The 461,373-nt window shown below is 49.1% G+C and carries 403 protein-coding genes, 7 tRNA genes, 6 rRNA genes, 1 other RNA gene, 18 pseudogenes, 4 riboswitches and 2 other annotated features (2 of these 441 only partly in view); of the genes and pseudogenes, 90 read left to right on the top strand and 345 right to left on the bottom strand.

The features are described from left to right. The 8 genes and pseudogenes from QBE55_07025 to QBE55_06990 all read right to left on the bottom strand — a co-directional run. Positions 1 to 1,230, bottom strand: the 5' portion of a protein-coding gene (locus QBE55_07025; GenBank protein ID WZL77341.1) for a family 20 glycosylhydrolase. The gene continues 279 nt to the left of window position 1, outside the view; 1,230 of the gene's 1,509 nt are visible here — the first part of the coding sequence; it begins with the start codon at positions 1,228 to 1,230; its stop codon lies off the left edge, out of view. A gap of 72 nt (positions 1,231 to 1,302) precedes the next feature. Further along, complete coding sequence (locus tag QBE55_07020; GenBank protein ID WZL77340.1) at positions 1,303 to 2,379, bottom strand: Gfo/Idh/MocA family oxidoreductase; 1,077 nt, start codon at positions 2,377 to 2,379, stop codon at positions 1,303 to 1,305. Between the two features lie 15 nt (positions 2,380 to 2,394). After that, the gene (locus QBE55_07015; GenBank protein ID WZL77339.1) at positions 2,395 to 3,162 is read right to left on the bottom strand and encodes a hypothetical protein; all 768 of its coding nucleotides are present in this window, start codon (positions 3,160 to 3,162) and stop codon (positions 2,395 to 2,397) included. 13 nt (positions 3,163 to 3,175) lie between these two features. After that, entirely contained in the window at positions 3,176 to 3,940 is a 765-nt protein-coding gene (locus QBE55_07010) for a sugar isomerase domain-containing protein (protein ID WZL77338.1), read from the bottom strand. A 55-nt stretch (positions 3,941 to 3,995) separates the two neighbouring features. Beyond that, a complete protein-coding gene (locus QBE55_07005; protein WZL77337.1) occupies positions 3,996 to 5,162 on the bottom strand; it encodes a substrate-binding domain-containing protein in 1,167 nt (388 codons plus the stop codon). Positions 5,163 to 5,534: 372 nt separating this feature from the next. Then, positions 5,535 to 6,038, bottom strand: coding sequence for a hypothetical protein (locus QBE55_07000; protein ID WZL77336.1), 504 nt, complete (start codon positions 6,036 to 6,038; stop codon positions 5,535 to 5,537). A gap of 575 nt (positions 6,039 to 6,613) precedes the next feature. Then, a pseudogene (locus QBE55_06995) lies at positions 6,614 to 6,760 on the bottom strand (transposon-encoded TnpW family protein). 95 nt (positions 6,761 to 6,855) lie between these two features. Then, positions 6,856 to 7,044 carry a hypothetical protein gene (locus QBE55_06990; GenBank protein ID WZL77335.1) on the bottom strand — a complete coding sequence of 63 codons (189 nt, stop codon included), beginning with the start codon at positions 7,042 to 7,044 and terminating at the stop codon, positions 6,856 to 6,858. Between the two features lie 287 nt (positions 7,045 to 7,331). Here QBE55_06990 and QBE55_06985 point away from each other — a divergent pair, with 287 nt between their 5' ends. Continuing rightward, positions 7,332 to 7,607, top strand: a complete 276-nt coding sequence (locus QBE55_06985) for a type II toxin-antitoxin system RelB/DinJ family antitoxin (GenBank protein ID WZL77334.1) — start codon at positions 7,332 to 7,334, stop codon at positions 7,605 to 7,607. Then, a pseudogene (locus tag QBE55_06980) lies at positions 7,604 to 7,690 on the top strand (type II toxin-antitoxin system mRNA interferase toxin, RelE/StbE family). Before QBE55_06985 ends, QBE55_06980 begins: the two are co-directional and overlap by 4 nt. A gap of 4 nt (positions 7,691 to 7,694) precedes the next feature. Here the strand turns inward: QBE55_06980 and QBE55_06975 are convergent. The 7 genes from QBE55_06975 to QBE55_06945 form a co-directional block, all read right to left on the bottom strand. After that, the gene (locus tag QBE55_06975; protein ID WZL79960.1) at positions 7,695 to 7,982 is read right to left on the bottom strand and encodes a hypothetical protein; all 288 of its coding nucleotides are present in this window, start codon (positions 7,980 to 7,982) and stop codon (positions 7,695 to 7,697) included. Beyond that, entirely contained in the window at positions 7,963 to 8,382 is a 420-nt protein-coding gene (locus tag QBE55_06970) for a hypothetical protein (protein WZL77333.1), read from the bottom strand. The genes QBE55_06975 and QBE55_06970 overlap by 20 nt, the downstream gene beginning before the upstream one ends. A gap of 16 nt (positions 8,383 to 8,398) precedes the next feature. Then, on the bottom strand, positions 8,399 to 9,772 hold the full coding sequence (locus QBE55_06965) for a HAMP domain-containing sensor histidine kinase (GenBank protein WZL77332.1): 1,374 nt from the start codon (positions 9,770 to 9,772) through the stop codon (positions 8,399 to 8,401). After that, positions 9,763 to 10,422 (bottom strand): response regulator transcription factor, encoded by a 660-nt coding sequence (locus tag QBE55_06960; GenBank protein WZL77331.1) that lies wholly within the window; start codon positions 10,420 to 10,422, stop codon positions 9,763 to 9,765. The genes QBE55_06965 and QBE55_06960 overlap by 10 nt, the downstream gene beginning before the upstream one ends. Before the next feature lie 88 nt (positions 10,423 to 10,510). After that, positions 10,511 to 11,251 carry a lantibiotic immunity ABC transporter MutG family permease subunit gene (locus QBE55_06955; GenBank protein ID WZL77330.1) on the bottom strand — a complete coding sequence of 247 codons (741 nt, stop codon included), beginning with the start codon at positions 11,249 to 11,251 and terminating at the stop codon, positions 10,511 to 10,513. A gap of 1 nt (position 11,252) precedes the next feature. Then, complete coding sequence (locus tag QBE55_06950; GenBank protein ID WZL77329.1) at positions 11,253 to 11,990, bottom strand: lantibiotic immunity ABC transporter MutE/EpiE family permease subunit; 738 nt, start codon at positions 11,988 to 11,990, stop codon at positions 11,253 to 11,255. Position 11,991: 1 nt separating this feature from the next. Then, complete coding sequence (locus tag QBE55_06945) at positions 11,992 to 12,699, bottom strand: lantibiotic protection ABC transporter ATP-binding protein (protein ID WZL77328.1); 708 nt, start codon at positions 12,697 to 12,699, stop codon at positions 11,992 to 11,994. Positions 12,700 to 12,804: 105 nt separating this feature from the next. Between QBE55_06945 and QBE55_06940 the strand changes: the two are divergent. Next, positions 12,805 to 13,706: pseudogene (locus tag QBE55_06940) on the top strand (recombinase family protein). A 65-nt stretch (positions 13,707 to 13,771) separates the two neighbouring features. Here the strand turns inward: QBE55_06940 and QBE55_06935 are convergent. The 4 genes and pseudogenes from QBE55_06935 to QBE55_06920 all read right to left on the bottom strand — a co-directional run bounded on the left by QBE55_06935 (position 13,772) and on the right by QBE55_06920 (position 18,352). Further along, on the bottom strand, positions 13,772 to 15,430 hold the full coding sequence (locus QBE55_06935) for a recombinase family protein (protein WZL77327.1): 1,659 nt from the start codon (positions 15,428 to 15,430) through the stop codon (positions 13,772 to 13,774). After that, positions 15,414 to 17,078 (bottom strand): annotated as a pseudogene (locus tag QBE55_06930) (recombinase family protein). The gene QBE55_06935 and the pseudogene QBE55_06930 overlap by 17 nt, the downstream one beginning before the upstream one ends. 125 nt (positions 17,079 to 17,203) lie before the next feature. Then, positions 17,204 to 17,755 (bottom strand): hypothetical protein, encoded by a 552-nt coding sequence (locus QBE55_06925; GenBank protein WZL77326.1) that lies wholly within the window; start codon positions 17,753 to 17,755, stop codon positions 17,204 to 17,206. Between the two features lie 171 nt (positions 17,756 to 17,926). Continuing rightward, a complete protein-coding gene (locus QBE55_06920; protein ID WZL77325.1) occupies positions 17,927 to 18,352 on the bottom strand; it encodes a sigma-70 family RNA polymerase sigma factor in 426 nt (141 codons plus the stop codon). Between the two features lie 555 nt (positions 18,353 to 18,907). On the opposite strand from QBE55_06920, the gene QBE55_06915 reads away from it, so the two are divergent. After that, complete coding sequence (locus QBE55_06915; GenBank protein ID WZL77324.1) at positions 18,908 to 19,249, top strand: helix-turn-helix domain-containing protein; 342 nt, start codon at positions 18,908 to 18,910, stop codon at positions 19,247 to 19,249. A gap of 84 nt (positions 19,250 to 19,333) precedes the next feature. On the opposite strand, the gene QBE55_06910 is transcribed toward QBE55_06915, so the two are convergent. The 6 genes from QBE55_06910 to QBE55_06885 all read right to left on the bottom strand — a co-directional run bounded on the left by QBE55_06910 (position 19,334) and on the right by QBE55_06885 (position 24,095). Further along, positions 19,334 to 19,525, bottom strand: a complete 192-nt coding sequence (locus QBE55_06910) for a cysteine-rich KTR domain-containing protein (protein ID WZL79885.1) — start codon at positions 19,523 to 19,525, stop codon at positions 19,334 to 19,336. A gap of 79 nt (positions 19,526 to 19,604) precedes the next feature. After that, positions 19,605 to 19,693: riboswitch (cyclic di-GMP riboswitch) on the bottom strand. Positions 19,694 to 19,712: 19 nt separating this feature from the next. Next, positions 19,713 to 20,522 (bottom strand): acyl-CoA dehydratase activase, encoded by an 810-nt coding sequence (locus QBE55_06905; GenBank protein ID WZL77323.1) that lies wholly within the window; start codon positions 20,520 to 20,522, stop codon positions 19,713 to 19,715. Between the two features lie 4 nt (positions 20,523 to 20,526). Then, a complete protein-coding gene (locus QBE55_06900; protein WZL77322.1) occupies positions 20,527 to 21,759 on the bottom strand; it encodes a 2-hydroxyacyl-CoA dehydratase family protein in 1,233 nt (410 codons plus the stop codon). Beyond that, complete coding sequence (locus QBE55_06895; protein ID WZL77321.1) at positions 21,759 to 22,472, bottom strand: 4Fe-4S binding protein; 714 nt, start codon at positions 22,470 to 22,472, stop codon at positions 21,759 to 21,761. Before QBE55_06895 ends, QBE55_06900 begins: the two co-directional genes overlap by 1 nt. Then, on the bottom strand, positions 22,469 to 22,867 hold the full coding sequence (locus tag QBE55_06890) for a hypothetical protein (protein WZL77320.1): 399 nt from the start codon (positions 22,865 to 22,867) through the stop codon (positions 22,469 to 22,471). The genes QBE55_06895 and QBE55_06890 overlap by 4 nt, the downstream gene beginning before the upstream one ends. Positions 22,868 to 22,916: 49 nt before the next feature. Further along, a complete protein-coding gene (locus tag QBE55_06885) occupies positions 22,917 to 24,095 on the bottom strand; it encodes a 2-hydroxyacyl-CoA dehydratase family protein (protein WZL77319.1) in 1,179 nt (392 codons plus the stop codon). 102 nt (positions 24,096 to 24,197) lie between these two features. Between QBE55_06885 and QBE55_06880 the strand changes: the two genes are divergently transcribed. Further along, positions 24,198 to 24,881 carry a Crp/Fnr family transcriptional regulator gene (locus QBE55_06880; GenBank protein ID WZL77318.1) on the top strand — a complete coding sequence of 228 codons (684 nt, stop codon included), beginning with the start codon at positions 24,198 to 24,200 and terminating at the stop codon, positions 24,879 to 24,881. Positions 24,882 to 24,921: 40 nt separating this feature from the next. On the opposite strand, the gene QBE55_06875 is transcribed toward QBE55_06880, so the two are convergent. Next, positions 24,922 to 25,662: a Crp/Fnr family transcriptional regulator gene (locus QBE55_06875; protein ID WZL77317.1), complete on the bottom strand. Its 741-nt coding sequence runs from the start codon at positions 25,660 to 25,662 to the stop codon at positions 24,922 to 24,924. Between the two features lie 98 nt (positions 25,663 to 25,760). Here QBE55_06875 and QBE55_06870 point away from each other — a divergent pair, with 98 nt between their 5' ends. From QBE55_06870 to QBE55_06850, 5 genes are read left to right on the top strand one after another with little or no spacing between them, the layout of a single operon-like run. Then, a complete protein-coding gene (locus QBE55_06870) occupies positions 25,761 to 26,465 on the top strand; it encodes a 4Fe-4S binding protein (GenBank protein WZL77316.1) in 705 nt (234 codons plus the stop codon). Between the two features lie 15 nt (positions 26,466 to 26,480). Continuing rightward, on the top strand, positions 26,481 to 26,795 hold the full coding sequence (locus QBE55_06865; GenBank protein WZL77315.1) for a cupin domain-containing protein: 315 nt from the start codon (positions 26,481 to 26,483) through the stop codon (positions 26,793 to 26,795). 21 nt (positions 26,796 to 26,816) lie between these two features. Beyond that, entirely contained in the window at positions 26,817 to 26,981 is a 165-nt protein-coding gene (locus QBE55_06860) for a rubredoxin (protein WZL77314.1), read from the top strand. Positions 26,982 to 27,001: 20 nt separating this feature from the next. Further along, the gene (gene hcp / locus QBE55_06855; GenBank protein ID WZL77313.1) at positions 27,002 to 28,633 is read left to right on the top strand and encodes a hydroxylamine reductase; all 1,632 of its coding nucleotides are present in this window, start codon (positions 27,002 to 27,004) and stop codon (positions 28,631 to 28,633) included. A gap of 22 nt (positions 28,634 to 28,655) precedes the next feature. Further along, on the top strand, positions 28,656 to 28,844 hold the full coding sequence (locus QBE55_06850) for a ferredoxin (GenBank protein ID WZL77312.1): 189 nt from the start codon (positions 28,656 to 28,658) through the stop codon (positions 28,842 to 28,844). Here the strand turns inward: QBE55_06850 and QBE55_06845 are convergent, their stop codons facing one another. From QBE55_06845 to QBE55_06835, 3 genes are all read right to left on the bottom strand, one after another. Next, complete coding sequence (locus tag QBE55_06845) at positions 28,845 to 29,084, bottom strand: hypothetical protein (GenBank protein WZL77311.1); 240 nt, start codon at positions 29,082 to 29,084, stop codon at positions 28,845 to 28,847. Further along, the gene (locus QBE55_06840; GenBank protein WZL77310.1) at positions 29,071 to 30,477 is read right to left on the bottom strand and encodes a relaxase/mobilization nuclease domain-containing protein; all 1,407 of its coding nucleotides are present in this window, start codon (positions 30,475 to 30,477) and stop codon (positions 29,071 to 29,073) included. The genes QBE55_06845 and QBE55_06840 overlap by 14 nt, the downstream gene beginning before the upstream one ends. Positions 30,478 to 30,955: 478 nt before the next feature. Beyond that, complete coding sequence (locus QBE55_06835) at positions 30,956 to 32,425, bottom strand: IS1182 family transposase (protein WZL77309.1); 1,470 nt, start codon at positions 32,423 to 32,425, stop codon at positions 30,956 to 30,958. A gap of 406 nt (positions 32,426 to 32,831) precedes the next feature. On the opposite strand from QBE55_06835, the gene QBE55_06830 reads away from it, so the two are divergent. Further along, positions 32,832 to 33,686, top strand: coding sequence for a hypothetical protein (locus tag QBE55_06830; GenBank protein ID WZL77308.1), 855 nt, complete (start codon positions 32,832 to 32,834; stop codon positions 33,684 to 33,686). Continuing rightward, complete coding sequence (locus QBE55_06825; GenBank protein ID WZL77307.1) at positions 33,683 to 34,468, top strand: hypothetical protein; 786 nt, start codon at positions 33,683 to 33,685, stop codon at positions 34,466 to 34,468. The genes QBE55_06830 and QBE55_06825 overlap by 4 nt, the downstream gene beginning before the upstream one ends. A gap of 176 nt (positions 34,469 to 34,644) precedes the next feature. Here the strand turns inward: QBE55_06825 and QBE55_06820 are convergent, their stop codons facing one another. After that, positions 34,645 to 34,935 carry a CD1845 family protein gene (locus QBE55_06820; protein WZL77306.1) on the bottom strand — a complete coding sequence of 97 codons (291 nt, stop codon included), beginning with the start codon at positions 34,933 to 34,935 and terminating at the stop codon, positions 34,645 to 34,647. A gap of 219 nt (positions 34,936 to 35,154) precedes the next feature. Further along, the gene (locus QBE55_06815) at positions 35,155 to 35,724 is read right to left on the bottom strand and encodes a restriction endonuclease FokI C-terminal domain-containing protein (protein WZL77305.1); all 570 of its coding nucleotides are present in this window, start codon (positions 35,722 to 35,724) and stop codon (positions 35,155 to 35,157) included. Between the two features lie 165 nt (positions 35,725 to 35,889). On the opposite strand from QBE55_06815, the gene QBE55_06810 reads away from it, so the two are divergent. The 3 genes from QBE55_06810 to QBE55_06800 all read left to right on the top strand — a co-directional run bounded on the left by QBE55_06810 (position 35,890) and on the right by QBE55_06800 (position 38,196). After that, positions 35,890 to 36,249, top strand: coding sequence for an IS66 family insertion sequence element accessory protein TnpB (locus QBE55_06810; GenBank protein WZL77304.1), 360 nt, complete (start codon positions 35,890 to 35,892; stop codon positions 36,247 to 36,249). Continuing rightward, positions 36,249 to 36,599: an IS66 family insertion sequence element accessory protein TnpB gene (gene tnpB, locus QBE55_06805; GenBank protein WZL77303.1), complete on the top strand. Its 351-nt coding sequence runs from the start codon at positions 36,249 to 36,251 to the stop codon at positions 36,597 to 36,599. The genes QBE55_06810 and tnpB (QBE55_06805) overlap by 1 nt, the downstream gene beginning before the upstream one ends. Positions 36,600 to 36,663: 64 nt before the next feature. Beyond that, entirely contained in the window at positions 36,664 to 38,196 is a 1,533-nt protein-coding gene (locus QBE55_06800; protein ID WZL77302.1) for an IS66 family transposase, read from the top strand. Here the strand turns inward: QBE55_06800 and QBE55_06795 are convergent. Both QBE55_06795 and QBE55_06790 read right to left on the bottom strand, forming a co-directional pair. Next, complete coding sequence (locus tag QBE55_06795; GenBank protein WZL77301.1) at positions 38,165 to 39,193, bottom strand: restriction endonuclease FokI catalytic domain-containing protein; 1,029 nt, start codon at positions 39,191 to 39,193, stop codon at positions 38,165 to 38,167. The genes QBE55_06800 and QBE55_06795 overlap by 32 nt on opposite strands. Positions 39,194 to 39,199: 6 nt before the next feature. Next, positions 39,200 to 40,090, bottom strand: coding sequence for a class I SAM-dependent methyltransferase (locus tag QBE55_06790; GenBank protein ID WZL77300.1), 891 nt, complete (start codon positions 40,088 to 40,090; stop codon positions 39,200 to 39,202). Between the two features lie 574 nt (positions 40,091 to 40,664). On the opposite strand from QBE55_06790, the gene QBE55_06785 reads away from it, so the two are divergent. Then, positions 40,665 to 41,678, top strand: coding sequence for a transposase (locus QBE55_06785; protein ID WZL77299.1), 1,014 nt, complete (start codon positions 40,665 to 40,667; stop codon positions 41,676 to 41,678). A gap of 10 nt (positions 41,679 to 41,688) precedes the next feature. Here the strand turns inward: QBE55_06785 and QBE55_06780 are convergent, their stop codons facing one another. The 4 genes from QBE55_06780 to QBE55_06765 form a co-directional block, all read right to left on the bottom strand. Beyond that, a complete protein-coding gene (locus QBE55_06780) occupies positions 41,689 to 42,219 on the bottom strand; it encodes a DNA adenine methylase (protein ID WZL77298.1) in 531 nt (176 codons plus the stop codon). Next, positions 42,220 to 42,435, bottom strand: coding sequence for a DNA-binding protein (locus QBE55_06775; protein ID WZL77297.1), 216 nt, complete (start codon positions 42,433 to 42,435; stop codon positions 42,220 to 42,222). 350 nt (positions 42,436 to 42,785) lie between these two features. After that, the gene (gene mobC / locus QBE55_06770; GenBank protein ID WZL77296.1) at positions 42,786 to 43,124 is read right to left on the bottom strand and encodes a plasmid mobilization relaxosome protein MobC; all 339 of its coding nucleotides are present in this window, start codon (positions 43,122 to 43,124) and stop codon (positions 42,786 to 42,788) included. A 1-nt stretch (position 43,125) separates the two neighbouring features. Further along, positions 43,126 to 43,890, bottom strand: a complete 765-nt coding sequence (locus QBE55_06765; protein WZL77295.1) for a DUF3849 domain-containing protein — start codon at positions 43,888 to 43,890, stop codon at positions 43,126 to 43,128. A 67-nt stretch (positions 43,891 to 43,957) separates the two neighbouring features. Here QBE55_06765 and QBE55_06760 point away from each other — a divergent pair, with 67 nt between their 5' ends. Next, the gene (locus tag QBE55_06760) at positions 43,958 to 44,212 is read left to right on the top strand and encodes a hypothetical protein (protein ID WZL77294.1); all 255 of its coding nucleotides are present in this window, start codon (positions 43,958 to 43,960) and stop codon (positions 44,210 to 44,212) included. Positions 44,213 to 44,233: 21 nt separating this feature from the next. Here QBE55_06760 and QBE55_06755 read toward each other — a convergent pair whose 3' ends face one another. Together QBE55_06755 and QBE55_06750 are read right to left on the bottom strand one after the other, a co-directional pair. Further along, entirely contained in the window at positions 44,234 to 46,870 is a 2,637-nt protein-coding gene (locus tag QBE55_06755; protein WZL79884.1) for an SNF2-related protein, read from the bottom strand. Between the two features lie 3,617 nt (positions 46,871 to 50,487). Then, on the bottom strand, positions 50,488 to 50,841 hold the full coding sequence (locus QBE55_06750) for a TnpV protein (protein ID WZL79821.1): 354 nt from the start codon (positions 50,839 to 50,841) through the stop codon (positions 50,488 to 50,490). On the opposite strand from QBE55_06750, the gene QBE55_06745 reads away from it, so the two are divergent. Continuing rightward, positions 50,840 to 51,643 (top strand): hypothetical protein, encoded by an 804-nt coding sequence (locus QBE55_06745; protein WZL79820.1) that lies wholly within the window; start codon positions 50,840 to 50,842, stop codon positions 51,641 to 51,643. The two genes, QBE55_06750 and QBE55_06745, sit on opposite strands and share 2 nt — an antisense overlap. 72 nt (positions 51,644 to 51,715) lie before the next feature. Here the strand turns inward: QBE55_06745 and QBE55_06740 are convergent, their stop codons facing one another. The 4 genes from QBE55_06740 to QBE55_06725 form a co-directional block, all read right to left on the bottom strand. Next, positions 51,716 to 52,891: an alpha/beta fold hydrolase gene (locus tag QBE55_06740; protein WZL79819.1), complete on the bottom strand. Its 1,176-nt coding sequence runs from the start codon at positions 52,889 to 52,891 to the stop codon at positions 51,716 to 51,718. Positions 52,892 to 52,956: 65 nt separating this feature from the next. Beyond that, on the bottom strand, positions 52,957 to 53,652 hold the full coding sequence (locus QBE55_06735; GenBank protein ID WZL79818.1) for a helix-turn-helix domain-containing protein: 696 nt from the start codon (positions 53,650 to 53,652) through the stop codon (positions 52,957 to 52,959). Positions 53,653 to 53,767: 115 nt separating this feature from the next. Next, on the bottom strand, positions 53,768 to 53,986 hold the full coding sequence (locus QBE55_06730) for a transposon-transfer assisting family protein (protein WZL79817.1): 219 nt from the start codon (positions 53,984 to 53,986) through the stop codon (positions 53,768 to 53,770). Position 53,987: 1 nt separating this feature from the next. Continuing rightward, the gene (locus tag QBE55_06725; GenBank protein WZL79816.1) at positions 53,988 to 56,414 is read right to left on the bottom strand and encodes a YodL domain-containing protein; all 2,427 of its coding nucleotides are present in this window, start codon (positions 56,412 to 56,414) and stop codon (positions 53,988 to 53,990) included. 346 nt (positions 56,415 to 56,760) lie between these two features. Here QBE55_06725 and QBE55_06720 point away from each other — a divergent pair, with 346 nt between their 5' ends. Further along, complete coding sequence (locus QBE55_06720) at positions 56,761 to 57,936, top strand: IS110 family transposase (GenBank protein ID WZL79815.1); 1,176 nt, start codon at positions 56,761 to 56,763, stop codon at positions 57,934 to 57,936. Positions 57,937 to 58,021: 85 nt separating this feature from the next. On the opposite strand, the gene QBE55_06715 is transcribed toward QBE55_06720, so the two are convergent. The 15 genes from QBE55_06715 to QBE55_06645 all read right to left on the bottom strand — a co-directional run bounded on the left by QBE55_06715 (position 58,022) and on the right by QBE55_06645 (position 71,709). Next, positions 58,022 to 58,330 carry an immunoglobulin gene (locus QBE55_06715; protein WZL79814.1) on the bottom strand — a complete coding sequence of 103 codons (309 nt, stop codon included), beginning with the start codon at positions 58,328 to 58,330 and terminating at the stop codon, positions 58,022 to 58,024. After that, positions 58,327 to 60,387, bottom strand: a complete 2,061-nt coding sequence (locus QBE55_06710) for a DNA topoisomerase 3 (GenBank protein ID WZL79813.1) — start codon at positions 60,385 to 60,387, stop codon at positions 58,327 to 58,329. Before QBE55_06710 ends, QBE55_06715 begins: the two co-directional genes overlap by 4 nt. 103 nt (positions 60,388 to 60,490) lie before the next feature. After that, positions 60,491 to 61,348 carry an AraC family transcriptional regulator gene (locus tag QBE55_06705; protein WZL79812.1) on the bottom strand — a complete coding sequence of 286 codons (858 nt, stop codon included), beginning with the start codon at positions 61,346 to 61,348 and terminating at the stop codon, positions 60,491 to 60,493. Between the two features lie 304 nt (positions 61,349 to 61,652). Then, entirely contained in the window at positions 61,653 to 62,408 is a 756-nt protein-coding gene (locus tag QBE55_06700) for a DUF4366 domain-containing protein (protein WZL79811.1), read from the bottom strand. Next, complete coding sequence (locus QBE55_06695) at positions 62,395 to 62,640, bottom strand: DUF4315 family protein (protein ID WZL79810.1); 246 nt, start codon at positions 62,638 to 62,640, stop codon at positions 62,395 to 62,397. The genes QBE55_06700 and QBE55_06695 overlap by 14 nt, the downstream gene beginning before the upstream one ends. Positions 62,641 to 62,664: 24 nt before the next feature. Further along, entirely contained in the window at positions 62,665 to 64,392 is a 1,728-nt protein-coding gene (locus tag QBE55_06690) for an NlpC/P60 family protein (protein WZL79809.1), read from the bottom strand. 34 nt (positions 64,393 to 64,426) lie between these two features. Then, positions 64,427 to 66,805 (bottom strand): ATP-binding protein, encoded by a 2,379-nt coding sequence (locus QBE55_06685; GenBank protein WZL79883.1) that lies wholly within the window; start codon positions 66,803 to 66,805, stop codon positions 64,427 to 64,429. Then, the gene (locus QBE55_06680) at positions 66,735 to 67,190 is read right to left on the bottom strand and encodes a PrgI family protein (protein ID WZL79808.1); all 456 of its coding nucleotides are present in this window, start codon (positions 67,188 to 67,190) and stop codon (positions 66,735 to 66,737) included. The genes QBE55_06685 and QBE55_06680 overlap by 71 nt, the downstream gene beginning before the upstream one ends. Next, complete coding sequence (locus QBE55_06675; protein ID WZL79807.1) at positions 67,191 to 67,598, bottom strand: hypothetical protein; 408 nt, start codon at positions 67,596 to 67,598, stop codon at positions 67,191 to 67,193. A 16-nt stretch (positions 67,599 to 67,614) separates the two neighbouring features. After that, positions 67,615 to 68,484, bottom strand: a complete 870-nt coding sequence (locus QBE55_06670) for a CD0415/CD1112 family protein (protein WZL79806.1) — start codon at positions 68,482 to 68,484, stop codon at positions 67,615 to 67,617. Positions 68,485 to 68,557: 73 nt separating this feature from the next. Next, the gene (locus QBE55_06665; GenBank protein ID WZL79805.1) at positions 68,558 to 68,773 is read right to left on the bottom strand and encodes a Maff2 family protein; all 216 of its coding nucleotides are present in this window, start codon (positions 68,771 to 68,773) and stop codon (positions 68,558 to 68,560) included. Between the two features lie 41 nt (positions 68,774 to 68,814). Next, positions 68,815 to 70,605 (bottom strand): type IV secretory system conjugative DNA transfer family protein, encoded by a 1,791-nt coding sequence (locus QBE55_06660; GenBank protein WZL79804.1) that lies wholly within the window; start codon positions 70,603 to 70,605, stop codon positions 68,815 to 68,817. Beyond that, entirely contained in the window at positions 70,602 to 71,093 is a 492-nt protein-coding gene (locus tag QBE55_06655) for a PcfB family protein (protein WZL79803.1), read from the bottom strand. Before QBE55_06655 ends, QBE55_06660 begins: the two co-directional genes overlap by 4 nt. A 36-nt stretch (positions 71,094 to 71,129) precedes the next feature. Further along, complete coding sequence (locus QBE55_06650; protein WZL79802.1) at positions 71,130 to 71,342, bottom strand: hypothetical protein; 213 nt, start codon at positions 71,340 to 71,342, stop codon at positions 71,130 to 71,132. Between the two features lies 1 nt (position 71,343). Beyond that, complete coding sequence (locus tag QBE55_06645) at positions 71,344 to 71,709, bottom strand: hypothetical protein (GenBank protein ID WZL79801.1); 366 nt, start codon at positions 71,707 to 71,709, stop codon at positions 71,344 to 71,346. A 170-nt stretch (positions 71,710 to 71,879) separates the two neighbouring features. On the opposite strand from QBE55_06645, the gene QBE55_06640 reads away from it, so the two are divergent. The 5 genes from QBE55_06640 to QBE55_06620 all read left to right on the top strand — a co-directional run bounded on the left by QBE55_06640 (position 71,880) and on the right by QBE55_06620 (position 74,879). Further along, entirely contained in the window at positions 71,880 to 72,203 is a 324-nt protein-coding gene (locus QBE55_06640) for a metalloregulator ArsR/SmtB family transcription factor (GenBank protein WZL79800.1), read from the top strand. 90 nt (positions 72,204 to 72,293) lie between these two features. Further along, positions 72,294 to 73,307, top strand: coding sequence for a permease (locus QBE55_06635; GenBank protein ID WZL79799.1), 1,014 nt, complete (start codon positions 72,294 to 72,296; stop codon positions 73,305 to 73,307). 13 nt (positions 73,308 to 73,320) lie between these two features. Next, entirely contained in the window at positions 73,321 to 74,082 is a 762-nt protein-coding gene (locus QBE55_06630) for a DUF2703 domain-containing protein (protein WZL79798.1), read from the top strand. A 35-nt stretch (positions 74,083 to 74,117) separates the two neighbouring features. Next, positions 74,118 to 74,462 (top strand): thioredoxin family protein, encoded by a 345-nt coding sequence (locus QBE55_06625; GenBank protein WZL79797.1) that lies wholly within the window; start codon positions 74,118 to 74,120, stop codon positions 74,460 to 74,462. A gap of 21 nt (positions 74,463 to 74,483) precedes the next feature. Beyond that, positions 74,484 to 74,879, top strand: coding sequence for an arsenate reductase ArsC (locus tag QBE55_06620; protein WZL79796.1), 396 nt, complete (start codon positions 74,484 to 74,486; stop codon positions 74,877 to 74,879). Between the two features lie 93 nt (positions 74,880 to 74,972). On the opposite strand, the gene QBE55_06615 is transcribed toward QBE55_06620, so the two are convergent. Next, complete coding sequence (locus QBE55_06615; protein ID WZL79795.1) at positions 74,973 to 75,854, bottom strand: DUF6017 domain-containing protein; 882 nt, start codon at positions 75,852 to 75,854, stop codon at positions 74,973 to 74,975. Between the two features lie 270 nt (positions 75,855 to 76,124). On the opposite strand from QBE55_06615, the gene QBE55_06610 reads away from it, so the two are divergent. Further along, positions 76,125 to 76,334 (top strand): hypothetical protein, encoded by a 210-nt coding sequence (locus tag QBE55_06610; protein ID WZL79794.1) that lies wholly within the window; start codon positions 76,125 to 76,127, stop codon positions 76,332 to 76,334. 24 nt (positions 76,335 to 76,358) lie between these two features. On the opposite strand, the gene QBE55_06605 is transcribed toward QBE55_06610, so the two are convergent. The 5 genes from QBE55_06605 to QBE55_06585 form a co-directional block, all read right to left on the bottom strand. Continuing rightward, a complete protein-coding gene (locus tag QBE55_06605; protein WZL79793.1) occupies positions 76,359 to 78,221 on the bottom strand; it encodes a DUF5057 domain-containing protein in 1,863 nt (620 codons plus the stop codon). Between the two features lie 67 nt (positions 78,222 to 78,288). Continuing rightward, positions 78,289 to 78,879 carry a hypothetical protein gene (locus tag QBE55_06600; GenBank protein WZL79792.1) on the bottom strand — a complete coding sequence of 197 codons (591 nt, stop codon included), beginning with the start codon at positions 78,877 to 78,879 and terminating at the stop codon, positions 78,289 to 78,291. A gap of 47 nt (positions 78,880 to 78,926) precedes the next feature. Continuing rightward, positions 78,927 to 79,514, bottom strand: a complete 588-nt coding sequence (locus QBE55_06595; protein WZL79791.1) for a hypothetical protein — start codon at positions 79,512 to 79,514, stop codon at positions 78,927 to 78,929. Between the two features lie 68 nt (positions 79,515 to 79,582). Next, positions 79,583 to 80,512 carry a ParB/RepB/Spo0J family partition protein gene (locus QBE55_06590; GenBank protein WZL79790.1) on the bottom strand — a complete coding sequence of 310 codons (930 nt, stop codon included), beginning with the start codon at positions 80,510 to 80,512 and terminating at the stop codon, positions 79,583 to 79,585. Continuing rightward, the gene (locus QBE55_06585) at positions 80,469 to 81,287 is read right to left on the bottom strand and encodes a ParA family protein (protein WZL79789.1); all 819 of its coding nucleotides are present in this window, start codon (positions 81,285 to 81,287) and stop codon (positions 80,469 to 80,471) included. The genes QBE55_06590 and QBE55_06585 overlap by 44 nt, the downstream gene beginning before the upstream one ends. A gap of 195 nt (positions 81,288 to 81,482) precedes the next feature. Here QBE55_06585 and QBE55_06580 point away from each other — a divergent pair. The 8 genes and pseudogenes from QBE55_06580 (at position 81,483) to QBE55_06545 (ending at position 89,041) form a co-directional block, all read left to right on the top strand. Further along, positions 81,483 to 83,018, top strand: a pseudogene (locus QBE55_06580) (DUF4368 domain-containing protein). A 169-nt stretch (positions 83,019 to 83,187) separates the two neighbouring features. Beyond that, a complete protein-coding gene (locus tag QBE55_06575; protein ID WZL79788.1) occupies positions 83,188 to 84,054 on the top strand; it encodes an AraC family transcriptional regulator in 867 nt (288 codons plus the stop codon). Positions 84,055 to 84,058: 4 nt separating this feature from the next. After that, positions 84,059 to 84,514: a GyrI-like domain-containing protein gene (locus QBE55_06570; protein ID WZL79787.1), complete on the top strand. Its 456-nt coding sequence runs from the start codon at positions 84,059 to 84,061 to the stop codon at positions 84,512 to 84,514. 1 nt (position 84,515) lies between these two features. Then, positions 84,516 to 85,466 (top strand): ABC transporter ATP-binding protein, encoded by a 951-nt coding sequence (locus QBE55_06565; GenBank protein WZL79786.1) that lies wholly within the window; start codon positions 84,516 to 84,518, stop codon positions 85,464 to 85,466. After that, positions 85,466 to 86,221 (top strand): ABC transporter permease, encoded by a 756-nt coding sequence (locus QBE55_06560; GenBank protein ID WZL79785.1) that lies wholly within the window; start codon positions 85,466 to 85,468, stop codon positions 86,219 to 86,221. The genes QBE55_06565 and QBE55_06560 overlap by 1 nt, the downstream gene beginning before the upstream one ends. 463 nt (positions 86,222 to 86,684) lie before the next feature. Further along, a complete protein-coding gene (locus tag QBE55_06555; GenBank protein ID WZL79784.1) occupies positions 86,685 to 87,089 on the top strand; it encodes a sigma-70 family RNA polymerase sigma factor in 405 nt (134 codons plus the stop codon). 113 nt (positions 87,090 to 87,202) lie between these two features. Then, positions 87,203 to 87,634: a sigma factor-like helix-turn-helix DNA-binding protein gene (locus QBE55_06550; GenBank protein WZL79783.1), complete on the top strand. Its 432-nt coding sequence runs from the start codon at positions 87,203 to 87,205 to the stop codon at positions 87,632 to 87,634. Positions 87,635 to 87,760: 126 nt separating this feature from the next. Next, entirely contained in the window at positions 87,761 to 89,041 is a 1,281-nt protein-coding gene (locus QBE55_06545; GenBank protein ID WZL79782.1) for a MobA/MobL family protein, read from the top strand. 35 nt (positions 89,042 to 89,076) lie between these two features. Here QBE55_06545 and QBE55_06540 read toward each other — a convergent pair whose 3' ends face one another. Both QBE55_06540 and QBE55_06535 read right to left on the bottom strand, forming a co-directional pair. After that, positions 89,077 to 89,367: a type II toxin-antitoxin system YafQ family toxin gene (locus QBE55_06540; protein ID WZL79781.1), complete on the bottom strand. Its 291-nt coding sequence runs from the start codon at positions 89,365 to 89,367 to the stop codon at positions 89,077 to 89,079. Beyond that, positions 89,364 to 89,642 (bottom strand): type II toxin-antitoxin system RelB/DinJ family antitoxin, encoded by a 279-nt coding sequence (locus QBE55_06535; protein WZL79780.1) that lies wholly within the window; start codon positions 89,640 to 89,642, stop codon positions 89,364 to 89,366. The genes QBE55_06540 and QBE55_06535 overlap by 4 nt, the downstream gene beginning before the upstream one ends. Before the next feature lie 109 nt (positions 89,643 to 89,751). On the opposite strand from QBE55_06535, the gene QBE55_06530 reads away from it, so the two are divergent. The 3 genes from QBE55_06530 (at position 89,752) to QBE55_06520 (ending at position 91,278) form a co-directional block, all read left to right on the top strand. Beyond that, positions 89,752 to 89,886, top strand: a complete 135-nt coding sequence (locus QBE55_06530) for a hypothetical protein (GenBank protein WZL79779.1) — start codon at positions 89,752 to 89,754, stop codon at positions 89,884 to 89,886. Beyond that, a complete protein-coding gene (locus tag QBE55_06525; protein ID WZL79778.1) occupies positions 89,864 to 90,262 on the top strand; it encodes a cysteine-rich VLP domain-containing protein in 399 nt (132 codons plus the stop codon). Before QBE55_06530 ends, QBE55_06525 begins: the two co-directional genes overlap by 23 nt. A gap of 104 nt (positions 90,263 to 90,366) precedes the next feature. Continuing rightward, entirely contained in the window at positions 90,367 to 91,278 is a 912-nt protein-coding gene (locus QBE55_06520; GenBank protein ID WZL79777.1) for a transposase, read from the top strand. A gap of 58 nt (positions 91,279 to 91,336) precedes the next feature. Here the strand turns inward: QBE55_06520 and QBE55_06515 are convergent, their stop codons facing one another. After that, positions 91,337 to 92,710, bottom strand: coding sequence for a transposase (locus tag QBE55_06515; protein ID WZL79776.1), 1,374 nt, complete (start codon positions 92,708 to 92,710; stop codon positions 91,337 to 91,339). Positions 92,711 to 92,891: 181 nt separating this feature from the next. On the opposite strand from QBE55_06515, the gene QBE55_06510 reads away from it, so the two are divergent. The 4 genes from QBE55_06510 (at position 92,892) to QBE55_06495 (ending at position 96,611) form a co-directional block, all read left to right on the top strand. Continuing rightward, entirely contained in the window at positions 92,892 to 93,431 is a 540-nt protein-coding gene (locus QBE55_06510) for a transposase (GenBank protein WZL79775.1), read from the top strand. Positions 93,432 to 93,710: 279 nt separating this feature from the next. Further along, positions 93,711 to 93,881: a transposon-encoded TnpW family protein gene (locus QBE55_06505; protein ID WZL79882.1), complete on the top strand. Its 171-nt coding sequence runs from the start codon at positions 93,711 to 93,713 to the stop codon at positions 93,879 to 93,881. Positions 93,882 to 94,420: 539 nt separating this feature from the next. Continuing rightward, positions 94,421 to 95,863 carry a transposase gene (locus QBE55_06500; GenBank protein ID WZL79774.1) on the top strand — a complete coding sequence of 481 codons (1,443 nt, stop codon included), beginning with the start codon at positions 94,421 to 94,423 and terminating at the stop codon, positions 95,861 to 95,863. 46 nt (positions 95,864 to 95,909) lie between these two features. Further along, positions 95,910 to 96,611: a hypothetical protein gene (locus QBE55_06495; GenBank protein ID WZL79773.1), complete on the top strand. Its 702-nt coding sequence runs from the start codon at positions 95,910 to 95,912 to the stop codon at positions 96,609 to 96,611. On the opposite strand, the gene QBE55_06490 is transcribed toward QBE55_06495, so the two are convergent. The 3 genes from QBE55_06490 to QBE55_06480 form a co-directional block, all read right to left on the bottom strand. Then, on the bottom strand, positions 96,580 to 98,112 hold the full coding sequence (locus QBE55_06490) for an IS66 family transposase (GenBank protein ID WZL79772.1): 1,533 nt from the start codon (positions 98,110 to 98,112) through the stop codon (positions 96,580 to 96,582). The two genes, QBE55_06495 and QBE55_06490, sit on opposite strands and share 32 nt — an antisense overlap. A gap of 64 nt (positions 98,113 to 98,176) precedes the next feature. Continuing rightward, positions 98,177 to 98,527 (bottom strand): IS66 family insertion sequence element accessory protein TnpB, encoded by a 351-nt coding sequence (tnpB, locus tag QBE55_06485; GenBank protein WZL79771.1) that lies wholly within the window; start codon positions 98,525 to 98,527, stop codon positions 98,177 to 98,179. Beyond that, complete coding sequence (locus tag QBE55_06480; GenBank protein ID WZL79770.1) at positions 98,527 to 98,889, bottom strand: IS66 family insertion sequence element accessory protein TnpB; 363 nt, start codon at positions 98,887 to 98,889, stop codon at positions 98,527 to 98,529. The genes tnpB (QBE55_06485) and QBE55_06480 overlap by 1 nt, the downstream gene beginning before the upstream one ends. Positions 98,890 to 99,155: 266 nt before the next feature. On the opposite strand from QBE55_06480, the pseudogene QBE55_06475 reads away from it, so the two are divergent. The 3 genes and pseudogenes from QBE55_06475 (at position 99,156) to QBE55_06465 (ending at position 100,385) form a co-directional block, all read left to right on the top strand. Beyond that, positions 99,156 to 99,518 (top strand): annotated as a pseudogene (locus QBE55_06475) (type IV secretory system conjugative DNA transfer family protein). Then, a complete protein-coding gene (locus QBE55_06470; GenBank protein WZL79769.1) occupies positions 99,493 to 99,906 on the top strand; it encodes a DNA topoisomerase in 414 nt (137 codons plus the stop codon). Before QBE55_06475 ends, QBE55_06470 begins: the two are co-directional and overlap by 26 nt. After that, a pseudogene (locus QBE55_06465) lies at positions 99,873 to 100,385 on the top strand (amidohydrolase family protein). The gene QBE55_06470 and the pseudogene QBE55_06465 overlap by 34 nt, the downstream one beginning before the upstream one ends. Positions 100,386 to 100,417: 32 nt before the next feature. On the opposite strand, the gene QBE55_06460 reads toward QBE55_06465, so the two are convergent. From QBE55_06460 to QBE55_06430, 7 genes are all read right to left on the bottom strand, one after another. Beyond that, positions 100,418 to 101,626, bottom strand: a complete 1,209-nt coding sequence (locus QBE55_06460; protein ID WZL79768.1) for a sialidase family protein — start codon at positions 101,624 to 101,626, stop codon at positions 100,418 to 100,420. Positions 101,627 to 101,642: 16 nt separating this feature from the next. Next, positions 101,643 to 102,515, bottom strand: coding sequence for an N-acetylneuraminate lyase (locus QBE55_06455; GenBank protein ID WZL79767.1), 873 nt, complete (start codon positions 102,513 to 102,515; stop codon positions 101,643 to 101,645). A 23-nt stretch (positions 102,516 to 102,538) separates the two neighbouring features. Continuing rightward, positions 102,539 to 102,862 (bottom strand): hypothetical protein, encoded by a 324-nt coding sequence (locus QBE55_06450; GenBank protein ID WZL79766.1) that lies wholly within the window; start codon positions 102,860 to 102,862, stop codon positions 102,539 to 102,541. A 160-nt stretch (positions 102,863 to 103,022) separates the two neighbouring features. Continuing rightward, the gene (locus QBE55_06445; protein ID WZL79765.1) at positions 103,023 to 103,907 is read right to left on the bottom strand and encodes a sialate O-acetylesterase; all 885 of its coding nucleotides are present in this window, start codon (positions 103,905 to 103,907) and stop codon (positions 103,023 to 103,025) included. A gap of 122 nt (positions 103,908 to 104,029) precedes the next feature. Beyond that, positions 104,030 to 104,527 carry a superoxide dismutase family protein gene (locus tag QBE55_06440; GenBank protein ID WZL79764.1) on the bottom strand — a complete coding sequence of 166 codons (498 nt, stop codon included), beginning with the start codon at positions 104,525 to 104,527 and terminating at the stop codon, positions 104,030 to 104,032. Between the two features lie 123 nt (positions 104,528 to 104,650). Beyond that, a complete protein-coding gene (locus QBE55_06435) occupies positions 104,651 to 106,267 on the bottom strand; it encodes a hypothetical protein (protein ID WZL79763.1) in 1,617 nt (538 codons plus the stop codon). A gap of 56 nt (positions 106,268 to 106,323) precedes the next feature. Then, positions 106,324 to 107,046, bottom strand: coding sequence for an ABC transporter ATP-binding protein (locus tag QBE55_06430; GenBank protein ID WZL79762.1), 723 nt, complete (start codon positions 107,044 to 107,046; stop codon positions 106,324 to 106,326). A gap of 415 nt (positions 107,047 to 107,461) precedes the next feature. On the opposite strand from QBE55_06430, the gene QBE55_06425 reads away from it, so the two are divergent. After that, positions 107,462 to 110,395 (top strand): insulinase family protein, encoded by a 2,934-nt coding sequence (locus QBE55_06425; protein ID WZL79761.1) that lies wholly within the window; start codon positions 107,462 to 107,464, stop codon positions 110,393 to 110,395. Positions 110,396 to 110,467: 72 nt separating this feature from the next. Here the strand turns inward: QBE55_06425 and QBE55_06420 are convergent, their stop codons facing one another. The 3 genes from QBE55_06420 to QBE55_06410 are packed head-to-tail and all read right to left on the bottom strand — an operon-like array spanning position 110,468 to position 112,841. After that, a complete protein-coding gene (locus QBE55_06420) occupies positions 110,468 to 111,340 on the bottom strand; it encodes a methyltransferase domain-containing protein (protein ID WZL79760.1) in 873 nt (290 codons plus the stop codon). An 11-nt stretch (positions 111,341 to 111,351) separates the two neighbouring features. Further along, positions 111,352 to 112,605, bottom strand: coding sequence for an MFS transporter (locus QBE55_06415; protein WZL79759.1), 1,254 nt, complete (start codon positions 112,603 to 112,605; stop codon positions 111,352 to 111,354). Beyond that, on the bottom strand, positions 112,602 to 112,841 hold the full coding sequence (locus QBE55_06410) for a hypothetical protein (protein ID WZL79758.1): 240 nt from the start codon (positions 112,839 to 112,841) through the stop codon (positions 112,602 to 112,604). Before QBE55_06410 ends, QBE55_06415 begins: the two co-directional genes overlap by 4 nt. Before the next feature lie 278 nt (positions 112,842 to 113,119). On the opposite strand from QBE55_06410, the gene QBE55_06405 reads away from it, so the two are divergent. Then, entirely contained in the window at positions 113,120 to 113,542 is a 423-nt protein-coding gene (locus QBE55_06405; protein ID WZL79757.1) for a DUF3842 family protein, read from the top strand. Here QBE55_06405 and QBE55_06400 read toward each other — a convergent pair. The 7 genes from QBE55_06400 to QBE55_06370 form a co-directional block, all read right to left on the bottom strand. Beyond that, complete coding sequence (locus QBE55_06400; protein WZL79756.1) at positions 113,517 to 114,122, bottom strand: uridine kinase; 606 nt, start codon at positions 114,120 to 114,122, stop codon at positions 113,517 to 113,519. The genes QBE55_06405 and QBE55_06400 overlap by 26 nt on opposite strands. After that, positions 114,115 to 114,645, bottom strand: coding sequence for an ECF transporter S component (locus tag QBE55_06395; GenBank protein ID WZL79755.1), 531 nt, complete (start codon positions 114,643 to 114,645; stop codon positions 114,115 to 114,117). Before QBE55_06395 ends, QBE55_06400 begins: the two co-directional genes overlap by 8 nt. Before the next feature lie 337 nt (positions 114,646 to 114,982). Continuing rightward, positions 114,983 to 115,648 (bottom strand): DUF6320 domain-containing protein, encoded by a 666-nt coding sequence (locus QBE55_06390; GenBank protein ID WZL79754.1) that lies wholly within the window; start codon positions 115,646 to 115,648, stop codon positions 114,983 to 114,985. After that, positions 115,620 to 116,915: a hypothetical protein gene (locus tag QBE55_06385; GenBank protein WZL79753.1), complete on the bottom strand. Its 1,296-nt coding sequence runs from the start codon at positions 116,913 to 116,915 to the stop codon at positions 115,620 to 115,622. The genes QBE55_06390 and QBE55_06385 overlap by 29 nt, the downstream gene beginning before the upstream one ends. A gap of 131 nt (positions 116,916 to 117,046) precedes the next feature. Next, the gene (locus QBE55_06380) at positions 117,047 to 117,952 is read right to left on the bottom strand and encodes a carbohydrate ABC transporter permease (GenBank protein WZL79752.1); all 906 of its coding nucleotides are present in this window, start codon (positions 117,950 to 117,952) and stop codon (positions 117,047 to 117,049) included. Between the two features lie 12 nt (positions 117,953 to 117,964). Continuing rightward, positions 117,965 to 118,879 (bottom strand): ABC transporter permease subunit, encoded by a 915-nt coding sequence (locus tag QBE55_06375; protein ID WZL79751.1) that lies wholly within the window; start codon positions 118,877 to 118,879, stop codon positions 117,965 to 117,967. Positions 118,880 to 118,984: 105 nt separating this feature from the next. Continuing rightward, the gene (locus QBE55_06370) at positions 118,985 to 120,649 is read right to left on the bottom strand and encodes an extracellular solute-binding protein (protein ID WZL79750.1); all 1,665 of its coding nucleotides are present in this window, start codon (positions 120,647 to 120,649) and stop codon (positions 118,985 to 118,987) included. A gap of 416 nt (positions 120,650 to 121,065) precedes the next feature. Here QBE55_06370 and QBE55_06365 point away from each other — a divergent pair, with 416 nt between their 5' ends. Then, on the top strand, positions 121,066 to 121,392 hold the full coding sequence (locus QBE55_06365; protein WZL79749.1) for a helix-turn-helix transcriptional regulator: 327 nt from the start codon (positions 121,066 to 121,068) through the stop codon (positions 121,390 to 121,392). A 21-nt stretch (positions 121,393 to 121,413) separates the two neighbouring features. On the opposite strand, the gene QBE55_06360 is transcribed toward QBE55_06365, so the two are convergent. The 9 genes from QBE55_06360 to QBE55_06320 form a co-directional block, all read right to left on the bottom strand. Continuing rightward, on the bottom strand, positions 121,414 to 122,553 hold the full coding sequence (locus QBE55_06360; GenBank protein WZL79748.1) for a glycerate kinase: 1,140 nt from the start codon (positions 122,551 to 122,553) through the stop codon (positions 121,414 to 121,416). A gap of 119 nt (positions 122,554 to 122,672) precedes the next feature. Next, positions 122,673 to 123,740: a lactonase family protein gene (locus tag QBE55_06355; GenBank protein ID WZL79747.1), complete on the bottom strand. Its 1,068-nt coding sequence runs from the start codon at positions 123,738 to 123,740 to the stop codon at positions 122,673 to 122,675. Between the two features lie 324 nt (positions 123,741 to 124,064). Next, complete coding sequence (locus tag QBE55_06350) at positions 124,065 to 128,765, bottom strand: chitobiase/beta-hexosaminidase C-terminal domain-containing protein (protein WZL79746.1); 4,701 nt, start codon at positions 128,763 to 128,765, stop codon at positions 124,065 to 124,067. A 265-nt stretch (positions 128,766 to 129,030) separates the two neighbouring features. After that, complete coding sequence (locus QBE55_06345; protein ID WZL79745.1) at positions 129,031 to 133,761, bottom strand: FN3 associated domain-containing protein; 4,731 nt, start codon at positions 133,759 to 133,761, stop codon at positions 129,031 to 129,033. Between the two features lie 165 nt (positions 133,762 to 133,926). Beyond that, positions 133,927 to 135,129: an enolase C-terminal domain-like protein gene (locus QBE55_06340; protein ID WZL79744.1), complete on the bottom strand. Its 1,203-nt coding sequence runs from the start codon at positions 135,127 to 135,129 to the stop codon at positions 133,927 to 133,929. Positions 135,130 to 135,183: 54 nt separating this feature from the next. Next, a complete protein-coding gene (locus QBE55_06335; protein ID WZL79743.1) occupies positions 135,184 to 135,966 on the bottom strand; it encodes a glucose 1-dehydrogenase in 783 nt (260 codons plus the stop codon). Positions 135,967 to 136,051: 85 nt separating this feature from the next. Then, a complete protein-coding gene (locus tag QBE55_06330) occupies positions 136,052 to 136,936 on the bottom strand; it encodes a carbohydrate ABC transporter permease (GenBank protein ID WZL79742.1) in 885 nt (294 codons plus the stop codon). 14 nt (positions 136,937 to 136,950) lie between these two features. Further along, positions 136,951 to 137,889, bottom strand: coding sequence for a sugar ABC transporter permease (locus QBE55_06325; GenBank protein ID WZL79741.1), 939 nt, complete (start codon positions 137,887 to 137,889; stop codon positions 136,951 to 136,953). 83 nt (positions 137,890 to 137,972) lie between these two features. Next, positions 137,973 to 139,445 carry an extracellular solute-binding protein gene (locus tag QBE55_06320; protein ID WZL79740.1) on the bottom strand — a complete coding sequence of 491 codons (1,473 nt, stop codon included), beginning with the start codon at positions 139,443 to 139,445 and terminating at the stop codon, positions 137,973 to 137,975. A gap of 230 nt (positions 139,446 to 139,675) precedes the next feature. On the opposite strand from QBE55_06320, the gene QBE55_06315 reads away from it, so the two are divergent. Next, complete coding sequence (locus QBE55_06315; GenBank protein ID WZL79739.1) at positions 139,676 to 140,713, top strand: cache domain-containing protein; 1,038 nt, start codon at positions 139,676 to 139,678, stop codon at positions 140,711 to 140,713. A gap of 15 nt (positions 140,714 to 140,728) precedes the next feature. On the opposite strand, the gene QBE55_06310 is transcribed toward QBE55_06315, so the two are convergent. The 4 genes and pseudogenes from QBE55_06310 to tnpA all read right to left on the bottom strand — a co-directional run bounded on the left by QBE55_06310 (position 140,729) and on the right by tnpA (position 144,582). After that, positions 140,729 to 142,474: a sensor histidine kinase gene (locus QBE55_06310; GenBank protein ID WZL79738.1), complete on the bottom strand. Its 1,746-nt coding sequence runs from the start codon at positions 142,472 to 142,474 to the stop codon at positions 140,729 to 140,731. A gap of 9 nt (positions 142,475 to 142,483) precedes the next feature. Next, positions 142,484 to 143,785 carry a response regulator gene (locus tag QBE55_06305; protein ID WZL79737.1) on the bottom strand — a complete coding sequence of 434 codons (1,302 nt, stop codon included), beginning with the start codon at positions 143,783 to 143,785 and terminating at the stop codon, positions 142,484 to 142,486. A 4-nt stretch (positions 143,786 to 143,789) separates the two neighbouring features. Continuing rightward, positions 143,790 to 143,966, bottom strand: coding sequence for a hypothetical protein (locus tag QBE55_06300; GenBank protein WZL79736.1), 177 nt, complete (start codon positions 143,964 to 143,966; stop codon positions 143,790 to 143,792). A 192-nt stretch (positions 143,967 to 144,158) separates the two neighbouring features. Next, positions 144,159 to 144,582: pseudogene (tnpA, locus tag QBE55_06295) on the bottom strand (IS200/IS605 family transposase). A gap of 495 nt (positions 144,583 to 145,077) precedes the next feature. On the opposite strand from tnpA, the pseudogene QBE55_06290 reads away from it, so the two are divergent. Together QBE55_06290 and QBE55_06285 are read left to right on the top strand one after the other, a co-directional pair. After that, positions 145,078 to 145,191 (top strand): annotated as a pseudogene (locus tag QBE55_06290) (transposase). A gap of 490 nt (positions 145,192 to 145,681) precedes the next feature. Further along, on the top strand, positions 145,682 to 146,935 hold the full coding sequence (locus QBE55_06285; protein WZL79735.1) for an IS256 family transposase: 1,254 nt from the start codon (positions 145,682 to 145,684) through the stop codon (positions 146,933 to 146,935). Between the two features lie 102 nt (positions 146,936 to 147,037). On the opposite strand, the gene QBE55_06280 is transcribed toward QBE55_06285, so the two are convergent. The 9 genes from QBE55_06280 to QBE55_06240 form a co-directional block, all read right to left on the bottom strand. Further along, positions 147,038 to 147,922 (bottom strand): DUF3883 domain-containing protein, encoded by an 885-nt coding sequence (locus QBE55_06280; protein WZL79734.1) that lies wholly within the window; start codon positions 147,920 to 147,922, stop codon positions 147,038 to 147,040. After that, positions 147,919 to 149,730: a DEAD/DEAH box helicase gene (locus QBE55_06275; protein ID WZL79733.1), complete on the bottom strand. Its 1,812-nt coding sequence runs from the start codon at positions 149,728 to 149,730 to the stop codon at positions 147,919 to 147,921. The genes QBE55_06280 and QBE55_06275 overlap by 4 nt, the downstream gene beginning before the upstream one ends. Next, a complete protein-coding gene (locus tag QBE55_06270) occupies positions 149,712 to 150,989 on the bottom strand; it encodes a hypothetical protein (protein ID WZL79732.1) in 1,278 nt (425 codons plus the stop codon). Before QBE55_06270 ends, QBE55_06275 begins: the two co-directional genes overlap by 19 nt. A 13-nt stretch (positions 150,990 to 151,002) precedes the next feature. Beyond that, entirely contained in the window at positions 151,003 to 151,467 is a 465-nt protein-coding gene (locus QBE55_06265) for a BglII/BstYI family type II restriction endonuclease (GenBank protein WZL79731.1), read from the bottom strand. Beyond that, a complete protein-coding gene (locus QBE55_06260) occupies positions 151,403 to 152,392 on the bottom strand; it encodes a site-specific DNA-methyltransferase (protein WZL79730.1) in 990 nt (329 codons plus the stop codon). The genes QBE55_06265 and QBE55_06260 overlap by 65 nt, the downstream gene beginning before the upstream one ends. Before the next feature lie 52 nt (positions 152,393 to 152,444). Continuing rightward, on the bottom strand, positions 152,445 to 152,660 hold the full coding sequence (locus QBE55_06255) for a helix-turn-helix transcriptional regulator (GenBank protein ID WZL79729.1): 216 nt from the start codon (positions 152,658 to 152,660) through the stop codon (positions 152,445 to 152,447). Between the two features lie 704 nt (positions 152,661 to 153,364). Next, positions 153,365 to 154,666, bottom strand: a complete 1,302-nt coding sequence (locus tag QBE55_06250; GenBank protein WZL79728.1) for an extracellular solute-binding protein — start codon at positions 154,664 to 154,666, stop codon at positions 153,365 to 153,367. 71 nt (positions 154,667 to 154,737) lie between these two features. Further along, positions 154,738 to 156,231, bottom strand: a complete 1,494-nt coding sequence (locus tag QBE55_06245; protein ID WZL79727.1) for a response regulator — start codon at positions 156,229 to 156,231, stop codon at positions 154,738 to 154,740. After that, positions 156,212 to 157,951: a histidine kinase gene (locus QBE55_06240; protein WZL79726.1), complete on the bottom strand. Its 1,740-nt coding sequence runs from the start codon at positions 157,949 to 157,951 to the stop codon at positions 156,212 to 156,214. Before QBE55_06240 ends, QBE55_06245 begins: the two co-directional genes overlap by 20 nt. A 205-nt stretch (positions 157,952 to 158,156) precedes the next feature. On the opposite strand from QBE55_06240, the gene QBE55_06235 reads away from it, so the two are divergent. Further along, positions 158,157 to 159,275, top strand: a complete 1,119-nt coding sequence (locus QBE55_06235; protein WZL79725.1) for a sialidase family protein — start codon at positions 158,157 to 158,159, stop codon at positions 159,273 to 159,275. A 118-nt stretch (positions 159,276 to 159,393) separates the two neighbouring features. Here QBE55_06235 and QBE55_06230 read toward each other — a convergent pair whose 3' ends face one another. The 6 genes from QBE55_06230 to QBE55_06205 all read right to left on the bottom strand — a co-directional run bounded on the left by QBE55_06230 (position 159,394) and on the right by QBE55_06205 (position 165,569). Then, entirely contained in the window at positions 159,394 to 160,365 is a 972-nt protein-coding gene (locus QBE55_06230; GenBank protein ID WZL79724.1) for an aldo/keto reductase, read from the bottom strand. 44 nt (positions 160,366 to 160,409) lie between these two features. Continuing rightward, complete coding sequence (locus tag QBE55_06225) at positions 160,410 to 161,285, bottom strand: carbohydrate ABC transporter permease (GenBank protein WZL79723.1); 876 nt, start codon at positions 161,283 to 161,285, stop codon at positions 160,410 to 160,412. Then, positions 161,286 to 162,200 (bottom strand): sugar ABC transporter permease, encoded by a 915-nt coding sequence (locus tag QBE55_06220; GenBank protein ID WZL79722.1) that lies wholly within the window; start codon positions 162,198 to 162,200, stop codon positions 161,286 to 161,288. Positions 162,201 to 162,262: 62 nt separating this feature from the next. After that, complete coding sequence (locus tag QBE55_06215; protein ID WZL79721.1) at positions 162,263 to 163,651, bottom strand: extracellular solute-binding protein; 1,389 nt, start codon at positions 163,649 to 163,651, stop codon at positions 162,263 to 162,265. Between the two features lie 47 nt (positions 163,652 to 163,698). Further along, a complete protein-coding gene (locus QBE55_06210; GenBank protein ID WZL79720.1) occupies positions 163,699 to 164,754 on the bottom strand; it encodes a beta-propeller fold lactonase family protein in 1,056 nt (351 codons plus the stop codon). A gap of 11 nt (positions 164,755 to 164,765) precedes the next feature. Then, complete coding sequence (locus tag QBE55_06205) at positions 164,766 to 165,569, bottom strand: SDR family NAD(P)-dependent oxidoreductase (GenBank protein ID WZL79719.1); 804 nt, start codon at positions 165,567 to 165,569, stop codon at positions 164,766 to 164,768. A 1,103-nt stretch (positions 165,570 to 166,672) separates the two neighbouring features. Here QBE55_06205 and QBE55_06200 point away from each other — a divergent pair. After that, positions 166,673 to 167,995 (top strand): transposase, encoded by a 1,323-nt coding sequence (locus QBE55_06200; GenBank protein WZL79718.1) that lies wholly within the window; start codon positions 166,673 to 166,675, stop codon positions 167,993 to 167,995. A gap of 186 nt (positions 167,996 to 168,181) precedes the next feature. Here the strand turns inward: QBE55_06200 and QBE55_06195 are convergent, their stop codons facing one another. The 6 genes from QBE55_06195 to QBE55_06170 form a co-directional block, all read right to left on the bottom strand. Continuing rightward, positions 168,182 to 169,798 (bottom strand): helix-turn-helix domain-containing protein, encoded by a 1,617-nt coding sequence (locus QBE55_06195; protein WZL79717.1) that lies wholly within the window; start codon positions 169,796 to 169,798, stop codon positions 168,182 to 168,184. Beyond that, entirely contained in the window at positions 169,773 to 171,515 is a 1,743-nt protein-coding gene (locus QBE55_06190) for a histidine kinase (protein ID WZL79716.1), read from the bottom strand. The genes QBE55_06195 and QBE55_06190 overlap by 26 nt, the downstream gene beginning before the upstream one ends. Before the next feature lie 183 nt (positions 171,516 to 171,698). Continuing rightward, entirely contained in the window at positions 171,699 to 173,987 is a 2,289-nt protein-coding gene (locus QBE55_06185) for a family 78 glycoside hydrolase catalytic domain (GenBank protein ID WZL79715.1), read from the bottom strand. A gap of 26 nt (positions 173,988 to 174,013) precedes the next feature. Then, the gene (locus QBE55_06180; protein ID WZL79714.1) at positions 174,014 to 174,925 is read right to left on the bottom strand and encodes a carbohydrate ABC transporter permease; all 912 of its coding nucleotides are present in this window, start codon (positions 174,923 to 174,925) and stop codon (positions 174,014 to 174,016) included. Positions 174,926 to 174,965: 40 nt separating this feature from the next. Further along, positions 174,966 to 175,907, bottom strand: coding sequence for an ABC transporter permease subunit (locus QBE55_06175; protein WZL79881.1), 942 nt, complete (start codon positions 175,905 to 175,907; stop codon positions 174,966 to 174,968). A gap of 109 nt (positions 175,908 to 176,016) precedes the next feature. Next, positions 176,017 to 177,717: an extracellular solute-binding protein gene (locus QBE55_06170; GenBank protein ID WZL79713.1), complete on the bottom strand. Its 1,701-nt coding sequence runs from the start codon at positions 177,715 to 177,717 to the stop codon at positions 176,017 to 176,019. A 568-nt stretch (positions 177,718 to 178,285) separates the two neighbouring features. Between QBE55_06170 and QBE55_06165 the strand changes: the two genes are divergently transcribed. After that, positions 178,286 to 178,510, top strand: coding sequence for a helix-turn-helix transcriptional regulator (locus QBE55_06165; GenBank protein ID WZL79712.1), 225 nt, complete (start codon positions 178,286 to 178,288; stop codon positions 178,508 to 178,510). Between the two features lie 76 nt (positions 178,511 to 178,586). Here the strand turns inward: QBE55_06165 and QBE55_06160 are convergent, their stop codons facing one another. From QBE55_06160 to QBE55_06115, 10 genes and pseudogenes are all read right to left on the bottom strand, one after another. After that, the gene (locus QBE55_06160) at positions 178,587 to 179,279 is read right to left on the bottom strand and encodes a vitamin B12 dependent-methionine synthase activation domain-containing protein (GenBank protein ID WZL79711.1); all 693 of its coding nucleotides are present in this window, start codon (positions 179,277 to 179,279) and stop codon (positions 178,587 to 178,589) included. Between the two features lie 107 nt (positions 179,280 to 179,386). Continuing rightward, positions 179,387 to 180,025, bottom strand: a complete 639-nt coding sequence (locus QBE55_06155; protein ID WZL79710.1) for a corrinoid protein — start codon at positions 180,023 to 180,025, stop codon at positions 179,387 to 179,389. Continuing rightward, positions 180,025 to 181,359, bottom strand: a complete 1,335-nt coding sequence (locus tag QBE55_06150) for a PocR ligand-binding domain-containing protein (GenBank protein ID WZL79709.1) — start codon at positions 181,357 to 181,359, stop codon at positions 180,025 to 180,027. The genes QBE55_06155 and QBE55_06150 overlap by 1 nt, the downstream gene beginning before the upstream one ends. Before the next feature lie 157 nt (positions 181,360 to 181,516). After that, positions 181,517 to 182,413, bottom strand: coding sequence for an ASKHA domain-containing protein (locus QBE55_06145; protein ID WZL79708.1), 897 nt, complete (start codon positions 182,411 to 182,413; stop codon positions 181,517 to 181,519). A gap of 13 nt (positions 182,414 to 182,426) precedes the next feature. After that, a complete protein-coding gene (locus QBE55_06140) occupies positions 182,427 to 183,290 on the bottom strand; it encodes a 2Fe-2S iron-sulfur cluster-binding protein (protein WZL79707.1) in 864 nt (287 codons plus the stop codon). A gap of 152 nt (positions 183,291 to 183,442) precedes the next feature. Further along, entirely contained in the window at positions 183,443 to 185,530 is a 2,088-nt protein-coding gene (locus QBE55_06135) for a hydantoinase/oxoprolinase family protein (GenBank protein ID WZL79706.1), read from the bottom strand. 268 nt (positions 185,531 to 185,798) lie between these two features. Further along, complete coding sequence (locus QBE55_06130; GenBank protein WZL79705.1) at positions 185,799 to 186,629, bottom strand: phosphoenolpyruvate hydrolase family protein; 831 nt, start codon at positions 186,627 to 186,629, stop codon at positions 185,799 to 185,801. 78 nt (positions 186,630 to 186,707) lie between these two features. Continuing rightward, on the bottom strand, positions 186,708 to 187,916 hold the full coding sequence (locus QBE55_06125; protein WZL79704.1) for a Tm-1-like ATP-binding domain-containing protein: 1,209 nt from the start codon (positions 187,914 to 187,916) through the stop codon (positions 186,708 to 186,710). Positions 187,917 to 188,188: 272 nt separating this feature from the next. Next, complete coding sequence (locus QBE55_06120; protein ID WZL79703.1) at positions 188,189 to 190,099, bottom strand: FAD-dependent oxidoreductase; 1,911 nt, start codon at positions 190,097 to 190,099, stop codon at positions 188,189 to 188,191. A gap of 259 nt (positions 190,100 to 190,358) precedes the next feature. After that, positions 190,359 to 191,687 (bottom strand): annotated as a pseudogene (locus tag QBE55_06115) (MATE family efflux transporter). Positions 191,688 to 192,074: 387 nt separating this feature from the next. Here QBE55_06115 and QBE55_06110 point away from each other — a divergent pair. Both QBE55_06110 and QBE55_06105 read left to right on the top strand, forming a co-directional pair. Next, on the top strand, positions 192,075 to 192,347 hold the full coding sequence (locus tag QBE55_06110; protein ID WZL79702.1) for a type II toxin-antitoxin system RelB/DinJ family antitoxin: 273 nt from the start codon (positions 192,075 to 192,077) through the stop codon (positions 192,345 to 192,347). After that, a complete protein-coding gene (locus QBE55_06105) occupies positions 192,328 to 192,588 on the top strand; it encodes a Txe/YoeB family addiction module toxin (GenBank protein WZL79701.1) in 261 nt (86 codons plus the stop codon). The genes QBE55_06110 and QBE55_06105 overlap by 20 nt, the downstream gene beginning before the upstream one ends. Before the next feature lie 144 nt (positions 192,589 to 192,732). Here the strand turns inward: QBE55_06105 and QBE55_06100 are convergent, their stop codons facing one another. The 7 genes and pseudogenes from QBE55_06100 to QBE55_06070 form a co-directional block, all read right to left on the bottom strand. Next, positions 192,733 to 193,614 carry a carbohydrate ABC transporter permease gene (locus QBE55_06100; GenBank protein WZL79700.1) on the bottom strand — a complete coding sequence of 294 codons (882 nt, stop codon included), beginning with the start codon at positions 193,612 to 193,614 and terminating at the stop codon, positions 192,733 to 192,735. Between the two features lie 14 nt (positions 193,615 to 193,628). Next, positions 193,629 to 193,982 carry an ABC transporter permease subunit gene (locus QBE55_06095; GenBank protein WZL79699.1) on the bottom strand — a complete coding sequence of 118 codons (354 nt, stop codon included), beginning with the start codon at positions 193,980 to 193,982 and terminating at the stop codon, positions 193,629 to 193,631. A 624-nt stretch (positions 193,983 to 194,606) separates the two neighbouring features. After that, positions 194,607 to 196,880: a helix-turn-helix domain-containing protein gene (locus tag QBE55_06090; protein ID WZL79698.1), complete on the bottom strand. Its 2,274-nt coding sequence runs from the start codon at positions 196,878 to 196,880 to the stop codon at positions 194,607 to 194,609. A gap of 60 nt (positions 196,881 to 196,940) precedes the next feature. Beyond that, entirely contained in the window at positions 196,941 to 197,813 is an 873-nt protein-coding gene (locus tag QBE55_06085; protein ID WZL79697.1) for a carbohydrate ABC transporter permease, read from the bottom strand. A 46-nt stretch (positions 197,814 to 197,859) separates the two neighbouring features. Then, positions 197,860 to 198,114 (bottom strand): hypothetical protein, encoded by a 255-nt coding sequence (locus QBE55_06080; GenBank protein ID WZL79962.1) that lies wholly within the window; start codon positions 198,112 to 198,114, stop codon positions 197,860 to 197,862. A gap of 261 nt (positions 198,115 to 198,375) precedes the next feature. Beyond that, a pseudogene (locus QBE55_06075) lies at positions 198,376 to 198,465 on the bottom strand (hypothetical protein). 421 nt (positions 198,466 to 198,886) lie between these two features. Beyond that, positions 198,887 to 200,527 (bottom strand): extracellular solute-binding protein, encoded by a 1,641-nt coding sequence (locus QBE55_06070; GenBank protein ID WZL79696.1) that lies wholly within the window; start codon positions 200,525 to 200,527, stop codon positions 198,887 to 198,889. A gap of 459 nt (positions 200,528 to 200,986) precedes the next feature. On the opposite strand from QBE55_06070, the gene QBE55_06065 reads away from it, so the two are divergent. After that, entirely contained in the window at positions 200,987 to 202,423 is a 1,437-nt protein-coding gene (locus QBE55_06065; protein WZL79695.1) for an ADP-ribosylglycohydrolase family protein, read from the top strand. Between the two features lie 79 nt (positions 202,424 to 202,502). Here QBE55_06065 and lpdA read toward each other — a convergent pair whose 3' ends face one another. The 3 genes from lpdA to QBE55_06050 all read right to left on the bottom strand — a co-directional run bounded on the left by lpdA (position 202,503) and on the right by QBE55_06050 (position 206,221). Next, positions 202,503 to 203,948, bottom strand: a complete 1,446-nt coding sequence (lpdA, locus tag QBE55_06060; GenBank protein ID WZL79694.1) for a dihydrolipoyl dehydrogenase — start codon at positions 203,946 to 203,948, stop codon at positions 202,503 to 202,505. A gap of 98 nt (positions 203,949 to 204,046) precedes the next feature. Further along, complete coding sequence (locus QBE55_06055) at positions 204,047 to 205,258, bottom strand: phosphotransferase (GenBank protein WZL79693.1); 1,212 nt, start codon at positions 205,256 to 205,258, stop codon at positions 204,047 to 204,049. A 117-nt stretch (positions 205,259 to 205,375) separates the two neighbouring features. Beyond that, complete coding sequence (locus QBE55_06050; protein ID WZL79692.1) at positions 205,376 to 206,221, bottom strand: MurR/RpiR family transcriptional regulator; 846 nt, start codon at positions 206,219 to 206,221, stop codon at positions 205,376 to 205,378. A gap of 370 nt (positions 206,222 to 206,591) precedes the next feature. Between QBE55_06050 and QBE55_06045 the strand changes: the two genes are divergently transcribed. From QBE55_06045 to QBE55_06030, 4 genes are all read left to right on the top strand, one after another. Next, a complete protein-coding gene (locus QBE55_06045) occupies positions 206,592 to 207,965 on the top strand; it encodes an FAD-dependent oxidoreductase (GenBank protein WZL79691.1) in 1,374 nt (457 codons plus the stop codon). 81 nt (positions 207,966 to 208,046) lie between these two features. Continuing rightward, positions 208,047 to 209,330, top strand: a complete 1,284-nt coding sequence (locus QBE55_06040; protein ID WZL79690.1) for a citrate transporter — start codon at positions 208,047 to 208,049, stop codon at positions 209,328 to 209,330. 159 nt (positions 209,331 to 209,489) lie between these two features. Next, entirely contained in the window at positions 209,490 to 211,628 is a 2,139-nt protein-coding gene (locus QBE55_06035) for a hydantoinase/oxoprolinase family protein (GenBank protein WZL79689.1), read from the top strand. 38 nt (positions 211,629 to 211,666) lie between these two features. Further along, the gene (locus QBE55_06030) at positions 211,667 to 212,404 is read left to right on the top strand and encodes a hypothetical protein (GenBank protein WZL79688.1); all 738 of its coding nucleotides are present in this window, start codon (positions 211,667 to 211,669) and stop codon (positions 212,402 to 212,404) included. A gap of 126 nt (positions 212,405 to 212,530) precedes the next feature. On the opposite strand, the gene QBE55_06025 is transcribed toward QBE55_06030, so the two are convergent. Genes QBE55_06025 through QBE55_06015 form a run of 3 tightly spaced genes read right to left on the bottom strand, consistent with a single transcriptional unit; the run spans position 212,531 to position 214,111 of the window. Further along, positions 212,531 to 213,076 carry a hypothetical protein gene (locus tag QBE55_06025; GenBank protein WZL79687.1) on the bottom strand — a complete coding sequence of 182 codons (546 nt, stop codon included), beginning with the start codon at positions 213,074 to 213,076 and terminating at the stop codon, positions 212,531 to 212,533. Then, on the bottom strand, positions 213,073 to 213,774 hold the full coding sequence (locus QBE55_06020) for a permease prefix domain 1-containing protein (protein ID WZL79686.1): 702 nt from the start codon (positions 213,772 to 213,774) through the stop codon (positions 213,073 to 213,075). The genes QBE55_06025 and QBE55_06020 overlap by 4 nt, the downstream gene beginning before the upstream one ends. Next, positions 213,767 to 214,111, bottom strand: coding sequence for a helix-turn-helix transcriptional regulator (locus tag QBE55_06015; protein ID WZL79685.1), 345 nt, complete (start codon positions 214,109 to 214,111; stop codon positions 213,767 to 213,769). Before QBE55_06015 ends, QBE55_06020 begins: the two co-directional genes overlap by 8 nt. A gap of 380 nt (positions 214,112 to 214,491) precedes the next feature. Here QBE55_06015 and QBE55_06010 point away from each other — a divergent pair, with 380 nt between their 5' ends. Together QBE55_06010 and QBE55_06005 are read left to right on the top strand one after the other, a co-directional pair. After that, positions 214,492 to 214,794 (top strand): hypothetical protein, encoded by a 303-nt coding sequence (locus QBE55_06010; GenBank protein WZL79684.1) that lies wholly within the window; start codon positions 214,492 to 214,494, stop codon positions 214,792 to 214,794. A 65-nt stretch (positions 214,795 to 214,859) separates the two neighbouring features. Then, entirely contained in the window at positions 214,860 to 215,519 is a 660-nt protein-coding gene (locus QBE55_06005) for a class I SAM-dependent methyltransferase (protein ID WZL79683.1), read from the top strand. A 121-nt stretch (positions 215,520 to 215,640) separates the two neighbouring features. Here QBE55_06005 and QBE55_06000 read toward each other — a convergent pair whose 3' ends face one another. From QBE55_06000 to QBE55_05975, 6 genes are all read right to left on the bottom strand, one after another. Next, positions 215,641 to 215,898 (bottom strand): TIGR03905 family TSCPD domain-containing protein, encoded by a 258-nt coding sequence (locus QBE55_06000; protein WZL79682.1) that lies wholly within the window; start codon positions 215,896 to 215,898, stop codon positions 215,641 to 215,643. Positions 215,899 to 216,090: 192 nt separating this feature from the next. After that, the gene (gene asnS / locus QBE55_05995; protein WZL79880.1) at positions 216,091 to 217,470 is read right to left on the bottom strand and encodes an asparagine--tRNA ligase; all 1,380 of its coding nucleotides are present in this window, start codon (positions 217,468 to 217,470) and stop codon (positions 216,091 to 216,093) included. Positions 217,471 to 217,538: 68 nt separating this feature from the next. Next, complete coding sequence (locus QBE55_05990; protein ID WZL79681.1) at positions 217,539 to 219,542, bottom strand: DNA topoisomerase III; 2,004 nt, start codon at positions 219,540 to 219,542, stop codon at positions 217,539 to 217,541. Beyond that, the gene (locus QBE55_05985; GenBank protein ID WZL79680.1) at positions 219,542 to 220,042 is read right to left on the bottom strand and encodes an acyl-CoA thioesterase; all 501 of its coding nucleotides are present in this window, start codon (positions 220,040 to 220,042) and stop codon (positions 219,542 to 219,544) included. Before QBE55_05985 ends, QBE55_05990 begins: the two co-directional genes overlap by 1 nt. Positions 220,043 to 220,214: 172 nt before the next feature. Then, entirely contained in the window at positions 220,215 to 220,349 is a 135-nt protein-coding gene (locus QBE55_05980; GenBank protein ID WZL79679.1) for a hypothetical protein, read from the bottom strand. Between the two features lie 78 nt (positions 220,350 to 220,427). Beyond that, positions 220,428 to 221,399: an alpha/beta fold hydrolase gene (locus QBE55_05975; protein ID WZL79678.1), complete on the bottom strand. Its 972-nt coding sequence runs from the start codon at positions 221,397 to 221,399 to the stop codon at positions 220,428 to 220,430. Between the two features lie 327 nt (positions 221,400 to 221,726). On the opposite strand from QBE55_05975, the gene fba reads away from it, so the two are divergent. After that, positions 221,727 to 222,656, top strand: coding sequence for a class II fructose-1,6-bisphosphate aldolase (gene fba / locus QBE55_05970; GenBank protein WZL79677.1), 930 nt, complete (start codon positions 221,727 to 221,729; stop codon positions 222,654 to 222,656). A gap of 5 nt (positions 222,657 to 222,661) precedes the next feature. Beyond that, the gene (locus QBE55_05965) at positions 222,662 to 224,371 is read left to right on the top strand and encodes an ABC-ATPase domain-containing protein (GenBank protein WZL79676.1); all 1,710 of its coding nucleotides are present in this window, start codon (positions 222,662 to 222,664) and stop codon (positions 224,369 to 224,371) included. An 84-nt stretch (positions 224,372 to 224,455) separates the two neighbouring features. Here the strand turns inward: QBE55_05965 and QBE55_05960 are convergent, their stop codons facing one another. The 8 genes and pseudogenes from QBE55_05960 to QBE55_05925 all read right to left on the bottom strand — a co-directional run bounded on the left by QBE55_05960 (position 224,456) and on the right by QBE55_05925 (position 236,141). After that, complete coding sequence (locus QBE55_05960) at positions 224,456 to 225,136, bottom strand: PHP-associated domain-containing protein (protein ID WZL79675.1); 681 nt, start codon at positions 225,134 to 225,136, stop codon at positions 224,456 to 224,458. Positions 225,137 to 225,253: 117 nt separating this feature from the next. Continuing rightward, on the bottom strand, positions 225,254 to 226,804 hold the full coding sequence (locus QBE55_05955; protein WZL79674.1) for an FGGY-family carbohydrate kinase: 1,551 nt from the start codon (positions 226,802 to 226,804) through the stop codon (positions 225,254 to 225,256). Between the two features lie 207 nt (positions 226,805 to 227,011). Continuing rightward, positions 227,012 to 227,890 carry an ECF transporter S component gene (locus tag QBE55_05950; protein ID WZL79673.1) on the bottom strand — a complete coding sequence of 293 codons (879 nt, stop codon included), beginning with the start codon at positions 227,888 to 227,890 and terminating at the stop codon, positions 227,012 to 227,014. Further along, positions 227,874 to 229,723: pseudogene (locus tag QBE55_05945) on the bottom strand (ATP-binding cassette domain-containing protein). Before QBE55_05945 ends, QBE55_05950 begins: the two are co-directional and overlap by 17 nt. After that, positions 229,720 to 230,685, bottom strand: coding sequence for an energy-coupling factor transporter transmembrane component T (locus QBE55_05940; protein WZL79672.1), 966 nt, complete (start codon positions 230,683 to 230,685; stop codon positions 229,720 to 229,722). Before QBE55_05940 ends, QBE55_05945 begins: the two are co-directional and overlap by 4 nt. Next, positions 230,682 to 232,028: a DUF4430 domain-containing protein gene (locus QBE55_05935; protein WZL79671.1), complete on the bottom strand. Its 1,347-nt coding sequence runs from the start codon at positions 232,026 to 232,028 to the stop codon at positions 230,682 to 230,684. Before QBE55_05935 ends, QBE55_05940 begins: the two co-directional genes overlap by 4 nt. 20 nt (positions 232,029 to 232,048) lie before the next feature. After that, complete coding sequence (locus tag QBE55_05930; protein WZL79670.1) at positions 232,049 to 233,845, bottom strand: terpene cyclase/mutase family protein; 1,797 nt, start codon at positions 233,843 to 233,845, stop codon at positions 232,049 to 232,051. A 223-nt stretch (positions 233,846 to 234,068) separates the two neighbouring features. After that, positions 234,069 to 234,259, bottom strand: a riboswitch (cobalamin riboswitch). Between the two features lie 463 nt (positions 234,260 to 234,722). Further along, positions 234,723 to 236,141 carry an ISLre2 family transposase gene (locus QBE55_05925; GenBank protein WZL79669.1) on the bottom strand — a complete coding sequence of 473 codons (1,419 nt, stop codon included), beginning with the start codon at positions 236,139 to 236,141 and terminating at the stop codon, positions 234,723 to 234,725. A gap of 199 nt (positions 236,142 to 236,340) precedes the next feature. Between QBE55_05925 and QBE55_05920 the strand changes: the two genes are divergently transcribed. From QBE55_05920 to QBE55_05910, 3 genes are read left to right on the top strand one after another with little or no spacing between them, the layout of a single operon-like run. Next, positions 236,341 to 236,715 (top strand): GntR family transcriptional regulator, encoded by a 375-nt coding sequence (locus QBE55_05920; GenBank protein WZL79668.1) that lies wholly within the window; start codon positions 236,341 to 236,343, stop codon positions 236,713 to 236,715. A 3-nt stretch (positions 236,716 to 236,718) separates the two neighbouring features. Continuing rightward, the gene (locus QBE55_05915; GenBank protein ID WZL79667.1) at positions 236,719 to 237,588 is read left to right on the top strand and encodes an ABC transporter ATP-binding protein; all 870 of its coding nucleotides are present in this window, start codon (positions 236,719 to 236,721) and stop codon (positions 237,586 to 237,588) included. Beyond that, positions 237,581 to 238,252 (top strand): ABC-2 transporter permease, encoded by a 672-nt coding sequence (locus QBE55_05910; GenBank protein ID WZL79666.1) that lies wholly within the window; start codon positions 237,581 to 237,583, stop codon positions 238,250 to 238,252. Before QBE55_05915 ends, QBE55_05910 begins: the two co-directional genes overlap by 8 nt. A gap of 346 nt (positions 238,253 to 238,598) precedes the next feature. Here QBE55_05910 and QBE55_05905 read toward each other — a convergent pair whose 3' ends face one another. From QBE55_05905 to QBE55_05475, 87 genes and pseudogenes are all read right to left on the bottom strand, one after another. Next, positions 238,599 to 240,755, bottom strand: coding sequence for an ATP-dependent RecD-like DNA helicase (locus QBE55_05905; protein ID WZL79665.1), 2,157 nt, complete (start codon positions 240,753 to 240,755; stop codon positions 238,599 to 238,601). A gap of 252 nt (positions 240,756 to 241,007) precedes the next feature. Beyond that, positions 241,008 to 241,847, bottom strand: a complete 840-nt coding sequence (locus tag QBE55_05900; GenBank protein WZL79664.1) for a hypothetical protein — start codon at positions 241,845 to 241,847, stop codon at positions 241,008 to 241,010. 392 nt (positions 241,848 to 242,239) lie between these two features. Then, positions 242,240 to 243,781, bottom strand: a complete 1,542-nt coding sequence (locus tag QBE55_05895) for a DUF4340 domain-containing protein (protein ID WZL79663.1) — start codon at positions 243,779 to 243,781, stop codon at positions 242,240 to 242,242. Beyond that, positions 243,778 to 245,211 carry a GldG family protein gene (locus QBE55_05890; protein ID WZL79662.1) on the bottom strand — a complete coding sequence of 478 codons (1,434 nt, stop codon included), beginning with the start codon at positions 245,209 to 245,211 and terminating at the stop codon, positions 243,778 to 243,780. Before QBE55_05890 ends, QBE55_05895 begins: the two co-directional genes overlap by 4 nt. A 12-nt stretch (positions 245,212 to 245,223) precedes the next feature. Further along, a complete protein-coding gene (locus QBE55_05885; protein WZL79661.1) occupies positions 245,224 to 246,087 on the bottom strand; it encodes an ABC transporter permease in 864 nt (287 codons plus the stop codon). Beyond that, positions 246,088 to 247,050, bottom strand: coding sequence for an ABC transporter ATP-binding protein (locus QBE55_05880; GenBank protein ID WZL79660.1), 963 nt, complete (start codon positions 247,048 to 247,050; stop codon positions 246,088 to 246,090). 107 nt (positions 247,051 to 247,157) lie between these two features. Then, positions 247,158 to 248,573, bottom strand: coding sequence for a cysteine--tRNA ligase (gene cysS, locus QBE55_05875; GenBank protein ID WZL79659.1), 1,416 nt, complete (start codon positions 248,571 to 248,573; stop codon positions 247,158 to 247,160). After that, complete coding sequence (gene cysE, locus QBE55_05870; GenBank protein WZL79658.1) at positions 248,570 to 249,232, bottom strand: serine O-acetyltransferase; 663 nt, start codon at positions 249,230 to 249,232, stop codon at positions 248,570 to 248,572. The genes cysS and cysE overlap by 4 nt, the downstream gene beginning before the upstream one ends. 165 nt (positions 249,233 to 249,397) lie before the next feature. After that, positions 249,398 to 250,294, bottom strand: a complete 897-nt coding sequence (locus tag QBE55_05865) for a DUF1002 domain-containing protein (protein WZL79657.1) — start codon at positions 250,292 to 250,294, stop codon at positions 249,398 to 249,400. Positions 250,295 to 250,395: 101 nt separating this feature from the next. Further along, positions 250,396 to 250,869 carry a 2-C-methyl-D-erythritol 2,4-cyclodiphosphate synthase gene (gene ispF / locus QBE55_05860; protein ID WZL79656.1) on the bottom strand — a complete coding sequence of 158 codons (474 nt, stop codon included), beginning with the start codon at positions 250,867 to 250,869 and terminating at the stop codon, positions 250,396 to 250,398. Further along, entirely contained in the window at positions 250,866 to 251,573 is a 708-nt protein-coding gene (gene ispD / locus QBE55_05855) for a 2-C-methyl-D-erythritol 4-phosphate cytidylyltransferase (protein WZL79655.1), read from the bottom strand. The genes ispF and ispD overlap by 4 nt, the downstream gene beginning before the upstream one ends. A gap of 23 nt (positions 251,574 to 251,596) precedes the next feature. Further along, positions 251,597 to 252,706, bottom strand: coding sequence for a PIN/TRAM domain-containing protein (locus tag QBE55_05850; GenBank protein ID WZL79654.1), 1,110 nt, complete (start codon positions 252,704 to 252,706; stop codon positions 251,597 to 251,599). Between the two features lie 84 nt (positions 252,707 to 252,790). Continuing rightward, on the bottom strand, positions 252,791 to 253,282 hold the full coding sequence (locus QBE55_05845) for a CarD family transcriptional regulator (protein WZL79653.1): 492 nt from the start codon (positions 253,280 to 253,282) through the stop codon (positions 252,791 to 252,793). A 540-nt stretch (positions 253,283 to 253,822) separates the two neighbouring features. Beyond that, positions 253,823 to 255,187, bottom strand: a complete 1,365-nt coding sequence (radA, locus tag QBE55_05840; GenBank protein WZL79652.1) for a DNA repair protein RadA — start codon at positions 255,185 to 255,187, stop codon at positions 253,823 to 253,825. A 222-nt stretch (positions 255,188 to 255,409) separates the two neighbouring features. Next, on the bottom strand, positions 255,410 to 257,878 hold the full coding sequence (locus tag QBE55_05835) for an ATP-dependent Clp protease ATP-binding subunit (GenBank protein WZL79651.1): 2,469 nt from the start codon (positions 257,876 to 257,878) through the stop codon (positions 255,410 to 255,412). A gap of 11 nt (positions 257,879 to 257,889) precedes the next feature. Further along, positions 257,890 to 258,939 carry a protein arginine kinase gene (locus QBE55_05830; protein WZL79650.1) on the bottom strand — a complete coding sequence of 350 codons (1,050 nt, stop codon included), beginning with the start codon at positions 258,937 to 258,939 and terminating at the stop codon, positions 257,890 to 257,892. After that, the gene (locus tag QBE55_05825; GenBank protein WZL79649.1) at positions 258,936 to 259,598 is read right to left on the bottom strand and encodes a UvrB/UvrC motif-containing protein; all 663 of its coding nucleotides are present in this window, start codon (positions 259,596 to 259,598) and stop codon (positions 258,936 to 258,938) included. Before QBE55_05825 ends, QBE55_05830 begins: the two co-directional genes overlap by 4 nt. 47 nt (positions 259,599 to 259,645) lie before the next feature. Next, positions 259,646 to 260,119, bottom strand: coding sequence for a CtsR family transcriptional regulator (locus tag QBE55_05820; GenBank protein WZL79648.1), 474 nt, complete (start codon positions 260,117 to 260,119; stop codon positions 259,646 to 259,648). A gap of 154 nt (positions 260,120 to 260,273) precedes the next feature. Continuing rightward, a complete protein-coding gene (locus QBE55_05815; protein WZL79647.1) occupies positions 260,274 to 262,256 on the bottom strand; it encodes a S9 family peptidase in 1,983 nt (660 codons plus the stop codon). Between the two features lie 618 nt (positions 262,257 to 262,874). Beyond that, positions 262,875 to 263,438, bottom strand: a complete 564-nt coding sequence (locus QBE55_05810) for a hypothetical protein (protein ID WZL79646.1) — start codon at positions 263,436 to 263,438, stop codon at positions 262,875 to 262,877. A gap of 40 nt (positions 263,439 to 263,478) precedes the next feature. Then, complete coding sequence (locus QBE55_05805) at positions 263,479 to 264,573, bottom strand: SGNH/GDSL hydrolase family protein (protein ID WZL79645.1); 1,095 nt, start codon at positions 264,571 to 264,573, stop codon at positions 263,479 to 263,481. Positions 264,574 to 264,624: 51 nt separating this feature from the next. Beyond that, entirely contained in the window at positions 264,625 to 266,214 is a 1,590-nt protein-coding gene (locus tag QBE55_05800) for an MBOAT family O-acyltransferase (protein WZL79644.1), read from the bottom strand. A gap of 21 nt (positions 266,215 to 266,235) precedes the next feature. Then, positions 266,236 to 266,466, bottom strand: a complete 231-nt coding sequence (locus QBE55_05795) for an acyl carrier protein (protein WZL79643.1) — start codon at positions 266,464 to 266,466, stop codon at positions 266,236 to 266,238. A 128-nt stretch (positions 266,467 to 266,594) separates the two neighbouring features. Next, a complete protein-coding gene (locus QBE55_05790; GenBank protein ID WZL79642.1) occupies positions 266,595 to 268,112 on the bottom strand; it encodes an amino acid adenylation domain-containing protein in 1,518 nt (505 codons plus the stop codon). A 47-nt stretch (positions 268,113 to 268,159) separates the two neighbouring features. Continuing rightward, a complete protein-coding gene (locus tag QBE55_05785) occupies positions 268,160 to 268,903 on the bottom strand; it encodes an amino acid racemase (protein WZL79641.1) in 744 nt (247 codons plus the stop codon). Positions 268,904 to 268,949: 46 nt separating this feature from the next. Then, complete coding sequence (locus tag QBE55_05780) at positions 268,950 to 270,584, bottom strand: Rib/alpha-like domain-containing protein (protein ID WZL79640.1); 1,635 nt, start codon at positions 270,582 to 270,584, stop codon at positions 268,950 to 268,952. Positions 270,585 to 270,814: 230 nt separating this feature from the next. Then, a complete protein-coding gene (locus QBE55_05775) occupies positions 270,815 to 271,462 on the bottom strand; it encodes a RecX family transcriptional regulator (protein WZL79639.1) in 648 nt (215 codons plus the stop codon). An 84-nt stretch (positions 271,463 to 271,546) separates the two neighbouring features. Continuing rightward, complete coding sequence (ftsH, locus tag QBE55_05770) at positions 271,547 to 273,412, bottom strand: ATP-dependent zinc metalloprotease FtsH (protein WZL79638.1); 1,866 nt, start codon at positions 273,410 to 273,412, stop codon at positions 271,547 to 271,549. A 120-nt stretch (positions 273,413 to 273,532) separates the two neighbouring features. Further along, positions 273,533 to 274,072 (bottom strand): hypoxanthine phosphoribosyltransferase, encoded by a 540-nt coding sequence (gene hpt / locus QBE55_05765; protein WZL79637.1) that lies wholly within the window; start codon positions 274,070 to 274,072, stop codon positions 273,533 to 273,535. Continuing rightward, entirely contained in the window at positions 274,045 to 275,520 is a 1,476-nt protein-coding gene (tilS, locus tag QBE55_05760) for a tRNA lysidine(34) synthetase TilS (GenBank protein ID WZL79636.1), read from the bottom strand. Before tilS ends, hpt begins: the two co-directional genes overlap by 28 nt. A 212-nt stretch (positions 275,521 to 275,732) precedes the next feature. After that, complete coding sequence (spoIIE, locus tag QBE55_05755) at positions 275,733 to 278,129, bottom strand: stage II sporulation protein E (GenBank protein ID WZL79635.1); 2,397 nt, start codon at positions 278,127 to 278,129, stop codon at positions 275,733 to 275,735. 310 nt (positions 278,130 to 278,439) lie between these two features. Continuing rightward, positions 278,440 to 278,516 (bottom strand) — tRNA-Met (locus QBE55_05750). Between the two features lie 3 nt (positions 278,517 to 278,519). Further along, positions 278,520 to 278,596: transfer RNA gene (locus tag QBE55_05745), tRNA-Met, on the bottom strand. A gap of 131 nt (positions 278,597 to 278,727) precedes the next feature. Beyond that, a complete protein-coding gene (locus tag QBE55_05740) occupies positions 278,728 to 279,144 on the bottom strand; it encodes a S1 domain-containing RNA-binding protein (protein ID WZL79634.1) in 417 nt (138 codons plus the stop codon). Positions 279,145 to 279,162: 18 nt separating this feature from the next. After that, positions 279,163 to 279,453 (bottom strand): septum formation initiator family protein, encoded by a 291-nt coding sequence (locus QBE55_05735; GenBank protein ID WZL79633.1) that lies wholly within the window; start codon positions 279,451 to 279,453, stop codon positions 279,163 to 279,165. A gap of 99 nt (positions 279,454 to 279,552) precedes the next feature. Next, on the bottom strand, positions 279,553 to 280,050 hold the full coding sequence (locus QBE55_05730; protein ID WZL79632.1) for a spore cortex biosynthesis protein YabQ: 498 nt from the start codon (positions 280,048 to 280,050) through the stop codon (positions 279,553 to 279,555). A gap of 14 nt (positions 280,051 to 280,064) precedes the next feature. Continuing rightward, complete coding sequence (gene yabP, locus QBE55_05725) at positions 280,065 to 280,367, bottom strand: sporulation protein YabP (protein ID WZL79631.1); 303 nt, start codon at positions 280,365 to 280,367, stop codon at positions 280,065 to 280,067. A gap of 167 nt (positions 280,368 to 280,534) precedes the next feature. Then, positions 280,535 to 281,557, bottom strand: a complete 1,023-nt coding sequence (locus QBE55_05720; protein WZL79630.1) for a SpoIID/LytB domain-containing protein — start codon at positions 281,555 to 281,557, stop codon at positions 280,535 to 280,537. Between the two features lie 125 nt (positions 281,558 to 281,682). Next, positions 281,683 to 281,922: an RNA-binding S4 domain-containing protein gene (locus QBE55_05715; protein ID WZL79629.1), complete on the bottom strand. Its 240-nt coding sequence runs from the start codon at positions 281,920 to 281,922 to the stop codon at positions 281,683 to 281,685. Positions 281,923 to 281,984: 62 nt separating this feature from the next. Further along, a complete protein-coding gene (locus QBE55_05710) occupies positions 281,985 to 282,257 on the bottom strand; it encodes an HU family DNA-binding protein (protein ID WZL79628.1) in 273 nt (90 codons plus the stop codon). A 155-nt stretch (positions 282,258 to 282,412) separates the two neighbouring features. Beyond that, the gene (gene mazG, locus QBE55_05705) at positions 282,413 to 283,210 is read right to left on the bottom strand and encodes a nucleoside triphosphate pyrophosphohydrolase (protein ID WZL79627.1); all 798 of its coding nucleotides are present in this window, start codon (positions 283,208 to 283,210) and stop codon (positions 282,413 to 282,415) included. Positions 283,211 to 283,286: 76 nt separating this feature from the next. Next, complete coding sequence (locus tag QBE55_05700) at positions 283,287 to 284,897, bottom strand: polysaccharide biosynthesis protein (GenBank protein WZL79626.1); 1,611 nt, start codon at positions 284,895 to 284,897, stop codon at positions 283,287 to 283,289. A 177-nt stretch (positions 284,898 to 285,074) separates the two neighbouring features. Next, a complete protein-coding gene (gene spoVT / locus QBE55_05695; GenBank protein ID WZL79625.1) occupies positions 285,075 to 285,632 on the bottom strand; it encodes a stage V sporulation protein T in 558 nt (185 codons plus the stop codon). Between the two features lie 110 nt (positions 285,633 to 285,742). Beyond that, positions 285,743 to 286,984: a peptidylprolyl isomerase gene (locus QBE55_05690; protein WZL79624.1), complete on the bottom strand. Its 1,242-nt coding sequence runs from the start codon at positions 286,982 to 286,984 to the stop codon at positions 285,743 to 285,745. A gap of 83 nt (positions 286,985 to 287,067) precedes the next feature. Beyond that, a complete protein-coding gene (gene mfd, locus QBE55_05685; protein ID WZL79623.1) occupies positions 287,068 to 290,592 on the bottom strand; it encodes a transcription-repair coupling factor in 3,525 nt (1,174 codons plus the stop codon). Between the two features lie 60 nt (positions 290,593 to 290,652). After that, positions 290,653 to 291,042: a hypothetical protein gene (locus tag QBE55_05680; protein WZL79622.1), complete on the bottom strand. Its 390-nt coding sequence runs from the start codon at positions 291,040 to 291,042 to the stop codon at positions 290,653 to 290,655. 11 nt (positions 291,043 to 291,053) lie between these two features. Beyond that, positions 291,054 to 291,614 carry an aminoacyl-tRNA hydrolase gene (gene pth / locus QBE55_05675; GenBank protein ID WZL79621.1) on the bottom strand — a complete coding sequence of 187 codons (561 nt, stop codon included), beginning with the start codon at positions 291,612 to 291,614 and terminating at the stop codon, positions 291,054 to 291,056. Positions 291,615 to 291,634: 20 nt separating this feature from the next. Continuing rightward, a complete protein-coding gene (locus tag QBE55_05670) occupies positions 291,635 to 292,591 on the bottom strand; it encodes a ribose-phosphate pyrophosphokinase (protein ID WZL79620.1) in 957 nt (318 codons plus the stop codon). Next, complete coding sequence (locus tag QBE55_05665; protein WZL79619.1) at positions 292,591 to 293,895, bottom strand: NTP transferase domain-containing protein; 1,305 nt, start codon at positions 293,893 to 293,895, stop codon at positions 292,591 to 292,593. Before QBE55_05665 ends, QBE55_05670 begins: the two co-directional genes overlap by 1 nt. A gap of 137 nt (positions 293,896 to 294,032) precedes the next feature. Then, entirely contained in the window at positions 294,033 to 294,293 is a 261-nt protein-coding gene (gene spoVG / locus QBE55_05660; protein WZL79618.1) for a septation regulator SpoVG, read from the bottom strand. A 128-nt stretch (positions 294,294 to 294,421) separates the two neighbouring features. After that, on the bottom strand, positions 294,422 to 295,249 hold the full coding sequence (gene purR, locus QBE55_05655; GenBank protein ID WZL79617.1) for a pur operon repressor: 828 nt from the start codon (positions 295,247 to 295,249) through the stop codon (positions 294,422 to 294,424). A gap of 122 nt (positions 295,250 to 295,371) precedes the next feature. Beyond that, positions 295,372 to 295,788 (bottom strand): 3-hydroxyacyl-ACP dehydratase FabZ, encoded by a 417-nt coding sequence (fabZ, locus tag QBE55_05650; protein WZL79879.1) that lies wholly within the window; start codon positions 295,786 to 295,788, stop codon positions 295,372 to 295,374. A gap of 135 nt (positions 295,789 to 295,923) precedes the next feature. Further along, positions 295,924 to 296,901, bottom strand: a complete 978-nt coding sequence (gene mreB / locus QBE55_05645; protein ID WZL79878.1) for a rod shape-determining protein MreB — start codon at positions 296,899 to 296,901, stop codon at positions 295,924 to 295,926. Between the two features lie 326 nt (positions 296,902 to 297,227). Continuing rightward, a complete protein-coding gene (spoIIID, locus tag QBE55_05640) occupies positions 297,228 to 297,485 on the bottom strand; it encodes a sporulation transcriptional regulator SpoIIID (protein WZL79616.1) in 258 nt (85 codons plus the stop codon). Between the two features lie 165 nt (positions 297,486 to 297,650). After that, positions 297,651 to 298,493 carry a M23 family metallopeptidase gene (locus QBE55_05635; protein ID WZL79615.1) on the bottom strand — a complete coding sequence of 281 codons (843 nt, stop codon included), beginning with the start codon at positions 298,491 to 298,493 and terminating at the stop codon, positions 297,651 to 297,653. Between the two features lie 169 nt (positions 298,494 to 298,662). Beyond that, the gene (gene spoIID, locus QBE55_05630; GenBank protein ID WZL79614.1) at positions 298,663 to 299,706 is read right to left on the bottom strand and encodes a stage II sporulation protein D; all 1,044 of its coding nucleotides are present in this window, start codon (positions 299,704 to 299,706) and stop codon (positions 298,663 to 298,665) included. Positions 299,707 to 299,859: 153 nt separating this feature from the next. Continuing rightward, a complete protein-coding gene (murA, locus tag QBE55_05625) occupies positions 299,860 to 301,110 on the bottom strand; it encodes a UDP-N-acetylglucosamine 1-carboxyvinyltransferase (GenBank protein WZL79613.1) in 1,251 nt (416 codons plus the stop codon). Positions 301,111 to 301,160: 50 nt separating this feature from the next. After that, positions 301,161 to 301,964 carry a YwmB family TATA-box binding protein gene (locus tag QBE55_05620; protein WZL79612.1) on the bottom strand — a complete coding sequence of 268 codons (804 nt, stop codon included), beginning with the start codon at positions 301,962 to 301,964 and terminating at the stop codon, positions 301,161 to 301,163. Positions 301,965 to 302,098: 134 nt separating this feature from the next. Next, positions 302,099 to 302,728 carry a uracil phosphoribosyltransferase gene (upp, locus tag QBE55_05615; GenBank protein WZL79611.1) on the bottom strand — a complete coding sequence of 210 codons (630 nt, stop codon included), beginning with the start codon at positions 302,726 to 302,728 and terminating at the stop codon, positions 302,099 to 302,101. Between the two features lie 110 nt (positions 302,729 to 302,838). Then, positions 302,839 to 303,543, bottom strand: a complete 705-nt coding sequence (rpiA, locus tag QBE55_05610) for a ribose-5-phosphate isomerase RpiA (GenBank protein WZL79610.1) — start codon at positions 303,541 to 303,543, stop codon at positions 302,839 to 302,841. Positions 303,544 to 303,626: 83 nt separating this feature from the next. After that, positions 303,627 to 304,100, bottom strand: a complete 474-nt coding sequence (locus QBE55_05605; protein ID WZL79609.1) for a low molecular weight protein arginine phosphatase — start codon at positions 304,098 to 304,100, stop codon at positions 303,627 to 303,629. Positions 304,101 to 304,116: 16 nt separating this feature from the next. Then, the gene (locus tag QBE55_05600) at positions 304,117 to 305,169 is read right to left on the bottom strand and encodes an L-threonylcarbamoyladenylate synthase (protein ID WZL79608.1); all 1,053 of its coding nucleotides are present in this window, start codon (positions 305,167 to 305,169) and stop codon (positions 304,117 to 304,119) included. A 98-nt stretch (positions 305,170 to 305,267) separates the two neighbouring features. Then, positions 305,268 to 306,350 (bottom strand): peptide chain release factor 1, encoded by a 1,083-nt coding sequence (gene prfA / locus QBE55_05595; GenBank protein WZL79607.1) that lies wholly within the window; start codon positions 306,348 to 306,350, stop codon positions 305,268 to 305,270. Further along, the gene (gene prmC, locus QBE55_05590; protein WZL79606.1) at positions 306,343 to 307,227 is read right to left on the bottom strand and encodes a peptide chain release factor N(5)-glutamine methyltransferase; all 885 of its coding nucleotides are present in this window, start codon (positions 307,225 to 307,227) and stop codon (positions 306,343 to 306,345) included. Before prmC ends, prfA begins: the two co-directional genes overlap by 8 nt. Next, positions 307,160 to 308,167: a DUF1385 domain-containing protein gene (locus QBE55_05585; protein WZL79605.1), complete on the bottom strand. Its 1,008-nt coding sequence runs from the start codon at positions 308,165 to 308,167 to the stop codon at positions 307,160 to 307,162. Before QBE55_05585 ends, prmC begins: the two co-directional genes overlap by 68 nt. A 64-nt stretch (positions 308,168 to 308,231) precedes the next feature. Beyond that, on the bottom strand, positions 308,232 to 308,444 hold the full coding sequence (gene rpmE / locus QBE55_05580; protein ID WZL79604.1) for a 50S ribosomal protein L31: 213 nt from the start codon (positions 308,442 to 308,444) through the stop codon (positions 308,232 to 308,234). Positions 308,445 to 308,575: 131 nt separating this feature from the next. Next, the gene (rho, locus tag QBE55_05575; protein WZL79603.1) at positions 308,576 to 310,555 is read right to left on the bottom strand and encodes a transcription termination factor Rho; all 1,980 of its coding nucleotides are present in this window, start codon (positions 310,553 to 310,555) and stop codon (positions 308,576 to 308,578) included. Between the two features lie 445 nt (positions 310,556 to 311,000). Further along, positions 311,001 to 311,417, bottom strand: coding sequence for a DUF1934 domain-containing protein (locus QBE55_05570; GenBank protein ID WZL79602.1), 417 nt, complete (start codon positions 311,415 to 311,417; stop codon positions 311,001 to 311,003). A 27-nt stretch (positions 311,418 to 311,444) separates the two neighbouring features. Then, positions 311,445 to 312,248, bottom strand: a complete 804-nt coding sequence (gene murI / locus QBE55_05565; protein WZL79601.1) for a glutamate racemase — start codon at positions 312,246 to 312,248, stop codon at positions 311,445 to 311,447. Between the two features lie 125 nt (positions 312,249 to 312,373). Next, positions 312,374 to 312,553 carry a small, acid-soluble spore protein, alpha/beta type gene (locus tag QBE55_05560; GenBank protein WZL79600.1) on the bottom strand — a complete coding sequence of 60 codons (180 nt, stop codon included), beginning with the start codon at positions 312,551 to 312,553 and terminating at the stop codon, positions 312,374 to 312,376. Positions 312,554 to 312,680: 127 nt separating this feature from the next. Further along, complete coding sequence (gene ypeB, locus QBE55_05555; GenBank protein ID WZL79599.1) at positions 312,681 to 314,045, bottom strand: germination protein YpeB; 1,365 nt, start codon at positions 314,043 to 314,045, stop codon at positions 312,681 to 312,683. Between the two features lie 19 nt (positions 314,046 to 314,064). Continuing rightward, positions 314,065 to 314,436: pseudogene (locus QBE55_05550) on the bottom strand (cell wall hydrolase). 281 nt (positions 314,437 to 314,717) lie between these two features. Continuing rightward, on the bottom strand, positions 314,718 to 315,437 hold the full coding sequence (gene spoIIR / locus QBE55_05545) for a stage II sporulation protein R (GenBank protein WZL79598.1): 720 nt from the start codon (positions 315,435 to 315,437) through the stop codon (positions 314,718 to 314,720). Between the two features lie 67 nt (positions 315,438 to 315,504). Then, entirely contained in the window at positions 315,505 to 316,395 is an 891-nt protein-coding gene (gene ispE, locus QBE55_05540) for a 4-(cytidine 5'-diphospho)-2-C-methyl-D-erythritol kinase (protein ID WZL79597.1), read from the bottom strand. A 162-nt stretch (positions 316,396 to 316,557) separates the two neighbouring features. Beyond that, positions 316,558 to 318,132, bottom strand: coding sequence for a DUF3794 domain-containing protein (locus QBE55_05535; protein WZL79596.1), 1,575 nt, complete (start codon positions 318,130 to 318,132; stop codon positions 316,558 to 316,560). Positions 318,133 to 318,272: 140 nt separating this feature from the next. Beyond that, the gene (locus QBE55_05530; protein WZL79595.1) at positions 318,273 to 318,575 is read right to left on the bottom strand and encodes a Veg family protein; all 303 of its coding nucleotides are present in this window, start codon (positions 318,573 to 318,575) and stop codon (positions 318,273 to 318,275) included. Between the two features lie 23 nt (positions 318,576 to 318,598). Then, positions 318,599 to 318,919 (bottom strand): hypothetical protein, encoded by a 321-nt coding sequence (locus QBE55_05525; protein WZL79594.1) that lies wholly within the window; start codon positions 318,917 to 318,919, stop codon positions 318,599 to 318,601. A gap of 89 nt (positions 318,920 to 319,008) precedes the next feature. Next, positions 319,009 to 319,788 carry a sporulation transcription factor Spo0A gene (gene spo0A, locus QBE55_05520; protein WZL79593.1) on the bottom strand — a complete coding sequence of 260 codons (780 nt, stop codon included), beginning with the start codon at positions 319,786 to 319,788 and terminating at the stop codon, positions 319,009 to 319,011. A gap of 353 nt (positions 319,789 to 320,141) precedes the next feature. Further along, positions 320,142 to 321,782, bottom strand: a complete 1,641-nt coding sequence (locus tag QBE55_05515; GenBank protein ID WZL79592.1) for a cell envelope integrity protein TolA — start codon at positions 321,780 to 321,782, stop codon at positions 320,142 to 320,144. Between the two features lie 151 nt (positions 321,783 to 321,933). Then, the gene (rsmA, locus tag QBE55_05510; protein WZL79591.1) at positions 321,934 to 322,794 is read right to left on the bottom strand and encodes a 16S rRNA (adenine(1518)-N(6)/adenine(1519)-N(6))-dimethyltransferase RsmA; all 861 of its coding nucleotides are present in this window, start codon (positions 322,792 to 322,794) and stop codon (positions 321,934 to 321,936) included. Positions 322,795 to 322,854: 60 nt separating this feature from the next. Beyond that, positions 322,855 to 323,958: a ubiquitin-like domain-containing protein gene (locus tag QBE55_05505; protein WZL79590.1), complete on the bottom strand. Its 1,104-nt coding sequence runs from the start codon at positions 323,956 to 323,958 to the stop codon at positions 322,855 to 322,857. A 201-nt stretch (positions 323,959 to 324,159) separates the two neighbouring features. Continuing rightward, complete coding sequence (locus tag QBE55_05500; protein ID WZL79589.1) at positions 324,160 to 324,774, bottom strand: TatD family nuclease-associated radical SAM protein; 615 nt, start codon at positions 324,772 to 324,774, stop codon at positions 324,160 to 324,162. A 113-nt stretch (positions 324,775 to 324,887) separates the two neighbouring features. Then, complete coding sequence (locus QBE55_05495) at positions 324,888 to 325,667, bottom strand: TatD family hydrolase (protein WZL79588.1); 780 nt, start codon at positions 325,665 to 325,667, stop codon at positions 324,888 to 324,890. Positions 325,668 to 325,703: 36 nt separating this feature from the next. Next, complete coding sequence (gene metG / locus QBE55_05490; GenBank protein ID WZL79587.1) at positions 325,704 to 327,740, bottom strand: methionine--tRNA ligase; 2,037 nt, start codon at positions 327,738 to 327,740, stop codon at positions 325,704 to 325,706. 139 nt (positions 327,741 to 327,879) lie between these two features. Beyond that, positions 327,880 to 328,111, bottom strand: a binding site (T-box leader). A 95-nt stretch (positions 328,112 to 328,206) separates the two neighbouring features. Then, on the bottom strand, positions 328,207 to 328,962 hold the full coding sequence (locus QBE55_05485) for a 2-phosphosulfolactate phosphatase (GenBank protein WZL79586.1): 756 nt from the start codon (positions 328,960 to 328,962) through the stop codon (positions 328,207 to 328,209). Between the two features lie 79 nt (positions 328,963 to 329,041). Further along, positions 329,042 to 329,575 carry a spore maturation protein gene (locus QBE55_05480; GenBank protein ID WZL79877.1) on the bottom strand — a complete coding sequence of 178 codons (534 nt, stop codon included), beginning with the start codon at positions 329,573 to 329,575 and terminating at the stop codon, positions 329,042 to 329,044. 42 nt (positions 329,576 to 329,617) lie between these two features. Beyond that, the gene (locus QBE55_05475) at positions 329,618 to 330,193 is read right to left on the bottom strand and encodes a nucleoside recognition domain-containing protein (protein ID WZL79585.1); all 576 of its coding nucleotides are present in this window, start codon (positions 330,191 to 330,193) and stop codon (positions 329,618 to 329,620) included. A 202-nt stretch (positions 330,194 to 330,395) separates the two neighbouring features. Here QBE55_05475 and QBE55_05470 point away from each other — a divergent pair, with 202 nt between their 5' ends. Further along, on the top strand, positions 330,396 to 330,662 hold the full coding sequence (locus QBE55_05470; GenBank protein ID WZL79584.1) for an AbrB/MazE/SpoVT family DNA-binding domain-containing protein: 267 nt from the start codon (positions 330,396 to 330,398) through the stop codon (positions 330,660 to 330,662). A 154-nt stretch (positions 330,663 to 330,816) separates the two neighbouring features. Here QBE55_05470 and rsmI read toward each other — a convergent pair whose 3' ends face one another. The 7 genes and pseudogenes from rsmI to QBE55_05435 all read right to left on the bottom strand — a co-directional run bounded on the left by rsmI (position 330,817) and on the right by QBE55_05435 (position 338,913). Further along, positions 330,817 to 331,686, bottom strand: coding sequence for a 16S rRNA (cytidine(1402)-2'-O)-methyltransferase (gene rsmI / locus QBE55_05465; GenBank protein WZL79876.1), 870 nt, complete (start codon positions 331,684 to 331,686; stop codon positions 330,817 to 330,819). 312 nt (positions 331,687 to 331,998) lie between these two features. Then, a pseudogene (locus tag QBE55_05460) lies at positions 331,999 to 332,328 on the bottom strand (methyltransferase). 405 nt (positions 332,329 to 332,733) lie between these two features. Then, positions 332,734 to 332,820: riboswitch (cyclic di-GMP riboswitch) on the bottom strand. 136 nt (positions 332,821 to 332,956) lie between these two features. Continuing rightward, the gene (locus QBE55_05455) at positions 332,957 to 333,979 is read right to left on the bottom strand and encodes a hypothetical protein (GenBank protein ID WZL79583.1); all 1,023 of its coding nucleotides are present in this window, start codon (positions 333,977 to 333,979) and stop codon (positions 332,957 to 332,959) included. Positions 333,980 to 334,065: 86 nt separating this feature from the next. Beyond that, complete coding sequence (locus QBE55_05450) at positions 334,066 to 334,953, bottom strand: UTP--glucose-1-phosphate uridylyltransferase (protein ID WZL79582.1); 888 nt, start codon at positions 334,951 to 334,953, stop codon at positions 334,066 to 334,068. Positions 334,954 to 335,032: 79 nt separating this feature from the next. Further along, positions 335,033 to 336,130 (bottom strand): Wzz/FepE/Etk N-terminal domain-containing protein, encoded by a 1,098-nt coding sequence (locus QBE55_05445; protein WZL79581.1) that lies wholly within the window; start codon positions 336,128 to 336,130, stop codon positions 335,033 to 335,035. 63 nt (positions 336,131 to 336,193) lie between these two features. Next, complete coding sequence (locus QBE55_05440; GenBank protein ID WZL79875.1) at positions 336,194 to 338,065, bottom strand: nucleoside-diphosphate sugar epimerase/dehydratase; 1,872 nt, start codon at positions 338,063 to 338,065, stop codon at positions 336,194 to 336,196. Between the two features lie 266 nt (positions 338,066 to 338,331). After that, entirely contained in the window at positions 338,332 to 338,913 is a 582-nt protein-coding gene (locus tag QBE55_05435; protein ID WZL79580.1) for a hypothetical protein, read from the bottom strand. A 301-nt stretch (positions 338,914 to 339,214) separates the two neighbouring features. Here QBE55_05435 and QBE55_05430 point away from each other — a divergent pair, with 301 nt between their 5' ends. Further along, complete coding sequence (locus tag QBE55_05430) at positions 339,215 to 340,237, top strand: LCP family protein (GenBank protein ID WZL79579.1); 1,023 nt, start codon at positions 339,215 to 339,217, stop codon at positions 340,235 to 340,237. A 127-nt stretch (positions 340,238 to 340,364) separates the two neighbouring features. On the opposite strand, the gene QBE55_05425 is transcribed toward QBE55_05430, so the two are convergent. The 26 genes from QBE55_05425 to QBE55_05300 all read right to left on the bottom strand — a co-directional run bounded on the left by QBE55_05425 (position 340,365) and on the right by QBE55_05300 (position 370,221). After that, complete coding sequence (locus QBE55_05425) at positions 340,365 to 341,435, bottom strand: mannose-1-phosphate guanylyltransferase (protein WZL79578.1); 1,071 nt, start codon at positions 341,433 to 341,435, stop codon at positions 340,365 to 340,367. 20 nt (positions 341,436 to 341,455) lie between these two features. Beyond that, entirely contained in the window at positions 341,456 to 342,415 is a 960-nt protein-coding gene (locus tag QBE55_05420; GenBank protein WZL79577.1) for a GDP-mannose 4,6-dehydratase, read from the bottom strand. Beyond that, entirely contained in the window at positions 342,412 to 343,419 is a 1,008-nt protein-coding gene (gene gmd / locus QBE55_05415) for a GDP-mannose 4,6-dehydratase (GenBank protein WZL79576.1), read from the bottom strand. Before gmd ends, QBE55_05420 begins: the two co-directional genes overlap by 4 nt. Positions 343,420 to 343,467: 48 nt before the next feature. Beyond that, positions 343,468 to 344,520, bottom strand: a complete 1,053-nt coding sequence (locus tag QBE55_05410) for a DUF3048 domain-containing protein (GenBank protein WZL79575.1) — start codon at positions 344,518 to 344,520, stop codon at positions 343,468 to 343,470. A gap of 104 nt (positions 344,521 to 344,624) precedes the next feature. Further along, positions 344,625 to 345,113 carry a hypothetical protein gene (locus QBE55_05405; GenBank protein ID WZL79574.1) on the bottom strand — a complete coding sequence of 163 codons (489 nt, stop codon included), beginning with the start codon at positions 345,111 to 345,113 and terminating at the stop codon, positions 344,625 to 344,627. 35 nt (positions 345,114 to 345,148) lie between these two features. Beyond that, the gene (locus tag QBE55_05400; protein WZL79573.1) at positions 345,149 to 346,204 is read right to left on the bottom strand and encodes a glycosyltransferase family 2 protein; all 1,056 of its coding nucleotides are present in this window, start codon (positions 346,202 to 346,204) and stop codon (positions 345,149 to 345,151) included. A 53-nt stretch (positions 346,205 to 346,257) separates the two neighbouring features. Then, positions 346,258 to 347,238, bottom strand: a complete 981-nt coding sequence (locus QBE55_05395) for a YbhN family protein (protein WZL79572.1) — start codon at positions 347,236 to 347,238, stop codon at positions 346,258 to 346,260. Continuing rightward, positions 347,228 to 348,283 (bottom strand): glycosyltransferase, encoded by a 1,056-nt coding sequence (locus QBE55_05390; GenBank protein ID WZL79571.1) that lies wholly within the window; start codon positions 348,281 to 348,283, stop codon positions 347,228 to 347,230. The genes QBE55_05395 and QBE55_05390 overlap by 11 nt, the downstream gene beginning before the upstream one ends. After that, positions 348,284 to 349,279 (bottom strand): dTDP-glucose 4,6-dehydratase, encoded by a 996-nt coding sequence (rfbB, locus tag QBE55_05385; GenBank protein WZL79874.1) that lies wholly within the window; start codon positions 349,277 to 349,279, stop codon positions 348,284 to 348,286. Between the two features lie 47 nt (positions 349,280 to 349,326). Further along, the gene (gene rfbC, locus QBE55_05380) at positions 349,327 to 349,908 is read right to left on the bottom strand and encodes a dTDP-4-dehydrorhamnose 3,5-epimerase (GenBank protein WZL79570.1); all 582 of its coding nucleotides are present in this window, start codon (positions 349,906 to 349,908) and stop codon (positions 349,327 to 349,329) included. Positions 349,909 to 349,940: 32 nt separating this feature from the next. Further along, positions 349,941 to 350,699 (bottom strand): sugar phosphate nucleotidyltransferase, encoded by a 759-nt coding sequence (locus QBE55_05375; GenBank protein WZL79569.1) that lies wholly within the window; start codon positions 350,697 to 350,699, stop codon positions 349,941 to 349,943. A 100-nt stretch (positions 350,700 to 350,799) separates the two neighbouring features. Further along, on the bottom strand, positions 350,800 to 351,660 hold the full coding sequence (gene rfbD / locus QBE55_05370; GenBank protein WZL79568.1) for a dTDP-4-dehydrorhamnose reductase: 861 nt from the start codon (positions 351,658 to 351,660) through the stop codon (positions 350,800 to 350,802). A 30-nt stretch (positions 351,661 to 351,690) separates the two neighbouring features. Then, entirely contained in the window at positions 351,691 to 354,321 is a 2,631-nt protein-coding gene (locus QBE55_05365) for a glycosyltransferase family 39 protein (GenBank protein WZL79567.1), read from the bottom strand. 47 nt (positions 354,322 to 354,368) lie between these two features. Continuing rightward, positions 354,369 to 355,577 (bottom strand): glycosyltransferase family 4 protein, encoded by a 1,209-nt coding sequence (locus tag QBE55_05360; GenBank protein ID WZL79566.1) that lies wholly within the window; start codon positions 355,575 to 355,577, stop codon positions 354,369 to 354,371. Then, positions 355,564 to 356,646: a glycosyltransferase family 4 protein gene (locus QBE55_05355; GenBank protein ID WZL79565.1), complete on the bottom strand. Its 1,083-nt coding sequence runs from the start codon at positions 356,644 to 356,646 to the stop codon at positions 355,564 to 355,566. Before QBE55_05355 ends, QBE55_05360 begins: the two co-directional genes overlap by 14 nt. A 16-nt stretch (positions 356,647 to 356,662) precedes the next feature. Further along, entirely contained in the window at positions 356,663 to 357,850 is a 1,188-nt protein-coding gene (locus tag QBE55_05350; GenBank protein ID WZL79564.1) for a glycosyltransferase family 4 protein, read from the bottom strand. Between the two features lie 18 nt (positions 357,851 to 357,868). Beyond that, positions 357,869 to 359,293 carry a methyltransferase domain-containing protein gene (locus QBE55_05345; GenBank protein ID WZL79563.1) on the bottom strand — a complete coding sequence of 475 codons (1,425 nt, stop codon included), beginning with the start codon at positions 359,291 to 359,293 and terminating at the stop codon, positions 357,869 to 357,871. A gap of 77 nt (positions 359,294 to 359,370) precedes the next feature. Beyond that, on the bottom strand, positions 359,371 to 360,633 hold the full coding sequence (locus QBE55_05340; GenBank protein ID WZL79562.1) for an ABC transporter ATP-binding protein: 1,263 nt from the start codon (positions 360,631 to 360,633) through the stop codon (positions 359,371 to 359,373). Positions 360,634 to 360,635: 2 nt separating this feature from the next. Continuing rightward, a complete protein-coding gene (locus tag QBE55_05335) occupies positions 360,636 to 361,409 on the bottom strand; it encodes an ABC transporter permease (protein WZL79561.1) in 774 nt (257 codons plus the stop codon). 275 nt (positions 361,410 to 361,684) lie between these two features. Continuing rightward, on the bottom strand, positions 361,685 to 363,094 hold the full coding sequence (locus QBE55_05330; GenBank protein ID WZL79560.1) for a sugar transferase: 1,410 nt from the start codon (positions 363,092 to 363,094) through the stop codon (positions 361,685 to 361,687). 4 nt (positions 363,095 to 363,098) lie between these two features. Beyond that, complete coding sequence (locus tag QBE55_05325) at positions 363,099 to 364,214, bottom strand: glycosyltransferase (protein WZL79559.1); 1,116 nt, start codon at positions 364,212 to 364,214, stop codon at positions 363,099 to 363,101. A gap of 94 nt (positions 364,215 to 364,308) precedes the next feature. Then, positions 364,309 to 365,451, bottom strand: a complete 1,143-nt coding sequence (locus QBE55_05320; protein ID WZL79558.1) for a glycosyltransferase family 1 protein — start codon at positions 365,449 to 365,451, stop codon at positions 364,309 to 364,311. Then, a complete protein-coding gene (locus QBE55_05315; GenBank protein WZL79557.1) occupies positions 365,448 to 366,611 on the bottom strand; it encodes a glycosyltransferase family 1 protein in 1,164 nt (387 codons plus the stop codon). The genes QBE55_05320 and QBE55_05315 overlap by 4 nt, the downstream gene beginning before the upstream one ends. Before the next feature lie 190 nt (positions 366,612 to 366,801). After that, positions 366,802 to 369,360: a SpoIID/LytB domain-containing protein gene (locus QBE55_05310; GenBank protein WZL79556.1), complete on the bottom strand. Its 2,559-nt coding sequence runs from the start codon at positions 369,358 to 369,360 to the stop codon at positions 366,802 to 366,804. A 184-nt stretch (positions 369,361 to 369,544) separates the two neighbouring features. Continuing rightward, positions 369,545 to 369,712: a 4Fe-4S binding protein gene (locus tag QBE55_05305; GenBank protein WZL79555.1), complete on the bottom strand. Its 168-nt coding sequence runs from the start codon at positions 369,710 to 369,712 to the stop codon at positions 369,545 to 369,547. 116 nt (positions 369,713 to 369,828) lie between these two features. Beyond that, positions 369,829 to 370,221 (bottom strand): hypothetical protein, encoded by a 393-nt coding sequence (locus tag QBE55_05300; protein WZL79554.1) that lies wholly within the window; start codon positions 370,219 to 370,221, stop codon positions 369,829 to 369,831. A gap of 17 nt (positions 370,222 to 370,238) precedes the next feature. Here QBE55_05300 and QBE55_05295 point away from each other — a divergent pair, with 17 nt between their 5' ends. Next, a complete protein-coding gene (locus tag QBE55_05295) occupies positions 370,239 to 371,192 on the top strand; it encodes a LacI family DNA-binding transcriptional regulator (GenBank protein WZL79553.1) in 954 nt (317 codons plus the stop codon). On the opposite strand, the gene QBE55_05290 is transcribed toward QBE55_05295, so the two are convergent. The 17 genes and pseudogenes from QBE55_05290 to QBE55_05210 form a co-directional block, all read right to left on the bottom strand. After that, a complete protein-coding gene (locus QBE55_05290; GenBank protein WZL79552.1) occupies positions 371,187 to 372,077 on the bottom strand; it encodes a stage 0 sporulation family protein in 891 nt (296 codons plus the stop codon). The two genes, QBE55_05295 and QBE55_05290, sit on opposite strands and share 6 nt — an antisense overlap. Continuing rightward, entirely contained in the window at positions 372,049 to 373,059 is a 1,011-nt protein-coding gene (gene holB / locus QBE55_05285) for a DNA polymerase III subunit delta' (GenBank protein ID WZL79551.1), read from the bottom strand. The genes QBE55_05290 and holB overlap by 29 nt, the downstream gene beginning before the upstream one ends. After that, on the bottom strand, positions 373,059 to 373,388 hold the full coding sequence (locus tag QBE55_05280; GenBank protein WZL79550.1) for a cyclic-di-AMP receptor: 330 nt from the start codon (positions 373,386 to 373,388) through the stop codon (positions 373,059 to 373,061). Before QBE55_05280 ends, holB begins: the two co-directional genes overlap by 1 nt. Positions 373,389 to 373,508: 120 nt before the next feature. Continuing rightward, positions 373,509 to 374,126 (bottom strand): V-type ATP synthase subunit D, encoded by a 618-nt coding sequence (locus QBE55_05275; GenBank protein WZL79549.1) that lies wholly within the window; start codon positions 374,124 to 374,126, stop codon positions 373,509 to 373,511. A 5-nt stretch (positions 374,127 to 374,131) separates the two neighbouring features. After that, positions 374,132 to 375,508, bottom strand: a complete 1,377-nt coding sequence (locus tag QBE55_05270; GenBank protein WZL79548.1) for a V-type ATP synthase subunit B — start codon at positions 375,506 to 375,508, stop codon at positions 374,132 to 374,134. Between the two features lie 39 nt (positions 375,509 to 375,547). Beyond that, on the bottom strand, positions 375,548 to 377,320 hold the full coding sequence (locus QBE55_05265) for a V-type ATP synthase subunit A (GenBank protein ID WZL79547.1): 1,773 nt from the start codon (positions 377,318 to 377,320) through the stop codon (positions 375,548 to 375,550). After that, the gene (locus tag QBE55_05260; GenBank protein ID WZL79546.1) at positions 377,307 to 377,951 is read right to left on the bottom strand and encodes a V-type ATP synthase subunit E; all 645 of its coding nucleotides are present in this window, start codon (positions 377,949 to 377,951) and stop codon (positions 377,307 to 377,309) included. The genes QBE55_05265 and QBE55_05260 overlap by 14 nt, the downstream gene beginning before the upstream one ends. A gap of 10 nt (positions 377,952 to 377,961) precedes the next feature. Beyond that, positions 377,962 to 378,270, bottom strand: coding sequence for a V-type ATP synthase subunit F (locus QBE55_05255; protein WZL79873.1), 309 nt, complete (start codon positions 378,268 to 378,270; stop codon positions 377,962 to 377,964). A gap of 21 nt (positions 378,271 to 378,291) precedes the next feature. Continuing rightward, positions 378,292 to 378,717, bottom strand: a complete 426-nt coding sequence (locus QBE55_05250; protein ID WZL79545.1) for an ATP synthase subunit C — start codon at positions 378,715 to 378,717, stop codon at positions 378,292 to 378,294. A gap of 17 nt (positions 378,718 to 378,734) precedes the next feature. Further along, positions 378,735 to 380,726, bottom strand: a complete 1,992-nt coding sequence (locus tag QBE55_05245; protein ID WZL79872.1) for a V-type ATPase 116kDa subunit family protein — start codon at positions 380,724 to 380,726, stop codon at positions 378,735 to 378,737. Positions 380,727 to 380,747: 21 nt separating this feature from the next. Further along, positions 380,748 to 381,788 (bottom strand): V-type ATPase subunit, encoded by a 1,041-nt coding sequence (locus QBE55_05240; GenBank protein ID WZL79544.1) that lies wholly within the window; start codon positions 381,786 to 381,788, stop codon positions 380,748 to 380,750. Continuing rightward, entirely contained in the window at positions 381,785 to 382,135 is a 351-nt protein-coding gene (locus QBE55_05235) for a hypothetical protein (GenBank protein WZL79543.1), read from the bottom strand. The genes QBE55_05240 and QBE55_05235 overlap by 4 nt, the downstream gene beginning before the upstream one ends. 227 nt (positions 382,136 to 382,362) lie before the next feature. Beyond that, positions 382,363 to 383,034, bottom strand: coding sequence for a thymidylate kinase (locus QBE55_05230; protein WZL79542.1), 672 nt, complete (start codon positions 383,032 to 383,034; stop codon positions 382,363 to 382,365). Positions 383,035 to 383,222: 188 nt separating this feature from the next. Continuing rightward, positions 383,223 to 384,680: an aminotransferase class I/II-fold pyridoxal phosphate-dependent enzyme gene (locus QBE55_05225; protein ID WZL79541.1), complete on the bottom strand. Its 1,458-nt coding sequence runs from the start codon at positions 384,678 to 384,680 to the stop codon at positions 383,223 to 383,225. A 29-nt stretch (positions 384,681 to 384,709) separates the two neighbouring features. After that, positions 384,710 to 387,766: a glycosyltransferase family 39 protein gene (locus QBE55_05220; GenBank protein WZL79540.1), complete on the bottom strand. Its 3,057-nt coding sequence runs from the start codon at positions 387,764 to 387,766 to the stop codon at positions 384,710 to 384,712. Between the two features lie 114 nt (positions 387,767 to 387,880). Next, positions 387,881 to 388,264 carry a GtrA family protein gene (locus QBE55_05215; GenBank protein WZL79539.1) on the bottom strand — a complete coding sequence of 128 codons (384 nt, stop codon included), beginning with the start codon at positions 388,262 to 388,264 and terminating at the stop codon, positions 387,881 to 387,883. 196 nt (positions 388,265 to 388,460) lie between these two features. Then, positions 388,461 to 389,402: pseudogene (locus QBE55_05210) on the bottom strand (glycosyltransferase family 2 protein). A gap of 299 nt (positions 389,403 to 389,701) precedes the next feature. Here QBE55_05210 and QBE55_05205 point away from each other — a divergent pair. Together QBE55_05205 and QBE55_05200 are read left to right on the top strand one after the other, a co-directional pair. Then, on the top strand, positions 389,702 to 390,652 hold the full coding sequence (locus QBE55_05205) for a C39 family peptidase (protein ID WZL79538.1): 951 nt from the start codon (positions 389,702 to 389,704) through the stop codon (positions 390,650 to 390,652). Positions 390,653 to 390,790: 138 nt separating this feature from the next. Continuing rightward, complete coding sequence (locus tag QBE55_05200; GenBank protein WZL79537.1) at positions 390,791 to 391,366, top strand: hypothetical protein; 576 nt, start codon at positions 390,791 to 390,793, stop codon at positions 391,364 to 391,366. A 429-nt stretch (positions 391,367 to 391,795) separates the two neighbouring features. On the opposite strand, the gene rrf (QBE55_05195) is transcribed toward QBE55_05200, so the two are convergent. The 6 genes from rrf (QBE55_05195) to QBE55_05170 form a co-directional block, all read right to left on the bottom strand. Further along, a 5S ribosomal RNA gene (gene rrf, locus QBE55_05195) occupies positions 391,796 to 391,912 on the bottom strand. Positions 391,913 to 391,950: 38 nt separating this feature from the next. Next, a 23S ribosomal RNA gene (locus QBE55_05190) occupies positions 391,951 to 394,878 on the bottom strand. Between the two features lie 196 nt (positions 394,879 to 395,074). Next, positions 395,075 to 395,151: transfer RNA gene (locus tag QBE55_05185), tRNA-Ile, on the bottom strand. Between the two features lie 51 nt (positions 395,152 to 395,202). Then, positions 395,203 to 395,278 (bottom strand) — tRNA-Ala (locus tag QBE55_05180). A gap of 138 nt (positions 395,279 to 395,416) precedes the next feature. Beyond that, a 16S ribosomal RNA gene (locus tag QBE55_05175) occupies positions 395,417 to 396,950 on the bottom strand. The 16S, 23S and 5S rRNA genes sit together here with 2 tRNA genes alongside, the layout of an rRNA operon. A gap of 395 nt (positions 396,951 to 397,345) precedes the next feature. After that, the gene (locus tag QBE55_05170) at positions 397,346 to 397,765 is read right to left on the bottom strand and encodes a helix-turn-helix transcriptional regulator (GenBank protein ID WZL79536.1); all 420 of its coding nucleotides are present in this window, start codon (positions 397,763 to 397,765) and stop codon (positions 397,346 to 397,348) included. Between the two features lie 141 nt (positions 397,766 to 397,906). Here QBE55_05170 and QBE55_05165 point away from each other — a divergent pair, with 141 nt between their 5' ends. The 8 genes and pseudogenes from QBE55_05165 to QBE55_05130 all read left to right on the top strand — a co-directional run bounded on the left by QBE55_05165 (position 397,907) and on the right by QBE55_05130 (position 402,512). Continuing rightward, positions 397,907 to 398,356, top strand: a complete 450-nt coding sequence (locus QBE55_05165) for a hypothetical protein (protein WZL79535.1) — start codon at positions 397,907 to 397,909, stop codon at positions 398,354 to 398,356. A 112-nt stretch (positions 398,357 to 398,468) separates the two neighbouring features. Next, the gene (locus QBE55_05160; protein WZL79534.1) at positions 398,469 to 398,627 is read left to right on the top strand and encodes a Spo0E family sporulation regulatory protein-aspartic acid phosphatase; all 159 of its coding nucleotides are present in this window, start codon (positions 398,469 to 398,471) and stop codon (positions 398,625 to 398,627) included. Between the two features lie 184 nt (positions 398,628 to 398,811). Further along, on the top strand, positions 398,812 to 400,623 hold the full coding sequence (locus QBE55_05155) for an IS1634 family transposase (GenBank protein ID WZL79533.1): 1,812 nt from the start codon (positions 398,812 to 398,814) through the stop codon (positions 400,621 to 400,623). Between the two features lie 152 nt (positions 400,624 to 400,775). Next, complete coding sequence (locus QBE55_05150) at positions 400,776 to 401,225, top strand: hypothetical protein (GenBank protein WZL79532.1); 450 nt, start codon at positions 400,776 to 400,778, stop codon at positions 401,223 to 401,225. Between the two features lie 112 nt (positions 401,226 to 401,337). Continuing rightward, positions 401,338 to 401,496 carry a Spo0E family sporulation regulatory protein-aspartic acid phosphatase gene (locus QBE55_05145; protein ID WZL79531.1) on the top strand — a complete coding sequence of 53 codons (159 nt, stop codon included), beginning with the start codon at positions 401,338 to 401,340 and terminating at the stop codon, positions 401,494 to 401,496. 104 nt (positions 401,497 to 401,600) lie between these two features. Next, positions 401,601 to 401,768, top strand: a complete 168-nt coding sequence (locus QBE55_05140) for a hypothetical protein (GenBank protein ID WZL79530.1) — start codon at positions 401,601 to 401,603, stop codon at positions 401,766 to 401,768. 188 nt (positions 401,769 to 401,956) lie between these two features. Continuing rightward, a complete protein-coding gene (locus QBE55_05135; GenBank protein ID WZL79529.1) occupies positions 401,957 to 402,235 on the top strand; it encodes a type II toxin-antitoxin system RelB/DinJ family antitoxin in 279 nt (92 codons plus the stop codon). After that, positions 402,232 to 402,512 (top strand): annotated as a pseudogene (locus tag QBE55_05130) (type II toxin-antitoxin system YafQ family toxin). Before QBE55_05135 ends, QBE55_05130 begins: the two are co-directional and overlap by 4 nt. Positions 402,513 to 402,603: 91 nt before the next feature. Here QBE55_05130 and QBE55_05125 read toward each other — a convergent pair. The 16 genes from QBE55_05125 to ffs form a co-directional block, all read right to left on the bottom strand. After that, a tRNA-Asn gene (locus tag QBE55_05125) sits at positions 402,604 to 402,678 on the bottom strand. Positions 402,679 to 402,688: 10 nt separating this feature from the next. Then, positions 402,689 to 402,805, bottom strand: a 5S ribosomal RNA gene (gene rrf, locus QBE55_05120). A gap of 38 nt (positions 402,806 to 402,843) precedes the next feature. Next, a 23S ribosomal RNA gene (locus tag QBE55_05115) occupies positions 402,844 to 405,771 on the bottom strand. Positions 405,772 to 405,967: 196 nt separating this feature from the next. Continuing rightward, positions 405,968 to 406,044, bottom strand: a tRNA-Ile gene (locus QBE55_05110). Positions 406,045 to 406,095: 51 nt separating this feature from the next. After that, positions 406,096 to 406,171 (bottom strand) — tRNA-Ala (locus QBE55_05105). 138 nt (positions 406,172 to 406,309) lie between these two features. Continuing rightward, positions 406,310 to 407,843 (bottom strand): 16S ribosomal RNA (locus QBE55_05100). A 519-nt stretch (positions 407,844 to 408,362) separates the two neighbouring features. After that, positions 408,363 to 408,887: a ferritin family protein gene (locus tag QBE55_05095; protein WZL79528.1), complete on the bottom strand. Its 525-nt coding sequence runs from the start codon at positions 408,885 to 408,887 to the stop codon at positions 408,363 to 408,365. A gap of 173 nt (positions 408,888 to 409,060) precedes the next feature. Beyond that, positions 409,061 to 409,222: a rubredoxin gene (locus QBE55_05090; GenBank protein WZL79527.1), complete on the bottom strand. Its 162-nt coding sequence runs from the start codon at positions 409,220 to 409,222 to the stop codon at positions 409,061 to 409,063. Between the two features lie 89 nt (positions 409,223 to 409,311). Then, entirely contained in the window at positions 409,312 to 409,815 is a 504-nt protein-coding gene (locus QBE55_05085) for a hypothetical protein (GenBank protein WZL79526.1), read from the bottom strand. Positions 409,816 to 409,921: 106 nt separating this feature from the next. After that, on the bottom strand, positions 409,922 to 410,911 hold the full coding sequence (gene trpS, locus QBE55_05080; protein ID WZL79525.1) for a tryptophan--tRNA ligase: 990 nt from the start codon (positions 410,909 to 410,911) through the stop codon (positions 409,922 to 409,924). 182 nt (positions 410,912 to 411,093) lie between these two features. Beyond that, positions 411,094 to 411,372 carry a pro-sigmaK processing inhibitor BofA family protein gene (locus QBE55_05075; GenBank protein ID WZL79524.1) on the bottom strand — a complete coding sequence of 93 codons (279 nt, stop codon included), beginning with the start codon at positions 411,370 to 411,372 and terminating at the stop codon, positions 411,094 to 411,096. A gap of 80 nt (positions 411,373 to 411,452) precedes the next feature. Next, positions 411,453 to 411,737, bottom strand: coding sequence for a YaaL family protein (locus tag QBE55_05070; GenBank protein ID WZL79523.1), 285 nt, complete (start codon positions 411,735 to 411,737; stop codon positions 411,453 to 411,455). A 241-nt stretch (positions 411,738 to 411,978) separates the two neighbouring features. Further along, positions 411,979 to 412,578: a recombination mediator RecR gene (recR, locus tag QBE55_05065; GenBank protein ID WZL79522.1), complete on the bottom strand. Its 600-nt coding sequence runs from the start codon at positions 412,576 to 412,578 to the stop codon at positions 411,979 to 411,981. A gap of 26 nt (positions 412,579 to 412,604) precedes the next feature. After that, positions 412,605 to 412,952: a YbaB/EbfC family nucleoid-associated protein gene (locus QBE55_05060; protein ID WZL79521.1), complete on the bottom strand. Its 348-nt coding sequence runs from the start codon at positions 412,950 to 412,952 to the stop codon at positions 412,605 to 412,607. Positions 412,953 to 413,060: 108 nt separating this feature from the next. Then, the gene (gene dnaX, locus QBE55_05055) at positions 413,061 to 414,839 is read right to left on the bottom strand and encodes a DNA polymerase III subunit gamma/tau (GenBank protein ID WZL79520.1); all 1,779 of its coding nucleotides are present in this window, start codon (positions 414,837 to 414,839) and stop codon (positions 413,061 to 413,063) included. A 146-nt stretch (positions 414,840 to 414,985) separates the two neighbouring features. Beyond that, positions 414,986 to 415,253: signal recognition particle sRNA large type (ffs, locus tag QBE55_05050), an RNA gene on the bottom strand. 346 nt (positions 415,254 to 415,599) lie between these two features. Here ffs and QBE55_05045 point away from each other — a divergent pair. Beyond that, a complete protein-coding gene (locus QBE55_05045; protein WZL79519.1) occupies positions 415,600 to 416,847 on the top strand; it encodes an NAD(P)/FAD-dependent oxidoreductase in 1,248 nt (415 codons plus the stop codon). 99 nt (positions 416,848 to 416,946) lie between these two features. On the opposite strand, the gene QBE55_05040 is transcribed toward QBE55_05045, so the two are convergent. The 7 genes from QBE55_05040 to ileS form a co-directional block, all read right to left on the bottom strand. Next, a complete protein-coding gene (locus QBE55_05040; GenBank protein WZL79518.1) occupies positions 416,947 to 418,161 on the bottom strand; it encodes a 6-phosphofructokinase in 1,215 nt (404 codons plus the stop codon). 126 nt (positions 418,162 to 418,287) lie between these two features. Then, positions 418,288 to 419,142, bottom strand: coding sequence for an alpha/beta hydrolase (locus QBE55_05035; GenBank protein ID WZL79517.1), 855 nt, complete (start codon positions 419,140 to 419,142; stop codon positions 418,288 to 418,290). 141 nt (positions 419,143 to 419,283) lie between these two features. Continuing rightward, positions 419,284 to 419,910 carry an SOS response-associated peptidase gene (locus tag QBE55_05030; protein WZL79516.1) on the bottom strand — a complete coding sequence of 209 codons (627 nt, stop codon included), beginning with the start codon at positions 419,908 to 419,910 and terminating at the stop codon, positions 419,284 to 419,286. 90 nt (positions 419,911 to 420,000) lie between these two features. Next, the gene (locus QBE55_05025) at positions 420,001 to 420,456 is read right to left on the bottom strand and encodes a YaiI/YqxD family protein (protein ID WZL79515.1); all 456 of its coding nucleotides are present in this window, start codon (positions 420,454 to 420,456) and stop codon (positions 420,001 to 420,003) included. Positions 420,457 to 420,539: 83 nt separating this feature from the next. Next, entirely contained in the window at positions 420,540 to 420,830 is a 291-nt protein-coding gene (locus QBE55_05020; protein ID WZL79514.1) for a hypothetical protein, read from the bottom strand. Positions 420,831 to 420,964: 134 nt separating this feature from the next. Next, positions 420,965 to 422,602 (bottom strand): peptide chain release factor 3, encoded by a 1,638-nt coding sequence (locus QBE55_05015; GenBank protein WZL79513.1) that lies wholly within the window; start codon positions 422,600 to 422,602, stop codon positions 420,965 to 420,967. 216 nt (positions 422,603 to 422,818) lie between these two features. Further along, positions 422,819 to 425,923, bottom strand: coding sequence for an isoleucine--tRNA ligase (gene ileS, locus QBE55_05010; protein WZL79512.1), 3,105 nt, complete (start codon positions 425,921 to 425,923; stop codon positions 422,819 to 422,821). An 87-nt stretch (positions 425,924 to 426,010) separates the two neighbouring features. Then, positions 426,011 to 426,284 (bottom strand) — a binding site (T-box leader). A gap of 274 nt (positions 426,285 to 426,558) precedes the next feature. On the opposite strand from ileS, the gene QBE55_05005 reads away from it, so the two are divergent. Beyond that, the gene (locus QBE55_05005) at positions 426,559 to 427,221 is read left to right on the top strand and encodes a rhomboid family intramembrane serine protease (GenBank protein ID WZL79511.1); all 663 of its coding nucleotides are present in this window, start codon (positions 426,559 to 426,561) and stop codon (positions 427,219 to 427,221) included. A gap of 80 nt (positions 427,222 to 427,301) precedes the next feature. Here QBE55_05005 and zupT read toward each other — a convergent pair whose 3' ends face one another. Next, a complete protein-coding gene (gene zupT / locus QBE55_05000; protein WZL79510.1) occupies positions 427,302 to 428,165 on the bottom strand; it encodes a zinc transporter ZupT in 864 nt (287 codons plus the stop codon). A gap of 160 nt (positions 428,166 to 428,325) precedes the next feature. Next, positions 428,326 to 429,393 (bottom strand): tRNA 2-thiouridine(34) synthase MnmA, encoded by a 1,068-nt coding sequence (mnmA, locus tag QBE55_04995; GenBank protein WZL79871.1) that lies wholly within the window; start codon positions 429,391 to 429,393, stop codon positions 428,326 to 428,328. A 271-nt stretch (positions 429,394 to 429,664) separates the two neighbouring features. On the opposite strand from mnmA, the gene QBE55_04990 reads away from it, so the two are divergent. Next, the gene (locus QBE55_04990; GenBank protein WZL79509.1) at positions 429,665 to 429,832 is read left to right on the top strand and encodes a DUF3787 domain-containing protein; all 168 of its coding nucleotides are present in this window, start codon (positions 429,665 to 429,667) and stop codon (positions 429,830 to 429,832) included. A gap of 164 nt (positions 429,833 to 429,996) precedes the next feature. Here QBE55_04990 and nifJ read toward each other — a convergent pair whose 3' ends face one another. The 10 genes from nifJ to QBE55_04940 all read right to left on the bottom strand — a co-directional run bounded on the left by nifJ (position 429,997) and on the right by QBE55_04940 (position 444,180). Further along, entirely contained in the window at positions 429,997 to 433,545 is a 3,549-nt protein-coding gene (nifJ, locus tag QBE55_04985) for a pyruvate:ferredoxin (flavodoxin) oxidoreductase (protein ID WZL79508.1), read from the bottom strand. Between the two features lie 229 nt (positions 433,546 to 433,774). Further along, positions 433,775 to 434,656 (bottom strand): sugar phosphate isomerase/epimerase, encoded by an 882-nt coding sequence (locus tag QBE55_04980; GenBank protein ID WZL79507.1) that lies wholly within the window; start codon positions 434,654 to 434,656, stop codon positions 433,775 to 433,777. Positions 434,657 to 434,782: 126 nt separating this feature from the next. Then, on the bottom strand, positions 434,783 to 436,540 hold the full coding sequence (locus tag QBE55_04975; protein WZL79506.1) for a DEAD/DEAH box helicase: 1,758 nt from the start codon (positions 436,538 to 436,540) through the stop codon (positions 434,783 to 434,785). Next, the gene (locus QBE55_04970; GenBank protein ID WZL79505.1) at positions 436,540 to 436,953 is read right to left on the bottom strand and encodes a hypothetical protein; all 414 of its coding nucleotides are present in this window, start codon (positions 436,951 to 436,953) and stop codon (positions 436,540 to 436,542) included. Before QBE55_04970 ends, QBE55_04975 begins: the two co-directional genes overlap by 1 nt. A gap of 138 nt (positions 436,954 to 437,091) precedes the next feature. Continuing rightward, the gene (locus QBE55_04965; protein ID WZL79504.1) at positions 437,092 to 437,316 is read right to left on the bottom strand and encodes a DUF2164 domain-containing protein; all 225 of its coding nucleotides are present in this window, start codon (positions 437,314 to 437,316) and stop codon (positions 437,092 to 437,094) included. Beyond that, positions 437,297 to 438,247: an RNA methyltransferase gene (locus QBE55_04960; protein ID WZL79503.1), complete on the bottom strand. Its 951-nt coding sequence runs from the start codon at positions 438,245 to 438,247 to the stop codon at positions 437,297 to 437,299. The genes QBE55_04965 and QBE55_04960 overlap by 20 nt, the downstream gene beginning before the upstream one ends. A gap of 39 nt (positions 438,248 to 438,286) precedes the next feature. Further along, positions 438,287 to 439,231, bottom strand: coding sequence for an AEC family transporter (locus QBE55_04955; protein WZL79502.1), 945 nt, complete (start codon positions 439,229 to 439,231; stop codon positions 438,287 to 438,289). Positions 439,232 to 439,469: 238 nt separating this feature from the next. Continuing rightward, a complete protein-coding gene (menA, locus tag QBE55_04950; protein ID WZL79501.1) occupies positions 439,470 to 440,414 on the bottom strand; it encodes a 1,4-dihydroxy-2-naphthoate polyprenyltransferase in 945 nt (314 codons plus the stop codon). Positions 440,415 to 440,508: 94 nt separating this feature from the next. Beyond that, complete coding sequence (locus QBE55_04945) at positions 440,509 to 442,878, bottom strand: ATP-dependent DNA helicase (protein WZL79500.1); 2,370 nt, start codon at positions 442,876 to 442,878, stop codon at positions 440,509 to 440,511. Between the two features lie 72 nt (positions 442,879 to 442,950). Next, positions 442,951 to 444,180: an aminopeptidase gene (locus tag QBE55_04940; protein ID WZL79499.1), complete on the bottom strand. Its 1,230-nt coding sequence runs from the start codon at positions 444,178 to 444,180 to the stop codon at positions 442,951 to 442,953. 175 nt (positions 444,181 to 444,355) lie between these two features. On the opposite strand from QBE55_04940, the gene QBE55_04935 reads away from it, so the two are divergent. Both QBE55_04935 and QBE55_04930 read left to right on the top strand, forming a co-directional pair. Next, positions 444,356 to 444,703, top strand: a complete 348-nt coding sequence (locus tag QBE55_04935; protein ID WZL79498.1) for an MGMT family protein — start codon at positions 444,356 to 444,358, stop codon at positions 444,701 to 444,703. Between the two features lie 150 nt (positions 444,704 to 444,853). Next, positions 444,854 to 445,699: a sugar phosphate isomerase/epimerase gene (locus tag QBE55_04930; GenBank protein WZL79497.1), complete on the top strand. Its 846-nt coding sequence runs from the start codon at positions 444,854 to 444,856 to the stop codon at positions 445,697 to 445,699. A gap of 265 nt (positions 445,700 to 445,964) precedes the next feature. Here QBE55_04930 and QBE55_04925 read toward each other — a convergent pair whose 3' ends face one another. From QBE55_04925 to QBE55_04915, 3 genes are all read right to left on the bottom strand, one after another. Beyond that, positions 445,965 to 447,626, bottom strand: coding sequence for a DUF4091 domain-containing protein (locus QBE55_04925; protein ID WZL79496.1), 1,662 nt, complete (start codon positions 447,624 to 447,626; stop codon positions 445,965 to 445,967). A gap of 110 nt (positions 447,627 to 447,736) precedes the next feature. Beyond that, on the bottom strand, positions 447,737 to 448,369 hold the full coding sequence (locus QBE55_04920) for a carbohydrate-binding family 9-like protein (GenBank protein ID WZL79495.1): 633 nt from the start codon (positions 448,367 to 448,369) through the stop codon (positions 447,737 to 447,739). A 171-nt stretch (positions 448,370 to 448,540) separates the two neighbouring features. Then, positions 448,541 to 449,155 carry a glycerol-3-phosphate acyltransferase gene (locus QBE55_04915; GenBank protein ID WZL79494.1) on the bottom strand — a complete coding sequence of 205 codons (615 nt, stop codon included), beginning with the start codon at positions 449,153 to 449,155 and terminating at the stop codon, positions 448,541 to 448,543. A gap of 249 nt (positions 449,156 to 449,404) precedes the next feature. Between QBE55_04915 and QBE55_04910 the strand changes: the two genes are divergently transcribed. Together QBE55_04910 and QBE55_04905 are read left to right on the top strand one after the other, a co-directional pair. After that, entirely contained in the window at positions 449,405 to 449,947 is a 543-nt protein-coding gene (locus QBE55_04910) for a UPF0236 family protein (GenBank protein WZL79493.1), read from the top strand. Next, positions 449,829 to 450,191: pseudogene (locus QBE55_04905) on the top strand (beta-galactosidase). The gene QBE55_04910 and the pseudogene QBE55_04905 overlap by 119 nt, the downstream one beginning before the upstream one ends. A gap of 105 nt (positions 450,192 to 450,296) precedes the next feature. On the opposite strand, the gene QBE55_04900 reads toward QBE55_04905, so the two are convergent. The 3 genes from QBE55_04900 to QBE55_04890 form a co-directional block, all read right to left on the bottom strand. Continuing rightward, complete coding sequence (locus QBE55_04900; protein WZL79492.1) at positions 450,297 to 451,634, bottom strand: glycoside hydrolase family 31 protein; 1,338 nt, start codon at positions 451,632 to 451,634, stop codon at positions 450,297 to 450,299. Positions 451,635 to 452,359: 725 nt separating this feature from the next. Continuing rightward, entirely contained in the window at positions 452,360 to 452,665 is a 306-nt protein-coding gene (locus QBE55_04895; GenBank protein WZL79491.1) for a type II toxin-antitoxin system RelE/ParE family toxin, read from the bottom strand. Next, on the bottom strand, positions 452,655 to 452,921 hold the full coding sequence (locus QBE55_04890; protein WZL79490.1) for a type II toxin-antitoxin system Phd/YefM family antitoxin: 267 nt from the start codon (positions 452,919 to 452,921) through the stop codon (positions 452,655 to 452,657). Before QBE55_04890 ends, QBE55_04895 begins: the two co-directional genes overlap by 11 nt. A gap of 201 nt (positions 452,922 to 453,122) precedes the next feature. Between QBE55_04890 and QBE55_04885 the strand changes: the two are divergent. From QBE55_04885 to QBE55_04875, 3 genes and pseudogenes are all read left to right on the top strand, one after another. After that, positions 453,123 to 454,449 (top strand): annotated as a pseudogene (locus QBE55_04885) (ISLre2 family transposase). Between the two features lie 418 nt (positions 454,450 to 454,867). Then, a riboswitch (TPP riboswitch) is annotated at positions 454,868 to 454,961 on the top strand. A gap of 169 nt (positions 454,962 to 455,130) precedes the next feature. After that, positions 455,131 to 455,781: an energy-coupled thiamine transporter ThiT gene (gene thiT / locus QBE55_04880; GenBank protein ID WZL79489.1), complete on the top strand. Its 651-nt coding sequence runs from the start codon at positions 455,131 to 455,133 to the stop codon at positions 455,779 to 455,781. Between the two features lie 397 nt (positions 455,782 to 456,178). After that, positions 456,179 to 457,453, top strand: a complete 1,275-nt coding sequence (locus QBE55_04875) for an MATE family efflux transporter (protein WZL79488.1) — start codon at positions 456,179 to 456,181, stop codon at positions 457,451 to 457,453. A gap of 17 nt (positions 457,454 to 457,470) precedes the next feature. Here QBE55_04875 and gatB read toward each other — a convergent pair whose 3' ends face one another. From gatB to gatC, 3 genes are read right to left on the bottom strand one after another with little or no spacing between them, the layout of a single operon-like run. Continuing rightward, positions 457,471 to 458,916 carry an Asp-tRNA(Asn)/Glu-tRNA(Gln) amidotransferase subunit GatB gene (gatB, locus tag QBE55_04870; protein ID WZL79870.1) on the bottom strand — a complete coding sequence of 482 codons (1,446 nt, stop codon included), beginning with the start codon at positions 458,914 to 458,916 and terminating at the stop codon, positions 457,471 to 457,473. A 41-nt stretch (positions 458,917 to 458,957) separates the two neighbouring features. Next, positions 458,958 to 460,472: an Asp-tRNA(Asn)/Glu-tRNA(Gln) amidotransferase subunit GatA gene (gatA, locus tag QBE55_04865; protein ID WZL79487.1), complete on the bottom strand. Its 1,515-nt coding sequence runs from the start codon at positions 460,470 to 460,472 to the stop codon at positions 458,958 to 458,960. Next, positions 460,469 to 460,765, bottom strand: a complete 297-nt coding sequence (gene gatC, locus QBE55_04860) for an Asp-tRNA(Asn)/Glu-tRNA(Gln) amidotransferase subunit GatC (protein WZL79486.1) — start codon at positions 460,763 to 460,765, stop codon at positions 460,469 to 460,471. Before gatC ends, gatA begins: the two co-directional genes overlap by 4 nt. 223 nt (positions 460,766 to 460,988) lie before the next feature. On the opposite strand from gatC, the gene QBE55_04855 reads away from it, so the two are divergent. Continuing rightward, positions 460,989 to 461,373: the beginning of a transglutaminase domain-containing protein gene (locus tag QBE55_04855; protein ID WZL79485.1), read on the top strand. It continues 1,055 nt past the right edge of the window; the window shows 385 of its 1,440 coding nt (coding positions 1-385); the start codon lies at positions 460,989 to 460,991; its stop codon lies beyond the right edge, outside the window.

The following is a 461,373-nucleotide window of genomic DNA, read 5'->3' as shown; positions in this document are numbered from 1 at the left end:
GCATAAGAGAGTATCGAATCCTTTTTGCATAAAATACTTGCTGGTTGGCACCTTGCCTTCGGTGACGTTGTATTGCCAGTCGGCTATCAGGATTCTCTTATCCATCTGATCCAGAGCCTCATGGGTACGCTGATCCGGCCGGCTGGTAGCGATATTGGGATACTTCCATTTTGTCTGATCCAGCAGGGCGTCTCCCCAGATAATTGGGCGACGGCCAATCTGACCCAACTCCTCCGTAACTTCATTCAAGTATTCCGCAAACATCGCAGTTCCATCTTTTTGGCGACACCGGTCACAGGTAGCGTAAGAATAAGCTTCATCAAATCCCAAATGAAAATACCTGCCTTCTCCGCATAGTTCGATCAGCTCCCGGCGTGCCGCCTTAAGCAACTCGCGCGTTTCCGGATTGCTCAGGCACCAGGTCCAACCATCCGGTTCAAACAGCAATGCCTTTCGCGGATTCTGATCCAGCACAACATGCCTGCCATATAGGGCACGGGAACCGGAGGCATGACCCAGACAATTGAGCATAGGGATTACCTCCATTCCCATATCATGCGCGATATCGATCAGAGGCTGAACTTCGCCCTTGGTATAAGAATGATCCGGCCATGCAAATTCCGCCATGACATCAGATTGCAATGTCCCCCAGAACTCCAGGACAATATGGGAAAACTTCATTAAGCCGGCCATTCGGATCGATTTCTCTAAAAATGTCAGTGTTGTTTCCGGAAATACGCAAAGGTGCAAACCACGAAACTTCAGCGCCGGCTTATCCGCAATCTCCACCCGGGGAATCGCAAATTTCTCCGGGCCGGGCTCTAAACTCCGGGGGTAAATAAGCTGCACCAGAGTATACCAGGCATGCAGGAATCCCCGCACACTTGAAACGCGGATCTCGATCCCCCGGTCGTTTACTCTTAGTTCATATCCCTCCTCCGCCAGATCAACAGACTTTTTGATGACAACACAAGAAGCTGCCAAATCGGAAAATGGTATCAATTCAATCTTCCCGATACCCAATGTAAACTTACCCCAAAGATCCTTTATGGTACCTGTGAGCCCTCTCCCGAGCTCCCCCTTGAGCCCTTCCTTGAGCTCTCCTTCTGCCAGGGAAGGATCTATGCTGCACAGAACCTCTGCCCCAAATTCATATTCCCCATCTTTCCACCTCACCTGCTCGGGTATGGGGCAGAGATAGCGCGGAACGGATTTCCCTGAGATCCCCATGAAATATTCCTCCTTCATAAATGTGATTCTGTCGCAACAAGTCGTATTGCTGCAAAAATATTTATATGGATTTTACAGATATACCGGCTCTCCTCTGTAAATCGACTCATAGCATGCATTCATTGCTTCTATGGTCTTCTTATGCCATTCCAAACTGATCTTGGGTTCTCTGTGATGAATATTGCAATCATAAAACTCGTCCATCATCCCAATCCACTCGTCAAAATAGGTATACTGCACGGTATATCTGCTGTTCGGTCCGCCGTTATAATAGACATTCGGACCGAATGCATCTGCCTGTATACAACCCTCCGTCCCAACTATGGTGAAATTGACTTCCATGCGCTTCGGGTAGACTTCCCAGCCGATACCCGGGATGGTCAGGCGCTCCTCCATTCTGGACCAGGATGGATCCAGAATAAATTTCAGACCGTTTTTCATCTCTCCCGTCACAAACAGAAGATCTTCCTCACATAAATCCGTCCTGATATTTTTTCCCGCTTCCGCATACACATATTTAAACTCGGAATGGGATATCCATCGGATCAGGTCGAAGATATGAGGATGGTCCGACAGTGCGCCGCCCCGGAAGCGATGATCCTCTTCTTTCAGAGGAATCCGCTTCCCATAGGATTTTTCAGGAATCCCCTGCCATGGAAACGCCCATACGGGAGACAATGTGATATTTGTTGCGTTAAAGGAAACCAACTTTCCTATCCTGTTTTCTTCCGTCAGTTCCATCACTCTCTTTACCGTGGGATTGTAATGCAGCTCCAATTCCACCTGACATATGATGTCCCTTTCCTTTGCCAACCTTATCATTTCGTCGTATTCCTTCCTGTCAAAGGTCGGAATCTTCATGGAAAGTATGTTCTTTCTGTATTCACAGCAGGTTTGAAACTCTGAAAAATGCCTGCTGTTTTCAGATGCCAGAATGACAGCGTCTATTTCAGGATGGCTTTCCAGCATTTCCTTTAAGGTAGGATACAGAGCTACCGGGTATCCTAAAGATTTAAAATGCTCTGCCGTTTTTTGATCTTCACAGGACACTGCAACCCAGTTCAGCTTTGGATTTTCCATCAAAGTCTTGTAGTATTTTCTGACGTGGGCATGGGTCAGCGAGGATATTGCCACATTAATCTGTCTCATATCGGTTTCCCTCCTCTAAATTGCAATAGGTGAAACGAAGGTATTGGATTCGTAAACTGCCTTCCTGAGTTCCATATAATGCGTATATTGATTCTCTAAAGCTTCAATTTGTGAGTTATCAGCAAGCACAGCTGTAATAAAACGGATACGGTCGGCATCATCATTATCCATCCCATAGAGTTCATAGTCAATATCCTTGTATACTTCCGTTTTACCCTTGCCATAGACATATATGGGATAATGCTCCACCTGGGTATCCACCGCCATGTCGGAGACGATACCCGTATTGCAGATGACCTCATGCATTTCAACCGGTTCGGTTATGTTTGACAGAATACCCAGCTCCATGCTGGCCTTGACACCGTTTTTCGTTGCCAGGATCAGATTACAATATTGATTTTCCTTATCCAGGGAACTGAATACCTTATTGATTTTGTCATTCAGGACAAATTCCAGAATATCCATTTCTCTTATGAGCAAATCATTCAGAGAACCGTCGGAGCAGATATGTTTGCTCCTCATGCCTGACGGATATCTTACAATGCCGTTTATCAATATATTCCTGAGCTCGATATAGCGTCTTTTGCTTCGCCAGTAAAACAAGGGCACATCGATAGTATCCCCCGATCCCTCCATGCTCTCCTGTGATCCGGTCTGAAAAAAGCGAAACTGCCCTTTCTCACAGCTTACCATAATATTGCCATGTTCAAAATCAATCCTGTTTATTTCAGCAACCCTGTACTTTTCCGACAGCTCCAGGAGCTTTTCTTTTATCTTTCTCATCCCGATCCCCTTCTTACAGCATTTTTACTCTGGAACGATATTTCGCTATATTTTTGGAATTGAATTCATCGCCGCCCGGCACATTGGCACTTTTCCAAAGCGGTGCTTCCACACCGGCTTCGACACATAATCTTACCGTCTCGATTTCCAATCTGTGTAAAATATAAAAGTCGGTAATATTCGAAATTGGCGCAATGGGCGTATCGCATCCGGGCACCGTCACCACAGCGTCCCCTACCGGATTATAGTCGTCGATGCATACCTCTGCAAAATCGAAGAGGTTTTTCTTCGAAGAATGTCTAATGGGGGAATCCAGCGGGATCCCTTCCTGCCATTGACGGCTTGAAACCGCAATGATCTTCGCCCCGGTTTCCTGCGCTTCCAGAGCGGCATCGATCGTTGCTGCATTGATGCCGATGTTGTGGACAATGATCAATACGTCGTCCTTTTGTAGGCCATAGTATTTTACAATTGCCCTTCCATAGTTTTCACATCGTTCCAGTTCCAGGTATTTCAGCGCCTGATTGAAGACGGAAAGTCCTGTCTCCATAATAGGGTTGATATTACAAAGTCCGCCCGCCCGGAAGAATATTTCCCCCACGGGAAGTGTGGTATGCCCGCCGCCGCCATAGATACTGATCAGCTTATCCTCTTTGATTGCATTTGCCATAAGTTGTGCCGCTCTGCAGATATTGCCATACTGCTCCGACTCCACTTTCTCCAAAGTTTCCTGGATAGCAGGCAAATAGCCGAAGCTCCTGTCCTTTTGATGGATCATTGTTTCACTCACCTTTCTATTTGATTTTAAAAAATTTATAGCCGGTTTATCCGGTTTATTCCGATACTTTATATAGAAGGTCGTGCATGGGAACATGCGGATGTTTCCGTACAGCCCTTTTCGACGAACTTTCCCGAATGATCAACGAGGGCTCCAGATAGTAGTTCGTGCCCTTCTTTTCATTCCTGGTTTCCACCTGGTCAATAAGCAGACGCACAGCGGTTTCCGCCATATCTTCCACGCCGTAACTCACCGTGGTAAGAGCCGGTTTCACGAGAGATGATATGGACAGATTATCAAATCCGGCTACTGCAACCATCTGTGGACAAAGGATCCCTGAATCCTGGCATGCCTGTAAAACTCTTACCCCGATCATGTCATGAAAACAGAATACGGCTGCCGGTTTCGGCAATGCGGCCAGGAAATCCGTAATATCCTCCGTCATTTTTTCATCTTTGCCGATATCTACCCCCAAAATGTGATTGGGGGGCAAGGCATGGCCCTTTCTCACAAGCCCCTCCCGAAAGCCGGATAAACGGGGATCCTGCTCTGTTCTAAGATCGGATAACCCGATATAGGCAAAAGATTGATACCCCTCATCAATAAAATGTTCCGCAACACGACGGGCGGCAGGGGTATTGTTGACAAGGACGGCTTCCGCATTGGTTCCCTCCGGTTTCCGTCCTAAAAAAACATGAGGCAGGACATAGTTTTGATACAGGGATGCAGTCCCCTGGTCCACGCCGGGACAAGAGAGCACCCCCATTGCTCCAATGTCGCGGAAGATCTCTAAAATAGACCTTTCCTGTGCGATCTGATAGGAACTGCTGGCTGTGACCAGTTTATATCCCGCATCCATCACACTTTTCTCCGCCGCTTTCGCCAGGGACGAGAAAAACGGATTCCCTATATTTGTGATATGAAAACCCAGAAGCTTGGTGTTATTATTTTGCAGTCTGCCTAACGGAGTATCTTTGGCAATCCTTCCATGAGTCAGGTAATATTTCTTTCCATGCAGTTCTATGAGCCGTTCGTCTTTCAGACCAACGAGAACGCGTTGTGCCGTTACAAGGGATATCCCGCGCGTATCCGCTAACTCTCTGGTAGTCACAAAATGGCTCCCCGGCACACCGAAATCGCCGTTTATAATCTTCTTTTTTAGTATTCGCTGCTCTTGTATATAGATTGGAATATGCTCCGTACTCTTATCCGGCAAATTCATGATATCTGCTCCTTAAATAGTAGAATCGCTTTGAACTGTTATTATCATATAATATGAAATGCATAATGTCAATATCAATTTTACATTTTATTATATAACATTTACTATAATGTTATATAATATAATATAGAGTACAATGAAGGATTGTGCTGCAAATACTCATCCCGCCGAAGCATTCGAATCACCCGGGTATCGGATGCATGGAATATTCCGGTTTGTCCTGCTCCGGCCTCAGATCGAGCCAGTAAAAAGACGCAATAGCAACAGCTCCATAAGGTTATTCATGTCAAATCAAAGAGACTCACCTGCCGATTGGGTGGAAGCACAGGAGGATAAAAAATACCTATGATAATGAATGGATTAGGGGCCATGTTATGATATTGCTTGGTAGTTCCCAAAAAAGTACAGGTCCCTTTTTCGAAACTCGGTGTAATACTTCTCCTTTACCTTGGCAATTGTGGTATTTTCGTTGCCTTTTGCATTTGACAGACATCTGAAATACAACATTCCGATTTCCCAATCTTCTATCATCAATTTGGACTTCCTGCCGGAGTCATCCTCAAACTGATAAGAGAATTCGTATGGAACCTTCTGTACAGTTTTAAATTCATCCTCGATCTCTTCCATCGTCCGAAACAGATATATTTGTTGGGACTGATACTGCAAACCGGCGAGTCTTTTGGAGTTCCAGTTCCGATCGCCCGGTTCAACAATGAAGTCAAGTATTTTGGCAGGTTTGAACACCGCAAGGGATGTTTTGCCTGATTTTGCTTTATTAATCAGCTTCTGCAGGTTTTTATATATGCACTTGTTTTTGAAAACAATCCTGCGCCGTTCTTCCCAGTTCGGTTTGACTGGCCTGGGTTTGATAAACATTGTAGTGATATCCGGTCGGTAGGATTCGGGGCGGAAATCTGAGGTATTGCGTGCTGCATTAACTTGCACCCATGTATATTTCGGGTATTTCTGGTTGTCTTTCAGCAAATGAAACGGCACAGAATAAATGCAGATCCAAGAACGTCCTCAAGGACACCCGCCGTACAGACAAGCTCCGAATACTTCTCAGAAATTGTCGGATATGTTTTTACCAAAATATAGATCCGTTTCTTTTCATACATCATAGGTCCTCACTCCTTATTGGGTGAATACCGGCGATATAGTCCCTGATCACATGGCGATGGCACATCACGGCCTCCTTCTCATAACACATCAGGGCAATACGGACGCTGGAACGATACTGCGAATAAACCCATTCGAGTTGTGACGTATAGCTTGGGAGCGTTTTAGCGTATTCCCGGAACAGGTTTTGGTAATCAGTCGTCATTTCAAGCGAGCTTCTCTTGTCGGATTCAATGCCAAGATCAGTAATATGGACATACTTTATACCTACGGTTTCCGTAACATGTCTCAGACAAATTATTAAGGACTTTTTTATTGAAAATCGAATATAACATCCGGCTGATCTCATTGCGAAGCATCCGCTTAATTTTATCGCTCATGGTTTCCCGGCTGGTGGCGCTGAAATGGATTGTCACTCTGTAGGTGGTCTTTCCAATTTTCTTTACAAGTGTGGGGCTTTCGTCCCCATGCACAGGCAGAGATCCGCGCTGTTCACGGTGCTGACGTTGACAGTTTTTTCTTCGCTCATATAACCCCTTTCGTCTCAAAGCCCTCAATCCATAAGATTAATGGCTTACATTGTGTCATGCTCTTTCCTTTTTGCTCGTTTAGAGTGGTAACGAGGGCAATCAATCACAACGGCCCGGAAACTCTGCTTGCAGCCGTGAGCACATTTCCGGCAAACCGGATTGTATGTCATCCGGTTTCGAGGGTTTAAGAAGAACCGCCATTCCAGCTTGCGCTTTTTGCTCATTCTCGGCATAAAAGTTCCTCCTTTCGCCGTTGCGACTGATAGACGAATTTTCTGTAGGTTTTCGGTGTTGTTTCCGAGAAAAATCGACTCTGTAGGCTCTGCCTGTACGTGGGAGAATATCCGGGTAAGGGTGGAGTAGATGAACGGAAAGCGTCGTGATTCGGTATCATTTCGGGATATATCGGAAAGACCAAGTACTTCCATCTCAACTTTCAAATTCTTAAGTTTTTAGGCTGATATTGCAATGCAATCAGCATATAATATAAGTGCAATGGATTACAAAGGAGCTGATTGCTATGGCCAATACAACGAATTTCAGCGTCCGCATGGACAGCAATATTAAAAAACAGTGCGAGGCGCTTTACGGCGAACTCGGTATGAACCTCACGACGGCTATCAACGTATTTTTGCGGCAGTCGCTTCGGTCTGGCGGTTTTCCGTTCGACGTGACGCTTAATACGCCGAACGCCGTTACCCTCGCCGCCATGCAAGAAGCGGAACGTCTTGCAAAAGACCCCAACGCGAAACGCTACAGCGATGTGGAGGAAGCGTTGAGGGAACTGAAAAAATGAAACTGGACATTGTTTGGACGTCTCAATTCAAAAAGAACTACAAGTTAGCAGTGAAACGCGGGCTAAAAATGGATTTGCTGGACAATATCATCCGTCAGCTTTCCAAATGTCAGCCTTTACCCGAAAAAAACCGTGACCACCTTCCTGCCCCCAATCTCGGGACTTCTCTGACCGGGCAAGCTCATCAGCGGTCTTGCGGATTTTCTCCACAGCTTGAATATCCGTGCGCATGGCTTTCATCTGCTGATACAGGGTGCTATTTTGGGCGGTGAGGCGTTCCGCTTCGGCCTGCCAATACTTCGGAGTGATCTTTTCGCCGGACGCTTTTAATTCGTTCAAATACTGCACGGTAGTATCATACAAGGCAAGTTCCACGCTGTGCGCATCCTGAAATTTTTCTCGAGCTTTCGGTTTCAGGTCGGAAAGGCGCTGTCGGAAAACTTTGTTCGCGGAATATTGCTTCCACATGGAAAGTCGCCAATCCGTCGATCTGGCGGGCGGTGGCGGCAATCTCGCCGCGCAGATCGTAATATTTTGTCTGCATGGCGGTCACTTTTGCGTGAAGCTCCTGCATGGAAAAAATGCCGTTTTCCTGCAAAAAACTGAACAGGGCGGCGTTCTCCTTGAGAGCCTTTACCTTGCCATATCTGGTTGTCGGTTTGACTGCGGCCTTCGCCTGTTGAAGCTGTTCCCAAATGCTTTGCTTTTGCTCCGGCTGAGTTGCTTGTTGTTTCGTCCAGTTGTAAAGGCGGGCGTGTAAGCAGAATAGGATCATTCTTCACTTTGTTTACTTAATTCTGTACAGGAATTTCAATTGTCACCTTTCCTCCACCGATCTCCACAGAATTGTCTAAACTCAAAATTCCATGATGCAATTCAACAATGCGCTCTGTGACGTACAATCCGATTCCATAATGCTCCGATGAGTTACGGCTTTTGTCCCCTTGGTAAAACTGAATTTTTGCGTTTTTCAGATCTTCCGGCGAGAATCCCTTCCCGCTACCCACGATGCAAAAACGCAGATGGTGTTCCAAGCAGTCAATGTAGATGTCAAGGGAGCCGTATTTCGGGCTGTATTCCACCGCGTTAGAGACAATATTCATAATAGCTCGATTCAATAAATCCGGATCAATCTGAACAATCTGCGGCAGTTTGGCGACATGAAAAGAAACAGTCAGTTCTTTTGTGGTAGCCAAGCCGTTCATCTGATCGGTCAACTCCCGAATGAAATTCTCTGTCGGGACATTTTGTATGCTGGCTGAATTGCCGGATTCCGCGTGGGTTAATTCGATCAGTGTCCGTAAATATGCTTCCATCCGGTCGGTGTTCTTTAAAATATAGTCTGTATATTTGGTCTGCTTAACAGTCAAGCCGGACCGGTTCAACAGTTCCGCGTTCCCATGAATGATCGTGAGCGGGGTCTTAATATCATGTGCGAGGGCGGAAGTTTGCTCGCGGCGTGCCTGTTCCAGTTTCCATTGCTGGGTCAAGGAGCACTTCAGCGCTTCCTTCATGTCGGTAATGGCGTTTAAAACGTGATTGAATTCTTTTATGCCGGATGGACGCACAGTAAAATCCAGATCCTGTTCCGCAATTTTTTGGGCGGCATCCATCATGGGCCACAATTGCTTTTTCAGACGCTGTGCAAAGCGGTAGGTCACTGCAAAGCATCCGATCAGACAGCCGATTAAAAAAAGAACAATGCTGAATATACTAATGCTTGGAAAGTATCGGTTCATCCATTCTATCGCATACCGTTCCCGGATCGTATAATGCACGACACAGGAACCGTCGCTCCGCTTAACGGTTACATAACAATCGGCAGCGGAATATGGCGTGTAGCTGCCCTTTGCATACGAAACAGCCTTTTGTTGTTCCGATGCGCCCATATTGCTTTGAACTACGGTTCCGTCTGTTGAAAGCAGGACGTAAGTGGTATGAGACGGAATCACACTTCCGTCAAACGGTTGAACGGATGCGATGCGGTTTTCCGCCTGTTTGACGGCAAGCTCCGTTGCATTTGCCGAGATATAGAATCCTGTCTGATAACCGGCGAAAAGCAATCCGTAAACCACAATCGTTACCGACGCTAACGTGAATACTACCAGAAGGAGATACTGTAAAAAAATGATTTTAAGGGATACTGCTTTCTTTTTTACGCCCATTTGTATCCAATCCCCCAGACGGTCAAAATGGGGGACGCCTCATATACCAAAAATTTTGACCGGATATTCTTAACATGCTCTGAGATCGTCGAAGAATCGCTTTCGCCGGAGTAGCCGTAGACGGAGTCATAGATTTGTTCTTTCGAGAACACCTGCCCCCGATTTTTTGCCAGAAATTCACAGATCTCATATTCGGATTTCGTTAAAGGTATCGATTTTTCCTTAATACTGACCTCTTTTGCGGAAAGGTCGAACCGAATCCCGGATGTATTAAGGACCGCATGCTTCTCCCGTTGTTCCCGTCTGAGATGCGCATTGACCCGCGCCTGTAATTCTTCAATGCCGAACGGCTTGGTAATGTAATCATCCGCTCCGTTGCCGAGGCCCTCAACAATATCCGTTTCCTGCGTCTTGGCCGTTAAAAACAAAATCGGACAGTCCACAGTGTTTCGGATTTGTTTGCAAAACGCCATGCCGTCCATTCCCGGCATCATAATATCTAAAAGAATTAAGTCATAATCAATTAGCTTGTCCACATTGATCGAGTCTGCGCGGTCAGCGGTGTCAACCTTGTGGCCGCTTTCCATTAAAGCATTCCGAATCAATGCCAGAATATCCGGCTCATCATCAATCGCCAGAATATGTGCCATTTGACTCCCCCCCTTCCGATAAGAAGTATACCCGGCCGGGATAAAATAAGCAAACATACGGTTCATCGTCAGGTTGAAATTTCAGGCGTTATTCATAGTTTTTACGGCCTTCCCACCGTTTGAACCAGATCAGACTTAAAATCAACGCCAAAATCGTAATAGGTACGGCAATCAGAATCCAAGTCCGGATTTCCATATAAAAGCTCATGTTGTTTGGGTGTGCCCACATGGAAGTCAAATCACTTCCCAGCCGTGCTCCCCATGTGCAGGGAAGGTAATACCAAATTCCATCCCCAAGCCCTGTTAAGGCAAGCAGGGCAAGCAGAATTTCTAAAATTCCCATCCCGATCGACGTTCCGCCTCCAAATTGGAAGCTGACAAACAGATGAAGGAGATAAAGGAATACGCTTGAGCAGATCAGCAGTAAAGCAGCCCATACATAGAATTGGGACGGAGCTTTTTGAAAAAATCCTCCGAACAGGCCGATGGCCAGCGCAACGGAACACGCACCGAAAAGCAGAAGTGTAAATAACTTGCTTAGATAAGCGGTACTTCGCGATACCGTGCCGCTCATCATGACTTGAAAATGTCCGGCCTCTGCCTCCAAGTCAGCAGCTTTACTGCATAAAAGCCCAACCACAATGGGAAACACGCCACCGATCAGTTCAAGGTAGGCGCTGAGAACCGTTTCGGACTTTAGCGTAGTTATGGAACAATAGAGAATGGCCAAAAGGGCAAAGCCAAGCGGCAAAAACAGATGAATCCACGGCAGAAACGTATGGCGGGATTTATAAAAATCGGCGCGCACGCCACGCACAAAAGCCCCCATTTTATCGAACCTCCTGTTTTTGAAACCAATTTGCCGTCACAATTGACAGCACGACAAACAGCGTAATAGAAAGAATGATACCGACCGGAATGACGCTTGTATTCAGTAAAGTGTTTCCTTGTTCGGCCAGAAGGCCGTTCGGCATCACATGAATCACCGGGCACATCAGGCGCGACCCCCAACTGTAAGGGCACAGCCACCAGAAGTCTTCAGTCGCCGCCAGCACATTCAGGGCAATCCCTCCGAGGACATTCACAAGGATTGTAACCATCGTTCCGAACTTTTTAGCGAGAAACAGACAAAACGGAATCTGCCATAGGGAGGTAACGATTAAGACCAGGGATGCGGCAAGCATCTGCCCATAAGAATAAGAAACCGCATATTTTGCGTAAATCGTAGCTTTGCCCAAAGCCAGCACAGCAAAATGGAAAATGCTGGCCGATACAAGATAAATTCCGATCAGTGCAATTTTGGCAAGCCACGTTTTCTTTAAGGAAACCGGCAGGGAAAATACGGCCCGGTAACGAAGCCTTTTATCCTCATACTGGTTCATTAGTGCGGGCACAAGTGAAAGGAACCCCGGCAGGATCATCACATACCACCAGTTGTAGCCGTTGGTTATGAACCAAATGCTGGTAAGCACCGCGTGAAACAAAACAAGCGCAGGGGCCAGAATAATCAGGGCCTTGGCGAAAGTCCGTCGGCATTTGAGGCTCTCCGCCTGAATATAGTTCCACATGTCAGCCGTCTCCCTTCCGGTTTTTCTCGACGACTTCCATAAAGAGCGATTCCAAATCCTCGCCGGGATTGATTTTTGCCTGGTATCCGAGAGCGCCGCCCGCTATGATGCCGATGTGGTCGGCAATCAGCTCTACCTCCGACAGAATGTGGCTGGACAAAATCACCGTAATACCCTGCTCCGGGAAAGCACGGATCAGCTTTCGCAAATCCTGAATGCCGATTGGGTCAAGGCCGTTCGTCGGCTCATCCAGAATTAGAAGTTTGGGATGATTGAGCAGAGCAATCGCAATGCCGAGTCTTTGTTTCATTCCCATGGAAAACTGACCGGAACGCTTCTTCCCGGTATTTGTCAAATCCACTGTCTGCAAGACCTCGTCAATTCGGGAATCAGGCAAACCCAAAAGGAGAGTGCGTACTTTCAGATTTTCCCGAGCCGTTAAATTTTCATACAACGGCGGCGATTCGATGAGGGCACCGATATTATTCAAATCGTTCCGGCTCCACGGATGCCCTTCAAACAGGATCTCCCCTGACGTTTTATGGATCATCCCGGTAATCACCTTCAGAGTGGTGGACTTACCGGCTCCGTTTGGTCCGAGTAAGCCGTAAACTGAATTTTCCTGCACGGAGAGGAAAATGTTCTTTACTGCCTGGTGCCGTCCAAATTTTTTACAGAGATTTTGGGTTTCCAAAATATAATCAGCCATGTACATCTTCCTTTTCTTTAAGTTCATGACATAGGTTACACCCCAATTTTAAGGATTCCATAAAGATTTGAAAACGTCTTAAAAAAACGTCACCGATCACATTTCATTATTGTGGAATGCGGAAATCTCCTGCGGCGCAGGGGCTACCGCATCAAGATTCTCGACACCATCAACTTCAAAAAGTCCATGAGATACAATCCCTTCGCGTACATCCATTCGGAAAAGGACATCTTGAAGCTGGTCACGGCGCTCATCGCCAACACCAAGGGGAACGGCAAATCCGGAGATGACTTCTGGGAAAAAGCAGAAACTCTCTTTTACACGGCGCTCATCGGCTACATCCACTATAAGGCCCCGGTCGAGGAGCAGAATTTCGCCACGCTGATCGAGTTTATCAACGCTTCGGAGGTCCGGGAAGATGATGAGGAATTCAAAAATCCCGTGGATCTCATGTTTGAGGCATTGGAAAAGGAAAATCCGAACCACTTCGCCGTCCGGCAATATAAGAAATATAAGTTGGCGGCGGGTGTTATATGCTCTAAGAGGCTTATTTATCATGATTTTTGTCATGGTTAATGAAGCGGCTTAGAGCATTTTATATACAGGAGGGCGCGAACATGAGTAACGGAAAAATCACCCCGCTATATGAACGATTATCCCGTGATGACGAGTTACAGGGCGAAAGCAACAGCATATCCCACCAAAAGCAGATGCTGGAGGAATATGCCCGGCGAAACGGTTTTCCGCGCCCGACCCATTTTACCGACGACGGTATTTCCGGAACCCGGTTCGACCGTCCCGGATTTACGGCCATGATGGAGGAAGTTGAGGCAGGACATGTAGAGGCTGTCATTGTGAAGGATATGAGCCGCTTGGGGCGCGATTATCTCAAAGTCGGCCAAATCATGGAGATTCTGCGGCAGAAAAACGTCCGGCTTATTGCCGTCAACGATGGCGTGGACAGCGCCAGAGACGATGATGATTTCACCCCCTTCCGCAACATCATGAAGAGCATACATCATTCGGGAACGTCGTGCTAAAAAATACTCAAAACCTGTAAGTCGGCCTGTTTTCATTGCATATCAAGTTCCCGGTTGACCTGTCCGACAAAACGATAGAACACCTTTACATCCTGCCTGCGCTTTCCGTCAACAACGGTGCGTTCGCCAATTTCAATGTGGTCTATCAGCTCGTCGATGGTCTCCCGGTCGAGTTCCTGTAAGTTCAGATATTTGCGAATCGTCGCCGCCCAATGCTGAATGTCGGCGGCATCCTGATCGGATTTTTTAACTGCGGACAGGAACGTGTCGAGGCGTTCCGCTTTGATAAGGCGCTCCTGTTCGTTTTTTGCTATCAGCACCGAGAAGGTGCTTTCGCTGACCGCCCCGCTCACCTTGTCCTCATAGAGCTTTGCGGTCATGCTCTCCAATTCCTGCAAGCGGCGGCGCAGTTTGCCGATGTCCTGACGGGTATTCGCCATGCGCTGTTCGTCATACTGTGCCATCCAGCTTTTGAGTTTCTCCAACACACCGGCCTCATCCAGAGTGACGGCCTCGGCGTCCGCTTTGATTTCAGCCATAACGATCTGCGCCAGCGTTATTTCATAGATACGGTGCCAGGAACAAATACTCCGGCCCGACTGGATATATCTCTCACAGCAGTAGGAAACATAGCGTTTTACGCTGCCGTTTTTACGGCGGTGTGTTTCTGTACTTGCGCCAAGGGGACCTTTGCAGTCTGCGCAGACCAGCTTGCCGGAGAAAAGGCTGCGGGTCGGCTTTCGGTTATTCTCAACGCGGCGCTTCGCAGCCTGATTGATCTTTTGCACGGCCTCCCATTCTTCCGGGGTGACGATTGCCTCGTGGGTTGCCTCGCACCGTATCCACTCGGATTCCGGCTTGTAAATCATCGTACCGTCCTTATAGGAACGGGAGCCGGTATAGTTCATCAGCAGATTTCCAAGGTAGACCTCGCTGTTTAGAAGGTTTTTTACGGCTGTGCAGGTCCAAATTTGAGAATACCGGCATTCGCCGGTTCCGTACAGGCTGTGCCAATACCCACGCGGGGAAAGGATGCCGTCCTGATTGAAAGCGGCGGCAATCTTGCCATAGGCCGCGCCGTCCCGCCGCATGGAAAAGGCCCTGCGCACCACAGCGGCGGCGTATTCGTCGATCACCAGCTTGTGCTTATCATCCTCGCTTTTGCGGTAGCCGTAAGGGGCGTAAGCGGAAAGAAACTGCCCGCTTTTCATTTTGGCGTACCGCACGGACTTGATTTTGTTGCTTAAATCCTTCAAATGGTAGTCGTTCATGAGGCTGCGGAAGTGGAGCATGTCGGTGTTGTCGCCCTCGGTGTCCAGACAGTCCAGCACGGAAACGAAGCGGCACCCAAGGGATGGGAATACAACATCCGTGTACCGGCCCACCTCTACAAAGTCGCGTCCCAGCCGGGACAGGTCTTTGACGAGGATCAGATTGATAACGCCTTTCCGGGCGTCCTCCAGCATCTCCAGAAAACCGGGACGCTGAAAATTGCCGCCGCTGTAACCGTCGTCGGCGTAAGTTTTCACCTCCGTCCATCCGTTCAGCATCACAAATTTGGAGAGGATTTCCCGCTGATTTTCAATACTGGCGGATTCGTCGGCGGGGATGTAGCTTTTCGCTTTCGCGGAGTTGGAAGCGTCATCCACGCTCAGGCGGCAGTAGATGCCGACCTTATACAGCTTTTTCATAACGCTCCCTCTTTTCCTGCGTCAGCGCCTCGTCCACATTCCCGACGTAACGGTAATGCACCTTGATGTCGCAGATGCGAAGGTCGCCCTGCTTTTGGGTTTCGCCCACTTCAATGCGGTCCACCAGTTCAAACAGGATGGTTTCATCCAGCTCCGTGATTTCTGTATAGCGACGGATGATATCTGTCCAGCGGTCCGCGTCCTGCCTGTTCCCACGCTGGGCCCGGACCTTTTGTTCCAGTTCCGGGAGGACAGCAGATTTTTCTGCGCGCTCGGATTCATATTTCTGCATCAGGGTCTGAAACACGGTCTGCGGGATAACGCCTTTGCATTTGTCCTCATAGAGATTCTACATCAGTTTTTCCAGCTCCGACACGCGGACGGTTGCCGTTTTCAGCTCCTGTTCATAAGAGGACAGGCGGCTGCGGGTTTCCTTGTCCTTCAGACGGGTGATCTGCGCCACAAGCCGGTCCCGGTCGTACTCCGCGTACTGAGCTTTTTCCCGGATATCCGCCAACACGAGCTTACTCAAGACATCCTCATAAATCATGTGGACAGTGCAGGCGGTTTTCCCGCTGCGGCTGTAGTTGCCGCAGATGAAGGAGTGAAATACCTGCGTATGGCCGTCGCTGTACTTGCGCGTCTCATTGTGGGACCGCATTTTGAAGCCGCAGTCGGCGCAGTAGACAAGGCCGGTGAAAATGCTTTTTCTGCCTGCGGCGGTGGGAGATTTCCGCACTTTCTTTTGGTCGATGCTAACAACCGTGTCCCACACGTCGCGGGGAACGATTGCTTCGTGAGTGTTTTCCACCCGTATCCATTCATCCTCCGGCTTTACAATGAGCTTGCGGGATTTATACGAGAGCGTCCCGTGTTTGCCCTGCACCATATTGCCGATGTAGACCTCGTTTCGGAGGATAACCTGAACGGTGGTATTGGCCCACTGGTGGTTGACCTTACGCGGGTCGCTTCGCCCCTTGCGCTGATAGTACAGCACTCCGGGCGGCTGAATTCCTTCCTCGTTGAGTGCCACGGCAATGGACCAAAACCCCATGCCCTGACAGCGCATGGCGAAGATCCGGCGCACAACCGGCGCGGTTTCTTCGTCGATCACAAGATGGTGCTTATCCGCAGGATCGCGCTTGTACCCATAGGCGGGGTAAGTACCCATGAATTTCCCATCCTCCGCACACGCTTTCTTCACGGCCTTGACCTTTTTGCTGGTATCCCGGCTGTAGAACTCGTTAAATAAGTTCAAAAAGCACATGACATCGGTGCTGCCGTTGGTGCTTTCCGTGTCGATGCCGTTGTTCAGCGCGATGAAGCGGCACCCGATGGAAGGAAACAGGTAATCCGTGTACTGCCCGAATTCAATGTAGTTTCTGCCGAAACGCGACAGGTCTTTGACCAAAATCACGTTGATGCGCTTTGCCTTGGCATCCTCAATCAACCGCTGGACACCGGGGCGTTGAAAATTCGTTCCAGAATAACCGTCATCGGTATATACGTCGATTTCATTCCAGCCGCGCTCACGGACATACCGTTGGAGCAGCAGCTTTTGATTTTCAATGCTGGCGGATTCGCCGTCGCGCTCATCGTCGTTGGACAGTCGGCAGTAGATGCCCACGTTGTATGTTTTTTCGATCATCTATGTTTTACCTCCCGATCATCTCAGCATCATACCCCGTGCGGTTTTATGGCTCTCGAACATCATCAGGATAACGCGGGAGCTTTCGCCGCGCAAGGATGCGGCTGGCCGAGAGGGTTTTATCGTTAAGAAGCAGAAGGGACGCGGGGCGGTGTAAGCTCTGTCATGGCGCGCCGGACGGCGAGCTGTTCCAGCGTATGCCCCAGGTCCTTTTCACCGGAAAACACGCTGGTCACGCGATACAGCGTATTCCCGATCTTGACTTCCTTGTAAGAGGTATTTGCTTTTCCGCATGGTGTGGCTTGCTCCATAAAGAGACACCTCCATTTCAAACCATATCCAATATAAAAGATGACAGCCGCGCCGATACAGGTTTGAGCAGCCATACGGCTGGCACGTTTCGGCGCGGCTGTCCCTTTGTTTCGATTTGCTTTTATGTTTACAGACATTCCGGACGAACAGGCGGCGTACCTGTTACCATAGGAATTGCACCTCCCCCCATGATGATGGCGGGCCGTTCTCATTGCCTGCGACGGTTTTATCACGCTCGGACTGTGACTGAACGGAAGTTTCATTACATACAGATAATTGCCGCAGAGCTGCCTTGCGTCTGAAAGACGCTGCTCTGCCTGCGGCGCTGGTGTTTTTCGCTCCCTTTCCGTTACGCTGATATCCAATCACCCTCTCCCGCGTAAGGAAAGATCGTGGCGCACCCGCCGCCCGGCTCCCTGTATGCCGCTGTTTGCGGTATGTATCCGGCTTGTCCCTTATTCGATTTTCAAGGTTCAGCGAAGAATAAAAACATATCCCTCATAAACCTTTTCATCTTCAGGGCAAAAGTTGCTCCCTTAAATGAAATTTTTGAGGACTGCCTCCATATTTTTCAGCGCCTTATTGATAGAACGTGAGATTTGACTTTTATTTACCCCTTCTGCCTTAGCAATGGCACTTTTGCTCATTCCCAAGAAGTAATGAGCATAGATGCGCTTGGCCTGCTTATCCGGCAAGGCGGCGATGGCAGCGTGAAGCTGCTCAGCCGTCACTTTGCGCTCATAGATTTCGCAGGGGGACAGGGACACGAACAGGATGTCACGCTCGATGCCGTCGCCGCGATCCAGAGAGTAATACGCCTTATGACGGTATCTCCGCAGATAGTAGGCGGCTTCGGCGTGTTCATAGGAATCCATGAGTGCCGCAACCTCGTCCGGTACCTCAATGATGCAGTCGGTGGTATAAAAATCGGGATAATAGTCCCGCAGATTGATCTTGACCATTTTCTTTTCCTCCGTTTCGATTTTTAGGCTTGGGCAAATCGAAACAGAGGATGGAGGGGAGCGGCAGAGGGGCTTTATATCACACCGCGTCGATATAACGTACCAGAAATATTTATCCAGAGAAAAGAAGATAAAAAACGTACCAAAGCAGAATATCCTCCGCATGGTACGTCGAAATTGATACAAATTACATACTATTATGTCATAGCTTGCATATGCAAGGTTAGAATTTATCCTTATGGAGCAATAACTTTTTTTAAGCGATTACCTTGGAAGATTGCCCATAGAATATTCAGGCCATCTGCTAAACTGCCACCTTTCTATAAAAGTGGTATTTTGGTAGTAAAAACAACATCTGCCAAAGCTCCTTTCAGTTTGCTTTGGCAGGTGACTCATTTGATTTTGGATGCATTAATATAACCCGCCAAAGCAGTCTTTTTTTTCTTGCCTTGTCCGGCTGTTATTTTTGTGAAATATGTTGCATGCAAATATGACGCACAACCACATTATGTAATCATCTTTTTTCTACTAAACTTAGATAAGAGGTGATACATAATGCACTATGACATGAAGCGAATGGGTACTATCATTCAAGGAGCCCGTATATCGCGCGGAATGACACAAACAGCGCTTGCTGACAAAATAGAAGTTTCTTTAAGAACCATCATTGCCATTGAAACTGGAAAACGAAATCCAACATTTGAGGTCCTTTATAAAATCATTCAAGAATTAAGTATTCCAGCTGATCTTATTTTTCGTCCCGAGGATGTAACTGGTACGCCAGAGCAGGAACAATTTATTCGGGAGTTCCGGGATGCTAACGAGCAAGAACAGCAAATTGCTATTGCATCAGCAAGAGGTATTTGGAAAGAACTCCGCCATGAAAACAAGGGATAGTATTTGAACTAACTTAACCACAAGTACAATCAACTTTATAGATCATGTACAAGGAGAGCCGATAACTGTGATTAATCTCACATGTTATCGGCTCTGCGTCTCAGCGGCTGGCTCTTTGATAACTGATATTTTCAGATGTCGTACATTTATTAGTGTCTCATGTTTGCACTTGGGACAAAATAGCGGAAAGTTTTTAAGGATTGTATCCTCACGGATTTTTAGACGTGTCTTGTTATTGCAAACAGGGCATAATACCCATTTGATTTCCGTCGTAATATCACTCCTGTCATAGTTTTATCATTCATAATCAAAACATATCTTGACTCTATCCGGAGTGGCAGAGTCAAGATATGTTTTTTGCAACCAGACTATCATAGTACGTTTATTTACCTTAGACTCTTGGCTTTATGCCCCTGCCTTTCGGTCAGTTTGCCTTTTCTGATATTTAATTTTATATGCTAAATTAAGAAATTTGGACCTGCATTTTTTCAGTATTATGCATGCCAATTAAAGCAGCTCCGATTGCGCCGTTGAACTGCGGATAATTTGCCTTGTAAATATCGCACATCAGTTCATCTTCCAACGCAGATCGAAGAGCATCATTGTTAGCGCCGCCTCCGGTCATCATCACATCGCCATCCGACTTATATTTACGCGCCATTTTGGCGATACGGTTTGCCATGGCTATATGCATACCTGCAAGGATATCACTTCGGCTTTTCTTTTGAGCAAGAAGAGAGATCACTTCCGTCTGGGCAAAAACGGCGCAGGTGCTGTTGATTTGACAGGGATCTGTACTCTCTTTCGCAAGCGAAGCAATCTGATCAATGGTAGTTTCCAGAAGATCAGCCACGACCTCCAAGAACTTTCCTGTTCCAGCGGCGCATTTATCATTCATTGTAAAATTCACGATATGTCCATCGGGGCCAAGGCTGATGATCTTGCTGTCTTGGCCTCCGATATCAATGATCAAGCGCGGATGCACGTTTTCAGGGGCTGTCAATTGTACACCGCAGGCATGAGCGGTGATTTCTGAAATTGTGGCATCTGCGAGGCCGATACTGCGCCTGCTGTATCCGGTTGCGGTGATTACGGCGATATCATTGCGTGTGATACTTTGGCTCGCATAGATCTTTTCCAGCAATTTGGCCGCAGTTTCCTCACAGTCGATGCCTGTTGGAAGAAGTTCAGCGCCTAAAACACAGTTATCCTTTATCAATGCCGCCTTCAGGTATGTCGAACCGGCATCCAGTCCCACATAATAGTTTCCCATGTATTTATCTCCTTTGTTCTATCAATTCAACAAACGCTTCCAGACGGATTTTTACCTGTTCTGCATCCTCGGCGGAGAAATCTGTTTCCACACGCAGAACCGGAATATCAAGCTTATCTGCCAGCTGTTCCACCATGGACAATTCGAAGTCGTAAGGCGTGCAGCCGCGCAGGATATGATAAATAACGCCCTCCACTTTCGTCTGACGCAGTTTTTCTGTGAGACTGCTGAGGCGATCGTCCGTCTGCTCGAATACCGGACACGTACATGCGCAGACATATCGCGCCGTAAGCGCACGTAAGATGCCGTCTGTACTGTACTCATCAGGAACAACGGGGTCATATAAAAGCCTCCCCGCCATACACGTCTCGTCTCCGACAATCTGTGCCCCCAGACCTTCCATCAAAAACGGCAGTTTATAGTTTGGAAATGTAATGGGAGAGCCTGCGATAAAGATACGCGGCTTTTTCCTTTTCAAAGGCTGCATGGCAGCTGCTTTTTGGGAAAGTCCGGCATTTAGTATTTTCGCGTGCTGCGCCCAGCTTTCCGGCGTATCATAGCAATAGCTGTTCAGCACAGCCATAACCTGTGAACCCGTGACAGGCGGATTGTCGGATGAGAGCAAGCCGTATAGTTTATATGCTTCCTGCTGTGCCGCATTAATGCTTTTGCAGGATTCAATCAGTTTCCGGTTGGAGAACCTGCGGCCCGTTTCTTTGGAAATACTTTTCATGAGAGCATGCATGTTTTGCAGGTTCTGCGCAAAGCGTTCCTCCGACTTATCCATTTCAATCGGCAAGGGAATAACCGGAAGGTACTGCGACAAAAGCGCAGCGCTTTTTCGCTTGCCATCGCAGGTCATCGGCAGCACTGCCAGCCTGCACTGCTGATAGATCGGCATGACGCGCATTGCGTGAAAACCGGCAGTTGCCTTCAGGACTGGGCAGGCATCACGCGGGACGATCTCATCCCCGATCATCGCCGCAACGCTGTGCCCAGCGCATAAGCGCAGCGGCCTGTAGCCGAATGCGTATATCATTTCATCCGGCACCATCACGCAGTAGCTACCTATGTACTCGTTGTCATCCTTTTCAAAATCGACGAATGTTCTTTTAAGAACATTCGTAAAATATTCAAGCCCCTTGGGAACATCTCCTATGGATGTCAACTGTTTCAGTGAACCAGCCGAAACACGCGAAATATTTCGCTTATAACGTTCTAATGTACGCTCTTCCATTATTTCACCTGCTTACTATTACGTTTGGAGGACAATACCTTTTTCCCAAACAGGGTAAAGGAAAGCACATCCTGCTCCGGGCATGCCTCAATGCATTTCATACAGTAGATACAATCCGAGTGAGTGATATCGGATTTGTTGCGTTCTTCATAAATGGAGCGGATATCCATTGGACAACATTCAAGACAAGCGCGGCAGTGTGTACACGCGGTGCCGTCCTTTTTAATTTTTCCGAAGCTGATTTTATTGACAAAGCCCCGGAGTGTCCCTAGCGGGCAGTATTTACAGAACGCCCTTTCTTTCAGAAAACAAATTCCCGTTACAATACCGACAATAATGATTTTATAGATACTCATATCTGCGCTGCTGAAGGAAAGGTCGGGCCGTATATACATAACTGGGCGCAGCCCAAAAAACAAAACGCTGGCCAGAAAATATACAAGTATGATCCATTTCAGCGGACGCAAATAGGATTTCACCTTTAATGACACGTGGAACGTCGGAATATGCAGTTTTTTCCGAAGCATTGAAAGTAGTTCCTGATAAAATCCCAGCGGACAAACATAGCCGCACCAGAGACGCCCAAAAACTAGAGCACTGAAGATGCTGAGCAATAAAATAATAATCCGGTATCTGCTTCCAAGGAAAGCGAGCACGGCAGCGGCAATCAGAAGACATGTGATACGAAAAGCTGTAATTTTACGCTGCTTCAATGTGTTTCCTCCTCACTCCGCAGTACCGGAAGCGGTTTAACGCGGTTTTTCTTTTTTCTGTAATAGACTGTCATGCCTCCCGATGTCAACACGGCAATACCCAAAATAGAGGCAACATTTTCGATACGCTTGAGCGTCTTAGCCTGCATAGCGGTTTCGTTTTGATTACCGCCGTTTGGAATTGTCGTGCTTTCGTCGCTTTGAGTAGTGCTGCTAACGGGAGTTAATGTCCGGCCTGCTGGATTCTGCGCAAGATTTGCTTTGACAGCGAAAAAAACGATTGTAACAAGAATGGCGGCAATCACGATGGTTATTATTCCGCGGTGTGCTTTTGCCGCTTTTGTTTTTTCCATAACTTTTCGATGCAGTTCTTGTAAAAGAAAGCTGAATGACATAAGTTCCTCCTTAATCGCTTTGAGTTTATAAACTGGTGAGTATTCATTTTCATATTGCTGCGGACAGTCTTCCGGTCTGCATCAGCAGTTCAGAAAAAGCTTCCAGGCGAATTCTGATCTGTTCGATATCGGCATTCGTATAATCCGTTTCAATGCAGACGAACGGAATCCCCGCCCTGATGGCGGCCTTTTCAATCCGATTCGCTTCATAAGCATACATGAGTTGCCCCTTGAGCAGATGGTAGATGACGCCGCTGGCGTTTTGCAGGAAAGAAGTATCAGAACACAGTGCGCGAGCAATATCGTTTTGTGCCGATCTGTAATGAAGTTCATTCAGATCCCTGAACATGGAATTTAGCGAGGAAGGATCATGCTCCATAAGCTCTGTGTAATCCTCCGGATCAGGGACTCCACAGTGATTCTCATAATTTCGGATGCCGACATTATGTAATACAGTCGGGATTTTGACATTCGGGAAAAAGATCGGTGACCCGATCAGCAGCAGATGGGACCGGTTTTCGGGCATCGGCTTCAGGTTTTCCTCGGCGAATCCATTCACGCGGTCGGTCCATTCCTGAATGTCAGGAGCAAGATAATAGGTCTGCTTGATAAAATCCTTTGCGATTTGCGGAATATCCATAGTCTTAAGGCGCCGGATGGCATCATGTGCGCTGGTGATTTGCTTCGCGGCAGTTCGGATGCTCTTGGCGGTGATCGGTCGGTGTGTGAGCTTTTGCAGCTCCATAACTAAATCCATCTGTGACGACCGAAACCGTGATGTGGCTTTTGAATCCAGAAACGGCTCCTCCTCCATCACGATTACCGGATGCCCCAGATCCTTGAAATAAGGCAGAACTTTACGCGTATCTGCGTTGCTCACCGGAACAACCATCGCGGTAATATCCCTCATGCAGGCAAGCTGTTCGGAAAAGAGAATGCTGCTTGCAGATTTCAACACAGGGTCCGAAATCTGCGGAAACACATGTTCTGCGTATTGATCCGTAAAGTAATTACCGCCAAGCAAAAATAACGGTTTCGCGCCGGTAGCCCGGATATATAATTCGGGAATACCAGTCCCCAATACCGCTATGGACGGCATTTCTGTCTTTTGTTCACCAAACCAGAATCCCTTCCAGATATCGAAAAAATAATCAAGAGGGATATCTGGTGCTTTTTCGCGCACGGCATCCATCGATTTCAGGATCTGATCCTCATATTTTTTATCCAAAACATTTAGGGCCCCTTTCATCTTTGATACTTTTGTATTATAATCAAAAACAAAAGTGAAAGGAGTAACCATGGTTACTCCTTTCAAGAAAGGTGTGCTATTTTGGATAATTTATTTTCGATACTTGAAACGGTTGATCTATTTAACTGCTTCTCTTCTGATGAGTTAGATAAATTGTTTCAAAATAATCTTTACCATATCAGAACTTATACCAAAGATTCCGTGGTACATCTTCAGAACGAAAAATGTGAAAACCTCGACATCATTTTGAGTGGGACTGTTTCGGTACAAAAAATTGATTCGAATGGGGATATGCTCACGATTTGCAGTTTTTCGGCCGGTGAGGTTATGGGAGAAAATCTCCTGTTTTCACACAGAAACTTTTATCCCATGACAATCACCGCAAAGTGTGATGCGAAAATTCTCCAGATCAAGAAAGAATTGACTTTGAAGCTGTGCCAAGATAACAGTAAATTTCTGAAGGGCTTTCTCCAGTCTGTATCCGATAAAACGCTTATTTTAACAGGCAAGATTAAAATATTAACGTTAAAGACAATCAGACAATGTATCATTGAGTTTTTGCTTTATGAATGCCACATACAAAAATCAACTACTATTAAATTGAATATGACCAAAAAAGAACTGGCTGAAAAAATAGGGGTCCAAAGGCCATCTCTGTCAAGAGAGCTGAATAAAATGAGAAAAGACGGCCTTATCACCTATGATCCAAAACAGATCACAATCATGGATGTCGATTTGCTGAACAAACTGCATATAGACTCCTGAAAATATTATTATCTTGAAACAAACAGTACCATAATCATGTTCATTCATTGCGAAGAAAAATACAGTTCATTTTATCATTAAGGTCAGAGGTATCATTGAGACTGACGACTGCACCGGTCGTTTGTAACAGCTCGAACTGATTTTTGTGAAACCTTAGAACGCCGTCGTCCCTGAGCTTTGAAAGCTCGGCTGACATGGCGCTGCGCTCGACGGAAAGGTAGTCCGCGAGTTCCTGCCGGTTAAAAGGAATACTGAAACGGGTGTTTTCTGCTTTCTTCGCTTCGGCCGAGAGATAGGCAAGGAGCTTTTCGCGAGTGGTACGCTTTGACGTAAATTCAATTTTCTGCGTCAGCGCTATATTTTTCATGGCTATAATGCTTAGCATATTCTGAATGAGCTTGCCGTGAAAAGCACACGCCCTGGCGCATGGAACGGCAAGCCTGTGACAGTCGATAAATAGCAGTTCGCTTTCGGTCGTTGTGATTACTCTGACCGGAAGCATTTTTATTTCCGCGCAGGCAAAGGATTCCCCGAACAGATTTCCAATGTCAATTTTTCCGAGGATGCTTCTGTTTCCGTAATAGTCATCCTGAACGACCTGAACCTGTCCCGATAGAACAATGCCGAATTTTTCGATGCTTTCGCCGCTGGAAAATACGGTTTGCCCTTTTTCAAAACGAACCGATTTCGCGGCCAGGCACAACAAAAGCGGCTGCAAATCTGCCTCTTCAATGCCTCTGAATAATTGTACTGTTTTCAATACATCCAAATAATTTCTCATAAAATCCTCTTTCGTTGGAATTCCAACAGACTTATTGATTTAAGAATAGTAAACTCAAACCATAAAGTCAACAACAACTTGAAAGTGGGGGACGGAACATGATTCGAAAAATTATCAGAATTGATGAAGAGAAATGCAACGGCTGCGGACTGTGCGCAAAAGCCTGTCACGAAGGGGCAATCGGAATGATAAACGGAAAGGCCAAGCTTCTCCGCGACGATTACTGCGACGGCCTCGGCGACTGCCTGCCGGCCTGCCCGACAGCAGCTATCAGTTTCGAAGAACGCGAAGCGAAAGAATACGATGAAGCCGCCGTGAAGAAAAGCAAGCTGAGCCAGCAAGCAGAAACGTTGGCCTGCGGATGCCCTGGCACACAATCTAAATCCATCCATCGGGAAAATAAGTGTGAGGCCGTCCATTCCAATATCAGCGAAAACAAAAGCCAGTTGTCACAGTGGCCCGTCCAAATCAAACTTGCGCCGATCAATGCTCCGTATTTCGCGGACGCCAATCTACTGGTCGCCGCCGACTGTACGGCCTATGCTTACGGCGATTTTCACAACAGGTTTATCAGGAACAAAGTGACCCTGATTGGCTGCCCCAAGCTTGACGAAGGAGATTACAGCGACAAACTCACGGAGATCATTAAAAACAACAACATTAAAAGCGTTACAATCGTCAGAATGGAAGTCCCCTGCTGCGGCGGGATCGAAAACGCGGTAAAAAGGGCGCTTCAAAACAGCGGCAAGTTCATTCCTTGGCAAGTAGTGACGATTTCAACCGATGGGAAAATTCTTGATTGACAGGAGGTAATCATAATGATAGAAAAAGAGTATAAACTGTCCAAAACCAATGAAAAAGTGATAGAAAAAGTCATATTTGACGAAAACCTTCATTACCTTCACATGGTGTTTAACAAAGGCGAGGGATTGCCGGAACACTTTACCAATTCAAACGTGTATATGACCGTCATTCGCGGACGGCTCTCCATCGACCTTGATGAACAGGAAATCCATGAGTACGAAGCCGGGACTCTGCTGAAAATCCCGTTTCAAACTAAAATGAATGTCAGAAATGTGCATGACGAAACGCTGGAACTAATTGTCGTAAAAGCGCCCGCTCCGAAAAGCTGAGAAAACGAAGGAGGAACTCGGATGAAAAAGTACAGGTGTATTCCCTGCGGGTATATCTATGATCCTGCGCTTGGTGATCCCGACAGCGGCATCGCGCACGGCACGGCATTTGAAGATTTACCCGATGATTGGCAGTGCCCGATTTGTTTTGTCGGCAAAGACGAATTCGAACCTGTTGAAGACTGAATTTTAAAGGAGGAAGCAAAATGAGCATGTTTTGTTATCAGTGTCAGGAAACCGCCGGAGGAAAGGGCTGCGCAGTGCGCGGCGTCTGCGGAAAAACCGAAGAAGTAGCGAAGCTTCAGGATCTTCTGATTTATGCCCTCAAAGGCATCTCGCAGATCGTAGTCAAAGGGAAGCTCGATATCAAAAGCCTCGGCGAGACAAATTATGAAGTTCTCAGCAGCCTGTTCATGACCATTACCAATGCGAACTTCGACGACGGCTCTATTGAAAAGCAGATCATGAAAATGATCGCCATCAGAGATAAGCTAAGGGACACCGTTGCTTCCGCAGGTTTACACGACGCGGCCACTTTCACGGTAAGCTCCAGAGCGTCTATGCTGGAAAAAGCCACTACCGTCGGCGTGCTGTCAACCGCAAACGAGGACGTACGGTCTCTTCACGAGATGATCACATACGGCCTTAAGGGCATGGCGGCCTACGCCGAACATGCGAAGAACATTGGAAAAGAAGATTTGGCAATCAACGCCTTTATCTACGAAGCACTTGCGGCAACGTTGAACGATTCCCTCACCGCTGACGATCTGGTCGCACTGACGCTGAAAACCGGCGAATACGGCGTAAAGGCCATGGCCCTTCTGGACGAAGCCAACACATCAAGGTTCGGCAATCCTGAAATTACTGAGGTCGATATCGGTGTCCGTAAAAATCCCGCAATTCTGATTTCCGGCCATGACCTGACCGATCTGGAACAGCTTTTGGAGCAGACCAAAGGCACCGGCGTGGATGTGTATACCCACAGCGAGATGCTGCCCGCCCATTATTACCCGGCTTTCAAAAAATACGAAAATTTTGCGGGCAACTACGGCAACGCCTGGTGGAAACAGCTTGATGAATTTGTATCCTTCCATGGTCCCATCCTGTTTACCACTAACTGCATCGTCCCGCCCAGAAGCGAAGAGGTCCGGGGCAGAATCTTTACCACGGGTTCCACCGGCTATCCCGGCTGCAAGCACATTGAAGCGGACGAAAATGGCAAAAAAGACTTTTCCAAAATCATCGAGCTTGCCAAGACTCTTCCCACACCCGATGAAATTGAGACCGGCAGCATCGTCGGCGGCTTTGCCCATAACCAGGTGTTTGCTCTGGCTGACAAAATTGTTGACGCCGTTAAATCCGGTGCGATCAAAAAGTTCTTTGTGATGGCTGGCTGCGACGGACGCATGAAGTCCAGAGAATACTACACCGAGTTTGCTGAGAAGCTCCCGAAGGACACTGTGATTCTCACTGCTGGCTGCGCGAAGTATCGCTATAATAAGCTGAAGCTGGGCGACATCAACGGAATTCCAAGAGTTCTAGACGCTGGGCAGTGCAACGACTCCTATTCGCTTGTTGTCATCGCGCTCAAGCTCAAGGAAGTTTTCGGGCTGGACGACATCAACGACCTGCCCATCGTTTATAATATTGCGTGGTACGAGCAAAAGGCCGTCATCGTCCTGCTGGCGCTGCTGTCCCTGGGCGTAAAGAACATCCACCTAGGCCCCACGCTGCCGGGTTTCCTGTCGCCCAGCGTGGCAAAGGTCTTGATTGAAAAATTCGGAATCGCAGGCGTGGGAACAGTTGACGATGACATCAAGCTGTTTATGAATGCCTGATTTAAAAAAGGAGATTTGGCATATGAACGCAACAATCGACAGAAAGGGCTGTATTTCCTGCGGATTATGCACATCAACCTGTCCGGAAGTATTTCGGATGGCTGATGACGGGCGCGCGGAGGTTTGCGCGGACCCTGTTCCTGAATCTGCGGAAGACACGGCAACGGAAGCACGGGATAACTGTCCCGTCTCTGTTATCACGGTAGAATAATCATAAATCAGCGCCCATTTGAAAGGCTTTCAGATGGGCGCTGATTAAGAAAGAAACAAAAGTAGCAAGCAATGCATCGTGGTACCCACGATGCCCATTTCCCAATTTTTCGCTTACGCGAAAACCGTGAAATTGCTTGTTGGTGGCAGTGCCCCCAATCCCCTCTGATCGCACAATAAATTGTGCGGCTACGCGTCCTGCGGACGCTTCCGGGAGCATGGACAACTCAACGCTGCCCATGCTCTTTTTCTTTCTCCGCTTCGCGCCTGTCGGGGCCAAGCAGATGATCGACGTTTGCTTTCACGGTCAACAGCTCTTTCATCTCATCGCGGGCCTTGCGATAATCAACGTAAGCCGCCTTTTTCTCTGTCAGAAGCGCCGCATATTCGGCCTGTAAACTCTTGACGGTAGGGAGTTTTTTTACACCCAGCTCATCAAATGACTTCTTCGCCGCCTTGTGCAACAGGATATCGCTCTCATGCTCCGAAAGAAACTTTTTTGAATACCCCGCCTTGCGATAGGCAACATAGGTGTCGCGGGTCTTGGCGTAATTGATGATCTGTGTTTTCAGAACGGCGATCTCGGCCATCCGTTTTTCAGCCGCTTTGATTTGTGTGGAAAGCTCATTGTACCGGGCGGTTGCCAAAGCCGTTTTAGCGGCCAGCGCATCGTATTCCAACAGGTTGTGCTCGGTCAGATAATTTACTGTCTGAGCCATCTGCTTGAGGTTGAATATCTTGGCCCAGCGTTCGTAACCAACGCCTTTTCCGGCGCGAAGTTTGGCCTGAATATCCACCAGCAAATTGATCTTTTTATTTGGCGCGGGCAGGACGATTTTTTTGCGCGGCTGATGTACCTTTTCGCCGGAAAGAACGGCCCGAAGCTCCGCTTCACTGTAGCCGCTGCCCAGCGTATCCAGCCGGATAAACCGCTTTTGATTCTTTCCGCGCAGGGCGGGAATTTTCCCCGATTTGATTACATATCCGGCGTCCCGCAAGAGCTTCAGGAGCGCGTCAAAATCGGTTGGATTTTGAGCTAAAGCCGCGTCTATTGCCACACGCAAAAGCTCCCGGTTTGAGGGCTTTGCCTGATTGCCCAGCCACTTGTTGTAACTCTTGCCGCGACGCTTTGGATTTTCCACGATAGACAACCCGTTCTCGATGCACAGCGTATCGTTGAGCCGCCGTACGGCTCTGGTACTTCCCCAAAAGTTTCGGAATTTCCGGGTACAGTCGAGGGACGTGGAATTCCAAATGATATGATTATGAATGTGGTGTTTGTCGATGTGGGTGCAGACGATGAAAGCATGGTTCCCGTTTGTAAAGCGTTTGGCAAGCTCACTGCCGATCCGGTTTGCTTCCTCCGGCGTGACCTCGCCGGGGACAAAGGACTGTCGGAGATGGTAAGCAATCACATCGTCCGCACCGCGCGTTCTGCCGGTGAGCGCGGCATACTGCCGTTTGGAAAAAAGGAACTCGGCGTCGGCTGTGCGGCTGTCGCATTCGTGGCCGGTGATGAGCCTGCCGTAATCCGTTTTCTCCGGATTCTCTGCATAGTCGATGATGTCGCTAATTGCTGTTCCGACGTTCCGGCCCTTGCCGGTATGCAGCGGCATCAGCCGCGTTGTTGCCATAAACACTCCTCCCTATAAAATAAAAAGGAAGCTATAAAGAGCTTCCTGAAAAACATGCAGGAAATGACCAGCTAATCTCGAATATTTCTTTTTAAGGCACAGGCATGTGGACACCTTACAAATTGTTATTTAATCTGCTATAATATATGTAATAATTTGCCGAATAGAAATAAGCTATCATAAAGTTTACGGTTCAGTGTAAACAATAGCAATAATGGGCAACTTATGAGAACGGATATAAGAATAATCAATTCTATAGAATGGCGGACATGTCTCTACAAACTGAGCACGTTGAGTGCGTGGTATTGATGTCTAGGGTAAACTGATGGGTGTGCGAAAAGCCCGGTAATGCAAGGGCACTGAAAAATCCCTGGTTTTTAAAACCGAGGATTTTTTGGTGTATAAATATTCGAATAAACATCAGAGAAATTAATACAAAAAACGAGTATCACCGAGGAAACCAAAAAAACAGCCATAATCAGGCCGGATTTGGATCCATTAACTTGACTATCCGCTTTACATTAACCACAAAAGCCGTAAAATATGTTTGCAATCGCATAGAGGCAAGACCCACGGAATCGGCTCTGCCGAGGCCGTGGGTCACTTTCATCTCCCCGTTCTTTTCTTCAATTCTATGCCGGACTTTCATTCGCTCCCGGAAAGCGTCGCTGTTTTCAAACGAAAGTCTTTGTCGGTTCTTCTCGCTTGGCTGCGTAATGTTGTAGCATTTTCCCTTTGATTTCCCCATACGGCACTGCCCACACATCGGGCATTTCTGGCACTTTTTTTTACTGAAAAAATAGTTCAGATATGTGTTCCCGTTTTCTGCTGTCCTTTTCTCAACCCGCATCGCAAGCTCACCTGCCGGACATTGAAGTAGTCCGGCGTCCTTGTTGAATGAGAATCCTTCATCAAGCGACGTTGCAGCTGCCGCTGCAACAGCGGAGTTCGTTCTCGCGTAAAGTGTCACGCCCTTTTCTTCGCAAACATCAAGGTTGTCCTTGCTGACGTAGGCCATATCGCCAATGGCTTCTTTTACAGCTACACCGTTGTTTATGGCTTTTTCAAGTAAAACCGGCAATTGGGTACAGTCCGGTTCTCCGCCGTGCGTGACTTTAACCCCTGTTATAATACGTTCTTCGGTCATTGCAAGATGGTTTTTGTACCCGAAAAATGTGCTGGTCGCCGTTTTATGTCCGAAACGGGCATCCTCATCGGCTTTTGAGCGAATCTCACGTATGCGATCCGTGTCCAACAGTTCCTTTATACGCTCATATAATTCAATTAAACCGGTCTTTTCACTTTGCAGTATATCTTCGCCAATATTTTCCAGCAACTGATAAGTATACTGAATCTCGTCCGCCAATTCGGCGGTTTCACTTGGCTTCTCAGGGAACTTTTCCGAAAGCTCTATCATCTCACGGTATATTTCACGCCGCAGCTGTTTACTCAAATCACGCAATACCTGTGTGACGGTTTTGGGGCGGGCATTTGCCGTAGTATGCGTCGAATCCACAATAATCGCTGTGGATTTTATCAGCCCTTTTTCGATTGCTTGGCGTATCATTTCGCGCAACATTTCATCCAGTATATCTTCCGTTATGCGGGTCTTCCGGAATTTTGTGAGTAAGCTGGGGTCTATCATTTCGGCTTCCGGGTCTAAATTAAGAAAATACTTATACGCCATATCGGTCTGCGCACTGCTGATTAACTTCTCGTCTGACAAGTCATACACTTTCTTCAGAAACATCAGCTTGAACATCATTTCGGGTTCTTTAGCCGGACGCCCAAAATTTTCACAATACTGCTTTCGCAACATTGGGTTCACAAAGCTGAAATCTATGCTTTCTTTGATTTTTCTCAGTATATGTTCTTCTGATACAACAATATCATACAGCCCCTGATAAGGGGATAATGACATTTTTATCTGACTATTATCTCGCAGCACTTTACTTCCCCCATTGCCTCGTTTCTATGAATAATTATACCATATATGCAAGAAAAAGTCCAATTCTCAATCGAGAATCGGACTTTTTCAGTGCCCTTGTAATGCTGGTGCTTTCGGGGTTTGAGGGCAAAAAACCGGTGAGCCGAAACCGCCAAAATATCGCTTTGAGGTAATCAGTCCAGAGGGCCAATTTCGGACGCGAGTGGACGATATTGATGTCGGTGTTCGGCGTGTGGTCAAGATAGATGTTTTTGTGTTTTTTTGGCTCCGCGAGTGTACAGGATTGATGGTTTTTGAATTTGGCGGGGTTGTGTGGTCGGATTGGATGTAGGCTATAGGATAGATGTCAGAGAAAAACGCGAAATTTGCAAGCGCTGTTATAGACTTGATATAGGAGGAACCCATAATGGAAAATAAAAACGCACTTGTTCAAGCAATGATGGATGTTGAATATTATCCTCCGTCAGAGCTTGTAAAAATGAATATCGATATGACTGAAACGCAGAAGTTCCCTATTGAGAAAGCAGCTGCATTGGGTGTAGCTTTCCAACCCTTAACACAGCTTGTAAGCTATGCAGTGAGCGGTGCTGGACAAAGTGGTCTGTACTTTGTTAATACTGCGGGAAAGACTATGTTTCAAAGTGGCGGTCAGTTTATTGGTAATCTTAAAGCAGCCAATGGTGGCGTTGGTGGCGGTCTTGCTAGAATGACGCAGATACCACTTGATCCAACTATGCTTTGTATGGCAGTAGCTATTATGGCGGTTGAAAAGAAACTAGACGCTATCCATGAAGCGCAAAAAGAGATACTTGCCTTCTTAGAATTGAAAGAGGAAGCAAAGCTCAAGGGTAACCTTAATGTGTTAGCTGATGTTCTGAACAACTATAAATTCAATTGGGACAACGATAAATACAAAGACCACAAACATATTTTAGTTCAGGATATTAAGCGCGAGGCTGAGCAGAGCATTATACTTTATCGTGAGCAGCTTACAAAGGCGCTCAGTAAAAAAACTCTGTTCCATAGCGATCAGGAAGTCAAAGCTACATTAAACAAGACAATGGCCCGCTTAAACGATTATCAATTGGCGCTGTACATATTTTCCTTCTCGTCATTCCTGGAGGTTATGCTTCTTGAAAATTTCGATTCTCACTACTTAAACAGTATGAAGAGCAAGATAAGGATGCTGTTGTACTGCCGGAGGACGCGCAGATTCTGTCCGGTGTTAACAGCGAAAGCGGCTATTATGCATCCTTCATGAATTACCTCGGTAAGATCACCCTGCCGTTTGATACGGATGGTGTTCGTAGCGAAATTGAAGATAAGGCACTGTTCAGAAGAGCTTTGCTGTGCTATGGCGGCAAATACAGCTATATGTTGCCTCCGGGAAAGGCACGTCAGAGCTTTTTGGATAACACAGATCGTGATTATGGCTTCAAGAGACTTCTGAGAGATGACAACACCGGGAAGCGTGATTATCTGAAAATGCTGATGGACGATATTGTCGTTGACAGGCCGGTAACCGAGCAGCTGCAAGAAATCATCGATCGGAAGACATTTGATGAAGATGACAGGTGGAAGCAGTACTTTGTAAAGCTCCCGGAGATTCTTGACTGTGTGTATACGAATGACGCTAGTAAAAAAGATCCTCAGAATGAATGGGTGTTCATGAGCTCACAGAAATTCATTCGGAGGAATAACAGCGATGATATCCTGCTTCTTACGAGGACACAGACGAACTCCATCAATCGGGAATTGTACTCATACGTCCTGTTCCTCATGGCAAGAAAGGAAGGACTCAAAGTTAAATATCACGCTGAATACACAGACGGCGCTGAGAAGTATGCCTATTACGATAATAAGCAGGGCGAACGGATTCTTGTCGTGTATAAGAAAAAGGAGGACGTCGGCTATGTTTTTATCGCAAAGAAAACAGACGATGTGGAGATGTTCTACCATGACGCATTGGAAGGCATGCTGGACTATGTAGAGAAAACGATTAAAAATGACGATACAGATGGTCAAGTTCAGGCAGATATATAAGGACGACAAGTTCCTGAGATATGAATATTATCCATGGGTCAAAACAGATAAGAAGCCGGGAATTACAGTCGTTGATCTTGAAGTTCCCATTATGTTTAATACGTAGACTCCTTACAATTGATAAAATGGCGCGGAGCTTTCCAAAAACTCTGCGCCATTTAATTTCTAGACTCTTTTTAGCCGTAAACCCGGTCCTGAATCGCATACCGCAAATCCTGTATTTTGCCGAGCAGCCACGCCGCCGCCATGGGGATTCCGCATGGACTGACGAGAAATGCTATCACCAGTAGGATGATCCCGTTTGTAACCTGATGAGTGATCAGCGCCAGCACACCGAAGATGCCAAGGACCGTTCCTGCAAGGCCGAACACAATGGCCGAACAGCGGAGCACCAGCGCACAGATCCAGACGAAAACGGTCAGCACCACGATGACCGGAGCGACGAGTATTTTCAGTATCAGCCTCATAGTATCGGCCCCCTTCTTGAATTTCTGATACCACCATAACGCGCCGCATATTTTTTTGCAAGGATACGACCATAAATCGATATATCTTCTTTAAAAATGCCTTTACCATTTTGACTTATATCCAATGCTTGATTTTATTAGATAAAATAAACCACAAAGCCAGATGACTTTGTGGTTTATACTTTTTAAAAGCAGCCAAACACGTAGGCAAAACTTAGCCTATACCGCAATTGAAAACCTTTTATTTGTTACATACCAATCATAAATATCAGCAATATTCACTTGTTGCGTTGCCACCATAGCCCCAAGTTCCAAAAGGGTATCAACTGTTATTGATGTTCTATTGACTGCCGTATCGTTTGCAATTTCGCTTAATGCAGTCTCGTCATTAGTAAAATCCATGCTTACAAAAGCAAATGCATGTCTTGGAATTCTATCTGCAAGAAGTTGTTCTCCATGCAAAGAAATGTATTCTTTCATCTTTCTGATATCACTTGCTGGGAAGTTGTACTTTTCGTAAGCTTTTGCGTCGATGATAAGTCCGTATGATTTCGCATACAAATGGCTTCTGTACTTTGAAATTACATCTGCGACACGTCCTTTTCCTTCACCAAGATGCTCAGATTCATATCCCAATAATTTAAACATATCATTTACTGTCATTTCAAATAGGGTCGAAGAATTTCTGCCGTCATAGCCATAGCGAATAAGGTCTCCGACGATTCGCGACGGTATAGTGCCATTATATTTTGTCACCTTTTCTTCTATCTTCTTCTCAATTTTATTCACACGGTTGGCTTCACTAGCTGCAATTACAATTGGTTTATCCAGTTTAATCTGTAACCGTCAACCCGGCCGTCACATTGCAGGAAAGGCGTCAGAAAGGGTACAATTTACTTCAAAAGAGTTCAAAACGCTCTAAGAAGTGTTTTGAAGCAAATTGGAGTGAATTGAGTGGATACACAAAAAATTGTGACGAGGTTCCGGCTGTCGGGCTGGGGTGAAGAGGTAAAAGAACGGATAGCCAGCGGGCAGACCGTAAACGCATTCTGCGAAGAAAAGGGAATCAGCAAAGCCACCTATTACTACAGACAGAAGAAAGTACGGGAAGCTGCCTGTAGGGGGCTGTTGGAGAAACAAGGCGGCGAGGGTGGGCTTGTGCCGAACGGATGGACGCAGCTTGAGGAGCCTAAACTTGCCGCTGCTGCCGAAAGTATACTGACCATCGAAATCGGCGGCTGTCATATCAAGGTAACTGCTTCGACGGATTTGGAACTGCTGGCGAAGGTCTGCCGCGTACTGAGGTCGCTGTGATGCGCTTCGACGAAAAGCCCGTGTATCTGTGCTGCGGATGCACGGACATGAGGAAATCCATCAATGGGCTGATGACGCTTGTGCAGCAGAGCTTTTCTCTGGACCCTTTCGCCGATGCGCTGTTCGTTTTCTGCAACCGAAACCGTGACCGCATAAAAATACTTGAATGGGACGGCGACGGCTTCTGGCTGTATTTCAAGCGGCTGGAACGCGGACATTTCCGTTGGCCGTCGTCGGATGGAGAAGCGACAATGGCGCTGAACAGCGAAGAATTATCCTGTCTGATTGACAGTGCAAGGCTTGCAAAGAAGCTCAGCCGAAGCGAGGTTTCCGAACGTAAAATTTCGTAAAATATCGGGTGCGAAAAAGCCGATTTTTCTTGATTCCATGCGGTTTTTACGGTATAATTAGAGCATGGAAAAGCGAGAGAAAACAGTTGAAATTCCGCTGCATGTTTATGAGAATTTTCTCAAGCAGGCGGAGCAGATTGCCGAGCTGAAACAGCAGGTAGAGTGGCTGACGGAACAATTTCGACTTGCCAGACACAAACGATTTGGCGCGTCCAGTGAGCAGACGGACAACGGACAGTTGTGCTTATTCAACGAAGCGGAGGAAACCGCCGATTTGACCGCACCGGAGCCGGAGATCACTAAAGTCAAAGCGCATTATCGCCGGAAGACCCGTCTGACCACCGACAAGCTGCCGGAAGATTTGCCCGTCGAGGTCATCCTGCATGAGCTGCCGGAAGAAAAACGTGTCTGTCCTGACTGCGGCTGTCCTCTGCACAAGATGGGCGAAGAGGTGCGCGAGGAACTGAAAATCATCCCGGCAAAAGCCGTGCTTGTCCGCCATGTACGGCATATTTACGCCTGCCGGCACTGCGAGGAATCTTCCGACCGTGTGCCGATCGTCAAGGCGAGCATGCCGGAACCCGTCATCAAAGGCGGTTTCGCATCGCCCGAATCGGTCGCCCACATCGCTGTGCAGAAATTTGTGATGGGCAGCCCGCTTTACCGGCAGGAGCGGGAATGGGCACAAAACGGCATTCTGCTTTCCCGTCAGACGATGTCGAATTGGCTCGTAAAAGCCAGTGAAGGTTGGCTGGAGCCGATATACAAAGAGATGAAACGGCAGCTATGCGAGCATCAGGTCCTTCACGCAGACGAAACCACCCTCCAAGTGCTGCATGAGGACGGCAAGCCCGCCCGGAGCAAGAGTTATATGTGGCTTTACCGGACAAGCGGCGAGGCGGAACACCAAATTGTGCTGTATGACTACCAAAGGGACCGAAAGTATACCCACCCGGAAACCTTTTTGAAAGATTTTTCGGGTTTTCTCCATACGGACGGTTATGACGGCTATCACAAACTCCCTGACCGGATTACCGTTGTGGGCTGTTGGGCGCATCTGCGCCGAAAGTTCGACGAGGCGCTGCAAACGCTGCCGAAAGAAAAACGTGAATCGTCCGATGCCCAAAAAGGGATCGCCTACTGTAACAGGCTGTTTCATTTTGAGAAACAGTTTGCTTTGCTGTCCCCGGAAGAACGCCGGGAAAAGCGTGAACAACTCTCCAAACCGATGATGGAGGCTTTTTTCACATGGGCCGATTCGCTTCGCGCGCTGCCAAAGTCCCTGCTGGGCAAGGCGGTCTATTATGCGCAGAGCCAGCGCAAATATCTCAGAGCTTATTTATTGGACGGCAGGCTTGAAATCAGCAACAACCGCGCTGAAAATTCGATCCGTCCCTTTGTGATGGGACGCAAAAACTGGCTGTTTTCCAATACCCCTAACGGCGCGAGAGCTAGCGCGGTTTATTACAGCCTGATCGTTTCCGCCAGAGAAAACGGGCTTGTGCCGTTTGAATATCTCACGAAGATTTTCACTCAAGCCCCGAACGGCGTCGATCCTAAAACCCTTATGCCATGGAAGGTGTCACCCTTGGCTTGACGGTTACTTTAATCTTGTCACAAAGCTTATAATATGATTGCTCCTTGAAAATTGTAATTCCAGCTTGCTGAAGATTAATGATATCAAAATCTACCTGCTGTTCATCTATCTCAATCTTCTGTGCATTGATATTATCTACAAGTTTAGATTTTTCCATATAAGGTACATGTTCTAACTGTTCAAGGATTGCTGCACGCCTACGCTGTATTAAATGTGTAAAGGGATGATGATCGGAGCATAACATTTCAATAGGGATATATTTTGTTGACGATTTTGCTGAATATTGAAGCACTTTGTCAATATCAGGCGTTGTTGTGAAAGAGGGAAGTTTTCTACCGCAGCATTCTATTTTCGGACCATCTACAACCCAGTTGACCTGTTTAAGCCAACTTAAAACTGTTCTAGCCCATTTGTCCGAATCACCTTCCATATCATTGAAACTCTTATTACTTACAACAACGAACTCCGCATCATAATGTGTAAAACCGATATCGCCAACAAAGCCAAGCTCAGCACCGACATCATATTTAGTCATTGACCCTTTTCCACTTTTTCGATTATCATTAAGCAGTGTCAAAACCCGTACAACTGGTGGGTTAGTAAGTAACCCTTTTTGAAAGATCCCAATCTCTTCCTGCGATAATGCACGCTTACCGTTGATTGTTATGTTCGCTTTAGGAGCAGCAATTAACTCTTTTCCAAGTTCAGTCAGCTTGTATCCTTCCAATCGGCGATCTAATTCCACCATACCAGTTGCGCATACTGCCTTACAGCGGCATCTTGCATCCCAAGTCCATTTATTCAGTCTCTTTCCGTCTGCTTCCCTTTGTAACTTAATTGCACGCATGAGCGCATTGTGGTTCATCCCTTCCTCGCTAACAAGCTCGACTGTATCTCTGACGGTTGAGAGATTAGACGTGTTTTGCACCCAACCATAGTTAGTTAATAATTTGCCTTCACCTTCGTAGGATCGACTCGCTTCTGATGTTTCAGACATAAACTACTACTCCTTTCTAAATATCAATATATACTGGTGTATTTGATTCATAACAAATGAATATGGATATCCAAATGGGTATAGCGACATTGCTTGATCATGCCATATTCGCATTCCACGATATACACAATGATCTATTCTACAAAGTTCATAAATTATATCTGCATGAAGCAGATTCGGATGATCTGGTTGTGGTTGAAAATCCTTACAAAAAACCACCATATAGCCCTTATTTTTCAAACGTGAGAATGCCTTAGTGAGAATGTCTCTTAAATCAGGAAGGAAATCTTCATATGCTTCGTTTCCAAGGTCGGTTTCCTTGTCGGTATATGGTATAGCCGAACTGTCATTATACAGTTTTTTACGTGTTCCAGTTCGCTCACGTGCCATCATGTCTGAATATGGTGGATCTGCAATAATAAGATCAAAAGTTTCATCCGTAACTTCTGGATGGTTAAGCATGTTTCGCGCATCATCATGAATAATAGTCATTTCTCGCATATGTTCTGTTTCACATACTTTTTTATAGGCGTTAATATATTTTTGCTCTAATTCAATGCCAATAGAGGTGCGGTTACCAGATGCGAGTGCTGCACCAAGAGGTGTTCCACCAACGCCAACAAACGGATCAAGTATTTTCCCATCATTTTTTGTAAAAAACTCAATGATGTCCTTGATAAGGCCCGGTGGTTTGGGCGAAGGATGTATTTTTCGTATTTTCAATCCAATATTCTCTTTTGCAGTTGGACTATACCCTGTAATCCAAACTGAGTTAGTGAAATATACCCATTCCTTACCAGTCAGTTCATTTAGTTTATTGCGTTTATCATAGACGCCGCGTTCACCCATATCAATGCCATTTACCCCTATTTTTTTTTCAGGTCCTTTTTTCGGCATATATAATAATCTCCTTTAAACTTTCCTTATTATTCCCATTGGAGTTTGATTTGTATCGCCGGAATGGCTTTGAGAACAACGTTACATCAGCGAATTGTTCTAAGGCTTTTCCAAATTCTTTATAATCGATAATTCCATCTGTATTATAGCTAACATAAATATGTCTGAATTTTGCACGTTTTATAATATCAAGCAAGGCGGAAAAAGCCTTATCTTTCATACAAAAAGGAGATAATTTATCCTGATAAGGGCGTCTACCGGTAATTCCATAAATCTGTGGAGCGTCATAGTCTGTTACTGTCTCAAGAATATGATAATAAGGTGGATACTGGCGGCTATTATAAGGCGGATCTAGGTAAAGAATGTCCCCTTCAACATCGTCTATGATTTCAAAGATATCTTTCTTATGGCATTCATTCTGTTTTCCGTTATCTATAAAATCTATCGGTATAAGTTCTATTGGTTTAAATTTTCTGGGGTCATCTTTTTTTAAAAAAATCCCCTAATGCATAGTGTTGCTTTTCTGTTGTTCGTATGATATGCTTTCGTCATACGGAAATGCAGGAGGGATAGAATGGAACGGGCGAAATCACGCAGGAAAACGCCATGGGAAGGGACTGAAAACATGACTGCGACACAGAAATTTTTGCAGGGACGCTACATTGCCAGCTACGAAAGCCGCCATCAGAAGGTTGCCGATAGTTGCGAAGCCGAGATGATTAATTCCCACATCCCCGCTAAATGCCCATACTGCGGGGCGGAAGGCTTTAAGAAGAGCGGCCATACGCGCAGCGGGGTGCAACGCTATATGTGCATCTGCGGCAAAACCTTCCTGCCCACTACGGGCACGATTTTCGATGAACACCGGATCCCAATCAGCGAATGGACTGACTACTGCTTAAATTTATTCCACCACGTAAGCATCACCGCTGACTCCTGGAACAACAAAAACGCATTCAGAACGTCCAGATACTGGCTTCAGAAGCTCTTCTTGACGCTCGAAGGGGTGCAGGACGGGGTCGTCCTGTCGGGCGACATCTGGCTCGACGAAACCTTCTATTCCGTCCGGGCGGAAGACATGGTGCGGAAGGACAACGGCGACAAGCTGAGAGGGCTGTCTGTGAACCAGCTCTGCATTGGCGTTGCCACAGACAAGAAAAACAGTGTGGTTCTGCTGGAGGGCACGGGCAAACCTTCGCAAAAGAGGACATTTGAGGCATTCGGGGAACATATCAGACAAGGGTCGCTCTTAATCCATGACGGCGACACCTCGCACAGCCGCCTGATTAAGAAGCTTTCGCTGAAAAGCGTAGTGCATCCTTCTAAATCCTTAAAAGGGATGCCTGACAATGTGAACCCTATGAATCCGGTCAACCGCGTTCACGCCATACTTAAAAACTTCCTGAATTCTCACAGCGGCTTCAAACGCGAGGACATACAAGGATATCTGAACTTGTTTGCGTTTGTCACAAACCCGCCAGCCGAATTGTTGGAAAAAGTAGAGCGTGTGATAAATTTGGGATTTCAAAATCCCAGATTGCTAAGGTATAGAGAATTCTATGCTACTAATACTGATGTTGAAACGTAATCAAGCAACACTATGCATTAGGGGATTTTTTTAAAAAAGCCCCATATGTGCCGGATATGTTCGATACGCAGGCTACAGCATTGCCGAGATCAGAACACAGTAGATAAAACATATCTTCATCGATTTTACTTTTGTCCTTCCATTCTTCAATGCACTTACGCATGGCATCTATACGCATAGCATTTTCTGGTGAAAAGTAATTTCGTTGGTATACGCCTTCTTTAGTCCCTTCAAGTGTGTATTCTTTATAAAAGAACCCTTTTTCCCCTTTGATATTATTAAGTCTTTCAATGGCATCATGATAGGAAATTTCGCATTGTGGTTCATTATTTAACTTAATTTTTGCTATCTGTCTTGCATACGAAAAGGACATGTAGTCATTCGTTATTACTTGCGCGCCATACAATTTGAACATTTCTGCTACAACAACTGTTCCAGCGAACAAATCTGCAACTGTAGCGTCCTTCATATCGCCATACGTTTTTTCAACCGTTTCCCGGATGAAATTTATAGCCTTGGCTTTTGAACCCAAATATCGCATTTACCTTTTATCTCCATCTTTTGTTTTGTTTTTTAATTCAATATATTTTCCACTCTTTATTCTAGCGTCTTTAGGTTTTTCCGCATCTTGAGGTATTAAATAAGTATGTCCAAAACGTACAACTCCTTTGACTCTTTCTTGTTTGCAAAGGAGTTGTACTCTTTGCACAGATACACCCCATTTTTTGGCTGCTTGAGCGGCAGAGATGTAATCCATCGAACCATCCTCCTGAGTTGTTCCGAAAAAAGGGAAGCCCTTTAATAAAATAGGATTTCATGTCCAATAAACTGTTACCTATAAGGAACAGGTCCAAAGTTTTACCAATGCATTCAACAAGTTTCACACAATATAATATATATATATTATATTGTGTGAAACCAACAAAATCAAGCTAATAAATTTAAAACAAGATAATAATTTTCCGGTTGCAGATAGGTCTGTGTAACTACTGTGAAGTTTTTTATCTACCAATAATGGCTGATTACCAATTTAATACTGAATATGGTCATAAAACAGAAGGGCGGCTTACATGGTGTAAACCGCCCCACTTTTCGGGGCATACGCCCCTATTTTATTTTTGCAAGCACGGCGAGAATATCAGTGGTCGCCTGCCACAGCCTTTCCTGATTCTGGACGATATCCTCCAAATCCGCGTCGTAAACGCGCCCTGTTTCATGCACTCGTTTAGTGAGCTGGTTCAGATTGTTGCTGGACCGGCGCAGGAGGGAAACCATCTCCTTCAGCTCCGGCAGTTCCAGCTTGATGACATACCCGTCGATAGCGATTTTACGAAGATATGCCGCCATGTTTCGGGTGCCGAGCTGCGCCATCTTCTGTTCGATCATTTCACGCTCCTGCGGAGTGACACGAAATTTGAGCTGAATTTTCCGGTTGCGATTCGCCATGTTACAGCTCCATTTCTTTGCCCTTGGATGAGGCAGGCGACTTTGCCTCGGCCTGTGTTTTTTGCAGCTTTTTTCGGACAGATGGCTTGCGCTTGCGAAGAGGCTGGTCGCGGTTTTCATCTTTTTGAATGAGCGCGAAAATTCCTTTCCGATCCTTGAGTGCGGAGAACGACAGAGACTTGAACGGCAGCATGGCAAACAGCCGGTCCTGATCTTTGGTGGAAGCGCGAATCAGAAAATCCAGCGAGAGCTGCGCCATGAAATGCGTCCCGCTGGGACTGTTCGGCTCACGTTCGGATTGCAGACGCTGGAGCAGCTGCGCGGCCTCCGCCTGAATGTCCTCTTTGGTCAGAGGCTGGGTCAACAAATATTCGCGCCGCGCCTCGTCGATGAAAATATCCGTGAGGCCGGGGTTGCACGAATCCACTTCAAACTCTGAGCGCCGGTCATCCCCGAAATAGTCCTTATCTTCAAAGACGGGAATGGTTTTCGCCCAATCCTTGTTGTCACGGGAAATGCGCCCGTCGAAATCTTTTCTCTGCGCCGTATTCGCCAACACATAAAACATTCGCTCGTAACCGAACTGATCGGCAACCTGTTTTACGCCATCCTTACCGAGACGGTTATCTCGGTAATTGTCCCGGATAGCCGTTTCAATTGCGTTCTTACAGGCTACGTTCGCTTTGTGGGACGCGCGGTATTGTTCCAGCTCATTATTTTCCCGCGCATAGGCGGCGGGATATTTGTATACGGGTATCGTATTCATATGAAACCTCCTGATTCTTTTGGCCTGATTTATGATATAATTTGCGATATGAGATGGGGGTGTGCGAATGGCATACAGCGAACAGATGTGGCAAGACGCGAAAAAGAAATGCCGGTTGAACAATGAGGATATTGAGCTTGCCAAACGCCTCGGCCTGAACCCGCGCAGCCTTGTGAAAAACATCCCGAATAAAAGCGAACCGTGGAAAGCGCCGGTCAGCGTTTGGCTGCATGAGATAGATGAAAAACGCCGGAAAAAATCCGAGCAAAAGCAGAAACGCAGGGAAAAGGCCGCTCAGAATGACGGCTCCAACACAAAATAATTTTGTGCGGGAGCTGTTTCTTTATCGGGCCAACTCATGTTTCAGTTTTTTACCCGTCCCACAGACGCAGGGCGTTTTCAGGCTCTCCAGCACGGAGGGCCTTTCGCTTTTCTCCAGAACTTCCGACACCTGCCGCTGGGTGGGCGCGCGGCTGTCAATGTCCAGCAGCGCGTTCAGTTCCGCGAGGCGGGTGCTCTTTTGCGCAAGCTCCGCCTCCTGCGGGAACGGCCTGCCAATTTCGGCCTTTGCCGCATCCATCTGTGAATGTAGATTTTCAAGCTGGGAGTGGACATTTTGCAACCGCTTCGGCATGTCGGAAAGGGCGTTATCGATACGGATCAGATTGCCGCGCGCGTCCGTGCCGAGCGTGACGCGGTGGGTCATCTGCCCTTTGAGGGTAAGGATAAAATCCTGTCCGAACCCCTCCACGGACAGCGACATGGTAAAGCCCCGATAGCTGCCGATTTCCATCGGTTCCAATCCCTTGACTTCTTTGCAGGCTTCGAGAATAGCGGCACCGGCGTTGTCTTTGTCGGTGAGGGAATCGCCCCGCACCACCATCCCGGCAAAGCCGTCTTTGGGATGCGGATGTGCTTCCAGCGTCGCCATATCCGTTTCCAAACCTTTGACGAAGCCTTTATTCCGTTCGATTTCCTCCGGAAAATATTTGAGCAGATTGTCTTCCAGCCGGAATTGTTGGCTCTGATGGTTGGCTTTCATCAGTTTCAGCTTGGCCACATCCATATCGAGGTCCATCTTCTCCTTGATCCGCTCGTCCCCGGCGCACAGGGCCTTGATTTCGGCATAGGAAAGCGCCGTCTCGTCGATGTCCTCACAGGAACGGACGGGGCTTTTGCTGGTCATGATCTGCGAGATGAATTTTTGCTTATTTTCCACAGTTTGCCAGAGGTACGAATCGAATGTCCCTTCGGTGACGTAACGGAAAATATGCCCTTCGGGGTTGGTATTGTACTGCCGGATGATTCGGCCCGATCTTTGCTCCAAATCTCCCGGCCTCCACGGGCAGTCCAGATCGTGGGAGGCGATCAGGAGGTCCTGCACGTTCATCCCGGCCCCCATCTTGGCGGTGCTGCCCATCAGGACGCGCACCTGACCGGCGCGCACCTTGGCGAACAGTTCCTTTTTCTTCACTTCGGTATCGGCATCATGGATGAACGCGATCTCACCGGCGGGGACGCCCCGCGCGATGAGCTTATCCCGGATGTCCGAGTAAACGCTGAACGGTTCCGGTGCGTCAGCCTCCGGCGTAGCATCCTGCAAAGCGTGAAGCTCCGTGCTGCCCGCGAGCCTTCCACCGGCTCGGACCGCCCGGTTTTCTTTGGCGGCGGCGCGGCCCTTGGGTGTGGAAATGTCGCAGAAAATAAGCTGGGTCAGCTTTTTATCCAGCCCGTCGTGCCAGAAGCGGAACACATTGTTGACGCACATATTGACCTTGCTGTTGGGATTGTCGGGAAGCATCGGATTGATGACGCGCTGATCGAGGCCGAGCTTGCGCCCGTCCGACGTGATTTTGAGCATGTTGTCTATGTGAGGATCGATGTTGCCGGAATGGACGGCGGCGGCGCGCTCCGAGAGTTTTTTCACCATCTCCTTCTGAAGCTCCGAGGGCTGCGCGACTTCGTTGTGGTACACGGCTTTCGGCGTAGGAAGATTGAGTTGGTCGGCGGTCTTAATGTCTGCTGCCTCTTTGAACAGCAGCATCAGCTCCGGCAAATTGTAGAACCGGGCAAAGCGCGTCCGCGCCCGGTAGCCGGTTCCCTCCGGGGCCAGTTCAATGGCCGTCACGGTTTCCCCAAAGGTGGATGCCCAGCAATCAAAATGGACGAGGTTCCGCTTTTTCAGGGTTTCGTACTGGAGGTAACGCATCATCGTGTAAAGCTCGGTCATGGAATTACTGACCGGCGTCCCGGTGGCGAACACGACGCCCCGGCTGTGCGTGATCTCGTCGAGATACCTGCATTTCAGAAACATATCGCTGGATTTCTGCGCGTCGGTGGTGGAGAGGCCCGCCACGTTGCGCATTTTCGTGTAGAGAAACAGATTTTTGTAGTTGTGTGCTTCGTCTACGAACAGACGGTCCACGCCGAGCTGCTCAAAGGTCACGACATCATCCTTGCGGGAGTTGTCGTTGAGCCGCTTCAACCGTGCCTCAAGTCCCTTTTTGGTACGCTCCAACTGTTTGATGGTAAACTGCTCCGCGCCGCTGTCTTTGAGTTCTTCCAGCCCGTTTTCAATTTCCCATATCTGCTCCTGAATGAGCCTCTTTTGGCGTTCCAGCGAGACGGGGATTTTTTCAAACTGGCTGTGTCCCATGATGATCGCGTCATAGTCGCCGGTGGCAATCCGGGCGCAGAACTTTTTGCGGTTGCGCTTCTCAAAATCCTTTCGTGTGGTGACAAGGATATTCGCGGAAGGATACAGCCGCAGAAACTCGGAAGCCCACTGCTCCGTCAGATGGTTCGGCACGGCGAACAGAGATTTTTGACACAGCCCCAGCCGCTTGCCCTCCATTGCGGCGGCAATCATTTCGTAGGTCTTGCCCGCGCCCACAACATGCGCCAGCAGGGTGTTCCCGCCGTAAAGCTGGTGCGCCACAGCATTGAGCTGATGCTCCCGCAGTTTGATTTCGGGGTTCATGCCGGGGAATACAAGATGCCGCCCGTCGTATTCACGCGGGCGGCTGGAATTGAACAGCTCGTTGTATTTTTTCGTCAGGGCCTGACGCCGCTCCGGGTCTTTCCAAATCCAGTCATGGAAAGCGTCCTTGACGGCCTGCTGTTTCTGCTGGGCGAGAGTGGTTTCCTTGGAATTGAGGACGCGGCGCTCCTTGCCGTCCGGGTCGGTCACGGTATCGTAAATCCGCGTATCCCGGAGATTTAAGCTATCCTCCAGAATCCGGTAGGCGTTGGCACGGTCGGTGCCGTAGGTGACATAAGCCGCCACGTTGTTGTACCCGACGCTGCTTTTATTGGAAACAGACCATTCCGCCGTAAACGAGGAATAGTTTACCCGGATGCCGTCGCGCACACCGGACGGCGGGTTGAGCAGTTCCTCCATGAACTGCTGGATGTACCCCTTGTCAATCCACGTCGCGCCGAGGCGCACTTTGATTTCCGAAGCGTCGAGGTCCTTCGGCTGCGCGGCTTCCAGCGCTTCGATATTGGGGGCGATTTTCTCCGCGAGATCGGGCCGCATTTCCGCGAGAGCTTTCGCCAGCCGCAGCTTGCGGCGCACGTTGCCGGAAAGGTATTCGTCGGCGGTGACGAACGGAATTTTCTCCAGATTGTAAAAGGCTTTCGGAACGCTTGCCGGGTCCTGTTCGCCCAAATCGCGGAAAATGACGCCCCGCAATTCGTCGGCCAGTGCCTCCGGCGTTTTGCCGGTGAGGGATGCCATGTAGTCCATGTCCACCCGTGCCTTTTCCGCGATAGAGAGCGAGAGAGCTTCCGACGCGGTGTCCACGGAAGTGACGATTTTTCTCTGCCGGATGGTGCGCTTTGAAAACATGTCGGCCTTACGCTCCAACTTGCCGTCCTCGTCGATCACTTCCAGAGAACAGAGCAGATAATACGAGGAATCCTCCGCGAACGCGAGGCTGTTGCCGCGTGAGTTGATGAGGCCGTATTTCGCGGAAAAGGCATCGTAGAGCCGGTTCAGCTCCGCTTGTGCCTGAAAAATCGCCGCATCTGCCGTGTATTCATCCAACTGGAGGTTGATGAGCTTCTGCACACAGTCCCGCAGATCCACCATGCCCATGACGCGGGCCTTGGCCGTCTCGTTCAGCTCAGGCCGCACCATACGGGAGTTTTCCCGGTAGTACACCTTGCCGTCCACGACGGTATAGGAATAGTTTTTTACGTCGGGGTCTGCCGGGATGGAATCGTCGATTTCCTCGTTCTCACCGAGATCCGGCAGTTCCGCTTCGGCCATCTGTCCCTGAATATGGAAAACCGCCTCGTGGAGCTGTTCGGAAAGATCAGTATCGGGAAACGGCTCACAGGTTGTTTCCTTTTTATCGCCGTGCATCTTATCATCCCATTTGATGGTCCCCAGCACCATTTCGGGATGATCGGCAAAATAGCTGTTCACGGGGATGCCGTCCCCGGTCTGGCCGAGATGCACCCAGTCCGGCTCGATGACAATGGGCCGGTCGCGCTTTTGAAGAAAGAGAATGTCAGTGGTGACTTCCGTTCCGGCATTGGCCTTGAAAGCGTTGCTGGGCAGACGAATCGCGCCCAGCAAGTCCGCGCGCTGCGCGATGTACTGCCGCACCTCCGGCGACTGTTTATCCATCGTATAGCGGCTGGTGACAAACGCGATCACGCCGCCCGGACGCACCTGATCGAGCGTTTTGGCAAAGAAGTACTCATGGATCGGAAAACCGAGCTTGTCGTAGGCCCGGTCGGAAACCTTATAGCTGCCGAACGGCACGTTGCCCACGGCAAGGTCGAAAAAGTCTTTCTGGTCGGTGGTTTCAAAGCCCGCCACGGTGATGTTGGCGTTTGGATAGAGCTGCTTGGCAATCCGGCCCGTGATGCTGTCCAGCTCTACGCCGTAGAGCCGGGACGCCGCCATGCTCTCCGGCAGCAGGCCGAAGAAATTGCCGACGCCGCAGGCCGGTTCCAGAATGTTGCCGGTCTGAAAGCCGAGATTTTTTACGGCCTCATAAATCGCCTTGATAACCGTGGGGCTGGTGTAGTGGGCGTTTAGCGTGGAGGCCCGTGCCATTTCGTATTCCTCGGCGGTCAGCGCGCTGACCAGCTCCGTGTATTCCTTTGACCATGCGGCATTATTCGGGTCGAACGCCTGCGGGATGCCGCCCCAGCCGACATAGCGGGAGAGCGTTTCCTGTTCCTCCGGCGTCGTCGTGCGGCCCTCGGCCTCAATCTGTTTTAGGGTGCGGATCGCGGCGATATTGTGCCCGTACTTGGTTTTCGCGCCGCCCTCGCCCAAATGATCGTCGGTGATGCGGAAGTTTTCGGCGGCGGGCTGCTCCGGCGTAAACAGGGCGGCGTTGCGTTCATCCTGCCGGATGCCGTTTTCAAAGGCGTCGCGGCTGACCACCTCATGGCTCCACGAATAGGGGCCGGTGTCGATGCGCACATCCTTTTCCCCGACGTACCCCACGGTGCCGGACAGCTCCTGCCCGCCGTAATCCAGCACCGCGTGATCGCCAACTTCATAGGACGGCTTACCGTCCAGATTGGCAGGCTCCCGCAGGACCGGTTCATGGGAAAAGCCGTCCTGTTCCCGCTGATACAGGGTGCGGAGAATTGGGGCGATTTCTTCCCAACGGGCGCTCCGCTTGCTGTTAAACTTGTCGTGGATATCGACCTCGAACCCCGTGGTGGTGGCAAAGAAATCCGCTGTATCGCCGGTGGTCAGCTCCATCGTATCGGAAGTACCGGCGTAGGTTTCGGAAAGGCGCTGGGCCACGCGGGTGTTGCCCTCGTTTTCGCGGAAGTACCCCGCGATATGCTCCTTGCCCCGCTGTTCCAGCAGGCCGGAAGTCAGGGCTTCCCGCAGATCGGCGTCCGTGCGCTCCAAGTCCGCAGCCAGAAACTCCGTGATGGGACCGTTCCTGGAATCCTGCCGCAGCAAACTTTCAAAGTTCTCCCGGCTTTCGGCGCGGAAGATGGGATAGGCAAGCGCCGGGTCGCGGAGCTGGATGTCGTAGTCCCTGATTTCAGTGATTTCAAAGGGTTTATCGTCCAGAAATACCGTATCGCCCACCTTGTAGGGCGGGGCGGCGTTCTCGGGAATTGCCCGCTGGACATCATCCCTCTGCTCGCCGGAAAGCGTCAAGACCACATTATGGAAAGTGATACCGTTCTCAATGGTGTCACCGCTGCGGGTGATTGGCTGGCCGCTTAGATCGGGCGGCACAGGCTGTTCTTCTTGTGTGTAAAAACGTTCATCCCGGATGAGCTGGGCGATTCGCCGCTGCACCTTCGGCCAAGGCAGATCAGTCGATGTGTGGTCCACGGTTACGGGAAAGGCCGGGAGATTGTCGCCGTATTCGGCGCGCAGAAAAGCCGCCGTGTCCTTGTCGCGGGCGTGTTCCCGCATATATTCGGCAACGGCGTGTTTGCTCTCAATATCGCCGTTCCATTCCCGAAGGGCGGCGTCAATGTCGGCCTGAACCGTAGCGCGTTTTTCGGGTCTCTGCGGCGCGGTCATGGAAAAAGCGGAGGGCTTTTCGCTCTCCGCTTCGTTGATTCGCTGTATTTGTTCCTGCTCCGACGGGAAGAAACTTAGCTGTAAATAAGCTCCGTCAGAATCGTTTCCTCGGCCTGCGCTTTCAGGTCGTTCATAAGTCCCACCCAGCGCATCGGGTCGGATGCTTTCAGGCTCTCCGTCACGCCCGCCGATTTCATCAGTTCCGGCATTATGTGCTCCAGCCGCGCCGTCGCCGTCCGCTCGATTTCCAGCAGGTGCGGGTACAGTTTCTCCGACAGAAGCAGGCTGTTGTACAGGACCGGACGGTGCTCCTTCAGGTAATTCTTCCGCATCCTCCCGTATTTGCCGATGCTCTCCGTCTGCTCCGTGATCGTCAGGTCCGGAATCAGGTAATCCCCGTTCTTCGTGTAAGTCAGGCTGTTCTCCATGTGTGGCGCTCCTTTCCGCGAGATGTTCGCGTTCCTGATTTTTAACAGTGACTTCAATTTGCCGCAGCACCCGTTCGCTTGCTTCGCTGACCGCCGTGCCGAGGGCGGCGACGGTATCGGGCGTGTTGAAATCGAAGATGCTCAGAAAATCCTCATGCTCAAAGTATTCGTCGGGGTTGAGGTCGCAGCGGGACAAAACCGCGTAAGTGATGCTGACGGCTGCGGCGCTTCGGAACTGCGCTCCGATGTTGAACTCATCATATTCCTCCAAAAAGCTGCCGTCAATGGTGTGAAGAATATCGTACTGATGGCCCTGCCAATATTCGTTTGCCATCTGTCCGGCGATCTGTTCCAACTGGTCGGCAAGGCCCTTTTCGCCGGAAACCTCATACTCCTGTTCCAGAGCCGCCGCAACCGCGTCCTCATGCTCCGGGCGGTACTGCCAAAGGTACGGGCGGCAGGAATCGTCCCGGCTTCCCGTGTCGGAAATATCAAAGACGTACCGGATTCTCGGCTTGTCGCCGGAGGCGTCGATGAGCGCAATCCCTTTGCTGCCGCGCCGGACATACCGACGCATTTTTTCGTTCCAAAGCTCATATCCGGCGCAAGCCGTTGCGTCGGGGCGCTGGGCATAGATCATGAGCTGCTCATGGTAGGGATATTTGTAGAGCCGCGCGGCGGTTTTCAGAAAATCCGTCCAGCTTTCATGACTGGCGGTAATCTGCGTCGCCGCGTGGTCGGCCATCTGTGCCAGAGCCGTTACCGTGCTTGGCATATTAAAAGTCCTCCTTTCGGTCTTTGAAGCAAAAAAAGAACAGCCCGAAGGCTGCTCTCAGGTATCGCTCTATAAGCTTTTTTAATTTCTCGCTACAGTTTATGATTCATTATCCTTCTTTTTTATCTGATCGATCCAGCTCATCATCGTATCAAAGCACAGTTTTGAGTTGCCGCAGTTGCAGTGATTTTCGGCGCTTTCCTGTTCTGTAAAAAGCCGAAAAGTAAGGGAACGAACATTGATCAGCGCATCGAGTTCCTGTTTGTAGAGTTCGGTCGCAATAAAATGATCCTTCCGGGCGCCTATGACAAGAACATCTTGTCTAATCCGACTGCCAACATCCACCATCTGATAGTTGTTGAGTTTTTTCAGATACTCAAACGGCGTCTTTGCCTCATACGCATACATTCCGTGCCGGAATGCCCAGTCGAAAGTCTGCTCCTTTTTCATCATTCCTTTTAGCTTTCTGTTTACGGTAAAGCCAAGGTTGTGCCGGATCACCCATCTCATAACGCCCCAAAGGGGTTTTGGAACGGCGTACAATCCCACTGACAGAAAATTAGGAAAAATCGACCAGCCGATCACGCGCCGGATACGATTGTCGAATGCCGCCGCGCGGGGAGCAAGCATTCCGCCAAGCGAAGCCCCGATAATCGTAACATCATTGAGCGCCAGTGCGTCCAGAATCGCCTTTACCGGCTTTTCCCACTGATAGGTAAAGTGCTTTCCCTGTTCTCTCAAAACGCCGCCCTGACCGGGACCTTCAAAAAGATAGACCTCATATCCGTTTTCGGCAAAATACAGCATAGGAAAGAAAAATTCTTCAAAATAACTGTCGTTCCCGCCATGAAACAAAATCGTGTCTTTCCTCTCGCCAACGGCTCTGGTGTGCATAACGGGAAGTGCTATTCCCTCATATGGCACGGAAAGCCGTTCCACTTTGCCGCTTTTGAAATAATCATCATAGTACTCATAAAAAAGTTTGGTCGCCAGACGGTAATACTTCAGCTTGTCTCTATCATTGTCGTACATGAAAAATTCAGACATGCGGTAGTAAGCGATGGCGTTTTTCGTGCGCCCTTCTTCCATTGCCTTGTCACCGAGTAGGATCAATTCCTTTTTCCAACTGGCGCTGTCGGTTATCTTTTCCGCGATAGACTCAATATCCGAAAGCTCCCCGTCGTTCCAGTTGATTACGCGGTTCAACTGAAAATTGTAATTTGGGTCGCGATTTAACTGGTATGTTCCTTTCTTGAATACAATTTTTTCTTCCATGTAAAAAGCCTCCTGTCCTGTTTTTATCATAGTACAAACAGAAACGGAAGGCTTTCAAATAGATGCTATTTTGTAAAGTCGGTGCAAGTGATTCCGAATATCCTTTTGCAGGTGGCGGCGTAATGCGAAGAGCTGCTGAATCCAGCATGAATCGATGCCGTCGTAATATTTTCGCCGTTTATCAGGTAAGTAAGCACCTTTTCCATTTTTGCCATAACCAGATAGCTTGCAAGCGAAATTTTCACCTGTTCGCGGAAAAGGTGAGATAGTCTGCTCTGCGAGAGACAGGCAACCGAACAAAGCTCCTTTACGATATCATCGTCAATGCTTTCTCGGGAATCAATTTCTCGAAGTACACCGGCAATCCGCGCGTCGTACGCAGATGCCATGTGCGCGGCGGGCGCACATGCTTCAAGTACGCGGGCATCGGCCTCTTGAATATTCCGTGTACTTCCAAGAATATCACCTACTATTACGGCGTATGGATTCCCGCGCAGATACCGGCCCCGCAGTATCTGCGAAAGCTCGCTGGTTTCCTCAATCAGCATCACAAATATGTTTCCATGCTCATTCCGAATGGTATGTTCCGTGCCGGAGTCGATGCAAACCCCCGTGCATTGGAAGCGGTCGTTGTTCACAATACAGTCGAATGTGCCGCCTTGGGAAAAGATCAGGTGTTTTGCAAAGTGGCTGTGCCGCTCCGGTGAACGATAGCTTGCAAAAAAACTGACATGATCTTTTAGATAGCAAACATCGGACATACGGCACCTTCTTTTGCTTTGATTTCATAAATTATAAATACTTTTCAGCTCAAATCTTTGCTATAAGTATATCACACATTCTGTAGAATCTCATTGGCCGCACGAGCAAAGCTATTTATTCAGTCTCCACGTCAAAGTCCGGGAACAGGTCAAGCGAGACATATTCCTCATCACTCATGCCCCGGAGCTTTCCCAGCGCGGAATCCGTCAGGGCCAGAAGCTCCGTTTCCTCCGTGCCGAGATAGCCGCGCATTTGCGTCAACTCCGCAATCAGGCTCTCCCGCGTTCCGGTATTGTAAATGCACATCAGATTAATTTCATCGTTTGTAAACATATCACCGCTCCATTTCCGCGCCTCTGTCGGACGCTGTTTTTTTGTGTTCCCGGCTGACCGGTTGGTTCCTGAGCTGTTCCACGACGGATTTTTTCTTTTCGTCGTTTTCCCGCCGCGACGCCTCGGCAAGCTCCAGAAGGGAGATCTGCTGACCGGTTTTGGCCTGCTGTTCCAGCTCCGCGACGGTGGAATTTTTTCCGTTGTCGATAATGCCGTCGATCATATCGTAATCGTCCTCCATCGACATCTCCGCGCTTTTCAGGTAATTTTCCGGTTTCAGAAAATCTGGAATCTCCTGAAAACCGAAGCTGTCCACGTAATGACAGGATACAACGCCGTTTTGCTTTAGCGCAACGATGTCGCTGACGGACAGGCTCGGCCGGTGATAATCGGCAAGATGATCGTTGTTGAACCTGTCCCACAAAACAGCCAGTTTTTCCTCTGTATTACCCATATCGGTGAGAGGGGCGGTATAGGCAAGATCATAATTTCCGTGATCCACGGAAATGCCTTTGGATTCCAGCCAACTGAGCGGTTCAAACCGGATGTCCCGCAGCTCGTCGCCGTCCCTGACCTGATAGATGGCGAAAGCGTCCTGAGAGGTTTTCAGAAAAGCGGATTCCCGCTGTTCCTGATACTTCATCCGGTCCTCTATGGCTTTGGAGAACTCCCGGCTTTCCTCCCATTCCTCGCGGCTCACGGCGAGCAGGCCGCTGTGCGCCTGAATCTCATCAGGGTCGAACGCCATACTCGCGCCGCCGTCCTCAATCATGTAAACGGTGAGGTCTTGCTCAAAAAGCTCCAGTGCCCGGCCTTTGGAGAGGGGCAGCAGATCGCCGTCCAGATACCCGCAGGCTTCCAGATCGGCCACGGTCAATTCCGAATCCGGCATGGGGTATTCGTCGAGCGCCAGCTCCGGTGCGTCCGGCAGCATATCCGCCACTTTCGGTTCCGGTTCAGCTTGTTCATGATCGCCTAAATTATTTTTACGGATATATCCCTGTACATCCTGTTCACGCACGGCGGCAATCTCGTTTAGAATGTCAAGCGGCACCTTTTCCGAGGTTGCGGGGGCCAGGTGTTCAAGGGCAAGCGCCTGTTCATAAGCGGTCGGAATGGAGCTGACGCCCTCATCGGCAAACCCGTTTGCCGTTTCCCGCAGGCTCTCCTTATTGTAAAGAGTATAGCCGTATCCGTCCTCATTTTCCTTCAAATAAAGATAGGAGGCATTGTCCAGAAGATACATCGCCTCGGTTTCCCTCGGCGGGTAGATTTTTTCAATTTCGTCCAGCCGCCGCAGAAGTTCATCCGGGGACGCCGCGCCCTCGACCTTGGCGGCATTGAAAATGGCCGTACGGGTGTCTTTTCCGTAACCGCTTTTCAAATCTTCCACGGTAGCCGGGACTTCTTCTTCAATGGAGTTAAGAGGGAACGGCGGCTCCATGACGGAAGCCGTGTACCAGTATGCGTCCGCGGCGAACTGTTCCAGAACGGTATCATACTCTTTCAGAACCTCGAGGAAGTTTTGGTCGATATTGGAGATCAGGCCGGAAGCGGTTTTATTGATGGTTTCCAGAGAGGCCCGCAACTCCGGTAGTTCCTTGCCTTTGCTCCAGGATGCGATATAGCCGAAGCTGTTTTCGCCGGTCTGGATGCCGTAATACTGACAGACGGCGTAGGAAACGCTCTCGGCCTCCACTTCTTCGGTGTGCCTGTCCTTCGGTTTGGGCGGTTCGGCGGTTTCGTCGCCTTTGGCGGCGGCAAGCCGGACCTGTTCATAGTTGTGCAACGTAGCATGGGTGATTTCGTGGACGGCAGCGGAGATGGTCTGCACTTCGCTCATGCCCAACCGAATGGCGATGCGCTGGCCTTTTTCGCTGAAATAGCCGTCCGTATTCGGTTCCATCGTTTCAAAAGCAAGCGGAACGGGAGAAGAACGCCGCAGCGCCTCTATGAAAATCTCATATTGCTTCACGTTCCCCATGAGATCATTTGCAAGCGTCGGCAGTGTCTTTCCTTCGGTCTGCGATACGTCAAAGACCGATACCACCTTGTACATGGGGATTTTGATTTCCTTTTCCTCCATGATGACCTTGCCGTCCGCATCCAGCATGGGAATTTTGGTGTCCGGGTCGAGCTTTTCTTCCTCGATTTTCTTTTTGAACGGCGTGGGCGCGATGATTTTGATGCCTTTTTCGCCCCGCATGACGTTTCGGCTGAACTGATCGCGCCATTTATTAAAGCCCGCAACCAAAGTGGCGTTCGGTTTTTGCATATAAATCAGCATGGTATTGTTGACGGAATATCGGTGAAAACGGGACATGGTGCGGAGATACTGCGCGTATCGGTCGCTCTGGAACAGGCTTTGGATACCCTGTTCGATGCTGTCGGTGATTTCTTTCAGCCGTTCCTTATTTTTTTCGGCCATAGTGTGCTCCTTTCGCAGATCATAGAATTGAAAAAAGCGCACCCCCGCACAGGCCGGGATAAACCTATACGGGAGCGCGCCCGTTATTCATTTTCGAAGCGTATGCTCCTTGTATTATAGAGTAGTAGTTATTAAGGGCCCTCTCCAAGGACTTGTGCTACACTGTAAAGGATGCTGTGGATTGGTTGTATGCTCCTACCACCAGATGGTTCCCGACAGGTTCCAACCACAGCCCTTTGCATTTTTGTTAATTAAAATACCGCCAGACGGTTTATGTGGAACAAGGTTACAAGAGCAAAGCGCCCTGTGGAAGCAGCATCACAATCTTACCGTCGGAGGTCTTGCTATGATTTCTGTTGGAATCGACGTTGCCAAGGATAAGCACGACTGCTTTATTATCAATTCAGAAGGGGAAGTCCTCGCGGATGTGTTCACCATCCCGAACAGCCTAGAGGGGTTCCAGAGTCTGCTGCAGAAAATCCGAAGCTGCTCCTCGACTCAAGACAAAATAAAAGTAGGGCTTGAGGCTACCGGACATTACAGCTACAACATCCTTGGGTTTCTTCTTGACAATGGTCTTCCCACCTATGTCCTGAACCCCCTGCACACTAACCTTTACCGGAAAAGCCTCAGTCTCAGAAAGACGAAGACAGACCGTGTCGATGCACGAACGATTGCGGCTATGCTTATGTCTGATTTAGGCCTCAAGCCCTACACAAATACAGCATACCACAATGAGGAATTGAAGTCACTGACGAGGTACCGTTTTGACAAGGTGAAGGAGCGTGGCCAGCTTAAGCAATCAATTTCCCGTCTGGTCTGCATTCTCTTTCCTGAACTGGAAAAGTTGGTACCGACGCTTCACATAGTTTCCGTTTATACCTTGCTGGAGAAATTTCCAGGAGCCAAACAGATTGCGGAAGCTCATCTGACGCGGCTGAAAACACTTTTACATGACGCTTCCAGAGGCCGCTATGGGCGGGACATGGCCGTAAAAATCCGTGATGCTGCCAGAAATTCCGTCGGTTCTGTGATGCCGGCGAAATCGCTGGAGCTGCAGCATACCATCCGGCTTATCAGGGAACTGGATACCGAGATTGGGGAAATTGAGTCCGCCATCCAACACATTATGGATAAGATTCATTCACCTATTACCACCGTTCCCGGCATTGGTACTCAGATGGGTGCTATGATTCTGGCTGAGGTAGGAGACTTCTCCCAGTTCGACTCTCCGGATAAAATTCTGGCCTACGCCGGGCTTTCGCCCTCTACCTACCAGTCCGGGCAACTCAAAAATTGCTATGCCCACATGGAAAAACGGGGTTCCAGATACCTACGTTATGCCATATTTAATGCCACAAAGTATGTTTGCCTTTGGGTTCCGACGTTTTCTTCCTACTTTGCTAAGAAACGAGCAGAGGGCAAGCACTACAATGTCGCAATCTCCCATGCTGCCAAAAAGCTGGTACGGCTCATTTACGCCTTAGAAAAGTCCGGAGAATCTTATCACCTGGCAGCATAGCTTTCACTCAATAGCTGGTGTGAAACTTTGATAGGACCTCGCTTTGCTATACATTTTTGAACCATCTTCTTTTCGATCACCATCCTCAGTTTCGGACTTGACTTTTAATAGTTAATCTGTCGGGAGGGCGCATTTTCGCTGTTTTGGCCCGTAAACTGTCGGCTTCGCGCCGCCGGTCGCTGTATGGTTCCCGGACAGAAACACAGCGTTTGGGAACAAGGTAGCTGACGGCCCCGCGATGCTCCGGGCGCTCCGGTTTCACTTTGTCGGGGTATTTCTCAGAGAGCCGTTTGAGCTTTTGGATAAGTTTTTTGTTGTGTGTGTAAACGCTGGCCGTCGCTTCTTCCTCGTTATAGCAGATGATCGTTTCCCGCTCATATTTCGTAAGTTTCATGATCCGCCACGCTTTTTCGTCCCCGAATCAAATTCCAGCTTGAAATTGACGCGCTCCCCGGTGTCCTCCAAAATCACCGTGGCGTCATAGGCTTTGCCGGTTTTTTCAGAATAACAGCCGGTGAGCCTCACGCGCCCGTCTTTCAGGAGCGCAGCGGCGACGGATTTTGTCAGCGCCTTTTTCTTGGCGGCGAAAAACCGGTTGTCCTTCCAAAGCCCGAAACGACAGCTACTATTTTCGCAGAAAAAGCCTTTCTTGCTTTCAGCCACGCTGCCGCCGCAGCGGGGGCATTTTCCGATTATCTCGCGTCCGGAGGGAAACAGCACCTCCGCGCCCTTGACTGGCGCATAGGTTTTCACCAGTTCCCGGAGCATGGATGAAATCCCGTTAATAAAAGCGTCCGGTTCCAGTTCTCCGCGCTCCACCTGTTTGAGCCGGTTTTCCCATTCGGCGGTCAGCAGCGGGGATTGAAGCTGCTCCGGCAGGACAGTGACGAGGGAAACACCTACCTGAGACGGAATAAGATTGACGGTTTTCTTGGCCTTTTTCCGTTTCACAAAGCCGGTGGTGACGAGCTTTTCCAGAATGGCCGCGCGGGTAGCGGGGGTGCCGAGGCCCTTACGCTCCGCATCGTCAGGCATCTCTTTCGCGCCCGCCGTCTCCATCGCGGAAAGCAGTGTGTCCTCCGTGTAATGCTTGGGCGGCGAGGTTTTGCCCTCTTTTACGGAGGCGGAGGCAACCGGGATACTTTGCCCTTCTGCCAGTTCCGGCAATGGCTTGTCGGCCTGTTCATGCAAATAAGCTTTCCAGCCGGGAACGAGAACCGTTTTGCCCTTGGCGGTAAAGTCATATCCGGCGCAGTCCAGTGTGACGGCGGTTTCAGCGTATTGGTGCGGACTGCTGACCGCGCAGAGAAGCTGCTGGGAGACAAGCCGCAGAATTTCACGCTCCCCAGCGGGCAGCGCGGAACTGTCCGCTTTTCCCGCACCGGAGGTGGGAACGACGGCGTGATGGTCGCTGACCTTCGCGCTGTCGCAGATTTGACCGGCATTGATCTTTTCGGGAATATCCGCGCCGTAGATCGCGGCGGCGACGGAAGTAAGCGCCGAGACGGTCCCTTCCATGTCGTTCGTCAGAAACCGGCTGTCGGTGCGGGGATAAGTACAGAGCTTCTTTTCATACAGGGATTGCAGATAGTCCAGCGTTTGCTGGGCCGTGTAGCCGAGCAGACGGTTAGCGTCCCTCTGGAGAGTGGTCAGATCGTAGAGCGCAGGAGCCTTTTCGGACTTTTCTTTTCGTTCCACGGCTTTGACAGTAGCTGTTTTTCCTTTGCAGGCGGCGGCAATGGCTTCGGCCTCCGGTTTCTGTTTGAACTTGTCGCCGGTGGCGGTGAAGTCGCCGCAGTCGAGGCTGACCGTATAGAACTGCTCCGGCTGGAATGCGGAAATTTCAGCTTCCCGCTGCACGATGAGCGCCAGCGTCGGGGACATGACGCGCCCGACGTTAAGAGTGCGGTGATAAAGGACGGAAAACAAGCGTGTCGCGTTGATACCCACCAGCCAGTCTGCCTTGGACCGGCAGAGCGCGGACTGATGCAGCCCGTCGTAATCCCGGCCCGGTTTCAGGTTGGCAAAACCCTGACGGATGGCCTCGTCCTCCATCGACGAAATCCAAAGCCGTTTCATCGGCTTGGAGCAGCCCGCCATGTCGTACACGGTGCGGAAGATCAGTTCGCCCTCGCGTCCGGCGTCGCAGGCGTTGATGATTTCATCCACACCGTCGCGGTGCATCAGGTCGCGGAGAATAGCAAACTGCTTTTGTTTATCCCCGCTTACGGTGAACCGCCAGTTCTCCGGCAGAATGGGTAAATCCTCACGCCGCCATTTGGCGTATTTTTTATCATAGGCGTCGGCGCTTGCCAGCTCCGCGAGGTGGCCGAGGCACCATGAAACGAGGTAGCCGTTACCCTCCAGAAACCCGTTGCCGCGCTGCTTAGCGCCGATCACGGCGGCGATACTTTGGGCAACCGAGGGCTTTTCACTGATTACAAGCTTCAAATTTTTTCTCCTTTCATGCATTGGCACACAAAAAAAGAGCAACCGATTTCTCGATTGCCCTTGAGTATATAGCTCCATAACCGGAATTACGCCGTTTGTCGGATTACTTCTTTTTGACGGGAATCCATATCTCGCTGTAATATTTCTCATCCTGAATTCCCTTGGAATACTCGGCAGGATCACTGTACATTTCGATATTGTAGCCCGCCGCAATTTCATAGTCTTTACTGTTCGGCAGCCATTCCGAGAAGATTTTTTTGTTTACATCCTGTAAAGACTGGGGCATTCCGCCTCTGCAAGCAAAAACAGCCCAAGTGTATGCGGGGATGACCTTTGTAATAAAGCCTTCCGGAATTTCTGCGGCCGGATTGTAATTGTCTGCGACCAGATACTCGAATTCATCCGATCCCATACTCTCGTCAATACTGATTCCATACATTCCGCATACGACCCGCTCTTTTCCGGGCTGATGGAGTTCCATCCAAAACTTAGGAATTTCTGTTTTCGCACCGTCATACTTGAATGTACTGGCTGCTCCCATAACCGTGAATGAATCTTTTTCGACAATCTTGTAATCCATAACATAGCCGCCTTCCAAAGTAAATTTGATTTTCAGCGGAGCAAAAGACTTAATCATTGCTCCGTCTTTTCGAACGGCAGTCGGTGTGACGCCATGAAAACGGGTAAATGCTTTGGTAAAACTGTCCGGCGAGTCGTAACCGTACTTGAGCGCAATGTCAATGATTTTTTCGTCTGTGGAAACAAGCTCGCTGCCGGCAAGAGTAAGCCTGCGTTCCCGGATATACTCTCCGACCGTAAAACCGCAAAGCATGGCAAATCCTTTTTGGAAATAGAAAGGTGATAATATTACCTGCTTTGCAATCTTTTCAACTGTCAGTTCGTCAGTGATATTGTCCTCAATATAGCTGATGGCTTTACCGATGCATTCAACCCAGCCCATGGACTCATCTCCTTGCCTGTGCTTCTATCTTATTACTTTCAAAGTGGCTGTTCCCGATTTTTTCTGTTATCTTTTGTCCACAGATTTAATATGACGTTTATAAACATCATATCATTCAGATTCATCCAAAACAAGCCGGAACATTATCACTCCGGCTTGCTAACTTTCGATGTTATGATAAGGTCGCGGTAACAGTTATGGGAATGATCAGGACGGCCTTTCGGCGGGGCGGGAAACCGTTCCTCCTGCCTGTACTGCGGCTTCTGCACCATCATCCGCTCAAAAGGGCTGTTAGTGAAAAAGGTCATTCGTCATCACGCTCCGTTTCACCGCCGGATGATTCAGAACCGTCTTTTTGCGCTGTTTCCTCGTCAGGAGCTTCCGGCTCATCATCCGACTCAGATTCCTCATCCCCGTCCTCGGTGTAGTCGTAATCGTCCGGGTCGGGCTTGTTCTTGTCCTTTTTACCCGGCTTGCGGAATTTGAAGAACCAGACCGCCGCACCGATGAGAACGGCTGCAAGTACGGCAATCGCCGCGATTCCGGCACTGCCGTTCTGCTTTTCCGGCTGAGAGGTGGGCGAAGCCGTGGATGCTGGTGCAGTAGGCGCAGAGGATGTCTCCGGGGTGGAAAGGGTCTTGGATGAAGAAGAACCGGATACGTCCTCGTTGTCGCTCTTTGCCAGCGCAAGCAGATCTTTGTCCGTAACGGCATCAAGAAAATAGACATTCTCGGCGTTTTTCTGGCGGTCGATAATCAGGTAAAAGACGTGCTTGCTCGGCGTGGTAATCGTGAAAAACTCCTTGCCGTCCTCATTGGTCACGTTGTCGATCACCGTCCCGGTGCCGTCCGGCGTCAGCGGCTTGAGAGATGTTTCAGACGATGTTGACGTTGCGGACGAGGCCGACGATGATGCGGTACTGCTCTGCGCGGTGCTGGAGCTGCTCAAAGTCGGAGAGGTAGTCCCTGTGCTGTAGGCGAGAGCGTTGACGGAAAAAGCCGCCGTGCAGGACACGGCGGCCATCAGGCAGACGAATATGCGGATTTTAGATTTCTTCATGATGTTCCTCCTGTTTCTTTTGATCGGATACGGGCCGGTTTTCGCGGGATGCTTTCATGAGCGCGGACAGTTCCTCCGCCGTCATGCCCATGCCCCGCACAAGGCCGACAATATCGAGGTTTTCCAGTTCCCGGCGCTGCTTTTTCAGTTCCTTCTGCCGGTTTTGCAGCGCAGAGATTTTCGCCGCGTTCTTGTCATACTCGGCGTCGATTTTCTTGAATTTCGGATTCACGGTTGATTCCTCCAATCTGTTTGTTTATGGATTCGGTAAACGCCCAAATGTTAGAAAATGGATTTGCCAGTAGCTTGTATTGAGGTTCGAGTAGCCGATGGGGTCGCCCGCCGCGAGCATCATGCCGTTTCCGACGTAGATGCCCACATGGGTCACGCCGTCGGTATCGTAGGTGTGTTCAAAGAAAACAAGGTCGCCGGGTTTTGCGTCGGCGGGAGAAACCGGAGTGCAGATATTGCAGAGGCCCTGCGCCCCCAGCCGTCCCACGTTCCATCCGCTGTGATTGATCACCCACGACACGTAACCCGAACAGTCGAACGAGGTTTTCGGGCTGCTGCCGCCCCAAACGTAGGGATAGCCGATGTATTTCTGTGCTTCCGTCATCATGGCGGCAAACCGCGCGTCCGTCATTTCCTCCGGGGGAATGTCGTACTCCGTGGGTTTCTTGACGGTGGAGGCGTTCGGATAGGCCGACGCGGGGAACAGATCGGGCCGATTGCCGAGCGTAGACATGTACATCGAGTACACGCCGACCTGATCCTCGTTCATGATGGAAATAGGAAGATGGGACAGATCCTCGTTGTGCTGCTTCACGTTACAAATGGTGTAGGGATAGGGAACCTGACGGGTTTCGGTGTGCGTCGTGCCGTCCGGGTCCGTTACGGTATCCGTTTCCGTGCGGTAGCGGGTTTCCGTCTCCACGGTCTGCGTCAGTTGGTATTCTTTTGAGAACAGAGTAGAAAGCATGTCCCGGACTTCATCCAGCGTCCATTCGCCGCCGTGCCACGCGGTCAGAATGGAGATCAGCACATAGAGGTCATGCCCGATTTTGTCGAGCGTATAATGATATTCGTCATAGCCGGGGTGCTGCTGCTCATAATGATCGATCTCGTCCTGAAGGTCTGCTTCCTTTTGGGCGTAAGCGGCCTCCGCGCCGAGCATGGCATCGTCCGTGGAAGGATAGGTGGACATAGTAACGCCGGACAGCGCCCCTTCCAGCAGAACTGAACTGGAGGATAGGATATTCAGGAGCAGAACCAGCACCAGAAAAACGCCTATGGCGATCAGAAAGCCGTTCCGGTGCCGCCCGACAAAAGCCGCCGCCCGCTTGCCCTGCCGTGCCGCCGTCTTTGCTGCTTTAGAAGTGTTTTGGGCAGCTTTTCCGGCTGAACCTGTAAACTGTCCGGCCCGTTTCGCGGCGGCATACTGCTTTTTGACGACCCGCTTCTGCCGCCAGTGGGCCAAAGGATTGCCGGAGGGCTGAGGATCGTCCCGTGCGGCCTTTTTCTGTAAGTAACCGAGGTTGGCGCGGTCAAGCTGTTTTTCCGCTTTGACCGATTTCCGGTATGGCTTCAACTTGTGGGAGCGGTGGGCGCTGCGAACCAAACGCCCGCCCGTTTCGGCGGTTTCCTCGCTTTTATGCGCGGCCTCCACGCCAACGTTTTCATCCTCCGACTGCCGAATTTCCCGATGAAACTGCATCAGAACGGTGTTTCCGGGCGCGTCCCGGACGGCGTGGGTGAACTTGGACGGCTTTTTCTTGTCCGCTTCCTCAAAATATAAGCGCATCTTTGTTTTACCCGTAGGCTTATCAAAGGTGCGCTGCTTACGAAGGACTTTCTTTTTCGGTATTTTTGCCTGCGCCTGATCCGCTTTTGCCGCCGCTTTCTGCTCTCTGCGGACAGATTTTTTCAATACAGGGTCGGCGCGTTCCTCCTTCGTAAATTGCAGGCGGGGCGCTCGCTTTTCCATCACAGTCACCTCCTGTCCCGCCGAACGCGGACGCTCATGTCGCCGCCACTTCCTGCGGCTTGGTGGTCATGATGCGGTACAACTCCGTGTCCTTCGGGAAATGGTCAATAAACGGCAGAATGACGTTGCCGTAAAACAGCAGCCCTTCGCCCTCGCCGGAATGGGTGACGTAGGAAAGCTGGTGGGGCGAAATGCCGAGCTGCTTGGCCAAAATCTGCCGGTCACCGGACGCCTGATTGAGCATATAGATGTAATCCGAGTTTTCAAAAATGTTTTCAATTTCCCTTGAGGAAAGAAGGTCCTTTATGTTCTGCGTAATTCCGGTCGGGATGCCGCCCCACTTGCGAAACCGCTTCCAGATTTCCACGGAATAGGCGGCGGTCTGTTCTTCTTTTAAGAGCAGATGGAACTCGTCGATATAGTATCGCGTGGATTTCCCCACGGCCCGGTTGACGGTGACGCGGTTCCAAACCTGATCCTGCACGATGAGCATCCCGATTTTTTTGAGCTGCTTGCCAAGCTCCCGGATGTCGTAGCTGACGACCCGGTTTCTCACATTCACGGTCGTGCGGTGGTTGAACACGTTGAGGGAGCCGGTGACGTAGATTTCCAGCGCCGTGGCGACGTACTGTGCTTCCTTTTCGTCCTGCCGCCGCAGCTCGTTATACAAATCTTCCAGAATCGGCATGTTCTCCGGGCGCGGGTCGTTCAGGTAATCCCGGTACACCAGCCTGACGCAGCGGTCGATGACCGTTTTTTCTACCGGCTGCAAACCCTCCTTGCCGCCGACGATCAGTTCGCAGAGCGACAGGATGAAGTCCGATTTCAAAGATAACGGGTTTTCTTCCTCGGAGTAGTTGAGGTTGATATCCATCGGATTGATGTGATCGGTGGACGCGGGCGATATTTTGATGATCTGCCCGTGCAGACGTTCGATCAGCGGGCCGTATTCAGCCTCCGGGTCACAGACGATGATGTCGTCGGCAGTCACAAGAAACACGTTGACGATTTCGCGCTTGGCGGCAAAGGATTTGCCAGCGCCCGGTGTGCCGAGAATCAAGCCGTTCGGGTTTTTCAGCAGTTTCCGATCCACCATGATGAGGTTGTTGGACAGGGCGTTCAGCCCGCAGTACAGCGCCTCGCGCCCGGTCTGGAACAACTCCTGCGTGGTAAAGGGAATAAAAATAGCGGTGCTTGATGTGGTCAGGCCCCGCTGAATTTCCACCTGATTCAAGCCGAGCGGCAGGCTGCTCATCAGCCCTTCCTCCTGACGGAAATCGAGCCGAGTCAGCGCGCAGTTGTATTTCTGTGCGAGGGAGCTTGCCTGAAACACGTTGTTGTCCAGCCGCTGCCTGTTCTCGGCCACGTTGAGAACGAGAAAGGTCACGAGGAACATGCGCTCGTTGCGGCTCTGTAAATCCTGCAACAGCTTTTTTGCTTCCTCTCCGTAGGTGGCAAGGTCAGAGGGGATGATGTCCATGTCGTAACCGGAACGAATGGCCTTTTTCTGCTCCTGAATCTTCATGGAATCGAGGTCCGTGATTTTCCGTTTCACCGTCTTGATGGCGCTCACCTGGTCGATGGACTGGATGTGCATGGTGACGATGAGGCTGGATTCCATGTCGAGGAAATCGGCTAGCATCCGGTCGTTCAGCTCCGGAGCGAGAATTTGCAGGAACGATACCGCACCAACCTGACGCCCCATGCCGAACATATTTCCGCTTTTAAACTCAAACGAGCTGGGGGCAATGAAATCCTTGACGGAAAGGCCGGAAGGGGCCAGCCAGTCCCACGAAAAGCGAAATGGCTCCGGCGCGTCCATGCGGAAGATGTCGTGCAGGAGCCGCAGACGGTCGGCACCGTTCAGAGATGCGGCTGTCACGCCGAGGTGTTTAAAATTGTTCAGAATGTCGATCTCGATGCGTTCCAGACGGGGCTTGGCCGCTTTCAGGCTGTCCGCTTCGATGCCGAAAGTCAGGTACTTGGTTTTGATGAGGCCGTTGTTGCCTTTGGCAAGCTGGTTCCGGAGCATATCCGTGTACTCCGAGCGCAGGCTGTCGAAATCGTCGCCCTGCGGCGGGATGGTGACGCTTTTCGCAAAGCTGTCCCGCGTTGCGGAGAGATTCAGAAATGAAAGCTGAAATTTAATGGAGCTGTCGAAATAGTTGAGAAAATCGCACCAGCCATCAAAAATGGCGGTTTTGTCCTCGTTCTGATTGAGCTGATAGTTGATGTCCTGAAACTGAACGGTTTTTGTGTAATAGCTGTCGGTCACGCGGCAGATTCCGTCCGGGAACATGCGCTGAAACGGGATGCTGTCCTGCGCCGACTGCTTTTTCTTATCAGTCTGCCGTGCCCTTGCGACGGCAGCTTCGATCTGACGCCTCTCGGCGCGAGACAATGACCGATTCATGGTCGGTTTTTGCTTTTTTACCGACAATCCGATGCACCTCCTTGTCGAGTTTACTTTGCCGCGCGAGCACGGCGTAAAAATTGTTGGTCTGATAGGGCCTCTGTTTTGGCCGGAGAAACAGCACACGGGCAATGTTGCGGACGATTTTTTCCATCGGCAGGCCGTTTTTCTCATAGACGGCCATCAGGAAAAACGGCAGCATGACGAGCACCATGCAAAAGGAAGCTGCTCCGGTGCTGAAACCCGCAGGCCCTTTGAGCAAAAAGAAAAGCGGTACGCCAACAAGCGCGCCGCCGCTGAAACAGACAAGCTGCCGTTTTGTTAAATTGAACAGAACCTTCGTTTTCACGGCGGTCAGGTCCTTGGGGACGGGAACGTAGGCCATTTATCGCGCCTCCTGTTCTTTTGTCGGGCGCGCGGTTTTCCCGGCAGTCTCGGCGGTATGATGAAGTTGTTCCAGAACGGACGGCTTTTCCTTCCGTTCGTAATCCCGGAGCGCGTCCTGTTTGTCAAACACCTCGTCGAGCGCGAAGCTGAAATTGCTCAGGTCTTCCGTGCGTTCCAGCCACTTGTCCGCGACGACCTGTAAAGGGTTTTCAAACAGGAGAAGATAGTCGATTTTCTCCTGTTCAAAGCCGTGACTTTCGGTCAGATAGTAATGGGCATCCTTAATCGCGGTGATCTCACGGGAGCCGTCGATCAGCTTTGCCTTATCGCTGGCTTCCCACGTTTTCCGAAAATCCTCAAGGTTGGCGTCCAGCCGGTCAAAAAGCTCCTGTAATTTGTCCTGCATTGAAATATCACCTCCGTCAATGCACGTTAAAAATTGATTTTGCAAGGCTTCCGGTCTTAAAGAGCGTAAAGCACAGCAGCACCGTGTAGCCCATACAAGTCCAGATCGCCTTGCTGATATCCGTGCTCACGCTGATGCTTTTTACCAGAACGGCGTAAATCGCGACACAGACGATGATGAGAAAGCCCTGAAATCCCAGCGCTAACAGGGAACGCAAATAGTTCTGACCCATGCCGCCCGATTCCCGGTTCAGCATCGTCGCCATCGGGATCGGCGCGATGGAAGTGGCCAAATAGATCTCGATCATCCTCCCGTACACGATGATGAAAATGCAGATTGTGAGCGCCCACATGGTAAAGCCCACGAAAATGCTCTGGAACCACAGTCCGAACAGGGGGCCGAGGTCCATTGCCATGAGCCGCGTCTGAAGGTTTGCCGTGACGGAGCTGATGTCGATGGACGTGTCGGAAACGATGATCCCCGCCGCGCTGTTGACCACGCTTTGCGCCACGTCGAATATGCCCATGACGATGTTCCATGTGTTGGTCACGATGAGGATGGCACAGGCCGTTTTGAAAATCCAACGGAAGAAAACGGCTGTTTCGATGTCGTGAAAATTATTTTTGTCGGTGATGATCTGAATCAGTTCCAGCGTCATGACGAACGCGAGGATCAGGCCCGCGATGGGCATCATGACGTTTTCGGACAGGGTCCGGATCATGTTGTAAATGCCGGTGTTCCATGCCTGCGGCGTCGTTCCCACCTGAGAGGCGATCTGCCCGACCTGGCTGTTCACGTTGTCGAACATGCCCGACAGGTTGTTCATGATGCCGCCGACGAGTATTTCTTTCAGCCATTCGGTAATCTGCTGCTTGATGAAATCCAAGCGGCATCACCTCCTTTTCCGCGCCCTCTCGCTTCCGACGGAAGGGTGCGGAGAATTTCTTTTACGCGGATTATCAGCCGAAAAGGTTGGAGAGCAGCGGAACCAGCGTAATGCCGATCAGGGCTACGCCGCCGCCCGCCATGAGCTGTTTAATGCCTTGCGATTTTGCTCCCGGATTGTCGTTGCCGTAACCTTCCAGAAGATTGATCGCGCCCCAAATGGCAAGGCCCGCGCCGAGGGCGATCACGAGGGTCTGAAGAACGCCGATTGCGGAATGAAAGAAACTCATAATATTACCTCCAATTCTGATTTTGAAAATGAAAAAAACCGCTATTCTGCGGCTTTGGGGTCCCCGGAGAGGTCAACGGAATACGTGTTGAACACATCGTCCGGCTTCGGTTTCAATTTGGTGGACAGGAACTTCTCAATATGGAAAGCGTTGCGGGGATCATAGTCGGACAGGTATTTGTAGTTCGGATGCTTTGTGATATCGTACTTGTCCGAAAGGAAAGGCCGAACGCCGCGAAGCTGGAGGATGCACTTGCCTCCGTCAAGGACAGACAACTCATCGACCGAAGCTAAATCCTTCCCCAATTTTTGATAATTAAGGCTGTGGGAAACCTCACGGCCACGGCTTTCGCCGGTGTTGTAGGTATCGATCGTCTCTTTCCCAAGAGATTCGGTCAGTTCCTTCAAAGTTGTGCGTTCCTTGCCGCCGAGGAAAATGGCGCTGTCGCAGTTGCCAATGATCGTGTCGGCGTTGTCTTTGTACAGGGCCTTGAGCTGGCTCTGCGCCTGCAAAACAAGGCAAGCCGAGATTTCGCGGCTGCGGATGGTGGCAATCAGCTTTTCAAATTTGGGGATCTGCCCGATGTTGGCAAACTCGTCAAGCAAACACCTGACATGGACAGGCAAGCGCCCGCCGTACACGTCGTCGGCCTTTTCGCACAGCAGGTTGAAAAGCTGCGTATAGGCCATCGAAACCAAAAAATTAAAGGTGTCATCATTATCGGAAATAATGATGAACAGGGCGGTCTTACGGTCGCCCAGCGTGTCCAGCTCCAACTCGTCGTAGGCCGTCAGGTCACGAAGCTCCTGAATGTCGAACGGGGCCATTCTTGCGCCGCAGGAAATAAGAATCGACTTCGCTGTTTTGCCCGCCGCTAGCTTATATTTTTTATACTGCCGGACAGCGAAGTGATTTGGCTTTTCCTTTTCCAGAGCCTCGAACATGAGATCCACGGGATTTTTGAATTCCTCATCATCCTCTCGAACTTCTGAGGCGTTGATGAATTCGATCAGCGTTGCGAAATTTTGTTCCTCGACTGGGGCCTCATAATGGATGTAGCCGATGAGCGCCGTATAAAGGAGCGTTTCGGCCTTCACCCAGAAATCGTCTCCTTCCTTGCCCTCACCCTTGGTGTTGGTGATGAGCGCCGTGACCAGTTTCAAGATGTCTTTTTCCGAATGAATGTACGCGAAGGGATTGTAGTGCATCGACTTTTTGAAGTTGATGGTGTTGAGAATTTTGATGCGGTAGCCCCTGCGCCGCAGGAGATTCCCGCACTCCACGACGATGCTGCCCTTCGGGTCCGTGACCACGAAGCTCGTCGGATAATCCTTGGAATCGCATTGCATCAGGTTCGGCTTGATGAAAAATCGCGTCTTGCCGGAACCGGAGCCGCCGACGACCAGCACGTTTTTGTTCCGGGACGTCTTGGAGTCCTTTGGTCGGCTGTTCATCGTGAGCCGTTCCGTCTGCGTGAGAATGACGTTGTTTTCAAACACCGGGTCGATGTATGGCTTGATGTCCTCGGCTTTTCCCCAGCGGGCGGAACCGTACTCCACATTTCTGCGGAACTTTTTGGCGTTCCGGCCCTTAACATAAACCGCCAGCCGGAGGGTGGCGGCGAGAAGAACGCCCACGCCAAGGTCGGCCGGATAAAAGCTCGGTAGCGGCGAGGCAAAGGCGGCGGTGAGGCTGTCCATTATGTTCAGGAGCTTATGGGAAGCGTCCGCGCCTGTGGCCAGCCGCCACGCCTGCCCGAACTTGGTGGCGAACAGCGCGACGAACAGATACGGCAGATTCATCAGGAGCAGCTTTCTTGTTTTCTCGCTCATCGCGCTCGCTCCTGTTCCTTATGCTTCACCCGGTCAACGGTATTCGCTTTGACCAGATCCCTGAACTGACGGAGCCGCGTGAGGACGGAGGGCCTTTTTGTCCGGTTCACCGTTTTCGCCGTGAACTCGGTGAAAGCGGCGGTAAGAGCGTCCGCGTCCCGTGCCTTGAAAAAGACAAGATATTTGGGCGGCGACACGCTTCGGTCCTTTTTGACGGCGTAATCCACGCCGTATTTCCGTGCCACGCGATCAAAGGAGCGGACGTTGCTGTCGGTGATTTCGATGTTCGACACGCCAGCGTTCTGCCCGACAAGCTGTTTCACCGTCTGCCTGCCGTGGGGAACCACGGGACCGGCGCGGGTCTTGGCGCTTTTCTTCTCCTTCCGGTGGGCCAGATACTTGGCAATCGCCGTTTTGAGCACTCGGCCCGTGAGCTTCGCGCCGCTGATGATGAGCGTCACGGAGCGGTTTTCGATTTCTTCCTGCAAGCAAAGCACCTCCTGTCATGTGAAAACCGCCTTTCATCATCGTTCATCGTGGGAAGGCGGCTTTTTCTTTGCCGGAGCCGGTTTCCGGTCATTTTTCCGTTCCTCGCTCTTTTTCAAAAAAAGGGTGAGGATGGTTTCCTTGCTGTCCATATACATTTCCTCGGTTTTCTGCTGCGCCTGCTGGAGCTTTGAAATGGCGTCGGTCACGTCGTTGAACAGCGAGTGATACATTTTCTGATAATCCGGCACGTTATCTCCGCTCCTTTTCTGCGTCTTTTTCCCGGCCCTGTCCCTTAACGGTGAGAATGCCGTCGAGCGTGGTGGCCGTGATATGCAGCCGTTCCGCCGTGGCGATGTCGTTTTTTACGGTTTCGTCCACGTTTCTGCCGCAGACCACCAGCACATGGGCGCGGCGCAAGAAGTTGCAGGCAATGTCCACGCCGTCCTTGTGCTCCTGCGGGATGGCGTCGTTGAGGAAAAGCGGCAGAAACAGAACCGGGCAGACGGGCGAAAAGCCCGCGTCGTAAATTTTGCGGCAGTACCGCGCCGCGTCCTCGGTGTTCTCGATTTCGTTTCCGCCCCACGGGGCGGTGATGTATGCGAGGGGTCGTTTCATGGAAAAATTACTCCTTTCCGATTTTTGTCGGGGATAACAGCCCGCGCGAGACGTTTACCGTCCGGGCGGGCCGTAAACTGAATAATGATATTACGTATTTCATATTGACAAAACTTGATTTGACACATATACTAATAACATATCAAATAATTTTGATGTGAGGCGATAACTTGGCAACCGCTTATGAGAAACACGCAAAAGTGTTCAAAGCATTGTGCGATGAAAAACGTTTAAGGATACTTGAGCTTCTTCGCGGCGGGGAAAAATGCGCCTGCGTTTTGTTGGAACAATTGGACTTGGGGCAGTCGGGGCTTTCCTATCACATGAAGATTCTGGTTGAATCGGGTATTGTGGAGAGCCGTCAGGAAGGCAAATGGACGCATTACAAAATCAGTGAAAAGGGCAGCGCTTATGCTGGTACTCTACTGAAAGAATTGACAACGCCCAACGCAGTAGCCAAAGAGAATATTGGCTGCATTTGCTGCAAATACTAAAAGCTATCCGGGCGATGGCTTTTTTAGAGCAGAATACATCAAAATATTTTGATGTGATTGTCCTTTTATCGAAAGTGAGGTTTTTATCCAGTGCAAATACTAAAAGCAATTTGGGATTTCTTCCAGTATCAGATCCTTGCCATGAAGTGGCTGGATGGGCTGATTGGAAGAGGCCTATCCGCTATTGGACTTGATACGTCGGCACGGCTGGGCGGGAGCATTGAATTTTTCTTGTACGACGTAATTAAGATTACGATACTTCTGTGTTTCCTGATTTTTCTCATCAGCTATATTCAAAGTTACTTCCCACCGGAGCGCAGTAAACGGATTCTCGGTCGTTTCCACGGTGTCTGGGCGAACTGCATTTCGGCGCTCCTTGGGACGGTGACGCCGTTCTGCTCTTGTTCCTCTATACCACTGTTCATCGGGTTTACATCAGCTGGGCTTCCGGTTGGTGTGACGTTCTCGTTCCTGATTTCTTCCCCGATGGTGGATCTCGGATCGCTGCTTCTGTTGATGAGCATTTTCGGTGCAAAAGTAGCAATTATTTATGTTATTGTTGGGCTGATTGTCGCGGTTGTCGGAGGCACGATTATTGAGAAGCTGCATATGGAACGGTATGTTGAAAGCTTTATCCTGTCAGCGGGCAGCGTGGACATTGAATCGCCGGACCTGACAAAAAAAGACCGACTGATTTATGCCAAGGAGCAAATGCTGTCTACATTCAAAAAAGTGTTTCCCTATATTTTAGTTGGTGTCGGCATCGGCGCGGTCATTCACAACTGGATTCCGGCAGAATGGGTGTCGCTTGTGCTGGGAAGCAAAAATCCCTTTGGCGTCGTTTTGGCAACCCTGATCGGTGTTCCGATGTACGCAGATATCTTTGGCACAATTCCAATTGCGGAGGCACTGTTATACAAAGGGGCGCAGCTTGGCACAATCCTCTCATTCATGATGGCCGTTACCACGCTGTCCCTGCCGTCCATAATCATGCTGCGCAAAGCAGTGAAGCCAAAGCTGCTGGCGCTGTTCATTGCAATTTGTACGGTCGGCATTATTATGGTAGGCTACTTCTTTAACGCGATTCAGGGATTTATCATATAGGGAGGAAAGTGTTATGGCAAAGACATGGTATCCTGTTATTGACTATCTGACCTGCGCAGAGTGCGGCACTTGTGCTGCAAAGTGTTCCCACGGTGTCTATGATCCCTCAAAGGCTCCGTCACCCGTAGTAAAAAATCCGGAGGCCTGCATTGACCATTGCCACGGCTGCGGAAATTGCTGTCCGGTCGGCGCGATTACCTATGTTGGTGACGATACCGGTTGGACACCGCCGAACGGCGCACAGGAATCCAAAGAAGCCTGCTGTTCCTGCGGATGCGAAACATCTTCTGAAAAGAAAATTGTCGTTGAGTATCTCTATCTTGATTTGCAGACCTGTAACCGCTGCATCGGAACGGACGCTGTGCTTGATGAAGTAATGGAGACGCTTACCCCCGCGCTGCGGCTTGCCGGTTTTGATATCGAGTATAACAAGATCGAGATGAAGACGGCGGAGTTTGCCGAACGGTTTAGGTTTCTTTCCTCTCCGACGATCCGTGTAAACGGTCAGGATATTTGCGGGTTCGTAAAAGAAAACAGTTGCGGATGCTGCAGCGAAATCAGCGGAACTGATGTTGACTGCCGAATATTTGAATACAATGGGGAAAGTTATGAAGTGCCTCCCAAAGAGATGCTTGCCGAGGCAATTCTGAAAACCATATTCGGAACAACAGGTGATTGTACCTGCGGCGACTATAAACTGCCGGACAATCTGAAAACTTTTTACGAGGGGAAAGCCAGTAAATCAGCATGCTCCTGCGGGAGTAATTGCTGCTAACCAATAACATCAACTGATAAAGGAGCGTAATGAATATGTCACTGTTCAGAAAGAAAGAAGAAGAAACAACCTCCTGCTGCTGCGGAGGAAACTGCAATGCGGGAAGCATGGCAAAGGCTGAAAGCGCTAAAACCGAGGGCGCAAGTGTGAAAGTGCTTGGAAGCGGATGCGCAAAATGCAACCAGCTAGAAGCGGCTGCTAAAGCAGCGCTGGAGCAACTCGGCATGAATACGACGATTGACCATGTGACCGATTTCTCACAAATTGCTGCCTATGGTGTCATGTCAACGCCCGCCCTTGTGATCGACGGGAAGGTAGTTTCTTACGGCAAGGTTTTAAAGGCCGAAGAAGTTGTGAAGATACTGCAAAAAGTCAGATAAATTTTATAAGGACGGTTTTCAATGAGTAAACCAAAGGTAGCCTTTATCTGCGTCCATAACTCTTGTCGAAGTCAAATCGCCGAGGCACTGGGAAAACACCTCGCCGCCGATATCTTTGAAAGCTATTCCGCTGGCACGGAACTGAAAGGCCGCATAAACCCCGATGCAGTTCGCCTTATGAAGCAACTCTATGGAATCAATATGGAACAAAGTCAGCGTCCGAAGCTGCTTGAGGCACTCCCTCCCGTGGATGTGGTTGTTACAATGGGCTGCAATGTGGAATGTCCATATCTGCCGTGTAATCACCGTGAGGATTGGGGACTGCCTGACCCAACGGGGAAAAGTGACGCAGAGTTCATTTCCGTAATGCATACCATTGAGGGTAAAATTACAGACTTAGCAAAATCATTGAAATAGAGACTTAGCATGTCTGCCGGCAGTTTAATGAAGAACTGTCGGCCTTTGATTTTACACTGCAAATCTTGGTGACATTGCTCCTTCCTGAATTGACTAATGTCCGGGCGGGCCGCTTCCGTACATGTCGTGATTGACCAGCGCCGAGTAGTAGCTGCTGATGGTGGTCGGAGCCTGATACAGCGCGGTCAGAATGTAACTTCGGATATTGCGGATATCAGTGGTGTTCTTGTCTAAACAGTCCAGCACGTATTCGATATGGCTGTCGTCGAGCTTCAAAAGCCTGCTTTTTACCGTTTCGGCGGGCATATTCTCACCGGCGATCCGGATTTCCTTTTTTCGGCTGCACACGGTGTCGAGCAGGATGCCCACGATTTCGTCCAGCCTTTCCTGGTCGCATTTCTGCCGCATGACGTCGTAGGAAATATTCTCTTTGATGATTTCGCGGTAGGCATCCGCCGCATCCATCGAATCAGCCGGTGCATCGGCTTCCGGCTTTCGGTCTGCCGGATTGGATGGATACGTATTTACTCCATACGTATTTGATTTTTTAGGGATATTAGTTCCCTTAGTATTTAATTGCGCGGGGTTTTCCGTATCCGGTTTTTCCATATCCGGGTTATCCAGATACGGCTTTTCCGTATCTGGTGAATCCGTATCCGGCAAAGGCGTATCCGGTGGCTTGCGCGGCTGCTCATAGATGGTGTACTCGGTATCCGTGATGCGTCCGTCTTTACCGCGAAGCTGTCGGCGCTCCATATAGCCCGCGCTTTCCAGCTCCTTGAGCGCTTTTCCGATGGCGTCCACTCCCTCGCGGCAGATAGAGGCAAGGCCCCTTGTGGTGTAATCCCAATCGTCCGGAAGGGAGAGCATCATGGACAGCAACCCTTTTGCTTTCAGGGTCAAGGCCCTGTTTTTCAGATGATGATTGCTCATAACCGTGTAATCCCGCGTCCGTTCCACACGAAAAACCGCCATTTGTATCACTCCCTTCTGTACGGACAATTCAGTTCGAAATCGTGAAGCTGAGAGCCAACTCTCGAAATTTGGTCAGATCTGAATTGTTAGGCATATTTATCTTCCCTTTCGCAGAAATAGGAGGCAAGGCCATCCTTTTGGTTCGGCATTACCTCTCTTAGTAGATCTACATATAGAAATTTGAAATCAAAAGTATCAATTGTTAAAATTTGATTTTTACATATTTGCGACCCTCTTTGAAAACAATAGGTCTCGAAGGACGTGTTCATTATGAAAAGATTAATAGCACTTTTGCTTATGATAGGTGTTCCTATCGTTTTCTCCGCATTTGCAGCCCAAAACGATCATACCGGTAATGCTTTTCACCCATCATCAATTAGTTCTAAAACGAATTCTGACGGCTATGCCAATGCATTCAAAGTAATTTATGGTCGCATTGATGACTATAACGCCAGATCACAACATGCTTCTGATTTATAAGAGATTTGGAGCTACCTCTACCACCTAATTGCCAATCTGAAAATTTAGGATCAGCTCATGGGAAACGGTTCGCGCGTTCGCCCAGGCTAAACCGAATTTAGCGGTAAGCGCCAGATTCCCCGATGCTCCATTTGCGCCGAGTGTTCCCAACGACACTTCCGACGCGAGGTCGTCCCTATAAATGGGAGTGTCCCGGTCAACCTTCGTCCAGCCGGAACCGGCTGTTTTGCCGATCCCCACGCCGAGTGCGATTCCGCTTCCGGTTTGCGCCGTCGTCAGACTGTTCCAGTCCGAATAGGACGTGGGGACGGCGTCGCTGATTTTCGATGTCGCTTTCAGCCCCGCGATGGAAACCCGGACGGGAAAGGTGGAATGGTTGGTAATCGGAATGTCCGGCGCGGTGAACGGCGTACTGCTGTTCGGATCAATGGCGTAGCTGATGCTGACCGGGTGTGTAACGGACACCAGTTCGTCCACGGGATAATGGGTAACGGATGAAACATTTCCGGCATTGTCCACGGCGGCGATATGGATGTAAAAGCTGCTGCCGGACGGGCGGGAAAAAGTGTAGCTGTCCGAGGTGGTCGTAATGTTTCCATCCGGGGTGGTATCCGTTTTATCGTCCACCACGATGGAGTAGCCTTTCATCCCAGTTCCCAAAGAAGTGGAAATGACCGGGGAATCATATTTCGCGCCGTCGTTCTGTCCGGTAGCCTGCACATAATACTGATAGCCTGTGGCGTTGTCTTGAGAAGAATAATTGACGGTATACTGCGTCCGGTCGGAATTGTGCGTGACGCTTGAAATGACCGGTTTGTCCGGAACGTCCAAATCCTGCCCCTTGTGGTCGTTCCAGCTTGTGTCGGTCGTAATCTGAGCAAGATAAAACAGGGTGTTTGCCGTAACGCGCTGTTCGTCCGGCGTGGCTTCCCCATTGGAATGGCCGGTCTGAATCATGGCACAGTTCGACCAGCTTGTCAGATAAAAGGTGTTGGTGCCCTGTCCGCCGGAGCCGGTTGCCTTCGCGCTGCCGCTATAGGTGTAGGGTGGCTGATACGTCATCCACACGTCCCCGAAAGCAAGCTGATTGGAATGGGACATCGGAACATTCAGAACCGTGCCCATGTCCCCGATTTTCCACGGGTAGTTGGTGAGCAGGCCCTTTTTGGAAACCTTGATCTGTGTGCCACCGAGTATCGTGTATTTTGGGATGGTCTGAATATTGCAGTAGTGGGCAAGCTTGAAAAAATTCGGCATGGAAATTCGATCGTTATCTACCATCGTGTCATGCCCGAACAGGACGCCGCGCCCGGTCTTGATAAAGGCGTCGGTTTTACTCTCTGCCGCAGCGGATAAATCCTGACTTGCGAAAGCGTCCCACGCGCCGAAATACAGCACGTCGTATTTATAGGTGCCGTCCGCATTTTTCAGGTAAGCGTCCGGGTTCGCGTTGAAATCGGAAATCGATACGGTATCCACGGAGATAAGGCCCTTGCCGTAGCCCTTGGAATCGTACTCATTCGGCGTTTCCATCCACATTTTCAGGGAAGCCGACTTCGGCAGGGTGTAGCTCTTGCCCTGCCACGTCGTAAAAGAAACGGTCGGCGCAACAATGGGATAGATGTTCAGCACCTTCGCGCGGTCTTTGGCGGGGATGCTCTGAAAGGTTGATTCATGCGCGGATTTGGAATAGAGCATATAGCTGTACGGCTGGCTTTTGTCGCCGTTCGTCCAGTTCAGCGCCACATAATTCCCGGACGGGTTCGGCGTCGCGGTCAGTGTCAAAACCGACGCGGCGGAGGCCGTGACGCTGGAAGAAAAACCGGACAAAAGAAAACCGGCGGCAAGCAAAGGCACGAGAAACAGCCGCCTGAATGATTGCCTCAAATAGAAGCCTCCTTTCGGCGTGGAAGGTTGGCCGGGAAAATCCCGGCCAATTCCCGCGCTTTTGTTTTTATGCAAGCTGGAACTGGAAAACAAGCTGATGGTTGGCCGTGTACGCCCCGTCGAACGCGAGGCCGTAGTCCGCCGTCAGGGACAGCGCACCGGAAGTGCTCGGATTCAGCGTCCCAACCTGCAACGGCGAATCGTTCACCGCCCAATGGGTGGAAGCGCTGTAGCCACTGTTCCAGCCGGAATTGCCTTTTGCCGCAATACCGAGCGCGATGTACTTTTTGGAATCCGCGAGGTTGAGAGAACGCCACGCTTTTGCGGACGGATCGACGTCGGTGAAGGTAAGCGAGCCGCCCGAAGCGGCTTTCAAGGATTCCACCGTGGCGATCACCGCGACTTTGGTGTTGTTGGTTACTGTGATGTCGGGCGCGGTGAAGGTTTCGGCGTCCGGGCTGATGGCGTAGGCCACGTTGATCGGATGGGTGACGGAAATGGTCAGCGGCGAAATGGAGCCGTTGATTGTCACGTTCCCCGTGACGCTGCCCGTGCCGGTGTCGGTCTTGTCGGCGGCAAACGCCGGGACTGCCGCCGTGACGCCGAGCACGGCAAAAGTGATAATGCCCGCGAGAACCTTTCTGAGTTTGCTTTTCATTGAGAAGCCTCCTATAAATTTTTATATCAACCGGACCGTCCGGCTGATTACGAAACGGAAAGACGGATTTTGTAGTCGGCCATGCCGAGATACGCTTTGGTTGTTTTGTTATAATACTTGATTACTGCGGTCACGCTGTAATTCCCGGGTGCAACCTGGCGGGAAAGAGTAAGGCCGTCGATGTGTTGTCCCGGATAGATTGGCGCGGATTTCGCTATGGTTTCGCCGTTCAGCACAATTTCACACTGCATAATGACGGTGTTGGAGGACGGGTTTTCCACTTCCCATGTGCCGGTGCTGTCTTTGGCCCCGTTGGAAAAGGACGCCTGCGCGCTCACCTTGTCGGTGACGGTGACTTCCTGCTTTTGAAGCCGGGACAGGATTTCCTGCCGCGACGGGGTGCTGCTGCTTCCCGGCTCCGCACTGCCAGTATCGTCCAGCGACGGAGCGGACGACGAGGGAACGGAGCTGGACGGCGGCGGGTTCGGGGATGGATGCTGATTTCCGCAGCTCCGCAGCAAAAGGAGCAGGAGAAGCAGCAACAGCAGAAGAATCGCAAGAATGTACGGCCATTTGCGTTTTTTCTTTTTATCCTCCTTCCCGCGTTTGCTCTCATTGATTTTTTCAGTTGTCATGCGGTTTCCTCCTTAATCAAGACATGAAAAAAGGCGCTCCTTTCGGAACGTCTGAAACGACGGTTATTTTACCTTTCCTGATCCCGCTGCCGCTTTTTCTGCCATCCGTCCAGCAGCCGTATGATGACCTGTTCCATCTGCTGCGGGGTATACGACTTGGGAAAATATTTCTGGAGCTTATCCGCCTTAATGGTCAGGTCGTTTTTCTCCGGTTTCTTTTCCTCCGACATAATGGCAAGCATACTGTCCTCGTTCAAATGGCCCTCCGCGCTGAATTTTTTCAGCCGCTGGGCCTGTGAGAGCGAGGGGGTGGCCTGTTCGCTTTCGATGGTATCGAGTAAAAGCGTCTGTTCCTCCGGCTTGAGGTACGACAGTTCCACGGCAGGGGTCATGGCGATTTTCTTATCGTCCACCATCTGCTGAAGCTGCGGTGTCAGCTCGTTTAGCCGGATATACCGGCGCACAGTATCACCGCTGATATTGGCTCCTTTCGCTACTTCATCATCACTTCGGAAATTAGCCGCAACTTGCGGCGCATTTTCTTTCGATGGTCGGCCAGCCTGCCGCTTTATGGCATCCAGCTTCATTTTGTACGCCTTGGCCCGTTCACTCGGCAGGATGTTTTCACGCTGGATGTTGCTGTCAACCATGATAATGGTCGCGGCGTCATCGTCCAGATCGCGGACGATCACCGGCATGGTGAGAAGCCCTGCCAACTCGCAGGCGTGTTTGCGCCGGTGGCCGGAAATCAGCTCATAGCCGCCCTCCGCGCGGGGACGGACAATGGCGGGAACCAGCACGCCGTATTCCTTGATGCTCTCCACGGTTTCTTTCATAGAATCATCGTCCCGTACCTGAAACGGATGGTCGGGAAACGGGTGCAGCTCCGAAAACGGCATATCTGTGACTTTTTCCCGTTTTTCATCCTTGCGGGTTTCCTCCGTGGAGAAAATATCATCGTAGCTGTTCAGACTTATGTTTTTGGCGCTGCTTTTCAATTTTAAGCACCTCCTTCGTCAGCTCGAGGTACGCTTCGGCAACCTTGCCCTTCGGGTCGTGAGCGAAAATACTCCTACCCTCCGCGCTGATTTCGGCGGCGCGGACGGAATGAGGAATCTCCACATCAAATACTTTCAGCTTTGAACCGTAGGTATCCCGCAGTAGGGTGCTGATTTCTTTGGAATAGTTGGTACGGCTGTCCACCATCGTCAGCAGAATGCCGTCGATTTTGAGCTTCGGATTGATTTGCCGCCGCACCTTGTTGATCGTCTGCAAAAGCTGTTCGAGGCCCTTTGCCGGAAGATACTGTGCCTGAACGGGAATGAGTACGCTGTCGGCAGCAGCCAGTGCGTTGACGGTCAGCATCCCCAACGAGGGCATACAGTCCAGCAGTACATAGTCGTATTGCCGTTTTACACTGTCCAGATATTGCTTCAGGACCTTTTCGCGGCTCATGGCGTTGACGAGCGAAACCTCCATACCGGAAAGTTCAATGTTGGCGGGCATCAGATCGACGCCTTCATCATGATGCAGAAGTCCCTCACCGGGGTCGATGGTTTCCTCATTCAGCACCTTACCCATCACCGTCGCCAGCGTAACGGGCAGTTGGTCGGGCTGGGGATTGCCCAAGCTAATGGACAGCGAACCCTGCGGATCGCTGTCCACCAAAAGCACCTTTTTCCCTTCCTGCGCCAGCCCGATGCCGAGATTAGCGCAGGTCGTGGTCTTGCCGACGCCGCCTTTTTGGTTGGCAACGGCAATTACATTGGTCATTTGACTTTTCACCTCCCGCTGAAATAGAAAAAGGGCGTTCCATAACAGGAACGTCCTAAAATGATATGCAATTCGTCATTCAGCCGGTTTTTTTAGGTTTAAGAGAGGGTTTGGCCGAGAGCCACTTCGCCGCAAACCCGCATGAATACTGAGTTTTTGCTTTTTCGTTTTCACCTTCCCGAATAACGCATGTTCAACGAATTTTTTGTCAGGGATACCAGCCGGAAAATCAAATCAGTTTTCAAGGCCAAGGGCATGACCGGCAAGCATCTGACCGGAACGGTCATTTACGGGTACTTATGGGATGAAAAGCGGGAGAGGTGGATTGTGGACGAGGAAGCCGCCGCTGTGGTGCACCATATTTTTACTATGACGATGGACGGCCACGGCCCGTACCAGATCGCCCAACAGTTGACCGCCGACAAGGTGGAAATTCCTTCCGCTCATTTGGCGTGGCACGGCGAGGGTGTGAATAAAAATAAGACATTCAAGGATATTTACGGCTGGGGTTCATCCACTATCGTTAACATCCTCAAGAAACGGGAATATCTCGATCACACGGTCAATTTCAAAACCCGCAAGCATTTCAAAGACAAGAAAAGTCACTATGTCAATGAAAGTGAATGGACAATTTTTGAAAACACCCATGAGGCCATCATCGACCAGGCAACCTTCGACAACGTGCAGCGCATCCGGGGCAACGTTCGACGCTACCCGGATGGCTGGGGGAAAACCCATCCCCTGACCGGCCTCATGTACTGCGCCGACTGCGGCGGCAAAATGTACGTCCACCGCACCAACAACGGAAAGCGCATCCCTCAGTATACCTGTTCCCAATACAGCAAGGTCCCTGTCGGGACGCTTTGCTCCACCCAGCACCGCATCAACGCCGACGTGATCATGACCCTGATTGCCGATACGCTCCGGGCTATCGCGGCGTATTCCAAGAATGACTGCGCCGAGTTTATCCAGACGGTGCGGGAAGCACAGGTTACTCAGCAGTCCAGCGGCATTGCGCGGAAAAAGAAACGGCTGGCAGAAGCAAAAAGGCGGTCTGGAGAGCTGGAAAAGCTGTTATGCCAAATCTATGAGGATAAGGTTCTCGGCAAGCTGCCGGAAGCGCGTTTCGCCACCCTTGACGCCCGGTACGCCGACGAGCAGGACGAGCTTTCCAGTGAGATTGAAGAACTGGAACAGACCGTTGCCGTTTATGAGCACAAACAGCAATCCGCAGAAAAATTTATTGCCCTGATCGACAAATACGAGAGTTTCGATACCCTGACTACCACCATGCTTAATGAGTTTGTGGAAAAAATCGTTGTTCATGAGCGGGACCGCAAGGGCTGTCAGGACACTACGCAGGAAGTAGAAATCTATTTTAATTTTGTAGGGAAATATGTACCGCCCCACTTCGGGGAAGTCCGCCTCACCCCTGAGGAACAGGATTCACTGCGCAAGGATGAGGAACGCCGGGACAGGCTACACCAGAATTATTTGCGCCGCAAGGCCAATGGAGCACAAAAGCGATATGAGGATAAAATCAAGACGGCAAAAAAGGCCGAGATTGAGGCCAGAAAAGCTGCCTTGCGTACTGAGGACATGGCAAAGGGTGTGTTTATTCCAGCCAGCAATCTACCGAAAACGGAGTTAAAGGTTCCAGCAACTATGGCTTCAACTAAAAGTCGAAAAAGGATTTCACATACTGGTTCGCAAAGTGCCGGCTGCCCATAATATTCTACAGACAGAAATGTAATCAACTGAACTTTCAAAATGACTTTATGGAATCGATTGACTTGATATAAAAATTTTAATGCGCTAAAGTGGAGTTTACAAAACAGGACATCAAAAGCGAGGATTAAGATTTTTTAATGCTGTATGATTATCGCAGGAAGGTGAAGAAATGGAATGGCTGAAGAATCTGAGCAAGGCCATTGAATACATCGAAAGGAACTTAGCTGGTGAGATTTCTTATGAAGAAGCTGCTAAAATTGCATGTTGCTCCACCTACTATTTTCAGCGGATGTTTTCCTATGTGGCTGGTATTCCGTTATCTGAATATATCCGGCGTCGGAGAATGACGCAGGCGGCATTTGAATTGCAAACGACAGACAGTAAAGTCCTTGATGTGGCACTCAAATATGGCTATACTTCCCCCACATCCTTCAACCGGGCATTTCAGAGTGTACATGGAATTTCCCCAATCTCTGCAAAAGCGCAGGGAAGCGTATTGAATGCGTACCCGCCTATTCGGTTTTCAGTCAAAATTACGGGAGGTAATGTTATGCCCTATCGGGTCGAAGAGAAAAGAGCCATGCGCATTGTAGGCATCCGTATTCCTCTAACGTTGGATATGGAAGAAAACAAAAAGAACGTCCCGCCTTTCTGGGAAAAGGCATTAAAGAGCAGCAAGTTTCCTGAAATCTGCCATCTATCGAATCAGTCCCCGAAAGGTGTACTGGGAATTACCGCATGTCAAAGCCCCGACGAAATTTATTATTACATAGCGGCGGCAACCGATAAGCCTGTGCCAAAAGATATGTTTGAGTATGAAATTCCAGCGGCGACATGGGTGATTTTTGAGAGCGACGGGTATTTCAAAGAATCCATTCAAAGTATTTTCAGACGCTTTCTTACAGAGTGGCTTCCATTCTCAGGCTATACTTACGCAGAACTGCCGGATATTGAAGTTTATCCGATCAGCGAGGAAAGCCCGAGGGCGGGGCACTCCGAAGTTTGGATTGCGGTAAAAAAAGAAAAGGAGAATTGAGAAAGTGGATTATCAGATTGAAATCAGAAATATTGAACCGGTTCGTGTTGCGTTCATGCACTACAAAGGAATTGCAGCCGAAGCAAATAAATTTTTTCCTAATGTTTTTAAGTCGATTCAAGGAAGGTCAAACGGTGCACCGTTTTTCTGCTACTATGTGATGAACCCGGAAACGAAAATGGGCGAAATGGATTTATGCGTACCAACTGAGGAAACTCCCATCGGCAATGGAATTGAAATAAAAGAAGTACCTTCTGTCAAGGCGGTATGTACGACGCATACCGGCCCGTATGAAACCCTACCACATGCTTATGAAGCAATCAGCCGATACGCCGCAGATCATAAGCTACAATTACAGCCGCCGTTCCGTGAGGTTTACGTCAAAGGCCCCGGAATGTTTTTGAAAGGGAACCCGAGTAAATACATTACAGAAATTCAGTTCCCTATCAGGGAGGATTAAGATGACCGCTATCAGTGTCAAGAATTTAGTGAAAAAATATAGGAATGGGGTACAGGCGCTGGATGGTCTTACTCTGACGGTAAACGAAGGTGAGATTTTCTCTCTACTGGGGCCAAACGGCGCGGGAAAATCGACCCTTATCAACGTGTTAACCACCTTCCTACGCCCTACGTCCGGCAGCGTGATTCTATTTGGAAAAGACGCGGCCCATGAGGCGGCTGCAATCCGCACGGAAATTTCCTGTGTAGCGCAGCGCACTTCCATTGATTCACACCTGTCTCTTACGGAAAACATGATGTTTCAAAGCAGGCTTTATCGGGTGCCGAAGCCGGAAGCACAAAAACGCATGAAATCGTTAATTTCCTGTTTTGGTTTGGAACGATATTTGAAATATCCGGTTTCGTCTTATTCCGGCGGGGTAAAGCGGCGGCTAGATATTGCGCTTAATATGATGTCAAAGCCCCAAGTTCTGTTTTTGGACGAACCAACCGTCGGTATGGATATTCAATCCCGCATGGCAATGTGGGATATGTTAAAGAAAATCAGAAACGATTTTGGCACTACGATTTTTTTAACAACTCACTATCTGGAAGAAGCCGATCAGCTAAGCGATACCATCTGCATCATGAAAAACGGGAAAGAGGTAATTCAGGGTTCCCCGAATGCTCTCCGGGAATACTTGCGTCAGGATATGCTGAAAATTAACTTTCCATCGAAAGAAGAAGCTAAAAACTGTTTTGAGCCGTTAAAAAGCGTGATTGAATTGAAAGAATCGGACTTGCGCCATGATAAAATTATCACCGGCCTAAAAAACGGCCATGCCGATTTGGAAAAAGCAAACCGGTGGCTGTTGGAGCATGATATTCCTTTTCTGGGTATCGAAATAATGCAGCCCACTCTGGAAGATGTTTTTATCAGGTTAACCGGTGAAGATGCAAAGGAGGCCAGTTGATGGGCGTTTTAACTTTACTTGGGCGAGACATAAAGTGGCGTTTCCACAACGCTTTCACGATCGTGATTACCATTTTGCAGCCTATGCTTTGGCTGGTTTTATATAGCGCCGTCGCCGGACAAGCGATGCAGGGCATTGGAATCCAAAACTATACGGCTTTTATTCTCCCCGGACTGATTGTATTGGTGAGCTTCGGGACTTGCAGCAGCAGTGGAATTATGAATTACCTTATGAAGACGGACGGCAGCTTTTACCGGATATTGATTGCCCCGGTTCAAAGAAGCTCAATTGTACTCGGTCAGGTATTGGAAGCGGTATTATGTACCTTTATTGAAGTAGCCATTATGTGCGTTGTCAGCCTGTTTTTCTCGGTAAAAATCGCTTCGGGATTTTGGGGACTGCTTATAATTATTTTGCTTGTCTTTCTGACGGCTTTCTTTATGGCAGGGTTAACTTACGCAATCAGCCTGTGCCTTCCCAATGAAGTCCTTTATGAAACCGTGATGAACGCGATTGTTTTGCCGATCTTTTTCCTCAGCACAGCGTTATTTCCAGAAGATAAATTATCCGGGGGACTTAAAATCGCGGTCAATCTGAACCCGTTTACTCATGTAATCAATGTTTTACGAAATTTGATTTTACAGGGAAACATTGTTGCCCATGATGTAATCTTGGCCATCCTTCTACTCGCCGTTCTATGCCTGATCAGCTTTTCGTGGGCATTGCATAGATTAAAAAAGGAGACAAGTCTATAAAGCAATTTTCCAACGAAAACGAACCGTTGTTATGGCGGCAGAGTTGTTATAGCTAAATTTTAATTGCCATAAGACAGTTTTGAAATAAAAATCAAAGCCGCCTTTTTTGCTTTTGAAGAAGAGAGTAGTGAGGGCGTAATAATTGCGTCCTTTTTACCACGGTGGCTTTGGAACAGGAGGATTCTATGCATCCAAAGTCGCTGATTTTTATTTATCAAGGGCCGCCACCTTACCGTGACGACCATATGTAACCAAAACCACTCTTCTACATAGTCTTAAAAAAGCTATATCAATTTATAGTCCACTACTGCGCTCTTTTTTCAGATGACACCTTTCAGGGGCTCTCCTGCAAAGGTGCCTTTTTATGTTCATTTTTAATATGTCCCGATATTCAGTCTCGCTGCCGTTCGTCTCCCACCGTCTTTTCTGGATTTTCAAAACATTCAGAAAGGACGGAAAAACTATGGATGTCCATATCAAAATGTACGGACAAAGCGTAAACGTGGAAGTGTCCGTCGAAGTCGGAGAATATCTTGATCGGGCCGATCACAAAACCGAAAACCTGTTTCATGAGCAGCGACGTCATTGGGACGGACGCGAGTTTGACGAATACATTGTCGCCCATGAATGCAGCCGGAGCTACTATGAAACGCCGGAGGATTGGCTTTGCCGAAAAGAAACCCTTCGGGAGATTACGACGGCGTTGGAAAGCTGCACGGCAAAACAGCGTTATCGGTTTCTGCTTTACGCTTTAGAAGGGCTCAGTTGTTCCCAGATTGGTAACATCTACGGCTGTTCCAAGTCTGCTGTTTTGAGAAGCATCGAAGCGGTCAGAAAAAAAGTAAAATGCGCTTTGCATCCAGAGTAATCGAAAACGTATTTTCAGGCTAACCGGTGAAGGGCTTTTTGCTCTATCAGACAAGCAAAAGGGACAGGCAGTTTCAATCTGTCTGCCCCTTTTGCTGTTTGGAGGTTAACCGTATGCCAACCATCAATCTGCGCAAATACTACCCGTTCCTTACAGAAGATCATCCCGTCGAGGTCAGCGATGAAATTGCTGAAGCATTTCTATTGGCGAAAAGGCAGGAAGACAACTATCACCACCGGGCTTGGTATCACAAAGCCTACTATTCGTTGGATTGCAACGACGGCATTGAAAACAGCATTCTTCACACGGAACCGTCACCCGAAGAAATTCTGATGCAAAAAGTTTCGATGCAACAGCTTTATGAAGCTCTTGAACATCTGCCGCCCATTCAGGCGCGACGTGTGTATGCGCATTACATTCTTGGTATGAAAAAAGTGGACATTGCCCGCACCGAAGGCGTAAACAGCAGCGGCGTTTGCGATTCCGTAAGAAAAGGTGTGAAAAATCTCCGGCATTACTTTGAAAAGAAAAAATGGATGGAGTGAATAACATTGAATACAATGCAATCATCACAAGAGCCGCAAACCATACGGAAGGAAATTCGTCAGCTTGGCCAGAAGCTCACAAACGAGTAGGACGGCATCACGCACGATTATACGAAAAAGGGCGGCGTGGTACATTCTGAAATCCTTATCCCAACCCATGCCCCGCCGGGATTTTCCGACCGCTCCACCCTCTGGAACAGCGTGGAAAAAATTGAGAAAAGCCGCGCCGCCCAGCTTGCCCGCGAGATCGAAATCGCCCTGCCCGTCGAGCTTGACCGGGAGGAACAAATCCGGCTTGTCCGCACCTATGTCCGGGACACTTTTGTATCTTCCGGTATGTGCGCGGATTTTTCCATCCACGACAAGGGCGACGGGAACCCGCACGCTCATATCATACTTACCCTCCGCTCGTTGAAAGAGAACGGCGAATGGGGCGCGAAATGCCGAAAGGAATACGACCTCGACGGGCGCGGCCAGCGCATCCGGCTCCCCGGTGGCGATTTCAAAAGCCATCGGGTCAATACCACTAACTGGAACGATCCGGGCAAGGCTGAAGCGTGGCGGGCGGCATGGGCCGAGTATGCGAATCGAGCGTTGGAGCAAAAAGAATTGCCGCAGCGTATCGACCACCGCAGCTACGCCCGGCAGGGCATCGAGAAGGTGCCCACCGTTCACATGGGCGTCGCCGCCACGCAGATGGAGCGCCGGGGCATCCCCACCGAGAAGGGCGTGGTCAACCGGGAAATCGCCGCGCAGAACCGACTTCTTAAAGAGATCAAGGCCCGGATCACCCGGCTTTACAACTGGTCGAAACAGCAGGCGGCGAAGCCGGAAGAAAAGCGGAGCGTTTGGGAACAGCTTCAACAGGCGCAGGCCGCAGCGAAACCGACAACCCGCTACGGCAAGGTAAAGGCGCTCAAAGAGAGCGCCGCCCTGTTCAATTTTTTGCAGGAAAACGGCATTTCCTCCATGCCGGAGCTTCACGCAAAAGTGACCGCCATGCAGACGCAGTATTACACTCTGCGCGGCGAGATTGCGGCTATCGGGCGGCAGATCGACCAACTGGACGAACGGCTTGCCATGTGGAAGCAGTATTCCGAAAACAGGGTTTCCCATCAAAGGCTTGCCGCCCTAAAACCGAAAACACGGGAAACGTACCGGGCGGGACTCGCCCTGTATGACGCCGCTACGCGGTATCTGGACGGGCTGAAAGCGTCCGGCGAAAAGATTACGCCGAAGGAATGGCGGGCCGAAGCGGAGCACCTGACCATCAATGAAAAGGCGTTCTATCAAAAAATGAAGGCCATGCGCGCGGACATTCAAGCCGTGGAGAAAATCCGCAAGACCGCCGATGAGCTTGCTCGGTCTGAAAAGTTCAGAGATCGAAAACAGGAACCTGAGCGGTAAAAAACGCCGTATAGGTTTCCCCATACGGCGCTCCGTTATTTTCCGAATAAGTCGCTGTGCGTTCCGGTGCGAGCCAAAGTCAATACCAGTACATCGTTTTCGATGCGGTAGATCAGCAGCCAATCCGGGAGAATATGGCATTCCCGGTGCCCGGCCCAATCGCTAGAAAGCGCGTGGTCTTTGTTTTTCTCCGGCAGTGGCGTACCCGTCGCCAGTGATGTAACAATCTTTTCCAGCAATTCGATTTTTAGGCCGCGCTTCATTGCCAACTTGTAATCCTTTCGGAATTGCGTGGTGACCTTGACCGTATACTTTGTCTTTCTCATTTCTTCAGGTCTGCAAACAATTCGTCCAGATCGGTGTAACCCTTCACGGACGAATCCTTTGCAATCCTTTCCGCTTCCAGCATGGCGGCTATCGTTTCCTTGTTGGGCTGATCAAGTTTGATGTCAAAGGGAATGCCGCCATCCCGGAGCGATTGGCGAACAAAGATATTGAAAGCCGTGGTCAAATTCATGCCCAGTTCACCGAACAGGGCGTCAGCCTGCGCTTTCAAATCCGAATCCATGCGGATGCTGATATTTGTTGTATTTCCAGCCATATCATCAACTCCTTCTTACTGGCATTTATAGTATATGCTATTTGCACGATAAATACAATACACAGCACGAAAAATTAACAATATATTTGACTTTCAAGGAGGTTGTCTTATGAAAGAATTTGTTTTGACCGTCACTATCACGATTCATATTCTTATCCAGCCGACCTTACCGCCAGCGCTCGGAGCAGCTATGAAGCCGGAAGAAAGGGAACAATCCGCCGATGAAAACGACAGAGCCATATGAACCTAGTCCTACCATGAACTACCACCAGTACCGCCGAATGCGTCAGTTAGTGCATAAGTGTTGCAACTACGATGATGGCAACTGCATTGCTCTGGATGACGGAGAGGAATGCGTTTGCGTTCAAAGCATTTCCTATTCTCTATTATGTCGGTGGTTCCGAACTGCTATCCTCCCGTTGGACAAGGAACTGGAAACCGCCCTATTTCACCGACAGGATGGAAAACGATGTGTCATATGCGGGGCACTGTTCCTTCCCGGCTCCAACTGCGCGAAGTACTGCCAAGACTGCGCCGGACGGGAGCGCCACCACAAGGAGGCCGCAAGGCAGCGGAAACGATACACAATTTTTACGCATTTAGAGCAGGAAAAAGTCTGATAAATCAAGGGCACTGAAAAAGTCCGATTCTCGATTGAGAATTGGACTTTTTCTTGCATATATGGTATAATTATTCATAGAAACGAGGCAATGGGGGAAGTAAAGTGCTGCGAGATAATAGTCAGATAAAAATGTCATTATCCCCTTATCAGGGGCTGTATGATATTGTTGTATCAGAAGAACATATACTGAGAAAAATCAAAGAAAGCATAGATTTCAGCTTTGTGAACCCAATGTTGCGAAAGCAGTATTGTGAAAATTTTGGGCGTCCGGCTAAAGAACCCGAAATGATGTTCAAGCTGATGTTTCTGAAGAAAGTGTATGACTTGTCAGACGAGAAGTTAATCAGCAGTGCGCAGACCGATATGGCGTATAAGTATTTTCTTAATTTAGACCCGGAAGCCGAAATGATAGACCCCAGCTTACTCACAAAATTCCGGAAGACCCGCATAACGGAAGATATACTGGATGAAATGTTGCGCGAAATGATACGCCAAGCAATCGAAAAAGGGCTGATAAAATCCACAGCGATTATTGTGGATTCGACGCATACTACGGCAAATGCCCGCCCCAAAACCGTCACACAGGTATTGCGTGATTTGAGTAAACAGCTGCGGCGTGAAATATACCGTGAGATGATAGAGCTTTCGGAAAAGTTCCCTGAGAAGCCAAGTGAAACCGCCGAATTGGCGGACGAGATTCAGTATACTTATCAGTTGCTGGAAAATATTGGCGAAGATATACTGCAAAGTGAAAAGACCGGTTTAATTGAATTATATGAGCGTATAAAGGAACTGTTGGACACGGATCGCATACGTGAGATTCGCTCAAAAGCCGATGAGGATGCCCGTTTCGGACATAAAACGGCGACCAGCACATTTTTCGGGTACAAAAACCATCTTGCAATGACCGAAGAACGTATTATAACAGGGGTTAAAGTCACGCACGGCGGAGAACCGGACTGTACCCAATTGCCGGTTTTACTTGAAAAACTCAAACTTCGCATATGGATATAGGCTATGAACCTTGAAAATTCAACAAGAAGCAGGAATCAACCAGAAACATTCTCTTGATTTATGCGGCCTTTAGGCTTCTTAGCAATGTTGGGGGAAGGGCTTTCATAAATGCATCCATTAAACTAGAAATTTGCTTCTCGGATAATTCAAGATAATCGGATAGCTTTTCCTTGAATGTGTCCATAAGCAGATGAAATGCTTGTATCCATGTAATATCAGCCATTTCATCAGAGAAGTACAAAAACAGTTCACCCAGAGACCGTTCATCCTGTGATTCACGGTTTTCGATGGAGAGCATCATGTATCGGGCGAAAACAACTGCCGTATGAGCAGTTACTGCATCGTATGACAGAGATCTGCATTCTTTGCTTAATCGTAAATAGCTTTTGCAGACCTTAAAAAAGACTTCGATATCCCAGCGTTTTCCATAAACCTGGATGATTTCTTCTTCCGTCAGGGACAGATCCGTGGATATCAGGCAGAGGTACTCTTTCCTCTTTCTTTTGTTGCGGACATATACGACTTTAGCCGGGATAACTTTCCCGTCCTTAACAACATCCACTCTGACAGAAAGAAGGTACCGGGACCTGCCGCGACGTTTTTTGTTGCGCATGTAAATATCGGGTAGTGATAAGCTTTCTCCTTCATAGACAAAGTGCATTTTAGAGGATTTCTTCACCATGCCAATTACATCATAGCCAATTTCCTTTACGGCATGAAGAGTTTTCGGGGAAGAAAACCAGCTGTCAAAAAGAACATACTTCGCCGGAATAGCCGCTGCTTTTGCAGTTTTCAACAGCTCCAGCATTGCTTCCGTTCCCTTTGTCACGGAAAGTTTACGGCGCTTGTATCCAACGGAACGTTTATCCATTTGGCTTGCCTCCGTAATACGATTTTTCTCTTTTTCAGAGGACAGGAGAACACTGTTCACTGGCAGAAAGGTGTTTCCATCTGTCCATCCCAATGTGAGCATACGAAATCCATTGAGATAGACATGCTTTGCATGATCGTATATCTTAGCAAGCAGCTCCACCTTTTTGGAGCGATTACGATCGAATACGGAGTCGTCAATCACCAATGCATTGACCCGATCATCGCTTGTAAGGGGAGCAACCGTATCCTTTATGATTCTGCAAGAAAGGATTGTCGTAAAGCGCATCCAGTTTATATGTGCCATTCTCATGAACCGGTAGGCAGTATCCTTTGCAAAAGCAGGCACATTCTTTCCTGTCAAAAGATTCATGTACATGGAGCGATTGGAGAAAGCCAACAAAAACAGATACTGGAAGATTCGGGCTACAGAAAATCCTTTTTCCTTATATGCATTGGCTGCTTTTAATGCTGACGCGACATGAAATCTTTTGAAAAATCTTTGGACAGTTGATGAATTCTGCTTATCATCCTGGGTGGTTTGTGTTATACTTTTATTCATAGCATGAGCCTCCGATTATGATTGTTTTTAGCAATTCAATTATACCAAAATCGAGGGTCTCATGCTATATCTTTACCAGGATTCATTGAATTTTCAAGGTTCATCGCTCTTTTCAAACTGCGAAGTTTGAGTTGAAAAAGCCATAAACAACGGTGTAGCTGTAAAAGAAGCCATTGGCGATATGGCCTACGTCAGCAAGGACAACCTTGATGTTTGCGAAGAAAAGGGCGTGACACTTTACGCGAGAACGAACTCCGCTGTTGCAGCGGCAGCTGCAACGTCGCTTGATGAAGGATTCTCATTCAACAAGGACGCCGGACTACTTCAATGTCCGGCAGGTGAGCTTGCGATGCGGGTTGAGAAAAGGACAGCAGAAAACGGGAACACATATCTGAACTATTTTTTCAGTAAAAAAAAGTGCCAGAAATGCCCGATGTGTGGGCAGTGCCGTATGGGGAAATCAAAGGGAAAATGCTACAACATTACGCAGCCAAGCGAGAAGAACCGACAAAGACTTTCGTTTGAAAACAGCGACGCTTTCCGGGAGCGAATGAAAGTCCGGCATAGAATTGAAGAAAAGAACGGGGAGATGAAAGTGACCCACGGCCTCGGCAGAGCCGATTCCGTGGGTCTTGCCTCTATGCGATTGCAAACATATTTTACGGCTTTTGTGGTTAATGTAAAGCGGATAGTCAAGTTAATGGATCCAAATCCGGCCTGATTATGGCTGTTTTTTTGGTTTCCTCGGTGATACTCGTTTTTTGTATTAATTTCTCTGATGTTTATTCGAATATTTATACACCAAAAAATCCTCGGTTTTAAAAACCAGGGATTTTTCAGTGCCCTTATAAATCAAGGCTTTTCGGGTGCATGTCAACGGGGGACCTGTGTGTTTGTATCCCAAGGTCCGGAAGGCGGCCCCCAACAGTCGATAAATTCTCATTCGATGATTGTGAAAGGAGCGCCTATGAATAACGAAAAATCCGTCAACAGCACCACCATGTCCGACAGTGTTGTCTCCCTTATTGCACAGGAGAACGAATGCCCCGTGCTTGTGAAGAAAATTGGCAAAACCACTTACCGGGTACAAATCCATTTTAGCGCCACCAGCCGGGAAACCATGAGCGACAAAATCAAGCGGATGCTCCGCAACGAGATCAGCCGGATGTAATATTCTGTTTTCAATAAAAAAGTCCTTGACAATTCGTTAAAATGCACGGAGTGACATTGTGAGGCTTTGGTGCTACTATTATAATGTTTAGTGGAAGAATAAGCCGGATTTTGTTTGAATGGTTAATTTCGCAGTCTAATTGAGTAATCGCCTATAGCATGGCTGATTCTCAGTTTAGCAACCATTTGAAATTGGAGGAATTATATGTATAAAGCTGTATTATTCTTTATAAAATTTTGTTAAGCTGAATACATTTTATGCGAAGAAATAAGTTAAGGATTTGTTTTATTAAAGGAGTGTGAAGTATATGGATGACCTTTATGACATTAGCCTTATAAATCGGGACTTTAATATAAATGACAAAATTTATAAATTAGTCACACCAACAATGATTTTTAGGTATGTATCGGGATAGAACATAGTTCAAATAATGTGTGAAAAGCGCCATTTCATCAGCAATATCGGCGCTTTTTCTTATTGACATTACAAAAAATTTGTGGTATAATTTAGGTATATTTTAGGTATACGAGGTGTTGGCTGTGGGTAAATATTCTGTGCCAGAATCCATACTAAAATTCAAGCCAAAAGGCACGATGGTGAAGCTTATTTCCGGGCGCTACTATGTTTATGAATATTCCAGCGTAAAAGGATCTGACGGAAAACGACGAACAAAAATGGGAAAAGAAATCGGAACAATCCTGGATGGCGTCGGATTCGTCCCAAATAACGGATTTAATTGTGACGAGGAAATAACCACTCTTGAATTTGGCGAATATGCGGTTGTCCTTTCAAATTCTCAGAAAACGCTATTGCTTCTTCAAGAATGCTTCAATCAAGTAGATGCCCTCAGAATATATGTGGTGGCACTGATTCATTATATACATGGTTTTTTGTACATGAAAGATATACATAAGTACTACGAAATGAGCTATCTATCCCTGAAATACCCTTCCCTGAAGCTGGGATACGCCGCATTATCTTCTCTGTATGATAGCCTGGGCCGTCGCCAGGGAAAAATACTCCATCTGGAAGAAAAACTTGTTACTGAGTGCTCAGGGCAAGTCGCAATTGATGGGCACGTAATAGGCTGTGGCTCTATGGAAAACGATCTTGCTGAAAAGGGATATAAATTCTGGAAAATCGGAGAACCACAGATCAATCTTCTCATGGCATATGACGTTAACACCGGTATGCCCCTTATTTCCAGAATATATGAAGGCGGGAGCCAGGATAAAGTCAGCGTTAAGGATTTGCTTGTTCAGGTTGAGTTAAAGGATTTGCTCTTTATTGTCGATCGTGGATTCTACAGTGCCGACAACCTCAATCTGTTCACGTCAAATGGCAACTCATACATTATACCGCTTGCCAAAAACCTCACAACCTGCAAGATGGCCGTCAGCAGTCTTGAGATGACAGGAAGATTTATGTACCAAAAAGGACGCAAAGCTTCCGTGGTTGAGTATAGGGAACAGATAACAGACGGGCAAAGAGTTCTTACGTTCAGGGATCTGAACGAGGCTTCAACGGAGCAGGCAAACTATCTCCGCCACCTGGCACGAGGGGATAAGTCGTATACCGATGAAAACTTCAATAAGCTGAAAGATTTTATGGGAGTTACCGTACTGCAGACGAGTTTGACAGCACAGACACCCCAGGAAATTTACGAGCTATACAAGAAGCGTTGGTCTATCGAGACATATTACAACTATTTCAAGAACAAGGCAGACTACAATGCTCTGTATCAAGCCGATTTTTACAAGACACAAGGTCTAGCATTCATTATGCTTGTCAGTGCTCTAATACATAAAAACTTTGAGGATGCTGTAGCCGGAATTAAGGGGAAGTCGGCTCAGGACTGTATTCTTGATGCAAAAATGGTAAAAGCGAATAAACGTCGCGGCTGTTGGATCGTATGCAATTGCAAAAAAAGTCATCAAACTCTATTCAATCAGCTTAATACTAAAATGGCTGTCGAGGTGTGAGAGGCAGGCTACCTAAAAAACCAAAAAGTTGTGATTAGTAGTGCAAATGCAAATCACCAAACAGATAAATAATTGCATTCATATTCTCGTTCTGTGTGAAAAAGAATGTTCTGATAAGTTGTTGATGATAGAATGGGATTCTGCGAGCAGAAAAGTTATTCCTATTTTTAAAGATGACTTGAGTACTATTATTTATGCAATTAAAAAAATCCCATTTCCAATAGAATATCAACAAACAATAAATGATTTCAAAAAAACAGATATTGAGATTATGTCTTCAATTCAATTTGTACAGCTAACAGATGCTGTAATGATAGCTGTACAGTTCCACCCATCTAATTTAGATAAGTGCGACAGTACAGTAGAAGTAGAAATGCTGGAGAATGTTCGACTGACACCAAAGCTGTTTACATATGCGGCGTTTGATGGAATTTCTTCCTACCTATATTATGAGCTTGACCGTGCAGATGCTGATAAAATTAAAAACTGGGGGCTCCTTTCCCCAATTAGGATTTATATTAATAACACTTTTTACGGAGAGTACTTTGCTCAAGAAAACCATGTAGTTAGCGACCAAAGGATAACCTTTTTATGTCAACAAAAAACGGCCGCTGCTCTTGGGTCTCATCGGATGGGCAAAATGCGTATAGAAGGTGGGAATGTTTACGAAATAAGCGACTTTGTTGTTTCATCTGCCGGGCTCTATAATGTAACCGTCAAGCCAAGGGTGACACCTTCCATGGCATAAGGGTTTTAGGATCGACGCCGTTCGGAGCTTGAGTGAAAATCTTCGTGAGATATTCAAACGGCACAAGCCCGTTTTCTCTGGCGGAAACGATCAGACTGTAATAAACCGCGCTGGCTCTCGCGCCGTTAGGGGTGTTGGAAAACAGCCAGTTTTTGCGTCCCATCACAAAGGGACGGATCGAATTTTCAGCGCGGTTGTTGCTGATTTCAAGCCTGCCGTCCAATAAATAAGCTCTGAGATATTTGCGCTGGCTCTGCGCATAATAGACCGCCTTGCCCAGCAGAGACTTTGGCAGCGCGCGAAGCGAATCGGCCCATGTGAAAAAAGCCTCCATCATCGGTTTGGAGAGTTGTTCACGCTTTTCCCGGCGTTCTTCCGGGGACAGCAAAGCAAACTGTTTCTCAAAATGAAACAGCCTGTCACAGTAGGCGATCCCTTTTTGGGCATCGGACGAGTCACGTTTTTCTTTCGGCAGCGTTTGCAGCGCCTCGTCGAACTTTCGGCGCAGATGTGCCCAACAGCCCACAACGGTAATCCGGTCAGGGAGTTTGTGATAGCCGTCATAACCGTCCGTATGGAGAAAACCCGAAAAATCTTTCAAAAAGGTTTCCGGGTGGGTATACTTTCGGTCCCTTTGGTAGTCATACAGCACAATTTGGTGTTCCGCCTCGCCGCTTGTCCGGTAAAGCCACATATAACTCTTGCTCCGGGCGGGCTTGCCGTTCTCATGCAGCACCTGGAGGGTGGTTTCGTCTGCGTGAAGGACCTGATGCTCGCATAACTGCCGTTTCATCTCTTTGTATATCGGCTCCAGCCAATCTTCACTGGCTTTTACGAGCCAATTCGACATCGTCTGACGGGAAAGCAGAATGCCGTTTTGTGCCCATTCCCGCTCCTGCCGGTAAAGCGGGCTGCCCATCACAAATTTCTGTACAGCGATGTGGGCGACCGATTCGGGCGATGCGAAACCGCCTTTGATGACGGGTTCCGGCATGCTCGCCTTGACGATCGGCACACGGTCGGAAGATTCCTCACAGTGCCGGCAGGCGTAAATATGCCGTACATGGCGGACAAGCACGGCTTTTGCCGGGATGATTTTCAGTTCCTCGCGCACCTCTTCGCCCATCTTGTGCAGAGGACAGCCGCAGTCAGGACAGACACGTTTTTCTTCCGGCAGCTCATGCAGGATGACCTCGACGGGCAAATCTTCCGGCAGCTTGTCGGTGGTCAGACGGGTCTTCCGGCGATAATGCGCTTTGACTTTAGTGATCTCCGGCTCCGGTGCGGTCAAATCGGCGGTTTCCTCCGCTTCGTTGAACAAGCACAACTGTCCGTTGTCCGTCTGCTCACTGGACGTGCCAAATCGTTTGTGACTGGCAAGTCGAAATTGTTCCGTCAGCCACTCTACCTGCTGTTTCAGCTCGGCAATCTGCTCCGCCTGCTTGAGAAAATTCTCATAAACATGCAGCGGAATTTCAACTGTTTTCTCTCGCTTTTCCATACTCTAATTATACCGTAAAAACCGCATGGAATCAAGAAATATCGGCTTTTTCGCACCCGATATTTTACGAAATTTTACGTTCGGAAACCTCGCTTCGGCTGAGCTTCTTTGCAAGCCTTGCACTGTCAATCAGACAGGATAATTCTTCGCTGTTCAGCGCCATTGTCGCTTCTCCATCCGACGACGGCCAACGGAAATGTCCGCGTTCCAGCCGCTTGAAATACAGCCAGAAGCCGTCGCCGTCCCATTCAAGTATTTTTATACGGTCACGGTTTCGGTTGCAGAAAACGAACAGCGCATCGGCGAAAGGGTCCAGAGAAAAGCTCTGCTGCACAAGCGTCATCAGCCCATTGATGGATTTCCTCATGTCCGTGCATCCGCAGCACAGATACACGGGCTTTTCACCGAAGCGCATCACAGCGACCTCAGTACGCGGCAGACCTTCGCCAACAGTTCCGAATCCGTCGAGGCAGTTACCTTGATATGACAGCCGCCGATTTCGATGGTCAGCATACTTTCGGTAGCGGCGGCAAGTTTAGGCTCCTCAAGCTGCGTCCATCCGTTCGGCACAAGACCGCCCTCGCCGCCTTGTTTCTCCAATAGCCCCGTACAGGCAGCTTCCCGTACTTTCTTCTGTCTGTAGTAATAGGTGGCTTTGCTGATTCCCTTTTCTTCGCAGAATGCGTTTACGGTCTGCCCGCCGGCGATCCGCTCTTTTACCTCTTCACCCAGCCCGACAGCCGGAACCGCGTCACAATTTTTTGTGTATCCACTCAATTCACTCCAATTTGGTCCAAAGCACTTCTTAGAGCGTTTTGAACTCTTTTGAAGTAAATTGTACCCTTTCTGACGCCTTTCCTGCAATGTGACGGCCGGGTTGACGGTTACAGTTATAATAAATAATTTATCTGTTGATTTGTTTTATCAGTCCTGTCATGACAACAAAAAGGGTATTACAATATAAAAGCTTTGTAACGGAAATTCTTCCCGCTGCAGGGCTTTTATTTTTGATTTTCTGATAACAAAGTCCTTGACAATTCGTCTCTGGCAAAACAGCGAAATCGATCCTGATTTCCTGCGGCGCAAGAATGGCCCCGTTCGACATTCAGGAGCTTCGGGATCTGACGGCCTACGACGAGTTGGAGCTGGACACGCTGGGTGACCGCAAGACCGCCCTGTTCATCATCATATCGGATACCGCCGACACTTTTAATTTTTTAGTTTCAATGGCCTATACGCAGCTTTTCAATCTGCTGTGTGAAAAGGCAGACGACGTGTACGGCGGGCGCTTGCCTGTTCATGTCCGGTGCCTGCTTGACGAATTTGCCAATATCGGGCAGATCTCCAAGTTTGAAAAGTTGATCGCCACCATCCGAAGCCGTGAAATCTCGGCCTGCCTTGTTTTGTAGGCGCAGAGCCAGCTCAAGGCCCTGTACAAAGACAACGCCGACACGATCATCGGCAACGACGCCAAAACACAACACTCCGCGCCCCCATTCACGGGGGTGCGGTCTGCAATCGCTTTATGCAAAGAAACTCTGTACCTATCCGCGCACCGACAGCCGCTTCCTGACAAACGATATGGAAGGGACCGTCTCGGCGCTTGCTTCCGTTGTCGCCTCGATCTGCGGCGCGGATGTTCCCGAAAACCTCAACGCCGGTCAGGTCTGCGACAGTACGAAGGTCAGCGACCATCACGCCATCGTTCCCAAGCAACTACCCATAGGGAATTTATTGGTTTTGGGACGCTTCATGCCGCCATGGAGGATCCCCTTTCCGAGATTGACCGGATAGAAAAGTTGAGCCTGAAAGGCATTAAGCTTCATCCTAACACACAGCGGTTTCCGATTGACGATATACGAATGGATCCCGTTTATGACGCGCTGCAGGGGCGGCTTCCCGTCTTGATCCACTGCGGAGATCCCCGGTATGACTATTCTCATCCCAGGCGCCTGAGGCGGGTATTGGAACGGTTCCCCAAACTGACTGTGATAGCCGCACATTTAGGCGGGTAGTCCATGTTTGATACGGCTTTTGAATATCTCAAAGATACGGCCTGCTATCTTGACCTGTCCAGCAGCATGATGTTTTTGGGCCCGAGCCAAACAAAGCGTTACATATCCGGTTATGGTGCGGAACGGATCCTGTTCGGCTCGGATTTCCCCATGTGGAGTCCCGGAAAAGAATGGAAGGCCTTTATGGAATTGAAACTGCCGCCTTTAGAAACAGAGAAAATAGGGTATCAAAATGCCAGGAATATCCTTGGGTGCTAGGACTCATGCTATAACAGTCAATGTTAGACCTGTTATACTTGTTTCTTATCTCGTGTCATGATTTCACTGTTCGTTTCTCCGTCGGTTAGCCACTCCAAGTTTACCCGGGCAAATGTCAGATAACGCGGCTGGGTATATAATTCTCCATCCACATCATGCTCATAAAAACAGTATAGCCATTTACCATCATTGGAAAAAGCAATGTCCGAATATCCTGCACGTTCCTCCAACAGGCGGGAAAAATTCCATGTTTGGCAGTTATCCAGAGATAACCTTAATGTAAGCCTGGCTCGCACCCTGGAATAATTATTTTCCCGGCAGGGACGTACCGCACAATTGGAAAATGCAATGGCATGGCACTGCCCGGATACAGGCTTTCCACTCCTTGTAATACTTCCGCAGCATATGGGATCCGGTAATTGCCTGTCATAGATCGGTTCAGAAAAATCAGTCAAGCCATTGGGAGAGACGCTAATTGCACGATAATGTGTCTTTCCTTCGTGGCGGATATTGAGAAGGACAGAACCATCGTCCAGCTGAACGGCACTGGTTTCGTTTGGATTTCGCAAGCTGTCCGGAGAGGGCACTTCATCGTGGAACCTTTCGCAATCTGAATCCTTATCTTTTTTCAAAACAACTTTGGAATTATTACCGGATAAATCCCTGGGGCCGATAATCTCCCCCACTTCCCATGTCTTTCCCGAATCATGGCTGACAATGGTGGAGACGACGGAAGGGTGATGTACCCTTTTTCCGCCGTTCGCCATCCAAACTGGCACTAACAGTGTACCGCTTTTCAACTCGATGCCATGGCCCGGTCCAAATGCGAAAACATCCCATCGATAACCGTACTTTGTATAAAATTGCTCCAGGTATTCCGTGATCTCAACCAGAGAGTGGAAAGAGATCCCATCATCGTCGCTGTATTGCAGAAATCCCCTGTGGTAATCTTCCTGCCATAGAAAATAGATGCGACCATCTCTTGCTGCTATCATGACGGGATTATTGACAGCCGTATTCGTTGTTCTTTCCGCCAACATATCAATTGATGACCAGGTTTGTCCACCATCTTCACTGCGGCGGTAGCCTACACCCCTGGTCTGCCAATCGCTGCCTCCCATGCGGGTTTCAAAATAGGTGAGTATCGTCCCCTTCGCGGTAACCACCATTCCGGGGATCCGATAATAGGGATATGGGCCTTCATTATAGCGGGTCAGGGATGTCTTGTATAATTCCTGCATTTTAATACCTCCTGATTCAAAGTAAATCGGCTGTCGCTTTCTTCAGCATTTCATATTCTTCTGCTGTTATGGGTTTAAACGGTTTGCGGCATTCTCCAAAGTCCAGGCCCATCATTGTCAATATGGCCTTTTCTCCGGGCATTACTCCCACCTTGGCCAATACGTCAATAATATTATCCGCTTCAGTTTGAATTTTACGGGCTTCTTCCATTTGTCCCTGCTGAAACAGCTTCATAATCCGTATGTATTTCTCGGCCATGAAATTATAAGTGCTGCCTATGCCTCCATCTGCCCCCGCTGCCAAACCGGAAAGGAGCATTTCATCATAGCCATTAAAAATCAGTTTATCAGGATATGTTTTCTTTAAGCGGTTCAACACATAAAAATCACTCGAAGTATGCTTCACTCCTATAAATCGTTTATCGCAGAGAAATTGGCTTGCTCTGTCCACCGTCAAAGTGACACCAGAGAACGCAGGAAAATTATAAATGAGAATGGGTGTGGAAACTTTTTCAGCAATACTATAGTAATAGGATTTTATCTCTTCAAATGTAAAATTGTAATAAAAAGGCGGGATGGACGAAATGACATCAGCACCTGTTTTCTCTGCATGCCTGGCCAGTTCAATGGCAGTATCCTGGGAAATAGCACCGATATGGGCAATAACTGCACACCTGCCGTTTACCGCATCCACAACTGTTTCCAGTATGTCCTTCCGTTCGTCCGTGGTCAATAAAAAGGCTTCCGCAGAGCTGCCGCAGCTGTAAAATGCGGATACCCCCTTTTGAATATTCATTTCGATAAGCTGCCTCAATGCTTTCTTGTTTACCTCACCGCTTAAGGTAAACGGTGTCAGTAATGCCGGTATGATTCCTCTGAGATTTTTCATTATTCAAGTCCTTCCTAATTAATCTATTTTCTATTTGGATTACCTGTAAGGGTCCGCCCACCTGTAACATCATAGGTAAGTGTGACCTTATCTTTTTTAGGATCAATGCCGGAAATTGAGAAGATCGCACGGTTCCTACCATTGTAAAGCTCATTACGGTTACTGAACTTAAGTGTATCCTTGATGCCCCATTGTGCATAGACATAAGTATTTTTCTCTATATAGACATAAGTATTTTTCTCTATAAGGAGACGATTATCTTCTATGATTTCTCCTCCGTTCATTGACCAACCAAGAAATACAAGTCCTTTTTCTTCAGCTTCTTTTGGATCAATTGCTGCAAGCATTACTTCTGTTCCCTTTGTAATTCGTAAGGTTTTCAGGCTGGGTAACCCACACACCATTAAGGTGATATGTTAAATGAATGAAACGCAAATTACGAACATATTAATAAAGCCCTGCAGAGATAGGAGAGATATGCAGAGCCTCATTCCTTATAAAATTGATCTATTCCGCTTTCCCGTAAACCATACGGAGTACTTTCTCAGCGTATCGCCTTCCAAGTACCTTCTGCCCTTCTGCATTGATATGGATCCCATCCCCGATATCCGATATTTCCATGCTATCCACACAGTCCGAGTTGGGGATCCATTGTCCGATATCTGAAATCATCGTATTAAAGAGGCGATAGGGATCCCTCGGCAGTAATTTACCGGCCAGAAAAGGCACATCGGGCCCAACGCCCAACTCCCCTCGTAAATCCTTCACAAACCTCTGAAGCTGCATCCTGTATTCTTTGTTGTTTCTGTCGCTCTCACCCTGGTGCCATAAAATTGCCTTCAGCGTACCGGACTTCATGGCCACCCTTGTCCTTCGTACGGCCTCTTCAAAGTACCTGGTGCCCGCACCTTTCTGCCATTGCCCCAGAGATGTTCTGCCTATGGCATTATAAATCAGCCCGATACTTCTGTCGGGAACGGCCCGCACAATTTCCTGCGCAAACGGGTACCCCATGCTGAATCCATTGATTTTATTGGGAAGTTCAACGCTTGAGTATCGATTGTAGCCCTGGACTCCCCTTCCGTCCTTCCTGAGCGCACCAAAGCCTGCAGGTTCCCATCTGTCTTCCCTGTTCAAAAGATAGGCCCTGTCCACCCTGCCGGTGGAAAAGATCGGAACGGGTGCTCTGGAGGCCATATTGGATTGTCCAAGAAACAGATACAGATCAAATCTATCCATGGCCGGCGGATGATCCGGTTCCGCCGGCCCGATGACAGGGATGGAAGCCGAATGATAGGAAATGTCCCGTACAGGATAATCGACCCATGCGCGGTATGGCATGCCGATCAGCATAAAGCCGGCACAGAGCAGTAGAATAAGAACAAATTTCATAAGAACCCCCCCATCCCGCCGCACTGCGGCACAGGTCATGATAAACCGTATTAAAATTATAGCACTTATTGTCGTTTCCTGAAATAGCTTATCCGACTGCTATCAACAAAGTTTTATGTTTTTTACCCTGCCCACTGAATCACACCGCAGGCCAGCCGCTTTCCGGAGTCCCCGGCAGGCTGGGTCCGGTAATCATCGGGACTTTGGTGAATAATAATGGACTTTCCCACAATCTCATTTACTTGAAACTTGTCAGTAAAAAATCCCATACAGGCCCTACCCTGATTGGAAAACAGGACGGGGAAGTCCCCTGCGTGGTTCCCATGAGGCTGATTCGTAGGATTCCAGTGCCCACCGGCAGCCTGAAACGGATCGTTTGGATTGCCCACTTCGCATACGCCGTTTTCATGGATGTGAAATCCAAGCGGCCCTATCGGCGCCTCCGTTGCCGTTGCCGGTTTATATTCCGGCAAGCCGGTGATCTGTACGCTGACCCAGGTTCCTCCCGCAACGTTCTGAAAATTTACCACTCCGTTGATTTGAGGCCGCAGCGGTCCGCCTGTCACGTAAGCAACCGCATTTCTGTTTTCCCAATTCGTCCAATAATCATTCTGATACAAATGATCGCCCCCCATACTTTTATGTACTCCTGTATCAGCATATGAACCATGATTCAAAAGGTGAACGAATGAGTGGGAAACACCAAAAACAGGCTTGTGAAATGCCTGTCTGAGTGATAAAACTTACGCTTCCAAAGCCTGATACCGGTGTCTGGCAAGTGCAAACAACCCATACAGGCCGGGGGCAATCAGCAGGAGGGTAAGCAAACCCAGGGCCGGATAAATCCAGGCTTCCGAAATGCTGTATTGAATCAGGGCAATTGCAGATCCCGCAAGCAAAGCGATTACCAGCCAGGAAAGCAACATACTGAACATAACGTTTAAATTTTGCTTGATTGCTTCCTGAGGGTCATTCCACTCAAGTTTTGGATGCAGAAGATCTATGATCAGGCCCAGAATATTCATAAGGATGTTGACCAGGGTCCCCAGGACAAGGATAACAAGAAATCGGCCGGGCAAAATACGCAAAAGGACAGATAAGGGTATTTCTATCACAATCAGGCATGCAAACGATAAAACGCTGCTTTGGAACAACTTTGCCAGAACCTGGTTTTTCGGGGAGACCGGTATCATCCTGGAGATCCAGAATGTGCGGCCCTCCCTGGAAATGGAGGTACAGGAGATCATATTCATATTGGATCCCAAAAGCATAATTCCCAGCGATATCAGAGCAGTTATGAAACCATATTGAGAATCTCTGGCATAGTCCAACACTTGTTTCAAATCATCCGACTGCGTCAGAAAGGGCAAAATGAAACTAAAAGGAACAATAATAACGCCAACCAGTGAATTCATTACATATATGGGCGTACGCAAAAACAGCTTCCATTCTCTTCGAAACAACGCCAAAACCGGCGAAGACATGGTGCCGACGCTTTTTTCCATACCCTGTCTGGATAAGGCTTTCCCTTTGCGCTTTGTTTCCTGACCGGACAGGCAGCCTTTGTAAAAGAATCGGTCTCCCAGCCACCACAGGGCAGCCAGCAATACCAGGGAGAATCCAGCGTATAACAGAAAATAGCCCCATCCCGGCAAGCCCGGGCGGGATAAACCCAGGGTAGCCCAGATGCTGGCCGGGAATCTGCTCCCAATGAATTTCACAAGCGCAGTGCTGCTCCGGACCAGCTTCTCCATATACTCCGCTTCCTTTCCATCGGGTATGTTCTGTGCAGTAAGACTGATTCCTATCCCGAGAAAGGCGCCCAACAGACTGCCGATAATCATCAGGAGATCCTTGTTCCGCCGGATGTTGACAAGCCGCACCAACAGGATAACAAAGATGGATGCAATCACCAAAGGCGGAACAGGCGCCAGCCCGATTAAAACAATCCCCTTCAGCCAATAAAAAAGGCCGGTTCCCGGAGTGGTGCCATAAAGAATGAATGCAGGGAGAAGAAGAGAAAGCGCGACCGGATACTCACTCAGCAGCACAGTAATAAACTTTGCCCCCAGCACCTCTCCCGGGCGTAAAGGCATGGGGACCAGTAAATCCATATCGTTGGAAAAATAAAATACCGACATAATATAAAAGATACCGAAGACCAGGGAAAGCAGCTGGCACAGCAGGAAGGCAATGGTCAATATGATTTCAGGATGTCCGATTGCCTGAGCTCCCCTGAATATCTGCAGAATCATAAGGCAGTACAAAAAGATCAGGCTGCCAATACCGATTACCACGCCTGCCACAGTGAGGACCGGTTTCCACAGGCTTTTTTTCTCCCGGGTATATTGATATTTCATGAATGAAATCCCAAAATACACATTGCAATAGGTCTTGAGTAAGGAAAGAAATTTTTTCATCGTTCCGTCAGCTCCAAAAAGATATTTTCCAGGGAATCGGCCTGGTCGCCGTGTCTGAGCTCCTCCATGGTACCCATGGCAATCAGTTTTCCTTTGTTGATGATACCAATCCGGTCACAAAGCTTTTCCGCCACCTCCAAAACATGAGTGGAAAAGAACACGGTATTGCCCTCATCGCAGTGTTTCCTCATATATTCCTTCAAAAGATGGGATGATTTGGGATCCAGCCCGACCATTGGTTCATCCAGTATCCATACTGCAGGATTGTGCAGCAGGGCGCCTGTCAATACAATTTTCTGCTTCATCCCATGAGAATAACTTTTTATGAGATCTCCCACCGCGTCCGCCAGGTCGAACATGTCGAGGAATTGAAGGATCCGCCCGTGCCTTTCCTTCACAGGCACTTCATAGACATCTGCCAGGAAATTCAGGTATTCGATCCCGGTGAGCCGGTCATAGACATCCGGGTTATCCGGGACATATCCTGTCTGCCGCTTTGCTTCCAGGGGATTCTCCGCAGTATCAAACCCTGCAAGCCGAATGGTCCCGCTATCGGGATTTAAAAGACCCACCATCATTTTAATGGTAGTGGTTTTCCCTGCTCCGTTGGGACCCAAAAACCCAAAGATCTCTCCGGGACGGACATTCAGATTCAAATCGTCCACAGCTTTTTCGGAACCTCTGTTATAACTCTTTGAAAGATGCTTGATTTCTATCATACGGTTTCTCCTTGCCTTTTTGTTAAATCATTTTAACATACTTTGCCTATAAAAAAAAGTGATGTATGCCGTAGGCGTGCCTCCGGCTGACTGGAAAGCTTGCATAGCGAGATATCTGCGATAGTGATAATAATGAGGATGCTGTCAATGAAAAGTGCGGCTTCAAATCAGGCTCTGTCCATTTCGGACAGGACCTGATTTGCGTGCTGCGGCAACATTCTGCTTGGTTCTGTTCCTATAAAAAAGTAGAAACGGCCCTGCTTTTTTCCCAGCCTCTGATGCTTTATCATGCAGGAATTCATTCGTTGGAAAGAAAAAGAAAGGATTCCCATCGGAAATGTAGAATAACTATTATGGTTATACTAAAAACAAGAATGGAATAGACAATTCCTATTTGAGTGAAAGGAGTTTTTTTATGAACCTGGAAAAAGGAAAGCAATACCATGGCTTTCAGTTGGAAGAACAGAAAGCCATCAAGGAATTAAATGCCACTGCAAACCTGTTCTTTCATGAAAAAAGCGGCGCCAGGCTGCTTTATCTGCAAAACGATGACGACAATAAAGTATTCTCCATATCTTTTCGCACACCGCCGCCGGACAACACGGGAGTACCGCATATTATGGAACATTCGGTGCTGTGCGGCTCCAGAAAGTTTCCCCTGCGGGAACCTTTTGTCGAGCTTGTCAAAGGATCTCTCAATACCTTCCTGAACGCCATCACCTACCCGGATAAAACGGTATATCCCATTGCCAGCCGCAATGACAAGGATTTCACCAATCTGATGGACGTCTATCTGGACGCTGTTTTTTATCCCAGCCTCCATACCAGGCCGGAAACCATGATGCAGGAGGGCTGGCATTACGAACTGGAAGATAAGGATCAGCCCCTGGCCTACAAAGGCGTTGTATATAATGAAATGAAGGGAGCTTATTCCTCCCCGGAGCAGGTCCTTTTTGCGAAAATCCAGGAATCCCTGTATCCGGATACCCCTTATGCCTATGAATCCGGCGGAGATCCCGACTTTATCCCGGATCTGACCCAGGAGCGCTTTGAAGCATTCCATAAAAAATACTATCATCCCTCCAACAGCTACATTTATCTGTATGGAAACGGTGACATGGACGCCCACCTGCGCTTTATCGACGGAGAATATCTGAGCCATTTTGACCGGCAGACGGTGCACTCTGAGATCCCGGTGCAGAAGCCCTTTTCCAAAATGTCAAGGATGGATGCGGAATATTCTGTTTCCGCCCAGGACAACCCTGCAGGCAAGGCCTATCTGAGCCTGAACTATTCCATCGGTCAATCCACCGACCCTTTCCTTTACCTGGCGTTCAACATCCTGGAATACCTGCTGCTGGACAACCCCGCCGCCCCCCTGAAAAAAGCCCTGCTGGAAGCGGGAATCGGCAAGGATGTTTTCGGATCCTTTGAAAATTCGATTCAACAGCCTTTCTTCAGCATTATCGTAAAGGATGCCAATGAAGAAGACGCGGAAAAATTCCGGCAGGTCACGGAAACCACATTGAGGGACCTGGCAGCAAAGGGCATTGACAAGCGTTTGGTGGAAGCCGCCATCAATTTCCGGGAATTCAAACTCCGGGAAGCAGATTTCGGCGGCAGCCCCAAGGGTCTGATCTATGGCATCCGCTGCATGGACAGCTGGCTCTACGGGGAAGACCCCACCATGCACCTGTATTTCGAAGACACCCTGGCAAAGATCCGGAAAGCCCTCACCGAGCCGCTCTTTGAAGAGCTGATTGAAAAATACATACTGAACAATGCTCACAGCAGTATGGTGATTGCAAAGCCCAAACCCGGTCTGGCGGAGAAGAAGGACCAGGAAACCGAAAACAAACTGCGGGACTACAAAAAAACGCTGACGGAATCCCAGGTGGAGGAGATCATCCATCATACCAGGGAATTGAAGCGGAAACAGTCCGAACCCGATTCCGCGGAAGCACTGGCCACCATTCCGACGGTGGAATTGTCCGACATTGAACCCAAAGCGGAGGAGCTGCCTCTGACCGAGAAAACACAATCCGGCATTCCGGTACTGCATCATCCTTTGTTCACCAATGGGATATCTTATGTAAACTTATGGTTCAACACCGATGCCGTACCCGTGGATCTGCTTCCCTATGCCGGGCTGCTGGTCAATGTACTGGGCCAGATCAACACCAAAAATTACAGCTATGAGGAGCTGTCCAACGAAATCAACATCCACACCGGCGGAATTGAATACTCCAACCAATCCCTGGCTTTGAATGCAAAGGACGGGGAATTCAAGCCCAAGCTGCTGATCCAGGCCAAATCACTGGCGGACAAGCTTCCCAGACTGATGGAGCTTTTGTGCGAGCTGGTAAATGAAACCCTGTATCAGGATACCGGTCGGCTCCGGGAAATCGTGCAGGAGGTTCGTTCCCGCATGGAAATGGTAATCAATCAGTCCGGCAATATCATAGCGCTGAACCGCGTCAGCTCCTATTTCTCCCCTGCGGGGAAATATACGGAGCTGGTTTCCGGAATCGAATATTACCGCTTCCTGAGCCATCTGGAACGCAACTTTGACAGTGAAAAAGAAACATTGGTACAGAAACTGGAACAGGCCGCCAATCTGATCTTTCAGAAAAGCAATCTGGTCGCCAGCGTTACCCTGCCCGAAGAGGATTATCCGAAATTTGCCGGGCCGTTCGACCGCTTTGCTGACAGCCTGAAACAGGAAGAATCGGCTCCCGCACCGTTCCCGTTCCGGATTTCGGCAGAAAATGAAGGCCTGATGACCCCCAGCAAGGTGCAGTATGTGGCCAAGGGATACAGCTTCCTCAAGATGGGCTATCACTATACCGGGTCCATGCAGGTGCTTCGGACCATTGCCAATATGGATTACCTCTGGAACCGCGTCCGGATCCAGGGCGGTGCTTACGGCGTGTCTGTCGTCTTTACCCGAAGCGGGATGATGATCTTTACCTCTTACCGGGACCCCAGTCTGCGGGAAACCCTGGAAAACTATGACGGGCTGTCCGATTATCTGTCCGACTTTGAAGCGGACGAGAGGGAAATGAAGAAATACATCATCGGTACCATCAGCAGTATCGATGCGCCCCTGACCCCGCAGATGAAAGGCGACCGGGCGGATATCAACTACTTCACCGGCCTTTCCCGAAGCCAGATCCAGCAGGAAAGGCATGAGATTCTCCGTACAAAGGCAGAAGACATCAAAGCACTGGCCGGTTTGGCACGGGATATTACAAAGAACAACTTTATCTGCGTGCTGGGTGGAGAAGGCAAGATTGAAGCGAATAAGGATTTGTTCAAAAAACGGATCCGCGTCTTCGGACAGGAATAAAACTCTGGAACAAATGAGGAAACAGATAAGGAGACGGAACCTTTTAGGGGACCGTCTCCTTTTTTCATGGAATCAGATCCCGCTGTTTTTCCCAATCAGCACCATCATATCCACCGTTACACTGTCCATACCGGAATGCAATGCGCCCTGGATTTTCTCACGGGAAGCGCTCCAGGAAAGAGGCGTCATACGGATCAAATCCCCCAGCTTTTCCGGATCCATTGCTACGGAATAACGGACCCGTTCCTGGCCGGACAAATGGAAATGTTCCTGAAAATGCCGAAGAACCTTTTCATTGGAATAGGTCTGCTTCTCCGTCCGGTCATACAATGTTTCCCTCAATTCCTTCAGATAATCGCTTTCGGGCACTATCTTGATCAGCAGCCCTCCGTCTGCCAGGATCCTGTGGAATTCCCCGTAATTGGACGGCGACAGGAGATTCAGAATCACATCCATCCTGTAGTCCTGAAACGGACAGTTCGCAAGATCACCGACGCACCAGAGGAAATCCCGATGCTTTCCGGAGGCAATCCGGATTCCTTCTTTTGAAATGTCCATTCCCATGCCATTGACGCCGGCAGGCACCAGATTCCTGAGGCAATCCGCCGTCTGGGCCAGAAAGGTGCCTTCTCCGCATCCCGCATCCAATATCCTGATCGGATTTTGACCGGCAGAGCTGGTTTCCCTTTCCAGAATCCCGCATATTCGCTGTGCCAGGGGCAGAAAAATGCCGCCTGTCAGGATCCGGTTCCTTGCCTGGAGCATCGCCTTGTTATACTCCGTCCGGACAGGACGCAGCAGAAAATTGATATAGCCTTTCCGGGACAGATCGAAGCAATGCCCTTTCCCACAGATCAGGCTCTTTTCCTGTTCCAGCTTCATGGCGCCGGAACATATGGGGCATCGGAACAGCCCCTCACTTTTCTGCAGTCCTTCAAAGGACATGATCTTCCCTCCTATATTTCCACCTGGTTTTCCGAAGTGTTGTGGCGTCTGCGAAGCGCCCGGACTCCCAGCACCATCAGAACCGGAAACAGGACGGCCAGCAGGAGCCCCGCCTTCAGGCCGGTTTCCGTACCGCTGCTGCCGGGAAGCCGGCCAAAGAGAGAAGAATACCCCGCACCCTGCACGGCACTGGATACCAGACCTACAAGGCCGGGACCGGCAGAGCAGCCCACATCCCCTGCCAAAGCCAGTACAGCAAACAGAACCGTTCCTCCCTGTGGATAGAGTTCCGCGGACAGACTTATAATGCCGGGCCACATAATCCCCACAAAAAGCCCCACCAGAGCACATCCGATGAGAGAAACCAGGGGCAGGGGCGAAAAGACGGCCAACAGATAACTTGCCGCACAGCAGACGCTGCTGATGACAAGTGCCCTGTGCAGATCCAGCCCGCTCCCCTTCCATCCGTAAAAAGCGCGGGATACTCCCATAAGCGCGGCAAATGCACCGGGACCCAGCAGATCCCCAAGGGTTTTCGATACCCCGAGCCCTGTTTCCGCAAACAGGGAAGACCACTGGGACATAGCCTGCTCTGATGCTCCTGCACTGAGGATCAGAACAAACAGAATCCAGAACATTCCGGAGGAAAACAGTGTCCGAACGGGGGTCTGCTCCTGTTTTTCCACCAGATTCCGAAGCGGTACCTTCCAAAATAAAAAAGTGTTGCAAAACGGAACCAATGCCCAAAGCAGCGGCAAAAGAAACCAGCGCTCCGTTCCTGCCATCTGAAAATACAGGGTCGAAATCGTCACAACCGCCACATGTCCCCAACAGTAAAAGGAATGCAGCAGGCTCATGGCAGAAGCTTTTTCCTCACCGGGCAGGGATTCCACAATGGGACTGATAATCACTTCAATCGTGCCGCCTCCGATCGCATTCAAAATCACGGCTGCCAGCAGCCCCGCATAGGGATTCGGCAGAACATTGGGTAAAATGCCAAGACAAATCAGACCTGCGGTACACAGGATGTGAGCCAGAACGGCAGAGGTGCGATAACCAATCCGATCCACAAATTGAGCCGCTGCAAGATCCACGAGAATCTGAATGATGAAGTTCAGGGAGATCAGCAGCCCAATCTGCTCCAGGGAAATTCCAAATTCCCTTTGAAACGTGACAAACAAAAGAGGGGACAGATTATTGATAATCGCCTGCGTAATATAACCGATGTAACTGGCGTTTCGGGTATGTTTATAAGTGAATGTCAAAGTCGTCCCCATCTGCAGGTCAGGCTGCCTGCCCCCCCGCTGCTCCGGAAAAGATAATTGCCGCCATTATCCGGAAAGCCAATTCCTGCCCGTCCGATCAGAACCGAAAGACCCCAGGATATCAAAAACAAACCGATCAGCACCTTACCGGTGGAAACATTCCATTTGAAACTGTATTTCAGAATGAGAAACAAACCGGAGGATACCAGGAAAACGCCCCAAAAGGTTAACCACATTTTAAATCCCTCCACTTTTTCCGATGCAATGGGTACATTATATCAAAAAAGGGCAGGGATGCAAAGATGGAATTCCATACGCTCCATACGCAGTGACTGCTTCACACGACGAAAGCCGGTGGATTTCCGTAGGACAGAAAGGCAGTGAGACAGATTGCAAAAAAAGCCATCCTGATATAAGATGAGTGCAGGATGGCAGAAATCCCGTGATCAGACGGGAATAAGGGAGAAAAATGAATTCCATATAAAAAAGTAAGGCAATGGAAGGAGAGATTCAGATGAAAATCCTGGTACTGGACGGACAGGGAGGAAAAATGGGCAAGACCGTTGTGGAACAGTTGAAAGCAAGCTTTCCGGAACAGGAACTGATTGCCATCGGAACCAACAGCATTGCCACCTCCACTATGCTGAAAGCTGGTGCCGACAAGGGAGCAACAGGAGAGAACCCCATTGTTTACAACAGTGCAGACGCCGATATCATCATCGGCCCCATCGGCATTACCGCTGCCAATTCCCTGCTGGGCGAAGTAACCCCCCGGATGGCTGCCGCAGTCGGCGGGTGCCGGGCTGCCAAAATCCTCATCCCCAGCAGCAAATGCAACAGCTATGTGGTGAGCACACAGAACTTAAACCTTTCAGAGTATGTATCCCTGGTTGTGGCAAAGGTCCGGGAAATCATGTCGGAAAACCGGTGCTTCTGACCAAATCACATTGGTCCGCAATCCGATACGTTTCAAAATACCTGTTTTCCATGGGAATCCACTCGTCCTGAAAACGCTTTCCCATGGTCACCCCGTTCCTTCGCCGGATCCGTTCCATCTGAATATCCGGCGCAATGGAAAGAAAAATCCGAAGATCGAAAACGTCCTGCCATAAAGGATACATACTATATACGCCTTCTACGACAGTAAGCCTTTTCGGGACAACACGGACCGTATCCGTCAACGCTGCCTGATGACAATCGTAGATCCGATAATGGAATTCCCTGTCCCCATTCAGATGATCCGCGACTTCGCTTTGAAATCGTTCATGGTCAATGTTCCCTCCGGCCTGGCAGAGACGTTCCCTCGTACGTTGATGAGGCTGCAGGAAGAAATCATCCATATGGATGACATTGCAGTCGCAGCGTCCGGCAACCCGGCCGGCCAGATCGCTTTTGCCGGCTCCGCTGTTCCCTTCTATGGCAACGGTCACCTTCTGCTTCTGATCGAGCTTTTTCTCAATTGCGCCCAGTACTGCCTGGAGAAACCGGTCATCCGGCTGCACCTCCCTCTCAGCCATGAAAAGACGGCCTCTCCCATATCCCGTTTTTCTCCAGGGCAAACAGAATGGCCGGGATCAGGATCAACTGAAGGAGTATGCCGGGCAGAGCCGTAACAAAAGCGCCGGACAGAAAAGTCGAAAACAGATAGGGCTTTCCTGACATCCCCAGCAGGACCAGATTGGCAACCCCCATTACCACCCGTCCCGCCAGCATGGCTCCCACCAGAGATACCATGATGGAATGCTTCCGGGACAGGAAACCGGCTAAAAAGCCATAGGCTGCCAACTCCAGTGCCATGGAGATCCCTGCCGGGTAAATGGGAGGCATACCGGTTGTAAAGCTGGAAAGGAACGGAACAAGGAATCCCACCAGAGCACCGTACTTCCATCCGACGAGAAACCCACAGAGCAGGACAGGAATATGCATGGGCAGAAGCACCTGACCAACCGGGCCAAGGGGATGCAAAGCGATGGGCAATAATACACCCAGTGCGGTAAACATGGCAGCCAGGACAAGCTGAAGCGTCGTTGATTTTTTCACGAGTATCCTCCTTTAAAAAAATAAACCACGAAGCAGTTGTTTTTGGTTCTCAAAAACAAATACCTTCGTGGTATTATGATTCATGGTATGTACTTTTCGTTTCCACTGAAAAATTCTTTTAAAATACTTCCTGATCTTATTTCAAAATACTTTCGTTCTTTCCAACGCATCATGGAACACCAACGCGCCGGCGGCATTGACTTCTGTCAATCATTGGATTCATTATACCGCAGCGGCCGGGACAAAGTCAATCGCATTTTATCATTGACAAGATTGAAATTCTGCAGAATACATGTTCCTTCAAGGCCCTGGATCCGCCATTCATAAGGGATCTCTTTTACCAATGCAGCCTTCTCTGGATTTCTTCCCATAATGCTTTCCTTTCAAAGAACAACAAGGCTGCAAGGAAAATAACAGAGGCCCCGAAGCAAATCGCACAGGGGGTTATCACGCGGACGATCCTCGCCCGAATCAGCACAAACGAGATAATTCCCAGCATACAGTCCATAAAGAGATACAGGATATAATCCTGAATGTGTAGTTTCTGTATTTGAGCAATCAACGTTATGGCAATCATGGCGCAGGTACAAAGGATCGGAAGCACATAATCCAGCGACCAGCCATGGAAGCCTGTAAAGCGATCCCACAGGTAAGCGAGGAGGGATACGACCACCGCCTGCCACAGGACGTCTTTCGTAAGATTATTCCGTTTCCGGATCAGGACAGCAAAGTCGATCCACAGACTGGCAAAACCAGTGATAACAAACAGGGACCACCAGCCGCCCGCCGGCCGGATCAGATTGATGACGACGCTGATGACGGAAGCACAGACAGTCCCAAAAGCAATCAGGGCAAGTAACTTCCGGCTGGCTTTTGGAAGGGTATTCGGCACAGGAAAGCGATTTCCGGTGTTGTCGGGCGTCCCGGAAAGAGCACTTTGGCAAAGGGGACAGCGAAGCGGATTCCCCGGCAAATCAATTCCACAACGGTCGCATCGGAGCATGGAACTCCTCCCCTCTGCGGATTTGTTCCAGATTGGATACCATCTGCACGGAAAACCCCAGATCGGTCAAGCTGCGGAAAAAGCGCCGCTGAAACCCTGTATCAACCAGTGGAGATGACACACTGACTGACAGGGTATCCCCAAAGGAACACAGACAGAGCTGGGGACGTTTGGCACTCAGAAACACGTCAAACAGTCGGATCGTACCTGCCGCTTCAGCCGGCATGGCGATTCGCCCAACGTTGGAAAAAGCCGCGGTATCTCCCCTGTCCTGGCAAAATCCTGCCAGACGAAGAATCGGAATCTTGATCACCAGGGGGATGGCTTTGATCCAGGGGTTATTCTCCATAGCCGAGTAGCGGCTGATAATACCAGACAGGTATTCTTTCGTCAGCTGTTGTTCAAACGACTTCCTTACATGGGCGAGAACCTGCTCAAACTCCTGTCCATCCTGGCAAAAATTATGGGTGACCTGAATCAAACCGAAAAAATTGCGGACGGTCTGGGCAGGAAAAAAGCGCCGCAAATCCACCGGAACGGTAATAACCACCGGACGGGCCCGCTCCCGAACCGTCATACCGTCATAAATGGAACATATCAGCACCGAGACTAAAAACTCGCTGAGAGTGGCATGATGTTCATGCGCTTTTTTCAACACCGCACGGACAGACAGAAAACCTTCGATAATGCCTATGCGGTTATCGGGCAATCTTTCCCCGCGGATACGGAAAGGCCGGTATCGCTTCGCTTTGAGAGTGTTCTCCCTTTTGTCATAGTATTTATGAAAGGCATCCAGACCTTTTTGATCCGGCGCAATGTCATCATCCGGCAGCCGGCCCAATATCCCATACATCTCCGCCAAGTAGACAAAAACCATAGTGCGCATAAAATGCAAGGCGCCGGTTCCGTCCGCAAGGGCGTGGAAAACTTCAAGATTGATTCTTTTCCCATAATAGGACACACGGAACAATAATCCCGGTCTGTCGGGATCGTAAATTGGAGCGCAAACCGGCAGGCTTTCCTCAAGCACCTCGGGCTGCAGACTGCTCTCTTCAAAATAGTACCAGAATAATCCCTTCTTTAATATGGAGCGATATAAGGGAAAGACTTCGACTGTTTTATCCAACGCGTGTTGGAGCACAGCCCCGTCAACCGGTCCCGTCAGCTCACAGACAAAGCGGAAAACCTTTGTACCCCGCTTCGAACTGGTAGGGGGGAAAATCTTCGCGGCATTGTCCAACCGGCTCCATTGCTTGCTTTGTCCCATGAGATACCCTTCCTGCTGTCAATTCTTCTTCTGTAAGCATATTCGTCATTTATTTTAAAAATCCTCTCGAAAAATATCATAATCGCATTTAGCTTCTCCCATTCTTTCTGTTTCCACACATGGTGTCGCATTCACTCCTTCACGGATCCGATCATGACGCCTTTTACAAAATACTTCTGCAGAAACGGATACAGCACAAGAATGGGTATCGTGGCGATAATGATCGTACAGTACTGAACAAGCTGACGCGCCATATACACCAGATCTTCCGAACCGCCCATGATCGCTTCCTGATTCCCCATGGAACCCATATCGTTGGAAATAAGAATCTGGCGCAGAATCAGCTGAAGCGGATGCAGCTTTGCCTTTTGCAGATAAAGCATGGAATCAAACCATGCGTTCCAATGCCCCACTGCATACCATAATGTAATAACAGCCAGCATGGATTTGGACAGGGGAATAATAATGCGGTACAGAATGACAAAATCATTTGCACCATCCAGTCTTGCGGATTCCTCCAGACTCTCCGGTATTCCGCGAAAGGCCGTCCTGCAGATGATCATATTGTACGTGGAGATGGCCCCGGGGACCGTAACCGCCCAGAACGTGTTGTCCATATGCAGGATTTTGGAGATAAGCAGATAACTTGGGATCAGCCCGCCTCCAAAATACATGGTAAATACAATCAGAATCGTCAGGAATTTATTCCACAGCACATTCCTCCGCGATAGTACATACCCGCCCAGTGTCGTCATGAAAAGATTGATACTGAGCCCCAGGACGAGAATGATCAGGGTATTCCGATAGCCGCTCCATATATTGGGGTTGTTCACAACGATTTTATAACCTTCCAGGGTCGGCTTTCCGACGGGCCAGAAAAGCATGCCCATATTCTTCATCAGTTCCACCGGATTGGAAAAGGAAGAGGCAAGGACATGCCACATGGGAGCGACACACGCAAAAGCAACCAGTGCAAGAAAAATATAGTTAAATATATCAAATATCCGTTCCCCGTTTGATTTTTTTATTGCTGCCATAACGTTCCCCCCTTACCACAGACTTGTTTCGGAAACTTTCCCGGATATAAAGTTGGCGGCTACCACCAGGATGAAGTTCACCACCGAATTGAACAGGCCGACAGCAGCGGAAAAGCTCCAGTCCGTATCGATGATGCCGCGCCGGTACACATATGTGGAGATAACGTCCGCTGTTTCATAAATGCCCGAATTGTACAGCAGAAACACCTTCTCAAAGCCGACGCTCATGAGGGATCCCATACGGAGAATTAGCATAATGATGATGGTGGGCAGAATCCCCGGCAGCGTAACGTGCAACATACGGGCAAACCGGCCGGCGCCATCAATGATTGCGGCCTCATACAGCTGCTGATCTATTTTGGAAATGGCAGCCAGATAAATAATGGATCCCCATCCCACACCCTGCCAGATGCCGGACACGACATATACCGTCCGGAAGTTGGACGGATCCTGCAGCAGCGTGCTGCGTGCCCCCTCCCCAAAAAGAAGGGCAATGATATCATTTACAAGTCCCGTGGAAGCGGTAAAATTCTTGATCAGGGCACAGATCACCACAAGGGAGATAAAATGCGGAAGGTAGGAAAGTGTCTGAATCACGCGCTTATAGCGAGGCGCCATGACCTCATTCATTAAAATCGCCAGCAAAAGCGGCGCGGGAAATCCAAAGATCAACTCGTAAAAGCTGATCAGAAAAGTATTGCGGATCAGACGGAACGCATAGGGACCGGTAAAAAAAGTACGAAAATGTTTCAGTCCTGCCCAGGGACTTCCCAGAATGCCTTTTGCAGGTGTAAAGTCCTTGAATGCAATGATCGCGCCATACATGGGCTGATAGTGAAACAGCAGGTAATAGACAAGCACAGGCAAAGCCATCAGATAGATATAGCGATTTCTCTTAAAATCATTTTTAATCATAACCCGGGTCATGTATTTCACCTCTTTGATTGATCAGCAGGGAAAGGCTGTCAGGCAGCCTCTCCCTGCTCTTTACTTTACAATGTGCGCTTGCAACAGTGTCAAATCTGCAGTTTCCTATCGTTCATTGTAACGTTTCAATGCCGTTTCATACAGCTCGCAGGCCCGGTCAATGCCAAATCCCCTGATGGTGGACTGGTAGGTGTCAAACTTTGAAAGAGGTTCGGTTCCGGTTATGAATTTAACCAGCATTTCATCGCGATAGGTATTGGCATCCGAGAGAATGGTAGCCGACTCCGCACCTTCCTCCGCGGTAAGGGTAACGGGCGGCAAATGCCAGTCGTCATGATTCTTTTGCTGCTCCTCCCAGACAACACGGAATTTTTCCAGGCGTTCTATGGAGCGACGCGGATTGGACCGATAATCACTCTTCAGATACGGACCGTTATGCCGCCGGAAAACCTCGCTCTTGATGTCCCAGTTGGGCGGCGCAAACTCTTCAAAATACTGCGGCATGCCCAGATCATTTTTCTCGTCATAGGTTTGTCCCTTTGGCCCGAAGTTCATGATATTGGCGCCTTCCACCGTATAGCCCCAATCCATCCACTTTACTGCAGCTTCCGGATTCTTGCAGTCCCTGGTCACCACAGTCCAGTACCCACGGTCCAGATTATTACGGTACGTCCAATGAATGTCATCGGATGAATCGCTTCGTTTCGGATAAGGCGCTCCCACAAACTGAATGCCTTCCGATTCCGTTTTTAAGGGAAGTGCGGTTCCATCCTGCATTTTGGCGGCCAGCTCGCCGCGCATATACTGGGATTCAGTTTCCTTGCCGTCACGGGTGGGAAAGTCCGAATCAATCAAGCCCTCTTTGTACCAATCATGCATAAGCTGCAGGTAATCCCTGAACTCAGGCTGTGCCGGACCCCACAGTACTTTATTGTCCTTTACATAGAACTCCGGTGCAATTCCGAAGGCTGTAACAAATACACCAGTGGAATTCTGGATGCCGGCTTTTTCAATCGCCATGACAACCTCCGGATGGTATTTCTCTTTCATCTGCGTCAGAGCTTCCGTCCAGTCGTCAATGGTTTCCGGAATCTCCAGATTCAGCTCTTTCAGCCAGTCCCCCCGAATAAATGGACCGCACCAGGGGTTCTCCCGGGTAATCGTCCAGTCATCACCCGGCAAATCCGAACAAACCATGCTGAAGCCCATCAGATTGCCTGTATCGGAATACACTTCCTTTTTCAATTCCGGATCAGAGTTGATGATCTTCATATAGTTTGGAGCATACTGCTCACAGAGTTCGTTGATATTCATATAAATGCCGTCCTGAATTGCCCGATCAATCCCGCCTTTATATTTCTCAGCCGTTTCAATGAGATCCGGCAGTTCGTCGGAGGCAATCATAATGGCAAATGTTTCACTCTCCTGCCCTTCCGGCGGGTGAATCCATTCAACCTTCACCCCCGTCTGCTTTTCCTTTTCCATATAAGCCAGGTTCTGGGAAAAGTCCTGAATCTCCTGCCTGGAAGTACCGCCAAATGGCACCCAATAGGACAGCTTGACCCCATCCAGATTCACCTCTTTCGGTGAGCCCGACTTATCGGCATTGGCACCTTTCTTATCGTCCGATTCCGATTTTTTAGGTGACGGAGACTCCGATGCAACATCCGAATCTCCGGAAGAACATGCGGAAAGTACAAAAGTTGCTATCAACAAACCACATAGAAACCAAATCAGTCCCTTGTTTGTTCCTTTCCTCTTATTTCTCATTGCCCTTTTCTCCTTTCCAAAGTCCAAATGACTATTGATCCGCCGATCTATAGAAAGCAGCTTTCTAAATGTAACAAGGACCTCCTTTCCATTATTTCCATGGTTTCGTTTCACAGCATTTATTTACGGCAAACAGACAGCTGACAGAAAACAGCTTGTCATACTACCATATTCAAATGCTATGCATACGCAAATGACAATATGACAATAGCCCCGCCTTTTACAGCTTTCATTGCACGCTTTTGAATTCAATAAAGATTTCCGGTTTACCATATGTTTCAGTTTTTCTTGATTTTTTGACATGTTTGAAGCATAATAAACAATGAAAGTTTATCATTTAAAGTAAGATGAGTATATGGGGATGGAGCAAGTGTTGCCTGGCAGTTTATTAGTCAATGACAAAAGGAGGTGATACTGTGAGCTATAATATTGGCTCACGGCTGCGCAAATACCGGAAAGCACAAAGCTTAAGCCAGAAGGAACTGGCCGAAAAGATCGGTGTCAGCAACAGCCGTGTGTCAAATTGGGAAAAGGGCATAAATCGCCCTGATGTGGATATCCTTGCCGACATCTGTACTGCTCTCAACGTGTCTCCAAGTGAATTGCTTGACGTCCATCTTTCACCAAATGACCTGAGCGATATGGAACGCAGGGTTATCATGGAATACCGAAGAAAGCCGGAACTTCAGCATGCAGTCAATATTCTTCTTGGAGTGGAGACAGGCAGGGATCCAAAAGCATAGAAATTTTCAGGTTTTGGATTTTCAGGTTTTGGACACACTTTTCATCAACCGCAGTATGTTATCCATCGTGAAAGCCAGGTTTTCCTCACTTTTGCAGCGGCTGGTCTCAAAAGCTTCCGGCATTCGGTTAATCGTAAAGACAGAGGATACTCCCAGGTTATATGCCGCATCAATACCTTCCTCCGCCCCGCCGACAATCACGGTAACCGGGACATTTTGCTTTTGGGCTCTCCCGGCTACCCCGATCACAACCTTTCCCCGGAGGCTCTGCCCATCCATTTTCCCTTCCCCGGTAAATACCATATCCGCATCTGAAATGACAGAATCGAAATGAACTGTATCCAGAACCGTTTCGATGCCCATCTGCAGCTTCGAACGAAAGAATGCGATCATTCCCGCTCCCATGGCGCCTGCTGCCCCGGCTCCCGGAGTCTCTCCCAAATCCTGATGGAGATCCCTTTTGATCACATCCGCCAGATGCCGAATTCCTTCCTCCAGCTGCGAAACCATTTGGGGGTCCGCACCTTTCTGCGGTCCAAACACATGAGAAGCCCCTGCTGGCCCGTACATCGGATTGTCAATGTCACACATCGTAATGATCTCAATGCCATCCAGAATTCCTGCCCGGCCGGACAGATCAATCCGCTCAATCTCCTTCAGGGTTCCGCCAACCGGAACGAATTCCTCATTTTCCGCATTGTAAAACTTCACGCCGACCGCAGCAGCAGCTCCGCAGCCACCATCATTTGTACTGCTGCCGCCAAGCCCGACAATGATCTTTCCGGCCCCTCTTTCTGCCGCATCCAGAATAAGCTGCCCAACTCCATAGGTAGTGGTTTTGCAGGGATCCTTCCGGCCTTCTGCCAGGGGCAGTCCTGCACAGGCAGCCATCTCAACCACCGCTGTCCTGCCATCCTGCAATAGTCCGTAAAAGGAATCCAACTCTTCAAAAAAGGGATTCTTTACCGAAACGGAAACCTTTTCTCCGCCCAATGCTTCCAGAAAACAATCGACGCTGCCTTCCCCGCCATCCGCCACAGGAATGGTGACGACTTCACAGTGCGGGAAATGTTCCCTTATTTTATCGCCTAAAATTCTGCATATTCCCACAGAGCTCAATGTCCCCTTAAAAGAATCGGGAATGATGACTGCTTTTCTCATGATCTTCTCCTTTCGTGATTCCACCGTTCCCTTCACAATCAGGAGCCTCGCTTATGACGCGGAAACCAGTGTGTCACGTCTCTGCCTGCAATCGGCTCCTCAACATCTGCCATTCTGGATCATGCCCGGCCGGAATTCTCCAAAATACATACCGGCATGGAAATTCCTTTGATTTCCCTGATGGGGACAATGGTACCGTCTTGTCCGGAGATACGATAAATGATCAGATTATCCGTATCCTGATTGGCACAAAACAAAAGAGAGCCGGTGTGATCCAGCAGGAAATCCCTGGGAGTCTTCCCATGTGTGGAAGTATTGCTGATGTGCGTCAGATCCCCGGTATCCTCGTCGATCCGAAACAGGGAAATGCTGTCTTCTCCCCGATTGGAGGTGTACAGATACCGGCCAGCCCGGTCAATCCGAATGGCAGCTGCCGTTGCATCCGGATTGGGAGCCGGCAAGGCATTTACAATCTGCAGAATGTCAAATCCCTTCTCTGCGGAATAAGACAATGCAATCACCTGAGAAGACAGTTCGGTCACCACATAGGCGATTTTCCCATTTGGATGAAACACCATATGTCTCGGACCACAGCCTGCCGGTAAGTGAAGGGTACGCTCGCTGTCCTTCTCCAGCTGTCCGGTTTCCCTGTTGAACCGATAAACCACCACCATGTCCAGTCCCAGATCACAGATACACAGATACTTCCCTTCCGAGGTCAGACAGGCAAAATGCGTATGGGCTCTTTCCTGGCGTACAGGATGGACTCCCTGCCCAAAATGCTGCCGCATACATGCCAGCTCCCCAACGCTGCCGTCCTTTCCCAAAGGATATACCTGCACCATCGCATCGGCGTACGATATTCCGAACAGCCAGGAACCGGAAACATCCATTAAAATATGACACAGTCCCCGCCCCGGAGCCTGTACCTCATTGATTTTTTTCAAATGTCCGGTCGATGGCTCGATCTTATAGGCAGCTACCCGCCCATTGCTGCCGTCTGTCGGTTCACAAGCGGCATACAGCACCGTCCGCTCCGGATTGAAGGCCAGATAAGTGGGGGACACTGCCTCTGCATAAAGCTCCGGATCGCTGAACTCCCCGGTCTCCGGGTTCCTTTTGATTCCGTAAATACCTTTGCTGGACTTATTCGTATAGGTTCCTATATAGAAAATAACAGGGCTCACTGACATTCCATCTCCTTTTTGATCTGATGCCTTTATTTCTGCCGGCATCTTCTGCGTCTGTTGCTGCGCTTCGTTTTCTTTATGCGGTCCGTTTATTTACACCGGAACTTTAAAACTCATGGTCGATTTTGCGTGCACCTGTCGTCGCATACTGAACAACTTACCTGTATCACTTCTCCATTTTTCCCTCTTTTCCTTTCTTTTGCCTCACTTTTCCCCTTGCCTGCCTCCACAAAAATACCACGGAAGCACCGGCATTTTCGGTTTATGCTGATACTCCGTGGTAAATTCAGAAATTAAAAACATATCGTACTATAAAGCGTATCATTTTGCCTGCAATACATCAATCCATTCCTGTGCTTTTGCATTGATGGCATCCAAAGCATCCTTTGTTATCAATCCCTGCTGCAGGACGGCAGGTGCTGAGATATAACTGCGCAAATCCTTCAAATAGTTCACAGCTTCCGCAAACTGCTTCTGGTCCACCATTGTCTGGATAATGGATACACGATAAAGAAGCTGATCTCCCAAATTGGAATTCAGCTGGCCATCTTCCATGTATCCTTGAATAATTTCTTCCATTTCAGGTGTTTCCGGCGGATTGTTTGTTCCTTCAGCAAGCACCAGATCCCCATATTGAGCCATATCCTTCGTGATACCAACACCACTCATATATTGAACAAATCCTTTTCGCTCACCAATTCCCTGCTCATTGGGATCACTGTCATTGACCAACAGGGAGAAACCCAGATCCACATTTTCACCAATCCCATTCGGATCAGGTACCAAATCGCTCCATGGGATGGAAGCCTCATAGGAAGTGATCGTTCCTTTCCGTACCACCGAAAACCCGGCATCCGGCATGGTGAGATCATCGCCGGCAGAAGAAGCCCACTTCCAGTGATAGACGGCATTGTCCTGTGAATTGAGGGCAAAGCCAATCTCATCATTGGTATGATAGTAACCGGGAGCTATGCTCCGCCCGGGATCCAGGCAAAACTGCACACTGTCTCCGCTCCAGATACCGCTGCCTTTGTCTGTCTGAACATGGCTGTCATCCATAACGTTCATTGCCAGATAAAGATTGTCCTTGTCCCATTTGAGATATCCGGTCGCGCTGATATCCTCCGGGCCACCCCATTGCCCACCGTTCAGTGGAACATAGCTTGCCTTGTCATTCGCGGTAAATGGCATGGCATCTTCCCACTCCTCAGGACTGAGGGTACCATCCACTTTAATTGGACATTCCGCCTTGGCAGCTGCCAGAAAACTGATCTTTTTCTCAAGGACGGTTGGCTTCTGGCCTTCCTGTGTAATTTCAACTTTTACAGTATACAGTTTTGGACCGGGGTTGTCCGGCACGTCGAACAAAATGGAATTCTCTTTGCCGGCAGGAATGTCAAAATCAATGACGTCATTATTGCTATTCCACTTCGCCGGTTCGAGCAATCGTGCAGAGCCTTTCATTTCTTTTGATGCTGTATTGTTTTGAATATTCAGAGCTACCTTCCATTTTCTCCAATCACCATTCGTTACAGATGGGATCAGCCTGTATTCCATCTGGCTGATAACACGAATCGGCAGCGTCAGGGATCCATACACAACATTCTCCGAAACCGGATGGATGTTGATGGAATACGTTCCACTTTTCGTTCCCTCGGGCACTTCAATTCGTAAAACATCCGTATCTCGGCCGGATGGAAAGGTAGTATCTTTTGCAGTCCATTCTTCCGGCAATGTGACCTGATACTCTCCGGACAGCTTCTGAGCACTGTCAGAGCGGTGAATGAAAACAGTAAACTCGTTTCCTGCTACAACGTCCTCCTTCAACGGATCAATGGAAAACGCAGAATCCGCAGGCGCCAGTGAATCGGCAAAAGTTCCTTCCAGATAAATCGGTTGATCGGTCAGCGTAATGGTAAGAGTACCGTCCACCGTTGCCGCATTCCGGCTGTTTCCAAACATATCTGAAAGCTGAAGCGGCCGATCGCCCAATGTAATTCCAACATTTTTAGCAGTTCCATTGGACCAGAGAATCAAAATATCCTGTCCATTGTTTTTCTTCTTGAAGAGATAAGCATAGACGCCATCCCCCAAATCACACTTTCTTACAAAATCTGTATCGGAGACCTTACTGGTAAATGCGCTGAGTGCGGCATAATTTTCTTTTGCCGACCATGGCACCGGGTCCTTCGGAAGAAAGCTGCGTATCAGGCCAAAATTGTTTTCATTGTAAGTTTCATCGATCCCATCATTTTGCAGATCATACCAGAAGATATGTTCCACCTTATCGGGATTGGCCAATGCCCAGGTATACAAACGTACGGCATAAGCACCCGAAGTCGCCTCGGACACCCCACTGATTCCTGTATGTGTCGGCCAGCCGATCTCCGTAATCCAAATGGGCTTGGCAGGATGGTCTCCAAAAATCTGGTTTGCTTGCTCTATGCTCCCCATTACGTTTCCACTTTCCGGACTGCTGGGATAAACATACGGATGCAGGGAAACCGCATCCACCGCCTCATAAGCTCCCGGGTAGTCAATCATCTGCTGCAGCCAGCTGATATCAGCACCTGCTGTGCATCCGCCAACGATATAGGCGTCCGGCACGACCTCTTTAATTGCCTTGCTGGCAGCTACCATCATCTTACTGTATTGTTTGGCAGTCAACTTTCCATCGGTACCCATTCCGCCATTCCATTCGTTCCAGATCTCAAAATATTTTATCCGGCCTTCAAAGTGCTTTGCAATGACGGCACAGTAATTGGAGTAGCCTGCTATCGCCTCATCGGTAATCGGTCCACCACCCCCGTATAAATCATTTCCATAATCGAGAATCAGTAATGGCTCCAGGCAACTGGCTATGGCAGTATCGATATATTCATCCCATTCCGGCAGTACTTTTACCTGCCCCTTGGTCGTTTCTGCTGCACTCCAGCTCATCTCATCCCGTATCCATTTGATCCCGGCCTGCGCAGCAATCGGGAAATTCTTATCCGGATCCCCCTTGGACTGATTAAAATGAGTACAAGCTCCAACCATATCAGAAAGATTGTTTCGTTGTGCAAGTACACGACTGAAAGGATACTCCCCGGATAAAATCGTTTTGTCATCTGCACCATGAACGATCAGTTGGAGGGTATAGGTACCATAGTCATGAATATCTGATAAGTCAATTGGAGAATGAACTGTTTGCTGTGACGGAATGGTAACGGAAAAATCCTGTGACAACAGCGAACTTCCATGGCTATTCCGCACAGTATAGGATAACTGAAGATTCTGGTTTTCCTGTGTTCTGTTCGAAAGTTGAAGCCCCAGTTCACAGGGCTCTTCATTGCAAAAAATATTTCCGCTTTTGCTTCCTGCAAGTTCAACAGATATGGGAGCCGGAGGTGTTTGCTTCACCGTAACACTGGCAAAGGCAACATCGGCACTGCTGAATCCCATATTTTCTCCCCACACGCCGATGCGAAAATCCGCACCGTTTGTTCCGTTGTTCAACAGAACATTATCCAAATGGAATGTGTGGGACTTCCATTCGTCGGTATTCTCCAACTGAACGGGCGCAGTTACAAAAGAATTGGAATGCTCATATTGTACAACAAAACGGCCTTCCCCCTGATCAAGATATTCGACCGTTATATCGTAATTGGCAGACTCCTTCGGTGTGAAGCCATCACCAATGTCACACATTATATACAGCCCGCTATGATCCTCCACTTTGCTGACCCAGCAGGATCGCCCTTCCAAAGTGGTTCGACGGAAATGATCCCCGACGACATCTCCCACGCACCAGGCATCCATTCCGTCTCCGGTTCCATTCTGGCCATCAAACTGAAAGCTTACCGACGGCAAGTAATACTGGAAGGTCTGAACGAGGCTTCGCTGATTATCCTTTACAGCATAGGCCTTAATGGTTGTGGCCCGGCTGAGAACAATCGGCGCATTATCGCTATATTCTGCCCTGGTGTCCGAAGTCGCCGGATCCGAACCGTCCGTTGTATAGTAAATGGAAGCTCCATTCTCATCACATTCCAGTTTCACTTCTGTGCCGGACTCCACAACCCCTTCCGGTACATCAGCCGTTACATTTTGCAGTAAGTCGGGCTTTTGCAGAGCCACCCGGCTGATGGAAACAGGCGTCTTACTGAAATCACTTCCCGGAACCCATACTCCCAGGCGAAAAGAATAGTACTCCCCATTGAAGCTCTGCAGTTTGGCTTCCGGCAGAAAAAACGTATGGGTCTTCCAGGTATTGCTCCCGGAAAGAATGACCTTGTCCGATTCCTTGATATCATTATCCACAGCATCATACATCAGTGAAAAAAAGCCGTTTTGGGGAGAATCCCAATAGGTAACCTGAACCTGTAGGGGTGCAGCCTTACCACCAAGAAAATCCGGATCAACAGTACCCCGCAGATAAAACATATCCACATCGTCTTCATGCGTCATTGTCCAGCATTTGGTGCCGTCAATATCATTCACCAATGGTTCATGCGTTCCATGATCCCCCGCTGCCTCCATGACAAGCCCATCACTGATTTGTGTTTCCCCCAGAATTGCAGAGACTTCTTCGGGACTGTCAACAGACGTATCAGTTTCAACCGCTGCATCCTGATCGGCAGCATCCTCTTTATCATTGACGTTGTTTTTATCCGTATCCTTGATCGGTATCTTGTGAGATGTTTCGCTGGAATCCGCTTCCTTACCATCCGCAGAATGAAAACCTTTCGGATTTACTTCATCCTCCTTCGAAGTTTCTGCACCACATTTTGGAGCGTCTATATTTTCCTTTGGATTAGTCGTATCATCCTCCAAGATTAATGCATCTTCTGTTGAAGTTACATTATCCTTCTCCGAATCCATCACATCTTCTTTCGGAGGGATGCCATCTTCCCCGGAAGTTGTTGCGTTCTCCTTGGAAGCTGCCGCTGCCATGACAATTCCCGGATTGCTGCAGACAACAAGACTCCACATCAGTACAATCATTAAGGCAATGCTTAAGTATCGATTCATTTTTTTCATAACCACATTCTCCCCCATATTATTTGGATATCTCTCTCATTCTCACTCTTCATAGGTTTCATCATTAGATTCAAGGAGTGGATTACTTTTCCGTGTTATCCGGACATGCCGAATGCATAGAAACATAAGGTATGTCCGGAATCCGTTCACATCATTTCCTACGAGTCCTAACAAATCTAATCCCGATCAACGATCCGACTCTGTTGGTGACCACCACTTTAGCGGTAAACACATGCACATACAAACAGACTCGATAAAAAACATGTCATCTAACCTGCAGTACATCAATCCATTTCTGTGCTTTCGCATTGATGGCATCCAGTGCATCCTCCGTTATCAACCCCTGCTGCAGGACGGCAGGTGCTGAAATGTAGCTGCGTAAATCGTTCAAATAGTTCACAGCTTCCGCAAATTGCTTCTGATCCACCATCGTATGGATAATGGATACACGATACAGAAGCTGACTTCCCAAATTGGAATTTAGCTGGCCATCTTCCATATATCCTTCAATGATTTCTTCCATTTCAGGCATTTCGGGTGGATTGTTTCTCCCTTCCGCGAGCACAAGATCTCCATATTTGGTCATATCCTTCCCTGTCCCAACGCCGCTCATATACTGGATATAACCCTTACGGCCGCTGGTTCCTTCATCATTTAGATCATTGTCATTAACTAGTAAGGAGAAACCAAGGTCTGTATTTTCACCAATGCTATCCGGATCAGGCACCAGATCTCTCCATGGAATCGAAGCTTCATAAGAAGTAATCGTTCCTTTCCTTATAACCGAAAACTTCGCATCCGGCATAGTGAGATCATCACCGGTAGAAGAAGCCCATTTCCAGTGATAAACGGTATTGTCCCGTGAATTAAGGGCAAACCCAATCTCATCATTGGTATGATAATAACCGGGGGCTATGCTCCGCCCAGGATCCAGACAAAACTGCACACTGTCTCCGCTCCAGATGCCGCTGCCTTTATCTGTTTGAACATGGCTGTCATCTATAACATTCAAAGCCAGATAAAGATTGTCCAAATCCCACTTCAAATATCCCACAGCACTGAGATCCTCCGGGCCTCCCCACTTCTCTCCATTCAACGAAAAATAACTGGCATCCTCATCGGCAGTAAAGGGCATTGCATTTTTCCATTCACCGGGATCGATCTTCCCATCCACTTTGATCGGCTTCTCCGCTTTGGCGGCTGCCAGGAAGCTGACCTTTTTCTCAAGGATGGTTGTCTTCTGGCCCTCCTGCGCAATTTCAACCTTCACTGTATATAGTTTTTGTCCAGGATTGTCCGGCACATTAAAGAAGAGGGAATCCTCTTCACCGCCAGAAATGTCAAAGTCAGCGGCAGCATCATCGCTCCTCCATGCTGCCGGTTCAAGCAATCGTACAGTACCCTTTACATCGTTTGATATGGTATTGTTCCGGACATTCAAAGCTACTTTCCATTTGCTCCAGTCTCCAATATTTGCGGGTTGAGGAGTCAATGTATATTCCACCTGATCAATGATTCGTACCTGTAATTCCAGTGAGCCATATACAGAGTCTCCGGATACTGGACAAATATTGATGGAATACGTTCCGCCTTTTGTTCCACCAGGCACTTCAATCTGAAGAATATCCATATCCCTGCCGGATGAAAAATCAGCATCTTTTGTCTTCCATCCGCCTGGTAATGTAAGCTGATATTTTCCGGAAAGATTCTGCGCACTACCAAAACGATGAACGGTAACTGCCAACTCATTTCCCGCCACAATACCTTCTTCCAGCGGATCAACAGAAAACATAGGATCTGCAGGCGCCAGTGAATCGGCAAAATTTCCTTCCAGATAAATTGGCTGATCGGTCAGTGTAAGAACAAGAGTACCATCTATCGTTGCAGCTTTCCGGCTGTTTCCAAGCATATCCGAAAGCTGAAGAGGGTGATCCCCAACTGTAATCCCAATATTTGTTGTGGTTCCGTTAGCCCATAGAATCAGAACATCCTGCCCATCACTTTTTTTCTTAAAGAGATAAGCATAGGTATCATCACCCAGGTCACACTTCCTGACAAATTCTGCATCGGAAATCATACTGGTAAAAGCACTGAGTGCAGCATAATTCGCTTTTGCCGCCCATGGCACCGAATCATCCGGCAGCCAGCTGCGTATCAAGCCGAAATTATTTTCATTGTAAGTTTCATCGGTTCCATCATTTTGCAGGTCGTACCAGAAGATATGCTCCACCTTATCAGGATTGGCAAGTGCCCAAGTATACAACCGCACGGCATAAGCACCGGAAAGCGTCTCGGATACCCCACTGATTCCTGTATGTGTCGGCCATCCGATTTCGGAAAGCCAAATGGGTTTAGCGGCACGATTTCCGAAAATATGACTCAGCTGCTCTACACTTCCCGCTACATTTCCATTCTCAGGACTGCTGGGATAACAATACGGGTGCATGGAGATCGCGTCCACAGCTTCATAAGCCCCGGGGTAGTCAATCATCTGCTGCAGCCAGGCAATATCCGCACCTGCGGTCACGCCTCCTATGATGTAGGCATCCGGTACAACCTCTTTTATCGCCTTGCTGGCAGCTACCAGCATCCTGCTGTACTGATCCACTGTTCCGTTGGTGTCCATGCCGCCATTCCATTCATTCCATATCTCAAAGTGACGGACACGCCCTTCAAAATGCTTCGCAATGACAACGCAGTAATTGCAGAAAGCCGCAAGGGCTTCTTCCGTAACCGGCCCGCCGCCTCCATACAGATCGTTTCCAAAATCCAGCTCCGCCAAAGGCTTCAAACCATTGGCAATGGCAGTATCGATGTATTCATCCCATTCTGGCAGAATTTCCACCTGCCCTTTTACCTTTTCTGCATCTCCCCAGAACATTTCATCCCGGATCCATCCGATCCCTGCCTGTGCAGCAATTGGAAGATTTTTATCCCGGTCGCCTCTTCGGTGCCCAAAATGGGTCTGGGTGCCGATCATATCATTACCCCCTGAGGATTCAGACAGTATCCGGCTGAAAGGATACTCTCCGGACAAAATTGTTTTCCCATCTGCATCATGTACGTTCAATTGGATAATATAGGTACCATAATTGTGGATCTTTGACATATCAATTGGAAAATAAATCGTTTTTTGAGACGGAACGGAAATGTAAAAATCCTCTGAGAACAGTGAGTTGCCATTGCCATTCCATACCGTATAGGATACCTGGGCATCCTGACCTTTCTGAGCTTTATTGGAGAGCTGAAATTCCAAATCAAACGGTTCGTCGTTATAGAATATGTTTCCAGGCTTATCCCCTTTGCTGACAAACTGAACAGACAATGGGGATTTCCGAACAGCAACACTGGCAAAAGCAACATCTTCACTGCTGAGCCCCATATTGCCTCCCCATACACCAATACGAAAATCAGCGCCATTCAGCTCATTGTCAAACTGCACATCGTTCAAATGAAATGTATGGGTTTTCCATTCACCGGTATCGCCCAATCGAGCAGGCGGACAAACATAGGCATTGTCATAAGCATATTGAACAACAAAGCTTCCTCTTCCCTGATCAAAATATTCGACGGTTATGTCGTAACCAACTGCTTCATCTGATACAAAACCATCACCGATATTGCAGTTTATGAACAATGCGGATTTATCCTCTACCTTGCTGACCCAGCAGGGTTTTCCTCCCAAAGTGGTGCGAAGGAAATGATCCCCGCCAATGTCTCCTGCGCACCAGGCATCCATTCCGTCTCCGGTTCCATTCTGGCCATCAAACTGAAAGCTTACAGAAGGTAAATAATATTGGAAGGCATGGACAAGACTTCGTTGATCGTTTTTTACAGCATACGCCCTAATGGTCGTGGCCTGATGAAGAACAATTGGATTATTGTCACCGTATTCTGCCCTGGTGTCCGAATTCACCGGATCCGAACCGTCCGTTGTATAGTAAATGGCAACTCCATCCTCATCACATTCCAGTTTTACTTCTGTACCAGGATCTACGATTCCTTCCGGCACATCAGTCGCTACACCCGGCAGTAAGGTAGGCTTCTGCAGAGCCACCCGGCTGATGGAAACGGGTGTGTCACTGAATCCGCTTCCCGGCACCCAGATTCCCAGACGAAAAGAAAAGTATTGTCCACTGAAACTCTGCAGTTTGGCTTGCGGCAGAAAAAACGTGTGGGTCTTCCAGGTATTGCTTCCGGAAAGGGTGACCTTGTCCGATTCCTTGATATCATTATCCACAGCATCATACATCAGTGAAAAAAAGCCGTTTTGGGGAGAATCCCAATAGGTAACCTGAACCTGCATGGGTTCAGCCTTACCACCAAGAAAATCCGGATCAACAGTACCCCGCAGATAAAACATATCCACATCGTCTTCATGCGTCATTGTCCAGCATTTGGTGCCGTCAATATCATTCACCAATGGTTCATGCGTTCCATGATCCCCCGCTGCCTCCATGACAAGCCCATCACTGATTTGTGTTTCCCCCAGAATTGCAGAGACTTCTTCGGGACTGTCAACAGACGTATCAGTTTCAACCGCCGCATCCTGACCGGCAGTAGTATTCTCACCTGTGACATTATTTTCACTGTTGACATCATTTTTATCGGTATCTCTGGCCGGTGTCTTGAGAGGAACTCCGCCAGAATCCCCTTCCTTATTGTCCTCATTATCCTCCGCAGAATGAGAGCCTTCCGGATTTACTATATCTCCTTTGGGATTCGACACATCATCTTTTGGAGCGACCATATCTTCCTTCGGATTAGTCTTATCATCCTCTGGAGTTGTTGCATCTTCTGTTGAAGTTTCATGATTCTCCTTTGAATCCGTCACATCTCCTTTTGAAGGGATTCCATCCTTCTCGGGAGTCGTCACGTTCTCCCTGGAAGCTGCCGATGCCATAACAATTCCAGGACTGCTGCAGACAACAAGGCTCCACGCCAGCACGATCATTAAAACAACACTCAGGTATCGATGGACTTTTTTTATTTTCATAAGTATCCTCCTCGTCTTCTTTTGTACTTATTTGCTTTTTTCAAAGTTTTTTCCGAAGATTATACGATGAATGAGATCCGCTTACCCTATGTACTTGCCGGAATTATTTATACTTACTGGAGTCAATTCTATACACTGAAAACATGATTCATTTTAAATGGTTTATTAAGGCCTTACCGATGTTCCGTCCGGTGTCCGCGTCAGCGTCCACTCCGGCAGCGCATTTGAAATGGGATATTTCGCTGCCTTCTTTTCATCAATATCAATCCCCAGTCCCGGTTTATCATTGAGGTAGGCATACCCGTCCTCCACCTCCGGGCATCCTGGAAACACTTCCCTCAGCTTATCTGTCATGCCGCACCATTCCTGGATTCCAAAGTTGGGGCTGCTGACATCCAGATGAAGATTGGCGGCATGTCCCACAGGAGATACATCGCCGGGTCCGTGCCAGGCGGTACGGACACCAAAACTCTCTCCCAGTACCGCTATTTTCTTTGCCGGGGTAAGGCCTCCCACCTGACTGATGTGCAGCCGGATAAAATCAATCCATCGGTTTATAATCAGCGGCGTCCACTCATGAGGATGATTGAATAGCTCCCCTACGGCAATCGGGGTGGCACACTGCTGCCGGATCATACGGAACCAATCCATCTGCTCCGGGGCAAGCAGGTCTTCCAGAAAGTACAGATGATATGGTTCCAGTTGTTTGGCCAGCTGAACGGCATCAATGGGGGCCAACCTCTCATGAACATCATGCAGCAGCTGAACTCCAAACCCAAGCTCTTTCCTCAAATGCTCAAATAAGACCGGCACGCTGGCAGCATAGGCAGCCGGGTCAAAATATGCTCCATCCGCAGCATTCCTGGTTTTATGAATCGCCTGTTCCTTTCCTCCGTAGCCACCCATCTGACACCTGATAAACCGGTATCCCTGCTCAATATAGCCACGGACATGATCCTCCACTTCTTCCTTGTCCCTTCCGTCCGCATGACGGTAAACAGCCACTCCTTCCCTACATTTTCCTCCCAATAAATCATATACCGGCATTCCCGCCAGCTTGCCCTTGATATCCCAGAGAGCGATATCCACACCGGAAAGGGCATTGTTCAGCACCGGTCCGTTCCGCCAATAGGCGCTGACCATTGCCGACTGCCAGATATCCTCGATACGCCGGGGATCCTTCCCGATCAGAAATGGTTTCAAATAATCCTGGACTGCAGAGTAAACCGCCAGCGGCCTTTGCGTATAGGTCGCACATCCAAGGCCGTACAATCCAGGTTCGGTTGTTTCCACCTTTACCACCACCAGTGCAATCCCCTCCGGGGCGGTCAATATGGTCCTTACGTCACGTATTTTCAGCTGTCCCATATTCCTTCTGCTTTCTCCTTTCAGATAATTTATTATAAAGAATCAGGCGTCAGGTCAGATAAAGACCTGCTGCCCGTTTGTCAAAGCTCGCATCATGGGAAGATTCATGCCGCCGTCCACGCGCAGAGTGATCCCGGTAATATACTGTGCCTGATCCGACGCCAGAAAAGCCACAGCCTGGGCCACATCCTTCACACTTCCTGCTCTTCCCAGAGGGATGGCACTTTGCACCGATTCGGCAGTCTGCCGCCAATGCAGCCCTTTGGTTTCCTCCAGCAGCGTCATTCCCGGTGCCACCGCATTCACCCGGATTCCATACGGCGCCAGCTCATAGGCCATGCTTTCCGTGGTTCTGGCCAGCGCAGCCTTCATGGGCCCGTAAACCGTATCTCCGTCATTTGTCCGTTCCTGATGTACCGACGTGATATTCAGGATCACTCCTTTGATGCTGGTCTCCACCATTTTCCGGGCAGTTTGCTGTGCGCAGAGATAGGCAGCCAGAAAATCCACTTTCCAGCATTGTTCCAGCTCCTCCAGCCCCATTTCCAGAAAAGACTTGTGGATCGTGATCCCGGCGTTGTTTACCAGGACATCCAGTCTGCCCATCCGCTCACAAGTCTCGTTTACGATCCGAAAGGGGGTTTCCCTGTCACTTAAATCACCTGTCAGGATCTCCGCCTTTCTGCCGAGATCCCGGATTTCCCGTGCTGTCCGCTCTGAGCCTTCCGGCTCCCTGCGATGATGAATTGCCACATCGTATCCCTGTCTGGCAAACTCCAGGGCAATGCCCCGGCCGATCCCCCGGCCGGACCCTGTTACAAGCACTACTTTGCCCATAAAAACTGTTCCCCCCTATATACTTTTCTTCTATGAAGCCCCATATATAAGCCCCATATTTCCTTTTACTGTGGTTCAGCTTCCATCAGCCCTTTATTCCGCTCAATGTAAAGCCTTCCATAATATATTTCTGGAAGATCAAAAACAGAATGACCGGTGGAATAATGGAAAACGTCAAAGCGATCATTTGAAGATCAATAGTACTGTTCTCCATGGAAAAGATCTTCACCATAACCGTAAACATATCCTGATTTCTTAAGGTAAGGTATGGCCAGAAAAAATCCTTCCATGTGCCGTTGATGGTAAGAATCAGCATGGTCATAAGAACCGGCACACTGAGAGGCATCACGATCCGGAAAAAGATACCCAAATCGCTGCAGCCATCCAGCCTTGCTGCCTCAATCAAGGTTTTGGGAATCCCGTCAAAAAAGCTTTTGAATACCATAACATTGAAAGCACTGGCCCCTGACATCAACCACATGGGAATATAGCTGTCGGTCAGATTGATGTGCAGCAACGGAACATCCACGATGTTCTTGAACACAGGAACCATCGCTACCGAATTGGGAAGCATCATGGTCCAGAGCATCAGCAGAAACACAACATTGCTTCCCTTTGGTTTTAACCGGGACAGTACATAACCCGCCAGCCCATTCAGGGTAATGGAAAAAATGACATTGCCTATGGCCAGGATAAAGGTATTCAAATAATACTTCCCGAAATCCAGCATTTTCCACGATTTTACCAGTTTTTCCGGGTGAAAGCTTCTGGGGATAATGGTAGGCGGTACCTGCAGAAATTCCTTCAGATCCTTCATGCTGGATACAATGACCCATAGCGGCGGCAGGATACAAATCAGTACCAGGACCATCAGAACAGCAAAAATCGCCCAATATAAAAGCCGCATTTGGGTTTTTTTCAACTCCATGGAATTAATGATTCCGGTTCTCTTGTTTTGAAATCGACTCATTGAAATTCCTCCCTTCAGTCTGAATCGGAATTCCGATTGACCCGGAAATAAAGAACCGTTAGTCCGATCAGAATAAGGAACGTAATCGTCCCCACTGCCATGGCCCGATCTGCACGGAAATACCGGAACGCATAGAAATAGGATTGAAGCATCAGAGAAATAGACGCATTATTGGGCCCGCCTTCCGTCATGGCGAGAGGCTGCTCCATTACCTGGAAAACCCCAATGATCTGAAGAACCAGAAACAGATATAGCAAATTGGATATCGTCGGGATGGTAATGTTTTTTAACCGGGAAAACAATCCAGCACCATCAATTTCAGCAGCTTCATATAATTCCTGATTTACTCCCTGTAAATTTGCAAGGTAGAGTATAGTTGTCGATCCAAATCCGCTCCATGTCATGGTGAACACAATCAGTGGTATGGTTAGCCTGGGATTGGCGAGCCACATGGATGGTTCCATTCCAAGGTGCGTTCGCAGCGCATTCAGCAACCCTGTCGGGTTCGGATCAAAAAAGATTTTCCACATGATCGCTGTCGCCATTCCCGGTACCATACCGGGAAAGTAGACTGAAAAACGGAAAAATGGTTTTAAATGAACCATTTCATTTATCAATATCGCTGCTATAATCGGAAGAAAATAGCCGATGAGCAGAGACCAGAAAGTGTATTTGAAGGAGTTGCCCAATGCCGACAAAAACGCCGCATCCGAGATAACTGCTTTATAGTTGTCCAGCCCCACAAAACGAACTGCGCTGTATCCCTTTGTTTCGAAGAAGGACAGATAGACACCTGAAATCAATGGCTGCCAGGAAAAGACAGCAAACAGGACCAGGCTGGGCAGAATCAAAAGCCATGCCTTATAGTCCCGCTTCAAAGTAGTCCGGAAGGAAGGTTTTCTGACTCCGACAGAGACCTGCCCACTGGAAGCGATATTCTTTTTCACAGACATATTTTCACCACCTTAAATCTGTGGAAGGGCGGGCTGCAGCAATGCAGCCCACCCTGTCCTCTTCATTATTTCTGAATACCATTTTATTTTGAGCCACCTTGTGTTTTGTTGTAGGGATCCAGATAATCTCTCTGGAAATCCTCCGCCGCTTTATCCAGCAAGGTCTTGGGGTCCGCATTCTTATCCGTCCAGACCGCCTGGATTACGTTGTCAATCAATTTGTACATTTCCTGACCATTTATCGGAGGTTCCGGATAGACCGTGATCTCATCCCCGGCGTTCAGATAATCTTCATATAAGGACAAATCAACGTTGGCAAGCTCTTTCCGAACCTTTTGTTCTGCTACAAACCGCTCTGAATCTGGCCAGATTTCAGGAACACCGTACGGACCTACAATTTTGTTGCTCGCTGCGTCTGCTTCCAGACCTTCCCGGAAAGAATTCATGGCTTCCTCATCAATCTTGTCCGAGAATCCGGTAATTTCCAGCCATTTAAACGCCGCATCGATCTCTTCCTTCGTGTCCTCTGGATTGAACATCACCGCTCCCCCGCCAAGCTGTGCGAAGGTACCGGCTTTTCCCCCCGGCATCCTGGATATGGCAACATTGTCCTTGTCCAGGCCGAAGTTCTGGATCATCCCGTTAATCGCTCCAAAGTCCCGCAGTTTCATGCCCAGCTGATCGGTGGCAAAAAACTGGTCCTGATCATCTATGCCCAACAGTGTGTTTGCAGGAATGACATCGTGTTCCCATTTCAGATCCTTTACCCATTGCATGGCTTCCACAGCTTCCGGGCTGTTGAATATGGCGGTCCAGTTGCCATCTTCTCCCTGCTTTTCAAAATCGGCGCCATATCCCCAGGCAACGTTGAGGAACTGCCAACCGCCCTGATTGTTCATGCTTGGTAAACTGAAACCGGCCTGTCCTGTGGCATCCTTGATCTTCTTTGCAAACTCCAGTACATCATCCCATGTACTTGCGATCTGTGGTTTGCCATCCTCATCCACCAATCCGGCTTCTTTCATCATTTTGATATTGTAATTCAGGCCCATGGTATAGACATAAGACGGCAATCCATAGTACCGTCCATCTTTTGTCACGATATCCAGCAGCTGTTTATTAATCGATTTGTCATACCCCCACTCTTTCATGACATCGGTAATGTCCGCCGCATAACCACCACTCATAATTTTCTGGGGCTCCGTAATATAGGTATCATAAACAGTGGGGAGTTGACCGGATTCTGCTTTGGGCAGGAAAGACTTCACATCATAAGGGAATCTGTCCGGCTTTATCGTAATCCAGGGGTACTTCTCCTTCATTTCCTTTAGTCTTTTTTCATTCAGTTCCAATCCAGGCGCATCGTCTTCCGCAGGCCACATCCCTACAGTGATGGTAATGGGTTTTTCCTTTCCTTCGGATGAAGTATTGTCCTCAGAGGGCTTCTGAGAAACCTTCCCATTTTCGCTGACTTTCTTTCCTGAAGAGGAACAGCCGGTAATTATGCCTGTCATCAGAGCAAGACACAGTAAAACGGAAAATATCTTTTTATACATCTCCAAACCTCCTCATATTTTTCCTTATAACCAGTATACCGGACCGGTACTATTACTTTAGCACAAAATAGCAACTAGGAAACGGTAATAAAACTACTAAAAGGTTTGCAAAACTACTTACATATAATTACAGCAGTATTGATCAGAAGCAGAATTTATATTATAATGATGGAGAAGATTGGAATTGTAAAGGTCATCGTGAAGAAAACGGGGAACAAGGAGGGATCCATATGTTCCAAAGGCTGAAGCGAAAGATCAATCTCATTATCAGTATTGCTTTGTCCCTTGTTATATTGTCTACCTCCATACTTGCCTATACCATGCTGAAAAGCATCATATACAACCACTATAAACTGCTGGTGACACAATGCATCGAACAGTCCAATAAGAATGCCCGCCTTTATATGTATCTTATCGAGGAGGAGACCAATTATTTTGCGGCGGATTCCAGTCTGGTCCATTTTCTGAAGCAAGGAAAATTTGACAGCCGGATTATTGCGATACTGGATGGCCTGAAGAATATGAATCTGAATATATTGGGTGTATCCGTATATAGCCAAAATAACATGGCCTATACTTCCAACAATGTATCAAATGCCCCACCCCTGCAATGGATCCTCGATAACGAGATTCCTCCCGATTTTATAAAGGATCCCAACCAGCAGTCCGGTTGGATGCTGCGATATAAGTTCATGGATCATTTCTATTATACTGGTTATGGAAAACGAAAAACCGGCATACTGTCTTTCCTCCATAAAATTATGAACTCCGACGGAAGTCTTATCGGAATCATGATTGTAGACACCGATGTGGATGCCCTGAACCGTTTTTACCAAAATGAACTCAGCGAATATTTTGATCTGCATGAATCGTATCTCGTCACAGAAAGTGGAAGAGCTCTGGCAAAGCAGTTACCGTCCAAAGCGGAACGGAAAAAGGTAAAAAGCCTCACAGCAGACAGAAACAGCAAAAAATCCAGTGACGGGGATAAAGAGGCCGACAGTGGCATCCGGATTTTCCGGCAGAATGGAAAGGATCTCACCGCAGTCAGTTCCATACCGTCTTCCAGCGGGAATATTGTTGTTCATGTCCTTATGGATCCATTAAACAGCAAATTGTCCGGGTTGAGAACCTGGCTGACCCTGTTATCTGTTCTTCTGATCCTTTTCTCCATTGGAATATCCGGAGCGCTGACAGAAAGCATCATCAATCCATTGAACCATCTGTATCGGAAAATGAAATCTCCTCTCCCGGATACCGATTTATAAATGGATAGATAGTCTTCATCTTACCTTCAATCGAACCGATACCCTGGTTCCTTTGCCTTTTTCACTTTCTACGGTCAGGCCATATTCCGGCCCATATTCCAGACGAATGCGCTCATCCACATTGCGCAGCCCGTATCCTTTATGCTTTTCGCGAAAATAAGTGAGTTGAAAGTCCTTGCTGCTGGTATCAAAACCGACTCCGTCGTCGATCACTTCAAACAGCAGGTCGTCCGCATCCTGCCTGCCATTTACGACAATATGGCCTTTTCCTTCCTTTTCGCTGATCCCATGCCTGATGGCATTCTCCACCAGAGGCTGCAGAATGATTTTGATCATCCTGCCTTCCTGCATTTCACTGCTGACATGGTATTGGATGTCAAACATGTCCGGAAACCGCATTTCCTCAATGGTTACATAGCTTCGGACGTGGTCCAGCTCATCCCGCACCGTGATGTATTTCTCGCCCTTATGCAGACTGATACGAAAAAAAGTGGACAAAGCCATAATCATCCGTTCAATTTCCGGCTGCTTTTTTAATTTTGCCATCCATCCGATGGCGTCCAGAGTGTTGTAAACAAAATGAGGATTGATCTGCGCCTGCAGAGCGGTCAGCTCCATTTCCCTTTGTTTTTCCTTTTCTTCATTGTTGCGGCGGATCAGATTGCGGATCTTTTGTGTCATTTCATTGAAACTTTTTTCCAGCTCCCAGATTTCATCTCCGGAATTTCCCTCATATTTCACATTCATATTGTCGGATCCCAATGCGATGACATCATCCCGAAGATCCGTAATGGGTCTCGTGATCCCGGAAGAGAGCTGCACAGCGAGAAAGACAACCGCCAACATAATTGCGATTTCCGACAGAAAGATATATTTATTGATTTCATTGATGACATCCGCAAGGATCTCTTTGGAAATGAAGCTGACGATGGTCCAGTTCATTCCCATCTTTTTCAGTTTTCCTTCAAAAGGGTAGACTGCCAGAATCGTGGATTTTCCGACGTCCCGGATCACCTGGTGATCAAAGGGATGATCCGATCCGGAAAGCTCATCGGATCCGAAAAGCCCTTCGCTTAACAGTATTTTGCCTGTTTTACTTTGATCCGGATGAGACAGGATCTCCCCGCTGTCTGAAATGAGAAAGGAATATCCCCATTCCTTCATGGCTTCTCCATAAATATCCCGAATAGCGGACTCCCGTATCAGAAGAATCAGATATCCAATCTCCTGTCCGGTATAAAAGTTTCGATACCTGCGCCCCAGCTGGATAAAGGAATTTCCTTCTGCATCCTTTTTCACAGAACCCACCACCGGAGAACGGGATTTCCGTATCCTCTGGAGGTATTCCTCATCCGGACCCGAGATAGAATTGCCATCGGGAAAATAACCATGCTGCTCCCCGTCTTCGCCGATAATGTCAATTCCGCCGACAGTATCATCATGGATCAAAAGCCGGCCCAGAATTGTTGACAGTTTCCCCTGCCGCTCCGAAAAGGACAGCGGATCATTGAACAGATTATATATTTCCGGACTGGCCAGCAGCCGGACGGCAAACATATTGGCCTCATCCATCAGAAGCTCGATTCCTTCCATCATTTCCGTATGGGTCACAGCAATATATCCATGCATGTAGTCATATATAATTTTTTGGGAAGCGAATTTGGCCGTCTGAAAGATCATCATGGAAAACAAAAGAAGGCCAACAAGCAAGACTGCCCCGATTCGGTTCCGGATCCGAAAACGCCTGAAAAATTCCGTCATTTGATTGCCTCACTTTTGCCGCATATAGTCCTTCGGTAGCATTCCCGTTGCTTTCCGGAACAGCTGACTGAAATATTTTGCATCCTGATATCCAACCATTCCGGAAACCTGATTGATCCGGTATTTTGGGTTCTTCAGGAGCTTCCTCGCCATTTCCATGCGGTATCCGGTCAGACACTGATTAAAAGTCCTGCCCAGTTCCGAACGGAAAAGATGCATCAGATAATTTGGGCTGAGATAAACCGCCTCCGCTGTGTCCTCTATGGTAATATCCTCGGAATAATGGTCCCTGATATACTCCAGAGCGCTTCGTATCTCTCGGTGGCAGCCGCTCCGATCTCCCCGGGAATCTGTATCGTCCATTTCCTCATAGGATACGACGCTGTTGATACCCGGCATCCATTTCACCTCTGAAGCTTCATTCGCCTGGCGGCTTCCGAGGGGAAGATCCGTCCACGCCCGGCATATGCCGCTGATCCCGACAGAAAAAGAAGTATTGCAGGCATTCTCCAGTTCGCCAATCATTTCCAGACACTTTTTCTTCACATGGGAAATCGTCGAATCAGAAGGATTGGAAACAGATAAAAGAATCATCCATTGGCCCGGTTTCCAGGGAATCAACATCCCATCCCTGCCCCAGATGTCTGGCACCTGACGGGTCAGAAGATTTTCCACAGATGAGTCTTCTCCGCCAGTGGGACTTCCCGGAACCCTTGGATCCCGGGGAACTGCATCTGATAGTCCTGCTTCATGATCCATCCGGATCAGAATGACCAGATGATTCCCCTCATAGGTAATGCCAAGCAATCTGCTTTTTTCCTGAATCACATCTTGATCTTCATATTTACCGCCCAGCAGGTCCTGAAAGAACTTCTCACGAAGCACGGGGATTCCTTCTTTCAGCCCATCATATTGCTTCTGCTTTTTCCGCTGCTGCGTGATCTCCTTCCCCAGCCGGGTGACAATCCGAATCAGCTTGTCATTATCGATGGGTTTCAGGAGATAAGAAGAGGCTCCGTTGTCCAGAGCGGATTTTGCATATTCAAATTCTGCATACCCTGACAGGACAACGACCTTAGAGTCCAGACCTTTTTCCCGGATCAGCCGCATAAACTCCAGTCCATCCATAAACGGCATACGGATATCCGTCAGTATGACATCCGGCTTCAGCCTGAGCACTTCATCCAATGCATGCTTTCCGTCCGATGCTTCCCCGACGACGGAAAACCCATATTTCTCCCACTCGATGGTCTCACGGATTCCAAGCCGCACCAGATATTCATCGTCTATTACGTACAAGCTCATACTCATGCTCTCACTCTCCTTCATCTGCCTCGGTTCCCTCTATTTCAGACCCAGTATCTTGCATACTGAAAAGCTCTTCCAAAGCTTTTTCTAATTCGTTGAAATATCTCTCTAATCTCTTTTTTTCTTCCTCTTTTGATAGATTGTAATCCGGTATATATTCATCGGGAATCAATACTTTTTTCACTTCATACCCGCTCCTACATTCCCATTTAAAGATTTCATTTGAATGCTTTTGCTATTGGCGATGGTTCTTCTAGTCATTAACCACCACTTCAAGTGGTGGCTTGATATTAGCCCTATAAGGGCTGATTACCTGCTACACCTAAAAGATGTTGGTGCCGCAAGCAATACTGCCATCTGCCTCTAAAAGAGGCTCTTACTTACTGATTTCTTCTTTCTTTGCTTTCTCCTGCTGCTCTTGGATATATTTCTTAATTGCATCTTCAGTGATATTTCCTACTGTCGATAGATAATATCCTCTAGCCCAGAACGCTTTCATCCACTTACTGCCAAACTCAGGATCCTTATCAAATATCATCAGTGCACTTTTTCCCTTTAGGTACCCAACAAACTGGGATACTGACAGTTTTGGAGGAATGCTTACACATATATGTACATGATCCGAGCATATTGCACCTTCTACAATCGTAGCCCCTTTATATTTGCATAATTTCCTTAATATTTCTCTTACATCCACTTTAATCTTTCCGTACATCACCTTCCGTCTATCTATACTTTGGTATAAACACAATGTGATACTGGCATTTCCATTTTGTATGTGATAAACTTGAGCTGTCCATTTGGACCGCCTCCTATGTCGATATTGGCTTACGACACCGATATCATTTTAACATAGGAGGCGTTTTAAAACATACGTAACACTACCGTTTACTCTATTCTCCCCAGCATAGCTGGGGGATTAGTAAGAGAAGCCCTGGAAGAAATCATAGATGTTTTGCACTTCCCTTACATAGGCATCCGTAAGAAACCAAGAACCTACCGCAAAAATGCTCGCAGAGACTTTTACATCCTAACAATATGTGGATATTGGCCGCTGGTTCTTGATCGATTAACTTTGTTCAGCGACCCCTACCTATAACCTCCTGTTCCATCAACGGTAACTTTACGCTAACGAGGCTTCCAGCGTTGTTCAGCAACCATGAATGTACTGTCCTACCTTCCGGAATCCGAGCAGGCTAATGTGTCTGTCGCCATGACTATGGCCTATAGGGAGTTCGGGTATGAGGCCGCCAAAGCCAGGCTTATGGGCATTGCCAATAGCCTGCAATATCGATGCAGCAAGCCTTCTGGAAGGTCTTGAGGAGGCACTGATAGTACACAGGCTCAAGATTCCCGGCATGATTCGCGAGATATTGTGCAGCACAAATCTTATGGAATCAGCTAATTCCGCATGCCGTGGCATTATCCGCAGGGTGTCCAACTTCAAGGATGGTGGAATGGCTCTCCGACACGCAGCCGGACGGCTTCATGGAAGCAGAATGCGGATTTCACAGGATCAAAGGATACAAGCAATTGCTAATGCTCATAGCAACTTGTGACTCATTCAACCAGTACTTCAGAAAACAAAACTGCATAACATAGCTTTTAGAAGATATTTGGAGCAATATTACGAAATATCAAATTCTACGCAGCTAGGGATACGTTCGGCCTTTACAGCTTCCGGTGGACAGAGTCCAACCTGCAAATCCGGTCTGGTATATTGTTCTTGCTACTGACATCATCACACCTGCGCCTCCTTTCCTAATCAAGAAAGCTTAATAGGTTTACCGTTGATTCTGCCCCAAACTCCGTAGAAATTGAGAATGACAGCTCCAAGTAGTTCTGATAGAATAAAGTTGTCAAAGCAATAGACTATCAAATAACAAAGGAGCTGTCACAATGAAAGTATATCAGGAGAACAAGGGATCCGTCAATGAGAGTATCGAAATAATAAACAGCACCGTACTACATGAAAAAGCGCGCTATGGGTTGATGGAACTCTCGATGGCGCTGGGTCTTGATGTCATGCGGATGATGTTGGAAGAAGATGTAGCACAGTACGCCGGCCCCAAAGGAAAGCACAATACGGAGGAGCGCACCGGATACCGCCACGGTACCGACAAGACTACAGTGGTCATGGGCGGCAAGAAGGTTAGGGTAGACCGCCCCAGGGTTAGGGCCATTGATGGCAGTGGTGAACTACCACTGGAAACACTCAGCTTGTTTCAATCCGAAGATCCGTTAAACAAGGCAATCATGGCAAAGCTGCTTTCAGGAGTAAGCACACGGAAATATTCCCGCACAGTGGAAGGAGACACCGCAGATGCGGTATGCACAAGCAAGAGTGAGGTCAGCCGGCGGTTCATCGAAGGCATGGACAGCCTTATGCAGGAATTCTTCACACGAACGCTGGACCAGGATTATCCGGTTATGATGATCGATGGCCTGGAACTCGGGAAGCTGACCGTACTGGCCGCCATGGGTATAGACAGCGATGGCAGAAAGCGCATCTTAGGGATTGCTGAAGGTGGCTCTGAAAACAGTACCGTTGTAAAAGGCTTGCTGGAAGACTTGATTCATAGAGGACTGGATGCTGCTCGCCCAAGGCTTTATGTGCTGGACGGTGGAAAAGCCCTCCACAAAGCTGTTACGGATATATTCGGCACAGAAGCTCTCGTTCAGCGCTGCCAGGTGCACAAGAAACGTAACGTACTGTCATACCTCCCGGAATCGGAGCAGGCGAATGTATCTGTCGCTATGACCATGGCTTACAGGGAGTTCGAGTATGAGGCCGCTAAAGGCAAGCTTATGAGCATTGCCAATAACCTGGAGTATCGATATCCAAAAGCAGCAGCAAGCCTTCTGGAAGGGCTTGAGGAGACATTGACAGTGCACCGGATCAAGATCCCCGGCATGCTTCGTGAAACATTGTGCAGCACGAACCCTATGGAATCAGCCAACTCCGCCTGCCGTGGTATCATCCGCAGGGTGTCTAACTTCAGAGATGGCGGAATGGCTCTCCGACACGCAGCGGCCGGCTTCATTGAAGCAGAACGTGGATTCCGTAGAATCAAAGGGTACAAGCAATTGCCAATGCTCATAGCAACACTTGCTACTCAATCAACCGGTACTTCAGAAATCAAAACTGCATAAGTCGTAGCTTTCAGAAGATATTTGGAGCAATACTATGAAATAGCAAATTCTACGGAGCTAGGGACACGTTCTTACCGTTTCAAAGATAGTACAATCGTGATATCAAATATCTCGTGGACTGAAATCATCTTTAAAGGCAGCAAATGGTATACTTACCTCATTCCATTCGCCCAAGCCATTGTTAAAAGGTATGTGTTTTAACATATCCGGATAAGAAATTACAGCTAACTGCGGGGTTGTTTCTAACAACCACAAGTAGAAATAATAGCGTTCTTGATTATATGCTGCTGAAGCAAAGTTCCATTCGTTATGGGATACATAGAGAAATGCATCTTGTAATCCATGAGTTGATGATTTAACCTCTATCAATATCTGTTTTGTGTTTGTATCGCTAACCTGGGAAATGATGTCGAATCCAGCGAGATTTGATTCAATAGATTCCCAAATAGGCTTAGCCTGTGTCCTAAGGTGTTCATATCGGATAGTTAATTTTTCTCCTTTACGTCCAACATCGTCTTGTTTTCTTTCTATCTCCTGCCGTTCTCGCTCAGCAAGTGAATCCCACCACTCCACCTCTTCAAGAGTAACGGGGGTACCCATAAGTCCGGCTTTTTTAAAACATACTTGTTCCTCATCAGACATAATCTGATAAGCCTCATTACGACCATAAGGGATTTTTCGGGCCCATATTGGTTTACAGGTAACAATGTATTTCTTTAAAATGTCTCTATACAGGCTCAATCGAAGCTCCATACCATTAAAGTTCTGTAGCAAATTTTCACCATAATTAGTGATCTCATACGTGGTCTCATTTTTTAGAACAATCCAGTTACATTGCTCAGCCAGACTAAGGGCCGCATCCTTGTTTATTCCATAATACATCTTCATGTTATTAATTTGAGCTATAGTGTAACAACCGTACTGCTTCATAGCTCTCATCACGAGTAAAGCTTCAGAGATTAAGCTGTCTGAAATATATTTTTTCATAGACTATCGTCTCCAAAGTATCGCTCGATTTCTTCTATATCATCAATAGATAAGGACTCTTCAACATCAATGTCCGGATCATAGTGAACCGTATCAACATTTAAAGAAGTATCATTTAATGACTGCGCCATCAGATTTATTTTTTGTCTCAAACGACGATCTATCACTTGATCTATCGTATTTTTACATTCAAGTATCTCTACTTCCGGATGCTGATCAGGTTTAAGCCCAAGCCTATGTATACGATCCTCAGATTGAAGGTAGTGCGCAGCATTAAATGATCTATCTACATATATTGCATTTTGGCAGATCTTATGTAAGCTAATTCCTTCAGAAGCTGCAGCAGGATTAGCTACTAATACCATTTTTTCAGGATTTTCATGAAATTGCTTAATCTTCCATTCACGAGTATCGCTTTCTTCCTCGTCACCAGTATCGACTCCACCATGGATAAAATCTGCCCCAAGGAACTTTAATCGATCACTTATTATTTCAACGTTTCTCACAAACTGGGACCAGATGATGACTTTCTTGCCTTGCGAGGCTAACTCCATCGCTCTATTACAAGCATAATCTATTTTTGGCCCATCAGTTTTTGCTAATAATTCTCCTATCCTCTGATCAAACACATAGTCCATATCAGAGGCTAACAGCGAAGGATTGGACACAAACTGAACTACTTTTATGATCCGTTTTCCGAGTTCCCGAAGTGAGGATTTGGACGCATCGGAAAGTATGGGAATAAGCTGCCGCTTCATTTCGGACTTTAAGGACCTATATATTTCTAGCTGTAATGAGGACATATCCAGCATTACAGTTTTGCGGTTTACTTCAGGCAATCCGAGTTCTGCTTTTGTGGTTCGCACATACACCGGTTGTATTTGATGGACGACTGAATCTGCATCGGTTTGCCTGTCTGGATATAAAAAAGTGAACTGCGGAATTAGATCCGCTACACTTTGCGGCATAGGCGTACCACTGAGAATCAGTTTACGTACTGGCAGAGTACAAGAAGAGAGAATAGCTTCAGGAGTAACTCCATGAAAGCCACTTTTAATTCGGTGACTTTCATCAAGAAACATAAAGACCGAATTCTGCTCTAGATAACGATTGATAATATCCGTCACCCTTGCGTACTGCTGGTATGTAATGAGCATAAGCTTAGGTTTATCTCTTAATAGCCTGTCAATTGCGGTATATCCACCACGAAGACGAATGAACTGCAATTGAAGGTCCCCCACACAATCCTGTATTTGCTCTTCCCATGCGCCAAATGCATTTTTAGGTGCGACAACAAGCAGCTTGTCGTTGACTTTTGCATTATAAAAATAATAGGCAAGCGCTTCCGTCGTTTTGCCTGCTCCAGGTACAGAGAACGATGCCCCTGCTGGCAAGGAACCGAGTTTACACACATTTCGCAATTGATTATCTGTAAGTTCACGACGGAATCCAATTGCCCGCAATTTATTAAGTACCACATCCTTGCTTAAGGGCGTAGATTTCAATGCGGTATTGTAAGACCTGGTGTTTATTCTCGATAACTTCTCGCTGATAGAATTAGTGAAGGAAACGGATATCTCATCATGGTGATTAGTGAGAAATTGAGCAATATTCCTCCGCAAGGAAAGGAAAGTCCTTATGGGAATAAATAATTGCTTTCCCTGTTGCTGAAAAGATGTCGAGAAAGTAGACATGATCCGGATAAATGTGCTCCACAGAATATCCTCTGTAGAATCAGTTAATACTATGGCAGAATCCCGGACCCCGTCATAATCAATAATCCATTTCATTATCTTTCCTTCAGCCATGTCTCTATTTCCTCAACGGCTTGTTTTATGGAATCCAATTGATCCTGAACGCCATCTATTTCGGAATTTTCATTCAAAGCCTGATCAGCAGCAGCTTTTAATATGCTTGAAGCTTTTGACACCTGCTTCATTAAGTAGTTAGCCGCTTCCATCTCACTTTTTATGGCCTTTTCACTCTCGATTACATCCATAACGTGCTTTACGATCATGACTTTTTCTTCGTCATCGGACGTACGAATTACATCAGCGACCTTACTGCCGACATCTTCCTCAATGTGCTCTCCTGCGAGAATATCCAAGCCCAAGTCATTTTTAGTATCGACACTGATGTAATTTTTTGCTGCTAATTTTGCTTTTAACGCATTAAAATGTTCTGCTACATCATCGATAACGTCGTATAGACGTCCATTAGAACTCCTTTGAGAAATCATACTAAACACAAGCGTCTCAAACAGTTCCTGATCACCTTGATTGCTAAATTGCTTAATGTTCTTTACGAGCTTTTCAAAGGCATAGTAATCCTTATCGACTAACGACCACTGATTCGGCTTTCCAATAGTCTTTAGATATTTATCTGCATAGTTTTTTGCATCGACAAGAATAGTTAATCTCTGAGAGCTCAGATCAAAGGCCTTGGCAACATCCGCGTGCTTCGTACCGCTTTGCTCCCTCTGCTGTGCCATCATTGCCTTAGCATGCCATTTATATTCAGCACGTTTTTCCTTTTGAATCTGAAGCTTTTCTTCAAGAACAGTTATTTCCTTTTCATCGCATTCAGGAAGAATAGCAATTTCAATGGTTTCAAAGTTTTTATACCGCATTGGATTGGATAAATACAGGGTTCGCCACGCGCATAGACGTCGGTTGCCATTTACAACAACACCTGTATTTGTGCAGATCAATGGCTGAACCTGCTGCTCCTTCTCCTTAAATGACTGTAAGAGATTCTCTTCATCGACGAGTTGCCCAAGGACCTCATGCTGAGCCTTTTGTGCCGTAATGGCATCATTATCCTTCTTGAAAAAGTCATCCGGAAGATCAGGATGAAGCGCAAGGTACTCCAGCTGGTATGTACTTGTACGGCCATTCTTTAGCCGATATACTGGAAATCCAAGCCGGACCCTAATTACAGGAAGTTTCTCTGGGTTCCCCCTAAATTCGATAGGATGCGTACCAGGCACGCCTTTGGTTTTCGCATCTATCTCGGTTGTTCGCTTGATAATATTCACGCCGAGCTGTTCCAAATCTTGTAACTCCATGATTAGCCTCCCATTAAATTTCGTTGTTAAAACCGATAACCACCAGCGGCATAGTGACCACCTTGTCAAATATATCCAGCTCACGAAGAACTCGCTCATATGATGCTACGTTTCCTCCAAATTGCCTACCGCATTTTACAGTAGCAAGTATAAGAATTCCAGAGTCTATTGTTCTCCGAGAAAAGAGAGCCTGAAGTTTCAACAGATCAGCATACACTCTCGCCATATTTCCTGTTTGAATGCATAGGCCAGTTTTATCCTTCACTGACGTGATCGTTATTTTTGAAGTTCTATCCAGATAATATTCATCTGACCAACCGTGCCTTTTTATTGAAGGTATCAGATATTTCTTAAAATCAGAAATCTTATAAAAGCCGAGCTTCTTCTTGTAGCCTTCGATAACAGTGCAGAGTTCACTTACATATTCTACTGGAACAATCGATATTCCGTCGCAGTGACTGTGGGTTGCAGTTACCATGATCAATCGCCTTCTTTCTCTTCCACTCCTCTGGAACCTTTGAGAGATTACTCTTTTCATGATCGTAAATAGGTTTATTTTCTCTGTATTTAATAGTCCCATTTATGGACTGCTGTAAGCGATCTCTTCCAATTTCAACATAATCATTTACTATTTCACATCCCCAGAAGTTTCGATTGTGTATTATCGCAGCAACACCTGACGATGCGACACCTGCAAACGGATCAAAGACTAGGCCCCCCACATTTGTCATTGAAAGCACAAGCCTCTCAATAAGTCCGACAGGAAATTGACATGGATGGATGGTTTTTTCTATATGATTACTCTTTACGTTTGGTATATCATCCCACACGTCTTCTGGATTCTTTCCGAGAGGATTCCCCGAAAGTTCCCCCTTGTGGGGCCCTTTAAAATGACGTTTTCCTGGATATTTAGCTGGAATGCGGACTGGATCAAGGTTAAACACATAATCTTCCGATTTTGTATACCACATTATTACTTCATATCGGCCGCTGAAACGGGTCTTGCTATGTAGACCATGACCGAAATGCCAGATAATCCTATTTCGAAGAAACATGTCTAATTCTCGGAAGATTGGATCCAAAGCAATATCTAAAGGGATTATTGAACCGTCCTTATTAATATAATTGCCCACTTCCCAGCAAATACTTCCTGTATCTTTCAGACGGAGGTATATCTTTTTGATAATCCTTTTTTGCCAATTTACATATTCATCAAGCGGCATTTTCTTCTCATATGATTTCCCAATATCATATGGCGGTGAAGTTACAACAAGATCAAAGATCGGCTCTTCAGGTAATGCATCAAGTACCTTTTCAACATCCATTTTAAAGATAATATTGTCGGTCTTTAATGATTTAGATATCTTAGGTTCGTCTTTTACAATTAAGACATTATTGCTCATCAAATTTCCTCCGTTATATATAAATGACAGAGCATTTCTTGATCTATACCAATCAATTCTTTTGATTGTCTTCCGTCATTTCCATAATGTCACTCACATCGCATTGGAATGCCTTACATATCTTTTCAATTATTTCTGTATTAACATTCTCCTTTTTCCCCAGCTTCGTAACTGAAGCAGAACTGATACCTGCGATCTGCTGCAAATCTTTCTTTTTCATATCGCGATCTATTAAAAGCTTCCATAATTTTTTATAGCTTATGGCCATGACATTTACCTCGCTTTCTGTCATAGTATAGAATCACTTTATAAACTATAACACTATCAAACTGCAAAATCAAGACAATTTCCTGTGAAAGCTCGACTTTTTCTACCCTTCGCCTGAGCCTTCCTTTTCTATATCTCCGATTTTGCATGTTAAAAAATGCAATTTATTTTTTTACGTAGATATTGGGGAAAAGCCCTATCGTGCTTTTTCATGCAGTGCTGTGCTGTTTATTATTTCGATTCTCATTGACGGATCCCTTATCTCCTGATATGCTTTCATTATGACAGTTCCTTTGTTTTTGATAGTTTATTGCTTTGAACAACTTTATTCTATCAGAATTACTTGGAGCTGTCATTCTCAATTTCTACGGAGTTTGGGGCAGGATCGTGTCGCAACAAACAGCCTTTTAACAGACATGGCTCTCATATTCGGAATGGGTGGCTCTTTATATCGGACTCACTGGCTCTGAATGTTCGGAATACTCATCGAGAGAATGTTTCTGGTTAACTTCTGCTTTTTTTGAACTTTCAAGGTTCTAGCCTATAACTATATTTTTACCCCCTGTCAAGTTTACCCTGATCCCCCGATCCATCAATGAGCCAGTGCATTATATATGGCTATCCGTATACAAATCTATAAGCACACAAACTAACAGCTTATTTTTGTATTTCATTACTAGACTTCCGCCTTTCTTGATTACTATACTATGGTAAAATAATATATTTGGTAACTGCTATCAGTTCGGCATATGCCTTTTTCCCATATTCCAATGCAAGTTTCACCGGCTGTCCTGAAATTACCCTTGCCACCAAATCATTAAATGGTTTCCGATACCAACTCTCATAATTTGATACACAGGCTGCAGGATCAAACGATAACTTCTGATCAAACAAATCCTTAATTTTTAAACACATCTCGTTTTGTGGGGTCACTCCATTTACAAGAACCAATTGATTAATGGCATCGCCGTATGCGGTTGCCACTTCAGGCTGACTTAAATACGAAATAAATTCTTTGCACTCCTCCCTTGCAGGCGTATCTGACCCAATCCCCAACACAGTTCCGATTGACTTATATCCGGTTAAAGAACCAAATTCCATTGGCAGTTGAGAAAACTCAAACTCACAGTCCGGATTATAAGAATATATCGTGGAAACAGAGGCTGTATCCCCAAGTAAAAAAGCCGCCTTACCATTTGCAAATAATTCTGTTGCTTGTGTTTTGGATAAATTCAAATTTTCAGCTGGGTAATAACCGGAATCCGCCAACGATTTCATACACTCTAAGAAACTCTGTACCATATCATTACTAAGAATATCACCGGTTTGCTGCGTATGGACATAATAAAAGAAAATTCTTGCAGATTGATAGCGATATTGTTCTGCATTCGCCAAAAAAATGGGCAAATAACTTTTATCCATATCATCTGTCTGTTCTCCACCGCAAACAATGGGGACGACACCTGACTTTTTTAGGAAGTTAAATATCTTCTCTGTTTCCTCCCAACATCTTGGCATTTGCAAATCAAATCTGTTCAAAACTTCCTTATTACAGATGGTTGTTATAACATTTGCAGTATACGGAATGCCATATTGCTTTTCATTTACCGCATAAACAGAGGATAATTCCTTCGGGTACTGATCCAAAAAGTCGCATTCTGACAAATCGAGAAGAGCCTTCCTGTTTGTAAGGGAAAGAAAAAAGTCCAAATCTGGTTTTAGAAAAATAACATCGGATACCCCGGTTCCACTGCTTAAACGCACCTGTATCGTTTGCGCATATTGAGGTAAGGAAACACATTCCATTTCCATTTTAATGCCCGGATGAGATCTCTCGAAGTCATCTATTAAATTTTTCATAGCCGGCGCATCTTCCTGACGCCACGACATTACGGAAAGAGTGTTTTGTTGATGTATGGAAAGGACCTTGCACTGATCTACATTTTCCTTCCTACAGGAAACCATGAATACTGAAAGTAATAGACATATAGCAATTATCTTTTTCATAAATTCCTCTCCCGACTCTCGTCGTTCCATCCAAATTCCATTTTTATACGCAAAATCTTTTTTAAAGATTGTTAAATCTCACATATGCCTTGATATTCCTTGGGGGTTTTTCCTGTGAATCGTTTGAACATCTGGCTAAAGTACCGGCCATCTACATATCCAAGGGAATCTGCTACTTCATAAACTTTAATGGAAGGTATCATAAGAAGCCTCTTTGCTTCCTCAATCTTTATTCCCGCTACAAATTCAGAAAAAGACTCTCCCATTTCTTTTACAAACAACTCACTCAGATAGGCACTGTTCATATGGTACTTTTCTGCATATTCTTTCAACAATGGCGTATTGGAAAGATCCGTTCGAATATCTTTCTCTATAGAACGGATAATTGGATGCATTGATTTTATGTTCCTATTAGATAACATCCCACTGATTGCCTTTATCTTATCTTCTATATCAGAAAGAGACTTATCATTATGCTTTAAATCAAACATGGCCAGAAGGTCTTTAAAACTTATATGAATTTGTGTAAAAAGGTCTTCAAAACTGATATACAGATACTGAAGCATCCGAATCAACCTCCATTTTAAATGATAAGTGTCTTCTTTATCCGTATATAATTCAGAAATAATGTGATGGATCAGCGTAAAGTCTTTTTTCTTTACAGCAGAAGCCATTGCCTTTTCAGCGCCAAATTCACTGCTTAAATGGTCGATCATCAGACATTGTACCGATATATGTTCGAGCTGATCACTTAGATGTAGATAGCACCGATAAATATCTTTGAAATAGCAAGCCGCATCCTGAACCATTGTAGCATTTAATTGCAGTTCTACGTTCAAAACATGTTCCAATTCTGTCACAACAGCTTTAATATTGCGTTCGTATTCCAACACTTTGCTTCTTGAAATTTCCTCTCGGTATAAAAAGATCAAAAAAAACTGTTTGTTTGTTTCTTTCACCATCTGCCATTGAACTTTCTCATATATGTTGAAGGACAATTCCCACATGACATTTTTTAAAGCGTAATAAATCAGCCCGGAGTCCAGCGGTGAGAAATCAGTTTTATCATCTCCCGTCCCAAACAGCTTAAATCCAAATACTAGCGAAAGCAGCTTTTCTTCTTTTGGAGATGGCATTGCAAGCCCATGAAGCAAGTCTGTGTAGTAAGATTCCTTTTTCAGTCTTAGATTCCTTTGCAGTTCATTATTGCTTTGAATCAAATTGCCGATTTCTTTTAACAATGCATTTACGGAAATCGGTTTTACAAGGAAATTGTTTACATGGTACTTAATTGCTTTCTGCGCATAATTAAAGTCAGCATATGCTGTAAACACAGTAATCATTACATTGCTTGATTCTTCTCTTACTCTTTTTATCAATTCCAGGCCATCCCAAACAGGCATCCTAATATCCGTCATAATGAATTCATAATGATTTGTACAGAATAAATTATACGCTTCTTTACCGTCCGCGGCTGCAGATACCCTGATATCAAACTTCTTTTCTATCTTTCTTGCCATTCCTTCACGTACCGCTCTTTCATCATCAACCAACAATAGATTCATTTCGATTCCCTCCTTCTTCCTTCTTCTTCATAATACAGATAGTTACAGAAAACAAATGATTCTTAATCGCAAAATCCATTTCTGCCCTATCCGAATATAACAATTTTAATCTTCGGAACACATTATAAAGCCCTATACCTCTATTTGAGGATGATTTCTGTTTCCTGGAATCCTGACAAATACTGTTCCGAAGGAAACTAACTTGTTCTGATGTCTCCCGGGAATGATCATTACAGAAAGTAAAAATGAAACGGTCTCGACATTCCACTCCATTTATTGTAATATTTAGAGATTCGATGTTTTCCTTATTGATATTGTGTTTTATCGCATTCTCCACAATTGGCTGAAATGTAAGTTTTGGAATGATTACATTATATAATTTAGCAGGTAAATGGATATCCCAACTCAATCGCTCTTCATATCTTCTGGATTGAATAAAGAGGTAATTCCTGCAGTGCTCGATTTCCTCCTCCACTGTACTGGGCTGGTCTATTTCATATAATCCATATCGCAGCATATTTGACAGAGAATCCACCATTTTAGCTATATCTTCTCTATTATGATCCGACAAAATCATCCAGTATATTGAATTCAATGTATTATAAAGGAAATGAGGATTCAACTGCGATAACAGAAGTTTCATCTCAAGATCTTTGTTATAATTCTTCTCATCCGCCAAGTTCAGAATCAAAGTATCCATTCGACCAAGCATATTCTGAAATTGCATTCCCAGTACGTTTATCTCATATATTTGAAAATCCGGTACCTGGATATCAAAGTTTCCATTTTCAACTTCCTTCATCAATGAAACTAGTTGTGTCATAGGATTTTGTATTCTCTTTACAATCATTTCAATAAATAAGATATAAATACACATTAACAAAATGATACAAACCAGTAGGCCCCATAGAGGTTCCATTGCTTTTTTACTTATCAACCAACGATTAAAAGTTCCAATTAAATATAAGTCATTATTGATTTGAATTTTATTCGATATATTTTTAGAAGAAGCAATATCACGTTTTATGTTCTCACATTGCGAATCGCTGACAAACAGAATTCGATCGGTACTGTCACTAAGATAATATTTTATCGTGTCATCATTATTTTTCGTCAGAGCCTGAATCAGATTGCGATTTAAAACGACAAACTGATAGCCAATAATCTCTCTCCCATAAGAAGCGTATATTGTACGGCCAATTGTCAAATACTTTTCTTCCCCCGTTCGTATAAATCCACTCGATGAAGGCAGTAAAACAAACCCACTTCTTGTTTTTGATATCTTTATGAGCCAGGGTTGGTTTCTTAATTCACCTGCCGTTTTGTAATTCACGAACCCATCCCCAACTTCATACACCGTTCCGTTCAGAGGATATAATGCAATGCAACTGATCACTGGGTTTCCCTGCGACAGCGATTCAATGTTCTGTGCAGTACAGTGCCTGTCATAAACAGTGGATTGATACCCACTGTCCTGCTGAAGTGACTGTTGAACAGAAGCATTTAAGTACGTATTGTTCGCAGTGGTATATACCATTTCCAATTCCCCACTGATGGATTTGGATGTCTGCACCAATGAATTTTCCAACATCATTTCAATGGTATTGCTCTGGTCTGATAAATAGGTATAATAGGAAAAGAAAAAAGCCATTACAATACCAGCAAATAAAAATATTAATGCTTTTATGATCCAATTTAATTTTATTTCTTCATTTCCCATATAAGACCAAGTTCCTCACGATTTTCTTATATAAATAATATCACTTTTCTCTTATATATACCCTATAAAAGTGTTTTCTGTTTTAAGATATTGTTTTCCATTCTTCATTTTGTTTTTGATTCTCCCTAAAAGTCCAAACCTATGCTTATGCCAATCATGATACAATCTTTGTAAGCTAAAATCAATAAAAAAGGAGTACTTCTTTATGACAGTGAATGAGCATGGAATGCATGGGTTCGATCAACATTACTCCATTTTCCCTCAAAACATACCAAATCAGGGAATTTTATTTGTGAACCATAAGCTTAAAAATCGCAGTGGGCATCTGGGACATGCCCTTGTGCAATGCGCCAACGGAGATCTTCTTGCTTTTTATCCAAACTGTTCTGATGATAACGATGGCCACTCTGCTATCGGCTGGATGGAATACAAAAGATCGTGTGATTATGGAAAATCTTGGGGACCATCATCCATTCTTCCCTATTCCAAACAGCTCCTGAATTCATACGGAAATAAATCTGCAATGAGTGAAAAAGCTGTTGTCACTAAAAAAGGTTCCCTTTTACTCTTTCAGTTGATTTGCGACATCTCCGAAAATGCGCTTTGGGAGCCCTATTGGATTCCCGTATATTTAACAAGCCAGGACCAGGGACTTACATGGGAATATGCAAAAGAATTGGGAAAAGAGCGTGGAAGAGTTTATGATGCTTTGTCCAGGGATAACACCATCTATGTATTGAAATTCTGTAATGATGCAATAATCCACTGGACGGGAAATCTGCCAAATCATCAATATAAATTATATACTTCTGATGATAATGGGCAGAACTTTACCATACGCAGTATTCTTCCCTTTGATACAAATGGGAGAGGATACGGAACGTTATGTTTTTTAAAAAATGGGGATTTAATCGCATATTGTTACAATTCTTCTGATGAATATCATTCGGATTATGTGATCAGCCATGATATGGGATATACCTGGGAAGAGCCAGAACAATCATTCTTTTCCAAAAAACTGAGAAATCCGCAAATGGTTCAATACGGTTATGGATACCTTATGCATGGCCGAAGTGGCAATCATGGAGAAGAATCTGGCCATTTCATTCTATATTATTCGTCTGACGGCATCCGTTGGGATGATGGAAGATATCTTTGCCGGTGCAGTGCTGGATACGGAGCTTATTCCAATAACCTGGTCGTTGAAATCCCTACAAGTCATTCCAGACGTTTACTCATACACTCATCTCATGCCTATGAGAAAAACAAAACCAACATTTTGTCCTGGTGGATTGATATGATTCTCACTGGAGATGAGTCCTGAAAATGGTTACTTAGAAATTGCTATAGCAGCATAAACTGGATCGAAAAGGAAAGTATAAAAAAACAGAAAGGACGTCCTCTTCGAAGGACGCCCCTTTTTCCGTTTAGATACACAGTTCTCAGCCATTGATTATAAAAGACATCTCTTCAGCTAATAATTTACAACCAGCACCTTCGAGGCTTTCTCTTAATTCGTTCTCATTACGTGGGCCAATTATAGGAATTACTTGAAACTTCTGTGATTGCAGGTATCCCAAACATATTTGAATCGGCGTCATTCCTGTTTTTTGAGAAAGCTTCTTTACCTGTATTACCCTGCTTGTGGTTCCTTCATTCAAAAAATATCGCCTTGCCTGGTGGAAATTAGGATTGGTTAAAAAATCATCACGAAGAGCCAGCTTATAGATCCCCATTGCCTGAGAAGTATAGGCGGCCAAAGGCATTTTTTCTTTTACATAATACTTCTGCAGCTCGGGTCCTACCCAGCTTTGCTTTAATTCGTTCAAGGGTTCCATGTTCGGAACTGCAAGGTTCATCATCACTTGACTTGCATAAAATGTCTTTAGCCCGTTTTTACTCGCATAGTCATCTGCAGCCTTCATTCGTTCCACTTTCCAGTTCGAGCACCCAAACCAGCGGATTTTACCTTCCTTTACAAATCGATTTAATATGTCAATGATTTCTTCAACCGGCTGTTTAACATCATCCTGGTGTAGCCAATAAAAATCAATATAATCCGTTTGAAGATTCTTCAGGCTCTCATGTAAATCTTCCTCTATATATTTCGGTGTGACCCGGGGCAGGTCCGGCCGATTTGAAAAATAGCAAGCTCCCTTGGTGGCAAGAACGATTCTGTGCCGCATATTGTTTTTCTTAATCCATTTCCCCAAGTTGATTTCGCTTAGCGGCTTATTACCTGGCTTCCAGCGTCCATAATAATTTGCAGTATCATATAAGTTGCCTCCCTCCTCGTAAAACAAGTTCAACATACGCTCGGATACATCATCAGGTATATTACTGAAATAGGAGCCCGTACCCAATGCCAACACAGAAACATTCAAATCCGTTTGCCCAAATTTTGTATATTCCATACTTACCTATCCTTTCAACATTTCTTCATATATTTCCTGCTAAATCATCCCTTGATTCCCGTGGTTACAACTCCTTCAATGAAGTACTTCTGACAAAAGAGATACAGGATCATAATCGGCACAATGGATAAGCAGGCTAATGCTGCCATAGGTCCCGTATCAATGATGTTGCCGTACATATCCTTGGAAAAAGTTAACCCAATTGCAATGGTAAAGTTTTCAGGACTTGTAAGGAAAATCATTGGAGTAAAATAATCATTCCAATTGTAAACAAATGTATTGATCAACACCACAATAAGAGCCGGTTTAGCGTTTGGCATTACAATTTTCCAATATATTTGAAACCAGGAACATCCATCGATTATGGCAGACTCAGACAACTCATTCGGAATAGCTGCAAAGAATTGTCGCAGAAGAAATATTGAAAATGCTCCACCTCCTAAAAATGCCGGCAAAATCAGTGGATAAAATGTATCTACTATCCTTATTTTACTATATATTGAGTATAACGGAATTAATGTCACGGTAGACGGAATCATCATAGTGCTTAATACGATGAAAAAAAGAGCATTTTTAAAGCGCGATTTCATTTTTGCAAAACCAAACGCCGCTAAAGAGGAACTAAGCAATGTTCCGACAATACACAAAGCAGCAATCAATATCGTATTCTTAAAATAATTTATAATTCGTATACTATGGTCCGATAAACCTTTATAACTGCGCAGCGTCCAAGGATCAGGAAAAAAATGCGGGGGAAAGAACGTTGCCTGCTTCGAATCATAAAACGAACTGAAAATAACCCATAAAATTGGAAACAGGAAAATTAAAGCTAATATTGTCAACACAATGTAAGAAAGTAGTATATGAAACCTTTTTTGCCTGGATTTCGTATGCAGATCACCTCTATCAAGTTGAATCATTTAATCCACCTCCTCCCGATAAAATACCCATAACTTAGACGATTTAAATAACAATATCGTTATAAACATGATAATGATAAAAAGAATCCATGATAATGCACACGAGTATCCAAAAAAATTATATCGGAAGGCCTGATTGTACAAATGAATTCCATACGTATAGATTGAGTTCATCGGTCCCCCTTTCGTCATAACAAATGGTTGTGTAAATATCTGAAGCGCTGACATCATCTGCATGATCAAAACATAGAACAGAATCGGTGTAATCATTGGTAATGTAATTTTGAAAAACTGCTGTGTACGATTTGCTCCATCGATCCTGGCAGCTTCATAGTATTCTTTTGGGACATCCTGCAAGGCAGCAAGAAGTATCAACATAATAGATCCTGATGTAAAAATATTCATAAGAATGAGAGATGGCATACTCCATTTCGGATCTGTAAGCCAACCTGGTGCACTTCCAAAAATTTTGGATACCCAGTAGCTTAATATTGATGTCCTGTCAAAGATAAACTGCCAACCAATGTACATCGCAACGCCGGCAATGACGGAAGGCAGATAAAAGATGGATCGATAGAGATTCGTCCCCGGAAGGTTCTGATTTAAAAGGACCGCCAGTAACATTCCAATCACCATATTCAAAGGAACCGTGAGAATGGTATATCGAAACGTATTCCATAAACTCTTCAGAAAGAGATCGTCCTGTATAAAAATCTTTTTAAAATTGTCTAAACCAATCCAATTCGGCGGATTGATTCCATCCCAGCTGGTAAAGGATGCATACAGGGAATAAATCATTGGTACAACTGTTAACAATAAGAATCCAATCATCCATAAACTTATAAAAGCAAAAAAATGCTTCTCGCTATAAATTCTTGATTTCTTATGCTTTTTTTTCCCACATTCTGTTGTCATGAGATCACCCACCTTGTAAAAATTATAGCCAAAGGCCGATGCAAATCTTAGGCTTCTTATTCTTAATTCGAGATACCTTTTTCCTTTTTATGCTTGGCAATTGCAGATTCACCAAAAGTTTGAAGGTTATCAATTGCACTGTCCAAATCAATATCTCCTCGTACATAGGAATCCATTGTAACCTTAATGTTGTCGTTGATTTCAGACCAAAATCCCGCGAATTCATATGGCTGTGCGAAGTCTGCCATATGCACTGCTACAGACTTATCAAACTTCACGCCAGTATCTTCATAACCATAGTAATTATTGGCATAATTATCTGACTCTATATAGGACTTCAATACCGGCACCCCTGCAGTGGAGTCAGCGTCCAAGGCCCTTGTATCAGTGCACAGAAACTTGATCAAATCCCATGCGGTATCCGGATATTTTGTTTTTGCAGAAGCACTCCACCCATTTACCCGAATATTGGGATTCCAGGTCGTCTCCCATTTCTCACTATATGGAAGCTCTACCACATCCCAATCAAAGCTTTTTCCGATTGCTGTTTGAAATTCAGCAAAGGTAGCCCGAGTGGGGACAATCCCCATGGCATATTGACCGGTCACAAAGCCACCGGAAGTCTGCGTTTGATTGATTTCGTTCGGGCAATATCCATCTTTAAGTAATGAACCGAACATTTCAAGAGCATCCCGGAATCGCTCATTGTCCTTTGCCTGAATGACAAGCTTGTCTGCATCATACAGAAGAGGTTCCCCATAAATACAGCGAACATACTCTGAAACCCAGCCCCCCATCCAAAGACCATATATCTTATCGACGCCTTTTCCAAAAGTCAACTTTTTACATAGATCAAGGAATTCTGATTCGGTCCAGTCAGACTCCGGATATGCAACGCCCGCTTTGTCAAAAACATCCTTGTTATAAGCTATACAGTAAGCCTGTTGGGTCACTGGAATTCCAATAAGTCCTTCTTCAAGTTCATAACGAGAAAATACGTTATCGCTCCACATATCACGGGAAAGATCAGGATCTTTCTCAAAATAATCCGTGAGATCATAAAATAGCCCATTATTTAGGAAGGGGTACATAATATCGCTTGTATTTCTGAGCACATCTGGACATGAATCCGAAGAGAACCATACCTGAAGCTTTACAGGGTAGTCATCTCCACCAGTATAAGTATACTCCACATTTACATTGGGATGGTCTTCTTTCCAAATACTTAATGTTTGATCGAGACCATCGATTTGAAGCTCATTTCCCCAACGCGCAAGAGTTATTGTTTCAGAATCCTCAGAACCTTTGTCACTGCTATCTTTGGAAGTGGAGCCTTTTTTCTCTCCCCCTCCCGATACATTTGTACTTGAATTTCCGGATGTACTGTTGCAGCCCATCAAACTGCCCATCAGCAGAGCCATCACTGTTAGTAAAATTCCTATCTTTTTCATTTTTGCGCCTCCCATAAATTAATTTATACTGATCACATAGTACAAACTTATAGTAAAATAAAGGTATATGCCATAGGAACTCGATGAAAAGCATCGCAAGATATCAGACGGCCACTATGATGCTCAATTTGAAAAGCTTCTATCTCCCCAATCGAATCCGCATATTCCTCATTTAATACAAAAAGGTACCTTCCGTCTGAACTTAATTCTATCTCACGTGGCCATCCCCGGGTAGAAACACGATTCAACCTAGTAATGGTTCCTGTTACATCCACTCCATATTGAACAATCGAATTCTCTCCCCGGTTCGAAACATAAAGATATTTCAAATCTTTGGATAATCGAATTTCTGCGGCAAGATTCTCATCTTTAAAACTCTCTGATATTGTCCTTTCGACCTGTCTTTTTAAAAGTTTATCTTGTCCAACAGAGAAAGTAAATATCTGCGAGCTCAACTCTGTTAAAAGATATCCCATACCATTATTTGAATGAAATTCAAAATGTCTTGGGCCTGATCCGGCAGGAGCATTCCATCCCGTGACTTTCTTTAAAGAACCGTCATCCTTTAAAGCAAATACAAGCAACTTATCTGCTCCTAAATCACTGACAACCAAAAAGCGGTCATCAGGAGATGCAAAAACGGAGTGTGGATGAGATGCCTCTTGGCGATCAGGATTAATACTTCTTCCTGATGTTTTTTCCAATCCCAGCAGGTTGCCTATTTTACCATCTTTAAAATCATAAACAAGTACATATCCATCCGCATAACTTGTAGCTAACAACCGATCGCCTTTCGAATCAAAATTTACATGACTAATGCCGGAAACGGATAAATCCTTCGAATCAGACAGACTCATTTGTTTCTGCTTCTGATTAATGCGATACGCATGCAAGATGGAACCCTTCCGGGAAGAACCAGCGCAACATGCATACATACCCGAATTATCCATTGAAACATAAGATACCATAGGTAAACAATCCAGCTGCCCTTCCTTTAAAAACTTATTATCCTTTTCAGAAAAGATACACCGATAGATCCCACCGGAGCTGTCCGGAAACCGCTCACCTACGAAAGTATAATAGGTTTGTGCTGCTTTTGACATGCTCATTTCCCCTAATTGATAATTTTGGTGCCCCGTCCATGAATTCCATCGTAATCCTCTCCCGGATCACCTGAGACTGAACCACATGCCTGTCCGCCATCTACCAGGAGATCTGTTCCGGTGATAAACGTTGCTTCTCTAGAACATAGAAAAGCTGCTGCATAACCAATATCCTCACCTTTTCCAGTTCTTCCTACAGGAATCCCTTCGGATGAATAAGTACGATCCTCATATCCCTTTGGGTTCACTGCAATACAACCAGGAGACACAGTGTTGACACGAATTCCAAACGATGCGAATTCGCGAGCCAAGGACTGTGCAGAACGTTTCAAACCTGCTTTTAATCCTCCATAAATACAATCAATCGGAGTTGGATCAATTGATTTTACAGAAGCAGTAAACACAATATTCCCACTAATGTTATTTTCTATCATGTGCTGCCCGACTAATTTCGCCAGTAAAATACCAGCACGGTAATTGACCCGATAAACATGATCAATTTCTTCAACCTTTGCATATCGTATGTAACGCTCGTAACCGACTCCGGCATTACTCATCAATACATTAATTTTCCCATAGGTTTCAACAGCCGTTTTTACTAACCGTTGCACCCCTGAAACCTGACTCAGATCACAATCAAACGTAACGCAGCGAACTCCGTACTTTTCTTTTATTGTGTCTGCAACAGAACGCGCCTTTTCCTCCTCACCGTTATGCGCCAAAAAGATATCATAACCTTTTTCCGCAAATACTAATGCTACACCTTTTCCAACGCCTCGGTTCCCACCTGTGATTATTGCTGTTGAATTGCTCATTCCATCACATCTCCCTTCGATACTTAGTTTATCATTTAAGTTATTTATTGCACCTATTGTATATATGGTTTTTGTTTTGAAATATCGCCTAATTTATATACTGGACAGTGAAAAGCTCTAATGCTTAAGAAGCCTATAAATCAGCGTCAAAATCAGCTGTTTTCTGCTTGGATCGTATTATTTTCGTTATGGGGTTATACGGGTTTTGGGCAAACAGGAGAAAAATAGGCTTACACAAATAAGCGACCACGGTAGCCTCTGACACAATGGTCCTGGACGGAGTTTGAAGATAAGGTAAAACAGATTGGGAAACCGACTGGAAAAAAGCAAGGCTAAAATTGTATTTGTACAGTACCCATTGCAATACAGCTGCACATGACGAATCCTTCGATAGCTTCAAGGGTTAACTAAATCCATCATCGATCTGTTCCATCGATTACCTGCTGCAAGGATGAGTCTCTCCCTTTTTAAGATATCGGTTCAGCTTTAGCATGGACTTACTCTAGGAGCGATAGCTGAAGGCCAGGGTAAACGCATACGAAAACTTGTCTCAAAAGCCTTTACTAAGGGGATTTGGGATGATAATATCCCGTCTTCGACAGTTGTAAAAAGATAGAGAGGTTAGAAACCGCATGACTGTGCGGCTTCTAACCTCTGTTACAGTGTGATGGAATGTTGTATTGAATTTCTATCCTAAAATTTTTTTAATTTTTTTGTTCAGCTCTTTAGGCTGATAGTATTTTCTGTCCAGTCTGAGATCAAAGACAGCATTTAAGGCAGTGCAAACGGTTTGAGGTGGAATCACCCATTGCCATTTGCTGCCTATCATTTGCTACAAACACGCTGCATGCCTCCATAATCTGATACCTTCATTCTATCAGATTTCAAGGCACTTTTGGGGATATTGTGTTGAATTTTCAAGGTACAAAATTAATCAATTAGCCTTTTTGATATTTGACCTTTTGACGCCTGAATCATGTCATTATATTTCCGTATGTTTTAGCCCAGAAAGTCAAATCCATCCTTGATATGGGTGATAACGGTTTTTTCCTGTGACAGTTCCGTTTCTTGGGCAGTCAGATGATGATATGCAGGAGTCCCTGATGTTCGATGTTCGCTATCAGGTAGCCCTTCATACCACCAGCTTTGCGGAACAGCCATTAAGTGACCGAAGTCTTGGAAGGTTTCGGGCCCGCTGCACCGCCTATGAAGAGGAGACGGGCATTGACCTGATTCATGACTGTGTCATCTCCCTGTCCAGGGAAATCGCAGAGATTATGGAGGTCAACTCCCATTTGAAACGGATGGACTCCTTGATGGTGGCATCCAATATTAAAAAGATGAGCCGATTGGAGCTGCTTTACACATGTGTCTCCAATATGGTCAACCTTCTTGCTCGGGACAATTCGGAAATACTTCCGGAAAACCTGAAGCACTACTGCAGCAAGGATAACCGGAACACTGTAATCTATCATAACCGGAGTGAAAAGACATCAGACCGCATTGACCAGGTATTGAAGGACGCCAAAGAACTTTTACCATTGTGCTCAGGAAAATATGATGATGCCAGCGAATACCATCTTCTGCTGCGGGTGTTAAACGAGCAAGGAGATTATCACCTGAAAGAAAAGTCTGACTCATCCATGAATTCATCCATACTGCAGAATCCGGCCGATCCGGATGCAACCTTCCGTAATAAAAACGGGAAGCAGCACAGAGGGTACGTTGCCAATGTAACGGAATCCGTTGGGGAAAGTGGCTCGCTAATCCCCGACTATCAGTATGATCAAAACAATCACAGCGACGGTCAGTTTCTGGATGAGTCTCTTTCAAAAACGGAAACACTGCCCGAAAGAGAAGTACTGGTGGCAGACGACGGCTACAGCGGGACGGATCATATGAAAGCTGCAGATAAGAAGAATATAGAGCTTGTAACCACTGGGCTTACCGGTCGGAAAACAAAGGATATCTACGCTGACTTTGAATTCAATGAAAGAGGAGATCGCGTTCTGCGATGCGCAAATGGAGAGAAGCCCAAGTCCTGCAACTATGTAAGACAGACTGAACAGTGCAATGTTTCCTTTCCAAGAAGCACTTGTGAGAACTGTGCTTACCGTGATAAATGCCAGCCAAAGATTTTCAAGCAGACAGCAAGAATCACGGTTTCTATAAGATCCGGAGAGAGGGCAAAACAGCAGCGTCATCGTGATACAGAAAGTTTCAGAATACTATCGGCCATACGAAACGGAGTGGAATCAATCCCTTCCATCCTGAGGCAAAAATACAGGGTTGACCATATGCCGGTCAGGAGGAAAATTCCAACCAAGCATCTGTTCGGTTTCAAGATAGCATCATTGAATTTCAAAAAGCTTTGTACATATCTACAGAGCGGGAATCCGTATGCCCAAAATCCTGGAATGGCCTGAGAAGTATGCAGGAATCCTCTGCCAATAAGCTCAAGATGGGTATATATAACAAGCTTCACTTCTAAATATATCCATATGGGAAATAAGTGTGTTAAATTTTCAAGGTTCAACTATATTTTAAGCGTCTTTCGACGCCTCAATCATATTGATAGAATTTATAACAAACTGCCACCAGATTCGGATAGGTCAGTGAATCATCCCAGTGGAGCTTAATCCGGAAGCATCCACCCCGTCGGAATAAGATCGTCTGTATTCCTGCGGTGTCATTCCAGTAGCATATTTAAAATGCCGGCTGAAATTCGCCGTAGAATATCCACTCGTTTTTTTACAAATCTGTTGTATTTTCATATCCGAATTTAACAAAAGATACCTGGCCGCTGCCAGTCTTTTTTCATTCACATATTCTGAAAAGCTCTGATGCATCTCATTCTTGAAAATCCTTGAAAAATAAGAAGGATTGAAATGCACAATTCCCGCTACGGTACTTAAAGAGCAATCCCCCTGCATGTTTTTCTCTATGTAACGATCGATTTTCCCAAGACGGCCTCCTAAAGCATGGTTGTCTTCTTCCTCCTGCCTGTCCAAAACAGAATGAAACCTCTTCTGCAGTTTTTGAACAACCGCCATACAGTCCTCCGTATCTTCATATATGACAGAAGAAAAGTTCTCATACTTTATCGGCTCTCTGCTTTTATATCCTCTCTTTATTTCCATATTTTGGATCAACATATCAAGATCGGAAAGGCAAGCATCAGTCGATTCTTTACTGAGTCCATCGATTTTGTATATGGCATCCGAAACCTGCTCCCATGCATAATTAAATAAAGAACGGTTTTTGATGTCCAGTGCAATACTGATAAGTTCAAGATATTTCTTAAACGCATTCTGAAGTGGTCGCAGCTCCAGGTCTTCTTTTTCCCATATATTCTCAATTGAAACTGCATCACTACTTTTTGCGGCACGCACGATCAATGTGGAGAACAAAGTCATCTCCCCTCTACATGTCTTACGCGACAAGGGTTGGCGGATGAGCAAAAAATTACGCTGAATCTTCATTTCAGCCGCTTTATTCTGGAGCTCTGCCAGCGGCTTCCTGATATCCTTCAAAAGCGCACGGAGATCATGACTCTGCAGCATCCATATTTCGGTTCCAAACGCATAATAAATTTGCATAAATTGACAGAAGCGACTTAAATGCCGTACCGCAAGGTCTTTCAGCTGATAAAATTCCAGAACTGGATTGACACACTTTTCGCAGGACTCCGGAATCGTGCTAAAAACCAGCAGAAAGCTTTTTTCTGGATCAACATGTCTGTACCATGCATACTTTTCGCAACAGCTCTCCTCATAGCCGGCTAAAAGCGAACGCAGCCATTTAGCTCCGGCAATCTCCTGTTCATCCAGCCGCTGATTCAAATCAGCATCTGGATCAGCTATTTCTTCTATCAGCTGTCTGACAACAGAAACAACAGCGTCAGGCCCTTCCGATTTCAGCAAATATCGAACCCTTTTATAGCGACTGGCTTTATAAATCGGCTCAAAATCTTTATACCCGGTCAAAAAAACGATATAGCATTCCGACCATCTTTTTACAATTTCATCCAGGAGCTGTGTTCCATCCATTCCCGGCATTTTCACATCCGTGATAACAATGTCGGTTTTGACATGTCCGAGAAAAAGCAAAGCATCCACTGCGGTATACCGACAGGCAACCTCTATTTCCCCTTTTATTTCCTCCTGCAAAATCTCGGCAATGCTGTCTGCGATAAGCTGTTCATCATCTACAACCAGGATCCGGCACATGTCGATTCCTCCTTGCCGGTAAAATTTTAACAGAAACCTTCCAGCCGCCAAACCTGCTCCGGTCAATACGCAGGCAATCACATTCCCCGTAATACAGCTGCAAGCGGCGATTGATATTAAGAAGCGCCGTTATCTCTGTGACAGGGGACAACTTATTGAGCTTTTCACGCAAGTCTTCCAATTCGGACGAAGTCGGGTTTTCTCCATTATCTTCTATATGAATCCATAATCCATCCCTTGTCGACTGATAAGATACCATCAGTATACCGCCACTGATCTTATTTTCAAGTCCGTGCGCAAAAGAATTTTCCAACAGTGGCTGCAAAATCAACTTGGGAACCTGCCAAGCAGTACACTCCTGAGGAACGGACATAAACGTGATGGCAATTCGGTTCCCGAACCGGATCTTCTGAATTTCTGCGTATTGCTTCGCATGGTGAATCTCCGTTTCAAGCGAAACCTCTTCCTTTGCGTCACGTGTGATATAGCGAAAATATTCTCCCAGGTAATGGGAGAACTTCGCCGTATTTTGGAGATCCCCTTTTCTTGCCAACAATGACAGAGTAAAGAAGCTGTTGTACAGAAAATGGGGATTGATCTGCGACTGCAGCTGTTTGAACTCGGACTCCTGCTTGAGTATCTTCTGGATATAGACCTCCTCCACAAGACCATTGATTCGCCTGGCCATCGCATTGTAGCTGCTGAACAGAGTTTGAAATTCGTCTTTTCTGGTGTAACCATTGTAAGGCTCCAGTTTTGGGTTTTCGACTTTGGCAAAGACCTTGCACAGCGTTTGAATCGGTTTATCGATCAGAGAACGTACCTGAACGAAAATGAACACAAGACAGAATAAACCCATAAAGCCAGATACAATGCCCAGTATCGTGAACATACGGCTATATGGATAGATCTCATTTTCCGGTACAAAGGTAGCCATGAAGAAATAACCGCTGGCAGAGCCGGTAATATAATACTGATAGTCTTTGCTTCCCATCCGAACTGGCGTAAACTGATTGGTTTCCGCTGATCCGGAAACCAGGAGTTCCTTCGGCAACTTCATATCCGGATTGGAAGAAATACAGAACTGCCTGTTGTTATCAAACAGCACCGTAAAAGACCCTGGTGTGACACTCAACGATTGCAGGTCTGCCTGAATTCTTTTCCTGGAAAGAGTAGCTGCAAGAAGAAAACTGTCGGGTGTGGTAGCCCCATCCGACATCGGCGGATACATCATTATGCTTAAAATGGAATCGGAATCCAAGCCAGGGTAATTACATATATAAGGACTGTGAGCTTCCCTGGCACGGCGATGAATATAGGAATAACAGGGATAGTCTATTGGCTCCGTAGTGCCAATAGCTGAAATTTTTTGATTGACGGCGGGAATATAAACAGACACATTGGTAATATAGGAGTTACAATACATAATATGAGCCAATCGTTTGGATATACCGTTAATCCGACGTGCCTTTTCATAGGAGGAAATACCATACGGAATCTGGGAAAGAGCTTCGATATCGTCATCAATGGTATACAGATACATAATTTTCTGTATGTTTTCTGTTTCCGTATCCCACCCGTCCAAAAAGAATTCTGATTGAGATGACAAAAGCGCAGCTGTCTGATCTTTCAAGTAATGAAACGAGTATTGATATAAGGTGATAAACAAAGTGAAAACCGGCAGGAGTACACCTACATAAATCAACAGCAGCTTCATAAGAATTGAACTCTTCAATTTCCGTCCGCGGAACAATTTTGTCACATCCAATCCACACTTTCTTCCTTTTATACTGTCCCCCCGTGGTATAAAAGAACTCCTCTATTCTACTTGACATGAATTACGCTGGAGTTCCATGTAAAATGCCGGGGAGTAGTCCCCGGCATTTTCATTATTCCTCTATTACTGGCCGGCAGAATACTCACAGGCAGAGGCTGTTTTGCACCGATACCGACCGCTGGAAAGAGGCATTTCGGACAAACCCGATGCTAGCGTCCATCCCTTTGGCATGCGGATGACACCTGTTATGGTGGCGGGCGCAGTTACGGTAAGCAGGACCTCCTCTTTCTCACGCTCCCACTTTACCTCTATCCGACCAGCCGGCGCCTGATGATAGGCCTCTGCATAGGACAAACCGGTTATAAAATTGGGCCGGATGGCCAGCGTATCACAACCTTCTCCGTAGGGATTCGGCACAATGCCAGCCACACCCTGAATAAACCAGCTGCTGATATCACCGAAGAAATGATGATTCAAGGATCCCGCATTTTCTCCTTCCTGCTGGAACATTTCCCGCAGGGAGGTCGCACCCGATGCTACCCAGTTTCCATAAGAAGGAAAGTCCGGTCGGGTAATCATTTGATAGGCGAGATCAGCCTCACCAAAATCGGACAGAACATGGAAAAGGATTCGAAGGCCGATCATGCCGGCGTCAAGATGTCCGTTCTCCTGTGCGATAAATTCCTTTAACCGTTCAAAAGCAGCCTGTTTTTCCGCCGAATCAAATATATCAAAATAAATAGCCGCAGCCTGTGAAGTCTGGCAGGCGCCGCTTACCGTCATTGTCGGAAAATCGATCAGATAACGCCGAAAGGAAGCGCGAAGGCCTTCCCATAAATCCCGCGCATAGCGCTTTTCCTCCCTCATGCCCAATGCGTCAAAAAGCTCGGCGGATTTTGCAGCGATATCCAGACAAATAGCGGTGTCCGTTACCACGAGCGGTGATTTTGGTTTATCCGGAGCATGGCCGGGCTGGCACCAATCCCCCAGACCGATGGCTACAAGTCCGCGCTCATCCCGCCGGGTATTCATGTAGTGCAGATACCGGAAGATTGCCGCCTCGTTTTCCCGGACGACTTCCCGATCGCCCCGCAGCTTATAGATATAGTACGGCAGATATATTAGGACGCAGTCCCACGCAGGGCCATTCCCCCACGTAAAACCCCAGCCACCGGTGGGAACAATACCCGGCAGAGCACCCTGCTTATTCTGTGCCGCTGTTATATTCCGAAGCCATTCCCGGTACGATTTTTCAGCAGACAGATTCAAAAGCGTATGCTCGGCGGACATGGCTGCATCACCAGTCCAGCCATTTTTCTCACGGTGCGGACAGTCTGTTGGAAAATAATAAAAATTGGCAAGGGTTGAACGTCGTGTAAGCTCCTGCAGTTTGTTGGCAGTTTTATCAGAGCAGCGAAAGCCTCCCCTTTCCTCCAGATCGGAATGCATCACTTCATAGGTCAAAAGCGCCGGTGTAGCCTGTGACGGGGTGATTCCCTCCACATACACATAGCGAAAGCCGTAATAGGCAAAGGCCGGGCTATAACTTTCGGGCGAACCACCCCGGCAGGTATAGCGGCCAACCTGCACCAGCTTGGCGCGAGGATCGCCACGATCCTCAAAGTTGATATTCTTCTGCTCCAGAATCCCATCGTGATACCACTCACAATGGTGCATTACGATTTCCTGACCGGCTTCGCCTTCAATACGCAGACGGCAGACACCGGCTGAGTTGACACCAAAATCATAGAGGTAACCGTTCTGATACGGAACAATGGAAACCGCTGTAATCTCTGCGGATTTCACGATCGGCTCCGCCTCGCAAATCCTCAGCTCGCCCCGGGGCGGAACAGCTCTCAGTGCATTCGCCCAGCCGCTGTCATCGAACCCAGGCGTGCACCACCCTGGAATCTCAAGACGGGCGTCATAGTATTCTCCACAGCGAAGCTCATCGAAGAGCAGCGGAGAGGAATGTACTTTGCAGGACTCATCGCTTTCCACAGACATGCGTTTTCCCGATACGAACTCACAGTCCAGCCGAAAAGCTGTCATTGGCACATCCCGCCAGCGGGCCTTATCAAAATCCCAGATATACCCGCCAAAAGCATTCTGCATACCATTGCCCAGCATCACCCCGATCACGTTTTCGCCGTCCGTAAGCTGCTTCGTGACATCATAGCTGTCATAATAGACCAGATCATCCGGATTACTGATATACGGAGCCAGAATCCCCTTGGTGATTTCCCGTCCATTCACGAATATACGGTAAAAGCCAAGGCCGGTGATCAGCAATTTGGCCGCTTTTACCTGCGCATCAATCCAAAAACTTTTTCGTATATACGGAGCCGGCACCAAATGATCTACATCGGCATACTCGTTGCCGACTTTGATAAAATGAATCGGATACTGCATCAGATAACCTCCTACTGTAATTAACTCTAACCTTTTACGCTGCCCAGCACAATGCCTTTTGTGAAATACTTCTGTAAAAACGGATAAACACAGATGATCGGAAGCATAGCCAGGAAAACCTGTGCGGCCCGATTCGTCTGATCTGAGATATCCTTTAAGGACATCATCTCGGCACTGGTAATCATGGTTAAATCCTTTGCGACCACGACGGTCTGCAGATAACTTTGCAATGGATAATTACTGGTTTTATTCATATAGATGAGACCATCGAACCAGGCATTCCAGTGCCCGACAGCGCTGAAAAGAACCAGCGTTGCCATTGCCGGCTTGGACAGCGGAACAAATATCCTCCATAGACATGTCCAGTAGCCAGCACCATCAATTTGAGCAGCTTCCTCCAATTCTCTCGGTAATCCCCTGAAAAAATTCAGTAAAATGATTACATTGAACATTGATACTGCGCCTGGAAGGATCAATGCAAAGAAGTTGTCGATCAAGCCCAGCGCATTAATCGTCAGATAGGTCGGCACCAGCCCGCCGCTGAAAAACATCGTTACGACAAAGAACCAGAGATAGATGCTCCGCCCTCTGAACTCGTTTTTATCTTTGGAAAGCGGATAGGCAATCATCACGGTGACGAGCATTTGAAGTGGTACTCCGATCAATACCCGCAGCAATGAAATCCCAGCTGCCCGCCAGAACTCCGGTTTGGCTGCCACATATCGATAGGAACTCAAATTCAAGTTAACCGGCAGCAGGCCAACCTTACCCGCCGTAGCCGCGGAGCTGGAACTGAAAGACAGCGCCAGCACATGCAGCAGCGGCAGAAAGCACGAGAGCCCCATCAGAGTCAGAATCAAATAGTCACAGACTAAAAAAAACTTTCTGGACACACTTATTTTATAAAGCATAGCGATGACAGCTACCGCCGAATCCATGGCAGAAGCCTACTCCTCTCTCATTGTATTTCATTCCCGATCAAAAGATCCGGTAATTGGCAAACTTATCGGCCAGCCAATATGACAATGCTATTAAAATCATGGAAATGACCGACTTGAACAGCCCCACCGCCGTCGCCAAGCTATACTGCGTATTGATCAGGCCCATCCGGTACACGAGAGTATCGATAATATCCCCCGTCTTATAGACCACGGGGCTAAGTAGGTTAAAGATCTGATCAAAGCCGGCGTTCAGTACATTGCCCAACTGTAGTGTCATCATTAAAATCACCACGCTACGAATACCGGGCAGTGTAACATGCCAAGTCTGCTTCCAACGATTTGCTCCATCAATTACTGATGCCTCGTATAATGTTGGGTCTATACCAGTAAGCGCAGCCAAATAAATGATAGTGCCATATCCGAAGCCTTTCCAGATATCAGTAAATACCATAGTGATTGGAAACCATTTTTGATCGCCCAGAAAATAGATTGGTTCCACACCAAGATAACCCAGAACCTTATTGACAGCGCCGGAGGACGGTGACAAAATATCGATAAATACAGTCGCCAAAATGATCCACGAAAGAAAGTACGGCAGATAGATAATGGTTTGCAGGCTACGCTGAAAAACCCGGCTACCTATTTCATTCAGTAGCAGCGCCACAACAATCGGTACCAGCAAATTGCCGATAATTTTTAAAATCGCAATATATAATGTATTCCAAACCACCTGAAGCGTATCCGGCATCGAGAACATATAGGTAAAATTATTAAATCCAAGCCAAGGTGATTTGAAGAAGCCCAAAAGCGGATTATAATCCTGAAAGGCCATCACAATACCGAACATAGGGATATAGCAAAAAAGTACAACAAGGATAACACCTGGAATCATCATTAAATGCAGCGGAAGTTGAAGCTTGACTTTATTCGTTCTTGCTTTTTTTTGATCCGCACTCCCAACTGCACTTTTTTGCAGCATCAAATAAATAGCCTCCTTCATTATAAAATATATGGGGAACCAGAAACATTTAAACTCAACAGATATTCTCATAAATACTGGTTCCCGTATTCATATCAATATCGATTATTTACTTGGATTTTGCCCAGTCATTCACTTCATCTGTTATTTTAGATCCTCCTAGTTTATTCCACTCAGAGACGAACTTGTCAAATTCATCGACAGAGGAGGCACCCATGATGATCTGAGAGAAAGTCTCTGCTTCCAGCTTCTGCAGTGAGGAAAGCTTTGAGGACATCGTATCAGTCGGAACGCCATAGAACCTATCATATTGGATTTCTCCGTGATCAAGATAATCCGACAGTACAGCCTCTGAACCGCCTACGTCAAAAACCCTCTTATAGTCCCATCCGCCTTCACGAACTCCGGTTTCATCATATTTCTTACAGAACGAAAACATCTGCCGGGTTTCTTCGTTGGCATTGATGATGGACTCGTCCTTAGTATCCCGATATTCCTTGATCCTTTTATATACATCGATATTCTTTGTCATCGGCCAGGCCTGCACAGGAGCTAGCTTGAACGGCTCGCAGTATTCCTCACTGGTGATAAAGTATAGTGGATCACCTTCGTCGCTGAAACAGATCTTGGTAAACAGATTCATCAGCTTAAAGAGCGCCTCCGGATGCTCACAGTCCTTGTTCGCAACGTAATAACTACTCGCCGCAGAGCCAACAATCTGAATGGGCGGTTTCCCGCTTACAGAAGGCATGGGATAAGGAGTCCAATCCGCTTTTTCATTAACCGTTGCATTCAGTGGCCAAAGTGGAGAGGCATGACCGCCTATATAAAGTCCAATTTTACCGGAACATGCATCCTCGCCAACTTTGGCGCCGTCCTTAACGCCATACTCTTTATCGATCAGACCTTCGCTATACAACTTCGCCAAATAAGAGAGTGCCTTTTTGTTCTCAGGCTGTGTGCTGCCATACACAAGTTTTCCATCTTTTTCAACCCAGCGTGTAGGATAAGCGCCGAATCCGGTAAAAATACCCGGCACCGAAGAGACTGCATTCGTCTCGCTGCCTTTATCCATGGAAATTCCGTAGATCGTACCTACGCCATCATAATCGGCGGATTGGAAAATCTTTGCCAGATCATATAGTTCTTCCATTGTTTTTGGTGCGGATTTTCCACTCCTTTCAAGCCAGTCTGTTCGAATCCAGAGAACGTTCGACTGCTCAACGGAAGCATTTGTATTAGGAATTCCCACCAGATTCCCATCAAAAGTTCCGCCATTAATCGCTGTTCCATCGTCTGCCTCCAACAGGCTCTTTGTGTATTTGCTGGCATATTCATCATATAGCGAAGTCAGATCTGTTAAATATCCGGCATCATACATAAGTTTAAAATTCTTGTCACTGGCGCCGAAATTCATGATATCGGCAAAAGCCTTTGACGCTATTGCGATGCTCATCTTCTGGTTGTACTGATCATCAGTCACGACCCATTTATAATCCACATTGATATTGAGCTTGTCCTTGCAAAGCCGCGTCCAGAGATTATCCTCCATGCTTTCGCCATCCTTAAAATTCATGGTGGAATCCACCTTTGCAAACAAAGACACAGTAATCGGCTCCTTATAGGGCTGTAAACCTTTTTCCTCTCCTGCCTGCACATTTGTTTCTTCGGCTGAGCTGCCGGATGCGGTAGGTTCCTGCGCTTTGGATGGAACTTTCCTGGAGGAGGCTGGTTTCTGTCTGCAGGCGCTCAGTAAAGATACTATCAACAATCCTGTAAGCAACATGGACATAATTCTCTTCTTTTTCATATTTCACTCTCCCCTTTTTCATATTGAATCGGACCGCATACTTATCGTTCAGTAAACTCTTTTCTTATCCCTCCCATTATTTTGTCAATTCCACTGTATAGATCATTAAATTTTTATGCAAAATTATATTTTGTTTCATCTAAATTATACTATGAATATATATCTTATACTATTGTCTATTCTTTACCTTATCTTCTTTCATTTACCTCTTGCCCGGTCTTGGTGTTCATTTCTTTACTTTATTGTCATGGCTTTACTTTTTACTATCCGGAACTTAACTTCACCTCCATAGGGGGGCCGGCTCAGAAAATTTCAAGATAGGATTTCCATACAACATTTCATTGCACTAAAAAGAGGAAACGGTTCATGCTTATGCAGTAGAATCATGCCATACACCAGTAGTACCTTCATTATTGTTGAACACATCAAGAATTCTCATTAGACAACTGAAAACTTATCCACATGATGAATGGGCATTTCCCCCATCTCCTTTTCATTATAGGACACATAGTCCTAAATGTCAATGGTTTATTTGCCCTACTTTATAATAAAATCGAGGTGAGATTTTATGAGGCTTAAAATACGCGACATGCGTGAAGATAATGATTTAACACAGACGCAAATTGCCAACTATCTTAGTTGTGATCAATCCCTTTACTCCAAGTATGAGATAGGAAAACGAGATGTGCCGCTTCATATAATGGTTAATCTAGCACTTTTTTACAATACAAGTGTAGATTATCTTGTGGGGTTGACTGATGAAAAGAAGCCATATAAACGTACTGGCAACTAAGACTATTCAAAAGCAAAACAAAAGCAAAATAAGGCATTATTCCCTATGCCACTCATGGTAAAGATTAAGGGATCGTTTATCTTTTTTTCAAACTATATTTCTCCTCATACAGATGCTCCTTATACTCAGCTCTGCGATTGGGACAGTTCTTTCCAGGACATAACTGACAGTTCTCAAAATCGGATTCTGTTTGAAACAGGATACCCGACGCAGACTTCATTGGAATCATCAGACAACTGTCGGTGAGCTCAACTCCTATCGCATTCTGAACATCCCCCAATATACGGAAAAGTTCCTTCTGCTGCCCGATAGGCCAATCTTCCAGAGATCCTGGGTTCATTGACCTGGACTTACCGATATGATAATTCTCCTCAATATGTCTGCGGATCTGATTCCTTGCCGTTTCAAGTGCCATTTCCATTATGGTACCGGCCCAATATTTATCCAAAATATCGTCCATTCCTTCTGCCCATTCATGAAGTTCCCTGCCGCAAGTGGCCACATGGGGAAATACCCTATCGATCTTGTCGAAATTGACCCGCATAACGCGGCTTGTCAGCTTCACTCCGTCTACAACAACATAATCATTTTCCTTGCCGTCAATGTAAGACAGGGTATAGAGCGCTCTGGGCTTTCCTATGGCTTCTGCTTTATTGATCAGCGCCAGTACCCGCTCCCCGTCTTCCCCTGCGGGATCGATGTGTATTTTTTGAAAAAGACGGTTTTTATCTATCTTGAATTCGATATCGTCCAATATTGTGTGAGCCATAATCTTCCTCCCATCCAATGATCCGCCACAGCTACAAAGCGAAAAAATGGTACGAAGTATGCTCTTCCCGTACCATTTTTCCACAAAACGTTATAAAACTTGATTCATTAAGCACTGGCACAAACCCTTGCTGCCTCTTCCGCTGCTGATGCTGCATCGGGCGTGTAGATATCAGCGCCTATGCTCTTACAGAAATTATCGGTTACAGGTGCACCACCCACCATAATGGTAACCTGATCCCTTATTCCCGACTCCTTTGCTGTCTCAACTACATTCTTCATTTCAGTCATAGTAGTGGTAAGCAGTGCAGAGCAAGCGATGATCTGTGCATTGTTCTCCTTAGCTGCCTCAACAAACTTCTCAGGGGATACATCAATGCCCAAATCGATTACTTCCAAACCTCTCCCTTCCATCATCATCCTTACCAGGTTTTTACCTATATCATGAAGATCTCCCTTTACGGTGCCAAGTACTACCTTACCTTTCGACTCAACACCGGTCTGAGTAAGAATGGGCTTTAAAACTTCCATTCCGGCATACATAGCCCTGGCAGCGATAAGCACTTCGGGTACGTAAACCTCATTGTTTTTAAACTTCTCACCTATTATACCCATGCCGTCCAGAAGTCCATGATCTAGAATGCTTTTAGGATCCATCCCCTCATCTATGGCTTTTTGAACCAATTCTTTAACATTCTTTGCTCTTCCCTGTTGTAGGAATCCAGAAATCTCACTTAATAAATCCATTATTCCGCCTCCTGAAAGTTATACTTCCCCCTGGTGTACCTGAATTTACCAGGGGTAACACCCACAATCTTTTTAAATACCTTGGAAAAATAGCTTTGATCTTCATAACCTACCATATTAGAGACATCCACAAGATTTATGTTATCGTTTCGTAATAATTGTTTACTTCGCTCCACTCTAATGTGGTTTACATAAGTATTAAAATTACACTTCATATCGTCCTTAAATATCTTGCTAAAGTAGGATGGGCTCAAATATACATGCGAAGCTACCTCCTCCAGTGTAATTTTTTTCATGTAATTCTGTTTGATATAACCAACTGCTTTATATATCACATCCACATGTTTGATGTCCTTTAAATTAAATACGCAGTCTGTAAACCTGATCATTATCTTGGATAGCCAGTAAGTCAGCTCTTCTACAGTATTAAAGTTGTGGATGGTATTTAAATATTTATAGTTCAGCCCAAATATCTGTTCCACATCGGCACCCCCTTCCAGAGCTGCACGGGAAAGAAGAACGATGAGCTCCAAAATCCTTGCTCTTATGGTCTCAAAGTCCCCGCCACTGGAAAAGAAAATATGTCCCAGCACTTCGTTGAGAATGGTTTGAGAACCCTTTTTATCCCCCTTTGCAATGCAGGATAGCAGTTCCTTTTCCTTCTCAAAGGGGTAAGAGGAAATACCGGACTGTTTTTCATCCATGGCCTTTATCTTATGAATGTACCCAGATATATCGGATTGATTATGGTAGAATTCCGTCCTATCCAAATATTGTAAATACTCTGCATCCGATATATGCGATAGTTGGGAAGCTACCATAAATAAAAGCTCTGACAGGCTGGTAACCTTATCGGGTGGAATTACTGGAATAGACTTTAAATTTTCCATTAACTGATCCAGATGTTCCTCTTTGATATGATTTTTTAACAGGAGATCATCCAATAGAAAATCATCAGCTTCCACCATTAAACCAGGTCCGCATAATAGATATCCTCTGACCATTCCCTCCAAAGTTATAGGCGAAGCCCAATGTACCAGACCAAACGGACAGAAAAAAATATATTTTCCTTCAAATCTCTCCGATTGATAGCCGCCGTATAGATGAACTTTTTCGCAGTAATCTCCTTCACAGTCCAAAAGTTCCCGAACCTGCCTGCAAAACTTACAACCAGTTCCTGAATCTCCGATGCTATAGACAAGGGCGCCTCTGCTATCGATGATACTTGTTCCTACTCCGGCAACTCTTCCATAGTGTTCTATCGCTTTAGCTGCCTTTTCTATATCAAAACCCATGTCATTCCCTACTTTTACTGCTTCATTCCAATAAGTCATGATATCACGCTTCCTGCAATTTGATTCAGTCTACTAATCTATTATATTAAGAAGAAACGTATAAGTAAATAGACAACAGGTATTACTCTTTTATGATACCATGCTATCCCTTTCCGGTATTGAAAAATCTTAATATTATTTGTACTTTATAGCTCTTTTAGGGACTTTCAAAATACATGGAATCCACGTATTCATTTTGAAATTCCGGCGTGGAGGACAATTCCACATATTCCGCTTTCGCTTTGATGGTATTCGTCCTTTCATACTCCGCCAGGGATAGCAGGGATAACATTGCCCCAGTTCCCGCGGCATTGCCTAGTGCAATAATGCGGTGCTGCAATTCCGGCGGTATCAAGCCTATCCGAATGGCATTTCTTTTGTCGATATAGCTGCCAAACCCTCCCGCCAGATAGAGATTGGCTATCTCATCCATCTCCCTGCCAATCTTACTTACCAGTACCTTTATTCCCGCTGCAATTGCCGCCTTTGCCAATTGGACCTCCCTAATATCCTTTTGGGTTATCACGATAGACCCGCCGGTACCGCTGGATCCCTCATCAACAATGGTAAATGCAGAAAGCCCATCCTCCACTTTCCTCAACCTACAGGCCAGCTTCGACCCAACCTCCGACTCTATCTCCCTTTCATCAAGTAGCCTGCCCGTTTCATCTACAATACCAAGGTCCAATAGCATTGCCACGACATCTACAATTCCGGAGCCACATATACCTAAAGGGGCCTTATCGCCAATGGTTGTGTACCTGAGTTTCTCTCCATCCAGCGTAATAGTATTGATAGCTCCACTGATTCCGCCCATTCCATTACGGATATTGGCTCCTTCAAAAGCTGGTCCTGCAGCAGTGGAGCAACACACCATCCGATCCTTATTGCCCAATACGATCTCACCATTTGTACCAATATCTATCATCAGGCTGACATCCTCACTTCTATCCATGCCCGAAGCAAGAATTCCTGCCACGATATCTGAGCCCACATAGCCTGAGATATGAGGAAGCACAAACACCCTGGAAGCCTGACCCAGGCTTAGATCCAAATCCCGGGCATTGTTATATCTGGGCCTTTGTTGCAACAGGGGTAAAAGGAGCTGCAGCAATATGTCCGGGTGTTATGCCCAATAGAAGATGACTCATAATAGTGTTTCCAGCGATAACCACATTATAAATATCGTCTATAGGAATATGATTCTTCCGTGCCAACCCATGTATCAATTCTGAGATCTGGTTACCTATACCCTGCCTTAGCCTGGAGAGCCCATCTATATTCTCCATAGTATACTGAATCCTGGATATCACATCGTCTCCATAGGTCCTTTGAACATTAAGTCCGGATATTACATCCACCTGCGCACCCGTTATCAGATTCATCAGATAACATACTACAGTAGTGGTTCCTATATCTATCGCCACCCCATAGATTTTATCAGAGGTATCCCCTTTATCCACATCCAATATCTTATTGCCATCATAGGCAACTGTCACCTTAAAATCTGAATCCCTAAGCACCTGAGGCAGCCTTCTTATCAGGAATATTCCAGCTTCCGGGGCTTCTGTTTTCAAAGCATCGGCTAACCTTTTGAGGTCATCCCGTTGGTCATCCACAGATGGTACATCCAATTCAATATATTTTTTGGCAATCTGTGGAGAGATATCCACAGAGTATTCAATCCCTGTGGACATTATCTGAGCTCCTTCCAGATAGTTCTCCATGACTACTTCCGTATCTCCCAATATTCCGGTCATACAGGCCAGACGATAGCCATCCTGCTTCTCCTTATGGGACAAAAATTGGGATTCCAGATGGGTCATATCTGATACCTCGCCATTTCGTACCCGGACTTTACATTTTCCACAAATCCCCTTTCCACCACAAGGAGCTTCGATATAGATGTTGTTCTGACGGAATATATCCATAAGACTGCTGCCGCCATAACAAGTCACGTCTTTATGACCCTCATCGGATAATATTCTTACGGTATATTGCCTGCTGCCCAGATTTTGTCCATTATCCATGACTCCCCAACGTCCTTTCTTATAACTCTATAGCAAAATCCCTTATCACTCCATTAAACCCATTTTAAGCTTCCTATGGCTTTGGCTGTTATGATGGTCTCGATTAATATCTCCCGTGTAGATTCTTCCTGTTCTCCGTGTTTTCCTTGTTCTCCGTGTTCTCCTTGCTCTTCTTTCTCTTTTTCTGATTGAGATCCCGGTATATTTATTTCTGTTTTATTCTCATCCATCTCAATAGAAATATCATAGTCAGAAGCTCCCTTCGCCATAGCAAGCTCCCCAACCAAATCTTTGCCCTCACCTTTTGACCAATCCCGGGCCTTTGCATAGTCATCAAAGTGTTTCTTTACCCTTGGAGAGAAGCAATCATAGCCTTCTACTCCCGCTACGGTATATCTTGGCTTTATAATGATCCTCTCCTCTACGGAGATACTTCCCGTGATGGCCCCTATCGCATTGGCCACTGCGGCATACTTCTCTATTATACAGGTAGTATTTAAGGATGATGCTACATCCGGCAGGTATACATGAATAGGGGCTCCTATTCCTACCAGTGAAAAGTCCGTGGACAATCCAATGGATAGATAGGGATTTCTTTGCATATGGGAGTTTTGGCAGCCCAATAAGATCATCTTTTCAAGTTCTGGCGTGAAACCATGTTTCAGCAGGGATGGATCATCCCTTTTAATAAGTTCGTGAACAATATTTAAGTATAGTCTGGATTTTATAGTGCTATTGACCTCATGGATAAGTTCTTCCAATGTTATCTTTAGACGACTTGCTAAAATCTCTGCCCCTAAAAGAGCAGCCTGTCCATTCCATCCAGAAAAATCACCAGTAAGATGCATTATATCTGTAGGGGTTAGCGCACTCCTCATAATGATCCCCAACTGCTCAAGCCTATCGGGTTTGATAGTATAGATAGAAGTTTCCACTGCCTCTGCCAGTTTTTCCATGCTTAAAGGTCCTTCTTTAAGAGCTTCCACTATTCTCTTCTCTTCTGTAGTAAAATCTCCATCCTGGGGAATTTCCCCTATTGAATAGAAAAATTGACACAGGGAACGGGTGTGTATCCTGTTCTCCTCATGTAAAAGCTTGATTTGGCCCAAAACTTTCGGCCATCTATGGGCAAGCCAGGATAGGGGAGCAACCCGTCGCGGACCTATTATAAGCTTATCCCTGGAGTCAAAGCTTATTTGGCTGTCTCCCCCCAGACCAATGGTTCGAATGTCCACAGATTTCACAGCTGTTTTCCAATTGCCTACATCCGCTCCTTCATAAGCAAGAAAAGGCTTCCCCTCCTTAACAATTGCCAAATCACTGGTGGTACCTCCCATATCAACAACTACACAGTTTTGTTGTCCGCTCACATTGATCCCACCAATTACGCTGGCAGCAGGACCTGAGAGCAAAGTCTCCACCGGCCTGTTCCTTACGTATCCTTCGGACATTACGCTGCCATCACCACAAACAATAGCCAGGGGTGCATGGATGCCCCTCTCCTTTAAACCCACCTTAACGGCATCTATGAATTTATTTATCAGCGGAATAAGCTTTGCATTGAGCAGGGCTGTGGCAGCCCTTTTTAAAAAATTCAGTTCTCCAGCCAGCTCATGCCCACAGACCACCGGCAGACCCGTCCAATCATAAATCAGTTCCTTGGCCTTTTTTTCGAATTCCGGATTTCTGATACCCCACATCTGTACAATAGCAAAGGAATCCGTTTTTCCCATTGTATTTTTTATTTTATCATGAAGAACATCCCAATGGGGTTCCTCTGTCACTTCCCCCCGGAGATCATGCCCTCCCCGAATGAATATGATATCCTCTATGGAAGGCAGCCCGTATTGCTGTCCATTCTTTTTAACGATATTCTCATCGCAGCCGATGAGTATTAACTTTGCCCTGCTTCCTTTATCCTCTACACATGCGTTTGTAGCCAGGGTAGTGGATAAGGATACCACCCCAATCTTTTTCAAAAGTTCCTGCGGCATTTGATCCAATACATGTATAATCCCAAGTTTTAAATCCTCCTTCACTGTGAGGGATTTAGCACCTTTTATAACCTTGCTGTCATCAAAATCGTAGATTACACCATCGGTATAAGTGCCTCCGGTATCTATGCCTAACCCTAATCTCATTTTTCACCTCAATGAATATATCTTTGTTACATGCAATGTATCTACATTATAAGTCAGCTGCTCATAATGAGCCTCATATACAAAACAATATAAAATGGACAGGTAGTTGTCAATGAAATAATTTACTGTTTTTTGTAGAAATATTGGAATCAAATGCCTTCCTATTTCCCGGATTTGCAGGCAAATAAAAAAACGGCTTCGTTCCCAGAGAAGAAGAACGAAGCCATCTCACCTTTGTATCCAATGGTTTCAGAAAAAAAAGAACCTGTTATCTCGTAATAGCCTTAAAAGCAGCCGCCTGTGCGGTCATGCTGCGTTCCGAGGCCAGACGCTCAATCGAGGAAGCTCCAAAGAAACCGTCCAGCTCCGGAATTTTCCGAATGATATAGGCGGCATCCTCAGGATCGGCAATCGGGCCGCCATGACAGATAACCATGACATTCGGGTTCACCTTACGCCCGGCTTCCAGGATCTCCCGGATAAGAGGGACACAGTCGTCCAGGGTTTTTGCCGTTTCGGCGCCAATGGAGCCTTTCGTGGTAAGGCCCATATGGGCAACCAGAATATCGGCCCCGGCCTGCGCCATGGCGGCAGCCTGTTTTGCATCGAAAACATAAGGACAGGTAAGCATATCCAATTCATGGGCTTTGCGGACCATGTCCACTTCGAGACCATAGCCCATGCCTGTCTCTTCCAGATTCTGACGGAACACACCGTCGATCAGACCAACTGTCGGGAAATTCTGTACACCATTGAAGCCCTGTTCCTTTAATTCCTTCAGATAGATTTCCATAACGCGGAAAGGATCCGTACCGCAAACGCCTGCCAAAACCGGCGTCTTTTTTACAATCGGCAGCACTTCATGGCCCATTTCCACGACAATCTGGTTTGCATCACCATATGCCAGCAAACCGGACAGGGATCCGCGCCCGGCCATGCGGTAGCGGCCTGAGTTGTAAATAATCAGCATATCAACATCGGCCTTTTCCGAACATTTCGCAGTCATCCCAGTCCCTGCACCAACGCCGACCAGAATCTTGCCTGCATCCGTCTGCGCCTTGAAATCCGATAAAATTTCTTTCCGAGACTTATAAAGCATGTTATTTTCCTTCCTTTCAAAAATTGTGATACCGAACTTCCGTTTTCCGTATCTTCGCATAGTTTGCCCATCCGTATCTTATTTCTCCATCATTTCCACAAGCTTCTTCGCAGCGGCAATGGCAAACTCACGGTCGTTTATCAGGCAGTTCATTTCATACAGCTGTACAACATCACGGTTTATATTTTTTCTGAGCATGTCAAACAACATCCGATCCTCCTCCGGACCATAAAACGGCTGACCTTCGGCGTCAATCATCGAAACGCCTTTCAAAGGCAGGAATAGGGCGGTTTTTCCTTTTGCAAGGTTAAACTTTTCCGCCAGCTTCTTTCCGAGGATCTCATTTTCCTGAACGGTGGTGCGCATCAGGGTAACCGTCGGATTGTGCCGGTAAAGATTCCGTCCCTGATACTCTTTGGGCACGGTATCCCACGGCCCGAAATTCACCATATCGCACGCCCCCACCGAAACCACCTGTGGGATACCGCACAAACCCGCCGCTTCGCAGCGATGCGGGCCCGCATTCAGGACTCCGCCGAAAAGCTCGTCGCACCATTCGGTAGTGGTCAGATCGAGTACGCCTTTGAAATATCCGCTGTGGATAAGGGATTCCATCGTCCGGCCTCCGGTTCCCGTCGCATGGAAAACGAGAACCTCATAGCCCTGGGATTCCAGATATTCTTTGGCAAAATCAATGCACGGAGTCGTAACACCGAACATGGTCGCTGCGACCAACGGTTTTTTGTCAACCGATTTGTTCATCCTGTGCTCCAGCATACCCGCCATGGCAAACACCGCATTGCTGAAAATCCTTGTCGAAATGATGTTAAGCCCTGCAACGTCAACAATCGATGGAATCAGAATCACGTCGCTGGTACCCACATACTGCTCCGTATTGCCGGAAGCCATGGTGGAGACCACAATCTTTGGCACGCCGATGGGAAGCCTGCGCATCGCCGGGGCAATGATTGAGGTTCCTCCGGAGCCACCCAGTGAAAAGATGCCGTCGAATTTTCCTTCCTCATAAAGGCGGGGAATGATCTTTTCCGTCCCGCGGGACATCACGGCCGTAGCGCGGGCACGGTCTTTCCTTTCAACAATTTCAGACAGGTTCTCGCCGGCTTCCGCCGCAACTTCCTGATTGGACACGTCAGGTGTGAAAAGCGGCTGAAAAGTTCCCGTATGAACGGTAAATGTTTTTATGCCGATTTCTTCAAACAGCTCCTTGATAAAAAGGAATTCCTTCCCTTTGCTGTCGAAAGTCCCGGCAATTGCAACGGTTTTCATTTGAAAATGCCTCCTTTCCTTTATATAAGTTCCGCAGTTGTTCTCTTCCGGTGCCGGCTCTCTCTTCCAGTACCGGATTTCTCTTCTGGTGCTGGCTCTCTCTTCCGGTACCGGCCTTCTCTTCTGATGCTGGCTCTCTCTCTTCCGGTACCGGCTTTCTCTCTTCCGGTACCGGCTCTCGCACCGGCTCCAATTCTTTGCGAACCTTACTTTTCTTTTTAACTCCGTCCAAAGTATTTTGCATATCCTGAGCCCTATGCTGCAGGGATCCCTTATATGCAGCGAACGGACTGGAACCCGTGATGCACCGCCTTCAGGATATTGTCCGGTGCCTCCGCATCCCCTACAATGGAACAATCCACTTTGCCGTCGATGGCATCATACAGGGAGTCATTGGCACGATATCCGGCTGCCACCGCCACGGTATCCGCCTTGATGGTCTCCTGTTTTCCATCCTTTTCATAGTGCACGGCGTGATCCTTAAACTCCGTCACTTTTGCGCTGGTAATGATCTTAATATCGCATTCCTCCATCAGATGACGCAGGGACTGATCATTGTTCCTGCTGTGGCGCACAGTCATCAGGATTTCCGGAAGCATCTCAAGGATCGTCACGTCATCTGCATGCTCCGCGCAATGGCATGCCGTTTCACAGCCAACCAGGCCGCCGCCCAGCACAACCACTTTCTTTCCATAATCCTTCTTATGGGTCAGCAGATCATTGGCACCGACAACGAAGGATTCCTCTACGCCCTTGATGGGAGGCATCACCGGAGTGGAACCCGCTGCGATGATCACCTTGTCATAATTTCCGGCAATTATGTTTTCCGGGGTGGCTTCCTTCATAAGGGATACCCTTATGTTGCTGCGGTACACCTTACCGATCAGATACTGGACATAGTCCTTGACATCCTTCTTGAATCGGGGACCGCCTGCCGCCAACAGCAAGCCGCCCAGCTCAGTGGTCTTTTCCCAGAGCTCGGTCTGCAACCCTCTCCCGGCTGCCGTAATTGCCGCCACCATGCCGGCCGGGCCGCCTCCCACCACAAGAACACGCTTTTTGGGATCGCCGGGCACAACCGGATAATAATCCTCCGCAAAAGTAAGCGGGTTGACTGCACAGTGCATCATTTTGCCGCTGAATCCCGCATAGAGACATTCGTTGCAGCCAATACAGGGGATGATGTCGTAGGTCTCATTCTTCCGGACCTTGTTCACCCAGTGGGGATCGCAGATTGCCTCATGGCCCAGTCCGATATAATCGGCTTTCCCTTCCTGCAGGGCGGCTTCGGTATCCGCCGGATTTTGCATCTTGCCCTGGGACATAACCGGAACATTGACATGTTTTTTGATTTCAGCAGCAATGTCCAGCTGTACACACGGCGGTTCATATACCGTGTCAATTGCCTTATACCAGGCTTCATAGCATCCAACGTCAACATGAAGAAGATCCACTCCGGCCTTTTCCAGGATCTTTGCCATGGCAATCCCTTCGTCCATTTCCCGGCCGCCGGGTACTCCATGATAAGGCGTAAACTTGAACAGAATGGGAAAGTTCGGGCCAACCGCTTCCCGAATCGCCTTGATGCACTCTACGGAAAAACGCATCCTGTTTTCCAGGCTGCCGCCGTACTCATCCGTTCTCTTATTCCACAATTCCGACTGAAACTGGTCCATCAGATAGCCGCCGTAGCCGTGAAGCTCCACTGCATCCGCCTCGGCACGCTTTGCAGTGGCAGCGCCTTCTCCCATCTTCTGAACCAGATACTGGATGTCTTCTTTCTCAAAAGCCCGGCACTTTACATCCGGAAACCAGAACGAAGTGTTCTCACTGCTGGAATAGGGCCGGACATCCCCGGTGGAAAACTGCATTCGCCCCAATCCGGGGGTCAGTTGAATACAAATTCTGGTTCCCTGATTGTGAACCCTTCGGACCAGAAAGTTCATCTGTTCGAAGGATCTTGGAGTGCCCAGAATATTGGCCGCCTTTGCCTCATATTTTGTGGAGACCTGGTTGGCCGAGGTAATGATAAGGCCAAATCCGCCTTTTGCCCGTTCCTCATAATAACGGATGGCACGATCCGAAAAAGATCCGTCCGGTTCGGTTGCCGTCCCCATGGGGGCCATGTACATTCTGTTTCGCAGCTTCATATTCCGAACCTGGGTATGTTCAAATATTTTCATAGTGTTCCTCCCTTTTGCTTATGTTTTCCTGCATTTTTAATTTACCCTCTTCGATTGAAAATATCAATTCGTCATGTTCTGCCGGATTTTCTTTTGTACTTTCTCCTGAACTGTCTCCTATACTTTCTTCAGAACTGTCTCCTACTTCTTCAAAACCGTCTCCTACTTCTTCAAAACCGTCTCCTGTAATTTCTTTTGTACTTTCTCCTGTAATCTCTTCTGTAATTTCTCCTGATTCCTTTGGACGGCGCAGCAGTCCATGCATTCGGATATAATAGGTGGTGCCAAGGATCAAAGCCGCCCCGGTCCATGCCGTAATCTCCGCATAGTACAAACCTCTTTCCCCGATAAAGGAGGGAAGAATCAGCACTGTGGAGATCCTCATGACCAGCTCCGCCAGCCCGGACAGCATAGGAATCACAGTATCACCCATGCCCTGAAGGGCAGAACGATAAAGATGAAGGAAATACAGTACAAAAAGCAGGCACGACATGGTAAAAAGATATTGATAAGCCACATCCAGTACGGCTTTCACCTCATCCGGGGTACCGGACAAAAACAGCATCAGAATCCTGCGCCCAAACAATATCATAACGACAGAAATGGCACAGGCAATGGCAACACAGATCCTGAGGGCCGCATTCATCCCTATCCGGATCCGCTGAATCTTTCCCGCACCGATATTCTGCCCGGTAAAGGTGGACATGGAATAGCCGAAAGAGGTGGCCGCCAGCTCCAGCAGCCCATACAACTTATTGGTGGCGAGAAATCCGGCGATATACACAGAGCCATAGCCGTTGATGACATACTGCACTACCATGCCGCCTACGCTGATAATGGCATTCTGGAGCGCCATGGGGGTACCGATTTTGACCAGCGAGCCTGCCATTTTTCTGCCCGGTTTCCAGTGATGCGCTTCCAGGAAAAGAATTGGAACCCCCCGGACAACTTTCATACAATAAAAACACGAAAACAGCTGACCCAGCACCGTTGCCGCGGCAGCACCGGTAATTCCCCAATGAAAGGACGCGACAAACACGATGTCCAGGACAATGTTGATCACGGAAGCCAGTATCATGGCAATCAAAGGCGACTTGCTGTCGCCCAGCGCCCGTAATATGGAGGATAATATATTGTAAGCGGTGACCACTGCAATGCCGGAAAACAATACCGTCAGATAACGGACAGCACCGCCAAAAACATTTTGCGGGGTGTTCAGCAAGTGCAGCAGCGGCTTCAGAAAGGCCAGACTCAGGGCGGTCACTGCAGCAGCAACAATCGCAGAAATCACAATGCTGTTCGTAACCGCTGTTTTCAGGCCTTCATAATCTTCCGCGCCGTAGCACTGAGAGATCTTTATGGAAAAGCCCTGTGTCAGCCCGATCACCAGGCCCAATACCAACATGTAAGGCCAATCGGCAGCTCCCAGAGAGGCCAATGCTTCCACTCCGATTAATTTTCCGACAACGATGGTGTCCACCACGGTATACAGCTGCTGAAAAATACTGCCGAGCATCAAAGGCAGGGCAAAACGTACAATCAGTCCAGTTGGCTTTCCCGCAGTCATATCCTGAACATGAACAGACAAACAACCAAACTCCTTTCCGGAATCAAATGAGATGATCCTAAGTGAACTTTCTGAAAGACGACTCTTAAAAACTACGCTTGCAATCTCCCGTAAGCCCTGTATATAAGGAAGGATCCTTTCCATAATATCCTATGAAAATCCCATTGTCAATCACCGGAGAAGAGGTCTCAATAATCTCCCATCGTATTATAGATTATAGTTTTCATCTGACATTCCTGAAAAAATAGCCTGATTTGACTGACGCCATAATCAAATCTGTGTATTGGAAAAGCAAAAATCGGAATACTAGAAAAATATGAAGCAAATATATATTGAAAGTATATCAAATGGATTGACAAATGCTAGTCCAATGATATAATATTAGTAGTATAGGATAGAGGTGATTTCATGGCACAAATTAGCTTGCGTTTGGATGATGACGTAAAGAAAAGCGCAGAACAGACTCTCAATGAAATAGGGCTGAGTATGTCAACAGCAATCAACATATTCTTAAGAAAGGTTGCCAGAGAGAAACGCATTCCGTTTGAATTGACCGCAGACCCATTTTACAGTGAAAGCAATATGGCCCACTTAAGGCGAGGAGTTGCAGCATTGAATGCAGGTAAAGGTGTGGAGCATGAGCCTATTGAGGTAGACAGGAATGAAAAAAATATGGTTTGATGAAGCGTGGGACGATTATTTGTATTGGCAAATGCAGGATAAGAGAACGATAAAACGTATCAACATGCTAATCAAAGATATTGAAAGAGGGCATTTTAGCGGCATTGGAAGGCCAGAGCAGCTAAAGGTCGACTTGGGTGGATTTTGGAGTCGCCGTATTGACGATACAAACAGACTTGTTTACCGAGTGAGCGGAGCTACTTTAGAAATCCTTTCCTGCCGTGGACATTATGACAATTGATAGCCCCGCATATGGAAAAAGTTATACTGCATTCTATGTATAAGGAAGGTGCTCTCTTGAGTGCCTTCCTTTTTTAGATTTTATTGCTCATAAGAAATATGCAAAAACTATCAACAAACAGTACTTATCATCTGCAGTTCTACCCTATTCCTTTACCGCTCCCATAACAAGTCCGGTAACAAAATATTTCTGCAGGAAAGGATATATGATCAGAATGGGCAACATGGATACCACAGCTTTTGCTGAATTGAATGTCAGGTTCGACATTTTAAGCTGCCGAATGATTTCTTCAGGGCGCATATTCTGCATTGCCTGAGTGCTGAGCTGGACAGTCAGCGATTGGATGTATGTCTGAAGCGGTTGCTTCGCCGGGGTATTTATATAGATCTTACCATCAAAAAACGAATTCCAATGACCAACAACAGCAAATAATGTTATAGTGGCAATAGATGGTTTAGCCAAAGGTACCATGATTTTTAGCAAAATATATAGAGGACTGGCTCCATCAACCAGAGCCGCTTCTTCAAGAGATTTCGGAATACCTTTGAAAAAGTTCATGAGGATAATAACACTGAAAACGGGTACTGCACCCGGTAATACCAAAGCCCATATAGTATCCATCAAGTTTAAATCCTTTATCAGAATAAATGTAGGGACAAGGCCTCCATTAAACAACATAGTAAACACCAATATCCACATATAAACATTTCTTGCAGGAAAAACATGCTTATCCTTGGATAGAGGAAATGCCATGAAGATAGAAAGCAGGACGTTTATTGTTACACCAAGTATTACCCTTACTACAGATACACCAAAAGCTGTAAAATAACGATCGTCCTTAAAAATTTCCTGATAGGAAGAAAGGTTAAAATTGACTGGCCAGAAATAAACATTTCCCAATGCCGCACTGGTTTTATCACTAAAGGATATTGCAATGGCATTCAATATTGGAATCAGGCAGGACAAAGCCATAACAGATAATATAATTATGTTAAGTACATCGAAGAAACTTGTTTTTTGCCTCATGCTGTTCATCCTCCTTAAAATATGCTGTATCCTGCAAACTTATCTGCAAGTTTATAGGCCAATACGATTAAGACAAAACTGACAACGGATTTAAAAAGTCCAACCGCCGTTGCAAAGCTATACTGCATCTTTTCAAGCCCCATACGGTATACATACGTATCAATTATATCTCCGCTTTCATAGACTAATGGGCTGTACATTGTGAAAATCTGCTCAAACCCGGCATTCAATACATTACCCAGTGCCAGTGTAGCCATTAGAATAATAGTTGGCTTAATGGATGGCAAAGTAACATATTTAATCTTATGCCATCTGTTTGCACCGTCAATCTCAGCAGCTTCGTACAAATTGGGATTGATGTTTGTCATAGCTGCTATATAGATAACAGCACCATACCCAAATTCTTTTCATACATCAGTAGAAATTATTACAGATCGAAACCATTTATTGCTGGTCAAAAACATAGCAGGTTCAGCGCTGAATACAGATCCGATCTTGTTCACCATACCTGTATAGGAGAAGCCTCATCGGTTCACTGGGACGCCGATTACCCTTCCTAACTTACCAAATATAAAATTCTCCAATTTACACGGATAAAGGCATGAAAGTGGAGGATGGTGATGGCAATATCACGGAAATTGCTTCGGACACTTCCATCATAGTCTTTGGGACAAAGCCGGAACCTGATCTTGCCAACGCTATCTGCAATGCATATCCAACAGCCAGGGCAATTGGGGGACTACACGGAAATCAGCCAGGTCGGCGATGTCGTCGGGCAGGGATTCCTTGCAGCCTGGTCCATTCAATAAGGAGAACCAGATATTTGAAAGAAAAGGCCATTTTATTCAAATAATACAAAGTCTTTGAATTTACTGATATGAATCTCAGACATTATGACGTTTAAAAAGGCCGGGAAGAATGCTTTCCCGACTTTTTTAAAACTTTAGGGACAGAATAAGAATTGATCCGGTGATTTGGAGAACGGAACCTAATCATATAAATTTAGCATCCATCTCCTTTCCCCGCATTTTTGCCCGGTACTCTCCCGGAGTAATTCCCTCTATTTTACGAAACTTCCGGATGAAACTTGATGTGTTATAATATCCGACCTGCTTTACAATTTCATTGATGCTGATGTTTCCCCCCAAAAGCATTTTTTTGGCTTCCTTCATTCGTATATCCGTCACATAATCCCTAAAGTTAAATCCTGTCTGCTCCCGGATAAAACGACTCATATAGACCGGCGAAAGCCCAAAATATTCTGCTATACTGTCCAGCCCCAAATCCGGATTACAATAGTTTTCTGTGATATAATGGATAATTTGCTTTTTAAAATTATTTCTTTTCTGGAATTTGCTTTTATTCACTGCATCACAAATTTTTTGGGCAGCCAACATGACATTTTTCTTCAATGCCTGTCTGGATGCATAGGACAGCATAAACGAAAGATCACATTCCGGATCTGCACAGCTTACTTCCTTTGCCAGCGTTACGATATCTTTGACACACATATACAAAGCATATTGCTGTATGGAATCCCTTCCATCCTGAAAGACTTCACTTGCGCAAAATTCAGTAAAACTGTCCTGTGCGCCTTTCAAATCTCCTTCCTTGATCTGCTGGATAAAAAGAGATTGAATGGAAACAGGATAATCCGGAATTCCTATGTTCGTGAGTTCCTGGATTTCATTGATTCCCAAAACTTCTTTATCTTTGGACCGAACATTATATTCGCTGACTACTCTTGCCTCCTGATAGGATTTTCGCAGATTCCATAAAGAGGGATACACATTTCCACAGCCAAACACCACTCTTATATTTTGTTGTGGAAAATGATCCAGCTCCCTTTTTATCTCAGCAAAAAGCAGGTGTTTATAGTTGAGATCCCTTAGATTGACAATCAGGAATGACACGGCCTCTCCAAAATGCTCCATACAGTATATAGAACATGGCGTTACAAAATTTTTCTGTATCTTATGAATCTCCTCTGTCACAAACTTCATATAATGAGAACGTTCTGCCACATCAAAAGCTCCATCCAACTCTAAAGTAATTACAAAAAAATATGGTTCCTTAAAATCCAAATCAATATTTTTGATATTCTGATCAAATTCTTCCTGCGTGATATCCGAATACAGCAGAATATCCAATACCCTGTCCTTCACATAAGGTGTTTGTGAATGGATAATCCTCCGTAATTCCTGATTTTGCTCGGTTTTCCACTTGAAATATCCTGAAATCATATCATATTCATTGCCATTTGCAGAAATCTTTTGAACATCCGTTTCCTGAACAATACGACGTAGCGGTTTGTAATAGGCAAATGACAGAGCGATTCCTGTTCCTGCACAGATAAATTCAATGACCGTGAAAACCAGAATCAAACGATTGATATCCTCCAAAGCCTTAGAATGATAAATACTCTCGGGCAAAGCCACTGCACAGATCCATCCTGTTCGGTCAGACTTTGTGTTGATAATTGAATAGTCTTTGCCATCGGCTAATTTTATAAGGCCATTTTTTTCATTGCTTCTATCTTTTAGAAAATTTATCGCGATTCGGCAATCTTCTTTATCCGGGTTATTCGTAGCTATCATTTTATGGGGCCCCTCCAATACAAAGGCATAGCCATTCACGTTATCAATCATATTTGAAAAAAGCCCCAGGTATTCGCTTCTGTCAATCACGAAAAATACGCTGACACGATGATTTCGTATGGGAAATTGAAATACTACTTCTTCCTTCTTTTGATTACTTATCAATTCATAGGTCTGAAGGTTTCCTATTGAAGGAACATTTTCCTCATTCATCCATTTATGAAATCGATTCTTCTCTTCAACTGTCATCATATAGTATTTGCTTGACATGGCATCGTAATCCATTATGCCATTTTTACTGTATACAAGATTTTCATCTCTTATCCACAGAAAAGGATTTGCGATATTAACAGCATCCACCATATGATATTGAAACACATTCAGTGCATGCTTTTTTTCTGCCTGGGTTCCGGTCAGATTCCTGTAGCACAGCTCAGGTTCTTGCTCCAATCGTTTGGCAATAAAGAAATATTCTTTATATTCCCTTTCAATAATGTTTGTAATCTGAGTCAGCTGGTAACGGTTCAGTTGCTGTACGTTCTTTTTGACAGCATCCAGATTATAACGATAAAAGAATATCGACACAATAAAAAGCGGGATCATCGAAATCATCAAAAAGGATAAGATATACCGATATAAAACGCTCATGGACTTTGACTTTTTCAGCATGAAATATCTCCCCTCCTATATCCTGTGAAAAAACGGATCCCCGCTTTTATTGTTATAGAGCTAACCCTTCAAGCTACCGGCCATAATGCCTTTCACAAAATACTTCTGTAAAAATGGATAGACAACCAATATCGGCAAGGTGGAAACAATGATCACGGCATATTTCAGTATTTCTGCCCGCTGCATCATTTCAGAAGCATATTTTGCATTCTCAGCGGACATACCGCCGCTGATCAGGTTGGTCATGGCATTGTTGCCCTGCAGAAGAAGGTTACGCAGCACCAATTGCAGTGGGAACCGTTCTGGACTGTTAATGTAAATAAGAGCCTCAAAAAATTGATTCCAATGTCCGACACCATAAAACAGTGCCATGGTAGCAATAATGGGTTTGGAAAGCGGAAGAACTACAAATATAAAAGACCGGAATTCTGAACAGCCATCAATTTTTGCTGCCTGGAGGATTTCATCCGGAATACTGGTTCTATAGTACGTTCTTACGAGAATCAGATTATACACGGAGACGGCTCCGGGTAAAATAAGTGCCCATAAAGAATCCTGCATCCGTAACGTGCGGGAAATTAATAAGTAAGATGGAATCATGCCACCAGAGAAAAACATCGTAAAGGCAAAAAGAAACATAACCGGACGAATAAACGGAAGATGCGATTTTGACAAGGCATACGCCCCAGTCATAGTCATGGCAAGATTTATTATTGTTCCCACTATGGTGAGAAAAATTGTATTGGCATATCCTGTCCATATCTCATTACTCTGCAATACAAATTTATAGCCTTCGATGGTCAGCCCTTTGGGTAAAAACAGGACCCGTCCGGAATTCACCGCAGCAGGACTGCTTACAGATGCTATCCCCACAAAATATAACGGATACAAAATGATAAGAAACAGTAATGTTAAAATAACGCCGTTTACCACATCAAAAATTTCCGCTTTTCTCATTCCCTGCAATTTTAATCTCTCCTTACCACAGACTGGTTTCACCCAGCCTGTTACAGATAAAATTTGTTGCTATAATCAGAATAAAGTTCACAATGGACCCGCATAGCCCTACTGCAGAAGACAGGCTGAATTTACCGCCCCGGATGCCAATCCGATAGGTATAGGTGGAAAGTACATCCGCTCTTTCCATGATAGATGGATTCTGCAGCAGGAGTACCTTTTCAAAATCACTGCCCAACATGCCTCCTATGGTGAGAATCAATTGTATGACAATCATAGGAGTGATTCCCGGAAGGCTGATATGCCAGATGCGCTGCAAACGGCTTGCACCGTCTATCGTTGCAGCTTCATATAAGCTATTATTTATTCCTGCCAATCCAGCTACATATATAATCGAATTCCATCCAATATGCTGCCATACGCCCGACCACACGTAAATATGGGGAAAATAGTTTGCCTGTGACATAAAATTGATCGGTTTATGACCAAAAGACTCGATAAACTTATTAACAAATCCTGCTGTCGGTGAAAGAAACAAGGTAATCATGGCAGCCATTACCACCGTAGATATAAAATGCGGTGCATATGTTACAGTTTGTATCACCTTTTTGTATCCTAACGACCGCATTTCATTCAAGGAAATAGCCAAAATAATCGGCAATGGGAAACTCACCAAAAGAGAATATAGGGAAAGAAGCAATGTATTCCCAAGTACATTATAAAATTGATTCATCGACAGAAAATTTTTGAAGTGTTTCAGCCCCACCCATGGACTATTCCATATTCCAAGCCCTGTATTATAATCTTTGAACGCAATTTGAACCCCATACATTGGCACGTAGGCAAAGATAATAAAATAAACAAGGCAAGGAAAAAGCATAAGATATATCTCATAATTCTGTGACATCAAATGCAGTTTGGATTTTTTGCGTTCCTTACGCATATTTTTCTCCTGACTTCTTAAAATTCTGCATCAAAAGCCAATTAATAATATAGCCTTTGATGCAGTTGGTTTATATATCCTTCGCATCCGTTCACGCTGTTACGGATTAGTTACTCATGTAACGATCATATGCAGTTTGATAAACTGCAACAAGGTCATCCAGTCCACTGCCTTCCAGATAACTCCTGGTTTCTTCAATCCCACTTTCAATGGGAACATCGCCCATCACCATTTTTGCTTCCATTTGATCAAAATAGGTCGTGACATCATCCAGGATAAGCGTTATCTTTTCCTGCTCCCGCGGAGTAAAAAACAACGTTGGAAAATTGGGAACCACATACGGCGCAATTCGTTCTTCCATCATATCTTTAAACGAAGCATCTTCCGGAGCCTTTTCCTCTTTGGACTTAATCTCACTGTATTGCGAGTAACCCTGCAGAAATCCGGTTACACTTACTTCCTTGCACAACCATTCCCAAACACCATTATAACCCTCCGGAATCTCATAATGAAAAGAAGTTTTATCTTCATTCCAGATGATTCCTCCTTCGCCATCCCATTCTCCTTTTACCGGACCGACAATCAATTTGCAGCCGTCTTCCGTCCAGAAATAATCCATATATTCAATGGTCTTTTCCGGATTTTTGTTGTCGGATGTCAAATAAATATTGCCGACACTTACCACATCTCCATACCAGACAGGTTCCTTTTGATAGTCACTGGTAAGCGGATATGTGACCTCGTATTGCCCATATATTTTGGGATCCGTCGTACCGACATTGATAAAATGAGCATCGTCAGTATAAGCACCAAGTTGAAGATTCGCACCTTTCGCCCGAAACTGAGCAACATTTTGCGTATAATATTCATTATCCAACAGTTTCTCATTGTATAGCTGATGCATATTCTGTAAATATTCTTTATAGATTGGCATGTTAATCAGGTGCTGTATTTTTCCATCCACAGCTTGAAATTGAGATTTTCCGGCTTGATTCAATTGAATTCCCAAAGGGTTTGCCACAAAGGGATCAACCTGATAACTGCCAACCACACCGGACAGCGGATAAACTTCTTCACCGGTTCCCTTAGGATCGGAATCCTTAAATGCTTTTAGAAGTGCATAGAATTCCTCATAGGTATGGGGCAATTCCTTCCCTACAACATCAGCCCATTTTTTATTGATAAAGCATCTTGCACCAGGCGTTTCTGCAGAACCGCCGGTAAACGTACCAGCCATACCATACATCTCACCGTCCGGTGCATAAAGCTTTTTCCCATCCGGATATTTCTCAAGGCACTTCACATAATTTGGAGCATGTTCTTTCAATAAAGACGTAATCGGCATGATCTGACCTGCCTCACTATATGTAACGATTTCATCATTCGTCAAGCCGCTCATCAGCACATCCGGCAATTCATTCGAAGCAAACATAAGGCTCTTTTGATCATCCCACTGGTCGTATCCATACATTTTAATATGGAAATTCATCTTGTGTGACTTCTCCATCTCTTGAAAAAGCCACATATCCGAATTCACGTAAAATTCCGGATTGGTAACAACGACCATATCCTGCCACAAAATATCCTTTCCTTCACTATTCGATTTGGCTTTCTTCGCCTGTTTGGATTCTTGTTTGGATTTCGTATTTTTTGAGCTACCGATTCCCCCACTTTCGGAGCAACCGGAAAACATGGAAATAAAAAGGGCGATACATACAATAAGCATAAAACCATTGTGCCTTTTCACATCTATTCCTCCCATGAAGGTATCTTAATTGATGCCTCACTTATTCTTATTTCTGAATCCATCCTAACCACTTTATAATCCTGGATCCCCGTCGCCGCGACTTGTTTCACAACTTGATCTCTGCCTTTCATTGATTTGATTTCGAAATAGAACCGGTTCCTTACTGTTTATATTGTATCCTGCCGAAATATCGCGTTCAATATGCCAAACTAAATGAAGAGTATGCATTCCTTAACTTTCGAAGAAGCACCATGAAAAAAGGCAATGTATAAAAGAAGAAAGAATATGCAGCAATAAATATTTACGCTCTGTTTTATTTCGCTCATTCCCGGTCAGCGAAATCATGATATAATATGGTTTGTTGATTTGATCGTCAAAACTTTTGGTAACACCACGATTCCTTATCTGTCTGTTCCCGTCATTCATACAAAACATAACCATCCGAAAGGAGAGCAAGAAATGAAACTCAGCAAAGCCGTACTGAAAGATCGGATCCACGCCTGCTGGATCGGCAAGAACATCGGCGGCACCATGGGAACGCCGTATGAAGGCAAAACGGAAATGCAGGATATCCGGGGATTTGTTACGCCCAGCGGCAAGCCACTGCCCAATGATGATCTGGATCTGCAGCTGGTCTGGCTGCTTGCCATGGAAGAACACGGCCCATACAATCTGAACGCACAGATCCTGGGAGAATACTGGATCAGCTACATCACTCCCCATTGGAACGAATACGGCATTGGCAAAGCCAATCTGAAAGCCGGGCTTTTGCCTCCCCTGTCCGGACAATATCAAAACAACTGGAAACATTCCAACGGAGCCTGGATCCGCTCTGAAATATGGGCCTGCCTGGCGCCCGGCTGCCCGGACATCGCCATCCGGTATGCCCTGCAGGATGCCTGCGTGGATCACGGTATGGGAGAAGGCACCTATGCGGAATTCTTCACCGCTGCCATGGAAAGTGCAGCGTTCGTGGTTTCGGACATCCGAAAACTGATTGGAATCGGCCTCTCGAAAATTCCTTCCGGCTGCCGCGTTTCCAGAAGCATCCGGCTGGTCCTGGATTGTTATGACAAGGGGCTGGACTGGAAAACCACCCGCAGCCGTCTGGTGGAGGACAGTGCGGATCTCGGCTGGTTCCAGGCGCCGGCAAACCTTGGGTTTGTGGTGCTGGGCCTGCTCTATGGCAATGGGAATTTCAAACGTTCCATGATCCTTGCCATCAATTGCGGGGATGACACGGACTGCACCGGCGCCACGGTGGGAGCCCTGCTCGGCATCCTTGGCGGCATGGATGGAATCCCAGAAGACTGGAGAGGGCATATCGGAGATGATATTGTTACCGTATCCCTGGACAACTCCTGCATTGGATTTGCCAAATCCTGCACGGAATTGACAGAGCGGGTCTGTTCCATGATTCCCACGGTTCTGAAGGCCAATCAGGCAGCCGTACAGCTCGTCGATCCAGCCATCGAATCCGGCAGGGAAATGACCGTTGAGGAAGTGGAGGCACTGTCAGATCCCACATTTGCAGCCAGGCTTTACGATATGCCGGGATATTCCTACTCTGTCGACTTCATCTATGCCAGCGCGAGGGTGGAATTTGATGCGAAGCCCGTAATGGAGCCCATGGGCAGTATCCGGATCAAAATCCGCTTTTTCAATAAAACGAGGGAAGCCAGGCACCTTCATATCCGGCTTTTCCTGCCGGAGGGCTGGAGTGCGGACGGCTGGCGGCGGGATGTATACCTGCCCCACAGCAGCAATGCATCGGCGATCTGGTCGGCAAAAATCACCGCGAATGAAAAAGTGGAGCCCATGAACCGGATTCTTGCGGAGGTCACCGCCCCGGGACGCCCGTCTGTCGGATTGATCCCGATTACTATTCTTGGATAAAAGCCAGATAAAAAAGCCGGGAGTAATTACTTCAAAAAGGCTGCAGAGACTCCTCCGCAACCTTTTTCTGTTCATTTTCTTACAATTCAAACATCGCTTCCCGAATGATTTCGCTGACCGTGGGGTGCGGGAATATCATTTTTTTGATATCCTGCACCTGCATTCCCCTTTCAATCATCAGCGCAGCACCATATATAATTTCAGAGGAATAGTTCCCAATCAGATGCACACCGATAATCCTCTGCGATTCCCTTTCGGCCAAAACCTTGCAGATCCCGTCTCCTCTTTCATTCTCCGCCATATATCTTCCGCTGTAATTCATAGACAGTCCGACAACCTTGCAGTCCAATCCCTTTGCTGCTGCGGTTTCCTCGGTCTCTCCCGTTCCGGCAACCTCAGGGTTGGTATAAATAACGGAAGGAACTGCATGATACTGCATCCGATCCGCTTTCCCCAGGATATTGTTGACCGCCACTTCCGCTTCCCGGTAAGCCGTGTGGGCAAGCATGGATATGCCGTTGATATCCCCGGCTGCATATACATCGGGTACATTGGTGCAGCATCTCCCGTCTGTCCGGACCCGTCCATGATCCAATTCCACCCCGATATGCTCCAGCCCAAGGCCTGCCGTCTGCGGCTCTCTGCCGATGCTCAGAAGAATCCGGTCCGCTGTCAGGGAAAATGTCTTTCCATGGGAATCTCCATGGTCATGGGACTCACAGACGACTGCACCATCCTTTACCTGAGTCACCCGGGTATTCAGATAAAATATCATGCCTTTCTTCTGATAATCCTTTCTCAGGATCTGCGCAATCTCCCGGTCCGTATTCCCCGCAATGTGGTCCAGCATCTCCACAACGGTTACCTTGCTGCCTGCCGAATGAAAATAGGAGGCCATCTCCAGTCCGATGATTCCGCCTCCCACAATGACAAGGCTGTGCGGAACCTCCGGAAGATCCAGTATTTCCCGGCTGGTCAGCACCGTTCCGTTTTCCATTCCCTCTGCGACGCCTGATATGGAAGGTATCACCGGCACGGAACCAGTGGCAAGAAGCAGATGTTTTCCGGTAACAACCGCATCTTCCTCCGGAAGATCCGCTTCCCTTTTCCCGGCAGTCCCTGCCGCTCCGTTGCCTGACCCGCTACTGATCCTTATCTGAAACCTTTCTGCATCGCGGGCCAGGATTTCAGCCGATCCCATTCTCACGTCCGCTCCGCAGTTTTTCAGCCCGGCCCGGATTCCCGCCACCAGTTTGCGGACGGTTTTGCCCTTTCTCCGGAGAACCGCCCCGTGATCCAGCGTTACCTCCCCGGCCCGGACTCCGTAAGGCTTTCCATTCCTTGCCTGATCACAGATTTTGGCGGAATACAGCATTGTTTTGGTCGGAATGCAGCCTTCGTTGAGGCAGACTCCTCCCAGATGCTCCTTTTCTATCAGCAGAGGGTGCAGGCCTGCCTGCCCGGCTCGTTCCGCCGCCAGATACCCTGCCGGCCCTCCGCCGATGACAATCAGATCATAGGTCATTTGTTCTCCCCCCCAAATACCTTTCCGGATGCATGCCGGAACCGGCATTGCGACTGTATCGTGACCGCATTATGATAGTACTGTTCCAAAAGGAACAGCTAAATCTGCTGTATTCGCTGGCCCAGCTCTTCCCATTGGCCGACATCCTGATGGGTGATATATTCCAGATCGCTTTGATTCTGCTCCCTGTTCGGACTCCCGTGAAGCACGCCGGAAATCCGATCCGCCAGACCGCTTAAGCGGGTCCGGAAGACATAATACCCCAGGAGATTGGGATCCGGCCGGAAGGGACCAGCGCATGCCGCTTCGTACTTCTCCAGGAAAAAGTCAAAATCCTCCGTCAGAAAGCACTGCAGATCAGCCTCCCGCGGCGCAATTCTGGCAGATCCCCAGTCGATGAAACAAAGGTCTCCCTGCGAATCCAGCAACAGATTTTTCCCCCGCGGATCGCCGTAAGTCAGGACCATATCGTAGGGATCATAATCAATCTGCTCCCGGTGCCGATAGAGCCGGTCGATAAAACTCAGGATCGTTTCCTTTTGTGGCAGAACCGCATCACACAATGCCTGAATCGCCGGATCGGTAAATTGCCGGACCTGTTTTCCCGAATAGGTTTTCGAACCGATCTCCCTGCTGGCTCTGCTTCCTTTCCCGCCTTCTCTGCCTGATCCCGTCTCTTTCCCTACTCCTGTTTTTTCGCCTGGCCACATTTCTTCGCTCATTTCCCCAGAAAGGTCCCCCAGATCGGCAATGACATCCTGCATGACATACGTATGACGTTCCCCTTGAATCTGCTCCAGGCATTCCATATTTGTTTCCAAGCCCTTCAGGAAGGAAAGGTCAAAATCCTCGATCCGCATCGCCTGAAAATGCATCTGACCTGTCAGATCATGGATGCAGGCAATGCCATTTGCCGCCTTTTCCAAAACTTCCCGGCAGAAAGGACTGGACTCCTCCAATGTTTTTCCTTCCCGGAAGGAAAAGAGTACGATCTTCGCCGGGCCAATATCCACTACAAAATCCCCATGATCATCCGGAATCGGATAAGAAATGTTCTGATAAAGTCCCCGGTCATACATGTCCCATGTGACCGGAAGGGAAAATTTCAGATACCGGATGCCTTTCCTTCCGCTTCGGGTGTTCTTGTCAAACAACTTCATGGAATATTTTATCCCATCGGCGCCGATGATCCGATAGACATAAGAAATGTCCCCATTGGGGAGAAATACAGGTTTTTGAATCGAAATCCCATAGTTCTTTAAAACAGCAGTCTGAATCACTTCATCTTCCACTGCAAATCTCGTCCTCATATTTTCAACTCCTGTTACTGCCCTTAATCCTTCCTTATTGTATCTCAAATACCGGAAAATGAAAAGCGTCAGGCCATTCAAAAGGGACAAAAAACGGCGCTTTCGCAGCAGATGGATTCAAAAATCATAATCATTCAGATTCCGCTGCATCCTGAGCATGGCATCGCTGTTCATTTTTTTCTCCCGCAGGGACCTGTCGCTGTCCAGAAGGGAAGCATACAGCACATCCACTACATACAGAAAAATCAGATTGTTGGAGATGGACATCGCATTCTGCGTCGTAATGATATCACTGGTAATCAGCTTCATATCCGCCAGGGACTCCAGCTGTGGCGCATCGTAGCTGGTAATGATCAGGCTTTTGGCTTCCCGTTCGTGCATCAGCTGCAGGACAGGCAGAATATCCCTTTCAAACACCGTGGAAAGGATAAAGACCACAAAATCGCTCTTTCCCAAATGGCTGCATTCCATTTGAATATTGGTAATGTCGCATACTGCCTTATTAGGGATTCCCACCAGGGTAAGCTTGTTGGCAAATTCCAACGCCACCGGAGAAGTGTCCGGAAGACCGAAAACATATATCATCCCGGCCGTCCGGAGAGCTTTCACCGCACTCCGGATAATGGTCTCATCCAGCATTGCCGTGGTATTGAGCAGGACACGCTGATAGTCCTGGCACAGGGCAGCAATCCGGTTCACACCCGCCGAAGGTGTTGCCTGCGTCATTTGGGTATAGGCACTTTCCTGTGCCAGAGCCACTTTCAACCGGTTGAATCCCTTATACCCGAGCTTTTTGCAAAACCGGTTCAGGGAAGCCTCGCTGGTACCCGTTTCTTTCACCACATCACTGATGGTGGAAGCAATGACGGCATCCGGATGATGAATGATATACTGTGCGATTTCATTTTCACCAACCGTGAAATTTGGCTGCATGGAAACGATTTTAGCAATAACAGGCGCCAATTGGGCACCTCCTTCCCATGTTTCATCATACCTTAGAAGACGACAAAATGCAATGAAAGATGAAGGGTACCATAAAAAACATAAACGATGATTCGGATCGAAGCATAAAATGATTCAGATCTGGCATCATTCATATTTTTGATATACAGCGAATTTTTGCATCAACTATATTGACAGTTTATGATATAAATGATAGCATGACGGTGTAAGGATAAGAGAAATGGAGAAAATGAAAGAAAATCCAAAGGAAAATTTATTTGGGAATAAATTCATACCGGGAGATTGAAAACGGCTGATACGGTTTAAAAATCAGGAGAATACTATCCATGGAAAAATTCAGCCAAACGTCAGACGATAAGGAGATTTTGTCATGAGTGATTTGTACCGGAAATACTATGATGTCATCATCGCCGGGGGCGGCGTATCCGGGGCAACCTCTGCCATCGCAGCAGGACGACAGGGCGCTTCTGTCCTGGTGGTGGAACAAAACGGCTATCTGGGCGGCAGCCTGACCGGATGCGGCGTCGGACCGATGATGACCTTCCATGCGGGGGAAAAGCAGGTCATCCGGGGAATGATGCAGGAGATCGTGGACAGACTGACAGAGAACGGATATTCCAAAGGACATGTCCGCGACACCACCCGCTATGTCAGCCATGTTACTCCGTTTGATCCGGAAGGCCTGAAAAGAATCCTGGATCAAATGGCGGAAGAAGCCGGATGCCATGTCCTGCTGCACAGCTTTCTGGGCGGTGTGGAGATGGAACATGGCAGGCTTTCAGGGCTGACCGTCTGCAACAAGGACGGGCTGCATACCGTACACGGTTCCGTGTACATTGACGCCACCGGAGACGGGGACATCATGGCCTGGTCCGGATGCGAATACACCAGGGGCCGTCCGGAGGATGAAGCCCCGCAGCCCATGACAATGAACATGAAATATGCGAATGTGAATACCAGAGCCCTGAAGGATTATGTAAGAGGGCATCTGGAGGATTTCCCCCGTCTGGAACATAATCTGGATCTGCTGAATTCCGACGTTCCCTTTGCACTGGCAGGATTCAACAGCTTATGGAGACAGGCTGCAAAGGATGGGGAGCTTTCCATTCCGCGGGAGGATGTGCTGATGTTTGAAACCAGTCATCCCGGTGAATTTATTGTCAATACTACGCGCATACTGAATGCAGATGCCACCAGCGCCCAGGGCCTGAGCAACGCGGAGAGAACCGGGCGCAGACAGTGTGCGGAGCTGGACGCTTTTCTGCGCAGCCATGCGCCGGGATTTGAAAGTGCAATTCTGGAGTTTACCGGGCCGTCCGTAGGCATCCGCGGAAGCCGCCAGCTGGTGGGAAAATACCGGATTACGGCAGAGGATATCCTGAGCGGTAGGCAATTTGACAGCCGGATCTGCCTTTCCGGATATCCCATTGACATTCATAACCCTTCCGGACAGGGAACCGAAACCCATTACGTGGGAGGAAAGAATTCCGGCGGATATTACAGCATTCCCTATGAAATCATGGTTCCAAAGGAAGTGCCGAATCTGCTGGTCCCCGGGCGGTGTGCCTCCGCAAGCTTTGAAGCGCAGGCCTCCATCCGGCTGACTCCTTCCGTAGGTTCCATGGGACAGGCCGCCGGGATCGCCGCCGATATGGCAGTGCGGGGGAACCTGCCGGTAGGAGATATTGCTGTCGGCAAGCTGCAGAACACGCTCAGAAAACAGGGAGCGCTGCTGGAAGTCTGACCCGGGAAGGGATGGACCGGAGCACAACCTGATCTGAAATAAAAATCATGGTGTAACTACGACATTCAGGAGGTAATTTGTATGCAAACATTCCAAGCTGTCGGCATTCTGCTGATTTTTCTGGTCAGTGTCGGGCTGATGATGACCCGCAAGCTGCCGACAATTCTTGCCCTTCCCATCATGGCGATTTTAATTGCCGTGGTGGCAGGCATGCCGCTGCTTCATGCAGAGAAGGACGGCGCCACCGTAATGGGGACCGTCCTGGGAGATGGCTCCATTCGTATGGCAAGCAGCATCGCCGCCCTGTTCTTCGGTGGCTGGTTCGGAAAGGTTCTCACGAAGGTGGGCATTACCAAAACCATTATCCGCAAGGCGGCGGAACTGGCAGGCGACCGTCCCCTTCCCATTGCCCTCACCTTCTTTGCGATCTGCTCCGTTATCTTTGCCGCTTCCAACGGAATCGGAATGATCATTCTGGTGGGCACCATCGTCATTCCCATTATGATCTCCGCAGGCGTATCCCCGCTGGCCGCAGGAACGGTTCTGCTTCTTGCCAACGGCGTGGGCGTTACGTTTAGTCCCGGCACCCTTTCGGTTTACATTGATGTATTGGGTCTGGACCTTGCCACTGTTACGTCCTATTCCTGGCTGTGCGCGATCCCGCTGATTCTCGTCGGTATTTTTATGATTATACGATTTACCAAAAAAGGCGGAACGACGCGCAGGGCCTGGGCTATGCCGGAAGGACAGGACACGGCCGGACAGAAGAACGTCCGCAGCATTGCTCTCGTCTCCCCGATCATCCCTGTTATTCTGATTTTTCTGGGCATTCCGATTATTCCCGCTATTATGATTGGTATTGTTATCACGCTGATTTTATCCACACCCAGGAATGTCATCCATGTGGTTTCTTCCGGCTTTGTGGAAGGGATTCAGGATACGGCAGGCGCCGCAGCCCTGATGATCGGAATTGGCATGGTGCTGGACGCCGTAACCAGTACGGAGGTTTCCACCGTTCTTGCACCATTTATCCACGCCATTATTCCCGGCAACGCTGTCACGTTCGTACTGATTTTCGGTTTGCTGAGTTTTCTGGCCATCTACCGCGGTCCTCTCAACGTCTGGGGACTGGGCAGTGGAGTTGTTGCGCTGCTGGCTTCCGCAGGAATGAATCCCATTGCGGCCATGCTTGCCCTGCGTCTTGATTCCAATGTACAGGCCGTATGCGACCCGACGAACAGTCAGAATGTATGGGTGGCAGACTTCACCAAGACGGATGTAAACGACTACCTGAAAAAAACCATTCTCCCGATTATGATCAGCACGATCGTCGGCCTGCTTGTTGTAAGCTTCCTCGTATTTTAGTTTTTAAATCCCGGTTATCCGGGAACAGCACACAAAACAGAGAGGGGAGGATGTTCTTCCCTCTCCTGCTGCTTTTGGAAGTCCGAAACGATACGCACAAAATATATCCAATATGGCGGATAGATCCGAAAGATAACCAGTCACCGGAGGAGATAGACTATGGCAAAAAAAGTAAGAATAGGAATCGATGTCGGCGGTACCTTCACCGACGCGATTATGCTGGACAATTCCACCTATGAGGTGTTGGCAAAGCATAAGATACCCACCACACACAAAGAAGGCGTGGCGGTCGGAGTAGTACGCATTCTTTCCGAACTGATCCGGGAAACCGGCGTTCAGCCGGAGGATGTCGTGTTCATCGCCCACGGTACCACGCAGGCGACCAATGCACTGCTGGAAGGCGATGTGGCGCATGTCGGCATTCTGGGCATGGCCACGGGAGCAGATGCCCGGAGTGCGAAAGGCGAAACCGATGTGGGAGACATTGAACTGGCGCCTGAGAAATTTCTGAAAAACAGCCATGTCTTCCTCGATTCCAAAGAACTGAACGAAACGACCGTCGATCAGGCCATTGCGGACCTGCGCAATCAGGGTGCGGAGGTCATTGTGGCCAGTGAAGCCTTCAGTGTGGACAACCCCGCCAATGAACGCTATGTTGTGGAACGTGCGGAAAGACAGGGAATGTATGCCACCGGCGGATATGAAATCAGTCAGCTCTACGGGCTGAAAATGCGGACACGCACAGCTGCCGTGAATGGCAGCCTGATCCCCACCATGATACGCACTTCGGATATGACCGAGCAGGCGGTGAAGGAAGCCGGCATCCAAAGCAGCCTGATGATCATGCGCTGTGACGGCGGCGTAATGAGTACCCGGGAGATGAAGAAACGTCCCATCCTCACCATGCTTTCCGGGCTTGCCGCAGGTGTTGCCGGCGCACTGATGTATGAAAAGGTCTCGGACGGCATTTTCTTTGAAGCCGGCGGAACCAGTGTGGATGTTTCCGTGATCAAAAACGGAAAGGTCATGATCAAATACGCGCAGGTCGGAGGGCACAAAACCTTCCTGCAAAGCCTGGACGTGCGCACATTGGGCATTGCCGGAGGCAGCATGATCCGCATTGTGGACAATAGGATCGTGGATGTCGGTCCCCGTTCCGCCCATATTGCAGGAAAAGACTATGAGTGCTACCTGGAGGACGGCGCCATCACAGACGGGAAACTGACCCTGATCTGCCCCCGCGAAGGAGATCCAGCGGAATATGCCTGCGTGGTCAGTCAAAACGGCAGGGAATACAGCCTGACCCTTTCGGGTGCCGCCAACCTTCTCGGTTATGTGCCGGAAGGCGACTATGCCAGAGGCAACCTGGAATGCACCCGTGCCGCATGGGATATCGCGGGCAAGGCATTGGGAATTTCCGCCGAAGAAGCGGCGGGACAGGCTATGGGCCTGGCCATGCAAAAGCTTTCTGTCTTAGTGGAACAGCTGATTGAGGAATACGGGCTGGACCGTCGGTTTGTCACACTGGTGGGAGGCGGCGGCAGCGCATCCGTCATCGTAAACCCGCTGGCGGAAAAAATGGAAATGCGCAGCAAGATCGCAAAAAATGCCCCGTATATTTCCACCATCGGCGTTGCGCTGGCCATGGTACGGGAAACCCTGGAGCGCACCATCGCGAATCCCACGGAAGAGGATATCAAGCAAATCCGCTCCGATGTAATGGAAAAAATCTGCCGAAGCGGCGCAAAGGAAGAAACAGTGGATGTTTCGATTGAAGTGGATTCCCGCAAAAACATTCTGCGCGCCATCGCAAGCGGCGCCACAGAGCTCCGCCAGAAGGATATCGGAGCCAGGGTCCTCAGCAGGGAGCAATTGCAGAAGATTGCCGCCGACGCGCTGGGCACGGAGGAGGAACAGACCTCCTTCCTGTATTCCACGGGCCGATGGAACCTTTTCCGCGCGGAAACAAGGAAAAAGGTACTGTTCGGCCTTCTCCATCTCAAACGAACCTCCCTTGCCATGGTGGACAGGGAAGGAGTCATTCGGCTGAAAAGGAGAAAAGCAGAGTGTCTCAAGTTTGCGAAAAAGGATCGGGAATCCCGGTTCAATCCGTTTCTGGATGCCAATACGGTATATTCCGATGCCAATGCCACCATTCCAAAAGTCTTTTTGTTCTATCGTGAAAAGATGCTGGACTTAACCGGCATGCAAACGGCAAAGCAGCTTTACTCGATCCTCGATATCGAAACGGAAATGCTCTCCCCCGAGGAAGAAATCATTGCCGTCGCTTATAAGTAGGTCGCATGTAAAGAGACACGAATACAGAGGGAGGAAGTATGGAATATACAAAGAAGGAAAGTTCCCCGGAGCGTCCACAAAACCCACAGCAGACCCGTCCTGCCGGTACCGACATAAGAAAAATGGTGCAGGATGACCGGGTGCTCGCCCTTTGCGAGCTTTCCGGTGACCTTCTGTTTCATAAAATCCCCCATGAAAAGATCCCCCGGTTTGTGGATGGCTCCCTTTCCGCTGGTCACGAAGCTGCCAGGGCCTACAGGGGAAAGGACATGGAAGCCCTCTACGCACAGAAGAATATAAAAATCCTGTGGAAGGAAAGCGGTGAAACCCGGATCGGTGTAACATGGCGGGGGCAAAGCGCCTTCGGCAAAAACGGGTGTGAAGTCACTCTGGTGCGGGAATCCATCCGGACGCTGGCGGAAAACAGCTCGCCAATGTGGGACAGCCCTTCCGGGGACAATCCGCTGCTCTCCCCTCAGGACGCCCTGCAGCTGCATCTGGCCCATGAATTCTTTCATTACCTGGAATACGAGAGCAACGATCCCGTGAGCAGCCGGATGGATGAAGTGGTTACCTTTCAGCTGCTTGGCTGGAAGCGCCATGCACATATCAACAAATGCAGTGAGGTGGCAGCCCATGCCTTTGCCAAAGAGGTCCTGGGCCTCCCCGTTCTGCCAAATTACTTTGATTATCTGTATCTGGTTCATACCGAAAAAATGACCCAGACGGAATTTGAAGCATTCCTCGCACACAGTCAGTCCGTATTGAACCGCTGACGGGCTGAACTTCCCATTTCAATAATTCTATTTACAATTCTGTTATCTATCCATTTGTGATTTTGTTTGTGATTCTGTCATCATTCCATTTATGATTCTGTCATCATCCATTTTACCTTTCCGTTCCTATCGATCTTCATAAACAACAAAGCCTCCGGAGTCATATCCTTTTATGCTTTTGACCTGCCTGCCGTGCGGGTTTCTTCCCCCTTCTTGCTTCTCATCGGTCCATGTCAGTAGAAACATGTCATCATAAAAATCAGACTGGGTCAGAACGGTGTCGTCGTCCAGCGTAAGCTCTATTTTTTTCACCTGACCGTCATTGAGGATGCCATAGGCTTTGCAGTGGGTATCCCTGCTGCTCCAGGTCCAGCAAACCGGCTTGTCCGGATCGTTCTCCACACCGGTGACCTGATCCCCAAAACGCCAGAAGAAGAATAAAGTCCGACGGATCGTATCACAGGAAATCCATTTGTCATATTTGCAGAGAAAATACTTGCCCTGATCAAAATCCCGGACATGAACCACCATGGAAGGACCGTAATGGATACTTCGCTCGGAACTCCGATGAGCCAATAACGGACTCAGGTACAAACCCGAACGGGAAACTGCCAAAGGGATCAGTACAGCCAGAATCAGCAGATTCCGCAGGACCTTATTTCGTCTGCTCATTTTTTATCACCTGCCCGCAGGGAAATTTCCAATCGGTATTTTCGATTATAAGAATTATAATCAATCTTCAGGGTATCCGCCTCTGCAGAAAAATCCGAAACAATCTGCCGGCATCTGGATACGAAACCTCCGCTCTCCTCAAACCGGCCTTCCGAATAGTGATTCCCCAGATTGTCCGATATCTCCCCTATATTCGAAAAGGTCCATCCCGCTCCCCACAGCCTGGTATCAAAATACTCATAATCCATGTTCAAATCCCCGTTTGTATCGTAGATCACGTCCGAAATATGGATGACCATATCGTCCAGTTTCACCTTTTTGTCCACCTCTGCCCTGAAAACAATATCGGATGCCGGGATGGGATCCAACCGATTAAAGGATAACAGGGATGACAGGGATGGAAGCACCAGACTCACAATAAGACAAGCTGCCATCAGAACAGCAAGCACATCGGTAATCAGCCAGATCCATCCCAAAACAGGATTGTGCTGCCGATTGAGAGCCTGCCCGATTTCCCTGGCATTGCCCATGTCCCGGACCGCCAGATTCACAGCCGCTTCCCGGTCCGAGCCCTTCCCTTCATAATCCCCTGCCCTGTCTTCTATATGGTTTTCCAGCTCCATGCGGATTTTCTCCCGGTCAAAAGGGAAACGGACGCAGCACAGTACTTCCGCCAAAAAGCTTTCTTTCTTATCCAAAGATCTGCACCTCACTGCCCAGAACTTTATTGACGGAGACGGAAAACACCTTCCATCTCTTCTTTTCCTTTGCCAGCTGCTGCACTCCGCAGTTGGTAATCCGATAATATTTGCGCTTTCTCCCGTTATCGCCGATCCCCACATAGGATTTCACATAACCGTTGTTTTCCAGTTTGTGCAATACCGGGTACAGTGTCCCCTCCTGGAGCTGAAAGGTCCTGTCCGATCGCCGCTCCAGCTCCCGGATAATTTCATAACCGTATTTGTCCGATTCGCTGAGCAGCGACAGCAGCATCAGATTCGTACTCCCGCCAAGCAATCCCTTATCCACTTTCATAAATCTCGCCTCCGAAAAACAGGATATATCACTCCCGATATCCGCAATAGGGGCGATGGAAAGAAATCTTGACATAGAACCACCCCTGCTTTTTTGTTATTTATTGATCAGCTCTCTAAAATTTAGGCCTATAAAATAACTGAATATCTGAGTGAACAAGATCAGTATACATAGAACACCTATGTATGTCAACAAAAAATTATGATAAAAACAACGTAAGACTGGAAATGGCTTGCAGCTTTATTCCATCCGAATTACCTGGAACTGTTATTTTCAGTTTCTATGGAGACTGGACGCACTCCCCTTAAATTTCTATTTTTCGATACGATACGCAATTATCATCGATTAAGTCCCTATGCACCAAAGAAGACTATGTTAGAATGCTGGTTGCCAACTCCGGTCACACGCTTAAGAGTTTTGCAAAATCAATAGAACTGCCATATACGACCTTACTGGGAATGCTAAATAGGGGACTTGGTGGGGCTTCCGTTCAAAATGTAATTCGCGTATGCAGAGGTCTGTCCATTACAGTTGAGGATTTATTACGAGTAGAGGATGAAAAAAGTGCTGCAGTACCCTTTTATATTTCAGATCATGAAAAGATGGTGCTGACTAAGTATAGGGAAAAGCCAGAAATGAGACCGGCAATTGATATGCTCCTGGGTGTTAAGGGTAATATATAATTCGTCCGTGGATTGAAGTTTTTGCCTATGCATATTATAATTGCCTGAGGACAGGAGATGACTGTATGAAAGATCGTTTGGAACACATGGATTCCTTTTTTACGTCACGGGTGGACGGCTATGATGAGCATATGCTGGAGGAAGTCGAGGGCTGCAAAAAAGGGTACCGGGTCATGGCGCATCTGGTTCCCAACACTTGTCAACATCTTTTGGATCTTGGATGCGGTACCGGATTGGAGCTGGATGAGATATTCAAAGTACTGCCGGATATCCAGGTAACCGGAATTGATATGACACAGGCCATGCTGGACAGGCTGAAGCAAAAGCATCCCGACAAGAAAGTGACGCTGATTTGCGGAGATTATTTTAATGTCCCATTCGGAACGGAGAAATACGACTGTGCCGTATCCTTTCAAACCATGCACCATTTTTCCCATAAAGCAAAAACCGGGCTATATCGGAAAATAGCCCGTTCCCTAGAATCCGGCGGAATCTATATCGAATGTGATTATATGGTGGAAAATCAGGATGAAGAGGATTTTTACTATGCAGAAAATGCCCGACTGCGCATGGAACAGGGGATAGCCGACAACGAATTCATTCATTATGATACGCCCTGCACTATGGAAAACCAAATTGGAATGTTTCATTCCGCAGGGTTCCATGACGCAAAAACAGTATTCCGTCAGGAGAATACAACTATACAAGTCGCAAAGAAAATATAACTGGGATTACGTCGTTAGTCTCCCTCCAATGCCTCCAACCTTTTGGCCTGGTTTTATATAGGAGTGTAGATCGGATGAAATCAGTATATATCCTTTAATTTATATAAAAAGGCAGGCATCGTCAGCCTGCCTGCTCCTCTTGCTGCATATACTCCTCCAAAGCCCGGGCAAGCTGATCCGGACAGGAAGTGCTGCCCTGGCAGCGGATTCCGCGGAGTTTATGGATCACATCCCGCACGTCCATCCCCTCCACCAGACGGCAGATTCCGATGAGATTTCCATGACAGCCATTCTCAAAATGCACGGAATGCAGCTTACCGTCTTTTACTTCAAAATCAATTCTTCTGGAGCAGACTCCTTTTGTCTTATAAGTCGCCATATCAATAACCCCTGTCCTTTTCATAATCCGATATTGTCGCATTCTATCATTTTACATTAAGCTTCAGATCATTCTGTATCGTTGTCCATTTGCATCATCAGATACAAACCCTTCAAAGGCAATGATCGACTGGGGATCATAGGAACTGCTGACCATCCGTATCGTACGCCGGGACCCTTCCGGCATTCCGCTCTAAAATTCAGCGGACTTCGTTGTCCTCGGGAACGGAATGACATCGCGGATATTGCTCATGCCCGTCATGTACATAATGGCACGCTCAAAACCCAGACCATATCCGGCATGATGGGTGCCGCCGAACTTTCTCAGATCCCGGTACCACCAGTAGTCCTCTTCTTTCATGCCAAGCTCCTTTATCCTCTCATCCAGACGGTCCAGGCGCTCTTCCCTCTGGCTTCCGCCGATGATCTCCCCGACGCCGGGCACCAGAAGATCCGCCGCTGCAACGGTCCTGTTGTCATCATTCATGCGCATATAAAACGCCTTGATATCCCTGGGATAGTCCTTTACAAATACCGGCTTGTGGAAGACCTGCTCCGTCAGGTACCGCTCATGTTCGGTCTGCAGGTCAATCCCCCATTCCACAGGGTAACGAAAGTCAGCATTGCTTTTCTTCAGGATTTCAATGGCATCCGTGTAGGACAGGCGCCCGAATTTCGAATGGATCACATTGTCCAGGCGATCCATGACGGTCCTGTCCACAAATCTATTGAAGAACTCCATCTCTTCCGGCGCATTTTCCAGCACATACTGAAAGATGTATTTGATCATATCCTCCGCCAGATCCATGACATCGTCCAGATCCGCAAAGGCGATCTCCGGTTCGATCATCCAGAACTCCGCCGCATGTCTCGTGGTATTGGAGTCTTCCGCACGAAAGGTCGGTCCAAAGGTATAGACATTGCGGAATGCCATGGCATAAGTTTCAGCAGAAAGCTGTCCACTCACCGTCAAATAAGTCTCCCGTCCGAAGAAGTCTTTGGAATAGTCCACATTCCCTTCCTTTGTCTTCGGAACGTTGTTCAGATCCAGGGAGGTTACCTGAAACATTTCCCCGGCGCCTTCACAGTCACTGCCGGTGATAATCGGGGTATGAACGTAGACAAAATCCCTTTCCTGGAAGAATTTATGAATCGCAAAGGCCAGCAGGGAACGAACCCGGAAAACAGCGGAAAACGTATTGGTTCTGGGCCGCAAATGGGAGATGGTCCGCAGGTATTCAAAGCTGTGCCGTTTCTTCTGGAGAGGATATTCCGACGGACAAGAGCCCTCCACCCGGATGCTTTCCGCCTTCATCTCAAAAGGCTGCTTTGCACCGGGGGACTCCGTCAGCATTCCTTCCGCAAAAATGGCCGTACCAACGCCCAGCTTACCCACTTCCCTGAAGTTGTCCAGCTTTTCTTCCGTAAATACAATCTGCAGATTTTTAAAGAAAGACCCGTCATTGAGTTCAATAAACCCAAAGGATTTGGAATCCCGATTGCTTCGAATCCATCCGGAAAGAAGAATCCTTTTCCCATAATAATCCTCCGGCTGCCTGAAAATTTGCTTTATGGTTGTTTGAACCGGTGTATCTGCCACGATCAACCTACTCCTTTATATTAAAATCAATGGTTGCCCTGTCAACGGTTTGCCTGCCAACGGCTTGCCTGTTGTTTTTGTCGTTTCCCGGTCTTTCGAACCGTTCTTTTCTTCCTCCGGTACGGTTCCTGGGGAAAAACGACATTGCTCCTGTGCGCAGCGGCTTCCTTCACGATATATTGCACATATCGGGTGATGCTTCCCATAAACCGGTCCGGCTGCATGGATCCCTTTGCAATGCTTCCAAGGCCCCTTTCCCACTTTCCTGTGGTTTCCGGGGATTTCAGCGCGTCCGGCACGACTTCAATCAGATTGATTCCTTTCGGAGTCGGCAGCAGGGATTTCCCCTTTCGGGTGACATATCCCACTGCAAGAAGCCGTTCGATGATGGCAGCCCGGGTGGCCGGCGTACCCAGCCCGTTGGCCTTGAGCTGCTCCTTCAGCCGCTCATCTTCCACAAACCGCCCCGCATGCTCCATGGCGGACAAAAGGGAAGCTTCCGTATAGGGCCTGGGAGGTACTGTTTTCTTCTTCTGCACTTCCGCTCGCAATGCGGTGACCTTCTGACCTTCCGTTAAATGCGGAAGAGCTGCTTCCTGTCCGGTCTGTCCGGCCTGTCCGTTATTCGTTCCTTTGCCGGCAGAGTCTTCCCGACCTGACACGGGACTCTTCCCTGCGTCCTGCTGACCAGCACCCTGCCGGTCTGCGTTACGATCCTGTTGTCCACTGCCACCTTTGCCGTAAAGCACTTTCCAACCCGGGGATTTGACGGAAATCCCTTTTGTAAAGAAGGTTTCCCCTTCCACAAGGGTATGGATTTGTGTCTCTTCGTATACATAAGGCGGATAGAAAACGCAGAGAAACCTTCGGACAATCAGATCATATATTTTCTGCTCCCTCTCCGACAGATTGACCCGGCTCCTTGTCCGGGTGGGAAGAATGGCATGATGATCCGATACTTTGCTGTTGTCCACCAGCCGTTTACCCGCGGGAAGCTTCGCAAGAGACAGAACCGGCCGTACAAATTTGGAATACGGAGGACGATCCAGAGTCTGTAAGATGGGCTTCAGGGTCGGCACCATATCCTGTGTGATATATCGGCTGTCCGTCCGCGGATAGGTAATCATTTTTCGCTTTTCATAGAGATCCTGCGCCGTCTGCAGGGTCTGCTGCGCGGAAAAGCTGTATCTTCGGTTGGCGTCCCTCTGCAGCTCCGTCAGGTCATACAACTGTGGAAAATATTCTTTCTTCTCCTTCTTCACAATGGAGCGAACCAGGCCCTCCCTGCCCCGGACTTTTGCCGCGACAGCCATGGCCTTTTCCCTGTCAAAAATCTTCGTATTGGAAACCGTCCGGTCATATCGGATCCCGCGATAATCCCCGAAATCGCCCTGTACCTCCCAGTAATCCTGCGGAACAAAGGCTTCAATCTCCCTGTGCCGGGCCGCCAGAATTGCAAGGGTCGGCGTCTGAACCCGGCCGATGGACAAAAGCACCCTATACTGGAGAGTAAAGGCGCGGGTGGCGTTCATGCCCACCAGCCAGTCCGCTTCCGACCGGCATTTGGCGGACTCATACAGGGTATCGTATTCGCTTCCCGGCCGCAGCCCGGCGAATCCATCCCGGATGGCTTCATCCGTCATGCTGGAGATCCAAAGGCGCTGATACGGCTTTTTGCTGCCGGACATCTGATAGATGTAGCGGAAGATCAACTCCCCTTCCCGTCCGCTGTCCGTGGCGCAGATGAGGGAGTCCACTCCTTTGTCATTCATCAGCTTTTTCAGGACATTGAATTGCTTCCGGGTTTTTGGCAGGACTTTGAGCTTCATTTCCCCGGGAACGATGGGCAGGGTCTCCATACGCCACTTTTTATAGCGGTCATCGTACTCCTCCGGCTCCCACAGGGAAACCAAGTGGCCGATGGCCCAGGATACAATATAGACATCATTGTACAGGAAACCCCCGCCTTTTTCCCTGCACTGCAGTACCCTTGCAATATCACGGCCGACGGAGGGCTTTTCCGCAATCACCAGGACTTTCCCCATCAGGTGCCATCCTTTCGGTTCGCTTTCCTCTCTGCCTTCCGTTCCGCCTTCCGGCGGATATAGACGGCCTTCCTCCTGTCAAACCGCTCTTTCTCCTCCTGTGTGGTCAGGATAAGAGGCGGTACCTCACAGGGCACTCCGTCGTCATCCAGTGCAACCATGGTGAAATAAGCTGTCAGCGCATTGATAGGGGGAGCTTCATGTCTGGGATATTCTGCTTCCACGGTGACAAAAGCCTCCATGGAGGTCCGTCCGACAAACACCAGCTCTGCCCGGCATGTCACCAGCGCCCCTACAAAAACCGGTGTATGAAACTCCAGCTCGTCCACCCCTGCGGTAACAATATTGGTGTGGGCATGCCGCACTGCCGCCACATAGGACGTTTCGTCCATCATCTTCATAATTTCCCCGCCGTGGACATTCCCATTGGGATTGGCCTGGCTGGGCAGCATAATCTGGGACATGACCGCCCTGGAATGCGCTATGGTTTTCCCCTCCATCTGTCAAGAACCTCCTGTTCTTACGCTATTGCCGCTCCCATTATTATATAGAAAACAGATGGAAAAATCAATAAAGGCGCTGCACCTTTGCGCCTTTATGCGTCTCCCGCTTTTATGGAATGACATTTCCGCAGGTGTTACATGCCGCTTGGAAGCGCATGAAATGGAGTGCTCACACCTTCATTAACTTTACCTGACTGATTTGTATTACCTTCTGGTTTCCCCTTCTGTTGTTTTTGAGATCATGGGTGACAAACAAAAGGATCTTCGAATCATCCAGATAGTCATAGATAAGGTACAGAATCACGTCCCGGTTCCTTTCGTCCAGGGATCTGGTCGGTACTGTATAATACTTTTGTTTTCGGAGCAAAGGGAATGAATGAAGTTAATGCACTAAAAATTGATTGAGCGCGGCAAGCAGCCCCTGGGGATCCTCTTCCGGAATAAGATGTCCGCATGGCAGGGGAAATCCGCTTACCTGACTCGCCCGTTCCCTCCATAATCCAGTGACGTCAAACAATTGTCCGACGGTTCCCTTTTCTCCCCAAAGCGCAAGCAGCGGCTGCTGTATTTTATATCCCTTGAATGGCTCCTCAATCCGGCGGTCGATTGATGCCGACGCACGGTAGTCTTCGCAGGTGCCATGAATGGATGCCGGGTTTTGAAAACATCGGTAATACTCTGCGTAAGCTTCCGGCGTAACAGCGTATGGCGTGCTGTTTACATCGGACAGATTTGTCCTTAGATATCTGTCAGTAGCGCCTTCTATCATGCATTCCGGCAAGGGTGCGGATTGAATGAGGTAAAACCACCAGAAATATCTTGTCGCGAATTCCTGATCCGTCCGGTCATACATCTGGGTTGCCGTAACAATATCCAAAATCACTGCCTGTTCGATTGCAGAAGGATGATCCAAAAGCATCTGATAAAGGACACGCCCGCCCCGGTCATGTCCCACCGCCTGAAAGGAGCGGAAGCCCAAAGCTCTCATTACCTCGATCTGGTCCAGCCCCATTTCCCTTTTGGAATAATGAATATGATCCGGACCTCCACAGGGTTTCCCGGAATCCCCATATCCCCGTAAATCCGTAAGAACCACGGTAAAATTCTGTGCCAGCTGATTTGCCACCCGGTGCCAGGCAAAATGTGTCTCCGGATAACCATGAAGCAGAAGCAAAGGAGGCCCGCCGCCACCGATCAAGGTGTTGATCACTGTGCCGCTGGTACGGATTAATTTCTGCGTAAATTTGGGGAAGAATATTTTATTTGCCACCTGTCCGGGGAAGGCGAACTGCCCGGAGCGGCGAACCGCAGCCGAAAACGCTTTGATTTCGAAAGGAGAAAAAGGAAGAGCCAATGCAATCACCCCTTATTTTTTTGAGCCGTCTGAACGGGACTGCAGATGTTTGTATTGACGCGTTCCACCGGACGGATCATTGCTATTATTCTATTTCTGCCGATTTGCTTTTATGAACAGGGCCAAACCAACTTTATAACTTATAAAGAGCCAGGCGGGAAATGGCAAAGATCATAAAACCGGGTTTCCATCAATGCGTCAAAAATAATTGAGCGGGATTGGGCGATCGGAAATTAACCTTGCTTTTTCAATTCGTTCTGATAAAATGAATATGTTCAAAATTTTACATACCATTGTGAGATGTGATTATGAAGGAGTGATTTGTCAATGCCATTGGTTACCTCAACGGAAATGTTCAGGAAGGCATATGAAGGCGGATATGCCATTGGTGCATTCAATGTAAATAACATGGAAATCATCCAGGGGATTACCGAAGCTGCCAGGGAGGAAAAAGCTCCCCTGATTCTTCAGGTGTCGGCCGGTGCCAGGAAATATGCCAAGCATGTTTATCTGATGAAGCTGATTGAAGCTGCCATTATTGATACCGATCTGCCCATCGTGGTGCATCTGGATCACGGCGACAGTTTTGAAACCTGCAAATCCTGTGTTGACGGCGGATTTACATCCGTTATGTTTGACGGATCCAGATATCCGTTTGATGAGAATGTCCGGCTCACCAAACAGGTTGTGGACTATGCCCATGACAAGGGTGTCGTCGTGGAAGGCGAACTCGGACGGCTGGCCGGCGTGGAGGACGAAGTAAAGGTTCGCGCAGAGGATTCCAGCTATACCAGACCGGATGAAGTGCAGGAATTTGTAGAACGGACGGGAGTGGATTCCCTGGCCATCGCCATCGGAACCAGCCACGGTGCTTTTAAATTCAAGGGCGAGCCGAAGCTTCGCTTTGACATATTGGAAGAAGTGGGCAAACGCCTGCCCGGATTCCCCATTGTTCTGCATGGCGCTTCTTCCGTGATCCCGGAGTTTGTGGATATGATCAACCAATACGGCGGACAGATGCCCGGCGCGCAGGGAGTTCCGGAAGATATGCTGCGAAAAGCCGCATCCATGGCTGTCTGTAAAATCAATATCGACTCTGATCTGAGACTGGCCATGACCGGAAGCATCCGCAAGCATTTCGCGGAAAACCCCGGGGATTTTGATCCGAGAAAATATCTCTCTCCAGCCAGGGATGCCATACGGGAGCTGGTTCGTCATAAACTGATTCATGTACTGGGCTGCAACAACAAGATCTGATGCAAATGAAACGTTATCAGGATCTTCATCAGCTTTTGCTCTCCATTGACCGGAGGGGGTATCCCGCCTATAAGGAAATCCGAGGAGACTATGATTTTGGAGGATTCATTCTATCCATTGACCATGTCCAGGCGGATCCCTACGCGCCGCCTTCCAAATCCCATATCAGCATGAAACGGTCCGTTGCCGGCATTCCCGATGAAATGCTGGACAGCAAGCCCAGGATCATTGCCGTGGCAGACTTTCTGACCCGGGCCTTTCAAAACGCCATCCGCCGGCATCACAGCTCAGCGGGAGGGACCGGAAAAAGCGGGATGCTGACGATTGATTCCTGTGGTCAGGAAATACTGGAGCGAACCTCGGTCCTGATCCGGGAGGACCGGATTGAAGTCCGTTTTGAAGTGGGGCTGCCTGCTGCCGGCAGGCGGATTATGGGAAAGGCGGCAGACCGCATCTTCACGGACATGCTTCCGAAAGCAGCAGAAAGTTCCCTGCTCTTTCGGAACCTGGATCAGGCTGCCTTGCGCCGCCAGATTACAGGAATGCTGGATCAGGAATTCATTCGGAAGGAACTGAAGCAGAGAAAACTGGTGGCGTTTATCGCCGACGGATCCATCCTGCCGCGGGAAAGTGGGGTTTCGGACAGGCCCCTGCCGGGCGGGATCCCTTTTCAAAGCCCGGAAAGTCTTGCTGTCCGCATGAATCTGCCCAGCGGCAAAACCGTAACGGGAATGGGGATCCCCGAAGGGATCACCCTGATTGTCGGCGGCGGATATCATGGAAAATCCACCGTATTGAAAGCCCTGGAGCGGGGCATCTATCCCCACATTCCCGGAGACGGGCGGGAGCTGGTGGTCACCCGGCAGGATGCGGTGAAAATCCGCGCCGAAGACGGGCGCAGCCTGGAAAAGGTCAACATCAGCCCCTTTATCAATCATCTGCCGGGAAATAAGGATACCCATGCGTTCACAACGGAAAATGCCAGCGGAAGCACTTCCCAGGCGGCAAATGTCATGGAGGCGCTGGAAGCCGCTTCCCGGCTCCTGTTGATTGATGAGGATACCTCCGCCACGAATTTCATGATCCGGGATGAGCGGATGCGGAAGCTGGTTTCCGGGGAAAAGGAACCCATTACGCCCTTTATTGACAAGGTCCGTCCATTGTATCGGCAGCTGGGCGTTTCCACTGTATTGATTGTCGGCGGTTCCGGGGATTATTTCGATGTGGCGGACCATATCATCATGATGGACGAATATCTCCCCAAAGACGTAACCGATGCGGCCAAACGCATTGCCGCCGAAGACGGATCCCGCGGCGAGTGGGGATCCGGCGCGGACTTCGGAGAGATAACGCCCAGGATCCCGCTGAAATCCTCCTTTTCTTTTTCCGGAAAGCAGGACCGCCTGAAGTCCAAAGGGCGGTACACCATCCTGTACGGCAGGGAGACCATCGATCTGTCCGGCCTGGAACAGCTGGTGGACAACAGCCAGACCAACGCCATTGCCGTTATGCTTGACTTTTTCCGAAAACGGCTGCTGGATGATAAAATGACCCTGTCCCAGGCCGTGGATCGTCTGTACGTGCAGATCGGGCAATCCGGACTGGATTCCGTTTCCCCCTATACCGGGCATCCGGGAAATCTCGCGCTGCCCCGGAAACAGGAATTCTGCTTTGCCCTGAACCGTTACCGGGGGTTGAAGGTGAAAATTAAATAATGGTAAAATAATCAAGGTCCCCTACTTATATAAGCGGGGGCCTTTTGTTAACTCACAGGGAATAATGAACCAACGGGAAAGGCGTTACCGCTTGAACAGAATGTCCATGGGCTCGCCGGTCCGGAACAGCTCCACATAGTCCCGGGCTGACCGGATCCGCCGGGTCAGGCCTATTCCGCCCCGCCCGACATCCTCCGGCTGATGGGCATCGGAGCCGGAAGACAAATATAGATCATGCTCCAGACAGAAGGCAAATGCCTTGTCATTCCGGGAATCATGCCGCGGATTTCCATTGAATCCCTCCACGCCGTCCAGAAGCTCCGGCGGAGCGGTATGCATTTTTCTCCGATAGGGATGCGCCTGAAAAATCAGGATATCCGCATCCCCTTCCCGGATCAAGTCCCGGAAGGAAACCAAAGACAGGCGGTTCAGATAGGGATTACGGTACAGGAATTCCTCCTCGAACCCATATACCAGATAATCCTCCAGCCCGCTCTGAAAGCGAAGCTCCATGCCCAGCATAACATCCATTCCGACGGCTTCCCCGGCTTCTTTAGCCTTCCGGTAGCCCATCAGATAATCATCCATTTTTTCCTTCCATTCCCCATTCTGCTTCTCAATTACGCCGTCATGGTAATGATCAGTAATCAAAATGCCCTGATACCCTGCCTTCCGGTACAGCTCAACCATCTCCTCCGCCGGCACTCTCCCGCAGGGGCTGACCTCACTGGTATGTACATGGGTATCATAGCGATAATAATTCATGAAAAAGGTACCTCGATTCTGTATGTCCTGGTTGTGTCTTTATGTCCTGTTGTTTATAATCACGTACTACACAGGACGCTCCTTCATCGTCACAGGTTGTCTTTATATCCTGTTGTTTTATAATTCCGCGATCCGGTCATAAACCGGCTTTAGCCGGGGGTAGACAGACCGGTAGATCCGATAGTGCTTCTCATATTCCCGACATTCCGACTCCACCGGGGTGCAGCGCCTGCTGTAAACCGCTTCCGCAGCCGTACGGAAATCATGGAACATCCCGACGCCCACCCCTGCCGCAATGGCCGCGCCCAATGACGTTGCCACATCGGGGAAGGAATGCACCTTCACCGGCAGGGCGAAAATACTGCAGAGCATTTCATTCCACAGTCTGCTTTTTGCTCCGCCGCCGATCAGGATCATATCCCGGATCCCCACCTGGTTGTCCTGGAAAACATCCAGTACACTCCGCAGGGCATAGGAAATCCCTTCGTAAACCGACCGCACCATATCACTGCGGGTATGGTACAGGGTAAATCCCACAAAGGCGCCCCGGGTGTTGGGATCCCAGTAAGGCGTTCGCTCCCCCATGAGATATGGCAGGAAAAACAGACCGTTGGCGCCGATGGGCGAGCTACGGGCCAGGGCTTCCATCCTGTCATAAAACGCCGAAGAAGTTTCCACTCCTCCATCCTTTGCGGAAGCCGATTCCGCAGATGCCCGGCCAAGCAGGTCCATGGCCCAGTTGTAGGACGCAGCTGCGCTTTGCACGGTGCCGCAGACAACCTTGTGCCGGCCATCCAGATCAAAGTAATTAAAAATCCTGGCGTCCCCGTCGAAAACAGGGGCATCGCACAGAGCGCCAATCCAGGAACTGCTGCCCAGATAATTATAGGCATCCCCCGGTTCCTTCACGCCGGAGCCCCGGGTGGCGCAGGCGCCGTCTCCGCCGCCGACAGTCACCGGAGTCCCCGGAATCAGGCCAAGCAGCGCCGCCGCTTCCCCGGACAGTCCGCCTGCCACTTCATAGGAACAATGCAGCTCCGGCAGCTTTCCCGTATCCACATCCAGGGTTTTCAGCATATCATAAGCCCAGTCCCGCTTTCCCAGATCCAGCATGCAGGTAAGAGAGGCGTCGGAATAATCTGTAATGCCCATATGGTTCGTAAGGCGATAGCAGATATAGTCCTTAGTGTTCAGAAAGCAGCGGGTTTTTTGATACAAATCCGGATAATGCTCTTTCAGCCACAGAACCTTGGGAAGAGTATAGTGAGGATCCGGGCGGTTTCCGGTAATCCGGTAAAAGGAATCCAGACCCAGCCGTTCCTGGATGCGCTGGCATTGAAGCCCGGTCCGGCAGTCGGAATGGATGATGTTGTTGTAAAGCACTTCCCCGTCCGCGTCCACCGGAATACAGCCGTTCATATGCCCGGAAATCCCAATCACTGCCACAGACTCCGGATTCAGGCCGAAGCGTTCGACCAGTTCCCTTGTGCCGGTCACAACACTTTGCCAGAGAAGGTATGGATCCTGCTCCGACCAGCCCGGTTTGGGATAAATGGTCCCATAGAGCACGGTGCTGGCCATGATTTCCTGTCCCAGACTGTCAAAAACCGTACATTTATTGCCGGTGGTCCCGATATCGTATGTCAGGATAAAATCGTCCTTCATCATGATCCTCCCTTATGCGGTTGTCTTCATTGCACCCCATGCAGCCTTGCAATGTTTGCAAATTTGCAAAGCTTCCTACAACAGTATTTATTATACCATAAACAAATCAAAAAGGAGTCCCAAACCATTCCTGCAATTTCTACATGAGACCATATTCCCGTTAATGCATATCAAATTGCGCCTGTAAAAAAGCAGGGCATCTGCCCTGCTTCAATATCCATCCTGTATCAAACCGTATTTTATCTTGATGCGCTCCAATTTTTCGATCATGGGCCTGGCTGCCAGAAACAAAAAAAACACCGTTGCGGAAGCATGTACCAGGTCCACCGGAATCCCTGAGATATAAACCGCCAGCAGACTTTCCTTCGTGACCGCATAGGACATCATCAGAAGGGAAGCCGGATTCATGATGCCGCCATAAATAAAAAGCGTGGCAAGAAAGCCATAAATGCACAGTGACCCTTTCTTTGCCTTCAGCCAGCCTTTCTGAAACAAAATGCCCGCCAGAAATCCTATGATCCCCATGGAAAACATCTGCCAGGGCGTCCACGGCCCCTGTCCGAACATCATGTTGGAGACAAGCATGGAAATCGCGCCCACAAGAAAACCGGATTCGGCGCCAAAGCAAACCCCTGTGATAATCGCGACTGCCGCCATCGGCTTGAAACCGGGCACCATGAAAAAGGCGGCCCGCCCTGCTACTGCAATGGACACCAGCACGGAAATGATCAGCAGCTCCCTTGCCTGGGGCTTACGGCTTTCGAATACCATAAAAAAAGGGATCATGCAATAGATCGCAATGAGCAGGCTGATCAACAGATACTTCCGGTCATTCAGAAAACGGATTCCAATCCAGATGGTAAGAGGGATCAGCAGGAGGATCAAAAAGACAGACACAATCGTCCGGGCCGGCAGTTTTCCCCTGTCTCCGGGTGCAATAATCCCGTCCGGATCCTTCCGGTTCCTTTCCCTTTTCTCCTGCCCGGTGGGATCCTGTTCCTCCCGGAAGTCCGCATCCGCTGACCAGCGCTGTTTTCCGCTTCCCAGGAAGGCATCCAGGAAAGCATTCAACTTATCCTCTTTCTGCATGAGACAGATCCTCTTTCTCTTTTTTGGACACCTGTGACACGGCATCGATCACATCGTCCACTGTAACCGCTTCTGGAAAATATTGCCGTGCCATACGGTTTGCCGCCGTGGTATAGAACGGATTGCCGGCAAAAAAGCTTGCGGTATCCTTGCAGGCCACGACATTCCCCTGGAAAAACAAGCCGGTGCGGTCGGCATACTGCGCACAGAATTCAATATCATGGCTGATCATCAGAACCGTCACGCCGTGTCCGGTCAAAGTGCGCAGAATCTCTCCCAGCTCTCTTTTATAATGGTTATCCATTCCTTTCGTCGGCTCATCCATCAGCAAAATCCTGGGGCGCAGCAGCAGCACTTTGGCCAGCGCCAGCCTCTGCTGTTCTCCGCCGCTCAAATCATAGGGATGACGATCCAGAAGATGTCCAAGCTTTGTCAGGGCGACGATCCCTTTCACTGCATCTGCCTTTTTCATATCAATGGGATATGCCTTGCTCTTCCTTTCCCGTTTCCCACCGATCATTTCATACAGGTCTTCCCGTACCGCCTTTTTTACAAACAGGCTTTGCGGATCCTGGGGCATGACGCCCAGAAATCCATGATACAGCTCATCGTCACTGTACTTTCCGATCTCTCTGCCTTCCAGCCAGATCCTCCCCCGGTACGGGGACCGGATCCCGGCAATCAGGCTCATGGCGGTGCTTTTCCCCGTGCCGTTTCCACCGACCAGGGCAAATATTTCCCCTTTCCAGATCTCAAGGGACAAGTCCCGCACCACATCCGGCAGGGCTCGTTCGTTACGAAACCAGACATCCCGGATACGAATCTCGGGGATTTCCTGCTGCCTCCGGTTCTGATGACCCCTGCCCGTTCTCTTTCCCGCAGGATCCGAAAACAGCTTATGGGATGGCGGCCCGGACACCATTCCGGGTACCATGGTTTCCAGCAGTTCCCGAAGCCAGCGGCGGCCCTGACGAACCGTCAGAGGACACACGGAAAGGCCGGAAGACGGCTTTCCGGATCCGGAAGGTTCCGGGGACAGACCGGAGGATCCGGAATCATCCCACAAGCGGCGGACTCCCGCACAGATCTGCATGGGAGCCGGCATGGCAAGAAACATGTCATGATCTTTGTCCTTCAAAAACTTCCCCACATCCTCCGGAGTCCCATGAACCAGCATCTGTCCCTCTTCCATGACGTAAACCTGGTCCGCCCAGGGGATGACATTTTCCAGACGCTGTTCGGTAAGGAGAACGGTGGTCCCGGTATCCCGGTTGATTCTTCGGATCGTCTCAAGAAAATCCGAAGCAGCTATCGGATCCAGCTGCGAGGTGGGTTCGTCCAGGATCAAAAGACATGGATGCATGGCCATGACGGACGCCAGGTTCAAGAGCTGCTTCTGCCCTCCCGACAATTCGTTTACATTTTTCCGGAACCATTCCTGTATCCCGAAATAAGAAGCCATCTCCCCTACGCGCAGCCGTATCGTAGGAGTGTCATACCCCAGGCTTTCCAGCCCGAAAGCCAGTTCATGCCATACCTTATCCGTCACGATCTGATTTTCCGGGTTCTGCAGGACATATCCGATGCCGGCAGCCTGCGTGCGCTGGTCCACGGCCTTAAGGTCCTTTCCCATGCAGCGTATCGTGCCTTTCCTTTCCCCATGCGGTGCCAGAACGGTCTTCAGGTGACGCAGCAGCGTACTCTTTCCGCAGCCGCTCTTCCCGCAAAGCACGGTAAAGCTGCCTTCCTCCACCTCCATACGGATCCCGACAAAGCCGGGATCTTTGCGTTGGGATAGCGGAAGCTGAAATCCTTCACTTCAATACAATTCAAGATGCTGCCCTCCCGTCGGTCAGATACCACGGGAGATGCCGCTCCCGGTTTCCCATGGCTTCCAGTTTCCGAAAGGTATGATCCTCCCACAATCCCATCAGTACCGGAAAAAAGCAGATCCCTGCCCAGGCGGCATACACCGGCAGGCTCTGTCCGCTCAGGGGAAGTCCTCCGATCCGGATTACCGGATTATATTGAGCGGATGCCACACCCTTGTGGAATCCAATGAGACAGACCGAAAAAAGGGCCGCCAGCACGGCCGACACCTTCCCGTCCCGCGCATCAAAACGAAAGAGGGAGAACGCCGTTCTTCCTTTCATCCCGTATCCCCTGGCCCGCATGGAATCCGATGTCCCGATGGCATTTTCCAGTGCCCAGGTAATCATTATGGATAAAATGGTGATCCCATGTCGGATTTTCTGCAGCACATTTCCATTGCGCACATCCCTTCCAATTGCCTTCTGCCCTTTCCGTATCACATGCAACTGCGCCTCAAACCGCGGCACAAACCGGAAGGCCATGGAAAGCACCAGGGACAGTGCCGGAATCACCCGTCCAAACAGGTAGACGAATTTATCCGTGGTCATCACTTCATTAAAGCAGGAAAACCATAACACAGCGATAAACATCATGGAAGCCAGCACAACACCATAGACCATGGCTTCCAGGGTTACCGGGCCTGTTTTCAGATAGAAAAGGAACGTCACTCCGTAATGATTGAAGGCCGGATTGACAAAAGCCACAATGACCATGGCCGGCAGGGTAAACAGCAGATTGAATTTCACAACCTGCCTCCGGCCTCTGAGCCGTATCGAATAGCACAGGCCTCCGAAAAAGGAAATTCCAAGCAAAACCGGATGACTCAGGAACATGGAAACCAAAAGAACGATCAGGAAATAGAAAAAGTTCACTGCCGGATGACATTCTGAAAACGCATCCGCCCTTCTGCGCGTTCCGCTCATTGTCCATTCTCCCAATACTGATCGCCGACGTCCCGGCCCAGATCACAGGTGTAGCGCCATGCAATCGTATCTCCGTCGCTTACCTCATATTTGGAACATCCATAGTTGGGAAACCACCCGTTTACGCTGTACATCCATCCGGAAAGATCCCCAACATCAAATTCATAGAGCTGATGAATCCCTTCCACATAATAGGAGCTGTAGGCAGGAGTATAGGAAGCTTCCGTCTGGATCCCTCTTTCCCGGCAAACACGGTACAGCACATCATACACGGTTTCCCCGGGGGTATACTCCACCGTTTTGCTACTCAGAATCCATCCGTTTTTCGGCACAAAGCCCTTCTTGGAGGAATTCAACTTTCCCGAATTTGCGGAAATGGTCAGACAGTCTATGGAGATCGTGCAGGTGTGAGCCGTTTTTTCGGTACGATCCTTTTGCGCATTCCCCGCATTCCCATCATCTTTATTGCTTTGATCACTTTTTCCATTTCCGGCAGTTCTGTCCCGGATATCCACGCTGCCCTTTGCTGTCTTTTCCGGACCCTGCGTGCTCCCCACGCCGGGGGAAGTGTCTTCCGTCACCTTGGCTGCCCTTTGCCCTGAACCGCTGTTTTCTGCAGGAGTTCCTTTTTCGCCGGAAGAGGCTTTGCCCGGATCCGCCTGATTGGAAACAGCTTCCCCGGAAGCTACTTCATCCACTTCATCCGCCTTTGTCTTTCCGCCTACCAGATAATAGGTATCTCCCATTTCCAGGACGGGAAAGCTCAAAGTGGTTATTTCCTTTCCCTCTTTTGTATCGGTGCCGATGGAAACGCCGCACATTTTTGCCGGCTTTTTGTCTACCAGCTTACATAAAACAACAGAATCCGCATCCAGTTTTTCCGGCAGGGACAAAGTCAGCTTCGCGGGAGCTGCCAGATTTGCCTTTTCCAGAGCAACTCCCAGGCCAACAGTGGCGTGATTGGCGGATTCTTTCACTTTCTCCGTCTTTTCCTCCGGAAAGCGTACCTTCATCTTCTGCTCTATGGGGTTTTGTATTTTCTCTCCCTCATAGGTCCAGGTGTAGGTGATGCCGGTATCCGGATCTTCGGAATAGAATTCATAGCTTCCATCCCTGCCCGCTATCGTCTTCATTTGAGCCTTTGTAATGATTCCATCCCCGGGAAGCTCATTTTTTTCCTTCAGGGCATCCCCGTTTTTCTCATGTTTTGTACTGAAGGTTCCGGCCTGCTGATCCCATTTTGCTGCTTTCCCGCTGTTGGTACTGAAATCACAACCGGCTGCGAACAGCATCATACCAGCCAGTAAAACAGATGTCAGAGTCCGAACGATTCTTCGTCTCATGAATTTCCTCTCTCCCTATGCTATGATACCTTTTTCGCTCTTTTCCTGAAGTAAACACCTGCTCCGATGGCCGCGCCGCCGCCGAGAATACACAGCAGACAGGGGAAAAACTTCCCGGGCAACGTTTGAGAGTGTTCTTTCTGTTCAGAATTCGCAGCTGCCGGGATACTTTTTGTGCCTTTCCCCTTCAAAGCCTTTTCAGGCTTATATTCTGCCCCCTGGAAACTCCACGGCTGCTTTGCACCGATGTCTTCCTTTGTCCCTGTCTCTTCTTTTACAGCGGTATCCCTGGATGCCACCTTTTTGAGCGAGGACTTTGGAGCAACGGTTCTTTCCATCGAAATACTTTTCACCGCAGTTTTATGAGGGAAGATCTTCCGGGAAGCAGACTTTCCGGAAGTCGTGGATTTCGTCTTTCCGGATGACGGGACACCGTTTTTAGGGGTCGTTTCTCCGGTGTGGCTCCCGTCTCCCGTATGCCCTCCGTTCCCCGGCTTGTCCGTTTCCTTTCCGGGATCTTCTGTCCCTTTTCCGGGTTCCTCCGATTCTTTTCCAGGACCCCCCGGCTCTTTTCCAGGACCCCCCGGCTCTTTTCCAGGACCCTCCGGCTCTTTTCCGGGTTCCTCCGGTTCCTTTTCGGGTTCCCCCGGTTCCTTTTCGGGTTCCCCCGGTTCCTTTTCGGGTTCCCCCGGTTCCTTTTCGGGTTCCCCTGGTTCCTTTCCGGGATCTGCCTTCAAATCCGACATATCATACAGACTGGTTTTCCCATCCAGAAATCTCTGATAGGCCACCAAAGAATAAAATCCCTGTTCCGTAGACATGCCGTCCACGGTACCTGCCGCCGCGCCTCCGTTATTCCCGCCACCGGGTTTGACGTGCATGAATCCGCTTCCATCCACATGGTAGGAGATCAGATTTCCGACCAGCCATTTTCCATTTTTGATAAACCGGGCATCCGTTTGCGGATCCACACCCAGAGCAGTCAGCGCGGTAAGAACCTGCGCGCTGGACTCTGATGTCTCCACTCCCATGCTGCCGTATCCTCCTGCTTCATTCTGTATACTGCTCAGGCAGTCCAGGCCCCGGTCCGCTGCCCGGGTGACTTCTTCATAGCCCGCTTTCCTGTAATACGGAGCCAGGGACTGCAAAGCCATTCCCGTCATGTCGGAATCTGCTTTTTTGCCTGCCAGGGCCCATCCTCCGTCCTCCAGCTGCCGCCCCAGAACAAACTGAATCAGCTTCTCTTCCGTTGTCTGTTCCACATCGCCGGCTGCCTTTGGAATTTTGTAATCGGGTTTGGAGCTGAGAGCAATCAATGCCCAGATCGGACCGTTCAATCCCTGCCTTTTTACGCCGGCAAAGTCCGCCAGGGGCTCCAGGAGATTGTATCCGCCCACATTCTCCGCGTCTTTTCCCATAGCGGTCAGGACAAGAATCGTTTTGGAATATTCCGTGTATTTTCTTTTGTGCAATACCCCATTATTCTGTTTCAGATATTCCACCAGATTATTGTAATAAGTTGCAAAATAAGGATCGTTTAAATCCATTCCGCTTCTTGCCAGGCCCAAAACAAACCACTCGCTTCCCACGGCGGGAGCTTTGTCGATTGACAGCATATATGCCCTTGTTTCCTGGATTATGGCACTTACCGGCCTTGCTGTACCTGCTTCTTTGGAGTATGTGGAATTCTCTGCAATAACCTTAACTTGTCCGACTTTTGCATCAGCAAAAACCGAAGCAGGAAACTGCATGAACAGCATCATTACGATAAGAAGAACTGCCGCGATTTTCTTCATTTCTTTCATAAATATCTTCATTTTTCGATATCTTCCTTTTCTAATAATATTTCCTTACTCCGCTTGCTCTGCTTCCCGGTAATCTTATAAACACTTTCACCGCAAGCAATGTTTATCACCTGACCGTCTGTAACAAAGATAGGAAAGGAAAATGATTTCTGCCCTACTCGTCTGCAGGAACGATAAACCTTGCAACAAAAAAAGAGCGCAAAAAACACACCTCCATTCTGCCTATGGACGCTGCAACTGAGTTCCTTTCCGTGTTTTGTGTTCTGGCTTGGGTTCCTCCTACTCAAAGCGCCTTCCCGAAAAACTTTCCTTCCAGTGGCCCTTGCTTCTTTCGTCCCCCTTACAGCAGGGATAACTGCTCCGGATTCTCACCGGATTCCTTTCAACAGGGCATGTCCTGCCCTGACCACAGAAAACTTATGAATCTATCATGTGTTATGTAAAAGATGCAACCTTGTATCGTTTCATATTCCTATATGAAATACATCTCTTTTCTACCCTTTTTATTATAATTTAAAGGGGACAAGGTGTCAATTGACAAAATGGAAAAGATAGCGTCAATTTACTGTAGGGAAAGAAAGAATAGAGACATCCTGAAATATTCTTACTAGCAACAGTGGTCTTGATTGATTTCATTAATTTTAACAGCAATCAATCTTGTCAGCTGCATTTATTCCACGATCTGCTTGACAACGAGCCTCTGCCGGTGTGGCTTACGGCAGATGTCGGCAGCAGCCATCTCTAACAGCGGGATAGGCTTTGGAGCGGTTGCTGCCGTACCTCAATGCTACCACACCGACTTCTCGTTATCAAGCAGCTTTCGCGGCATAAACGCTTGATCTATGTCGTCCCGGCTATTAAAAACGCCATAACGAGCTTTATGAAGGGCCTAATAGCGTATTCCGGCCATACTCCTCATCTCATTAAACAGCCCTGTCTTTTTCCCCATGGTAATTACAGTTGGGCTGCTACTCCATGAACCAGCATATCTGCTTTCTGATGATTTCCTTACTTCCTTGATTAATTCATCCTGCAATTCATGTTTCCTGTTCTCCTTCTCCTTAAGCTTCTGTGCCATAACCAGGTCATAGATCCTGCCGCCATTTTTCTTATATACGATAAGTTTGGACATCCTGGCAACACCTTTTTCAGACCATCCCTTAGGCCTGCTGCTTAGCCTGCTTGAAAACACATGGCTTATATGACCTTCGGCACTGCATCCTATCAGTTCATGGCCCTTATCAGCCTTTATCTCTATTCCATGCCAGTTATTCAATATGTACCGTCTGGCATCCTTAACTGCCTTCCTCTTCGTTTTGGAAACCGTTCGTTTGAGGATCTTCTTGAAAACATCCTTGACCATGTCCTTGTCCGGCCAATCCAATGCATCCTTCAACTCCTGATAGATGTCTCCATCGTTTAAGTGTGCAGTCGCAGTTATCATATATTTCTTAAGATGAAAATTGTCCAGCACAAACTTGCTTTTGGGAATCCAGTCAAGCCCGGCCTTAATCCATGATGCCCCATCCCCGGAAAGGTATATGGTTTCAATGAAATCCATGTTGTACTGCTTGTCTATATATTCTATGACCTCCAGCCACAGATCCTCACTCTCATCATACATGCCGCCAAAATATTTAACGTTTTTAAGTCTGGTCCTCGTTTGGCTGCTTTTTTCGGGATCTACGCCTTCATGAACATAAACCAGCCTGGGCATAGCTATCTTGCTTTTATCGTCTTCTCCCTGCAGGGAAACATGATCTTCATCTGCTTCAACATACAGTATCCTGACATCCCTCTTCTTGTCCACCTTATGCTCATGTTCGCTGATCTCAAGGTTATGTATTTTATCCATAACAGCCTGCTTGCTTATTTCATCCATATATCCGGCTCTTTCTCCACCTTTCCTGTAGCTGCTGTCTATGGCCTCTTCCACCACATTGATCACCACATCTGCACTCACTCTGTCATGTGGCTTAAGACCAACAAGCTCATCAACGAGATATTTCCTTTTGCCACCACTCTTTGGCTTAAAATACGTTCTATTATACTTGATCGTTCCAAAGGTCGTTAAGATCCCTGTCTCATCTTTCCTGACAATCTCCCAATTGTTTTTCCTGACCCCGGACTTTCGAAGCTGTTCATCCATCCCCTCAAGAGTCTCCACCAGTATATTCCGACCAAGTTCAAACAGATCCTCCTGCAGCCCCAGAGTCAGTTCCGCCAGATCCTTACCTTCCCTTAAAAATTTTCTTACCTTATTTTCTGTTTTTCTTGCAAACTCGTTAAAATCTTGTATACTGTACATGGAAGGTGGCACCCTTTCTTGATATTTTTGTTGATGATCAATATTTTAGCAGGATGCCACCTTCTTTTCAATCCTTATGGTAATTTATTACTCTTAATCCCTACGGTAACTTTACGCTAACATTTTAATTTTTTGATTGACAAATCGCGTCAGCTGTATATACTGTATATGAACAGTATGATCGAAAGGTGGCGGACGATTGGACATTTTGATATCAAATTCCGGTGCGCAGCCAATCTATGAGCAAATCACGGATCAGATCAAGGATCAGATCATGAAGGGCGAGCTCACGGAGTCAGAGCCTCTGCCTTCCATCCGGAGTCTGGCAAGAGATCTTCATATCAGTGTGATTACCACGAAACGGGCTTACGATGAGCTGGAAAAGGACGGATTTCTAGTGACGGTAGCCGGCAAGGGATCCTATGTCGCCGCGCAGAACAAGCAGCTGCTTCGGGAAAACCGCATCAAAATCGTGGAGGAAAAGCTCACCGAGGCGGTGCTGGCTGCCAAATCCGCTGATTTATCCTTTGCAGAACTGGAAGAGATGCTTCGATTTTTTTATGAGGAGGGATAAGAATTGGAAAACATTCTGGAAATCAGGAACCTGAAAAAAACCTTTGGGGATTTTACACTGGATAATATCAGCTTCTCCCTGCCAAAAGGCTTTATCACCGGTTTTATCGGCCCCAACGGATCCGGGAAAACCACGACCATCAAGCTGATTATGAACCTGCTGAAAAAGGACAGTGGGGAAATCCGGATATTTGGACTGGATCCTGTCCGACAGGCGAAGGAAATCAAGAACCGAATCGGATTTGTTTATGACGAGAGCCATTTTTATGAGGAACTGACGGTGGAGGAAATGAAACGGATCATCGCACCCGTATATGATCAATGGGATGAGCAGCAGTTTCAAAGCTATGCCGCAAAGTTTGACCTGCCCGGGAATAAAAAAACGAAGGATCTTTCCCGGGGGATGAAGGTGAAATTTTCCCTGGCCATCGCCCTTTCCCATCATGCGGATCTGCTGATCATGGATGAGCCCACTGCGGGACTGGACCCGGTGGTACGCAGTGAAATCCTGGACATCCTGTATGTCCTCATGCAGGATGAAAACAAGGGAGTGTTCTTTTCCACCCATATCACTTCCGATCTGGATCGGATTGCGGACTATGTCGTCATGATATATAACGGAAAGATCCTGTTCTGCACACAGAAGGATGCTTTGATGGAAAACCATGCCATTATAAAGGGGAAGGCATCCCTCCTGGATACCGTCCGAAGTTCAGACCTGAAGGGCATCCGAAAGAGCAATTACGGATTTGAAGCCATGAGCACAGCAAAGGAAACGACCGAGGCCTTTGCAAAGGCGGGGGCTGTGATCGATCCCCCCACCCTGGAAGATATTATGCTGTATTATACAAGAAAGGAGTCCTCCCGTGTTTAATCTGATTTGGAAAGATATCCTGATACAAAAGAAAACGCTGGCCTATATGGGGCTTTATATTATCCTGTTTGGCATTACCTTTCAAAATATAACGGCCGACCCTTTCCCAGCCATTGCCGTGGCAGTGACCTATCAGATGATTGCGGCAGCCTGCAGTCATGAGGATAAGTCCGGGGCAGATATCCTATGGAACAGTATGCCGGTCAGCCGGGAGAAACTTGTCCTGTCCAAATATCTGTCCATGTTTGTCTATACTCTCCTTGCCTCTCTGGGATATATGGCATTTGCCGCTGTCATCCATCTCACCCGGCTGCCCATAAAGGCGTCCCCCATTACCGCAACCGGCATGATGGGATCCATCGTCGCCATTGCGCTGATGAACAGCCTTTATCTCCCGGTGTATTTCAGGCTGGGCTTCATGAAAGCCAGGGTAGCAAGCTTTTTTCTCTTCTTTGCCCTGTTCTTCGGCGTCACCTTCGGCGTCAATGTCCTGTCGGAGGAAATCCACAGCGCCCAGGGGAATACGGCGCTGCGGGCAATCGCCTCAGCTCTTCAGAGCGCATCGGATCTGCAGATATCCCTTTTGCTCCTGGGACTGGCTTTTGTTTTCCTGCTGGCCTCCTTTTGCCTTTCCGTAAAATTCTACAGGAACCGGGAGTTCTAACACTCCCGCGTTCCTGCAAAAACGTGTTTCATTTGCCATGGATTTGATCCTTTATCGTATTATAGGTATCTACGATATCTTTTTTCTCTGCCAATAAGCCCCTGTTCTTCTTTCCGGTTATCCTTTCATGCATTTTTACTGAAATAGGTTGATACAGGCACAAAGGTGATGGCTTCATCATTTTTATATTTGTAGCCTTTCGTACCTCCAAATGCTTCAGGAAAAGGATATGGCCTGTATCATCAAGCATAAGATTATAACCCGAACCGACTTCCTATGTATCAAGATAAAATAAACTGGGCTCAAAAACATAAATGGTTGCTAAATGTCACAGACCAAAGAATGATTATTGAGGCCCGGCAATGCGTCTTGCCAGCATGGTGTTCCTCTTCGCGATTTTATTGTTTCGTATAGCCATGGCCACAGCACGCCTGGACCCGACCAGTACATAAACTTTTCTGGCCCTGGTGATGCAGGTATAGAGCAGATTCCTCTGAAGCATCACATAATGCTGGGTGGTCAGGGGAGCGATCACAATGGGATACTCGCTTCCCTGGCTTTTATGCACGGTGGCGGCATAGGCCAGGATGATCTCATCCAGCTCGGTATAGTCATACTCCACTATCCGATCATCATAGGAGATCCGGATGGTTCGGTCCTCCGGAACGATTTCCCGGATTCGTCCGATGTCCCCGTTGAATACATTTTTATCATAGTTGTTTCGGATCTGCATGACCTTGTCGCCAATATAAAACGTCGTTCCCCCATACTTGACAGAAGCTGCTTTCCCATCCCTGGCTGTCAGTTTTTCCTGCAGAAGCTGATTGAGGTGGTGAGCCCCTGTGGAACCTCTCAGCATCGGACAAAGCACCTGAATGTCCCGGATCGGATCGGCTTTGTAGTATTTCGGCAGCCGCCTCGTGACAAGGGATACAATGGTCTGCGCCACCTGCTCCGGATCTTCCTCTCCGATAAAGAAAAAATCCCGGTTTACGGCCCCCTTATACCGGATGGGAAGCCCCTGATTGATCCGGTGGGCATTGGTGATGATCATGCTTCCCCGTGCCTGACGGAAAATGTTTGTCAACCGGACCACTTCCACCTTTCCGGAATCAATGATGTCCCGCAGGACATTCCCCGGCCCAACGGAAGGAAGCTGATCCACATCACCGACCAGGATAACCACCGCTTTGTCCGGCACCGCTTTCAACAGGTTATACATCAGAAGCAGGTCCATCATGGAAACCTCATCCAATATCAACACATCGCATTTCAGCGGGTTTCCTTCGTTCATCGTATATCCTTTTGCAGGCTTGAATTCCAGAAGCCGGTGAATCGTTTTTGCCTCCATGCCTGTTACCTCGGACATCCTTTTTGCTGCCCGGCCCGTGGGAGCTGCCAGCAGGATCCGGGCTCCGAGGCTTTGGTAGAAGGAGAGAATCCCCAGTGTGGTAAAGGTTTTGCCGGTGCCGGGCCCTCCCGTCAGCACCATGACCTTATGGGATGCTGCCTTTAAAATGGCTTCCCGCTGCATCCCGTCATAATGAATCCTGTTCTTCTTCTCGACGGAATCAATCAGGGAACCGGCATGATTGTGGAGAATCGGCGTATCCGTTTCCATAATCTTTTTCAGCCTGCGGGCCACACCGATTTCACTATGATAAAATATCGGAAGGAACAGGGCATCGTCCTCATCCGGAATCAGGGAGCCTTCCTTCAGCATATTGTCCAGGGCAGAGACGATCCGCTCCGTCTCCACCTCCAGAAGCTTCTTCGCTTCTTCCACCAGCTGATCGTGATAGGCAAAACAATGCCCTTCGTTGGATAACTGACCAAGCACATAGAGAATTCCGGAACGGATTCGTTCATAGGATTGAACGTCAAAACCCATATTCTGCGCAATGCGGTCCGCTGTCCGGAATCCGATCCCCCAGATATCGTCTGCCAGCCGATAGGGATTCTCCCGCACGACCTGAATACTCTCATCGCCATAAGCTTTATAGATCTTTACGCCATAAGCCGTGGAAACTCCATGGGACTGCAGGAAAATCATGATATTCTTGACTTCCTTCTGCTCCTCCCATGCCTTTTGGATCATCTCCACCCTTTTCGGCCCAATTCCTTCCACCTGCAGCAACTGATCGGTTTCTTCCTCAATAACCTTCAGGGTGTTCTCTTTAAACTTCCTGACAATCCGTTTTGCGTTCACCGGACCGATGCCCTTGATCAATCCGCTGCCGAGATACTTTTCGATCCCTGCAGCCGTAGCAGGAAGCTTTTCCTCAAAAGACGAAACGACAAATTGGCGCCCGTATTTGGTATCCACCTTCCATTGCCCTTTCAGGGATACCACGGCACCGACATTTACAGACGGCATATTTCCCACAATGGTGACCAGATCAAAATATCCCGCGCTTTTCATTTTGGCCACGGTATAACCATTTTCATTATTTACATAGGTAATCCGCTCAATGACTCCTGAAACATACTGGTTTGACTGCATGGAACCCTTTTTCACCTGGCATCCGACCTTTATCCAACCTTTTTCTATGATCGATATCTGTCATCACATAATCTGTTATTATGTATGTATCTATCTTATCACAACTTTGCGTTTTACAACAAATGAAAGCATTGCATCCGGATACATCAAAGCTCATCTTCTTTCATTGGCGTTTTTGCTATTAACAGCGTGTTTGTGCCACTCGGCGTTCAAAGTCGGAATACATTTCTTTCCTATTTCCACCGAACCATTTTATGTGCCAATGATCGTTTTGGACAGAATCTCCCGGTCGCACTCATTGACGGTGTCCAGGGAGGGAGCCATGATATACAGCACAATGGTAGCCTGATACTCCTCAAAGTACCGGACATATACCCGTCCTTTCAGGTCGATAACGGGAAAATCACCGGAATAAGAAAATCTGCCCTGGGGCCTGCCATACTGCAGATAGCCCTGCTGAAATCCCCTGTACTGATGGACCGGGCTGTTGGTCCGGATACCGGAATCGATCCGGGCCCAATCCCCATATCCGGCATACTGCACAGCATACTGAATGGAAGAGATCTCCTCACGGAATACACTTTGCTCCCAGGAACAGCCGATGGAAGAAAGAACCAATGCTCGCTGATCATACTCCGGTACCTTCACAATCTCCTCCGCATTGATTTCCCCATCCGGCAAAAAGCCGAACCTTCTGCATTTATCGCCGGGTTTGATAATGTATCCTCCGTAGAAGCTGCTGTAATAATCCGAACCGGGATCATAATAGGACGAAGTGCCTTTCCATAGAGGAAAATGCCCGAAGTTATAGAGGATGGTAAACTCCACCTGTTCCCCAAGGTACCCGGAAAGTCCTTCATTGTCATTAAACGTCATCACAAAGGGATACCAGTCCGGTTTCTTCGTGCTGGCACCTCCCGGTATCCGGAAACGGATGGAATCCGTTTTCATTAAGCTGTCCCGATAACAGAAAGAACTGTACGGCCGCATAACCGCATAGCTTCGGATCGGAGCGCCGACGGGAGAAAGCAGCAAAGCAATGCACAGCAGCAGAACCAGGATCAAAATCCACAGACGTTTTCGCTTTTTCATGCTTCCTCCCTGCCTTTTCCAATTTCATGCCCATCATATCACAACCGCCGCCTCCTGTCATGCTTGAAAGAATCTGGTGAAGAGTGTACTGGGCAATGTCAATTTATCATAAGGAACTAGAGCAGTGACATTCTGAAATATTCTTACTGGTGACAGAATGCTGCAAAGAAGGTATCAATATATTTTTATAATAATTTCAGATAAGGAAGGGATACCTGATTATTCCCATACCGAAACGGGAAAAATTGAAATAATGTAAAGATTACAAAAAGAAAAGCCTTCCATTTTTGTATGGAAAGCCTTTCTTTTTCCTGCTTATATTGAAGAAACCACCGATCAGGTTTTGTTTTTTACTCTCGTGGAGCTTTTTGCTGGTTTCAGCCTGTTAACCATCAGTCCTTATCCTTTGTTTTCCCCGCCATCAGGTTCGCCAGATCATTCATGACCCAATCCAGCCTCTTGCGGGTGACCAGGAATTCGGATTCCATGTCGCCGTCCTGTACCACAGAGTAATAATCATCGTCATAGGGGATAAACGCAACATTCCGCTCCGGCCGAGAACCCTTGTTCAAATAATAGGTGATTTTGAAATCCGGCTGGCCCTGCACCATATGATTCTTCTCCGCGTCCACCACAATTCCGATCAGGCTCTGGTAAAAGTCCTTGAAGGGATCCTCTTCCTTTTCCTTGCCGTCCAGGAAGTATGTCGTGACCACCTCATCCTCCTTGTCCTTCTCCTTTGCCTTTTCCGTCCTGCGGGTCATGCTCAGGGTATGGGTTTCTCCTTTGCCTTCCAGAACTACCTTATCCACATCTTCAATGTTTACAATGAGCGCAAATTTATCCGCGATCTCCATGGGCTTAATATCCATAAAATCCGTCAGGGATTTTTCCATAGTATAGACCGAATCGGAATCCGCCGTCTTGAAATAGATGGTTTCCTCATCCGGACTGTTTCCAAAGAGCAGATCCAGCGTATTGGTTTCATCCTTCAGGACAAAATGCCGTTTGGGATGGTCCAGACCATATTTTCCAGGATCAGCGGGCTGATCGTCCACAAAATCCTTGATTGCTAAACTGGATACTCCTTCCAGCTTTGGATCAAGCTTGGAAGAATCAATGCTTCTGGGCTGTTTATAGGGCTTTACCAATTGGAACGCACCCAGTCCATACTGGGCTTCCTCCTTGGACTGATCCTCCGTCTTTTTGATTTCGATCTCCTTCTGCCCTTCTCCGGACAGATACAGATAGCTCATGGACGTCAGATCAATCTGGGGAAGGGACTTGTCCCGGTAATCCGCAAGGGAATCACCCAGCTTCTCCCCGTTGCTGCTGTAAACCGTAAATACCCTGGAGTCGCCTTCCTTCATCAGATAATTCGTATTGCCCTCGGCGGTCTTGTCTCCCAGATACAGCACGATCTTCTTTCCGTCGTCCAGCAGCGCCGTACCGGTGGCCGTCGGCTTATCCAGCCCATAGATGGAAAGATCCTCCGGATCCTTTTCCACCAGATCGTCCGCCACCAGGGAAGAAAATACCCGGGCCAGATCCTCTACCTTGGACTGATCCAGCTTAACCGGAATGTAGGTGGTATTCTTCCATACCGTCTCCGTCTTTGGCTTCTTGTCTTCCTCTTTTTGATCCTTCGTACCTTTTGTGTCCTTCCCTTTTCCGGACTTGTCCGTATCCGCGGTCTTTTCCTTCGTTTCCTTCACAGTCCGGACTTCCTTTTCAAAGGTCAGCTCTTTTTCCTTACTGTTCTGCAGTGTGATTTTCGATATTTTATCCTTGTCCACACTGGAGATTTCAATGGAGGACTCCGCCTTCTTTTCCGGGGTGTCATCCTTCACCGGCTTCCTGCTCAGGTAAATATATACGCCGCCCAGGACTGCCAGCACAACAATCAGAAGAATCAGACTGCGCTTCCTCTTCATAGATGTCTCCTCCTCAGCCATACCACCAATCCTGCAATCAATACAATGGCCGGAATTACAACCAGCGCAAGGGCTCCATAGATCCGGACCTGCATTTCCGTAATGTTCAGGGGCTGGACCGTCAGGCTCTTGGGCCGTATGGTAATGGAATCCTCCCGTTCAAAGATCCAGTTCAGGCTGTTCATGAACAGGTTGGAACCTCCTTCAAAGCCGGTTCCCAGAAAACCGGAGTTGCCGATCACCACCATTCTCGTGGTGTAGGTCTCATTGGCTGCCAGGTTATAGACCTGATCCTCAACAGCCACGGCCAGATCAAACGGACCCGGCACATCACCTGCCTGCCGTTCCACGGAAGATTCCCTGCTGTCCGCCTTTCTGCCGAACGACTTGTCCGAAGTGGTCAGAAGCGGCTGAACCGTCAGGGTATTCCGCTTGTCGTCCAGGATACGGATGGCCTGCCCTCCCGGAATCAGCAGCGGCATCTTGCTGGTCTTGATGGGATTCACAATGTCATGATCCGCAAAATCCGGTACCAGATACAAAGGGTTGCCGCCGGCGTATTTTCCCTGCTCCCCTTCCAATACCAGAGTATTGGACAGCTCAATACCATAATTCTGAAACACTGCCTGGAAATTGGGCTGATCATCCAGCAAAACATCCATCATAAACAAGGCCCTTCCCTGATCCTCCAGATACGCCTTCAGTGCTTCCGCTTCCTCTTTTGAAAGATCCTTCTGCGGAGAATTGACAATGAGAAGATTCGCATCGTCCGGAACCCCCTCCTGTCCCAATAAGTTCAGTTCCTTCACATCAAAGTTTTCCAGCTCCATTTGCTTTTTGGCGTTGGAATCCAGAGGAGTCTCACTATGTCCTTCCAGCACATAGGCAACCGGCATTTCCGAACCGCCGACAAACAGGATCGCAGAAGTCAGCCTCTGCTCTACTGCCAGGGATTCGGGCTGCGACCCGCCGGATTGGCTCTGCGTGTAATTGATCATATCATACTGATCGATGACGCGGTACACTTTGCCTTTCTCCACAACAAGGCTACCCGATGCGAGTGACTCCCCTTCCTTTGTATACTTTTTCGCAGTCAGAGGATCCCGGACAGGGTCAATAGTACCGGTATGAATATGTTTTGACTTTCTTTCATACCTTTGCACAATTTCCTTTACCACGGGACTGACTGAGCTCTGTTCCCCAACATAATAAATGGTGACATCGTCCTTCAAATCCTTCAGCATGTCTTCGGTCTGCTCCGACAGGGTGTACAGCTGGTTCTGCGTCAAATCAACACGCAGCGGAATCCTGTCTGCAACCAGGTTAACGACAATCACCGCCGCGATGACAATCACCGTTATCAGCGTGGCATAGCCGCCGTATTTAAATTTTTTGCTTTTGAAAGACTGTAAGATGTTTCCTTTTTTCATCCCTGCTCCCCCTTAGCTCCATCTCTTCTTTTCCAGCATCCGCACCGTAAGGAAAAGAAAAATGCCGGAAAAGGAGATATAGTATATAATCGGGCTGAGGTTCAGAACACCCATGGAAAAGTCGTCATACCGACTGAGCAGTGAGAACCAGTTCAGCACCTTTGCAATGAGTCCGTCAAAAGCAGCCGGCTTCATTCGATAGCCAACAAACACGCCAATCAGTCCGGCCGCCACAATCCCGCCGCTGACAATCCAATTCTTTGCCGCCATATAGAAAATAACAGCTACCGCTGCAATCAGGATACACGTAAAAATAATGCCGGAAGTACGATCTGTGGGCAGCCCCTGGGCAATCGTATCAATAAACCAGATAAGAAGAAGTACAGTAAAGGTGACAACAGCGGCAATGACCTGATTGTCCGTAATAGAGGATACGAACAAGCCCACTGCGATCAGGGAGCAGCCAAACAGGAAAAATCCGACATACCCGCCAATCACTTCGGGCCAGTTCACGGAACCCATGGTACTCAGGATGACCGGATAAATCAGTGTAATGACCAGTGTCAGAAACAATACGCTTACCGCTCCCAGAAATTTGCCGAGAACAATTCTGGAAAGGCTGATGGGACTGGTCAGCAGCAGCTGATCCGTTTTCTGCCGGGCTTCCTCTGCCAGCAGGCGCATGGTCAGGATCGGGACAATCAGCATGAATACAAACGTGATATTGGAAAGCACTCCGTTATATTGGGGGCTCATACCCAGCAAATTGTTCAGGACGAAGAACAGGCCAACAAAAAACAACAGGCACGCCATAAAGATATAGCCCGTCATGGATTTAAAGTAGGTTAGAAATTCTTTTTTAATAATTGCCAGCATTTACTGCACCCCCTTGTCGGAAACCGTATCATCCTGCGTGGTTACCCGCATGAAGATATCTTCCAGAGTCATGCCCACGGCTCTCATCATCAGGATAGGGTAGGATGCCCTGCTGAATGCATGAAACAAAGGTCTCCGGATATCCACATTATTTTCTGCCTGTACAATGATATCCACAGTGTCCGGCTCCCGGGAACCCTGGGACTCCACAGACCTAATCCCCTGCAGCTCCCCGACCACTTTGAGGGCCTGCTTTTCCGAAGCCGCAATCCGGAGCGTAATCCGGCTGGTATCGCCAAGACCCTTCGACAGGTTCGCCGGCGTATCACTGGCTACAATCCTGCCCCGATCAATAATGGCCACCCGCTCACACACTTCACTGACTTCCGGCAGAATATGCGAACTGAGAATAATGGTATGGCTTTTCCCAAGTTTTTTGATCAGATTCCGGATTTCAACAATCTGCTTGGGATCCAGTCCGACAGTGGGCTCGTCCAATATCAGAACGTCCGGATTCCCCACCAGTGCCTGGGCCAGGCCGACACGCTGCCGATACCCTTTGGACAGGTTCCGGATGAGTCTTCCCTTCACATCGCCGATCCGGACCAGGTCCATGATTCGATCCAGCCCCGCCTTTTTATCCGATGTCTTTACCCCCTTGATCTCACTGACAAAATTCAGATACTCCGTCACCGTCATTTCTCCGTACAACGGAGGAAATTCAGGCAGATAGCCGATCTTTTTCTTTGCCTCCTCCGGCTGCTCCAGAATATCGATGCCGTCGATTAGGGCAGTGCCTTCCGTGGCAGAAATATAGCCGGTGAGAATGTTCATGGTCGTTGACTTGCCCGCACCGTTCGGGCCAAGAAATCCCAGTATTTCGCCGGAATCCACCGTAAAATCAATGGAATCCACGGCAACATGCTGACCAAAACGCTTGGTCAGATTTTCAACTTGGATCAAAGTATTCCCCCCCAATTAAAAAATTCTGGCTCATTGCATAATGCAGTTTTCATTATATCATCCCGTATCAGATTATATCAAAAAAGTTTAAAGAAATTATGAATAATTTATGAATTAACCGAAGGAGATTCCTGACGTTTCCACCGAACGCCCTGTGGAGTATCCTCCAGAACAATGCCCTGCTCTTTCAGGTCATCCCGGATCCGGTCTGCCAGAGCCCAGTTCTTATCCTCCCGGGCTTTCTGCCGCTGTCGAATCAAATCCTCGACTTCCTCATCCAGCTTTCCCTTCTTCTTCGTCATCAGCCCCAGAATATCCGTCAGGCGCATCAGTTCTTCCCGCGCGGCGCAAAGCACCGCCTTTGACCTGTCCGGCCCGGCATAGGTATTGATCTCACGTATCAGATCAAAGATGACGCCGATTGCACCTGCCGTATTGATATCGTCCTCCATGGCGTTTTCAAAATCCGTCGTGTACTCCGGCAATTGATCCTGGAACTTCTGGTCTTCCGGAGACACAGGTTCCTCCGGAGCGCTCCGGATCAGATACCCCAGATTGGCATCAGCATTGTACAGCCGTTCCAGTGCGCTGCGGGTCTGCTCCAGCAATTCCCTGCTGAAATTGATCGGATTCCGGTAATGGGAGGACAGCATGAACAGCCGCACCACTTCCGGATCGAATTTTTCACAGATTTCCCGTACCGTAAAGAAGTTGCCCGCCGATTTGGACATCTTCTGATGGTCAATATTGATATATCCATTATGAAGCCAGTAACGCGCAAACGGTTTTCCGGTGGCTCCCTCGCTTTGGGCGATTTCATTCTCATGGTGAGGGAAAATCAGATCCTGACCGCCGGAATGGACATCTATGGTCTCTCCCAGGTATTTGGTGGCCATGGTAGAGCATTCGATGTGCCAGCCCGGTCTCCCGGGGCCCCAGGGACTGTCCCAGAACGGCTCTCCCGGCTTTTGGCCTTTCCATAATGCAAAATCCATGGGACTTTTCTTTCCTTCGTTGATATCCACCCGGGCGCCTGCTTCCAGGTCCTCCAGGCTTTGTCCGGACAGTTTCCCATAGGAGGGGAACGCAGCCGTATCGTAATAAACGTCCTCACCTGCCGGATACGCCAGTCCCTTATCCACCAGGACACGAATAAACGCTATAATATCATCAATATGCTCCGTGGCTCTCGGATAATGGTCCGCCCGGCGGATCCCAAGCCGGTCCGCATCCTTGAAATACTCCGCAATGTAATGCTCGCCCAGTTCCCGGACCGTGGTGCCTTCCTCCTTTGCCCTCCGGATCATCTTGTCGTCGATATCGGTAAAATTCTGGACAAATGTCACCCGATATCCCTTGTATTCCATATATCTCCGAAAGACGTCAAACACGATAAACGGGCGTGCATTGCCGATATGAATATAATTATAGACGGTTGGCCCGCAGGAATACATGCGCAGTTCCCCCGGATGGAGAGGGATGAACTCTTCCTTTGTCCTGGTCATCGTATTGTATAACTTCATGTCTTATGCTTTGCCTCCAATTCTTCCACTTTTTTCTCCAGATCCAGCAGACGGATCGTCAGTCTCATCAATGCTTCATTCACTGGATCGGGAAGATCCACCTGATCCAGATCGGGACTTTGCTCTTCGCCATACACCCTCTTGTTGTCCTTTTTCACCACCCTGCCCGGTATGCCGACCACGGTGCAGTTGGGCGGCACCTCGCGCAGCACCACCGCACCCGCCCCGATTTTGGAATTGTCTCCCACGCGGAAGGGGCCCAGCACCTTGGCGCCGGTGCTGATGACCACATTGTTGCCGATGGTGGGATGCCTCTTCCCGGTTTCCTTGCCGGTCCCGCCCAGGGTGGCGCCCTGATAAATCGTTACATTGTCACCGATTTCCGTTGTCTCCCCGATAACCACACCCATACCATGGTCAATGAACAGGCCCTTGCCGATCTTTGCTGCAGGATGAATCTCAATGCCGGTGGCAAATCGATTGAGATTCGACAGAATGCGTGCCAGGAGCTTGCATTTATGGCGGTACAGCCAGTGGGCAATCCGGTGCCAAAAGACAGCGTGGAGTCCGGGATAGCAGAGAATAACCTCCAGCGTGCTCCGCGCTGCCGGATCCCTGTCCCTTACAGCCCGGATATCTCCCTTTATCAGTTCGAACATAATGATCCCCCTATTTTGGTGCAAAAAAGCCTCCCCTCTGAAAAGTCAAAGACGGAGGCTTTTATGATTTCCACCCAGATTCGCACAAATATTATAGTATGGAAGTGCCTCACCTGTCAATGACGCACACACCGGACGGGCGGCACTCCGGGGAATGCACGGGAATCAAGCCGTTTTTCCCTTGAAAACCCGGGCAAGCCATGCAAAGAAACCCTTGATGGCATCCAGGATCTGCTGGAAAATTCCCTTGTTTTCGTTAATGGTCTGTCCTACCTTATCCAGGCCCCTGGAGATATTCTGAAGCTGCCCGGAGATTTGGTCCACATTCAGATCCAAATGGCTGATCTTCTCCATCAAATCCGCCAGCTGGTCCATATTCTGCTGCGTGATGTTGATGTTCAGATCCCCGGCGACGTCAATGATAATATCCCGGATCTTCTCCGGATCCTTCACTTTCTCCCGGACAACCCGTTCCTTGACTCCCTTTACCAGCGACGCTGCCTTGTCCTTCCCGATATCTTCCCCCAGCTCGCCGGTGGTCACCAGTTCTTCATTGGCTGCCTTTTTTCCTTCCTCTGACAGCTTTTCCCCCGTGGCCTTTTCAAAAGCCTTCATAACCCCCGTCAGTGCCGCGGTACCGGACACCGAAAAAGGGGCTGCCGCTATGACATGGGCATTTTCCACCCCGGCTGTGGCCATGGCATTGGCATACATTTCCCTGGTCACCCAGTTAATGTTGTGCGTCTCCACCAGGATCCCCCTGCCTTCCCCCAGTACTTCAACATATGCAGAGGAAATGGCCCTGTTTCCTATTTTTTTATCCGACACCATTCCTTCGAGATACGACCGCTCCTCCTGATTGGTCACTTCGATGATCTCTGCTTCCTCCCGCTTTACCCCGAACAGTTTCAGGATCTGTTCCTTCTGATCGGCGGAAAGGTTTGCACCGAGGCTGACAACCGTCTTTCCTTCGTCCCCCACCGCATCTGCCAGAGCCGTGGTTGATACAGGCAGACAGAAAAAGGAAAAGACGATCAACAACAAAACAGCTGTTCTTTTCATGATTGGCATCCTCCTGCTATTTTCCGGTATTTCCTTGTCGTTCCTTCATTTTCCTCAAACATTCTCCCAAAAAGTGGCTTTCTATTTCCAAATCTACCATATCACATTCCATCGATCAATGCAACTGCCTGAGCGGCAATTCCCTCCTGCCGGCCCGAAAATCCCAGCCATTCCGTTGTTGTGGCTTTTATATTGATACACGCCGGATCGACATGCAACACAGAAGAAATGTTTTCCTTCATCTTTGGAAGATAGGGTGCCATTCTCGGCCTCTGCGCGATGATCACGGCATCCAGATTCACAATCCCGAATCCTTTTTCCCGGAGCAGTCCGGAAACCCGCTTCAGCAGCAGCAAACTGGAGATATCGCGATAAGCTTCCTGACTGTCCGGAAAATGCTGCCCGATGTCCCCCAGCGCAGCGGCGCCCAGCATGGCATCCATTATGGCATGAACCAGGGCATCCGCATCCGAATGGCCCAGCAGGCCCCTTTCCCAGGGGATGTTCACCCCGCCCAGGATCAGCGGCCTGCCTTCCGCAAAGCGATGCACATCGTATCCGATTCCAACCCTCATCCTGTTCTCCCTCCGCTTTGAAGATACCTCTCCGCGATCTCCAGATCCTCCGAAGTGGTAATCTTGATATTGGTGTAGCCGCCTTCCACCAGCCGGACCGGATGACCGAGACGTTCCACCAGGGAGCTGTCGTCCGTGCCCAGATAATGATCTTTCTCCGCCTTTTCCTGCGCCTTCCGCAGCAGGGACAGCCGGAACGCCTGGGGCGTCTGCACCAGCCATAGCCGGCTGCGATCCGGTGTATGTATGGAAAAGCCATCTCCGTCAGTTTCCTTGATGGTGTCCTTGACCGGCATTCCGGCAGCGGACGCCCCGTACTGCCTGGCAGCCATAATGCATTTTTCAATTACCTCCACCGCAGTCAGCGGGCGAACCCCGTCCTGAATCACGACAATTCCTTCGCCCGGTATGGCTCGGATTGCATTTCGGACGGATTCCTGCCTCACCGCTCCGCCTTTTACGAAAGAGACGGCCTTTTTTACCGGATAACGGCTCAGTATTTCCTGTCGAATATATTCTTCCTCCGTCGTGACCACGATCAGCTCCTCCACCGACGGCGCCTCGTCAAAGGATAAAAGAGTATGGGCCAGAATCGGCCGGCCGCCCAGCTTCCGATACTGCTTTGGTACCGGCCCGCCGATCCTGCGGCCCTTTCCCGCTGCCAGCAGGACCGCATATACCCGTTGCATTCCTGAATTGTTCATATACCAGAACCCTCTCCCTGAAATCAGGAAACATTTTTTTCGGCATCCTTCGGCCGCGCAAAGATCATTCTGCCGGCAGCCGTCTGTAAAACGCTGGTCACCAAAACGCCTATGGTTTTCCCGACATGCTTTTTGCCGCCGTCCACCACGATCATGGTTCCATCGTCCAGGTACGCAATCCCCTGACCGGTCTCCTTGCCATCCTTGATGACCTGTACCACCATTTCCTCACCCGGCAGCACCACCGGCTTTACAGCATTGGCCAGTTCATTGATGTTGAGCACGGGAACGCCCTGGAACTCCGCCACCTTGTTCAGATTGTAGTCGTTGGTCAGAACCTTGCCCTTCAGCAGCTGTCCCAGTTTCAAAAGCTTGGCGTCCACCTCGGCGACATCCGTGAAATCCCCTTCGTAGATTTCCACATCAATCTCCAGTTCCTTCTGGATGCGATTCAGAATATCCAGGCCCCGCCGGCCCCGGTTGCGCTTCAGGGCGTCGGAGGAATCCGCAATATGCTGGAGCTCCTGCAACACAAAGGACGGTATCACCAGCGGCCCCTCGACAAAGCCGGTCTGACAGATGTCGAAGATGCGTCCGTCGATAATCACACTGGTGTCCAGAACCTTGGGAACGACCGTCTTTCCCGCGGAAGCCTTCTCTTTGGAGCCTTTTTCCTTTGGAGCCTTCCGGAAAAGCGCCAGACTGCTCAGTTCCTCCCGCCTCTTGGTGGCAATGTTGATGCCCAGATATCCGAATAAAATATAGATCGCAACGGAAAGAACCAGGGACAACCAGGGAACCTTCAAACGGTTGATGGGCTCCGTAATCAAAAACGCAATAATCAGCCCGACGATCAGACCAATGGCACCAAACAGAATGTCCGGTGTGGGTACATCCGAAAACTTACTCTCAACCCACTTCAAAAAAGCAATCGAATACCCTATGATACGGGATGACAGTAAGAATAAAATAATTGCAAGCGCAAGACCAAAAATTGAAAAAAGAACCGCGTCCTGATACTGGGGAAGCAGTACAATGTGAAAATGATTCAAAACCGAACGGACCGGAAATGCAACTCCAATCCCCAGGGCAAAACCAAGCAAAGAGAGTAAAAATTGCATAGCTCTCCTCATTTTATCACCTCCTATTGTTTATTATAACTATTATACCAAAATTTTATAAGGGAGGATGGGAAAAAGAAAAAAATACAGCGCCTGTCAGACGCTGTCCTGTTTCAATGTGATTTTATCGATCATGGATGCGATGTCTTCTTCTTTCTGCGAAGTGGACAAAACAATTTCACTGATAAGAATCTGTCTTGCAGTATTCAGCATTTTCCTTTCCGCTGTGGACAATCCCTTGTCCCGCTCCCGGATCATCAGATCCCGTACCACACCAGCGACCTCATATATGTCACCGCTCTTTATCTTTTCCAGATTCATCCGATATCTCTTGTTCCAGTTGTCCGGAAGAGAGGAACTGTGTTTGCCAAGGACCTTTACCACCTTGCCGACTTCACCGCCGGATATGATCTCCCGGATCCCGACCTCCTCCACGCTCTTTGTCGGAATCATGACCTTCATGCTGCCAATGGGAAAATGAAGTATATAATAGGGCTGCTTCTCACCAAGGATTTCCTTTGTCTCTATCCCTTCAATGATACCTGCGCCATGCATGGGATAGACCACTTTATCTCCGATCTCAAACACTTGATGATGCCTCCTTTCGCTCTGCTTCTTTCAAACATTATTTACATTATAACACAAGAGAACTGAATTGTCAAAACAGCTATTCTAACACATGACATTGTTGAAGTCAACACGGAATCTGTGAGTTTTATCGGAATTATTCATACTCCGTTACTATTCACAGCTCAATGAAAAGCAGACAGAATAAATATCGGCAAGTCGAGAGCAAAGGAATCAATATTGATTCCTTTTTGTGGATAGGAGCAGCAATGAATCGTTGGTACCGAACTTAATATATCTTCTTCATTGATGCGGATATTTGCTGATACACCCGATTTCGACCTGTTTTGACCACACGAAACACAAACAATCAAAAACAAACTTTACTGATGTAAACAACGAAGTTCCACTAATGCCTATTTCATTATATGTTTATTTGCTTCATAGTCGCAATATAAATCGTTTGACATATTTCGACTTACACATTTGTAAAAAACAAAAAACTGAAGTTTAAGAAGTCCACGTTCCCAGCGACAGAAATGCCAAAACAAGTCCGCGCAATTACCGGCCCAGGACTATATTCAGGGCGTCGTTCAGAGTGGGCGCGCCCAGAAGGGAAAAACCCGGTTCCGTATGAACCTTCTCTGCGCTGACCGGAACGATGGCCCTGCGGAAGCCCATCCTGCGGGATTCGCGGATTCGCTGTTCCATATGGGACACGGCGCGGACCTCCCCTGCCAGTCCAACCTCTCCGATGATCACCGTATAGGGATTGACCGGACAGTCCCGGTAACTGGAAGCCAGTGCCACAGCCAGCCCCAGGTCCACTGCAGGTTCGTCGATCTTTACCCCTCCGGCTACCTTGACGAAGGCGTCGCTGCCTCCCAAAAGCAGGCCCGCCCGTTTTTCCAGCACAGCCAGGAGTAGCTGCAGGCGGTTCAGATCGATTCCGTTGGTGGTCCGACGGGCATTCTGATAGCTGGAGGATCCGACCAGCGCCTGTACCTCCACCAAAATCGGACGTGTCCCCTCCATCACCGGCACAACCACTGTCCCGCTGGCGTTCACCGGCCGCTCGGACAGGAACAGCTCCGAAGCGTTGGGAATGTCCTTCAGCCCGGCATCGCCAATCTCATAAACCCCGATCTCCAGCGATCCAAAACGATTCTTCACCGCGTGAAGGATACGGTATTGGGTATATCGTTCTCCTTCAAAATACAATACGGTGTCCACCATATGCTCCAGTACCCTGGGACCGGCAATGGCGCCTTCCTTTGTCACATGCCCGGCAGTGAAAACCGCCGTCCCGGTGTTCTTTGCCATACGCAGCAGCTGAGCGGCACTTTCCCGCACCTGCACCACACTTCCCGGCGCAGACGGAATATCCGGCTTGTAAACGGTTTGTATGGAGTCGATGATGAGGACCACCGGCTTCACGTTTTTCATATGCCCTTCGATGACCTGCATATCGGCTTCCGCCACAACAAAAAAATCATCCGACATGGCTCCCAGCCGCTCCGCCCGCAGGCGCACCTGCTGAGGACTTTCCTCAGCGCTGATGTACAGGACGGGGCCGCGGCTTTCGGCAACCCGGCAGGCCAGATGGGTCAGCAGCGTACTTTTGCCGATCCCCGGATCTCCTCCCACCAGCACAAAGGATCCCGGTACAATACCGCCTCCCAGCACCCGGTCCAGCTCCATGGAGCCACTGGAAAAACGGGGCGTTTCCGAAAAGCTGACCTGATTCACTGACATAGGCCGGGCCGGATCTCCGCTGCCCACTCCCAGTCCCCTTACAGGTTCTTCCTTTTTTACGACCTCTTCCACGATGGTATTCCATTCCCCGCAGCTGCTGCAGAATCCCGCCCATTTATAATAATGCTGGCCGCAGGACTGGCAAATCCAGATAGTATTCTTCTTTGACATATTTTCCCTCTTCCACGTTTTCTTCCATGTATTGCAAACCCAAATCCGGTACCTGTAACCATTCTATGAACAATGGAAAAAATCCTGCAAAGTCCTTCACGCACAAGTCTTCTACTTCAAGAGAAGCCCACGGGAATATGCGGAAATCTGTCTGTTTCTCCATAAACAAAGCCGGGTACAGCATAAATACTGTACCCGGCCCGGTCACTCGGGAAAGGGGGATCATTTCCCTGTCATGACCTTATCCGGCTCTTTCGGCTGCAGACCGTGGAAACTCAGCTTGCCGTCCTTCATGCCAACCTGTATTGTCTCGCCGACCTTTACGTTCCCCGCCAGAATCTCCTCGGAAAGATTGTCTTCCACCATCCTCTGGATCACCCTGCGCAGCGGTCGGGCGCCGTAGGTTGGATCAAAGCCTTCCTTTGACATATGGTCCTGGGCTTCCTGCGTCACCTCCAGGAAGATGTTCCTCCTGGCCAGCCTCCTGGAGACATCGGCCAGCATCAGTTTGACGATCTTTTTCAGATCGTTTTCCTCCAATGCATGGAACACTATGGTTTCGTCAATCCGATTCAAAAACTCCGGCCGGAAGGTCTTTTTCAGCTCTCCCATGATGTTGTCCTTCATCTTTTCATATTCGGACGCAGCCATATCATCTGTGGCAGTAAACCCGATGGTGCTCTGCTTGCGGATGGTATGTGCACCGACGTTGGATGTCATGACCACCACTGTATTCCGGAAATCCACTGTCCGCCCCCTGGAATCCGTCAATCGTCCGTCCTCCAGGACCTGCAGCAGAATGTTGAACACATCGGGATGGGCCTTTTCGATTTCATCCAGCAGCACAACGGAGTAAGGCTTTCTGCGGACCTTTTCCGTCAGCTGTCCGCCTTCCTCATAGCCCACATATCCCGGAGGAGAGCCGACCAGCCGGGAAACACTGTAACGCTCCATGTATTCGGACATATCGATCCGGATCATGGCATCTTCTGCACCGAACAACGCTTCTGCAAGGGCTTTGCACAACTCCGTCTTGCCTACTCCGGTAGGTCCCAGAAAGATAAAGGAGCCAATGGGGCGTCTGGGATCCTTCAGTCCGGCTCTTGCGCGCCGGATTGCGCGGGATACGGCCTTTACCGCCTCGTCCTGCCCGATGACACGCTTGTGCAGGATGCTTTCCATATTGAGCAGCCGCTCTTTTTCGTTTTCCGTCAGCTTCCTGACCGGAATCCCGGTCCAGCTCGCCACGATCTGAGCCACTTCCTCCTCTCCCACTGTTTCCTTGTTCGCAGTGGACTCCCGGCTCAGGCTGTTCTTCCTTTCCTCGATTTTATCCTTAACCTTCTGCTCTTCATCCCGGATCCGGGCTGCCTTTTCGTAATTCTGATTCATGACAGCCTCTTCCTTTTCCTTCATCAGGTCTTCCTTTTTCGTTTCCAGATCCTTTAGATCCGGAGGAGCGGTAAAGCTCTGCAGCCGTACCCGGGAGGCTGCTTCATCAATCAGATCGATGGCCTTGTCCGGCAGGAAGCGGTCGGTAATATAGCGGCCCGACAGATCGACGGCCGCCTTCAGGGCTTCATCCGTAATCCGGACCTTGTGATGCGCCTCGTATTTGTCCCGCAGTCCAAACAGGATCTGCACCGCCTCATCCCTGGAAGGCTCTTCCACCATGACCGGCTGGAACCGGCGCTCCAGGGCAGGATCCTTTTCCACATTCTTATGGTATTCCTCTGTTGTGGTGGCGCCAATGGCCTGGATCTCTCCCCTGGCCAGAGCGGGCTTCAGAATATTGGAAGCATCGATGGCACCTTCTGCGGCACCTGCGCCGATAATGGTATGCATTTCATCGATAAACAGGATCACGTCTCCCGCTTTCCGGATTTCCGCCATGATGTTCTTCAGCCGTTCCTCAAACTCTCCGCGGTATTTTGCACCGGCCACCATACCGGCCATGTCCAGGGTAACAATCCGCTTCCCTTTCAGCAGGCCGGGAACATTGCCTTCCTGGATCTTCTGCGCCAGGCCTTCCGCAACGGCCGTCTTACCGACTCCTGCTTCCCCGATCAGAACCGGGTTGTTCTTGGTCCGGCGGCACAGGATCTGCATGACCCGTTCAATTTCCTTATCCCTTCCAATCACCGGATCCAGTTTGCCTTCTTCGGCCATATCCGTTAAATCCCTGCCGTACTGATCCAGTGTGGGAGTATTCGTTTTCTTCCTCCCGGAGGACTGATGGGCTTCCATGCCCTCTTCCTTCAGCATTTTTATAATCTGCTCCCGGGCATACCCGAGATCCACCCCGCACTCCATGAGGATCCGGGCGGCGACTCCTTCTCCTTCCCGGATCAGGGCCAGCAGCAAATGCTCGGTTCCCACATAATTGTGTCCGAGATTTCTCGCTTCGTAAAAGCTGAGCTCCATGACCCGCTTGGTTCTCGGCGTATAGCCAAACCCTTCTGTAAAGTTATAATTCCCCTTGCCAACCAGGCTTTCCACCTGATTCCTTACGGTATCGACATCCACACCCAGCTCCTTCAATACCCGGGCAGCTGCACCTTCGCCTTCCCTCAGAAGTCCGAGAAGCAGGTGCTCCGTTCCTACATAATTATGTCCCAGATTCCTTGCCTCTTCCTGGGCATAAATCAGGGCACGCTGGGCTCTTTCTGTAAATCGGCCGAAAAAAGCCATACGATAACCTCCTAACTGTTAGTCTCTGAACTTATTATGTCTTTCATTGCTTTCCTTATGAGATCCGCCCGCACAATATTGACTTCCATCTCATCCAGCTTTCTGCCGGCTTTCTTCCGGACACCGGCCGGCTGGCCCTCTGTCATGAGAGTATCCACGACTTCCGTATTGATGTTGGGAAGGATCCCCATACTGATGCCCATCCGCACCTGGGAGATCAGCGCCATGAACTCCTTGAGCTCCAGCACCCTGGCATGGCAAAGGATGCCAAAGGACCTCCAGATGGCATCCTTGAACTGAATCCCATTGACCTTCAGAAAGGCCTTTCTCGCCATTCGCTCATTCTCCACAATCTGACGGCAGGCAACGTTCAGATTATTGATAATATCCTCCTCCGAGGATCCCAATGTGATCTGATTGGAGATCTGATAAATGTTTCCAAGGGCTTCGGTGCCTTCCCCGTAAATGCCCCGTGCCGTCAATCTGATCTTGGATATGGCCTGCAGGATGGCATTCATCTGGTTGTTGGCCGTCAGCGCCGGCAGATGCAGCATGACTGACGCCCGCAGGCCGGTGCCCACATTGGTGGGGCAGCTGGTCAGATAACCCAGATCCTTGTCAAAGGCGTAATCCACTTCCCCTTCAATGACATCATCCACATGATTCAGCGTCTCCCATGCCTGATTCATCTGAAAGCCGGGAAGGATGCACTGCATCCGGATGTGATCCTCCTCATTCACCATGACCGTGACCTTCTCCGAAGAGTCCAGGGCCAAAGCCGATATCCCGGGGTTCTTCATCAGATCCGGGCTGGCCAGATGCTTTTCCACCAGTATCTGCCGTTCCACGGCCGGTACATCCTTTGTAAAGAAAAACAAAAAATCTGAATTCAGATCCGTTTTCCCATCCCGGATGCTCTTCCGGACTTTCTCAGCGATTTCCCTGGCCTGCTTCTCCGGAAGAATCACCGGAAAAGGATATTTTGCCACATTTCTCGCCAAACGGGTTCGGCTGCTCAGCACAACGTCCTTGGCCGGTCCTTTTTCATTGATCCAGCTCATTGCCCGTTCCCTCCCTGCTTGTTTTCATCGTCGTTTTCCGGCTTATTTTGTCCATTGTTCTCCGGTTTATTTTGTTCGCCCTTTTCGTGCCGGCTTTGTTCCTTGTCCTCCGGCTGCTTTCGTCTGTTGTCGTCCGACGGATCCTTGCCGGGCTGCTCCAGTTCCCTGATCTGATCCCGCAGCACCGCGGCCTTCTCAAAGGCTTCCGTTTCCACGGCCTTTTTCAGCTCCGTCTTGAGACTGGTGATCTTCTTCTGCCGTACCAGCCCCGATCCGCTTCGCTTCGGCACCTTCCCGGTATGAACCGTATTTCCCTGTATCCTTCGCAGAAGCGGAAGCAATTCCTCACGGAAGGACTGATAGCAGTCCTCACATCCCAGCAGCCCTGTCTTGCGGAACTGATTGAAGTCCAGCCCGCAGGCAGTGCACTTGGGCGCCATGGGTTTTTCATAAGCAGAGCTGGCAGCGTTCTGAGTGTTCTGATTCTGTATATCCATAAAGCTTGCAATTAAATCATTTATTGTAAGCGGAGTAACATTCATGAAATCCTGCCGCTGTCTGGCACAGTCCTCACAAAGATGAAGCTCTGTCTTGTGATTGTCTACTATTTTCACCAAATGTACGGTTGCGGGTTTCTGTTTGCATTCCTGACACAGCATAATTCTTTCATCTCCCTCAAAATATATATACCAATCCAATAGCCCATTCACACATTTTTCTCATCGAATGCCATAACAGCTGTGATCATGGATTTCAGGATACTGGCCCGGATGCTGTCCTTAATCGTGGACGGTATGGCAATTGCCTTGTTTGTGACAGCTGATTTCATCAGAAAAGCAGCCTTTTCGGAGATATACTCCTGATTGACCATCCTCTGAATGATCTGCATCGCACTCTGCTCGGAAAGACTGGAACCGATTCCTTTTTTCAGCAGGTGCAGCAAATAGCCGTCCTTGTCTATATCCAGCCGCACAATGCGGATATATCCGCCGCCGCCCCTTCGACTCTCGATATAGTATCCCTGATTTGCGGAAAATCTGGTAGCCAGGACATAATTGATCTGAGATGGCGCGCACTCAAAATAGCTGGCCAACTCATTGCGCTGCAGCTCCAGCGATCCTTCGCTGTCACTGAGAAGCGCTTTGATGAAGTCCTCTATCACATCGCTGAGCCTTGCCATCGTATCACTTCCCTGTCCCTTCCTTTTCCATTCATCCTTATCCTCTCCCTATGTTTGACTATCTTTGACCTTTACTATATTATACCCCAAATCAGGAAAAATGCAAACTTTTTTATCCCCACTTTTTCTATTCACAAAATGCCATTTGAAGTCGTCAGTCCTTCAGATATTTTTCAAACCAGTTTGTCATTTCTTCCAGCCGCCTCACCCTGTGACGCGGTTTGCCGCTTCTGCTGAGTTCGTGATTTTCCCCCCGGAACATGCAGAGCCTCGCATCAACACCGTGATATTTCAGCGCGGTAAACATCTGCAGGCCCTCTGCAAGCCAGCAGCGGTAGTCTTCATTCGAATGAATGAACAAGGTTGGGGTAACCGCCTGATTGGCATACTTCACAGGAGAGTGAAACCACATTTTCTCCACATTGTCCCATGGAGTTGACTGAATTTGATCCGCATTGAAATAATATCCGATATCGGTTGTTCCGAATTTTGATATCCAGTTGGAAATGCTTCTTTGGGATACCGCGCATCGGAACCGGTCGGTGTGGCCGATAATCCAATTGGTCATGAACCCTCCGTAAGAGCCGCCTGTAACCCCAATACGGCATCTATCAATCTGAGGATATTTTTCGAGTACCAGATCGGTGAACTTCATCAGGTCCTGATAGTCGATGGTACCGTATTTGCCCCTTATATCGGCAAATTCATCCCCTCTTCCGTCGCTGCCTCTCGGATTGCAGAAGAACACAAAATAGCCTTCGTTTGCCCAAAACTGCATTTCATGATAAAAGATTTCACCATATACCGTCTTCGGCCCGCCGTGTATATCAAGAATCCCGGGGTAGCGCTTGCTTTCATCGTAATTGGCAGGCTTCAGGACAAAGCCTTCCAGAGGTACGCCGTCATTTTCAAGCTCCAGCCTTTCCGGCCGGATGACGATTTTGTTTTGCACTGTTTTTTCATTGAAATCCGTTTTTTGAATTTCGATTCCATTTTGACAGGCATATATTTCCTGAAGCTTCGTTCCGCGCAGTCCTATGAACATTATGTTTCCGTTGCATATGTCAAAACAGTCCACAGAGCCGTTGTCTTCCGTCAGCTTCTCTATCTTCCCATCCAGGGAAAGCTTTTTAATGAATGAGCTTCTGTCCTCCGTGGAGATAAAGTACAGACAATCCTTCCATACTCTGTGACCTGCTCCGCCTCCAAAACAGCAGTCGGTACCTACGGAATTTCCCATTCCAAAATCGTGACGGCACAAAAGTTCCGCATTCCCGGACTTTACCTTATAAAAGTCCGCATTTTGATTGAGGCCGTAGGAATCCATGGGCGATGCGGCAAAAACAATTTCGTTGCCTACGAATTCCGCAAATTCGATGGAAAGGTCGTCTTCCTCCAGTAAGCGGGCTGCTTTTCCGGAATGGGAATCATAGAGATACAGCATGTCGGTAAGCTCCATTTTGTCCCGGTAATCCTGGGACACACAGAGAGCCTTCCCATCCCTGACACCTGTTATGGAGACATTTTCGTACGGACCCGAAATCGGAACAATTTCCTCTGTCTCCCTGTCAAACAAATACAGCCGGTTTCTTTTTTTGTTTGTAAAGCCTTTGCCGTTGGACCAGAAAGGGATCTCATCCAATACCTCATAATCCTTGTTTTCCTCTAACCTTTCAAGGGCTTTTTGCCTTTCCGTGCCATGACAGGAGGAAAGATCGATTCCACAGTGGTCGTATTCGGCAGTCATAAGAAACTTCCCGTCCGTCAGCTTTTTGAGCCCGCTGACCTTCCTGGGAATTCTCATATACTCGGATGCTTCGCCTCCATGTATGTTAATGGCATAGTAGACCGTCCAGTTTTCCCCTTCTTCTGTTTTTTTCTTTATTTTTTCATCCCTTAAGGACGGAAACAGCAAAGTATCCCTGTCAAGCCACAGAAACGACTGCTCTTTGCCCATGCCGGTAAGTTTTTTGCATTCCGAAGTGGAACAGTTCATGATCCAGATGTTGGACAGATATGTATTGTCCTCATAATCCATGCTGTGAACCACAAATGCCGCATACTTCCCATCCGAAGAAAATTCGATCCCTGATAAAAATCTGTAATCCAGAAAATCCCTGAGCTTTACATTTTCCATTCCATACCCTCCATATATCATTTTCTTTTTCTATTATACACAAACTATATATATAGAAATAGGCCACCAGGTTTCTGTTCCTGTCGGTGTTATCCAAAACAAGGTTTCTACCTGTCTTGGTAATTTGTCGTTCACCCGCATAGCGGTAAATAAATGTTAGATTTTTGGTACAATTGAATTTTCAAGGTTCATAGTCTATATCTATACGCAAAGTCGAGATAGTAATTTTATAATGCTAATAAGATCCTAGTTGAATATATCCGCTACTTTTATCAGAAAAGCTATTGTAATAACTTAAAATGGTATAAACATCATATTTTGGATAAGTTGCTGCAATATATTGAGTGCCCTACCGACTTAACACTCCGCCAAAACTGTACCAATCTCGAATTGAATCTACAGACAGGATGCCGGTACGATTTTTTATTTGGTATTGTTTTGGGAAGCCGACATAATCTTTTCGCCTCTCAGGCAATAAGAAAGAACAAAAGATCCCCAGTCCTTATTATTGATAGCATTTACATATTTGCCAACCACCTCTGGCGAGCAAGCTGCCTCACTTCGGTAGAAGGGAAGCTCCTATGATCCCGGAAAAGAAGCTTAAAAAAAGAGCCGGAATCAATTTTCCAGCCCTTCCACGACAGCTCCATAGGTTATCTGCGCCACAGCGTTCTCTTCTATGATAAAGGTCAGCTTTGTGTCTCCCTTGCGATATTCATAAGACGTGCCCTTATTGGTAAAATCTTTACCATAGGCATCCTTTACCTCATCCAGGGTGGAGCCCACGCAGATTCCCTGATCCGTTTCCACGGTGTCATCCAGAAACGTAACAGTGGAAATGAAATCCTTGTCCCCTTTTGGGTAGGTGCCAATCTCAAAATTGCTGTAGGTATAGACTTTGTCCAAGCCCTGAAAGGCACAACTTGCCGCTTCAAAATAATTCGCCGGCTTTCCCAGCTTTTTCACAATCGGAGCGGCATCCACATTCATCGGTATTTTTATGCCGTTATATTCATAGGAATAACCTTCCGGGGAGGATTTCTGCGGCTCATCGTCTTTATGGACCTCGCTGCTTGCATTGGTATCAGCAGGCAGCCCCCCATTTCCCTTTTTCGATTCCCCGGTCTGTGCACAGCCTGCAAACAGTAAAAGCACCATTCCGATAATCATCCATTTTTTCATCCTGTCATCTCCCTTCTGCCTGATTCCTGCCCTTGCAGTCTCATTCCGCACTGCCCTTTTCCTCAAAGGTGCTGTAGCTTTTCAAGTAACCATATTTTCGCAGCTCCTGTTCCTGATCCTCCCGCATGGCATCGTAAAAATCAATCTTTTCCTGCCAGAGATCACACAGGCGTTTATTGTTCCTGTGATCCTTCAAACCATATTCCTCATGCAGGACTTCACCCAGCCGATCCGTGAATTTTTCCGCTCCGGATAAATTCAAATGAAGACCGCCGTCGAAGGTATCCTTTTCATAATCAATTCCCATGTCCTCCGCCTCCGGCAGGAAGTTGATATAGGTCAGGCCGTTTTTCCCTGCATAATCCACCACCTGCTGATCCCATTCCCCGTACCAGTAGGGATAGATGCTGGGGGATTTGATCAAAAGCAGCTCAATGCCGTTTTCCCTGCAGAGCTTCGTCATCCGGTCCAGATAATCGTACGCGTTTTTTCCGAAACGATAGTCTCCCAGCTTTTTTGCTTTGGGAATCTGACCTGCCGGCTTCACATCCACCCGCATGAGATAGCCGTTATGCGACAATTTATCCCTGTGAAACACATAATTAATATCCTCGGACGTCAACTCGCTCCATCTGGAATGATACCTCAGGAGCGGAAAAAGATAGGTCATCAGCGATTCCCCTTCCGTCATGGATGCGTTCACTGCCCGGATCTTTGTCGGGGACAGCCGCATTCCGTCCAGGGTCAGGCGGTTATAGGCTTCCTTCTGCGGCTCATTGTATTTCATGGCAAGCACATTGAACACGACCACCCTGGGCTTTTCATATTTCAGGGTTTCCTCCAGGAGGTAATAACTCTGCCAGGGCAGCTGCTGCGCGCTTCCCCGGATATAGCTGGTGATCCCGTAATCCTCCCACAGCTTCACGGGGGACACATTGGAAAACACCTCACAGTCCCCGACAAAGATTGCATCATGATTCTTTGTGTCGCGGTAGTATTCCTCCACCAGATTCCCTTCCGGTATGGAGGTCATGTATTTCGGCATCAGGAGTGCCTGCAGAAATGTCAGAATCAGCACCGATGCCGCAATGGCTCCTGTATAAAACAGTATCCTCTTTTTCATGACTTTTTTCATGGATTGACTCAAACCTTCCCAAATGCCATTTTATCCGGACCCCATTTTGACCTAGAACTGACTATAGATAAACTGGCTTGCATCATAACCGGCCCCGTAAGCACCAAAGATCAATATTGCCGTAAACATGGCAAAGCAGGCTGCATAGCGAAATGCCACGGGCCTTGCCGCCAGCTTCTCCCGGACACTCCCGGTGCGGCCCGTCAGGCTCACCGCCAGAAGCAGCAGGACCGCGACAGCCAGAACCCCATAATCCGCCACGGACAGGCCCAGCTGCATCAGACCGCCGCGAAACAGCTCCCCGATGTTCCATTCCATGAAAATCGTTCCCACCATCCGAAACGTTGTACCAACATCCCGATAGCAGTCCAGGGTCCGCAGAAAACTCATCAGCCAGAAGGTGCGCGCCACTTCAAACAGCCGGTACCAGAACGTATCCTTTACTGAAAAACGTTTATGGAATTTCTCATACAGCGGCTTGCATTCCTCCGAGATCAGAATCACCAGACAATTCAGCAAGCCCCATACGATAAAATTCCAGGCGGCACCATGCCAGATCCCTGTGACGAACCATACGATAACGGAAGAGACATAAATCGGCAGTCGCCGGCTCAGCCAGCCCTGTCCGCGCTTTTTGCACCTGCGGGATGAATCCAGCACAGGCCTGCTGACCGATATGGGATAAAACAGATATTCCCGGAACCAGGCTCCCAAGGAGATATGCCATCTGCGCCAGTATTCGGCGATGGACCTGGAAAAATACGGCCGGATGAAGTTTTCCTGGATCCGGATGCCCAGCACCTGCCCCACACCGATGGCCACGTCAATGCCGCCGGTAAAATCAGCATACAGGGTAATGGCATAAAAAAACATCCCTGCCAGTACATAGGCCCCCTCATACTGGCCCGGGTTTTTTACGATGGCATTCACCGCCACCAGCAGTTTGTCCGCAACAACCAGCTTTTTGAAGTATCCCCACAGGATCCGTTCCAGGCCGAAGCTGACATTTCGCAGATCCAGGGGATGCTCCGAGAACATCGTCTCCTTCAGATCGTCAAAACGGCTGATGGGGCCCTGGATAAGCTGCGGGAAAAAAGAGATAAACAGGGCAAGCTTCCCAATATTCCTCTCACAGGGATATTTCCCCCGGTACACATCAATCAGATAGCCCATGGTCTGAAACGTATAAAAGGAAATCCCCAGCGGAAGCAGAAAACCCGGAAGGGGCAGCTCCGCAACATGAAACACGCGCAACAGCCCGTTGAGATTTCCAATGGTAAAGTCTGCATATTTCAACACCGCAAGTATGCCAAAATTGAATACCATGCAGGGAATCATCCATTGCCTCTGCTTTTTTTTCATTTGTGCCTTATAGGCCTTGCGTTCCTTTCGGTCCAATTTTCCTTTGTTTTCCTTCAGATAGCCTGCCTGGACTGACTGAATGCGGTCAATCCGCAGACTGGCACAATAAGTGGACAGCGTAGTCGCCAGGATATAAATGAGATACTTCGGGCCTGCAAAGGCATAGAACAGATAGCTGGCCACAAGCAGCAGCTTCCACTGAAAATGCTTCGGTATCAGATAATACACGAAGAACAGCACCAGAAGAAACGCAATAAACCGGTACGATGTAAAAAGCATAATCACCCTTGCCCTTTTCTGTTATTCTTCCTCCATCAAACGCTCCACCAATGCGTTTAAGGCCTTCGCCGAATTGAAATTCTCCGGAATGATCTCCTCCACCGGAATGGACACATCAAATTCATCGTTGATATCCGCCACGATGGACACAATATCAAAAGAATCCAGGATATGATCGTCCACCAGGGTATCACATGCCTCAAAGTCCACATCCGGATGCAAATCCTTCAAAATCTCCATAATGGTATCCATAGTTCTTCCTCAACCTTTCCCCCTGAAAGTAATATATAAAATAAAAGTAAATGGAACAATGTAAAAATTTAATTTACTTAAATACAGTATACAGAACACATTCTTTTCTGTAAAGGAAGATTTCCTCCTTATTTCCGGGAAGTCGCATATTTTTCCTTCAGCAGGACCCGGTCGATTTTCCCGTTGGGTGTCAGAGGCATGCTTTCCAGGGGCCGGATCCGGCTCGGGATCATATACCGCGGAAGCTTTCCCTTCAAATACTGCGCTACCTGTGCCGTTGTCGCCTCTCCCACGTAGCAGAGAACAATTTTCTTTCTTTCCTGATCAAAAACAACACAGGCACTCCGGATCTCTTCCATATTGGCGGCAGCCAGCTCAATCTCCCCCAGCTCGATGCGATGCCCCATATGCTTGATCTGACTGTCCTTCCTGGAGACAAACACCAGCTCTCCCCGCCCGTTGTATTTCCCGATGTCCCCGGTGCGGTAGATCCGCTCCGGGTATACCCGGTTCAGGGGATTCTGCACAAACGACTGTTCCGTTTTCTCAAAGCTCCCGTAATACCCCAGCGCCAGGGCGGTGCCCCGGATGCAGATTTCCCCTTCCCTGCCGCATTCCGGTATTTGATTGTGCTCATCCAGCAGCAGAATCTCCGTGTTCGGAAACGGCTGCCCGATGGGAATGGTCTCCTCCGGAGAAAAATCACGGTCCACTTCATAGTAGCAGGACATTCCCGTGGCTTCGGTGGGGCCATACAGATTCAGGAAGCGCGCCTTTGGCAGATGTTCCTTCCAGATCTGAAACTGCCGGATGGGAAACACCTCACTTCCAAAGGCAACGGTATGCAGAAACCGGGGAACTTCCTTTTCCAGCGCTCCGAAAGCCGAAATCATGGTCAGGGCAGACACCACCCAGCATATGGTATTGATCCGGTGGTCGTTTAAGAACTTCACCAGTTTCAGCGGAAAGAGAAAAAGGTTCTTTGGGATCAGATACGCCGTAGCACCGAACTTCAGGGTAGGGTACAGCTCCTTCAGGCAGGCATCCACATAAAGCGGGGTCTGATTGCCGAACACCGTATCTTCGCTTACCCGGAGAATCCCGGACAGATTGTCAATATAATCGATCACTGCCCGGTGGCACGCCACCACGCCCTTGGGCACCCCGGTGGAACCGGAGGTAAATACGATATAGACAGGATCCATATCAATCTGCCGGTCCCGGATTCCTTTCAGCGCCTGCTGATCCGCCGGTTCCCGGATCAGTTTCTCAAACGAATAGATTTTCCCGTGAAACGGAAAGCTCTCTATGCTCTTTTCTGTTTTTTCATCGCAGAGAACCGCCCGGGGTTTCAGATTCTGAAAGATCAGCTCAATCCTCTGCCTTGGCATCTCCTCATCAATGGGAACATAATAGCAACCCGCATACACCACCCCGTAAAACGCAACAATGGCTTTCGGATGCCGTTCCATGAACACCACAATGGGTTCCCCGGCATAGCCTTCCCGGTGAAGAAAGGATCCAACGGAACGGGACTGGTCATAGACCTGTCGAAACGTGATCCCATATGTTTCATTTGCATAAGCCGTTTTATCCGGAACACGACGGACAGTCTGCTCCAGATATTCCATCACATTTTTTTGCATTGCTTCTGCCTTTCCTTGTCTGACATATTGTCTTCCGGCTGTGTCATCTATCGGACATAAGGATCCGATGACACCCGGACAAGCCCCGCCTCATATTCCTTTTTCAGTCTTGCTCCACACAGCTGAATGGAGCGCATGGCCAATACCTCCATGGTATCCAGACAGCCCGCACCGATTTCGCAATTCCGCTTCAGCAGGGACAGCTCCGAACAGCCAAGAATCATCACCTCTGCCCCCTGCCGGCGAAGCTGCCCCGATACCGACCGGAACTTATCCCATTCGACCGGCTGACCGGCCTTTACATCTTTATAGATGAGATCCATTACCATGCCCTGATGCTCCGGATCCGGCAGGAGGACCTGGATCCCGCAATCCTCCATCTCCTTCTGGAACAAATTGCTTTGGATAGTTCCGTCCGTTGCCAGAAGACCTGCCCGGAGGATCCCGTGATTCCTGCAATACCAGGCAGTCTCCCGGACCGCATGAACAATCGGGACCCTGATCTCCTTTTCCAGTTCCTCATAAAAATAATGGGCCGTTATGCAGGGAATGGCGATATAATCCACGTTCAGGCCCGCCAGCTGCTTTCCCGCCTCGACCATGGGGCCTGCCGGGTTTTCCCTGCTTTTTCCCAGGATATAATCCGTCCGGTCCGGTATGGAAGGACGGCTGAAAAGAATCATATCCAAATGCTCCTGATCTGTCTCTGCCTGCGTCATCCGGATGACAAGCTCATAAAAATAGGCCGATGCAGCGGGCCCAAGGCCTCCGATTACTCCCAGCCGCTTCATATCCGTTCCCCCCCCATAATCCTGCTCTTTTCCAGGAGATCCCCCGTCACTTTGCCGGCGTCCGGGGATACCTGGTTTTATCATAGGTATAATAATGATTGCCACGGAGTCTGGTAAACTTCTCCACTTCCTGGTCTGTCATCATAAACGTCTCTTTATGGTCTTTATTCGGGCAGGAATCAAAATGATACCATCCGTCGCCGCAGCTGATCAGACTCCAGTAATGCCGTGTTTTGCCACCGACCCGGGTAATGTCCATATTCTCAATCCCCACTCTGGTCAGCATGGCTTTGGAGACGGAAAAATAAGTGAAGCAGTCGCCCTGCTTTCTGGTCATACCCCGATAGGCCTCCGCCAGCCAGTCTGATTTATCTGAATCACCGGTATAGCTGATGTTTCCCCTGGACCACTCATAAATGGCATGGGCTTTTTCCTTCTTCGGCATCGTTTCCTTTGTGATCTTTGCCAGAATCGAATCACACAGCTCATTGACCTGCTCCTGAGAAACAGCCGCCTGTTTTACCGTTACGGTGATCTTCCGGCTGGCCCGATTGCCCGCCGCATCCTGTGCGGAATAGATCACCGGATAGGTGCCTTCCTGCTTCAGGTTGACCTTGCTGTTGTCCACTTCAAAGGTCAGATCCGTATCCCGGTTATCCGTCACTTCAATGTTCTTTTTATAGGATATGGTTTCACCCATTGCGACCTGCCGGTCATACGCCCCTGAAATCACCGGCGGCTCGGTATCCTTCCTCACCCGAATCGATACGGGAACCTCACTTTCATTTCCCGAAGTGTCCGTGAGTACGACAACAGCTTTCTTCTTTCCCTCTTCTGTAAAATCATAATCCTCTTTGAAACGGGCGGTCACCCCGGTGACATCCCGGATATTTTTCACAAATGTCTTTGCCTCCGGCTGATCCCCAAGCCACACCGTTCCCGCAGCGGCATCCGCTGTCGGAGGAGTCGTATCCACGATTTCAATGTTTCCGGTGAGAACTTTTCCATCAATATTCAGCTGCACCGAATAGAGTCCCGGCTTGCCCGTGTTCACGGCAGAGAGATCCGAGACCAGGAAAGCTTCATAATCCGTGTCTCCCGGAAGAAAATTATCTATGGTTACATCCAGCGACGTCCCGGCCTCCCGGGTTACCTTGCCCTGAACATCCAGCACAGTAAGCGTTGCTCTTCTTTCCGCCCGGTTCTTTCCCCTGTCCTCCACAACCAGTGTCACATCCTGCTCTCCCGGGCGGGAAGTATCCGGCGTGCCTTTGAACTGAACCGAAGTCGCAGTGGCATCGTGAATCTTTTCAATAAACGACTTCGGATCCAATGTTTCGCCAAGAAGCGCCCATTGATCTCTTACCGTTACTTTCGGCGCCACAGTGTCCATTACCTTCAGTTGGGAGGTATGTATCTTTTCCCCGATTTGGATCCGTATGGAATAATTACCCGGAGCGCTGGTGTCCAGAGCCTGGATATCCGTCAAAAACCTGCACTTCCGGTTTCCGTTTCGTAAAAACTGACTCTCCTCCAGCTTTTCGCCCGCCTCTACCCGGACGGACGGAATGACTCCCGGCCGGAATCCAATGAAAACACACAGAATCACGAGGATGCCTGCCCCGCAAAGGAGCAGAATATTCCGCCTTAAACAGTGCTTACGCCATCTTAGTCGATTCATACGCTTCATAATCTCCCCCGCCCTGTATACGCAGATGCCCATCCCCTGATGTCTACCCTGTAAACAAATATTATAATAATCTATCATACTGTTCTTGTCAATCAGGGATGATTACAAAACATGCCAAAAAAAGACATGCTGTAGCTGCCATGGATTCCCTCTCATTCATAACCGATATTTCGGTCAGGTCTGCGGTATTCAAGGCCAAGAGGTTTTCAAAAATAGTTCAATTAACTTCTGTCCTGTCTTTCTTCCTCCTCCTGCAGGCAGCGCAGCACATGCCGCACGGTGTCCCAGTCAAAGCCCCTGCGCTGCAGGGTCCGTCCGACCTTGATGCGGAATTCCTCCGCAGGAAGGTCGCGGTACCTTTTGGCACAGGTTTTCCCCAACCGGAGCGCCTGTTCCCGCTCTTCCTCCTCCGGATACCCTTCCACGGCGGTCTGCGCAATTTCTTCCGATATCCCCTTACTTTTCAGTTCCTGGGTCATGCGCCGTCTGCCCATGGGTTTTCCGGATTTTTTATCCCGGATATAACGGGCGGCATAATCCGCATCGTCCAGAAAATGATATCCTTCCAGCTTGTCCGCTGCTGCCTCAATGACTTCTTTCCCGAATCCCTTTCGGACCAGATAGTCACACATCTGCTTTCGGCTTCTGGCCCGGTATTGAAGATAATGCAGGGACTGATCGTAAGCCATTTTGGTATCCGCCTCCAGAATCCACTGCTGCAACGAACCGTCTTCCACCTCCATGTCGGATCTCAGCTTATATTTTACAATGACTTCCTCATGAACCGGAATGATTCTCCCGTCATCCAGCGTCAGCAGATAGCTGCCCTTTTTCCGCGGACGCGGCTCCATATGCAGTATTCTACTCAAATTTATCTTCCCCCTCAGCATAAAAACAAAGGATGGCAATCCTGCATGCCATCCTCTGCTGCTTCTTTATTGTTCTTTCTTAATTTAGCCGGCTGCGAAAGCCGCTTCAAACTCATCGGACTCCAGCTTTTCCTTCTCCAAAAGAGCTGCGGCCACCCGGTGCAGCCGGTCAATGTTGTCCTTCAATAGCTTTTCCGCCTTGTTGTAAGCATCCCCAATGATCTTCTTGACTTCTTCATCAATGCGGCATGCCACCTCTTCACTGTACATGCGGGTATGCCCCAGATCCCTTCCGATAAAGATCTCATCCTGATCGGAACCGTACGTAATGGGTCCCAGACTGTCGCTCATGCCATATTCCGTAACCATCTTTCTGGCAATCTGGCTGGCTCTCTGAAGATCGTTGGAAGCGCCTGTACTGATATCCTTCAATACCAGATGTTCCGCCACCCGGCCGCCCAGCAGCTTGGTGATCTCCGTCTCCAGTTCGTCACGGGAAACAAAGTTCCTGTCTTCCTTCGGCAGGGTCAGCGTATAGCCGCCTGCCTGTCCTCTGGGCACAATGGACACCTGATGCACCGGATCCGCATTGGGAAGCAGTCTTGCCACAACGGCATGCCCTGCTTCATGGTAGGCAACCAGTCGTTTGTCCTTTTCGGTAAAGATCCGGCTTTTCTTCTCCGGTCCGGCAATGACACGGGTGATGGCCTCTTCGATCTCATTCATTCCGATTTCCTTTTTGCTTCTCCGTGCAGCAAGAATGGCCGCCTCGTTCATCATGTTCTCAATATCCGCTCCGGTAAATCCCGGTGTACGCTGTGCCAGCACCTTCAGATCCACTTCGGGACCCAGTGGCTTGCCTTTAGAATGAACCTTTATGATCTCTTCCCTGCCCTTGACATCCGGCACTCCGACCACAACCCTGCGATCGAAACGTCCTGGCCGAAGCAGAGCCGGATCCAGAATATCCGGACGGTTGGTAGCTGCCAGAATAATGATCCCCTCGTTGACAGCAAATCCGTCCATCTCCACCAGCAGCTGATTCAGCGTCTGCTCCCTTTCATCGTGGCCGCCGCCCAGTCCTGCGCCTCTGTGACGTCCCACGGCATCAATTTCATCAATGAATATGATGCAGGGTGCGCTTCTCTTTGCCTGCTCAAACAGGTCCCGGACCCTGGAAGCCCCGACACCGACAAACATCTCCACAAAATCGGAGCCGCTGATGCTGAAGAACGGAACTCCGGCTTCCCCGGACACCGCCTTGGCCAGCAGTGTCTTTCCGGTCCCGGGAGGGCCGACCAGCAGAACACCCTTGGGAATCCTGGCTCCCAGCTCGATAAACTTCCTGGGATTCTTCAAAAATTCAACAATCTCCCGCAGCTCGTCCTTTTCCTCATCTGCACCGGCAACATTTTCAAATGTGATATGGTGCTTTTCATCCTGATGGACCCTAGCACGGCTCTTGCCGAACGTCATCACCTTGTTGCCGCCGCCCTGGGCCTGCTGCATGAAAACAAACCAGAAAATAACAAACACACCAATCATGATGACAAAAGGCAAAAGACTCAGCCACCATGGCGCCTCGGGAACCGCCTGCGGATCCCATTTGAAGCTGAATTGATCGGAGGTGATATCCTCCGGATTCGTCTTCAGCTTTTCCGCCTCAATCAGGCGTACATCCCTGTCAAAAATACTGCTGTTCGGAATATAGGATTCAAAATCATATTTATCCGGAAAGCTCTCCACAGGAATGGATGATCCCTTGCGCAGGCCCACCACCATACGTTCGTTGGTCATCAGGTGGGAGATCTTCCCGTCCTTGATCCCCTGCAGCAGCTCCGGATATGACAATCGTTCCTGCGACCCTCCGATGTCGGACATTGCAACAACGAGTATAATCACAATCAATAGAATCAGATAAAAGCCCGGGCCTCTTAAAAATTTCCTCAACCCCAGCCCTCCCTTCCAATAAATCAAATTTTACTGCATTTTATAATTTTAGCATATCCGCCCGGCAAAAGCAACGAAAAGCGTTTTAAAATGTCAGAATATTATCTCTGTTCCTTCCTGTTATTTCTTTAAAGCGTCTTTGGAGAGAATCCCGATATAGGGAAGATTCCGGTACCGTTCCGCGTAATCCAGCCCGTATCCGATGACAAACTCATCCGGAATGTCAAACCCCACATAATCCACCTTTACCGGTGCGGTACGCCGGGTGGGCTTATCCAGGCAGCAGCAGATTTTCAGCGACTTCGGTCCCCTGGACCACAGGTTTTCCACAAGATAGTGAAGGGTCAGTCCGGTATCCACAATATCCTCCACAATCAGAACATCCCTGCCTTCAATCTCCTCCTCCAGGTCCTTCAGAATCCGTACGACACCGGAAGATTTGGTGGAAACGCCGTAGCTGGAAACTGCCATAAAGTCAATGGACAGAGGCAGTTTGATTTCCTTGATCAGATCTGAGGTAAAGACCACCGCTCCCTTGAGAATGGCGATAATGACCAGGTCCTTGCCCCGGTAGTCTTCCGTGAGCTGCCTGCCCATCTCCCGGACCCGCTTTTGCAGTGTTTCCTCATCTATCAGTATTCTTTCCACATTCTCCGACATTGATTACCCTCCATATGTTTTTCCAAATTTTTGTATTTCATACCGATCCGCAGGATTCTTCCGGATGATTCGGTAATCCGGTAATCCCCGCTCATCTGCAGACCGACCACCCAGATAATATGATCTTTTCCATCTTCCCTGTCAATCAGCAGCGGAATGCGGTCTCTTTCTTCCCTGGGTATCTTTCGGTCCATAAAAAAATCTTTCAGCTTTTTGGTCCCGTTCAGACCAAGGGGACGAAACCGATCCCCGTTCCGGCGCAGCCGGATCCGCAGACTGCCTTTTACTGCGCTCTCATCCATATAGATACACTCCGGGGAAAAAGCAAAACCCCTTTTCACATCTGTTTCTTCCGCCGTCACCAGGATGCCCAATTCCTTTAAAAACACCGTCCCCGGTACCGGCAGGGGAACATCAAAAAAAGCGGGAGTGTTCTCCTGTCCCGACTTTCGGAAACGAAGGACTCCATATCCCTTTTCCACGATAACTTCCGGATGAAAAGGAGGCCCGCAGACACTCGGGATCCTGGTCACAGATCCTGTCCGGGACTGTAAGGCCAGTCGTGCTGCCGCCAGAATATGAACGGATCCCACTCCGTCCGGGCTTCCCCGCACCTCCAGGATCGCCGTTTGGATCAGACGCTTCTGCACTGCGCTGTGAAAGGAAAGCAGCTGCTCCAGGTCCAGATCCACAGCTCCCTGCTCCCGGGAAGAGCACTCCCGGTATACCCTGCCGCAGTACTCCGCCATAAAATCGTTCTCTTCCCGGACGATCTCTCCCATCCGGGCCAGGCTGCCCACAATATCCGGATTGAAGTCCCGCTCCAGGTAGGGAATCAGTCCGTTCCGGATCCGGTTTCTGGTATGGTAGGAATCCGCATTGGTGGCGTCCACCCGGCAGGACAGTTTGTTTTCCCGCAGGTAGTCCCGGATCTCCTCCCGGGTGACATCCAGCAGCGGACGGATGAGAACGCCCTCCGATACCGGTGCGATGCCGGACAGCCCCTGCATCCCCGCCCCCCGGATGATATGATGCAGAATGGTTTCCGCCTGGTCGTTCCGGTGATGAGCCGTCGCAATCCGGTTTCCGTTCACCTGCTTCCGGACCTGGCGGAAAAAGTCATACCGAACCAGCCTTCCGGTCTCTTCCTCCGAGCGATGAAACCTTGCCGAAAGGGCGCCGATATCCGCCCTTTTCTGAAAAAAAGGAATGTCCCACTCCCTGCACAGCCTTTCCGCAAATGCAGCGTCTTCATCCGATGCCCCGCCTCGGAGGCAATGGTTGACATGAGCGGCAAACAGCCGAATCTCCATAGACTCCTGTAATTCCCTCAGAATATGGAGAAGTGCCACCGAATCCGGCCCCCCGGACAGACCGACCACAACACGGTCCCCCCTGGAAAGCATACCCCGGTCCTCCATGTATTTTCTTACCTTTTCCACCAGCATGGAATGCACCCTGCCTCCTCGTTGTTTGTTGTTATTGTAGCCTTTTTCCCTTTTATTTTCAAGGCCGTTCCCTGTTTTGCACGGCTTTTTGCATAACCGGCAACATTTTTGCCATAATGCATAAAAAAGCAGAGGCAGAATGGGTTCTCTTTGCCTCCGCTTTTTTGGGCACACCGGATTTCCTGCCGGACCTCCCTGCAGCAGACCTCCTTTCAGCACGGCGTCCAGATCCGGCCCACCAATACGGTCATATCGTCCTTTGCCACTCCATCTTTCTGCAGCAAAGCCTCTTCCATCACCGAATCTGCGATTTCCTGTGGATTGATCGTATTCAGGGTGGCAATGAAATCAGCCAGGGCCCGTTCTCCATCTCCCATGACGGCAAAAGCGTCCAGAATGCCGTCAGTCACCATGACAATCCGGTCCTCATCCTGAATAGGAGCAGAGATGTTCTCCAGCTGTACCTCCTCCAGAATTCCAATGGGCAGGGCATCCTGGCGGATGATTTCCACCTTGTTTCCCCTGCGCAGGAAGCTGGGAACACCGCCGATTTTGATAAAGTCGGCCGTACCGCCCACCAGATCCATAATGCACACATCCGCCGTTGCGAACATTTCCTCCTGGGAACGAAGCATAAGGATGGAATTAATGGTCTTTACCGTGATGTTCTGATCAAAACCCGCCTCCAGAAAATTTTCCAAAAGAGAAACCACGGCACTGCTTTCCTCCGCCGCCCTGGCTCCGGAGCCCATGCCGTCGCTCAGAGCCAGCAGATATTTTCCGTCTTTCACCGGCGCGAAGGAATAACTGTCTCCGGAGGTCAGGATGTCCTGTCTCGGCTTCCGGGCAATGCCGGTAACCACCTCAAACCGGCGGGTCTCCACCAGATTTAGGGTACAATCCTCCTTCCCGGCCCGGATACATTCCGGGGAAAGACAGCTCATCGGTTTCCCCATCACTCGACTTACAATTCCTTCCACATGTCTCCTGCATTCCCGCCCGCCCTGGCAGGCCGGCTTTACAATGCTGATCTCCGTTGCCCCTCCGGACTTCTCCAGCACAAGGACTTCCTTTGCGTAGATTCCGCTTTTATCCAGCTCCAGACGGAGGGCTTCTTCTATATTGTTCCGGAAACGCACATCCATATCCAGTTCCGCCGCAAGCTGCTTTACCACCTGGCTGACTCCGTCGAGCTGCTCCGCAACCAGCCGGCGGCAGTCAAAGATCCTTTGCTGCCAGTTCAGATTGGAACGATAGGCATGGTATACAACATTCAGTTCTTCTGTCAGTTCGCCGCTGTTCAGACATTTTCGGAGCATCGCCGGAGGAAAGTCGCTTTCCCCGACAGAACCTTTTTCCTCACATACCGCAACCAGGTCAACCAGATTGCTGTACGTATTGTAGAAGTCCCGCTCCCAGCAGCTGCGGTACAGCGGACATCCCCTGCACACATGATCCGCCACCTGATCAAAGATCCGGGACAGTTCCTCCCTGCCTTTGGCGGAGTTCTGTTCGGATATCCTTCCAAACACTTTGGACAGGTGATGAAACACTCCAGCAAACTCATCCAGCCTGCCCGCTGTGAGCTCCTGCACCCTTTTTCCGTAATACTGCTGCTCGTCGGCCCTTGCCCGGCCATAATCCACAAACCTCCGCAGAAAGCGGATCCCGCTTTTGGGGATCATCATGAGAAGGGCAATCGCTCCGGCAATCTCCCAGAACGGAAGTATGACAAAGGCGGATCGGTTGATGTAAAATGTCATCAGGATATTGGCAAGCAAAAAAGCGACACCGGATCCCAGCCGTCCCAGATCCCGAAACGTGCCGGCAAGCAGACCGCATATGGCCAGATTCCCCATCAGGACCGGATCCGGGGCAGAAGCCAGGGACAAAAGAAATCCCACCGTGATGCCGATGGCAGCGCCCGCTCCGGCCCCGCCGATATAGGCAGACAACAGGATCAGAAATACGGAGAAGATATTCCGGAGGGAGAGTCCAAACAAATGGATATTCCAGAATCCAATGATAGCCAGGGAAAAAAAGATGCTGATACAGATCATTTCCTCATTGGACAGAATTCGCCGGCGCGTTTTATCCCAAAGCACATCCGCCGTCTGGGACAGGATAAAGACCATAACAAATCCCACAATGCTTTCCAGCAGGCCGATGAGGATTTCATACAGCAGAAACCCGTGGAGGGCAGAGAATATGGCATTGACCAGGAACAGGCAGGCAAAAAGAAGAGCCGCTGCCCGGAAAGCCGTCCATTTCATGGACTTTTTATCAGCAAACGCCCAGCCGGATGCAAAAAGCAACATTGTGATGACATATTTGACGGCAAACCCGCCAAAGCGGAAGCTGAACAGCCCCGCAGTCACCGCCACAAAAGCGTGGAGCCCCCCCTTCTTCCGATACAGCAGGACCGCAAACAGCGCTGTCCCGAAGGGAGCAATCTCATCAAACAGAACCGCCCGTCCAATCAGAAAACAGAAAAAGAAGGTCAGCATATCCTGCATCAGGAGCCGGAAAGGGAAAACTGCCGCTTTTTTCCGGACAGCACTTTGGTTTGCAAACAGATTCAACGGGAGGAACGCATCCTTATGGATCAATGTCAACACCACCTAATGAATTTTTCAGCACTCCGCCTGTGCCTGGAGAGGTGATGTTATTATAGCAAAGCCTGTCCAAATTATTTGTCAATATAAGGAAGGCTGTTTCAAAAACTTTACGACAAAAACCCATTCAAAACCGGATAAAACAGAATTTTCCACTTGCGCGTTTCCCATTCTCGCCAAAATGGGAATAAATTTCGTGTCATAATTTTTAAAAGAATGGTATACGAATTCTGAAAAGATATTTAAAAATATCCAGTCCTTCCTTCCGCTTCAAGGAAGGAAATGGCTGGATCATTTTCAAATCTGGTAGCGGCGAACGGATTTGAACCGCTGACACTTCGGGTATGAACCGAATGCTCTGGCCACCTGAGCTACGCCGCCAAATGGTTGCGGGGGAGGGATTTGAACCCACGACCTCCGGGTTATGAGCCCGACGAGCTACCAGACTGCTCTACCCCGCGATATTGCCTCATGCGACTGAAAGAAATCACACTTCCGCAACGACATCCCATATTTTATTATAAAGCCGCAGTAAAGTCAACCATTATTTTGATTTTCGTGCCGTTTTTGAAAGCAAAAACAGCACAGTACCTCAGCCCTTCCTGCGGGAATAACCGCCGCCGCGTTTGGATTCCCGGTTGCGCTTAATGTCCAAAAGCCGCTCCTCGCTGTCCTTCATGAACTTTGATAAGGTATCCTCAAAGGAACCTCCGGAATTTCCGCTGCGCAGTTCCGTGTTCCAATCCACATCCGCAGGCCGGGAAGATTTTTTCCCTTCGTTTGCCTTACGGATGGAGAGACTGATTTTGCCCTTCTCATCCACGGCCAATACCTTGACCCTTACCTTGTCATGAAGCTTCAGATATGCATGAATATCCTTCACATAAGCATCGGCAATTTCCGAAATATGAACCATCCCGGTTTTGCCTCCGCCAAGTTCCACAAATGCACCAAAACTCGTAATCCCGGACACGGTTCCCTCTACGATTTGTCCAACCTCAAACGACATAAATGTTGCGCTTCCTCCTCAATTCTTGTTTTTTTCTATAAATATGGTTTCGCCCTCTTTTACCCAGCCGAGCTTGTCCCGTGCCGCCTGCTCCACATACTCATCGGATCGGGTATGCTTTACCTGCCGGCTCAGGGAATCGTTATCCTGCTTCACCTGGGAAACCTCCTGACGAAGTTCACCGATACGCTTTTTCTGACGATTCATTTCCAGCTCCTGACGAACAAGAATGGAGGAAAAATACCCAATGAACACAATCGCCACCAAAAACTTTGCTTTGAATTTCAGCCGGTATCCCTTTTTTGACATCCGAATTCCCCTCTTTCGTTTGAAAGTCTGCGCCGGCTATATTCATCCGCCCAGATGATAAAATAGATTCAGCCTTATTATTATAATTCGATACGTAAACTAAAATTCCTCTTTTCTCTCTTCACTTTTCCTTCTTTTTTTCAATGAAAATCCTGCCATTCCCTTCCGGATTCTGTGAAATCCCTTTGACAAAATCCGCTTTGCACCGCGCATAGGAAATCCCAGAATACGGATCAGAAATCGAAAGGGCCAGAGGAGAATGGTAATCAGCCAGCGGATCGCTTTGGCCAGCGCCCAAAAAATCCAGGTCAGAGCCTTCCGGATATAGGGGCTCAGTGTCAGGACATACAGACCCCAGCCAACCGCGAAGCCAACTATGGTATAAATACGGACTTCCCCATCGTTCACGCGGAAGATCACAAGAAAGGACAGAACACCAATCAGAATCCAGAACAGCAGATCCATCATCCCTGTCAGCCATACACCAGGCTTCGCAATGCTCCGGATGATCCGGCAGAAATCATAAATCAAGCCAATCAGAAAGCCCGCATATACCGTGCACAGAAAAACATAAGCCTGGTTGGAAGTCGAAAACATTTCAGAGATCCCCCTTACCGGAACATCTTTTTGAAGAAACCGCCATCCCCGCCGCCCATTCCTTCATGATCGCTGTACTCCACGCCGTTGATCTCTCCTTCCACAATCAATTGTCCCTCTTCCAGGTTCAGCTTACTGATGTGCAGGTCCACGCCCTCCAGTGTAATATATCCCAGCTCCGTTACCAGCAGAACCGCTTCCTCATCAAAGCTGTCTACATCCTCCACACCGGTGATGGTGACCTTTTCCCGGTTCTCCATCAGTATGCTGTGGTTGCGACCCCGTACCAGCTTATTGTCATCCAGTTCCCGTACCATCTCCCTTTCCCCCTTTCAAATGATACCAATTCATACTTGATCATATGCCTGCTGTGCCGCCAATATGCGTATCCGCCCAACCCGGACTGCTGATGGCAGGAAAAAGGGATCGTTGGTTTCCCATGCGATCCCCTGCGCTTTCTGTCATTCTGTTCGTTTCTCCTGCTTTACTTCCACATCTTTACCACATCGATATCCCTGAAATAGTGATTGATGATATCCTGTGCCGATTTGCCCTGCTCCGCCATGGTGCGGGCGCCCCACTGGGACATTCCAACCCCGTGCCCGAAGCCTTTCCCGGACATGACGACCTGATCGTCCTCCAGGGCGACCCGGTCCAGCAGATTGGAACGCATTTTGGTCGGGTCCAGTGCCCGGCGAAGTTCCGGAGCAGATACCTCCGTATGATCCAGTTTGATGGTCACTGCTCTTCCGGAAGGCCCTTTTTTCCCGATGGAAATACTGCTGAAATCCCGAACGGGCTTTCCGGCTTCCTTCGCCGCGGCAAGAACTTCGGCCTTTGGAAACTTTGCAGACCAGCTCTTCGCATCGGCCTCCACCTTGTCTCCCATATCGGGGGAATCGACGACCCGGATATAAGGCGGTTCCTTCTCCTCATAGTTCAGCCCTTCCATGGGAGTGGCTGTCCTGCCGCCGGCATTGGAATGAAACCAGGCGCGGGCAAATTTCCCGTCGTATACAATCACCTGTCCCCGGGTATCCCGGACTGCCTTGCGGACCCGGTCGTTCACCTCTTCGGCGTTCCATGCCTGGGCTTCTTCCACATCCGTTGATATGTGGGCATTCCCATATCTGGATTTGCCTTTTTCATCGATGAACTGAAGCACAAAAGTTCTGGCAATGATGGCCTGGGCCTTGATGCTTTCCTCCGGCCAGTCGTTTTTCATTTCTCCGGCCACCACTCCGGCCACATAATCCTCAAACGGCATTTCCTGAACCTCTTTATCCTGCACGATATAAACCTTAAGGCGGGGTTCCTTATTTCCCCCTGTACGGAATGCCCTGGGAAGCCGGGGCTTTTTCACCTGCTTCTCTGCCTGTTTGGGTACTTGCTTTTTGGGATTCGCAGGACTTTTCGGCCTTCTTTTTGCCGTACACGAAACCGTCAGGAGAGAAACCATCAAAACCAGAAGAAAAAAACGGGCCCTCCGATTTCTTTTTCTTACCATATTGATATGACTCCTCCATTCTATCCATTCCAGGGAAACTGTTTCCAAAGAAACAGCCTCCGGGGAACCACTTCATGATCCGTGAATAGTATTACCGGATGGAGGAAGACAATACCATCGATATTTCAGATTTCCCGGACCATCCGGGCCACATCTCCCCTGGGAACGGAATTGGCAACCAGCAGGACCTCATATTGACGGACCTGATCCCCGAACTGAATCCGGATCACATCCCCGACCTGTACTTCACCGGAAGGTTTTGCCACCTTGCCGTTGACCTGCACCCTTCCCCGGCTGCAGGCTTCATTGGCCAGAGTCCTGCGCTTTATGATCCTGGATATTTTAAGAAATTTGTCCAAACGCAAAGGATTCTCCCCCCTCTTCTTCCCATATAATAAAAAAAACCGGGAATCTCCCGGTCTTGACTTTATTGTACGGAATCCTTCAAGGCTTTTCCGGCCTTAAAGACAGGAGCCTTGGAAGCGGGAATGGTAATTTCCTCTTTGGTCTGAGGATTTCTGCCTTTCCTTTCTGCCCTCTCACGTACTTCAAAAGTACCGAACCCAACCATCTGCACTCTCTCATTGTTTGCCAAAGCATCGGAAACAACCATTACAAAAGCATTGACAGCCTTCTCAGCATCCTTCTTTGTTAATTCGCCCTTTTCGGCAACAGCAGAGATCAAATCAGCTTTATTCACTCTACTAACCTCCTTAATGTTAATGTAGGAATTCTTATAGCATATTCGCTATTATTCTTGAAATTCCTTCTTATTCCCAAAGAATTTCGGGCTTTTTTACCCATTCCATGGGAAAATGGGATTTCCATCTATATACTTACCAGTTTTTGCATGGCTTATACACGCATTTCGCGTTGCAATGCGCTTTTTGCCTGATTCCACAGGGAATCCATTTCTCCCGGATTCATATCCTTCAGCGGACGGTCTGCATTCTTTTCCATATACTCAAAACGGCGGATGAATTTCTCCGTTGCCGCCGTCAGTGTGATTTCCGGCTCCTGTCCCAGAAAGCGGCACAGATTCACAACGGCAAACAGCAGATCCCCAAGCTCTTCCCGAATCCGATCCTCCGGTCCATCCTGATACACTTCCTTCACTTCACGGAGTTCTTCCTCCACTCTGGCAAGCACATCCTCTGTCTGATCCCAGTCAAAGCCCACCAGTGCGGCCTTCTTCTGAACCTTGCAGCTCCGCATCAGCGCCGGAAGATTGGAAGGCACATGCTGAAGCACCTGGGTCTGGCTCTGATAGCCGTTTTCCCGCTTCTTGATCGCCTCCCAGTTACTGACAACCTCTTCGGAAGTATCCGCCTTTCCCTTGCCGAAGACGTGGGGATGTCGATCCAGCATTTTCCTGCAGATACGATCGGTCACATCGTCCATATCAAACTCTCCCTGCTCTTCCGCAATCTGCGCATGGAAAACCACCTGCAGCAGCACATCCCCAAGCTCCTCCGCCAGCCTGTCCCTGTCCTCCAGGTCAATGGCCTCCAATACTTCATAGGTCTCCTCAATCAGATATTGCTTCAGGGAGATATGGTCCTGCTCCCGGTCCCAGGGACAGCCACCCGGGCTCCGCAGCTTCTTCATGATCTCCAGCAGATCCGGAAACCGGTATTTCGTTTTCTCCTTCATTCCTTCCCCTCCCGTATTCTGCACTTTCCTTCTGTCCTGAACCGCCAAAACGCATGTCGAAAATCGCCCTTTTTCATCAGCGGATCAGCTTCAGCCGGGTCAGTATCTTGCCTATTTTCTTTCCCCCCGGCAGCATTTCAAAGTCCTGCCTGCTCAGGCCTCCAACGGCCAGCAAAACAGCGGCATAGACCACTACCCCTACCAGAACGGCCAGCAGCGTCACCTTATTGCCGCCCAAAGCCGGTTCTAGGCCGTGATAGGTGCCGTATACCGCCAGGGACATGGCGGCAACCGCCACCAGCGGCTTTCCGAAAAACTTCCCCAGTGGCATGGACACCCCGGAATACCGGACAACGGCGGCAAAATCCAATATGGCAGCCGCCCCGTAGCATGCCACGGTTCCAATGGCGGCGCCCTTCACATGGATGGACGGAATCCCCACAAGAAAATAAGTAAGGACGATTTTGAACAAAGCCCCGATGGCCAGATTGCGAACCGGCGTGGTAATTCGGTTGAGCCCCTGCAAAATGGCGGTAAGGGTCTGCACCAGAGTGAGAAAAATCACGCCGATGGAGAGAATGGAAAGGATCTCACCGGCCATGGTAATTTCCTTCTGTGGAAGACTGCCGTAAAGCAAAGCACAGATGGGCCGGGCCAATACAGCCATGCCGGCTGCAGCGGGGATCCCCACCAGCAGTGTCAGCCGGGTGCCGGTATAGGTCTTCTGAGCGATGCCCCGGGTATCCCTGCCCGCATAGGATTCGGAAATCGCCGGCACCAGACTCATGGCCAGGGAAACCGTCAGCACGGCCGGAAAATTAATCAGGGGATTGGCACAGCCCGTAAGCAAGCCGTATAGGGATTGTGCCTTCTCTTCCTGAAACCCGACCTGCTTCAGGCGATTCACCACAATCATGGCATCCGCCATATTCATCAGCGGCATAATGGAAGCGCCGATGGTAATGGGAAGCGCAATGCGGATCAGACGCGTCAAAAGGGACTGGTAGGACTCCGAATATCGCGCTTTTGGCGTCTGCCGGGCGTTCTCCAGAATCTTTTTGCGCTTTCCCTGATACATGCCCATTAACAGAACGAGAGCGGCCCCCTCGCTCAGAGTCACGCCCACCACAGCAGCTGCTGCGCCGTATTCCGGTCCCCTGGGAATATACCGGGATGCCAGCCAGAGACCCAGAACCAGTTTCCCTGCCTGCTCCACAATCTGGGAGACTGCCGTGGGCGTCATATCCTGCATCCCCTGAAAATAACCGCGGAAGGCAGAAATCAAGGTTACAAACACCAGGGAAGGAGCGATGGCGAGAATGGAATAATATGCTTTTGCACTTCCCACCATCCGGGCAATCAGCTTGCTTCCGGCCGAAAACACAAGGAAAGTGGTGAGCCCGATGACCAGCATCAGTCGGATCGACAGCCGGAATACCTTGTGGGCGGTGTTGTAATTGCGCAATGCAATGTTTTCCGCAACCAGCTTGGAAATCGCCGTGGGAATGCCGGCAGTGGATATAATCAACAGAAAGGAATAAATGGGATAGGCCATTTGATAATAACTCATGCCGACGGACCCGATGAGATTCGTCATCGGGATCCGGAACATGGCTCCGATGAATTTGGCAACCAGCCCTGCCGCAGCCAGTATGGTTGCACCCTTTATAAAAGATTTTTTGCTCATATACTCCTACCTACCTCCTGCGCCGCATATAAAATAAGGACAGGGAAATCCATATTGAGTATAGTATATCATCAGTCCGCCTGGAACAACATAGCAAAATACTAAAAACAGTTCAATAAAAGCCCAAAAAATAAAAGGCATTGAATGCATTCAATGCCTTTGGAAAACCGGGAATGGCTATTGCTCCATTTGTTTGCCAAGAAACAGCGCAGCTGTTTCCGCTACCTTGATCTCCACTTCTCCCATGTTGGAATCCGATTCCCTGGACAGCAGAATCACTGCGCCGATCGGATCTCCATCCGCAACAACAGGGGCAATGACCTGTGAGGAATATTTGGGGTTCTCCTCCTCATTGGCCGTAATGCTCAGAATCTTGCCTTCTTCGCCACGATTCGCAACGATGGTCTTTTTCATCTCCATCGCGCGTTCCAGATCATGGCTGACGGACTTGTCCAGGAACTCTTTTTTGGTTCCTCCTGCGACAGCCACAATGGAATCCTTGTCCGCCACACAGGCAATATGTCCGAGGTTTTGATGCAGAGACTCCACATATTCCCTGGCAAAATCGCCAAGTTCACCTATGGGGGAATATTTCTTCAGTATGACTTCCCCCTCGCGGTCTGTAAAGATTTCCAGAGGATCGCCTTCGCGGATCCGCATGGTCCGGCGAATTTCCTTTGGGATGACGACCCGGCCCAAATCATCAATACGTCTGACAATTCCAGTTGCTTTCACATATATCCCTCCTTAAACTGCATGACTTACATAACCATACTTGCATAGCTATTATTTTACTGTGCCCGGACTTTTATGCATTTGTTTGGCAGGGAATATGGCAATGTTACTCAAAGCCGTTTTTCATACTTCCTGATGTCTGCTTTCTTGACCCAGTTCTGAATCTTCTTGTCGATTTCCTGATTCTTCTTTTCACTGAGCAGGGCATCCCGGATCTGCTCCTTTTTTTCGTCGTCCAGGGGCGCGATGACATCTTCATTGGCTTCATATACCTTGATAATATGATAACCGTTGTCCGTTGCCACCAAATCGGAAGTTTCCCCTTTCTTCAGCTGAAAGGATGCTTCCAGAAACTCCGGCTGCATGCCTGCATCCCGGGTCATGGTATATCCATCCTTGTTCTCTTCGCTTTTCATGCCGGGATCCTCACCGTATTTTTTCATTAAAGCCTCAAAATCGTCTCCGCCCCGGACTTTGGTCAATACTTCATCGGCTTTGGGCTTGATTTCCTTCAGCTTCGTTTTGCGAAGCTTATCAGCTTCCTTCTTCTTGTTGTCCTGGCGCAATTCGCTGATCTTCTTCATATCCTTGTCCGAAAACTTGATCAGAATATGCTTTACCCTCCGGGAAGCCGGCTGGGTCACAATCGGGACGGAAGAATAATAGGAAGCCGTGGAAGGGGTCTCCTTCTGGGCCTTTAACTGCTGGTCATAATAATCCTTGATTTCCTGGTCCTTTACAGATACATCGGCGGTCAGTCCATCCAGATAATCCTGTATTGCGATATTTTCCGCCACAAATTCGATATAATCCTTTTTGGTCATGTGCATGGACTGAAGCGATTTCTTCATCTCAGCCCGGGCCCGCTTTTCATAGTCGACATTCTGGTCCGTATTTTTATCCTTGCCGGCTTGCCCGTCCTTGTCGGCTTTATCCTTATCGGCCTTGTCCTTATCGGCCTTGTCCTGTTCCGCTTTCTGCTGAAGGGATTTCGCATAATCCGCCACGGTCTGCTCATATTCCTTTTCCGCCTGGGCACGGTTCTTGTCGTTGGCCTTGTGGCCTGCCTTCTCCGCCTTCTGCCGAACCAGCTCCTGATTGATCAGGCCGTCCAGTATACTTGCCTTGACCGACTTGACCTGATCCTTGTCCTCGTCGGACACTCCATAGGAGGCAGCGTACTGCTGGTACTGGTCCAGAAGCTTTCCCTTCAATATTTTTTCTCCGTTTACTTTGGCAACGACGGTATCCCGGTCTTTTTTCTCATTGACCCTCACCATGCTGCAGCCGGAAACCGCCACAGCCAGCAGCACAGCCAAAGTCGAAAAAAGCACCTTTCTCCAGTTCTTCAATTCATCAAGCCCTTTCTTTGGATTGGGGTATCCCTATTATTCTCATTTCATTATACCTGCATCCCGTATTGCTGTAAACCTTTTCATCCGTGGGATTCGTTTTGCTGCAGATGCTCCATTCTTTCCAGCACATTCTGAACCGCTTCCAGCGTCTCCGGCCCTTCCCCTTCCTTTACCCGAAGCCGAAACACCGGCGGATGGGAAGAGCCCATCTGAAGCACCTTGCGGTTCTCATTCAAAAGGATCATAACCGTCCTGGGGGCAACTGCACTGCTGTCCTGCATCTTCATCCGGACTTCCCTGCCGCGCTGTGAGATCTCCGTCATCTTCAGGCTGGACGCCAATGCCCGGATATAGGCGATCCGGATCAGATTGCACGTGGGGATTGGGATATCGCCGAACCGATCCGTCATCTCATCCTCCACGTCATTTTTATCCGAAAGATTGTCAATGGCAGCGATTCGCTTGTACATCCGGATTTTATGATTCTCCTCCGAAATATAGCTGTTGTCGATATAGGCATCTGCCTTGATGTTTACCACCGTTTCCGGCTGCTTTGGGGGTTCTTCCCCCTTCAGCCCCTGAACAGTCTCCGAAAGCAGCTTGCAATACATGTCATAGCCTACGGCGGCCATCTGCCCATGCTGCTCTGCGCCCAACAGGTTCCCGGCGCCCCGGATCTCCAGATCCCGCATGGCAATTTTGAAACCGGCGCCGAATTCTGTGAATTCCTTTATGGCCTGCAGCCTTTTCTCTGCGCTTTCGTTCAGGATCTTATCCTTCCGATAGGTAAAATAGGCATAGGCGATCCGATGGGAACGGCCTACCCTGCCACGGAGCTGATAAAGCTGGGACAGGCCGAAGCAATCCGAATCATAGACAATCAGCGTATTGACATTGGGAATATCCAGCCCGTTTTCAATGATGGTGGAGCAAAGCAGTAAATCCGACTCATGCTCGTAAAAGCTGGCCATGACTTTCTCCAGGGACGCTTCGTTCATCTGCCCGTGGGCTACAGCCACACGCACCTCCGGTACCAGCAGACGCAGCCTTTCCGCCATTCTCGCCATGCGCTTCACATGATTGTAGACAAAATAAACCTGTCCGCCACGCTGAATCTCCCGGACAATGGCATCCCGGATCAGGGAATCATTGTACTCCGTCACATACGTCTGTACCGGAAACCTTCCTTCCGGCGGAGTCTCTATGACGCTGATATCACGGATTCCGACCATGGACATATGAAGTGTCCGGGGAATGGGAGTGGCGGTCAGGGTCAGAACATCCACATTTTTCTTCATCCGTTTGATGGTCTCCTTATGCCCCACCCCAAATCTTTGCTCCTCATCCACAATGAGAAGCCCAAGGTCCCGGAACTTCACATCTTTGCTCAATAGCCTGTGGGTTCCGATAATCACATCCACATTGCCTTCCCGCAGCTCCTTCAGGATTGTTTTCTGCTCCCCGGGCTTCCGGAAGCGGCTGAGCACCTGCACCGTAAAGGGAAAGTCCCCGAACCGGCTGACAAAGGTACTGTAATGCTGCTGCGCCAGGATTGTGGTCGGCGCCAGCACCGCTACCTGCTTCCCGTCCATGACTGCCTTGAAGGCAGCCCGGATGGCCACTTCGGTTTTCCCGTATCCCACGTCGCCACAGAGCAGACGGTCCATAACCCGCCTGGATTCCATATCCCGCTTGATCTCTTCCAGTGACTGAAGCTGATCCGGGGTCAGCTCATAGGGAAAGCTGTCCTCAAACTGACGCTGCCACGGATTGTCTGCAGAAAAGGCAAAGCCAGAAGTGGCTTCCCTGGCCGCATACAGCTTCAGGAGATCAAATGCCAGCTTTTTCACGGATTCCCGCACCCTGGCCCTGGTTCTCTGCCATTCACTTCCCCCCAGCCGGGACAATCCGGGATGCCGGCCCTCCATGCCCACATAAGGCTGTATCAGATCCATCTGATCGGTAGGAATATAGAGCCGGTCCGTACCGGCATACCGAACATCCAGATAATCCCGCTCCTGCCCGTTGACCGTCATCTTCTTAATGCCGAGATATCGGCCGATCCCGTGGTTCTCATGTACGACATAGCTTCCAACCTTCAGGTCTGTAAACGGATCCAGCTTCTTTTTCTTCTTTCCTGCCGGCGCCTTCTTCCTTCGGACCCCATAAATCTCCTGATCGCTGACCAGCACAAAATGGCCTTCCGGATATTCAAACCCTTTCCGCAGGCTTTTCGGAACAATGACGATCTGACCGGGGAGAATGTTTCCTTCCATTTTGGGACATACCACAGCTTCCAATCCGCAATCCAGCAGAGACGATGCCAGGGATTCCGCCCTCAGCCGGTTCCCGGACAAAAGAAGAATCGAATCATGATTACCCTTCCAGTACCGGATATCCTCCGCCATCAGTTCCAGTTTGCCGTGATACGAAGGAATGGTCCGGGAAGAAACCATCTGAATCCGTTTGGGCTCAAAATCCAGGCTGCTCCGAGGCAGGGACTGCATGGCAATGCTGTGCATGGCGCCGGCATCCGCCAGCAGGTTTTCATATTCCCCATAAATGCGGGACTGTTCCGGCAACACCTCGCCCTGCAGGAGCAGATCGATGAAATGCCCGGAGAATTCCCCAGAGGCCGTGCGGCAATGCTCCAGAATGCGGGCAGGCTCATCCAGGATCAGGGCAGCCTCCGTTCCGACATAATCCAGCAGGCTGGCAAATTTTTCATAAAAAAAAGGAAAATAGTTCACAAGCTGATCCACTGTCATACCCTGATCCATATCCTCAAAAAGCTGATCCATCCGACTTTCCAGATGGCTCCGGTCAAAATCCGGATCTTTCCGCATCTTCTGCATCTGTCGGCGAAAACTTTGCTCAATCTTCTGTCTGCCTTTCTTCCGCCGCTCCCCATCGAGAATCAGATCCGTCGCCGGGGGAACGGCAACCGTCTCCACCCGTTCTTCGGATCTTTGGCTTTCCGGATCGAAACTGCGTATGGAATCCACAAACTCGCCGAAAAAATCAATCCGGAACGGCTTCTCCGAAGAAAGCGGATAAATGTCAAAAATGCTCCCCCGAAGGCTGAACTGCCCGGGGCCTTCCACGGTGGAAGTCCTCTCATAGCCCATTTGTACCGCCTTACGGGAAAGCTCCCGCGGAGAACATTCCTCTCCTTCCGTTACCCGGAACCGGGATTGCCGGAAGACATCCGGCGGCACATCAGGTACCAGCAAGGCATCCACCGGAGCCACCACCATAAGCTTCTCCCCTGCAGCAAGCCGTTCCATCACAGAAATCCGCTGTCCCATGATCTCACGGCTGCGGGCAGCCGTATGGTACAGCATAATCTCCCGCGGGGGAAACAACACGGTCTGCCCCGGGAAAAAGAATTCCATATCATCCAGCAGCTGGCCGGCCTGCATTTCGTCATACGTGATCAGGATGCCGTTCCGGTCCGGCGGATACAAAATGCTGGCCAGAAAATGGCATTTCTGTACCTCCGACATTCCATTGATCAGGGTAATTCCCTTTGCCGTCCGGACAGCCTTCTTCAATTTTTGAAACTGGGGCCATGCTCTCATTGGCTTGAACCAAATTGGCTCCATCCTATCTACAACCTTCCTTTTTTGTGGGCTCTTGTTTATGGACTCCCGATTTTCGGGCGCTTAATTCCTGCGGCCCGCCCGCATAACGATGAAATTCCATGCGCAATGGGTAAAAACAGCACCTGCAAGGGCGGGGAGAATCCAGCCGGTTCCTTTCCGGATCCAATCGGTCAACAATCCAAAAAGAGTATGACTGATCAGGCCCGCCGCTGCGGCCCCCGAACCGGTCTCCCGTCTGCCGGTAAAGAAGTCGTACAGCGCTTCTCCGAGCCCAAACAAAAAATGAACATACCAAATGGGCCTATTCAGAAAATAGGCCGGCAGGGTTTTGAGAAGCTCCTCCACGATGGGTGCCCCAAAGATCACCGTATTCTCCCGGAAAACCTTCAGCATCCATTTGTTGGCCAGGTAGGAGCCTACCAGGGCCGCCAACGCCAGTAAGAAAACCAAATACGCAACTCCTATCCGTTATATCTGCTCATGGCTGTCTCCGTGCCCTGCGTCAGAATGCATTCCACTCCTTTTACGGCACGATCGCAGGCTTCCTTTACCAATCCCGCTTCCTCCTCCGGGAACCGGGACAACACATAATCCGCCAGATCCCAATCTGCCGGCGGCCTTCCGATGCCAATTCTAATCCTGGGAAAATTTTCTGTCTGCAGGTAATGCAACACCGATCGCATGCCATTATGCGTCCCGGCGCTGCCGGAAGCCCGGATGCGCAGGACACCGGGATCCAGATCAATATCGTCGTATATGACAAGGATATGATCTTCCTCCGTATGATACCACTGCTTCAACAGTAAAATACTTTCCCCGCTCTGATTCATAAACGTCCGGGGCTTTGCCAATACCACTTTCTCCGATCCAATCCTTCCTTCGCCGAGGAGGGCTTTGTGTTTTGTCTTGTTTATTTTTATTCCGTGGGCCCGCGCAAAAAGATCCAGCACATAAAATCCTGTATTATGCCGGGTGCTCTGATACCGGGTCCCTGGATTGCCCAGTCCTGCAATTATATACATAGCCTGTCCTTCCCGGGAAATCAATCAAACAGGGAGCTGATCGGGAGACTTTCATAAATCCTCTGTATGGCCTCGGCAAACAGGGACGCCACCGACAGAACCCGGATCCGGTCCGTCTGCTTTTCCGAGGGAAGGGGAATGGTGTTGGTCAGAACCATTTCCTTGATGGGAGAATCGGTGATATGCTCGATGGCCGGGCCGGACAGCACTCCATGAGCAGCACAAGTATAGACTTCCCTGGCGCCGCCCCGCTCCACCAGGGCAATGGCTCCCTGCCGGATCGTCCCTGCCGTATCAATGATATCATCGATCAGGATGGCACGTTTGCCTTTGACATCCCCGATGATGTTCATGACTTCGGCCACATTGGCCCTGGGTCTCCTCTTGTCAATGATGGCCAGCGGAGCATTCAGCTTGTGGGCAAAATTGCGGGCGCGGGTCACGCTGCCCAGATCGGGAGATACAACGACCAGATCTTCCCCGACAAACCCTCTGTCGATATAATTCCTTGCCAGAATCGGCATGCTGAAAAGGTTGTCCACCGGGATGTCAAAAAAGCCCTGAATCTGTGCTGCATGCAGATCCATGGTCAGAACCCGGTCCGCTCCGGCTTCCGTAATCAAATCAGCCACCAGCTTTGCCGTAATGGGATCGCGGGCCTTTACCTTGCGATCCTGTCTAGCATATCCATAATACGGAATAACAGCCGTAATTTCCCTGGCAGAAGCCCTCTTGAAGGCATCAATGAGAATCAACAGCTCCATCAGGTTGGTATTGACCGGAGAACAGGTGGACTGAATGACAAAGACATCGCATCCCCTTACGGTTTCATGAATATCGACACTGATCTCCCCGTCACTGAATCTGGATACCTTCGCGTTGCCCAGGGGCACTCCGACATAACGGGCGATTTCCTTGGCCAGCTCCGGGTTGGAATTTCCGGCAAAAATTTTAATACACTTTCCGTGGGTATTCATTATTTCTCCTCCGTTTTCTTTTGTTCTCTTTTCTCCACCCAGCCCCTCTTGTTCACTTGCCTTGCCCTGGCAATGGCCAGCGCCCCCGCCGGGACCTTCTCCGTAATCGTGGATCCGGCGGCAACAAAAGTATGTTCCTCCACCTCAACCGGTGCCACCAGATTGGCATTGCAGCCGACAAAGGCATGATCCCCGATCACGGTTCGATGCTTTTCCTTCCCGTCATAATTCACGCAGACGACTCCGCATCCCACATTGATCTCCTGCCCCAGGTCAGCATCGCCGATATAGGTCAAATGGGACACCTTGGTTTTGTTACCGATAGTCGAATTCTTGACCTCCACAAAGTCTCCGATCCGCACATGATCTCCGATCCGGCTGCCCGGCCGGATATAGGCATAGGGTCCGACGGTGGTCGCGCTTCCGATCCGACTGTCCAGAATCACGGAGGACTGCAGCGTCGTCCCGTCCGCAATCTCTGCATTCTGCAGCCGGTTGTTGGGATAAAGGAGGCAGCCGGAACCAAGAACCGTGGATCCCTCCAGAACATTTCCGGGATAAACGACCGTATCCTTCCCAATCCTTACGTCCGCGCCGATATAGGTGGCGGACGGGTCCGGAATGGTAACTCCCCTCATCATGTGAAATTCATTGATCCGCCGGCGCATCTCCGCTTCTGCCCGGGACAGGCAGACACGATCGGAAACCGTCATGACCTCCCGGATGTCCCGGATCCGGAAAATTCCTGTCCTTTCCCCTGCTGCTTTCAGAATGTGCAGAACATCCTCCGGGCTACAGGTCTCCGGCTTCGTACCTTCCTGCCCTTCCCGGACGACCTTCCGCAAAGCACGGCTGTCAAAGCAGTATACAGGCGAAATCCCGTTGCTGCCGGACTCCGGGGACTCCCCGGACAGAACCGCTGCGGTCAGATGATTTTCATTTGTAAACCGCAGCATCTCCTTCAGCGTTGTCCCCCGGATGAGGGGCATGTTTCCGGTCAGTACAAAAAGATATCCGCAGGGTTCTTCCCCCGTGCACTTCTCCATGCAAAACAAGCCACTGACGGAATCCCCCCCTTCCGCAGAATCCACGATCCGGCAAGACTTCCCCAAATGCTCCCGAATACGGCCGCTGTCCCCATGGATCACTACAGCAGGCCGGCTGTCGGCAACCTGCCCTGCCGCATTCACGACATAGTCCAGTATACTTCGTCCGCAGACCGGATGCAACACGGCAGGAACCGCCGACTGCATTGCAGGTGCGTCATCAGCTGCCAAAATAACGGCAGATACATTCTCTCCCATACTTCCCACACTCCTGTAATTTTAACCTTCCATATTATTATAACATTATCTTCTGAAAAATGTCGGTCCTTCCTGAATGATTTTAAAAATGACAAAAAAAGAATAAGCTTTAAAGGAGAGAGTCTCTCCTTTAAAGCTTATTCTTCCCCCATACCCTTATATTTCTCCAATACCATGCTTTGAAGCTTTCCCCTCATTTCGGAATTGATAGGATGGGCGATATCCCTGTATTCCCCATCCGGTGTTCTGCGACTGGGCATGGCAATGAACAATCCGCTTTGCCCTTCAATGACCTTGATATCGTGTACAACAAAATCATTGTCAAAGGTAACGGACGCCACAGCCTTCATCTTGCCTTCGCTCCCGATTTTCCTGATACGGACATCTGTAATGTTCATCCCAGTTCACCCCTTCCAGATAGACAGGTATGCTGAAGAATAACGTTGATGTTAATGTAATGATTCGCCAAAATAATTTATAGTCCTTCTACATTTAGCAGAAAGAATATTAAATTACAGAAAATCTCTCACATCTTATCTAAAAACCGATCCGCCGGAGACAACATAATCTTTCCATTTTGTTCGTCAACCTGATCCAGAATCAAAAGAGACGTATAGTCAGACACCATTTTTCCCTCCGGCTCCCTGGTGGCGATCACCACGCCGGTTCCAACCGTCTCCACATGAAATTCCTTCAGCAGCTCCTGCATCCCCCTGGCAGTCCCGCCGCCCTTCATGAAGTCATCCACGATCAGGGCCCTTTTCCCCTTTGTAACCGCCCTCTTCGACAGGGACATAGTCTGGATCCGTCCGGAGGAAGCCGTTACGTAATTGATGCTGACAAGCGGGCCCTCCGTGACGGGACTGTCCCGCCGGGCCACCACAACCGGGCAGCCAAGGTAAAATGCCGTCATAATCGCCACAGGAGTCCCCTTGGTTTCAACAGTTATTACAAAATCCGGGCGTTCGCCGGAAAAAAGAGATGCCAGAATCTCACCGATCCTGCGGATGCTCTGGGGATGATAAAGAATATCATTCCGATAAATATAGCCGCCGGCCAGGATGCGGTCCGGCTCAGACAGGGTATCGCACAGATTCCGGATAAAAGCTGCGGAGTCCGGAGAAGCGGGCTTCGGCAGGAACCGTATGCCCCCTCCCGCGCCCGCCACCGACTCCAGATCTCCAATATGAAACGTCCGGAATACTTCCCCAATCCTGGCAATATCCCCGCAGACCGTGGCTTTGGATGCCTGAAAAAGCTCACTGAATTGGTTCAGGGTGAAAATCTGCCAGGGATGGCCTGACAAAACCCTGGCCAAAACTGCGATCCGTTGATCCCTTTTGATCTTTGCCACAATAAACTCCTCCCGGCCTGCATTTTCCTGCATCCATTATATCATAGCCCAGATATCACAGCCTCAAAAAATTCAGTCTTTTTCATGCCTGCGGAGCATTTGTTTTCCTTTCCAAATATATTTTACGATGTTTCCGCATCGGTCAGGGCAAACAGGATCTGCCCCTCGGCTGCTGTCTCCCCGTCTACCGATGCCCGAACCGAAGCTTTGCCCATGACACTTTTCATTCGGATGATCTCCGCCTCCAGATGCAGTTGATCCCCCGGGACCACCTGCCGGCGGAATCGTACCTTGTCAATGCCGGCGAACAGGGCCAGTTTATTTCTTTGCTCCTCCCCGCCCAGCACCGCCGTGGCACCCAATTGTGCCAGGGCCTCCAGAATCAGCACACCCGGCATCACCGGATGGCCTGGAAAATGCCCCTGGAAAAAAGGCTCGTTTATGGTGACATTCTTGATTCCTTTGGCATATTTGCACGGAACCAGCTCCGTCACCCGATCCACCAGTAAAAATGGATAGCGGTGGGGAATCCGCTTCATAATCCCATTGATATCACAGTCTGTCTGTCCGTCGACCTTCCCGTCTGTCATAATACCCCTCCCATTGTAGCTGCCGGCTTGCTTCCTTCCGGGCCTGTCCCGTTCCGCCCCTGGCATCCATGAGCAGTGCTGGAATCAATCGCTCACCGGTACCCCTTTGTGGTGCTCAAACATCGCCGAACTGGAGTAAACGTCCAGGGACTCCAGTGCCTTTCCTGTCCCCAGTGCCACACAGGACACAGCATCCTCCGCCACATACACGTCAATTTTGGTCTGCTGCTGCAGCAGCTTGTCAAATCCGTAAAGGAGGGCACCGCCTCCCGTCATGATAATCCCCTGCTCACTGATGTCTGCCGCCAGCTCCGGCGGAGTCTTTTCCAGTATGGAATGCACACACTCCGAAATCTCCTGAACCGGTTCCTCCAGGGCCTCCATCATTTCCGTTGAGGAAACACGAATCACCCTGGGCAGGCCGGAGACCAGATTGCGTCCGGTAACATCCATAAACAGCTCCTCTTCCCGGGGAAAGGCGCAGCCGATCTCCATCTTCATCCTTTCCGCTGTCCCGTCTCCAATCAGCAGATTGTATTTTTTCCGCATATATTTTTCAATTGCCTTGTCGAAATCATTCCCGGCGACCTTGATGCTCTCCGAAAGAACCGAGCCGCCCAGGGAAATCACCGCAATGTCTGATGTGCCTCCGCCGATATCCACCACCATATGACCGCATGGCCTGGCAATGTCCAGCCCGGCCCCTATGGCGGCTGCAATGGGCTCCTCAATCAGATAGGTTCTGCCGGCCCCGGCCTCTGAAGCAGCATCCAGAACTGCACGCTTTTCCACCTCGGTAACGCTGCTGGGAACACAGATCACCACACGGGGTTTGCCTGCCAGCTGTCTGCCGGCCACCCGGTTGAGGAAATACTTCAGCATTTTCTTTGTAACGTGATAGTCCGAAATCACACCTTGCTCCAAAGGACGCATCGCAACAATATTGCCCGGCGTCCTGCCCAGCATTCTCTGTGCCTCACTGCCCACTGCCAGCACCTGACCGCTGTCCTTGTCAATGGAGATCACGGAAGGCTCCCGCAGCACAATCCCTTTGCCCTTCATGTACACCAATATACTGGCAGTGCCCAAATCGATTCCGATATCCCTGAATCCTAACAAAAATCATCTCACCTTTCTTTACCCCTCGTTCATGGATCATGGAGAAATGCCCATATGAATATTCATTCCGTTTCTGGTATACTGCCTAACCCCGGCATTTTAGCCAACAATATTACCAAATTACTGATGTTATTCTATTTTTTTTTCCAAAATCCTCTTTTTTCTGGGCAGAGAAAAGAAAAAACACAGCCCGTTCTGCTTTTTCCGCAACGGAACTGTGTAAGATCGTATTCCCTGAATATCCTGGGGTTTCCATGATTTCAGAAAGTTCAGCCGATCATTCCGGACTTATATTTATTGCGGGTTGCTCTGCCGCCCCTTATGTGTCTCTCCGCTTTATTCTTTTCCAGTACTTTTTTTACTTCATTTGAAATGTTGGGGTTTATTTTTGGAAGGCGCTCCGACACATCCTTGTGCACTGTGCTTTTACTCACCTTAAATACTTTTGCGGCTTCCCGTACCGTAGCTTGTGATTCAATAATGTAATTCGCAATTTCCACAGCCCTTTCCTCAATATAGTCCTTCAAAATGAATACCCCCCCTAACCAATATCTGTCTTGCGGCTTTGCGCCCCAATCAATTGACAGTGCTGCGAAATCGAATTCCCAGGTGCTGCAGCTTCACTATATTTAAATAGTTATGCAGTTTGGGGGGGAGATAGAATATCATTCCGAAATAAACTTGATTCCTGCCTATTTCCCTGGAAGATACTCCATGGGGTCCTGATGCTCCCCGTTCTGTAACACTTCAAAGTGCAGATGAGGATCGTCTGTTATTTCAAAGGCGGCTGTTCTGCCGATGCCGCTGATGACTTGTCCCTTTTCCACCTTTTGTCCTTCCTGAACCATATCCGCGGCGGACAATCCCATATATACAGTCTGCAGTCCGTCTCCATGGGACAGGGTGATGACGATTCCCTTCAGAGGATCCTCCTCAATGCTTTCCACGGTACCAGGCAGTGCAGCCTGAACCTCTGTGCCCACCGCGCCGGTGATATCCACGCCGGAATGCGTGGTCCACTCCTTCAGGGTGGAGGAAAATACCAGCTCATCCATGGAGTAATCCTGGACCATCTCTCCGGCCGCAGGAGCACCCATCTTTTTGGAATCCGCGCTGGTCTCTGCAGATACCGGAACGGCTTTTGCATTCTCCTGCTTCGTCTCTGCCGGAACATTCTGCCCGGCCGGCTTCTTTTCCGGAACCGTCTGGTCCGCAGCCTGCTTTTCTGCCGGCGGAGCCGTCTGATTCCCGCCCTTGGCGGTGCTCTTCCCTCCGGTGAGATCCACGATGTCCTCAGGCTTGTCCTCCGCTGATAAATCCGGCGATTTCTCCGGCTCCTCCTGAACCACTCCCGGCTCCTTTCGGACGTTGTCGGGACTCCTGCCCTTCCTGTCATGCGTCAGAAAAGCAGTGGCTCCAATAATGCACAAACACAGCAGCAAAAGAATGGAAAACCCATACTTCTCAGCAAATCCCGAGAAATTTTTCCGGTTGAATGTCTTTTTCCATCTTTCTTTCCATGATAATTTCTCCATAATACCACCTCCAATGGTAGTTTTGCCAGGTTTCAGGCAATTAATACCATAGAAAGCACTGTTTTCAGAATTATCCTGCGGTATGAGGCTTTCGTAGCTGAAGAAGTCCGACAGGGACCCTGTGGAGAATTATCCTGCGGCGTGCAAGGCTTGTCAGGAGCTATGGGTTTCAGTAATTGTGAATTTCCACTCCCTGATAATAATGGTGCAGGATTTCCTGATAGTCCTTCCCCTGCCGGGCCATCCGGTCTGCACCGACCTGGCTCATTCCCACACCGTGGCCAAAGCCTTTCGTTTTCATAGTGATGTGATCCTTGCTGAATACAAAGGTGATATCCGTGGAATTCAACTGATAGAGCAGCCGGAACTCCGTGGCTTTCAGATTTCTTCCGCCGATGGTCAAATCCCGGATCCTTCCGCTTTTCGTGTATCCGTTTATTTTAATCTGCTTTTCCAGATGGCCGGGATCCAGCCGAACACCATACTTCGACTGAAAGATTCCGGCAAACTTTTGATTGGAATAGGTGACGTTGTCTGCAAAATTGGGCGCATCCTCTTCTCCGGCACTGTCCACCGAATGATAATAAGGAAGGGACCTGGAAAACACCTCGCTGGCTTCCTCGGTTTTCCCGTTGCTGGTGGAATAGTACAGGACCTCGATGGGTTTGCCATCGTACATCATGGTTTTCCCCTTTGTACTTTGGACTGCCTGACGGATTTTTTCATGACAGGCATCAAAATTCTTTCCCCAGTTTTTGCGCATCTGCGTCCCGGACAGCCACTCCTGGCAATGCGCAAAGGAACTGCATACGTCTGCTCCCTTATGCTGACTGCATCCGCTGCCGCCAAGGGAACGCATATGACGGACGGCAAAGGTCCTGGCTGCCACAGCCTGCGCCTTCAGGGCTTCCTCTTCAAAAGAAGCCGGCATCTCTCCTGCGACCACGCCGACCAGATATTCCTCCAGCGGAAGCCGGATCCGTTTTTTTGCCCTGTGGTCATACAGGGAAAGGACCGTATCCCCTTTTCTTTCTTCCTCTTCTTCCTGCGGTTTCTCCTCCTGTTCCGAAGCCATTACGATAATGATCTCATCAGAATTGCCGGCGGAAGCCGGATGATCCGATGCTTTTTTTTCAGGCGTAAAATGGGAAATCAGGGAGGGAATCAAAAGCAGACAGGCTCCGGTAATCAGAACTTTACTCAATGGTTTCATACTTCGATACCTCGTTTCTCCAATGTACCTAACCATTTTATGAAAATCCGCCGCCTTTTAGAACAAAAGACTGTCCCTTTTGTCAGGACAGTCTTTTACGCCCGGTTGGTATTACGGTAGAAATTGCCGGTACTGCGGCCTCTTGTTTTGTTTTCAGGACAGCCTTTCGATGTTTGCTCCCAGGGCATTCAGCCTGTTTTCGATCCGGTCGTATCCCCGGTCAATATGATGAATGTCCGTTACCTCCGTCATTCCGTCTGCATACAGGCCAGCCAGCAAAAGGGCGGCGCCTGCCCGCAGATCCGTGGCCTGAACCTCCGTCCCCGTCAGATGCGTCACACCTTCTATGACAGCACTGCGCCCTTCAATTCGAATATTGGCACCCAGCCGTTTCAATTCGCTGACATGCATGAAACGATTCTCAAATACCGTTTCCGTGATCATGCTGGTACCCGGAACCGTACACAGAAGTGCCATCATCTGCGCCTGCATATCCGTTGGAAATCCCGGATACGGCAGGGTTTTCAGATCCAGCGGATGCAGCGGCCTGCCCGCCGATACCCGGATTCCTTCCTCCACCGGCTCAATCCGGACTCCCGCTTCCTTTAGCTTGGCTTCCACGGGCCGGATATGATCCTCGATAACATTGGCAAGAACGATATCCCCTCCGGTGATGGCCGCAGCCGTCATAAAGGTGCCCGCTTCAATCCGGTCGGGAATGATATTGTGGACCGCACCCTTCAGGTACCGTACTCCTTCTGTCTTGATGGTATCGGTACCCGCTCCCCGGACATGGCCTCCCATGGAATTGATAAAGTTTGCCAGGTCAACGATCTCCGGCTCTTCTGCGGCATTCTCGATTACGGTCAGCCCGTCAGCCAGCGCTGCCGCCATCATAATGTTTTCCGTGGCTCCCACACTGGGGAAATCCAGATAAACCCTGCCTCCGGTCAGCTTGTCCGCATAGGCTTCTATATATCCATGACCAAGGGTGATATCCGCACCCATGGCGGAAAAACCCTTCAGATGCAGATCAATGGGACGCGTCCCGATGGCACACCCACCGGGCAGGGAGATCTTCACATTCCCGAACCGGGCCAGAAGCGGCCCCATGATCAAAAAAGAGGCCCGCATCTTCCGAACCAGATCATAGGATGCCGGCGCATTTTCAATATGATGATTGTCGATTCTCAGACAATTTCCCTTACTATCCACCTGGGAGCCAAAACGTTCCAGCAGCTCACACATGACGGTCACATCTTCCAGCCGGGGGATGTCTTCCAGGATGCTGGTATCGTCCGTCAAAAGGGACGCTGCAATAATGGGCAGTACGGAATTTTTAGCGCCGCTGATGGTTACCTTACCCTTCAATGGATCACTTTTCCTTACCAATAAACTGGCCAAACCAACACCTCCCATCCATTCATATTATGTATCACAGTCTCTGTCCGTACCTAATATGGAATGGAGATCACCGGCGTGCCCAGCCAGAGATAGGTCCTGCCCTCATAATCATTGTACCGCAGTGCCACGTTGAGGTTGATCCGTTTTCCGCCGGATTGCAGCGCACAGGGGATCCTGTCACTGTATCCTGTTTTACTGATCCATCCGGCATCGCGGATCTCCTCCTCCATCTCTCCGTCCAGTCCCCGGAATATCTGCCCTGCGATCTGCTCCATACGCCCCGCATCCAGTTCTCCGGGAAGGACCGAGGTATAGGTCGTCCGGACGCAGGACCCGGATACAAACTGCTTCAGCAGCCTTTCCATCGCAGAAAAAACAGCCTTCTCCTTTCTTTCGTCCCGGACATCCCGGGTTACGGCATCCGCCGCCAGGTAAGTCTGATCTCCGCTGTGAAAAGTAAGGGCAGCGCGGCCTCCGTCCTGCTCCAGAATAAGAATCACCTGGCGCATCGAATCCGTCTCATCCGACCGGATCTCCGCCTTTTGAGCCACACTGCCCCAGGTCTCCCGGACTTCCCGGGCCAGTTCCTCCAATGCAGGCAGGGACATCGATCCATCTTTCACAAGGGCCCATCCGCTCATCTGTATCTGAAGCAGCGAACCTCCTGCCAGAATCACCTGCTCCCGGATGGACGGCGACGCGTTCTCCGGGGAACCCATCGGGGCCGGGCCATCTGATCCCCGGACAGATCCGTCTTTCGAAAACCAGGGACCGGCGCCGGCGGCAAACCCCGGCACCGCTGCACCTGTCAACAAAATCAGGGCTGTACAAAGTATGGAAATCGTTCTTTTCATCCTGCGCACCTCACTTATGGAATGCTGAATGCAATATCTATTTCCATTATTGCCGGGGCAGGCGCCTTGTATACCCTGTTTCTTCTATATATAATATATCGGCTGCGACATATCGGGCCCGGACAGGCCCTGAATTATTTCGTGCCGAACAGCCGGTCTCCGGCATCCCCCAGTCCGGGTATGATGTATCCGTGGTCATTCAGCCTTTCATCCACAGCAGCTGCATAGATATCCACATCGCCATGTTCTCGCTGAAGTCTGGCAATGCCCTCCGGTGCGGCGATCAGGCAAACCAGCTTGATGCTTTTCGCTCCCTTTTTCTTCAGAAAACCAATGGCTGCCGAAGCGGATCCCCCGGTGGCCAGCATGGGATCCACAACAATCAGATCCCTTTCCTCCACATCGGTGGGCAGCTTGCAGTAGTATTCCACCGGTTCCAGCGTCTCCGGATCCCGGTACAAGCCGATGTGACCCACTTTGGCAGTGGGAATCAGCGTCGTCATCCCGTCGACCATCCCGAGACCGGCTCGGAGAATCGGTATCACGCCCAGCTTCTTTCCGGCGATGGTCTGGCATTTGGCTCTCCCGATGGGCGTTTCCACCTCAATCTTCTCCAAAGGCAGATCCCGCGTTACCTCGTAAGCCATCAGCAGGGAAACTTCCTCCACCAGCTCCCGGAATTCTTTCACACCCGTATTCTTATCCCGGATCAGAGTCAGCTTATGCTGGATCAACGGATGGTTCATCACATGTACGTTTGACATATTTTTCCTCCTTGCATGGAAAATACAGTTTCTGCACCTTCCTAATGTAATCCGCGAAAGCAAGCCAGAGCTTTGGCGATAACACAAGCCAGCCGTCCTGACCAAGAAAATCATGCTTCAGGAAGCAGGACACGGACCGAATCCGCCGAACCGATCAGGGCTTTTTTGGCCATACCCAAAAACAGCCCGGTCTCCAGAAGACCGGGTATCTTTTTCAGCTGGATATTGAGAAGCTCCAGATCCTCCGGAGCCGTCTGAAACGTAATATCCAATATAAAATTACCGTTTTCCGTAATAACCGGGCCGTCCTTACAGACCGCCCTGCGGATACACGGGGTTCCTCCCAGACTGCGGACCCTTTTTTCCGCAAGGGACAGCGCAGCCGGAATCACCTCCACCGGCAGCGGGTGATGCGTGCACAATCCGGAGACCAATTTGCTTTCGTCCGCAATGAGGATAAATTCATCTGCCATGGAGGCAATGACCTTCTCACAGGTATGCGCGGCTCCTCCGCCCTTTATGGCATTCAGGAAAGGATCGATCTCATCAGCTCCATCCACGGCAAGATCCAAATGATCCAGCGTCATGCTGTCCATCATGGGGACCCCGCTGCGGTGGCACAACAGCCTGGTATAATAGGAAGTCGCGGCGCCCCGTATCTGCCATCCCTGACGAACCCTGTGCCCCAGCTCTTCAATAAAAAAGGCAACGGTGGATCCTGTGCCAATGCCGATCTGCATGCCGTCCTTTACAAAATCCGCGGCTTTTCTGCCAACCAGTCGTTTGGACTGCGCATTTGCGGAAGCTGATTTCAATCTTATTCCTACCTCATTTCCAAGTCTCTGTACTTACCAATGTTATATTATATAATATCAGCTATTTGAAGTCCACATAAATTTTAGGGCTTTTTCGGATCCGAAGAGGTTCGGCCCCATTTCTCAATGATTTTCTCCAGAGCATGGCGGATTTCCTCCCCGGTACGGCGGTAAACATCCGCTGACTGCCCATAGGGATCCGGAATGTCCCTTCCGGGAGTCCCGGCATATTCCTTCAGGGTATGGATCCTTTCCCGAACAGAAGGATACCGGGACAGCACTGCGGCTTTGTTCCCTTCCGTCATGGCAAGAATGACATCCGCTTCCCCCAGCAGCTTTTCATTCAGGGGGCCGGACCGGTGACCGCTCAGGTCCATCCCCGCTTCCTTCAGGACCGCCACCGCCGGAGGACTTGCTTTCTCTCCCGGCAAAGCGGCAATCCCTGCGGAACGGATATAAAATCCTGTCATACCCTTCCTGTTCAGCATGGTCCGAAACATTTCCTCCGCCATGGCACTTCGGCAGGTATTGCCGGTACAGACAAAAAGAATGTTCAATGGTGCGCCACGCTCCTTACACGTCAATAATATGAAAGCCGGCGGCACGGGTCATCCGATTCATGACGGCAAGGCCTTCATCATGATCCTCCACGCCTTCTGCCAGAATCCGGTCCACTCCCAGATGGTCCATTTCCCGAAGCAGCGCAAAGAGACTGGCTGCCAGCTGGGCCGGGTGCTTCCGGCTGCCCATGGTCCGCACAATTCCGGCTGTATATTGTCCCATGGTCTCGTCAGTTGCCAGAATTCCGATCCGTTCTCCGTCCGCCTGCAGCCGGTGAACTTCCTGCTCCACATATCGGGCCAGCTTGTCCGGATCCCCGCGGACAATGGTTACCGGCGCATTTGGCGCATAGTGCCTATATTTCATGCCGGGGGATTTTACCTGCTGTCCGTCCGCAATCGGCTTCATGACATGGGGGTCCACCTGTACCGGCCCAATCACCTTTTCCAGCATTTCCGGCGTCACCCCGCCGGGCCGGAGAATCACCGGAATTTCCCCGGTCATGTCCAATACCGTGGACTCCACTCCCACATTCGCTTTTCCCCCGTCCAGTATCAGCGGAATCCGGCCGTTCATATCCTCCAGGACATGCTTTGCCTCCGTGGGACTCGGACGGCCGGAACGATTTGCGCTGGGCGCGGCGATGGGTACTCCGGACAACCGGATCAGCTCCCGGGCCACCGGATGGGAGGGCATCCGCACCCCCACCGTATCCAGTCCGGCGGATACCACATCCGGTATTTTCCCTGTTTTCTTCAGAATCATGGTCATCGGCCCCGGCCAGAAAGCTTTCGCCAGAATCCTTGCCTTTTCCGGAATCCCGGTTACCAGGGCATCCCACTGAACGATGCTCTCAATATGTACAATCAGCGGATTGTCGCCTGGCCTTCCCTTTGCCTCAAAAATGCCTTTGACTGCTTTCCCGTCCAGGGCATTTGCGCCCAGGCCATATACCGTTTCCGTCGGAAAAGCCACCACTTCTCCGCGGCGGATCCGCCGCGCGGCTTCGGACATCTCCTGTCTGCAGCGGATGGGATCCTCTATTTTCAAAACCTGTGTTTCCATTCTGTCTTCTCCCTGTAGTCCTGTTTACTTATTTTACTTATCTCTTTCCGTCGGCAGCGGAACTCCCATCCCTATCCATGGATGCCAGGGGACGAAAATCAATCGTGCCGTCCGGATTCCAGATCCTTCAGCTTTTTCGCCTGCTCTGCAGAAATCAGCGAATCCAGCATTTCGTCCAGATCTCCGTCCAGAAAATCATCCAGCCGGTGGATGGTCCGCCCGATCCGATGATCGGTCACCCGCCCCTGAGGATAATTGTAGGTACGGATCCGTTCACTGCGGTCCCCCGTCCCGATCTGACGCCTGCGATTTTGTGCATATTCGGACTCCTTTTCCTGCGTGACCTGGTCCAGCAAGCGGGACCGCAGGACCCGGATGGCCTTTTCCTTGTTTTTCAGCTGGGATTTCTCATCCTGGCATGTCACCACCACCCCGGTGGGAATATGGGTGACCCGAACGGCAGAATCCGTGGTATTAACGCTTTGCCCGCCATGCCCTGTAGACCGGTAGACATCAATCCGCAGATCATTGGGATTGATCTCGACATCCACTTCCTCCGCCTCCGGTAAAACGGCAACCGTGGCGGTGGAGGTATGAATCCTGCCGCCGGACTCCGTCACAGGCACACGCTGCACCCTGTGAACCCCGCTTTCGTATTTCAGACGGCTGTAGGCTCCCTTTCCCTCCACGATATAAATCAGTTCCTTGACCCCGCCGATGTCTGTATAGCTGGCACTGGTGACAACAATCCTCCAGCCCTTCCGCTCGGCATAGCGGCTGTACATCCGGAACAACACGGCCCCGAACAGGGCCGCCTCTTCCCCGCCGGCGCCGCTGCGGATTTCCATGACGACATTCTTTTCATCCATAGGATCCCGGGGCAGAAGAAGCAGCTTGATCTCATGGAGCAACATGTCCATTTTCCCCTTCAGATCCCTTTGCTCCTGCTCTGCGATCTCCCGCAGTTCCCTGTCATGGGTACTGTGCAGCAGTTCCTCCGTATCCTTCTCCTCTTTCTCCGCCTTTTGGTACTGCCGGTAGCAAGCCACGATTTCCTCCAGGGAAGCATGCTCCCGGACCAGACGCTGCCATTCCTCCTGGCGGCTGATCACATCCGGATCGGCAAGGAGTTGACTCAGTTCCTCATATCGATCTTCCATAAACTTTAATTTGTCAAACATCAGGTTCCCCCTGCTTCTTCAAGAATATCGCCGCCCGTTCCGTCCCTGCCAGATCCTTTCGGATTCCCCCCAGGGTATAGTCTCCTGTCTGCAAAAAGATATCCTGGACCTGTGGGCTCTGACCATATCCCATCTCCACCGCGACCAGACCATCCCGGTTTAAAAAGGGAGAAGCTGCCTCTGCTATTCTCCGATAATAGCCCAGGCCGTCTTCTCCCCCATCCAGGGCAATCCTGGGCTCATAGTCCCGGACCTCCGTCATCAGTCCCCCGATGTCACCGGTAGGAATATAGGGCGGATTGGAGACGATCCCATCAAAACATTCCCCGACGCCCGCATCCTCCAGGGCGCAGAACAGATCCCCCTGCAGAAACCGGATCCGGTCTGCCACTCCGTTCTGCTCCGCATTTTCCCGTGCGGCAAGCAGGGCTTCCTCCCCGATATCCACTGCCGTGATCCGGGAAGCAGGCAAATAGAACGCCAGACTCACTGCAATGGCGCCGCTTCCGGTACCCAGGTCCAGAATATGCACCGGCCCCGATTTCCATCGATTCAGCAGCCATTCCACCAGGGTCTCCGTTTCCCACCGGGGGATCAAAACCCGGTCATCCACATGAAAGGGAAGTCCCATAAACTCCCTGCTGCCAAGAATATACTGAATCGGCTCCCCCTTCCGGCGCCGATCCAGCATACTGCGAAAAGCAGACCGCTGCTCCCGGGACAACGGCGCATTGCCCCGGATATACAGCTGGTGCCGCTGACATCCAAGGATATGGGACAACAACATCTCACATTCCAGCCGGGCAGACTCAGGTGCCCGGCTTTGCAGCAACCGTTGGCCCGCCCTCAGGGCGTCCATCAGGCCCGGCTGTCCCATTTGTTGTCTCTCCTTCCATGCCGCTGCTCTCCTCCACGCCCTCCGTGGCTGCCATAAAGGCGCGGATCGCCACCTCCAGCTGCTGATCGTCCGGCTCCCGGGTGGTCAGCTTCTGAAGCATCATCCCGGGATACATGATGATACGGACCGGCAGGGCATCGCTTTTTCCGGCAAGCCTCGTTACCTCATAGGCCAGGCCTCCGACGACAGGAAGAAGCAGAAGGCGGCTGAGAATGCGAAGGAAAATATTCTGCCATCCCAGGAAGGAAAACAAAAGAATGCTGATCAACATGACAATCAGCAGGAATGCCGTACCGCATCTGGGATGCAGGGTGGAATATTTGCGTGCATTCTCCGGGGTCAGCTCCTCTTCATGCTCATAGCAATAAATGGTTTTATGCTCCGCGCCATGGTATTCAAAAACCCTCCGGATGTCTTTCATCCGGGATACCAGTGTCAGATAAATCAGAAAAATCCCCAGGCGAAAGAATCCCTCCACAATATTCAGGACCACATGACCGGAGATCCAGCGCCGGAGCAGGCCGGACAGAAGTGCCGGCAGGAATACAAACAAAGCGATGGAAAAAATAACAGCAATCGCCACGGAGGTAGCAATCACAATATCATCCATATCCTTCCCCAGTTTGTCCGACAGAAAGGTTTCAAACCGGGAAGGCTTATATTCCTCTTCCTCGTCCCCATACAACTCCGCCGACGTCAAAAGGGATTTCACACCCATCACCATGGTCTCCGCAAAAGTAACGATCCCCCGCAGAATGGGCAGTCTCAATATGGGATATCTGTCCCTTACGGTGTTCACGGCAGATTTCTTCACCTCAATGGATCCATCAGGCCGTCTTACGGCGATGGCCATGGAATCGGGAGCTTTCATCATCACTCCCTCCATGACAGCCTGCCCGCCAATCATACTCTTTCGCATTCCTTCATCTCCCTACAAAAAATACAGACCAGGGGAACCCCAATCTGTACTTTGTTTCGAAAAACTACTTCTCGTCGGCGGACATTCCATATCTCTTCCGGAATCGCTCCACACGTCCGCCGGTGTCCACCAGTTTTTGCTTTCCGGTAAAGAATGGATGGCATTTGGAACATATTTCAACCCGGAGCTCCTTCTGAGTGGAGCCGGTAACAAAAGTCTCCCCACAAGCACACTTTACCACTGCTTTTCCATATTTCGGATGAATATTTGGCTTCATTATCCTCACCTCTTTCGTGACAAAGCTTATCCTGTTTCCTGTCAAAACTGCTAATTTTCCATTTCATACAGCTTCTATAACCATTTCAGTATAACACAACCGGCTGCTGCAATGCAACAATGATTTTTGGTTTAGCGGTAGCCTGAATAGCCATCCCTGTCATGATAACCGGAGGAGCCATTCCTGTCATGATCGTTCGTATAGCTGTCTTTCTCCACAGAGGCGAAATGATTCATCATGAGATCAATGAACTGATCGTTGGAATTCGTCCGCATCAGATCATTGATAATAATCTCCATAATGCGGTCCGGCCGGCCTTCACTGAGATTCTTGCGGATAGCCCAGACCCCTTCCAGCTCCTTTTGTGTCATGAGCAGCTCCTCCCGCCTGGTACCGGATTTGTAAAGATCCACGGCAGGGAAAATCCTCTTTTCGGAAAGCTTGCGGTCGAGATGAATTTCCATATTGCCCGTGCCCTTGAATTCTTCGTAAATAACATCGTCCATACGGCTGCCGGTCTCCACCAGAGCAGTGGCAATGATGGTCAGACTTCCGCCTTCCTCGATATTGCGGGCACTGCCGAAAAACCGTTTGGGCTTATGAAGGGCGGAGGAATCCAGACCGCCGGACAATATCCTGCCGGTAGACGGCACCGTCTGATTGTATGCCCTGGCAAGGCGGGTAATGCTGTCCAGAAGAACAACCACATTCTGACCGTGCTCCACCAGGCGCTGCGAACGCTCCAGCACCATTTCCGCCACCTTGGTGTGATGCTCCGGCAGTTCATCAAATGTGGAATAAACGATATCCCCGTCGATGGACCGCTGCATATCCGTCACTTCCTCGGGGCGCTCATCAATCAGCAGTACAATCAGATAAACATCCGGAAAATTGAGGGAAATGCTGTTTGCAATCTTTTTCAGCAAAGTCGTTTTGCCTGCCTTGGGGGGAGAAACAATCAAACCTCTCTGGCCCATGCCAATGGGGGAAACCAGATCGATGATCCGAGTCGCCAGATCCTTGGAATTCTTTTTGTTTTCCAGCGTGATTCTTTTGTTTGGATAAATCGGTGTCAGATCCTCAAACGGCCTCCGCCGGGGAGCTGTCTCCGGGTCCTGTCCGTTGACCGCCGTAACATACAGCAGGGCCTTGAATTTATCTCCCTCTTTGGTGCGCCTGGTCTTTCCGCGGACCATATCCCCGGTTTTCAGGCTGAAACGGCGGATCTGGGACTGGGAAATATAAATGTCCTTGTTGCCCGGCATATAATTTTCCGTCCGGAGAAATCCATATCCGTCGGGAAGTACCTCAAGCACCCCTTCCGCGTCCCCTACGTCTCCGTTGTTCAAAAGGCCCGGAATGGCAGGATTGGATGTGTTATAGTATTTTCTTGCATAAGCAACCTTTTTTTCGTATTCTTCCGTGTTTTCCTGTTCATTTTCTGTATCCGCGGGCATGTTTTCTCCGGGATTTTCATGAGTTTTGTTTTCGTGATATCTGCCGCCTGCTTCGTGGGAATCCGAAAGATGTGGGGTAGGACCTCCGCTGAAGGGATGCCCATTCCGGGAAATCCGATGAGGCCCCGGCCGGGTGGAAGTATGGCCATTCCGTACTCCATGGATGCCGGTTTCCTGTGTATCCCTGTGGGCGGATCGCTTTTCCTCCGCTTTCACAGCATCCCCATCTGTGCCTTCTGTCTCCTTCGGTGCCGGGGATTTTGCAGCTTCTTCCGGAACTTTTGCAGTTTCTTCCAGAGCCCCGTCCTCTTCCGTTTCCTGCGTTTCCTGTGTTTCCTGCGTTTTCTGCGCTTCCTTTGCCGTCTCCTCCGCTGCTCTCCTTGCTGCTTCCCTTGCGGCAGCCTCTGCCTTGGTGGGACGGCCCCTCCTTCGTTTCACCGGAGTCCGGGGGGCAGCCTCTGCCTTCCGGGCATCTTCCTCCATCTGATCCTCCATCAATTGCTTTCTCTCTGCCTGAGGCAATCCGGTCAGTTTCTCCTCAACGATATTTACCAGCTGCTCTTTCCGATATCTGGTCACGCTTTTAATTCCAAGTTTCTTCCCAAATTCCCTCAATTCCAGAATTGTGTTATTCCTTAGATTATTCAGATCCAAAACATCTTTCCTCTCTTTCTCTCTATTACTGTTCTCTCATGAGACAATGTGTAATTGGTAATGATCGCTTTCTGTAAGGTTTGCAGACAGGATAAAATGGGATACAACCAAAGGCAAGCCTGTAGCAATACATAAAAGAGAACCGGTCAGGTAAACGTTTCCTGTATTGCTTCGTACCTCTTTGACTTTATCAATATTATTGCCATTACTTTCATCCGTAATTCACCCGTTGATGCATATAAGCCCTGAAAAATCATCAAAAGAAAAGTAAATATGGCGATAAAACAAAAATTCAAATCAACGCCATAATAAGCGCCCGGTATTCCTACCAGGGCACATGCCCATCGTCCTTACTTATCATAATATATAATTTGCAATTCGTCAACTAAAAATGCAAAAATTATAAAATCTGTATAAAACCGAATGGCATTATCAGAAGAATTTGCTAGCTGTAAAACAGCTCCAATTCACCGGTCCCCGTATGTCTTCCGCCGATGTCGAGCTGATATTTCAAGTCCACCTGCCCCTGATTTTCTCCCATTTCATGGGTCACTTCAATCGGATAAATTCCCATTTGCAACGCGCCGCAGGAAGTCTGATAGCTGCTCATATATTTTTTCCCCTGTTCAAACAGAAAACGATCCGGCCGGGAGCCGGAACGCTGCATGGATACCTTGTCCTCCCGGACAGAAATCAGGTTTTTCACGCCTTCCATGCCGGATATCCGGCTTTCTTCATATTCAATATAATAAATCCCGTCTTTTTCAGACAGATGTCCTTCCGTAATGAGCTCCATGGTATTGCTCTTCCCATCCCTGTCCAGACGGCTTCCCCGGATTCTCAACAGTATTTTCCTACCCATTCCAAACCCCTCCAATAACCTGAGACCTCAATATTTTTCTATGTTGATACATTTTGCGGCAATTTTCCGATTTAAAAAATGACTGCCGATCTGCTGGAAGCCCTGTCCGATGTCGCTGACATAAAAGCTCAGGGCCGGCTCCGGACCGGATCCCCGCAGCATGTCCTTTTCCTTCAGCCTTTCCCTGGCTTCACAGGCCGCGCCGAGAGCGGGATTGATCAGGGTCACCCCGGGCCCCATCACGCTGGAAATAACCGGCTCCAGCAGGGGATAATGCGTACACCCCAGGACCATGGTATCCACCTTCTGCCTTTTCAGGCCCTCCAGATACCGCTCCGCCGTAAGCCGCGCCATTTCCGTATTGCTCCATCCCTCTTCCACGATGGACACAAACAGGGAACAGGCTTCATCCAGGACCAGAAGATCCGGATTGATTTCCCGGATGGCATTCGGATAGGCCTTGCTGCGAATCGTGCCCAATGTTCCAATGACACCGATCCGGCCGTTCCGGGTGGCGGCTGCGGCCGCCCTGGCACCGGGACGGATGACACCCAGGATGGGAATGTCAAACTGCGCCTTCAATGCTTCCAGACTGTTGGAACTGACGGTATTACAGGCAATGACCACCATCTTGATCCCCTTGCTCAGCAAAAACCGGACACATTGTGCAGAATACTTTGTAACGATTTCCCTGGAGCGGGTTCCGTACGGAAGCCGCGCCGTATCTCCAAAATAAACAATACTTTCATTTGGAAGCTCTGTCAGGAGCTCCTTCACCACAGTCAGGCCTCCCAGGCCTGAATCAAAAACCCCGATTGGACGCTCGTCCATACCTAAAAAAACCTCCTCATTTGTCAGCTCTATTCTACTATGATGATTTCATGAAAACAACCTCCAAAAAGAAGAAAAGCGGAGAATATTCTCCGCTTTTCCGGTTGTGAAATATCGATTTCAGGCTACTTCTGAGCTCCGGCCATGGATTTCTCCGCATATTCAATTGCTTTTTGAACAATTCTGCCGCAGTCCCTGGAAGATACACTTCCCCAGCCTTCCCTCTTCACGGTGTCATACACTCCAAGTTCCTTTGCTATTTCCGTCTTCAGATTATCCGACATCATTCCATTTCGTCTCGCCATAATCGATACCTCCCTGGTTTTGCAGTCCGGATTGCCGGGATTCCTTTTTTCATCCCTGCAAAGCTAGTTTACCCGGCTGCTTTTTCACTATGCCCGACAAATAATGGGGTTTCTGCCGCAAAATTTTTTACATGGTCAGGGAACCGTTTTCCGTATCGATTATCTGAAGAATATCCGCCTCTTCCCCTGTATTGGCGTCCAGATATACAATAAACCGGTTTCCTCCGTATTCTCCCTTGAATTCATAGCAGAAACGTTCGCTTCTGCTTTCCGTGGGGATGATGGCCGTCCGGGAGGAAGTGATTTTCAGATTGGGATGAATCCGCTTTCGGGCTTGTTCCATGGTCAGCTTCGGCTGCCCCGGCTTTCGCTCCTTGTGGGCGGTCAGATAGTTCCCTGCTTCAAAGCCAAAGATTTTTCCGTCATCCAGTCCTATTTTCACCTTGATCAGATCGGGATATACGATAGTGCCTTTTTCCGCGTAGGCAAAATTGATGGTGGACGTGCCGTCAAAATTCTGCTGATAAGTCGGAACCATGCCGGGGTATCCGTTTTCATCCAGAAACTTTTTGGCCCGTTTTGTGGCTTCATCGATGGAAAGCCCGGCACTGCCGGATGTATGGCTGCTGATCATCGCAACCACCTTTCCGCCCTTTTTGCTGACGGCTACATAAGCCGGCGATTTCGGATCTTCTTTGGTCCAGATGTTCACTCCCCAGGTGTCCAGAGGCCCATTGGAGCTGTCCGACGTATTTTTCACCTTTGATACCCTGCCTTTTCCCACAAAGCCTGCTGCAATGGCCTTTGCCTGCTCCTGGGTAATGTCGGATCCCTTCAGGGCGGCGCCTCCTGCCCGCTCCGATGTTTCGGTAAACGGTCCGTCATAAATCAGCCTCGGATAATTGATCCCTGTTTTCTGTATCTTGGTGAACTGTTTGGTATAAAGATCATCCGACACTTTGTAAAAATCCGGATTTTCGTTTTTGATAAATTGTCCCCATCCGGATTTCTTTTCCATGGCCTCCCGGTTCAAATCACTCAGGTTCTGACTCAGCCGGGCTGCATTTTCATGGAGCGTTTTCAGATTTTTCATTTCCTCCCCGCTGATGGGCATTCCATCGGAAACCTTTCGGTCCAGGTAATAGGAATAATCCGATAACTGATTCAGATACTTTGACGTTTTGTCCAGGGCAACATGGGACACCGGCAATTGCCCCAGATCCATCTGGGCGGCATCCGCCTGACGGCTGATTGCCGAGAGAAGCTTCCCGCGCTGGTTCTCATCGCCGCTGACCATAAGCTTGGCCAGGGAGGATTCCACACTTCCGACATTCCCCACCAGCTCATAAAAGGACTTTTGATAGATGTTTTCCATATGAATCCGATACTGCTGATTGATCCGATATTGACTGAATCCCCAAGCCCCCGTCACGATCAGGACGACTGCCAGTATAACAGGCAGGACCCATTTTGCTTTTATTGATACCGTCATGATTTTTCCTCCGTTTCCATCAGGTTGCAAACCTGTGCTTGCCGATGGTGATATGAGTGGCTCGGCTCCATATCCAGGCGCTGGTGGACGTTGCAGGGTTGAAGTAATAAATGGCTCCATAGGAAGGATCCCATCCATTCATGGCATCCCTTGCAGCCCGGATGGATTCGCTGTCCGGCGTCAGGTTGATCTGCCCGTCTGTCACGCAGGTAAAGGCATGGGGCTGGTAAACCACACCGGCAATGGTATTGGGAAATTTGGGACTTTTGACCCGGTTCAGTATCACGGCAGCCACAGCAACTTTGCCGATATAGGGCTCGCCTCTTGCTTCGCCGTGCACAACCTGGGCCAGAAGATACACATCATTGGAATTGCCGTCTTTGCCCGAAGCTGCCGGCTTTTCTTCCCGGAAGGACTCCAGAATCATTCCGGCACAAATCAAAATGGACAGCAGCAGGGAATATACCACAAGCTTTTGTTTCTGATTCATATTTTTCTTCCTTTCTCTGCAAAGCTTCGGTATTATGTTTCGTTAACCAAAATAGGATATACAAGTTAAAAGTTTCCTCTCCTTCCAAACACAGTTTTATGCTGCTGTTCCCTGCCAAAAAACAGGAACCACCGAAAAATAAATTCCTCCGGCGATTCCTGTCTGTATTACAGGGGTTCATTTTATGAAAACAGATGCGCGGCCCATATCCGGACACTCTTCCACCATTCCACCGCCTTAAATGTATAGACAACCTTCGTCGCGGACTCCTGCTCCCGTCCGGACAAATCCGGCCCCCCTGCAGTCTTTCCGGACTCCTGCTGAACCTTGCTGTCCGCGGCAGACTCCTGCTGAGCCTTGCTGTCCAGGGTGGTATCCTTTGCCTCCTCTTCCGGTTTCCCTGCCTCCTCTGCGGGCCTTTTTGCCACACCGCCGGACACATCCACAAAACAAAGGGGAGGAAACATCACACACCACCAGTTCGCGCCCGTTCCTTTTCCGATTACAACGCGAAGGGCCTCATAGCTTCCTGCGGGATATACCACATCCCCGTATGCCTTTGTTGGAAACGGGAACATTCCAAGCTGTGCCCGGACCGGATAATCGCATCCGGATCTTTGGATCTCCGCCTGGGCGATGGACTCCATTTTATCCAGGTTATCCCGGATCACTTCCCTGGCCTGACTCATGGAATGCGCTTCCTGAAATGCGCTCCCGAAAGTCAGAAGCAGCTGGTCCCGGATCCGCAGCTTCAGAGCCTGATCCTCCGGTGAATCGCTGTTGGCAATCACATGCAGCCGGATCAGGTCATCCCTTTCCGGTGTCTGATCCCTGCCGGACCAGGTAAAGGAAAAGGCAATCAGAACCGCCATCACCAGAGAAATCCAAACGCGCTTCTTCATATCAACCATACCCCCGTAATCAAATCATTTCCATTTAGGATTATTGACGGATTACAGAAGTTTATACCTATACAGATGGTAAAATCTCTACTCCCTCCCCCAAAGTTTCCACCAGATATACCTGAGATGTTTTCGCGAAGTGCTCCCTCAGCTTTTCCGATGCCCTCCGCGCCTGTCCGTAATCCGGAAAGACACCAAACACCGCAGGGCCGCTTCCGCTCATACTGCTGGCGACAGCGCCTGCTTTCCGGAGTGCCTGACGAATCTCACGGATTTCCGGATGCTGAGCCCGGGTGACCGACTCCAAAACATTTGCCGTTCCCCTGGGAAAACCGGCAAAATCCGCCGCCTGCAGACTGTCATATGCCTTTTTCCAGTCGGGATGTCCGGCCCTGCTCTCCATGGACAATGCCTCATAAACCGAAGCAGTGGATACTCCAAAAGGCGGTTTGACCAAAACCAGCCAGATTCCTTCCAGGGGAGACAGAGGCGTCAGCCTGTCCCCAATTCCGCGGGCCACCGCCGTTCCTCCCGAAATACAGAACGGAACATCCGCACCCAGCCTGCTTCCAAGCTGTCGCAGCCTTTCCTCCGGCAAGTCAGCATCCCAGAGAACATTCAATCCCACCAGTACCGCTGCCGCATCCGAGCTGCCGCCTGCCAGACCGGCGGCAATCGGAATCCTCTTGTGGATTGCAATCTCCACACCGGCGTCCAACCCACAGCTTTCCCGGATCTGCTCCGCCGCCTTTGCCGCCAGATTGTCCCCATTCCGGGGAACGCCCCGCAAATCGCCGACAATCCGGATCCCTTCCCTTCTTTCGGTCAGAATGATTTCATCCCAAAGCCCGATGGACTGCAGGAGCATCTCCACTTCATGATATCCGTCGGGCCGCCGGCCGGTTACATCCAGGGTCCAGTTGATTTTCCCGGGGGCCCTGAGCCTGATCTTCCGCATCAATTCCGTATCTTCCTTTCTTTTTTCACCTTGATGTTATTATACCGCAAAGCGTCCGCCCTACAAAGATCGTTTTTCCTGCCAAAAGAAAAACTGTGGAAAAACCGTTACCCGTTTTTTCCACAGCTGTTCAGGCATAAAAAGTCCAGGATTCCGGTACCATCAGACCACTGAGCTTTCCAGCTTTTTGAAGATCATCAGCTTCGTCCCCGGACCCAGTTCGGATTCCTCCTCTGTCGTTTCATTGTATTTCAGGATATCGGAAATGGTGGTATTGTATTTCTTTGCAACATTCCAGAGATTATCACCCGGCTGAACAAAATAGATGTAGATACCCGGTGCCCCGGCGGACACGTTTTCCGATTCCCCGGCTCCGATGATGATCTCCTTCTCTATGGTACGCGTTACACTGGTTTTCAGGAGAACGGCAGCTTTCAGCTCCACCTCATCCTGTGCCGTCAGGGTTGTGTCCATATGCTCCGTGACCGCCTCACTTCGGCATTCCATGCTGCTGTCGATATCCTCCATGGTAAGGGTATGCTGAAAAGGAACGTCCTCACGGAAGCTTCCGATCAGCAGAGCGGATTCATTGGTCTGATACACCACCTGGACAGACAGGATCCCTTCCAGCAGGACCTTTCCGTCCCCGACACTTTCCTCAGCTATGGATGGTCTGGCATCCACATACAAAATCTTTCTGGCCTTTGGCACTCCTTCGGGAAAGGTGATGCTTTCCTTTACCACCGTCTGCTCCTGGGTTTCTCCCGCAAACTGCTGCAGCCTGATCTTCCGTTTCTTCAGTTCCATGGGAACAGAAGGGCTGTAGGCATCTACAAGAATCTCATCTTCCTGTGTTTCAAACACCTGCGCCTCCAGATTGAGAATCAGTTCCGCATCGATGATCCGCAGTTCGTTGTTGATGTTCTCCCGCGGATCCGTATAAAATTCGGAAACCGTTACATCCGCCGTGCAGTCCATACCCTGATACGCACCGGGAATGTCCACGGAATGACTGAATGGAATGCTCTGCTCCAGAAACTGTACCGGATCCTCCTCATCGTCGCAAAGATAGAGAAGATTCAGATCCACATCCCCATGAACCACAACTTTGTTGTCCACTGCCTTTTTTTCCTGAATCTGTACCCTTGCCTCCTTCCGTAAAATTTTCAGAATGGACGGCATGGAATCGGAAAGCTCCAGGTCTTCCCGCACCATGGTCTGCGCATTCCCGGCTTCCCCGCTTACTGAGGTGCGGATATGATCTGTCAGGGCTTCCACATCCGTTAGACCGGTAAAATCCTGAACGGCTTCCAGTTCCATGACCTGGCTGACCCGGCCGTATAGATTCAGAACAGCTTTTACATTGATCCTCCTTCCCGAAACCAGCTCGTAATCGATATGCTCCACATCCAGTTGGAGCCGTGAAGTCATCCCGGGCTGAACGCCGGGCATTTCAAGATACTGGGTAAACCCGATTTCAGCATCCACGGCATCCACTGCGGCGTCCTCCCCTTCCGGGATATACAGGGCGTCATAGCGCAGAATCCCTTCCACCATGATCTTATCCTGAATGACTTCATGACTGTTGATGATTGCATCACAGCTTATATCCAATATCCGCACCACCGGTTCCCTGGAATCCGGTACATTTATTTCGCCCTCAACCAGCGCCTGGGATGATTCCTCACCAACTACCTGGTTCAGTTTCATCAAATTCCTACTGCATTCGATTGCCAATGTTGCTCCCCCTCCTCTGATCCTTATTTGTCCATAAAAATTTCATACTATATCATATAGGGGGGGAACGATAATTATGCGATAATTATGATAAAAAAAGAAGGCCTTTCGCCTTCTTTTTTTTCAGCCGCGCGTTTGCGTCAGCTGACACAGATTTTTTCATTGCTGCTGCATACCGTGAGCTCCACATTGGAGGTCAGAATATCTGAATAAGTATAGGAAAGGGTTTGCACGGATTTTTTGTTGACATCCACTTCCACTGTAAAAATATTGCCATAGGTGTCCACAATAACGCCTTCCCTGACATATGTCCTTTTTCGTCCCCGGTTTGCCTTCAGCCTGACTTTTTGTCCTATATTGGATTCCACAGCTTCCCGGGCTCTGGACAAAGCTTCCGCATTGATCACATCTTCACATCCCATCCGCTTATCAATCACCTGCATTAGTTTGTCCGTCCGCCGCAAAATTATTCTTCAGGATCCGAATCCTCCTCCAGGTCCGGATCCTCCTCTTCAAAAATCCGATCCTCTTCCCCGTCGGAAAAGTCTTCCCAGTCGTCCCGGGATTCCCCTGCGTCCGGATCTTCCTTGTCCTTCTCTTTTCTGCATTGATAACACATCTCTTCTCCGGCTTTTATAATATGTTCGCCGCACTCCGGACAAATATCATATTCCTCTTCCTCCCTGTTCCGAAGCGCTTTGCCCACTTCCTTCCGGCAGACCTCGCACAATACATCGGTATCCCGGATATAGTTCAGATTACAGCGCGGACATTTCCTATAAGCCATCCCGTCATCCCTCCAAAAACGGCATTGATTTTATTTTATCAGATATTATATACCCAATTTTATAAAATAAAACCCCTGCGGATAAGATTTCAGGCGGACTCTTCCATCGACAGCTTATCGGCGATCAATGCGATGAATTCTCCGTTGGTTGGCTTGTCATTCTTGTCATAGACCTTATAGCCAAAGAGCTGATTAATGTTCTCCACCCGGCCGCGGTTCCAGGCAACGTCAATGGAATGCCGGATGGCGCGCTCCACCTTGCTGGGGGTGGTATTGAACTTTTTGGCAATGCCCGGATACAGTTCCTTGGTGATCCGATTGATGACATCGTTATCCTCCACAACCATTCTGATTGCTTCCCTCAGAAAATGGTATCCTTTGATGTGGGCAGGAATCCCAATGGTCAGAAAGATGTCCGTGATTTTCTCTTCAATGTTTTTTCGGGGAGACTGCGGTGCAGCCGGAAATACTTTCCGGTTCTGCTGGGACGGCTCTCCGGTCAATGCCCGGATGCGGTTCAGAATCATTTCAAAATCGAATGGTTTGATCATGTAATATCTGGCACCCAGCTCAATGGCTTTCCGGATCAGATCCTCCTGCCCCACGGCGGACAGGCAGATGATGGCAGGCAGATGTTCCGGACCGCTTTGGTTGAGATGCTCCAACACCCCGAGGCCATCCATCTGCGGCATTATCATATCCAACAATACGACGTCCGGCAAAGTGCTTCGAATCATTTCTTCCCCTTTGATTCCATCCCCTGCCATTCCTGCCACTTCCATGTCGTCCTGCATGCCGATATAGGATGCCATGATTTCTCTGATGTGGGGATTGTCATCGATCACTACCACTCTCGTCTTTGTTGACATTTCTCCTCCTCCTCATTCGTTGATTGCATTGCAAAACGGATTTTACGTCCGCAGCAAAGGACCACAACAGGCCTGGCCGCACGGAATGGCCGGCTCCGGTATCCTGTGATGCAGGCGATGCCGTTATGCAGCATTGCAGTTCCGTAGAATTTTCCTTTGATAACAACATTCTTCAACATTTGACTGGTTTCTCATGGAATCGTCCTTTATTGTCGAACGCTGTAAAAACTAGTAATATATGTTAATTCTACTTCTCTCATTTTACCACATCCCTGCCCATTATGAAAGGGAATATTTCATAAAATTTTTGTTTCTACCCTTTTTCCGGTTTTTCTTTTTTGCTTTTTCCTCCTTTAATAAGGATACGCAACATTTCCGCTGATTGCGTCGATATAAAGCAGCCAGTACCCTGCGCCGTATCCGTTTTTCACAGGGAGCCATCCGGAAAAGCCCTGCATGGACAGGGGAGGCACCATACTGTATATCCCCGGCACTCCATATATTACATACCGGACCTTTCCCCTGTGACGGGCCAGGCCAACCAGATAATGATCCGCAGCTCCGTTGCCGCCATAGTCTGTCATCCCATAGCAGGAATACGGCGACGGATTCGGATTCTCCACCCGGACCCATTCCGTTTCAGGGATACCATCAAAGGGACAGACTCTTGCGTTGTTTTGAAACAGTTGGTTGAAGTAATCCTTTGTCTGATCCCAATAGGACCTTCCCTCCGGATAGGATCCGGCAGGATTGGATGGCGGCATGGGTTCCTGCATTATATTGTCATATGGCACGTTTTCCGCATATCCGGTTTCCTCTGTCCCGTTCGTATCCGGAGAATTTATATCCGTATCCCTGTCGTATAAGGAATTTTCATCCGGGGCCTCTTCGGAAGCGTTTCCGTCCAATGTATCTTCCTCCAGAATATCTTTGTCCGGAAGGCTTTCTTCCGACAGGTCTGTTTCGGTATCCTGCTCTTCCGTCCTGTCGTAAATATATCTGATATCCGGCGGATCAAAATGCGGGAATTCCAGACTGGCCTCTTCCTGTTCCGCTTTCTTTCGTGCAGCCTCTTCCTGCTCCGCTTTCTTCCGTGCGGTCTTTTCCTGTTCCGCTTTCTTCCGTGCAGCCTCTTCCTGCTCCGTTTTCTTCCGTGCGGTCTTTTCCTGCTCCGCTTCCTTCCGTGCGGCCTTTTCCTGCTCCGCTTTCTTCCGTGCAGCCTCTTCCTGCTCCGCTTTCTTCCGTGCGGTCTTTTCCTGCTCCGCTTCCTTCCGTGCGGCTTCGCGGTGCGCTGATGCTATGGCTTCCGGACTTTCTCTGCCGGAATATGTACTTTCCGATTGCCGTCCATCCCCACCGGATATTTCCTTTGCGCCCGATGAATTTTTTTCATCGGATACCGTTCCGATATCCGATCCGGATGCTGCTTTCTTCTTTCCATGGGTCCGCCACGAAACAGACAGCAATCCGCCTTCCTGAGGCGTCTCTTTTGACTCCGGGCCAGGGCCCGCATATCTTCCAGGCGCCTTTTGCCCATAGAAACGCTCCAGCTTTTCGGTCACCGCACCGGACCAGTTCATCTCCACCCTTTTGTCCGAATAGCCGATCAGGGGATATTGCAGGACATGCCCCTCCCCCAGCGGACGATAAACAATTGCAAATGCATGGAACTGATCAATGGGTGTACCTGTTTCACGAACATCATCCGGATCAAATGCGATTTCATATTCTCCCCTGCCGCTGTCCGGCACCTGTATGCTGGTCAGTTTGACCGGCGCCACTTCGTCCCGGCTGGATAACAGCATCACATCGTAGATGCCCTGCCGGGGCGAAGCAGGTTTCATATCCTGTACATAGAGCATGAACTTCCCCTGGTTGTTCCGGATCTCCATTTTGCAGTAACCGGCCGCTTCCTTCCGGTCGTCCAGGCTGAATCCGCTGTCCTGGGTTTTCAGTATGATAAAGGACCGGTGATATTGACGATTGTCCAACAACTTATTCCTCTCCTTTCTTCTTTCCGGATTCGTAATGGATCAAATTACAGCTCTCATCCTTACCAATATATGAGCCAAAACAAAAAAAGAAACCAAAATAATTTTTTGGTTTCTGAAACGAATAAAAAGGCAAAAATGCTTCTTCCCGTGATTAATGAAAAATATGATTGCTCAGTCCGGCCAATTCCTCCAGAGTCAGGGTCTCCCCACGACGCATCGGATCAATTCCCAGTTCCTGCAGCGTCTTTCTCCATGCGCTCTTGTCCATATCTGTAAGCCCGGACACGGAAAGGGAATTCAGCAGTGTTTTCCTCCTCTGGCAAAACGCCGCCCGGCTGACGCGGAAAAAATCCGCCCGGCTGTTTACCGCAACGGCCGGCTTCTTCCTTCTCTCCAGGGATATTACCACCGAATCCACTTTCGGAGACGGAAGAAAACAATTGGCAGGCACCCTGGCAAGGATCCGGGGACAGGTAAAAAACTGTACTGCCGTACTGAGGGATCCATATTCCCTGGTTCCAGGCCTGGCGGCCATTCTTTCCGCCACTTCCTTCTGGATCATAACCGTTATGGAAACAAAAGGCTGTTCCTCCTCCAGAAAACGCATGATAATGGGAGTGGTGATGTAGTAGGGCAGGTTGGCAACCACTTTGAACGGAGAGCCCTGAAACTGTTCCCGGATCAGCTCATTCAGGTTCAGCTTCAGGATATCCCCCCGGAGAACACGGACATTGGAAAACCCTTTCAGCGTTTCCTCCAGAATCGGGAGCAGGGCGCGGTCAATTTCCACCGCTGTTACCATTTCTGCCTCCCGGGCCAGTGCCTGTGTCAGGGTACCTACTCCCGGGCCGATTTCCAGGACTTTGTCCTGCCCTGTGATGCCGGCTCCCTCTATGATTTTATTTAATATATTCCCATCAATGAGGAAATTCTGGCCGAGGCTTTTGCTGAAACGAAAACCATGCCGGGCCAGAAGTTCCTTCAGTTCCCCGGGAGCCGTCAATGATGGCATTGTTCTTCCCCCTTCTCAATGAAAACGGGCAGAGGATCCTCTGCCCGCCTTTTATTCCTGCTATTTGATAAAATGCACGCTTACCGTCCGCCTGCCCCATATCCGCGACATCCTGATATCTTCCATATAGACATCAATCTTGTCGCCCTTGATGCCGCCGCCCCGGTCTTCCACGGTAAAGATACCGTCAATGGTTATCCCGCGCTGTGCACAGAACTTTACCAGCTCCGGAATATAGACTTTCGTGCCAATGGGAACATCCGGCGGCGCAGCAATGGTATGATGGGGCCGGGCAGTCCTGCCGCTGGCCGTGATCCCAATGCCGTCGCCACCTGCGGTATATGCGGTGGCCACCATTTTCCGGACTGCGGAATAGCTGGCGGCATCTCCTTTGGAAGCTGCGGAAGAACGAGTGGTGCTCTTTCCGGAAGCTGCAGAGGGACGAGTTCTGTCTCCTCTGGAATTCGGTACCTGTTTCTTCTTCGTCCCTTTTTCCACAATATGATCCACCGGTGAAACCGTTACTGCTTCCCCCGCTACATTGCGGGAAACTTCCACTCCATCCCGGTAAGTGATCTGAATTTTTCTTTGTCGTTCTCCCTGTTTCCCTTCCTGAACAACCTTGCTCACTCCTTCATCCATTTGACTGTTTTCTCTGGTGTGAACCTGGTAAGGAATGGCTTCCTTTTCCGTGAGGATTTCTTCATCCATGCGGGTCACTTTAATCCGATCATATGGCTTTACCGGATCCGTGAGAGGATGATTTACCTGATCCTTTTCCCGCACCGTTACTTCTGCCTTGTTCAGAACATCCTGTACCGTTCCTTCCGTTACATGAATATTCTTCTTCTCCCCGTCCGCCTCTACCCATACAGGCATGGCTCTTGTGATTCGGATCTTCGTATACTTTTGCAACGGCGTCCCAGGGTCCGGTGTGATTTCATCGCCCGGTCCAAGGGTAATATCGTACCTGTTCAGCAATTCCGTTACATTGTTCTCAAATGTGGTTATCTCAACACGATACCCATCATCGTCCAGCGTTACGTGCCTGGCAATGTTCTGCACATAATTGTCCAGCTGGGCAGTCGCTCCTCCGGCAACAATCAAGGCAATCAGGAGCATGACAAAAAACTTGCTCCAGAAGCCCCATCGGTGTGAACTCATATATTCAACCTCCTTCTCTTTTGGAAACAGGGGAGTTGACGTCAGGTATTGTAATATAATTTTAACATCTTGTCAAACCTTTTTAACATTTAGGGACATTGCAAGGAAAAAGCCGGACTTCGTTCTATATTATTCCAGATGGCACAATCCTTTATACACCAGAAAAGAAAAAAGCCCAAAAGGGCTTTCGGGTTCCGAAAATCAACTGTCCGGATCAGAAGAATCAATAAATTCACGTACCCTGAATTCTGCGCCGGTATCCCGGGCAATTTTCCTGCACTTTTCAATCTCCTCCGGACTCAGGACATCAACAACAGACAGAATCACCTCCGGAAGAAGTTTTACACATTCCCTTGTAAAATCCAACATTCCACCAAAGGCTTCCGCGCCAAATTCGGAATGACACATTTTTTGGTAGCTTTGTGCGTCCGGGGCATTCAGACTGATCGATATGGTATCGATCCGCCCCTTAAGCTGCGGGACAACATTGATGCCGTAGTGCAGATTGGCCTGCCCGTTGGTATTGATCCGTATTTTGCAATCCGGATCCTTTTCCCGGAGGGCGGAGGCAATGGAAAGAAGCGTATCCAGCCGCAGCATCGGTTCCCCATAACCGCAAAATACGATTTCCTGCCAGACGGACGGATCCGGAATCAAATCCAGTACATCCTGCGCATTCGGCTCCCGATCCAGCCAGAGATGATATCCGCCTACCCCTTCTCCTTCCCTGCGCACACAAAAATCACACCGGTTGGTGCATCGATTGGTCAGATTGACGTACAATGACTTCCCGATCCCATATACAAAAGTATTCATACCATTCCCCCTGTCATGATATACGATCCCCTGCAAGCAGCCCGGTCCCCGGCGCTCCGCCGGCGGGCACGATGAGACGGAAGCACGAAAGGACGATATAAAATCCAGCCCTGCTACTCCGCCGGTGGCCGGATTCCGAAAAACCGGCAGGCGTTCTCCAGGGTAATCCGAGCCACCTCATCATACTCCATGCCCCGGATCTGCGCAATCCGCTCTGCCACCAGCCGCACCATCCCCGGATCGTTTCGGTGTCCCCGGTACGGATGTGGGGTAAGATAAGGGCTGTCCGTTTCAATCAGCAGGGATTCCAGCGGAATCTTTTCTGCGATCTCCACCGCCTTACCCGCGTTTTTAAAGGTAACCGGCCCGCCAATAGACAGAAAGCAGCCCATGTCCAGCAGGACCTTCGCCATTTCCCAACTGCCCGAATAGCTGTGCATCACACATTTTCCCCGGGCTGGCCGATGGGATTTCAGAATATCCAGTGTATCCCCATGGGCTTCCCTGTCGTGAATGATCACGGGAAGGTTCTCCTCCGAAGAAAGCTTCAGCTGATCGATAAACCGTTTCTTCTGAATATCCCGGGGCGGGTTGTCATAGTGGTAATCCAGTCCGATCTCTCCGATGGCAACCACTTTGGGATGTTTAGCCAGCTCTGCAAGAGCCTTCAGATCCTCCTCCTGCATCCGGACCGCCCCATGAGGATGGATCCCCACTGCCGCATAGATAAAATCATATTTTTCGGCCAGTTCCACGGCACGCCCGGAAGAAACCAGACTGTCGCCGGCATTCAAAACACAGGAAACGCCCCTGGCCGGCAGACTGCGGATCAACGCATCCCGGTCCCCGTCAAACTGCTCATCGTCCAGATGCGCATGACTGTCAAACAACATCCGTCCTCACTCCTGTTCTTCCAAATGTTCGTTCCGCTATTCCACCCGGGATCCGGAAGGCGCTTCTTCGGAAACCGTTGCCAATACCGGCTTTCCGCTGACATCGGAAGCCGCCAGTATCATGCCTTCCGATTGTATTCCCCTCAGCTTTGCCGGCTTGAGATTGGCCACCAGGATCACCTGTCTGCCCGGCAAATCCTCCGGCCGGTAGTTCTCCGCAATGCCGGAAACCACCTGGCGGACCTGTCCGCCCACATCCAGAGTCAGTTTCAATAATTTCCTGGTTTTCTCCACCCGCTCCGCTGCGGTGACTCTGGCAACCCGAAAATCCAGTTTTTTAAAATCCTTTATGGTAATCTCCGGCAGATGGCCCGACTCCGGGTCATCCGGACTTTCCTCCCGTTGGGATTTCCTGCCGGGTTCCCCTCCATGGGAGGAATCCGCACCGGATGCCGCTGCCTTCGCACGCTCCTCATTTTTCTGCCGGATCTGCTCCAGTTCCGCAATTTCCACAGCGGGATCCAGCCGGGGGAAGATCGCCTTGCCCCTCTCCACACGGATACCGGACTTCAGATGTCCAAATTCCTTCAGGCTGTCCCATGTGGTTTCTTCGGAACCGGGGATTCCCAGCTGTTTTTGGATTTCCCCGGGAGTATGGGGCATAAAGGGCTGAATCAAAACGGATACCATCCGAAGGATCTCCGCCAGATGATACAATACTGTACCGAGCCTGGGCCTGTCCTCCTCCGACTTTGCGAGAATCCACGGGGTAGTTTCGTCAATATATTTATTGGCCCGTCCGATCAGCTTCCAGATGTCCGCTAGGGCGTTGCTGAACTGGAGATCATCCATCTGCTTCCCCACTTTCCCCGGAACCTCCATGGCCATCTGTTCCAGTTCCCTGTCCAGCGCCGTTGCTTCCCCGCACACCGGAATCCTGCCGTCAAAATATTTTTCAATCATGGCGACAGTCCGGCTGAGCAGATTGCCCAGATCATTGGCCAGATCCGAATTGATCCGGGTGACCAGCTCCTCGTTGGAAAACGATCCGTCGGCGCCGAAGGGAACCTCCCGCAGCAGGAAGTACCGGACGGCATCCAGTCCATACCGCTCCACCAGGACCGCCGGATCCACAACATTCCCTTTGGACTTGGACATTTTGCCGCCTTCCAGCAGCAGCCATCCGTGGCCGAAGACCTTTATCGGAAGAGGCAGGTCCAGCGCCATCAGCATGGCGGGCCAGATGATGGTATGAAACCGGATGATATCCTTGCCCACCAGGTGAACATCCGCCGGCCAGTATTTTTCAAATTTCTCCGGATGATCCGACAGATATCCCAATGCCGTGATATAGTTCGTCAGGGCATCAATCCATACATAAATGACATGTTTGGGATCAAAGGGCACCGGAATGCCCCAGCGAAAGGATGTTCTGGATACGCACAGATCCTCCAGGCCGGGCCGCAGAAAATTGTTCACCATTTCATTCTGGCGGGACTGGGGCTGGATAAAGCCCGGGTGCTCTTCGATATATTGAATCAGACGATCCTGATACCTGGATATCCGGAAAAAATAGCTTTCTTCCTGCACCAGCTCTACATCACGGCCGCAGTCCGGACATTTTCCGTCTTTCAGCTGACGCTTCGTCCAGAAGGATTCACAGGGCGTACAGTACCAGCCTTCGTACTTTCCCTTATAAATATCCCCCTGATCGTACAGCCTTTTGAAGATCTTCTGTACTGCCTTTTCATGACGCTTGTCCGTGGTACGGATAAAATCATCATAGGAAATATCCAGCAGCTTCCACAGCTTTTTGATGTCCGCGACAATTCCATCCACGTACTGCCTGGGAGCAACCCCGTTGGCTTTTGCAATTTTCTCAATCTTCTGACCATGCTCATCGGTGCCGGTCAGGAACATCACATCATATCCCGTCATTCTCTTGAATCGGGCCATGGCATCTGCCGCCACGGTGGTATACGAATTCCCGATGTGCAGTTTCGCACTGGGATAATAAATCGGTGTGGTAATATAAAAGGTTTTTTTCTGTGACACAATTCTCTTCCTTTCCATCTTTCCTTCTTTTACACTTGACTTTCCGTACTGTCTCCATCCTTATTTTCCATCATTTATTGTTCCATCCCATCATCCCATAAAATCCTGCACACCCGGCATCCAACAGATCTGCAGGCACACAAAAACCCCTCACCATCTTAGGGGCGAGGGGCACGCGGTACCACCCTATTTTTCGGCAAATATTCCGAAATCTCATTTCAGTGACAGAAATCACCTGATCGATAACGGAATCCTCCGCAGCAGCCTACTCCAATTGTTCAGCTGCTTCGCTCCGGGGCCATCTTCAGCAGTCCCCCGCCGCCGGCTTTCACCTGATCCGGCTCGCTTCTGGCGGCTCTTCTGCCTACTCTTCCCATCCCTGCGTTTTTCTTTTATCCGGACTTTACCTTATTATATTCATCTATGATTGCCTTGTCAACGATTCCATATGCAGTATTTTGCCAGTATGGCAGATTTTATGATTTTATTCCCTGTTTTCATCATTCTGCGCCTGCGCCGGTCCGGGAATCCGGATCACACCGTCCCGATACACGCCCACCACAGGCGCCGCATTCTGTGTCAAACAATATGTAATGTCCCGGTCCAATCCGGCCTCCGCCAGCTTCCGGTACTGTGTGCAGCCCTTCAGCAGGCTGTTCAGATCCCCCTTATCGTGATCGTATATGGAAGCGGCCAGAACAGCCAGATCCCCCATCTCCGGATCCTGCATCCCCAACCTGGTACACAGCCGGTTCAGGACCGCTCCCGCCGCTACAATATCCTCCAGTGAGAACTGCCCGTTTGTACCTGCGCAGAGAAATACAATATCACTGTCCTGTCCGGAAAGATACTCCGCCACTGCGTCCACATTGACCAGACCGCAGATCAGGACTTCCCGTGCATCGTTGGTCCTGCAGATGGCCTTTGTCCCATTGGTGGTGGTCATCAGCAAAGTCTTCCCGGCAACCTGCTCCCTTGTATATTCCAGTGGAGAATTGGAAAGGTGGAATCCCTCAATCGCCTGCATATTCCTCTCCCCGCATAGCAAGAAGGAGTTCTTTTCATAATTCTTTGACATCCGGATGACCGCCTCTGTCTCTACAGCAGGAATCACCTCTTTGCAGCCATGGCAGAGTGCGGTAAGTATCGTACTGCCTGTCCGCAGGACGTCAACTACAACAACTGTCTTGTCCCTTAACTCCTTACCAACGATATTGTCAGGAGTAGCATATACCCTCATTCAATAGCCTCCATCTGTTTATTTCCTTAAATTATAACACAGAACACCCATTCCGTCGAATTTTACAATGAAACCACCTTTACCTGCCCAAAATCAGACTGCATATTGCAACCGAAGCCAATAATCCCGCCAGATCCGCCAGAAGCCCGGCTGCCAGGACATACCTGGTTTTTTTGATGCCAACGGATCCAAAATACACGGAAATGGTATAAAATACGGTTTCCGTGGATCCCATCATCGTCGAGGCGCACCGGCCGATAAAAGAATCCGGGCTGTAGGTCCGGAACAACTCTGCCAGCATGCCTGAGGAAGCAGATCCGGACATGGGACGCATCATTGCCAGCGGAAGGATCTCAGGAGGAATCCCCGCCAGGTTGGTGACCGGGGAAAGAATCCGGATCAGGAAATCCATGGCCCCCGAAGCGCGGAACACCCCAATGGCCACAAACATGGCGACCAGATACGGAAGAATGTGGAATGCCGTGCGGATGCCTTCCCCGGCTCCTTCCACAAATGTTTCATACACCGGCACTCCCTTCACCGCCCCATATCCCAGCACAAAAATAATGAATACCGGTATGGCAAGAGCGGATATCCATTGTGTGATCTGGATCATACCCTTTCCCTCCATTTTGCTTCATTAAACACTCCTGATTCAATAAAAACGCTTCAGGATAAAAACCGCTGCTATCCCCGTTGCTGCGGAACACAGGGTTGCAATCAGGGTGGTCCCGATAATCTCCGTCGGATTGGCGGATCCTGCGGCGCTCCGGATGGCGATGACGGTGGCAGGGATCAGCTGAACACAGGAAGTATTGATCACCAGAAACATGCACATGGCATCGGAAGCCGAGTCCCTGTCCCGATTCAGGTGCTGCAGCTCTTTCATGGCGCTGATTCCGAGAGGGGTTGCCGCGTTTCCCAGGCCCAGCATATTGGCAATGATGTTCATGGTAATGGCGCCCATGGCAGAACTTTTCGCCGGTACCCCCGGAAACAAAAACTTCAGAACCGGTGCAATCTTCCCGGAAATGGCCTTTACCAGGCCGGATTTTTCCGCAACCTTCATCAGCCCGAGCCAGAGAGCATAGATCCCGATCAATCCAAAACAAAGTTCAACGGCATATTTGGCACTGTCCAGAGCTGCCTGCGTTACGGCAGCGATCCTTCCGTTGAACATGGCGGTAAGAAATCCGCCCAGCAGCAGCAGGATCCAGACAACATTAACCACCCTCGTCACCTCCGTCTCCGTGTCCTAGTTCCATAAATATGACAGTACATTTGTCCACTAGAACCAATTCCCGGAGACTTGTCAACAATTTTGAAAAAGCTAGAAAAATGTTGCGCAGTTGGGTTGACTTTTATTTCAATTATTGGTAAAATGATTTGTGTCAGAAATCTGTCGAATTTTGTATGAGGAGAGGGAGGAAAAGATGAAATCTACAGGTATTGTCAGGAAGGTTGACGAATTAGGCAGAGTGGTAATTCCCATCGAGCTCCGCAGGACACTCGATATCGAGGAAAAAGATGCTCTGGAAATCTATGTGGACGGAGAACAGATTATCCTGAAAAAGTATGCACCGGCCTGCATTTTCTGCGATGATGCACGGGATGTCATCCAATACCGGGGGAAAAACATCTGCAAAAACTGTCTGGCGGAAATGGCCAACAGCGTCAACAATGGAAGCCTCGGGAAATAAGCTTTATCGGCATCGGACATGATAAAAACAATCGGAAACACGAATACGCACACCAGGTATTTCGTCAGGGAGGATATGTGCAAGGGTATCCTTCCTGTATAAAGCAGCTTTATGCTGCTTTTTTATTTTCTCCCTTTTTCCTGTTATGGCCAGTTTACAACCCGATGCTGAACGGATAGACTTCGCTTTTCGGAAGATGCCTGTCCCGTGCCACCTGTTTCACGGCCTCTTTTTTATTCATTCCGATCCGAAGATACTCCTTCAGGTGATCTTCTATGCTGATCCGGCTGAAGTCCATCCGGCTGTCCCTGTGCACTCCCTCCAGAATCACGACAAACTCGCCTTTCGGCACCTTTTCCGTATAGTACTCCACGGCCTTTGCCAGGGTCATGGGCAAAACTTCCTCATGGATCTTGGTCAGCTCCCTTACAATGGTGATCCGGCGATCCCCCAGTCCCGCCAGCAAATCATTCAGAAGGGAAATCAGCCGATGGGGCGCCTCATAGAGGATCACAGTGCGTTCCTCCTCCCGGAGCAGCTGAATCCGCGTCCGACGCTCCTTTCCTTCCCTGGGCAGAAACCCTTCAAACACAAAGCGTTCTGCCGAAAGTCCGGACAATACCAGAGCAGACAGGGAAGCAGACGGACCGGGCAGAATCGAAACCGGAACATCGGCTTCCTGTGCCAGAACAGAAAGATCCGCCCCCGGATCGGATATCCCGGGCATGCCGGCATCGGAAACCACCACAACCTTTTGTCCCTGCTGCACCCTGCGAATGATCTCCGGCCCTTTTTCCAGCCGGTTATGCTCATGATAGGAGATCAGGGGCCTGGAAATTCCATAGTGGTTCAGAAGCTTCAGGGTATGACGGGTATCCTCCGCTGCAATACAGTCCGCTTCCTTCAATATTCGGAGTGCCCGCAGGGTGATATCCTCCAGATTTCCAATGGGCGTCCCGCAAAGATAAAGCATTCCCGGACCCGTTGAGCCCTTGCCGTGACAGTCTGTTTTGTTCCTGTTCATTCCCTGCTCCATCTTTCCTTTCTTCTCTTCCGTAACAGAAATATGGTATATTTCCATCAATTCCTTTGTATATTGCCCGTTCTCCTGATAGATAAACAGCGGAGGAAGCCACCTGAGAGGAGACTTGCCAAAACGCTCCGCCTCCACCAGAATCCGGTTCGGAGCCTTGCCCGGCTGCGGATAAACCGTACAGATCCGTTTCGGTTCCAGCCGGTGCTGCCGCATTCCGGTCAGAATGTCCGTCAGACGATCGGCCTGATGGATCATGGCCAGACGTCCTCCCGGGGCCAGGAGCCCGGAGGCTGCAGCCAACACATCATCCAGCGTACACAATATCTCATGTCTTGCAATGGCTTTTGCGTCCCGGGGATTGACCGCCCCGCTGCCTGCCTTCCGGTAGGGAGGATTGGACACGACCAGGGTAAACCGGTTTTTGCCCAGCGCATCCGGGGCTTTCTTCAAATCCCCGGCCTGGATACGGACATGGGATTCCAAACCATTCAGCCGGATGCTTCGGTTTGCCATTTCCACCATATCCGGCTGAATTTCCACCCCGTAAATCTCCGCATCCGGCATTCTGCCGGCCAGCAAAATCGGAAGGACCCCGGTGCCTGTCCCCAGATCCACCACTCTGTCCCCCATTTTGATATCCGCAAAATGGGATAACAGAACTGCGTCCACCCCAAAACAAAACTTCCGGGTATCCTGTATGATTCGGAGCCCCTTATACTGCAGGTCATCCAGCCGCTCAAACTCCCCCAGAGGAACCCGGCAGCCCCCATCCGTCGGATATTTGTTTTCTTCCATCATATGTTTGAATCCAGCCCTTTCTTTCCCGGAGCAAAAAATCATCCTGATTGTATCGAACAAAGCGGAATCTGTCCAGTCCAAAAACTTCATGATCCGGCAGCAGGTGCGCAAAAATGAAAGCACTTCAGATGAAAGATCCAAAGTGCCTCATAAAGGGGGTCTATCTTAAATCATCGTTCAGAATTAAACGGTTCAACTTTTACCACCATCTTTGATCCGGGCACAGAAAACTTTCTCTTCGGCAGCCAGGCAATCACTTCCTTGCGGAAGACAGACCCTGCAGCTTTGCGTCCCACCGTTTCCAATGGTTTGCTCTTATCGGCAAAAAGTCGAAGGCTTTAATACCTAAGATGATTAAGTGTGTTTTTATTATAGCATAAAAATAGAACTCTGTCCGTATATCATGAAAGATATCCAAAAAAGATTTTTTACGATATCCGAAGAGGTATCTGCCCGCAGTCTACCCTTCCTTCTCCTTCCGGCTCAGCGTATTTGCCGCTTTCCGCCGTTCCACGAGGATCCCCGCTCCGGCCGGATCCAGCTCTATAAATTGCTTTACTCCGGCTTCCGCAAGAGCATTCCGGGTCCTTTCCGGATCCGGCGTCAGGGCAATAATGGTACCGCCTCCGCCGGCTCCTGCCAGCTTGGCACCCAAAGCACCGCTCCGTTTTGCAGTCCGGATCATGGCATTGTTCCGCCCTCCGGAATCGCATAAATTGTCCTGAATCTCATGGTTCTTGTTCATCAGAAAGCCAAATTTCTCCCAGTCTTCCGACAGCAGGGCCTTTTTTCCTTCCCTTGCGATATGGGCGATCTCCCGATAACCCCGGACCAATGCCGGATCACCTTCCAGCCATCGCTCCCGCAGGGGCCTGTGAAATTCGCCGGAATCGTGCCGGATCCCGGTATGGGCTATAACAAAGGGCAGCTGATCCACAAAAGGATGAAGAGGCTCCACCGTGGCATAGATCTCCCTGTCCAGTTCCCTATAGTATTCCTTGCCGCGGAAATCCAGATAATTCAGGCCTCCAAACGTCGTCATATAGGCATCCTGATAACCGCACTGGCATTTCATATAGTTCAGCTCGATGATCCGGTTCAGCTCTGCAAGCTGATACGGGGAATGCCTCTCTCCGATATACGTCAGCACAGCGGACTGAATCGCAGACAACAAGGCCGTGGAGCCTGCCAATCCGGCCTGCACAGGGATATCGCTTCCAAACCGGATGTCCGCCTTCAGATCATACAGGCGGTAATAGCGGAGCACCGAGCGGACGATATCAAAACGATCCTTCCGGTTGTCAAAATCGTTCTGCCACATCAGGATCTGCTTCTCCCCGTCATTTTCCACAGTCAGCCGATCGCTTTCCTCCATCTCCACCCAGGCGCGGTTTGGAATGGCACAGGCAATCATGGTGCCGCCATATCCATCGGTTGGATTACCGATAATCCCTGCCCTGCCGGGAGCCGTTGCTCGAATCATTTGCTTTCCCCCACTCGTATTTTAACAAAACTGAGAATCCTCCCATCTCTGCAGGTGATGAGCAGACCTTCCGGGATGGAAGCCGTTCACAGATGAAACTTTTGAATCAGATATTGCTTCAGCTGATACCCGTACTTCTCATCTTCCAGCGCAAAATCCACAAAGGCCTCGTAATAGGAACGGATATTTCCAATATCGTACCGCTTCTCCCGCCCGGTCAGAGAGACGGAATATCCCTTTGTTCCTTCCCTCAGCAGCAGCCGGATGGCATCGGTCAGCTGAATTTCCCCGCCTTTCCCCGGACTTGTCCGCTCCAGGGCATCAAACAAGCGATAGGGCATAACATATCTGGCGGCAACGGCCAGGGTGGAAGGCGTCTGTCCGGCGGAAGGCTTTTCCATCAGGTCCTCTATTTCCACTGTCCCTTTGTCCGTCCCTTTTTTCCCGGGCTTTATCATGCCATATTTGTGCACGTCCCCCAAAGGAACGGATTGCGTGCCAATCACAAAGGATCCGGGATCCGCCTCTGATTGATCCATCATGCGCTTCAACAGGGACCGGTCTTCATCGGAATGAATAATGGAATCCCCCAACGCAATGACAAAGGGCTCCCCGCAGATAAAATCCCGGGCACAGCCGACGGCATGGCCCAGTCCCTGGGGCACACTCTGCCGGGTATAAAAATAGGAAACATCCAGGTCATGAAACTTCAGTTCCTCCAGGATATCCTGCTGGCCGCTCATGGACAGCATTTTTTCCAGCCCGGTATCCTTGTCAAAATGGTCCTCGATGGCCCGTTTCTTCTGCCCGGTAATGAACAGGATCTGAGTAATCCCGGCATCCGCCAGCTCTTCCACAATATATTGAATACATGGCTTTCTCCCCAGCGGAAGCATTTCCTTCGGCTGGGACTTGGTCAGCGGCAGCATCCTGGTCCCCAGACCTGCTGCGGGAATCACAGCTTTTCGAATCATGCCATCACCCTTATCATATTTTCCTTTCCCATTTTACTCCACTTCCCGGACAACTTTCCTGCACCTATTGTAGCAGCTTTCAGCCGGTCCGGCAAACGGAACTCCCGGCATCCGCCTTTCCAGCTTCCCCGGCCGGAGACTTTTCCATCCAGAATTTCCGGATAAAAACCGCCATGGCACTCAGCAGAAAACCTGTCACCATACCGATCAAAACATTCCTGCCATTGGACGGACCCGTTTTCTGTGTGGGCGCCACCGGCTCAGACGGCATATGGATACCGGTTTCCACCGCACGGATGAAATCCGACTCAACAGGTGTTTTGCCGTCTGTCTCATGATATTTTGAAATCTTCTCTTTTTCTTTTTTAATTTCCTTTAATTTTTCCTGATCGGAACGGATGGAATTTTCAATCGAATAGATGGTCTGCCGGTTACTGACAACATCATTTTGTATCTTGGTATAACTGTCATTGATGATATTCTCCACCACGATATAGTCCTGTGAGCCCTTCCGGCCTTCCTGTATGGCTTCCATCAGGTCATTCTGGGAAATTGTCTGCGATGTTCCGTTCAACAGTTTCTCATTTTCCTTCAGAAGTGCCTGATTATCCTTCAGGGAAAGATCCAGCGACTGCAGCTCCGTATTGAAATAATTGGTGTAATAGGTGACAGCCTCCTCCTTGGTCAAAATGTCCACAAATTCAATGTAATTCGCATATAATGTCCTGGCAAGCTTCAGGGACTTTTGCGGACTGTCTGCCGAAACCGTAATATGAAAAATGTTTTTCTTTCCGCTCCCTGCGGCATCCTTGTTGTCTATCTCAATCTGTTTCTTCAGTTTCTCCGGACGGACTTTCTCCGGGTCATACTTCATATCCCTTATAGTATTAGCCAAAACGGTATGATTGGTCAGAAGGCTGATGTACTGATCATTCGTGGAAATCGGCAGCTTATAGTCGCCATATCGGGTATGGTACTGCTCCGGCATACTGATCACCAGATCCAGCTTTGTCTGATATACCGGAGTTAAAAGAAAAATGCTAACCAACCCCGTCAACAGAGCGACAAGAAGAGTCCCTGCAAGAATCCTGTATTTGTTTTCCCACAGGACCTGGAAAAGCTCGCGGAGATCGATCTCATCCTCATACTTCTGTGGGTCTGTCTGAACTTCACTCATTTTTTTACCTCCCGGAAATTTTCGCATAAGGCTGTGCCCGCTTTGTGTCTTCCAATTGCCTTATCATTTCGGATATTCCTCCTTACCGGTGGCAACTTCGTCCACCGCAGAAAGAACGGGTGTGTGGACAGAAGCAGGTACAGCGGTATGGTAAGTGGGGACCATCTCCTTCACATATTCCTTCAGGGCATCTGCCGGACCGGACATGACAAACTTCAGCTTCTCCAGCTCCCCCTTCAGAGTCCCGATATCAATGGTACCCGGCTTTCCGACAAATATCTTTTTGTGCCGGGTGGCTGTCAGCCCTTCTTCTTTCATTAAAAGCTCTTCATACAGCTTCTCGCCTGGCCGCAATCCCGTATACTGGATTTTGATATCCACACCAGGCTCCAGCCCGGAAAGCCGGATCAAATCCCTGGCCAGATCCGCAATCTTCATCGGTTTCCCCATATCCAGAATAAAGATCTCCCCTCCCTGTGCCATGGAGCCCGCTTCCAAAACCAGCTGCACCGCCTCAGGAATGGTCATGAAGAACCGGTTGATGTCCGGGTGGGTGACCGTTACCGGCCCCCCGGCCGCAATCTGCTTCTTGAACAGGGGAATAACACTGCCGTTGCTGCCCAGAACATTGCCGAAACGAACGGCCACATATTCCGTCCTGCTGATCCGGTCCATGCCCTGGATGATCATTTCCGCAATCCTTTTGGTGGCCCCCATGATATTGGTGGGATTGACGGCCTTGTCCGTCGAAATCATGACAAATCTCCCGGTGCCGTACCGGTCGGCACATTCCGCCACATTCCAGGTACCGAACACATTGTTCTTGATGGCCTCCGCCGGATTGTTTTCCATCAGCGGAACATGCTTGTGAGCAGCAGCATGAAAGACGACATCCGGCCGATAGGTATGGAAAATCCATTCCATCCTTGCCTTGTCCCGAACCGATCCGATGATGACTTTATAGTTCAGTTCCGGAAAGTCCCACTTCAACTCCTGTTCCAGGTCATAGGCATTGTTTTCATAGATATCCAGAATCAGAAGCTGCTTCGGGTCAAAGCGTGCGATCTGCCGGCACAGCTCCGATCCGATGGAACCACCGCCTCCTGTGACCAGAACCACCTTGCCCTGAATATAGCCGCAGATATTTTCCACATTTAAATCAATGGGATCCCGTCCCAGCAGATCTTCAATCTCTACATCCCGGATCTGCTGAATGGATACATTCCCACTGATCAGCTCATATACGCCGGGAAGGGTCTTCAGCCTGCATTTGGTCTTTTTGCATTCGTTCAGGATATCTGCCTGCGCCTCCCTGGGAACGGATGGCATGGCTATGATGATTTCATCAATTCCCAGCTGGCGGACGACATCCCCAATCCGGCTGTGATCCCCGTATACCTTGATCCCCTGAATCAGCGTACCCTGTTTATACCGGTCATCATCGATCAGGGCAATGGGCCTTAAACCCAGTTCATCATGGCCCCGTAATTCCTTTATCACCATAGCTCCGGCTTCCCCGGCACCCACGACCAAAACCATTTTACAGTTGCCCTCCGGAGAACTGCTGCTCTTTTTCAGCATGGAACGGATAATACGGGAACCGATACGGCTGATTCCAAGAAAAGCAATGTCAAATACCCAGATGAGAAAATAAATACTATAGGCAATATGAATATGCAGGAGATGTATGGCTACAAAATACAGAGAACAGGTCAGTGTGCCGGCACACAATATGTACAGCATCTCATTGATCCCGGCATATTGCCAGAGACTTCGGTATAGGTTGAAAAGAAGATTGCTGGACAGGCTGATGACCACCAGGCAGGACCATATGGAAAACCATTCATATAACGAATGGCTGGGCAGAGTGCCGTGCCGGGTCAAAAAAGCCATGTACAGGGCAAGGGAAATAAAGAAAATATCCAAAAAAACCATAGTCAGTTTGCGAAATTTTGCTTGCAAAAATGTCACTCCTTCTGTAATAGTGAAACTGGTCCGTGTCCTACGCTGAAATAAATATTTAATTATGTATTTTTCCTTATTGGAAGTACATGGATGCCGGAATATGGTACATGTATAGTATAATTTTCATATGTTGCTAAGTCAAGCCAAAAAACTTCCAGAAGCAACAAAAAGGAACGATACTCCCGAGAGTATCGTTGATGAAATAAAAATATGAATTTTTGATTTTTGCTTTTTGGTTACTGTGCTTTCCTTTCAATGATAAGGGAAACGGCTTCGATCCTCCGTGCCTCGCCTTTTGTTCCGGCAAACTCGCCGTCTGCCTTATAGGCATATTCATTCCCATGGTATGCATTGTGGTTCGCATCGGCTCCCCAGCCGTATCCCTGCATATGTACCTGATAGGATATCTGATATCCGGGATACAGAGTGTTCGTGCCCTTTCTATAAAGGCCGATCCGCACTCCCTCCAGCCTTTTTGCTTCGCCGATGGTCCCTGCAAACTCCGGGCCCACAGCCAGGCCATTTTTGGGAAGATCCCCGTATGTCTTAGCATGAACGGCGTAACGGATCTCCATATCACTGGGGGCGCCTTTCAGCTCCAGCCGGAATCCTTCCAGCCTTTTCGCCTCGCCGATGGTCCCGAAGGCAAGAGATCCCTTTCCTTCCGTTGCAACATTCCCATAGGACTGTACGTGGAAATTTGCCTTGATGGTAATATCCCTGGCGATCGCCCATTCCCCGGCGGCATCTGCCGGCCTGCAAAAAAGGACAGGGAACAGAAGCGCAAATATAACCAGAAATGCGACATGTTTCTTCATCAAGTGATTCACTCCTTTTGCTTGTATTTTTTCCGAAAGCATTGCTGCTTTCTTCATTGCTGATCTCTTAATCCCTATTCGACAAATACAAGGAAAATCCTGCCTTGTTTTGCCCGATCCGGTCGATTCTTCCGTAAAATCATTTTACGTTTCAAAACTTTTCTTGACTATATTCCGTCCTTCTATATAATATAGAAAGTATATAGATTAAATTTGAAATGGAAAGCATCAGGCCTGTTATTTTGGAAAGACTGTTGTAAGGACAATAAGCAGGAACAGGAATAATTTGGGGGTTGATAAGATGAAAAAAGTACTGATAACCATTTTAATAATTTTGCTTGTGGCTCTGATCGGCACAGGCGGTTATATATTAAACCTGCTGGACCGGATACCGAAAGCCAGCCTGAAGGATCCGGACACCGGGGAAAAGATCGGCGAGGGGCTCAACAAACAGGAGGCCCTGGGCATCGGCGATGACGCGCTGTCCCAGAAGGACACCGGCGTTACGAATATTCTCCTGTTCGGACTGGATAAACGCTCCGAAACCGAAAAGGGACATTCCGATGCCATCCTGATCGCATCCGTGGACCGAAAGAGCAAGAAGATCAAACTGACTTCCCTGATGCGGGACATGTATGTAAAGATTCCCGGAAGGGAAAAAAACCGGATCAATACGGCCTATTTCAGCGGCGGACCGTCTCTTGCCATCAAGACGGTCAATACGAACTTCAATATGAACATTGAGGATTATGTCACGGTGGATTTCAAGGCGCTGGAGGACATTATCAATCTGGTGGGCGGTGTCGACATTAACATCAAGAAAAATGAAGTCAATGCGGTCAGCCCCTACATTGATGAGCTGAACAAGATCAACAGGGGTTCCAGGGCAAAACACCTTACCTCACCCGGACTGCAGACGTTGAACGGACGTCAGGCAGTGGCCTATGCCAGAGTCCGTTCAGTGGGGCGGGATGATTTTGAGCGCACCGAGCGGCAGAGAAGGGTTATGAGTGAGCTGCTTCGAAAGGGAATGAACATCAGCGTCACCAAGATACCGGAGCTGGTAAACACGGTCCTGCCCAACGTGGAGACCAGCCTCACCAAAAAGGAGATTATTGGGTTGGCCGCCACCATAGTGGGATTTGGAAATTCGGACATGGAGCAGTTCCGCATCCCGACGGACGACGGATTCGAGGACGAGAAAATAGGCAAAATGATGGTTCTTGTGCCGGATCTTGAAAAGAACACCGATGCGCTTCATGAGTTCATTTATGGATCCAAGTCTGCATATGCATCGGAAAATACCGGGGACAGGGTCAAGTAACAAACAGGCGGCAACAGACAAAAGCCAATGCAAGCAGAGAAAGAAACAGAAATTTGAAAGCTTGAAATAAAAAGAGGGACAAAAAAGAGCCGCTGCAATCAAAAGTTGCAGCAGCTCTTTTTTATCCTCACAACAAATCTTCCCGCCCCATCCTTTTCAATTCATCGGTCAGCTGCCGGATCTCCTGCACCTCGTCCTTACTGCAGACCAGCACACTGTCCGGAGTATTGACAATCACCACATTGGACAGGCCGATGGTTGCCACCACTTTATCTCCTGAAAAAACCACACAATCCCTCGTATCCAGGCCGACATGATCTCCCTTTATGACATTCCCGCTGGAATCCGGAGGGATCACATCCCCCAGCGTGTTCCAGGCGCCGATATCACTCCATCCAAAATCCCCCGGAATCACAGCAATATGGTTTTCCTTTTCCATGATGCCATAATCAATGGATATCTTCTCCAGTGTGGGATACACCTCCCGGAGAAAAGAGCCGGCTTCCTCATCGGATAGATGCTTCAGCGGCGAGAGCGCCTGAGACATTTCCGGCAGATGCTGCCGGAAGCGGTCCAGAATGGTGCTGATCCGGGATATAAACATTCCGCTGTTCCACAGATATCCGCCGGAATGAAGATATTCTGAAGCGGTTTCCCGATCCGGCTTCTCCACAAACCGGTCCACATGATGAACTGTATCGGATCCGGACACCATGGAGCCGGTTTTGATATAGCCATAACCGGTACTGGGAAAGGTCGGGGTAATCCCGACGGTTACAATGTCATCATGGCTTTGTGCATAATCGGAAGCTTCCGACAGGACCCTGCGAAATTCTTCTTCCTTCTTCACACTCTGATCGGATGACAGGACGCAGAGCACTGCATCTCCATACTTTTTCCGCAGCCTCAGCGCCGAATAAAGAATGCAGGGAGCGGTATTTCGGGCGGACGGCTCAACAAAGATCCGGCCGGGTTCCATCCGGCTGCCGGTAACTTCCTGCAGCAGCTCCGCCTGGTCCCGGTTTGTAACCAGATAGATATCCTCCTTTGGAATCAACGGGGAACACCGGTCAATGGTAAAATTGATCATTTCCTTATCTCCGTCCAGCTTCAGCACCTGTTTGGGTCTCTTCGCCCGGGACAGCGGCCAGAACCGCGTCCCACAGCCTCCCGCCAGGATCAGTCCGATTGTTTTCATGTAATATCACCTCAAAGTTGCTATTTCCGACCGGGCAGTCCATCGTTTTGTCTCCAGTCCTCCAGAACATCCCGCAGGGTTGTGTCCATGGGAATTTCCGGTTTCCATCCGGTATGATCCGTTATCTTACGGATGTCGCCAATCAGGACCGGTACGTCCGAGGGCCGCATCCGCGCAGGATCCCGGGAAACGGCAATGGCTTCCACCGTCATTGCCAAAAGACGCTGCAAAAGATCCCGGATGGAATATCCCTGCCCGGATCCGATGTTATAGACTTCCCCTGCCCGGCCCTGTTCCAAAAGCATGGCATATCCCCGGACGATATCCCGGACATCGGAAAAGTCCCGTACCACCTCCAGATTCCCGACCAGAAGTTCTTTTGGCATCTGCCCTTTTTCCATGGCGGCAATCCGTTTTGCAAAATCGGGAATGACAAAGGTGGGCGCCTGGCCCGGCCCGGTATGGTTGAAGGCCCGGACCATGATGATGTCCATACCGTATGCCTCTGCGTAGAGGCGGCCCAGCATTTCCTGAGCAGCCTTGCCGGCGGCATAGGGATTTCCCGGTCTCAGGGAATGATCCTCACGGAGAGGGATTTCCTCCGGCGTCACTTTTCCGTATTCTTCACTGGATCCGATCAGCAGGATGCGGGGATTCGAATCCATGGCCCGGATGCCCTCCAGCAAATGAATCAGGCCGATCACATTGACCTCCCAGGTTTGGGCCGGATCCCGCCAGGACAGGGCCACCGAGCTTTGGGCAGCCAGATGGCAGACGGCATCCGGTTCGGATTCCCGAAGCACATCCCCCACCGCATCCTTTTGGGTCAGATCCAGTACATGGATTTCCGTATCCCTCAGAAAATCAGGTACCCTTTCCCCTTCCAGCCGGGTTCCGCAGACCACATGGCCCGCCCGGGCCAGACAGCGGCTCAGATAACCGCCGACAAATCCGCATATGCCGGTAATCAATATTTTCATACGTTCGCCGTGTCCGGGCAGCTCAGGAATTCTTTTTGATTCTGCTCCGCTTTCACCCGGCGCATGTCCTCCTCCACCATCATTCCGATCATTTCCTGAAAGCTGACTTTCGGTTTCCATCCCAGTCTTTTCGTTGCTTTGGAAGAGTCGCCCAAAAGCAGCTGTACCTCTGCAGGACGAATAAATTTGGGATCAATCACAACATAATCCTCATAGTTCAGACCAACACATTGGAATGCGGTATCGAGCAGTTCCCGGACCGTCCTGGTTTCCCCGGTTGCCACCACATAGTCATCCGGCTTCTCCTGTTGCAGCATGAGCCACATGGCGTAGACATAGTCCCCGGCAAATCCCCAGTCCCGTTTGGAATCCAGATTGCCCATACGCAGTTCCTTCTGCAGTCCCAGCTTGATCCGCACAGCTGCATCGGTTACCTTGCGGGTCACAAACTCCAGCCCTCTTCTGGGAGATTCATGATTGAACAGAATCCCACAGCAGGCGAACATATCATAGCTCTCCCGATAGTTGATGGTGATCCAGTGGCCATACAGCTTGGCCACGGCATAGGGACTTCTCGGATAAAAGGGAGTGGTCTCCTTCTGGGGAGTCTCCTGCACCTTCCCGAACATTTCACTGGTGGATGCCTGATAGAATTTTGCTTCCGGTTTTGTGATCCGGATTGCTTCCAGCAGATTGGTCACGCCCATTGCATCCACCTGACCGGTCAGGATGGGCTGCTCCCACGCCGTCTGGACAAAGGACTGGGCTGCCAGGTTGTATACTTCATCCGGATCGGACTTTTCCAATGCCGTGACCAGGGACGGAACATCGGTCATATCGGCATAGATAAATTCAATATCGTTCTTCAGATGTTCCGCGTTTCCATAATTCAGATTGCTGGTTCGCCTTCGAAGGCCATAGACCTGATAGCCTTTCTTCAGAAGCAATTCGGCAAGATAGGAACCATCCTGCCCTGTAATTCCGGTAATCAAAGCTTTTTTCATATTCCGACACTCCTTTGCTTTCCTTTGGAATGCGCCGCACTCCATAACCTATTTCACCGTTACCTGCATATCTGTCTGAACAAGCTGTATCCAGGTGTTGCCGGGCTGCAGCCGGACTTCTTTCCCGCTTTCGTCATAATAGACGGTGGAACTGTCCTCTCCCTTACGCTCCCAGGTCCCGTCAAAACAATGGCCGCCGATAAAGTATTTCGCCTTTCCGGTGCCGGTCAGCCTGATGTCCCGATAGCCGGCTCCAGGCTCCAGTATGGAATGTTTAGCATATTGTACAATGATGTTTTTAGCGGACAACTGTTTTCCGGTCTCCCGATCCGTATTCTTCTCTCCGTTGACAAACCGCAGATTCCGCTTTTCCGATTCATCATATTGATAGCTTACCACATTATCACTGCCATGATAAGGGATCGTAATTTCCTGATACGGTTCCCCCTGGGAGACGTCTTCGGAGGAAAACTGAAATCCTTTGCATTTCTGGGGGAAATCAATCTTCTTCCTGCAGTCTCCAACATTTATGTATACGTTATGCGGCGCCTTGCGGGAAGAATCCCGGGTAAAGAGCCTTTCATCATACAAGCCGTTCAGCCGTTGGACATCAATCCTGTCAAACATGTCCTTTGCGATAAACGACTGGCCGTAATGCACCAGATAGGCATCCCACTGCTCTGCCAAATACATATAATAGTGACGGACACTGCGAACCGGTCCCGCCACTTCCGGCATTTTGGACTGGAATACGGCAAGCAGACGGGTAATTCCGCCTTCCGCGTTGGCCTCATATACCAGATCCGCATCAATCACGCCGGATTGCGGCCGTGCCGCAGCAATATTCTCCACCATGACAGCCACCGGTTTGTAATCCGCGTTCATATCCAAACCGGTAATGGGAGACGGATCTCCGGATCCCGGCTGGACTTCAATGTCCACATCGTCCTCTCCCCCGTTGCTTCCCTGGTCATCGGATCCGGCAATCGGAGCAGGCTTCGGAGTCCTGTCCGGATGCAGTCCCGGATCTCCGGAGCAGGATACCAGCAGCAGGGCTGCCAGGATACTTATACACAACACAATGAAAATCCGCTTTTTCATGGATTCTCCCCTTTCAAAACTGCATTTTTATGAAACGATCCCATTTTATTTTCGAATCCTGCTTTCGAAAGGATACGTTCCCTTCCGACCGGACCCGGCCTTCCTCATTCCCCTGAAACTTCCATCGGAAGTTTCAGGGGCTCTGCTCCCTGATCGGCGAACCAGGTGACCCCCTCGCAGACCATATCCACTTCCAAAGTGTATTTGCCTGTCTGCTCCGGAGCCAATACCTTTAAATCCAACGTAGCCTCTCCCCCTGATGGAAGGATTTTGGGCAGGGCTGTCCGTTCTCCTTCCCCGGCAATGGGTTCCCCGGACTGCGTAAGGTGATAGGACAGGAACACCGCTCCTTCGCCTTCTGAGGACCAGGACAGGGAACCGGTATTCCGGACGGTAACAGGAACGGTGATTCCTTCTCCGGACACTGCTGTAATATTTCGCGCCGTACTGGTGTATTCCGCCAGATACTGGCCCGGTTTCAACTCCCCGGAGTTGTATTTTTCCGATGCGATCTGCGCACCCCAATAAAGCAGGCCTATGATTGCCAGCGGAATAATCAAATATAAGGCGATCCGATTCCATATCTTCCGCATTCTGGTTCCATCCCCTCCGCAATACTTCAAAACTGTTACTGCTGACTTTCCCTGTCCGTGCTATTTTGCGCCCCGGCATATTTTTCATCCGCCTTTTCATCCACCCAGGCGATCTTTTTCCGCTGCTCTTCCTGTTGCTCAAAGGGGATCAGGTGGTCATACTCAATCCGTTTCAGGCGGAAAAGCAGTTCGTTGTTGATCTTGCGGTTTGCAGCAATGGCATCGGCCAACAGTCCGAATACCCCCATCTGGATTCCGGTCAGGATCAAGATGGCAACCAGGATCAGGGACTGAACGTGGCCACTGCCTTCGCCGATGCCGAGAAAGTACAGATACCGTATCCCCAGTACCAGGCCCAGCAACAGGCAAATGGCGCTCAGGGTCAGAAAGATCTTCAGGGGCCGGTACATGGAATAGGTCCGGATAATGGTACTGCCGGATCGTTTCATATAGCTTCCCATGTTTTTGAATAGCCGGGATTCCCTCAGCTTTTCATTGGTGCCGATGGGGACATTGTCAATGGCCGTTTTGGTACGGCCCGCTTCAATCAGGGTCTCCAGGGTATAGGAATATTCCGATACGACATTGAGATTCATGGCGGCAGAACGGCTGTATGCCCGGAATCCGCTGGCAGCATCAATGACATTGCTGTCGGAGGCTTTCCGGACCACCCAGCTTCCCAGCTTCTGCAAGCGCTTTTTCATGGGAGAAAAATGCTCTATGGTATCCGTCTGACGGTCTCCCACCACGACTTCCGCCCTGCCTTCCAGAATGGGCTGTACCAGATCCACGATATCCTGCCCCTTGTACTGGTTATCCCCATCCGTATTGACAATGATATCCGCTCCCAGCCGGAGACAGGCATCAATGCCGGCCATGAAGCCTTTGGCAAGGCCGCGGTTGTTGGGAAAACTTACAATATGATGAATTCCCAGTTCCCTTGCCACCTCCACGGTCCGGTCCGTGCTTCCGTCATTGATGATCAGATATTCCAACTGATCCACTCCCGGGATTTCCTTCGGAAGGTCCCCAAATGTAATGGGCAATGTTTTTTCCTCATTATAGCAAGGAATTTGAATAATCAGCTTCATAACTCTTCTTCCTTTCCAGATATTTCAACAGGTATGACAGAGAGGATAGTATCCTACCTGCGTTTTTCCATGATCATTCCGGTTCCAAAAGCAGCCACATCCGCCAAAACCGATACAAACCGATGCACCAGCGCTGCTGCCAGGGTAACTTCCTTTCCGTAAACAGGGGAAAGCGTCCACAGCAGGACCGCTTCCTTCACCCCGATGCCGCCCGGCGCTCCGGGTGTAATAAATCCTGCAAACCAGGACAAAACCGACGAACTGATGACAGCAACAATATTCTCCGGTCCCAGGCTGACATGAAAAATGCCGGTCAGGATGAACGCCATCACAATGCCCTGAATCAGAAACGTACCGGTATAGAGAAAGAAATTCAGGGCCAGCACTTTCAGGAATCCGGGTGTAACCAGCAGCTTCATCTTATCCTGCAAATCCTTCCGCTTCCGGAAGAGATAAAGTATCCCTGCTGCCGCAACAAGAAGCACCGCCAAAATTGCAATCGGAATGATCGGCCTGGACGCCCCATTCCGGATGGCATCCTTCACCACACCCATAAACTGCCGGTGAGCAAACAGAATCAGAAAAACAGCGGCACTGAGCAGGATCATCATTATCTCCAGCACACTGCTCAGGAGGATATCCCCCTGGCCCCATCCCAGCCGGCCTCCAAGCATATTCCGACCGGCATAGTGCATGACATTGCCCGGCAGATACTTTGCAACGTTTGCCTTGACATAGACCTTGAAAACTTCTCCGAATCCAATGGCCTGTCCATGGATTGCGGACAGGATATTCCGCCAGGCATAGGCGGAAAGGATCACGGAGCCGGCGGTTACCATGGTAAACAGCAGACTCAGGACAACAGCCTGCAGAGGATGTTCGATGCGAAGCGAAGAGAGATCCATCTGAAGAATTTCCCGGATGATAAATCCGAAGGAAAGAATCATAAGGGCAATACCAATCCATTTGCTCCAATTCTTCCCGTTCTTCTTATCTGTCCCACTCTTCCTGTTCTCTTCGTTCCTATTCATCATTGTCTTCCTCCGCTCCTCTGTTCCCGTAACGGACCCTTTCCCCGGAAAGAGCCTGCCAAGCCCGAAGAATCGTATCCCTCAGCGCAGAAGAATCTCCCATCTTTGTATAGAAAACCGTTCGGCCGTCTTCCTGATACCGTTCCCGGTTCGCCGGGTTTTCTCCCAGCACCACCGGCTTTTCCATGGCACGGTAAATATAGGTCTTGCCGGCAATGGTCCGCCTCGCCTTGTCGATCCGGCTGTTGAAGTGGCCCGCCAGGCAGAGATCCGCCGTGGCAATGGCCTCTGCCAGCTTTTCCTGCTCCAGCCACTCCACAAACTCAATATTGGAGGAGGAAGCCTGCGCTTTCTGCTCCGCACGGACCGGTCCAATCAGGAGAAAGGCAATCTCCGGCCGGTCCTTCAGCAGGTTTGCCGCCTCCACAATAGTCTCCACGCCCTGCAAGGGAAGAATGCTTCCAAAATATAGCACGAGAAACCGATCCCGATACCGGGCCGGTTTGGGTAATTTCCTTGGATAGTATATGGAAGTATCTGCCGCAAGGTACAGGACTTCCATCTTCTCCGGGGCTGCACCCAGCTCCTTCACAAAATATTCCGCATCGGTCCGTGTGTCCGCTATAATATGATCCGCACGCCGCAGGGCTTTCCGGTCCACCCATCGCAGGAACCGCGCAGGCAGTCCCCCCTGCCGGAAACGCTGCCGGTCAAACACCAGGGTATCGTAGAGGGAAATGAAAAAGTCCATGACAACAATCTTCCCGCGAAACAAAAAGGAAAAAAACGGGATCAGAATCTGCGGCAGGAATCCGATGAAAATGACATCAAAGTCCTCCTTTTTCATACGGAGCAAGCCGGGCAGAACGGTTTTCAGCCTTGCCGGATAGCCTTTGGCAGTGGATCCCAGTATCGTCAGTTTGCCGCCATATTCCCGGATCAGATGGATCTCCTGCTGGATCCGGATATAATCCAAATTCTTCGTGGCCAGGCAGAGCACCCGCTTTCCCCTTACCAGATCCTGCAGACGATGCCCTTCCGCGGCCATCTATATATCCTGCTTTCTGCGGTATTCCCCGGTGCGGATCCGATCCAGCCATTTCGTATGGCTGCAGTACCAGTCTATGGTTTTCTCCATGCTGGAGGCAAAGTCATACATGGGCTTCCATCCCAGCTCCTTCTGAATCCTGCCGGAATCGATGGCATATCTCCTGTCATGCCCGGGCCGGTCCCGGACAAAGGAAATCAGGCTGCGCGGCTTTCCCAGCTTTTCAAGAATCAAATCAACAATCTCCATATTGGTTCTTTCATTGTTGCCGCCTACATTATACACCCGTCCGCTTTCTCCGCAGCGCAGCACCCTGTCTATGGCACGGCAGTGATCCTCCACATAAAGCCAGTCGCGGATATTCTGTCCGTCTCCGTAGACCGGCAGGGGCTGATCCTCCATGGCATGGGAGATCATCAGGGGAATCAGTTTTTCCGGGAACTGCCGTGGCCCGTAGTTATTGGAACATCGGGTGACGTTGACGTTCAGGCCAAAGGTCCTATGATAGGCGCGGACCAGCAGATCCGCCCCGGCCTTGCTGGCGGAATAGGGGCTGTTTGGGGCAAGGCAGCTCTCTTCCGTAAAATATCCTTTCTGCCCCAGGGTGCCGTACACTTCATCCGTGGAAACCTGCAGATATTTCTTTACCTGATATTCCCTTGCGGCATCCAGCAGGACCCGGGTCCCCATGACATTGGTCCGAACAAAGATCCCCGGGTCGGTGATACACCGGTCCACATGGGATTCCGCTGCAAAATTGACAATGGCGTCGACTCCCTCTTTCACGATGCCGTTCACCGTTTCCTCATCCGTAATGTCTCCATGACAGAAGGTGTAGCGGCATCCATCGGGCAGCCCCTCCAGATTGTCCGGATTTCCGGCATAGGTCAGCGCATCCAGATTCAGGACCGTGATCTCCGGATACGTCTCAAACAGATATCGGATAAAATTACTGCCGATGAAACCCGCTCCGCCTGTTACCAGCAGTTTTTGAATTTCCATCTCATCTCTCCTCTGTACTTTGTTGCCGAATTTCCATTTCCTCAAACATTCCCTGGATCTTTCTGTTTTCCGCTGAAATGTAAATCCCGGAAGTGCGGCAGCTTCTTGTCCTTTTCGGAAAGGAAGAATTCCCCGATCCCTTCCGTTGGCCATTTTACGCCGATGTCCGGATCCTTCCACAGGAACCCTCCCTGATCCTCCGGATGATAATAATCCGTGCACTTATAAAGGAAGCGGGCATGCCCGGACAAGACCAGAAATCCATGGGCAAAGCCGGTCGGGATATACATCTGTATCCGGTTGTCCCCGGACAGGATCCGGCCGAACCATTTCCCACAGGTGGAGGATTCCGGTCGGATGTCCACCACAGCGTCAAACACTTCCCCCTGGACAACACGGACCAGCTTTCCCTGGGGATGCCGGATCTGAAAGTGAAGTCCCCGTAAGGTCCCCTTCCGGGACCAGGATTCATTGTCCTGAACAAACTCCATATCCAGCCCTGCATCCCGGAACTCCCTGGACTCATACGTTTCCATAAAACTTCCCCTGGAATCGGGAAACAAAGCCGGTTCCACAAAATACAGGCCTTCCAGCGGCCCTTTTTCAAAACGGAATTTACCCATTCTTTTTCCCTCTTTTCTTTCCAGTCATCCTCTCATCCTCGTCCCTGCTGCGCATGAGCTTTTTCATCCATCAGGGAAAGATCCATTCCTTCCGCCATTTCATTTGCCCGTTTCAGGGACGGGAAAGTACCGGCATCCGACCACCATCCGGGAAGCATGTCATAGGTCATCTGACCGGCCCGGATATAGTAATTGTTGACATCCGTAATCTCCAGTTCGCCACGGGCAGATGGCTTCAGGGTCCGGATGATATCAAACACCTGACTGTCATACATATAGATACCGGTTACGGCGAAATTGGTTTTCGGATGCTTCGGCTTTTCTTCAATATTGACAATGTGCTCCCCGTCAATTTCCGCAACGCCGAAACGATCCGGATCCGAAACCTGCCGGATCAGAACCTTTGCGCCTTTCTCCTGCTGCTGAAAATGACGGACATAAGAGGCAATGCTTCCGGAAAAAATATTGTCGCCCAGTATCACCACACAGCGGTCCCCACCGGCAAAATTCTCCGCCAGGCCCAGTGCCTGCGCGATTCCTCCCGCCTGATCCTGCACCTTGAAGGTAAACCGCAGGTCATAATCATAACCGCTGCCCAGCAATGCGACCACGTCTCCCATATGCTCCCGACCGGTCACCACCAGGATTTCCCCGATCCCGGCCTCTTTCATACGGGATATGGGATAAAAAATCATGGGATATTTTCCGACCGGAAGCAGATGCTTATTGGTTACTTTCGTAAGGGGATACAGCCTGGAGCCGGTCCCTCCCGCCAATATAATACCTTTCATTTGCAAAAGCCCCTTTCCATCCTGCCGTCTTTCCGTTATCCTGTCAATGTTCCGGCAGATCTGTATGGATTGTTTCATTCCGCGGCCCGGTACGGACCGCCTAATCGCATAAGTAATTTCGTATGGCATCCTGCCAGGAGGCAAAACGGATTTTCGTTGTCTGATCCAGCAGATAATTCTCCAGCACGGAATACGCGGGCCGTCTGGCCGGCGTGGGGTAATCCTCCGTGGATATGGGAAGGACCTCTTTCCGGATCCCTTTCAGCCGGTAGATTTCCTTTGTGAAATCATACCAGGTGCAGGCTCCCTCACAGGTGCCGTGGTACAGTCCATATTGTCCGGTCCGGATCAGCGCAAGAATTGCCTTTGCCAGCTCATCCGCACTGGTCGGGCTCCCTGTCTGATCGTCCACCACCCGTACGGGATCCTTCCCGGAAGCCAGACGAAGCATGGTCCGTACAAAATTATGTCCTTCTCCATACAGCCATGCGGTCCGGATAATGTAATGCCGGGGATTGTGCTGCATGGTCATGAGTTCTCCCAGGCGTTTGGTCCGGCCATAAACGGTCTGCGGCGAAATGGGATCCGATTCCCGATAGGGCCGCAATCTCCCGTCCCTGTCCTTCGCCCCGCTGCCGTCGAAAACATAATCCGTGGAGATCTGTACCATGGGAATCCCAAGATCAAAACTTGCAATGGACAGATTTTTCGGACCCACCGCATTGACCAGGAAGGCCCGGTCTGCATCAGATTCGGCCTGATCCACCGCCGTATAGGCCGCACAATTGATGAGGATATCCGGCTTTGCCTCACGCACCAGACGAATCACCTCGTCCAGCACGGTAATATCTGCATCCGCAAGATCAACCGGTATAAACCGCATCGACGAATCCTTGCCGGCATACCGCATCAGCGCATGTCCCAGTTGTCCCTTTGCCCCTGTGATCAATATGGTTTCCATAATAGCTGCATTCCTCCGTCCTGCCGGATTTCACCGGACTTTCTTCAGCATCATTCCATCCACCGTCAGGGAAACGCCTTCTCCGGCATAAACCCGGAATTCCACATCCTTTTCCTCCTGATCCAGGGTAAAGGACAGGGTACCGGAAAGCTTCCCGCCGTTCGAAAAGTCCGTCAGATTCCCCAGGCTCACCTTCTGTCCGCCCTGACGGCAGACAATATCGATAAATCCCGTTTTCTCATCCGCATCTTCCTCCGAATGAGGTTTTCCTGCCTTACTGCCCTGTTTCATTCCACTGCTGTCCGCAGCACTTGCTGCCGTGTCCCTGCTGATTCCCTGGTGAGCCTCCGGCAGCTTTCCTGAAAAGGACAATTCATAGGTACCGGCCGACAGGGAGGTATAGTTGCCAAACAGCAAAAATCCGGCCTGTCCGTTGGAAGTTATACTGCCCCCGTCTGGAACACCGTTTCGTGTCTCAAAGTCGGCAGGCAGGCTGTACGTATAATACAGGTTTTCAGGGGAATAGTCAAGACGACGGACGCCAGCGTCGTAGTCCCGCGGAACCACCTTTTCCGGATAATGCCCACGGCTTTGTTCCGGATAGAATCCCCTGATCCATTCATCATGCACGCGGGACAAAGATATACCGTTTCGGAACATAAAATCGACCTGTTTGTAATTTGGCCAGCCAACTCCATAAATGGATCCTTCCTCCTTTATGAAATCTGCCATCGGCTGCGAAAAGCCTCCCTCCTTCAACAGATACACTTTCTTTCCATTGATATAGGTCAGGGGAGAAGCCAGTTGAACGTCTTCCGCAAATGCCGGCGTGTCCTCCGGTATTGCTCTGGCCACCTTCTCAAACTGTGCCCCATATCCTTTGAACATACTCTGAAAGAGAAACAATCCGGATTGCGACAGCGAAAAAATGAATAACGAAAAAACAACGGCGTTCTTGATCCAACGATTCCAACTTCTCCCGTAAAATCTAATTTTCTGTATTCCATAAACCGCCATAAGAAGGACCACCGGGATGTTGACCGTAATCCACCTTCGGGACGCCCAGGGATGATCCGGAGTAATACTGGGCTGGTACGTATAGATCAAAATACTGGCAGCAGAAATGGCAATAAAAATCAGATAAGGGTGTATCCCCTTTCCCCGTATGATGTGATAAACACCCAGAAAACCAAAAAGCATGGCAATCTGAGGAACATAGAAGCCGAATTCCAACAAGGAATGGGTTCTGAAATATTCCTCTGTGCCGACTTCAAATCCGCCTGTAAAATAGAGTGGGCGAATAAAGGAAGCAAACAGGAACAGGGCAAACAGAACACAGGTGAACCACTGGGGAAGCCTTCGCCGTTTCAACCGCATGCTACAGAAAAACAGAGGACGAAACGTATCCGGCTTCCGGTCGATAATAAGTTTCCGGATCAGAAAAGCCAGGGGGATCAGCAGGACGAAAGCAGCGTTGGCCAGCAGCAGCATCTTTAAAGAACCAATCACCCACAGATCCCGGTAATAGGGCGCACTGTACCGGAATCCGTACAACACGGATAATACCATACCAACGGTATACCACAGCGATGTGGTAAGATAAAACCGGCTTTTCCCCCGGTGGACCAGAATAATGTACGCAGTACAGAGATAAATCCCCAGTCCGAATATGTAAGTGTCAATCCGATTGAAACAGCTGATGCCCATCAAGATTCCGCTGATCGCAGCTGCCTTCCGGTCGTTCCTGCGATATCCCTCCGTAAAGACAGCCATGGCGGCGAAAAACAGAAACTGGGACAGGATTTCCGTCTGGGTAATGCGCGCATTCCAGATCTGGGATGGATTGATGGCCAGCAGCAGCGTTGCCAGCAGGGCGCCTTTTCGCCCGATCAACCCTTTTGCAAACGCATAAAAGGCAATCAGGGACAGAACCGCGATCAGGGCGTTGACCCGCACGGCGCCGTCCACACCGGCCAGAGAAAAGCCAATGGCCAGTACGCTGGGAAACATAGGCAGAAACTGAGGAATGATCTGGCCGGGATCCCTGGAAAGGCCACGCTCAAAGGCGGAATAAAAGCCCGGGTATCCGTTGCGAATCACGTCCTGAAGCCTTTCGTAATTTTCACTGAGATAATTATCATGGATATACAATCCGCCGCTTTGATTGATGTAAGCTCCCTGTATGGTATAGACGCCGGGATCCCGCCCGCCGATAAGATATTCCGTGGGAAAAAGCACATAAAGGAGCAAGGCCGCCAGACAGATCAGAAAAAGGATCAGATGGTACCGATCCGGTTTCTTCCGAAGGAGGGCAGCATCGCCTACAGGTTCCTGCCCCCGACCCGCGCCGACTCCGGCATCGCTGCCGGGCTGTTTTCTGCGCCGCCTGTCCGCCATCCCGGTAAAGAGCAGAGCCAGGCAAAGCAATGCAGCGGTGACCGCCAATATCAAATTTAGATGAACCAGACTGTATTCTCCCAGAATCGTCAGGCCCAGAGCCGCGGCTGCCAGCCAGACAACAACACCGGATACGGAAAGAAAAAGGTTCTCCGGCATACTTTTTCTGTTCTCTTTTTTCGACAAAAGCCAACAGTCAAGAAGGATGCAGACCATCGACAATAATATGAAGGAACCCTTCATGGTTTTCAACACCTTTCCCATGATCGAACCTGCCCGGCGGAAAAGGATTTTCCTCCGGCATCCTGCCTTCAGCCGGAAACCGACTGCGAACGGATGTCCTCCAGCGTTTGATCGATCAATTTTTTGTATTTTGCCATGACACTTTTCCAGGTATAGTGATCATGGATATATTTTACACAATTTTCCTCCATTTTTTCATACATGTCTTTTCTGCCGGTCAGAAGGTGAAGGCATTCTTCAAATTCGTAATAATTGATGTAGTACAGCCCGCCGTTGCTTCGGATACAGTGCCCCTTCAGCACATCGCACTTTCCGTTGACCAGAACCGGCACTCCCAGAGCCATGCTTTCCAGCACCGACATGGACAGGCTCTCAAAGCGGGAAGGAAGGACCAGCAGCCGGGCGGCGGCCATTCCGTTGTATTTGTCCCCGTCACTGACAAAGCCTAAAGGCAGAATGTCCGGATCCCGCGGAATATCCATTGCCGCTTTGCCCATCAGCACCAGTTTGAGATCGGAAGGATGCTCTTTTTTATAGCGCAGGAAATAGTCGAACAGACGGGGTAATCCCTTGGACTCATCCAGTCTGCCCACATAAATGAGAAAATCCCCGGGGATGTGGTATTTCTCCCGGAACGCCCCGGCATCAATCTGTCCGGGCAGGTCGATCCCGATGCCAACCACATCGGACCGCTTGTAGCCGTTATGGAACGTGCGGTTTACCAATTGCTTTTCTTCCTCCGTCAGATAAATCACAGCCCTCGGAAGATGAAAAAACGGATAAAAAATTCCCATATAAATGGAAGGCTCGTTATGGGCCGTCGGTATCAGCATGCTTTTCTCCGGGATCTGTCGGAGTCCGGCGAAGGTGGTGTAATAAAGATAGGTCATAAAAATAAAGATATCATAATTCTCCCGGTTTTGCCGGATATAATCAATCAGTCCGGAGGACAGCGGGCCCTGAAGCTCCATCCATTCCATCTGATCCTTCAGGCTGGCATGCGGATTGTGATATACCCGGGATGACAGCTGGTCAAAACGGCGCCGATCCCTCTCCTGATCCACACGAAACCGCAACACCGGTATCCCATCCACCTGCTGCAGTCCTTCCGGATAATGATTGGCCCAGTCATAATAATCGGTGGCGCAGGTCGTCAAAACCTGCACATCATAATCCTCCGCAAGCTTTCCGGCAATCTGTCTGCAGTACAGCTCGGATCCGCCGTTGATCTCCCTGCCATACCGCTGCACGATCATTGCGATTCTACTTCTGCTCATTTTCTTCACCCAGTATTTCCTTTATATATTCCCGGACGCAGCCGGCCACCCTTTCATAGGAAAAATGCTCCAATCGTTTGGCTTCATTTGCAATCAGCTTATCCCGCAGCACCTGGTCGTGAACAATCCGGTTCAGCAGCTCCGCGGCAATCCCATAATCCTTTTCCTTCAGCAAAACCCCGGCATTGCCCAGGGTATCAGGAATCGCTGTACTGCTGTATGCCAGGATGGGGACCTGGAACAGCATGCTCTCGATCAGGGGCACGCAAAAGCCTTCATGCTCACTCATGCACAAAAATACATCACTGATCCGATAATACGCCAGAATTTCCTCAAAAGGCACCTTTCCGGTAAAGAAGACATCTGCAAGCTCCAGCTTTTCTGTCAGCAGCTGCAGGGCGCCGTAATAACGCTCCATTCCCGTATAGGAGCCCACCAAAAACAGCCGGGAAGTGGGATCCATGTAGTTCCTGTAATAAAAAAAAGTCTTGATGATATCTTCCTGCCTTTTATTCGGCGCGATCCTTCCCAGAAACAAAATATTGGTGCGTCCATCCTGATACTTTGTCAGGATCCTGCGGGACGGTACTTTCCCATAATCCGGATAGGAAATCAGGATCGGCAGGAGATGCACATTCCGATACCCATATTGTGAAAGTTCCCTGCAGTTGTACTCCGAATCCCCGAAAGCCCAGTCGAAGGTGTCCTTCATCATGGCCAGCTGCCGGCGCCCTTCCCTTAAAATCCGGTAATCCCGCCAGCTGTAATCCCGCATAAACTCCGGCGGCGTAATGTTGTGATAAATCATTACTTTCCGGAAAGACGGCATCTTCATCACATCCCGGGACAAGCTGGTACCGGTGGACATATGATAAATCAGGATATCCTTTCCGGAATTCCGATATCTATCCATATGCTTTACCTTTCCCTGTGCGCCGCGGCCTATGTTCTGGGCATAAATCTCCGTTTCCAGATTCATCTGCTTCAGAATGTCAGCCAGGGCAAGAGCGTGATTGCTGACCGCATCTCCATAGACAACGGTGGGTAAAATCTGAACAATGCGTGGCATCCTGTCTCCCCCCAGCTTAAGTGTACAATTCCTCAATAAATTTCCGATATCTTCCGGTGACGACATCCCAGGCAAAGTTTTCCCCTACGAATCGCCTTCCCTGTCTTCCCAGCTGATCCGCCGTTTCCCTGTGATCCATCAAATATTCCAGGCAGCCTTCAAACTCACGATACCCGTCAAAATAAAGCCCTCCGTTGGACTGTACGCAGAAATCCCGGGTCACTGCGCATTTGCTGTTCGCCAGCACCGGCCGCCGCCCTATCCAGCTTTCCATAATCACAATGGAAAAGCTCTCATTGAAGGAAGGCTGGCACAAAGCAAGCGCAGCGGAACAGGCATTGTATTTATCCTGAATCGGCACGAATCCCAGATCCCGTACCCTGCCCCGGCAGGACGCAGGAATCCCGATCTCTCCCCCTCCGATCAGGACCAGGTCCAGGGGGCAGTCCGGATGCTCCGATAGAAATTCCCCGAAATACTGCAGAAGCAGCGGAACATTCTTGCCGGCATCCTTTCTTCCGGCATAAAGGAGAAAGGGATGTTTCAGTTTATATTTGCGGAAAAAATGCCTGGGATCGGCGGAATAATCCTGCCGGATGCCCAAACCGATCACCTGGCGCTTCTTGCCTTCTATAGAGTAAAGGCGCTCCGCCAGCGTCGCTTCCGGCCGGGAAAGAAAGATCAGTCCGCGGACCTGCCCAAAAATCCTTCGTATCCCGTCCAGATGAGCATAACTTTCATCATGGAGACATGGGATCAGAATGCTCTTTTCCGGACAGGCCGGAATACCGTAATAGGCAGTGCCGAACAGATACGGAATGTGAATAAAGCAATGATAGTCCGATGCATGTTCCCTGATATAGCGGGTTAGATCCGGACTGTGGACCATCTCCCGGAAAAAAATCTCCTCCTCCTGCCGGCGGACCGGCTGACCCCGCATCAATGCGGCATTCACCCGGTCAAACGCGGCCCGGTCCCTGGAAGCGGCCCGAAACCGTCTCACCGGGATACCGCCCACCGTTTCCGTTCCCGGCTTATATACATTCCGGCCCCAGTCACTGGCAAACTCCCGGACACAGGTCGTCAGGATCTCCATGTCCACCCCGTCCTGCTTCAGATGTTTTGCCAGCTCCCGGCAGGCATCCTCCGCCCCGCCCGGAATCTTTTCCCCGTACCATGGAACAACAAAAGCAACTTTCTTCATAACTGTTTTCATCCTGTTCTATTTCCGCGCAATTGCCGCATAGTCCTGCATTCCGAACAGAAGGTCGTTTACCCTTCCCATGGCGGCATTGAACTCCTCTTCGTTCTCGATTCCGCTTCCCCGAAGCGCAGGAATCTTATCCCGGATTTCCGAAAAGTAAATGTTCTCCACGGAAGAAAATCCGGTGGATTTCAGTATAAATTCAAGGGTCAGCGGATGCACGGGTTTTCTGTGCGTCACGTCCATATAAAAGGCATTGGAAAAAATGGCCAGGCACATGGGATTCAGCGTCTCGACGATAAAGACGCCGTCGTCCGCCAGCTTTTCATAAGCCAGCCGGATCAGCCGGATCATGTCCTCATAGGGAAGATGCTCCACCACCTGCCCCATATAAATCCCTTCCAGTTCTCCCTGCGGAACGGACTTCAGATAGGTTACGGCGTCTCCGTATTCCACTGGAAGATGCTTGTCCCTGCAAAACGTGACCATATCCTCATTGATGTCGATTCCCCGGATGCCGGTTTTTCCCTGCTCGGTCAAAAGCTCCACAAACTCGCCCCGGCCGCAACCGATATCCAGAATCCGGTTCTTGCCCTCCAGATATTTCAGGTATTTTCGCTGACTCTCCTTGATTTTTGCCCGGCTGCCCCGGTACTTCATTTCAAACATGAAGTAATCAATACTTTCCTCCGGCTGCTCTGTTTCCCCTGAGGCAAAAGTCTCTGCCCCGGATCCGGAAACAGCTTTCGGAACCGGAGACGTCCCTGTATTTTCCGCTGCCGAAGCTGTCTTTCCTGTCTTGCCGGCTTCCTGCAAATCCGGGCCGCCGGCCGGAGCCGCTTCTGCTGCGGTGCCTGTCTCGTTTCCGGAAATCCTCCGCTTGAGCTGTCTCAGCTTTTCATTCTGCATGATCTGAACATCCTGATACGAATCCGCAAACTGATTCAATCCCCGGATGTTTTCCTCCACCCGGTACAAGGCGCCCCTATAATCGGTTTGCAGCAGCTTTTCCTGCTCCCTATCCTTTTTTTCCAGATCCTGTATCGTCAGCTCCAGTTCAGAGATCCGTTCCTTCTTTTCGTCAAGCTGAGACTGTGTGGCGTTCATCAAATGGACCATGGCTACGTTGAAGTTCCTCTGCTGGTCCACGAAGGGATTCACATACCAGCGAAGCAGTTTCCGTACCACTTTTTTCCCGAACACTAAAATCGGGCCGAGAAATCTGCGATGCGAAGTGATAGGACGTTCCGCCATCACATCCCATGTGGTATTGACCAAAAGCCGGTCATCCTCCATGGTCGGGTTTTCAGGCAGCTCTCCAACTTCATTTGCCAGGGAAAGCGTATCCGGAAAGTCCACTTCCTGTATTCCCCGTTCCTTGATCCGGCTTCGGATTTCTTCCATGATCTTCCGGACATCAACTGTGTCATCCCTGATTTCCATAAAATCTTCCCTTGAATTGTCTTTTTCCATCTCTTCACCCGCTATCTTTCTTTACTGATAATACATACACTCCCGCATCACTTTATGATCCACTGATGCTCCTGCCTGGCGATTCCCGTATCCTTCACCGAAGAGGTTACGGCAAATTCATAGATATTCTTCCGGTAATCATAGGCCCGCCCGTCTTCTGCATGGGATGCTGCATCCAGCCGGTACTTTCCTTCCACCAGGGTAATCCGGTCAATGTGGAAAAAAACCGTGCCCCTGCTGTTCAATGTTTTTATTTTCCGTCCGTCGATATCGGTATTCGTCCCGTAACACGAAACCCCGTCGCTGTTGGAAATCCCGATTCCAAATACGTACCCTTCCATCTCCCTGTGGCGGATATACCCGATTTCAATACAAACCGGCTCTCCGTATTCAAAACTGTATTTTTGTTCCCCATCGGCATTCCGCATCCGCACACTGGTGATTTCCACTTCTTTTCCTCCCCAGCAGTTGGGATCGCTTTCGGGTTTCTCCCGGTCCGCATCTCCTTCCGTCTCTTCGGCGGATTTCCCCCGATGCTGTTCCTGCTCCCGGGCCTGTTCCTCTTTCAGGGTGGCCTCCTGCTTCCGGTTCATGAACTGCATGTATTGATCGATTACCCTTGTTGTGCCGCCTGTCGCCTGAATGGAACCGTCCTCCAGCCATACGGCCCTGTCACAGATCTTTTGAATGCTGGAAAGATCGTGGGATACGATTACGATGGTGGTCCCCCGCTTTTTCAGATCCTTCAACCGATCAAAGCACTTCTTCTGGAAATTCACATCGCCGACTGCCAGAATTTCATCAATCAAAAGAATGTCGGCATTGACATTGATCGCCACGGAAAAGGCCAGACGCATATACATTCCGGAGGAGTAGGTCCGTACAGGCGTATCAATAAACGGAGCCAGCTCGGAAAAAGCAATGATTTCACTCAGCTTCCGGTCAATCTCCTGTTTGGACAGCCCGAAAATGGAAGCATTCATATAGATATTCTCCCGCCCGGTCAAATCGGGATGGAACCCTGCCCCCAATTCCAGCAGACTGGACACCTTTCCCTGAACATCGATGGTGCCCCGGTTGGGATAGATAATCCGTGTCAGGAGCTTCAGCAATGTGCTTTTGCCAGACCCATTCTCGCCCATCAGTCCGACGGATTCCCCCTGCTCCACATGCAGATTCACACCCTTCAGCACCCATCGCTCTTCATAACGATTCCTGCTGCGAAACAGGACCCTTTCCTTCAGGGTGCTTCCCTTATCATGATAAATCCGAAAACTTTTCCAGACATCGGATGCGTTGATCAATTCCAAAATTATATCTCCTCCGCAAAGTTTTTCTGCAGTCTCTGAAATACCAGGTGGCCGAATACCACCAGAAGCATCCCGGCAGCCAGATTGATCCCCAGAACCGTAAAATCCGGTACGATCCCATAATACAGGATATCCCGGAATGCCTGGATAATCGGAGTCATGGGATTCATGAAGAACAGCTTCAGGAATCGCGCAGGAATCATATCCAGCTTATAGACGATGGGAGTAAGGTAAAACCATGCCATGGTTCCGATCTCCAGGATGTGCTCCAGATCCCTGAAATATACATTCAGGGCGGAAAACAACAAAGTGAAGCCCAGGGTCATCACATAAGCCACCAGAAAAACAACCGGCAGGCATACAACGGCAGGTGTGATCCCGATCCCGCTGACAAAAAGAGCGATGAAAACAATGACAAAGCTCAGGATCAGGTTGACAAAGCCGGAGGTTACCACGGATATGGGAACAATTTCCCGTGGAAAATAGATTTTCTTAATCAGTTCCTTATTGTTTACGATGCTTCCCGTTCCGATCATCAGGGAAGTGGAAAAAAAGTTCCACGGAAGCAGGGCAACGAACAGGAACATGGAATAATTGTCAATATCAAGCCGCATAATAGTGGTGAAAATAACAGTATACACCAACAGTTGAAGCAGCGGATTGATGAAGGTCCACAGGAATCCCAGAAAGGACCCCTTGTATCTGGTCCTCAGATCCTTGCGAACCAGATTCTTCAGCATTTCCCGATACTGATACAGTTCCTTGATTGCCTTCAAAGTCTGATTCCTCTCATTTCTGTTTCGGCCGCTGCCGGAATCAGGTATGCCCCTACAGGCATTCCGGTACAACGGTTGTCATAATTCCATAGAATGTAGTTATTTTACCATAACCGTAACGGGATGGCAAACCTGTCCCATCCGCCCGGACAGCCGGTCTCTGCCACAAAAGTCATGGGATTGCGGCAGTCCGGACACCGGTCCCTTCCGGACTGTTCACATTCTGTTTACAATCTGTTTACATTTTACGGTCTGTTTCCAATCTTCCGTCCCTGTCACATTCCGGTGCTGCGGAACACAGCCAGTACCGTTTTGCACAGGATCCGGATATCCAGCCACAGGGACCAGCTGTCAATATATTTCACATCCAGGGCGACGATTTCGTCAAAATCCTCAATCGCGTTCCTCCCGCTGACCTGCCAGAGGCCGGTAATTCCGGGCTTGATGCTGAGTCTTCTGCGATGGCGTTGTTCGTATCCCGCCACCTCATCCTCTGTCGGCGGGCGGGTGCCCACCAGGCTCATCTCCCCTTTCATGACATTGTAGAACTGTGGAAATTCGTCCAGGCTGAACTTCCGCATGATTTTGCCCACCCGGGTGATCCGCGGATCATTTTCCACCTTGAAGATGGCACCTTTCATGATGTTTTGATCTTCCAGCTCCTTCTTGTGTTCATCGGCATCAGCATACATGGTCCGGAATTTATAGAGGCGAAACTTCCTGCCGTTTTGACCAACCCGCATCTGGGAATAGAAAACGGGTCCCCGGGATTCCAGTTTAATGGCCGGCCCGAAAATAAGAAAGAGAACCGCTGTGACCGCAAGCCCCACAATGGCGCCCACAATATCCACAATACGTTTAATAAACTTCTGATTTTCATCCAGGTTTACCGTGCGAAAGGACAGCATGGGAAGGTTACCCAGATAACTGATCAGGGTTTTTGACAGTTTCAGATGATAGAAATCCAGAAGCATCCGGACCGTAATGCCCATTTCCTCACAGTCCATGATGTAGCCTTCAATTTCCGGGACATAGGACTTGGGCAATACAAAAATCACCTCATCCACCGCATTGGACAGCAGGATCCGCTTCATGTCCTCCATTCTGCCGAGGCATTCCACTCCGTCCACGGTATTCCGGCTGTCATCCACGGTCAGATAACCGATGACATTGACACTGATATCCTCCTCACGGGACATCAGGTTGGTAAACTTGAAAACTCCTTCCGGCGCGGAAATCAGCATTACCTTCCGATCATTGTATTTACTGTGCGGCCGGTGATACACCCATTTCAATATAATTTTTTCAATCAACAGCAGGACGAAATTGATGCTGATAAAAAAACCAAAGAACAACCGGCTGAACAGACTGTCCTTCATCACGTAAATTGCGGAAGCCAGAACCAGGGAAGCGGTCAGGACCGACTTGAGAATGGCCAGAATCATATCCCTCATCGATCCCGTCAATACCCCCTCGTACAGTCCGAAATATTTCAGGACGATTGGCCAGACCGGAATAATGATCCACAAAACCCACAGATACTGCTGCAGGCTGAACAAATGGCCATGACGGTCAAAAATGATATTATCCCGAAGTTCATAAGCCAGTAAAAAGGACAACAGGGTCAGCAGAACATCCATGGCAATCGTAATTTTTTTAAGCGGTGTATAGCCTTTCTCTACCATAATCTCACCATTTCACCCCTTTCTGACCCTGGAACTCCTGCATCTTTTCCTGGAGAAAGGAACAAAGCCGGTCCCGGAAGACGGACCGATCAAATGTCCGGGCGTTTTCCCGGATTTCCTGCGGATCAAAATGGGTCTGTTCAGCCCTCTGCACTGCTTCTGCCAGGGAGTCCGGCGTCTGCTCATCAAAATGGATTCCCGTTTTCCCATCGATCACGGTTTCCAGGGCACCGCCCTTTCCAAAGGCAATGACCGGCTTTCCATACCCCTGCGCCTCCACTGGGGTAATCCCGAAATCTTCCTCCCCGGGGAAGATAAATCCCCTGCAATGCCGGAACAGATCATCCTTCTGAGCTTCCGGCACCCTTCCGACAAACCGGGTATCAGGCCCCGCTGCTTTTTTTAATGCCTTGCATTCCGAACCGTCCCCCGCAACAATCAGCGGAAGATGCAGCGAGCGAAAGGCTTCCACGGCCAGATCGATCCGCTTGTAGGGAACGAGCCGGGAGACCACCAGATAGTACATACCCGGTTCACAGTCCTTAAGGTCAACATCCGTCAGGGATACCGGCGGATAAATAACCGTTGATTCCCTGCGATAATGCTTTTCGATCCGGGCTGCCACATTATGGGAATTTGCTATGAAATAATCCACCCGGTTGGAGGACAGAACATCCCATATCCGGATCCGGTGCATCAGCCTGCGGACCACATGCTGTCTCACCGGATTGGAACTTTGATCCAGATAATCAAAATAGAAATCCCATGCATAGCGCATCGGGGTGTTGCAGTAGCAGACATGCAGCGTACCGGCGTCTGTCAGTACCCCTTTTGCACAGCTTGTGGAGGAGGAAAGGACCAGGTCATACCCCCTCAAATCAAACTGTTCAAATGCGCGGGGCATCCACCCGAGATACATGGGATATTTTGTATTGGAAAAGGGCATCCGGTCAAGAAAAGATGTATGAATCTCTGTATCCGGAAAATAACCCGACATTTTCTTTCGATTATAAACGGCTGTATAAACCGGGGCATCCGGAAAAAGCTCCAGCATACACTGAAGCACCGTTTCCGCACCGCCCGGATTGGTAATCCAGTCATGCACGATTGCCGTCTTCACATTTGTTACCCCCTTTACAAATGAATCGCCCATTCTTATCTGATTTATTGACGAAATTTGCCCGCTTTATGCACTGTGACCGGCTTTGGGAGCTTTATTCCAGCTTTTCATAGACGCTCAGCAATTTTTTTACCGAATCCTCCCATGAGAAGGCCTTTGCCCTCTGCAGGCCCTTTTCCTTCATGGCCGCCCGGGCCTCCGGATCGGATGTCAGATGCAGCATGGCGGAGCAGATGGCATCGATATCCCCAGGATCGGCTTGAATCCCCGCATCGCCGACCACTTCCGGCAAAGAAGACGTATTCGATGTAATCACCGGAACACCGCACGCCATCGCCTCCAAAGGCGGCATGCCAAAACCCTCATACAGGGACGGGAACAGGAATACATCCGCACCGGCATACAGACAGGGCTTGTCCGCCTCTGCCACATAACCCGGAAAGATGATGCGGTCCTCCAGCCCCAGACGTTTTGCCAGATCAAAGACTTCCTCAAACATCCAACCCTTTTTCCCGGCAATCACCAGCTGGTATCCCTGCCGGTCCTTCCGGGAAAATTGATGGAAGGCATGAATCAGAACCGGAATGTTCTTTCGTGGCTCAATCGTACCGAGGTACAGCAGATATTTCTCCGGAAGACCATATTTTCTCCTGATTTTATCTTTGTCGCCGGAACTCACCGGCCGGTAAACCGATTGGTCCACTCCGGGAGAAATAATATGGATCTTCTCCTCCGGAATTCCCAGATAGCCCATCAGCTCCCGCTTGCTGTTTTCCGAAATGGTGACAATGGCATCCGATCTTTTGCAGGAGTCACTCAGATTGCGCTCCAGCTTTCGGTAATTGGACTTTTCCATGGTCTCCGGAAAGGTTTTATATACCATATCATATACCGTATTCACAATCCTGCCCCGGACTTTGCGGGGAACCTGATAATTCACAAAATGATAGAGATCTGCCTGAATATGATAAAAACTGCCATAATCCGGAAATGGCAAAAACCTAGCCAATCTCCGATAGATACCATAATGTATTCTCCCATTTATCCGCAGCTCTACATTGGAAGCAGTATAATCCTTCAGCCGGCTGGAATAGCCATGATAATCCATGCCCAGCAGATAATAAGTATCCTCCGGACGGACAAAATTCTTCAGGAGTCTTACCAGATTGTCCGTATACCAGCCGACTCCGGTCATGCCGTCGCTCAGCATGGGTTGTATTTCCACTGCAACTCTCATCTTTCACCTTCCAAACCCTTGTTTCCTGTTTTTTCTTCTGAAAGCAATTCCCGATAAACTTCGATGGTAGCCTGCGCTGTTTTCTCCCAGGTAAACAGGGAAGCACGGCGATAGCCTTTTCGGATCAATTCCTGCTGCAATTTCGGCTCGTTTAACAGCCGAATCAGAAGAGAAGACAGCATCTCTTCGTCCCGTGGGGAAAACGTCAGGGCGGCATCCCCCACCACCTCCGGCAGGGAAGAAGCATTGGAACAGAGAACAGGCACTCCGTGTGCCATGGCTTCCAGTGGAGGCAGACCAAATCCTTCATACAGGGATGGATAGACAAAGACGTCTGCATGCCGGAACAATGCCGGCAATGCTCCGTCCGGCACATACCCGGTTCGGATAATGCGATCCTTCAGGCCGGAAGCTTCGATCTCCCGGTCCATTTTCTCCGGCTTCCAGCCCGGTTTTCCGCACAAAACCAAGCTTTGCGGGATCTCCCCTTTTTCCGCGGCGATCCGGAACGCACGGACCAATGTTGTGATGTTCTTCCTGGGTTCCAAGGTTCCGGTATAAAGGATATAACCGCCTGTAATCCCATAACGGTCCAATGTCTCCGCATCGTTCCCCTCCGGGTTCCCGGGATCCGGCTCCACGCCCAGCGGGATCACCCTCACCTTGTCCGCTGCGTGGTATCGCCTTGTGACATCGCTCCCGGTATGACCGGAAACACATATCACCCTGGCCGCACTGCGAATCCCCGGGCCGGTCAGGAATTGCTTCAACAGCCGGCTACCAGTTGTAAAAAACTCCGGATAAACAAAATAGGACAAATCATGAATGGTAACCACTTTTTGCGATCCTATGGAAGGGAGCGGAGTCAGGTAATCCAGAAAATGTACGACAGAATATCCCTGCTTCCGATATTCATAGGGCATATGACATTGCTCATACCAAATGCGATCCCCTGAGCTTTTGAAATCCGGGCAGGGCAGAAAGTGCATGGTATCGTTGGATGGGAAAAAAGGCTTCATCTGCTGCTGGATATAAACATCGATGTTCAATCCATGGGAAAGCCGATTCATTTCCTGTAATAGATGAAAGGCATAATTGCCGATTCCGGCCTTTCCCCTGTCCATAATCAACGCATTGATTGCTATTCTGTTTGAATCCATCGTCCCCCCTCCTTTTTTATTCATGACATCTCTTTCATTCTACCACAATTTACGGTTCTTGAAAAATGGCATTTATTGTGCCGGATGCTGGGTTGGATTGTATCAGAAAACGACACAAAAATACAGCCGGGAAAATGTACTCCCGGCTGTACTCCGGATACCGTATGGGTACCCTGTCCCTTTTGTGAATTTATTCTGTCACTTCTTCCACATCATCACGATGCACATAGCCTTCGAGATCTTCGGATCGAATCCGATACCAGTCTTCCCTGGCCTCCAGGATTTCCACTTCGCTGTTTTGGGGCAGATTGCCCGTTACATCAAAGTTCTCTCCTGCGCCGTCCCGCACATTCAGAATTCCGGCAGTTACAATGCCGGTACGGTTCAGCGGCTGTTCCAGAACAAGACCGTCCTGCCGGACAAAGCCGGTCAGGCTTTCCATTTGGATCCGATACCATTCGCCGGAAATCTCCAGCACTTCCACCCTGGTATCACTGTCCAGGGAGGCGATGATCGGATACTGAGTTCCTGCGCCGCCTTGCACATTCAGACTATCTGTCGCAATACCGGTGCAGTTTTCCAGAATCAAACCATCCTGTGGGATAAAGCCGGCCAGGCTATCCATCCGGATTTGATACCATTCACCGGATCGTTTCAGCACTTCCACCTTCGCATCGCTATCCAGGGAATCCATGATTGGATATTGTATTCCTGCACCGCTCCGAACATTATATTCCTTATCTCCCTTTATCCGGCCGTATACAGGCGCCGGATCCGGGGTTGGTGTCGGTATCGGTAGCGATTCCATCGTCGGCGCCGGAATGAATTCCGTTGTTGGCGTTGGTTCCGTAATCGGTGTCGGCTCCGTAGTCGGCTCCGTAGTCGGTGTCGGCGTTGGCTCCGGTGTCGGTGTCGGCGTTGGTTCCGTAGTCGGTGTCGGCGTTGGCTCCGGTGTCGGTGTCGGCGTTGGCTCCGTAGTCGGTGTCGGCGTTGGCGTTATGCTCGATTCCGTTGCCGGTGTCGGTGTTACAATTGGTGTTGGCCTCGGGAACGGCTTTGATGTCGGTTCCGGAGTCGGCGTCGGTTTTGGAATCGGTATTGGTCTCGGGAACGGCTTCGGCGTTGGTTCCGGAGTCGGCGTCGGTTTTGGAATCGGTATTGGTCTCGGGAACGGCTTCGGCGTTGGTTCCGGAGTCGGTGTCGGTTTTGGAATCGGCGTTGGCCTCGGGAACGGCTTCGGCGTTGGTTCCGGAGTCGGCGTCGGTTTTGGAATCGGCGTTGGCCTCGGGAACGGCTTCGGCGTTGGTTCCGGAGTCGGCGTCGGTTTTGGAATCGGCGTTGGCTTCGGGAACGGCTTCGGCGTTGGTTCCGGAGTCGGCGTCGGCGTCGGTGTTGGCGTCGGTGTTGGTGTCGGCGTTGGTGTCGGTGTTGGCGTCGGTGTTGGTGTCGGCGTCGGTTCTGGAATCGGCGTTGGCCTCGGGAACGGCTTTGGCGTTGGCTCCGGTGCAATCTCAAGCTGTTTCAGATTGGTACCGGGATAATAAAAATTCAAAATGGATTGATAGCTGTGTCCCTGCTGCGCCATATACTGCGCTCCGTACTGGCTCATTCCCACTCCGTGACCAAATCCTCCGCCATGGATATAATAGGCTTTTCCGTCCGTTGTTGCACCAAACAGAAGGCTCTTTAAACCCAGAATGGCCAGTGTATTGGATTTCGTCAACGCTACCTTCTCTTCTATGCTTTCCATCTTTCCACTGGCTGCATTTTTGGCTTGCAGAGTCACAATGATCCGACCATCCTTCACCCTACCGCTGTCGTTATGATGAATGGTCAGTTCCTTTATGCTTTTGATTTGGATGTCCGAATCATTGGTACTGTATCCCCTGCTTTTCAGGGAGTCCTTAATTCTTTTTTTCACCTGCTTGCACAAATCGGAGTCCACCGGTGACTTGGCATAGGTCTTTTCCCATGTTGCATTTTTGTTATTGGGATTTCCCACATCATAGGGATCATCCTTGATAACGGTATAAGGAAGATCCTGTAAGAAGATATTTTTGGAGGTCTCTGTTTTCCCGCCGTTGCTGGAAGAGTAAAAGGCATATATAAAATTCCCGTTATATGTCAATCCCTTGCCACGGGTACCATCCACTGCCTGAATGGCATTTTTTTTATTTGGATTGTAGCCCATATAGACCTGATCGCTCTGGGTATCCACCAGATCATACTGGGAACTGGGCCGCAGGCCTTTCACTGCATAGGTGCGGGCAGCCACCGCCTGGGCTTTCAATGCCTCAATTGGCCAACTGTTTGGCATTTCAGAAGGCACAACGCCATATAGATATGTTTCCAAATGAATATGATTGATCAGACGGATACCGCTTCCTTCGGTCCGAAACTCCATATTGCCCAAATAATTGAGCGATCCGTAGGAACTGTTCCTGATGTTCAGGCTTCCGGTATTGCGCATAAGAGTAAACCGGGAGCCAAGGGACCAGGATTTACTGCCGTCCTCCAGAATCAAGCCGCCACCTTTTGCCCTAACAGTGTATTGCTTTTGCTGAACGCTGATAGATGGGAACTCCGGTATCTGATAATCGCCCTGAACAATGACAGGAATCGATGCCGGTGTGCCCGTGGAGGTCAGCGCAACACGGATCCAACTGTAATCCGTCGCAGATATGGGCCGGATCGATACGAAACTGAATACAATTATCAAAACAAGGATAATTGTTAAAACTCGCCGCACTAAACTTCACCACCTTTCAATATAATAATTGGGACCCCTATTGGGATCCTGAAGAATTTCGACACAACTCGCCGAATTCCTTTAAATTATTAATATTTTCCAATAAAAAGACCAAAATAAGGTCTTTCAGGCAACAAAAAAAGACCCGGTCAATATGATCAGGGTCTTCCTTTGGACTTCCCCATTATTGGGGCTGCGGAGCTCCTACCGGACAGGTATCTGCACAGGTTCCACAGTCTGTGCAGAGGTCTGCATCAATTTTATAGATGTCCCCCTCTGAAATGGCACCGACAGGGCATTCCGCCTGGCAGGCACCACAGGCAATACAATCCTCACTGATTTTGTAAGCCACCGAAGTCACCCCCTTACATGGATTCAAAAGCACATCATTGTTTATACGTACACATTTTATCATTAATTGTAGAAAAAGAAAAGGACCTTTTCAATAAGGTATTATATCACAGACAATCAACGCTCCGTATCTGCAATCAAAGTTCCCTGTTTGTCCACATACAGATACGTCGGGTATATGTCTATTTCAAAAGCATGTGAAATAATACAATGTGGGTCTGCAAACGTATCCACAAAAGAGGCATCTGCCTCCGTTTCCAACCCCTGTACTGCATAACAAACAGACTCGCCTGCCCTCCTAAATGAAGTATACGCTTTCAAGCAGGCATCACACCTGTCAATTCCTACAAGAAGCGGCTTTCCATCCGTCAATTGCAGCAGTTGCTCAGAGGTCGCCTGTTTTTGCGGAAGAAATTGAATCGCTTCCTGAAGTTTTGTTGAAGTCGCTTGGATCACACCATCTTCATCCAACAGATAATAAGATGGGACCCAGTCGGTAAACTTATACATCCCCCTGGCAGAAAAAGATGCTAAATAACAAAGGCTATTGCAGTCCCAAAAGTCGGGAAATCGTATTGAAGGCCGCAAAAGATCTTCATTATACTCCAACGCATGCTGCAAGATCCCTGAAAAGTAAAAAGACGAATAAAGTGTTGATGTGCGTTCCTGATATTTGCAATCCATTTTATTTTAAAATGATCAAGGGTGTGAACGATATACTCGAAGAGCATGACTATTTTATGCTCTTATGCTATACCCGGCATAGTACCCGGCAGGAGCTGAAACTCATCCAGGTTCTCAATGAACGGTATGGTGACGGTATGATATTGATTTCTTTTGACTTTAACGAAAAAATCATTTCTTCTGTTCGGGATTGTCCCCTGCCAATTGTGCTGACCAACAAATATGACAATGAAAAAATGTTGGATAATTTCGATTATGTATATGTAGATGACAGGAAGGGAATGTATTTGGCGACTGCGCATTTGATTGACCAGGGGCATAAAGACATAGCCCTGATCAGTGGAAGCCGGAGCGAACAGGTTGGCCGAGAGCGAACCGATGGCTATTCCTGCGCTTTGCGGGACGCTGATATTCCCGTCGATGAATCCTATATGGTTGAATCCGACTATACCCGTGAAGGTGGCTACAACAGTATGAAAAAACTATTGAGCCGAAAGAAAAGAATGTCTGCTGTTGTCTGTTCCAATGATTTGGCCGCAATTGGATGCATGGAAGCATGTTATGAAAGCCATGTAAACATACCCGATGACATCGCGATTGTCTCCATGGATAACACGGACTATTGTACCTGTACGCGATCCGCTCTTTCTTCCATTGATATGCAGCAGGAAGAATTGGGGCGGACAGCGGCCTCACTTTTAATGGAACGGATCAATGAAGGCCGCAAAAGGAAAAAAACCATTCGTTTGGAGCCGGAGCTTGTTGTAAGAAACTCAAGCCATAAAGCCCTGTCATGAATGTGCATCTTTCTTGTTGTTCTGTCCGAAATCTTCCTTTTCCGGGACTCTGCGGCTGCTTTTCCCCTTCTGGCTCCTGACAGAGTGAACCTCCTTCACCGGGAATTCCCTTACATCAATCGTATCGTCCTCCATGGTCATCTTTACCTTGACGGTTTGCTGCAGCAAATTCGTTTCCGTTACCGTCGCCAGACCATCTGGTGTCTCAACGGGTTTGCCGATCCGGGGCATCTGTTTGCGTGCGCATTCATAAAATTCCTGTTCATAATTCAGGCAGCACATCAGTCTTCCGCAAATCCCGGAGATCTTGGAAGGATTCAGGGACAAGTCCTGTTCCTTGGCCATCTTAATGGATACCGGATGAAAATCTCCCAGAAAGGTACTGCAGCACAGGGCCCGGCCACAGGGGCCCAGTCCTCCCAGCATCTTTGCCTCATCGCGGACACCGATCTGGCGCAGTTCGATCCGGGTCCGGAACACGGCTGCCAGGTCCTTGACCAACTCACGGAAGTCAATCCTTCCATCTGCCGTAAAGTAAAAAATCAGTTTGCTGTTGTCAAAGGTAAGATCCACATCCACAAGATTCATCGGAAGATTGTGAGCTGCTATTTTTCCCTCGCCCACGCGGAAGGCTTCCTTTTCCCTGGCCCGATTTGCGGCAAGCCGTTTGTCATCCTCCTCTCCTGCTTTTCGGATAACAGGTTTGAGCGGAGATATGATCTCCTCTTCCGGGACAAGCTTCGGAGCTACCACAACGTCACCATATTCCACTCCCCGGGCAGTTTCCACGATGACATGATCCCCCTCCCCCAATTCCATGCCGTTGGGGCCGAAATAATATATCTTACCGGCTTTTTTAAACCGGATTCCTACGATTAGCTGCATGGTGCGAACCTCCCTGAAAATGCAGAAGCATATTTTCGATGGTCAGCTGATAATTTCCATTGCCTTTTAAAATCTTTCTGCTTGCCTCCACCTTTTCCATCATATCGTTTAAGTCCCTGATTGTAAAGAGAGAGGCCTGCTTTCGGAGTAGGTCAGTCTGATCCAGGTTTATGATCCGGTCCGGATCCCCGGTTTCCTTGTAGACAAGCAAATCCCGAAACCACAGGATCAAAATGTCCAGCAGATCATCCACCTGTTCCCTGTGGTCCTGGAAAACATCATAGAGCTCCAGAATCCGGGAGGATCCCGCCATGGAGAGTCCTTCCACAAGTCTTTTCCGGTTGTCCCGAAAGCTTGCGTCCTCCGCCAGGGACAGCGCCTTGCCCGGAATCCCTTGGGACAGTGCAGCATAGGTCCTTGCCTTTTCCCGGGGGAGGTTCAGCCGCTCCGTCAGGATCCCTGCCACGTCTTCCCTGGGCAGGCTTCCAATTCGAACCATCTGGCACCGGGACCGGATCGTAGGCAAAATGGAAAACGTATTGTCCGCCAGAAGGAAAAACACCGAGTGGGACGGCGGCTCTTCCAGGGTCTTCAGCAGGGCATTCTGCGCCTGCTCTGTCATCACCTGTGCGCTTTCAATAAAACAGATCCGGCTGCCGGCCTGAAAAGGCTTTACCTTCATTTTCTCCTGCATATCCCGGATTTGTTCAATGAGGATATTTTTCCTGCCTTCCTGTCGGCGGATCCACATCACGTCAGGATGGTTGCCGGTCTGAAACTGGCGGCAGGTACTGCAGACTCCGCAGGGCCTCTCTCCCGGCCCTTCGCAGATCAAAGCCTGGGCAAACAGACTGCTCAGGGTTTTTTTGCCCGAGCCAGCAGGCCCTGTAAATAAATAAGCATGAACAATCCGCCCGTCAGAGAGGATCCGATCCATCCTGCCGACAAGCCGGGATTGTCCAATGATATTATGGGTATTCATCAGATTTTCTTGAACTGCTCTATGTCCATTACAAACACCGTAGCTCCGCCCACCGTTACTTCCACGGGATAGGGCACATATACTCCCGCAGATCCGGCAACCGGCGAGGGGGAAGTGGCAACCTGCTTTCGGCTCTTACAGGCCTTTTCAATCAGCTCCATAGCATGATCCAGCCTTTCCTGATCCACACCAATCAGGAATGTGGTATTTCCCGCTCTCAAAAAGCCGCCTGTGGTAGCCAGCTTGGTGACACTGTAGCCGTCGTTCATCATGGTGGATGTAAGCTTTTGGGCATCCTCATCCTGTACAATGGCGATGATCAATTTCATACCGCAAAACCCTCCTTTTCAATGATAAGCAAATCCGATGATGCATTTTTCTGTCTTCCTCTGCCCTCCTTTATTATATCTGATTGCCATTATTTATGCAAACAGATTTTCACTGTATGCTTATCCCTGGCCGGCTTTTTTCTTGACCATCTTCAAGCGGAAGAAGTCCTCACGTTCCTTTTCCTCGAGGGCATCCTGAATGGATTTCACCAGGGCCTGATATCTAGGAATCTGGATATTCTGAAGAGCGTTGGTGCGTTTTTGAGTCCTCTTCACCTCATTGGCCAGCTTATAAACGGAAACTTCGATTTCCGCCATCTCAAGGATGAGGTATTTTACGTTATGAAAATTGAGAAGCGCCACGTCCATGGCGTTATTGGTATGATAAAAGCTGTAGTAAGGCTTCAGCTCCTCCCTGTGGAACCGGACACTGGGGATCTCCACACCCATTACGCTTTTCAGCAGGATATTGAAATCCGTTTCTTCCGGAATGGAAAGGGCAATGTCCTCCACGATACTGATGCCCATGGTAACGTTGGCCATCTGCAAAGCCTGATAAGCGGTTGCAAATGTAGTGCCAATCCGTTCCTGGATCTCCTCCGCCCGATCAATCCGGCTCATCATTTCCCGGATCAGGACATTCCGCTTCCGGTCCAGGAGTTCGTAGGCCTTCCGGGACAGTTCCAGGGAAGCCTGGGCACGCATCAGATTGGATTTTGTAGGTGTTGTATCAGCCATCCGATTCACTTCCTGTAATATTTCTCAAGGGTCTCGGGACGGATCCGGTTCAGCTCTTCCTCAGGAAGGATGGAAAGCAGCTCCCAGGCCAGATCCAGGGTCTGTGAAATATCCCTGTTTTCCTGAAATCCCTGCCGCACAAACCGTTCCTCAAACTGCCGGCCAAATTCCATGTATTTCCGGTCCGTTTCCGACAGTTCCTCTTCCCCGATTACCTGAGCCAGGTCCTCCACATCCCGGACTCTGGAATAAGCTGAAAAGATCTGGTCCGCCAACTCCGGATGATCTTCCCGGGTGTATCCCTTTCCAATCCCATCCTTCATCAGACGGGACAGGGACGGCAGGATATTGACCGGCGGGTAGATATTGCTTTGATACAGATCCCGGCTCAGCACAATCTGCCCTTCCGTGATAAATCCGGTCAGATCCGGCACCGGATGGGTAATGTCGTCATTTGGCATGGTAAGGATCGGGATTTGGGTAATGGAACCTTTTTTCCCTTTCATCATTCCCGCCCGCTCATACAGACTGGCCAGGTCGGAATACAGATATCCGGGATATCCCTTCCGGCTGGGAACCTCCTCCCTGGAGGAGGAAATCTCGCGGAGGGCTTCGCAGTAACTTGTCATATCCGTCAGAATCACCAGGATATGCATTCCCAGATCAAATGCCAGATACTCTGCAGCCGTCAGTGCGCATCGGGGAGTGGTGATTCTCTCCACAATGGGATCATCTGCCGTATTGAGAAACATTACAACCTTTTCCAGTACTCCCGATTGTTCAAAGCTTCTACGAAAATATTCCGCATCATCGTGTTTCACTCCCATGGCGGCAAACACGACGGCAAAATCCTTCCCGCTTTCCGAAGCAATTTTAGCCTGTTTGATAATCTGCACGGCCAGTTCATTGTGGGGCAGTCCATTCCCGGAAAAAACAGGAAGCTTCTGGCCCCGGATCAGGGTCAGCAGCAAATCAATGGAAGAGATCCCGGTTTGAATGAAATTTCTCGGATAAACCCGGGCCACCGGATTCATCGGCCTGCCGTTGATGTTCCCCATTCGGCCTGCATATAGTTCGCCGCCTCCGTCAATCGGCTGCCCGATTCCATTAAAGATCCTTCCCAGAATCCCCGGAACCAAAGGAATTTCCAATGGCTTGCCGCTGAAACGGGCACTGGCGTTCCGCACGGAAAACCCGGTGGTGCTGCCAAAAACCTGGATGACCACCTTGTCCCCGTCGATCAGTATCACTCTGCCCTTTCTGTATTCTTCGCCGTTATTCACATTGATGTCCACCATCTCATCGTAGGCCACATCCTTTACACCGGACAGCAGAATGAGAGGGCCGTCTATTTTGTCCAGCAGAAGAAATTCTTTTCTCACTTTCTCACCTTCCAGGGATACGGAAAAGTTTCTCCATATCTATGCGTATTGCTGTTCCAAATTATCGTAAAAAGCACGGATGTCATTTTTTATGGCATCAAACTGCTTTGTGTCATCATTGGGAATGCTTTGTTTCATCTTCATGACCCGACCGTACAGTTCCTCATTCCTTACGCGGGAAATGGGAATTCCCTTTTTGACGGCATGGTCTCCCCGCTCATAAAGATAGTCCATGATCTTCAGCATAAGATATTGTTTTTTAAGTGGAACAAACGTATCCACCGGATGAAACGCATTCTGGCTCATAAACCCATTCCGGAGAATGCGGGCAATTTCCAGAATCAGCCGCTGGTCATCGGGCAGCACATCTTCTCCCACCAATTTAACGATTTCCAGAAGCCGGCTCTCCTCATGCAGCAGCTTCAGCATCCGGGCACGGATTTCAGCAATATCATGGGATACGTTGTCCTCATACCAGTCCACCAGCTGATCCGCATATCCGCTGTAGCTTTTCAGCCAGTTGATGGCAGGAAAATGCCTGGCATAGGCAAGCTCACGGTCCAATGCCAGAAAGGCGCTGACAAAGCGTCTGGTATTCTGCGTGACCGGCTCGGAAAAGTCGCCGCCCGCCGGGGATACCGCACCGATAATGGTAACGGAGCCTTCTTCCCCGCCCAGCGTTTCCACCACACCTGCCCGCTCATAGAATTCCGCAAGGCGGGAAGGCAGATAGGCAGGATATCCTTCCTCCGCAGGCATTTCCTCCAGACGTCCGGATATTTCACGAAGCGCTTCTGCCCAGCGGGAGGTGGAATCTGCCATGACTGCGGCATCGTAACCCATATCCCGGTAATACTCCGCCAGGGTAATGCCGGTGTAGATACTGGCTTCCCTTGCCGCCACCGGCATGTTGGACGTATTGGCAATCAAAACGGTGCGTTCCATCAGGGAACGTTTCGTTCTGGGATCTACCAGTTTCGGAAAATCCTCCAGCACCTCCGTCATCTCATTGCCCCGTTCTCCGCATCCCACATAGATAATGACATCGGCATCCGACCATTTGGCCAGCTGATGCTGGGTCATGGTTTTCCCCGTGCCGAATCCGCCCGGAATGGCAGCCGTGCCGCCTTTGGCAATGGGGAAAAAGGTGTCCAGAATTCTCTGCCCCGTAATCAGCGGCCGGGTAATGCGCTTGCGCTCCCGGATGGGCCTGGGTACCCGGATGGGCCATTCCTGAGCCATTCTCAGTTCCCTTATTCCGCCGCTCTCCGTTTTCAGCCGGACCAATACCCGGCCAATGTTGTATCTGCCGTTTTCTTCCACAAACTCCACATTCCCACGGATTCCGGGAGGCACCATCAGTTTATGAAGAATCGAACGGGTCTCCGGCACCTCGCCGAACACCTGACCGGAATGCAGCTGCTGCCCGACCCGGACAGCCAGTTTCACATCCCACAGGGCTTCTTCATCTATGGACAAAAGCCCGATTCCCTGGGGCAGAAACCCGGGGGACAGTTCATCAATCTTCTTCAGCGGCCTCTGTATTCCGTCAAACATATTGCCGATAATGCCGGGGCCCAGCTTCAGGGACAGGGGCTTTCCGGTGGACTGAATCTCCTCTCCGGCTTTCAGTCCTGCACTTTCCTCATACACCTGAATGGTCGCATGATCCCCTTCGATGGAAATCACCTCCCCGATCAGGCGCTGCTCTCCCACCATAACCATTTCCCGCATCCGGAACCCTTCCATATGGACTCCCCGGACAACCGGACCATTGATCATGGCAATCTCACCTTTTTTACTGTTCTCCATTTTGACACCACCCACTGCTATGGTCCGTTATGATCCGGCCAATCCGATCCCTGTTGTCCGCAAGCAGGGATGCGATGGATAGATCCACTCTTCCGGTCTGCTCCCCGTTGCTGCAGATACAGCCTCCCAGAATTTCCCTGGATGCTTCATGCAGGGTATAAACCGCATTGGACTGCAGCTTTTCCACAATCGTACTGCGAATCAATCCTATATTGTGACTCAGATCCTCCTCCGTAAAATAAAACATCAGCTGCTGCTCGCCTTCGAGGTCAGCCAGTACCTGGCCGATGGAGTATCGCAGAAAGTTTTCATACCCCGGCATTTTGGCAAATGCAACCGCACGTTTCTTCAAACCTGCCAGGACTCGGTCCACCATTTCCTCATTCTTTCGGAGCAGATTCTGTCTTGCCGCCATGCGGGCTTTGGAAACAATCTGAATGCTTGCCGTATCCGCCCTTTTGGCACGTTCTTCCACAACCTGCCGTGCCGAATCATGAATGCGGCTTTTCTCAGCAAAATATTGCTGCTTTACCTGCTCATCTGTCTGTTTGCTTTTCTCCTCTTCCTGTTTTCCGGCCTTCCCGAGAACCGCTTTCGCAAACAGATCAATTTTTTCGTCAATTGTCGTCATGGACAACACCTCAAATCTTCAGACCAATTGCTTCCCGGATATTGCGGGTAATCCACCCGCTGTCCCTCCGGGAACCGTGCCGATCCGGAATTTCCATGAAAAGCGGCAGATGCGATTGGAGCTTCATGGCCTGCATTTCCTCCCTCACCAGCTGAGACAGTCCTTCCGTCAGAATCACGATACCGATCTCCGGATCTTCGGCAGCTTTTTTCAGGGCCCGGAGAACATCCTCCCGTTCATGGACCACGATGCCCTTAATCCCGGCCAGTCGAAGGCCTGCCTGCGTATCCACATTGTCGCTGATTAAAAACATTTTCATTTCATTCACCGGATTCCTCCATTATAAAGCGCTCAGAATCATGATGGACGTAATCAGGCCGTAAATGGCGATTCCTTCTGCCAGACCGACAAAAATCAATGTTTTGCCCAGCAGGGATGGATCCTCGGATACCGCGCCCAGGGCAGACGATGCGACGGCGCCTACCGCGTAGCCGGAACCAATGGTTGCAAGGCCGGTGGACAATGCGGCGGCGATAAAGCCAATACCGTTTCCGCCGGCGCCGGCCCCTGCTCCGGAAGCCGCTCCGGCCATACCCGGAATCATGACGATCAATGCGGCTGCCATAACGGGTACAAAGGAAAGCAGATTCCACCCCAGGGCCTTTTTCGTCGATACTCTGCCGATGCCTTTTTTATACTTCAGTACGAAACCAGCTGTAATTGTGACGATAACGATGCCTATCGCAGCAATAATAAAAAAATACATTTTTCATGCCTCCAAATTTAAAGGGAACCGGCACGGATCCGCCGTTTCCGTGGAATCTTCAGTGCGACAGGGTGATAGGGAACCCCTGCTCCATCGTAAAACTTGCTGAACAACTCATAATATTCCAGACGCAGGCCCTGGATAAAGACAATCAGGCCTTCCAGTCCGAGAATGACAATATTTCCGATAATCAGAACCACTGCTTTTCCCCCTGCATTGCTGACCATTTCCGACAAAGTCCGGAAAGCCAGAAACAGGCCCACATGGTTCAGGGCAAATGCACCGACACGGACGAAAGAAATGGTATTGCTCAGCATGCTGAGCAAGGTTTCCAGGATCCCGAAGCCGCCCTCGATATAGTAATCCGACACCGGTTCCCGGTAAAGGGGTTTCTTTCGCTGAAGCAGATTTGCCACCGGCTCCTTTACCACCGTCAGGATCAGCAGTCCTGCCAGGATCAAAACAATAACCGGCATGGGCAGGGGAAGCTTCCCTTTTTGAAAATACAGCAGCACGGTGATCAGCAGAGTCCAGAAAAACAGCAGACCCGCTGCTCCATTCTGACCCAGCAGCCCTTCCTTCAGATCCCTGCGCCGGATCGCATTCCATATGTTGAACAGATAGGCGACCGACAGCAGTACCACACCCGCTCCGATTGCCGCAAACAATACGGTGGTGATGTCATCCATGGGGCGGATGAGCAGGGCAGGGATCCAGTTTTCAAGCCCGAATACACTGCCATACAGCACACCAAACACCATGGAACTGATTCCCATCCCGGTAAAGACTCCGCCCAGATTCGGCCGGTTCTTCCACCTGGCCAGGATCACGCCGGCCAGGAAAAACACCAGTCCCTGACCCACGTCCCCGAACATCGCCCCAAAGAGCAGCATATAACTCAGGGCTACAAACACAGTGGGATCCGCCTCATTATAGGAAGGCGTCCCATACATGCGGACCAGTGCCTCAAAAGGCCGGAGCACTCCGGAGTTCTTCAGCCGCGTAGGCGGGGAAACCGATTTGTCCACCGGTTCCGGATCCTTGCAGAACAGTAAAGTCCGTTCCCTTACCGGTTTCAGCCTTGCTTCCAGCCTTTTCTCTTCATCGGCCGGGATCCAGCCGGCCATATAAAAGAAGTCGTTGCTGCAAGCCGTTTCGTTATTGATCTCCTGCAATTTCTCATATAGTATCAACTCGCCGCAGGCCTGCCGGACCAGCGGCCCATATTCCTTCCGGGTCTTTTGCATGGCTGCATCGCAGGCTTCCAGCTGCGCTGTCATATCCCGCTCCTTCTCCTCCAGATCCTGAATGATGCGGGCGGGGGTCCCTTTCAACTCATGAGGGATCTGCAGGGACTGATAACCAAGGGCGTTGTATATCCGCTCCAGCTCCACAGTAAGGGATTTTGGAACAATGGTCACCACCACATTCCGTTCCCTCCCGGACTTTACAGGGTACACAATGGCCGGAACATTCCCGTAATTGGTCCGGAGCTTGACCGTATTTTCCCTGGAAAACGTGCCTGCCCGAAAATCAAAATACTGCATCCCCATCAGGTTCTGCCACGGAAAGTCCAGGCCTGCAAAATAGCCAAAATGTTCCTTCAGCTCCCGGTTGCGTGCCAGCTCCCCCTTCAGAGATTCCGTATCTTTTTTGCATTTCTCCACTTTTTGATAAACATCTCTGATGTCCCCGGCAACCCCCCGCAAACCGGTCTTGCTTTCCGGGTCCACCGTGATATCGTTCCGATCCAGTTCAAATGCCTCCAGAAGAGTGTTGATTTGCTCTGCAGTCCTGTCCATCTCCTGGTCTTTATGATAAGGCTTGACAAACCCCACATCCATCAGGGCATCCATGTTTTTCACCGTTGTTGATATGGTGAAATTGTTGGAATTGATCTCATGCAGGGCATTTACCGGATGCACACATCCCAGCAAAACCAGCTCTCTTGCGATAAAATCCATATCTTCCAAATGTCCGATGATGTTCAGCATTTTCATCCGTTCCACCGCCAAGCCGATATCCTCCTTTCACAGTTCCCGGATCAGATATCGCTTGATCTGATCCGGATCCTCATTATGATAGCGAATGTTTTCCATTATGGTGATAATGTCCCGTATTTCAAAATCCAGCAGATCAAAATATACGATCATCGGGACAATATCCATGGAACTCTTGCGCTTGAATTCCAAAAGCCGATAATATAAATACCGGGAAATCCGGCGTTCCATAAACAGATCCCTGGTTCGGTTATGCTGAAACAAAAAACGGTAGCGCTTCTCCTTCATGCTGCTCATCATTCCGGAAACATCCTTGCTGTAACACAGTTCCCGAATCGCCGTATTGTCCATTCTTCCCCCGAAACTGATGGAATAGTTCAGTAAAATATCAGGAGGAAGATGATAGAATTTCCTGCCACGATAAATCCACTGCAGGTTCTGAAGGTCCGTCTGCATTCCTTCAATTTGAAGGACCCGCTTTTTCTCGTCTCTTGTCAGCAGCTCCAGGCAGCTTTTGAAGATGCTGACATAGGCCAGGTCCAAGGACATTTCAACCTGAAACCGGCTTTTCTTTCCCTGCGTCAGCGGAACCAGGTAGCGATAATACGGCGTTCCTTTCAGATGATCCACCAATTCCGGGAAGCTTTGCGACGCAGACAGCTTTTGAAAGTCCAGATCCCCATAACGCCCAATATATACCAGCGCGTGGGGAAAATCAATATAATCCCGGTCTGTATGAATCGCCCGGATAAGGATCTTTAAATCCTGCACTTCATAGCGCATCAGCAATACCTTCAGGAATTTGCTGTAATTTCCCTGAAAATAATGGCGGAGCCGTACCAGTTTATCCACAGCATACCGATTCAGCCGAACCTCAATTGTCTCACGATGAAGGGACTGCTCCTCCAGTCCTTCAAAAGCATGCCGGTAATCCGTCTGTTCCAGGTAGCGGATGATATCCGGAACGGTTTCCTTCTCCAGCAACATTTTGTAATCCGCTTCAGTAAGAAGCCGGCCCTCCAGAGCCCGGATCTTGGTGTTGACGGCAGCGTACCGGACAGCATTGCTCATTGGTTCGATTTCTCCTCCTGCGTCTCCGGCTCCAGGAAGATCTCCCGGAAAATATCCGCCTCCAGAGAGTCTTCCACCGCAAGAAAATGCTGCTCCAGGCTCTGTATCGCCTCCGCATTCCGGCTTAAAATTTGCTGTGATTCCTCTTCCGCTTCCTTCATCTTCCTGTCGTAAAGCGCCCGTCCCTGCTTCTCCGCCTGATCCATTTCCTCTGTGCTCATCTGCTCCAGGCGACTTCGAGCCTGTTCCTCCCGGGTTTTTCTTTCCTCTTCATTTCTTTGGACCATATCTCTGGCATTCTGATCAATGGTCAGAATCCTTTGGACAATATCCTGCATCTCCTGCATTTCTCCGCCACCTTCCGGAAAGAATGTAGCTTATTTTACTCCTGTTGTTTTTCAATTTCAAGTACTTAAATATTAAGTTTTATTATTACTTTAATACCTTTATTTACTATAGTTTGCCGTACAAATATTCCGGCTGATTCCTTTCCATCCAATCAAAAAGGATGGCAAAACAGTTCCTTCTGCTCCACCATCCTTAGCTTTTGCTTCTTTTTATTCTATATCCCATTTTACAGGTACTTTCGAACAATCCCATATATTTCCTTATGAATATCCTCCACCGATCGGACTGCCCCGTCCTTTACACAGGCAATGCGGTGCCAGCCGTACTTTTCCGCCAGACGGAGGGAAGTACGGTAGGACCGTTCCAGGTAGGCACAGTCCTTTTCATGAATATCCTTTTCCATGGATCCATTGAATTTGTTTTTCCTGTTTTTCATAAGCCGGGCCGCATATTTCACCGGCATATCCAGCAGCAGGACACAATCCGGTTCCGGCAGTCCAAACATCCGGAACTCAAAATCCCACAGCCATTCCAGGAATCTCTCCCGTTCCGGCCCGCCGTCTATTTTGGAGGCCTGATGAATCATATTGGAGGTCGTATACCGGTCTGCCAGAACGATCCCGCCTTCCTGATAAAATGGTTCCCATTTTTTTTTATAGGATGCATACCGGTCCACAGCGTAAAACGTCGAAGCGACATACGGACTCACATCTTCCGGGCGGCTGCCGAAATCCCCCCCCAGGTACATTTTGATCAACGCGGAGGAATCGCTTGCATAATCCGGAAATTCCACCTCCATTACCCGATGGTGATCGCTTTTCAGCCGCTGATACAGTTTTACGGACTGGGTTTCCTTCCCGCTCCCGTCTCCGGCTTCCATACAAATCAGTTTTCCCATTTCGACTCCTTCCGACTTTCCCGACTCCCGTTTTTCCCCGGTTCTCCGTTCCGGTGCCATCTTAAACCGATACCCTTCATAATTATAAATCCGGTATCCTTCATTTCTTCGATTTCTTCTCCGATCCTTTATCCAATCTTTGTCCGGTCACTTGTTCGGTCATTTGTCCATTTGCGGCCATATTCGAATCATTGGAAGGAAGTTCCCTCCCTGAGAACCGGAATCCTGTCTTTCCCGAACAGTCCAAACAAATGCCCGCCCCGTTCCTCTGTTTCCAGCAGCTCCTCAATTCCTGGCGCATCCACCCGTTCTCCGGGACAAAACCGGGGGATACCGGGAGGATAGGCCCCGACAAGGCCTGCGCAAATCCGTCCTTTTGCCCCTTTCAGCGGAACATATTCCTTTGATTTCCCAAAAGCCTCCTTTGGCGACAGCATTTGTTCCGGTATTTCCCGGGAAATAGACAAAGAATTTTCCTTTCGCACTGTTTTGCGCGGGTGAGCCGACAAGGATCGGCAGGCCCGAACCAATTTTGTAAAGTCCGCCTTCTCATCTGCAACGGTGGTAATCAGTACCACCCGGTGAGCATCGGACATTTCCACCTGCACTCCGCTTTCCCGCAGCATCTGTTCCCCTTCGTATCCGGACCGGCCAAGATGAGACAGGTCCAAGACCAGTCTCGTCGGATCCATTCCAAGGATTTCCGGCCGTCTGTAATTTTCCATGGTCTCAATTCCCAAATCCCTGAGCTCCTTTCTGGTCCATTCCAGATTCTCCAGAAGCCGGTCCAACGCAGCCTTTCCCTGCTCCTCCATGTAATCCCGGGCCCAGTCCAGGGAGGCCATAAGCAAATAGGATGGACTGGTGCTCTGAAGCATTCGGGAAACCTGCTCCGCACGCAGAAAGAGAGCGGTATGGGACGGATCTTCCTCAGGATTCCTGCCGGAAAGCCGTACCTGCAGATAAGCGGACTGGGTCAGGGCAGGCAATGTCTTGTGCGCGCTCTGCACCCAGAAATCTGCGCCGCATTCCGCAGCGGACGGCGGCAGCCCGGGATGAAAAACCAAATGCGCGCCATGAGCCTCGTCCACCAGCATCCGCATATGGTGCCCGTCCAATATGCCGCGGATTTCCTTCATTCTGGGGCACATCCCATAATAATCGGGATTGGTCAGGATCATGCCCCGGGCATCCGGATGCTCCCTGACTGCCTGCCGAACTGCTTCCGGCGTCACATGGGTCGCCCAGCCATATTCCTCATCGTATTCCGGCGGAAGGTAAACCGGGACAGCCCCGCTCAGCACCAGACCGCCCCAAACGGATTTGTGACAGTTCCGGGGCATAAGGACCTTCTCCCCGGGCTGAAGGGCAGACATCATCATGATATGGATCCCTGAGGTGGATCCGTTTACCAGAAAAAAGCAGGCATCCGACTGAAAGGCTTCGGCTGCCAGTTCCTGAGCCTGCTTTATCACGCCTTCCGGCGCCTGCAGATTATCCAGACCCGGTATCTCTGTCATATCCATCTCCGCCAGGCGGTCGGAAAAAGGCGGAAAAAGTCTCCCGCCCTTATGCCCGGGCATATGAAACGATACCTGTTCCTTTGCCATGATATCCCTCAATGCATCCACAAGAGGCGTACCCATAAATATATCTCACTTCACTATTCCATGATTCAAAATACCCAGGAAGGAAACCATCTGAGTCCTTCAATATAGGCTTTGGGCACCACCATTCCCGATACCGCCGGATAGAACAGAACAAACACGATGGCCACCAGGCCAAGATACCCATAAATCCAACCTTTTCTGACCCCTTTTTCCATCAGGCATTTGATCCCGTAAACAATGGACAGGATCAGAAACGGCACCATGGGGAAAAAGTGGTAAATAAAAGCGGATCTTGGAACAGCCATCCAGGGAATGTACAGGGACAGCAGGGCAATCACCACCAGGAACATGGCCTTGTTTTCCTTCCAGGCCGCCCGGACCGCTGCCAGAAACGCCGGAATTCCGGACCACCATATGGCCGGATTTCCGAAGGAAGAAATGGTGGAAGCCATTCCCGCCGGCAGATCCACGCCCTGATAGTACCAGATGGGACGTACCATCAGCGGCCAGGACCACCATGCGGACTGGAAAGGATGCCCGGACTTCAGGGTACTGTGGTAGTGAAACATGGATTTCTGATATTCCAGAATATCCGAAAACTTCATTCCCGGCACCCTGAGGTAAGGAAGATAGGACAGCAGATAAAGAGCCGCAGGCACAAGAATAAAGAACAGGACACAGCATAACATGGTTTTCCACATGTAAACCGGCATGAATTTTTCCATCCAGGCAGGAGAGGAAGAACCCTTTGCATCTTCCTTTGCTCCCCCTTTTGCTGCCCTGTAGTCTTTATATTCCCCATATTTTGCCGTAAAGAACAGCACAGCCAGGCCTGGCGCCCCATACAATGCAGACCATTTGGTCGCAGCACCCAGCCCAAAGAACAATCCGCTGAAAAAGAGCGGCTTCAGGGATTTGCCGAACCCTTTCCGGTAAGACTTCTGCAGAAAGGCATCCGCCATATAATAATACATCAGCATGACAAACAGGGTCGTATAGCTGTCAATGGTGGCAATCCGGGTCTGGGCAAAATGCATCAAATCAAACATCATCAGGAAAGCAGCACAGAATCCATAGAAGCTCCTTTGAAACAGCTTCTTTCCAAACAAATACATTATGGGGATCATGGCTGCCCCGGTCAGAGTGCCCATGATTCTCCACCCAAAGGGATTCATGCCGAACAGGGCAATGCCGGCGGAGATCAGAATCTTGCCAAAGGGCGGATGGGTCCATTCATAGGGTTTGATGCGGTGCAAATGCTCATAGGCCGTCCGGACATGATAGATCTCATCAAAATAGGTGCCGTTCCGGTAATCGGCGCGGGGACGGGCAAGATCCGGCTCATCCGCCAGGTGAAGCAGATCCCCCTGCACCCTGGTGCCATCCGTATTTCGTACCTTAAAGGCAAGGGAATTCCATTTCCCTTCCTTTTCACCAAATAAACCAATCTCCTTGATCGCCCCTCCGGGATCCGCCACCTCGATTCGGATCCGGGAAGTAAGCTGCGAGACATTCAGCACCTTCCATTTATAGAACTCATCCATTTCCATGTCTGCAAGGCTTCGGTATTCCCCGTTGGCATCCTCGTACCAGGCATGACAGGCGCCTTCTCCCAGCCCGCAGTAAAACGTCATGCGGTCTACATACTGCTCCTTTCCCAGATCCAGGACAAAGCTGTCCCCGGAATTCTTTCCCACCCATTCCGTTTCGGGCACAGCAAAATCCCCCAAATGAATCAGGGCAATGCACAGATAAAGAGCCGTCAGGACAGCCATAACGGCAAAATCCTTCTTTTCCACATGAAGAGGCGCATATTCCTTCGGCTCCGGGCGGCGGGTTCTGCGTTCCCCGGACTTTTCCGGGGAAAACCACAAGGGTCCGTCCTCCAGGGGTTTCTTTGGCGCCCTGATATAAAGAGGTTGTGACTTTCCCTGAACCACATTGCGCCAGGACCAAATCAGGACAGCAGCAAAAAGAATTATGTTCAGGGCAGAAACAAGGAGCAGCACTCGATGACCCGGGGGGATATGCGGAGAACCTGCCTTCAGCATCCGGTCCAGCACGGCAAAGGTATTGGCAAAAACCGTAAAGGAGGCCACACCGTAAAAGATCAGGCTCCATTTGTCGCGGGTCTGTATCAGGATCATCAGCAGGAAAAACAGCACAGGGAACAGATACCGTTCGTGCATCCGTACTGAAAGCATAAAAAAACCCATGGAGAAAGCCACAGCACCGACATAAGGCAGTTGCGGGCCCTTTCCCTTCCAATACAAAATCGCTGTGAATACCGTAAGGCCAATCATAAGCAGGATTCCCCACTGCTGATAGGAAAGCATAAGAAACGCCTCGGAATCGGACTTTAGATTCGCTCCGATCAAGCTGAAAAAATTAAAGGCGTTCAGGGAAGCGTACGGGTATCCTTCCGCCGTATTGAAATAAAGGCGGAAGATCCAGGCAGGTCCCTGCCGGAGCGCAAAGGGCAGAATAACAACAAAAATGGAAGCAATTCCGCATGCCAGTGTCTTCAATAGCTGCTTCCAGTCCCTGCGCTTCAGCAGTTCAAAAAAAACAACCGGCAAAAAAATCAGTCCCTGAGGCTTCGTCAATACCGCTGCAGCCAGAGGGATACCGGCAAGTGCCGGTCGTTTGGAGGAAAGCATCAAAAAGCCCAATGCCAGAAACATCACCAGAAAGGAATCCACCTGTCCCCAGACCGTGGAATCCAGAAGAACGGCAGGATTGAACAGGTAGATTGCAGAAACAAGAACGGGCCAGTTCCCGGGCAGACGGTCCTCTGCCGCACGATAAAGCAGATATCCCGTTATCAGATCAGCTGCAATGGAGGGCAGCTTCAGCAGCAGAATATCCAGCCATTCCCCTCCTGCCAGCCCCAGCAAACCCGCGAGCTTCCCGATCAGAAAGAGAACATACATGTAGAGCGGCGGATAATCCAGGAAAAAATCTCCCTGATACAAGCCGGTAAAATTCTCTGCCGCCTTTCGGGACCAGAAACGGAACAGTGCCATATCATTGGGGAACCCCTCTATGACAGGCGCCAGTACCAACCGGATCAATAAGCCAAAGAAAAGCGCATAACGAATCACATGAGGCCTTTTCTTCACAGACAGCTTCTTCCTTTCAATGAGAAGGAAAAGAAAAGCGGCAAGCAAAAACAATAAACAAGAAACAATGGCAATGATTCTCACATTGAAACCCTTCTTTGCATTATTCTCCGGTCAGCGAAACACCAACATCTTGCTTCCAATAAAATTGATCATCATGGAACAGAGGGTGGCCCCCGCCTTGCTGATAAAAATATGCAGCCCGGCCTGCTCCTCCAGAAGATACAGAACTAGGGAGGATGCCCCCAGGGAGATCAGATTTACAAGGACAAACTGCGCAAATTCGGCTGCGTGGGCTGTTGCCTTCCGCTGAAATGTCCAGCGGCGATTGAAAAAATAACTGTTGAGGACGCCGCAGGAATAGGAAACAACATGGCTGACAACGGGATTCCCGTGAAACCCCAGGGCCAGCAGTGAAAAAAGCCCAAAATCAATTGCCGTATTCAGAATACCGACCAGGGCAAACCGGATCAGCTGCCCTTCAGCTCTGTTCTTCATGACTGTTTTTACCCCGTGCTCTGGTTTCGGAACTGTCTTCTGTCTGACTTGTTCCGGGTCTGTCTGCTGCCTGACATGCTCCGGGGCCCTTTCTCTCATGGTGCTCACTTCTTCCCATCCCGGCTCCTGCTTCCCGGTCCTTTGCCTGCGGATTGCCCCGTCCCCTTCCGTCCCCATTGTCTTCCGGCTGATCTGTCTTTTCCTCCGGGAATCCTATTTTATCCTGAATAATATAAAGGGGACGCCCTTTTACCTCTTCATAAATCCGGCCCACATATTCCCCGATGATGCCGAGGATCAGCAGAGTAATGCCATGAAAGACCAGGTTCACCGCTATGATGGATGCCCATCCCGTCAGGGTATTGTCCGTAAACAGGCGCTGATACAGGACATACAGCAGATACACAAAACCGGATATGGACAGGATAAATCCAATATAGGTGGCCAGCTTCAACGGTTTATAGGTAAAGGAAAAAATACCGTCCGCAGCAAACTTCAGCATTTTTTTCAACGGATATTTGGTCTCCCCTGCCCAGCGTTCCTCCCGGACATATTCCACCGCCGTCTGTCTGAACCCCACCCAATTGATCATGCCACGCAGAAAACGGTTTTTCTCATTCAGCGTTTTCATGACATCACAAACCCTGCGGTCAATCAGTCGGAAATCGCCGGTATCCTTTGGGATGGTGCCGCCTGTCAGGGTACCGAGAATACGATAATAAACAAAGGCAGTGAATTTCTTGAAAAGGGTTTCCCCTTCCCTCTTCCGCCGTTTGCCATAAACCACATCATAGCCTTCCCGCCATTTTTCCAACATCCGGGGAATGACCTCCGGCGGATCCTGAAGATCCGCGTCAATAATGACCACCGATTGACCCCGGGCATAGTCCAGACCGGCGGACACGGCAATCTGATGGCCGAAATTCCGGGAAAAATCGATCAGGCGGATATGATCGTCAGCAGGGGCCAAATCAGCAATAATCGAAGCAGATCTGTCCCGGCTGCCGTCATTTACAAACAGCAGCTCATAGCTCCCGCCTGTTTCCTCCATCACCTTACTGAGGCGCCGATAGGTCTCGGCTATGACCTCTTCTTCCTCATACATGGGGATAACGATTGAACAAACAACGCAGCCCATTCCTATCCTCCGTTTCCCTTCCAATTGGAATTTCCTCCCGAAACCCGGAACTCTGTGAATTATTATCTGTATCTTTATAAAAGTATATCACAAGACAGGCGGTTTACCAATAAAAAAGGCTGTCCCAGGGAACCCGCGGAATTAATTTTTCATAAATTCAAAAAATATTAAGAAATTGATCAGGAAAATTTTCCGCATAGACAGCTGGTTCCTGGTATACTATAATAGTCATTGGCAGACAGGCCTGTGGGCCAGCTTGCCCTGGGGTCTGAACCATTTTAAAGGAAAGGAAGGTTTGCGTGAGAAGAAAAAAAAGAACGGTCCGGCGCCGCTTTTTCAAGCGCCTGATGCAGATGATCCTGATTGTTCTGATTTTCTATTTTGGGAAGCAATTTATGGAAAAAATTCCATATATAATAAATCATGAAGAAATACCGAATCCAATAACAATGGAAAAGGAAAGCCTGCCGAATCAAAACGGGAATGAGGGAGGCAAGGAGGATCCTGCACTTACTCCCGGACCTACTTTTGATGCAAGTCAATTGAACGGAGAGGTTTCCGATGAAGTCATCAACTCCCTGGAGACCATGGCGTCCAGGGATCCTCAGGTTATGTCAGTTCTGCAAAACTCTGCCCAGTACCCTCCGAAGCTGCTGGAAGCATTGTCCAACAATCCGGAACTTCTTTCCTATACATTGAACTATCCGCAAAAGAAGGGCACCTGGAAGGACAATATCAACCTTTCCGATCAATACAAACCGGGAAATATTCCGCTGCTGATCCAGTGGGACGAAGACTGGGGATATGCTCCCTACGGGCCAGGCACCATCGCTCTGAACGGATGCGGGCCAACATGCCTTTCCATGGTAACGGTGGGCCTGACCGGAAATACTTCATGGAATCCGAAAGCAGTCTGCGCATTCAGCGAAACAAACGGATATCTTGATGAGCAAAGTGGCAGCACTCTCTGGTCCCTGATGACCGACGGAGCCAAAAAACTCGGGCTGCATTCCACCGAACTGTCCCTGGATGAAGACCGGATGGTCCAGGAGCTTTCCCAGGGGCATCCCATTATCTGCAGCATGCGGCCGGGTGATTTTACCACCAAGGGACATTTTATTGTTCTGTACGGATATCGGAACGGAAAGTTTCTCGTTCGGGATCCAAACAGCCGTAGAAACAGCAAAAAGCTGTGGGGTTACCGTACACTGAAGCCACAGATCAAAAATCTCTGGGCTTTCAGCAGCTGACAAGACAATGAACCGGCAGGGAAAATGAACCGGTGGAGCAGCAGTTTTTCTTGCCGAAGCAGAAGTTGACAATACGGACGGGTATTGACCGGTATAGCCTATTGGAATGCGCTATCGTTCGACACAGGAGGATCATTCATGAAGGCACACAAAAAATCAAAAAGACAAGCCATCCGATGGATCCTTCTTTCCCTTGTAGTTTGTTTTATCATAGGCAAATGGGTCGTCAAACCGCGGCGGGATGCCCTGCTGAAGGAACAGCTTTATCAATATATGTCGGAAAAGGCAAATCGGCTGGAGGTGTTTCAATCCGCTATAGCACAGAATGACGGCAAAACACTGAATACCTGCGTATATTTTGTTTCAGAGGCACTGAGGGAAAACAATATCCCGATTCCGGAGGGAACCTGCAACACAACCCAGCTGATATCCGAGCTGAAAAGCAAATGGTGGCGGAAGGACGAATCCTATCAGAACTTAAAGCCGGGAGACATCGCATTTACCACAGATACGGCAGGCAATAAATACGGAAAGCCCACCCACTGCTATATCTTCATGAAATGGGCAAAAGAAGGAAATTATGATTATGCCTATATATGTGACAACCAGGCCAACGACTACGGCGGTAAATTATATCATATCCGAAACATAAGGAATCCCGAAACGGTAAACGGAGCTATAAAGGAAGCCTTTGCATTTTTCATGAAGCCATAGCTTCCGCAGCTGGGCTCCACTTTGCACTGCCAGGTGCGCAAGAAGCGCAACATATTTTGTCTAAGTCATCATGGCCGGTAGCACTGACTCCGGATACTCTACTTTTTCTCTCTTTATATTTTCTCTGCATAACTCTGCAAGTTTAAACATAATCCTGTTTCTAATATATGAAAAGCACTGACCATCCATTTTACAGTATGGCATATTTTTTACTGCTGTAAAGATAGCAAGATAAGCTCCTGTTCTGCATCAGACGCCTCTAAGACATGGAACAACATATGCGGAGAGATAAGGCCGATTTATTTTTAAATCTGATGAAGAAACAATGGAGTTCATAAATATCATTAAATCAAAAGCAAATATACAATAAACAACAAAAAGCAAAGCACCCAACGTATCAGCAAATTCTACGTTGAATGCTTCTTTTGGATCCGGCAGCGGCCTGCTCTTCCGGGAGGTCACCCTCCAGGTACCATAGGCGCAGAAAGGCTTAACTGCTGTGTTCGGGATGGGAACAGGTGTGACCCTTTCGCTGTAACCGCCGGATAAGGGATATACCCTGAAAACTGCACAATGCTCTATTTATGATCAAGCCCTCGACCGATTAGTATCAGTCAGCTGCATGCATTACTGCACTTCCACCTCTGACCTATCAACCTTGTCATCTGCAAGGGGTCTTACTGCCTTTCGGCATGGGAAATCTTATCTTGAGGGGGGCTTCACGCTTAGATGCCTTCAGCGTTTATCCCGTCCGTACCTGGCTACTCAGCCATGCCGCTGGCGCGACAACTGATACACCATTGGTACGTCCATCCCGGTCCTCTCGTACTAAGGACAGCTCCTCTCAAATTTCCTGCGCCCGCGATGGATAGGGACCGAACTGTCTCACGACGTTCTGAACCCAGCTCGCGTGCCGCTTTAATGGGCGAACAGCCCAACCCTTGGGACCTACTTCAGCCCCAGGATGCGACGAGCCGACATCGAGGTGCCAAACCTCCCCGTCGATGTGAACTCTTGGGGGAGATAAGCCTGTTATCCCCGAGGTAGCTTTTATCCGTTGAGCGACGGCTCTTCCACTCGATACCGCCGGATCACTAAGCCCGACTTTCGTCCCTGCCCGAGATGTCTCTCTCGCAGTCAGGCTCCCTTCTGCCTTTACACTCTTCGAATGATTTCCAACCATTCTGAGGGAACCTTTGGGCGCCTCCGTTACTCTTTCGGAGGCGACCGCCCCAGTCAAACTGCCCACCTGACAATGTCCCTTCGCCGGTTCACGGCTCCAAGGTTAGAATTCCGGCACAGAAAGGGTGGTATCCCAACATTGACTCCACACATACTGGCGTACATGCTTCCCAGTCTCCCACCTATCCTGTACATTCCCTGCCAAAATCCAATATCAGGTTACAGTAAAGCTCTACGGGGTCTTTCCGTCCTATCGCGGGTAACCAGTATCTTCACTGGTACTACAATTTCGCCGGGTCCCTTGTTGAGACAGCGCCCAAATCGTTACGCCTTTCGTGCGGGTCGGAACTTGCCCGACAAGGAATTTCGCTACCTTAGGACCGTTATAGTTACGGCCGCCGTTCACTGGGGCTTCAGTTCTGTGCTTCGCGCTCTCGCTCTTACACTTCCCCTTAACCTTCCAGCACTGGGCAGGCGTCAGCACCTATACTTCCTCTCTCAAGTTCGCAGATACCTGTGTTTTTGCTAAACAGTCGCTTGGGCCTTTTCTCTGCGGCCTTCTTTCAAAGGCACCCCTTCTCCCGAAGTTACGGGGTCATTTTGCCGAGTTCCTTAACAAGGGTTCTCCCGCTCGTCTTGGGATTCTCTCCCCGCCCACCTGTGTCGGTTTACGGTACGGGCACCTCCATCCTCGATAGCAGCTTTTCTCGCCAGTGTGGATTCAACGGCTTCCCTACTCTAATTTCGGTCCCCGCCACAGCTCATCTTTGGAAAACGGTACTTCACTCGCTTCCCGGACTCACTGCTTGAACAGGCTCTACCAACAACCTGCTCCGTCTATCCTCCTGTGTCACTGCTTCTCTCATGCGGATGTCGGTGGTATCGGAATTTCAACCGATTGTCCATCGCCTACGACTTTCGTCCTCGGCTTAGGTCCCGACTTACCCTGAGGGGACGAACCTTCCTCAGGAATCCTTGGGCTTTTGACGGCAAAGATTCTCACTTCGCTCTCGCTACTCATACCGGCATTCTCTCTTGTATACCGTCCACCACTCCTTCCGGTATGGCTTCTGCCAGTATACAATGCTCCTCTACCACTGTCATGTTAATCCATGACAATCCAAAGCTTCGGTGACAGGTTTTAGCCCCGGACATTTTCGGCGCAGGACCACTTGACCAGTGAGCTGTTACGCACTCTTTCAATGTATGGCTGCTTCTAAGCCAACATCCTGGTTGTCTGTGCAATCCCACATCCTTTCCCACTTAACCTGTACTTTGGGACCTTAGCTGTTGATCTGGGCTGTTTCCCTTTTGACCACGAAACTTATCTCACGCAGTCTGACTCCCGGAAATCAAGACCATGGCATTCGGAGTTTGATAGGGTTCGATAGGCTTGTCGGCCCCCTAGCCCATTCAGTGCTCTACCTCCATGTCTCTTTCCCGAGGCTAGCCCTAAAGCTATTTCGAGGAGAACCAGCTATCTCCAGGTTCGATTGGCATTTCACCCCTATCCACAGCTCATTCCCCGTTTTTTCAACAACGGTGGATTCGGACCTCCACGAAATTTTACTTCCGCTTCATCCTGGCCATGGATAGATCACCTGGTTTCGGGTCTGCAGCAGAATACTAATTCGCCCTCTTCAGACTTGGTTTCCCTCCGGCTCCGGACCTTCCCGGTCCTTAACCTCGCATCCTGCCACAACTCGCCGGTCCGTTCTACAAAAAGTACGTGGTCGCACCATATTTGTGCTCCCACCGCTTGTAAACATAGGGTTTCAGGTTCTCTTTCACTCCCCTCCCGGGGTGCTTTTCACCTTTCCCTCACGGTACTCCTTCTCTATCGGTCACCAGGAAGTATTTAGCCTTGGGGGGTGGTCCCCCCGCCTTCCCACAGGGTTTCTCGTGTCCCGTGGTACTCCGGATCCCGGACAATCTTCCATCCCCTTCGCCTACAGGGCTCTCACCTGCTCCGGCCTGCCTTTCCAGTGCAGTTCGGCTGGAGATGTCCGATCTCATTCCGGTCCTTTACCCCGGCCCGAAGTCTCCTTCGGCCCGGTTTGGGCTCTTTCCCGTTCGCTCGCCGCTACTTGGAAAATCGATGTTTCTTTCTCTTCCTCCGGGTACTTAGATGTTTCAGTTCCCCGGGTCTCCCCTCCATAACCTATTGATTCAGTTATGGATATCTGGGCATTGCCCCAGATGGGTTTCCCCATTCGGATATCCATGGCTCATTGCCTGCTTTCGGCTCCCCATGGCTTTTCGCAGATCGCTGCGTCCTTCGTCGGCTCCTGGTGCCAAGGCATTCACCCTATGCTCTTTCCAGCTTGATCTTACCTTGGTTCTTTCCTTGCGAAATCGTAGTGTAGCTCCCTGCTTTCGCAGGTCTACCACCTACTTCTTTCTTTCTCGTTCTTTGCATTGTGCAGTTTTCAAGGTACATTTCTGAACTTAAGATGTTCTTCGGTTGGAAGCTGGATTTGGTTCCGTACCCAATCAAGCCCTTCCTCTGGTCTCTAAAGTCCAGTGTGGTGGGCTCAAGTGGACTTGAACCACCGACCTCACGCTTATCAGGCGTGCGCTCTAACCAGCTGAGCTATGAGCCCATAACCTGAAGCTGAACCCCAGCTCCCGCTGCGTCCAACCTCCAACTATATTGGTGGAGATGAGGAGAGTCGAACTCCTGACCTCCTGCGTGCAAGGCAGGCGCTCTACCAACTGAGCTACATCCCCGCTCATTTGAGGATTGATCCCTCAAAACAAAACAGTACAAAATTGAAATCCAAGCAATATTCCATCAGATTCTGGAACCTGTTGTTCCATCATTCCCTTAACCTTCCGGCTAAGTTCGATCTAAGAATTTCTCCCTAGAAAGGAGGTGATCCAGCCGCACCTTCCGATACGGCTACCTTGTTACGACTTCACCCCAGTCATCAGTTTCACCTTCGACGGCTCCTCCCTTTCGGTTCGGTCACCGGCTTCGGGTGCCCCCGACTCCCATGGTGTGACGGGCGGTGTGTACAAGGCCCGGGAACGCATTCACCGCGACATGCTGATTCGCGATTACTAGCAACTCCGACTTCATGTGGGCGGGTTGCAGCCCACAATCCGAACTGAGACCTGCTTTCTGGGTTCCGCTCCGGCTTGCGCCTTCGCTTCCCTTTGTTTCAGGCCATTGTAGCACGTGTGTAGCCCAGGACATAAGGGGCATGATGATTTGACGTCATCCCCACCTTCCTCCGAGTTCTCCCCGGCAGTCTCTTCAGAGTCCCCAACTTTACTTGCTGGTAACTGTTGATAAGGGTTGCGCTCGTTGCGGGACTTAACCCAACATCTCACGACACGAGCTGACGACAACCATGCACCACCTGTCTCCCCCGTCCATTGCTGAAACGGCATATCTCTATGCCCGTCGGAGGGATGTCAAGCCCTGGTAAGGTTCTTCGCGTTGCTTCGAATTAAACCACATGCTCCGCTGCTTGTGCGGGCCCCCGTCAATTCCTTTGAGTTTCAACCTTGCGGCCGTACTCCCCAGGCGGGATACTTATTGCGTTAACTCCGGCACAGGGGGGGTCGATACCCCCTACACCTAGTATCCATCGTTTACGGCGTGGACTACCAGGGTATCTAATCCTGTTCGCTCCCCACGCTTTCGTGCCTCAGCGTCAGTTACAGTCCAGAAAGTCGCCTTCGCCACTGGTGTTCTTCCTAATCTCTACGCATTTCACCGCTACACTAGGAATTCCACTTTCCTCTCCTGCACTCAAGCCGGACAGTTTCCTATGCACCCCCACAGTTTAGCCGTGGTCTTTCACATCGGACTTGCTCGGCCGCCTGCGCACCCTTTACGCCCAGTAATTCCGGACAACGCTTGCCCCCTACGTGTTACCGCGGCTGCTGGCACGTAGTTAGCCGGGGCTTCCTCTCAGGGTACCGTCACTTTCTTCTTCCCCTGTCACAGAGTTTTACGACCCGAAGGCCTCCTTCACTCACGCGGCGTTGCTGCGTCAGGGTTCCCCCCATTGCGCAATATCCCCCACTGCTGCCTCCCGTAGGAGTTTGGGCCGTGTCTCAGTCCCAATGTGGCCGTTCACCCTCTCAGGCCGGCTACCCATCGTTGCCTTGGTGGGCCGTTACCTCACCAACCAGCTAATGGAACGCGAGCTCATCTTATACCGGATCTCTCCTTTGACCCCTGTACCATGCGGTACTGTGGCCTTATGCGGTATTAGCAGCCGTTTCCGGCTGTTATCCCCCTGTACAAGGCAGATTGCTCACGCGTTACTCACCCGTCCGCCGCTGAATTTACCAGCTTAGTAAACTAAACCGGTATATCCCGCTCGACTTGCATGTGTTAGGCACGCCGCCAGCGTTCGTCCTGAGCCAGGATCAAACTCTCCCATTAAAGCTTCAAACCCTCATGGGTTTCGTTTGCTTGGCTCTTTCCTTAACGCTTGCTTCCGCTTTGCGTTGTTCCTCCAGAATTGACTTCGATTTCAATTCCTTTCCGTTCCTCTTCTCCCTGCTCTCCGCTGGATCTCTCCCGCTTCTGACTCAGGCTTCCGACTCACGGATTTGTACTGTTCTGTTTTCAAGGACCAGTCTTCCTGCCGCCTCTGCCGTTCGCAGTTGATTCATCACTTGCTTTACCTGCTCCCTCAAGGCGACTTTCTTATTGTATCAAATATCTATAGCCATGTCAACAGTTTTTTATCTTTTTTATTAAAAGATCTATGACCTGGACTGCTATTCACATCTTGATGGATCTCCTCTCTTCTTAATAGCAATCAAAAAACGCCCTCAAAACAGTTTTGTCTCATACTGTCTCATATATGGTATGATGGTTTGAATCAGTTTTTTGATCAGCGCCAGTTCCTTATCCGAACACTTTGAAAGCAGCTGCACCATCTCATCAAACTGAGTGCTCTCCTTTGTATAGGCGGGGTTATCTCCTTTTACAGAGGGATCTTTCTGATACCTGGATGTACCAAGAATTAAATAATCCAGGGATAAATGCAGACACGATGATACCTTGAGCAGTACAGACAGGCTCATCTGTCTTTCTCCCCGTTCCAATTGGCCGACATAGTAATCCGAAAGGTCAATGATCTCAGCAAAGTCTGCCCGTGATAATGCCAGCTTCTCCCTTTCTTCCCTTATTCTTTGCCCTATGGTTTTATGATCAATGATTGCTGCCTTACCCGCCTCATTTTTTTCCAAAAAATCCTCTCCTTAGATAATTACTTTATCGATTTATGAGTTATAATGGAATGTGCTGTTTGCCAATAAAATAAATTTGCAATTAGCATTAATATGTTTTACAATAATGCCTGGAATAAAATTAATTTGGGGGTAATAATAATGAAGAAAAAAATTTTGATTACTTTGGCGGTAGTTGCAGTAAGTGCATTGTTTGGCGGAATTGTCGTACATGCTGCTGTAGGTTCCACTTTTTTTGCAGATGCACAGCAAACAATTCAAAATATTGAAGGACTGTTCCAAAAGGGAAACGAATATAAGGAAAACGCTGAATTGTTGGAAGCGCAATTGACGCAAAAGCAAACGGAATGTAAGAGTCTTCAAGATAATATTGCTCAGCTTCAAAAAGATCTGCAGAACAAAGATGTGGATCTTCAGGCAAGAAACGAGGAAATTCAGAAATTACAGGAGAAGTATCAGAGAAAATCACAGGAAGTTGCCGATTTATCAGAACAATTGGACCTTATAAATCAAACGGATGAACAAAAAGATTCCAAGATAGCTGAAATTAAAAAGTTATCCGGAGACAGGCTAAGCCAACTAAGTCATTAAATGGTCAGATAAAAAGGCAGGATAGATAACAATAGATGGCTGTTGTTTCCGAAAATAGTTCGAAAACAGGCATGAGTCCATGGTTTCAGCACAACTTGGAGAGGTGAATAATTTGGAATGCGAAGAAGACATGGAAAATCTGCGTTACATGCTGAATAAAGCAATAGAAATGAACGACAGCAAAGATGAAATACTGAAAATCAGTCAGCTGCTGGACACTCATATTGTGAAATTTCTGGAGAAAAAGCCAGACACAGAAACGGAATATTGAGTGCTCCGGTGACTCCCTGCCACGCTTCTTTGACAGTAGAAAACAGAACAACGATTCCTGAACCCCTTGCAGCCGATAGGCTACAGGGCTTTTTTTAAACCAAAATTATGATAAATAATAGTAGACAATCGTAGAGATATATGGTATAATAGATATATATTACACCGTTTGGAGAGGTTTTGTCATGTATCTAAAAACTGTAACAAACAAAAAAACTGGACGTACATACTTAAGCATGGCGCAAAGCTATCGGAAAAAAGGAAAGAAATATCCAGGCAGTACTACTGTCGAGTCCTTCGGGTATCTGGATGATCTTCAAAAAGTTTACGATGATCCCATTGCCCACTTTAAGGCCTATGTAGAGGAGAAGAACAAAGAAAAGGCTTTAAACGATGCGGAATATATCGTAAAAGAACGTAAGGACACTGTTCTCCCTGAAAATACAGCCGGCCGTAAAAATTTTGGATATATTGCCATTCTAAAGATCTACTATGAGCTGGGATTGGACCGGCTCCTTCTCAACAGGCAGAGAGGCAGGAATTTCGACTACAACACAAGCACCATATTGAAACTGCTTGTCATATCGCGGATTCTTGAACCTGCATCAAAGAAACGCACCTTTGAGCATCGGAGCACCTATTTTGATTTCGAGAAGAAAGATGATTTCTCCCTTATTGACATATACCGGTCACTGAGCTTTTATGCAGGGATCGATTCTGCCATACAGCTTCAAATCCATAAGCGGATTACAGAGCAATACAGCCGGGACACCAGCCTGGTATATTATGATGCGACGAATTACTACTTTGAGATTGATATGGAAGACGAACTGAGGGCAAAAGGTCCTTCCAAGGAACACCGGCCCGATCCCATTGTACAGCTGGGCCTTGCCATGGATGCGGATGGCATTCCGATTTCTTACGAATTGTTCCCTGGTAACAATTCGGAAAAGCTGCACCTGAGGCCTATGATTGGAGAGCTTGTACGAGCCTATGAATCCGGCAGAGTTGTCGCAGTGGCTGATGCGGCCCAAAATACCGGGAACAACATCTATTACCTGGAAAGCGGCAAATGCTCCTACGTATTCAGCCAGACGATCCGGGGAGGAAGCAAAGAATTCAAGGATTATGTTAATAATCAATCCGGTTACAAGCAGTTCAGTGATCAGTACAAGCGCAAGTCCCGGGTAATCAGGCGGGAGATAGAAGTCGATATGTTAAAGGAAGGCGGAAGAACATATAAAAAGAAGGTACTTGTGGATCAGCGGCAAATCGTTTTCTATAACAAGAAGTATGCGGACCGCTCCAAAGCGAAACGGGAAGCTGTGCTCAAAAAGGCCCAGTGTATCGCCTCAACACCGTCTGCATACACAAGGGCCACGTCCTATGGGGCTCTCAGATATGTTAAGAATATCAAGGTGGATAAGAAAACAGGTGAAATCAAAAAAGCTCCCAAAGGCCGGCCATGTATCGACATGGAGAAATTCAGGGAAGATGAAAAGTATGACGGTTATTACTGCATCGTGACAAACCTGTTCGATGAAGATGGATCCGACACATTCTCTGATGACAGGATCATCGATATGTACCGCGGGCTCTGGCGAATTGAGGATAATTTCCGTGTTACAAAAAGTGATCTTGAAACGCGGCCTGTGTACGTTTCCCGTAAAGACAGGATTCATGCGCACTTCCTCATTTGTTATATATCGCTGGTAATCCTCAGACTGATCCAAAAACGTCTTGGTGGCGCGTACTCCCCCGAAGCTATCATCAATGCCCTGAAGAACATTACCTGCTCACCTGAATCCCAAAATATCTATCTTTTTGATTACAGGTCAGATGTAACGGATGCAATCGGTAAGGCAATGGGCTTCGATTTTACAAAGAAGAGACTTACCCGATCCGAAATTAAAAAAAGTTTAGGACAAGCAAAAAAAGATAATTTTCACTACAACTTCTTCTCATATGATAAAAGCCGCAACCTTGCTCATACCTAAGGCTTACGGCTCCTTTTTCTCTTTTTTACTGTCAAACTTGAGATTTATGAGTTATAATGGAATGTGCTGTTTGCCAATAAAATAAATTTGCAATTAGCATTAATATGTTTTACAATAATGCCTGGAATAAAATTAATTTGGGGGTAATAATAATGAAGAAAAAAATTTTGATTACTTTGGCGGTAGTTGCAGTAAGTGCATTGTTTGGCGGAATTGTCGTACATGCTGCTGTAGGTTCCACTTTTTTTGCAGATGCACAGCAAACAATTCAAAATATTGAAGGACTGTTCCAAAAGGGAAACGAATATAAGGAAAACGCTGAATTGTTGGAAGCGCAATTGACGCAAAAGCAAACGGAATGTAAGAGTCTTCAAGATAATATTGCTCAGCTTCAAAAAGATCTGCAGAACAAAGATGTGGATCTTCAGGCAAGAAACGAGGAAATTCAGAAATTACAGGAGAAGTATCAGAGAAAATCACAGGAAGTTGCCGATTTATCAGAACAATTGGACCTTATAAATCAAACGGATGAACAAAAAGATTCCAAGATAGCTGAAATTAAAAAGTTATCCGGAGACAGGCTAAGCCAACTAAGTCATTAAATGGTCAGATAAAAAGGCAGGATAGATAACAATAGATGGCTGTTGTTTCCGAAAATAGTTCGAAAACAGGCATGAGTCCATGGTTTCAGCACAACTTGGAGAGGTGAATAATTTGGAATGCGAAGAAGACATGGAAAATCTGCGTTACATGCTGAATAAAGCAATAGAAATGAACGACAGCAAAGATGAAATACTGAAAATCAGTCAGCTGCTGGACACTCATATTGTGAAATTTCTGGAGAAAAAGCCAGACACAGAAACGGAATATTGAGTGCTCCGGTGACTCCCTGCCAGGCGGGATAGATTGAAGCTCAAAAAGTCTTCCTGGTCGAAACTGTACTCTATATGGATTTTTGACAGAGAATGGTGAAATAAATGATGGATACAGAAAGCTATCCCAATTTGCCGGAAGACTATGATTTTTCGTATTATCAGCCCTATTTTGGATTAAACCGTACATTAGTGAAAAAACCGTTCATTGAAAACCAGATGATTTTACCCATGAAAGCCAAAAAGCATGGCAAACAATTGATAAAAGAATGAACCAGGCAGGCAACCCACATAAACTTCTCCTTTACAAATCCTGGCGTTATCCGAAATGAAATATATTGAGTAAATATTGAAACTTTTTTATAATTCTCGTAAATTTAAAGCATATAGAAGCACATAATGTAGACATTGTACGCACAAAATAATATAATATACGTAGAATAAAGCTGGGAGGTGTATCTATGGCTACAACAAATATGACCAATCTGAATATCCGCACGGATAAAGAGATCAAGGCTGCTGCAGAGAGAATTTTTGAAGAGCTTGGAATGAATATGACTACGGCTGTCAACATTTTTTTAAGGCAGAGCATCCGTGAAAACGGAATCCCTTTTGATCTCAAATTGGATATTCCCAACGAAACAACTGCCCTCGCCATTGCCGAAGGCAGACAGCTTGCACAGGATCAAAGCGTAAGGGGATATTCCAGTATGGATGATCTGAGGAAGGCACTTTCATGAGGAAATACGAAGTCAAATTCACAAGCCAGTTCAAAAGAGATTTTAAGCTTGCAAAAAACAAGGCAAGGATACAGAGAAACTTTTTACGGTGATCGAAAAACTGGCATACGGTGAAGTTCTGGATACCAAATACAGAGACCATAACCTGACGGGAATTTACAGGATTTTCAAGAAATGTCATATCGAACCTGATTTGCTACTTATATAAGAGATTTTCGAGAGCGCACTTGTTTTGATGGTTTATCGTGCAGGAAGTCATTCTGAATTGTTCAAATAAGTGAAAAAAACGTGAAATGAACAGTGTGGACTGAAACATCGAAAGCCTCCGATTTTTGTCGGAGGCTTTCGACTGTATCATACATAAAATATGGCTCCTCAGGCTGGGCTCGAACCAGTAACCCCTCGGTTAACAGCCGAGTGCTCTACCATTGAGCTACTGAGGAATATATCAAGATCCGGCAGCGGCCTGCTCTTCCGGGAGGTCACCCTCCAGGTACCATAGGCGCAGAAAGGCTTAACTGCTGTGTTCGGGATGGGAACAGGTGTGACCCTTTCGCTGTAACCGCCGGATAAGGGATATACCCTGAAAACTGCACAATGCTCTATTTATGATCAAGCCCTCGACCGATTAGTATCAGTCAGCTGCATGCATTACTGCACTTCCACCTCTGACCTATCAACCTTGTCATCTGCAAGGGGTCTTACTGCCTTTCGGCATGGGAAATCTTATCTTGAGGGGGGCTTCACGCTTAGATGCCTTCAGCGTTTATCCCGTCCGTACCTGGCTACTCAGCCATGCCGCTGGCGCGACAACTGATACACCATTGGTACGTCCATCCCGGTCCTCTCGTACTAAGGACAGCTCCTCTCAAATTTCCTGCGCCCGCGATGGATAGGGACCGAACTGTCTCACGACGTTCTGAACCCAGCTCGCGTGCCGCTTTAATGGGCGAACAGCCCAACCCTTGGGACCTACTTCAGCCCCAGGATGCGACGAGCCGACATCGAGGTGCCAAACCTCCCCGTCGATGTGAACTCTTGGGGGAGATAAGCCTGTTATCCCCGAGGTAGCTTTTATCCGTTGAGCGACGGCTCTTCCACTCGATACCGCCGGATCACTAAGCCCGACTTTCGTCCCTGCCCGAGATGTCTCTCTCGCAGTCAGGCTCCCTTCTGCCTTTACACTCTTCGAATGATTTCCAACCATTCTGAGGGAACCTTTGGGCGCCTCCGTTACTCTTTCGGAGGCGACCGCCCCAGTCAAACTGCCCACCTGACAATGTCCCTTCGCCGGTTCACGGCTCCAAGGTTAGAATTCCGGCACAGAAAGGGTGGTATCCCAACATTGACTCCACACATACTGGCGTACATGCTTCCCAGTCTCCCACCTATCCTGTACATTCCCTGCCAAAATCCAATATCAGGTTACAGTAAAGCTCTACGGGGTCTTTCCGTCCTATCGCGGGTAACCAGTATCTTCACTGGTACTACAATTTCGCCGGGTCCCTTGTTGAGACAGCGCCCAAATCGTTACGCCTTTCGTGCGGGTCGGAACTTGCCCGACAAGGAATTTCGCTACCTTAGGACCGTTATAGTTACGGCCGCCGTTCACTGGGGCTTCAGTTCTGTGCTTCGCGCTCTCGCTCTTACACTTCCCCTTAACCTTCCAGCACTGGGCAGGCGTCAGCACCTATACTTCCTCTCTCAAGTTCGCAGATACCTGTGTTTTTGCTAAACAGTCGCTTGGGCCTTTTCTCTGCGGCCTTCTTTCAAAGGCACCCCTTCTCCCGAAGTTACGGGGTCATTTTGCCGAGTTCCTTAACAAGGGTTCTCCCGCTCGTCTTGGGATTCTCTCCCCGCCCACCTGTGTCGGTTTACGGTACGGGCACCTCCATCCTCGATAGCAGCTTTTCTCGCCAGTGTGGATTCAACGGCTTCCCTACTCTAATTTCGGTCCCCGCCACAGCTCATCTTTGGAAAACGGTACTTCACTCGCTTCCCGGACTCACTGCTTGAACAGGCTCTACCAACAACCTGCTCCGTCTATCCTCCTGTGTCACTGCTTCTCTCATGCGGATGTCGGTGGTATCGGAATTTCAACCGATTGTCCATCGCCTACGACTTTCGTCCTCGGCTTAGGTCCCGACTTACCCTGAGGGGACGAACCTTCCTCAGGAATCCTTGGGCTTTTGACGGCAAAGATTCTCACTTCGCTCTCGCTACTCATACCGGCATTCTCTCTTGTATACCGTCCACCACTCCTTCCGGTATGGCTTCTGCCAGTATACAATGCTCCTCTACCACTGTCATGTTAATCCATGACAATCCAAAGCTTCGGTGACAGGTTTTAGCCCCGGACATTTTCGGCGCAGGACCACTTGACCAGTGAGCTGTTACGCACTCTTTCAATGTATGGCTGCTTCTAAGCCAACATCCTGGTTGTCTGTGCAATCCCACATCCTTTCCCACTTAACCTGTACTTTGGGACCTTAGCTGTTGATCTGGGCTGTTTCCCTTTTGACCACGAAACTTATCTCACGCAGTCTGACTCCCGGAAATCAAGACCATGGCATTCGGAGTTTGATAGGGTTCGATAGGCTTGTCGGCCCCCTAGCCCATTCAGTGCTCTACCTCCATGTCTCTTTCCCGAGGCTAGCCCTAAAGCTATTTCGAGGAGAACCAGCTATCTCCAGGTTCGATTGGCATTTCACCCCTATCCACAGCTCATTCCCCGTTTTTTCAACAACGGTGGATTCGGACCTCCACGAAATTTTACTTCCGCTTCATCCTGGCCATGGATAGATCACCTGGTTTCGGGTCTGCAGCAGAATACTAATTCGCCCTCTTCAGACTTGGTTTCCCTCCGGCTCCGGACCTTCCCGGTCCTTAACCTCGCATCCTGCCACAACTCGCCGGTCCGTTCTACAAAAAGTACGTGGTCGCACCATATTTGTGCTCCCACCGCTTGTAAACATAGGGTTTCAGGTTCTCTTTCACTCCCCTCCCGGGGTGCTTTTCACCTTTCCCTCACGGTACTCCTTCTCTATCGGTCACCAGGAAGTATTTAGCCTTGGGGGGTGGTCCCCCCGCCTTCCCACAGGGTTTCTCGTGTCCCGTGGTACTCCGGATCCCGGACAATCTTCCATCCCCTTCGCCTACAGGGCTCTCACCTGCTCCGGCCTGCCTTTCCAGTGCAGTTCGGCTGGAGATGTCCGATCTCATTCCGGTCCTTTACCCCGGCCCGAAGTCTCCTTCGGCCCGGTTTGGGCTCTTTCCCGTTCGCTCGCCGCTACTTGGAAAATCGATGTTTCTTTCTCTTCCTCCGGGTACTTAGATGTTTCAGTTCCCCGGGTCTCCCCTCCATAACCTATTGATTCAGTTATGGATATCTGGGCATTGCCCCAGATGGGTTTCCCCATTCGGATATCCATGGCTCATTGCCTGCTTTCGGCTCCCCATGGCTTTTCGCAGATCGCTGCGTCCTTCGTCGGCTCCTGGTGCCAAGGCATTCACCCTATGCTCTTTCCAGCTTGATCTTACCTTGGTTCTTTCCTTGCGAAATCGTAGTGTAGTTCCCTGCTTTCGCAGGTCTACCACCTACTTCTTTCTTTCTCGTTCTTTGCATTGTGCAGTTTTCAAGGTACATTTCTGAACTTAAGATGTTCTTCGGTTGGAAGCTGGATTTGGTTCCGTACCCAATCAAGCCCTTCCTCTGGTCTCTAAAGTCCAGTGTGGTGGGCTCAAGTGGACTTGAACCACCGACCTCACGCTTATCAGGCGTGCGCTCTAACCAGCTGAGCTATGAGCCCATAACCTGAAGCTGAACCCCAGCTCCCGCTGCGTCCAACCTCCAACTATATTGGTGGAGATGAGGAGAGTCGAACTCCTGACCTCCTGCGTGCAAGGCAGGCGCTCTACCAACTGAGCTACATCCCCGCTCATTTGAGGATTGATCCCTCAAAACAAAACAGTACAAAATTGAAATCCAAGCAATATTCCATCAGATTCTGGAACCTGTTGTTCCATCATTCCCTTAACCTTCCGGCTAAGTTCGATCTAAGAATTTCTCCCTAGAAAGGAGGTGATCCAGCCGCACCTTCCGATACGGCTACCTTGTTACGACTTCACCCCAGTCATCAGTTTCACCTTCGACGGCTCCTCCCTTTCGGTTCGGTCACCGGCTTCGGGTGCCCCCGACTCCCATGGTGTGACGGGCGGTGTGTACAAGGCCCGGGAACGCATTCACCGCGACATGCTGATTCGCGATTACTAGCAACTCCGACTTCATGTGGGCGGGTTGCAGCCCACAATCCGAACTGAGACCTGCTTTCTGGGTTCCGCTCCGGCTTGCGCCTTCGCTTCCCTTTGTTTCAGGCCATTGTAGCACGTGTGTAGCCCAGGACATAAGGGGCATGATGATTTGACGTCATCCCCACCTTCCTCCGAGTTCTCCCCGGCAGTCTCTTCAGAGTCCCCAACTTTACTTGCTGGTAACTGTTGATAAGGGTTGCGCTCGTTGCGGGACTTAACCCAACATCTCACGACACGAGCTGACGACAACCATGCACCACCTGTCTCCCCCGTCCATTGCTGAAACGGCATATCTCTATGCCCGTCGGAGGGATGTCAAGCCCTGGTAAGGTTCTTCGCGTTGCTTCGAATTAAACCACATGCTCCGCTGCTTGTGCGGGCCCCCGTCAATTCCTTTGAGTTTCAACCTTGCGGCCGTACTCCCCAGGCGGGATACTTATTGCGTTAACTCCGGCACAGGGGGGGTCGATACCCCCTACACCTAGTATCCATCGTTTACGGCGTGGACTACCAGGGTATCTAATCCTGTTCGCTCCCCACGCTTTCGTGCCTCAGCGTCAGTTACAGTCCAGAAAGTCGCCTTCGCCACTGGTGTTCTTCCTAATCTCTACGCATTTCACCGCTACACTAGGAATTCCACTTTCCTCTCCTGCACTCAAGCCGGACAGTTTCCTATGCACCCCCACAGTTTAGCCGTGGTCTTTCACATCGGACTTGCTCGGCCGCCTACGCACCCTTTACGCCCAGTAATTCCGGACAACGCTTGCCCCCTACGTGTTACCGCGGCTGCTGGCACGTAGTTAGCCGGGGCTTCCTCTCAGGGTACCGTCACTTTCTTCTTCCCCTGTCACAGAGTTTTACGACCCGAAGGCCTCCTTCACTCACGCGGCGTTGCTGCGTCAGGGTTCCCCCCATTGCGCAATATCCCCCACTGCTGCCTCCCGTAGGAGTTTGGGCCGTGTCTCAGTCCCAATGTGGCCGTTCACCCTCTCAGGCCGGCTACCCATCGTTGCCTTGGTGGGCCGTTACCTCACCAACCAGCTAATGGAACGCGAGCTCATCTTATACCGGATCTCTCCTTTGACCCCTGTACCATGCGGTACTGTGGCCTTATGCGGTATTAGCAGCCGTTTCCGGCTGTTATCCCCCTGTACAAGGCAGATTGCTCACGCATTACTCACCCGTCCGCCGCTGAATTTACCAGCTTAGTAAACTAAACCGGTATATCCCGCTCGACTTGCATGTGTTAGGCACGCCGCCAGCGTTCGTCCTGAGCCAGGATCAAACTCTCCCATTAAAGCTTCAAACCCTCATGGGTTTCGTTTGCTTGGCTCTTTCCTTAACGCTTGCTTCCGCTTTGCGTTGTTCCTCCAGAATTGACTTCGATTTCAATTCCTTTCCGTTCCTCTTCTCCCTGCTCTCCGCTGGATCTCTCCCGCTTCTGACTCAGGCTTCCGACTCACGGATTTGTACTGTTCTGTTTTCAAGGACCAGTCTTCCTGCCGCCTCTGCCGTTCGCAGTTGATTCATCACTTGCTTTACCTGCTCCCTCAAGGCGACTTTCCTATATTAACAAATCGTCTCCGCTTTGTCAATAACAATTTTTAATCTTTTTTCAATCAATTAATGATCTGCTGTGTTTTTATGAGACTTTCCGAAGCAATTCTCTTTCTCACCCACAGTACATATTATTCTATCAAGAATCGACGGATTTTGCAAGTACTTTTCGCACTTTCTTTATTTATTCCAGTACTCTTCAACTCTTCATGTTCCTGCTTTTAAAGCTACCCCTTTTGCTGCTCAACGTTTCTGGTATTCAGCCTTCTGGCTTTTGCCCTTCCGACTGCCTGTATTCGTTCCATTTTGTCTGAAGTTCAATCAGATGCTTCTTCTCTTCCTTCATAAGCCTGCGAAACGCTGATTTTGCATCAACATACCTCGCATATATGGTCATTTCCGTATAAAAGAGGATAGAATCCTTTTCTGCCTGAATACCTGTTTTAAAAACATCCGAAATGCTCTGAATTTCTTCCATTACCTCCTGCTGCCGGGCATCTGACGGAAAGACAGTATTCTCGGATACAGCCCGCAGATAAGCTGTCACCTCCGGATCATACAGGTAGGTATCATCAAATCCCTGCTTCTTTTCCGAAAGCTCAAGATAAATGCTGCGAAATGTCCTGGCATGATCCCTTTCCTGATCCGCCAGATCTGTCAGCATCCTGCTCACATCGTCATTCGGTGCCAGTGACGTTGCCTGCCGGTAAAAACTCTCCCCGCGCTTTTCTATGTCTATCGCAATTTCCAGTGCTTCCAAATCATTAAAGTTACTCTGTGCCATTTCGCTTCTCCCCTTTTCCTGAACGAACCAGCAACGACCCCAACCCACAACAGGAAAATAGCTGCAGCAGATGAATGCAGTTGGAATCAAAAACAGCTGCAGCAGACAAATGCCATGCCGCAGCTGTTTTTTGTCTGCGCAGTATCGCTCTGCATGGACAATGCCGGGCTTTCTTAATCCACAGGCTCAAACATATCCTTTTCCGCTCCGCATTCCGGGCACACCCAATCATCCGGCAGATCCTCAAAGGCTGTGCCGGGTTTGATTCCTGCGTCCGGGTCCCCTGCCTCGGGATCATAGACATAACCGCACACGGAACATTGATATTTTTTCATTCCAATTCCCCCTTCTGATCTTTGATGTTAATCTTTAATGTCTATCAATTCATAATTTACCCCGCTTACCAATTGATAAAACAAAAATTTTACTCATTTTTCTCCCTTTTTTGCATTCTTTCCGCTGCCTCAAAATAGGATGTTGCCGGATTCCCGCTGTTGCTCTGAACTTCTTCGGCATCCCCAATATTGATCCCTGCTGCAGTTTGATCCGGGCCCGTCTTGCTTTTCCTGTCCTTTTCCAGAGGATCTTTCACTTCCTCCTCTTCTTTTCCTGCCTTTGTTTCCGCCTTTTCTTCTGCCCGTTTCTCTGCCTTTTTCGCTTCCTTTAACTTTACATTCAGAAATTCTATTTTACTTTTCCGCCGGCGGATTTCCTCACACAATTCATCCACAGTACCGGCATAATTTTCTCCCTTATCGTATTCCGTATATATCTGTTCCCCGATTTTTCGATAGACTTTCCGTATGGCATCCTCCTGCTTCAGGATTTCCATATTCCATCTTCCGGTGTCCAGAAGCTCCCCGGACTTCTCTCCCACTTGTCTGGCCACGTTATTCAGGGTTTTCCCCAGGTCATTGAAAAAATCCATAGATTACACCCTTTCCAATCATCTGAACATAGTATGATCCACACTATATCACATTATGCAATGACAGAACAGACAAAAACATATCGCTGCCGCATCTTTCGCCGCCTTAAGCCAGTCCAACTTTCCGGTAAACTTTATGAAGCGTTCTTTCGGCAATGCATCCTGCATCCTCCGCCCCTTTTTTCATGACATCGCACAAATAGTCCTTTGAATCCATCAAATGCTGATAACGGTCCTGGATCGGTTCTAAAGTATCTGCCACCACTTCGCCCACTGCTGTTTTGAAATCGCCGTAACCTTTCCCTTCAAATTCCCTTTCTGTTTCCTCCAGGCCCTTTCCGGTCACAGCGGAATAAATGGACATCAGATTGCTGATACCCGGCTTGCTTTCCTCATCGTACCGTACCACGGCTTCGGAATCCGTGACAGCGCGCTTGAATTTCCGTACAATCGTATCCGGCGGATCCAGCAGGGAGATAAAGGTGTTTGCATTTTCAGCAGATTTGGACATCTTGACAGCAGGATCCTGCAGATTCATAATCCTGGCACCCGTTTTGGGAATATATCCTTCCGGAATCCGGAATACATTGCCGTAAATCCCGTTAAAGCGGCCGGCAATGTCCCGGGCGATCTCCAGATGCTGTTTCTGATCATTCCCCACCGGAACAAGATCCGTCTGATACAACAGAATATCAGCAGCCATCAGCACCGGATAGGTCAAAAGTCCTGCGTTGACATTATCGGAATGTTTGGCAGCCTTTTCCTTGAACTGGATCATCCTGCTCAGCTCTCCCACATAGGTATAACAGCTCAGAATCCAGCTTAATTCGGCATGAGCACTGACATGGGACTGCATAAACAGAATACTGCGGTCCGGATCTATGCCGCATGCCATATATTGGGCGATCAGAGATGTCCTGCATTTCCGAAGCTCTGCCGGGTCCCGACGAATTGTCAGTGAATGCAGATCCACAATACAATAAATGCAGTCATATTCTTCCTGAAGGGTGACCCAATTCCGCAGGGCACCCAGATAATTTCCAAGGGTAAGAATACCGGTGGGCTGTGCACCGCTGAAAATTCTCTTCTTTCCCATTGTTTCTGTCACATCCTTTGTTTTCTTTCCACCATTGTAACACGTCCTGCTTTTCTGATTCAAGCAGTCCCTGTCCTGCCGGGCAAACTTTCAGACAATACATACAGAAACAACAAGTGCGCATGCACAGCTGATGAAAGCTCAATAACAAATTGATACGAAGAAGAAAACCTCAAATGCATTTACAATAATGCAAATTGAAGGAGCAAAATCAAAACCAGTCCCGGGATCCCCAAAAATCCCACGGTAAGCGCCGTAACGAAATTGATGGCGACTGTTATGCCGGTCAAACCGCCGAGCAGATTCAATACCCACAATGCAACGCCGCCGATCACACCGTTCAGTAGAAAACGAAGCAGCCATTTCATTGGTACAAGAAGCAGCCACCCAACAAAATAAAGCAAGGCCAATCCCAAAGCATAGGCAATGATTACATTAAAAGGGATATCCAGTCCCATCATACCACACCCTGTATCATACTATTTCTGTCAGGATCCATTATCCGTCCTGTCCAGTTATATATATGGGGAGGTTTCAGCTTTTATGACGGGCTGATCTTATTTCCCCCGGAAAAGATCCGGTTCCCGGACAGTCCTTCCTTTCGTGCCAGATTCAAAAGATACATATATTTTCTCTTTGCTGCCTCCTGCTTGAAAATAGCATAGTCCACCAATTCCGGATCGCTGACATTTTCAAAATAACTCTGGGCAGCATCCCACTCCTGACGGGCTGCCGTAACTTCGTCCAGCAGCTCCTTTCCGTCCTCTGCCAGCTGTTCCTCCATATGGATGTCATTTCCCAATAAGGCAAGCAAATAATTTTTCATAAGCTCCACTCCCAACAAGTATTTGCTTATATTATTATTACCATATTATTCTGCACATAAACTTGTTATACCTGATGAACAAAAAGTGACAATAAAAAACAGCCTGATGAAATTCACCAGGGCCCGGAAAGGCGAACAGAATTTTCGTATTTTTAACCGCAGGAAAGGAGGGCAAATAAAAAAATTCGAGCCAGCAGACAACCCGAATTTTTCATATTCCATTTATAATATTCTGTCTTTGTTACATTTCCCTGCGGCCTTCCATTGCCTTGGACAAGGTTACCTCATCCGCATATTCCAGATCGCCGCCTATCGGAATACCATGAGCAATGCGGGTTACACGGATCCCCAGGGGCTTGATCAGCCTGGAGATATAAACTGCCGTAGCTTCGCCTTCCACATCCGGGTTGGTCGCAAGGATCACTTCCCGAACCTTACCGTCGTTGATCCGGGAAAGAAGCTCCCGGATGCGGATATCATCCGGCCCAATTCCCTCCATGGGCGATATGGTCCCATGAAGAACATGGTATACTCCCCGGTAATCGTGCATTTTTTCCATGGCCACAACATCCCTGGGATCCTTTACAACACAGATAACCGATTTGTCCCTGTTGTTGCTGCTGCAGATGGCGCAGGGATCCCGATCGGTCATGTTGCAGCAAATGGAACAGTACCGGATCTCACTTCTGGCATGAAGTATGGCCTGCGTCAACGCCTGAACCTGCTCCTTCGGCATATTGACAATATGAAAGGCCAGACGGCGGGCGGACTTCCCGCCAATGCCCGGCAGCCTGGACAGCTCGTTGATCAGGCGGGCAATCGGCTCAATATAATAACTCATGGATGACCCACCACTTTCCTGTCGTATTAAACCAGTCCCGAAGGCATACCCATTCCGCCGGTCAATTTGGACATTTCGCTCTGTGCCATCTCGTCCGCTTTCCGGATTGCCTCATTGACTGCAGCCAGAATAAGGTCCTGAAGCATTTCGATATCCCCGGGATCCACTGCCTCCGGTTGAATTGTGATTTCAACGATCTCCTTTTTCCCGTTGGCAACAACCGTGACCACCCCTCCGCCCGACGAAGCCTCCACTGTCTTTCCTTCCAGCTCCTGCTGTATCTTCACCATCTGTTCCTGCATCTTTTTTGCCTGCTTCATCAGGTTGTTCATGTTGCCCATGTTCATTCCGCCTGGAAATCCGCCTTTTGCCATATTCCCTTCCTCCTTCTATGGTCCTTGCATGCTTGTTTTCCTGTCCATTCATTTTACACAATATCGTTTGTATCACAGCTCCGCTGTAATTTCAATCTTTTTCTTTTCTTATTTTTTCTCATCCACTACTTTTACCAGATCTTTTCCAAACACCCTGACCGCCTTTTTGACAATATCATCCACTGCACCGGTTTGTTTCCCGGCGTCCTCTTTCATCTGACACCGGAGCCGGACCTTGCATCCCGTTACCTTTTGGATCTGCTCCTCCAAAAATACCCTGTTCTCCTCTTTCTCAATGGCAGCAATGAAAAATCCGGAAGTCGGGGGAAACTGCAGCATAAAAACATTTTTTGAATCCATCCTGGGTTTTGCCTCTTTCAGAAGAGTATAAATGGCCATTCGCTCTCCCTTGATGTTCGCCAGTATTTCGGGCCAGGCCCATACCGGATCCTTTTCCGCATCCGAACCGGAACCCGGTTCCCCCTCCTGTGAATGAACTTTCCCGTTTGGTTTCCCATTGTTGGACTCCTCCGGGTTTTTCCCATTCCTTTTTGGGGCCGGGCTGTCCGCATTGGACGGTCCCTGCTCACCTGTCTTCTCTTCGGCAGCCGGTTTCCTGCCGGATTCAGGCTCCTCCGGGTTTTCTTCGCTTTCTTTCACTGGATGGTGCGTCTCTGCGGCAGAAGATATTGCATCCGGCAGGCCGGATTCTTCCGGACCGGGCGCCTGCCCTGGAATGCCTTCCCTTACCTGCTTTTCCAGCACTTCGATCCGGTCCGTCAGAGCTGCAAGGGAATCCTCCTCCTGAGGCCGGCATAGCTTCACCGCCGCCAATTCCAACAGTATTCTTGGCTGGGTGCTCCGTCTCAGCTCCGACTCCAGGGAGGACAGAAGGTCCACAGAACGGATAAGCCGTGCTTCTCCAGCCTTTTTCGCCTGCTCCTTCAATCGCTCCAGGGTGGAATCCTCCACATCCAGAAGTTTGTCGGGATCCTTGCAGAACTTCACGATCAGCAGGTCCCGCAGCTGCTGCAGCAGCTCCCGCAGAAAGGCATTCAGATCCTTTCCATCCCCGACCAGCCAATCAATGCGGCTTAGGATTCCCTGCACATCGCCTGACAAAATATCATCCGCTGCCTGAAAAAGAAAGCTCTGATCCGCAGTGCCCAGAACATTGAGAATGTCATCTTTGGTGATCCGGTCACCGCAAAGCCCCATACATTGATCCAATAAGCTGAGGGCATCCCGCATGCCTCCCTCTGCCCAGCGGGCAATAACGGAAAGCCCGCTTTCCTCCACCGTAACCTTCATCTTGCTGCAGATGGCCTTCATCCGTTCCACCATGACGCCTCCCGGAATCCGCTTGAAATCAAACCTCTGGCAGCGGGACAATACTGTAGCCGGGAGTTTGTGAGGCTCCGTGGTGGCCAGTATAAACACGACATGGGCAGGCGGCTCTTCCAATGTCTTGAGCAAGGCATTGAATGCGCCCATCGACAGCATATGGACTTCATCTATGATATAGACCTTATATTTCCCGATGGTAGGAGGAAATCGTATCTTATCGCGCAGATCGCGAATCTCATCCACCCCGTTGTTGGACGCGGCGTCGATCTCCACAATGTCCATATTGTTTTCCGAAGACAAATTGACGCAGGCCTCGCATTTGCCACAGGGACCATCCTCCGTGGGAGACATGCAGTTGATGGCTCTGGAAAATATCTTGGCTGTACTGGTTTTCCCGGTGCCACGGGATCCGCAGAACAGGTATGCATGGGCAACATGCCCGCTGAACAGCTGATTCTTCAACGTCTGGATAATGGTATCCTGCCCTACCACATCCCGGAAAGTATCCGGACGCCACTGCCGGTAAAGCGCTGTATACATTGGCGTTACACCCGCCTTCCATGGAATTTGTTGATTCTCAACACAGGACAGTTCAATTATATCATAAGAAACCGGGAATTGTCAGGCAAAAAAAGCTTAACATAACAATACAAGCCATGAAAATCATGGCTTGTAGAAAATAATCGCTGTGCACCTACCTCTGATCTGAACCTATAAGCGGAAACCAAGCAGTTAACTCCAATCAGGCTTCCCTGCGGCACACGAAAATTTCCGCTTACTGCTGCTTCCTTCCGGATCTGACAGGGTTCACGGGTCTCCGTTGCGCAGGACCCAATCCTCTTCATCACTTACCGGGGTCCTGAACCTTACATGCTGCAAACCTCGGGCAGGAATTCAATCCCGCTATAGCGGGTTGCGGGTTACAGGGCACCGCTACCTCCCCATCTAGCACAGCAAACTGTTAACTTTTAAAACTGCATATACTATCTTACTATGATACCATCCAGAATACAAGTGGTTTTTATTATCAACCGTGCCGATTGAAACCAATCAAATCATCGTACCGGTTTTCCCATCCTCTGTTTCCAATCCGACTTGTATCTGGATTTTCCGAAAGTGGCTTTTTCCTTTTCCTCTTTCGACACGGTTATTATAACACGGTCCGGAGAAAAATATGCGCCCTTTTCAGAATAATTTCCATTGGGTTGTGAAATGGAAGAAAACCTGTTACCATGGGAACCGGAAAACAGTATGTAAAACAAAGCAATCGAAAGAAATCCAATGCGAAAGGACTCTTTTTATGAGCAGACAGGATACAGTCGTTGTCATCGGGGGCGGGCCGGCAGGAATGATGGCAGCTGCCACAGCCGGCAGCCGGAATCCTGAAGTTACGCTGATCGAAAAAAATGAAAAACTGGGGAAAAAACTTTACCTGACGGGAAAGGGACGGTGCAACGTCACCAACAACACCGATCCGGAGAATCTCATTGCCAGCGTCCCCACCAACGGGAAATTCCTGTACAGCGCTTTTTCCGCTTTCAACAGCAAAGATCTGATTGCACTGCTGAAGGATCTGGGGCTTGCCACCAAAGTCGAACGCGGTAATCGGGTGTTCCCGGTATCCGATAAGTCTTCCGATGTGATCCGGGCTCTGGAAAAGAACCTGAACCGGTACCACGTGAAGCAAAAGCTGCACACAGAAGCAGACAGAATCCTTGCCGAAAACGGACATGTTACGGGCGTATTGCTGAAAAGCGGAAAAATCCTGCCCTGCAGCAGCGTGATTCTCGCAACCGGCGGCCTGTCCTACCCGACGACCGGTTCCACAGGAGACGGCTATCGGTTCGCGAAGGAGCTTGGTCACACTGTGACGCCGCTCACTCCGTCCCTGGTGCCTTTGGAAACCGTGGAGGACTGGCCGAAAGATGCTCAGGGACTGTCCCTGAAAAACATATCCCTTACAGTCCTGGACAAACGCGGCAGGAAGCTTTTCCGGGATTTCGGAGAAATGATCTTCACCCACTTCGGCGTATCCGGTCCGGTGATCCTTTCCGCCAGTTCCTATATGGGAAAAATGAAACCGGGAAAGTACCGGATCCGAATTGACCTGAAGCCTGCACTGTCCGAAGAGCAGCTGGATCACCGGATTCAAAGGGATTTTGCAAAATATGCCCGCAAAAACCTGTCCAACGGACTGAATGAACTGCTGCCGCAAAAGCTGATTCCGATTATCATCCGGCTTTCCGAAATTCCTGCTGACAAGCCCATTCATCAGATCACAAGGGAAGAACGCCGGAACCTGGTCCGGCTGCTGAAGGGCTTGTCCCTTACCATACAGGGCTATCGTCCGATTCAGGAGGCCATCATTACCTCCGGCGGGGTGTCAGTGAAGGAAATCCGTCCCGGCACCATGGAATCCAGACTGGTACAGGGCCTCTTCCTTGCCGGGGAAATCCTGGACACGGATGCCTACACCGGAGGCTTCAATCTGCAAATTGCCTTTTCCACGGGTTATCTGGCCGGGCAGAACTGTGGAACCCCGCGATGACCACCGCCTGGTCATTCCGCTCCATTGAAACAATTCCTGACCCGGTTCCCGGTTCTGCGTTGAATCCGGGTTCCTGCCCATTGTGACAAGTTTCTTTGACTACCGGACCAGCTTTTTCACCATGGGAGCCCGCAGCCGGCCGGCAATCGGCATATTGGACCCAAGCAGCGGACGGGCATAGGATCGGAAAGCTTCCGTTACATGGTTGGCTTCCTCGTTGATAAAGGCATCGGGCATGCACCGGGTCAATGCTGCAATCTGCCCGATATCCGTCAGACGATAATCCACGGCATAATCGCCTACCCTCTGGATCGTAACGGAACCGTCCATATCGTGAAGAATGGCATATTGGGCTGCCTTTTCCCCGACTTCCCTGGCTTCTGCCCGGTCCGTATCCGACACGCTTCCCAGGAACGATCTCTGCAGATATCCAAAGGTATCCGCACGAACCCGTTTGATATGGAATTTATTCTTGATGTAAGTTGCCAGTATGTCCCCCAGTATACCGGATCCGGAGAGCTGAACATTGCCATATGCGTCTTTTTCCACCTTGTTTGCATATTTGATCATGATCGGCTGTCCTTCTTCATCCTGCACCCCTTCGGATGCGGCGATCACGCAACGTCCGTATTTATCATAAACTTTCTTGACATCGGAAAGAAACTGACTCATGTGAAAGGGTCTCTCCGGCAGATAGATCAGATGAGGACCATCATCGGGAAAACGCTGGGCCATGGCTGATGCAGCCGTCAAAAATCCCGCATGCCGACCCATGACAATACCGATATATACCCCTTTCAGTGCCCGATTGTCCAGATTCGCCCCCATGAAACACTGGGTAACGAATCTTGCGGCAGAGCCGTAACCGGGAGTATGATCGTTTCCCATCAGATCATTGTCAATGGTCTTGGGAATATGCACCGTACGAAAATCATATCCGACCTTTCCGGCCTCTTCACTTACAATGCGTACCGTATCGGAAGAATCATTCCCTCCAATATAGAAGAAATACCGGATATCATGGGCACGCATCACCTCAAACATCTGTTTGCAGTAAGCCTCGTCGGGCTTATCCCTGGTGGATCCCAATGCAGAGGACGGAGTATTGGCGATCTCCTCCAGGTTCCGTTCCGTTTCCTGGGTCAGGTCAACAAACCTCTCGTCAACAATACCGGACACACCGTTCAGTGCGCCGTATATCTTGGTAATCTGTGGATATCTGCGGGCTTCCAGAATAATACCCACCAAGGATTGGTTGATGACAGCAGTCGGGCCGCCACCTTGAGCGATTAGTACTTTACCTTCCAGTTTCATGCTTCTCCTCCTTAACCAGGTATATATTGAAATGAGTCCTACAACAGCGTCGCTGGTTCGGGATCTATCATTCCCTGATTGATGGCTGCCATTTCAAACTATCATGGATTCATTTTTGTTTTGTCACTATCCGATTTCATGGAACTGCCTGCCGAGCCATTCCAAACATAGCGGCATCCACTTGGCTGTATGGTCATTGATGAGAGAAGGATTTCCCACTGCCGTCTCCTTATCACAAAGGGACAAGCCATGCGGCCCTTCCGGAAAGACATGAAGTTCAAACGGAATTCCCTGCTGATTCAATGCCCGCACAAAACACAGGGAATTCTCCACCGGAACAGCCTGATCGCTGAAAGTATGCCACAGGAAACTTGGTGGGGTACTTTTATTTACCTGAAATTCAAGAGACATTTTATTCCATATCTCCTCCGGCGCATTCTCCCCAAGCAAATTGACAAAGGAACCCTTGTGGGCGTGTGCTCCGGAGGTAATAACGGGATAACCCAGAATCAGGGCATCGGGTTGATTTATGCCTTCCGGCATTCCAATGGCAGCCCGAAGCTCCGGACTCTCCCAGAAAACCCCCAGGCTTGCGGCGAGATGCCCTCCGGCAGAGAATCCGCACACGGCAATCCGATCCGGATCCAGATTCCATTTTGCTGCGTTCTCCCGGATCAGCCACATTGCACGAAAGAGATCCAGCAAGGGCTCCGGATATCTCGCGGAAGGCGCAACACGATATCTCAAAATAAACGCGTCAAAACCTGCCGCAAGAAACCGCATGGCCACCGGCTCGGCTTCGCGATCGGACACAAACCGGTAGGCACCGCCGGGACAGATCAGAACGGACGCTCTTTTTGGCCGGAAATTTGATTGTGCAATGTCGTCCAGCAGGTAAGTTGTCAGGGTCGGCTGGCCGGCATTGCTGTGATCCTGCGCATAGTCAGTACCGTCCCATATTTTTATCATTTGATTTTGCATTGTTTCCCTCTTCCAGTTTGATCCCAGTCGGATCTTAATCTATAAACAGCATTCTCGATGCAATATTGCTCCGATATTGCTTTTTTGTTTATTTCAATGAATTCTGCCCTGTCCTATACTATTATTCCGATTCTTCTTTTTCTATGCTTTTTCCATTGCCATTTCCTCTTCCCGGTAAGGCTGAATCAAGGATTTCAGCACAGAATAATCCCGTATCCCATTATCCAGCCAGGTATCTTCACACTCCCCCGGCAAAATCACGGGCATCCGGTCATGGATCGGGAATATCAGAGGATTGGGTGTCGTGGTAAGGATGGAAAAAGCCGGATAGGAGTCTCCGTTCCGGTCAAGAAAATCTTCGTAAATCCCCGCTATGGAAAAAATGGGGACCTGTTTCATATGAATTCGATATTTTGTACTTTTCTTTCCGGCCCGGCTCCACTCAAAAAAGGCATTGGCCGGCACAAGACAGCGTTTCTGACGAAATGCCCGTCGGAACATAGGCTTATAATCCACCGTTTCCCCCCGGGTGTTAATAATCAGGCCTTTCCCATTGGGGGATGCGAATCCCCATTTCATAGGGACCAGTTCCTTCCCTGTCCGATTTATGACAATCGGTACCGTGTTGGATGGGAAAATCTCCGACGTATGTTCCGGTGTCCGCAACGTATCCCATCCCTTGACAATCCCGTAATACTTCAGGATTTCCTCCATATCTGCATCGAGCTGATATCTGCCGCACATTTCCAGATTCACTCCTTCCGCCAACCTGTCCGGTCTCTTTGATTATTTTATTTACCCTATATACTATATCACAATTCAAAATGTACTTCCATGCCGACAAAAACGGGCAGCGGCTTAAGATGTCGTGCACAGCCTCTCCAAAGCCTGTTCAAACCGGGAGTCATCCAGATGGTTTCGTTTGGACGGTCCGGAATGCCGGCCGCCGGCCCTCCGGATTTTGGCATTCACATGCCGTTCCATCAGCAGGAGGTCCATATTGTTTTTCGTATAAATCATCCCGCCGGGATGAATGGCACAGGCGCCTCTGGCAAGCACCATGGCAGCCAGACCGTAATCCTGGGTAACCACAATGCCGTCCTTTTCCGTGCGGTTCACCAGGGCAAAATCCACCGCATCCTTTCCTTTCCCGATGATCACCACTGTGGCATAGTCCTCCTCCAGCACATGACTGGTATCAATAAAAAAAATAACCGGCAGGGAATGCCTTTTTGCAACTTGCAAAATAATATCCTTTACCGGACAGGCATCCGCATCTACCAGTATTTTTCTTCCGCTTTCCTTTTTAACCACCACAAAGCCCCCTGTATCCTTCAAAACCTTTTTCCATTCTGCATCAAGTGATCGAACTATAAAAATCCAGGAAACGCTTTCTGCTAGATCAGACTGACAATCGTGACTTTGGATCCGTCATATACCTTCAGCACATGCCGCTTTGCATCGTACTCCGCATACCCGGAACCAATGGTCAGGGTGGGATCCTGACCCAGAGCATAAAACACATCATCTGAAATGGTCCGGATATATTCCCATCTGTCCTTCGCATCAAGGGAATGCCACTGCTCCGCATCCATGTTCAGGAAATCATTCAGTCCGTCTATATTTTCCAGAGCGACTGCAACCTCCTGAACGATATCGGAGTATTCCCTGCCAAATCGCACACCCATTGTTTTTCTCCTTTCCGGCTTTCCGTATGTCTTCCCCTATGCCTTCCCCTTTCCCCGTTTTAGGGCTTCCCTGTTTGGCTTTCTCATCCAGGAAAACCTTGTTCTTTTCATTTCAATCCGCAGGACAGATTCGGTCATGCCGAAACGGACGGAGGAATTTCCACAAACCGTATATTGGAATGCTTGTCGGCAATCCGCTGCACCGCCCATTTGTCATGGAAAAGCACCACCGGCCGCTGGTAGGAATCCTCCACCAGCACCGCCTGATCGGTATAGGCGAGTACATCCCCTGTTATTTTGCCATCCAGAACCCATCTGGCTGCAGTATAGGGCAGCGTATGGATCTGTATTTCCACTCCGTATTCGTTCTTCAGCCGGTAGGACAGCACTTCAAACTGCAGAACACCCACCACCCCGATGATCAGGGTTTCCGCGCCAACATCCGGCTGCTTAAAGACCTGAATGGAACCTTCCTCCGCAATCTGCCGGATGCCCTTGAGAAACTGTTTCCTCTTCATGGCATCCACCAGCCGCACTCTTGCAAAATGTTCTGCCGGGAACATTGGGATTCCCTCAAAGGTGAAATGCTGATTGCCCTCCAGCAGGGTATCACCAATATGGAATATGCCCGGATCAAAGATCCCGATAATGTCGCCCGAATACGCTTCATCCACAATCATGCGGTCCTGCGCAATGAACTGCTGCGGCTGACTGAGACGGACAGTTTTCCCTTCCCGGACATGCCGGACCTCCATGCCTTTTGTGAATTTGCCGGAGCAGATCCGGATAAAGGCAATCCGATCCCGGTGAGCCGGGTTCATATTTGCCTGTATTTTAAATACAAATCCGGAAAAAGAGAGGCTTTCCGCAGACACCTTACCCTGGGAGGTGACCCGGCTCGATGGAGAGGGAGCCATTTTGAGGAAATTCTCCAAAAACGTCCGGACTCCGAAATTGGTCATGGCACTTCCAAAGAAAATCGGAGTCAGCTCCCCGTCCAGCACCTCCTCCATGCGGAATTCATCGCCGGCTCCGTCCAGAAGTTCGATCTCCTCCCGCAGCTGCTGATAGAGAGGCCCGCCCAGCAGCTCCTGAAATTTTGGATCCTCCGGGCTTCCAATGGTGGCATCCACCTTGCTCCGACCGTGATTTCCACCCCGAAAGGCTTCAATCTGCCTTGTCGACCGATCATACACCCCCTTGAAATTTCCTTCCGTACCGATGGGCCAGTTCATGGGGTAGGATCGGATTCCCAGTACATTTTCGATTTCCTCCATCAATTCGAAGGGATCCCTGGACTGACGGTCCAGCTTATTGATAAAGGTAAAAATTGGAATACCCCGCATTTTACACACCTGGAACAGCTTGATCGTCTGCGCCTCCACGCCCTTTGCCCCATCAATGAGCATCACAGCACTGTCCGCCGCCATCAGCGTACGATACGTATCCTCACTGAAATCCTGGTGCCCCGGCGTATCCAGAATATTGATCCGGCATCCGTCATAATCAAACTGCATCACACTGGAGGTAACGGAAATCCCCCTTTGTTTTTCGATTTCCATCCAGTCCGAAACCGCATATTTCCTTGATTTTCTGGACTTTACCGTACCGGCCAGGCGAATGGCGCCGCCATAGAGCAGCAGTTTTTCCGTCAGGGTTGTCTTCCCTGCATCCGGATGGGAGATGATTGCAAACGTCCTCCGCCGATGTACTTCCTTTCTGATTTCCTCTTCCCGTTCCAAAATATTTACACATCCTTGCTGATTTTTCATGTTTGTAAGTTCAAACAGATTTATTGTATTATACAACTATTATAACCGTCAAACAAAACATTTTATAATACCGACTGCCTGATGCTTTACCAAAACTGTGGTAAAAGTCCCTATGCCTTCATCGCATTCCAGCGATAGAAAAAAGCGGAGAACTTTTCGCTTCTCCGCCTCCTCTTTTCCGTTATGGTGTTTCCCCCTGACTCGGAATGATCTTCGTTATCCGATCCTCTTCTCTATTCGGATCCCCGTCGTATGGCCGTTCAAGTTAAATTTTTCCGGGGAAAAATCCTTCGCCCATTCCATTTCCAGAGCCAGCGTTTCTTTCATGATAAACTTTCTGTGGCCCTCCACGGCTTTCTGCACTGCATCATCCGCGTTCAGCATAATCCGAATATGATCCATCACCTCATAGCCGTTGTTCTTCCGCATTTGCTGCACCTTGGAAACCAGTTCCCTGGCCAGGCCTTCATCAATCAGATCCGGAGTCAGAGTTGTATCCAGGACAACGAACAGATTATTTTCCGCAGCAATATTGAAACCTTTTTTGGCGGATATGGTGATCTGTACATTTTCCTTACTGATTGGGTAATCCTCACCGTCCAGAACTACGGTCATGGTCTCTCCCTCTTCCAGCCTGGGCGCCACATCGCAAGCATCCATGGCGGCCAGCGCCTTGGCAAGCAACCGGATCCGGCCGCCCAGAACCGGCCCTGCCACTTTGAAATTCGGCTTCATCCGGAAGTCCATATACTCTTTCAGATCTTTGGCGAAGACAACCTCCTTCACGTTGAGCTCTTCCCGGATCAATGGCACCAGATGAGCAATCCGGGATTCGTATTTTCCGTCCACCAAAATCTCCTGGATCGGCTGACGCACCTTGATGCGGGCGGATTCCCTGGACGCCCTGCCCAACGCCACCAGACTGCGGACCAAATCCATGGTCTCCTCCAGATCCGGGTCAATCTGCTCCGGATCTGCCGTTGGGTACCTGCTTAAATGTACGGAAAGCTCTCCGGTCAGATTCCGATAAATCTCCTCGGAAAGAAACGGTGCAAAGGGCGCAATCATTTGCGCAAAGTTCACCAATACTTCGTACGTGGTATTGTAAACTGCCTTTTTGTCCTGCGTTAATTCGGATGCCCAGAATCTCCTTCTGGACCGGCGGATGAACCAGTTGGAAAGATCTTCATTGACAAAGTCCTGCATCCTGCGGATGGCGCGGGTCATATCATACTTCTCCAGATCGGCTTCCACCGAGGCCTGCAGACTGTTGAACCGGGACAGGATCCAGTGATCCATCTCCGGCCTCTGCTCATAAGGAACAAAAAACTCTCTGGGGTCCACCCCATCCGTGTTGGCATACAGGGTAAAGAAATTGTAGACATTCTTTATGGTTCCGAAAAATTTGCTCTGCACTTCCCTCAGGCCGTCCAGATCAAAGCGGGTCGGTGTCCAGGGCGGAGAGACATACAGCAGATACCAGCGCAGGGTATCCGCCCCGTACTTGTCAAACAAATCAAAGGGATCCACCGTGTTGCCCCTGGATTTGGACATCTTGCTGCCTTCCTTGTCCAATATGAGATCATTGACCAATACCGCTTTATAAGGAGCTTTTCCGGTGATAAAGGTGGAGATGGCCAGCAGGGAATAGAACCACCCGCGGGTCTGATCAATTCCTTCGCAGATAAAATCTGCCGGGAACAATTGGTTGAAATCCTCCTTGTGTTCAAAGGGATAGTGCTGCTGGGCAAAGGGCATGGATCCGCTGTCAAACCAGCAGTCAATGACATCCTTTACCCTTGTCATTGCTTTGCCGCATTTGTCACAGACAAGATGAACATCATCCACATAGGGCCGGTGAAGATCAATGGACTCATCGATATCTTCCACAGCCCGCTCCGCCAGTTCCCTGCGGGAACCAACACTGGTGGTATTGCCGCATTCACAGCGCCAGATATTCAGAGGAGTCCCCCAATACCGGCTCCGGGAAATGGCCCAGTCGTTCAGGTTCTCCAGCCAGTTTCCAAACCGTTTTTTCCCGACAAAGGCCGGATACCAGTCCACTCCGTTGTTGTTTTTGATCAGCTGATCCCGGAGTTTGGTCATCTCGATATACCAGCTGGGCTTTGCGTAGTAAAGCAGCGGGGTATGGCATCTCCAGCAATGCGGATAGTTATGCACCATCTTCTGCTTCCGGAACAGTTTGCCATTCTCCGCAAGCCATTGGATGACCTCCCGATCCGCATCCATAACGAACATGCCCTTCCAGGGGGTACAGGTATATTTTCCGGAATCGTCTACAGGCTGCAGAACGGGCAGGCCGTATCGCCTCCCGGTCTGATAGTCGTCTTCCCCGAAGGCAGGCGCCGTATGCACAATCCCCGTTCCGTCCTCCGTAGTAACATAATCTGCCACCGTAACATAAAAGGCCTTCTTATCGGTGGAAACGAAGGGCATCAGCTGCTCATATTCCATATATTCCAGATCTTTGCCCTTTCTCTCGTCCAGGACCTCGTACTCTCCGCCCAGAACCCGGGGGGCCAGATGTTTTTCAATATAATAAACCGTTCCTTCAAACCGGACTCTCTGATACGTCGCATCCGGGTGCACGGTCAGGGCTGCATTGGAAGCCAGGGTCCACGGTGTTGTGGTCCATACCAGGAAATATTCGTCGGCGTCTTTCCGCTTGAATTTGACATACACCGTCGTGATTTTGATCTCCTCATAGCCCTGGGCCACTTCATGGGAAGCCAGGCCGGTGCCGCAGCGGGGGCAGTAGGGAAGGATCTTGTGTCCTTCATAGATCAGCCCTTCCTTATTAAACCGGTCCAGAATCCACCACACCGTCTCAATATAGTTGTTATCCAGTGTAATATAGGGATGGTCTACGTCAATTTCATAGCCCATCCGTTCCGTCATTTCCCGCCAAAGGGACTCGTATTCGAACACAGACTCCCGGCATTTTTGATTGAAGGCGGAAATGCCATATTCTTCGATATCCCGCTTGTTGTGCAGACCCAGCTTCTTTTCCACTTCGATCTCCACCGGCAGGCCGTGAGTATCCCATCCGGCCTTCCGCCGGACCTGATAGCCCTTCATGGTCCTGTAACGGCAGACGGAATCCTTCAGTGTCCTGGCAATCACATGATGAATCCCGGGACGCCCATTGGCAGTAGGAGGTCCCTCATAGAAAATGAAAGGTTTCCCGTCCTCTCTGGTCTCAATACTTTTGTCCAGTATATGAATCTCATTCCAATACTTCGAGATTCTTTTCTCATTGTCGCTGACCGACTGACTGGATAACGCCCTGAACTTCTCCATTTTTGATCCATTCCTTTCCCTTTGCTTCTTCTCCCTTTTCCGTTTGCCCAAAGGACTTTTTCAGATAAAAAATCCCCTGACTTATTGCCAAGGGACGAAAATTACCGCGGTACCACCCATCTTATAAGAACAATAACAGAAACAAAGCTTCTTTCTGTCTTCTTATCACTTTTTCCTAACGCCTTTCTGCGGGACAATCTACTCCGAAAAAACGATATCATATAAAAGCAATATCATCATATTTCATTTCCATGCCCGGCTCCAAGGGGATCTTCCCGTCAGGAAATCATCACGGCATCCCACCATTTGCCGTGTCTCTGGGAATCCTGTCCTGCGGTACTGTCCTTTTCATCGCCTTTTTCGATGTTCTTTGTGTTTTATGGTACAATAAAGGGGAGCGTTTGTCAATTCCATTTTGACACTTTGTGTAAAAAACATTCAGTTTCCAATAATATATGAAAATACGGTAAATATTAGTTATCTGTACAACCATAAAAATCCTTTTAAAAAGTTTGGTGTTGTGAAAAATGACATTCTATCGTAAAATAATAGATACGACTATGCTCACCGATATCCGATAAAAAAGCAAAGTCAGAAGGGAAACAGGATCGACTGACTAATGAGGAGTGATTGCATTGAAATGGATTCAAAAGCTGGAAAGAAAATTCGGGCGATATGCCATTCAGGATCTGATGTTATACATTGTAATATTGCACGCCGTCGTATTTTTTACCAATTTTCTGGTGCCGCAGAGCAACTTATACGGCAAATTTGCCCTGATTCCATCCAGGGTCCTGCACGGGGAAATATGGCGTCTGGTCACCTTTTTGTTTCTGCCTTCCACCACCAGTCCCATTCAGATTGTGTTCACTCTGTACTTTTACTATCTGGTAGGCAGCAACCTGGAACATCAATGGGGCAGTTTTCGCTTTAACCTGTATTACCTGATCGGCGTACTCAGCACCATTGCCGCGGCTTTTATCGGCCGCAGTCCCGTTACGGCAGAGCACCTGAACCTGTCCCTGTTCCTGGCGTTTGCCTATCTGTTTCCCAACTTTGAAATCCTTTTGTTCTTTATCCTTCCAATCAAGGTTAAATATATCGGCTGGTTCAACTGGGCATTCCTTGTGTGTTCCATCCTGTTCAATCCCCTGCCGTGGAAACTCAGCGCCGTGGCTTCCGTTGTCAATTACCTTGTTTTCTTCGGACCGGATCTCATTCAGGGCCTGAAGCTTCGCCGGATCACCTACAAGAATCGAAAGCGGTTCCGTGACGCATCCCGGAAAAATCGCTGGTGATCCGCTCCGGAGACCGGAGAAGGGATGGATACAGAGTATGAGAGAGATCATCCCCCGATAAAACAGAAGGCCAAAGCTTATCAGAACAAAAGCAGGCTGATGGCCATGACAATCATGCCCGAGATCAATCCATAAATCGCCAGGTGATGTTCCCCGTATTCCTCAGCGGTGGGTAGCAGCTGGTCAAATGAGATATATACCATAATTCCTGCGATTGCTGCAAAAACAATCCCGAACAGGGTTTCGGACATAAATTGGGCAAGGATCAGATAGCCGAGAAGAGCACCGATGGGTTCCGTAAGCCCGGACAAAAAGGAATACACAAAAGCTTTGGATCTGCTTCCCGTGGCATAATAAACCGGCATGGAAACGGAAATGCCTTCCGGGATGTTGTGAATGGCAATGGCGATGGCAATCCCAATCCCCACGCTGGGATCCCGCAGTGCGGACATAAACGAGGCAAATCCTTCCGGGAAATTATGGATGGCAATGGCCAATGCGGTCAGCAGCCCGGCCCGCATCAGCTTGTTTTCCTTTTCCTCTTCGGATTCCTGTACCGGACTTCCCTGTGCTTCCTGTGCGACTTCTGCCTCATGTGCATCCTCCGCCTCATGAATGTCCTCTACGGTATGCACTTCATGGGGATTTTCCGCTTCCGGTACCAGCTTGTCAATCAGTGCAATGATGAGCATGCCGCCAAAAAAGGAAGCAGCTGTTACCCAGGAACCCGGTTTGGTGCCAAGCTCTGCCGTCAGGGCATCCTGAGCCTGGGAAAACAATTCCACAAATGAAATATAAATCATAACCCCTGCCGAAAATCCCATGGCAACCGACAGGAACTTTTTATTGGTACGTTTCGCAAAAAAAGCAATGGCGCCGCCAATTCCGGTGGCAAGCCCGGCAAAGAGCGACATCATCAATGCTGTCAATACTTTTGGATCCATAGTATCCCCTCCGTTTTCTTCGTGCTGTCTTGTTCCTTTTGCCCGTTATTTTCTTATCTTAGTTTATTTGCTGTTCTTTTCATCTCCATCCCCTTAATGGATAACCAAATTTACAGAAAGAAAACAATGGATCCCGGTCTTTACGGGCCTATTTGGCACTTTACCTGAAAACTTCCCGGATGGGGCCGCCGCCCAGACATTCCTCCCCCTGATAGAGCACGACAAACTGACCGGGGGTCACCGCTTTCTGAGGCTTGTCAAACGCCACCCGGCAGGTATCCTCTCCGGTAATCGCCACCCGAACCCCCTGGTCCGGCTGGCGATAGCGGAACTTGGCATGGCAGGCAAAGGTGTCTGCCGGAGGCTGCCCTGCCACCCAGTTCATTTGATCAGCGGACAGGCCGGCAGAATACAGGGCGAAATGATGCACTCCCTGTACCACATACAGGATATTGTGCAACAGATCCTTTTCCGCTACGAACCACGGCTCTCCGCTGCTGCCGAAACCGCCGCCGATGCCAAGGCCTTTTCTCTGCCCCAGCGTATAGTACATCAATCCATCATGCCTGCCCACAACCCTGTCCGGATGATCCAGACTGCGGATTTCCCCCGGCTGCGCCGGCAGATAATGGCTTAAAAATTCCTTGAAATTGCGTTCCCCGATAAAGCAGATACCGGTGCTGTCCTTCCGATGAGCAGTTTTCAGCCCGGCTTCCTCCGCAATCCTGCGGACTTCCTTTTTCTCCAGATTCCCTACGGGAAACATGGTTTTGGACAGCGGATGCTGCCCCAGGGCACATAGGAAATAGGACTGATCCTTCCCCCTGTCCACGCCCTTCAGCAGCCGGACCCTGCCGTCCACCCGGTCCACCATGGCGTAATGGCCGGTGGCCAGATAATCGGCGCCGATCTTCATGGCATAATCCAGGAACATCCTGAACTTGATTTCCTTATTACACAGGACATCCGGATTGGGCGTCCGCCCCTTCTTATATTCCTCCAAAAAATAAGTAAAAACCCTGTCCCAGTATTCTTTTGAAAAATTCACCGAGTAATAGGGAATGTCCAGTTGATTGCAAACCCGGACGGCCTCTTCGTAATCCTCCGTTGACGTGCAGACACCGTTTTCGTCTTTCTCCTCCCAGTTCTTCATAAAGACACCGATCACCTGGTATCCCTGCCGTTTCAGCAACAGGGCGGCAACAGAGGAATCCACTCCGCCGGACATGCCCACTGCCACAGTTGTTTCCGATGGTGTTTTTGCTCCGTTCAAAAGCCTCTTTCCCTTCGTTTTTCTTTTCTCTATTCTTTCAAATAAGGCGCAATAAGTCAAGTCACCTGCTTGCTTCGGACGCATATGCGGAATTTCAGAAGGTTCCCCATCTCTCTGATGTTTGCGCCCTCCATTACGGGGTATGTATAATTATGGAGTGAAATCAAAGAGTATATTTCAACAGGCTTTTATCATAATAATAACGAAATCAAAGGAGGCTGGAGCCATGGCGAAGAAAACAAACAAGCCAAAGAATTACAGAGAACCTGTCGAAAAGCACGATACCGCTTCCTGGGCCAACATAGAGAGTCTGGAGCCCGTCACCCGGGTCCATAGGCCCAGTGAATCAGAGGTAGATAATTCCAAAAAATATGTAGACTCCAACGAAAAGTAGCAAGCGTCAACTGGAGGCAGCGGCCAACAAAAAAGGAGTATTCCCCGATCAAAGGGAATACTCCTTTTTCATACCACTATTAATATCTGAAACAGATTCCATTCTTATCCGTACAAATCCACTGTCATCTGACTGGTAACCTGCTCCTGTTCAAAGGACTTTGCTTATTCCTTGTCCTTTGAGTAATCTTCTGCGGCCATCCGTTTGTAACCGGCATACCGATCCTTTGCATTCTCCTCGGCTTTCCGGAACAATTCGTCTGCCTCATCCGGGAAGGTTCTCTTCAGGGAGGTATAACGAACTTCGGAATTGATGAAATCCTGGAACGATTCCTTCGGCTCCTTCGAATCCAGCTGGAAGGGGTTTTTGCCCTGCTGCTTCAACTCTGGATTGTACCGATACAAATGCCAGTATCCGGATTCCACTGCACGCTTTTCCTGATGCATGCTGGTACCCATTCCGGTTCGGATGCCATGATTGATGCATGGTGCATATGCGATAATCAGGGAAGGACCGTCATACTGCTCTGCTTCCTTAATGGCACGGACGGCCTGGTTCATATTGGCGCCCATGGCAATCTGGGTTACATAAACATAAGTGTAGTTCATGGCCATGGCACCCAGATCCTTTTTGCGGATCTTCTTTCCGGAAGCGGCGAACTTGGCGACTGCCGCTGTGGGAGTGGATTTGGAAGACTGCCCGCCGGTATTCGAATAGACCTCGGTATCCAGTACCAGAATATTGACATTCTCTCCGGATGCAATGACATGATCCAATCCGCCGTAGCCGATATCGTAAGCCCAGCCGTCGCCGCCGACAATCCACTGGGAAGGTTTGATGAGATAACTCTTCTTGTCCAGAATTTCTGCAATGACGGAATCTTTTCTGTCTGCTTCCTTCCCGATTACTTCCAGAAGCTTTGCGGAAGCATCCTTCGACTTCTCGCCATCGTCTCTGGCATCCAGCCATCCCTGGAAGGCATTCTTCAGATCATCACTGTAATCGCCCTTCAGGCCTTCCTGCATCAGATCCGCCAGCTTTTCACGAATATGCTTTACCCCAAGGAACATGCCGTATCCAAATTCCGCATTGTCTTCAAAAAGGGAGTTTGCCCATGCGGGACCTTTGCCCTGCTGATTTACGGTGTAGGGGATGGAAGGTGCACTGGCTCCGTATATGGAGGAGCATCCGGTGGCATTGGCAATCATCATCCGATCGCCAAACAACTGGGTCAGCAGTTTGACATAGGGAGTCTCGCCGCATCCAGGGCATGCGCCGTTGAATTCAAACAACGGAGGACAGAACTGGCTGCCCTTCACGGTGAATTTATTGAGCAGGCCCGACTTCTCCGTTATCGTTGTTGCAAAAGCGGCATTGTCGCATTGCTTCTCAATCTGCTCATCGGCATTTTTCATAATTAATGCTTTGCCGGGCGCAGGACAGATATTGGCGCAGTTTCCGCAGCCGGTGCAGTCGAGCGGACTGACCTGAATGCGGTACTGCAGGCCTTCCATGCCTCTTCCCAGGGGTTTCTTCGTCTGAAATGTCTCAGGAGCCTTTTTCTGCTCCTCCTCATTCAGCAGATACGGACGAATCACGGCATGCGGGCACACAAACGAACACTGGTTGCACTGGATGCATTTATCAATCTGCCATTCCGGCACATTGACCGCAATGCCCCTCTTCTCATAGGCAGTGGTGCCGGTGGGGAAGGTGCCGTCTTCCATATGGGATTCCGTAAAGGTGCTAACCGGCAGATCATCGCCTTCCAGCCTGGCCATGGGAGTCTGAATGTTCCGGACGTATTCCGGCTCGTCAGAGTTCTTCTTCGGTGCTTCTTCGCCAATATTTGCCCACATTTTGGGTACATTGACCTTTTTCAGTGCGTTGATACCCTGGTCCACAGCTTTATTGTTCATGTCCACAATCTTCTGGCCTTTTCTGCCATAATTGGTCACAATGGACTCTTTCAGGTATTTTACCGCGTCATCCAGCGGAATAACCTTTGCCAGCTTGAAGAAAGCAGACTGCATTACCATATTGATACGGTTGCCCAGACCGACTTCGGAAGCGATCTTTATGGCATCAATCACGTAGAAGTCCAGATTCTTCTGAGCAATGGTCTTCTTTACCGATGCGGGAAGCTTTTCCTCCAGCTCACTTTCCGTCCAGGGACAGTTCAGGACAAAGATGCCGCCCTCCTTGATCCCTGCCAGGACATCGGTCTGATACAGGAAAGACTTGTTGTGGCAGGCGATATAATCTGCAGCCGTTACCAGATAGGGCGATTTAATCGGCTTCTTGCCGAACCGCAGATGGGATACCGTGGTGCCGCCGGATTTCTTGCTGTCGTAGGAGAAATAGCCCTGCGCATACAGATCGGTATGGTCGCCAATGATCTTGATGGCAGATTTGTTGGCGCCTACGGTGCCGTCGGAACCCAGACCCCAGAATTTGCAGCTGATGGTTCCTTCCGGTGTGGTGTTGATCTCCTCCGTCTCAGGCAGGGAGTGATGGGTTACATCATCATTGATGCCGATGGTAAAGCCGTCCATGGGCTGTGCCTGCTCCAGATTGCGATATACGGAAAGAATCTGAGACGGCGTGGTGTCCTTTGAGCCCAGTCCAAAACGTCCGCCGACAATAACCGGCTTGTTCACCTGCTTGTAGAATACATGGAGAACATCCTGATACAATGGCTCACCAATGGATCCGGGCTCTTTGGTCCGATCCAGCACAGCAATCTTTTTCACTGTGGCAGGCATTACCTTCAACAAATGTTCTGCCGAGAAGGGCCGATACAGGTGTACGCGGACAACACCGACTTTTTCTCCCCTGCTCATCAGATAATCCACAGTCTCATCAATGGTATCACATACGGAACCCATGGCAACGATGACATATTCCGCATCGGGAGCACCGTAATAATCAAACAGATGATATTCCCGCCCGGTGATTTTGGTGATTTCCTTCATGTAATGTTCCACGATCTCCGGAACAGCCTCAAAATATTGATTGGCAGCTTCCCTGCCCTGGAAATAGATGTCCGGGTTCTGCGCACTGCCCCTTACCACAGGGTGATTGGGATTCAGCGCCCGGTTCCGGAACTCCCGGATGGCTTCATAATCCACCAGCGGCTTGACATCCTCATAGTCAATGGTTTCAATCTTCTGAATCTCATGGGATGTGCGGAATCCGTCAAAGAAGTGAAGGAAGGGAACCCTGCCCTTGATTGCAGACAAATGGGCAACCGCTGCCAGATCCATTGCTTCCTGAACACTGGCGGATGCCAGCATGGCAAACCCTGTCTGCCGACAGGCCATAACATCCTGATGATCACCGAAAATGGACAGGGCATGGGCAGCCAAAGCCCTTGCGCTGACATGAAATACTGCCGGCAGCAGTTCTCCGGCAATCTTGTACATGTTGGGGATCATCAACAGAAGTCCCTGGGATGCGGTGTACGTCGTTGTCAGAGCGCCAGCGGTAAGGGAGCCATGTACGGTTCCGGATGCGCCGCCCTCAGACTGCATCTCAACGACCCTTACTTTCTGTCCGAAAATGTTTTTCTTCCCATGGGCGGACCACTCGTCCACATGCTCCGCCATTGGCGAAGACGGCGTTATGGGATAAATGGCGGCTACCTCGGTAAAGGCATAGGACATATATGCTGCTGCCTGGTTACCATCCATGGTTTTGATCTCTTTAGCCATTTATATTCCTCCTCTTGTAAATTATTGTCATCCTATGCGTGACTTAAAAATCCATCCTGTCTGTGCATTCTGCTGGTATATTATCTGTTTTGACAGGATGATTCATGCATCATAATGGAAAATCAAGCCTCATCTTCCGGGGCTTGTGTTTATTTTATCATTTTTTGTACTATATGTATAGTCAAAAAAGATAAAAACAATGAAACAGTTTGACTGGTTTTCTCACCGCTTAGTCCCCGTATACCTGTGTCACATACTTCCTCAGGTTTTCCAGTCCAAGGGAAATACCCTTCAGCGGTTCCTCTATGCCTTCAAACTCGATGGAAAGCACTCCGTCATATCCCTTGCCCTTCATAATCTTCAGACATTGGACGATGGGGACAACGCCATGACCGACAATGGCTCCCCGCAGATAATTGCCTGCGCGGCTTGTAAACCATCCGCTTCCCGGATCGGGTCCGTTCCCGGATTTGACATGAAAGTCCTTGGCATGGACATGAAATGCGTAAGGCATCACACGGCCCAGTGCCTTCTCCGGTGCTTCATCCACACAAAGGAAATTGCCCATATCCACCAACAGACCAAAGTTGGGATGATCCACCGCCGTCACCAGCTTCTCCACCCGGTCGCTGTCCTGGGCGAAAAATCCATGGTTCTCCACCATTGTGCGAATTCCAAGATCCGCAGCATATTCCGTAACGGCGCGGCATCCTTTTGCCAGTCTGGGCAAAACAGCATCAAAGCTGCGAACCCCCGCATAATCCTCCGGAAAACCCCATGTGGCATCGTGACGTATCCCGGGACTTCCCAGAACCTGCGCAACCCGCACTTCACCCTTCAGGCGCTCGATCTCATCCTCCAGATTGCCGTTGCATCCATTCAGCATATCACCGAAAATGGTGTAGTTTACAATCTCAATCCCAACCCGTTCGCATTCTTCCTTTACCCTGGGAGCAAAGGAAAGAGGCGTTTCTCCTTCCGGCAGGGCAAAAGCGGAAAATTCGATGGCATCAAATCCCATTTCCTTCGCTTTCGCGACCACGTCCAGCTGTTTCATCGCACCGCTTTTCACCAGTTGACTGAAGCTGTAGGAACTGACTCCGATTTTCATATGAGACTCCCTCCGATACCTGATTTTACTATCCGATTATATACAGATTACACCACACCGGAACCTGGTGTCAAGGATGGGTGAAGACGAGATCAAATTTTGGCGAAATCAACCAATTCCAGACGTTCAGAGGACGTCCGCAGCCAGGGAAGGAATTGGCGGCAGTCCTGCCTTCTCCCGCAGCCGGCCAATGACCTTTCGGATATGCCGGTCCGCCGCGCCCTGTGCCAGCAGCCTGTCTTCCTCCGTTTCAAACCGGTCCCCCATCATATTGACAAACTGACTCACCTTGAGGCCCAGCGCCTCCTGGATATCCTGATCCGATCCCCTGGACGTCACAAGATAATAACACAGAATGGAATCCCGCTGTCCGATCCGATGAGCCCGATCCTCCGCCTGGCTGTGTACCGCCGGGGACCAGTCCAGCTCCCCGAATACCACACAGGTTGCCCGCTGCAGATTCAGCCCTGCCGCTGCCCGCAGGGAAATCACGCACAAATTGGTCTTCCCTTCCATGAAACGCCGTATGGATTCGTCCTTCTGCCCTGCCGTCTCCCGACCGGTTACAAATGCCGGATGATAATGCTTCAATTCCTTTTTGTACCGATCCATCACCTTGTGATGATGGGCAAACAGTAATATCTTTTCGTCCCCTTCCAGCAGGGCCCGGACAAAGGCGCAGACATAAGGCGCCTTGGCCACCCCGGTCGCCTGACGCTCCTCCTGTGCGATCTGATCCGCCAGGCGTCTCTGGTCAAAAGCCTCGTCAACGGAATCCAACAGCCGGACTTTTTCCATTGCACCGGTCATCAGGGCATCGTATACCCCGGCATCGGAACCAATCTCCTGAACCAGCCGCCGTTTCGGAGGCAGTTCCTTCAAAACCTGATCCTTGGTCCGCCGGAACAGCAGCCCTTCCCGTTTCAGGTATTCCCCCAACAATTTCGGATCCGTCACAATCCCGTTTCCGTAACCATAGCACCATTCCCGGGTAAAACTGTCCCAATCGCCCAGACAATGGTAATCCAGAATATTCATTACATTCCACATCTCCCCGCCCCTGTTGTAAATCGGGGTCCCGGAAAGACCGATTACATTGCGGCAGCTGTCTGCAATCAGGCTGGCACTGCTGTATTTTTCCGTGCCGGCATGACGCAGCTCCTGTATTTCATCAAAAATGACCGTCTGAAATCCTGCCTTTGGCAGAACTTCCTTCCATCCCCGGAGCAGCAGATAATGTATGATGTATAAATGCGCCTTCGGCAGGGTATAAGGCTTCAGACCGCGGACAACATGAACGTCCGGCATCTGCAGAAACCGCCGGATCTCCCCTTCCCAGTTCTTCACCAGATGTGCGGGTACAACCAGCAAAGCCGGATAAGCGCCGGTCTGAGCCAGGTAGGCAAGCGCCTCCACCGTTTTGCCAAGGCCCATTTCATCCGCCAGCAACGTACGATTGTTTTGCAGCAGAAAACCCAGGCCTTCCTTCTGAAACTCCATCAGTTCTCCATGGAACAGAGTATCGGAAGGCTCTGTCTTCAACGGATATTGGTTGCTTCGTTCCCTGGCCAGGACATGCTGTCTTGCCTCGGCCATCTCCGCATCCCACCGTTTCGGATTCCGGATCTTCAGGGGATAACGGAGCATCAGCCAGTTTAGATCCCCGATGATCCGCCGGTTGGCCGGAAACCGGGCCACTCCTCTGCTTTTGCCCGCGCATCCCGGGAACAGCCGTTTTGCCATCTGACAGACACAGGGCTCGCCCTTGATGATCCATTTCCCGGTTCTGCCGTTGTAGGTGAGGGTACCGTAATAATGGTTGCACGGGCCAGGCTCCTTCATATAGTCCGGCAAAAACACTTCCTGATGCTCTGTCTTTTCCATCAGTTCAAAGCCACCCCCCACAAACGGTTCAGACCAAACAAAATACAGGGCTTGTCCATAATTCGGCCTGGTATATTCACATTTCGTTCTACCACGAGAATCACAGCCCGGATTTCCTCAAAGGAAGCATAGCGTTCCAGCTGTCCGATGACTGCCGTGCGATTGGGTTTCCCTCTTTTGACTTCCAGGCCGATTCCGTCTTCTATATAAAAATCGATACGGTTACGGGGTGCCAGCCGGTATTCCTTTTGGAAGGGGATATCCTTTCGGGCAAGCGCGTCTGCTATGAGCTCCTGTATTTTGTATTCCTCCGTGATCACACCGATCCGAAGCTCCCGCAGCGCAGCCAATACCCTGTTCACCTGGCCTGCCAATTCTGTCGGTTTCCCGTCTGTCATTTTCCCTCCTGTCAATTCCTGCCTCCCCCCCGATATCCAAATTCCCTTTATTCCTATGGAGTCCGTTATGCATCGGAACCCTAAAACCTGAATGCTGTTCACTTCCAGTTTTGCTTCCCGTGCCCTGCTTAGGGTGCGCAATTGACCAATCCATCATTTCTCCAGGACAAACAGATCATCCAGCCTATCGTCCAAAAAGCGGTACACATCTTCCAATGCCCGATTATAAATAACCGGAGCGATTTTCTCCAGGATAAATCCCAGAAAGAGTTCGGCAGCCATATCCCCTATGACCTCGTCCCTTTCGTTTTCAAAATAAACCTTGATGTCCTCGATACACTGCTTTTTCTTCTCCCGATCAATATCGTTGCGGTTCATTAGAGTTCTCCTTTTTTGTTACACCCGGGTGATACGATAATCGGCGTCTCTGGCGGTCGGCCTCATACAGAAGAATCGATGCTGCACATGCCACATTCAGGGAAGAAGCGGAACCGTGGATTGAGATCCGAACCATACTGTCACACAGGCTGCGATAGCTTTGGCTCATACCGCTGGTTTCGTTTCCGAGAACGAGAGCAGTGGGAGCGGTGAAGTCATGATCCGCAAGATCGGTATCCGCCTTTTCGTCCGAGCCGACAATGTGAAACCCCGGCAGGGCACTCCGGATTCCAGTCAGCCAGGGCAGCAGTTCCCTATGGGACGGCAGCCGGAGGACCGGTAAGGTAAAAAGAGAGCCGACACTGGCCCGGATCGTGCGCGGATCATAAAGATCGACGCAATGGCCGGTCAGAATCAGCCCGTCTGCCCGGAAGGAATCACAGGTCCGTATAATGGTTCCCAGATTTCCATAATCAGAAGGACGGTCAAACAGTACAAGCAGCAAATGATCGTGAATCCGAATCCGGGAAAGGGAGTTATCCGGCATGTCGGCCACCGCCAGCAATTCCGAAGGTTCCTCCTTGTCACTGAGCTCCGCCATAAGGGCCGCCGGCAATTCGATGTGTTCCCTTGCCCCGGCTGTTTTCAGGATGTTCCGTGCCCATTCGGACAGGCGGACATCCTGCATATAGATCAGAGAGTGAATACTCCATTTGTTCTCCACCAGGCGGGAAATGGGATTCACACCTTCCACAAAAAACTCCCCATATTTGTTTCGCTTTTCCCGATTGCGGCTTAATACCTCAATATGCTGATACACGTTATTTTTGGACCAGACCCGGATGACTTCCGGAACCATTTGAAACACCTTCCATCCTTTTTTATAAAACCGTTTCTCCGACTTTCCCTCAACGATTTTAGCATCTCCCATCCCCCATGGATTGCCAAGGACAATTCTCTCCGCCTGTGTTCAAAAAATCATGAGAATCAGCGGCATAGTAAAAACGGATAAAATGGTGGAAATGCTGATGCATCGGGAAGCCAGGCCGGCATCCCCGCCATATTTTCTAGAATAAATGGCAGCATTGGCTGCGGCAGGCATGGCAGTCAGAATGACACAGACATGCAATACGTCCTTTGGCAGCCTCAGGGGGCTCAGCATGGCATAAACCAGCAAGGGAAGAACAATCAGCCGCACGGCACTCCCGTAATAAATCTCCTTCCCCCGAAACAGCTCCCGTACCGGCACCTCTGCCAGCAAAGACCCGACGATTAGCATGGAAAGAGGCGTCGTCATGGATCCCACCATGGAAACAGCCTGCATCACCACATCCGGCAGCGGAATCTGCAAAAGAAAGAGAAGCATGCCAACGGCAACGGAAAGAAGGATGGGGTGGGTCAGGATCTTTTTCAGGGCATCCCTGTCACCCCTGCCCGTAAAAATCATGACCCCGTAGGACAAAGCCAGAACTTGAAACGGAACGGAATACAAAGCGCCATAAAATATCCCTATACTGCCAAAAATGCTGTCCAGCACCGGCAAACCCATAAACCCGCAATTGGAAAATACCGTTATGTATTTCAATACATTCCGGGTTCGTTCCGGCCAGCGCAGATAGAGGAACCTGCCTGCCAGCATGGATACCAGATGGATCACCAGGGACAACAGCAACACCAGTCCGGCATTTCGGAGCATCTCTTCCGAAAAGTTAAAATCAAAGGAAGAAACGATCAGCAGCGGCTGCGTTACCTGAAGCAACAGGTCGGATAATTTCCCGACCATATCCGCGGATATGATATTTCTCTTTTTGGAATACAGCCCAACCAGCAACACCAAAAACAAAACGATGACCTGACGAACAACAATACTGCTTTCCACGGCAACCCCCAACTTTGCAGCATGAGCCCCTGCCACACTGATTTTTCCTTATCCCTTTTATCGCTGATTTTTTCAATAAGCAACGAAAATCATTATAGCATATTTTTCTGCAGTGTACGCTGTTCCGGCCCATTTTCAGCTAATTTCCCAAATGAGTCTGCACACGAACCCGCATTACGATCAAATCATGAGCCATATTATGATCCAATCACGAACCGTATTTTGATCCAACTGTGAACCGTATACTATTACAAAAAGTTCGGTTATCGTGTCCTCAAAGCAGGATTCCGACAGCAACAAGCAGAATCAGGGAAACATTGATCAGCAGAAAGTTTTGGATGGCAACTACGAATGTGTCCTTCTTCGTCGGAAGCTTCCGGAAAGCATCGATATTCCTTCGAACCGGAATGAGGGTAAACAGAACCGGGAGAACCGTCCATGGAAGAATGCCAGGAATCCAAAGCAGAAGGATACTGACAAATGCTGAGTAATAAAGGCCCTGAAACAAGGTCAGAGCCCTTTCCTTCCCGATATAAACCGGAAGGGTGTACCGTCTGTTTTCCAGGTCGTCTTCCATATCGCAGATATTGTTTGCCAGCATGATATTGGCAATGCAGGCGTTGACCGGCCAGGCCACCAGAAAAAGACGCAGCAGCTCATAGAAGTCCACATGAAGATCCGCCAGCCCGCCGGCAAAGGTCAGATAAGCCAGGGCCTCATCAGGAATCTGGATCCATACGGACAGAAAAATGATGACAAATCCCATAAAGAAGCCGGAAAAACATTCGCCCAGAGGCATTCGCGAGATCGGAACCGGTCCGCAGGTATACAGGATGCCAACGGCAAAAGAGACAATCCCGGTGATCAAAACAATGAGGGAGGTGCGGCGGTACAACAGGATCCCGAAGGTAACGGCAACGGCAAGCAGCACCAGGATCACGGTCCGTACCGTGGTTTCCTCCAGATGATCCCGGACTATGGCATTATGCCGTTCATAGCCGAATCCCTTTTTCTTTTTCGCTCTTTTATAATCCTGATAATTATTGATGGCCGTTGTGGTCATATCAAAACTCAGCAGGGAAATCAGCATAAACAGAAAGTTCCAAAAATCAAACTGCCGGTATCGGTATAAGGCAAAAACAGTGCCAAAAATGAAAGGAACCATGCTGGCTGCTTTGGTCTGTATTTCCACCAGTTTCAAAAAACTACGTATCTTCAACAGGCATCAACCTTCTCCCGGATATTCGGCCCCCAATCGTCCCCTATCGTCTCTCATTCCTATCATCTTTTCCCATCTCAAAAAAAATATAGCCCTATGTGCTCCAGAAATCATCCAGAATCCGGCCCGCGGCCTCCGGAGAAAAAACCCTGTGACCTCCCTGCCACTCTGCCGGGAAAAGATCCCGGTAACGCCGGTGCAGGAAACGATCGTCCAGCAGCAGCACAAACCCTTTGTCCTCCCCGGTACGGATCACTCTGCCGGCTGCCTGCAGGACCCGGTTCATGCCCGGAAACTGGCAGGCATATTCAAAGCCGTGCCCGTTGCGCTGCCGGTAATACCGGGACATGATATCCCGCTCCGGAGACAGCTGCGGCAGTCCCACACTGACTATAACCGCTCCGGACAGCCGATCTCCGGCAAGATCAATCCCTTCGGAAAAGATCCCTCCCAGGACAGCAAAAGCAATCATGGATTGGGGCGGATCCGCCTCAAAGGAATTCAGGAATTCCTCCCGCTGCTCTTCCTTCATATGACTTTCCTGTATCCGGGTATCCCCCTTTGGCCAAAGGCTTCGATATGTTTCATAAACCTGATTCATATATTGAAAGGATGGAAAAAACGCCATATAATTTCCTGGCCGCCGGGTTACCGCCCTGATGTATCCTGCGATGCCGGCACAGCTGTTCTCCCGGTCCCGGTAGCGCGTGGATAGATTCCCCGCCGTCATGACACAGAGATTTTCCGGCGGAAAAGGAGAAGGCAGGCACAGGGTCGGATCCGTCTCCTCTCCCCCCAGCATGTCCCGATAAAAGTTCAGGGGCTGCAGCGTCCCGGAAAAGAACACAGCCGACCGCCCTTTTTCACAGGCCTTTCGGAGAAGACCGGACGGATCCACGCAGAAAAGCTTCAGCCGGATCTCCTGATTTCTCCGTGTCACGCAGGTGACATACCGCTCATCATAAAGCCGGAACACCGTCAGAAAGGTTCTGCAGTGAAAAAACAGATCCAGCAGACCCGAATCGCCCCTGCCGGAATGCCTGCTTTCCAGAAAGGCCTCCAAAGCCTCCGTGAACCGTTCCACATGGGCATGGAGCCCGGTTGGCAGCTCCGCCGTCCGAGTTCCTTCCTCCTCTGCAAATTCCCTGCGCATGGCAAGAAAGATCCGGTTGATCTCACGGATCTCCTGATACGCCTTCGGCGCAGTTTCCTTCAGGACTTTCCTCTGCTTCAGGAATTCCTGTTTGGAAAGCTCCGCGGAGTACATATCCCTGGCCCGCTCCACCAGGTTATGGGCTTCATCCACCAGCAGCACATAGTCCCCGCCGGAATCAAAGTAGCGCCTCAAATAAGCCCGGGGATCAAATGCATAGTTATAGTCGCAGATAATACAGTCCATCCAGAGGGAAATGTCCAGCTCATATTCAAAAGGGCAGACGCAGTGTTTTTTGGCATACTTTATCACCGTCTCCCGGGTGATATCCCGCTCCTGAGCCAGCAAATCCAGAACGGCCTCATTGATCCGGTCGTAATGGCCGCAGGCAAAATCGCATTCCTTCGGATCACAGGAAACATCGGGACACAAGCATATTTTCTCCTTTGCCGTCAGCGTAATCCGCCGGAAAACCAGCCCCCGTTCCTCCATAATCCGGATTGCCTGCTCCGCCGCCTGCCGGGTTACCGTTTTGGCCGTCAGATAAAAAATCTTCTCTCCCATTCCTTCTCCCATAGCCTTTACCGCCGGATACAGGGTGGAAATGGTCTTGCCTGTCCCGGTGGGAGATTGGGCAAACAACAGCTTTTGATCCCGAACGGCCCGGTACACGCCCACAGCCAATTCCCTCTGGCCCCTGCGGTAATGGGAAAAGGGAAACGGGAGCGCCCGTGCGGAGCGGTCCCGCTCGCCCTTATTCTGCAGCGAAATATGCGCCCACTTTGCATACTGCTCCGCCAGGCCCTGAAAAAAGTCCTGCAGTTCCTTCCTTTGAAATGTTTTGTCAAACCGTCGGATTCTCCCCGTTTCCACATGAAAATAGGTCAGGCGGATGGTGACTTCCGGCAAATCCGTCCGGTGGAGCAGCATCCATCCATAACACTTTGCCTGGGCCCAATGCAGGGGATTGGAATCCTCTTCAATCTGTTCCGGCGGAGTCATGGTACTCTTGATTTCCTCCAGGGTGGTTCCTTCTCCTGTATCGAAGATGCCGTCGGCAATTCCGTCCACCACAAGAAGAAATTCCGTAAATTCCGTTTCACAGGAAAGCCGCACCTCCGCCTGATAATTCTCTCCTGCTTCCTTCTGCAGTTTCCGATGGACCCTTGTTCCGCGCTGCATAGCCTTGCTCCCGCCGCCCCCCGTCGGTTCGATATCCCCCGAACGAAGAAGGAATTCCACCATATTGCGCACCGATATTTTAATCCTGGGTTTTTCTGCATCCGCCAATGTCCAACAATCCTTTGCCATTTGCTGTTTTCCTGTAAAAATTACATTTCCAAAGATACAGACCTAAAGATAAATGGATCACAGATCTTAAGTTTACAGATCAAAGTCCCCGTCCCTGAATATGGAAACCGTCTTTCCGCCCGCTGTCTTTCCTTCAATGCAAAGATCCTTCGTGCCGAACATAAAGTCCACATGAATCAGGGAATCATTGATTCCGGCAGCGATCAGCTCTTCCTTGTTCATAGATTCACTGTCCTTCAGGCAGGTCGGATAAGCTTTGCCGATGGCCATATGGCAGGAAGCGTTCTCATCAAACAGGGTATTGTAGAATAAAATGCCTCGTTCGGAAATCGGCGAATGCCAGGGTACGAGAGAAAATTCGCCCAGATAGTGGGAACCCTCGTCCGTGTGAATCAGGTGCTTCAGGATTTCTTCCCCTTTTTCAGCCCGGACGCCGGCAATCCTGCCGTCCTCAAAAGTCATGGAGAAATTCTCGATCAGGTTTCCGTTGTAATTCAGCGGCATGGAGCTGACCACCGTTCCATGAACTCCGGTTCGTGCTGGCGCGGTAAACACCTCTTCGGTGGGCATGTTGGCGATGAATTCCACCCCGTCGGCGGCAGCTTCCGCTCCGCCCAGCCAGACATGATTCTTTGGCAGCTCCACCCGAAGATCCGTACCCAGTGAATTTTTCACATGGACCCACTGCAGCTGCATTTGATTGAGTGCATTCATATGCTCCTTCAGTCTGGCCTTGTGCTGTTCCCATGCCTTTACCGGATCCGCTGTATCGGCCCGTACGGACTGGAAGATCGCCTCCCAGAGTTTGCCCACTGCCTGCTCCTCCGGTTCGCCGGGAAACACCTTTTTTGCCCATGCCACTGTGGGGACGGAAACCACACACCAGGTGTTCTGATTGCTCATCGTGCGTTCCCGGTATTCCTTCAGGGCGACGGAGGAAGCCTTGCTGGCCCTGGACATCCGGTCCGGATCCACATCCTTCATCAGCTCGGGATCGGATGCGCTGATGCTGAGAAACGCAGCACCTGCCCTGGCATAGGAAAGGTAAAATTCCCTCCGCCATTCCGGCACTTCATCAAAAATTTCATCAGCTCCATGCAGGTAACGGATCCTGGATGAAATCTCATCGCTCCAGTTCAGGACGACCTCCCTGGCCCCTTCTTCGTAAGCGGTTTCTGACAGAATCCTGGCAAAGGGGGCGCATTCCACTGGAGTGGAAACGACCAGGGTCTGATTCGGCTGAATATTGATCCCTGTCTTCACAACCAGCTGTGCATACTTTTTCAATGCTTCCTTGTTCATCTTTACACCTTCCGTTTCCAATGTCCGGCCCGGCTGTCTTTCTCCTGCCGGATACCGGCATTTTAATGTTTTCCGCTTTTCGTCATGCGGAACTTCTCCTTATGATAAGATAAAGATAGATCTGTATGGAACCTATGATATCATAAATTCAGCTGTTTTTGAAAGGAAGGATTTCATGAATTGCGGGGCCTGTTCCGATCCCGGGAAAATGCCTGTTTTCTACCAAAAAGTGTATGTCATTACTGCCCAAATCCCCAGAGGCAAAGTGGCATCCTATGGCCAGATCGCTGCCCTGGCGGGAAATCCCTTTGCAGCCAGGGCCGTGGGAAACGCCATGAAGCAGGCGCCGGAAATGCTTTCCCTGCCTTGCCACCGGGTGATCCGCCAATCCGGTGAGCTTACGGGTTCCCGCTCCTTCGGCGGTACCGGCGGTCAGCGAAAGCTTCTGGAAGCGGAAGGAATTGCCTTCCGGGAAAACGGGTATGTCGATATGAAGCAGCATCAGTGGAAAACGGAAAGGTAAAATGGAGCCTGTATACCTAATTTGTCTTTTTGGCGGCAGAACCAATCTTGCAATTTATTCGTGAATGCTATATAATTTTACCAGATAAGCATCTTTTTAAGAGGGTGCTTGGGAAGCAACTGCAATAAGAGAAAATAGGAGGAATATATTATGGCATTTTCCGTTGCTTTGCAAATTTACTCCGTCCGGGATTACGCTGAGAAAAACCTGAGGAGTACCCTGCAGAAGGTAAGGGAGATAGGATACGATGGCGTTGAGTTTGCCGGATTATACGGAATGGAACCGATTGAAGTGAAACGCATGGTGGACGAGATCGGTCTGATTCCGATTTCTGCTCATGTACCCCTTGATGAAATGCTTGACGCTCCGGACAAGGTGATCGGTGATTATGCACAGATAGGATGCAGGTATATTGCCGTTCCTTATCTTAATGAAGAACGCAGGCCAGGCACCGACCGGTTTGAGGAAACCATCAGGGACATTGATTCTCTGGCCGCTGTCGCAAAGGAGCACGGCATTCAGATGCTCTATCACAATCATGACTTTGAATTCAAAAAAATAGACGGGGAATACGGACTGGATATTCTGTATCAATCCATACCGTCTGATTTGCTTAAGACGGAAATTGACACTTGCTGGGTGAATGTAGCCGGCGAAGATCCATCCGAATATGTCAGAAAATATTCCGGAAGATCTCCGGTCGTCCATCTGAAGGATTTTGTCATGAGCGGCAAGAAAAAGCCAAAGCAGATGTATGAACTGATCGGCACTGAGCCGGAAAAGAAGGAAGAGGAAACAAGCGAAGAGAACGAAGAAGAAGTATTCGGTTTTCGTCCGGTGGGATACGGTGTACAGAACTTTCCTTCTATTCTGACTGCTTCCGAAGAAGCGGGCGCAGAGTGGGTCATCGTTGAGCAGGACAAACCGGCATTGGGCAAAACCTCCATGGAATGCGCCGAAATGAGCCGGAAGTACCTCCGTGGCCTGGGAGTTTAAGAAAGAGGAAGTCCTTTTATGGAACACATCCATAGACAGGTGGCTGACTGCGGTATGAGAAGCAAGAGAGATTCGGTTGCCCTCCTGCACGATTACCGCATCACCCACCAGGCATCCTGAGGAAAAGGATGGAATAAAAGCCAGGCAAAGAACTGCCCGGCTCCTCTGTATATTTCCCTTTTAAAGTCATCCCTATGCCCATATGCTTTTTCCGTTTCTGACTCAAATTATCAGCCGGCAAGGTACGATAATTGATAATTTGATTTTATTTATTTGTTCGAATCAGCTGATTTACCTGTTCCCGCTTTTTCAGCAGCCAACGGGCGTCCTGTGGATATTCCTGAAAGGTGATTGGGTGCTCCAGTCCGTCGTCCAGCAAACGGATCACAGCATCCCGTCCGATTTTTTCCTCCAGCAAAGTCAGGGCACGTATATCCTGAAGGGCTTCATGGAACACTTCCGACCGAATGGACTCCAGAGGACCATGCTCCCCCGGATATACGATGAAGGCATCTCCGGACGGGAATGCCCCGCCTGCGTCCGTTACCCGGAAAGGATCAATGGGCCGTATGGAATACTGGGAATACCAGAAATTATAGCCCCACTGCAGAAAACCCGCTATGTGATATTTGTACAGCTGCATGCCGAGAATCCGGTTCCGGGCGGAAGGAAAGCAGAAAAAGCGATTGGATACCTTCTTGTACTGGCTGCAGCAATAATACGTCCACAAATCCGGCACCTGATGCTCCAGAAAGGGTTCCAACCGGTTGGATGCCGGTATGGGCCGTTCCACCAGTCCGTCTTCATAAAAGGAATAGTCGGACAGGGCATCCACAATGGGAAAACCGCCTAAATGCTTTTTCAGGATACGGCTTGCGTTTTCATAGGCGGCAAGGTGCTCTGCATGCGGCTCGTCCGATACATGAAACCAGCTGCTCTTCTCCAGTCCGTGTGACCGAAGAAAAGACACCAGCGCAGGCAAAAAGACATCCAGAAAATGCTCATATTCGGGTCCGGCCGCATCGGTTTCCCATCCGAAAATCCGTTTCTCCCGCCCGTTCTCCGTCGCCATGATCTTTGGAGCGTGTTCCGCTCCCCACTGGGTAAATAAATGGGAAAATTCAAAATATTTCACACCGCAGTCCAGGCAAAGATTCACCCAACGCTCCAGCCGGTCGAATCCAAACCGGTAATCACTCCCAGACTTTTGAACATCCACCAGCTGCACGGTGGGACGCTCCCCTCCCACCTCCGTATCCAGAGGCGGTGTAAAAATCGGTGTCAGGATCATATTGATACCATGTTTTACCGCATTCCGGAGATATTGTTCCACCCGTTTCCAATATGCTTCACTGAATACCTCGATCCCGTACCAAGTGGCAATGCAGTCGGTATGAAACCACATGGTATGGATCAGCGACTGCTCCGGAAGCTTCTCCCCCATGATAAGAAGATCAAAGGTCTCCGATGCCAATGTTTCTCCGGAATCCTCCGCGGCAAGCGAAAGCCGTATGGCATATTGGCCTGGCTGAACCGCCTGTTTTTGAGGATTCACAGTGACCCAGACGGACTGCCACTGCCTGGACAGGGTCAGCGGGCCTGAAAGTGGCAGCAGAAGGTCCGGGTAACGTCCCGGCCCGGTCCGCAGCACATTTTCATCATGATCCTCATAAATCGGAAAGTCCGACGGAACCGACACCACCTGCCGAAGCAGGACACAGGGTGTCAAATCCGGCTGTGTCTGCACAGCAAGGACAGCGGGCAGGTGCTCCTGTGCCGCATCAGGCCGAATCCGCAGGGCAATCTGAAAGGAATATACCTCATCCGCCAAAGCGGATCCCTTCTCCCAGCGGAAAGCAGAAAGCTCCTCATCCGGGAAAACCTTTTCCAAAGAACTCAATAGCCTGGATTCCACAATGCTGTTCATTTCAAACTCCTTTTCCTTTGTTATAGTCATTTATACTTTTATAGAATGATAGACTTAAGAACGATAAATGCCCACAAAAAACTGTTTTCCTTATTCTGTTCCTGACAGGGCTAAATGGAAAATACCAGCTCCCCGAATTTTTCCGGAATATGATAATCCACCTTCCCGGTAGGCTGCCAGGCGCTGTATTCGTCCCTGCCGTCCTTTGGCCGATCTATCCGGTATAGATTCATGCGCCATTTATCTCCGGGTTTGGGGGGAATATTGGAGGCGGTCAGGAACTCCGAAAAGGGAATTGCCATCTCCACAGTCCATACATTATCGTCCTGATACACCTGCACGGCGCTGGCCACCGTTTTCTCCACCCTGGCAAAGGCAGCCCTGCAGCCTTTCCGATTGTGTATGCTGTAATGCAGCAGCGTATTCAACGGACTGACTTCCAATTCAATGTAGGTTGTGAGATCACAGTCGTCATCCAGAAAGATCTCCACAACCTCTTCATTGAAAATTTCATCGTTGTATGCCGTCCGGACCCCGTGAATAAAATCATCCCTGCAGTCAAACGCAACATACAGGAAGGAATCATCCCACAGGAGCTTACAGCAGGTTCCCTGCCTGGGCGCCTGCCCCGTGACGGTATCCACCAGGGAAACCGCCTTTGCCTCTTTCCACACTGGCTTGTCCAGATCCCCGTTCACGGAGACCGCTTCATCGATTCTTTTGCACTCGTATCTGCTGTTCAAAATCTCACCGCTTTTTTATTTGATCAAATATCAATTTTTTCTTTCGGTGCCAAAAGCACCTTCCCTTTTTGGCTTTTGCTTATTATTTTTGCTGGCCATGCTGTCTGGTTTCCGGCTATACTTGATTTTGATTCTACCTTTGCCCTTCATTTTCCTGCCGGAAAAGGAAATTTACTCATTACGGCTGCGGATTTTGGATATCAGATCCGTCTTTTTTTCCGATCCGTTTCTTATTCTCCTCAGGGAATCGCCATGCAGGGAAAATAAAAGCACAACACCGGCCAGTGTGACGAAGCCTGCCTCTGCCCCAGACTTCAGAAAAGCCGGAATTAGAAAAAGGGATGGTATCGCCAATGCGCCAACCGCCAGATATCCGGTTACCAAAACAATGCCAAGTCCGGCCAAATTGGCCAGCAGTCCCCACAGGGGAGAAAACAGCACAAGATAGGTGCAGGTCACAGCCACGCCCTTTCCGCCCCGGAACCCATGCCAGAATGGATATCCATGCCCCAGTGCAGTGCCCACGCCTGCATAAAGAATTGCCAGAGAACCCAGGGACCGGAAGAGGACGTATCGGCAAAGAACACATGGAATAACCGTTTTAAGAATATCCCCCAGCAGGGTAATGGCAGCCCACTTAACTCCCAGTTGACCCAGGATATTGGCCATTCCCGGATTACCCGAACCGATGGCAAAGGCACTCCTTCCCGTTTTATGGTGTGCAACCCGGTCGCCCGTCAGAAAGCAGCCGCACAGATATCCAATGAAGAGGCTGAACAATCGCATATACCCGCTATCCTTTCTCCGTTTCGAAAAATAAATAAACAGAATCAAAGCAATACCCTATTTGTATTTTTCCTTTTTTCAATTATACCATAATACCATAATTCCCAAATAGAAAGCTTTGAAATTGGGTTAGCGTAAAGTTACCGTAGGGATTAAGAGTAATAAATTACCATAAGGATTGAAAAGAAGGCGACATCCTGCTAAAATATTGATCATCAACAAAAATATCAAGAAAGGGTGCCGCCTTCCATGTACAGTATACAAGATTTTAACGAATTTGCAAGAAAAACAGAAAATAAGGTAAGAGAATTTTTAAGGGAAGGTAAGGATCTGGCGGAACTGACTCTGGAGCTGCAGGAGGATCTGTTTGAACTTGGTCGGAATATACTGGTGGAGACTCTTGAGGGGATGGATGAACAACTTCGAAAGTCCGGGGTGAGGAAAAACAATTGGGAGATTGTCAGGAAAGATGAGACAGGGATCTTAACGACCTTTGGAACGATCAAGTATAACAGAACGTATTTTAAGCCAAAGAGTGGTGGCAAAAGGAAATATCTCGTTGACGAGCTTGTTGGTCTTAAGCCACATGACAGAGTGAGTGCGGATGTGGTGATCAATGTGGTGGAAGAGGCCATAGACAGCAGCTACAGGAAAGGTGGAGAAAGAGATGGACTTCTGGAGCCATACCTATACGGACTGGTCCCAGATCGAATCTCCGGCGCCTCATGGCGAACAGTCGGTGCATGGCCTGAATCTGGACTGGAAGAGGTTTGTGACTTATCAGACCATTGATTTCTTTAAAAATGAAATCGCACCTTTGAAGGAAGTGACTCCGGATATTCCGGTCACCACAAATTTCATGGGGACCTATACCGGACTGGATTACTGGAGATTTGCCAAAGAGGTGGATGTCGTCTCCTGGGACAATTATCCCATGTGGCATGGAATACAGCCGGATTGGGAGTTGGGCGCAAAAATTGGTTTTGTCCATGATATCAACCGCTCCCTGAAAGGCGGCAAGCCTTTTATGGAATCCATTAACTTAACTCTATACTACTTTTCTCACTACTGCCGGGCACATGCCATGGCTATCTCCCGGCAGGCCAAGCACAGCTTAAGGGCAACCGCCTCTCCTTTCGGGTTATTTCAACCGGAATTCATTTTTGTTGCTGTATGTTATGCGGCCGGCGTCTTTTGTTGCCGGATCAATTGAGACTCCGTGCAGGTTTGCTGTTTCCCTGTCCGAAGTATACCAATAATAAGAAAGGGTACTCCAATCAATTTCATTTGTGGTGAGGGCTGCATCCACAAATGGAATCACTGTTCCGTCCCGTACTAAAGCTATTCCGCCCCAATCACCGCCAGGAATGTTCCGATATTTCCCTCCCCGGTACTTGTTTTCCCGATCAAACAGATCCAGCCAATCTCCATCCGGAAGATATACCATCCGGGAGGTGATATGATCTTCAAAGAAAGGAGCCACCAGTATATCCTCTCCGAACATATACTGGTCTTCGATTGCGTTGCATACCGGATCCTTTGGCCATGACATGCACATGGGCTGTATCATGGGCAGTCCTTTTCGGGCCAGCAGCTGAGCCTGACCATAGATATAAGGGATCAGCGAATACCGGAATTTCATTAATTTGCGAAAATATTTCAGAAAGTCATCCGAGTAAGTCCAAGGTTCCTTCGGCGGCTGTCCGTGACATCGCATGTGCGATGTAAAAATGCCCATAAACAGCCACCGCCGGTATAAGGATTCCGGACTCTTTTTTACAAAACCTCCAATATCATGGCTCCAAAAGGTAAATCCGCTCATTCCGAAGGAGAGACCGGCCCGCAGGGTGGACAGCATGCCCATATCGGTATTTTCCGCATCCCCTCCCCAATGGAGCGGATAACGCTGACTGCCCGCCCATGCGCTTCGCGCCCAAATGATCCCGTCTCCGGTTTGCTTCTTTGTAATCTCAAAAACAGCTTTATTGTATCGCAGAGGATACAGATTGTGTTCATACAAGCCGGACTTGCCTGAATGATACTTTCCTGATAAAGGCGCGGCTTCCCCAAAATCCGCTTTGATTGCCGCAACGCCCATATCCAAAAGGTCTGCCAGCTTTTCCTGATACCAGGATACTGCGTCCGGATTGGAATAATCCAGGATAATATCGTCTGTTGGCAAAAAGCCGTCTTCGTTTTGGACGGCATAACCGCTTTTCAATAATTGCTCATAATACTTATTCTTCGGAGTGAAATAAGGAAGCTGCCACAGACTGATCCGGTATCCAGATTCTTTCAACTGCTGCACCATTTTTGCGGGATCATGAAATCGTGCCGGGGAGAATTTGTAATCGCATTGCCAGTCATGTTCAAACCACCCGGTATCGAGATGGATCACATCGCAGGGAATCTCATACTTTTTCATTTTCTGCACGACACTTCTTAATTCTGCTTCCTCCCTGTAAGAGATTCGGCTCATCCATAAACCAAAGGACCATAAGGGGGGACCTCGGCATGTCCGGTTATACCGGTATAGGCCTCCAGAATTTCTCTGTAATCACCTGTAAACAGAAATAGATCCAATATGGGATCGGCAGAGAAAACAGTACTTGCCTCATGATAAGCCTGACCAAAATCAAGCGTGACCGGCGCGCTGGTATGGATAAATACTCCATATCCCCGGGAGCTCATATAAAAAGGGACAGGCTTATACATATCCTTTGTTTCTACGCCGTGTGCATCTTTTGTCCATAGATTTATTTTCTGTCCTCTTTTGTCTAGCGAGGTGAAGCTTTCGCCGCATCCATTTAAAGAAAAATGGGCGGTAAGTGGCTCCAACTAATACTAATACGTGTAGTCACAGTTTATAACAGATCTTAGCATTTCCTATGTATCGGATGCTGTAGCGGAAGTAGCGGATTATGCACAACAATTCGGGGTTGATGTTTTGCTTGAGATGCACGGACAATTCAATTATTGGGGTTATGTCCTTTCGGCCGTGGAAAAAGCAGACAGACCGAATATCGTTCCGTAAAATCGGGCAAAGCTGAGAAATTGACGACAACGGATATTTGGACATAACAATCTTTGTTCGGGGAGTAAACCCTAAAACGTACAGAAGCGGCTCATATTTTTCATCGTATGAGCCGCTTTTTGACTGTTAATTCAGAGATACAGGAGGCACATCTGCTTGCTTATATTGAGTCAATAGAACAATTTGGTATATTCGGTCCGGGTGTCTGCAATGTGGTAAACGAATACGCTATCGTTGATCACACGGTAGATGGCGACATACTTTTTACAGATTACCATACGGTAGCCCTGTTGATTAAGCCATTTATCCGGAGTTGTGGAACCGGAATCCGGAAAGCCTTCAAGACGCTCCAGACAATCCAGGATATGGCTGCTTACTCGGATAGCAACTTCCGCATTAAACTGTACCGCATAGTAATCCTCGATTTTTTTTAAATCCTCCCAGGCGATGGGAAGAATATCTATTTTATATTTCACCAAGCCGTTCCCTCAGCTGTGCTCTGGCTTCCCCGACGCTTAAGGTTTTCGCGCCGTTTAGACGTTCCTGTTCTGCCTGCAATATTTTGGAGCGAAGCTCCAGGGTTTGTTCGCGTTTTTCAAAGGCATCCATGCTCATTAATACCATATCGCCTTCTCCATTTTTGGTGATGTAGATGGGTCCTTTACTTTCGCGGGCTAATCGGGAGATGCCGGTGTAATCATTTCTCAATGCTGCAGACGGTTTGATAATCAACTTAATCCCTCCATTCATATATCAATATCATGATATAATTATATCTTTATCTTTACAAAATGTAAAGAAAATATGCGGCTTGTTAGCGTAAAGTTACCGTAGGGATTAAGAGTAATAAATTACCATAAGGATTGAAAAGAAGGTGACATCCTGCTAAAATATTGATCATCACAAAAATATCAAGAAAGGGTGTCACCTTCCATGTACAGTATACAAGATTTTAACGAGTTTGCAAGAAAAACAGAAAATAAGGTAAGAAAATTTTTAAGGGAAGGTAAGGATCTGGCGGAACTGACTCTGGGGCTGCAGGAGGATCTGTTTGAACTTGGTCGGAATATACTGGTGGAGACTCTTGAGGGGATGGATGAACAGCTTCGAAAGTCCGGGGTCAGGAAAAACAATTGGGAGATTGTCAGGAAAGATGAGACAGGGATCTTAACGACCTTTGGAACGATCAAGTATAATAGAACGTATTTTAAGCCAAAGAGTGGTGGCAAAAGGAAATATCTCGTTGATGAGCTTGTTGGTCTTAAGCCACATGACAGAGTGAGTGCAGATGTGGTGATCAATGTGGTGGAAGAGGCCATAGACAGCAGCTACAGGAAAGGTGGACAAGAAGAGGGATGTCAGGATACTGTATGTTGAAGCAGATGAAGATCATGTTTCCCTGCAGGGAGAAGACGATAAAAGCAAGATAGCTATGCCCAGGCTGGTTTATGTTCATGAAGGCGTAGATCCCGAAAAAAGCAGCCAAACAAGGACCAGGCTTAAAAACGTTAAATATTTTGGCGGCATGTATGATGAGAGTGAGGATCTGTGGCTGGAGGTCATAGGATATATAGACAAGCAGTACAACATGGATTTCATTGAAACCATATACCTTTCCGGGGATGGGGCATCATGGATTAAGGCCGGGCTTGACTGGATTCCCAAAAGCAAGTTTGTGCCGGACAATTTTCATCTTAAGAAATATATGATAACTGCGACTGCACACTTAAACGATGGAGACATCTATCAGGAGTTGAAGGATGCATTGGATTGGCCGGACAAGGACATGGTCAAGGATGTTTTCAAGAAGATCCTCAAACGAACGGTTTCCAAAACGAAGAGGAAGGCAGTTAAGGATGCCAGACGGTACATATTGAATAACTGGCATGGAATAGAGATAAAGGCTGATAAGGGCCATGAACTGATAGGATGCAGTGCCGAAGGTCATATAAGCCATGTGTTTTCAAGCAGGCTAAGCAGCAGGCCTAAGGAATGGTCTGAAAAAGGTGTTGCCAGGATGTCCAAACTTATCGTATATAAGAAAAATGGCGGCAGGATCTATGACCTGGTTATGGCACAGAAGCTTAAGGAGAAGGAGAACAGGAAACATGAATTGCAGGATGAGTTAATCAAAGAAGTAAGGAAATCATCAGAAAGCAGATATGCTGGTTCATGGAGTAGCAGCCCAACTGTAATTACCATGGGGAAAAAGACAGGGCTGTTTAATGAGATGAGGAGTATGGCCGGAATACGCTATTAGGCCCTCCATAAAGCTCGTTATGGCGTTTTTGTTCTTCGTAAGGAGAAATAATAGCCGGGACGACATAGATCAAGCGTTTATGCCGCGAAAGCTGCTTGATAACGAGAAGTCGGTGTGGTAGCATTGAGGTACGGCAGCAACCGCTCCAAAGCCTATCCCGCTGTTAGAGATGGCTGCTGCCGTCATCTGCCGTAAGCCACACCGGCAGAGGCTCGTTGTCAAGCAGATCGTGGAATAAATGCGGCTGGCAAGATTGATTGCTGTTAAAATTAATGAAATCAATCAAGGCCACTGTTGCTAGTAAGAATATTTCAGGATGTCTCTATTCTTTCTTTCCCTACAGTAAATTGACGCTATCTGAAATTGGTATTGGATTGCAGCAAAAGGAATCCGGTGCTATAATAGGTGAAAAGGCATATAGGACTGCTGGGGGAGCCATGGCTGAGAGGATTTCGATCCACCCTTTGAACCTGTAGGTTAATACCTGCGTAGGGAAGCTGTTATGCATACTGTGTCTGAACAGACACCAGAACCTGCAAGGCAGAAAAAGCTTCTTTTTCTGCCTTTTTATTTTTGCGGTTTCCATCGTTATTTGGTTCCTGTTTTATGATTCCTTCTTTCAGGACCATAATGTGATCTTTCCCGGTTTTATATGTACAAATATCTTGGGAGGAACTATTCATGCCAAAATCTTTATCCGACGTATTTGGAAAATTCGCAGAATTTACTCCAGGTACCATTATCATTCTTATTCTGCTCGCCTTTGTGGGAATTGGCGGAATCATTCTTCTGCGCAAAAGCAGGAATGTGCATTTTACCACACGCATGCTGGTCTATGCCAGTGTATGCATTGCCCTGTCCTTTGTATTATCCTACATCCGGCTGTATCGTTTGCCGCAGGGCGGGAGCATCACTCCGGGCAGTATGCTGCCCATTATGATATTCGCTTATATCTTCGGACCGGTTCCCGGAGTGCTGGCCGGAATCGCCTATGGGTTTCTCCAGTACATCCAGGGCGGTTCCATCATACACTGGATCCAGTTTATCATGGATTATCCCGTTGCCTTCGGGCTCCTGGGGCTGGCCGGTCTGTACCGGAAGAACCTTGCCGTCTCCTGCATCATCGGGGTTTTCGGCAGATTTTTAATGCACTTCCTGACCGGAATTGTATTTTTCTCCCAGTATGCCGGGGGGCAGCCTGCCGTCCTGTATTCCCTTGGGTACAACGGCAGCTATCTGCTAGCGGAGTTGATCCTCTGCATGGTTCTCGCTTCCCTTCCGCAGATTCGCAACATGGTCCGCTCCCTTCAGAACGACTACCAGAGGAATTGAAACCCAAAACGTGTAATCTAGGTAGAAGCGGAACAGCAAACAAAAAGCGGTCACAGTACGGACCGCTTTTTTCATTCATGAAAATATATCATTGTACATATTTTGCTGTCAAAAAGCATTGGATTATTGTCACAAATACGTATAAACATCTTATCCCGTTTATACAAATTGATTCATTTCAGTTGCAGGTGCTTCCTTTCCATAGTAAAATGAAAGAACTGACTTGTATAACAGAAAGGAAGGTCTTATCTTGCAAAGCTCATTTCCTGGGAAGGTGAAATCAAAATTCAAACCAGATGCTGAATCACTTAAAACATGGCGGGAAATTTTATCTATTACCTGGCCAGCATTTATCGAACTTGTGATGTCCACCCTGTTCGGCATGGTGGACATGATCATGGTAGGCAGGGTCAGCTCTGCCGGGCTCGCCGCCATCGGGCTTACCCACCAGCCTTTTATGCTGCTGAATGCCGTCTTTGCTGCTGTCAATACCGGTACCACCACTCTCGTGGCATGGAATATTGGTGCCGGCAAAAAGGAAAAAGCCTCCGTTGTGGCGCGTCAGGTCCTGACTGTCAATCTAGTGCTGGGCATCGCTTTAACCGCTGTTGGAATCGGTTTTGCACGCCCCATTATCAAATTCATGGGAGGAAACAGCGACACCATGAAAATGGGCGTGGATTATTTTACGATCGTCGTCTCCGGGTTGGTATTTCTGGCCTTTAATTCCGCAGTGACGGCCGCCCTGCGCGGCGCAGGGGAGACCAGACTGCCCATGATGTACAACATCGGCGCAAACCTGTTCAACGTCTTCGGAAACTGGGTACTGATCTATGGAAAACTGGGGTTCCCGGCAATGGGAGCTGCCGGAGCCGCCCTGTCCACAACGATTTCCAGGCTTTTATCCTGTGCCGTTGCCTTATATGTTCTTTTCTCTAAAAGATCCATTTCCGTTCTGTCAACTCCGCTGCGGGACGGCTTTCATCCGGATTATGAAATCATCCGGAAAGTCTTTTCCATCGGCTTTCCCGCAGCGCTGGAACAGTTTATCCTGCAAAGCGGACTGATGCTGTTTGTGCGGACCGTATCCGGTCTGGGAACCGCCGAATTTGCCGCCCATCAGATCGGCATGAACATCAACGGGCTTACCTTCGCTCCCAGTATGGCATTCGGCGTCGCCGCCACCACTCTGGTCGGCCAGAGCCTGGGGGCCAACGATGAGGAAATAGCGGAGAAGTACGCAAGTCAGGTTCATCACATCGCCATAGGCGTTGCGTGTCTGATCGGGATGATCTTTATTTTGTTTTCCCATCCCATGTCAAGGATCTATACCGAAGATGAAAATATCGCCCACATGGCAGGCACGGTCCTGAAAATCGTTGCCCTGGGTCAGCTTGGTATGCCGACACAGCTCTGCCTTGCCGGTGCGCTGAGGGGAGCCGGGGATACGATCTATCCCCTGATTGCATCGGCTTTCGGTATATGGGTTTTTCGGGTAATCGTCGCGCATTTCTTTGTCAGGGTATTTGGTTGGGGACTGATCGGCGCATGGGCAGCCCTTGTTCTGGATCAGTATACCCGGGCTGGTATTGTATATGCCCGTTACCGCTCCGGCAAATGGAAATATATGAAATCCCGCACCGGCGAAGTCCCCGGCGATCTGCGGGCATAGATCCGGAAAGACAGAAATCAGGACAGCAGCTCCTCCAGAAGAACCCTGGCAAGATTGGGGTTGGCCTTGCCCCGGCTCGCCTTCATGATCTGTCCCATTAAAAAACCGATGGCCTTTGCGCTGCCCTTTTTGTAATCCTGCGCTGCATCCGTATTCCGGGACAACACGCCCCGGATTATTTTTTGCAGCTCCGCCGGATCGCTGATTTGGGAAAGGCCCTTTTCCCGGATAATCTCTCCCGGCGCCTTCCGGGTAACAACCATTTCCATAAGGACATCCTTCCCGGTATTCCGGCTGATCCGGCCCTCCCCGATCTTTTGAATCAGGTCCGCCAGATAACGGCTCTTCACCGGGATTTCCCGGTTTCCGGCCTCCTTGCGGATCCGCAGCAGCTCATACAGGATCCAGTGGGCTGCCTCCCTGGAGTCAACGCCAAAGCCAACGACTTCCTCATAGTAACCCGCCAGAGCTTTTTCACCGGTCAGGAGTCCGGCCTCATAAGGGTTCAGACCATACTCCCGCAAAAATCGTTCCTTTTTCTGCTCCGGCAATTCCGGAATCCCGTTTCGCATCGGACACAGCAGGGAACGGTCAAGAAAAACAGGGGGAAGATCCGGATCCGGGAAATATCGGTAATCCTGATTCCCTTCCTTGGAACGCATGGTCACGGTCCGACCCCTGCCGTTATCCCAGCGTCTGGTTTCCGGAAGGATGCTGTCCGGGCCCCCAGAGCAATATTGTTTCTTCTGCCGTTCCCCTTCTGCGGCAAGGGCCCTTTGAATCTCCCGAAAAGAGTTCAAATTCTTGATCTCCACCTTCGTGCCGAAATCTGTCTTCCCCATTTCCCTTACGGAAAGATTGACATCACAGCGCAGGGATCCCTGCTCCATCCTGCAGTCCGATACTTCCGTATATTCCAGGATGGATTTCAGCGCTTTCAGAAAGGCAACCGCCTCTTCCGGAGAACGCATATCCGGCTCGGTTACGATTTCAATCAGCGGCACCCCCGCCCGGTTATAGTCCAGAAGGGTCACCGTCTCGCCTTCCGGATGAATCAGCTTGCCCGCATCCTCTTCCAGATGAATCCGGGAGATACCGATCCGATGGGTCCGGCGCGTCCCGTTCGGTCTGTCCTGCCCGGTTTCGATATCCAGATATCCGAACTCACAGAGCGGCAGGTCATACTGGGTGATCTGATAAGCCTTTGGAAGATCCGGATAAAAGTAATTCTTCCGGTCGAATCGGCTGACCCGATTAACAGAACAGTGCAGGGCGGTCCCTGCCCGGGCCGCCAGCCGCACCGCCTCCTTATTCAGCACCGGCAGGGTGCCCGGCAGTCCCATGCAGACCGGGCAGGTATTTTCATTGGGCCGGTTGCCAAACCGGGTGGAGCAGGAGCAAAAGATTTTGGACTTTGTATTCAGCTCTGCATGGATTTCCAGACCAATGACTGTTTCAAACAAATGGTTCCCATCGGCCGGTTGAGATCCCTTCACTTTTTGCTTCAATCCCGTTTCCCTCCCCACATTAAGTTGTCCCCATTTTTCCCTTCCAGCGATGTATTCGGCGGCCTGTTCCTGCCGGAGAGTCCGAACTCCCTTTCCAGAAGACTTGCCGCTGAGAACAGCTTGTTTTCCTCAAAATGATTGGCGGCCAGCTGCACCCCGATGGGCAGGCCGGATCGGCTGAATCCACAGGGAAGAGAGAGAGCCGGGACCCCCGCAATATTCATTGGTACGGTATGGATATCTGCCAGGTACATTTCCAGCGGATCACTGTGCTGTTTCCCGATATCAAAGGGAAGCGTCGGTGTGGTGGGCAAAAGAAGAAGATCATATTCCTGAAAGGCTTTCCGAAAGGCCGCCCGGATTTTATCCCGCAGAAGCATCGCCTTTTGATAGTAGCCCTGCTCATACCCGGAGGACAAAACACAGGTCCCCAGCAGGATCCTTCTCTTGGTTTCCCAGCCAAAACCCTCCGACCGGGTACGGACCATCAGCTCCTCCAGATTATTGTAATCCTTTGCCCGGATGCCGTACCGGATCCCGTCGTACCGTGCCAGATTCGAGCTTGCTTCCGCCGAGGAAAGGATATAATAGACGTTCATTCCCATATCCCACACCGGCAGGGAGATTTCCCGGACCGTGGCTCCCAGCTTTTCAAAAAGCCGGCCGCACTCCCGGACAGATTCCTCAATCTCCGGATGAAGCCCATGCCGGAAACATTCCCTTGGCAGGCCAATCTTCCAGCCCCGTATTCCCTGATCCGGCAGACAGAACGGGAAAGAAGGCGCTCCAGCCGCATCCGACTGCATGCTGGTGGAGTCATTGGGATCCTGGCCCTGCAGTAGCTGAAACGCCAGGGCACAGTCCTTTACATTGCCGGCAATGGGCCCGATCTGATCCAGGGAAGACGCAAAAGCCACCAGCCCATATCGGGAAACACTGCCATAGGTCGGCTTCAGCCCCACCACGCCACAGAAGGCGGACGGCTGACGAATGGATCCACCTGTATCGGAGCCGATGGCCAGCGGTGTAAATCCGGCAGCCACGGCAGCGGCCGAGCCCCCGGAGGAACCCCCCGGTACTTTTGTAATATCCCATGGGTTCCGGGTCGTTTGAAAAGCGGAGGTTTCCGTGGAGGATCCCATGGCAAATTCATCCAGATTAGCTTTCCCGATCAGGATGGCGCCCGCTTCCTTCAACTTTTTTACTGCCGTTGCATCATAGGGGGGAATAAAGTCCTCCAGCACTCTGGAAGCACAGGTGGTCCGGATTCCTCTGGTACAGATGTTATCCTTGACGGCAACGGGGATGCCCGCCAAAGATCCGGTCTTTTCCCCTCTGCTCCTCTTTTCGTCCAGTTCCGCTGCCTTTTGAAGTGCTGAATCGTCACAGACTGTCAGAAAGGCGCCGATTGTTCCGTCCAGTTCCCTGATCCGCTCCAGATATTCTGTGACAATCTCCTGTACGGAAAAACGTTTGTCACGATATCCTTTTTGAATCTCATCGATTGTCATTTTTTCTCCTGTTCCAAAACCTTCGGTACCACAAGGAATCCATTCCGCATCGGTTTGGCATTCCGGAAAAGCTCCTGCCGGCTGCCAAAGGGTTTCACTTCGTCTTTGCGAAGGACTGACTCCCCGGCGGGCTCCGGTTTTTCATCCATCATCTTTGAATATGCCCCGCTGATGTTCTCAAAATGATCGAATATTTTCTGAAATTCCTCTGCAAGCCGGGTTGTTTCCTCCCCGGAAAACTCCAGTTTCGCCAGTCCTGCAAGATATCGAATAGTATTTTCATCCACTTTCACAAAAACTCCTCCTTCTTCCTTCTCATCCCTGGTATTCGCCAAAAAAACTTTTCCCATCCTTTCTCATATTAATACACCCGGATAAATACCATTACTTTTCCATATTTTGGTACACCATAGTTTGACATTTGGGCCAAAATCTATTAAGGTAAGGTTATACTGATCACAGCATATCTGTAAGGCATCTGAGCGAGGAAAGATACAAGGGGGAAAGTTTGGAAGCATGAAAGGAAACGGATGGCATAAGAATAGTTTGAGGTACATCATTTTATTGATCATGGCCCTGGGAATCCCGTTCCCTATGGGAGGGCTTTCTTATCTGGAACATCCGGATATCACCACAGTGGACCAATGGGTCCTTCCTGGCAATGCGGTGAAACCGCTGGATTTTATATCGGAGGAGAGCGATGCGGTTTCCAACGCCATATCTTTCCGGAACACTCCGGACACCAGCCAGCCGGGAGAGCAGGATATCATACTGATCATAGGGGACAGCAGCAAAAGATATGTGGAAAGGAAGGCAAAGCTTACCGTGCTGGATGCCCGGAACACGGTAAGCATGGAAGCAGGGCCGTTCCCCCTGGATGTGACCATTGATGACTTTCTGG

The sequence above is a fragment of the Eubacteriales bacterium mix99 genome (genome assembly GCA_038396605.1).
Lineage (GTDB): Bacteria > Bacillota > Clostridia > Caldicoprobacterales > DTU083 > UBA4874.
Note: the sequence above shows the minus strand (reverse complement) of the source record. Positions and strands in the feature narration are given on the sequence as shown.

Coding starts and splice junctions, on each gene's coding strand:
- QBE55_07020 (WZL77340.1), bottom strand. CDS start 2,379: ATGAGACAGATTAATGTGGCAATATCCTCGCTGACCCATGCCCACGTC.
- QBE55_07015 (WZL77339.1), bottom strand. CDS start 3,162: ATGAGAAAGATAAAAGAAAAGCTCCTGGAGCTGTCGGAAAAGTACAGG.
- QBE55_07010 (WZL77338.1), bottom strand. CDS start 3,940: ATGATCCATCAAAAGGACAGGAGCTTCGGCTATTTGCCTGCTATCCAG.
- QBE55_07005 (WZL77337.1), bottom strand. CDS start 5,162: ATGAATTTGCCGGATAAGAGTACGGAGCATATTCCAATCTATATACAA.
- QBE55_07000 (WZL77336.1), bottom strand. CDS start 6,038: ATGTTTATCAAACCCAGGCCAGTCAAACCGAACTGGGAAGAACGGCGC.
- QBE55_06990 (WZL77335.1), bottom strand. CDS start 7,044: ATGCCGAGAATGAGCAAAAAGCGCAAGCTGGAATGGCGGTTCTTCTTA.
- QBE55_06985 (WZL77334.1), top strand. CDS start 7,332: ATGGCCAATACAACGAATTTCAGCGTCCGCATGGACAGCAATATTAAA.
- QBE55_06970 (WZL77333.1), bottom strand. CDS start 8,382: ATGATCCTATTCTGCTTACACGCCCGCCTTTACAACTGGACGAAACAA.
- QBE55_06965 (WZL77332.1), bottom strand. CDS start 9,772: ATGGGCGTAAAAAAGAAAGCAGTATCCCTTAAAATCATTTTTTTACAG.
- QBE55_06960 (WZL77331.1), bottom strand. CDS start 10,422: ATGGCACATATTCTGGCGATTGATGATGAGCCGGATATTCTGGCATTG.
- QBE55_06955 (WZL77330.1), bottom strand. CDS start 11,251: ATGGGGGCTTTTGTGCGTGGCGTGCGCGCCGATTTTTATAAATCCCGC.
- QBE55_06950 (WZL77329.1), bottom strand. CDS start 11,990: ATGTGGAACTATATTCAGGCGGAGAGCCTCAAATGCCGACGGACTTTC.
- QBE55_06945 (WZL77328.1), bottom strand. CDS start 12,699: ATGGCTGATTATATTTTGGAAACCCAAAATCTCTGTAAAAAATTTGGA.
- QBE55_06935 (WZL77327.1), bottom strand. CDS start 15,430: ATGAAAAAGCTGTATAAGGTCGGCATCTACTGCCGCCTGAGCGTGGAT.
- QBE55_06920 (WZL77325.1), bottom strand. CDS start 18,352: ATGGTCAAGATCAATCTGCGGGACTATTATCCCGATTTTTATACCACC.
- QBE55_06915 (WZL77324.1), top strand. CDS start 18,908: ATGCACTATGACATGAAGCGAATGGGTACTATCATTCAAGGAGCCCGT.
- QBE55_06905 (WZL77323.1), bottom strand. CDS start 20,522: ATGGGAAACTATTATGTGGGACTGGATGCCGGTTCGACATACCTGAAG.
- QBE55_06900 (WZL77322.1), bottom strand. CDS start 21,759: ATGGAAGAGCGTACATTAGAACGTTATAAGCGAAATATTTCGCGTGTT.
- QBE55_06890 (WZL77320.1), bottom strand. CDS start 22,867: ATGTCATTCAGCTTTCTTTTACAAGAACTGCATCGAAAAGTTATGGAA.
- QBE55_06875 (WZL77317.1), bottom strand. CDS start 25,662: ATGAGAAATTATTTGGATGTATTGAAAACAGTACAATTATTCAGAGGC.
- QBE55_06870 (WZL77316.1), top strand. CDS start 25,761: ATGATTCGAAAAATTATCAGAATTGATGAAGAGAAATGCAACGGCTGC.
- QBE55_06865 (WZL77315.1), top strand. CDS start 26,481: ATGATAGAAAAAGAGTATAAACTGTCCAAAACCAATGAAAAAGTGATA.
- QBE55_06860 (WZL77314.1), top strand. CDS start 26,817: ATGAAAAAGTACAGGTGTATTCCCTGCGGGTATATCTATGATCCTGCG.
- hcp (WZL77313.1), top strand. CDS start 27,002: ATGAGCATGTTTTGTTATCAGTGTCAGGAAACCGCCGGAGGAAAGGGC.
- QBE55_06850 (WZL77312.1), top strand. CDS start 28,656: ATGAACGCAACAATCGACAGAAAGGGCTGTATTTCCTGCGGATTATGC.
- QBE55_06845 (WZL77311.1), bottom strand. CDS start 29,084: ATGGGCAGCGTTGAGTTGTCCATGCTCCCGGAAGCGTCCGCAGGACGC.
- QBE55_06840 (WZL77310.1), bottom strand. CDS start 30,477: ATGGCAACAACGCGGCTGATGCCGCTGCATACCGGCAAGGGCCGGAAC.
- QBE55_06830 (WZL77308.1), top strand. CDS start 32,832: ATGGAAAATAAAAACGCACTTGTTCAAGCAATGATGGATGTTGAATAT.
- QBE55_06825 (WZL77307.1), top strand. CDS start 33,683: ATGAATTACCTCGGTAAGATCACCCTGCCGTTTGATACGGATGGTGTT.
- QBE55_06820 (WZL77306.1), bottom strand. CDS start 34,935: ATGAGGCTGATACTGAAAATACTCGTCGCTCCGGTCATCGTGGTGCTG.
- tnpB (WZL77303.1), top strand. CDS start 36,249: ATGCGCTTCGACGAAAAGCCCGTGTATCTGTGCTGCGGATGCACGGAC.
- QBE55_06800 (WZL77302.1), top strand. CDS start 36,664: ATGGAAAAGCGAGAGAAAACAGTTGAAATTCCGCTGCATGTTTATGAG.
- QBE55_06795 (WZL77301.1), bottom strand. CDS start 39,193: ATGTCTGAAACATCAGAAGCGAGTCGATCCTACGAAGGTGAAGGCAAA.
- QBE55_06790 (WZL77300.1), bottom strand. CDS start 40,090: ATGCCGAAAAAAGGACCTGAAAAAAAAATAGGGGTAAATGGCATTGAT.
- QBE55_06785 (WZL77299.1), top strand. CDS start 40,665: ATGGAACGGGCGAAATCACGCAGGAAAACGCCATGGGAAGGGACTGAA.
- QBE55_06780 (WZL77298.1), bottom strand. CDS start 42,219: ATGCGATATTTGGGTTCAAAAGCCAAGGCTATAAATTTCATCCGGGAA.
- QBE55_06775 (WZL77297.1), bottom strand. CDS start 42,435: ATGGATTACATCTCTGCCGCTCAAGCAGCCAAAAAATGGGGTGTATCT.
- mobC (WZL77296.1), bottom strand. CDS start 43,124: ATGGCGAATCGCAACCGGAAAATTCAGCTCAAATTTCGTGTCACTCCG.
- QBE55_06765 (WZL77295.1), bottom strand. CDS start 43,890: ATGAATACGATACCCGTATACAAATATCCCGCCGCCTATGCGCGGGAA.
- QBE55_06760 (WZL77294.1), top strand. CDS start 43,958: ATGGCATACAGCGAACAGATGTGGCAAGACGCGAAAAAGAAATGCCGG.
- QBE55_06755 (WZL79884.1), bottom strand. CDS start 46,870: ATGAACCCCGAAATCAAACTGCGGGAGCATCAGCTCAATGCTGTGGCG.
- QBE55_06745 (WZL79820.1), top strand. CDS start 50,840: ATGTGTGGCGCTCCTTTCCGCGAGATGTTCGCGTTCCTGATTTTTAAC.
- QBE55_06750 (WZL79821.1), bottom strand. CDS start 50,841: ATGGAGAACAGCCTGACTTACACGAAGAACGGGGATTACCTGATTCCG.
- QBE55_06740 (WZL79819.1), bottom strand. CDS start 52,891: ATGGAAGAAAAAATTGTATTCAAGAAAGGAACATACCAGTTAAATCGC.
- QBE55_06735 (WZL79818.1), bottom strand. CDS start 53,652: ATGTCCGATGTTTGCTATCTAAAAGATCATGTCAGTTTTTTTGCAAGC.
- QBE55_06730 (WZL79817.1), bottom strand. CDS start 53,986: ATGTTTACAAACGATGAAATTAATCTGATGTGCATTTACAATACCGGA.
- QBE55_06725 (WZL79816.1), bottom strand. CDS start 56,414: ATGGCCGAAAAAAATAAGGAACGGCTGAAAGAAATCACCGACAGCATC.
- QBE55_06720 (WZL79815.1), top strand. CDS start 56,761: ATGATTTCTGTTGGAATCGACGTTGCCAAGGATAAGCACGACTGCTTT.
- QBE55_06715 (WZL79814.1), bottom strand. CDS start 58,330: ATGAAACTTACGAAATATGAGCGGGAAACGATCATCTGCTATAACGAG.
- QBE55_06705 (WZL79812.1), bottom strand. CDS start 61,348: ATGGGCTGGGTTGAATGCATCGGTAAAGCCATCAGCTATATTGAGGAC.
- QBE55_06700 (WZL79811.1), bottom strand. CDS start 62,408: ATGAAGAAATCTAAAATCCGCATATTCGTCTGCCTGATGGCCGCCGTG.
- QBE55_06690 (WZL79809.1), bottom strand. CDS start 64,392: ATGGAAAAGCGAGCGCCCCGCCTGCAATTTACGAAGGAGGAACGCGCC.
- QBE55_06685 (WZL79883.1), bottom strand. CDS start 66,805: ATGAATCGGTCATTGTCTCGCGCCGAGAGGCGTCAGATCGAAGCTGCC.
- QBE55_06680 (WZL79808.1), bottom strand. CDS start 67,190: ATGGCCTACGTTCCCGTCCCCAAGGACCTGACCGCCGTGAAAACGAAG.
- QBE55_06675 (WZL79807.1), bottom strand. CDS start 67,598: ATGCAGGACAAATTACAGGAGCTTTTTGACCGGCTGGACGCCAACCTT.
- QBE55_06665 (WZL79805.1), bottom strand. CDS start 68,773: ATGAGTTTCTTTCATTCCGCAATCGGCGTTCTTCAGACCCTCGTGATC.
- QBE55_06660 (WZL79804.1), bottom strand. CDS start 70,605: ATGAGCGAGAAAACAAGAAAGCTGCTCCTGATGAATCTGCCGTATCTG.
- QBE55_06645 (WZL79801.1), bottom strand. CDS start 71,709: ATGAAACGACCCCTCGCATACATCACCGCCCCGTGGGGCGGAAACGAA.
- QBE55_06630 (WZL79798.1), top strand. CDS start 73,321: ATGGCAAAGACATGGTATCCTGTTATTGACTATCTGACCTGCGCAGAG.
- QBE55_06625 (WZL79797.1), top strand. CDS start 74,118: ATGTCACTGTTCAGAAAGAAAGAAGAAGAAACAACCTCCTGCTGCTGC.
- QBE55_06620 (WZL79796.1), top strand. CDS start 74,484: ATGAGTAAACCAAAGGTAGCCTTTATCTGCGTCCATAACTCTTGTCGA.
- QBE55_06615 (WZL79795.1), bottom strand. CDS start 75,854: ATGGCGGTTTTTCGTGTGGAACGGACGCGGGATTACACGGTTATGAGC.
- QBE55_06610 (WZL79794.1), top strand. CDS start 76,125: ATGAAAAGATTAATAGCACTTTTGCTTATGATAGGTGTTCCTATCGTT.
- QBE55_06600 (WZL79792.1), bottom strand. CDS start 78,879: ATGAAAAGCAAACTCAGAAAGGTTCTCGCGGGCATTATCACTTTTGCC.
- QBE55_06595 (WZL79791.1), bottom strand. CDS start 79,514: ATGACAACTGAAAAAATCAATGAGAGCAAACGCGGGAAGGAGGATAAA.
- QBE55_06585 (WZL79789.1), bottom strand. CDS start 81,287: ATGACCAATGTAATTGCCGTTGCCAACCAAAAAGGCGGCGTCGGCAAG.
- QBE55_06575 (WZL79788.1), top strand. CDS start 83,188: ATGGAATGGCTGAAGAATCTGAGCAAGGCCATTGAATACATCGAAAGG.
- QBE55_06565 (WZL79786.1), top strand. CDS start 84,516: ATGACCGCTATCAGTGTCAAGAATTTAGTGAAAAAATATAGGAATGGG.
- QBE55_06560 (WZL79785.1), top strand. CDS start 85,466: ATGGGCGTTTTAACTTTACTTGGGCGAGACATAAAGTGGCGTTTCCAC.
- QBE55_06555 (WZL79784.1), top strand. CDS start 86,685: ATGGATGTCCATATCAAAATGTACGGACAAAGCGTAAACGTGGAAGTG.
- QBE55_06550 (WZL79783.1), top strand. CDS start 87,203: ATGCCAACCATCAATCTGCGCAAATACTACCCGTTCCTTACAGAAGAT.
- QBE55_06540 (WZL79781.1), bottom strand. CDS start 89,367: ATGAGAAAGACAAAGTATACGGTCAAGGTCACCACGCAATTCCGAAAG.
- QBE55_06535 (WZL79780.1), bottom strand. CDS start 89,642: ATGGCTGGAAATACAACAAATATCAGCATCCGCATGGATTCGGATTTG.
- QBE55_06530 (WZL79779.1), top strand. CDS start 89,752: ATGAAAGAATTTGTTTTGACCGTCACTATCACGATTCATATTCTTATC.
- QBE55_06525 (WZL79778.1), top strand. CDS start 89,864: ATGAAAACGACAGAGCCATATGAACCTAGTCCTACCATGAACTACCAC.
- QBE55_06515 (WZL79776.1), bottom strand. CDS start 92,710: ATGAATAAAAGTATAACACAAACCACCCAGGATGATAAGCAGAATTCA.
- QBE55_06510 (WZL79775.1), top strand. CDS start 92,892: ATGGCCTACGTCAGCAAGGACAACCTTGATGTTTGCGAAGAAAAGGGC.
- QBE55_06505 (WZL79882.1), top strand. CDS start 93,711: ATGTCCGACAGTGTTGTCTCCCTTATTGCACAGGAGAACGAATGCCCC.
- QBE55_06495 (WZL79773.1), top strand. CDS start 95,910: ATGCAAATCACCAAACAGATAAATAATTGCATTCATATTCTCGTTCTG.
- QBE55_06490 (WZL79772.1), bottom strand. CDS start 98,112: ATGGAAAAGCGAGAGAAAACAGTTGAAATTCCGCTGCATGTTTATGAG.
- tnpB (WZL79771.1), bottom strand. CDS start 98,527: ATGCGCTTCGGTGAAAAGCCCGTGTATCTGTGCTGCGGATGCACGGAC.
- QBE55_06460 (WZL79768.1), bottom strand. CDS start 101,626: ATGCAGGAATTATACAAGACATCCCTGACCCGCTATAATGAAGGCCCA.
- QBE55_06455 (WZL79767.1), bottom strand. CDS start 102,515: ATGAAAAATCTCAGAGGAATCATACCGGCATTACTGACACCGTTTACC.
- QBE55_06450 (WZL79766.1), bottom strand. CDS start 102,862: ATGCTTGCAGCAATTGATCCAAAAGAAGCTGAAGAAAAAGGACTTGTA.
- QBE55_06445 (WZL79765.1), bottom strand. CDS start 103,907: ATGAAATTTGTTCTTATTCTACTGCTCTGTGCCGGCTTTATGCTGATC.
- QBE55_06435 (WZL79763.1), bottom strand. CDS start 106,267: ATGAAATATCAATATACCCGGGAGAAAAAAAGCCTGTGGAAACCGGTC.
- QBE55_06430 (WZL79762.1), bottom strand. CDS start 107,046: ATGATAGAAATCAAGCATCTTTCAAAGAGTTATAACAGAGGTTCCGAA.
- QBE55_06425 (WZL79761.1), top strand. CDS start 107,462: ATGAACCTGGAAAAAGGAAAGCAATACCATGGCTTTCAGTTGGAAGAA.
- QBE55_06420 (WZL79760.1), bottom strand. CDS start 111,340: ATGTCCTTTGAAGGACTGCAGAAAAGTGAGGGGCTGTTCCGATGCCCC.
- QBE55_06410 (WZL79758.1), bottom strand. CDS start 112,841: ATGTGGTTAACCTTTTGGGGCGTTTTCCTGGTATCCTCCGGTTTGTTT.
- QBE55_06405 (WZL79757.1), top strand. CDS start 113,120: ATGAAAATCCTGGTACTGGACGGACAGGGAGGAAAAATGGGCAAGACC.
- QBE55_06400 (WZL79756.1), bottom strand. CDS start 114,122: ATGGCTGAGAGGGAGGTGCAGCCGGATGACCGGTTTCTCCAGGCAGTA.
- QBE55_06390 (WZL79754.1), bottom strand. CDS start 115,648: ATGCTCCGATGCGACCGTTGTGGAATTGATTTGCCGGGGAATCCGCTT.
- QBE55_06385 (WZL79753.1), bottom strand. CDS start 116,915: ATGGGACAAAGCAAGCAATGGAGCCGGTTGGACAATGCCGCGAAGATT.
- QBE55_06380 (WZL79752.1), bottom strand. CDS start 117,952: ATGGCAGCAATAAAAAAATCAAACGGGGAACGGATATTTGATATATTT.
- QBE55_06375 (WZL79751.1), bottom strand. CDS start 118,879: ATGACCCGGGTTATGATTAAAAATGATTTTAAGAGAAATCGCTATATC.
- QBE55_06370 (WZL79750.1), bottom strand. CDS start 120,649: ATGAGAAATAAGAGGAAAGGAACAAACAAGGGACTGATTTGGTTTCTA.
- QBE55_06360 (WZL79748.1), bottom strand. CDS start 122,553: ATGAGAAAAGCAGTCATCATTCCCGATTCTTTTAAGGGGACATTGAGC.
- QBE55_06350 (WZL79746.1), bottom strand. CDS start 128,765: ATGAAAAAAATGAATCGATACTTAAGCATTGCCTTAATGATTGTACTG.
- QBE55_06345 (WZL79745.1), bottom strand. CDS start 133,761: ATGAAAATAAAAAAAGTCCATCGATACCTGAGTGTTGTTTTAATGATC.
- QBE55_06340 (WZL79744.1), bottom strand. CDS start 135,129: ATGGGACAGCTGAAAATACGTGACGTAAGGACCATATTGACCGCCCCG.
- QBE55_06335 (WZL79743.1), bottom strand. CDS start 135,966: ATGGGCAAAGTAGTGCTTGTAACAGGGTCCGGCCGGGGGATCGGCCGG.
- QBE55_06330 (WZL79742.1), bottom strand. CDS start 136,936: ATGAGTCGATTTCAAAACAAGAGAACCGGAATCATTAATTCCATGGAG.
- QBE55_06325 (WZL79741.1), bottom strand. CDS start 137,889: ATGTCTGTGAAAAAGAATATCGCTTCCAGTGGGCAGGTCTCTGTCGGA.
- QBE55_06320 (WZL79740.1), bottom strand. CDS start 139,445: ATGTATAAAAAGATATTTTCCGTTTTACTGTGTCTTGCTCTGATGACA.
- QBE55_06315 (WZL79739.1), top strand. CDS start 139,676: ATGTTCCAAAGGCTGAAGCGAAAGATCAATCTCATTATCAGTATTGCT.
- QBE55_06310 (WZL79738.1), bottom strand. CDS start 142,474: ATGACGGAATTTTTCAGGCGTTTTCGGATCCGGAACCGAATCGGGGCA.
- QBE55_06305 (WZL79737.1), bottom strand. CDS start 143,785: ATGAGTATGAGCTTGTACGTAATAGACGATGAATATCTGGTGCGGCTT.
- QBE55_06285 (WZL79735.1), top strand. CDS start 145,682: ATGAAAGTATATCAGGAGAACAAGGGATCCGTCAATGAGAGTATCGAA.
- QBE55_06280 (WZL79734.1), bottom strand. CDS start 147,922: ATGAAAAAATATATTTCAGACAGCTTAATCTCTGAAGCTTTACTCGTG.
- QBE55_06275 (WZL79733.1), bottom strand. CDS start 149,730: ATGGCTGAAGGAAAGATAATGAAATGGATTATTGATTATGACGGGGTC.
- QBE55_06270 (WZL79732.1), bottom strand. CDS start 150,989: ATGGAGTTACAAGATTTGGAACAGCTCGGCGTGAATATTATCAAGCGA.
- QBE55_06265 (WZL79731.1), bottom strand. CDS start 151,467: ATGGTAACTGCAACCCACAGTCACTGCGACGGAATATCGATTGTTCCA.
- QBE55_06260 (WZL79730.1), bottom strand. CDS start 152,392: ATGAGCAATAATGTCTTAATTGTAAAAGACGAACCTAAGATATCTAAA.
- QBE55_06255 (WZL79729.1), bottom strand. CDS start 152,660: ATGGCCATAAGCTATAAAAAATTATGGAAGCTTTTAATAGATCGCGAT.
- QBE55_06250 (WZL79728.1), bottom strand. CDS start 154,666: ATGAAAAAGATAATTGCTATATGTCTATTACTTTCAGTATTCATGGTT.
- QBE55_06245 (WZL79727.1), bottom strand. CDS start 156,231: ATGAATCTATTGTTGGTTGATGATGAAAGAGCGGTACGTGAAGGAATG.
- QBE55_06240 (WZL79726.1), bottom strand. CDS start 157,951: ATGGGAAATGAAGAAATAAAATTAAATTGGATCATAAAAGCATTAATA.
- QBE55_06235 (WZL79725.1), top strand. CDS start 158,157: ATGACAGTGAATGAGCATGGAATGCATGGGTTCGATCAACATTACTCC.
- QBE55_06230 (WZL79724.1), bottom strand. CDS start 160,365: ATGGAATATACAAAATTTGGGCAAACGGATTTGAATGTTTCTGTGTTG.
- QBE55_06225 (WZL79723.1), bottom strand. CDS start 161,285: ATGATTCAACTTGATAGAGGTGATCTGCATACGAAATCCAGGCAAAAA.
- QBE55_06220 (WZL79722.1), bottom strand. CDS start 162,200: ATGACAACAGAATGTGGGAAAAAAAAGCATAAGAAATCAAGAATTTAT.
- QBE55_06215 (WZL79721.1), bottom strand. CDS start 163,651: ATGAAAAAGATAGGAATTTTACTAACAGTGATGGCTCTGCTGATGGGC.
- QBE55_06210 (WZL79720.1), bottom strand. CDS start 164,754: ATGTCAAAAGCAGCACAAACCTATTATACTTTCGTAGGTGAGCGGTTT.
- QBE55_06205 (WZL79719.1), bottom strand. CDS start 165,569: ATGAGCAATTCAACAGCAATAATCACAGGTGGGAACCGAGGCGTTGGA.
- QBE55_06200 (WZL79718.1), top strand. CDS start 166,673: ATGTTCGATGTTCGCTATCAGGTAGCCCTTCATACCACCAGCTTTGCG.
- QBE55_06195 (WZL79717.1), bottom strand. CDS start 169,798: ATGTGCCGGATCCTGGTTGTAGATGATGAACAGCTTATCGCAGACAGC.
- QBE55_06190 (WZL79716.1), bottom strand. CDS start 171,515: ATGAAGCTGCTGTTGATTTATGTAGGTGTACTCCTGCCGGTTTTCACT.
- QBE55_06185 (WZL79715.1), bottom strand. CDS start 173,987: ATGCAGTATCCGATTCATTTTATCAAAGTCGGCAACGAGTATGCCGAT.
- QBE55_06180 (WZL79714.1), bottom strand. CDS start 174,925: ATGGATTCGGCGGTAGCTGTCATCGCTATGCTTTATAAAATAAGTGTG.
- QBE55_06175 (WZL79881.1), bottom strand. CDS start 175,907: ATGCTGCAAAAAAGTGCAGTTGGGAGTGCGGATCAAAAAAAAGCAAGA.
- QBE55_06170 (WZL79713.1), bottom strand. CDS start 177,717: ATGAAAAAGAAGAGAATTATGTCCATGTTGCTTACAGGATTGTTGATA.
- QBE55_06165 (WZL79712.1), top strand. CDS start 178,286: ATGAGGCTTAAAATACGCGACATGCGTGAAGATAATGATTTAACACAG.
- QBE55_06160 (WZL79711.1), bottom strand. CDS start 179,279: ATGGCTCACACAATATTGGACGATATCGAATTCAAGATAGATAAAAAC.
- QBE55_06155 (WZL79710.1), bottom strand. CDS start 180,025: ATGGATTTATTAAGTGAGATTTCTGGATTCCTACAACAGGGAAGAGCA.
- QBE55_06150 (WZL79709.1), bottom strand. CDS start 181,359: ATGACTTATTGGAATGAAGCAGTAAAAGTAGGGAATGACATGGGTTTT.
- QBE55_06140 (WZL79707.1), bottom strand. CDS start 183,290: ATGGATATATTCCGTCAGAACAACATCTATATCGAAGCTCCTTGTGGT.
- QBE55_06135 (WZL79706.1), bottom strand. CDS start 185,530: ATGAGATTAGGGTTAGGCATAGATACCGGAGGCACTTATACCGATGGT.
- QBE55_06130 (WZL79705.1), bottom strand. CDS start 186,629: ATGCTTTATAAGTCTCGGAAAGAAATTTTATCGGATTTCAAGGCGCAG.
- QBE55_06125 (WZL79704.1), bottom strand. CDS start 187,916: ATGAAAACCGTTGCAATTGCCGGGACTTTCGACAGCAAAGGGAAGGAA.
- QBE55_06120 (WZL79703.1), bottom strand. CDS start 190,099: ATGAAAATATTTGAACATACCCAGGTTCGGAATATGAAGCTGCGAAAC.
- QBE55_06110 (WZL79702.1), top strand. CDS start 192,075: ATGGCACAAATTAGCTTGCGTTTGGATGATGACGTAAAGAAAAGCGCA.
- QBE55_06105 (WZL79701.1), top strand. CDS start 192,328: ATGAAAAAAATATGGTTTGATGAAGCGTGGGACGATTATTTGTATTGG.
- QBE55_06100 (WZL79700.1), bottom strand. CDS start 193,614: ATGAGGCAAAAAACAAGTTTCTTCGATGTACTTAACATAATTATATTA.
- QBE55_06095 (WZL79699.1), bottom strand. CDS start 193,982: ATGACAAACATCAATCCCAATTTGTACGAAGCTGCTGAGATTGACGGT.
- QBE55_06090 (WZL79698.1), bottom strand. CDS start 196,880: ATGCTGAAAAAGTCAAAGTCCATGAGCGTTTTATATCGGTATATCTTA.
- QBE55_06080 (WZL79962.1), bottom strand. CDS start 198,114: ATGATTGTCATACAATTGATTCTCACCATAGGAGGCATGTTGGGCAGT.
- QBE55_06065 (WZL79695.1), top strand. CDS start 200,987: ATGAAACTCAGCAAAGCCGTACTGAAAGATCGGATCCACGCCTGCTGG.
- lpdA (WZL79694.1), bottom strand. CDS start 203,948: ATGACCTATGATCTGATTGTCATCGGCGGAGGGCCGGCAGGGTATCTG.
- QBE55_06055 (WZL79693.1), bottom strand. CDS start 205,258: ATGAGGACGAGATTTGCAGTGGAAGATGAAGTGATTCAGACTGCTGTT.
- QBE55_06045 (WZL79691.1), top strand. CDS start 206,592: ATGAGTGATTTGTACCGGAAATACTATGATGTCATCATCGCCGGGGGC.
- QBE55_06040 (WZL79690.1), top strand. CDS start 208,047: ATGCAAACATTCCAAGCTGTCGGCATTCTGCTGATTTTTCTGGTCAGT.
- QBE55_06035 (WZL79689.1), top strand. CDS start 209,490: ATGGCAAAAAAAGTAAGAATAGGAATCGATGTCGGCGGTACCTTCACC.
- QBE55_06030 (WZL79688.1), top strand. CDS start 211,667: ATGGAATATACAAAGAAGGAAAGTTCCCCGGAGCGTCCACAAAACCCA.
- QBE55_06025 (WZL79687.1), bottom strand. CDS start 213,076: ATGAGCAGACGAAATAAGGTCCTGCGGAATCTGCTGATTCTGGCTGTA.
- QBE55_06015 (WZL79685.1), bottom strand. CDS start 214,111: ATGAAAGTGGATAAGGGATTGCTTGGCGGGAGTACGAATCTGATGCTG.
- QBE55_06010 (WZL79684.1), top strand. CDS start 214,492: ATGCTGGTTGCCAACTCCGGTCACACGCTTAAGAGTTTTGCAAAATCA.
- QBE55_06005 (WZL79683.1), top strand. CDS start 214,860: ATGAAAGATCGTTTGGAACACATGGATTCCTTTTTTACGTCACGGGTG.
- QBE55_06000 (WZL79682.1), bottom strand. CDS start 215,898: ATGGCGACTTATAAGACAAAAGGAGTCTGCTCCAGAAGAATTGATTTT.
- QBE55_05990 (WZL79681.1), bottom strand. CDS start 219,542: ATGGGGAAAGTCCTGGTGATTGCGGAAAAGCCCTCCGTCGGCCGTGAT.
- QBE55_05985 (WZL79680.1), bottom strand. CDS start 220,042: ATGGAGGGGAAAACCATAGCGCATTCCAGGGCGGTCATGTCCCAGATT.
- fba (WZL79677.1), top strand. CDS start 221,727: ATGCCATTGGTTACCTCAACGGAAATGTTCAGGAAGGCATATGAAGGC.
- QBE55_05965 (WZL79676.1), top strand. CDS start 222,662: ATGAAACGTTATCAGGATCTTCATCAGCTTTTGCTCTCCATTGACCGG.
- QBE55_05960 (WZL79675.1), bottom strand. CDS start 225,136: ATGAATTATTATCGCTATGATACCCATGTACATACCAGTGAGGTCAGC.
- QBE55_05955 (WZL79674.1), bottom strand. CDS start 226,804: ATGATGAAGGACGATTTTATCCTGACATACGATATCGGGACCACCGGC.
- QBE55_05950 (WZL79673.1), bottom strand. CDS start 227,890: ATGCAGAAAGAGGATAAGTTGAATGCTTTCCTGGATGCCTTCCTGGGA.
- QBE55_05940 (WZL79672.1), bottom strand. CDS start 230,685: ATGAGCGGAACGCGCAGAAGGGCGGATGCGTTTTCAGAATGTCATCCG.
- QBE55_05935 (WZL79671.1), bottom strand. CDS start 232,028: ATGAGACGAAGAATCGTTCGGACTCTGACATCTGTTTTACTGGCTGGT.
- QBE55_05930 (WZL79670.1), bottom strand. CDS start 233,845: ATGAAGATATTTATGAAAGAAATGAAGAAAATCGCGGCAGTTCTTCTT.
- QBE55_05925 (WZL79669.1), bottom strand. CDS start 236,141: ATGTACAGTATACAAGATTTTAACGAGTTTGCAAGAAAAACAGAAAAT.
- QBE55_05905 (WZL79665.1), bottom strand. CDS start 240,755: ATGCAGTCAAACCAGTATGTTTCAGGAGTCATTGAGCGGATTACCTAT.
- QBE55_05900 (WZL79664.1), bottom strand. CDS start 241,847: ATGAAAAAGCGAAAACGTCTGTGGATTTTGATCCTGGTTCTGCTGCTG.
- QBE55_05895 (WZL79663.1), bottom strand. CDS start 243,781: ATGAAGAGGAAGCGCAGTCTGATTCTTCTGATTGTTGTGCTGGCAGTC.
- QBE55_05890 (WZL79662.1), bottom strand. CDS start 245,211: ATGAAAAAAGGAAACATCTTACAGTCTTTCAAAAGCAAAAAATTTAAA.
- QBE55_05885 (WZL79661.1), bottom strand. CDS start 246,087: ATGCTGGCAATTATTAAAAAAGAATTTCTAACCTACTTTAAATCCATG.
- cysS (WZL79659.1), bottom strand. CDS start 248,573: ATGAAGTTATACAATACGATGACCAGGACAAAGGAAGAGTTCATCCCT.
- cysE (WZL79658.1), bottom strand. CDS start 249,232: ATGTTCGAACTGATAAAGGGAGATATCCGGGCTGTAAGGGACAGGGAT.
- QBE55_05865 (WZL79657.1), bottom strand. CDS start 250,294: ATGAAAAGAACAGCTGTTTTGTTGTTGATCGTCTTTTCCTTTTTCTGT.
- ispF (WZL79656.1), bottom strand. CDS start 250,869: ATGAGGGTTGGAATCGGATACGATGTGCATCGCTTTGCGGAAGGCAGG.
- ispD (WZL79655.1), bottom strand. CDS start 251,573: ATGAACAATTCAGGAATGCAACGGGTATATGCGGTCCTGCTGGCAGCG.
- QBE55_05850 (WZL79654.1), bottom strand. CDS start 252,706: ATGAGGAGAGCTATGCAATTTTTACTCTCTTTGCTTGGTTTTGCCCTG.
- radA (WZL79652.1), bottom strand. CDS start 255,187: ATGTCAAAGAAGAATACTATCTGGATTTGCCAGTCCTGCGGCCAGCAT.
- QBE55_05835 (WZL79651.1), bottom strand. CDS start 257,878: ATGGCTTTTTTCGGCCGATTTACAGAAAGAGCCCAGCGTGCCCTGATT.
- QBE55_05830 (WZL79650.1), bottom strand. CDS start 258,939: ATGAGCTGGATCAATGAAAAAGGACCGGCCAAGGACGTTGTGCTGAGC.
- QBE55_05825 (WZL79649.1), bottom strand. CDS start 259,598: ATGCTGTGTCAGGAATGCAAACAGAAACCCGCAACCGTACATTTGGTG.
- QBE55_05820 (WZL79648.1), bottom strand. CDS start 260,119: ATGGCAAGGCTCAGCGATGTGATAGAGGACTTCATCAAAGCGCTTCTC.
- QBE55_05815 (WZL79647.1), bottom strand. CDS start 262,256: ATGGAAAATGTAAAGCTCAGGGATTTTCTGGATTACAGATTTTTATCA.
- QBE55_05810 (WZL79646.1), bottom strand. CDS start 263,438: ATGAAAAAATGGATGATTATCGGAATGGTGCTTTTACTGTTTGCAGGC.
- QBE55_05805 (WZL79645.1), bottom strand. CDS start 264,573: ATGAAAAAAGTCATGAAAAAGAGGATACTGTTTTATACAGGAGCCATT.
- QBE55_05800 (WZL79644.1), bottom strand. CDS start 266,214: ATGCTTTTTACATCGTACCGGTTTATTGCGTTTCTTCTGGTGCTGTTC.
- QBE55_05795 (WZL79643.1), bottom strand. CDS start 266,466: ATGGATACCATTATGGAGATTTTGAAGGATTTGCATCCGGATGTGGAC.
- QBE55_05790 (WZL79642.1), bottom strand. CDS start 268,112: ATGCAAAAAAATGTGATGGAATATCTGGAGCAGACTGTCCGTCGTGTT.
- QBE55_05785 (WZL79641.1), bottom strand. CDS start 268,903: ATGAAGCGGCTGGGAGTAATCGGAGGCCTTGGGCCCGCTGCATCGGCC.
- QBE55_05780 (WZL79640.1), bottom strand. CDS start 270,584: ATGAATCGACTAAGATGGCGTAAGCACTGTTTAAGGCGGAATATTCTG.
- hpt (WZL79637.1), bottom strand. CDS start 274,072: ATGTCGGAGAATGTGGAAAGAATACTGATAGATGAGGAAACACTGCAA.
- tilS (WZL79636.1), bottom strand. CDS start 275,520: ATGCTGGTGGAAAAGGTAAGAAAATACATGGAGGACCGGGGTATGCTT.
- QBE55_05740 (WZL79634.1), bottom strand. CDS start 279,144: ATGTCGTTTGAGGTTGGACAAATCGTAGAGGGAACCGTGTCCGGGATT.
- QBE55_05735 (WZL79633.1), bottom strand. CDS start 279,453: ATGTCAAAAAAGGGATACCGGCTGAAATTCAAAGCAAAGTTTTTGGTG.
- QBE55_05730 (WZL79632.1), bottom strand. CDS start 280,050: ATGTTTTCGACTTCCAACCAGGCTTATGTTTTTCTGTGCACGGTATAT.
- yabP (WZL79631.1), bottom strand. CDS start 280,367: ATGGTACGGGAACTGGATGACAATAAGCTGGTACGGGGTCGCAACCAC.
- QBE55_05720 (WZL79630.1), bottom strand. CDS start 281,557: ATGGTAAGAAAAAGAAATCGGAGGGCCCGTTTTTTTCTTCTGGTTTTG.
- mazG (WZL79627.1), bottom strand. CDS start 283,210: ATGAAGGAGAAAACGAAATACCGGTTTCCGGATCTGCTGGAGATCATG.
- QBE55_05700 (WZL79626.1), bottom strand. CDS start 284,897: ATGAGCAAAAAATCTTTTATAAAGGGTGCAACCATACTGGCTGCGGCA.
- mfd (WZL79623.1), bottom strand. CDS start 290,592: ATGGAGCCAATTTGGTTCAAGCCAATGAGAGCATGGCCCCAGTTTCAA.
- pth (WZL79621.1), bottom strand. CDS start 291,614: ATGTATATAATTGCAGGACTGGGCAATCCAGGGACCCGGTATCAGAGC.
- QBE55_05670 (WZL79620.1), bottom strand. CDS start 292,591: ATGAATACCCACGGAAAGTGTATTAAAATTTTTGCCGGAAATTCCAAC.
- QBE55_05665 (WZL79619.1), bottom strand. CDS start 293,895: ATGGGAGAGAATGTATCTGCCGTTATTTTGGCAGCTGATGACGCACCT.
- spoVG (WZL79618.1), bottom strand. CDS start 294,293: ATGAACATTACAGATGTCCGTATCAGGAAAATCGGGAGCGAAGGCAAG.
- fabZ (WZL79879.1), bottom strand. CDS start 295,788: ATGAAGCGGATTCCCCACCGCTATCCATTTTTACTGGTGGATCGGGTG.
- mreB (WZL79878.1), bottom strand. CDS start 296,901: ATGAAGGGCAAAGGGATTGTGCTGCGGGAGCCTTCCGTGATCTCCATT.
- QBE55_05635 (WZL79615.1), bottom strand. CDS start 298,493: ATGGAGAAATTATCATGGAAAGAAAGATGGAAAAAGACATTCAACCGG.
- spoIID (WZL79614.1), bottom strand. CDS start 299,706: ATGAAACCATTGAGTAAAGTTCTGATTACCGGAGCCTGTCTGCTTTTG.
- QBE55_05620 (WZL79612.1), bottom strand. CDS start 301,964: ATGAAAAGAACGATTTCCATACTTTGTACAGCCCTGATTTTGTTGACA.
- upp (WZL79611.1), bottom strand. CDS start 302,728: ATGTCAAACGTACATGTGATGAACCATCCGTTGATCCAGCATAAGCTG.
- QBE55_05600 (WZL79608.1), bottom strand. CDS start 305,169: ATGGAAACACAGGTTTTGAAAATAGAGGATCCCATCCGCTGCAGACAG.
- prfA (WZL79607.1), bottom strand. CDS start 306,350: ATGTTTGACAAATTAAAGTTTATGGAAGATCGATATGAGGAACTGAGT.
- prmC (WZL79606.1), bottom strand. CDS start 307,227: ATGGGACAGCCGGGCCTGATGGACGCCCTGAGGGCGGGCCAACGGTTG.
- QBE55_05585 (WZL79605.1), bottom strand. CDS start 308,167: ATGCGAAAGAGTATGATTGGCGGGCAGGCTGTCATGGAGGGAGTGATG.
- rpmE (WZL79604.1), bottom strand. CDS start 308,444: ATGAAGCCAAATATTCATCCGAAATATGGAAAAGCAGTGGTAAAGTGT.
- QBE55_05570 (WZL79602.1), bottom strand. CDS start 311,417: ATGGGTAGGAAAATACTGTTGAGAATCCGGGGAAGCCGTCTGGACAGG.
- murI (WZL79601.1), bottom strand. CDS start 312,248: ATGGACGAGCGTCCAATCGGGGTTTTTGATTCAGGCCTGGGAGGCCTG.
- QBE55_05560 (WZL79600.1), bottom strand. CDS start 312,553: ATGGCGAGACGAAATGGAATGATGTCGGATAATCTGAAGACGGAAATA.
- ypeB (WZL79599.1), bottom strand. CDS start 314,045: ATGACGGTATCAATAAAAGCAAAATGGGTCCTGCCTGTTATACTGGCA.
- spoIIR (WZL79598.1), bottom strand. CDS start 315,437: ATGAAGAAGCGCGTTTGGATTTCTCTGGTGATGGCGGTTCTGATTGCC.
- ispE (WZL79597.1), bottom strand. CDS start 316,395: ATGCGGAAGATCAGGCTCAGGGCCCCCGGGAAAATCAACTGGACCCTG.
- QBE55_05530 (WZL79595.1), bottom strand. CDS start 318,575: ATGCAGGTGATTGATAAGCGGATGGGATGTGAAGATGTGATCAATGCG.
- QBE55_05525 (WZL79594.1), bottom strand. CDS start 318,919: ATGGCTTATAGGAAATGTCCGCGCTGTAATCTGAACTATATCCGGGAT.
- spo0A (WZL79593.1), bottom strand. CDS start 319,788: ATGTCAACAAAGACGAGAGTGGTAGTGATCGATGACAATCCCCACATC.
- rsmA (WZL79591.1), bottom strand. CDS start 322,794: ATGCCATCATTGACGGCTCCCGGGGAACTGAAGGAACTTCTGGCCCGG.
- QBE55_05505 (WZL79590.1), bottom strand. CDS start 323,958: ATGAGTTCACACCGATGGGGCTTCTGGAGCAAGTTTTTTGTCATGCTC.
- QBE55_05500 (WZL79589.1), bottom strand. CDS start 324,774: ATGAATACTTTTGTATATGGGATCGGGAAGTCATTGTACGTCAATCTG.
- QBE55_05495 (WZL79588.1), bottom strand. CDS start 325,667: ATGTTGTTTGACAGTCATGCGCATCTGGACGATGAGCAGTTTGACGGG.
- metG (WZL79587.1), bottom strand. CDS start 327,740: ATGGAAAGGAAGAGAATTGTGTCACAGAAAAAAACCTTTTATATTACC.
- QBE55_05485 (WZL79586.1), bottom strand. CDS start 328,962: ATGAGGGTATATGCTACTCCTGACAATATCGTTGGTAAGGAGTTAAGG.
- QBE55_05470 (WZL79584.1), top strand. CDS start 330,396: ATGAAATCTACAGGTATTGTCAGGAAGGTTGACGAATTAGGCAGAGTG.
- rsmI (WZL79876.1), bottom strand. CDS start 331,686: ATGAACAGGAACAAAACAGACTGTCACGGCAAGGGCTCAACGGGTCCG.
- QBE55_05455 (WZL79583.1), bottom strand. CDS start 333,979: ATGATTCGAGCAACGGCTCCCGGCAGGGCAGGGATTATCGGTAATCCA.
- QBE55_05450 (WZL79582.1), bottom strand. CDS start 334,953: ATGATTCGAAAAGCTGTGATTCCCGCAGCAGGTCTGGGGACCAGGATG.
- QBE55_05445 (WZL79581.1), bottom strand. CDS start 336,130: ATGAGTGAAGTTCAGACAGACCCACAGAAGTATGAGGATGAGATCGAT.
- QBE55_05440 (WZL79875.1), bottom strand. CDS start 338,065: ATGGTTTTTTTGGATATTTTCTTTATTTCCCTTGCCCTGTACATGGCT.
- QBE55_05435 (WZL79580.1), bottom strand. CDS start 338,913: ATGAAGAAACATGTCGCATTTCTGGTTATATTTGCGCTTCTGTTCCCT.
- QBE55_05430 (WZL79579.1), top strand. CDS start 339,215: ATGAAAAAAGTACTGATAACCATTTTAATAATTTTGCTTGTGGCTCTG.
- QBE55_05425 (WZL79578.1), bottom strand. CDS start 341,435: ATGAAAACAATCGGACTGATCCTGGCGGGAGGCTGTGGGACGCGGTTC.
- QBE55_05420 (WZL79577.1), bottom strand. CDS start 342,415: ATGAAAATATTGATTACCGGCATATGCGGATTTGTCGGCGGTTATCTG.
- gmd (WZL79576.1), bottom strand. CDS start 343,419: ATGAAAAAAGCTTTGATTACCGGAATTACAGGGCAGGATGGTTCCTAT.
- QBE55_05410 (WZL79575.1), bottom strand. CDS start 344,520: ATGAAAAAGCGGATTTTCATTGTGTTGTGTATAAGTATCCTGGCAGCC.
- QBE55_05405 (WZL79574.1), bottom strand. CDS start 345,113: ATGCGGAAGATATGGAATCGGATCGCCTTATATTTGATTATTCCGCTG.
- QBE55_05400 (WZL79573.1), bottom strand. CDS start 346,204: ATGAAGCTGATTATTCAAATTCCTTGCTATAATGAGGAAAAAACATTG.
- QBE55_05395 (WZL79572.1), bottom strand. CDS start 347,238: ATGATGAATAGGAACGAAGAGAACAGGAAGAGTGGGACAGATAAGAAG.
- QBE55_05390 (WZL79571.1), bottom strand. CDS start 348,283: ATGGCCGCGGAAGGGCATCGTCTGCAGGATCTGGTAAGGGGAAAGCGG.
- rfbC (WZL79570.1), bottom strand. CDS start 349,908: ATGGGTAAATTCCGTTTTGAAAAAGGGCCGCTGGAAGGCCTGTATTTT.
- QBE55_05375 (WZL79569.1), bottom strand. CDS start 350,699: ATGAAAGGTATTATATTGGCGGGAGGGACCGGCTCCAGGCTGTATCCC.
- rfbD (WZL79568.1), bottom strand. CDS start 351,660: ATGGAAACCATATTGATCACAGGGGCAAAGGGACAACTGGGACATGCG.
- QBE55_05365 (WZL79567.1), bottom strand. CDS start 354,321: ATGGGAAAGGTGTTGAAAACCATGAAGGGTTCCTTCATATTATTGTCG.
- QBE55_05360 (WZL79566.1), bottom strand. CDS start 355,577: ATGAGCAGAAGTAGAATCGCAATGATCGTGCAGCGGTATGGCAGGGAG.
- QBE55_05355 (WZL79565.1), bottom strand. CDS start 356,646: ATGCCACGCATTGTTCAGATTTTACCCACCGTTGTCTATGGAGATGCG.
- QBE55_05350 (WZL79564.1), bottom strand. CDS start 357,850: ATGAAGAAAGTTGCTTTTGTTGTTCCATGGTACGGGGAAAAGATTCCG.
- QBE55_05345 (WZL79563.1), bottom strand. CDS start 359,293: ATGGAAATCAGGGATGACACAGTTGATGTCCGGAAGATCATGGAAGAA.
- QBE55_05330 (WZL79560.1), bottom strand. CDS start 363,094: ATGGTAGAGAAAGGCTATACACCGCTTAAAAAAATTACGATTGCCATG.
- QBE55_05320 (WZL79558.1), bottom strand. CDS start 365,451: ATGAGAGTTGCAGTGGAAATACAACCCATGCTGAGCGACGGCATGACC.
- QBE55_05315 (WZL79557.1), bottom strand. CDS start 366,611: ATGGATTCAAACAGAATAGCAATCAATGCGTTGATTATGGACAGGGGA.
- QBE55_05300 (WZL79554.1), bottom strand. CDS start 370,221: ATGTATAAGTTTACCGACTGGGTCCCATCTTATTATCTGTTGGATGAA.
- QBE55_05295 (WZL79553.1), top strand. CDS start 370,239: ATGCTAAATAACAAAGGCTATTGCAGTCCCAAAAGTCGGGAAATCGTA.
- QBE55_05290 (WZL79552.1), bottom strand. CDS start 372,077: ATGCAGCTAATCGTAGGAATCCGGTTTAAAAAAGCCGGTAAGATATAT.
- holB (WZL79551.1), bottom strand. CDS start 373,059: ATGAATACCCATAATATCATTGGACAATCCCGGCTTGTCGGCAGGATG.
- QBE55_05280 (WZL79550.1), bottom strand. CDS start 373,388: ATGAAATTGATCATCGCCATTGTACAGGATGAGGATGCCCAAAAGCTT.
- QBE55_05275 (WZL79549.1), bottom strand. CDS start 374,126: ATGGCTGATACAACACCTACAAAATCCAATCTGATGCGTGCCCAGGCT.
- QBE55_05265 (WZL79547.1), bottom strand. CDS start 377,320: ATGGAGAACAGTAAAAAAGGTGAGATTGCCATGATCAATGGTCCGGTT.
- QBE55_05260 (WZL79546.1), bottom strand. CDS start 377,951: ATGACGACAATTGACGAAAAAATTGATCTGTTTGCGAAAGCGGTTCTC.
- QBE55_05255 (WZL79873.1), bottom strand. CDS start 378,270: ATGAAAATGTTTTTAATCAGCGACAATGTGGATACGCAGGCAGGCCTT.
- QBE55_05250 (WZL79545.1), bottom strand. CDS start 378,717: ATGTATTTTTTTATTATTGCTGCGATAGGCATCGTTATCGTCACAATT.
- QBE55_05240 (WZL79544.1), bottom strand. CDS start 381,788: ATGAGCAATGCTGTCCGGTACGCTGCCGTCAACACCAAGATCCGGGCT.
- QBE55_05235 (WZL79543.1), bottom strand. CDS start 382,135: ATGCAGGAGATGCAGGATATTGTCCAAAGGATTCTGACCATTGATCAG.
- QBE55_05230 (WZL79542.1), bottom strand. CDS start 383,034: ATGGGAAAACTGATTTGTATGGAAGCCGGAGACGGGAGCGGGAAGGAA.
- QBE55_05225 (WZL79541.1), bottom strand. CDS start 384,680: ATGGGTACGCCTCTTGTGGATGCATTGAGGGATATCATGGCAAAGGAA.
- QBE55_05215 (WZL79539.1), bottom strand. CDS start 388,264: ATGAAGAACAGAGCTGAAGGGCAGCTGATCCGGTTTGCCCTGGTCGGT.
- QBE55_05200 (WZL79537.1), top strand. CDS start 390,791: ATGAAGGCACACAAAAAATCAAAAAGACAAGCCATCCGATGGATCCTT.
- QBE55_05165 (WZL79535.1), top strand. CDS start 397,907: ATGAAGAAAAAAATTTTGATTACTTTGGCGGTAGTTGCAGTAAGTGCA.
- QBE55_05155 (WZL79533.1), top strand. CDS start 398,812: ATGTATCTAAAAACTGTAACAAACAAAAAAACTGGACGTACATACTTA.
- QBE55_05150 (WZL79532.1), top strand. CDS start 400,776: ATGAAGAAAAAAATTTTGATTACTTTGGCGGTAGTTGCAGTAAGTGCA.
- QBE55_05140 (WZL79530.1), top strand. CDS start 401,601: ATGATGGATACAGAAAGCTATCCCAATTTGCCGGAAGACTATGATTTT.
- QBE55_05135 (WZL79529.1), top strand. CDS start 401,957: ATGGCTACAACAAATATGACCAATCTGAATATCCGCACGGATAAAGAG.
- QBE55_05095 (WZL79528.1), bottom strand. CDS start 408,887: ATGGCACAGAGTAACTTTAATGATTTGGAAGCACTGGAAATTGCGATA.
- QBE55_05090 (WZL79527.1), bottom strand. CDS start 409,222: ATGAAAAAATATCAATGTTCCGTGTGCGGTTATGTCTATGATCCCGAG.
- QBE55_05085 (WZL79526.1), bottom strand. CDS start 409,815: ATGGATTTTTTCAATGACCTGGGGAAAACCCTGAATAACGTGGCCAGA.
- trpS (WZL79525.1), bottom strand. CDS start 410,911: ATGGGAAAGAAGAGAATTTTCAGCGGTGCACAGCCCACCGGTATTCTT.
- QBE55_05075 (WZL79524.1), bottom strand. CDS start 411,372: ATGATGGGACTGGATATCCCTTTTAATGTAATCATTGCCTATGCTTTG.
- QBE55_05070 (WZL79523.1), bottom strand. CDS start 411,737: ATGAAAAATTATTTGCTTGCCTTATTGGGAAATGACATCCATATGGAG.
- recR (WZL79522.1), bottom strand. CDS start 412,578: ATGAGTTATTATATTGAGCCGATTGCCCGCCTGATCAACGAGCTGTCC.
- QBE55_05060 (WZL79521.1), bottom strand. CDS start 412,952: ATGGCAAAAGGCGGATTTCCAGGCGGAATGAACATGGGCAACATGAAC.
- dnaX (WZL79520.1), bottom strand. CDS start 414,839: ATGTATACAGCGCTTTACCGGCAGTGGCGTCCGGATACTTTCCGGGAT.
- QBE55_05045 (WZL79519.1), top strand. CDS start 415,600: ATGAGCAGACAGGATACAGTCGTTGTCATCGGGGGCGGGCCGGCAGGA.
- QBE55_05040 (WZL79518.1), bottom strand. CDS start 418,161: ATGAAACTGGAAGGTAAAGTACTAATCGCTCAAGGTGGCGGCCCGACT.
- QBE55_05035 (WZL79517.1), bottom strand. CDS start 419,142: ATGCAAAATCAAATGATAAAAATATGGGACGGTACTGACTATGCGCAG.
- QBE55_05020 (WZL79514.1), bottom strand. CDS start 420,830: ATGGGTGTGCGATTTGGCAGGGAATACTCCGATATCGTTCAGGAGGTT.
- QBE55_05015 (WZL79513.1), bottom strand. CDS start 422,602: ATGAAAAATCAGCAAGGATGTGTAAATATTTTGGAACGGGAAGAGGAA.
- ileS (WZL79512.1), bottom strand. CDS start 425,923: ATGGAGAAGTTCAGGGCGTTATCCAGTCAGTCGGTCAGCGACAATGAG.
- zupT (WZL79510.1), bottom strand. CDS start 428,165: ATGGATCCAAAAGTATTGACAGCATTGATGATGTCGCTCTTTGCCGGG.
- mnmA (WZL79871.1), bottom strand. CDS start 429,393: ATGTCCGGCGGAGTGGATTCCTCTGTTGCCGCCCTGTTGCTGAAACGG.
- QBE55_04990 (WZL79509.1), top strand. CDS start 429,665: ATGGCGAAGAAAACAAACAAGCCAAAGAATTACAGAGAACCTGTCGAA.
- nifJ (WZL79508.1), bottom strand. CDS start 433,545: ATGGCTAAAGAGATCAAAACCATGGATGGTAACCAGGCAGCAGCATAT.
- QBE55_04980 (WZL79507.1), bottom strand. CDS start 434,656: ATGAAAATCGGAGTCAGTTCCTACAGCTTCAGTCAACTGGTGAAAAGC.
- QBE55_04975 (WZL79506.1), bottom strand. CDS start 436,540: ATGGAAAAGACAGAGCATCAGGAAGTGTTTTTGCCGGACTATATGAAG.
- QBE55_04965 (WZL79504.1), bottom strand. CDS start 437,316: ATGAACCGCAACGATATTGATCGGGAGAAGAAAAAGCAGTGTATCGAG.
- QBE55_04960 (WZL79503.1), bottom strand. CDS start 438,247: ATGGGAGATGCTAAAATCGTTGAGGGAAAGTCGGAGAAACGGTTTTAT.
- QBE55_04945 (WZL79500.1), bottom strand. CDS start 442,878: ATGGCAAAGGATTGTTGGACATTGGCGGATGCAGAAAAACCCAGGATT.
- QBE55_04940 (WZL79499.1), bottom strand. CDS start 444,180: ATGAACAAGGAAGCATTGAAAAAGTATGCACAGCTGGTTGTGAAGACA.
- QBE55_04935 (WZL79498.1), top strand. CDS start 444,356: ATGAATTGCGGGGCCTGTTCCGATCCCGGGAAAATGCCTGTTTTCTAC.
- QBE55_04930 (WZL79497.1), top strand. CDS start 444,854: ATGGCATTTTCCGTTGCTTTGCAAATTTACTCCGTCCGGGATTACGCT.
- QBE55_04925 (WZL79496.1), bottom strand. CDS start 447,626: ATGAACAGCATTGTGGAATCCAGGCTATTGAGTTCTTTGGAAAAGGTT.
- QBE55_04915 (WZL79494.1), bottom strand. CDS start 449,155: ATGCGATTGTTCAGCCTCTTCATTGGATATCTGTGCGGCTGCTTTCTG.
- QBE55_04910 (WZL79493.1), top strand. CDS start 449,405: ATGTACAGTATACAAGATTTTAACGAATTTGCAAGAAAAACAGAAAAT.
- QBE55_04900 (WZL79492.1), bottom strand. CDS start 451,634: ATGAGCCGAATCTCTTACAGGGAGGAAGCAGAATTAAGAAGTGTCGTG.
- thiT (WZL79489.1), top strand. CDS start 455,131: ATGCCAAAATCTTTATCCGACGTATTTGGAAAATTCGCAGAATTTACT.
- QBE55_04875 (WZL79488.1), top strand. CDS start 456,179: ATGGTAGGCAGGGTCAGCTCTGCCGGGCTCGCCGCCATCGGGCTTACC.
- gatA (WZL79487.1), bottom strand. CDS start 460,472: ATGACAATCGATGAGATTCAAAAAGGATATCGTGACAAACGTTTTTCC.